Source organism: Paenibacillus sp. FSL K6-1217, assembly GCF_045040735.1.
GTDB lineage: Bacteria > Bacillota > Bacilli > Paenibacillales > Paenibacillaceae > Paenibacillus_AQ.
Window position 1 is genome coordinate 4,665,878 of the sequence record NZ_CP150271.1, and the last position, 461,373, is coordinate 5,127,250.

414 protein-coding genes, 1 tRNA gene, 5 pseudogenes and 3 riboswitches (2 of these 423 only partly in view) are annotated in these 461,373 nt (G+C 52.7%); of the genes and pseudogenes, 118 read left to right on the top strand and 302 right to left on the bottom strand.

The annotated features are described in order from the left end of the window. Positions 1 to 803: the 3' portion of an aminotransferase class V-fold PLP-dependent enzyme gene (locus tag MHH28_RS20545; RefSeq protein ID WP_405105024.1), read on the top strand. Its footprint begins 715 nt before the window's first position; only the last 803 of its 1,518 coding nucleotides appear in the window; its start codon lies off the left edge, out of view; it ends in the stop codon at positions 801 to 803. Here the strand turns inward: MHH28_RS20545 and MHH28_RS20550 are convergent. Then, a complete protein-coding gene (locus MHH28_RS20550) occupies positions 789 to 1,427 on the bottom strand; it encodes a TVP38/TMEM64 family protein (protein ID WP_405105026.1) in 639 nt (212 codons plus the stop codon). The genes MHH28_RS20545 and MHH28_RS20550 overlap by 15 nt on opposite strands. A 108-nt stretch (positions 1,428 to 1,535) precedes the next feature. Between MHH28_RS20550 and MHH28_RS20555 the strand changes: the two genes are divergently transcribed. Together MHH28_RS20555 and MHH28_RS20560 are read left to right on the top strand one after the other, a co-directional pair. Next, entirely contained in the window at positions 1,536 to 4,655 is a 3,120-nt protein-coding gene (locus tag MHH28_RS20555; RefSeq protein ID WP_405105028.1) for an ATP-binding protein, read from the top strand. A 2-nt stretch (positions 4,656 to 4,657) separates the two neighbouring features. Beyond that, positions 4,658 to 5,776 carry a response regulator gene (locus tag MHH28_RS20560; protein ID WP_405105030.1) on the top strand — a complete coding sequence of 373 codons (1,119 nt, stop codon included), beginning with the start codon at positions 4,658 to 4,660 and terminating at the stop codon, positions 5,774 to 5,776. A gap of 145 nt (positions 5,777 to 5,921) precedes the next feature. Here MHH28_RS20560 and MHH28_RS20565 read toward each other — a convergent pair whose 3' ends face one another. Next, positions 5,922 to 7,295, bottom strand: coding sequence for a WG repeat-containing protein (locus tag MHH28_RS20565; protein ID WP_405105032.1), 1,374 nt, complete (start codon positions 7,293 to 7,295; stop codon positions 5,922 to 5,924). Positions 7,296 to 7,657: 362 nt separating this feature from the next. Here MHH28_RS20565 and MHH28_RS20570 point away from each other — a divergent pair, with 362 nt between their 5' ends. Next, the gene (locus MHH28_RS20570; protein ID WP_405105034.1) at positions 7,658 to 8,332 is read left to right on the top strand and encodes a cohesin domain-containing protein; all 675 of its coding nucleotides are present in this window, start codon (positions 7,658 to 7,660) and stop codon (positions 8,330 to 8,332) included. 51 nt (positions 8,333 to 8,383) lie between these two features. Here MHH28_RS20570 and MHH28_RS20575 read toward each other — a convergent pair whose 3' ends face one another. From MHH28_RS20575 to MHH28_RS20590, 4 genes are read right to left on the bottom strand one after another with little or no spacing between them, the layout of a single operon-like run. Next, entirely contained in the window at positions 8,384 to 8,626 is a 243-nt protein-coding gene (locus tag MHH28_RS20575) for a hypothetical protein (protein WP_405105036.1), read from the bottom strand. A 1-nt stretch (position 8,627) separates the two neighbouring features. Beyond that, positions 8,628 to 10,055, bottom strand: coding sequence for a dihydropyrimidinase (hydA, locus tag MHH28_RS20580; RefSeq protein WP_405105038.1), 1,428 nt, complete (start codon positions 10,053 to 10,055; stop codon positions 8,628 to 8,630). Position 10,056: 1 nt separating this feature from the next. Then, complete coding sequence (preA, locus tag MHH28_RS20585) at positions 10,057 to 11,346, bottom strand: NAD-dependent dihydropyrimidine dehydrogenase subunit PreA (RefSeq protein WP_405105040.1); 1,290 nt, start codon at positions 11,344 to 11,346, stop codon at positions 10,057 to 10,059. A 31-nt stretch (positions 11,347 to 11,377) separates the two neighbouring features. Then, on the bottom strand, positions 11,378 to 12,769 hold the full coding sequence (locus MHH28_RS20590) for an NAD(P)-dependent oxidoreductase (protein ID WP_405105042.1): 1,392 nt from the start codon (positions 12,767 to 12,769) through the stop codon (positions 11,378 to 11,380). 303 nt (positions 12,770 to 13,072) lie between these two features. Between MHH28_RS20590 and MHH28_RS20595 the strand changes: the two genes are divergently transcribed. Continuing rightward, positions 13,073 to 14,761, top strand: coding sequence for a PucR family transcriptional regulator (locus MHH28_RS20595; RefSeq protein WP_405105043.1), 1,689 nt, complete (start codon positions 13,073 to 13,075; stop codon positions 14,759 to 14,761). On the opposite strand, the gene MHH28_RS20600 is transcribed toward MHH28_RS20595, so the two are convergent. The 6 genes from MHH28_RS20600 to MHH28_RS20625 all read right to left on the bottom strand — a co-directional run bounded on the left by MHH28_RS20600 (position 14,727) and on the right by MHH28_RS20625 (position 21,420). Then, positions 14,727 to 16,094, bottom strand: coding sequence for an aspartate aminotransferase family protein (locus MHH28_RS20600; protein WP_405105045.1), 1,368 nt, complete (start codon positions 16,092 to 16,094; stop codon positions 14,727 to 14,729). The two genes, MHH28_RS20595 and MHH28_RS20600, sit on opposite strands and share 35 nt — an antisense overlap. A gap of 31 nt (positions 16,095 to 16,125) precedes the next feature. Next, on the bottom strand, positions 16,126 to 17,589 hold the full coding sequence (locus tag MHH28_RS20605; protein WP_405105047.1) for a CoA-acylating methylmalonate-semialdehyde dehydrogenase: 1,464 nt from the start codon (positions 17,587 to 17,589) through the stop codon (positions 16,126 to 16,128). A 99-nt stretch (positions 17,590 to 17,688) separates the two neighbouring features. After that, complete coding sequence (locus MHH28_RS20610; protein ID WP_405105049.1) at positions 17,689 to 18,798, bottom strand: ABC transporter substrate-binding protein; 1,110 nt, start codon at positions 18,796 to 18,798, stop codon at positions 17,689 to 17,691. Between the two features lie 170 nt (positions 18,799 to 18,968). Continuing rightward, the gene (locus tag MHH28_RS20615) at positions 18,969 to 19,823 is read right to left on the bottom strand and encodes an ABC transporter permease (RefSeq protein ID WP_405105051.1); all 855 of its coding nucleotides are present in this window, start codon (positions 19,821 to 19,823) and stop codon (positions 18,969 to 18,971) included. Then, on the bottom strand, positions 19,823 to 20,635 hold the full coding sequence (locus MHH28_RS20620; protein WP_405105052.1) for an ABC transporter permease: 813 nt from the start codon (positions 20,633 to 20,635) through the stop codon (positions 19,823 to 19,825). Before MHH28_RS20620 ends, MHH28_RS20615 begins: the two co-directional genes overlap by 1 nt. Positions 20,636 to 20,637: 2 nt before the next feature. Beyond that, positions 20,638 to 21,420 carry an ABC transporter ATP-binding protein gene (locus MHH28_RS20625; RefSeq protein WP_405105054.1) on the bottom strand — a complete coding sequence of 261 codons (783 nt, stop codon included), beginning with the start codon at positions 21,418 to 21,420 and terminating at the stop codon, positions 20,638 to 20,640. A gap of 376 nt (positions 21,421 to 21,796) precedes the next feature. Between MHH28_RS20625 and MHH28_RS20630 the strand changes: the two genes are divergently transcribed. The 3 genes from MHH28_RS20630 (at position 21,797) to MHH28_RS20640 (ending at position 26,111) form a co-directional block, all read left to right on the top strand. Further along, entirely contained in the window at positions 21,797 to 23,389 is a 1,593-nt protein-coding gene (locus tag MHH28_RS20630; RefSeq protein ID WP_405105056.1) for a histidine kinase N-terminal 7TM domain-containing protein, read from the top strand. Positions 23,390 to 23,664: 275 nt separating this feature from the next. Next, entirely contained in the window at positions 23,665 to 24,510 is an 846-nt protein-coding gene (locus tag MHH28_RS20635; protein ID WP_405105058.1) for a DUF72 domain-containing protein, read from the top strand. Between the two features lie 116 nt (positions 24,511 to 24,626). After that, positions 24,627 to 26,111 carry an alpha-amylase gene (locus tag MHH28_RS20640; RefSeq protein ID WP_405105060.1) on the top strand — a complete coding sequence of 495 codons (1,485 nt, stop codon included), beginning with the start codon at positions 24,627 to 24,629 and terminating at the stop codon, positions 26,109 to 26,111. Between the two features lie 439 nt (positions 26,112 to 26,550). Here the strand turns inward: MHH28_RS20640 and MHH28_RS20645 are convergent, their stop codons facing one another. Continuing rightward, positions 26,551 to 27,159 carry a biotin transporter BioY gene (locus MHH28_RS20645; RefSeq protein WP_405105062.1) on the bottom strand — a complete coding sequence of 203 codons (609 nt, stop codon included), beginning with the start codon at positions 27,157 to 27,159 and terminating at the stop codon, positions 26,551 to 26,553. Positions 27,160 to 27,382: 223 nt separating this feature from the next. Between MHH28_RS20645 and MHH28_RS20650 the strand changes: the two genes are divergently transcribed. The 6 genes from MHH28_RS20650 to MHH28_RS20675 all read left to right on the top strand — a co-directional run bounded on the left by MHH28_RS20650 (position 27,383) and on the right by MHH28_RS20675 (position 33,166). Continuing rightward, the gene (locus tag MHH28_RS20650; RefSeq protein WP_405105064.1) at positions 27,383 to 28,195 is read left to right on the top strand and encodes an ATP-binding cassette domain-containing protein; all 813 of its coding nucleotides are present in this window, start codon (positions 27,383 to 27,385) and stop codon (positions 28,193 to 28,195) included. After that, complete coding sequence (locus tag MHH28_RS20655) at positions 28,192 to 30,210, top strand: ATP-binding cassette domain-containing protein (protein WP_405105066.1); 2,019 nt, start codon at positions 28,192 to 28,194, stop codon at positions 30,208 to 30,210. Before MHH28_RS20650 ends, MHH28_RS20655 begins: the two co-directional genes overlap by 4 nt. Before the next feature lie 328 nt (positions 30,211 to 30,538). Beyond that, positions 30,539 to 30,835: a transposase gene (locus MHH28_RS20660; protein ID WP_405105070.1), complete on the top strand. Its 297-nt coding sequence runs from the start codon at positions 30,539 to 30,541 to the stop codon at positions 30,833 to 30,835. Positions 30,836 to 30,846: 11 nt separating this feature from the next. Next, a complete protein-coding gene (locus MHH28_RS20665) occupies positions 30,847 to 31,704 on the top strand; it encodes an IS3 family transposase (protein WP_405117197.1) in 858 nt (285 codons plus the stop codon). A gap of 209 nt (positions 31,705 to 31,913) precedes the next feature. Further along, on the top strand, positions 31,914 to 32,228 hold the full coding sequence (locus tag MHH28_RS20670; protein WP_052415919.1) for a helix-turn-helix domain-containing protein: 315 nt from the start codon (positions 31,914 to 31,916) through the stop codon (positions 32,226 to 32,228). 5 nt (positions 32,229 to 32,233) lie between these two features. Then, positions 32,234 to 33,166 (top strand): IS3 family transposase, encoded by a 933-nt coding sequence (locus MHH28_RS20675; RefSeq protein ID WP_405104868.1) that lies wholly within the window; start codon positions 32,234 to 32,236, stop codon positions 33,164 to 33,166. An 806-nt stretch (positions 33,167 to 33,972) separates the two neighbouring features. Here MHH28_RS20675 and mprF read toward each other — a convergent pair. From mprF to MHH28_RS20710, 7 genes are all read right to left on the bottom strand, one after another. After that, positions 33,973 to 36,627, bottom strand: a complete 2,655-nt coding sequence (gene mprF / locus MHH28_RS20680) for a bifunctional lysylphosphatidylglycerol flippase/synthetase MprF (RefSeq protein ID WP_405105072.1) — start codon at positions 36,625 to 36,627, stop codon at positions 33,973 to 33,975. 500 nt (positions 36,628 to 37,127) lie between these two features. After that, a complete protein-coding gene (locus MHH28_RS20685; protein ID WP_405105074.1) occupies positions 37,128 to 37,994 on the bottom strand; it encodes a DMT family transporter in 867 nt (288 codons plus the stop codon). Beyond that, positions 37,991 to 39,217, bottom strand: a complete 1,227-nt coding sequence (locus tag MHH28_RS20690; protein WP_405117199.1) for a multidrug effflux MFS transporter — start codon at positions 39,215 to 39,217, stop codon at positions 37,991 to 37,993. The genes MHH28_RS20685 and MHH28_RS20690 overlap by 4 nt, the downstream gene beginning before the upstream one ends. 533 nt (positions 39,218 to 39,750) lie before the next feature. Continuing rightward, positions 39,751 to 40,368 carry an alpha/beta hydrolase gene (locus tag MHH28_RS20695; RefSeq protein WP_405105076.1) on the bottom strand — a complete coding sequence of 206 codons (618 nt, stop codon included), beginning with the start codon at positions 40,366 to 40,368 and terminating at the stop codon, positions 39,751 to 39,753. Then, positions 40,365 to 41,315 (bottom strand): ring-cleaving dioxygenase, encoded by a 951-nt coding sequence (locus MHH28_RS20700; RefSeq protein WP_405105078.1) that lies wholly within the window; start codon positions 41,313 to 41,315, stop codon positions 40,365 to 40,367. Before MHH28_RS20700 ends, MHH28_RS20695 begins: the two co-directional genes overlap by 4 nt. Positions 41,316 to 41,438: 123 nt before the next feature. Further along, entirely contained in the window at positions 41,439 to 41,840 is a 402-nt protein-coding gene (locus MHH28_RS20705) for a DoxX family protein (protein WP_405105080.1), read from the bottom strand. Between the two features lie 196 nt (positions 41,841 to 42,036). After that, on the bottom strand, positions 42,037 to 42,510 hold the full coding sequence (locus MHH28_RS20710) for a MarR family winged helix-turn-helix transcriptional regulator (protein ID WP_405105082.1): 474 nt from the start codon (positions 42,508 to 42,510) through the stop codon (positions 42,037 to 42,039). A gap of 374 nt (positions 42,511 to 42,884) precedes the next feature. Between MHH28_RS20710 and MHH28_RS20715 the strand changes: the two genes are divergently transcribed. The 5 genes from MHH28_RS20715 (at position 42,885) to MHH28_RS20735 (ending at position 46,139) form a co-directional block, all read left to right on the top strand. Continuing rightward, positions 42,885 to 43,592 carry a futalosine hydrolase gene (locus MHH28_RS20715; protein ID WP_405105084.1) on the top strand — a complete coding sequence of 236 codons (708 nt, stop codon included), beginning with the start codon at positions 42,885 to 42,887 and terminating at the stop codon, positions 43,590 to 43,592. Continuing rightward, positions 43,592 to 44,443, top strand: a complete 852-nt coding sequence (locus MHH28_RS20720) for a 1,4-dihydroxy-6-naphthoate synthase (RefSeq protein ID WP_405105086.1) — start codon at positions 43,592 to 43,594, stop codon at positions 44,441 to 44,443. The genes MHH28_RS20715 and MHH28_RS20720 overlap by 1 nt, the downstream gene beginning before the upstream one ends. Positions 44,444 to 44,535: 92 nt before the next feature. Further along, complete coding sequence (locus MHH28_RS20725) at positions 44,536 to 45,360, top strand: methyltransferase domain-containing protein (RefSeq protein ID WP_405105088.1); 825 nt, start codon at positions 44,536 to 44,538, stop codon at positions 45,358 to 45,360. An 85-nt stretch (positions 45,361 to 45,445) separates the two neighbouring features. Further along, positions 45,446 to 45,958 (top strand): hypothetical protein, encoded by a 513-nt coding sequence (locus tag MHH28_RS20730; RefSeq protein WP_405105090.1) that lies wholly within the window; start codon positions 45,446 to 45,448, stop codon positions 45,956 to 45,958. A 13-nt stretch (positions 45,959 to 45,971) separates the two neighbouring features. Further along, positions 45,972 to 46,139 carry a hypothetical protein gene (locus MHH28_RS20735; protein WP_405105092.1) on the top strand — a complete coding sequence of 56 codons (168 nt, stop codon included), beginning with the start codon at positions 45,972 to 45,974 and terminating at the stop codon, positions 46,137 to 46,139. Positions 46,140 to 46,383: 244 nt separating this feature from the next. Here the strand turns inward: MHH28_RS20735 and MHH28_RS20740 are convergent, their stop codons facing one another. From MHH28_RS20740 to MHH28_RS20755, 4 genes are read right to left on the bottom strand one after another with little or no spacing between them, the layout of a single operon-like run. Next, positions 46,384 to 47,457: a PotD/PotF family extracellular solute-binding protein gene (locus tag MHH28_RS20740; protein WP_405105094.1), complete on the bottom strand. Its 1,074-nt coding sequence runs from the start codon at positions 47,455 to 47,457 to the stop codon at positions 46,384 to 46,386. Next, positions 47,454 to 48,299 carry an ABC transporter permease gene (locus tag MHH28_RS20745; protein WP_405105096.1) on the bottom strand — a complete coding sequence of 282 codons (846 nt, stop codon included), beginning with the start codon at positions 48,297 to 48,299 and terminating at the stop codon, positions 47,454 to 47,456. Before MHH28_RS20745 ends, MHH28_RS20740 begins: the two co-directional genes overlap by 4 nt. Further along, a complete protein-coding gene (locus MHH28_RS20750; protein WP_405105098.1) occupies positions 48,296 to 49,102 on the bottom strand; it encodes an ABC transporter permease in 807 nt (268 codons plus the stop codon). The genes MHH28_RS20745 and MHH28_RS20750 overlap by 4 nt, the downstream gene beginning before the upstream one ends. Next, positions 49,092 to 50,216, bottom strand: a complete 1,125-nt coding sequence (locus MHH28_RS20755) for an ABC transporter ATP-binding protein (protein ID WP_405105100.1) — start codon at positions 50,214 to 50,216, stop codon at positions 49,092 to 49,094. Before MHH28_RS20755 ends, MHH28_RS20750 begins: the two co-directional genes overlap by 11 nt. A 294-nt stretch (positions 50,217 to 50,510) precedes the next feature. On the opposite strand from MHH28_RS20755, the gene MHH28_RS20760 reads away from it, so the two are divergent. Next, positions 50,511 to 51,614: an FUSC family protein gene (locus tag MHH28_RS20760; protein ID WP_405105102.1), complete on the top strand. Its 1,104-nt coding sequence runs from the start codon at positions 50,511 to 50,513 to the stop codon at positions 51,612 to 51,614. A 49-nt stretch (positions 51,615 to 51,663) separates the two neighbouring features. Here MHH28_RS20760 and atzF read toward each other — a convergent pair whose 3' ends face one another. The 8 genes from atzF to MHH28_RS20800 are packed head-to-tail and all read right to left on the bottom strand — an operon-like array spanning position 51,664 to position 60,064. Further along, positions 51,664 to 53,544 (bottom strand): allophanate hydrolase, encoded by a 1,881-nt coding sequence (gene atzF, locus MHH28_RS20765; protein ID WP_405105104.1) that lies wholly within the window; start codon positions 53,542 to 53,544, stop codon positions 51,664 to 51,666. A 6-nt stretch (positions 53,545 to 53,550) separates the two neighbouring features. Further along, on the bottom strand, positions 53,551 to 55,188 hold the full coding sequence (locus tag MHH28_RS20770) for a PucR family transcriptional regulator (RefSeq protein WP_405105106.1): 1,638 nt from the start codon (positions 55,186 to 55,188) through the stop codon (positions 53,551 to 53,553). Between the two features lie 16 nt (positions 55,189 to 55,204). Continuing rightward, the gene (locus tag MHH28_RS20775; RefSeq protein WP_405105108.1) at positions 55,205 to 55,633 is read right to left on the bottom strand and encodes a cupin domain-containing protein; all 429 of its coding nucleotides are present in this window, start codon (positions 55,631 to 55,633) and stop codon (positions 55,205 to 55,207) included. Positions 55,634 to 55,680: 47 nt separating this feature from the next. Then, complete coding sequence (locus tag MHH28_RS20780) at positions 55,681 to 56,757, bottom strand: ring-opening amidohydrolase (protein ID WP_405105110.1); 1,077 nt, start codon at positions 56,755 to 56,757, stop codon at positions 55,681 to 55,683. After that, entirely contained in the window at positions 56,754 to 57,506 is a 753-nt protein-coding gene (locus MHH28_RS20785; RefSeq protein WP_405105112.1) for an ABC transporter permease, read from the bottom strand. Before MHH28_RS20785 ends, MHH28_RS20780 begins: the two co-directional genes overlap by 4 nt. After that, the gene (locus MHH28_RS20790; protein ID WP_405105114.1) at positions 57,503 to 58,312 is read right to left on the bottom strand and encodes an ABC transporter ATP-binding protein; all 810 of its coding nucleotides are present in this window, start codon (positions 58,310 to 58,312) and stop codon (positions 57,503 to 57,505) included. The genes MHH28_RS20785 and MHH28_RS20790 overlap by 4 nt, the downstream gene beginning before the upstream one ends. A gap of 14 nt (positions 58,313 to 58,326) precedes the next feature. After that, positions 58,327 to 59,340, bottom strand: a complete 1,014-nt coding sequence (locus MHH28_RS20795; protein ID WP_405105116.1) for an ABC transporter substrate-binding protein — start codon at positions 59,338 to 59,340, stop codon at positions 58,327 to 58,329. Between the two features lie 40 nt (positions 59,341 to 59,380). Beyond that, positions 59,381 to 60,064, bottom strand: coding sequence for a cysteine hydrolase family protein (locus MHH28_RS20800; protein ID WP_405105118.1), 684 nt, complete (start codon positions 60,062 to 60,064; stop codon positions 59,381 to 59,383). 548 nt (positions 60,065 to 60,612) lie between these two features. Beyond that, positions 60,613 to 60,705, top strand: a riboswitch (cyclic di-GMP riboswitch). A gap of 75 nt (positions 60,706 to 60,780) precedes the next feature. Here MHH28_RS20800 and MHH28_RS20805 point away from each other — a divergent pair. Both MHH28_RS20805 and MHH28_RS20810 read left to right on the top strand, forming a co-directional pair. After that, positions 60,781 to 62,424 carry a flagellar assembly protein A gene (locus tag MHH28_RS20805; RefSeq protein ID WP_405105120.1) on the top strand — a complete coding sequence of 548 codons (1,644 nt, stop codon included), beginning with the start codon at positions 60,781 to 60,783 and terminating at the stop codon, positions 62,422 to 62,424. 288 nt (positions 62,425 to 62,712) lie between these two features. Further along, complete coding sequence (locus tag MHH28_RS20810; protein ID WP_405105122.1) at positions 62,713 to 63,687, top strand: aldo/keto reductase; 975 nt, start codon at positions 62,713 to 62,715, stop codon at positions 63,685 to 63,687. A 101-nt stretch (positions 63,688 to 63,788) separates the two neighbouring features. Here the strand turns inward: MHH28_RS20810 and hcp are convergent, their stop codons facing one another. Then, positions 63,789 to 65,441 (bottom strand): hydroxylamine reductase, encoded by a 1,653-nt coding sequence (gene hcp, locus MHH28_RS20815; protein WP_405105124.1) that lies wholly within the window; start codon positions 65,439 to 65,441, stop codon positions 63,789 to 63,791. 132 nt (positions 65,442 to 65,573) lie between these two features. Between hcp and MHH28_RS20820 the strand changes: the two genes are divergently transcribed. Both MHH28_RS20820 and MHH28_RS20825 read left to right on the top strand, forming a co-directional pair. Further along, on the top strand, positions 65,574 to 66,278 hold the full coding sequence (locus tag MHH28_RS20820; protein ID WP_341183472.1) for a Crp/Fnr family transcriptional regulator: 705 nt from the start codon (positions 65,574 to 65,576) through the stop codon (positions 66,276 to 66,278). A gap of 31 nt (positions 66,279 to 66,309) precedes the next feature. After that, positions 66,310 to 67,701 carry an aldehyde dehydrogenase gene (locus MHH28_RS20825; RefSeq protein ID WP_405105126.1) on the top strand — a complete coding sequence of 464 codons (1,392 nt, stop codon included), beginning with the start codon at positions 66,310 to 66,312 and terminating at the stop codon, positions 67,699 to 67,701. Between the two features lie 81 nt (positions 67,702 to 67,782). Here MHH28_RS20825 and MHH28_RS20830 read toward each other — a convergent pair whose 3' ends face one another. Continuing rightward, on the bottom strand, positions 67,783 to 70,746 hold the full coding sequence (locus tag MHH28_RS20830) for an ABC transporter substrate binding protein (protein ID WP_405105128.1): 2,964 nt from the start codon (positions 70,744 to 70,746) through the stop codon (positions 67,783 to 67,785). Between the two features lie 220 nt (positions 70,747 to 70,966). Between MHH28_RS20830 and MHH28_RS20835 the strand changes: the two genes are divergently transcribed. Further along, positions 70,967 to 71,944 carry a LacI family DNA-binding transcriptional regulator gene (locus tag MHH28_RS20835; RefSeq protein ID WP_405105130.1) on the top strand — a complete coding sequence of 326 codons (978 nt, stop codon included), beginning with the start codon at positions 70,967 to 70,969 and terminating at the stop codon, positions 71,942 to 71,944. A gap of 571 nt (positions 71,945 to 72,515) precedes the next feature. Here the strand turns inward: MHH28_RS20835 and pgmB are convergent. From pgmB to MHH28_RS20860, 5 genes are all read right to left on the bottom strand, one after another. Beyond that, complete coding sequence (gene pgmB, locus MHH28_RS20840; protein ID WP_405105132.1) at positions 72,516 to 75,527, bottom strand: beta-phosphoglucomutase; 3,012 nt, start codon at positions 75,525 to 75,527, stop codon at positions 72,516 to 72,518. 19 nt (positions 75,528 to 75,546) lie between these two features. Next, positions 75,547 to 76,638 (bottom strand): carbohydrate ABC transporter permease, encoded by a 1,092-nt coding sequence (locus MHH28_RS20845; protein ID WP_405105134.1) that lies wholly within the window; start codon positions 76,636 to 76,638, stop codon positions 75,547 to 75,549. After that, positions 76,638 to 77,753, bottom strand: coding sequence for a carbohydrate ABC transporter permease (locus MHH28_RS20850; RefSeq protein ID WP_405105136.1), 1,116 nt, complete (start codon positions 77,751 to 77,753; stop codon positions 76,638 to 76,640). Before MHH28_RS20850 ends, MHH28_RS20845 begins: the two co-directional genes overlap by 1 nt. Positions 77,754 to 77,889: 136 nt before the next feature. Further along, positions 77,890 to 79,320 (bottom strand): ABC transporter substrate-binding protein, encoded by a 1,431-nt coding sequence (locus MHH28_RS20855; protein ID WP_405105138.1) that lies wholly within the window; start codon positions 79,318 to 79,320, stop codon positions 77,890 to 77,892. Between the two features lie 387 nt (positions 79,321 to 79,707). Beyond that, positions 79,708 to 80,712, bottom strand: coding sequence for a LacI family DNA-binding transcriptional regulator (locus tag MHH28_RS20860; RefSeq protein ID WP_405105140.1), 1,005 nt, complete (start codon positions 80,710 to 80,712; stop codon positions 79,708 to 79,710). 360 nt (positions 80,713 to 81,072) lie between these two features. On the opposite strand from MHH28_RS20860, the gene MHH28_RS20865 reads away from it, so the two are divergent. The 4 genes from MHH28_RS20865 (at position 81,073) to pepT (ending at position 85,885) form a co-directional block, all read left to right on the top strand. Continuing rightward, positions 81,073 to 82,116, top strand: coding sequence for an LLM class flavin-dependent oxidoreductase (locus MHH28_RS20865; protein ID WP_405105142.1), 1,044 nt, complete (start codon positions 81,073 to 81,075; stop codon positions 82,114 to 82,116). Between the two features lie 740 nt (positions 82,117 to 82,856). Beyond that, positions 82,857 to 83,816 carry a hypothetical protein gene (locus MHH28_RS20870; protein ID WP_405105144.1) on the top strand — a complete coding sequence of 320 codons (960 nt, stop codon included), beginning with the start codon at positions 82,857 to 82,859 and terminating at the stop codon, positions 83,814 to 83,816. 30 nt (positions 83,817 to 83,846) lie between these two features. After that, on the top strand, positions 83,847 to 84,506 hold the full coding sequence (locus MHH28_RS20875) for a sortase (protein WP_405105146.1): 660 nt from the start codon (positions 83,847 to 83,849) through the stop codon (positions 84,504 to 84,506). Positions 84,507 to 84,652: 146 nt separating this feature from the next. Then, positions 84,653 to 85,885: a peptidase T gene (pepT, locus tag MHH28_RS20880; RefSeq protein WP_405105148.1), complete on the top strand. Its 1,233-nt coding sequence runs from the start codon at positions 84,653 to 84,655 to the stop codon at positions 85,883 to 85,885. A gap of 103 nt (positions 85,886 to 85,988) precedes the next feature. Here pepT and MHH28_RS20885 read toward each other — a convergent pair whose 3' ends face one another. The 4 genes from MHH28_RS20885 to hxlA form a co-directional block, all read right to left on the bottom strand. Further along, on the bottom strand, positions 85,989 to 87,125 hold the full coding sequence (locus MHH28_RS20885; RefSeq protein WP_405105150.1) for an NADH-dependent flavin oxidoreductase: 1,137 nt from the start codon (positions 87,123 to 87,125) through the stop codon (positions 85,989 to 85,991). 83 nt (positions 87,126 to 87,208) lie between these two features. Continuing rightward, positions 87,209 to 87,592: a winged helix-turn-helix transcriptional regulator gene (locus tag MHH28_RS20890; RefSeq protein ID WP_405105151.1), complete on the bottom strand. Its 384-nt coding sequence runs from the start codon at positions 87,590 to 87,592 to the stop codon at positions 87,209 to 87,211. Positions 87,593 to 87,723: 131 nt separating this feature from the next. After that, positions 87,724 to 88,281, bottom strand: a complete 558-nt coding sequence (hxlB, locus tag MHH28_RS20895) for a 6-phospho-3-hexuloisomerase (RefSeq protein WP_405105153.1) — start codon at positions 88,279 to 88,281, stop codon at positions 87,724 to 87,726. Positions 88,282 to 88,287: 6 nt separating this feature from the next. Next, the gene (gene hxlA / locus MHH28_RS20900) at positions 88,288 to 88,920 is read right to left on the bottom strand and encodes a 3-hexulose-6-phosphate synthase (protein ID WP_405105155.1); all 633 of its coding nucleotides are present in this window, start codon (positions 88,918 to 88,920) and stop codon (positions 88,288 to 88,290) included. Positions 88,921 to 89,164: 244 nt separating this feature from the next. Here hxlA and MHH28_RS20905 point away from each other — a divergent pair, with 244 nt between their 5' ends. Beyond that, entirely contained in the window at positions 89,165 to 90,553 is a 1,389-nt protein-coding gene (locus tag MHH28_RS20905; protein WP_405105157.1) for an MATE family efflux transporter, read from the top strand. 104 nt (positions 90,554 to 90,657) lie between these two features. Here the strand turns inward: MHH28_RS20905 and MHH28_RS20910 are convergent, their stop codons facing one another. The 10 genes from MHH28_RS20910 to MHH28_RS20955 all read right to left on the bottom strand — a co-directional run bounded on the left by MHH28_RS20910 (position 90,658) and on the right by MHH28_RS20955 (position 101,456). Next, positions 90,658 to 91,983 carry an extracellular solute-binding protein gene (locus MHH28_RS20910; protein ID WP_405105159.1) on the bottom strand — a complete coding sequence of 442 codons (1,326 nt, stop codon included), beginning with the start codon at positions 91,981 to 91,983 and terminating at the stop codon, positions 90,658 to 90,660. Positions 91,984 to 92,107: 124 nt separating this feature from the next. Next, a complete protein-coding gene (locus MHH28_RS20915) occupies positions 92,108 to 92,908 on the bottom strand; it encodes a response regulator (protein WP_405105161.1) in 801 nt (266 codons plus the stop codon). Next, entirely contained in the window at positions 92,871 to 94,667 is a 1,797-nt protein-coding gene (locus tag MHH28_RS20920) for a sensor histidine kinase (protein WP_405105163.1), read from the bottom strand. The genes MHH28_RS20915 and MHH28_RS20920 overlap by 38 nt, the downstream gene beginning before the upstream one ends. Before the next feature lie 189 nt (positions 94,668 to 94,856). Continuing rightward, positions 94,857 to 95,099: a hypothetical protein gene (locus MHH28_RS20925; RefSeq protein ID WP_405105165.1), complete on the bottom strand. Its 243-nt coding sequence runs from the start codon at positions 95,097 to 95,099 to the stop codon at positions 94,857 to 94,859. A 165-nt stretch (positions 95,100 to 95,264) separates the two neighbouring features. Then, on the bottom strand, positions 95,265 to 95,495 hold the full coding sequence (locus MHH28_RS20930) for a cold-shock protein (protein ID WP_405105167.1): 231 nt from the start codon (positions 95,493 to 95,495) through the stop codon (positions 95,265 to 95,267). A 131-nt stretch (positions 95,496 to 95,626) separates the two neighbouring features. After that, entirely contained in the window at positions 95,627 to 95,827 is a 201-nt protein-coding gene (locus tag MHH28_RS20935) for a cold-shock protein (RefSeq protein WP_036722718.1), read from the bottom strand. 280 nt (positions 95,828 to 96,107) lie between these two features. Next, on the bottom strand, positions 96,108 to 96,386 hold the full coding sequence (locus MHH28_RS20940; protein ID WP_340751030.1) for a hypothetical protein: 279 nt from the start codon (positions 96,384 to 96,386) through the stop codon (positions 96,108 to 96,110). A gap of 69 nt (positions 96,387 to 96,455) precedes the next feature. Then, on the bottom strand, positions 96,456 to 97,562 hold the full coding sequence (locus MHH28_RS20945; protein ID WP_405105170.1) for an MBL fold metallo-hydrolase: 1,107 nt from the start codon (positions 97,560 to 97,562) through the stop codon (positions 96,456 to 96,458). Positions 97,563 to 97,609: 47 nt separating this feature from the next. Further along, a complete protein-coding gene (locus MHH28_RS20950; RefSeq protein ID WP_405105172.1) occupies positions 97,610 to 98,920 on the bottom strand; it encodes a DUF3999 family protein in 1,311 nt (436 codons plus the stop codon). Then, positions 98,886 to 101,456, bottom strand: a complete 2,571-nt coding sequence (locus MHH28_RS20955; protein ID WP_405105174.1) for a DUF2339 domain-containing protein — start codon at positions 101,454 to 101,456, stop codon at positions 98,886 to 98,888. Before MHH28_RS20955 ends, MHH28_RS20950 begins: the two co-directional genes overlap by 35 nt. A 184-nt stretch (positions 101,457 to 101,640) precedes the next feature. On the opposite strand from MHH28_RS20955, the gene MHH28_RS20960 reads away from it, so the two are divergent. Then, positions 101,641 to 102,849, top strand: a complete 1,209-nt coding sequence (locus tag MHH28_RS20960) for a polysaccharide deacetylase family protein (protein ID WP_405105176.1) — start codon at positions 101,641 to 101,643, stop codon at positions 102,847 to 102,849. Positions 102,850 to 102,974: 125 nt separating this feature from the next. Here MHH28_RS20960 and MHH28_RS20965 read toward each other — a convergent pair whose 3' ends face one another. The 20 genes from MHH28_RS20965 to MHH28_RS21060 all read right to left on the bottom strand — a co-directional run bounded on the left by MHH28_RS20965 (position 102,975) and on the right by MHH28_RS21060 (position 125,944). Continuing rightward, positions 102,975 to 104,549, bottom strand: coding sequence for a diguanylate cyclase (locus tag MHH28_RS20965; RefSeq protein WP_405105178.1), 1,575 nt, complete (start codon positions 104,547 to 104,549; stop codon positions 102,975 to 102,977). A gap of 469 nt (positions 104,550 to 105,018) precedes the next feature. Further along, positions 105,019 to 105,165 carry a hypothetical protein gene (locus MHH28_RS20970; RefSeq protein ID WP_405105180.1) on the bottom strand — a complete coding sequence of 49 codons (147 nt, stop codon included), beginning with the start codon at positions 105,163 to 105,165 and terminating at the stop codon, positions 105,019 to 105,021. A 31-nt stretch (positions 105,166 to 105,196) separates the two neighbouring features. Further along, positions 105,197 to 105,445 (bottom strand): type B 50S ribosomal protein L31, encoded by a 249-nt coding sequence (locus MHH28_RS20975; RefSeq protein WP_036691962.1) that lies wholly within the window; start codon positions 105,443 to 105,445, stop codon positions 105,197 to 105,199. Between the two features lie 164 nt (positions 105,446 to 105,609). Next, the gene (locus tag MHH28_RS20980) at positions 105,610 to 106,398 is read right to left on the bottom strand and encodes an SDR family oxidoreductase (RefSeq protein WP_405105182.1); all 789 of its coding nucleotides are present in this window, start codon (positions 106,396 to 106,398) and stop codon (positions 105,610 to 105,612) included. 49 nt (positions 106,399 to 106,447) lie between these two features. Then, positions 106,448 to 107,302 carry a diguanylate cyclase domain-containing protein gene (locus tag MHH28_RS20985; RefSeq protein WP_405105184.1) on the bottom strand — a complete coding sequence of 285 codons (855 nt, stop codon included), beginning with the start codon at positions 107,300 to 107,302 and terminating at the stop codon, positions 106,448 to 106,450. Next, on the bottom strand, positions 107,299 to 109,386 hold the full coding sequence (locus MHH28_RS20990; RefSeq protein ID WP_405105186.1) for a cellulose biosynthesis cyclic di-GMP-binding regulatory protein BcsB: 2,088 nt from the start codon (positions 109,384 to 109,386) through the stop codon (positions 107,299 to 107,301). Before MHH28_RS20990 ends, MHH28_RS20985 begins: the two co-directional genes overlap by 4 nt. A 43-nt stretch (positions 109,387 to 109,429) precedes the next feature. Beyond that, on the bottom strand, positions 109,430 to 110,680 hold the full coding sequence (locus MHH28_RS20995) for a glycosyltransferase (protein ID WP_405105188.1): 1,251 nt from the start codon (positions 110,678 to 110,680) through the stop codon (positions 109,430 to 109,432). A 34-nt stretch (positions 110,681 to 110,714) separates the two neighbouring features. Then, positions 110,715 to 112,271 carry a hypothetical protein gene (locus MHH28_RS21000; RefSeq protein WP_405105190.1) on the bottom strand — a complete coding sequence of 519 codons (1,557 nt, stop codon included), beginning with the start codon at positions 112,269 to 112,271 and terminating at the stop codon, positions 110,715 to 110,717. Next, a complete protein-coding gene (locus MHH28_RS21005) occupies positions 112,268 to 113,824 on the bottom strand; it encodes a hypothetical protein (RefSeq protein WP_405105192.1) in 1,557 nt (518 codons plus the stop codon). The genes MHH28_RS21000 and MHH28_RS21005 overlap by 4 nt, the downstream gene beginning before the upstream one ends. 22 nt (positions 113,825 to 113,846) lie before the next feature. Then, the gene (locus MHH28_RS21010; RefSeq protein ID WP_405105194.1) at positions 113,847 to 115,007 is read right to left on the bottom strand and encodes a hypothetical protein; all 1,161 of its coding nucleotides are present in this window, start codon (positions 115,005 to 115,007) and stop codon (positions 113,847 to 113,849) included. Positions 115,008 to 115,213: 206 nt separating this feature from the next. Beyond that, positions 115,214 to 116,230 (bottom strand): potassium channel family protein, encoded by a 1,017-nt coding sequence (locus MHH28_RS21015; RefSeq protein WP_405105196.1) that lies wholly within the window; start codon positions 116,228 to 116,230, stop codon positions 115,214 to 115,216. A 101-nt stretch (positions 116,231 to 116,331) separates the two neighbouring features. Next, positions 116,332 to 116,724 carry a DUF350 domain-containing protein gene (locus tag MHH28_RS21020; protein WP_405105198.1) on the bottom strand — a complete coding sequence of 131 codons (393 nt, stop codon included), beginning with the start codon at positions 116,722 to 116,724 and terminating at the stop codon, positions 116,332 to 116,334. Beyond that, on the bottom strand, positions 116,721 to 117,374 hold the full coding sequence (locus MHH28_RS21025) for a signal peptide protein (protein WP_405105200.1): 654 nt from the start codon (positions 117,372 to 117,374) through the stop codon (positions 116,721 to 116,723). Before MHH28_RS21025 ends, MHH28_RS21020 begins: the two co-directional genes overlap by 4 nt. Then, positions 117,361 to 118,584 (bottom strand): glutathionylspermidine synthase family protein, encoded by a 1,224-nt coding sequence (locus MHH28_RS21030; RefSeq protein WP_405105202.1) that lies wholly within the window; start codon positions 118,582 to 118,584, stop codon positions 117,361 to 117,363. The genes MHH28_RS21025 and MHH28_RS21030 overlap by 14 nt, the downstream gene beginning before the upstream one ends. Then, positions 118,581 to 119,267, bottom strand: a complete 687-nt coding sequence (locus tag MHH28_RS21035; protein ID WP_405105204.1) for a hypothetical protein — start codon at positions 119,265 to 119,267, stop codon at positions 118,581 to 118,583. The genes MHH28_RS21030 and MHH28_RS21035 overlap by 4 nt, the downstream gene beginning before the upstream one ends. A 30-nt stretch (positions 119,268 to 119,297) precedes the next feature. After that, on the bottom strand, positions 119,298 to 119,516 hold the full coding sequence (locus MHH28_RS21040) for a hypothetical protein (RefSeq protein ID WP_405105206.1): 219 nt from the start codon (positions 119,514 to 119,516) through the stop codon (positions 119,298 to 119,300). Between the two features lie 147 nt (positions 119,517 to 119,663). Beyond that, positions 119,664 to 120,800: a response regulator gene (locus tag MHH28_RS21045; RefSeq protein WP_405105208.1), complete on the bottom strand. Its 1,137-nt coding sequence runs from the start codon at positions 120,798 to 120,800 to the stop codon at positions 119,664 to 119,666. A gap of 38 nt (positions 120,801 to 120,838) precedes the next feature. Further along, on the bottom strand, positions 120,839 to 123,910 hold the full coding sequence (locus tag MHH28_RS21050) for an ATP-binding protein (RefSeq protein ID WP_405105210.1): 3,072 nt from the start codon (positions 123,908 to 123,910) through the stop codon (positions 120,839 to 120,841). A gap of 136 nt (positions 123,911 to 124,046) precedes the next feature. Further along, on the bottom strand, positions 124,047 to 125,345 hold the full coding sequence (locus tag MHH28_RS21055) for a nucleobase:cation symporter-2 family protein (protein WP_405105212.1): 1,299 nt from the start codon (positions 125,343 to 125,345) through the stop codon (positions 124,047 to 124,049). Beyond that, a complete protein-coding gene (locus tag MHH28_RS21060) occupies positions 125,339 to 125,944 on the bottom strand; it encodes a xanthine phosphoribosyltransferase (RefSeq protein WP_405105214.1) in 606 nt (201 codons plus the stop codon). The genes MHH28_RS21055 and MHH28_RS21060 overlap by 7 nt, the downstream gene beginning before the upstream one ends. 183 nt (positions 125,945 to 126,127) lie before the next feature. Further along, a riboswitch (purine riboswitch) is annotated at positions 126,128 to 126,231 on the bottom strand. Between the two features lie 398 nt (positions 126,232 to 126,629). On the opposite strand from MHH28_RS21060, the gene MHH28_RS21065 reads away from it, so the two are divergent. The 4 genes from MHH28_RS21065 (at position 126,630) to MHH28_RS21080 (ending at position 132,799) form a co-directional block, all read left to right on the top strand. Further along, a complete protein-coding gene (locus MHH28_RS21065) occupies positions 126,630 to 130,148 on the top strand; it encodes a response regulator (RefSeq protein ID WP_405105216.1) in 3,519 nt (1,172 codons plus the stop codon). 8 nt (positions 130,149 to 130,156) lie between these two features. Beyond that, complete coding sequence (locus MHH28_RS21070) at positions 130,157 to 131,332, top strand: ATP-binding protein (protein WP_405105218.1); 1,176 nt, start codon at positions 130,157 to 130,159, stop codon at positions 131,330 to 131,332. Between the two features lie 139 nt (positions 131,333 to 131,471). Continuing rightward, entirely contained in the window at positions 131,472 to 132,332 is an 861-nt protein-coding gene (locus MHH28_RS21075) for a helix-turn-helix domain-containing protein (protein WP_405105220.1), read from the top strand. 80 nt (positions 132,333 to 132,412) lie between these two features. Beyond that, the gene (locus tag MHH28_RS21080; protein WP_405105222.1) at positions 132,413 to 132,799 is read left to right on the top strand and encodes a VOC family protein; all 387 of its coding nucleotides are present in this window, start codon (positions 132,413 to 132,415) and stop codon (positions 132,797 to 132,799) included. Positions 132,800 to 132,806: 7 nt separating this feature from the next. Here the strand turns inward: MHH28_RS21080 and MHH28_RS21085 are convergent, their stop codons facing one another. From MHH28_RS21085 to MHH28_RS21095, 3 genes are all read right to left on the bottom strand, one after another. Beyond that, entirely contained in the window at positions 132,807 to 133,733 is a 927-nt protein-coding gene (locus MHH28_RS21085) for an AEC family transporter (protein ID WP_405105224.1), read from the bottom strand. Between the two features lie 184 nt (positions 133,734 to 133,917). Then, positions 133,918 to 134,400: a transcription elongation factor GreA gene (gene greA / locus MHH28_RS21090; RefSeq protein ID WP_405105226.1), complete on the bottom strand. Its 483-nt coding sequence runs from the start codon at positions 134,398 to 134,400 to the stop codon at positions 133,918 to 133,920. 160 nt (positions 134,401 to 134,560) lie between these two features. After that, complete coding sequence (locus tag MHH28_RS21095; protein ID WP_405105228.1) at positions 134,561 to 136,027, bottom strand: MDR family MFS transporter; 1,467 nt, start codon at positions 136,025 to 136,027, stop codon at positions 134,561 to 134,563. Between the two features lie 220 nt (positions 136,028 to 136,247). Between MHH28_RS21095 and MHH28_RS21100 the strand changes: the two genes are divergently transcribed. The 3 genes from MHH28_RS21100 (at position 136,248) to MHH28_RS21110 (ending at position 138,711) form a co-directional block, all read left to right on the top strand. After that, positions 136,248 to 136,679 (top strand): MarR family winged helix-turn-helix transcriptional regulator, encoded by a 432-nt coding sequence (locus MHH28_RS21100; protein WP_405105230.1) that lies wholly within the window; start codon positions 136,248 to 136,250, stop codon positions 136,677 to 136,679. 96 nt (positions 136,680 to 136,775) lie between these two features. Then, complete coding sequence (locus MHH28_RS21105) at positions 136,776 to 137,945, top strand: acetyl-CoA carboxylase biotin carboxylase subunit family protein (RefSeq protein WP_405105232.1); 1,170 nt, start codon at positions 136,776 to 136,778, stop codon at positions 137,943 to 137,945. Between the two features lie 13 nt (positions 137,946 to 137,958). Then, a complete protein-coding gene (locus MHH28_RS21110) occupies positions 137,959 to 138,711 on the top strand; it encodes an esterase family protein (protein ID WP_405105234.1) in 753 nt (250 codons plus the stop codon). Positions 138,712 to 138,812: 101 nt separating this feature from the next. Here MHH28_RS21110 and MHH28_RS21115 read toward each other — a convergent pair whose 3' ends face one another. From MHH28_RS21115 to MHH28_RS21160, 10 genes are all read right to left on the bottom strand, one after another. Further along, positions 138,813 to 139,100 carry a DUF6509 family protein gene (locus MHH28_RS21115; RefSeq protein WP_405105236.1) on the bottom strand — a complete coding sequence of 96 codons (288 nt, stop codon included), beginning with the start codon at positions 139,098 to 139,100 and terminating at the stop codon, positions 138,813 to 138,815. Positions 139,101 to 139,133: 33 nt separating this feature from the next. Then, entirely contained in the window at positions 139,134 to 140,222 is a 1,089-nt protein-coding gene (rlmN, locus tag MHH28_RS21120; protein WP_405105238.1) for a 23S rRNA (adenine(2503)-C(2))-methyltransferase RlmN, read from the bottom strand. 610 nt (positions 140,223 to 140,832) lie between these two features. Beyond that, entirely contained in the window at positions 140,833 to 141,189 is a 357-nt protein-coding gene (locus MHH28_RS21125; RefSeq protein WP_405105240.1) for a nucleotide excision repair endonuclease, read from the bottom strand. Between the two features lie 82 nt (positions 141,190 to 141,271). Beyond that, positions 141,272 to 142,459 carry a nitric oxide synthase oxygenase gene (locus MHH28_RS21130; RefSeq protein ID WP_405105242.1) on the bottom strand — a complete coding sequence of 396 codons (1,188 nt, stop codon included), beginning with the start codon at positions 142,457 to 142,459 and terminating at the stop codon, positions 141,272 to 141,274. Between the two features lie 46 nt (positions 142,460 to 142,505). Next, complete coding sequence (locus MHH28_RS21135; RefSeq protein WP_405105244.1) at positions 142,506 to 143,354, bottom strand: EcsC family protein; 849 nt, start codon at positions 143,352 to 143,354, stop codon at positions 142,506 to 142,508. A 160-nt stretch (positions 143,355 to 143,514) separates the two neighbouring features. Then, positions 143,515 to 143,796: a hypothetical protein gene (locus MHH28_RS21140; protein ID WP_405105246.1), complete on the bottom strand. Its 282-nt coding sequence runs from the start codon at positions 143,794 to 143,796 to the stop codon at positions 143,515 to 143,517. A 90-nt stretch (positions 143,797 to 143,886) separates the two neighbouring features. Next, positions 143,887 to 145,308, bottom strand: a complete 1,422-nt coding sequence (locus MHH28_RS21145) for a hypothetical protein (protein ID WP_405105248.1) — start codon at positions 145,306 to 145,308, stop codon at positions 143,887 to 143,889. Between the two features lie 169 nt (positions 145,309 to 145,477). Beyond that, positions 145,478 to 146,023 (bottom strand): hypothetical protein, encoded by a 546-nt coding sequence (locus MHH28_RS21150; RefSeq protein WP_405105250.1) that lies wholly within the window; start codon positions 146,021 to 146,023, stop codon positions 145,478 to 145,480. A gap of 77 nt (positions 146,024 to 146,100) precedes the next feature. Further along, positions 146,101 to 148,092: an FAD-dependent oxidoreductase gene (locus tag MHH28_RS21155; protein WP_405105252.1), complete on the bottom strand. Its 1,992-nt coding sequence runs from the start codon at positions 148,090 to 148,092 to the stop codon at positions 146,101 to 146,103. A 124-nt stretch (positions 148,093 to 148,216) separates the two neighbouring features. Continuing rightward, the gene (locus tag MHH28_RS21160) at positions 148,217 to 149,056 is read right to left on the bottom strand and encodes a MerR family transcriptional regulator (RefSeq protein ID WP_405105254.1); all 840 of its coding nucleotides are present in this window, start codon (positions 149,054 to 149,056) and stop codon (positions 148,217 to 148,219) included. Positions 149,057 to 149,261: 205 nt separating this feature from the next. Between MHH28_RS21160 and MHH28_RS21165 the strand changes: the two genes are divergently transcribed. After that, the gene (locus tag MHH28_RS21165) at positions 149,262 to 150,365 is read left to right on the top strand and encodes a GIY-YIG nuclease family protein (RefSeq protein WP_405105256.1); all 1,104 of its coding nucleotides are present in this window, start codon (positions 149,262 to 149,264) and stop codon (positions 150,363 to 150,365) included. 2 nt (positions 150,366 to 150,367) lie between these two features. Here MHH28_RS21165 and MHH28_RS21170 read toward each other — a convergent pair whose 3' ends face one another. The 11 genes from MHH28_RS21170 to MHH28_RS21220 all read right to left on the bottom strand — a co-directional run bounded on the left by MHH28_RS21170 (position 150,368) and on the right by MHH28_RS21220 (position 167,524). Beyond that, positions 150,368 to 151,603 carry a dienelactone hydrolase family protein gene (locus tag MHH28_RS21170; RefSeq protein ID WP_405105258.1) on the bottom strand — a complete coding sequence of 412 codons (1,236 nt, stop codon included), beginning with the start codon at positions 151,601 to 151,603 and terminating at the stop codon, positions 150,368 to 150,370. A gap of 142 nt (positions 151,604 to 151,745) precedes the next feature. Further along, positions 151,746 to 152,180: a DUF3021 family protein gene (locus MHH28_RS21175; RefSeq protein WP_405105260.1), complete on the bottom strand. Its 435-nt coding sequence runs from the start codon at positions 152,178 to 152,180 to the stop codon at positions 151,746 to 151,748. 16 nt (positions 152,181 to 152,196) lie between these two features. After that, on the bottom strand, positions 152,197 to 152,652 hold the full coding sequence (locus MHH28_RS21180) for a LytTR family DNA-binding domain-containing protein (RefSeq protein WP_405117201.1): 456 nt from the start codon (positions 152,650 to 152,652) through the stop codon (positions 152,197 to 152,199). Positions 152,653 to 152,778: 126 nt separating this feature from the next. Beyond that, complete coding sequence (locus MHH28_RS21185; RefSeq protein ID WP_405105262.1) at positions 152,779 to 153,579, bottom strand: ABC transporter ATP-binding protein; 801 nt, start codon at positions 153,577 to 153,579, stop codon at positions 152,779 to 152,781. Beyond that, a complete protein-coding gene (locus MHH28_RS21190; RefSeq protein ID WP_405105265.1) occupies positions 153,579 to 154,610 on the bottom strand; it encodes a FecCD family ABC transporter permease in 1,032 nt (343 codons plus the stop codon). Before MHH28_RS21190 ends, MHH28_RS21185 begins: the two co-directional genes overlap by 1 nt. After that, positions 154,607 to 155,647, bottom strand: coding sequence for a FecCD family ABC transporter permease (locus MHH28_RS21195; RefSeq protein ID WP_405105267.1), 1,041 nt, complete (start codon positions 155,645 to 155,647; stop codon positions 154,607 to 154,609). The genes MHH28_RS21190 and MHH28_RS21195 overlap by 4 nt, the downstream gene beginning before the upstream one ends. Then, complete coding sequence (locus MHH28_RS21200) at positions 155,644 to 156,735, bottom strand: iron-siderophore ABC transporter substrate-binding protein (protein ID WP_405105269.1); 1,092 nt, start codon at positions 156,733 to 156,735, stop codon at positions 155,644 to 155,646. The genes MHH28_RS21195 and MHH28_RS21200 overlap by 4 nt, the downstream gene beginning before the upstream one ends. A 360-nt stretch (positions 156,736 to 157,095) precedes the next feature. After that, positions 157,096 to 163,353 carry a metallophosphoesterase gene (locus MHH28_RS21205; protein WP_405105271.1) on the bottom strand — a complete coding sequence of 2,086 codons (6,258 nt, stop codon included), beginning with the start codon at positions 163,351 to 163,353 and terminating at the stop codon, positions 157,096 to 157,098. A gap of 568 nt (positions 163,354 to 163,921) precedes the next feature. After that, on the bottom strand, positions 163,922 to 165,550 hold the full coding sequence (locus MHH28_RS21210) for a copper amine oxidase N-terminal domain-containing protein (RefSeq protein WP_405105273.1): 1,629 nt from the start codon (positions 165,548 to 165,550) through the stop codon (positions 163,922 to 163,924). A gap of 406 nt (positions 165,551 to 165,956) precedes the next feature. After that, on the bottom strand, positions 165,957 to 166,811 hold the full coding sequence (locus MHH28_RS21215) for an SDR family oxidoreductase (RefSeq protein ID WP_405105275.1): 855 nt from the start codon (positions 166,809 to 166,811) through the stop codon (positions 165,957 to 165,959). A gap of 128 nt (positions 166,812 to 166,939) precedes the next feature. Continuing rightward, entirely contained in the window at positions 166,940 to 167,524 is a 585-nt protein-coding gene (locus MHH28_RS21220; protein ID WP_405105277.1) for an NAD(P)H-dependent oxidoreductase, read from the bottom strand. A gap of 121 nt (positions 167,525 to 167,645) precedes the next feature. Between MHH28_RS21220 and MHH28_RS21225 the strand changes: the two genes are divergently transcribed. Next, entirely contained in the window at positions 167,646 to 168,080 is a 435-nt protein-coding gene (locus MHH28_RS21225; protein ID WP_405105279.1) for a MarR family winged helix-turn-helix transcriptional regulator, read from the top strand. Positions 168,081 to 168,111: 31 nt separating this feature from the next. On the opposite strand, the gene MHH28_RS21230 is transcribed toward MHH28_RS21225, so the two are convergent. Continuing rightward, positions 168,112 to 169,530 (bottom strand): DHA2 family efflux MFS transporter permease subunit, encoded by a 1,419-nt coding sequence (locus MHH28_RS21230; protein WP_405105281.1) that lies wholly within the window; start codon positions 169,528 to 169,530, stop codon positions 168,112 to 168,114. 70 nt (positions 169,531 to 169,600) lie between these two features. Next, positions 169,601 to 170,272 (bottom strand): TetR/AcrR family transcriptional regulator, encoded by a 672-nt coding sequence (locus MHH28_RS21235; protein ID WP_405105283.1) that lies wholly within the window; start codon positions 170,270 to 170,272, stop codon positions 169,601 to 169,603. Between the two features lie 179 nt (positions 170,273 to 170,451). On the opposite strand from MHH28_RS21235, the gene MHH28_RS21240 reads away from it, so the two are divergent. Further along, positions 170,452 to 171,492, top strand: a complete 1,041-nt coding sequence (locus MHH28_RS21240) for a stalk domain-containing protein (protein WP_405105285.1) — start codon at positions 170,452 to 170,454, stop codon at positions 171,490 to 171,492. Between the two features lie 96 nt (positions 171,493 to 171,588). On the opposite strand, the gene MHH28_RS21245 is transcribed toward MHH28_RS21240, so the two are convergent. Next, positions 171,589 to 171,930, bottom strand: a complete 342-nt coding sequence (locus tag MHH28_RS21245; protein WP_405105287.1) for a zinc ribbon domain-containing protein YjdM — start codon at positions 171,928 to 171,930, stop codon at positions 171,589 to 171,591. 152 nt (positions 171,931 to 172,082) lie between these two features. Between MHH28_RS21245 and MHH28_RS21250 the strand changes: the two genes are divergently transcribed. The 3 genes from MHH28_RS21250 (at position 172,083) to MHH28_RS21260 (ending at position 174,628) form a co-directional block, all read left to right on the top strand. Beyond that, a complete protein-coding gene (locus MHH28_RS21250) occupies positions 172,083 to 172,568 on the top strand; it encodes a GNAT family N-acetyltransferase (protein ID WP_405105289.1) in 486 nt (161 codons plus the stop codon). Between the two features lie 72 nt (positions 172,569 to 172,640). Further along, positions 172,641 to 173,609, top strand: a complete 969-nt coding sequence (locus tag MHH28_RS21255) for a catalase family peroxidase (RefSeq protein ID WP_405105291.1) — start codon at positions 172,641 to 172,643, stop codon at positions 173,607 to 173,609. A gap of 131 nt (positions 173,610 to 173,740) precedes the next feature. Then, positions 173,741 to 174,628 (top strand): diacylglycerol/lipid kinase family protein, encoded by an 888-nt coding sequence (locus MHH28_RS21260; RefSeq protein WP_405105293.1) that lies wholly within the window; start codon positions 173,741 to 173,743, stop codon positions 174,626 to 174,628. A 45-nt stretch (positions 174,629 to 174,673) separates the two neighbouring features. On the opposite strand, the gene MHH28_RS21265 is transcribed toward MHH28_RS21260, so the two are convergent. The 3 genes from MHH28_RS21265 to MHH28_RS21275 all read right to left on the bottom strand — a co-directional run bounded on the left by MHH28_RS21265 (position 174,674) and on the right by MHH28_RS21275 (position 177,272). Next, positions 174,674 to 175,549 carry a phosphotransferase family protein gene (locus tag MHH28_RS21265; protein WP_405105295.1) on the bottom strand — a complete coding sequence of 292 codons (876 nt, stop codon included), beginning with the start codon at positions 175,547 to 175,549 and terminating at the stop codon, positions 174,674 to 174,676. A gap of 314 nt (positions 175,550 to 175,863) precedes the next feature. Then, entirely contained in the window at positions 175,864 to 176,346 is a 483-nt protein-coding gene (locus tag MHH28_RS21270) for a DinB family protein (protein ID WP_405105297.1), read from the bottom strand. A 380-nt stretch (positions 176,347 to 176,726) separates the two neighbouring features. Next, positions 176,727 to 177,272, bottom strand: coding sequence for a hypothetical protein (locus MHH28_RS21275; protein ID WP_405105299.1), 546 nt, complete (start codon positions 177,270 to 177,272; stop codon positions 176,727 to 176,729). 120 nt (positions 177,273 to 177,392) lie between these two features. Here MHH28_RS21275 and MHH28_RS21280 point away from each other — a divergent pair, with 120 nt between their 5' ends. After that, positions 177,393 to 178,307 carry a phosphatidate cytidylyltransferase gene (locus MHH28_RS21280; protein WP_405105301.1) on the top strand — a complete coding sequence of 305 codons (915 nt, stop codon included), beginning with the start codon at positions 177,393 to 177,395 and terminating at the stop codon, positions 178,305 to 178,307. Positions 178,308 to 178,380: 73 nt separating this feature from the next. On the opposite strand, the gene MHH28_RS21285 is transcribed toward MHH28_RS21280, so the two are convergent. From MHH28_RS21285 to MHH28_RS21295, 3 genes are all read right to left on the bottom strand, one after another. Continuing rightward, positions 178,381 to 180,453, bottom strand: coding sequence for a carbohydrate-binding domain-containing protein (locus MHH28_RS21285; protein WP_405105303.1), 2,073 nt, complete (start codon positions 180,451 to 180,453; stop codon positions 178,381 to 178,383). Between the two features lie 135 nt (positions 180,454 to 180,588). Beyond that, positions 180,589 to 181,272, bottom strand: coding sequence for a DUF4956 domain-containing protein (locus tag MHH28_RS21290; protein WP_405105305.1), 684 nt, complete (start codon positions 181,270 to 181,272; stop codon positions 180,589 to 180,591). Next, positions 181,265 to 182,008, bottom strand: coding sequence for a polyphosphate polymerase domain-containing protein (locus MHH28_RS21295; RefSeq protein WP_405105307.1), 744 nt, complete (start codon positions 182,006 to 182,008; stop codon positions 181,265 to 181,267). Before MHH28_RS21295 ends, MHH28_RS21290 begins: the two co-directional genes overlap by 8 nt. A 169-nt stretch (positions 182,009 to 182,177) precedes the next feature. Between MHH28_RS21295 and MHH28_RS21300 the strand changes: the two genes are divergently transcribed. Further along, positions 182,178 to 182,855, top strand: a complete 678-nt coding sequence (locus tag MHH28_RS21300; RefSeq protein ID WP_341346209.1) for a response regulator transcription factor — start codon at positions 182,178 to 182,180, stop codon at positions 182,853 to 182,855. Beyond that, positions 182,855 to 184,117 carry a HAMP domain-containing sensor histidine kinase gene (locus MHH28_RS21305; protein WP_341346210.1) on the top strand — a complete coding sequence of 421 codons (1,263 nt, stop codon included), beginning with the start codon at positions 182,855 to 182,857 and terminating at the stop codon, positions 184,115 to 184,117. The genes MHH28_RS21300 and MHH28_RS21305 overlap by 1 nt, the downstream gene beginning before the upstream one ends. A 109-nt stretch (positions 184,118 to 184,226) precedes the next feature. Here MHH28_RS21305 and MHH28_RS21310 read toward each other — a convergent pair whose 3' ends face one another. Then, positions 184,227 to 185,294 (bottom strand): polysaccharide deacetylase family protein, encoded by a 1,068-nt coding sequence (locus tag MHH28_RS21310; RefSeq protein ID WP_405105310.1) that lies wholly within the window; start codon positions 185,292 to 185,294, stop codon positions 184,227 to 184,229. 318 nt (positions 185,295 to 185,612) lie between these two features. Here MHH28_RS21310 and MHH28_RS21315 point away from each other — a divergent pair, with 318 nt between their 5' ends. After that, the gene (locus MHH28_RS21315) at positions 185,613 to 187,268 is read left to right on the top strand and encodes a cellulase family glycosylhydrolase (RefSeq protein WP_405105312.1); all 1,656 of its coding nucleotides are present in this window, start codon (positions 185,613 to 185,615) and stop codon (positions 187,266 to 187,268) included. A gap of 60 nt (positions 187,269 to 187,328) precedes the next feature. Here the strand turns inward: MHH28_RS21315 and MHH28_RS21320 are convergent, their stop codons facing one another. Next, complete coding sequence (locus MHH28_RS21320) at positions 187,329 to 188,075, bottom strand: sugar phosphate nucleotidyltransferase (protein ID WP_405105313.1); 747 nt, start codon at positions 188,073 to 188,075, stop codon at positions 187,329 to 187,331. After that, positions 188,072 to 188,767, bottom strand: coding sequence for a TetR/AcrR family transcriptional regulator (locus MHH28_RS21325; RefSeq protein ID WP_405105315.1), 696 nt, complete (start codon positions 188,765 to 188,767; stop codon positions 188,072 to 188,074). The genes MHH28_RS21320 and MHH28_RS21325 overlap by 4 nt, the downstream gene beginning before the upstream one ends. Before the next feature lie 258 nt (positions 188,768 to 189,025). Between MHH28_RS21325 and MHH28_RS21330 the strand changes: the two genes are divergently transcribed. Next, positions 189,026 to 189,826 carry an SDR family NAD(P)-dependent oxidoreductase gene (locus MHH28_RS21330; RefSeq protein ID WP_405105317.1) on the top strand — a complete coding sequence of 267 codons (801 nt, stop codon included), beginning with the start codon at positions 189,026 to 189,028 and terminating at the stop codon, positions 189,824 to 189,826. Continuing rightward, positions 189,826 to 190,959: an SMP-30/gluconolactonase/LRE family protein gene (locus tag MHH28_RS21335; protein WP_405105319.1), complete on the top strand. Its 1,134-nt coding sequence runs from the start codon at positions 189,826 to 189,828 to the stop codon at positions 190,957 to 190,959. Before MHH28_RS21330 ends, MHH28_RS21335 begins: the two co-directional genes overlap by 1 nt. A gap of 453 nt (positions 190,960 to 191,412) precedes the next feature. Here MHH28_RS21335 and MHH28_RS21340 read toward each other — a convergent pair whose 3' ends face one another. Next, positions 191,413 to 192,228, bottom strand: coding sequence for a DNA-binding protein (locus tag MHH28_RS21340; protein WP_405105321.1), 816 nt, complete (start codon positions 192,226 to 192,228; stop codon positions 191,413 to 191,415). A 187-nt stretch (positions 192,229 to 192,415) separates the two neighbouring features. Between MHH28_RS21340 and MHH28_RS21345 the strand changes: the two genes are divergently transcribed. The 3 genes from MHH28_RS21345 (at position 192,416) to MHH28_RS21355 (ending at position 193,535) form a co-directional block, all read left to right on the top strand. Further along, positions 192,416 to 192,775: a helix-turn-helix domain-containing protein gene (locus MHH28_RS21345; protein WP_405105323.1), complete on the top strand. Its 360-nt coding sequence runs from the start codon at positions 192,416 to 192,418 to the stop codon at positions 192,773 to 192,775. A 12-nt stretch (positions 192,776 to 192,787) separates the two neighbouring features. Then, complete coding sequence (locus tag MHH28_RS21350; protein WP_405105325.1) at positions 192,788 to 193,135, top strand: helix-turn-helix domain-containing protein; 348 nt, start codon at positions 192,788 to 192,790, stop codon at positions 193,133 to 193,135. Between the two features lie 76 nt (positions 193,136 to 193,211). Beyond that, complete coding sequence (locus MHH28_RS21355; RefSeq protein ID WP_405105327.1) at positions 193,212 to 193,535, top strand: helix-turn-helix domain-containing protein; 324 nt, start codon at positions 193,212 to 193,214, stop codon at positions 193,533 to 193,535. Positions 193,536 to 194,551: 1,016 nt separating this feature from the next. Here the strand turns inward: MHH28_RS21355 and MHH28_RS21360 are convergent. The 4 genes from MHH28_RS21360 to MHH28_RS21375 all read right to left on the bottom strand — a co-directional run bounded on the left by MHH28_RS21360 (position 194,552) and on the right by MHH28_RS21375 (position 198,004). Further along, complete coding sequence (locus MHH28_RS21360; protein ID WP_405105329.1) at positions 194,552 to 196,282, bottom strand: Imm51 family immunity protein; 1,731 nt, start codon at positions 196,280 to 196,282, stop codon at positions 194,552 to 194,554. A gap of 266 nt (positions 196,283 to 196,548) precedes the next feature. After that, a complete protein-coding gene (locus MHH28_RS21365) occupies positions 196,549 to 197,061 on the bottom strand; it encodes an SRPBCC domain-containing protein (RefSeq protein WP_036691785.1) in 513 nt (170 codons plus the stop codon). A 23-nt stretch (positions 197,062 to 197,084) separates the two neighbouring features. Beyond that, a complete protein-coding gene (locus MHH28_RS21370; RefSeq protein ID WP_405117202.1) occupies positions 197,085 to 197,405 on the bottom strand; it encodes an ArsR/SmtB family transcription factor in 321 nt (106 codons plus the stop codon). 140 nt (positions 197,406 to 197,545) lie between these two features. After that, complete coding sequence (locus MHH28_RS21375) at positions 197,546 to 198,004, bottom strand: Lrp/AsnC family transcriptional regulator (protein WP_076156441.1); 459 nt, start codon at positions 198,002 to 198,004, stop codon at positions 197,546 to 197,548. A gap of 172 nt (positions 198,005 to 198,176) precedes the next feature. Here MHH28_RS21375 and MHH28_RS21380 point away from each other — a divergent pair, with 172 nt between their 5' ends. Together MHH28_RS21380 and MHH28_RS21385 are read left to right on the top strand one after the other, a co-directional pair. Then, on the top strand, positions 198,177 to 199,355 hold the full coding sequence (locus tag MHH28_RS21380) for a serine hydrolase domain-containing protein (protein ID WP_405105332.1): 1,179 nt from the start codon (positions 198,177 to 198,179) through the stop codon (positions 199,353 to 199,355). 23 nt (positions 199,356 to 199,378) lie between these two features. After that, positions 199,379 to 200,605: an MFS transporter gene (locus tag MHH28_RS21385; protein ID WP_405117203.1), complete on the top strand. Its 1,227-nt coding sequence runs from the start codon at positions 199,379 to 199,381 to the stop codon at positions 200,603 to 200,605. 136 nt (positions 200,606 to 200,741) lie between these two features. Here the strand turns inward: MHH28_RS21385 and MHH28_RS21390 are convergent, their stop codons facing one another. Continuing rightward, complete coding sequence (locus MHH28_RS21390; protein ID WP_405105334.1) at positions 200,742 to 201,587, bottom strand: anti-sigma factor domain-containing protein; 846 nt, start codon at positions 201,585 to 201,587, stop codon at positions 200,742 to 200,744. Beyond that, a complete protein-coding gene (locus MHH28_RS21395) occupies positions 201,580 to 202,161 on the bottom strand; it encodes an RNA polymerase sigma factor (protein WP_405105336.1) in 582 nt (193 codons plus the stop codon). The genes MHH28_RS21390 and MHH28_RS21395 overlap by 8 nt, the downstream gene beginning before the upstream one ends. A 202-nt stretch (positions 202,162 to 202,363) precedes the next feature. Between MHH28_RS21395 and infC the strand changes: the two genes are divergently transcribed. Next, a complete protein-coding gene (infC, locus tag MHH28_RS21400) occupies positions 202,364 to 202,879 on the top strand; it encodes a translation initiation factor IF-3 (protein ID WP_405105338.1) in 516 nt (171 codons plus the stop codon). Between the two features lie 532 nt (positions 202,880 to 203,411). Here infC and MHH28_RS21405 read toward each other — a convergent pair. From MHH28_RS21405 to MHH28_RS21420, 4 genes are all read right to left on the bottom strand, one after another. Continuing rightward, the gene (locus tag MHH28_RS21405; RefSeq protein WP_405105340.1) at positions 203,412 to 203,960 is read right to left on the bottom strand and encodes a GNAT family N-acetyltransferase; all 549 of its coding nucleotides are present in this window, start codon (positions 203,958 to 203,960) and stop codon (positions 203,412 to 203,414) included. Between the two features lie 101 nt (positions 203,961 to 204,061). Beyond that, positions 204,062 to 205,768, bottom strand: coding sequence for an ABC transporter ATP-binding protein (locus MHH28_RS21410; RefSeq protein WP_405105342.1), 1,707 nt, complete (start codon positions 205,766 to 205,768; stop codon positions 204,062 to 204,064). Between the two features lie 324 nt (positions 205,769 to 206,092). Next, positions 206,093 to 206,548: a tetratricopeptide repeat protein gene (locus MHH28_RS21415; RefSeq protein WP_405105344.1), complete on the bottom strand. Its 456-nt coding sequence runs from the start codon at positions 206,546 to 206,548 to the stop codon at positions 206,093 to 206,095. Between the two features lie 86 nt (positions 206,549 to 206,634). Next, the gene (locus MHH28_RS21420; protein WP_405117204.1) at positions 206,635 to 207,828 is read right to left on the bottom strand and encodes an ATP-binding protein; all 1,194 of its coding nucleotides are present in this window, start codon (positions 207,826 to 207,828) and stop codon (positions 206,635 to 206,637) included. 270 nt (positions 207,829 to 208,098) lie between these two features. On the opposite strand from MHH28_RS21420, the gene MHH28_RS21425 reads away from it, so the two are divergent. Together MHH28_RS21425 and MHH28_RS21430 are read left to right on the top strand one after the other, a co-directional pair. Beyond that, positions 208,099 to 208,896: an AIM24 family protein gene (locus tag MHH28_RS21425; RefSeq protein WP_405105346.1), complete on the top strand. Its 798-nt coding sequence runs from the start codon at positions 208,099 to 208,101 to the stop codon at positions 208,894 to 208,896. A gap of 56 nt (positions 208,897 to 208,952) precedes the next feature. After that, positions 208,953 to 210,458, top strand: coding sequence for a GNAT family N-acetyltransferase (locus MHH28_RS21430; protein ID WP_405105348.1), 1,506 nt, complete (start codon positions 208,953 to 208,955; stop codon positions 210,456 to 210,458). A 99-nt stretch (positions 210,459 to 210,557) separates the two neighbouring features. Here the strand turns inward: MHH28_RS21430 and MHH28_RS21435 are convergent, their stop codons facing one another. Further along, a complete protein-coding gene (locus MHH28_RS21435; protein WP_405105350.1) occupies positions 210,558 to 210,842 on the bottom strand; it encodes an alpha/beta-type small acid-soluble spore protein in 285 nt (94 codons plus the stop codon). A gap of 73 nt (positions 210,843 to 210,915) precedes the next feature. After that, positions 210,916 to 211,833, bottom strand: a complete 918-nt coding sequence (hprK, locus tag MHH28_RS21440; protein ID WP_405105352.1) for an HPr(Ser) kinase/phosphatase — start codon at positions 211,831 to 211,833, stop codon at positions 210,916 to 210,918. Positions 211,834 to 211,981: 148 nt separating this feature from the next. On the opposite strand from hprK, the gene MHH28_RS21445 reads away from it, so the two are divergent. Next, positions 211,982 to 213,643 (top strand): diguanylate cyclase, encoded by a 1,662-nt coding sequence (locus tag MHH28_RS21445; RefSeq protein WP_405105354.1) that lies wholly within the window; start codon positions 211,982 to 211,984, stop codon positions 213,641 to 213,643. Between the two features lie 273 nt (positions 213,644 to 213,916). Beyond that, the gene (locus tag MHH28_RS21450) at positions 213,917 to 214,945 is read left to right on the top strand and encodes an S-layer homology domain-containing protein (protein WP_405105356.1); all 1,029 of its coding nucleotides are present in this window, start codon (positions 213,917 to 213,919) and stop codon (positions 214,943 to 214,945) included. A gap of 61 nt (positions 214,946 to 215,006) precedes the next feature. Here the strand turns inward: MHH28_RS21450 and MHH28_RS21455 are convergent, their stop codons facing one another. Continuing rightward, positions 215,007 to 215,513, bottom strand: a complete 507-nt coding sequence (locus MHH28_RS21455; protein ID WP_405105358.1) for a GNAT family N-acetyltransferase — start codon at positions 215,511 to 215,513, stop codon at positions 215,007 to 215,009. Positions 215,514 to 215,655: 142 nt separating this feature from the next. Between MHH28_RS21455 and MHH28_RS21460 the strand changes: the two genes are divergently transcribed. Continuing rightward, positions 215,656 to 216,024 (top strand): DUF1304 domain-containing protein, encoded by a 369-nt coding sequence (locus tag MHH28_RS21460; RefSeq protein ID WP_405105360.1) that lies wholly within the window; start codon positions 215,656 to 215,658, stop codon positions 216,022 to 216,024. 166 nt (positions 216,025 to 216,190) lie between these two features. Beyond that, positions 216,191 to 216,898 carry a DUF4386 domain-containing protein gene (locus tag MHH28_RS21465; RefSeq protein WP_405105362.1) on the top strand — a complete coding sequence of 236 codons (708 nt, stop codon included), beginning with the start codon at positions 216,191 to 216,193 and terminating at the stop codon, positions 216,896 to 216,898. Here the strand turns inward: MHH28_RS21465 and MHH28_RS21470 are convergent. From MHH28_RS21470 to MHH28_RS21480, 3 genes are read right to left on the bottom strand one after another with little or no spacing between them, the layout of a single operon-like run. Beyond that, entirely contained in the window at positions 216,855 to 217,451 is a 597-nt protein-coding gene (locus MHH28_RS21470) for a Crp/Fnr family transcriptional regulator (RefSeq protein ID WP_405105364.1), read from the bottom strand. The two genes, MHH28_RS21465 and MHH28_RS21470, sit on opposite strands and share 44 nt — an antisense overlap. Before the next feature lie 48 nt (positions 217,452 to 217,499). Continuing rightward, positions 217,500 to 218,447: a helix-turn-helix transcriptional regulator gene (locus tag MHH28_RS21475; RefSeq protein WP_405105366.1), complete on the bottom strand. Its 948-nt coding sequence runs from the start codon at positions 218,445 to 218,447 to the stop codon at positions 217,500 to 217,502. A gap of 33 nt (positions 218,448 to 218,480) precedes the next feature. Then, positions 218,481 to 219,857: an amino acid permease gene (locus MHH28_RS21480; protein ID WP_405105368.1), complete on the bottom strand. Its 1,377-nt coding sequence runs from the start codon at positions 219,855 to 219,857 to the stop codon at positions 218,481 to 218,483. A 213-nt stretch (positions 219,858 to 220,070) separates the two neighbouring features. After that, a riboswitch (glycine riboswitch) is annotated at positions 220,071 to 220,150 on the bottom strand. A gap of 276 nt (positions 220,151 to 220,426) precedes the next feature. Here MHH28_RS21480 and MHH28_RS21485 point away from each other — a divergent pair. From MHH28_RS21485 to MHH28_RS21505, 5 genes are all read left to right on the top strand, one after another. Further along, positions 220,427 to 221,380, top strand: coding sequence for an ABC transporter permease (locus MHH28_RS21485; protein WP_405105370.1), 954 nt, complete (start codon positions 220,427 to 220,429; stop codon positions 221,378 to 221,380). Positions 221,381 to 221,395: 15 nt separating this feature from the next. After that, positions 221,396 to 222,310, top strand: a complete 915-nt coding sequence (locus MHH28_RS21490; RefSeq protein ID WP_405105372.1) for a carbohydrate ABC transporter permease — start codon at positions 221,396 to 221,398, stop codon at positions 222,308 to 222,310. Positions 222,311 to 222,379: 69 nt separating this feature from the next. After that, entirely contained in the window at positions 222,380 to 223,978 is a 1,599-nt protein-coding gene (locus MHH28_RS21495; RefSeq protein WP_405105374.1) for an ABC transporter substrate-binding protein, read from the top strand. A gap of 189 nt (positions 223,979 to 224,167) precedes the next feature. After that, positions 224,168 to 225,904 carry a histidine kinase gene (locus MHH28_RS21500; protein WP_405105376.1) on the top strand — a complete coding sequence of 579 codons (1,737 nt, stop codon included), beginning with the start codon at positions 224,168 to 224,170 and terminating at the stop codon, positions 225,902 to 225,904. Between the two features lie 6 nt (positions 225,905 to 225,910). Continuing rightward, the gene (locus tag MHH28_RS21505; RefSeq protein WP_405105378.1) at positions 225,911 to 227,536 is read left to right on the top strand and encodes a helix-turn-helix domain-containing protein; all 1,626 of its coding nucleotides are present in this window, start codon (positions 225,911 to 225,913) and stop codon (positions 227,534 to 227,536) included. Positions 227,537 to 227,671: 135 nt separating this feature from the next. Here MHH28_RS21505 and araA read toward each other — a convergent pair whose 3' ends face one another. From araA to MHH28_RS21520, 3 genes are all read right to left on the bottom strand, one after another. Next, positions 227,672 to 229,096, bottom strand: coding sequence for an L-arabinose isomerase (araA, locus tag MHH28_RS21510; protein ID WP_209868842.1), 1,425 nt, complete (start codon positions 229,094 to 229,096; stop codon positions 227,672 to 227,674). A gap of 244 nt (positions 229,097 to 229,340) precedes the next feature. Next, on the bottom strand, positions 229,341 to 230,036 hold the full coding sequence (locus tag MHH28_RS21515; RefSeq protein WP_405105380.1) for an L-ribulose-5-phosphate 4-epimerase: 696 nt from the start codon (positions 230,034 to 230,036) through the stop codon (positions 229,341 to 229,343). A 3-nt stretch (positions 230,037 to 230,039) separates the two neighbouring features. Further along, the gene (locus tag MHH28_RS21520; protein WP_405105382.1) at positions 230,040 to 231,653 is read right to left on the bottom strand and encodes a xylulokinase; all 1,614 of its coding nucleotides are present in this window, start codon (positions 231,651 to 231,653) and stop codon (positions 230,040 to 230,042) included. Between the two features lie 281 nt (positions 231,654 to 231,934). On the opposite strand from MHH28_RS21520, the gene MHH28_RS21525 reads away from it, so the two are divergent. Further along, entirely contained in the window at positions 231,935 to 233,056 is a 1,122-nt protein-coding gene (locus MHH28_RS21525) for a GntR family transcriptional regulator (protein WP_405105384.1), read from the top strand. A 96-nt stretch (positions 233,057 to 233,152) separates the two neighbouring features. On the opposite strand, the gene MHH28_RS21530 is transcribed toward MHH28_RS21525, so the two are convergent. The 3 genes from MHH28_RS21530 to MHH28_RS21540 all read right to left on the bottom strand — a co-directional run bounded on the left by MHH28_RS21530 (position 233,153) and on the right by MHH28_RS21540 (position 236,108). Next, positions 233,153 to 233,908, bottom strand: a complete 756-nt coding sequence (locus tag MHH28_RS21530) for a hypothetical protein (protein WP_405105386.1) — start codon at positions 233,906 to 233,908, stop codon at positions 233,153 to 233,155. A gap of 104 nt (positions 233,909 to 234,012) precedes the next feature. Next, complete coding sequence (locus MHH28_RS21535) at positions 234,013 to 235,386, bottom strand: sensor histidine kinase (protein WP_405105388.1); 1,374 nt, start codon at positions 235,384 to 235,386, stop codon at positions 234,013 to 234,015. A 23-nt stretch (positions 235,387 to 235,409) separates the two neighbouring features. Then, complete coding sequence (locus MHH28_RS21540) at positions 235,410 to 236,108, bottom strand: response regulator transcription factor (RefSeq protein WP_405105390.1); 699 nt, start codon at positions 236,106 to 236,108, stop codon at positions 235,410 to 235,412. 169 nt (positions 236,109 to 236,277) lie between these two features. On the opposite strand from MHH28_RS21540, the gene MHH28_RS21545 reads away from it, so the two are divergent. The 6 genes from MHH28_RS21545 to MHH28_RS21570 all read left to right on the top strand — a co-directional run bounded on the left by MHH28_RS21545 (position 236,278) and on the right by MHH28_RS21570 (position 240,929). Continuing rightward, positions 236,278 to 236,535, top strand: a complete 258-nt coding sequence (locus tag MHH28_RS21545) for a GlsB/YeaQ/YmgE family stress response membrane protein (RefSeq protein ID WP_405105392.1) — start codon at positions 236,278 to 236,280, stop codon at positions 236,533 to 236,535. Positions 236,536 to 236,668: 133 nt separating this feature from the next. After that, on the top strand, positions 236,669 to 237,385 hold the full coding sequence (locus tag MHH28_RS21550; RefSeq protein ID WP_405105394.1) for a lantibiotic protection ABC transporter ATP-binding protein: 717 nt from the start codon (positions 236,669 to 236,671) through the stop codon (positions 237,383 to 237,385). Beyond that, positions 237,378 to 238,106: a lantibiotic immunity ABC transporter MutE/EpiE family permease subunit gene (locus MHH28_RS21555; protein ID WP_405105395.1), complete on the top strand. Its 729-nt coding sequence runs from the start codon at positions 237,378 to 237,380 to the stop codon at positions 238,104 to 238,106. The genes MHH28_RS21550 and MHH28_RS21555 overlap by 8 nt, the downstream gene beginning before the upstream one ends. A 1-nt stretch (position 238,107) precedes the next feature. Next, a complete protein-coding gene (locus MHH28_RS21560) occupies positions 238,108 to 238,866 on the top strand; it encodes a lantibiotic immunity ABC transporter MutG family permease subunit (RefSeq protein WP_405105397.1) in 759 nt (252 codons plus the stop codon). A gap of 27 nt (positions 238,867 to 238,893) precedes the next feature. Further along, complete coding sequence (locus MHH28_RS21565; protein ID WP_405105399.1) at positions 238,894 to 239,556, top strand: response regulator transcription factor; 663 nt, start codon at positions 238,894 to 238,896, stop codon at positions 239,554 to 239,556. Continuing rightward, positions 239,544 to 240,929, top strand: coding sequence for an ATP-binding protein (locus MHH28_RS21570; RefSeq protein WP_405105401.1), 1,386 nt, complete (start codon positions 239,544 to 239,546; stop codon positions 240,927 to 240,929). Before MHH28_RS21565 ends, MHH28_RS21570 begins: the two co-directional genes overlap by 13 nt. Positions 240,930 to 240,952: 23 nt before the next feature. Here MHH28_RS21570 and MHH28_RS21575 read toward each other — a convergent pair whose 3' ends face one another. The 4 genes from MHH28_RS21575 to pnuC are packed head-to-tail and all read right to left on the bottom strand — an operon-like array spanning position 240,953 to position 244,024. Beyond that, the gene (locus MHH28_RS21575) at positions 240,953 to 241,393 is read right to left on the bottom strand and encodes a DUF6097 family protein (RefSeq protein WP_405105402.1); all 441 of its coding nucleotides are present in this window, start codon (positions 241,391 to 241,393) and stop codon (positions 240,953 to 240,955) included. 20 nt (positions 241,394 to 241,413) lie between these two features. After that, entirely contained in the window at positions 241,414 to 242,307 is an 894-nt protein-coding gene (locus MHH28_RS21580; protein ID WP_405117205.1) for an NUDIX domain-containing protein, read from the bottom strand. Between the two features lie 32 nt (positions 242,308 to 242,339). Continuing rightward, the gene (locus MHH28_RS21585; protein WP_405105404.1) at positions 242,340 to 243,350 is read right to left on the bottom strand and encodes an AAA family ATPase; all 1,011 of its coding nucleotides are present in this window, start codon (positions 243,348 to 243,350) and stop codon (positions 242,340 to 242,342) included. After that, a complete protein-coding gene (pnuC, locus tag MHH28_RS21590; protein ID WP_405105406.1) occupies positions 243,347 to 244,024 on the bottom strand; it encodes a nicotinamide riboside transporter PnuC in 678 nt (225 codons plus the stop codon). Before pnuC ends, MHH28_RS21585 begins: the two co-directional genes overlap by 4 nt. Positions 244,025 to 244,249: 225 nt before the next feature. Here pnuC and MHH28_RS21595 point away from each other — a divergent pair, with 225 nt between their 5' ends. The 3 genes from MHH28_RS21595 to MHH28_RS21605 all read left to right on the top strand — a co-directional run bounded on the left by MHH28_RS21595 (position 244,250) and on the right by MHH28_RS21605 (position 249,176). Further along, positions 244,250 to 244,900, top strand: a complete 651-nt coding sequence (locus MHH28_RS21595) for a VOC family protein (protein WP_405105408.1) — start codon at positions 244,250 to 244,252, stop codon at positions 244,898 to 244,900. A gap of 195 nt (positions 244,901 to 245,095) precedes the next feature. Next, positions 245,096 to 248,641 carry a DUF3289 family protein gene (locus MHH28_RS21600; RefSeq protein WP_405105410.1) on the top strand — a complete coding sequence of 1,182 codons (3,546 nt, stop codon included), beginning with the start codon at positions 245,096 to 245,098 and terminating at the stop codon, positions 248,639 to 248,641. Positions 248,642 to 248,714: 73 nt separating this feature from the next. After that, positions 248,715 to 249,176: a hypothetical protein gene (locus MHH28_RS21605; protein WP_405105412.1), complete on the top strand. Its 462-nt coding sequence runs from the start codon at positions 248,715 to 248,717 to the stop codon at positions 249,174 to 249,176. Positions 249,177 to 249,382: 206 nt separating this feature from the next. On the opposite strand, the gene MHH28_RS21610 is transcribed toward MHH28_RS21605, so the two are convergent. Beyond that, on the bottom strand, positions 249,383 to 251,494 hold the full coding sequence (locus MHH28_RS21610; protein ID WP_405105414.1) for a TerD family protein: 2,112 nt from the start codon (positions 251,492 to 251,494) through the stop codon (positions 249,383 to 249,385). A gap of 533 nt (positions 251,495 to 252,027) precedes the next feature. On the opposite strand from MHH28_RS21610, the gene MHH28_RS21615 reads away from it, so the two are divergent. Continuing rightward, entirely contained in the window at positions 252,028 to 252,429 is a 402-nt protein-coding gene (locus tag MHH28_RS21615; RefSeq protein ID WP_405105416.1) for a RidA family protein, read from the top strand. Positions 252,430 to 252,543: 114 nt separating this feature from the next. Continuing rightward, positions 252,544 to 253,335: a hypothetical protein gene (locus MHH28_RS21620; RefSeq protein ID WP_405105418.1), complete on the top strand. Its 792-nt coding sequence runs from the start codon at positions 252,544 to 252,546 to the stop codon at positions 253,333 to 253,335. A 58-nt stretch (positions 253,336 to 253,393) separates the two neighbouring features. Here the strand turns inward: MHH28_RS21620 and MHH28_RS21625 are convergent, their stop codons facing one another. The 11 genes from MHH28_RS21625 to MHH28_RS21675 all read right to left on the bottom strand — a co-directional run bounded on the left by MHH28_RS21625 (position 253,394) and on the right by MHH28_RS21675 (position 268,059). Continuing rightward, complete coding sequence (locus MHH28_RS21625; RefSeq protein WP_405105420.1) at positions 253,394 to 255,907, bottom strand: hypothetical protein; 2,514 nt, start codon at positions 255,905 to 255,907, stop codon at positions 253,394 to 253,396. A 30-nt stretch (positions 255,908 to 255,937) separates the two neighbouring features. Next, positions 255,938 to 257,026: an ATP-binding protein gene (locus MHH28_RS21630; RefSeq protein ID WP_405105422.1), complete on the bottom strand. Its 1,089-nt coding sequence runs from the start codon at positions 257,024 to 257,026 to the stop codon at positions 255,938 to 255,940. Further along, positions 257,019 to 257,717 carry a response regulator transcription factor gene (locus MHH28_RS21635; protein WP_405105424.1) on the bottom strand — a complete coding sequence of 233 codons (699 nt, stop codon included), beginning with the start codon at positions 257,715 to 257,717 and terminating at the stop codon, positions 257,019 to 257,021. Before MHH28_RS21635 ends, MHH28_RS21630 begins: the two co-directional genes overlap by 8 nt. 23 nt (positions 257,718 to 257,740) lie before the next feature. Then, positions 257,741 to 259,066 (bottom strand): ABC transporter substrate-binding protein, encoded by a 1,326-nt coding sequence (locus MHH28_RS21640; RefSeq protein ID WP_405105426.1) that lies wholly within the window; start codon positions 259,064 to 259,066, stop codon positions 257,741 to 257,743. Between the two features lie 49 nt (positions 259,067 to 259,115). Further along, positions 259,116 to 260,276: an efflux RND transporter periplasmic adaptor subunit gene (locus MHH28_RS21645; protein ID WP_405105428.1), complete on the bottom strand. Its 1,161-nt coding sequence runs from the start codon at positions 260,274 to 260,276 to the stop codon at positions 259,116 to 259,118. 45 nt (positions 260,277 to 260,321) lie between these two features. After that, positions 260,322 to 261,152, bottom strand: coding sequence for a carbohydrate ABC transporter permease (locus tag MHH28_RS21650; RefSeq protein WP_405117206.1), 831 nt, complete (start codon positions 261,150 to 261,152; stop codon positions 260,322 to 260,324). 58 nt (positions 261,153 to 261,210) lie between these two features. Then, on the bottom strand, positions 261,211 to 262,077 hold the full coding sequence (locus MHH28_RS21655; protein WP_036691623.1) for a carbohydrate ABC transporter permease: 867 nt from the start codon (positions 262,075 to 262,077) through the stop codon (positions 261,211 to 261,213). Between the two features lie 225 nt (positions 262,078 to 262,302). After that, positions 262,303 to 263,253, bottom strand: a complete 951-nt coding sequence (locus MHH28_RS21660; RefSeq protein ID WP_405105430.1) for a hypothetical protein — start codon at positions 263,251 to 263,253, stop codon at positions 262,303 to 262,305. Next, a complete protein-coding gene (locus MHH28_RS21665) occupies positions 263,250 to 263,807 on the bottom strand; it encodes an RNA polymerase sigma factor (protein WP_405105432.1) in 558 nt (185 codons plus the stop codon). The genes MHH28_RS21660 and MHH28_RS21665 overlap by 4 nt, the downstream gene beginning before the upstream one ends. A gap of 150 nt (positions 263,808 to 263,957) precedes the next feature. After that, on the bottom strand, positions 263,958 to 267,500 hold the full coding sequence (locus MHH28_RS21670; protein ID WP_405105434.1) for a family 16 glycoside hydrolase: 3,543 nt from the start codon (positions 267,498 to 267,500) through the stop codon (positions 263,958 to 263,960). Between the two features lie 184 nt (positions 267,501 to 267,684). After that, on the bottom strand, positions 267,685 to 268,059 hold the full coding sequence (locus tag MHH28_RS21675) for a hypothetical protein (RefSeq protein WP_405105436.1): 375 nt from the start codon (positions 268,057 to 268,059) through the stop codon (positions 267,685 to 267,687). Positions 268,060 to 268,395: 336 nt separating this feature from the next. On the opposite strand from MHH28_RS21675, the gene MHH28_RS21680 reads away from it, so the two are divergent. Both MHH28_RS21680 and MHH28_RS21685 read left to right on the top strand, forming a co-directional pair. Next, positions 268,396 to 269,301, top strand: a complete 906-nt coding sequence (locus MHH28_RS21680) for an alpha/beta hydrolase (RefSeq protein WP_405105438.1) — start codon at positions 268,396 to 268,398, stop codon at positions 269,299 to 269,301. 91 nt (positions 269,302 to 269,392) lie between these two features. Next, entirely contained in the window at positions 269,393 to 270,157 is a 765-nt protein-coding gene (locus MHH28_RS21685; protein ID WP_405105440.1) for a class I SAM-dependent methyltransferase, read from the top strand. A gap of 325 nt (positions 270,158 to 270,482) precedes the next feature. Here the strand turns inward: MHH28_RS21685 and MHH28_RS21690 are convergent, their stop codons facing one another. The 12 genes from MHH28_RS21690 to MHH28_RS21745 form a co-directional block, all read right to left on the bottom strand. Further along, on the bottom strand, positions 270,483 to 270,719 hold the full coding sequence (locus tag MHH28_RS21690) for a hypothetical protein (protein WP_405105442.1): 237 nt from the start codon (positions 270,717 to 270,719) through the stop codon (positions 270,483 to 270,485). A gap of 25 nt (positions 270,720 to 270,744) precedes the next feature. After that, positions 270,745 to 271,224 (bottom strand): NUDIX pyrophosphatase, encoded by a 480-nt coding sequence (locus MHH28_RS21695; RefSeq protein ID WP_405105444.1) that lies wholly within the window; start codon positions 271,222 to 271,224, stop codon positions 270,745 to 270,747. A gap of 31 nt (positions 271,225 to 271,255) precedes the next feature. Next, a complete protein-coding gene (locus tag MHH28_RS21700) occupies positions 271,256 to 271,675 on the bottom strand; it encodes a VOC family protein (protein ID WP_405105446.1) in 420 nt (139 codons plus the stop codon). Positions 271,676 to 271,750: 75 nt separating this feature from the next. Next, a complete protein-coding gene (locus tag MHH28_RS21705) occupies positions 271,751 to 272,719 on the bottom strand; it encodes a sigma-70 family RNA polymerase sigma factor (protein ID WP_405105448.1) in 969 nt (322 codons plus the stop codon). A 17-nt stretch (positions 272,720 to 272,736) separates the two neighbouring features. Next, complete coding sequence (locus MHH28_RS21710) at positions 272,737 to 273,825, bottom strand: ankyrin repeat domain-containing protein (RefSeq protein WP_405105450.1); 1,089 nt, start codon at positions 273,823 to 273,825, stop codon at positions 272,737 to 272,739. Between the two features lie 25 nt (positions 273,826 to 273,850). Next, on the bottom strand, positions 273,851 to 274,588 hold the full coding sequence (locus MHH28_RS21715) for a hypothetical protein (protein ID WP_405105451.1): 738 nt from the start codon (positions 274,586 to 274,588) through the stop codon (positions 273,851 to 273,853). Positions 274,589 to 274,632: 44 nt separating this feature from the next. Continuing rightward, positions 274,633 to 275,193, bottom strand: coding sequence for a DUF4303 domain-containing protein (locus tag MHH28_RS21720; protein WP_405105453.1), 561 nt, complete (start codon positions 275,191 to 275,193; stop codon positions 274,633 to 274,635). Between the two features lie 29 nt (positions 275,194 to 275,222). Next, entirely contained in the window at positions 275,223 to 275,693 is a 471-nt protein-coding gene (locus MHH28_RS21725; RefSeq protein WP_405105455.1) for an SMI1/KNR4 family protein, read from the bottom strand. A gap of 33 nt (positions 275,694 to 275,726) precedes the next feature. After that, positions 275,727 to 276,263, bottom strand: coding sequence for a hypothetical protein (locus MHH28_RS21730; RefSeq protein WP_405105457.1), 537 nt, complete (start codon positions 276,261 to 276,263; stop codon positions 275,727 to 275,729). 36 nt (positions 276,264 to 276,299) lie between these two features. Further along, positions 276,300 to 276,572 carry a hypothetical protein gene (locus MHH28_RS21735; protein WP_405105459.1) on the bottom strand — a complete coding sequence of 91 codons (273 nt, stop codon included), beginning with the start codon at positions 276,570 to 276,572 and terminating at the stop codon, positions 276,300 to 276,302. A 15-nt stretch (positions 276,573 to 276,587) separates the two neighbouring features. Further along, positions 276,588 to 277,196: a hypothetical protein gene (locus MHH28_RS21740; RefSeq protein ID WP_405105461.1), complete on the bottom strand. Its 609-nt coding sequence runs from the start codon at positions 277,194 to 277,196 to the stop codon at positions 276,588 to 276,590. A 6-nt stretch (positions 277,197 to 277,202) separates the two neighbouring features. Beyond that, the gene (locus tag MHH28_RS21745) at positions 277,203 to 277,775 is read right to left on the bottom strand and encodes a hypothetical protein (protein WP_405105463.1); all 573 of its coding nucleotides are present in this window, start codon (positions 277,773 to 277,775) and stop codon (positions 277,203 to 277,205) included. Positions 277,776 to 277,878: 103 nt separating this feature from the next. Between MHH28_RS21745 and MHH28_RS21750 the strand changes: the two genes are divergently transcribed. Continuing rightward, entirely contained in the window at positions 277,879 to 278,505 is a 627-nt protein-coding gene (locus MHH28_RS21750) for a pentapeptide repeat-containing protein (protein WP_405105465.1), read from the top strand. 37 nt (positions 278,506 to 278,542) lie between these two features. Here MHH28_RS21750 and MHH28_RS21755 read toward each other — a convergent pair whose 3' ends face one another. Then, positions 278,543 to 279,586 (bottom strand): SDR family oxidoreductase, encoded by a 1,044-nt coding sequence (locus MHH28_RS21755; RefSeq protein ID WP_405105467.1) that lies wholly within the window; start codon positions 279,584 to 279,586, stop codon positions 278,543 to 278,545. Positions 279,587 to 279,701: 115 nt separating this feature from the next. Between MHH28_RS21755 and MHH28_RS21760 the strand changes: the two genes are divergently transcribed. Further along, entirely contained in the window at positions 279,702 to 280,235 is a 534-nt protein-coding gene (locus MHH28_RS21760) for a TetR/AcrR family transcriptional regulator (RefSeq protein ID WP_405105469.1), read from the top strand. Between the two features lie 103 nt (positions 280,236 to 280,338). Next, positions 280,339 to 280,998, top strand: a complete 660-nt coding sequence (locus tag MHH28_RS21765; protein WP_405105471.1) for a glycosyltransferase — start codon at positions 280,339 to 280,341, stop codon at positions 280,996 to 280,998. A 521-nt stretch (positions 280,999 to 281,519) separates the two neighbouring features. On the opposite strand, the gene MHH28_RS21770 is transcribed toward MHH28_RS21765, so the two are convergent. From MHH28_RS21770 to MHH28_RS21785, 4 genes are all read right to left on the bottom strand, one after another. Continuing rightward, on the bottom strand, positions 281,520 to 281,885 hold the full coding sequence (locus MHH28_RS21770; protein ID WP_405105473.1) for a GntR family transcriptional regulator: 366 nt from the start codon (positions 281,883 to 281,885) through the stop codon (positions 281,520 to 281,522). Further along, positions 281,882 to 282,538, bottom strand: a complete 657-nt coding sequence (locus MHH28_RS21775) for an ABC-2 transporter permease (protein WP_405105475.1) — start codon at positions 282,536 to 282,538, stop codon at positions 281,882 to 281,884. Before MHH28_RS21775 ends, MHH28_RS21770 begins: the two co-directional genes overlap by 4 nt. Continuing rightward, on the bottom strand, positions 282,531 to 283,385 hold the full coding sequence (locus MHH28_RS21780) for an ABC transporter ATP-binding protein (protein ID WP_405105477.1): 855 nt from the start codon (positions 283,383 to 283,385) through the stop codon (positions 282,531 to 282,533). The genes MHH28_RS21775 and MHH28_RS21780 overlap by 8 nt, the downstream gene beginning before the upstream one ends. A gap of 136 nt (positions 283,386 to 283,521) precedes the next feature. Further along, entirely contained in the window at positions 283,522 to 283,992 is a 471-nt protein-coding gene (locus tag MHH28_RS21785) for a VOC family protein (RefSeq protein WP_405105479.1), read from the bottom strand. Between the two features lie 98 nt (positions 283,993 to 284,090). Between MHH28_RS21785 and MHH28_RS21790 the strand changes: the two genes are divergently transcribed. Next, the gene (locus tag MHH28_RS21790; protein WP_405105481.1) at positions 284,091 to 285,002 is read left to right on the top strand and encodes a helix-turn-helix transcriptional regulator; all 912 of its coding nucleotides are present in this window, start codon (positions 284,091 to 284,093) and stop codon (positions 285,000 to 285,002) included. Between the two features lie 53 nt (positions 285,003 to 285,055). Here MHH28_RS21790 and MHH28_RS21795 read toward each other — a convergent pair whose 3' ends face one another. From MHH28_RS21795 to MHH28_RS21830, 8 genes are all read right to left on the bottom strand, one after another. Beyond that, positions 285,056 to 285,985 carry a sensor histidine kinase gene (locus MHH28_RS21795; RefSeq protein ID WP_405105483.1) on the bottom strand — a complete coding sequence of 310 codons (930 nt, stop codon included), beginning with the start codon at positions 285,983 to 285,985 and terminating at the stop codon, positions 285,056 to 285,058. A 22-nt stretch (positions 285,986 to 286,007) separates the two neighbouring features. Beyond that, on the bottom strand, positions 286,008 to 286,769 hold the full coding sequence (locus MHH28_RS21800; protein ID WP_405105485.1) for an ABC transporter permease: 762 nt from the start codon (positions 286,767 to 286,769) through the stop codon (positions 286,008 to 286,010). Further along, positions 286,762 to 287,685: an ATP-binding cassette domain-containing protein gene (locus MHH28_RS21805; RefSeq protein ID WP_405105487.1), complete on the bottom strand. Its 924-nt coding sequence runs from the start codon at positions 287,683 to 287,685 to the stop codon at positions 286,762 to 286,764. Before MHH28_RS21805 ends, MHH28_RS21800 begins: the two co-directional genes overlap by 8 nt. Before the next feature lie 83 nt (positions 287,686 to 287,768). Next, the gene (locus MHH28_RS21810) at positions 287,769 to 288,461 is read right to left on the bottom strand and encodes a response regulator transcription factor (RefSeq protein ID WP_405105489.1); all 693 of its coding nucleotides are present in this window, start codon (positions 288,459 to 288,461) and stop codon (positions 287,769 to 287,771) included. Between the two features lie 138 nt (positions 288,462 to 288,599). After that, positions 288,600 to 289,616: an alpha/beta hydrolase family protein gene (locus tag MHH28_RS21815; RefSeq protein WP_405105491.1), complete on the bottom strand. Its 1,017-nt coding sequence runs from the start codon at positions 289,614 to 289,616 to the stop codon at positions 288,600 to 288,602. Positions 289,617 to 289,620: 4 nt separating this feature from the next. Continuing rightward, positions 289,621 to 290,283, bottom strand: a complete 663-nt coding sequence (locus tag MHH28_RS21820; protein ID WP_405105493.1) for a GNAT family N-acetyltransferase — start codon at positions 290,281 to 290,283, stop codon at positions 289,621 to 289,623. Beyond that, positions 290,280 to 291,065, bottom strand: a complete 786-nt coding sequence (locus MHH28_RS21825; protein WP_405105495.1) for a MerR family transcriptional regulator — start codon at positions 291,063 to 291,065, stop codon at positions 290,280 to 290,282. Before MHH28_RS21825 ends, MHH28_RS21820 begins: the two co-directional genes overlap by 4 nt. 64 nt (positions 291,066 to 291,129) lie before the next feature. Beyond that, positions 291,130 to 292,020 (bottom strand): LysR family transcriptional regulator, encoded by an 891-nt coding sequence (locus MHH28_RS21830; protein ID WP_405105497.1) that lies wholly within the window; start codon positions 292,018 to 292,020, stop codon positions 291,130 to 291,132. Positions 292,021 to 292,166: 146 nt separating this feature from the next. Here MHH28_RS21830 and MHH28_RS21835 point away from each other — a divergent pair, with 146 nt between their 5' ends. Further along, the gene (locus MHH28_RS21835; RefSeq protein ID WP_405105499.1) at positions 292,167 to 293,321 is read left to right on the top strand and encodes an MFS transporter; all 1,155 of its coding nucleotides are present in this window, start codon (positions 292,167 to 292,169) and stop codon (positions 293,319 to 293,321) included. A 126-nt stretch (positions 293,322 to 293,447) separates the two neighbouring features. On the opposite strand, the gene MHH28_RS21840 is transcribed toward MHH28_RS21835, so the two are convergent. From MHH28_RS21840 to MHH28_RS21850, 3 genes are all read right to left on the bottom strand, one after another. Beyond that, positions 293,448 to 294,971: a malate:quinone oxidoreductase gene (locus MHH28_RS21840; protein ID WP_405105501.1), complete on the bottom strand. Its 1,524-nt coding sequence runs from the start codon at positions 294,969 to 294,971 to the stop codon at positions 293,448 to 293,450. Between the two features lie 174 nt (positions 294,972 to 295,145). Next, the gene (locus MHH28_RS21845) at positions 295,146 to 296,354 is read right to left on the bottom strand and encodes a hypothetical protein (protein WP_405105503.1); all 1,209 of its coding nucleotides are present in this window, start codon (positions 296,352 to 296,354) and stop codon (positions 295,146 to 295,148) included. 378 nt (positions 296,355 to 296,732) lie between these two features. Continuing rightward, entirely contained in the window at positions 296,733 to 297,281 is a 549-nt protein-coding gene (locus tag MHH28_RS21850) for a pyridoxamine 5'-phosphate oxidase family protein (protein WP_405105505.1), read from the bottom strand. Between the two features lie 149 nt (positions 297,282 to 297,430). Between MHH28_RS21850 and MHH28_RS21855 the strand changes: the two genes are divergently transcribed. Then, the gene (locus MHH28_RS21855) at positions 297,431 to 298,861 is read left to right on the top strand and encodes a PLP-dependent aminotransferase family protein (protein WP_405105507.1); all 1,431 of its coding nucleotides are present in this window, start codon (positions 297,431 to 297,433) and stop codon (positions 298,859 to 298,861) included. Here MHH28_RS21855 and MHH28_RS21860 read toward each other — a convergent pair. From MHH28_RS21860 to MHH28_RS21905, 10 genes are all read right to left on the bottom strand, one after another. Next, the gene (locus MHH28_RS21860) at positions 298,856 to 300,253 is read right to left on the bottom strand and encodes an MFS transporter (protein ID WP_405105509.1); all 1,398 of its coding nucleotides are present in this window, start codon (positions 300,251 to 300,253) and stop codon (positions 298,856 to 298,858) included. The two genes, MHH28_RS21855 and MHH28_RS21860, sit on opposite strands and share 6 nt — an antisense overlap. 76 nt (positions 300,254 to 300,329) lie before the next feature. Further along, entirely contained in the window at positions 300,330 to 300,965 is a 636-nt protein-coding gene (locus MHH28_RS21865; protein WP_405105511.1) for a TetR/AcrR family transcriptional regulator, read from the bottom strand. A gap of 94 nt (positions 300,966 to 301,059) precedes the next feature. Further along, the gene (locus MHH28_RS21870; protein WP_036722938.1) at positions 301,060 to 301,329 is read right to left on the bottom strand and encodes a hypothetical protein; all 270 of its coding nucleotides are present in this window, start codon (positions 301,327 to 301,329) and stop codon (positions 301,060 to 301,062) included. Positions 301,330 to 301,405: 76 nt separating this feature from the next. Then, entirely contained in the window at positions 301,406 to 301,807 is a 402-nt protein-coding gene (locus MHH28_RS21875) for a collagen-like protein (RefSeq protein ID WP_405105513.1), read from the bottom strand. Between the two features lie 214 nt (positions 301,808 to 302,021). Next, positions 302,022 to 302,882 carry a phosphotransferase gene (locus MHH28_RS21880; protein ID WP_405105515.1) on the bottom strand — a complete coding sequence of 287 codons (861 nt, stop codon included), beginning with the start codon at positions 302,880 to 302,882 and terminating at the stop codon, positions 302,022 to 302,024. Between the two features lie 109 nt (positions 302,883 to 302,991). After that, positions 302,992 to 303,888 carry an NAD-dependent epimerase/dehydratase family protein gene (locus MHH28_RS21885; RefSeq protein WP_405105517.1) on the bottom strand — a complete coding sequence of 299 codons (897 nt, stop codon included), beginning with the start codon at positions 303,886 to 303,888 and terminating at the stop codon, positions 302,992 to 302,994. 12 nt (positions 303,889 to 303,900) lie between these two features. Next, positions 303,901 to 305,445, bottom strand: a complete 1,545-nt coding sequence (locus MHH28_RS21890) for a class I adenylate-forming enzyme family protein (RefSeq protein ID WP_405105519.1) — start codon at positions 305,443 to 305,445, stop codon at positions 303,901 to 303,903. 54 nt (positions 305,446 to 305,499) lie between these two features. After that, on the bottom strand, positions 305,500 to 306,822 hold the full coding sequence (locus tag MHH28_RS21895; protein WP_405105521.1) for an SMI1/KNR4 family protein: 1,323 nt from the start codon (positions 306,820 to 306,822) through the stop codon (positions 305,500 to 305,502). A gap of 159 nt (positions 306,823 to 306,981) precedes the next feature. Beyond that, positions 306,982 to 308,742 carry a dihydroxyacetone kinase subunit DhaK gene (gene dhaK, locus MHH28_RS21900; RefSeq protein ID WP_405105523.1) on the bottom strand — a complete coding sequence of 587 codons (1,761 nt, stop codon included), beginning with the start codon at positions 308,740 to 308,742 and terminating at the stop codon, positions 306,982 to 306,984. Beyond that, on the bottom strand, positions 308,739 to 309,881 hold the full coding sequence (locus MHH28_RS21905; protein ID WP_405105525.1) for a glycerol dehydrogenase: 1,143 nt from the start codon (positions 309,879 to 309,881) through the stop codon (positions 308,739 to 308,741). The genes dhaK and MHH28_RS21905 overlap by 4 nt, the downstream gene beginning before the upstream one ends. Before the next feature lie 189 nt (positions 309,882 to 310,070). Between MHH28_RS21905 and MHH28_RS21910 the strand changes: the two genes are divergently transcribed. The 3 genes from MHH28_RS21910 to MHH28_RS21920 are packed head-to-tail and all read left to right on the top strand — an operon-like array spanning position 310,071 to position 311,675. Then, positions 310,071 to 311,054 (top strand): PocR ligand-binding domain-containing protein, encoded by a 984-nt coding sequence (locus MHH28_RS21910; protein WP_405105527.1) that lies wholly within the window; start codon positions 310,071 to 310,073, stop codon positions 311,052 to 311,054. Between the two features lie 33 nt (positions 311,055 to 311,087). Next, positions 311,088 to 311,363, top strand: coding sequence for a hypothetical protein (locus MHH28_RS21915; RefSeq protein WP_340026514.1), 276 nt, complete (start codon positions 311,088 to 311,090; stop codon positions 311,361 to 311,363). Between the two features lie 36 nt (positions 311,364 to 311,399). Continuing rightward, on the top strand, positions 311,400 to 311,675 hold the full coding sequence (locus tag MHH28_RS21920) for a hypothetical protein (RefSeq protein ID WP_405105529.1): 276 nt from the start codon (positions 311,400 to 311,402) through the stop codon (positions 311,673 to 311,675). 24 nt (positions 311,676 to 311,699) lie between these two features. On the opposite strand, the gene MHH28_RS21925 is transcribed toward MHH28_RS21920, so the two are convergent. Further along, positions 311,700 to 312,866, bottom strand: a complete 1,167-nt coding sequence (locus MHH28_RS21925) for a hypothetical protein (protein WP_405105531.1) — start codon at positions 312,864 to 312,866, stop codon at positions 311,700 to 311,702. A 27-nt stretch (positions 312,867 to 312,893) separates the two neighbouring features. Further along, positions 312,894 to 313,736 carry a hypothetical protein gene (locus MHH28_RS21930; protein ID WP_405105533.1) on the bottom strand — a complete coding sequence of 281 codons (843 nt, stop codon included), beginning with the start codon at positions 313,734 to 313,736 and terminating at the stop codon, positions 312,894 to 312,896. Positions 313,737 to 313,850: 114 nt separating this feature from the next. On the opposite strand from MHH28_RS21930, the gene MHH28_RS21935 reads away from it, so the two are divergent. Continuing rightward, positions 313,851 to 314,729: a LysR family transcriptional regulator gene (locus tag MHH28_RS21935; RefSeq protein WP_405105535.1), complete on the top strand. Its 879-nt coding sequence runs from the start codon at positions 313,851 to 313,853 to the stop codon at positions 314,727 to 314,729. Then, positions 314,729 to 314,923 (top strand): annotated as a pseudogene (locus MHH28_RS21940) (helix-turn-helix domain-containing protein); the annotation flags it as partial. The gene MHH28_RS21935 and the pseudogene MHH28_RS21940, both read left to right, overlap by 1 nt. 83 nt (positions 314,924 to 315,006) lie before the next feature. On the opposite strand, the gene MHH28_RS21945 reads toward MHH28_RS21940, so the two are convergent. The 3 genes from MHH28_RS21945 to MHH28_RS21955 all read right to left on the bottom strand — a co-directional run bounded on the left by MHH28_RS21945 (position 315,007) and on the right by MHH28_RS21955 (position 317,152). Further along, on the bottom strand, positions 315,007 to 315,513 hold the full coding sequence (locus tag MHH28_RS21945) for an SMI1/KNR4 family protein (protein WP_405117207.1): 507 nt from the start codon (positions 315,511 to 315,513) through the stop codon (positions 315,007 to 315,009). 132 nt (positions 315,514 to 315,645) lie between these two features. Continuing rightward, positions 315,646 to 316,614, bottom strand: coding sequence for a helix-turn-helix transcriptional regulator (locus MHH28_RS21950; RefSeq protein ID WP_405105537.1), 969 nt, complete (start codon positions 316,612 to 316,614; stop codon positions 315,646 to 315,648). 70 nt (positions 316,615 to 316,684) lie between these two features. Continuing rightward, positions 316,685 to 317,152 (bottom strand): hypothetical protein, encoded by a 468-nt coding sequence (locus MHH28_RS21955; RefSeq protein ID WP_405105539.1) that lies wholly within the window; start codon positions 317,150 to 317,152, stop codon positions 316,685 to 316,687. Between the two features lie 181 nt (positions 317,153 to 317,333). On the opposite strand from MHH28_RS21955, the gene MHH28_RS21960 reads away from it, so the two are divergent. Then, entirely contained in the window at positions 317,334 to 317,462 is a 129-nt protein-coding gene (locus MHH28_RS21960) for a hypothetical protein (RefSeq protein WP_405105541.1), read from the top strand. Between the two features lie 6 nt (positions 317,463 to 317,468). On the opposite strand, the gene MHH28_RS21965 is transcribed toward MHH28_RS21960, so the two are convergent. The 9 genes from MHH28_RS21965 to MHH28_RS22005 all read right to left on the bottom strand — a co-directional run bounded on the left by MHH28_RS21965 (position 317,469) and on the right by MHH28_RS22005 (position 324,213). Beyond that, positions 317,469 to 317,873, bottom strand: a complete 405-nt coding sequence (locus MHH28_RS21965) for a VOC family protein (RefSeq protein ID WP_405105543.1) — start codon at positions 317,871 to 317,873, stop codon at positions 317,469 to 317,471. A gap of 165 nt (positions 317,874 to 318,038) precedes the next feature. Then, entirely contained in the window at positions 318,039 to 319,034 is a 996-nt protein-coding gene (locus MHH28_RS21970; RefSeq protein ID WP_405105545.1) for a zinc-binding dehydrogenase, read from the bottom strand. Positions 319,035 to 319,143: 109 nt separating this feature from the next. Continuing rightward, complete coding sequence (locus MHH28_RS21975; protein ID WP_405105546.1) at positions 319,144 to 319,779, bottom strand: hypothetical protein; 636 nt, start codon at positions 319,777 to 319,779, stop codon at positions 319,144 to 319,146. A gap of 83 nt (positions 319,780 to 319,862) precedes the next feature. Then, complete coding sequence (locus tag MHH28_RS21980; protein WP_405105548.1) at positions 319,863 to 320,393, bottom strand: hypothetical protein; 531 nt, start codon at positions 320,391 to 320,393, stop codon at positions 319,863 to 319,865. Between the two features lie 17 nt (positions 320,394 to 320,410). Further along, positions 320,411 to 321,112: an ABC transporter ATP-binding protein gene (locus MHH28_RS21985; RefSeq protein WP_405105550.1), complete on the bottom strand. Its 702-nt coding sequence runs from the start codon at positions 321,110 to 321,112 to the stop codon at positions 320,411 to 320,413. After that, entirely contained in the window at positions 321,112 to 322,233 is a 1,122-nt protein-coding gene (locus MHH28_RS21990; RefSeq protein ID WP_405105552.1) for an ABC transporter permease, read from the bottom strand. The genes MHH28_RS21985 and MHH28_RS21990 overlap by 1 nt, the downstream gene beginning before the upstream one ends. A 136-nt stretch (positions 322,234 to 322,369) precedes the next feature. Continuing rightward, entirely contained in the window at positions 322,370 to 322,936 is a 567-nt protein-coding gene (locus MHH28_RS21995) for a TetR/AcrR family transcriptional regulator (protein ID WP_405105554.1), read from the bottom strand. Between the two features lie 54 nt (positions 322,937 to 322,990). After that, on the bottom strand, positions 322,991 to 323,608 hold the full coding sequence (locus MHH28_RS22000) for a suppressor of fused domain protein (protein ID WP_405105556.1): 618 nt from the start codon (positions 323,606 to 323,608) through the stop codon (positions 322,991 to 322,993). Between the two features lie 17 nt (positions 323,609 to 323,625). Then, positions 323,626 to 324,213 carry a TetR/AcrR family transcriptional regulator gene (locus MHH28_RS22005; RefSeq protein ID WP_405105558.1) on the bottom strand — a complete coding sequence of 196 codons (588 nt, stop codon included), beginning with the start codon at positions 324,211 to 324,213 and terminating at the stop codon, positions 323,626 to 323,628. Between the two features lie 264 nt (positions 324,214 to 324,477). Between MHH28_RS22005 and MHH28_RS22010 the strand changes: the two genes are divergently transcribed. From MHH28_RS22010 to MHH28_RS22020, 3 genes are all read left to right on the top strand, one after another. Beyond that, positions 324,478 to 325,632, top strand: coding sequence for an MFS transporter (locus tag MHH28_RS22010; RefSeq protein ID WP_405117209.1), 1,155 nt, complete (start codon positions 324,478 to 324,480; stop codon positions 325,630 to 325,632). Between the two features lie 115 nt (positions 325,633 to 325,747). After that, positions 325,748 to 327,025, top strand: coding sequence for an MFS transporter (locus tag MHH28_RS22015; protein WP_379254351.1), 1,278 nt, complete (start codon positions 325,748 to 325,750; stop codon positions 327,023 to 327,025). A 102-nt stretch (positions 327,026 to 327,127) separates the two neighbouring features. Continuing rightward, positions 327,128 to 328,843: an ABC1 kinase family protein gene (locus MHH28_RS22020; RefSeq protein WP_405105561.1), complete on the top strand. Its 1,716-nt coding sequence runs from the start codon at positions 327,128 to 327,130 to the stop codon at positions 328,841 to 328,843. Positions 328,844 to 329,054: 211 nt separating this feature from the next. Here the strand turns inward: MHH28_RS22020 and MHH28_RS22025 are convergent, their stop codons facing one another. The 9 genes and pseudogenes from MHH28_RS22025 to MHH28_RS22065 form a co-directional block, all read right to left on the bottom strand. Then, positions 329,055 to 329,816 carry a DUF3600 domain-containing protein gene (locus tag MHH28_RS22025; RefSeq protein ID WP_405105563.1) on the bottom strand — a complete coding sequence of 254 codons (762 nt, stop codon included), beginning with the start codon at positions 329,814 to 329,816 and terminating at the stop codon, positions 329,055 to 329,057. Continuing rightward, positions 329,803 to 330,390, bottom strand: coding sequence for a sigma-70 family RNA polymerase sigma factor (locus MHH28_RS22030; protein ID WP_405105565.1), 588 nt, complete (start codon positions 330,388 to 330,390; stop codon positions 329,803 to 329,805). The genes MHH28_RS22025 and MHH28_RS22030 overlap by 14 nt, the downstream gene beginning before the upstream one ends. A 133-nt stretch (positions 330,391 to 330,523) precedes the next feature. Further along, positions 330,524 to 331,057, bottom strand: a complete 534-nt coding sequence (locus MHH28_RS22035; RefSeq protein WP_405105567.1) for a hypothetical protein — start codon at positions 331,055 to 331,057, stop codon at positions 330,524 to 330,526. A 180-nt stretch (positions 331,058 to 331,237) separates the two neighbouring features. Further along, a complete protein-coding gene (locus tag MHH28_RS22040) occupies positions 331,238 to 332,617 on the bottom strand; it encodes an FAD-binding oxidoreductase (RefSeq protein WP_405105569.1) in 1,380 nt (459 codons plus the stop codon). A gap of 223 nt (positions 332,618 to 332,840) precedes the next feature. Further along, positions 332,841 to 333,410: pseudogene (locus tag MHH28_RS22045) on the bottom strand (aldehyde dehydrogenase family protein); the annotation flags it as partial. An 80-nt stretch (positions 333,411 to 333,490) separates the two neighbouring features. After that, positions 333,491 to 334,810 (bottom strand): sensor histidine kinase, encoded by a 1,320-nt coding sequence (locus tag MHH28_RS22050; protein WP_405105572.1) that lies wholly within the window; start codon positions 334,808 to 334,810, stop codon positions 333,491 to 333,493. Further along, complete coding sequence (locus tag MHH28_RS22055) at positions 334,797 to 335,495, bottom strand: response regulator transcription factor (protein WP_339221266.1); 699 nt, start codon at positions 335,493 to 335,495, stop codon at positions 334,797 to 334,799. The genes MHH28_RS22050 and MHH28_RS22055 overlap by 14 nt, the downstream gene beginning before the upstream one ends. Positions 335,496 to 335,525: 30 nt before the next feature. Beyond that, positions 335,526 to 336,377: a phosphatidylinositol-specific phospholipase C/glycerophosphodiester phosphodiesterase family protein gene (locus MHH28_RS22060; RefSeq protein ID WP_405105574.1), complete on the bottom strand. Its 852-nt coding sequence runs from the start codon at positions 336,375 to 336,377 to the stop codon at positions 335,526 to 335,528. A 280-nt stretch (positions 336,378 to 336,657) separates the two neighbouring features. After that, a complete protein-coding gene (locus tag MHH28_RS22065; RefSeq protein ID WP_405105576.1) occupies positions 336,658 to 337,866 on the bottom strand; it encodes a TerD family protein in 1,209 nt (402 codons plus the stop codon). A 303-nt stretch (positions 337,867 to 338,169) separates the two neighbouring features. Between MHH28_RS22065 and MHH28_RS22070 the strand changes: the two genes are divergently transcribed. After that, a complete protein-coding gene (locus tag MHH28_RS22070; protein WP_209869054.1) occupies positions 338,170 to 338,409 on the top strand; it encodes a hypothetical protein in 240 nt (79 codons plus the stop codon). A gap of 55 nt (positions 338,410 to 338,464) precedes the next feature. Beyond that, a complete protein-coding gene (locus tag MHH28_RS22075; protein ID WP_405105578.1) occupies positions 338,465 to 339,892 on the top strand; it encodes an MDR family MFS transporter in 1,428 nt (475 codons plus the stop codon). Positions 339,893 to 340,052: 160 nt separating this feature from the next. On the opposite strand, the gene MHH28_RS22080 is transcribed toward MHH28_RS22075, so the two are convergent. Further along, positions 340,053 to 340,541 carry an NUDIX hydrolase gene (locus MHH28_RS22080; RefSeq protein ID WP_405105580.1) on the bottom strand — a complete coding sequence of 163 codons (489 nt, stop codon included), beginning with the start codon at positions 340,539 to 340,541 and terminating at the stop codon, positions 340,053 to 340,055. Positions 340,542 to 340,554: 13 nt separating this feature from the next. Continuing rightward, the gene (locus MHH28_RS22085; protein ID WP_405105582.1) at positions 340,555 to 340,848 is read right to left on the bottom strand and encodes a MerR family transcriptional regulator; all 294 of its coding nucleotides are present in this window, start codon (positions 340,846 to 340,848) and stop codon (positions 340,555 to 340,557) included. Positions 340,849 to 340,980: 132 nt separating this feature from the next. On the opposite strand from MHH28_RS22085, the pseudogene MHH28_RS22090 reads away from it, so the two are divergent. Beyond that, a pseudogene (locus MHH28_RS22090) lies at positions 340,981 to 341,619 on the top strand (nitroreductase family protein). 16 nt (positions 341,620 to 341,635) lie between these two features. On the opposite strand, the gene MHH28_RS22095 reads toward MHH28_RS22090, so the two are convergent. Continuing rightward, positions 341,636 to 341,971, bottom strand: coding sequence for a helix-turn-helix domain-containing protein (locus MHH28_RS22095; RefSeq protein ID WP_036722981.1), 336 nt, complete (start codon positions 341,969 to 341,971; stop codon positions 341,636 to 341,638). A 105-nt stretch (positions 341,972 to 342,076) separates the two neighbouring features. On the opposite strand from MHH28_RS22095, the gene MHH28_RS22100 reads away from it, so the two are divergent. Next, positions 342,077 to 342,457, top strand: coding sequence for a RidA family protein (locus MHH28_RS22100; protein WP_405105584.1), 381 nt, complete (start codon positions 342,077 to 342,079; stop codon positions 342,455 to 342,457). A gap of 216 nt (positions 342,458 to 342,673) precedes the next feature. On the opposite strand, the gene MHH28_RS22105 is transcribed toward MHH28_RS22100, so the two are convergent. From MHH28_RS22105 to MHH28_RS22125, 5 genes are all read right to left on the bottom strand, one after another. Next, positions 342,674 to 343,090, bottom strand: coding sequence for a hypothetical protein (locus MHH28_RS22105; RefSeq protein ID WP_405105586.1), 417 nt, complete (start codon positions 343,088 to 343,090; stop codon positions 342,674 to 342,676). A gap of 217 nt (positions 343,091 to 343,307) precedes the next feature. Next, positions 343,308 to 344,609 carry an XRE family transcriptional regulator gene (locus MHH28_RS22110; protein ID WP_405105588.1) on the bottom strand — a complete coding sequence of 434 codons (1,302 nt, stop codon included), beginning with the start codon at positions 344,607 to 344,609 and terminating at the stop codon, positions 343,308 to 343,310. A 60-nt stretch (positions 344,610 to 344,669) separates the two neighbouring features. Then, complete coding sequence (locus tag MHH28_RS22115) at positions 344,670 to 345,611, bottom strand: hypothetical protein (RefSeq protein WP_405105590.1); 942 nt, start codon at positions 345,609 to 345,611, stop codon at positions 344,670 to 344,672. Between the two features lie 113 nt (positions 345,612 to 345,724). Continuing rightward, a complete protein-coding gene (locus MHH28_RS22120) occupies positions 345,725 to 351,262 on the bottom strand; it encodes an S-layer homology domain-containing protein (RefSeq protein WP_405105592.1) in 5,538 nt (1,845 codons plus the stop codon). Positions 351,263 to 351,850: 588 nt separating this feature from the next. After that, entirely contained in the window at positions 351,851 to 352,480 is a 630-nt protein-coding gene (locus tag MHH28_RS22125) for a nitroreductase family protein (protein ID WP_405105594.1), read from the bottom strand. A gap of 111 nt (positions 352,481 to 352,591) precedes the next feature. On the opposite strand from MHH28_RS22125, the gene MHH28_RS22130 reads away from it, so the two are divergent. Continuing rightward, positions 352,592 to 352,954, top strand: coding sequence for a winged helix-turn-helix transcriptional regulator (locus MHH28_RS22130; protein WP_405105596.1), 363 nt, complete (start codon positions 352,592 to 352,594; stop codon positions 352,952 to 352,954). Positions 352,955 to 353,061: 107 nt separating this feature from the next. On the opposite strand, the gene MHH28_RS22135 is transcribed toward MHH28_RS22130, so the two are convergent. The 22 genes from MHH28_RS22135 to MHH28_RS22240 all read right to left on the bottom strand — a co-directional run bounded on the left by MHH28_RS22135 (position 353,062) and on the right by MHH28_RS22240 (position 376,043). After that, entirely contained in the window at positions 353,062 to 353,841 is a 780-nt protein-coding gene (locus MHH28_RS22135) for a hypothetical protein (RefSeq protein ID WP_405105598.1), read from the bottom strand. 194 nt (positions 353,842 to 354,035) lie between these two features. Continuing rightward, the gene (locus MHH28_RS22140) at positions 354,036 to 354,476 is read right to left on the bottom strand and encodes a hypothetical protein (protein WP_405105600.1); all 441 of its coding nucleotides are present in this window, start codon (positions 354,474 to 354,476) and stop codon (positions 354,036 to 354,038) included. A gap of 162 nt (positions 354,477 to 354,638) precedes the next feature. Continuing rightward, entirely contained in the window at positions 354,639 to 357,230 is a 2,592-nt protein-coding gene (locus MHH28_RS22145) for an ABC transporter permease (RefSeq protein ID WP_405105602.1), read from the bottom strand. Continuing rightward, positions 357,227 to 357,910, bottom strand: a complete 684-nt coding sequence (locus MHH28_RS22150) for an ABC transporter ATP-binding protein (RefSeq protein ID WP_405105604.1) — start codon at positions 357,908 to 357,910, stop codon at positions 357,227 to 357,229. Before MHH28_RS22150 ends, MHH28_RS22145 begins: the two co-directional genes overlap by 4 nt. 24 nt (positions 357,911 to 357,934) lie before the next feature. Further along, positions 357,935 to 358,873, bottom strand: coding sequence for a VanZ family protein (locus tag MHH28_RS22155; protein WP_405105606.1), 939 nt, complete (start codon positions 358,871 to 358,873; stop codon positions 357,935 to 357,937). A 101-nt stretch (positions 358,874 to 358,974) separates the two neighbouring features. Beyond that, entirely contained in the window at positions 358,975 to 359,976 is a 1,002-nt protein-coding gene (locus MHH28_RS22160; protein ID WP_405105608.1) for a sensor histidine kinase, read from the bottom strand. Beyond that, on the bottom strand, positions 359,977 to 360,660 hold the full coding sequence (locus MHH28_RS22165) for a response regulator transcription factor (protein ID WP_405105610.1): 684 nt from the start codon (positions 360,658 to 360,660) through the stop codon (positions 359,977 to 359,979). It lies immediately after the preceding gene. 34 nt (positions 360,661 to 360,694) lie between these two features. Beyond that, positions 360,695 to 360,889 carry a TetR/AcrR family transcriptional regulator gene (locus MHH28_RS22170; RefSeq protein WP_405105612.1) on the bottom strand — a complete coding sequence of 65 codons (195 nt, stop codon included), beginning with the start codon at positions 360,887 to 360,889 and terminating at the stop codon, positions 360,695 to 360,697. A 200-nt stretch (positions 360,890 to 361,089) separates the two neighbouring features. Further along, positions 361,090 to 363,333, bottom strand: coding sequence for a DUF3656 domain-containing protein (locus tag MHH28_RS22175; RefSeq protein ID WP_405105614.1), 2,244 nt, complete (start codon positions 363,331 to 363,333; stop codon positions 361,090 to 361,092). A gap of 455 nt (positions 363,334 to 363,788) precedes the next feature. Continuing rightward, complete coding sequence (locus MHH28_RS22180; protein ID WP_405105616.1) at positions 363,789 to 364,655, bottom strand: SDR family oxidoreductase; 867 nt, start codon at positions 364,653 to 364,655, stop codon at positions 363,789 to 363,791. Further along, entirely contained in the window at positions 364,652 to 365,161 is a 510-nt protein-coding gene (locus MHH28_RS22185; RefSeq protein ID WP_405105618.1) for a hypothetical protein, read from the bottom strand. Before MHH28_RS22185 ends, MHH28_RS22180 begins: the two co-directional genes overlap by 4 nt. Positions 365,162 to 365,288: 127 nt before the next feature. Further along, the gene (locus tag MHH28_RS22190) at positions 365,289 to 365,837 is read right to left on the bottom strand and encodes a MarR family winged helix-turn-helix transcriptional regulator (protein ID WP_405105620.1); all 549 of its coding nucleotides are present in this window, start codon (positions 365,835 to 365,837) and stop codon (positions 365,289 to 365,291) included. 56 nt (positions 365,838 to 365,893) lie between these two features. Continuing rightward, positions 365,894 to 367,258, bottom strand: coding sequence for an MATE family efflux transporter (locus tag MHH28_RS22195; RefSeq protein ID WP_405105622.1), 1,365 nt, complete (start codon positions 367,256 to 367,258; stop codon positions 365,894 to 365,896). 75 nt (positions 367,259 to 367,333) lie between these two features. Further along, positions 367,334 to 367,993 (bottom strand): dihydrofolate reductase family protein, encoded by a 660-nt coding sequence (locus tag MHH28_RS22200; protein ID WP_405105624.1) that lies wholly within the window; start codon positions 367,991 to 367,993, stop codon positions 367,334 to 367,336. A gap of 30 nt (positions 367,994 to 368,023) precedes the next feature. Beyond that, the gene (locus MHH28_RS22205) at positions 368,024 to 369,151 is read right to left on the bottom strand and encodes an extracellular solute-binding protein (RefSeq protein ID WP_405105626.1); all 1,128 of its coding nucleotides are present in this window, start codon (positions 369,149 to 369,151) and stop codon (positions 368,024 to 368,026) included. A gap of 20 nt (positions 369,152 to 369,171) precedes the next feature. Then, positions 369,172 to 371,100, bottom strand: a complete 1,929-nt coding sequence (locus MHH28_RS22210; RefSeq protein ID WP_405105628.1) for an alpha-amylase — start codon at positions 371,098 to 371,100, stop codon at positions 369,172 to 369,174. Positions 371,101 to 371,136: 36 nt separating this feature from the next. Next, positions 371,137 to 372,177, bottom strand: coding sequence for a zinc-binding dehydrogenase (locus tag MHH28_RS22215; protein WP_405105630.1), 1,041 nt, complete (start codon positions 372,175 to 372,177; stop codon positions 371,137 to 371,139). A 215-nt stretch (positions 372,178 to 372,392) separates the two neighbouring features. Further along, the gene (locus MHH28_RS22220) at positions 372,393 to 373,307 is read right to left on the bottom strand and encodes an NAD(P)-dependent alcohol dehydrogenase (RefSeq protein ID WP_405105632.1); all 915 of its coding nucleotides are present in this window, start codon (positions 373,305 to 373,307) and stop codon (positions 372,393 to 372,395) included. A 14-nt stretch (positions 373,308 to 373,321) separates the two neighbouring features. Next, positions 373,322 to 373,558, bottom strand: coding sequence for a helix-turn-helix transcriptional regulator (locus MHH28_RS22225; RefSeq protein ID WP_209987239.1), 237 nt, complete (start codon positions 373,556 to 373,558; stop codon positions 373,322 to 373,324). A 1-nt stretch (position 373,559) separates the two neighbouring features. Further along, positions 373,560 to 374,006: a hypothetical protein gene (locus tag MHH28_RS22230; RefSeq protein WP_405105634.1), complete on the bottom strand. Its 447-nt coding sequence runs from the start codon at positions 374,004 to 374,006 to the stop codon at positions 373,560 to 373,562. Between the two features lie 139 nt (positions 374,007 to 374,145). Beyond that, the gene (locus tag MHH28_RS22235) at positions 374,146 to 374,982 is read right to left on the bottom strand and encodes an alpha/beta fold hydrolase (RefSeq protein WP_405105636.1); all 837 of its coding nucleotides are present in this window, start codon (positions 374,980 to 374,982) and stop codon (positions 374,146 to 374,148) included. 146 nt (positions 374,983 to 375,128) lie between these two features. Next, positions 375,129 to 376,043 carry a helix-turn-helix transcriptional regulator gene (locus MHH28_RS22240; protein WP_405105638.1) on the bottom strand — a complete coding sequence of 305 codons (915 nt, stop codon included), beginning with the start codon at positions 376,041 to 376,043 and terminating at the stop codon, positions 375,129 to 375,131. 64 nt (positions 376,044 to 376,107) lie between these two features. On the opposite strand from MHH28_RS22240, the gene MHH28_RS22245 reads away from it, so the two are divergent. Continuing rightward, positions 376,108 to 376,641, top strand: a complete 534-nt coding sequence (locus MHH28_RS22245; RefSeq protein ID WP_405105640.1) for a dihydrofolate reductase family protein — start codon at positions 376,108 to 376,110, stop codon at positions 376,639 to 376,641. 150 nt (positions 376,642 to 376,791) lie between these two features. Here the strand turns inward: MHH28_RS22245 and MHH28_RS22250 are convergent, their stop codons facing one another. Continuing rightward, on the bottom strand, positions 376,792 to 377,913 hold the full coding sequence (locus MHH28_RS22250; protein ID WP_405105641.1) for a serine hydrolase domain-containing protein: 1,122 nt from the start codon (positions 377,911 to 377,913) through the stop codon (positions 376,792 to 376,794). A gap of 158 nt (positions 377,914 to 378,071) precedes the next feature. On the opposite strand from MHH28_RS22250, the gene MHH28_RS22255 reads away from it, so the two are divergent. Further along, positions 378,072 to 379,004 (top strand): GyrI-like domain-containing protein, encoded by a 933-nt coding sequence (locus MHH28_RS22255; RefSeq protein WP_405105643.1) that lies wholly within the window; start codon positions 378,072 to 378,074, stop codon positions 379,002 to 379,004. A gap of 287 nt (positions 379,005 to 379,291) precedes the next feature. Here the strand turns inward: MHH28_RS22255 and MHH28_RS22260 are convergent, their stop codons facing one another. Further along, complete coding sequence (locus MHH28_RS22260) at positions 379,292 to 379,879, bottom strand: effector binding domain-containing protein (protein WP_405105645.1); 588 nt, start codon at positions 379,877 to 379,879, stop codon at positions 379,292 to 379,294. A gap of 245 nt (positions 379,880 to 380,124) precedes the next feature. Between MHH28_RS22260 and MHH28_RS22265 the strand changes: the two genes are divergently transcribed. Beyond that, positions 380,125 to 380,967 carry a sialate O-acetylesterase gene (locus tag MHH28_RS22265; RefSeq protein WP_405105647.1) on the top strand — a complete coding sequence of 281 codons (843 nt, stop codon included), beginning with the start codon at positions 380,125 to 380,127 and terminating at the stop codon, positions 380,965 to 380,967. Between the two features lie 236 nt (positions 380,968 to 381,203). Here the strand turns inward: MHH28_RS22265 and MHH28_RS22270 are convergent, their stop codons facing one another. Beyond that, a complete protein-coding gene (locus MHH28_RS22270; RefSeq protein ID WP_405105649.1) occupies positions 381,204 to 382,541 on the bottom strand; it encodes an ABC transporter substrate-binding protein in 1,338 nt (445 codons plus the stop codon). A gap of 203 nt (positions 382,542 to 382,744) precedes the next feature. Here MHH28_RS22270 and MHH28_RS22275 point away from each other — a divergent pair, with 203 nt between their 5' ends. Both MHH28_RS22275 and MHH28_RS22280 read left to right on the top strand, forming a co-directional pair. After that, entirely contained in the window at positions 382,745 to 383,458 is a 714-nt protein-coding gene (locus tag MHH28_RS22275; protein WP_405105651.1) for a response regulator transcription factor, read from the top strand. A 40-nt stretch (positions 383,459 to 383,498) separates the two neighbouring features. Next, positions 383,499 to 385,370, top strand: coding sequence for an ATP-binding protein (locus MHH28_RS22280; RefSeq protein WP_405105653.1), 1,872 nt, complete (start codon positions 383,499 to 383,501; stop codon positions 385,368 to 385,370). 89 nt (positions 385,371 to 385,459) lie between these two features. On the opposite strand, the gene MHH28_RS22285 is transcribed toward MHH28_RS22280, so the two are convergent. After that, positions 385,460 to 385,993 (bottom strand): EVE domain-containing protein, encoded by a 534-nt coding sequence (locus MHH28_RS22285; RefSeq protein WP_405105655.1) that lies wholly within the window; start codon positions 385,991 to 385,993, stop codon positions 385,460 to 385,462. A gap of 101 nt (positions 385,994 to 386,094) precedes the next feature. On the opposite strand from MHH28_RS22285, the pseudogene MHH28_RS22290 reads away from it, so the two are divergent. The 4 genes and pseudogenes from MHH28_RS22290 to MHH28_RS22305 form a co-directional block, all read left to right on the top strand. After that, positions 386,095 to 386,217: pseudogene (locus MHH28_RS22290) on the top strand (sialate O-acetylesterase); the annotation flags it as partial. Between the two features lie 272 nt (positions 386,218 to 386,489). Beyond that, complete coding sequence (locus MHH28_RS22295; protein ID WP_405105657.1) at positions 386,490 to 387,392, top strand: helix-turn-helix domain-containing protein; 903 nt, start codon at positions 386,490 to 386,492, stop codon at positions 387,390 to 387,392. A 133-nt stretch (positions 387,393 to 387,525) separates the two neighbouring features. Beyond that, positions 387,526 to 388,254 carry an SDR family oxidoreductase gene (locus MHH28_RS22300; protein WP_405105659.1) on the top strand — a complete coding sequence of 243 codons (729 nt, stop codon included), beginning with the start codon at positions 387,526 to 387,528 and terminating at the stop codon, positions 388,252 to 388,254. A 304-nt stretch (positions 388,255 to 388,558) separates the two neighbouring features. Then, positions 388,559 to 389,108: pseudogene (locus tag MHH28_RS22305) on the top strand (sialate O-acetylesterase); the annotation flags it as partial. A 103-nt stretch (positions 389,109 to 389,211) separates the two neighbouring features. Here the strand turns inward: MHH28_RS22305 and MHH28_RS22310 are convergent. Continuing rightward, positions 389,212 to 389,547, bottom strand: a complete 336-nt coding sequence (locus MHH28_RS22310) for a helix-turn-helix domain-containing protein (protein ID WP_405105661.1) — start codon at positions 389,545 to 389,547, stop codon at positions 389,212 to 389,214. A 143-nt stretch (positions 389,548 to 389,690) separates the two neighbouring features. On the opposite strand from MHH28_RS22310, the gene MHH28_RS22315 reads away from it, so the two are divergent. Continuing rightward, positions 389,691 to 390,077, top strand: coding sequence for a hypothetical protein (locus MHH28_RS22315; protein ID WP_405105663.1), 387 nt, complete (start codon positions 389,691 to 389,693; stop codon positions 390,075 to 390,077). Positions 390,078 to 390,333: 256 nt separating this feature from the next. On the opposite strand, the gene MHH28_RS22320 is transcribed toward MHH28_RS22315, so the two are convergent. The 9 genes from MHH28_RS22320 to MHH28_RS22360 all read right to left on the bottom strand — a co-directional run bounded on the left by MHH28_RS22320 (position 390,334) and on the right by MHH28_RS22360 (position 401,095). Beyond that, positions 390,334 to 390,882 carry an HNH endonuclease gene (locus MHH28_RS22320; RefSeq protein WP_405105665.1) on the bottom strand — a complete coding sequence of 183 codons (549 nt, stop codon included), beginning with the start codon at positions 390,880 to 390,882 and terminating at the stop codon, positions 390,334 to 390,336. A gap of 173 nt (positions 390,883 to 391,055) precedes the next feature. Beyond that, entirely contained in the window at positions 391,056 to 391,787 is a 732-nt protein-coding gene (locus MHH28_RS22325) for an HNH endonuclease (protein ID WP_405105667.1), read from the bottom strand. A gap of 269 nt (positions 391,788 to 392,056) precedes the next feature. Then, positions 392,057 to 392,932, bottom strand: coding sequence for a DUF4238 domain-containing protein (locus MHH28_RS22330; RefSeq protein WP_405105669.1), 876 nt, complete (start codon positions 392,930 to 392,932; stop codon positions 392,057 to 392,059). Positions 392,933 to 392,962: 30 nt separating this feature from the next. Then, complete coding sequence (locus MHH28_RS22335) at positions 392,963 to 393,721, bottom strand: hypothetical protein (protein WP_405105671.1); 759 nt, start codon at positions 393,719 to 393,721, stop codon at positions 392,963 to 392,965. 161 nt (positions 393,722 to 393,882) lie between these two features. After that, on the bottom strand, positions 393,883 to 394,362 hold the full coding sequence (gene rlmH, locus MHH28_RS22340) for a 23S rRNA (pseudouridine(1915)-N(3))-methyltransferase RlmH (RefSeq protein ID WP_405105673.1): 480 nt from the start codon (positions 394,360 to 394,362) through the stop codon (positions 393,883 to 393,885). Between the two features lie 166 nt (positions 394,363 to 394,528). Beyond that, complete coding sequence (locus MHH28_RS22345) at positions 394,529 to 395,596, bottom strand: hypothetical protein (RefSeq protein WP_405105675.1); 1,068 nt, start codon at positions 395,594 to 395,596, stop codon at positions 394,529 to 394,531. A gap of 179 nt (positions 395,597 to 395,775) precedes the next feature. Further along, positions 395,776 to 397,854 (bottom strand): M56 family metallopeptidase, encoded by a 2,079-nt coding sequence (locus tag MHH28_RS22350; protein ID WP_405105677.1) that lies wholly within the window; start codon positions 397,852 to 397,854, stop codon positions 395,776 to 395,778. Positions 397,855 to 397,856: 2 nt separating this feature from the next. Next, on the bottom strand, positions 397,857 to 398,264 hold the full coding sequence (locus MHH28_RS22355) for a BlaI/MecI/CopY family transcriptional regulator (protein WP_209987532.1): 408 nt from the start codon (positions 398,262 to 398,264) through the stop codon (positions 397,857 to 397,859). A 245-nt stretch (positions 398,265 to 398,509) separates the two neighbouring features. Further along, positions 398,510 to 401,095, bottom strand: a complete 2,586-nt coding sequence (locus tag MHH28_RS22360; RefSeq protein ID WP_405105679.1) for an S-layer homology domain-containing protein — start codon at positions 401,093 to 401,095, stop codon at positions 398,510 to 398,512. Between the two features lie 214 nt (positions 401,096 to 401,309). Here MHH28_RS22360 and MHH28_RS22365 point away from each other — a divergent pair, with 214 nt between their 5' ends. Together MHH28_RS22365 and MHH28_RS22370 are read left to right on the top strand one after the other, a co-directional pair. Continuing rightward, on the top strand, positions 401,310 to 403,661 hold the full coding sequence (locus MHH28_RS22365) for an AraC family transcriptional regulator (protein ID WP_405105681.1): 2,352 nt from the start codon (positions 401,310 to 401,312) through the stop codon (positions 403,659 to 403,661). A gap of 12 nt (positions 403,662 to 403,673) precedes the next feature. Continuing rightward, positions 403,674 to 405,323 carry an extracellular solute-binding protein gene (locus tag MHH28_RS22370; protein WP_405105683.1) on the top strand — a complete coding sequence of 550 codons (1,650 nt, stop codon included), beginning with the start codon at positions 403,674 to 403,676 and terminating at the stop codon, positions 405,321 to 405,323. A 34-nt stretch (positions 405,324 to 405,357) separates the two neighbouring features. Here MHH28_RS22370 and nikE read toward each other — a convergent pair whose 3' ends face one another. The 6 genes from nikE to MHH28_RS22400 form a co-directional block, all read right to left on the bottom strand. Then, positions 405,358 to 406,155: a nickel import ATP-binding protein NikE gene (gene nikE / locus MHH28_RS22375; protein ID WP_405117210.1), complete on the bottom strand. Its 798-nt coding sequence runs from the start codon at positions 406,153 to 406,155 to the stop codon at positions 405,358 to 405,360. Between the two features lie 20 nt (positions 406,156 to 406,175). Next, positions 406,176 to 407,000, bottom strand: a complete 825-nt coding sequence (locus MHH28_RS22380; RefSeq protein WP_405105685.1) for an ABC transporter ATP-binding protein — start codon at positions 406,998 to 407,000, stop codon at positions 406,176 to 406,178. A gap of 19 nt (positions 407,001 to 407,019) precedes the next feature. Further along, positions 407,020 to 407,850 (bottom strand): nickel ABC transporter permease subunit NikC, encoded by an 831-nt coding sequence (gene nikC, locus MHH28_RS22385; RefSeq protein WP_405105687.1) that lies wholly within the window; start codon positions 407,848 to 407,850, stop codon positions 407,020 to 407,022. Positions 407,851 to 407,852: 2 nt separating this feature from the next. Continuing rightward, positions 407,853 to 408,794 carry a nickel ABC transporter permease gene (gene nikB / locus MHH28_RS22390; protein ID WP_405105689.1) on the bottom strand — a complete coding sequence of 314 codons (942 nt, stop codon included), beginning with the start codon at positions 408,792 to 408,794 and terminating at the stop codon, positions 407,853 to 407,855. A 22-nt stretch (positions 408,795 to 408,816) separates the two neighbouring features. After that, positions 408,817 to 410,436: a nickel ABC transporter substrate-binding protein gene (nikA, locus tag MHH28_RS22395; RefSeq protein WP_405105691.1), complete on the bottom strand. Its 1,620-nt coding sequence runs from the start codon at positions 410,434 to 410,436 to the stop codon at positions 408,817 to 408,819. Positions 410,437 to 410,670: 234 nt separating this feature from the next. Further along, positions 410,671 to 411,030, bottom strand: a complete 360-nt coding sequence (locus MHH28_RS22400) for an ArsR/SmtB family transcription factor (protein ID WP_405105693.1) — start codon at positions 411,028 to 411,030, stop codon at positions 410,671 to 410,673. Between the two features lie 141 nt (positions 411,031 to 411,171). Here MHH28_RS22400 and MHH28_RS22405 point away from each other — a divergent pair, with 141 nt between their 5' ends. After that, complete coding sequence (locus MHH28_RS22405; RefSeq protein WP_405105695.1) at positions 411,172 to 412,584, top strand: MFS transporter; 1,413 nt, start codon at positions 411,172 to 411,174, stop codon at positions 412,582 to 412,584. A gap of 120 nt (positions 412,585 to 412,704) precedes the next feature. On the opposite strand, the gene MHH28_RS22410 is transcribed toward MHH28_RS22405, so the two are convergent. Then, positions 412,705 to 412,872 (bottom strand): CxxH/CxxC protein, encoded by a 168-nt coding sequence (locus MHH28_RS22410; protein ID WP_063829067.1) that lies wholly within the window; start codon positions 412,870 to 412,872, stop codon positions 412,705 to 412,707. A 102-nt stretch (positions 412,873 to 412,974) separates the two neighbouring features. Beyond that, positions 412,975 to 414,756 (bottom strand): M3 family oligoendopeptidase, encoded by a 1,782-nt coding sequence (locus MHH28_RS22415; RefSeq protein ID WP_405105698.1) that lies wholly within the window; start codon positions 414,754 to 414,756, stop codon positions 412,975 to 412,977. Between the two features lie 151 nt (positions 414,757 to 414,907). Between MHH28_RS22415 and MHH28_RS22420 the strand changes: the two genes are divergently transcribed. After that, the gene (locus MHH28_RS22420) at positions 414,908 to 416,245 is read left to right on the top strand and encodes a DUF2252 domain-containing protein (protein WP_405105700.1); all 1,338 of its coding nucleotides are present in this window, start codon (positions 414,908 to 414,910) and stop codon (positions 416,243 to 416,245) included. 127 nt (positions 416,246 to 416,372) lie between these two features. Here MHH28_RS22420 and cydC read toward each other — a convergent pair whose 3' ends face one another. From cydC to MHH28_RS22455, 7 genes are all read right to left on the bottom strand, one after another. Beyond that, a complete protein-coding gene (gene cydC, locus MHH28_RS22425) occupies positions 416,373 to 418,172 on the bottom strand; it encodes a thiol reductant ABC exporter subunit CydC (RefSeq protein ID WP_405105701.1) in 1,800 nt (599 codons plus the stop codon). Continuing rightward, positions 418,169 to 419,938 (bottom strand): thiol reductant ABC exporter subunit CydD, encoded by a 1,770-nt coding sequence (cydD, locus tag MHH28_RS22430; RefSeq protein WP_405105703.1) that lies wholly within the window; start codon positions 419,936 to 419,938, stop codon positions 418,169 to 418,171. The genes cydC and cydD overlap by 4 nt, the downstream gene beginning before the upstream one ends. Continuing rightward, positions 419,938 to 420,951 carry a cytochrome d ubiquinol oxidase subunit II gene (gene cydB / locus MHH28_RS22435; RefSeq protein ID WP_341183198.1) on the bottom strand — a complete coding sequence of 338 codons (1,014 nt, stop codon included), beginning with the start codon at positions 420,949 to 420,951 and terminating at the stop codon, positions 419,938 to 419,940. Before cydB ends, cydD begins: the two co-directional genes overlap by 1 nt. A gap of 3 nt (positions 420,952 to 420,954) precedes the next feature. Continuing rightward, the gene (locus tag MHH28_RS22440) at positions 420,955 to 422,343 is read right to left on the bottom strand and encodes a cytochrome ubiquinol oxidase subunit I (RefSeq protein ID WP_405105705.1); all 1,389 of its coding nucleotides are present in this window, start codon (positions 422,341 to 422,343) and stop codon (positions 420,955 to 420,957) included. Positions 422,344 to 422,565: 222 nt separating this feature from the next. Next, complete coding sequence (locus MHH28_RS22445) at positions 422,566 to 422,796, bottom strand: cold-shock protein (RefSeq protein ID WP_036699797.1); 231 nt, start codon at positions 422,794 to 422,796, stop codon at positions 422,566 to 422,568. A 90-nt stretch (positions 422,797 to 422,886) separates the two neighbouring features. After that, the gene (locus MHH28_RS22450; protein WP_019914582.1) at positions 422,887 to 423,087 is read right to left on the bottom strand and encodes a cold-shock protein; all 201 of its coding nucleotides are present in this window, start codon (positions 423,085 to 423,087) and stop codon (positions 422,887 to 422,889) included. 396 nt (positions 423,088 to 423,483) lie between these two features. Further along, positions 423,484 to 424,731, bottom strand: coding sequence for a S1C family serine protease (locus MHH28_RS22455; RefSeq protein ID WP_405105713.1), 1,248 nt, complete (start codon positions 424,729 to 424,731; stop codon positions 423,484 to 423,486). Between the two features lie 357 nt (positions 424,732 to 425,088). Between MHH28_RS22455 and MHH28_RS22460 the strand changes: the two genes are divergently transcribed. Next, the gene (locus tag MHH28_RS22460) at positions 425,089 to 425,295 is read left to right on the top strand and encodes a hypothetical protein (RefSeq protein ID WP_209879260.1); all 207 of its coding nucleotides are present in this window, start codon (positions 425,089 to 425,091) and stop codon (positions 425,293 to 425,295) included. Here the strand turns inward: MHH28_RS22460 and MHH28_RS22465 are convergent. The 21 genes from MHH28_RS22465 to rpsF all read right to left on the bottom strand — a co-directional run bounded on the left by MHH28_RS22465 (position 425,264) and on the right by rpsF (position 448,459). Continuing rightward, on the bottom strand, positions 425,264 to 426,070 hold the full coding sequence (locus MHH28_RS22465) for an MBL fold metallo-hydrolase (protein ID WP_036699804.1): 807 nt from the start codon (positions 426,068 to 426,070) through the stop codon (positions 425,264 to 425,266). The genes MHH28_RS22460 and MHH28_RS22465 overlap by 32 nt on opposite strands. A gap of 16 nt (positions 426,071 to 426,086) precedes the next feature. Beyond that, the gene (yycI, locus tag MHH28_RS22470; RefSeq protein ID WP_405105716.1) at positions 426,087 to 426,827 is read right to left on the bottom strand and encodes a two-component system regulatory protein YycI; all 741 of its coding nucleotides are present in this window, start codon (positions 426,825 to 426,827) and stop codon (positions 426,087 to 426,089) included. A 47-nt stretch (positions 426,828 to 426,874) separates the two neighbouring features. Beyond that, complete coding sequence (locus tag MHH28_RS22475; protein ID WP_405105718.1) at positions 426,875 to 428,167, bottom strand: YycH family regulatory protein; 1,293 nt, start codon at positions 428,165 to 428,167, stop codon at positions 426,875 to 426,877. Next, a complete protein-coding gene (gene walK, locus MHH28_RS22480) occupies positions 428,164 to 429,996 on the bottom strand; it encodes a cell wall metabolism sensor histidine kinase WalK (protein WP_405105720.1) in 1,833 nt (610 codons plus the stop codon). The genes MHH28_RS22475 and walK overlap by 4 nt, the downstream gene beginning before the upstream one ends. Then, positions 429,996 to 430,727 (bottom strand): response regulator YycF, encoded by a 732-nt coding sequence (gene yycF, locus MHH28_RS22485; protein ID WP_405105722.1) that lies wholly within the window; start codon positions 430,725 to 430,727, stop codon positions 429,996 to 429,998. The genes walK and yycF overlap by 1 nt, the downstream gene beginning before the upstream one ends. A gap of 202 nt (positions 430,728 to 430,929) precedes the next feature. After that, the gene (locus MHH28_RS22490) at positions 430,930 to 432,483 is read right to left on the bottom strand and encodes a peptidoglycan DD-metalloendopeptidase family protein (protein WP_405105724.1); all 1,554 of its coding nucleotides are present in this window, start codon (positions 432,481 to 432,483) and stop codon (positions 430,930 to 430,932) included. Between the two features lie 254 nt (positions 432,484 to 432,737). Further along, positions 432,738 to 433,418 (bottom strand): hypothetical protein, encoded by a 681-nt coding sequence (locus MHH28_RS22495; RefSeq protein WP_405117211.1) that lies wholly within the window; start codon positions 433,416 to 433,418, stop codon positions 432,738 to 432,740. Positions 433,419 to 433,630: 212 nt separating this feature from the next. Next, a complete protein-coding gene (locus MHH28_RS22500) occupies positions 433,631 to 434,917 on the bottom strand; it encodes an adenylosuccinate synthase (protein WP_405105726.1) in 1,287 nt (428 codons plus the stop codon). 218 nt (positions 434,918 to 435,135) lie between these two features. Further along, entirely contained in the window at positions 435,136 to 436,497 is a 1,362-nt protein-coding gene (gene dnaB, locus MHH28_RS22505; RefSeq protein WP_036699821.1) for a replicative DNA helicase, read from the bottom strand. A gap of 1 nt (position 436,498) precedes the next feature. After that, entirely contained in the window at positions 436,499 to 436,945 is a 447-nt protein-coding gene (gene rplI / locus MHH28_RS22510; RefSeq protein ID WP_405105729.1) for a 50S ribosomal protein L9, read from the bottom strand. After that, a complete protein-coding gene (locus MHH28_RS22515; RefSeq protein WP_405105731.1) occupies positions 436,942 to 438,945 on the bottom strand; it encodes a DHH family phosphoesterase in 2,004 nt (667 codons plus the stop codon). The genes rplI and MHH28_RS22515 overlap by 4 nt, the downstream gene beginning before the upstream one ends. Before the next feature lie 11 nt (positions 438,946 to 438,956). After that, complete coding sequence (locus MHH28_RS22520) at positions 438,957 to 439,853, bottom strand: DUF2232 domain-containing protein (RefSeq protein ID WP_405105733.1); 897 nt, start codon at positions 439,851 to 439,853, stop codon at positions 438,957 to 438,959. Positions 439,854 to 439,880: 27 nt separating this feature from the next. Then, a complete protein-coding gene (locus MHH28_RS22525; RefSeq protein ID WP_206105356.1) occupies positions 439,881 to 440,183 on the bottom strand; it encodes a MazG-like family protein in 303 nt (100 codons plus the stop codon). Positions 440,184 to 440,377: 194 nt separating this feature from the next. Continuing rightward, the gene (locus MHH28_RS22530; RefSeq protein ID WP_036728036.1) at positions 440,378 to 440,803 is read right to left on the bottom strand and encodes a CBS domain-containing protein; all 426 of its coding nucleotides are present in this window, start codon (positions 440,801 to 440,803) and stop codon (positions 440,378 to 440,380) included. 195 nt (positions 440,804 to 440,998) lie between these two features. Further along, on the bottom strand, positions 440,999 to 442,054 hold the full coding sequence (locus MHH28_RS22535; protein WP_405105735.1) for an LCP family protein: 1,056 nt from the start codon (positions 442,052 to 442,054) through the stop codon (positions 440,999 to 441,001). 395 nt (positions 442,055 to 442,449) lie between these two features. Continuing rightward, a complete protein-coding gene (gene opp4A, locus MHH28_RS22540) occupies positions 442,450 to 444,171 on the bottom strand; it encodes an oligopeptide ABC transporter substrate-binding protein (RefSeq protein WP_405105737.1) in 1,722 nt (573 codons plus the stop codon). A 230-nt stretch (positions 444,172 to 444,401) separates the two neighbouring features. Continuing rightward, positions 444,402 to 446,363 (bottom strand): endonuclease MutS2, encoded by a 1,962-nt coding sequence (locus MHH28_RS22545; protein ID WP_405105739.1) that lies wholly within the window; start codon positions 446,361 to 446,363, stop codon positions 444,402 to 444,404. Between the two features lie 462 nt (positions 446,364 to 446,825). Beyond that, positions 446,826 to 447,200, bottom strand: a complete 375-nt coding sequence (locus MHH28_RS22550; protein ID WP_405105741.1) for a VOC family protein — start codon at positions 447,198 to 447,200, stop codon at positions 446,826 to 446,828. Positions 447,201 to 447,315: 115 nt separating this feature from the next. Continuing rightward, entirely contained in the window at positions 447,316 to 447,588 is a 273-nt protein-coding gene (gene rpsR / locus MHH28_RS22555; protein WP_036699837.1) for a 30S ribosomal protein S18, read from the bottom strand. A 21-nt stretch (positions 447,589 to 447,609) separates the two neighbouring features. Next, positions 447,610 to 448,125: a single-stranded DNA-binding protein gene (gene ssb / locus MHH28_RS22560; RefSeq protein WP_173134671.1), complete on the bottom strand. Its 516-nt coding sequence runs from the start codon at positions 448,123 to 448,125 to the stop codon at positions 447,610 to 447,612. A 49-nt stretch (positions 448,126 to 448,174) separates the two neighbouring features. Continuing rightward, complete coding sequence (gene rpsF, locus MHH28_RS22565) at positions 448,175 to 448,459, bottom strand: 30S ribosomal protein S6 (protein WP_405105744.1); 285 nt, start codon at positions 448,457 to 448,459, stop codon at positions 448,175 to 448,177. Between the two features lie 248 nt (positions 448,460 to 448,707). On the opposite strand from rpsF, the gene MHH28_RS22570 reads away from it, so the two are divergent. Continuing rightward, entirely contained in the window at positions 448,708 to 448,905 is a 198-nt protein-coding gene (locus MHH28_RS22570) for a YjzC family protein (protein WP_405105746.1), read from the top strand. Between the two features lie 454 nt (positions 448,906 to 449,359). Here the strand turns inward: MHH28_RS22570 and MHH28_RS22575 are convergent. The 4 genes from MHH28_RS22575 to MHH28_RS22590 form a co-directional block, all read right to left on the bottom strand. Beyond that, a tRNA-Ser gene (locus tag MHH28_RS22575) sits at positions 449,360 to 449,450 on the bottom strand. Positions 449,451 to 449,593: 143 nt separating this feature from the next. Beyond that, positions 449,594 to 449,803: a DUF951 domain-containing protein gene (locus MHH28_RS22580; protein WP_405117213.1), complete on the bottom strand. Its 210-nt coding sequence runs from the start codon at positions 449,801 to 449,803 to the stop codon at positions 449,594 to 449,596. Continuing rightward, positions 449,803 to 450,837: a mechanosensitive ion channel family protein gene (locus MHH28_RS22585; protein ID WP_405105748.1), complete on the bottom strand. Its 1,035-nt coding sequence runs from the start codon at positions 450,835 to 450,837 to the stop codon at positions 449,803 to 449,805. The genes MHH28_RS22580 and MHH28_RS22585 overlap by 1 nt, the downstream gene beginning before the upstream one ends. Continuing rightward, the gene (locus tag MHH28_RS22590; protein WP_405105750.1) at positions 450,834 to 451,106 is read right to left on the bottom strand and encodes a DUF3343 domain-containing protein; all 273 of its coding nucleotides are present in this window, start codon (positions 451,104 to 451,106) and stop codon (positions 450,834 to 450,836) included. Before MHH28_RS22590 ends, MHH28_RS22585 begins: the two co-directional genes overlap by 4 nt. Before the next feature lie 199 nt (positions 451,107 to 451,305). Between MHH28_RS22590 and yyaC the strand changes: the two genes are divergently transcribed. Beyond that, positions 451,306 to 451,914 (top strand): spore protease YyaC, encoded by a 609-nt coding sequence (gene yyaC / locus MHH28_RS22595; RefSeq protein WP_405105752.1) that lies wholly within the window; start codon positions 451,306 to 451,308, stop codon positions 451,912 to 451,914. Here the strand turns inward: yyaC and MHH28_RS22600 are convergent. From MHH28_RS22600 to jag, 9 genes are all read right to left on the bottom strand, one after another. After that, entirely contained in the window at positions 451,886 to 452,386 is a 501-nt protein-coding gene (locus MHH28_RS22600) for a DUF4446 family protein (RefSeq protein WP_405105754.1), read from the bottom strand. The two genes, yyaC and MHH28_RS22600, sit on opposite strands and share 29 nt — an antisense overlap. Before the next feature lie 85 nt (positions 452,387 to 452,471). Next, complete coding sequence (locus tag MHH28_RS22605; RefSeq protein WP_405105756.1) at positions 452,472 to 453,635, bottom strand: aminotransferase class V-fold PLP-dependent enzyme; 1,164 nt, start codon at positions 453,633 to 453,635, stop codon at positions 452,472 to 452,474. A 93-nt stretch (positions 453,636 to 453,728) separates the two neighbouring features. Further along, entirely contained in the window at positions 453,729 to 454,571 is an 843-nt protein-coding gene (locus MHH28_RS22610) for a ParB/RepB/Spo0J family partition protein (RefSeq protein WP_405105757.1), read from the bottom strand. Then, entirely contained in the window at positions 454,564 to 455,325 is a 762-nt protein-coding gene (locus tag MHH28_RS22615) for a ParA family protein (protein WP_209987398.1), read from the bottom strand. The genes MHH28_RS22610 and MHH28_RS22615 overlap by 8 nt, the downstream gene beginning before the upstream one ends. Before the next feature lie 234 nt (positions 455,326 to 455,559). Then, positions 455,560 to 456,375, bottom strand: coding sequence for a nucleoid occlusion protein (gene noc, locus MHH28_RS22620; protein ID WP_405117215.1), 816 nt, complete (start codon positions 456,373 to 456,375; stop codon positions 455,560 to 455,562). A 336-nt stretch (positions 456,376 to 456,711) separates the two neighbouring features. Beyond that, positions 456,712 to 457,434, bottom strand: a complete 723-nt coding sequence (rsmG, locus tag MHH28_RS22625; RefSeq protein ID WP_405105759.1) for a 16S rRNA (guanine(527)-N(7))-methyltransferase RsmG — start codon at positions 457,432 to 457,434, stop codon at positions 456,712 to 456,714. A 3-nt stretch (positions 457,435 to 457,437) separates the two neighbouring features. Beyond that, entirely contained in the window at positions 457,438 to 459,324 is a 1,887-nt protein-coding gene (mnmG, locus tag MHH28_RS22630) for a tRNA uridine-5-carboxymethylaminomethyl(34) synthesis enzyme MnmG (protein WP_405105761.1), read from the bottom strand. A 15-nt stretch (positions 459,325 to 459,339) separates the two neighbouring features. Then, entirely contained in the window at positions 459,340 to 460,716 is a 1,377-nt protein-coding gene (gene mnmE / locus MHH28_RS22635; protein WP_405105763.1) for a tRNA uridine-5-carboxymethylaminomethyl(34) synthesis GTPase MnmE, read from the bottom strand. 107 nt (positions 460,717 to 460,823) lie between these two features. After that, positions 460,824 to 461,373 carry the 3' portion of an RNA-binding cell elongation regulator Jag/EloR gene (jag, locus tag MHH28_RS22640; RefSeq protein ID WP_405105765.1) on the bottom strand. 185 nt of this gene lie beyond the right edge of the window, so the window shows 550 of its 735 coding nt (coding positions 186-735); the start codon falls outside the window, past its right edge; the stop codon is at positions 460,824 to 460,826.

Here is a 461,373-nt window from a genome sequence, read left to right on the forward strand (position 1 = left end):
CTTACGAGGCGATCAATATGCATCCGGCAGCCCCGCAGGAGAAGCTGGATGCCATCTTCTTCTCGCCGCACAAGTTCCTCGGCGGCCCCGGAACCAGCGGAGTGCTGTTGTTCGATACCGCGCTCTGCACCGGCCGCCTGCCGGATGAGCCCGGCGGCGGCACCGTGGTATGGGTCAACCGCTGGGGCGGCCGCCGTTACATCGACGATGTGGAGGTCCGCGAGGACGGGGGCACCCCCGGCTTCCTGCAGGCGATCCGCACCGCGCTCTGCGTGAAGCTGAAGGAGCAGATGAACGGTAGCGGACAATATATGGTCGTCCGCGAACAGGAGCTGTGCCGGAAGCTGCTCTCCGGGCTTGCGCAGATTCCCGGCTGCTCTGTGCTGGAAGGCGTACACCGTAAGCGCCATGGCATTGTCTCCTTCACGCTGAAGGAGATTCATTACAACCTCGCAGTACGGCTGCTGAATGACCGCTTCGGCATTCAGGCGCGCGGCGGCTGCTCCTGTGCCGGTCCGTACGGCCATCAGCTGCTTGGCGTGAACCCCGCACAGTCCCAGGCGTTCATCCAGGCGATCCACGCAGGGGACCAGTCGCTGAAGCCGGGCTGGGTCCGCCTGTCCCTGCACCCGATCATGACCGAGCGCGAGGTCGATCATATGGTCTTCGCCGTGCAGTCTATCGTCAGCCATATAGAAGGTTGGAGCAGGGATTACCGCTACAACGCAGTCACCAACAGCTGGCTGCATACCGGAGAACGAGGCGCCTCCGAGGGCGATATCCGTGAATTATTTGTGCTGTAGCGGCGGTTTGCCGCGCAGCTCCCGTTCCCGCGCCTGCCGGGCGAACCTGGCTTCAATCGCTTTAACCCCCCAGAGTGAAGCTCCGATAAACAGCAGCACATAGATGATCTCCGCCGGATGACGGATGAACTGCTGCACATCATTGCCGATGTAGGATACCGCAAATACCATAATGGCTTTGCCGGCACATAGGGCAATCAGATAAGAGCGCAGCCTCATTCCGGCCAGCCCCGCCGCCATATTAATCACCACGAACGGACCCACCGGAAACAGACTAAGCAGGAACACATAGCTGAACCCGCTCTGGCGGACCCAGGTCATGGCTTTGGCTACCTTGGGCCGCTTGGCCCACTTGGTAAGGTAGGGATGCCCGGCAATTTTGCGGATAATCAGAAAAGTGACCGTACAGCCTGCGACAAGTCCGATCCAGGAATAGAGGAACCCCAGCCATAAGCCGTATACCGCCCCGTTAAGCCCCACAATCGCTATGGTCGGCAGCGGAGGCACGAATGATTTCATGAAGGTGAGCCCCACACCGGGCAGCGGCCCGAGCGAGCGGTATTGCTCCAGCAGCTGCAGCAGACGCTCCTCGGTCAGCCATGACATAATATTTAAAAAGAACATTTCTTCAGCGCTCCTCAGGGTACGATATGAAATTCAATTATACAACACTTCCGGCGGGAAGTAGAAGGAGGGTGGACAAGCACAAGCTGCCGGGGATATGATGAAATTATGAGAACATTTGATTATAGTCTGCTGGCCAAAAGAGTACTCGCCATGCTATGCATCGGCCTGCTCACCGCAGTGGTGCTGATTCCCCTGCTCGGCTCCCCGTCTGCCTGCTACAGCCCACGGTCAGGATGGGCCGATCTGTCCTCCTGCACCTTCGATGATTCTGCCGTCTACCCGCTGGGAGGGGAATGGGAATTCTATTGGCAGGATCTGCTGGAACCGCAGAATACCCTATCCGGAACCGCAGAGGCACCTGCCTACATGCCTGTACCCGGCGCTTGGGGCCGGGGATCAGAGGCTACCAGCTTCTCCCGCTACGGGTATGCGACCTACCGCCTGCTGGTTGAGCTGCCGCCGGAGGTTACTGCCTTCGCCCTCAAGGTGGGCAATATCCGCAATGCCAGCGAGGTATATGTCAATGGCGAGCGGCTGGGCGGAAGCGGAACGCCGGGTGAATCCCCGGAGACGACGAAGCCGCGCAACCATCCATACTCCCTGACGTTCCACAGCAAGGACAACGTGGCGGAGATTCTGATACATACATCCAACTTCACCTATTCAAGCGGAGGCATTGCCGAGTCTATACGAATCGGTACCCCCGCTGCCATACATGCCATCGACCAGCGGAACCGGACCTACGATATTTTACTGGTAGCAGGCTTTGCTTTTATCGGCTTTTACTTTTTCGGCCAGGGCTTTCAGCGTAAAGAGGACAAGTCTTCGCTCCAGCTGGCCATCTATTGCTTCACTGTCGCCCTTTATATGCTGACGCACAGCGAGAAGCTGCTCTTTGAATACCTGCCCTCTATTTCCTATGAGGGATTCAGTAAGCTACAGGCGATGTCCGGCGTAGTGGCGTTCTATTGTGTTGCCAGCTACACCTATTCATTATTTCCCGCACTCTATTCCCGGCTGTTCAAACGGATATGTTCTGTGTATGCCTTAAGCTTCTGCATCGTTGTACTTCTAAGCCCGTTGCCCGTATATTCCCGGATTACAGGACTGCTGCTGGCCTTCAGCTTCATCTCTGTCTGCTATACCTTCTATGTTATGGTCAAGGCGGCCTGGCTGCGGGAGACCGGCTCCTCCTATCTGCTGATCGGTGTCATTGCTGCTGTCATGTTCACCTTATCCCTGGTCAGTAATCTGTTCTTCGGCACGGAACTCTACGCTGTTCCTCCGGTAGCCGGTCCGATCTTCATTCTTGCCGAAGGCCTGTTCCTGTCGGCGCGCCATGCCCATGCATACCGGACCATTAAGGAGTTGTCCCGGCAGCTTGAGCAAAGGGACCGGGATAAGGACGAATTCCTGCTCAAGACCTCCGCCGAGCTGCGGACGCCGCTGAATGCCATCATTAATGTAGCATTATCCATGCATGAAGGGGCCGGAGGACCGCTAAGCCCGTCCCAGCGGGAGGATATGCGGCTGATTCTCGGTACCGGCAAAAGGCTGGCCTTCCTCGTCCGGGATATTCTGGATTATGAACAGATTAAGCGCCAGCGCATCACCCTGCAATATGGTACCGTAGATATTCAGGGCGTGGCGGCCATTGTCATTGAGGTCTTCCAGTTCCTGAACAAAAAGGGCAGCATCCGCATCAAAAACCATATTCCGCCGGGCCGCTTCCTGGTCCAGGCTGATGAGCAGCGGCTGATGCAGATTCTCTATACCCTGCTGGATAATGCGCTGAAATTCACAGAGCGCGGCAGCGTAGTCATTGAAGCGGCCTGGCAGGAGGCGTTCATCTCCATAGCCGTCACCGATACCGGAAAGGGGATTCCCGAGGATCAGCTGGAGTCCATCTTCCGCGACTACGAACAGATTAGCGAGGCCGATTCACTGGAGACCGGGGGCCTCGGGCTGAGCCTTGCGATCAGCCGCAAGCTGGTAGAGCTGCATGGCGGGAGCATCTCCGTCTCTTCCCGGGTGGGCCGGGGCAGCACGTTCACCTTCACGCTACCCGGCACCCCGGCGGAAGCCGCCGCTGCCGCCCAAGCCGGAGAGCAGGCGCTCTTAAGAACCGAGTATACCCAGCCGGAAATGCTGGATGATCTCTATAAATACCGGTCGGCTGATCCGCCGCAGTCCAGCAGTCAAGCCGATCCCTATGCACCGCGTGTCCTGATCGTAGATGACGATTATGCCAACCTGAAGGCATTGACCAACCTGCTGGCGCTGGAGAATTACAGCATCGCCAGCCGCAGCAGCGGCAAGGAGGCGCTGGCACTGCTGGCCGTAGACCGTCAATTCGATCTCTGCATTATCGATGTTATGATGCCGGAGATGTCCGGCCTTGAGCTGTGCAGGATCATCCGCCAGACCTATACCCCGCTGGACCTGCCGATCCTGATGGCTACCGCCGGGCAACAGCTTCACTTCAACGAGGCGGCCTTCCGCGCCGGAGCCAATGATTTTATTCATAAGCCCTACGTCTGGAGCGATCTCAAGGGACGGGTCAATACGCTTGTCCAGCTAAGACGGTCCGTGTCCGAGCGGCTCAGCTCGGAGATCGCCATGCTGCGTGCGCAGATCAAACCGCATTTTCTCTACAACGCCATTAATACAATCATCTGGATGAGTACGCGTGACACCGAGAAGACGCAGCAGCTGCTATACGATCTCAGCCATTTCCTGCGCGGCAGCTTCGACTTCAGCAATCAGGAGACCGCCATTCCGTTCGAGAAGGAGCTGGAGCTGATCGAAGCTTATCTGTCGCTGGAGCAGGCCCGGTTCGGGAAAAGGCTGACGGCCGTGTATCAGATCGAGGTCAGTGAATTCCCGCTCCCGCCGCTGATTGTGCAGCCCATCGTGGAGAATGCCGTCCGGCACGGACTGATGGAGAAGATCGACGGAGGAACCGTGATCATCTCCACCCGGCAGGAGGGCGATGTTATCCTGATCACCGTCTCGGATAACGGGAAGGGAATGAGCGATGAACAGCTTTCCTCGTGGATGAAAGACGACTACCGGTCTGCGCATGGCGAAGGCACCGGGATCGGCCTGCGGAACATTAACCGCCGGCTGCTGACCCAGTTCGGGCGTCCGCTGATTCTTACACGGGGAGCCAGCGGGGGTATAGATGTATTGATTACAATCCCATGGAAAGATGAGGTCTCCTGAGTATGAGCATCTCTGTAATGGTAATTGATGACGAATGGCCGGCACTGGATCACATGAAGGAGCTGCTGCTCCAGTGTGAAGGCATCTCCTCTGTCCTGACTTACGATAACCCGCGCGAAGCCCTGGCAGCCGCTGCCGAGCTGAAGCCGGATGTCCTCTTCCTGGACATCCAGATGCCGGAGCTGTCCGGTCTGGCTTTTGCCGAGAAGCTATTGCCGTTCTCTCCGGACACAGACATCGTATTCGTAACCGCCTACCGCAATTATGCTGTCGAAGCCTTCGACCTGTCTGCGATGGATTATCTGCTGAAGCCCGTGGATCCCTCGCGCCTGCTGAAGACCTGGAACAAGCTGCTCACTAAGCGTCTGGCGCAGGCTCCCGCCGGAGCAACCGGAACAGCCGGGATGACAACCGCGTTCCGTCTGCTGGGGGATAATGAATTGATCAGCCCTCAGGGCGTGGTGAAGTGGCGGACACATAAAGCACAGGAATTATTTGCGTATCTGTGGATTCACAGGCAGGGCAGCGTCAGCGTAATTCTGAATGATGTGTTTCCGAAGTGGAATTACGAGAAGGGCAAGCAATATCTACATACTACGATCTACCAGATCCGCACAACCTTGAAGAAGGCTGCGCTGGAGGACAAGATTGAGCTGACCTTCGGCAGGGAGAATTACAGGCTGGAATCCAGGGGCATTGAGGGGGACCTTGAGCAATTCCAGGAGGCTGCCGCCCTTGCGCTTCAGAACACCCGGCTGGAGGATATGCAGCAGGCAGCCGCCCTGTACACCGGTGATCTGCTTCAGTCGCTGGACAGCCTCTGGGTCTATTCCGCCCGTGACAAATACCGCCGGCTGTATCTTAAGCTGCTGGAGCAGCTTACGCAAGGATTAGTGCAGGCTGCACGGCCTTACGAGGCCGAGGATTACGCCGTGCGCCTGACTGAGCTGGAGCCGCTGGAGGAGAACTACGCCCTGCGGCTGATCGCCATCTATTACGAGACCGGCAAACCCCTGCGCGCCCAGCGTAAATTCACCCAGTTCAGTGAATCCTACACCGCAGAGACCGGCGATGGTTTGCCGGACTGGTTCGTGGAGGAATACCGGCGGCTGGGGAAATAGCCGCCGAAATTCTTTTATCATATGCTTGGGAAACTAACAGTAAAGGGACGACAATCATTCGAACTTAGCGAATGATTGTCGTCCCTTTACAATACAACTCCGTTTGCGGTCAGTCTCTTTTATCATTTAACCATTCATTCCGTTGTTAAGGTTGGCTTCTTCTCCACACAATCTGACCGTTCTTATTAATGTATACTTCTCCATCAACACTATATGCGTAAGCAAGCCCCTTAGAAAAGGGTCCAGCCCATTCAAGCGTTGGTTGAATAACCCAGGCTCCTGTTTTATTAATGAATCCGGTCTTTCCTCCCGATTCTGCCACTGCAAGTCCTTCATGAAAGTCGCTCGCTGCATCCAATTGGTTAGGAATAAGCAGTTTTCCTTTGTTATCTATATAACCTGACTTTCCATTGATTTTAACAGCCGCCATTCCTTCTGAAAAAGAGTGGACCTCCTCATACTTAGCAGGAATCACTAATTTTCCTTTCTTATCAATAAAGCCATAGTTAACTCCTGCTTTAACAGCCGCCAATCCCTCTGAAAAAGACTCCCCATTTTTATAACTTGAATTGAACAAAAACTTCCCTTTCTTATCGATATAACGGGAAGTGCCATTTATTGTGACCAGAGCAACACCTTCAGAGAAATCATTAGCGCTGTTATATTGTGCTTTAATTACTATTTTCCCGGAAGAATTAATGTATCCATATCCACTCCCCACCTGGACAGCAGCCAATCCTTCGGAGAATTTATTAGCTTTTTTGAATTGCGGTTTTATAACACTAGTTCCTGTAAGGTCCATATAACCATAGTTAGATACAGCATAATCCGTTGCGGTACTAAGCGTTCTATATGCCGCAAGCCCCTCTGAAAACTCCTTAGCATCGTAGTAGTTTCCCTTTGATATTACTTTATTCCCTTGTTGATTGATAAATCCGTCAAATTTAGCATTTGAATATACAATGGCTAGTCCTTCATTAAAAGCATAGGCATCTGTAAATTTTGTTTGATAATCAATAACCATTTTGCCTTCCGCATCAATGTAGCCAAATTGCCCTCCGCGTGATACCGGAAAAAGATTTTGCTTAGAATATAATGAGACAATCCGAGAGTCCCCGTACCACTTCACTTCGAGACTGCTGGCTTCCCCGATGAAACGAAGTGGTACAAATGTTGCCCCATCCATTATCTGTGGAGCTACTTGAAGGGTAGTTGGAATATCATTAATCCAAGCCGTATTTTGATTGATAACTAATTTAATAGTAGTGCCTGTCTTATGCCCAGAGATTGTTTTACTTGCTGAATCATAGCTAATATTAAAACCTAGTTTTTCGAGTATCCCTTTAAATGGAACCAACACCGTATTGTTCTTCATAATGGGTGAGTGCTTTTCTTGAAGAAGATTTCCATACAAAATCACTCGAATTCCATTTTTCGCAAATGCAGACTCTTTACTGACCATTACAAGAAAGAATATAACAAGGAAAAATGAGACCAGCGCTTTTATTGATTTGCTCATATCTTACAATTCAGCTCCTTTGGTTTTTATTTCATCGAAGAATCTAAGTGATATAGCCACCCTCCTACCATTCTAAGGAATCGGCTATATTATCAATTAATTCCCAGTTAAAGAAATTATAACATTGTTGTTAGAATCACGTGCTACGGTAGCATCATTCTGGTCTGAACGACATACTGTCTGCCGCCAATACCATCTGGTAAATCTGTTCCAGTTTTGCGCATGGAAAAAAAACACTCGATATTTTACGCCATAGTTCGACGTTTATCAGTGTTTTATCAGTGACAATTGTTACCATTGTTCATATACAAGATCATTCATGCATAGAGATGCATCATTATGATGGCAATGGGGGATGTAACATGAATACAAGAAGTAAATTCAAGCAGGCAGTCAGAGGGATGAAGGTATTGCCGCTTATGTTATCTATGATTCGTGAGGCTGCGGTGGATAACACTGCGCCTGCGATGTCTGTTGAAATCACCACGGACCGAGCGGTCTATGCTCCAGGGGAGGAGGTGACGGTGCTGGTGCATTTAACAGGCTTCGCGCCCAATGACCGCGGCTACAGCTATCTTAACTTCATTGTCCAATACGACAGCCAGGTATTCGATAACCTTGAATATACACAGCATTCAGTCTATGCGGAAGGTAACTATACGGCTGGAAGTGAGGTGAATAACCTGCTCCAGTTCAATTTCCAGAGTCCCGTGGACGGCAGCATCTATCTTGGAAAAAACACCAGTATGCGCGGCATCGATATACAGGTTGAGGCGGGCGGCGGACAGCAGAATATTCCGGCGGTTGACCAGACTCTGGTTACGTTCAAGCTGCGGGTCAAAGCCCTTACGCTTGCCTCCTCCTCAACGATCAGCCTGGCCAATGAATTCACCAGAATCCGCACCTCTGAAGCTGCGGACAGCTTCTATCTCTACTCGCCCGATGTCACTGCTAACTCCCCGGCAAGGGTCGAAATCACCCAATCCCCGTCCGTGTCCGTCTTCTCTTCAGGGTCCAGTACGAACCAGTTACTCTAAAAGGCACCCGGTATCCGCTCATTCTGTCCGCCGTAAATCTACGCATTCCACTTAAATAAGGGTCTCTTGGGCGGCAGCAGCCTGCCTGCTTCCGCCAAGCAGCAGGGTCGTCATATGCTTGCGCGCGTCCGCTGTGAGCAGCCGCAGTTCCACCGGCCCGCCGGCCGGCGCACTGCGGATGAAGGTCACCCTGGCACCATCCAGATCTTCATAGATACCGGCGATGGTATAGCCCTGCCCAATAAGATTATCAATTTCCTGCCGTTCCCGGCCGAATTCTGCGAATGCTGACATCTCAGACCACTCCTCCGCTGATTTCTGCCTGGGCCGGGCGGGGGGCTTCGGCTTCGAAGCGCTTGCGGTGCAGATATTTGCCCTTGCCTGCGGCACCGACGAAGACCTTGTCCCGGATGACGAACTCCCCCCGGCTGAGTACAGAGACCGGCTCTCCATTGACCATAAGCCCCTCGAACGCATTATAGTCCACATTCATATGATGCGTCTCTGCCGACAGTATCCGCTCCACTGCCGGGTCGAAGATCACGATATCGGCATCGCTGCCAACGGCAATCGTCCCCTTTTGCGGGAACAGGCCGAACAGCTTAGCGCTTGAGGTGGCGACGATATCCACGAATTTGTTCAGCGTGATCCGGCCCTTCTGCACCCCCTCGGAGTAGAGGACACTGAACCGGTCTTCGATGGTGGGTCCACCGTTCGGGATCTTCGAGAAGTCGCCCCGCCCCAGCTCCTTCTGCCCTTTGAAGTTAAATGAGCACTGATCGGAGCCGATGGTCTGCAGCGTTCCGCTCCAGAGCGCATCCCAGAGTACATCCTGATTCCACTGTTCGCGCAGCGGAGGAGACCAGACATACTTGGCGCCTTCGAAGTCCGGCTTCGCCAGCGCCGACTGATCCAGCACCAGATACTGCGGGCAGGTCTCGCCGTAGACACGCAGCCCTTTCTTGCGGGCTTCGGCAATCTTCCAGGCCGCCTCGGCGCAGGTAACATGCACCACATAGAGCTGTGAATCCGCCAGTCCCGTCAGATAGGCCGCCCGGCCGGTGGCCTCGCCTTCCAGCTCAGGAGGACGGGTCAGCGCATGATAGAGCGGATCGGTATTCCCTGCGGCCAGCGCCTGGTCCACCAGATATTCGATCACATCGCCGTTCTCGGCATGTACCATGACCAGCGCCCCTTCACGCTTCGCCGCCTGAAGCGTCTTGTACAGCACCCCGTCGTCGGCCTGGAAAGTGTTCTTGTAGGCCATGAACACCTTCAGCGAGGTGATACCCTCCTGTTCGATAATCTGCGGCAGCTCGCTGAGCACCTTGTCATTCAGCTCTGACACCATCAGGTGGAAGCTGTAGTCGATGACCGCTTTATCCTGTGATTTGTGGTGCCAGGTATCTACAGCCTGCCGGAGCGGCTGCCCCTTCGTGGTCAAGCAGAAATCAATCACCGTTGTAGTTCCGCCATAAGCGGCGGCAATCGTACCGGTCTCGAAGTCATCGGCGGTAACCGTACCGCCGAAGGGCATATCCAGATGGGTGTGGGGATCGATCCCTCCCGGAAAGACATAGCAGCCGGAAGCGTCAATAATCTCCGCTCCCGGCGCTTCCAGCTCCAGGCCGATGCCGCTGATGATTCCATCCTCAATCAGGATATCTCCCGTATACGTATCTGCCGCCGTAACGATAATTCCGTGCTTGATGAGCTTCTTCATCTTAACCCGCCTCCACTTCCGAATAAGAACCGTTGACCCCGCTGATGATCCGGCTGCGCTGATTCCAGCTCATCGGAGCCGCTCCGTTGTCCAGGGCAATCATATCAATGGCTCCGTCTGCCGGGCAGACAATCGAACACAGATTGCAGCCTACACAATCCTCCTCGCGCACTTGCAGAATCGCCTTGCCCTCCGCATTCGTCAGCATATCGATGCATTGATGAGAGGCGTCTTCACAGGCAATATGGCATTTATTGCAGTTGATGCAGTTCTCCCCGTTGATCCGCGCAACGACTTGATAGTTAAGGTCGAGATCACCCCAGTTGGAATACTTAGGCACCGACTTGCCAATCAGCTCGGTTACCGAAGCCAGCCCCTTCTCATCCAGGTAATGGTTCAGACCGTCGATCATCTCCTCCACAATTCTGAAGCCATGATGCATAACCGCTGTGCAGACCTGAATCCCTGTCGAGCCCATCAGCATGAATTCGACGACATCCTGCCAGGTGGAGATGCCGCCGATGCCGGAGATCGGCACACCAACTTCACGGTCCCGGGCACATTCCGCCACCATGCTGAGGGCAATCGGCTTGACGGCCGGTCCGCAATAACCGCCGTGCGCTCCCTGGCCGCCAACATTCGGAATCGTATTCCAGCTGTGGATGTCCACCCCGGCCAGGCTGTTGATGGTATTGATCAGGCTGATCGCATCCGCTCCGCCCTTGACGGCATGCCGGGCCACCACGGTAATGTCGGTGATGTTCGGCGTCAGCTTCACAATGACCGGTGTAGTCGCCACCTCCTTGACCCAGGCGGTCTGCGCCTGCACCAGATCAGGCTGCTGGCCCGAAGCCGCGCCCATGCCGCGTTCAGCCATGCCGTGCGGACAGCCGAAGTTCAGCTCCAGACCGTCTACACCGATGGCCTCCACGCGCTTCACAATCTCATGCCACTTCTCCCGCTTCGGCTCCACCATCAGGGAAGCAATGATCGTATGGTCCGGGAATCTCCGCTTCGTCTCATAGATTTCCTTCAGGTTGACCTCCAACGGACGGTCGGTAATCAGCTCAATGTTGTTGAAGCCCGCTACACGCTGTCCGCCAAAATGAACGGCGGCGAACCGGGCCGAGGTATTGATGACCGGCTCCCCGAGCGTCTTCCACACCGCGCCTCCCCAGCCTGCCTCGAACGCACGCTGCACCTGATAGCCTGTATTGGTAGGCGGCGCAGAGGCCAGCCAGAACGGATTCGGTGACTTGATGCCTGCAAAATCAATACTGAGATCTGCCATTGCCATTCCCTCCCCTTCTAAGAAATACGCTTTATACGGCAGAGCCGACTACGCCATCCTGACGGCCTGACCACTGCTTCACAATCGCATAGGCAGCATCCTTGCCCTGCTGCGCGGCAGAGACCACCATGGCCTCCCCCGTCCCTGCGCCGAAGACAATATCGCCGGCAGCATAAATCTGCGGATCAGAGGTACGGCCGGTCGCGGGATCAATCTCCACTACGCCCCGCTTATGCTTAAGCCCCAGCGCCTCAATGAGGTCCATCCGCCGCTTCTGGCCGATAGCCACCACTACGGCATCCACCGGGAGCAGGAATTCCGAGCCCGCCACCGGGGCGGGAGAGGGGCGTCCATCCGGCCCGGCCTCACCGGTCAGCTCCATCCGCACACATTCCAGTGCCGCGACATTCCCCTGCTCATCCCCGATGATCCGCTTCGGCAGCGTCAGCCAGTTGAACTCCACACCCTCCTGCTTGGCGAATTCATATTCGAAATCATAAGCCGTCATCTCCCCGCGCGTCCGGCGGTAGATCATCTTCACGTTCGCCGCGCCGAGCCGCACCGAGCAGGTGGCCGCATCAATGGCCGTATTGCCCGCACCAATGACAGCCACACGCTGTCCCATCAGCTCCAGGGCAGGAATCCCGGTCTTGGTAGTCTCCACCAGCTCAATTGCATCATAGACACCAGACAGCTTCTCGCCTTCAATCCCCAGCGGAGGGACGTAACCCATCCCGGCCGCCAGCACAATGGCATCATATCCGGCCTTAAGCTCTTCTATGGAAATATCCACGCCCACCTTCATTCCCGTGCGGATCTCTACGCCCAGCCCCTCCACCTGCTCCACTTCCCAGAGCGAGATATCCTGCGGCAGCCGGAAGGAGACAATCCCGTGGGTATCCAGGCCTCCGGCCAGTGGCTTCGCCTCATAGATCACCACCTGGAAGCCTTCACGCGCCAGTTCTCTGGCCGCTGACAGACCTGCCGGTCCGCCGCCGATCACCGCCACTTTCTTGCCGTTAGGCTCACCTGCCCGGAAGAGCTGGAGCCCGCTGCGGATCGCCCAATCCGTAGCGTATCGCTGCAATAGGCCAATCTCAATCGGCGCGGAAGCGCCGTTCAGCACACAGGCCCCCTCGCACAGCTCCTCCGTAGGACATACCCGTGCGCAGCTTGCGCCGACCGGATTGGCGTCCATGATGGTCTGCGCCGACCCTCTGAGATTGTCGGTAGCGATTCTTTTGATGAAGGAAGGGATGTTGATGCTGGTCGGACAGGCCTTGATACACGGCGCATCATAGCAGTACAGACAGCGGTTGGATTCTTCGATAGCTCCCTTGCGGGTAAGCCCCGGCTCTGCCTCGGCAAAATTACGCATGAACAGCTCAGGTGTAAATGTGGTTAACGGTGAAGATTGCTCCATCGGGTACCCCTCCTTCTGGCCAAAGTAGCTTCCACTCTCGGCTTCGATTTATGTTATATAATATAACATTATTACGATAATCGCCTTAATATTTTGCATACTTGTAAGAATTATTGTAGTAAAATAAACTTCAAGCCGATAAAATTGCTAATCACACTCCAATTTAAGTTAAGTTTCCTGACATATTATATTCAAACTATAGTCCATTCGTTTTTTCGTTACATTAGACAGATTGTCTAATTCCAAAAGTCACTTTTTTACCTGTGAGAATGGCCTGAGAACGAAGTAATGAGGGGGAAGCTTATGGATTGGGAACTTGTATTTACGATCCGCGACGCGCTGAAGCGGCCGCTGTTCGCTGAAGCTGAGCTGATCGGGGGAAGAAACGGCCTGAACCGGGCCATCCGCTGGGTGCATGTGCTGGAAAGTGCGAGCCTGGAGAGTCTGATCAATGGGGAAGAGATGATTCTGACCACCGGAATGAGCGCAGGCACGGATCTGGACGCCGCCCTGTCTTTCATGCAGAATCTGATTGACAAGAACGCCGCCTGCCTGTGCATTGAGCTGGGAGCTTACTTCCATGCGATTCCGCAGGAGATGGCAGATCTGGCTGACCTGCATGATTTTCCGCTGATTCAATTCACCCGCACTGTACGGTTCGTCGACATTACACTCGATCTGCATTCCCTCATCATCAACCGCCACCACCGGATGCTGCAAGAGCTGGAGAGCATCTCCCGCGAATTCCACCGGCTGACCCTAACCTCCCAGGGAACCCTTAAGGTGCTCCAATTGTTATGTAAAAGCACCCGCACACAGATTCTCTATATGCAGCTGCAAGGCAAGCCCCTCTTCTTCCCGGCCCTGGCGCCCGGGGAACAGCAGCCGCTGCTCCGCTTCTTCGAAGCCTTCAGCGAAGAGATGGAGGGGAACCAGCCGGAAGCCGCCCCCTATATCCGCGAATACGGCCACAAGACCATTGCTGTGAAGCCGGTTGGAGCCTTGGACCAGACCTGGGCCTATATCCTGATGGTCTGTAATCACAAGCCGCAGGAATTCGACTGCCTGCTGCTGGATTCCGCCTCCCTGTCGATTGCCCAGGAGCTGCTGCGCACACGGTACATGGAAGAACGGAAGCTGTTCTCGGAGAATCTGTGGGTGGATGAGCTGGCCTCTGGACGCAGCCAGGATGACAACCGGCTCAAAGGGCTGGTCGGCCCGGACTTCAACCTGGTCAATGAGCTGCAATACCGGGTGTGCCTGATCGAGATTGAGAATCCGCGTGATGTCAAATGGAACAGCTCGGAGAATGACTGGGAATCGATCACCTTCCACCTCTCACTCCTTCTGCGCTCCATCTTCGAGAAGCACTCCCTCCGGCCGCTGATCACCCTGAAGAACAACCGGCTGACCGTCATTGCGCTGGATATCCAGTCCAAGCTGCCCGGCAAGCTGCGCTTGCAGCAGGCGCTCGATTCGTTGCAGCATATCCGCGCGGATGAGAAGCTGAAGGACCTGCAGCTCATCATCGGAGTCAGCAAGTCCCACAGGGGTCTGAAGCATGCTCATGCCGGATACCAGGAAGCCGTACAAGCGCTGTCCCTCTATACCTGTTATCAGAAGCCGGTGCTCATGTATGAGGAATTAGGCGTCTTCCAGCTCCTGCTGAGCCTGAACGACGGCAAGACACTGGAGAACTTCATCCGCAGCTATCTCGGCCCGCTGATTGACCACGATGAGGCGAAGGGCAGCGAGTTGCTGCTGACGCTGCGCGTCTACCTCGATCATGACGGGTCGAAGCAGATCGCTGCCCGCAGCCTGTTCATCGTCAGGCAATCGCTCTACTACCGGCTGGACAAAATCACCGAGCTGCTCGGCGAAGACTTCATGCTCCCGGAGAACCGGATCTCCATCCAGGTCGCACTGCGCGCCTACCAGTTCCTGTACCCGGAGAAATTCACTCTGCCCAGCTCCCGTTCAGCACAGCTGTAAAGGTATCGATGATGAACTGCACATCCTCATCTGTTGAGGACAACGGCGGTGCGAAGGTGAGCACGTTATTGAAGCCCGCCACCGTGTCACCGTTCTTGCCGATGAGCAGCCCCTTGGCTTTGCAGTCGGCAATAATCCCCTTGACCACGCTTAGATCAGCGGGTACTCTGGCTGACTTATCCGCCACCAGCTCGATCCCGATGACCAGCCCGAAGCTGCGGATATCCCCGACCAGCTTATGCCCAAGCAGCCCGGCGAACCCGTCCGCCAGCCTGCGGCCCAGAAGCGCCGCGCGTTCAATCAGCCGCTCCTGCTCCAGAATCTCCAGGTTGCAGAGAGCAAGCGCACAGGCGGCCGGATTGCCGCCGAACGTGTTCACATGACGGAAGTGCGCGTAGTCATCGCTGTTATCTTTGAAGGCCTCATAGATCTCCTTGCGTACAGCGGTAGCCGATAAGGGCAGATAGCCGCTCGTCAGCCCCTTCGCCATTGTGACAATATCGGGCTTGATCCCGAAGTTATGATGTCCGAACTTGCGGCCGGACCGCCCGAAGCCGCAGATCACCTCATCGATAATCAGCAATACGCCGTGGGTACGGCATATCTCCTGCACCCGGTCCATATAGACCTGATGCGGTACAATCACGCCCCCGCCGGTAATGACCGGCTCCATGATCACCGCCGCTACAGACGCTACGCCCTCCCAGACGATCATATCCTCAATCGCCTGCGCACACTGGAGGTTGAACGCCTCTTCGGTCATGCCGTCCGGGCGGCGGTAGCTGTCCGGCGGCGCTACATGCAGGAACCCGCCGCCCAGCGGCTCGTACCTGTACTTGCGCTGCGCCTGCCCGGTCGCCGCCAGGGCGCCCAGCGAGCTTCCGTGATAGCCCCGGTAGCGGGCAATGAATTTATGGCGGTCAGGCTGGCCGGTCTGCTGCTGGTACTGGCGGGCGATTTTGAAGGCTGCTTCGTTCGCTTCCGAGCCGCTGTTGGAGAAGAAGATAACATACTCATCCTCCAGCCATTCATTCAGCTTCTCAGCCAGGGCGATGGCCGGCAGATGGCTCTGCGTCAGCGGGAAATACGGCAGGCTCAGCAGTTGGTTATACGCGGCTTCCGCCAGCTCCTTGCGCCCGTACCCCACATTCACGCACCACAGGCCGGACATTCCGTCCAGGAATTTGTTTCCGTCGAGATCGGTAACCCATGAGCCGCTTGCGGAGGCCGCAATCATCGGCGGATGCTGCTCACTGTAAGGGGTCATATTATGCCACAAATACCGCTGGTCCTTCTTAACCGCCAGCTCGCTTTCTTTACCCAGACTCTGCACGGCACACTCTCCTCCTTGGCTTTCATTCTTTTTAGTAACGCGCGGTAATCATTTTCTTGCGGGTGTAGAATTCAACGCCGTCGCGGCCGTTCGCGTGCAGATCCCCATAGAAGGACTTCTTGTATCCTGAGAAAGGGAAGAATGCCATCGGCGCAGGCACGCCCAGATTGACGCCCAGCATCCCGGCATCGATCTCTTCGCGGAATTCGCGGACCGCCCTGGCACTGTCAGTATAGATGCACGCTCCGTTGGCGAAGGGCGACTCATTCGTGACCGCTATCGCCTCCGGCAGATCCTTCACCCGCACCACTGCCAGCAGCGGCGCGAAGATCTCGTCACGCCAGATCTTCATACCCGGCTGCACATGATCGAAGATCGTCGGGCCCAGGAAATAGCCGCTGCCCGCGGCCGCAGCATCCTTCCGGCCATCCCGCACCAGCACTGCCTTCTCGGCAAGTCCCGCTTCAATATAATCGATCGTCCGGTCTTTGTTCGCCTGCCGGATGACCGGGCCCAGGAACACACCCTCCTCCTTGCCGTTCCCGATCTTCAGCCCGTCCGCGGCCTCAGCGATCCGGCTCACCAGCTCTTCGGCAATGTCCTCCTGCACCACAACTACAGCGCAGGCCATGCACCGTTCGCCCGCCGAGCCGAAGGCTGCGGATATAATATTCTTCACCGCATGGTCCAGATCGGCATCCTTCAGCACGATGGAATGATTCTTCGCGCCGGCCAGCGCTTGAACCCGTTTGCCGTGCGCAGTCCCCTGCTTATAGACATATTCCGCCACCGGCTGCGAGCCGACGAAGGAGACCGCCTTCACTGCCTCATGCGCAAGCAGGCCGTCCACCACCTCATGCGACCCGTGCACCACATTCAGCACCCCCGGCGGGAAGCCCGCTTCTGCGAACAGCTCCGCCAGCCGGTTCACCAGCAGCGGCGTCCGCTCAGAGGGCTTCAGCACAAAGGTGTTGCCGCAGGCCACCGCCAGCGGAAACATCCAGCAGGGCACCATCATCGGGAAGTTGAACGGGGCGATACCGCCCACAACGCCCAGGGGATAGCGGTACATACCGGACTCTACGCCTGTCGCGATGTCCGGCAGCTGGCTGCCCATCATCAGCGTGGGAACGCCTGCGGCGAATTCCACGCATTCGATGCCGCGCTGCACCTCGCCCAGCGCTTCCTCCAGGCTTTTGCCGTTCTCCAGCGTGATCAGCTCCGCCAGCTCCCGGGCATGCTGTACCAGCAGCTGCTGGTACTGGAAGAAATAGCGGGCCCGGCGCGGGACGGGGACTCTTTTCCACGCGGAATAGGCTCTGGAAGCTGCCTGCACTGCTGCATCCAACTCCTCCCTGCCGGAGATCGGCACATAGGCAATCACCTCACCTGTCGCCGGATTGAACACCTCCTCCTGCCGCCCGGATGAGGATTCCACCCAAGCTCCGTTCACATAGTTCTTCACCTTACCGGCCTGCCCGGTGAGCAGTGTCATGTCCTGCACCTCTTTCCCGTAGATTCATATGCTCTAATTAGAAGAAGAGATGACCGCCTTACCCGGGCGGCCATCCGTTGCTGCTATGCAGGTATTCCGTTATTTCGCCGCCATCTCCACAATCTCGTTCGTGTAAGCCTCCTCTACCTTGGAAGCGGTCTTAATGACACCGAATTTCAGCGCAATATCGGCGGTCTGCTGGAAGGCGGCAGCATCCGTATAGCCCAGCTTGGAAGCATCGAAGCCCTCCGGCTGGATCAGCTTGGCTACCTCCGTCATCATCGTCAGCTGATGCTCCCGGGTCGTGCTGCCCGCTTCCGCCAGCTTCATCACACTGTCCACAGCCGCTTCGGGATCGGCAATCGCATCCGCCCAGCCCTTCAGGGACGCACGGACGAACTTGGCCGCCGTCTCCTTGTTGCCCTCCAGCCACTCCTTGTTGGCAAACAGATTGTCTTCAAGCATCGCCACCCCTTCGTCATTCATGTCGATGACACTCAGGTCCTCTGCCTTAATGCCCGACTCCAGCACCACCTGATATTCGTTGTAGGTCATAGCTGAAGCCGCATCCAGCTCGCCGCCGAGGAACTGGTCCATCGTGAAGCCCTGCTTGGTGAAGTTCAGATCCTTGCCTGAATCCAGCTTGTATTTATCAAAAAGCGCCAGCAGCTCAAACTCATTGCCGCCCATCCAGTTGCCCACCTTCTTGCCCTTCAGCCCCGCCGGTGAAGTGATGCCCGCCTCCTTCTTGGAGACCAGCACCAGTCCGCTCTTCTGGAAAATCTGGGCGATCTGCACCAGCGGCATCTCCTGCTCCTGGCTGGTCAGAAGGCTCGCCACCCAGTCTACCCCAATATCGGCCGAACCGCCCGCCACCTGCTGCTCAGGCACGATATCCGGCCCGCCCGGCAGAATCTCGACCTTCAGCCCCTCTGCCGTATAATACCCTTTGTCCTGCGCCAGGAAGTACCCTGCGAATTGGGCCTGCGGCACCCATTTGAGCTGAAGCTTCACGGTAACCGGCTCCGCTGCCGGCTCTGTGGTTGCCGCAGTTTCCGGCGAAGCTGCCGCCGCATTCCCCGCAGTCGCTTCTGCCGCCGAGGGAGCGGCGTTATTGTTGCCGCCGCAGCCTGCCAGCAGCGAGATCAGCATTAGAGCCGCCGCAAGCCATAACCCGCCACGAGTTTTGCCCTGTCTACCCTTCATCATAGCAACTCCCCCTACCACTTTTTTTGGTCATCCGGCCTAACACAGCATGGCTGTCTCTTGTTGCTATATACATACGGCTTGTGCTTGGCAGCTTCTCTATCTCCTGTCAGCACATAAGCCGGATGTAACAGATCGACGGTTGTGCAATGTCCAATACGGTACTGCGGGCACTACACACGCCGGGAAGGATGCCACTTGATACATACCTTCTCCAGCCGTTCCACAACCAGGTAAAAGATCACTCCGGCAACCGCAGCAAGCACGATGCAGGACCAGCCCAACGGCATCTTCGCCACCTTAATGGAGTTCGAGAGCAGATAACCCAGCCCCCGCGAGGAGAAGAAGAACTCCCCGACAATCGCCCCGATCATGCTCGCCGTAGCGTTGATCTTCAGGGCAGTGAATACATAAGGCAGGCTGTTCTGAATCCGCAGATGGCGGAATACCGCCCGCTTGCCTGCCGCATAGGAATGCATCAGGTCCAGCGCCAGCGGGTCTACAGCAGTCATGCCCTTATAGGCATTGATCGCCATCGCCGCCATCGTGGTCGCGGTCACAATCGCCGCCCGCGAGCCGATGCCGTCACCGAACCACAGGTTCATGATCGGGGCAAGCGCCACAATGGGAACCGCATTGAGCGCAGCTGTCATCGTGAGGCTCCCGCCGCCCCAGCGGGGCCAGGCTATAGCGGCCAGAGCAATCAGGAAGCCGAGGCCAGAGCCGATCAGCATGCCGAGAACGGCTTCGGTGAGGGTATACCCGGTATAGGAGAGCAGCAGACTGAGATTGTCCCGCATCGCTTCAGCGATGGCGGAGGGCAGCGGCAGCTGATATTTCTTCAGATCGAAGATGCGGTGAAAGATCTGGAGCTCCCACAGCAGCAGGAACAAAGCTCCGGCAAGTAGCGGCAGCACGAACCCGGGGCTCAACCATTTCAGGAATTTCCCGAGATCTCCGCTCTGGTCCGCATCTGGCGCAATAATGTTGTTAGAGGACGGGAATTCACGGACTGAATTACTTTCCATCAGCGTCCGCCTCCTTGGGGACGGAATTCCGGCTGCCAGGGGGCTGCCAGACGTTCCACCAGACTCATCAGCCAATAACTGGCCATACCCAGCAAGGCACCGACCAGTACTGTGGACCAGAACATATACGTGTGGGAGGGACCGTAATAGAGATTGCGGAGCATAATAACCCCGATTCCGCGCTGCGCACCCATCAGCTCAACCAGAATTGCGCCCGTTACAGCCAGCGGCGCCGCAATCTTCAGCCCGCTGAACAGCCCCGGCAGCGCTGCCGGGAAGCGCAGCTTCCAATATACAGCCCACGGCTTAGCGGCATAAGAGTGCATCAGCTCCAGCGCAGAGGGATCCACACTCCGCAGACCGCGCAGCATATTCAGCGCCACCGGGAAGAAGGTGATGTAGCCGGAGATGATGATCCGCGACAGCTGCTCATCCCGCACAATCCCGTATATAATCGGGGCCAGCCCCAGAATCGGAATCATCTGTGAAGCAACCGCATACGGGAAGGCGAGCTGCTCTATCGTCCGGGAGAGGCTCATCAGCACGGCCAGCAGCACCCCTGAGAGTGCTCCAATCAGGAAGCCCACCCCGGCATTGCCGAAGGTCGCTCCCCCTTCCCGGAGAAGGGTGCCGCTGTACTGCCACAGGGTGAGCGCCACCTCATGGACATAAGGCAGCTTGGACTGGGCCAGCGGCGTCTTCGCCACATGCAGCAGCCACCAGGAGACCGCCTCCCACAGCACCAGCAGGCCGCAGATCCAGACAAACAGCGGCAGTGCACGCCCCCGCATTAACGCACGGTTCAGCTTCATCACTACACCCCTTCGAAGCTGTCGCGGATACGGGCAATCAGCCCGAAGAACTCCGGACTGTTCCTCATCTCTGCCGTACGCGGACGGGGCAGCGGAATATCGACAACCGCCGAGAGCCTGCCCGGATGCGGAGACAGGACGAATACCCGGTCCGACAAGAAGATCGATTCGGGAATGCTGTGGGTAACGAATACAATCGTGCTCTGGACTTTGCTCCAGACGGAGAGCAGTTCTTCATTCAGCCGCTCGCGCGTGAATTCATCCAGCGCCGAGAAGGGCTCATCCATGAGCAGAATTTCCGGCTCCATCGAGAGCGCCCGGGCAATCGCTACGCGCTGCTGCATCCCTCCGCTGAGCTGCCAGGGATATTTGTCGGCGAACCCTTGCAGGCCCACGAGCTCAAGCAGCTCCAGCGCTTTGTCCTCACGGACGGATTTCTTGACGCCCAGCAGCTCCAGCGGCAGCGTAATATTATGCTTGACCTTCCGCCAGTCGTACAGCACCGGACTCTGGAACACGATTCCGTATTTCTGGGCCAGCCGTGCCTCCTTGGCACTCTTGCCTGCCACCCTGATATTTCCCGCCGTCGGTGTTATAAGATCTGCCATCAGCCTCAGCAGAGTCGTCTTTCCGCAGCCGGAAGGACCCAGCAGGGAGACGAACTCCCCTTTGGCAATATTGAGACTGACCTGATGCAGGGCCAGCACATCCGCCGTTTCCGTCTGATAACGCATTTCGATATGGTCCAGCTGTATTTCAGGAATTTTCGCCGCTACTAGTGACATCTCCAGTCCCCCTATCCCTGAATCTATTCAAAGTCAATTAACATAACATGACCATCTGCATTGCTGCACTTAATCCCGATCCATGTAGGATTAATTAACATGTTACACTGTGCCCGCGAATCCCACATTAGACAAAGCGTAACATTGGGGCTGTGAAAATCCGTCACTTTGTCTAGGGGGCCGCTTACAGTGTAAAGAATAGAACGGATTGCCGATAAAAATACTAACCGCAAAATAACCCCGCCGCCTGTCCAATGTCATCTATGCCGATGTGTGCTATCATCTAACTACATCTAAATCTTGCTGCATCCAATCTTGTGTTCAGGAGACTATTCACCATGTCCAATGCCCATTCCAACCCATGGAGGCGCTACCCATGGCATCCATGATTTCCAACTATATCATTATCGTTTCGATCTCCGGTGTGCTGAACGCATTGCTCGCCCTGTTTGCTTTTTACAGAAAGACCGACTTCTCGGGACTGCGTGCCTTCATCGTCAGCTCCGCCGCCTCGGCGGTGTACACGTTCGCCTTCGCGCTTGAGCTCTCCGGGAACTCTATGGAAGAGATTAAGTTCTGGATCAAGCTGGAGTATCTCGGAATGCCGTACATTGCACCCTCCAGCCTGATGATGATCATGCACTTCGTCGGTCTGGAGCGGCTGGTCTCCCGAAAATTGCTGGTCCTCCTCTATTCCATCCCCCTGATCTCCACGGTGCTGGTATGGACCAACGACGCCCATCACCTGTTCTATCAGTCCATCTATTTCCGGGAGGGCGCGCCTGCACCGCTGGTGGATATCGTTATGGGACCCTGGTACATCGTCCAGGGCAGTCTGACCTTCGGCTGTATGCTGGCCGGAATGTGCCTGATCCTCTGGCGCTGGGGCCGGATGAGACGGGCTTACCTGCGGCAAATGCTGATTATTTTTGTCGGACAATTCCTTCCTGCCCTGGGGGCCTTCCTCTATCTGATGGATCTGACCCCGTATGGCATGGACCCTGTGCCTGTGGTGATGAGCGTAACCTCGTCCCTGTATATATGGGCCATTCTGTCCCGGGGGATGCTGACCGCTGCACCGATTGCCCGCGAGAATCTGTTCGAGAGCATGCGTGACGGCGTACTGGTCATGGATCTCTCCGACAAGCTGGTGGACTATAACCGCGCCGCTGCCGAGATGCTGGAGGATCTGGATGCCGCCGCCATCGGCCGTCCGCTGGCCCAGCTCTTCCTGCCTGCCGGGAAGGAGGCTGTCGATTATGTAATGAATTCCAATCCCCAGGTCAGCGAGGAGCAGGAGCTGGTGTGGCTTTCCGGAGGAGAAGTCCGCTATTATCAGGTCCGTTCCTCCCCGGTGCAGAAGCATGACGGCCACCTTGCCGGGCGGATGATCATGCTGATCGATGTTACCGAACGCACCCTGCTCCAGGAGAAGCTGCTGCAGCTCGCTACCATCGACAGCCTGACCGGCATCTATAACCGGACCCACTTCATGGAGCTGAGCCGGCAGCGGTTGAAGGAAGCCGCCGAAGCCGATGCCCCCTTCTCGGTCATCCTGCTGGATATCGACTTCTTCAAGAGCATTAACGACCGCTACGGGCATCAGATTGGGGATATGGCCTTGCAGCACGTAGTCGGAGTATGCCGCCTTCATGTGCGGGAGGAAGATGTCTTCGGACGGTATGGAGGCGAGGAATTCGTCTTAAGCCTCCCGGGAACTGCCTTGAAGCAGGCCGCCCAGATCTCCGAGCGCATCCGCAGGAACATTGAGCAGAGCAGCTTTTCCACCTTGTCCGGAACGATTACTATCACGGCAAGCTTCGGGGTGGCCGAGGCCTCCCGCAGCAGCGTTTCATTGGAAGAGCTGCTCTCTGAAGCGGACCATGCCCTCTACTCCTCCAAGCGGAACGGCCGTAATAGCGTTCATCTGTCCGGCGGCTCCTCCATCACCCGCTTCAAGCCTATGTGATGGGGGCGGCCCCTGAATCCCTGAATTTATCGCCCAAGGGCACCTCCTCCTCCCTCTCTGCATAAGAATAAAAGGCACCCGCCGGGTATATCTGCCTGCTCTTTTGGTGATACCAGCTCCCATAGCCGCGTTTTTTCTCCAGTTCCTTCCTGGCATTGCCCTGATTCAGGTCATTCCTGCACTGCCCTTGTTTGCTTTGCCGGGTTTTCAGTTTAATAAGAGTTAGCCGATCCGTTCGGTCGAAAATCAGGCATAAGCGACACGGAGGGGGTACTATGATTAAGATTGGGCTCACCGGATTCGGAGACCATGAGGAGCTGTACGGCAAAATCAAACCTGCCGACCGCCTGCCCGCCTACAGCGCCCATTTTCCCATCGTGGAGATTGACAGCTCCTTCTATGCGGTTCAACCGGTCCGAAATTACGAGAAGTGGGTACGTCAGACACCGGATTCGTTCCAGTTCATTGTGAAGGCTTATCAGGGAATGACCGGACATCTGCGGGGGAAAAAGAATTACTACGACACGCCGGAGGAGATGTACCGGGCCTTTCATACCTCTATCGCTCCTGTCCGCTCAGCGGGGAAGCTGGCTATGGCCCTGTTTCAATTCCCGCCCTGGTTCGACTGCACCAAGGATAACGTCGATTTCCTGCGCGAGGCGAAGGAGCGGCTGCTGGATGTACCCGCCGCCATCGAATTCCGCAATGATTCCTGGTACAGCCCGGAAATGCGTGAGCGGACACTCGGGTTCCTTGCGCAGGAAGGCTGGATTCATACGATAGCCGACGAGCCGCAGGCGGGCTCAGGCTCGATCCCGATTGTCCCTGTGGCCACCCGGCCGGACATCACTTACGTGCGGCTGCACGGCCGCAATACCGCAGGCTGGAATCAGAGCAGCCACCCGGATTGGCGCAAGCTGCGCTATCTCTACCGCTACAGCACCGCGGAACTGACGCAGTGGCGGGACCGGCTGCTGGAGCTTGAGCAGACCTGTAAGGAAATCTACGTGGTTTTCAATAATAATTCTGCCGGGGATGCCACTCCTAATGCCCAGGAGCTGCAATCGCTGCTCGGGATCGACGGCGGACTGGCTCCGCGCCAGCTGGACTTATTCACCTGATGTACAGAGGTCTACATACATCTCTTCTACTCCTTGCTGAAGTGCCAGCATTACCAGAATTGCCAGATCAGATCACTGCCCGAGTCGTCTTACACATGTAAAGGAGGCCTACCCGTATGAAGAGAAACCATACTATGATGCAATTTTTTGAATGGCATGTCACGGCGGACGGAGAACATTGGAAACGCCTGGCCCAAATGGCCCCGGAACTGAAGGCGGCGGGAATAGATTCGGTGTGGGTTCCCCCTGTTACCAAAGCAGTCTCCCCGGAAGATACCGGTTATGGGGTCTATGATCTCTATGACCTGGGTGAGTTCGACCAAAAGGGGGATGTACGCACGAAATACGGAACCAAACAGGAGCTGATCGATGCCATTGCCGAGTGCCTGAAGAACGGCATTGCCGTCTATGTCGATCTGGTCATGAACCATAAAGCCGGAGCGGATGAGACCGAGGTCTTCGAAGTCATCGAAGTGGACCCCAACGACCGCAATAAGGATATCTCCCCGCCGTTCGAGATTGAAGGCTGGACCAAATTTGATTTTCCCGGACGCGGCGATGAATACTCCAGCTTCAAATGGAATCATACCCACTTCAACGGAACCGATTTCGATGCCAAGGAAGGCCGCAACGGCGTGTTCCGGATCGACGGCACGAATAGAAGCTGGAATCAGAATGTGGATGATGAATTCGGCAACTACGACTATCTGATGTTCGCCAACATTGACTACAGCAATGACGATGTGAAGAAAGAGATGCTGAGCTGGGGCAAGTGGCTGGTCGATACGCTGCAATGCAGCGGGTACCGCCTGGATGCAATCAAGCATATCAATCACGAGTTCATCAAGGAATTCGCCATGGAGATGAAAAAGAAACGCGGCGAAGACTTCTACATTGTCGGTGAATTCTGGAACTCCAACCTGGAGGCCTGCCGCGAATTCCTGAACACCGTCGATTACCAGATTGATCTGTTCGATGTCTCCCTGCACTACAAGCTCTACTCCGCTGCGCTGGCAGGCCGGGACTTCGACCTGACGCATATCTTTGACGATACGCTGGTCCAGACGCATCCGGCCAATGCCGTCACCTTCGTGGATAATCACGATTCCCAGCCGCATGAGGCACTGGAGTCCTGGGTGGGCGACTGGTTTAAGCAAAGCGCCTACGCTCTGATTCTGCTGCGGCGCGACGGATATCCCGTTGTCTTCTACGGGGATTATTACGGCATCGGCGGACCTGCTCCTATGGAAGGCAAGAAGGACGACATCGACCCTCTGCTCTGTGCCCGCTATACCAAGGCTTACGGCGAACAGGATGATTACTTCGACCATCCTAACACCATCGGCTGGGTACGGCGCGGGGTGGAGGAGATCGAAGGCTCCGGCTGCGCCGTAGTCATCTCGAACGGGGACAACGGAGAGAAGCGGATGTTCGTGGGCGAAGCGCGCAGCGGAGAAGAATGGGAGGATTTCACCCATAACCGCGAGGAGTTAATCACCATCGGCGAAGACGGCTGGGCGGTCTTCCCGGTGAACGGCGGCAGTGTCTCTGTCTGGGCGTTGCCCGAGCCGAAGCCTGCCGATTCCTGCGCGGAAGAATGAGCTTCTAAACACATATAATGCCGTCCCTGTTGTTACGGGGGCGGCATTCTTCAAATCCCATCTATTCCTCTGCGACTTCATCACTTAACCAACACAACTCCCAAATTATCCACAAATTATCCACAAAAGAAATATATTACTCCCTTAAACGAAAACAAGTTACTCATTTGCTCATCTGGTACTCATCCGGCCCGCTTTCAGCTCAACCTATGGGATATATCCCTCTCATTTACTCATTCGGCCCACTCCGAGCTCAGCAAACAGGATTTATCCCCGAAGTTATCCACACTTTATCCACAGAATGCACAACATCTGATGAACCTCACAGAATTCCTATTGTGAATAATGAAAAATAGGCAATTTCACGCCGCAGGGGCTATGAAATCGCCTATTTATACTGAGCAAGACACAGCTTGCAGGCAGTAACTCATTGTTGCGGTTAGCGGCTTGTGGTTGTATTGTCCCCGTCCGCCCAGACGCCCGTATCATTGTTCAGGATACGTTCGATCGGATATACCTTCCATACGGCTGTTACTACAGCCGAACACAAGACTGCTTTGAGCAGGTCGCCCGGAAAAAACGGCCACATGCCTGCCGTCAATGCTGTGGCGAGTGAATCAATACCTGTGGAATAGGCCAACCACCCTACCCCGCCCGCATAGACTAACAGCGCTCCGAAGATAAAGTTAGCGGCCAGCAGCTTCACGAAGGTATATTTGTCCTGCTTGATACGCTCGGCGAAGAAGCCGATCAGCCAGGCCGCGAACGGCCAGGAGAAGATATATCCAGCGGTAGGGCCAACCAGGACCGCCAATCCGCCGCTTCCGCCCATCACCTGGAATCCGGCAGCGGCCAGCCCGATTACAATCAGTACAGCAAGCGCCCCGTAACGGGCCCCAAGGATAGAACCAGCCAGCATGACCGCAAGGGTCTGCATGGTAATCGGAACCGTGGAGAAGGGCAGCGAAATTTTCAAATAACTCAGAGCTATCATTACAGCGGCGAATAAGGCACTGAATATCAGGCCGCGGGTTGTCCATTTCTTCATGCCCGGGAGGCTCCCCCTTTTTTAAAATATAAGAAGTTATATGTTTCACGCTACAAATTATCCTTCTATTTCGCGCCGAAACGGTACCGTCCTTTAAAAGGACGGCAAAGCCGTTTTCACTTGGGATCACTATAACACCCCCCTCCAGATACATCAATCCTGAAATCTTTGTTATAATGGGGAGCAATTGTTGACTAGAGCTGGACGGAAAGCAGGCATGAGGATGATCAGGGCACATAATGTAAGCTTGTCCGTGCGGGACGGGCAGCATCGCCGTACGGTACTGCAAGGGATTAACATTCATATAGAGCCTGGGGAGTGGGTAGCGCTCACAGGGGCCAACGGCTGCGGCAAAACCTCGCTGATCCGCACCTTCAACGGACTGAACCTCCCCTCCGGCGGCAGTCTGTCCGTGGCCGGACTGGATCTGCGTCTGCCGGAGAACCGGACGGCTGTGAAGCAGCGGGTGCAGCTCGTATTTCAGAATCCCGAAGCACAGACGGTTGGCTCCACCCCCTTCGAGGATATCGCCTTCGGGCTGGAGAACCGGGGACTGGAAAGGGAGCGGATGATTGCACGAATCCATGAGATTCTGCAACAGGTAGGACTAAGCCATAAGGCTGAGACAGAGGTATCCACGCTGTCCGGCGGAGAGCGCCAGCGCCTGGCGGTAGGCTGCTGCCTCGCACTGGAAGCCGATATGATCATCTTCGATGAGGCCACCTCGATGCTGGACCCTGAGGGAAGAGCGGACATTCTGGAGCTGGCCCGGGGGTTATGGCAGACGGGCACCACCATCCTCTGGGTGTCGCAGCGGATGGAGGAGCTGGCCGCAAGCCCGCGCATCGTGGTGCTGGGCGAGGGGCAGTTGCTCTATGACGGCGGCCCGCGCAGCCTGTTCTATACCTCGGAGCTGCCCGATGCACTGGGATGGATTCCTTCTCCGGCCGTCCAAGTCGGGAAGCTGCTGCTGAAGCAGGGCTGGCCGCTTCACCTGCTGCCGCTGACCGGACAGGAACTGGAGGAGCTGCTATGAGAATTCAAGCGGAGCAGCTCTCCTTCGGCTATGAAGGCGGCAGGCCCGCCGTTCAGGATATTTCTCTGGATATCCCTACAGGTACGCTGACCATCCTCTGCGGGGTGAACGGGAGCGGCAAGTCTACGCTGCTCCGTCTGCTCGCAGGTCTTGCACAGCCTTCGTCCGGGCAGATATTCTACGATGACGTGAAGCAAGCGGACCCTAAGACCGCCGAAGCGGTATCCATGGTATTCCAGCAGCCGGAGACTCAGCTGTTCGCGGGTACGGTGCACAAGGATATCGAATACGGCCTGACGCAGCGCAGGGTTCCCAAGGCTAAGCGCACAGGGATCATCGCCAGCGCCCTGGCAAAGACCGGGCTGGCTTACGATGACTTCGCCGGGCGCTCGCCCTTCCTGCTTAGCGGAGGCGAGAAGCGGCGAGTCTGTATCGCCGGTGCCCTGGCCGTACAGCCAGGGCTCCTGATCCTGGATGAGCCGACCGCCGGACTGGACCCGCAGGCGGCGCAGGCACTGCTCGAAAGGGTGCAGGAACTGCGCCGGAGCGGTCTGACCCTGATCATCGGCACCCATGATCTGGACAGCTTCCTGCCGGTAGCCGACAAAGTCATCGTGATGAAGCAGGGCACCCTCTATTATGACGGCCCCGCTCCGGCATTGACAGCCGACCCCGGACTGCTGGCAGACGCCGGACTTACGCCTCCCGCTTATGCTTCCATAGGGCGCAGAGCGGTGCAGCGCGGCCTGCTGGAAGCGGTCCCGGACAGTCTGGAGGAGCTGCTGGCCGGACTGGAGAAGCACCCGCTGCCTGTGCCGCAGACGGACAACCAGCCTTCAGGCCATGTGGCCGCTGCGGGCAGAGGCATCCTACCACCCGGCAGCCCGAACGACAGCGCCAGCGAACACAGTGCGCAGTATGGCAACGCCAGCGAACACAGTGACGCCAGTGAACACAGTGCACAGTATAGCAACGCCAGCGAACACGGCACGCAGTATGGCAACGCCAGCGAACACGGTGCGCAGTATGCCAACGCCAGCGGACACAGTGCGCAGTATGGCAACGCCAGCGGACACAGTGCGCAGTATGGCAACGCCAGCGAACACAGTGCGCAGTATGGCAACGCCAGCGAACACGGTGCGCAATACAGCACAGCAGAGATCCGGCACCGGGCACATGCCCTTCAAGCCACCGGAGCGGAGACGGCCCAGGCGATCATCAAGCCCGGCAACCCGAGACAGGAGCCGGCCCCTCCCCGCAGGCCTGGCTGGCAACGACTTGATCCCCGCGCCAAATGGCTGGGGATGATCCTCGGTTCGCTGGTCCTGTTAGGGATGAACACGCTCCTTCCGCTGCTGCTTACCGCAGGACTGCTGACCGGACTGGCGGCTTCGGCACGCATCTCCTGGCGTAGAGCTTTCCGCTTCTTCCGCCCGTTCCTGCTGATGTTCCTGTTCCTCTGGCTGTTGTCCGGGCTTAGCTGGAGCTCCCCTGACTTCGTGCTCGGACCGCTCAGCTTCAGCTATGCCGGATTGGTGCGCGGAGGAATTAGCGTACTGCGCTTCCTGCTGCTGATTGCCCTGGGCTTCCTGTTCACTGAGACCACCACCGGCGCCCCCTTGCGCGAGGGGCTGGAATGGGGCATCGCTCCGCTGCGGAAGCTGGGCATCCGCACCCGTAACTGGTCGCTTGCCGTATCCGTGACCCTGCAGTTCGTGCCGTGGATTCTCGGCAAGCTGACCCAACTGCAGCTTGCGCTGGGCTCACGCGGAAGACGGGCCCGCGGGGTGGCGCGTTGGTCCCCGAGGCAGATCGCCCTCATCATCGTGCCTCTCTTGATCCTTGTCCTGGGCATGGGCGACGAGCTGGCGACAGCCGTAGAATCACGGGGCTATGATCCCGCCAAGCCGCGGACCCCTGTCTATCAGCTGCGCTGGAGCAGGCGCGATATGCTGGCAGCGCTGGCAATCCTGGCGGCTGCCGCCTTGCTGTGGTGGGTCGCCCGGATTAACTGACCCGATGCGGAATGAAGGGGAGCAAATTAGACGCAGAAACATTCAGAGAACAAATTAACCATCTGCCCACTTCTCGGGGCCTCCGGCGATTTCAGGTGCACTAGTGCACCTCATTTGCTCCTTCTGCACACATTCGGCGATTTCAGGTGCACTAGTGCTCCTCATTGGACTCCTTCTGCTCACATTTGGCGATTTCAGGTGCACTTGTGCACCTCATTTGCTCCTTCTGCTCACATTTGGCGATTTCAGGGGCACTTGTGCTGTTAGTGTTAACCGTGGACACCCGTTAAGAGAATAGAGATAATTAGTTTAACGAGGAGGTGTCCCCATGAGTGGAACACGGAGAAGCTACAATGAAGACTACAAAAGACAGACCGTCAAGTACATCCAGGAACAGACGAAATCGGTGGCGGAACTGGCCCTGGAGCTGGACATCCCCGCCAAAACGTTGCATAAATGGCTGGGACAGTACCGGCAGTTTCAGGATGAGCCCATCGTGACTCCAGATAAGTACAGAGAGCTGGAACGTCAACTGAAGGAGCGGGAAGAGCAGCTTGCAGACCTGACCGAAGAGATGGCCATCCTAAAAAAAGCAGTGCACATCTTCAGCAACCCAAAGAACTGAGATTTCAGTTTATTGAAGATCATCGCTCCGAGTTCCCTGTGGAGAAGATGTGCCGTGTCTTTCAGGTGTCCCGGAGCGGGTATTACAAATGGAGAACAGCGAAGCCCAGCCCTCAATCCACCCGCAAAGCGTTGCTATTAAAGCGGATAGCCTATCATTTCCATGACTCTAAGGGTCGCTATGGCAGTCCCAAAATCAAGGTTCTCCTCGAACGTGAAGGGCACCGGGTCAGTGAACGCACCGTAGGAAAGTATATGAAGGAACTCGGTCTGCGCTCTTGTGTCGCGAAACGATTTCGGGTATGCACCACCGACTCCAACCATCCGTTACCCATTGCCCCCAACCTGTTAAACCAGCAATTTCACACGGAAAAGCCGAACCAGACGTGGGTGGCGGATATCACCTACATTCCCTGCCGGGAAGGACGGATGTACTTGGCGAGCGTGCTGGACCTGTGTACCCGGGAGATTGTCGGCTGGCGGCTTAGCGACCGAATGACCACTGACCTCGTACAAGACGCTCTGGACGCTGCCTATCAGGCGAAACGCCCCGGGAAGGGCTTGATTCATCATTCGGATCGGGGCTCCCAGTACGCCTCTGCCGACTACCGGGAACGCCTCAAGACGTACCAGATGACTGCAAGCATGAGCCGCAAAGGAAACTGTTATGATAACGCCTGTATCGAATCGTTTCACAGCCTTTTAAAAAAAGAGTTGGTGTACTGGCATCGATTTAAAACGAAGCAACAGGCGTATGATGCCATCTTCCAGTACATTGAATTTTTCTACAACCGCAAACGAATCCATGGGGCGCTGGGTTACGTTTCTCCGGTTCAGTTTGCAGCCACATTTAAGCGAAAAACGATGTAGTTGCTGTCTACTTTCTTGACAGGAGTCCATTGTACACCTCATTTGCTCCTTCTGCACACATTTGGCGATTTCAGGTGCACTTGTGCACCTCATTTGCTCCTTCTGCTCACATTTGGCGATTTCAGGGGCACTTGCTCCACAGCCCCCTAATGAAGTTGGAGTCCTCCCCCACAAAAAGGTAGACTAGATACAGGAGGAGGATGAACACTATGGGACACCTAACGGGAACAAGAGAGAAGGCCGCGCAAGAGGTGTTGTCTGGCATTAAGGCGGCGGTGGTTGCCCGGAAGTATGGGGTGACTCCGTCAACGGTGAATCAGTGGGTGAGGGATTACCGGGAAGCCCATGGAGAACAAGATCACCCGTATCCCCAGGATCAGGTGGAGGAACGGAAGCGCCTCCTGGACGTCGAGCAGAAATACGAGAAGGCGGTGAAGATGCTCGGTGAAAAGGAGTTAGAGATTGAGATTCTGCGTGAACTGCTAAAAAAGCCAACCCCTGCTTATCCGAAAAAATCGAGGTAGCCGAGATGTTCATTAAGCAGGGATATTCCGCAGCGTTGGTACTACGTCTCATCGGGCTCGCAGAGTCCACGTACTACGACCGTAAGAAACGCAAGTCACAGGATGCACAGGCCGTACTCCAGGGGCGCGGAAGACCCGTACCCGGCTACTCTCTGACCGAATCGGGAGAGAAGATTAGCGACGAGCAGATCCAGGAAATGCTCCTGGAACTGGTCGCTGGAGAAGAGCACGTGTACGGGTACAAGCTGCTGGCCAAGTGCTTGTGGAACCAGCACCAGCTGAGGCTCAATCACAAGAAAAGCTACCGGCTATGTCAGGCGCTGGAGATCCTGCAGCCCCAGCGTCAGAAGCGCTTTAAGCATCCCCGGAAGTTGCCGGAGAACCGAGTCATTACCGGCCCGGGCCAGCTCTGGCAGATGGACATTAAATACGGATATGTGGCAGGACGGGACCGGCATTTCTTCGTTCTGAGCATTATCGATGTGTTTACCCGGGTCATCGTCGGTTATCACCGCGGATCGTCGTGTGAGGCCAAGCACGCCTGCCAGACGCTGGGACGCGCCATGGAGCAACACTGCGCCCCTGGCAGCGCGCGCCCGGTGATCCGCACCGACAACGGCCCCCAGTTCGTCAGCCATCTGTTTGGCGACATGTGTGAAAGCTGGGAAATGACCCATGAACGCATTCCGCCTCGAACGCCGGATTTAAATGCTTTTATTGAATCGTTCCACAGTAATATCGATCGGGATTTGTTCCGCAAAGAGGCCTTCGACACGTTCGAAGAGGCCTATGAAGCGGTGGACCGGTACATGGACTTTTACAACAATCGCAGAATGCATACGAGTCTTCGCAACATGCCGCCAGCTACCTTTGCGGAGTGGGTCCTGACCCTAGAAGACCGCTCCAGCTTCTTCTGGCCGAGAGAAAAAGCGAAATAAAGAGCAAGACTACGACAAGTACTGATTTTATATGGAGGACTCCGGGATAAGGGGGTCGCACCGCTTGTACACCTCATTTGCTCCTTCTGCACACATTTGGCGATTTCAGGTGCACTTGTGCACCTCATTCACTCCTGCTGCTCACATTTGGCGATTTCAGGTGCACTTGTGCACCTCATTTGCTCCTTCTGCTCACATTTGGCGATTTCAGGTGCACTAGTGCACCTCATTTGCTCCTTCTGCACACATTTGGCGATTTCGGGTGCACTAGTGCACCTCATTCACTCCTTCTGCACACATTTGGCGATTTCAGGGGCACTAGTGCACCTCATTTGCTCCTTCTGCACACATTCGGCGATTTCAGGTGCACTAGTGCACCTCATTTACTCCTTCTGCACACATTTGTTCGATTCCTCCCGCAGCAGCAATTGTGTTCGGTTTATCGCACACATTCGTCCATGTAACTCAGTAGCGACGCATTGTGTTCGGTTTTCCGCATACATTTTTCCCATACACTTCAGTGGCACCGATTGCATTCAGTTTCCGCATACATCCAGCTCACGCACCCTCCTGTCAGCATGCTGTATTCGGTTTTCCATATACATTTCAGACTCCTCATTCGTATGATGCCGCAACATAGAGAAATCATTATTTCCTGTACAATAACAAAATGCCGCCCACTCCAGCTATCGGAGAAGAGCGGCATTTTGTTTGAACAGACACAGTTCACATATCCCTCATTCAACTCTACATTCTCTGCATAGTACATAATTGTACATAACACGACACCTGCCAGCACGCGGATCTCACTGCCCCTCCTGCGGATGGCGGGAGACCAGCCTCACCAGATCCAGGGTCAGGAGCGGAAGAGTCACAGCAGCGGGATAGGCCAGATACCGCGGCTCCCACACCGGGCTGAACTTCTCCTTATACCGGCGCAGACCGGAGAAGCCGTACCAGTGGCCTCCGCGTTCAAAGACCAGCCGGGCCAGCTTCTCCTCCCGCAGCGCTCCAAAGCGGCCCCCGACATTGGACAGCGGGGCAGACCCGAGATTGAAGCTTCTGTATCCGCGGGCGCTCGCCCATTCCATCAGGCACAGGAACAGGTAATCCATAGTGCCGTTCGGGGTATCCTTGCGATGGCGCATCAGATCCACCGAGACCGTCTTCTGCCCGTCATAGCCCGGGGCTATGGAGGCGAAGGCCGCCAGACGGCCGTCTGGTCCGCGCAGCAGCGCCAGCGGTGCGAGCTGAAGGTACGGCTCGCTGAACCAGCCCAGCGAGTAGCCTTTTTCCAGCCGCCCGGCCAGCCATTCCTCTGACAGCAGGTGAAGCTCCTGCAGCAGCTCCTTCGAATGCAGTGCCTCTGTGATCCCGAAATGGTAGCCCTCGCGCTCGAACCGCCCCTTCACACTCCGCAGGCTGGCGTTCCGGGAACCGCTAAGACTGAAGTCCGCCAGCGGGACCAGCGCCTCTTCCCCCAGCTTGAAGAACCGGTAGCCCTGCTCATGATAGAGCGGAAGGTACGCCGGGGTTGCCTGATAGAAGACCACGGAGAGTCCATACAAATCCGCAGCCTGTCTGAACTCGCTGATCCCGTTATTAAGCAGATTCATAGGCCCAAGCGGATCACCCAGCACCACAAGCTTGTCCCGGACTCTGGCAAAGGCAAACAGCACATTGCCTTCTTGGGCCCAGTAGAAGCTTTTGTCGCCAAGAAAAAGCATATGGCTTAAGGCATTGCCCCGGCCCTCCGAGAGGAAGCGCTCCAGCCGCGCCATATCCTTGTCCGCACAGAGCGCGTCTGCCTTACGCTGCGGCCGGAGCGCCACCAGCATCGTCACCAGCAGCCAGGAGAAGATCAGTCCGCCGGCAGCCGTAACGGCCACATTGCTGTGATGCCGCAGCCATTCCGGCTGGATTCCGGGCGGGAGATGCTTCAGGAAGCCGTGATGGGTGTAACTCCCCAGCCCGTAATAGCTGAGGGCTACCGCCGAAGTCAGCAGGAGCCACCATAAGGTGCTTTTAGCGCTCAAGGGCACGCTGATCCGGTAGAACCGGCTTCGTGATATCCAGAGAATCAGGGCCACGAGCAGCAGGAACAGGGCTTCCTCGTAATCGAATCCCTTCGTAAATGCAAAGACCGCCCCGCCAAAAAGAAGCAGGCTTGTCCAGACATACGCTCTGCGGACGCGCAGGGAGATTCCCCGCGACAGCAGAATCAGCATAAAACCGATCAGCACAGACAAATGATGTGAGATCTGCATGACAGGCAGTGACAGCAGCTCCTCCGTCACCTTCAGCCGGTAGAGCAGCCCGGGCGTAGCTGCAGACAGCAGCAGAAGCAGACCGCTGGCCAGGACCAGCTTGCCGAGCGCCCATACGCCGAGATCGCTAAGGAAGGTATACTGGCCGGGCCAGCCCCATATTCGCTGCCATACCGTCAGGGACGCTTCCACTCTGCCGCCGCTGCGTTCCGCGCCCTTCGTCCCCGGCAGCCCGAATTCCAGCGCGGCCAGCACCAGTCCGATCAGCCAGGGGATAATGTAATAGAATAATCTATAGATGACCAGGACTGCCATGGCATGGTCGCTCTTGATGCCGAGCTGGGTGAGCCCAAGCAGCGCAATCAGATCGAACGCACCGATGCCGCCGGGAGCCATACTTAGAATCCCCGCTATGGCGGCCACTACATAGATACTGAAGACCGTGAGAAACGGGGCGTTCCCGAGCAGCTCACCGGCGATGAACCAGAAGGTCAGCCCGGCGAACACCCATTCCAGGAAAGACGCCCCCACAGAAGCACCCACGGTAAGCCAGGCAGTTCTCCCCTCGCCCCGGTTGACCCATTTGGCGAAGAGGGCGGAACGCTGGAGAAGCACGAAGAACGGCAGATACAGCGCCATCCCCCAGACCGCAAAACCCAGCCAGCGATGGGCCTGCAGCAGCCGGTCCGCCGGCAGAAGTCCGGTAATTGTCCCCCACCCGAGCAGCGACAGCCCCGTAATCATCAGCGGCGACAGAAACACAATGGCCGGTGCCAGCAGGGACGCAGGCACATTGCTCCGCTTATAGAGCAGCGTTCTAAGGCCCGCGCCGGCCAGACCGGCGAACCCGATCATATTGTTGAACGTATTGGCAATCCAGGCATAGCGGAAGGTCCGCAACCAGCCGAGCTGAAGGCGGAAATGCCGCCGGATCAAGTAATCATAAGTGCTCATAACCGCCACCGACAGCAGCGAGATTCCCAGCATCTGCACAATGGCCGGTGCGGGAACGGATTTGAGATCATGGATGATTTTGCCTAAGTGAATCTGCTTCAGCTCATGCTGCCCCTCCAGATAGACCAGCCCGATAATCAGCAGCGGAAAAAGCGCCCGCACCGCCTTAATCCGGTAGATGGATATAAGCAGCCGTACGAATTTGAAGCGTTCCAATCTTGTTTTGATTACATTATGCATGACTTCACCTATCCTTACCTGCCGAACACTCTGATTGCCTGAACCTATTCAGCCTCTTCATACGAACCCATTATAGCAAGATCCACAGCAGAAGACCCGTATAATGGTCACACGCTTACAAGGGTTAGACGGCGGGAGCGGGGGAAGCCCTGCACCAGAATTGATATTTAGCCGGCAATCCCGCCAGGCACACAGATCTGTATTTTCCGTCAAGTGGAAACGGCTTTGCCGTCCTTTTGAAGGACGGTACCGTTTCAGCGAGAAATATAAGGATAAGTTATTGCGTGAAACATATAAATTCTTATATTTCAAAAAAGCACCCGGACTGTAATCAGTCCGCGTGCTTATGAATGCTGCGCAGGATTTCCGCCCCTGAACAGAGAGGCTTGTCACGCGAAAATGGCGGCTTTCGGCACAGCATGCTGTTTCTTCAGGAAGGCTATACGCGGATGTTGAATCTTCCTTCGCTATCCGTAAGTTAGCTGAATATTATCGTCTCTTTAACCTTTCCCGGCTCTCCGGTTCACCAGCATGACACTCAGCAGGATGATGACCAGCCCGGCGACCGTGTTGGCATAGACCTGCTCCTGCAGGAAGATCACGCCCCACAACAGGCCAAATACAGGTACGAGGAAGGTAACGCTGACCGTCTTGACCGGGCCGACACTGGCAATCAGCCGGAAATACAGCAGATACGCCACCGAGGTGCAGATCAGCGACAAGCCGAGGACAGAATATACAGCGGCGGATGAAGGCAGGTGATCCGGGGCAAATAGCACCGCCAGCGGCAGCAGTACCACGCTTGCTCCAAGCTGTTGTCCCGCAGCAAGCGCCAACGGGGTGAGGCCGGAGCCTACACGTGATGCGTATAATCCTCCGAACGCATAGCAGAGCGCTGCTCCCAGCGAATAGCCTACGGAAGCAAGAATCGTGCCGGTCAGCGGGAGCGGGCTCCAGCCGACCAGCACTCCCACACCCACCAGGCCTATGATCAGCCCTGCCGATTTGGCCGCACCCGGCTTCTCTTTCCGGGTTCCCCACGCCGCGAGTGCCGCGAACATCGGGGTGGTAGCATTCAGAATCGCCGCCAGCGAGGCGCTCAGGTGCAGCTCAGCCATACAGATCAGAGTGAACGGGAGCGCCGCATTAACCGCACCGAGCAGCAGGAAGGATCTCCAGTGCTTCAGGAGGCCCAGCCTGCGCCGGGTCAGCAGCGCATAGAGCAGCAGAGCAGCCCCGGCAATAGTAACCCGCAGCTCTGTTGTGAAGACCGGACCGAGCTCCGGCGAGGCAATCCGCATGAACAGGAAGGAAGCCCCCCAGGCAAAAGCAAGCAGCAGCAGGGTAGCAAAATCCTTGCGGCTCACGGCTGAACCGCCCGTCTGCACAGCAGCAGGTAGGACAGAATGGACAGGAGGCCCGCTCCCGCGATAACCAGCGCCATCGGCAGAGCCGAGCCGCTCCCGCCAAGTCCGACCAGCGGTGCTGCGCAGCTCCCTAGCAGCAGGGGAAGCAGACCCAGAAGCGCGGAGGCGCTGCCTGCCGTCTCCCCCTGATCCTGCATCGCCAGCGAGAAGCTGGTTGTACTCACAAGACCCACACTTGAGACGACAGCGAACAGACAGATTAGAATCGGCAGCAGACTGCCGCCGGCGAGAAGGGTAATCAGCAGCAGAATACCGCCGGAAGTACTGAGCAGCAGGCCGCAGATCAGCAGCTTGCGCTCCCCCACTCTAGCCGACATCCGCCCGGCAATCTGTCCGGTCAGAATAATGCCGAAGCCGTTCACGGCGAAGATCAGGCTGTACATTTGCGGAGATACCCCGTAAATCATCTGCAGGACAAAGGATGATCCCGAGATATAAGCGAACATGCCTGCTGTAACAAAGCCCTGGGAGAGCGCGTAGCCCATGAATCCGGCATTGCCCAGCAGGACGCAGAAGGTACGCAGGGTCCCTCTGAGCCCGCTGCGGATGCGCCGCTCCTTGGGCAGAGTCTCCGGCAGCCGCAGCAGAATGACCGCCGCGAAGAGCAGTCCGCATACGAACAAGACTACAAACACGCCCTTCCAGTCGGTCACTCTCAGCAACTGCCCCCCGATGACGGGAGCTGCGATCGGGCCCAGCCCGTTAACAATCATCAGCAGCGAGAAGAACCTGGTTAATTCCGGGCCGCTGTACATATCGCGGACTGCCGCGCGGGAGATCACCACACCTACTGATCCGGCCAGACCCTGGAGGAAGCGCAGCACGATCAGCAGTCCGACCGACGGGCTGAATGCGCAGAGCAGCGAGGACACCGCATAGATGATCATTCCGAACAAAAGCGGAATCCGGCGGCCGTGAACATCACTGAGCGGTCCGGCCACAAGCTGGCCCGAAGCCAGCCCCAGCAGGAAGAAGGTTAGGGTAAGCTGAACCATGGCGGGACTGGTATCGAAATAGAGGCCAAGAGCAGGCAGGGCAGGCAGATACATATCAATCGACAGAGGACCAATGGTAGCGATGGCTCCCAGAATCACGGCAAGCTGCAGCCGTTGTGCCCGCGACGGTCCGCTCGCAGCAAGGCTTGTCATCGAATTTTGCTTCATCATGAACAGGATACATCCTTTCTTGACCGTAACCTTTAGTAAGACGGCAGAGCCATTTATGTTCAGGTCCGTTTATATATTTGTCCATACTACCCGATTACCGCAGGATTGTTCAATGAATTTCTGGTTCAGCGGGAAAGAGTGTCTCGGCAGGGAGGGCATGCATGGAAATCCTGCAGAAAATGCAATAATATTGCTCAATAGGAGCCGGCCACTTGCTAATCCTGCATGAACTGCAACAATCGCAGCCCAACAAGCACCGAATCGCTATAATTCCTGCTAAAGATGCAACAAAGTGCTAAACCCAGTAACAAATTCAGAAAATTCCTGCATTAAGTGCAACAATGTCCGCCCAACCAACACGATACCCCGTGCTTCCCGACCTCGCCCCCTGTGCTCGTTTCTCGCATATATTTGGCCCGCACCCCTCGCTCGCTCGCTCAATCACCAGAACCACAAAAAACCGCCTGCGGGTCCAGCCAATCCTCGTAAGGATTAGCAGGCCCGCAGGCGGTTGTACAGATGATGGCCGTTTAGTTCGCTGAAGCGGTATGCTCTGCCAGCCAATCCCTGGCCGCTTCCGCTTCCGCGGCGCTCAGCCGGTGCCCCTGATTCCCCCAGTGCGAGGTCACCTCTGCTCCTGCGCCGCTTAACAGAGCTTCCAGCTCCCGGGTCTCCTCGGAGCGGATGATCGGATCATTGGTTCCTGCCCCGATAAAGACCGGAACCCCCTGCAGGGAAGGCAGCTCAAGGCCGCGCAGCGGAACCATCGGGTGCAGCAGCACGGCCGCCCGGAAAATGTCACCGTAATGGAAAAGCAGGCTGCCGGCGATATTCGCGCCGTTGGAGTAGCCGACCGCAACCAGATGGCCCGGGTCGAATCCGTACTTCGCTGCCGCTTCATCCAGGAATTCCTTCACCTCACGGGTGCGGAAGATGAGATCGGCCTCATCGAAGACCCCCTCCGCCAGCCGCCGGAAGAAGCGCGGCATGCCGTTCTCCAGCACGTTGCCGCGAATACCCAGCACCGCTGCTCCGGGAGCCAGCAGCTCGGCCAGCGGCAGCAGATCATGTTCATTGCCGCCTGTGCCGTGGAATAAGACCAGCGTAGGCTGGCTTACGTCCGTACCTTGTTTGAATACATGGATCATACCTGCTTCACCTCGATTTCACGGATTTCAAATGGACTTAAGTTCTCTTCAATAGCTGCACGCTGCGGCTCGAACCATGCCGGAAGCATCAGCTTCTGTCCCAGTGCATCCGCTGCTTCATCACGGGCGAAGCCCGGAGGATCAGTGGCAATCTCGAACAGGATGCCGCCTTCTTCACGGAAGTAGATCGCATTGAAGTACTGGCGGTCCTGCACCGGAGTCGGCTGGTAGCCGTGGCTCTGCACCCGGCGGCCCCATTCCAGCTGCTCATTGTCGTCAGCAGCGCGCCAGGCGATATGGTGAACGGTGCCTGTGCCGCCAGCCCCGTGCGGAACCGGCGCAGCCTTCAGATCGATGATGTTCCCGATATCCCCGGCAGCTCTGTACCGGATGTAGCCATCCCCTTCAGCGATACGCTCCATCCCAAGCGTGCGGGAGAGCGTATCTGCCGTCCGGTCCGGGGCCGTGCTGTAGAGGACAGCACCTCCGAAGCCTTTGACCGCGTGCTCTACAGGAACGCCGCCGAACGACCAGGTGCTAAGCGCACCCTCTTCCCGCTCCACCAGCTCAATCCGCAGTCCGTCATAATCCGCGAAGGAGAGATACGGCTCGCCGATCCGGGTAACCTTCGTCACAGGAATCTGGTAAGCGGCCAGCCGCTGCTCCCAGAATCCGAAGGAGCCGGCCGGGACAGCATAGGTGGTTACGCCCACCTGACCGCCGCCGATTCTGCCTTTGCGGCCATGGGCCCAAGGGAAGAAGGTGATTATTGTACCCGGCGCACCCTGCTCATTGCCGAAGTAGAGGTGGTAGACCTCGGGGGCATCGAAATTTATCGTCTTTTTAACCAGCCGCAGTCCAAGAATTCCGGCATAGAAATCGGCGTTGCGCTGAGCGTCTCCCACAAAAGCGGTAACATGGTGAATCCCTGCAGTTTGCATAGTCATAAGTATGACCTCCTGAATTTAAGTGTATGATACGATCCTTCGTGACAAAACATGCTATCGATAGGCCAGCCTTGGGCAAGCCGTCCGCTGTATGCGGAGCAGGCTGCCTGGGTTACCTTTGTTTTAGTTGAAAAAAAGTGCATCCAGTGAAATCGAACCCGCACCCGTCAACGCTACACCCACAGCTACCACCAGCACAGTCAATGGAAACTCAATCCCGTTAGCGGTGGACCAGAATCCGTTGGGCGCATGTACCTTCACAATGGCACCGAGCATCGTTGCGGCAATCAGCACCGCAGCCACCGGAGTCAGCAGACCGAGGGTGAACAGCAGCCCGCCGAACAGCTCCATCAGACCTGCCAGCACCGCCATCCGCACACCGGGCTTAATCCCGATCGACTCCATCCAGCCGCCTGTTCCTTTGGGGCCATATCCGCCGAACCAGCCGAACAGCTTCTGTGCGCCATGCCCGATGAACGCGACACCAATCACCAATCTCATCAACAATAAACCTACACTAACCATTTTAAACACTCTCCATTCTCTTCATTTTAATTATCTTAACGTTAAGATATTGACTAAAAAATTTTGGCTGAGCTATTTTCTCTTACTGAAATTCATGCTAACTTATGCAACGACCGGCTATAGCGCTGAGCGCGATACCACTGACCGTTAACAAGCAGACAACCTTACCACCGCTGGGCTGCTTACGGACTCACTTCTATACGCCCTTGCCCAGCTTCTTCAGCAGCAGTGTAGCTTGCGCCTTCTCCACACTGTCCAGTCCGCCCATCAGGCTGTGAATCGAATCGATATGCAGTGGAAAAATATCATCGAACAGCTCCCGCCCCGCCTGCGTAATCTCGGCATACGTCACACGGCGGTCTTCCTCGCAAGGAACGCGCTTCAGCAGTCCCCGCTTCTCCAGCTTGTCGATGTTGTACGTAATGCTGCCGCTGGTGACCAGAATCTTCTCACCAATCTGCTGAAGCGGAATCCGGTTCCTATGATACAGCACCTCCAGCACCATAAACTCCGCCGATGCCAGCCCGTGACTCTTCATATCCTTCACCGCCTGATCCATCAGGCTCTTGTACGCCTTCGACAGCACAACGAATAATTTCAGCGATGCCGCCTGCTCCTGCTCCAGCGTAGTATCCGCTTCTGTTCCTGCTGTCTTATTCTTGCTGCTCATACCTTGCACCTCCCGTCCGGCTGCTCTTATCTTTAAATTAATTATCTTTAAGTTAAGATAAATATACTTTATTCGTGTCGGACTGTCAAGGGTGTGAGAAAATAAATTTCGTTCCGCTCCCCCCGGATCCTGAAACTCCTGCAACGCCTGAAACAATACATTAAACCTCGCACTCCGGCTCCGGCAACCATACTTGATCTGGAACGTCTATTTCCCGCTCTGCCTATTTGACCTGTTCTTCAAAACGGCGTAGACTTTCAAAAGGTGAGTATACACCAAAGCAACCCGCCTTAAACAAGCAACTTATTGGTTATTCCTAATACTTCAACTGAATCCTATCCTAATTATATTAGAGCCACAAAAGGAGGCTGATTATGGAATCGAAAAATCATCATCACTCCGGGACCGCCGCGCGCAGAGCTGCGGCGGAGGACACCCCCGCGCCGCGCGTGCTGATCGTGACGGCAGTCGCGGCTGAGCGCGAGGCGGTCCTGCGCGGCCTGAACGGCAGCCGCAGGTTCGAGGTCATCGCGGCGGGCGCCGGCCCCGCAGCGGCAGCGGCGGGCACCGCCGCCGCCCTGGCAGCCGGCTCGTACGGCTGCGTCGTCAGCGCCGGAATCGGCGGCGGCTTCCCGGGCCGGGCACCCGTAGGCTCGCTGGTCGTTGCCAGCGAGATGCTGGACGCGGCCCTCGGCGCAGAGACGCCGGAGGGCTTCCGCAGCGCTGCCGAGCTGGGCTTCGGCAGCGTGTCCGTGCCTGCACCGGGCGCAGCGGTGCAGGCCCTTGCGGCCGCGCTGGCAGCGGCCGGCCTTACGGTAAGCACGGCACCCGTGCTTACCGTATCGACCGCGACCGGCACCGCCGGGACGGCCGCGGCTCTTGCCGCGCGCCACCCGGAGGCGGCGGCGGAGGCGATGGAAGGCCACGGGGTCGCCGTGGCCGCCCAGGCGCTGGGGATCGCGGCGCTGGAGCTGCGCGCGATCTCGAACCCGGTCGGCCCGCGCGACCGGGCCGCGTGGAAGATCAATGAAGCCCTGGACGCCCTCACAGCGGCTGCGGCTATTTTACGGGAGGTGCTGTAATGACAACCGAGCTTCAGATTGCTTTTTCCCCTTGCCCTAATGATACCTTTGTCTTTCATGCCTGGGCGCACGGCCTTGTGCCTGGCGCTCCCCGGCTGGATGTGACGTTTGCCGATATCGATATTACGAACGGGCTTGCCGCAGACGGCGCCGGGCCTGAAGTACTCAAAATCTCCTACGCCGCCCTTCCCTGGGTTCTGGACAAGTACAAGCTGCTCCCTTGCGGCGGTGCGCTGGGACGGGGCTGCGGCCCGCTTGTCCTGACGCGCAAAGGCGCAGGCGCCATCAAGCATCCGCGCGAGCTGTCCGGCCGCAGAATTGCTGTACCGAGCGAACGCTCTACGGCATACCTGCTGTTCCGGCTGTGGGTAGCGCAGCAGGTGCAGGACGGTCCGGCCGAGATCATCGTTATGCCGTTTGATGAGATCATGCCTGCCGTGCAAAAGGGAGAGATCGATGCCGGACTCGTCATCCATGAAGCCCGCTTCACTTACCCGTCCTACAATCTCAATCTGCTGACTGACCTCGGCAGCTGGTGGGAGAGCGATACCGGCTTGCCCATTCCGCTCGGTGCGATTATTGCCCGCCGCGATCTGGACCATGAAGCCATAACCGGCTGGATTCGCAGTTCACTCCAGTATGCTTGGGACCATCCTCTGGACTGCCAGGAATACGTGTTAAGCCACGCCCAGGAGCTGTCGCCGGAAGTAGCCAAATCGCATATTGATCTCTACGTCAACGAATTCACAATGAATCTGGGTGAGGACGGCTACGCGGCCATCTCTGCACTGTTGACCCGGGCCGCTGCCGAAGGGCTTGTACCTGCGGTTGATCCTTCGCTTTTGCGTTAGCAGGGGGAGCTTCATGACCTCCGTTCCTTTTGAACAGCAGGCATGATTAACTTATCCAACACTTAGCTATCTATAGCGGGGAGGCCGTTCTTATGATTCCTTCAGGCAACAGCAAGGCTAATATCGACCGTTTTCTGGGCTACCAAAATGACTACGACCGTTACCGCCCTGAAGCGCCGCGGATGGTAATTGAACTGCTCACCAGTTACCTGGGCCGCCGTCCTGCCTATGTTGCAGATATAGGCTGCGGCACCGGCCTGTCCACCTTTCTGTGGAAGGATGCCGCCGATGCGGTAACCGGAGTAGAGCCCAACCCGGATATGCTCAGCAAGGCTCAGGACAAGCTGCGCCTCCTGGATCAGGGAGCGGAGAACCTGTCTTTTATGCAGGGCTACTCGAACCAGCTTCCTTTTGATACAGAGAGTGTCGACATCATCACCTGCTCGCAGTCCTTCCACTGGATGGACCCGGTCAGCACTCTTCAGGACATCGCCCGTTGTCTGCGGCCCGGCGGAGTCTTCGCCGCCTACGATTGTGACTGGCCCCTGGTGCTCCAGCCTGCTATTGAAGCCCGCTACAACCGGATGATCGCAGCTTCGGATGCCTTGCTTACAGAGCTTCAGCCGGACACCGATCAGGCCAGGAAATGGGATAAAGAAGGACATCTCGGCCGGATCAAAGCCAGCGGATGCTTCACCTACGCACGCGAGATTGTTTTTCATAACACGGAGTCATGCGATGCTCAGCGCTATATTGGGCTGGCTCTCAGCCAGGGCGGCGTCCAGTCCCTCCTGAAGCTCAGCCCGGCCTCACTTGAGCAGGATATTGCCGAATTCTCGGCAGAGGTAGAGGAGTTCTTCCAGGGCCGGACCTTGCTGGTACCGATTAGCTACCGGATGCGGACCGGCGTGAAATAAGTGCTTTTCTTGATGCATCCTAGCTTTACGCCAGCATCTAACCTATACTTAAACATAGCGAGACGAAGAACGTCCCGGTTGCCCTTTGTGGGGAAGCCGGGGCGTTTTCTATTTTCTGGAAATAGGCGAAACAGTGCTATTACATATTCGCAGTGGAGAGACTTACCCTGTTTCTTTCTTAGCGTTGCAACCCTATGATATACAGCATCAGATGCATGATTGGGAGAAAGGCTTCGATTGGTCCATATATTTCAGCCAGCGCGGAATCGAAATCTATAAGATGGTGGTACGCGGAAATACAGCTATTCAAGGGGCTATATCTCTTGAGGGAAAGGAAGATCATGTTTGGGTACATCTTATTGAGAGCATTCCTTCACAGCGCAAGGAGTTTAGCAGAGTTGGATTGCATTTACTCGCCTTTGCTTGCAAGCGAAGCAGTGAACTTGGATTGGGTGGTGCTGTAGCCTTGCAATCGAAAATCAAGCCAAGGCTGATACATTATTACACGAGTATCGTTGGGGCTTCACATTTTGGCGGCGGCCTAATCATCATCGATGAGATTGTCGCCAAACGTCTCATTATGTTATACTTTCCATAAAGAGGTGATGATCGTGAAGAAATATCCTGCTGTTGATCTTGATGATGTTGTCCGCCAGTATGCTGACGGTCATTACGTGCAACAATCGATGCCTGGTCCCAATCCGGAGCGTGATAAAAGGGTCAGTGACGCTATTGCTAAGTTAAAAAAAGAACGTTCGTCTGCTCGGGTTTGCCAATAAAAAGGCGGACCTTTTTTATTGCGTAAGACTGGTTTGGTTCTCCCAAAGCACAAAATCACCCTAAGGGTGAAAGATGCCGAGCCCTGTGCCCCATACATAGCCCCTCTCGGTTGCACATTGAATTGTATTCGGTTTTTTACATACATTTCAGTTCATTCTGCGGATGATTCACAACCCAAAAAGCCCCCCGCCTGCGCAATACGCGCATGCAGGGGGCTTCGGTAATCTTCCGGCGTTCCGCCAGCTACTTCTTATTCATCTTGAACATCAGGAACAGCTCATTATAGTGGGCAAGCATCCGCTTGCCGAGGTTGTCGTAGACCTCCAGCCGGTCGGTGAGCTCGGCGGGCGGGTAGAAACGTTCGTCGCCGGAGATGTCCTCCGGCAGCAGCTTCAGCGCAGGCACGTTCGGCGTGGAATAGCCGACGTATTCCGCATTCTGTGCAGCGACTTCCGGCCGCAGCATGAAGTTGATGAACTGATGCGCGCTTTCGACATTGCCTGCGGTGCGCGGAATGACCATGTTGTCGAACCATTTGTTCGAGCCTTCCTCCGGCACGACGAAGTCCAGCTTGTCGTTGTCATCCATAATCTCCGAAGCATCGCCGGACCAAACAATACCGACCGCCGCCTCTTCGTTGGCGAGCAGCATTTTGACCTCATCGCCCACAATGGCCTTCACATTCGGAGACAGCTTGTTCAGCTTGGCGAGCGCCTCCTGCAAATGCTCCTCCTTCGTATCGTTGACAGAGTAGTGCAGGCTGTTCAGTGCCATACCCATGACCTCACGGGCTCCGTCCACGAGGAAGATATTATTCTTCAGCCGCTTGTCCCACAGGGAATCCCAGCTGCTGAAATCAATCCCCTTCGTCATGTCGGGGTTGAAGATAATGCCCACCGTCCCCCAGAAATAAGGAACCGAATACTTGTTACCGGGATCGAAGGACAAATTCATGAACTTGGAATCGATGTTAGCGAGATTCGGCAGCTTGCTGTGATCCAGCGGCAGCAGCAGATTCTCTTCCCGCATCTTGGCGATCGCATAGTCAGACGGGATTACGACATCGAAGATCGTGCCGCCCTGCTCGACCTTGGTCAGCATCGCTTCATTGGAATCGAATGTCTGGTAGATGACTGTAATTCCGGTCTCCTCCTGGAACTGCTTCAGCAGATCGGGGTCCACATAGTCGCCCCAGTTATATATGGTCAACGTGTTGCCGCCCGAATAGCCTTGGGCCGAGTTCAGCCGGGAGGCCAGGAACATTAATCCGAAGGCAACGATCAGAATCGCCAGGAACGTATTGACTAGCTGCTTCATCTAGGCACCCCCGCTTCGGCCACCGGCTCGGCAATCTGTACCGGCGGGCGGCTCTTACGCTGGTTCAGGTAGTAATAACCGATGACCAGCAGTATCGTGAAGAGGAAAATCAGGGTCGACAGCGCGTTAATCGACAACGAGACCCCTTGCCGGGCGCGGGAATAGATCTCCACCGACAGAGTGGAATAGCCGTTGCCCGTGACGAAGAAGGTAACTGCGAAATCATCCAGGGAATAGGTCAGAGCCATGAAGAATCCGCTGAAGATTCCCGGCTTGATGATCGGCAGGATGACCTTCGTCAGCACATCCCGGCGCGTAGCTCCGAGATCGCGGGCGGCATCCGTTAAGGTCGGGCTCATCTCCTGCAAATGCGGCAGGATCATAATGACCGCAATCGGAATACTGAACGCCACATGCGAGAGCAGCACGGAGGTGAAGCCCAGCTTGATCCCGACAATCGTGAACAGGATCAGGAAGGAGGCTCCGATAATGACATCCGGGCTGACAATCAGCACATTGTTCAGCGAGAGCAGCGTGTTTTTGGCACGGCGGCTGCGGACATGATGAATCGCCAGCGCGCCGATCACCGCTATTATCGTGGCAATAGCCGATGACAAGAGGGCAATGACCAGTGTGTTAATCACAATAATCATCAGCCGGGTATCGGCCACCACCTCACGGTAATAATCCAGCGTGAAGCCCTCGAACTTATGCATCGTGCCGCCGCTGTTGAACGAGTAGTACATCAGATAGAAGATCGGCGCGTACAGCACCAGGAAGACCAGCACCAGATAGATATTGGCGATCCCGTTTTGATTCTTGCCTCTGCGTGTGTTCTTCATCCGCGCACCCCCTTCCGCGAGCCGCCGGTCAGAATCATGAACAGCGCCATTATGGCGATCAGGAATACCGCAACGGTAGAGCCCATGCCCCAGTCCTGTGTGACCAGGAAGTGCTGCTCAATCGCTGTGCCGAGCGTAATTACCCGGTTCCCGGCAATCAGACGCGTAATCATAAACAGCGACAGCGCCGGAATGAACACCGCCATGCAGCCGGAGCGTACTCCCGAGATCGTCAGCGGAAAGACCACCCGGCGGAACGTTGTCCACCCCGATGCACCCAGATCGCGCGCGGCATCCACCAGCGACAGATTCATCTCATCCAGGGCGCTGAAGATCGGCAGAATCATGAATGGAATGAAAATATAGACGGATACAAATACGAAGCTGAAGCCCGTGAACAGAATCTGCTGCTCGCCCAGACCCACCAGATCAAAGAAATTATTGACCGGGCCAAAGGTGCCGAAGATCCCGATGAACGCATATGTTTTGAGCAGCAGGTTGATCCAGGTCGGCAGAATAATCAGCAGCAGCCACAGCTGCTTGTGCTTCGTGCGTGTCAGCAGATAAGCGGCCGGATACGCCACCAGGAGCGAGAACAGCGTGATCAGAAAAGCATACCAGAACGAATTCAGCATCATTCTCATATAGACCGGTGTGAAGAAATTGACGTAGTTATTCAGCGTCAGCTTCCCCTCCAGATCGAACAGGGAATAGTAGACCACCAGCAGCACCGGCGCAATAACAAACAGCGCGATCCACAGGTAGTACGGGATGAGATAATACGACTTGCCCTTAGTCTTCATGGCTCTCCACCTCGGCGTAAGCCTCCAGACGCTTGTCGAATTCTTCCTCCGTTTCACCGAAACGCATCACATGGATGGCTTCCGGGTCAAAATACAATCCGATCTCAGAGCCAACCTCCGCCTTACGGGTAGAATGGACGAGCCATTCATGGCCGGAGCCGTCATAGCAGCTGATCTCGTAGTGAACCCCGCGGAACAGCTGGGAGTCCACACGCACCTTCAGCTTGCCCGCTTCCAGGGTCGTAATCTCCAGATCCTCAGGGCGGATCACAACCTCCACCGCTTCATTCGGCTTCAGACCGGCATCGACACATTCGAACCGCTGGCCGCCCCACTCCACCACATAGTCCTCAATCATCACACCCGGCACGATGTTCGACTCACCGATGAAGTCGGCCACGAACCGGTTAATCGGCTCATCATAGATATCATTGGGCGTTCCGCTCTGCTCAATCTTGCCGCCGTTCATGACGAAGATCCAGTCGGACATCGCCAGCGCCTCTTCCTGGTCATGGGTGACGAAGATGAAGGTAATGCCCAGCCGCTGCTGCATCTCCCGCAGAATATACTGCATCTCCGTACGCAGCTTCAGATCAAGCGCAGACAGAGGCTCGTCCAGCAGCAGCACCTGCGGCTCGTTGACAATGGCGCGCGCAATAGCGACACGCTGTCTCTGCCCGCCGGACATTTCATTAATGGCCCGCTGATCATAGCCGACCAGGTTGACGAAGCGCAGCGCTTCCTGCACCTTTTGCTGAATGACATCCTTCTTCAGCTTCTTGATGCGCAGTCCAAACGCCACATTCTCGAATACGTTCAGGTGCGGAAACAGCGCATAGTCCTGAAACACCGTATTGACCTGCCGCTCGTTGGCGGGAATGTGGTTGATAATTTTGCCGTTCAGATAGATAGAACCTTCAGTCGGCTCCGCGAAGCCGGCGATCAGTCGCAGAATGGTCGTTTTTCCGCAGCCCGAAGGGCCCAGCAGCGTGTAGAATTTACCGCGTTCAATTTCGAAGCTCACGCCTTTGAGTACAGCCTCTTCGTCGTCGTACTGCTTAATCACCTGGTCAAAAGAAATAATAGTGCCTTCCGGGGTAGCTATAGCTAACAACCTCCCTTACCTTATGTAATACAACCTATTTTACCCGCTTCTTGCGGGAGACAATCCTTCAGCGGCATGCTTAGCGCGGATAAGCGACAATTCCTCCCTTAGTTCGACAGGCTTCAATATATATAGCATAAAGGAATGTTGCGATATATGCGATAGCTTACATTGTGAAATGAAGCACAAAAACTTAACAAGTTCGTAAAATCTTGCCCGCGTCCGGCCTGTTTTGAGGTGCTATAATGAAAACGACTGAAAAACCATAAAATTTTTCCTATTTTCACGAAAGAAGATGACGACATGGACGAAGGGTTACAGGACCGCCTTGAGAAATTCGGACTATCCCTATATATGATACGCATTACGCTGGCTGCTTCGCTCTCGTGGCTGGCGGTACACAGTATTTATGGAGACCAGTATTTGTACTTCGCGCCGCTGGCAGCGATTCTGATCACCCAGAGCAGTGTCAAGGCCTCGCTTGAAAAAGGGGTCTACCGCCTGCTCGGCATCGTCCTCGGCGGAATCGTCAGCCTGGTTGTAGGCCGGTTCTTCGATGTCGGCGCTCTCTCGATCCTGCTCATGCTGCTGATTGGCATAGGAGTGGCCACCGCCTGCCGGATCAATATCCAGGCTGTCTCACAGGTAGGCGTCACTTCCGTTCTTGCACTTACCTTCTATCATGACGGGTATATCGTCTGGAGAGCTGCCGAGACCCTGATCGGTGTGCTAATTGCCCTGATCATCAATATGATTATCGTTCCGCCCAAGGGGTTCGTCAAGGCCAAGAGCCTGGCCCTGAAGGGCAGCCTGACTTTGTCGGATGCCTTAACCGGTCTGGCTTCAGGCGGCCGGGATGCCGCTCAGGCCAAGGCTGCTCTTGAGAGCTCCGGCGAGCTGCTGAAGAAGAGCGACCGGCTGCAGAAGGAGATGCATTACACGCTGTCTCATTACCAGTGCCGTAAGGAGCTTGGCACCGTGTCACGGTCCACCTCCCATCTGCTCAAGGTGCATGTCTACGTGAAGGGCATCGCCGAAGAGATTGCCCTGCTGCCTGCTCATTATGCCGCAGCCGACTGGATGCTGGAGGTTGTCACCGCAACGGCTGACTGTATCGCCCTGTACGGCACCCGGACGCTATCGGATGCCGAATGCAGCGGACGTTCACTTCCCGAGAGTCTGAGAAGAGCCCGCGATGTGCAGCTGGCCTGGTTCTCGGAGCTGCAGGGCCAGTGCCCGCTCGCCGCATTCCGCGATCTCGGTGCGGTGTTCTCCCACCTGAACCGGATTCTTGAAGAGATTGAACGCGCCGATTACGCGGCTCTCTCAACCGCACCTCAGCATGTCAAGGCACAGCCTGCGCGCGCTATCCAATTCATACAAAAAGGACTCTTCCACAAGCTGTAAGCTTGGGAGGGTCCTTTTTTGTGTGTTGCTGTAACGCCGAAAGCGGTGGTTAATCAGCGGGCAGATATCTCCAGCCCCCGTAGGCTGTAACGTTCTCGGCTCCGGCCGCGGCATAGCCTTCGCAGATGAAGCCTGTCACTTCGCGGCCATCTGCAAGTGCCACCCGCCCCAGTCCCAGCGGAGCCGGGATGAGCGAGGCGAACGCGCCCAGCGATTCCACCGGCATCTGCCACAGCTCCAGCTCGACAGCGTTTCCCCCTGCCGCCTGCCGCAGCAGGCCCGGCTTAGCCGGCACGGTGGGGAGCTTGACCAGCTCATAGCAGGGTGCCGTCCGCGCCTCCTGCCAGAAGCGCGCGCCATGCTCCAGCATCTGCTTCTCCAGCGGGAAGCCGCGCATATGCAGCCCGCAGACTGCCAGGGTAACCATGCCGGACACTGACAATTCAGCAGCAGCACCTACTCCAACAGCACCGCCACTAGCACCGGCAGTACTCCCCCCACCAGCTACTCCAACACCACCTCCACCAGCATCACCATCACCTATAGCACCCCCGCCATCCTTCCTTTCCGGCGAATGCCCCTCCGCCAGAAACCGCTCCCCGGCTCCGGCAAGCAGATGCTCGCTGTCCGCGAGGGCGAACAGGGTAATGCCGAACGGCAGCCCCTCCGCCGCTTCCCCGGCGGGAATGGCCACCGCCGACAGATCGAGCAGGTTGCAGTGATTGGTGTAGCGGCCCATATCGGAGTTAGCCCCTACCGGGTTCGCGGCCACCTGCTCCCTGGTCCAGGTTCCGCCGCAGGTCGGCAGTACCAGCACCGCATCCCTCAGCAGCAGCTCTGCTTCCCGCTTATACCGCTGCCGGCGGTGCATGGCCTGGAACAGGCTTGATGCGGTGTGGCGCTCCGCGGCACCAGAGGAGAGAATCGACTCCGTTACCGGCAGCACAGCTTCACGGTGAGTCTCCACGAATCCGGCCAGATCCGCCCAGCGCTCGGCTACCCAGGGACCTTCGTACAGGATGGCTGCCGCTTCGGAGAACAGCGTGCAATCCACCCGTTCAACGGGCAGCCCCAGCTCCTGCACCGCCGCTTCGGCCCGTTCCCAGGCCCGGCGGTATTCATCCGCATGGAGCCCATAGAAGTCCAGCGGTGCTTGCGGCAGCAGCAGCTTCCCGGGCAGAGCGGCAGCCTCCCGCTTCACGCAGCGCGACCACGGATCGGCTTCATCGAAGCCGCGTGCTACGCGGTCCACTGTGAGCGCATCCTCCAGATTGTGCGCGAATACGGTGACGCAATCCAGGCTGGCACAAGCCGGCACTACGCCGCGTACCGGCCAGGCGCCCAGGCTGGGCTTATAGCCGACCAGCCCGTTCAGCGCGGCCGGCACACGGCCCGAGCCCGCCGTATCCGTGCCCAGGCTGAACACCGCCTGACCCCGGGCCACAGCAACCGCCGAACCGGCGCTGGAGCCGCCGCTGATGTATTCGGGACGCAGGGCATTATGCGTCTCTCCGTAAGGGCTGCGCACACCGACGAGTCCGGTGGCGAACTGGTCCAGATTGCTTTTGCCGACAGGGATCGCCCCCGCAGCCACCAGTCTCTCCACCACCGCTGCGTCAGCTTCCGGCTGATAAGCAAATTCAGGACAAGCCGCCGTCGTGGGCAGTCCCTTGACATCGATGTTATCCTTCACCGCGAACGGAATGCCCCACAAAGGATGCTCCTGCGGATTAAGCTCTTTGAGCGCCGCCAGGAAGGGAGTAATCTGCGCCTCGGCGGGCGGTTCTATCCAGATGTTCATATCCTTGTCCCGCACCGCGCGGCGGATGATCTCCCGGATCACCGCCTCCGGGTCTAGTAGTCCGCTCAAATACTGCCCCCGCAGCCACCCGGCAGTCAGCTTCGCAGGCCATTCTGTTATTGCCGTCATCAGGCTTCATCTCCTTCTCTGCGTATCGTTGCCTGACCTGCGGCCCTTGCCCATCTCATGTAGCTTGAGCGCGAGCTGCAGCTCCAGCATGTCGTCACCGTCATCCTGGCTTAATCCCAGCAGCTCACAGGCCCGGTCGATCCGGTAGGTGACCGTGTTATAATGAGTGAACAGCTCGCCGGAGGTCCGCTTGACGTTGCGGTTGCACTTGAAATACAACTGGAGCGTCTGGAGCAGCGAAGCGTTGTGCTTGCGGTCATACTCCAGCAGCGGGGCAACATATTGGTCCCTGTACTCGCTGATCTCCTCCAGCTCCGGCAGATGGTACAGCAGCCGGAAGACCCCCAGCTTCCGGTAATCCACATAAGATCCGCGGTATCCGCTGATCTGGCGGATGCGGGCGATTTTGCGGGAGGATTCATAGCTGAACCGCACCTGATCGGGACCGTCCGCAAGATCGCCAATACAGAAGGCGCAGGTCTCGCTGGCAAATACCCGGTTCATCTCGGCCAGCAGACGACCCAGCGTCTCCTCAAGCGGAAGCCCCGGCTGCTCCGGCACCGTCAGGACCAGCTCCCCTTCAAGGATGGTGAGCTTCACATGCTGAAGGTCTGCCCGGGCGCGCACCCGCTTCACAACCTGCTGGAGCTGCTTAAGCTCCGGCTTATCCTCCAGCCACCCGGCGGTTACAGCGCGCAGCGGACGCTCCGGAAGCGGGCAGCCGCAGGCTGCGCCGCGCAGCTTCAGATCCTCGGCAGCGGCAATCCGGCCGCTGATCCAGTCTTGCAGGAACTGGTCCACATACTTCAGCTCCACCTCCCGGCGGGCCCCGGCATTGATCATCTCCAGCCCGACCAGCACGCCGACCCGGTCAATCGTTAACTGATCCACTACCGACAGCTCGCTGTTCCACTCCAGCAGCACCAGCAGACACTGGTCTGCTCCCTTGTCATTGACGGCTGAGACATAAGCGCGGATACGCCGTTCTCCAACGGTAAGGAACGTAATGCCGAGACTGCCTTCCTGGCGAAGCTGTACCCAGGCCGGAAGCTGCTCTTCCAGCTTCAGCGCTTCCGCCTGCGGAGAACAGAAGACCTGATCGGTATCGTCCAGCAGGACGACCGGATTATGCAGCATGCCGTCCAGGGTCAGCAGGAAATCCTCAATGCCGTCGCCATGGAGCAGCTGCTTCGACAGCTTCTGGAACCGGCTCTGCAGCTGCGAGAGCTCCCGCGCCTCCTGTACCAGCACCCGCTCCATAATGTCGCGCACCACATCGGAGAAGGAGGTGGAGGCGGGCAGCTCGAAGATCGGGAAGCCGAGCTGATCCGCGAGTTCCAGCGCCCGCGGCGGAATCTCATCAATATAACGCTTGGTTTTGATCCCGAGCGCGGACACTCCCTTCTGGTTCAGCTGGGGAATAATCTCAGCGATCAGCTCCGGCCGGTTATGAAAAGGGAAGCCGCTTGTAATCAGGAACTCTCCCGGACGGACCCAGTCGATGACATCGGGAACCTCCATTACATTGACCCGGTTAATATAACGGCCAAGGCCCCCAGCTCCAGCCAGCAGGGCCGCTTCCTTGAGGTCGGGAATCAGCAGGATATCGCTGCAGGTCAAACCGGTAATTACATTGCTGCCCATGGCTCCGCCGCCTTTACTATAGCTTGGAAGAATAGATATCCTCGATTAGGGTAGTGCCGAAGAAGCTGTTCGCCGGCACCTCCGCCTCCGCCGGTACAAAAATACTGATCTGCTCCGAAGGAGAATCCCCTATATTCCGAACAGAATGGACTACGCCCGCAGGCACATGGAACGTATCTCCAGCCCGGTAGCTGTACCATTCCCCGTCACATAGCAGCTTGACCTCTCCTACGGTGATATGAATGATCTCGACTACATCATGATAGTGCGGCAAGACCTGACCGCCAACACCCAGCTTCTCCCACAGAATCGAGCTCATACGGATACCCAGGCGGTCCGCTTCCTCTGCCGAGACAATCTCCCGGTGATACAGCTCTATATGATTCGGCATTAGCTCCCATGTCATATCTGCTGCTGCCAGCACTTTCGTTTCCTGTGTATGCATATTCGATTCCCCCATGATGGATAAAATGTAGTTGTATACAAACTCTGCTACTTACGGCGGAATACAGCCGCCACCGGCCCTCCGCCCTTTGGCCCCTGATGCTCGCCTCCGCCGGAGACGTAGATCATCGGATCACCGCCGACATAGGCCAGCACACCCCCGACTACAGCCCGCGCATGGCGGGTATGATTGATATCTGAATCATCCAGCATGATATGGCGGCGTCCGCGGATGACGCCATCCGGGTCAGCCTCCGCCTTGGCAAGCACCTGCACCAGCTCTTCGCCGGGATACCGGTCCAGCAGACCCTGGAGCGCCGCACCATCCACAGCATCCTGCATCACGGCGTGGTCGATGTGGTACGGGCCGTCCGCCGACAGCGAATTCCCGAACACAATCACTTCACAGCAGGACAGCTCACTGCCCGCCGAAGTCGATGCCACCGTGCTGAATTGACCCCAGTCCGTGCAGATATCTTCTTCCTTTAAGACGGAACGGTCCACTTCACCCAGCGCGATGCCTGCACCCAGTGCTGAAGCTCCTCTGGAATAGCCCATCGATTTATAAGTATCCTCTGTGATGAGCGATACCTCACGGCTGTGCGCCTCATAGATCTGCTCAGCGGTAAGCAGCGGGCACTTAATCTGTACAAAATGCACATCCCTAGGTGAGGTGATGCCCGCATCTATAACCGCACGGGCCACGGCATCCGCCACAGCGTCCACCTGAGGGAGCCGTCCCAGCTCCTCCGGCCGGAAGCTCCGCGTTCTGGCGACTCCAATGGCCAGTGACTTCGGGCCGTCAGCAGACTTATCGGCGTCTGCGCCTCCCTGTCCGCTGCGGCTGATAACCGTAAAGTGCGGGCTGAGCACGCCTTCCGTACCGCCTGACATCACATAGGAGATGTCGGCGGCTCCTCCTTGTGCCGCTTCAGCAAAGAATCCCTTCAGCGCCATAACCGCATAGCCCCGTGTAAAATCATTCACACAGCCGTTGCCCTCCGTCTTCCCCAGCACCGCGACCACTTCCTCCGGACGGAACAGTCCCTCTTCCACCGCTGCGCCAAGGCCGGACATGTCATGCGGCGCACGGGCAGGGATTTTGATTACCGAGCAGTTCATCATAGATCATCGCTCCTTGTCCAGAAAATAACCCGTTTCTCCAGCAGCCCGATACACCAGAACAGCAGCAGGCCGCACAGCGCCGAAGCCACAATCGCCGAGAACATCACCGGCGTATCCATATGATAGGAAGAGACAAGCACCACATAACCGAGCCCCTTATTCGCTCCGACGAATTCGCCGACTATGGCTCCGACAATAGCGAGCGAGGTGGAGATTTTGAGCGCAGAGAAGATATAAGGCAGACTGGTCGGCAGGCGCAGCTTCCAGAAGATTTCGCTTTTCGTCCCTTTATAGGTCGAGAACAGCTCCCAGGCTTCGTATTCGATGGCCTTAAGACCCTTAACACTGTTCACCAGAATCGGGAAAAAGCAGATCAGCATCGAAGCGATTACCTTCGAGGTATATCCGGTCCCCAGCCAGACGACCAACAGCGGGGCCAGCGCCACCAGCGGCGTAGTCTTAAGCGCGATGGCCAGCGGGAACATCCCCTTCTCAATAGGCTTGGAATGAACAAAAATCACTGCGGTAGCCAGGCCAAGGATGTTGGCAAGAATGAACCCTGTCAGCGCTTCGCCCAGCGTAACCAGCGTATGCGACCACAGCGAGCCATTAATAGCCGAGACTACTTGTGTAGGCGCAGGCAGCAGATACATCGGAACCGCCAGAAGACGTACCGCCAGCTCCCACAAGATCAGGAAGCCAAGCGCAAAGCTGAGCGGGTACAGGGTGTCTTTGATTTTGACTGTCATAGATGCTTCACCCGCTTTCTCAGTTCCTTGACGATGCGGTGGAACTCCGGCAGCTCTTCCATTCCCGCCTCACGCGGGGAAGGCAGCGTCACCGGAATAATATCCGTCACACCGGCAGGGCGGGGTGACATCATCACGACCCGGTCCGACAGCAGTGCCGATTCATGAATCGAATGGGTAACCATCACGATGCTGCTCAGGCTCGTCTCCGGGCTCTCCCACAGCCGCAGCAGCTCGAAATTCAGCTTCTCGCGCGTCAGCTCATCCAGTGCACCGAACGGCTCATCCATCAGCAGCACCGTCGGGTCGGCAGCCAGGGCACGGGCAATGGCCGCCCGCTGCTGCATTCCGCCGCTGAGCTGATGCGGGAAGTGGCTCAGGTAATCCTGTAAGCCGACCAGCCGCAGGGCACTTTCCGCTTTTTCACGCGCTTCGCTTGAGTTGAATTTCTTCTTCGCGCCCAGCTCAAGCGGCAGCATTACATTCTGCAGCGCGCTGAGCCACGGCATCAGGACCGGCTTCTGAAAGACCATGCCCAACGACAGGTCGGGGGAGGCATACGCCACTTCTCCACCCGCTTCAGGGCTTAATAGCCGCAGCATCAGCCGGAGTGTCGTGGATTTCCCGCAGCCGCTCGGTCCGAGAATCGAAATGAACTCGTTGCGGTATACGTCAAGACTAACCTGATTCAGCACTGGCACATCGCCGAAGGATAGAGAGCAATTGCGCAGTGAGAGCATGGTTTCCCGGGTACCGGGATGCTGCGCGGGGGCAGCATCCAGCTGTTCTTTGATCGCTGTTGTCATTATCGGGTCCCTCCTTATTTCAAAAACTCGTTGGTGAACATTCCGCCCGTATCCTGTTCCTTTTTCACAAAGCCCAGCTCGACCAGATTCTTCTGCAGTGTCTCCCAGGCCGCCTCGTCCATTGAGCCCAGCGGAAGCTTCTCCGGATCAAGCAGCGGAATGCTGGCCTTCATCATATTGACCTCATGCTTCAGATCCAGCTTCTCGCCATATTTCAGACCGAATTCCGCTGCCTCCTCCGGATGCTTGACCGCATAATCCCAGCCCTGCATAGATGCCTGCACGAAGCTTGCGACCATCTCCGGGTCCTTCTTAATAACAGACTCCGTGGTGAACAAGGTATCGGCATAGAAATTGATGCCATAGTCGTTCGGATCAATAATATTCACTTCCTTGCCTTGCTCCTCTACAGCCAGCACTTCATTAATAACATATCCGGGCCAGGCCTTGACCTGACCGGTTAACAGCGGACTCAGATCATATTTGACCGGCATCTCTTCGATTTGCGAAGGCTCGATGCCCGCGCTTTTCTCCATGGCACGGAAGGTCAGCTCTTCGTTGCCGCCCAGCTTAATGCCCACCTTTTGCCCGACAAGGTCCTCCATCGTCTTGATCCCGGACTCTTTGAGCGTGAACATGACGAACGGGGTTTTGCGGTAGATCGCGGACAACGCTTTGACAGGGACCCCCTTCTCTCTGGCAATGACGACCTGGTCGGCACCGGTCACTCCGAATTCCTCACTGCCGGAAGCCACCATCTGCACAGCCGGGAAGTCCGAGCCCCCCGGGCGGATCTCAACATCAAGCCCCGCTTCTTTATAGAAACCTTTTTCCACTGCGGTATAGAACCCGGCGAACTGCGCCTGGTGAATCCACTTCAGCCGGAGTACCACCTTCTTCAGACCGCCCGAGCCTTCCGCTCCCTGGCCTTCGGCCTTACCGGCCCCCGTATTGTTACCGCAAGCGGTCAGAAGCAGCATTAGCGAGGTTAACAGTATCAATGCTTTCGTTCTGGATTTGTTCCACATGGTTATTCCCCCGTTATGATGTAATTTGAACTCGTAGGATTCAGTATTGCTCCAGCGCCTCAAGCACCGCTTGCGAGTCACTTACACTGCCGAACACCCCGCCCTGCATTTGAACCATTTTCAGCGCTGCCAGATGATTCGCTTCATCCGTAGCCCCCGTGCAATCCTCCAGGATCAGACACTCGTACCCGCGGTCATTGGCTTCCCGCATCGTGGTGTGTACGCAGACATCGGTAGTAATCCCGGTTAGGATCAGATGGGTAATTCCTTTATTCTTCAGGATTAGGTCCAGGTCTGTCGCATAAAAGCTGCCCTTGCCCGGCTTGTCTACAATGTACTCTCCCTCGGCAGGCGCCAGCTCATCAATGATCTGCCAGCCGCGCTCCCCCCGCACCAGGATACGTCCCGCCGGCCCTTCCGAGCCGATCTCGGCGCCAATCTGCTTGCTCCGCCACTGCTTGTTGGCCGGCAGATCCGACAGATCCGGCTTATGCCCCTCCCGGGTATGGATTACGGTGAACCCTTCGATGTCCCGGATACGTTCCAGCAGCCGCTGAATGGGCTGAATCGCTCTTGCTGTTAGCGAGAGGTCATAACCCATTCTTTCCACGTAACCGCCCTTGCCGCAAAAGTCTGTCTGCATGTCGATAATCATCAGCGCCGTCTTCGCCGGGTCAATGTCACCGTCATAGGGCCAAGTGTAGGGTGTTGCTGTAATTTGCATGGTTCATGCTCCTCTCCTGATGTCTCTGGCTCTATTAATGTTATATTAGTTAACATTTAATCGAATTTCCTTGTTATGAGTTAGATTATATTACAACATAATCGTGATGTCTTCGGTTTTATTACGAAAAAACACACATAATGTTTGTGTTTATCTACATAGTTAACACATATATAACATTAATGTACACAATGAAGATTACTCAAAAAGGAATACCTGCTGATTCCTTCCAAGTTTGATCCATTCATTATCTATATATTAGATGAGGCTTCTCCACTCGCCCGGTATAAAGGACAGCCCGGACCTTTTACGTCTCTCTAGCCTTCCATAAGCTGTAAGCGCTGGGAAACCAGTTTTTTTGTCGAAATAGAACTGCACATTTTAAGTTTTTTGATAAATAGGCATAATATAGTTGAAAAATAGCTCTTTAAGTACTAGAATTAAGCTTGTTTGCAGAAGTTAATGCCACGTAAGAACTATTTATGACTCTTTTTGTCGATTACAGTCGACCGCACATAACCGCCTCTACAGGATGTATATCATTGATCTATTTCTAAAGGCAAACTCCCCGAAAGGGCAGGACGCAAAGCCATGGGCCTAAGAACACCGGAATCTGCGTTTACGGTCGCCAGGCTGCCAATAGAGACCACTTAAGCCAGCCGTTCACGGGAAGCTGTCCCGGGCTTGAGGATGTTCTTTTTCTGTACGAATTGCCATTGATCATACGAAAAAGTGAGGTTACAACCATGCCGCAGCAGTATATCGAACCAAGCCGATATGAATTCGTAGAGTCCCTGATGCTCGAACGCAAGGGTCTCCTGGATTCATTCTCTGTGGAGGGCCGGACTTCTGGCGGGACATCTGGAGATAAGAATGGAATTATCCTCGTGCAGGACAATCAGATATTCATTACTCCCCCGCTCCCCGGAGGGGCCCCCGCCCGCATCTCTGCGATCCACCCTGTTGTCCTGAAGATCAACTGTAAGACTGTTACAGAGCCAACCGAGGTGTCGAAGACGGATTATATCACCTGGGAGATCTGCGAGAAGCCGCAATATGAAATTACCGTGTCGCCTGACAAGCTTAAGGTTCACTTCACTTTATACCGTACAGAGAAGTACGCCTGGAATCTGGTCAACTGTCCCGCCGCCTTCGAAGCGGTAGTCCGTGCCCAGCCCAACCCGGCGATGCTCCTGTCCACGCTTACCATAGAACAGATTATCGCCTCATTGGACAACCGTTTTGTTCTGAGCAACCTGAACATTCCCGCCCTGTACGCGGAGCTGGACAATCCTACCTATCTCCCGGTCTGCATCGCCGAGGGAAGAGCCCCGCTGCCCGGAAGGGCATCCCGGCTGGAATTCATGCTGCCGGAGCATACGCTGGCGGGCAACGGGATGCTTCAGGACCGCCGGGCTCAGGAGCCTGCGGATACCATGGAGTATCTCCGCTTCCCCGGAGCCCCGTTTACCTTTGCGGGCGAGGTCTTCGCCCGCAAGCTGCCGCCGGAAGAAGGCATTCCCGGCTTCGACACGGACGGAAGTGTCCTGCCTCCTCCTCCTCCGCAGGATATCTACTTCGCTGCCGGTGAGCATGCCCGGCTCCTTCCCTGCGGCAATATCGTCGCCCGGCAGACCGGCAGACCGCGCATCTGCGGAGGGAATGGCAGCGTCAGAATATGCGACTTCCCTCCGTTCTGCCTGCTGACCCGGGAAATGGCGGATACTGCGGGCGATGTGATTTTCGCAGGCGACATCGTTGTCCCGGGAGATCTCGAAGGACCTGCACGGATCGAAGCCCTGGGCAATGTCTACGTCTATGGCGATATACGCCAATCTACGATCATTGCCACCGGCAGCATTTATGTGAGCGGCCAGGTCACCGGCAGCGGCCTGTACGCCGGGCACGCCGGGGTACAGCAGCACCGGCTGCACAGCCTCGCAAGCCTGCTGCGGACAGAGACGGACGAACTGCGCGAGTCGGCGCGCCAGCTGGCCAGGAACGTGGAATCCCGCCAGCAGTCCGTGAATTATGGCCTGGTGGTCATGCTGCTGCTGGAGGATAAATACAGCCACCTGGAGAGCCTGATCCGCGACCTTCAGGCTGCACTGAGCCGCATGAACGGAAAGTTCGGCTCCGGTACGGACAAGCTCCGGCATATGCTTGAGGTATTCGCCCATCCGGGACAGTTCACCGGGTGCATCACGGACAGTGCCCTAAGCAGCTTCTCCAGGCTGCTGCTCAAGCTGGGCGAGGAGATCGAGCTGCTCCAGGAGGAGCATGCGGTGATTAATCTTGCCCGTTCACATGACAGCCGCCTGGAGTCCGGCGGGAAGCTGCTTCTGCGGGATTCTTGTTAAGTACTACTAGCAGCTCATTAGATTTAAATGTGTGAGAATCACTTTAACTAATGGCCTGCTGAGGGGTTTACCGCGCCCCGATTAGGGTGCAAGGGGTAGGCTCAATTGCAATTCGTACAACTAAATCGCCAGTTGTGCCGCCAAATCTCCGTTTCGCTGTTTTTAGTTGCACAAAATACATTTATCTCTGAGGGTTAGCTACGAACGCTGCTTCATCCCTTGCCGCATTTATGGAATGAAAACACTTGTTTAATTATGATGGTCTACCAGATAAGGAGAAGTGATAGCATGCGATATAACCGGCTAGGCCATAGCGGCCTGCAGGTGTCTGCGCTGGGTCTGGGCACCAATTCATTCGGCAAACGGGCTGATCAGGACACCTCCGTCCGCATTATTCACGCCGCCATGGACCTGGGAATTAACTTCATCGATACCGCCAATATCTATGCCGGGTCTGAATCCGAGCGGATTATCGGACTTGCGCTTGAAGGCAGACGCCACAGCGCCGTGCTGGCCACCAAAGCCGGATTGCCGAAGCATGAGGGACCCGGCGGCAGCGGCTCTTCGCGCCATCATCTGATGCAGGAGCTGGAGGGCAGCTTGCGCCGGTTGAAGACAGATTATGTGGATCTGTACCAGATTCACACCTTCGATCCCTACACACCGCTGGAGGAGACTCTACGCACGCTGGATGATCTGATCTCCGCAGGCAAGGTGCGGTATATCGGAGCCTCCAATTATGCCGCCTGGGAGCTGATGAAGGCGCTCGGGATCAGCGAAGCCCGCAGCTGGGCGAAATACATCTCTATCCAGTGCAGCTACTCACTGGCTGACCGCACGCCCGAAGCCGAGCTGCTCCCGCTCTGTCTGGATCAGGGTCTGGGCATCATCCCGTACTTCCCTCTGGCGGGCGGCATCCTTACCGGCAAATATGCCGGCAGCGGCAAGGCCCCTGCCGGCTCTAGAGCAGAGACCGATCCGAACTTCCGCCGCTTCCTTACCCCGGAGCGCATCTTGCTTGGGGAGCGGGTTCAGGCCATTGCGGAAGGGCTGGGCACCTCACCTGCAGCTCTATCCCTGGCCTGGCTGATGAACCGGCCCGCCGTCTCCACAGTGATTGTCGGCGCGACTACAGTAGAGCAGGTACAGCATAATTTGCAGAGTCTCTCTGCTTCGCCGGATGCGGGGGTACTTGAGCAACTTGACCAGGCTAGCGCCGCCTTCCGCACCGGCGAGCCGTTTGCGGTCTACCGGCTGCCATAAGCGCTGACGGTAACGTTCATATCTATACACACACAAAGCGAGCCCCCGTATACGTATACGGGGGCTCGCTTTTATGTTTTTTGGCTCATATTGAATTTGTATTAGACCGCAGCGATGAACCGCTCCATGTCTTCCTGTACGGTAGTAATCCCGCCGATGCCGAAGGTATCGACCAGGACCTTGGCTACATTAGGCGACAGGAACGCCGGAAGCGTAGGACCCAGGTGAATGTTCTTCACGCCCAGATGCAGCAGCGCCAGCAGTACGATGACCGCCTTTTGCTCATACCAGGCAATGTTATAGGAGATCGGAAGATCGTTGATATCCGCCAGACCGAACACTTCCTTCAGCTTAAGCGCGATGACCACAAGGGAATAGGAGTCATTGCACTGCCCGGCATCAAGCACGCGGGGAATTCCGCCGATATCGCCAAGCGCCAGCTTGTTATATTTGTATTTGGCACAGCCTGCAGTAAGGATCACCGTGTCACTAGGCAGCTCTGCTGCGAAGTCGGTGTAATAATTCCGGCTCTTCATCCGTCCATCGCATCCGGCCATGACGAAGAATTGCTTGATGGCGCCGCTCTCTACCGCTCCAACCACCTGATCCGCCACATTCATGACCGCCGCATGCGCGAAGCCGCCGACGATCTCGCCTGTCTCAATCTCCACCGGAGCGCTACAGCGCTTGGCCTGCTCGATCAGAGCCGAGAAATCCTTCCCGCCGTCCGCGTCTGCCGCGATATGCTGAACTTCCGGATAACCGGTGTTGCCTGTCGTGTACAGCCGGTCCTTGTAGCTGTCCTTCGGCGGCACGATACAGTTCGTGGTCATCAGAATCGGACCATTGAAGCTGGCAAATTCCTCATTCTGCTTCCACCATGCATTGCCGTAGTTGCCAACGAAATGGCTATACTTCTTGAAGGCCGGATAGTAGTGGGCCGGCAGCATCTCACTGTGCGTATACACATCCACTCCGGTACCTTCGGTCTGCTTCAGCAGCGCCTCCATGTCCTTGAGGTCATGACCGCTGATCAGAATACCGGGGTTCGTACCTACACCAATATTGACTTTGGTAATCTCAGGGTTGCCATAGGCTGCGGTGTTCGCACGGTCAAGCAGGGCCATTACATCCACGCCGAACTTGCCGCATTCCAGCACCAGGGCTGTCAGCTCGCCGCCGCTCAGACTGTCATCCAGGGCAGCAGCCAAGCCTTTTTCCATAAAAGCATGTGCGCCCGCTTCATAGAAGCCCAGCACTGCGGCATGCTCCATGTAGGCAGCCATTCCCTTCAGGCCATAGGTCAGCAGCTCGCGCAAGGAACGGATATCCTCATGCTCCGTTGCAAGCACACCCACCGTTGCCGCCTTCTCCATCAGCTCTTCATCGGTCACCGCATTCCAGTTCGCCGCGTCATGCTCCGACAAATGGGCCATCACTCCGGCATCGGCCACTCTGCTGCGCCACAGGTCCCGCAGGGCAAGTCCTTCCCGGACCTTCGCAGTGAAGAATTCCGGCACAAAGTTGGCATTGGTAATCGTAGCGAACAAGCTCTCTATAATGAATTTCTCCGTTACCGGATCGGTGATCCCCAGCTCGCGCCCGCTGCGCGCGAAGACGGCAATGCCTTTGAGTGTATATACCAGAAGATCCTGCAGATTCGCTACCTCACTGGTCTTGCCGCACACCCCCTGAATCGTACAACCCGTCCCCTTAGCTGCTTCCTGACACTGGAAACAAAACATTTCGCTCATTACCTGAATCACTCCTTATCATTATTGGAACCGCTCTGTGCCTCGCCTTTACAGTTACCAATAATTGTAGTAGACTTTCGTCTATCAATCGGTAACGAATGTTACCAATGACTACACTTTGGGAGGAAAAGTATGAGACCGGAGCCTGCTACACTGCAATCCTGCCTGCTATTTCGCGGAAAGTCCGCAGAAGAGATCGGACAGCTGCTGGATACACTGGCTTACGCTGTCAGCTCCTACCACAAGAATGCGATTATTCTCGCAGAGGGCGATCCGGCGGACCGGCTCGGAATTCTGCTGTCCGGCCGCATTGAGGTGCAGAAGACACATCCTACCGGCAGCAGTGTGACCATCGCCCACCTGAAGGAGGGGCAGACTATCGGCGAAGCCGTATTATTCCGCAGGAATAACACCGTACCCGCCACGGTCACGGCCACAGGTCCCTGCAAGGTGATGTTCATCAGCAAGCAGGAGCTGCTGAGATTATTCGCGGCCGACACCGATATCCTCACCCGCTTCATCGAGAATCTGTCCGAGCGGCTGGTGCTTGTGAACCGGAAGATCGAGAATCTGTCCGCCGGGCCGCTGCGCCGCCGCATCGTAGACTTCCTGCTGGAGCAGGGAGAACAGCAGGAATCCGACACGCTGAAGCTCCCCTTCAGCCGGAAGGAATGGGCCGAGCATATGAATACCGCCCGCCCTTCCTTATCGCGGGAGCTGGGATTCCTGCGCGATCAGGGCTGGATCGAATTCAAAGGCAATGAAATCACCCTGCTGAACCGGAGCCGGATGCAGGATTACATCCAGACTCTGCCTTCTTCGGCAGGCAATCTATAGAGACCGCCACCATACCAAGGAGGATACAAGTATGCCACCGTTCACTGCAGAGCAGATCGACCGGCTGCTGGCTGAGCATAGACAATGGTTCGCCAGCGGAGTCACAAGAACCGCCGCCTTCCGGCTGGAGCAGCTTCGGAAGCTGAAGGATGCCATCTCACGCAGCGAAGCCCGGATTATTGCTGCACTGAACCAGGATCTGCATAAAAGCGAGTTCGAGGCTTATGCGACAGAAATCGGATTCACGCTGGACAGCATCGGCTATATGATGAAGCATCTACGGCGCTGGATGAAGCCGGTGAAGGTGGGCTCGCCGCTGCATCTGTTCCCGGCGCGGAGCAGAATCATAGCCGAACCTTACGGGACGGCGCTAATTATCGGGCCGTTCAACTACCCGTTCCAGCTGCTGATTGAACCGCTGATCGGCGCCATCGCCGCCGGGAACTGCGCGGTACTGAAGCCCTCGGAGAGCACACCGGCCACCTCCGCTGTTATCGAAGATATGATCCGGGAGACCTTCGATCCCGCGTATATCCGGGTAATACAAGGCGAGAAAGAGACGACAAATCTGCTGATTCATGCGGCGTTCGATTATATTTTTTTCACCGGAAGCGTGCCTGTGGGCAGGATTGTCATGGAGGCGGCTGCGAAGAACCTGGTGCCTGTCACTCTGGAGCTGGGCGGCAAAAGCCCAGTCATCGTCGACCGGAGCGCCGACCTGGAGACCGCCGCGAAGCGGATTATCTGGGGGAAGCTGATCAATGTGGGGCAGACCTGCATTGCGCCCGATTATCTCCTGGTCCACAGCGAGGTGGCAGCGGAGCTGATCGAACGGATGAAGCGCTGTGTCACCGATTTCTATGGCACCGACATCCGGCATAACACAGACTATGGCCGGATCGTTAACGAACGCCAGCTGCGGCGGATCGGGGATATGCTGGAGCGGGACCGCTATAAGCTGATACTGGGCGGAACGGTTATTCCTGAGGAGCTGTATATCGAGCCGTCCCTGATCTACCCGGCGGCTTGGAGTGACGCTTCCATGGAGGACGAAATCTTCGGGCCTGTGCTGCCGATTATGGAGTATAACCAGCTTGAGGAAGCCATCCAGAGCATCAATGCCCGTCCGAAGCCGCTCGCCCTCTATCTGTTCACCCGCGATAAGCAGGTGGAGCAGCAGGTGATGACAGAGGTATCCTTCGGCGGCGGCTGCATCAACGATACCATCTCCCATGTAGCCAGCACCCGGCTGCCGTTCGGTGGTGTGGGTAACTCCGGGATCGGCGGCTATCACGGCAAATACAGCTTCGACCTTTTCTCCCATCACAAAAGCATTGTTAAGCGAAGCACGAGGTTTGACCTCGGCATCGTCTACCCGCCCTACGGCAGCAAGGTCAAGCTGGCGCGGAAGCTGCTGAAGTAGCGTCTGAGGCAGGGGCGGCAAGCACAAAGGAAACCTCCTTTATATAGAGAGAAGGTTTCCTTTTAACATACCTAACTCACCTCAACCCGCGATCCGTCCCGCGACCCAGCCTGCGACCTCTTTCTCCGGAATAGGCTTGCTGATATAGTAGCCCTGAATCTTGTCACAGCGGGTCCGCTCCAGAAAAGCAAGCTGCTCGGGGGTCTCTACCCCCTCAGCGGTAACGTTCAGCCCCATATCATGGCCGATGGTGACGATGGAGCTGGCCAGAGACATATTGTTCGGGGTATCGATACTGTCGATGAAGGACTTGTCGATCTTCAGGGTCGTAATCGGCAGCTGCTTCAGATAGCTGAGTGAGGAATAACCCGTTCCGAAGTCGTCCAGCGCAATGCCGATGCCCCTCTCCTTGAGCGCCTCCAGCTTGGAGCTGACCGCCTCGAAGGATTCCATGAAGATTGATTCCGTAATCTCCAGCTCCAGATACTCCGGCGCAAGCCCGGTATCCTCCAGCACGCTAAGCACCATCTCTGTGAAGTCGTCTTGCATCAGCTGAACGACCGAGATATTGACCGAGATATGATAGCCCTCATAGCCCTGACTGTGCAGCTCCCTGGTGAACCGGCAGGCGGCGCGCAGCACCCACTCTCCTATGGGAACGATCAGGCGGCAGTCCTCGGCAATCTTAATGAAGGATAAGGGGGAGACGAAGCCGAGCACCGGATTGTTCCAGCGGATCAGAGCCTCGAAGCCCCAGATCCCGCCGGAGCCGGTATCCACCAGCGGCTGGTAATGCAGCGACAGCTCATTGTTGGATATCGCGCTTCTTAAGTGATTCTCAATAATCATCCGTTCGTCAAAATACCGCTGCATCTCCTGCCCGTAGATCATATAGCTGCCCTTGCCTGCTTCTTTCGCCTTGTACATGGCAATGTCGGCATTCTTCAGCAGCTCCTCCGCATTCTCCCCGTTCTCCGGGTATTGGGCAATTCCGATACTGGCCGAGATATGCACCACACTTGCATGAAGCTGGAACGGCTCCTTGAAGCCTTGTACCAAGGAATCTGCATAGCGGATTACCTCACCCGCCTCCGCCACATCCTTGAACAGAATCACAAACTCATCGCCGCCGAAGCGGAAATGCTTGCTGCGCTGATCCGAGCGGCTAAGCAGCCGTTCACCGACCTGCACCAGCAGCTCATCCCCGAAGGTATGGCCCATAGAGTCATTAATGTACTTGAAGTTATCGATATCCAGGAAGAACAGCGCCGCATGGCCGCCGCAATGCTCTTCAATGAACCGTTGCAGCTCCTCGGACAGCGACAGCCGGTTCGGCAGACCGCTAAGTACGTCATTATAAGCCAGCAGCCGGTATTTCTCCTCACTGGTCTGCAGCAGCGCCTGATTCTCCACTACCTTGTTATACTGCTCCAGCAGCTCATCCTGCAGCGCCGTCAGCTCCTCATAAGTCGACTCCAGCTCCTGATAGCTCGTCTGTAGCTTACTCTCATAACCCTTACGGTCCGTCACATCCACCATCGACCCGGCAAACCGGACATATCCGCCGTCCGCATTACGCAGCACCTTGCCCCGCGCCTGAAACCACTTGTATTCGCCCGCCTTGCTTCGCAGCCGGTATTCAGCGTAGTAGTAGGAAGAACGACCCTCCAGATGCTGAATGCGCAGCCGGTTCTCCTGCTCGGCATCCTCCGGATGGAGGATGTCCCGCCAGCCGCCGCGGCTCTCATTGATCTCATCCCGGGCATACCCGAGCAGCTCATACCAGCTGTCCGAGAAATAATAGATCATCGTAGACATATCAACGTCCCAGATTACCGCATCCGAGCCATAGGTCGCCAGGCCGAAGCGTTCATTGCTTTTCTCCAGATTGCTTCTAATCCTTCTGACCAGCTGCACATAGAACAATAAGACAAGAATAAAGGTTACCAGTACGGCGAAGGCAGCCACGATGCTCAGCACCAGCACTTTATAGGTCCGATAAAAGGAGAACGGCTCGTTGATCACCTCGCTACCCTTCGGCAGCTGATCCGGTGATATCTTGAAGCGCTGCAGCTCATTGTAATCAAATACCTTACGTACATTGCTGTCGGTCACCACCGGAATATCCTCGGCACGCTCCCCCTTCAGGATACGCTGCGCCAGATCGGCCGCCGTCTGCCCCTGCCTTCGGCCGCTGATCAGGCTCCCGCCGAAGGCGCCATGGTTCAATGCAAAATCATAGATATGGTACACCGGAACACTGCTGCTCTTGCCCAGCTCACTTGCGAACCTGTCGAACTCGACAATTCTTCCGGTAGCGTCACTAAAATATGTAGTCATCAGCACAATACTGTCCGGAGACAGCCCGGCTGCCGTTGTCCGGATCTGTTCCATGGACATACGGTTCATGGGGAATAGCGCAAGCCCCGGATTCAAGGAGCTAATCTGATCCATCACCATCCGGCCGGTCGACAGGCCGCTCTCCGAATTATCGAAGACGACATACACCTTTTTCAGCGAAGGGTTGAGGTCCATCGCCATACGGATGGTGGGTGCGGCATCTATTTTCTCAATAACGCCTGTCATGTTGCTCCGGTCCTCGATACTGGACACCCCCAGCTCGTTGACCCCGCTGAAAATAACCGGAGCATCGTTCAGAAGCTCATGGCGGTACTTCATCGCGAAGCTCAGCGCCGCATCGTCCGTTGTGATGATCGTATTAATATGGATGTTCTGATATTTGAATCGGATGGTTTCGTAGAAATGTTCGAGGTTACCCTGCGTGGGGTACCTTTTCCAGTCCATGTATTCGGTGTAGATGACGGGAGGATTAGCTGTGCCCTTGAGACGTTCCTCTATTCCGGCACCTTGTTCATCCGTCCAGGCGAAGCCCTTCTGATAGGAATGCAGCACCAGCACGTTCCGGGCGGGAAGCTCCTCAGCTGCGGCGTATGCAGCTCCTGCCGGGCCTGTTATACACAGGAAGATTAGCAGAGGCAAGAGCAAGCTTCTTAATAACCTGAGATGAATATGATCTACACTCATTCGCACACTCCCGTTCATCTGTCTCATAGTCGGAATTTGGCAAGTAGAAGGATAATCCATAGCATGGGGCTTAAGTACGAGGACTGCTTGGATACAATTATAGGGGGTAACTGTGTTTTTAGGAACAACAAAAAGCGACAGCAGCCGTCCATATTGGACAGAGCAGACCGCTCACGTTAGAATGAATCTGTTGTTGACTGCTCAGACAGGAGGCCAGGCTATGCCGACCATCAAAGACGTTGCGCTGAGGGCTGGCGTATCGGCGACCACCGTATCCCGGGTACTGAACAACAGGGGTTACTTAAGCGAGGAATTGAAGCACAAGGTGCACCAGGCGATGGAGGAGCTGAATTACCGGCCGAACGAACTGGCCCGTTCCCTCAGCCGCTCGAAATCCAACATTATCGGACTGATTATTCCGCATGTGTCTTTGCCTTTTTTCGGCGAATTGACCAGTCATATTGAAGAACATGCCTACCGGGAAGGCTATAAGCTGCTGCTCTGTAATTCGTGGCAGGACAAGCAGAAGGAACAGGAATACATCCACATGCTGCGCGCAAGCCGGGTGGACGGCATTATTATGGGCAGCCATACGCTGGAGGTGGAAGCCTACCGGCAGATGAATCTGCCCCTGGTGACATTTGACCGGCAGATCTCACCAGATATCCCTTATGTCTGCTCGGATAATTATGAGGGAGGCAAGCTGGCCACTACTCTTCTGATCCAAAAAGGCTGCCGGCACCTCGCCCATATCGGCGGGCATCCCAAGCTGAACATCTTATCCCATCTGCGCTGTGTGGCTTTTGAGGATATGGCGAAGCAGCACAGCCTGGAGTATGTCATTCTCCATACCGACAACAACAGCTTCGACTTCGAGGCTTATGAGCAGCTGCTCGGGCAGCTCTTTCTGGAGCATCCTGAGGTGGACGGGATTTTTGCGGGCAGCGATATCATCGCGGCCTATGCCCTGAAGGCCTGCCGCACAAGGGGACGGCGTGTCCCGGAGGATGTGAAGATCGTCGGCTATGACGGCATCGCGCTCCGCAGCCTGCTCGACCCGCCGATCACCACCATCCGCCAGCCGATGGAAGCGATGGGCCAGCTGGCCGTGGATCTTATTCTGCAGCAGATGCAAGGCCACAGCGTGGCCGCTGCTCACGTTCTGCCTGTGGAGCTGGAGGAGGGAGCAACTACTTGAGGGGGCTATTACCTGGGAGGGCTATTACCTGGGAGGGCTATTACCTGGGAGGGCTACCGCTTAAAGTAGGTGAAGACTGAGGGTTTGCTCGCTGTACCTGATTAAGATGCAAGTGGTGGTGTACTTAACTGCATTCCGTACAACTATATCGTCTGATTTAACGCCGAAAACCCGTTTAGCTGTATTTCGTACAACTAAAATGCCGGCCATACCCTGTTCTCGCCCTTTTGGGCAAATTTAGTTGTACAGACTACACTTAGAAGAAGAAATCCTGCCTTTTTACGGTTTTTAATTGTACAGAATACATCTATCGCCGAAAGTTAGCTTCGTACACCACTCATACTTAGCTCTACATAGGAGTGTAGCCGAAAAAGCCTCTGCAGCGATGCAGAGGCTTCTTAAATCTCATAGTAAATGATGTTTAATATGAACGAAATCGACTTTTGAGTAAATAACGTTATATTCCTCGCCAGCACATTGTATGCGGTTTTTCGCATACATCCGGCCACGCGCCCGTTCCCTTCCTATACGGACAACAAACTCGCTGCCCGATGCCGCCTTCCACACGCGGCTAACGCGCAAACAGCTCAAGCAGCTTCCCCGCATCCAGCTCCGCCGTAGAAGGCAGCACCAAGTCGGCCGCGCCAAGCTGCCCGGCCGTGCCGATGCCCACAGCCTTCATGCCCGCCGCCCGGATCGCGGCCACGCCTGCGGCTGCATCCTCCACGCCGATGCAGTTGCCCGGCGGAACACCCAGCCGCTCTGCAGCCTGCAGGAAGATCTCCGGATCGGGCTTGCCCTTCCGGAGCACAGCCGGGTCGGCAACCGCCTGGAACCACCGGGCTGCGCCTAGGCGCTCCAGAATGAGCGGCGCATTCAGGCTGGCCGAGGCCAGCCCCACAGCGATTCCCCGCTCGTGCAGGGAATCAAGCAGCTCCCGGATACCCGGCAGGAGGTCCGCCGGGGTGATCCGGCCGATCATCTCCCGGTAATGATCGTTCTTCTTCTCCGCCAGCCGGAGCTTCCCGGCTTCAGGCAGTTGCGCAAGCTCGCTGCCCTCCAGTACAATCTCCAGCGACTCCATCCGGCTGACGCCCTTCAGCCGTTCATTCTTCTCCCGGCTGAAGGACAGGTCCAGCTCATCCGCGAGCGCCTGCCAGGCCAGATAGTGGAATTCAGCGGAATCGGTGATTACGCCATCCAGATCGAAGATTACGGCCTCCAGCCGGTGCGCCAGCGAAATCCTCACCGGTTCCTGCGGAAGCAGCTCCAGTAGCTCTTCCCGGTGCCTGATCCCAAGCTCCGTCCCCTCCAGCAACGTATACACCACCGCCTCACGGCCAACGAAGATATCCAGTAGCTGCCCGCGTACCGTAATCTTGAAGCGGTAGCTCTCCCACTGCTCCGGCAGAGCCGGATCGAAGCTCAACTCTCCGTTGTACAGCCGCATTCCGCCGAAGCCGTTCACAATCGACATCCATGACCCGGCCATCGCCGCCATATGGAGCCCGTCCTTGGCATTGCGGTTAATATCATCCAGATCCATCCGCACCGTGCGGTCGAAGTAGCTGTACGCCCCGGCCAGATCGCCGATCTCCGCAGACAAAATACTGTGGATGCAAGGAGACAGCGAGGAGTCATGCGTCGTCAGCGGCTCATAATAATGGTAGTTGCGAAGCTTATCCGCCAGGCTGAACTTGTCCCCGAGCAGGAACAGGGCCATTACCAGATCCGCCTGCTTCAGCACCTGATGCCGGTAGATCACCAGCGGGTGATAGTGAAGCAGCAGCGGATATTGATCCGCAGGCGTATGCTCGAAATCCCATTTCCGCTTACTCAGGAAGGTGTCATCCTGGGCATAGATGCCGAGCTGTTCGTCAAAAGGGATATACATGCAAGCGGCAGCTCTGCTCCAGCCCTCCGCCTCTTCCATGGATAGTCCCATCGCCTGCCGCAGCCGTTCGAAATCAGCCGGATATTCCCGCTGAAGCAGCAGAGCCGTATCATAGGCATACTTGAGCTGATCCTGCACCATGAGATTGGTATAGGCATTGTTATTCACAATCGCCGTATATTCATCCGGCCCTGTTACTGCATCAATGCAGAAGGCGCCCCCGCGCGCAGGGTTGTAGTGACCAAGGTCGGCCCAGAACCGCGAGGTCTCGAACAGAATCTCCGCGCCCCGGCTAACGAGGAATTCCATGTCGCCCGTTGCCAGGACATATTGCTTCAAGCCGTAGGCGATGTCGGCATTAATATGCGCCTGGGCAGTGCCTGCGGGGAAGTAGGCGGAGTTCTCTTCGCCGTCAATCGTCCGCCAGGGGTACAGCGCCCCCTTCTGTGCCATGACCGCCGCCCGCTCCCTGGCCTTGCCGAGCGTAGAATAACGGAATTCCAGCAGCGCCCGGCCAATCTCCGGCTGCGTGAAGGTGAAGAACGGCAGCATGTACATCTCCGTATCCCAGAAATAATGCCCCTCATAGCCCTCACCGGTTAAGCCCTTGGCTCCAATATTCGTTGCTCCGTCCCGGCCCACGGATTGCAGCAGCTGGTAAGCATTGAAGCGGATGCCTTGCTGGAGTGCAGGATCGCCGCTAATCTCCACATCAGCCCGTGCCCAGAATCGATCCAGATAAGCCCGCTGCTCCTCGGCCAGACCGGCGAAGCCCGTAGCCTTAGCCAGTGCCAAGGCTTCAGCACTCCGGCTGGGCAGCTCCTCCTCCCCGTAATCTCTGGAGGTGTGATACGTAATATACTTGGTAAGCGTCACCGTCTCCCCGTTGCGGACAGCAGCGGCATAACAGGCGGAGATGCGCTGTCCGATCAACTGGTGGCCCATCCCGCGCCCGGACTTCGCCTGTAGCCCATGGCTGACAGCGGTCTGCAGCACGAACCGTGTATGCCGGGTCCGCTGCTTCATCCACAGGTCACCGGATGCTTCATCATAGCCGGTATCCTCCAGCAGCAGGCGGGGCTCGCCGCCGCCCGTTCCCAGCCTCGGGTCAGCCGTAGCCTCCGGCCGCCGGATCTCGCCGTCCACCGCTGAATCGAACTTCAGCGTGCCGGAGAAGTTCAGCGCCGTCACGGCATAGTCGATCGCAGCCAGATGCTTGTGCGCCAAGGCAACCATCCGGCGGACCGTCAGCAGCACCCGGTGTCCGGCGGGAGATTCCCACTCCAGCTCCCGGTACAGCATGCCGTTGCGCATATCCAGCCGCCGTTTATACCGGTGCAGCTTCCCCTGATCCAGCCGGAATTCATGGCCTTCAATGCTGAGTCTGATGATACGGGCATCGGTCACATTCAGCATGGCCTGGTTGCGGGAAGGGTATCCGAAGGCCCCTTCAGGATAGACTACCGGCTCAGAATCAAAGAAGCCGTTCAGATAATTCCCCGCTACCGAAGTCCCCGCCTTCCCGTGGTACCCTTCCTCGAAATTGCCGCGCATGCCGATATAGCCGTTGCCAAGCGCGAATATACTTTCGCTCCGCTGATTGTGCTCCTCCTCGTAGCGTTCCTCTTCAATACTCCACTCCCTGTAAGGATATAATGCCGGTAGAGCTTCATAGGACTTCATCTTCATCTCAGTATTCTCCTCCTGATCAGCCTTTGACAGAGCCGCCCATCAGACCCCGGACGAAATACTTTTGCAGCAGGAAGAAGATCGCCAGCGGCATCAGCATCGAGATAAAGGCGGCCGAGGTCAGCAGATGCCAGTCATTGCCACGGGAGCCGACCAGATCGGCGATCTTCATGGACATGACCTGCACCGACGGCTGGTTGCCGATGAAGATCAGCGATACCAGGTAATCATTCCACACCCAGAGGAACTGGAAGATCCCGATGGACGCGAGCGCGGGCACCGAGAGCGGCAAAATCAGTCTGCTGAATATAGTAAAGTGGCTGGCACCGTCAATAAAAGCCGACTCGAACAGATCCTTCGGCAGCTGGCTGATGAAGTTGTACATGAAGTACGTAACCAGCGGCAGCCCGAAGGCCGTATGCGCCAGCCAGATGCCAAGATAACTGCCGTTCAGCCCAAGCGCCGTGTAATCCTTGAGTACCGGAATCAGCGCAACCTGAATCGGAATGACCAGCATAGCAATAATGATGACGAACAGCGTCTTACGTCCGGGAAACCGGAGCCAGGCGAAAGCATAGGCGGCAAAAGAAGCGATCAGCACAGGAATCACCGTAGCCGGAACCGCAATCGTCAGTGTATTCCAGAACGCCTGAGACAATCCGCTCCCCTTCTGCACTGTCTCGCTGCCATCCGCTTCCTTAAGCGTATACTCCTTGCCCGACAGCACATTTTTGTAGTTATCGAGCGTGAGGTCAGGCATTGCCTTCCAGCCCTGCTCCTGCATATTAACCGTGCGCGCCCTGCGGTTCTCCCACATCAGGCGGCTGTCCTCCGCCTTCACACCCTCTTTAAGCTGTTCATCCGTATAGGTCTTGCCGTTCACCTCAATCGGTCCGCGCAGATCAGCCTCCTTGGAGAGCTGCACTGTCTCGCCCGCTTTCCATTCCTGATGGGGGAATACCTTCCACCAGCCGGTCTGCAGAATATCTGCTGCGGGACGGAAGGAGGAGGCGAAGAGTCCGAACGTCGGCAGAATCCAGAGGAAGCAGATCACGCCCAGAATCAGATTCACGGCCGTTTTTCCGCCTTTTCTTTTCTTCTTGCCCATCATTAGAATCCCCCCTGCTTGCGGAACTGCCGCAGATTAATAAGGATAACAGGCAATACAGCGATCAGGAGCACGATAGCCAGCGTGGAGCCGTAACCGAAGTTGCGGTACATGAAGAACTGCCGGTAGAACTGCGTCGCTACAACCTCTGTATCGTATTGACCCCCTGTCATCACCATGACAACGTCAAATATTTTCAGCGTGAAGACGATGATAGTGGTGGTTACCGTCAGGATGGTCGTGGAGATGTACGGAATCATGATGCCAAAAAAGATCTTCACCTCGCCGGCCCCGTCCACCCGGGCAGCCTCCAGAATATCCTCGGGCACTCCTTTGATGGCAGCCGAGAAAATAACCATCGCAAACCCCGTCTGCATCCAGATCAGAATAATAATAAGGAAGAAATTGTTCCAAGGCTGCAGCATACTCGTCCAGGCCTGCGGTTCGCCGCCGAAATAGGTGACAATCGCATTCAGCAGTCCAATCTGCTCATCGCCCGGCTGATAATAATAGACGAACTTCCAGATGACCCCTGCCGCTACAAAGGAAATAGCCATCGGCATGAAAATAATAGATTTGGCGATCCGCTCATAGCTGCTCCGGTCGGCAAGAATGGCAATCAGCAGCCCGAAGCATACACAGGCCAGCGTCCCCACGAACACCCAGAGCAGGTTATTGCGCAGGGCAGTAGCCATCAGACGGTCGCTGAAGATAGCGGCGTAATTGCCGAATCCGACGAACTTCTCGGAGGAAGCGTTGAAGAAGCTTAAGTACAGCGTCCGCAGGGCAGGCAGAATCAGCAGCCAACCAAGAATAAGGACAGCCGGTCCGACAAAAACATAAGGCAGCACCTTCCTGCGGACATGGTCCGGGTACTGCTCCACCGCCCAGGTTAAGGTGTAATAGATCAGATATACGCCCAGCACGCCCCACAGTACCGCAAGCACCGCAGTCACCAGCGGATGAAGCGTTGAATCACGGAAAAACAGGAAGATCAGCCCGTTGACCACGATATTCGCAAGCAGTACACCCAGCGACACCAGCACGGCCCTGCCGCTGATTCGCTGCTTGGCCTGCGCCCCGGCAGCACCCGGCTCCGGCCTTAGTTGTGCATCCATATCGGTTCCTCCTATAGGCTCTGTTGGAGCAGAGCCTTCTTCATAAGCACCTGTTAACACCAGCCGGGGGCAGCCCCGATTCCCCAAGACTGCCCCCGGCAACCTATTGGCGCCTAAGTCCCGTGCTTCCCGGTCCTTAGTTCTTCCAGCCTGACTGAATCTGCTCCAGGGCCTTATCCAGCGTAGCCGTTCCGCTCACATAGTCGGTCATGCCTTTCCAGAAGGTCCCCGCACCCACCTTGCCCGGCATCAGGTCCGAACCATCGAAGCGCAGAGTCGAGGCATCCTGTACCAGCTTCGCCATCCGGCGGTCGGATTCGGACTGGTACCAGTCAAGCGGGGCATCATTCATGGGAGCAATGACACCGCCGGATTGCACCCAGCTTTTGATCGATTCGCCAGTGGTGAAGAACTCCATTACAGCGCGTACCTCAGGGCGGTCATTGAACATGGCGTAGATATCGCCTGCCACCAGCACCGGCTTGCCGTACTGCTCGTCAATCGGCGGAAGATAGAACCAGTCATAGTCGGTATCCACCTTGGCCGTCTCCGGGAAGAAGCTGGTAATGAAGTTCCCCATCAGATTGAACCAGGCTTTGGGCGGATTCTCGAACATAGGCTTAGGCGCATCGCCGAACGCAGTCGTGACAATAGATTTGGTGCCGCCGTAGACATAATCCTTGTTCAGCCAGATCTTGGACATCACTTCCACCGCGTTCTTCACTTCCGGCGAAGTGAACGGCAGCTCGCCGCTTACCCACTTGTCATAATTCTCAGGCGTTGTGGTCCGCAGCATAATATTCTCCACCCAGTCGGTTGCCGCCCACCCGGTTGCCGCGCCGCTCTCGATACCGATCGCCCAGGCTGGATCACCGTCCTTGGCGATTTGCTCCGTCAAGGCCATCATTTCATCCCAAGTCTGGGGAACGGTATATCCCGCTTCGTCAAATTGCTTCTTCGGATACCAGACCAGACTCTTCACATTGCTGCGGTTCCAGATCCCGGCCATAATCTTGCCGTCCTTGCCGTCCATGGTGGACATATCCAGCCAGCTCTTATTGTAATTAGCCGTCAGCTTCGCCTGATCCAGCACCCCGGTCAGATCGATAACCTTGCCCGTCTTGGCGATGGAGGCCAGGAGGCCCGGCTGCGGGAAGTCCGCGATATCCGGCGCATTGCCGCCGTCGACCCGGATATTAATTGTGGCTTCGAATTCCTTGGAGCCTTCGTACTGGATATCAATGCCGGTCTTCTCTTCAAATTCCTTAATGCTGCTCTCGAACTTCACCTGGTCAGCATCCACAAACGGGCCGAACATCGTGACCTTCGTGCCTTTATATTGACCCTTCATGGCCAAGTCCAAGGGGCTGCCGGCAGCAGCGGGATCTGGACTCTCTGTTGATGCAGCGTTGTTATCTGCTGAAGGTGCTGCTGTTGGTGCTTCTGTAGCTGCCGGTGCCTTCGTTGGTGCAGCGTTGTTATTGCCGCCGCATCCGCTGAGCATCATGGTGAAGGATAGACATAGCACCATCGCAAGTGACAGTTTACGTGCTGGAGCTTTCTTCATTTTTTTATACATCCCCTTTAAATGTTTTTAGAGACTGCATTCAGCAAGCTTCGTTACCGGAACCCCTTCCGGCAGGGCAGCCACTCACCTCCTTCTACAGACTAATGGAGCATGGGCACCTTCAACGTCTATCATTCAAAATGGATCATTACAATGTCTATCCTCCACCATATAATCTACACGCGCTATACGCGCATATTCCTATATTCCCCACCAATGTATGCGCTTCCAACAGTCAGTTAGTACCTTGTGCTTTGGACAGGATTGCTGAGACGATTCGTTCACAATCACCCTGACCCGCCATTCTGAAAAGCTTTTCAGAAACATGTAAAGAAACGGTTCCGCCCTGGCACCCGGGCAGCCGTGCTCATGCCCCCGGATCCCCCCTCATTTCTCACGCGAGGATTCCCTTACGATTAGCTTATGCTCCATCTTCTCTTTCATGACTGCCACCTTGCCTGTTGTCAACAATTCATGCAGCTTCTCCGCCGCCCGGTATCCGAGCTGATAGATGGGCTGTGCGATGGTTGTCAGCTTCGGAATGAACATCCCCGACATCCGCAGATTATCGAAGCCGATGACCGATACCTGACCCGGAACCAGAATATTGCGGTCCTTTAAGTACGAGATCGTCCCCATTGCGAACTCATCCGCGACACAGAATACAGCGGTTAGCTCAGGATACTCAGTGAACAGCTCGTGCGATGCCTGATAGGCGTGTTCAAAGCGGTGGTTCGCGTACTTAATCTTCCCGGTATTGCGCTCCAGACCCGATTCGTTCAAGGCTCTCACGAACCCTTCCATCCGCGGTGGCCCGGACACCGAATTATCATGGTTGAAGCCGATCATTCCAATCTCCTGGTGCCCCAGCTCAATCAGGAACTTCACAGCGTCATATGCCGCCTTCTCATCGTCCACCTCCACCGACGCTACCTCATACTCATCGGAATGGGAGGAGACCAGCACAAATGGAATTCTGCAGCCTACCAGCTTCTCGTAGTACTCGGGGTGCAGAATATCACTGGCGAACACGACACCATCCACCTGCTTCTCATGAAAAGTATCTATATAGGACAGTGTCCGCTCCCTGTCACGGTCTGTATTGCAGATCATCAGACTGTAACCGAGCTTAATGCAGGCATCCTGCATGCCCCGGATTACCCCTGCGAAATACAGGTTCTCAATATCGGGAATGAGCAGGCCGAGCGTAAATGACTTCCTGTAAATTAACCCCCGTGCGAATGCATTAGGCTGATACTTGAGCGCTTCTATCGCTTCAATGACCCGGCTGCGCTTGCTCTCCACTACCGTATCCGGCGCATTCATTACACGGGACACCGTGCTGATGGATACTCCGGCCATCTTGGCGACATCTCTGATTGTTGGCTTCATAGTCTGACTTCCTTTGTGATCTTCTGGCTCGAAACACATGCCCTCCTTAATCAGGATTGGCCTAGCCGTGTAAGTTAGAAAAGCTTTTCAAAGCGATTATAGCAAGGCTCCCTTAAATTGGCAAGCAAATTGTTATGCGCTTACATTCCTGTCTGTTGAGCCCTTGCTTCATGGTTGTTACAGTCCAAATACAGTTCAAACACACTCCCAATCACTTCAAATTCATTCCAACAGCAACTGTGATTTCCTGCCGCCAAATTACCCCTCCCCGCCGTGTCGCTTACTTAAAGTGTGTAAATTATATTAATTCATGTTATAATTGGCGGGTATATTGATTTATGGCTGCAAATACTGCTACTGATGCCCAAGGCATCTATTATAGGAGGGATTCATGTGAAGCAATTGCACGACATACCATTCTCCGTACTGGATTTAGCCCCTATCCGGGAGGGCGGAACAGCGGCGGATTCTTTTCATAACACCCTTGATCTGGCCCGTCATGCCGAGAAGTGGGGGTATAACCGTTACTGGCTGGCAGAGCATCATAATATGACCGGCATTGCCAGCTCGGCTACCTCCGTTGTAATCGGTCATGTGGCAGCCGGGACTACCAGCATCCGCGTAGGTTCAGGCGGCATCATGCTCTCCAACCATGCACCGCTGGTGATTGCAGAGCAATTCGGCACACTGGAATCCCTGTATCCGGGACGGATTGATCTGGGTCTGGGCAGAGCCCCCGGCTCCGACCAGGCAGCCGCCAGAGCACTGCGCCGCAGCCTTGGCAGCGACGGCAGTGAATTCCCCGAGCAGCTTAGCGAGCTCCGGGCTTATTTCGACCCTGAAGGATCAGGCTCCCGCCCGGCCGGTGTCCGTGCCGTACCCGGCGAGGGACTGAACATTCCGATCTGGCTGCTCGGCTCCAGTGGCTTCAGCGCCCAGCTTGCGGGCCAGCTGGGTCTGCCTTTTGCTTTTGCCAGCCACTTTGCACCGGATTATCTGCTGCCCGCGCTGCATCTGTACCGCACCAGCTTCAAGCCTTCGGCTGCACTCGACAAGCCTCATGTTATGGTAGGCCTGGGCATCACAGCAGCGGATACCGTTGAGGAAGCGCGCAGACTCGCCACTTCCCAGCAGCAGCAATTCCTGAATATTATCCGTGGCCGCACCGGCAAGCTCCAGCCTCCGGTAGATACTCTGGACGGAATCTGGACCTCCCAGGAGAAGGCGCTGCTCATGAGCAAACAACAATATTCCATCGCCGGCGACCAGGCATTGATTAAGGAACGGCTGCTGCAGATTCAGGAAGAGACGGATGCGGATGAGTGGATTATCGCCTCACAGATCTATGACCACTCTGCACGCTTGCATTCGTATGAGCTTGTGGCCGATCTGTTGAAGAAGTAACAAGGCCATAGTAACTCATCAGATTTAAAAGCGTGAGAATTACTTTAACTAATTGCGTACTGTGGGTTTACCGCGCCCCGATTAAGGTGCAAGGGGTAATAGGCTTAGTTGGGGCAGTATTGCGCCGCATTTATGGAATGAAATCACTTGTTTCATTTTGATGGTATACTAATCTGATTACAGACCAGTCTATATATTTAGCCCATTTAACTACCTGTGGAGAACTCCATTGAGGCAGCTAAATGGGCTATTTTAGCCTTGCAGCAAGTGAATTAAACGAAGCACTTTCATCATTTCGATCAAATACATATTAACAGTGAACATGGAGCCGAGCCCTCCCAGCCCTAATCGTTCTTTATAAAACACAAAATCCATTAATAAACAGAGAATTAATGAGTTAAACGCAGTAAACATTAAATAAAAGCAGTTTATTTATATTAAACGTCCGAATTCATTTACTTAAAGTATCTTTTGCTGTTTTTCTTTATGCTAAGTTTTGATTATACTGTAATTATCATTCGTTATAACGAACGACAGAGCATTCTCACCATTCAGGCTCGTTCCCGTCTGTTCAGATTCATCCAGACCCGTCCATGTTCGTTCTGATCAGTACTATCGCCTTAATAGTTAGTAGTCCTTCAAGAAACTACTTTATTCGACAAGCTATGATTCAGAAGCGCGAACCGGGGCGGATTGTGGCTGAAGGCTCCCGAAGGTCTGCAAAGAAAGGGGCAGGGAGAGTGAAGAAGAGACATAGATCCATCATAGGCGCGTATATTCTGGCTGTTCTGGCAGGCGTAATCTGGCATGCCGGAGGGGTCAGCGCAGAGGATACGATCAAGCTGACTGTGAACTCGCATACGACCAGCACCGCAACCATGAACAATATGCAGCCGGGAGATACCATGGCTTCGGATTATACAATTATCAATGACGGAAATGATCCGTTTGATTATTCCGTAGCCTTCCAGTTCCGCTCCGGGGACGCAGATCTGTACAATATCCTGCAAATGACCCTGCAAAAAGAGGGAGTAATCCTCTATTCAGGGACAATGAGCGAGGCCCCGGGCGTAGTGACCATCGGCTCGCTTGCCGCAGGTGCAGAGGAAGCCATCCAAATGAAGGTGTTGTTCCCGCCGGAGGCAGGCAACGAGTTCCAGGGGAAGACGGTAAGCGTGGCCTTTGAATTCACAGCTACAGCAGAGCCTGCGCCTACAGCCGGGCCGACATCCTCACCGCGGCCTACGGCGGAGCCAGTAGCCTCAGCCACTCCTTCACCTGCGGCAACACCAGACACCGGCAGTCCCGGCAGTACGCCGGCAGCAACAACCGCCCCTACGGATTCAACAGCCGGTACAGTCTCTCCTGGCAGTCCTCCTTCCCCATCCCCGGCAGTGGCAACACCGCCCGTGGATGGAGTGGCCGTAAGCGAAGACCCTGTTCCGCTGGGCGGAGGAGAGGCAGGCGGCAACCGCCCGTCCGCGACCCCGGATGACGGAGCCGCTGCACTTGGCAGCACGCCAGCCCCTTCACCGGGAGAGGACGTTAACCTTAGCGGTGATCCGCTTCCGCTGGGCGGACCGGAGGAAGACGGCAGGCTGCCGGACACGGCCAGCCCTTGGTACAATCTGATTGCGGCCAGCCTTGTTGTCGCCATGATCAGTATGATTGCGATCCGCAGGCTGGGCTCGAAGAAGTAACAGTACGCATAGGGCAGGAGGAGAGAGAGCATGAAGATGCGCAGCGGTATTACAATAGCCGTGAAGCTGATCTTCCTGCTCTCCTTGTGCGTTATGGTGTATTCCACCTTCCAGATCCTCAAAGCGCCCGCCGAAGCCCGCGAAGCCCTAAGAATCTGGGACAAAAAGAGGGAGGAAGCCCGGCTTCCCGTAAATTCTGAAGAAGAAATACCGCTGCCCGAAGGTATGGTCAGCAGCCCGGCAGCACCGGCAGGCGACAAACCTGCTTATATAACAGGCGAGGTGATAGGAGAGATCTATTTCCCTAAGCTGGATAAGCGGGTTGCGATTCTGGAGGGAACCGGCCGGGCGGAGCTGAAGCGGGGCGCCGGACATGATGAAGCAAGCGCCGCCCCGGGGGCCTCAGGGAACAGCGTACTGGCCGGACACCGTGATACCGTCTTCCGCAGCCTTGGAGAGCTGGAGACCGGAGACCGGCTGGAGCTTGCGACAGCGGACGGAACTTTTACCTATGAAGTGACCGGCAGCCGGATTGTTGACGGAGAGACGCGGGGAGCGGTGAAGCCCAGTACAGACCCTGTACTCACCTTAATTACCTGTTACCCGTTCTCCTATGTAGGCTCAGCGCCCGACCGCTACCTGCTCTCAGCCAAGCTTGTCACCAGCCAGCCGCCAGTGCAGCAGCCATAACCCTCCTTCCTCTCCGTCTCTCCGTCTGTCTGCCTCCCGCCTCTATTCAGCCTCCCCCTTCACTCCACACCATCCGCCTAAAGTATGAGACCCGGGGCAGATCGTGATAATATAGACATACGAAGCTGAAGAGGAGATGACCCGCATTGAAGGAAGAGTTAATTAGACGATTTGTATCTTATGCTGAGATGGATACCCAATCCAATGAGGACAGTGAGACCTGCCCGTCCACACCCGGCCAGATGGTACTCGCACATAAGCTGGCAGAAGAACTCCAGGAGCTGGGGCTGACGGAGATTACGGTGGACGAGCATGCATATGTCATGGCTTCCCTGCCGTCCAATACGGATAAAGAGGTTCCGGTGATCGGCTTCCTGGCCCATCTGGATACCGCTACCGATTTCACCGGCACGAATGTGAAGCCGCAGATTGTAGAGAACTATGACGGGCAGGATCTGGTGCTGAATGCAGATCAGAATATTGTCATGTCCACGACAAGCTTCCCGGAGCTGAGCGGTTACAAGGGGCATACCCTGATTACGACCGACGGCACCACCCTGCTGGGGGCGGACAACAAGGCGGGCATCGCAGAGATCGTGACGGCTATGGCCTATCTGCTGGCGCACCCGGAGATTAAGCATGGCAAGATCCGGGTCGCTTTTACCCCCGATGAAGAGATCGGACGCGGCCCGCATAAGTTCGACGTTGCCGCCTTCGGCGCTTCCTATGCCTATACTGTGGACGGAGGCCCGCTCGGGGAGCTGGAATATGAGAGCTTCAATGCCGCCGCCGCCAAAATCAGCTTCCACGGAGTCAATGTTCATCCCGGTACAGCCAAGGGCAAGATGATTCATTCGTCCAAAATCGCCATGGCCTTCCATCTCCGCCTGCCTGCCGGTGAAGCCCCTGAATTCACAGACGGCTATGAGGGGTTCTACCACCTGATCTCCATGCAAGGCAGTGCCGAGCACAGCAAGCTGCATTACATCATCCGTGACTTTGACCGCGGGCAGTTCGAGAACCGCAAATCGAATATCGCCGCAATTGTGGAGGAGTTCAAGTCTACGTACGGGGCGGACAACATCGTGCTGGAGATGAATGATCAATACTACAATATGCGCGAGAAAATCGAGCCGTTGCGGCATATCGTCGATATCGCCCGGGAAGCGATGGAGGGCCTCGGAATCACGCCGGTTATCCGGCCCATCCGCGGAGGGACCGATGGCTCACAGCTCTCTTATATGGGTCTGCCTACCCCGAACATCTTCACCGGGGGCGAGAATTTCCACGGCAAATTTGAATACGCCTCTGTGGACGTCATGCTGCAGGCTGTACAGGTTATCGTTGAGATTGCCCGTCTGGCTGAGCACAAAGCGTAAATAAGATTATATGAAAAACAGCAAAACCCCGTGCCGCCCTGGAACAAGGAGCGCACGGGGTTCTTATATTGCTTTGGTCACAGACCGTTAACCGTCTGTTGCTTTATTGCTTAACCGGCAGCCAGCCCGGCGTATGAATCAGCGCTCTCCAGAGCGGGTCCGGGATCACAAGCTCCGCCTGGGCAGCCGGATCAAGCTCTGTCTTAATCTCATCGGCCCGGCCTCCGGCCAGCTTCTGCACCCAGTCCGGTTCAATCAAAAGCGGGCGGCCCAGTGCCACCAGGCTGATCCCGCTGTCCAGACTCTTCAGGGCATCGGCGGCAGTATAGAGGGAGCCTACGCCGATTACCGGAACCTTGCCCCCTGCACGTTCCACAATCTGTTCGATCCGCGGACGGCTGTCTTCTGTCCCCCGGTGCGGCAGCGACCACAGATCCATGAGGGAGGCATGCAGATAATCAAGCCCCTCCGCTGTCAGCGCATCAATGAGCGCAAAGGTCTCGGCCATCGTAATTCCCGGGGTCTCCGGCTCTTCAGGCGAGAAGCGGTAGCCGACGAGGAATGCGCCCTGTGCATACTGCTTCACCGCAGCCTTGACACTGCGCAGAACAGCCAGCGGGAAGGCGAGACGCTTGTCCAGATCCCCGCCCCAGCGGTCTTCGCGTCTGTTGGAATGCGGCGAGAAGAACTGCTGCAAGAGATACCCGTTCGCACCGTGAATCTCGACGCCATCGAAGCCGGCTTCGATCGCCCGGCGTGTTGCTTCTCCGAAATCAGCGATAATGCCGGTAACCTCTTCCTCCGTCAGCGGGCGCGGGACCGTACCTTGTCCACCGCCAGGCAGCTCTGCCGGTACATCACTTGCACTCACTGGCTGCCCGTCAACCAGCTGCTCCGGCGGGCATTGGCGTCCGCCATGGAAAATCTGAAGCACTGCCTTGGCCCCTTCGCCCTTGATCGCATCCGCCAGCTCACGCAGGCTCGGAATCAGCCCGTCATGGTCTGCTCCGAATTCGCCCGGGAAGCCCTTCCCGCTGCGTGAGACATAGACACAGGCGGTGATAACCATGCCCGCCCCGCCCGAACGGCGGATATAATAATCCAGCTCCGGCCGGGAGACCGTTCCATCCTCATTCGAGGAGAAGTTGGTCATCGGCGCCATGACCACACGGTTCTTCAGTTCAATCCCGTTCTTGAATTCGAACGTCTCCAGCAGCGGGCTATATTCTGTCTTCAGCATACCTACCAGCCTCCATTTATTTAAATCTCAACAAATGTTAGTATACAACTTAATTTTGCACAATACAAATATAACACCTTCGTTTACAGATGCTTTCTATCATAGGGAGGTGCATCTTTCCAGATCACCTTTTCTCCGTAATTCTTGCCCCAGTCATACATCATGCGCAGCACCGGCATCAGGGTATGTCCATACTCCGTCAGGGAGTATTCTACCCGTGGAGGAACCTCCGCATATACCTGCCTGAATACCAGCTGGTCTTCCTCCAGCTCACGAAGCTGGTTAGTCAGCATCTTCTGGGTGATATGGGGGATTAGCCGCTTCAATTCACTGAACCGCTTGGTCCCTTCCAGACCCAGGTGCCACAGTATAATCAGCTTCCACTTGCCGCCGATCACAGCGAGCGTAAGCTCCTTCTCGCAGTTGATCTCCTTCAGATTGATGCGGTCTCTAATTTCAGTTGCCATACCCAGCCCCCTTCCGGCTATCATCTTACTACACAACCACACAACCATCAGCAAGCCCACACAGGCAGCAAAGGATGCTCCCGTCAAGGAAAGCATCCGTGTGATCACTCTATTCTATTCCAAAATGTGCTTTATTCCAAATTGGCATGCTTGCCGAACATCCGGCCGGAGGTCTGCCCCGTCTGCTCCATGATCCGCAGAATGACTGCGTCATAGAACACAAGCAGCGTCTGTTCAAACAAGGAGGCCATCGGCTGCAGCGTGGCATAGCTGCCGCCCGCCTGATCCTTGGGAGCGCCCGGCAGCTTGACTGTATAATCCGCGAGACGTCCGAGTGACGAGTCAGGCAGAATAGTCACGAGGACAACCGCCGCGCCGGCCGCCTTGGCTTTCTCAGCCATGGAGACCAGCCCCTTCGTCTCGCCCGAGCCGGAGCCCAGCACAAGCACATCCCCCGGGCCGATGCCCGGCGTTACCGTCTCTCCGACTACATGCGCCGCCCGTCCTGCCTGCATCAGCCGCATGGCGAAGGCCCGGCCCATCAGGCCGGAACGCCCGGCACCGGCCACGAAGATCTGGCCGGAGCGCAGCAGCAGCTCCGTAAGCGCCTCTCCTTCTCCGGCATCCAGCCCGGAGACCGAGCCCTGCAGCTCCTTCACAATCTCCTGTGCGTAATGCAGCGTGTCCATAGCCGCTTAAGCCTGGCTTACAAGGCGCTTCATCTCCGCCGCAGCTGCCTTCATGTCCGCTTCGCCGGTAATGCCGCCGCCCACGATTACCAGATCAGGCTGCGCAGCAATCACTTCAGGCAGTGTGCTCAGCTTAATGCCGCCGGCAATTGCCGTTTTGGCCCGGGTAACCACGCTCTTAATATCTCTCAGATCCGCGAAGGAATTCTTGCCTTCCGCCTGATGATCATAGCCGGAATGCACGCAGACATAATCCACACCGAGCGCATCCACTTCAGCGGCTCTGGCCTTGAGATCCTTCACGTTGATCAGATCGACCAGGATCTCAGCACCGGTCTTCTTGGCTTCCTCTACCGCGCCGCGGATCGTCGAATCATCGGACACGCCCAGCACCGTCACGATGCCCGCGCCCGCTTCCACTGCCTTCATGACCTCATAGCCGCCGGCATCCATAATTTTGAGATCGGCCAGCACTGTAAGTGCCGGAAAAGCGTCCTTGATCGCTTTTACCGCATGCAGCCCCTCATTGATAACCACCGGTGTTCCAATCTCAACGATATCTATAAATTCGGCAACCTCTGCAACAACCGCCTTGGCTCCGGCAATATCCACCAGATCGAGTGCTAACTGTAATTTCATAGGTGTAAGTTCTCCTTATCCGTAATATATTTTGGGAAGTGATGTTCTTAGTCTAGGGATATACTGCCGATAAGGGAAGTAGGCACTTTATTGTGAGGTAGTCACCTGGAGGATACTATTGGGCTAAACCGCGGCTTTTTTGGCGTCATGTCCGAAATCCTGCTGCATTTTCACAAAAGCTGTGCTACCATACATTTGATTCAAATATTCACCGCCATAAGCAATCTTAAGAAGAAGGTGTAAGATGGAAACAAGCAAGCCCAAAGCATTTAACTTAATGAAGCTGACCTGGCCGATCTTCCTGGAGCTGTTCCTGTTCATGCTTATGGGAAGTATGGATACCTTCATGATCAGCTCCGTGTCCGATGATGCGGTCTCCGGTGTCGGAGCGGCCAATCAGATTATTGCCATAGCCATTCTGGCGCTTAGTGTCATCGGGAACGGCGCGGCTATCGTCGTGTCGCAATATCTCGGCTCCAAGCAACCCAAGGAAGCCGCCAGAGTCATCGGCAATGCAGTGACCTTGAATCTTGCGGTAGGGATCGTACTCAGTACGGTGATGCTCCTGCTCGGAGGCCATCTGCTGCAGGCGCTGAACGTGAAGGGCGACATTCTCGCCTACGCCCGCTCGTATATCAACATTGTCGGAGGCGCGATCTTCCTGCAGGCACTGATCAACGCGCTGGCTGCCACCATCCGCACCCACGGCTTCACCAAGCAGACGATGGCAGTGTCGCTGCTGATGAACGTCATCCATGTCGGCGGCAACTATCTGCTGATCTTCGGGCATTTCGGACTGCCTGCACTCGGCGTAGAGGGGGCTGCCATCTCAACGGTGATTAGCCGCTCGATCGCTCTGCTTCTGTTCTTCGTACTGCTCTACCGGATTATGGAGGTACGCGTGAAATGGAGCTATTACATTCATCTCTCCAGGAAATACGTGCTGCAGATTCTCAAAATCGGCATTCCGTCCGCCTTCGAATCGGTCATGTACCAGTGCTGCCAGCTCGTCTTCACCCTGTACATCACCTATTTGGGGGCCGAGGCCATGGCTACCCGCCAGTATGCGGTCAATATCTCGAACTACATCTTCCTGTTCAGCGTAGCGGTGGCGATGGGGACCTCAATTATTGTCGGCCACCTTGTAGGTGCAAGACGGACACAGGAGGCTTACTCACGCGTCTTCACCAGTGTGAAATGGGCGCTGCTGGTCACGGTCATCATGGACCTGATCGTTATTCTCTTCCGTAAGCCGCTACTGGGCCTGTTCACAGATAACGAGCTGATTATCGCCATGGGTGCCCAGGTCATCCTGCTCAGCTTCTTCCTGGAGACCGGGCGGACCTGCAATCTTGTCATTATCAACTCGCTGCGCGCATCGGGCGATGCCAAGTTCCCGGTCTACATGGGCATGATTTCTATGGTGTGCATGAGTCTGCCGCTGGGGTACTTCCTGGTGTTCACACTGGATCTGGGTCTGGCCGGGGTCTGGCTGGCCACTGCGTTCGACGAATGGGTGCGGGCCGTCATTATGTATTTCCGCTGGAAAAGCAGAGCCTGGGAGAAGCACGGCCTGATCCGGCACGAATTGCCGGAACCGCCGGATGCCGCTCCAGTGGCCCCGGCGCACTAACTCTGCGGCGGGTCTTGATGCCTGCTCCTCACCAATAAGGGATGCTGATCAGCCCAATTTCCGGCGGCTGATTAGCATCCCTGTGTTTTACGCTTGTCCCCTGTTCAATTCCCCTTGGCTACAGCTTCCTTATGCCTGGCTGCGAACTGCTCCGGTGTGACCGCTTTGCCGAACAGCGCCTGAATCATATCCAGATGGACCTGGGCAGCATTGGGCTTCATCTGCACATCTGCGAACAGGGTAATACTGCCGGCACTGTTCAATTCATTCAGCAGATCGACGGACAGCTGCGGCAGCTCCCCATTCGTGGTATCGACCTTGGTCGCCGGGATCACCCCCGCACTCGTCACCGAAGCCTCTCCCCATTTGTTGACGAAGTATTCGACAAAAGCCTTGGCCTCCTCCTTCACTCTGGACGATTCCGCTACGAACAGTCCGACCCCCGGACCGCCCACCCAGCTGCTCAGCTTCCCCTTCCCGCCTTCCACTGTAGGGAATTTGAAGAAGCCGACCTTGTCCTTGAAGGCCTGCGGAATATCCGGGTTGGTCGTGAAGTTGGGCAGCTCCCAGGTACCGGTCAGGTACATGGCCGCTTTTTCCTCCATGAATTCCGATTTGCCCTCATCATACGACAATCCGTTGAAGCCGTTATTGAAGGCGTTCATATCCACCAGGCTCTGCACTTCCGCCGCAGCCCGGACCAGTCCGGGATCATCGAAATAGCCCGTCCCCTCCGTTGCCCGCTTCAGCGTCTCGCTTCCGGCAATCCGGTCCGCCAGATACATATACCACATCGAGCCTGTCCAGCGGTCCTTATTGCCCAGCGCCACCGGAGGCACACCGTGACTGGAGAGCGCCCGCACCACTGCCTTGAACTCCTCATAAGTCGAAGGTACTTGAAGATTATATTGAGCGAAGATCTCTTTATTATAAAAGATCGGCGAAATGTTCATCTCCAGAGGCAGCGCATAGGTCTTGTTATCGACAACGTAAGCCTCCGTCGTGCTCGCCAAGAACTTGCCCTTAAGCTGTTCGCCGTTCAGGATGTCATCCAGCGGAGCGAACAGGCCGCCTCTTACATAAGGCTCCATGAAGCCGGCCGCCCAGGTGATGCCCACATCAGGGAGGTCGTTGGAGGCGGAGAGTACCTTGAGCTTGCTTTTATACTGCTCATTCTCCAGCACATCCTGCTTGATGATCATACCCGGATGCTCCTTCTCATATTCCGCGATAATCTGGCTAACCAGCTTATACTGCTGGGCGGAGAGTCCGGCGGGCCAGATGTGCATCATATGAATGGTTACTTTGGGGGAAGAGGCATCGGTAGCTTCCAGCACACTGTTCTTGTCTCCCGCAGAGCTGCAGCCTGTCAGAACCAGTAGCCCGATACAGGCCAGGAGCAGGCCCTTGGTGATGTGATTCCTTCGCATTGCCATTGCCTCCCAAATCTCACATTGCACAAGGCCGGTCGTATCCATGTAATCGCTATCAGTAAAATTCTAGCATCGTACCCCGGGGCGGATAAGGGCACACTTATTGGCTAAAATACCACATTTATTGGATTTCCTCCGATCCGCCCTTCATCTGCTGCCGGTAACGGCTCGGGCTTATAGCCTCCAAAGACTTAAAGACCTTGATGAAATATTTATCCGTCCGATACCCCACACGCTCTCCGATCTCCCCGACCGGCAGCGCGGTCTGCAGCAATAGCTCCTTCGCCCGCTGAATCCGCAGACGGGACAGATATTCGGTGAAGGAGACCCCGGCCTGCTCCTTGAACAGCACGCTGAAATAACTGGCATTCAGGTGGATCAGCCCCGCAACCTCAGCCATCGTCAGCTGTTCGTGCAGATGCTGCTCCACATAGGCTATCGCCTCCTTGACCGGCTGCCCCATGCCCGCCTGATCCGGGTCAATCTCCAGCAGCTTGTGATCCACCAGCTTCTCCAGCTTCACATGGCGCTGCTGCTCCTCCTCCCGTTTCAGCGCATCCTCGACCACTGTCAGCAGCTCGGACTTGTCCAGCGGCTTCAGCAGATAATTAACCGCTCCCAGCCGCATCGCCTGCTGCACATAATCGAATTCTGCATAGCCGGAGATGACAATAATCACCGGCTTCCGGGGAGACTCCTGAAGCGAATAGATCAGATCCAGCCCGCTTACCTCCGGCATGCGCACATCTGTAATCAGCAGATGGACCCGCTCCTGCCGCAGCCGCTCGCGCGCTTCCACCCCGTTGTCGCAGGTCTCCACGCTATACCGGCCTGCCGCCCATAATTCCAGCGTCTGCTTAATCCCCTGACGCGTTCTTGGTTCATCATCTACGATTAGAATCGTCTTGTTGCCCAGACTCATAGGTATCTCCTCCAGTGCTTGGAATCTCAAACCTTATTACGGTCCCTTCAGATCGCTTGCTCTCCACGATCAGGCCTTCCGTCTTCATGCCCGCTTCCGCGTAGTACAGCTTCAGCCGCCGCTGCACATTCACCAGCCCCACTCCGCTGCCCTTGGCAGAGACCGGCGGCCCGCCGTCCAGCGCATCGCGCAGCGCCAGCAGGGTGACCTCGTCCATGCCCGGGCCGTTGTCCGACACCCTCACCGAGGTCCATCCCTTGCGGGAGGACGGGGTGATCACCACTTCAACCACTCCGCTGCCGACTCGGCTCTCCACCCCATGGAGAATCGCGTTCTCGACAATCGGCTGAATCAGCAGCTTGGGCACAGGTACCGCGGCCTCATGCGGGTCAATCCTGATGTCCCAGGACAGCCGTTCTCCCATCCGCATCTCCATAATCCGCAGATACCGCCTGATCTGCTCCGCCTCTTCACTCAGCGTTACCCATTCATCCTTGTTATGGGGGCTGCCAATAATATAGCGGAACAGCCTGGACATCATGACGACTAATCCGGCCAGCTCCTCCTCGCCCTTCTCCTCCAGCGACCAGTTGAAGGCCTCGAGTGTATTGAACAGGAAATGGGGATTGATCTGCGCCTGTAAGGCTTTAAGCTCGGTCCGGCTCTGCAGGAGCTCCTTCTCATAGACCACCCTGATCAAATCATTAATATTAGCCACCATACCGTTGTAGGTATTATTCAGCTCCCGCAGCTCCATGGTCGATACCTTCTGCGAATTGGGGGTCAGCACCCCCATGCGGGATTTACGCATCGCCCGGATCAGATGAATGATCGGCCGGGTAATCATCGTCGACAGCAGGAAGGAGATAATCAGGAACAGCACGGTTCCAATTCCGCCTGACACCAGCAGCACCGTCCGCAGCACGGACAGCCCCTTGGTGACATAGCTGACAGGCGTCAGCACCAGCAGCGTCCAGGATGTCTTATCCGAGCGCAGCTTGACCTGCACATACTCCTTGCCCCGGAAGGTTACCGTCTGATCCCCGCTCTCCAGCAGCGGCAGCAGCTCCTCCTGCGGCGTTCCGCTGCTGCCGAGGAGCTGGCCTTCATCATTCACGAGCAGCACCGACTCCCCGCTGTCACTGCCGGAGAACGGGTCGTCAAGCTGGAAGTAGCTGCGCTGGATGCGGGCCATCAGGTAGCCGCCCCGCGAGAACCAGCGGTCCATCAGGCTGACCTGGCGGATCGCCAGCAGGCTCTGGTCATCATGGGGATCAACGCCGATCCAGACCAGCCGGCCCTTCTGGCTGTTAGCCTCACTGATATGCAACTCGTTGATCCTGCTCTCCAGACTGCCGTCCTTAATCGGGAATAACAGTCTATAATCGGCGGTATATAGCTCCAGCGAGCCTACGCTCGGCATGTACGCCTGATAACTGGAGATAATCTGCAGCAGCGACTGGCGCTGATTGAAGGACACCTCATTGCCGTTCAGCTCCTCCAGCAGCAGCTGTTGCACGGTAGGATGGTTGGCCACCTGCTCCATCAGGCTGTCAATCTGGCCGGTCAGCGCATCCAGCCTTCCGTTGGCCTGAACCGCCGTCTGCTGGATATGCCGCTCGGCATTGTTTTTGAGCAGAATAGAGACACGGTCATACACAAATGCCCCCGACACCAGAATAATAATAAGCATCACCAGCAAAAAACCGATGAATATCTGATTGCGCAATGTGTTGAGCTCTCGGAATCTCTGAAACATCGGAATTCCCTCTTTCGTTGGCAGCGTTTCCAACTCTATTCTCCAAACCCCGGGGATTTTGTCAAGATAAATCATCACCCTCAGGCGGAAAGACCATCCCGAAGCTCCTTATTTGCAACAACACCAAAGAGTCCTTAGCACAGTTCTCCCGGGTCGGGAGCTGCCCTAAGGACTTACGCAGAAGACTACTTAGATGAACATGATCGGAGTCACCCATTCAAAATGCAGGGCAAGCCACACAAGAGCCAGCAATACAGCGCCGATGCAGTAACTCATTACTTTACGCCGGGTTGGCTCCAGATAAATATCCAGCGGAATCAATATCATAATCATACCGATCGCAATCCTGTTCAGCATAGGCTTGTGATAGAAAATCCCCGCAGCATTTAGGGCAATGACAAGAAACGTCAGAAGCAGAAGATATTTTCTCATAGCTCCATCATCCCTTGATTTACCATTACTGTCAACCCTGCCAATCCCCCGGCATCTATGAACGGCTTATTTCACAAAAAAAATAGCCCATTGCGGGCAAGAAACGGATAGCTGTATGGGACTGCTGTCTTCTAATTCTGTAGGAACCGGTCAGAGAGCGGCAGCCTAACGAATAGAAACGCTTTTCTTGATAGCCTTCGCGTCCAAATTCTTATTAACGAGCGTAGGCAGCAGCTTCATGCTCCGGGTCATTGGCGAATTGCATTGCCAGCAGGTAGGCACATGTTGGAAGGCAAAGTTGTCGCGTATCCACCCGGTGCATTCTTCCTTGGTGCAGGACCAGATGGCTGTCTCTTCCTGCGGAAGATCGACTACCGATTTTTTACGAAAATACATAAGTACCCCTCCTAATATCTTGGTTAGTGCGTCCTATGAACTGTCATAGCCGAACGGATGCTTGCACTCTAATGCCTGGTCACAAAAAAAAGCTACCCTCAACTGGTGTTAAGGGCAGCTTATTGGTGATATTACAGTTTTACAACGTTCTCAGCCTGTGGTCCACGAGCGCCTTGAGTTACGTTGAACTCAACGCGTTGGCCTTCATCCAAAGACTTGAAGCCTTCGCCAGTGATTGCGGAGAAGTGTACGAATACGTCGCTTCCGCCTTCAACCTCGATAAAACCGAAACCTTTGTCTGCGTTGAACCATTTTACTGTACCTGTTTGCATGATATTACCTCCAAAGTTTATTTAACACATGTCCTTTTATTCCTACGTATTGTACGAACAAATAAAAATTCACACATTGGAAAAGGCTTCAGACACAAATTGATAACCTTTTACAATATGTGAATTAAGGGTTAAATTTATGATTAACTTCATTATAGCACACTAATTCCCGGAATGCAAAGGATTACTTGCACTTCACACAAATAAATTTTAAATTTTAAGAATGCTTGCCGGGCACACGGCTTCTTAGACTCCACCGCGCACCCGCCCGCACCATGAATTAGTCGATATATCCGGCCAATCCCTTGTCCATCAGGTAATCCATTTCCGCGTCAAGAATGGTCTCCACGGTCAACTCGTCCAGCTTCACATCGCGCTGCGCAGTCACATAGTCGACCAGATCATCGTTATCGATATCAATCTCGCCTTTGGCGTTGGCCTTGGCCTTATTGATGAACGTCTGCTCATGCTTCAGCACCAGCCGGATGACAGCCGGGTCCACCTTCGTCTGTGCAGATAATACCTCCACCAGTTCCTGTTCGTTCACTTCGTTACTCATCTTCGTTCGTCAGCTCCTTGGTATATATGAACCCTGATTGTACCACAAGACCTCTTCTGGCGTGCAGCCTCATCTCCACCAGGGAAGAACCGGATATCCGGCAGCCCCTGCGGTTACAGTCTCCCCGATCCTCGGCGTAGCTAGCCGTACTCCTCTCAGCGCCGCAGCAGCCGAGATACGTTCTGCCGGATCGGTCCAGTCATGCATCGACAGAGTGAATGCGCCCCAATGGATGGGGATCAGCAGCCCTCCCTGCACATCGATGTGCGCCTCGACCGTCTGCTCAGGCAGCATATGGATATCTGCCCAGCGCGGATCATATTGGCCGCATTCCATCAGCGTGAGATCGAACGGTCCATACCTGCGTCCGATCTCGGCAAAATGCGGGCCATACCCGCTGTCCCCACTGAAGAAGACCTTGGTCTTCTCCCCTTGAATGACCCAGGAGCACCACAGCGTGGTGTTGCGGTCCAGCAGACTCCGCCCCGAGAAGTGCCGCGCCGGGGCGCAGGTGAAGGTGATCCCTTCATAGATAAGCGTATCGCCCCAGTCCTGCTCGCGGATCTTCTCTGCCTCCACCCCCCAGCGCCGAAGATGCGCGCCGACGCCCAGCGGAACAATGAACAGTCCCACCTTATCCTTGAGCTGGCGGATGGTTCCATAGTCCAGATGATCGTAATGATCATGGGAGAGCAGGACGGCATCCATCTGCGGCAGAAGAGATACCTCCAGCGGAAGCTGCTTGCTGTAGCGGCGGCCGCCGATGAACGGAAACGGTGACGGCGCATGACCCAGCATCGGATCGAGGAACAGGGTCACGCCGTCCATCTCCAGTAGCACCGCCGAATGTCCGAACCAGGTAACCCGGGTGTCGCGGCTCTGTCCAATAGAGGACGGTAACAGCGGCTGCGGCCGAAGAGGCTCGGCGGGTCTGGAGTGAGGGTTGCCCTTAATGAAATCCCTCAGAATGGAGAATCCGCTGCTTCCGGCCTTCTCACCGCTTAGCTCCGCAGTCTGCGGATAAGCGAATTTGCCCTTGTTGTACTGGGCGGAACCGAGGTTCCGGGCCTTCTCCTGCTTCCCCGCCCTCCGCCCGAACGCCGGATAGACGGTCATGAGAAGATACGCAGCGGCAATAATTGCAAGCAGAATGGAACCAATAATAATCAGGGTCATGCGGTAATCCTTCTTTCTGCGGGTTCGTGTCCGGAGTCAGCCTTGTCCTATCTCGTCCGGCCCAGCTTGCGGGCAACGATCAGAATAAGCAGCAGTGAGACCGCAATAATAATGGCATTGAAGCCCCAGCGGCCCTGAAGCCACCAGCTTGTACCGGTCGGCTCTGCTGCCGTTACCGGTACGGGGGCTTCTTGACCAAGCGCAGCCGTTACAAGCTGCTCCCCGCTGATCCGGTCTTTGAAATTAATAATATCATACTGCGGGGCGGATGCCAGCGCGTTGCCATAGAGCAAGGCATAAGGCGTCTTCTCTCCGCCCGCAAATACAAGCCGGTCCACCAAATACTCGATCTTAAGGTCCGTTATGGAGATTGGAGCATCGTCCAGATTGTAGATGACCACCCGCAGGGAATCAGCGGTGACTGGCATAACCGGCTGAATCTCCGTCCGGGAGATGCGCGTATCCTTGAAATCCAGCCAGTACAGCTCACCGCTTCCGGTGACCGGTATCTTAACTCCGTCACCGTCATACAGTTCATAGCGCCGCAGGAAATTTCCGGTGCTGCCGAGCATCACCTTCCCGATCCTCAGCCGGTCCGTGTTGCTTATTACCATCTCAGTCCGGTTCTTCACCTGCGTAATCTCCGTCTGCGGCGTCTTCTGCCGCATGAAGGCGGCCGTGCTCCACTCTCTGCTGCTGTCCACCAGCGTCAGGCCGGGGAACTCCAGCCCTTCCGGGTTGTTCTTCACCACAAGCCGGTAATAGCTGAACTTGTAGCTGCGCTCCAGCGTAATGCTGTCCTCACTTAACCCGCTTGTGGCATACAGATCCCCAGTGCCCAGCAGCTCCCAGGCCTGCCCGTCATAACCGCCCCATACCTCTACATGCTTCAGGAAGGATTCGGCCGGAAGCTCGAACACCAGCCGGTTCCCCTGGATATCGACATGCTCGGCAAGCGGCTTAATCTGATAGTCCAGCAGGGTATCTGTCTCTTTCACTGCCTTGTGGATCAGGGCTGTTGAATAGACCGCGCTATGCTCCTCCACCGTCTCCGCTCCGCTCTCCCTATAATACGGAACCGGAGCGCCGGTACTGTCCTGTATACGCAGATCTCGCAGGTCCTCAGCCGCCGAGCGGTACACCGCTTCATCCAGATACAATTCATAGTAAGGAGCCGTCTCCGGGACGGAGATTTCGCGCGAGAACTTCCATTGCCCGCCGCCCGTTTTCTCCGTTCCGCCGGATGCCGCTGCCGCACTGTGCGCCGGGAGAGCGCCGGGACCCAGCACGAATCCGCCCAATACGGCGAGCAGCAAGGCTGCTCTAGCTCTCCGGCCTGTCTTGCTCAGCAAGCGCATAAGCTTCCTCCATTCTGACCGATATCCGCTGGTAGAGGTAGGATATCCCCAGCAGGCAGAGTCCGAAGCTGAAGTACGCGATGATCTTGCTGCCGGTGTTCAGCAGGGTCAAGTCATAGAGCAGCAGCTTGCCGGTTGCCAGCAGAGACAGCGCCAGTCCGAAGCGGCGGATATACAGATATCTTTTCCAGAAGCCATACATAATGAACAGCACCGAGAGCAGCAGATAGAGCAGACTGAAGGCCAGCCCGCCGTCACGCACCTGCATCTGCACACCCAGGAACGCCGTAATCATCACCAGCAGATAGATGCCCATAGCTACCGGATACAGCTCTATATTCTTGTAATCGCGCAGCAGTGTTGCCCGCAGCAGCCTTGCACTGCTGAACCATACGAACACATTGAACAGGATCAAGAGACCCAGTACCACAATATCTGCGGCTGTGCTGCCGGACCAGCCCTCCGGAAGACTGGGCAGACCCAGCGTAATGCCGATGCAGACCGCATAGGCGACCCCATGCAGCACCAGCACCATGATGCCGACCACCCTGTCATACAGAACGTTCACCTTCGGCAGCGCATAAGCAAGACCAGAGGTTAAGAGACCCGCCAGCAGCAGCTTGTAAAAGGCATTGTGCGCCATATCCTCCGGCACCAGCCAGTCGTGCAGGCGCAAGGCTTCATACACCACATACGCATAGAAATTGACGATAGCGGCGTACTTGAACCAGACGGTAGCCTGCACCTCCGCAGGCGCGCTGCGGAGCAGCGTCTCCTGATTCGAATAACGGACGGCATACAATAAGGCTACAATTCCCATTCCCGCCGTGATAAAGGTATATTTCAGATCGAAATAGGAGTTCGTGTAGTAGATTACTGCGTTATAATCCGAGAGCTGCAGCAGAACGTCGAATCCGAAGAAGGTCAGCAGACAGAGGGAAAGAATGCCCCAGCCTGCGCGTTCCACCATCTTGAAACGGTACAGATGTCCGTAGACCGTAAGCGCCACCCCTTCCACCAGCCAGCCGATGGACCACCAGGCCGCTCCCAGCTGGAACGGAATCATCAGGATGGCGAAGGTCAGCGAGGTGACGTAGAAGAGCAGACGGCTCTCACGTTCCTGTGGCATCTGCTTCTCCAGCAGCACGCCCAGTCCCAGATACATCAGACAGAAGGCCAAGGCCAGCGCGCCCTTGAAGTCATCCAGCCCTGCATTCAGGAACAGAACATACAGCGTCATGCAGCTAACTAGTGTGTTACAGCCCAGCAGGCAGAAGTCCAGCCAGTTGAGCTTCGTCTTGAACTTGAACGGGTACCAGAGCGTAATGCCCAGATACATCGCGAAGGTCAGTACAGCGCAGGCGATGCCCGCAGCGTAGCTATCCGCCAGGTATATCAGCAGCAGAATAGACGGCGTGTTGAACAGGAAGCTGATATAATTGACCACCACCCAGCGCTTGCGCAGGGAGATCAGCAGAATCAGCAGGTTCAGTACGAACAGATACCCCATCGCCGCATACACCGCACTGCCCTCCAGCCCGAAGGCTCCTATGTAAGAGAAGAGCGGCAGATAGCCTCCGACAAGCCCCATGGAGCAGATCGTCCGTGACTCATAGCGCAGCGACAGCAGCACAGCGGACAGCGTGACCAGCACCGACAGGCCGATCCCGGCCCATAACCCGATAATCTCCAGCAGAAAATAACTGTAAAATATCGAGCCGTACAACACCGACACCCCGCCGCCAATCAAGCCCAGCGCGAAGGCTCCCCGCCCCTTGCGGAACAGCCATTCCCCGCCGGCCAGCATGACTGCCCCCAGCAGGAAGAAGGCGCTGCCCTTCATATAATCATTGAACCAGGTGGAGTAGGTGTATCTGAACCCGGCGCCCACCGCCAGGATCAGCAGCAGAATGCCCAGGCGGTTGATCCAGTTCAGGCCGATCTTCATTTCGATCCGGTTCTGCTTGCGGCGGCGCAGCAGGGTCTCCTCGTCAACCCCTTCGGCAGCCATATCATCCAGCCCGCTGTCCATCTTCCCCTTCAGGGACCGCTCTGCCTCCCGCTGCCATTGTCTGCGTAGCAGAATGCTCTCATTCAGCTTCGCCTGTACCTCATCCAGAATATAAGTAATCTGTGTCTTCTCCTGGCCCAGCTCGCGGGCACCTATAGTGTACATCTCCTCAATACGCCGCTTGGCCTCCTGCTCGAAGGACGTCAGCCGGTCCAGATACGCATGATCCCGTGAGGCAAAATAAGTCTGCAGCTTCTGCCGCGATACCCGCAGAATACCCAGCTTCTCATCCAGAATCTGCTCGGCCAGCGCAGTCCGCAGCTCCGAGTTGTCACGCTCAAGCCTCGCAGCCTGAGCCTTCAGCTCTGCCAGGCTCTGCCTGTTTGCCCCATTTTCCTGCCTCAGCACTTCATTCTCGCGGACGAGATCACTGCTCTCGTATTCTTCAATCAAAGACTGGTATTCCTTCAAAAGCCCGTCCTGCTGCTGCTGCACAGCCCTCATCCGATCTCTGAAATCCTCCATAAGCACCCCCCAGTATCTGCTAACCGGCAAATTGTTAATATATTGTTATTACTATATTTCTATTCACCACCACAGACCTTACAAAAACACAATCACTTAGTTAAGATCCTGTCACATTTTTGTCTTGGCAAACGTTATAGGTTTATTATTATCTTATTATTTGGTAGACGGGGAGAATCGGACATTGAAACTGAACCTGCACAAACCGCAAAAACGTTATATCCTCATCCTTCTGCTGATGGCAGTAGTCTTCCTGCCTGTGCAGTTTAGACATAAAGCGATGACCAAGCTGAGCATTACCGGCCTTGATGGAGTCACAATCTCGACAGATGCCTATGCGCTGACAGCGGATCATAAGCTTATGGTGGATAAAGACCTCGCTGAACAGATACTGAAGGCGCGTATCGGCTGGGAGAAGGAGGCTCCGCTTCCCAAGGGTATATACTACAGGGATCATGTGGCGGTACTCATGTATCACCATCTGACAGATGACCCGTTGATGCTCTATCCCGGCGTATTACCCGCAGCACAGTTTGATCAGCAGCTGCAGCTGCTGAAGCAGGAGGGCTTCCATGTCATTACGATGAAGCAATACCGGCAGTTCATGCTGGACCGCGCGCCGGTTCCCGATAATGCGGTTCTATTGACGTTCGATGACGGCTATGAGAGCTTTTATAAGCTGGCTTTTCCCATTCTGCAAAAGCACGGCTATACCGCAGTGAACTTCATCATTGTCTCTGATGTGGATCACCCCATTAAGCATCAGGTGCCCAAGCTGACCTGGGAGCAGATGCGGGAGATGAAGCGCGCCGGAATGGACTTTTATAACCATACGTATAATCTGCATAATTACGCTGTCGTCGATGCAGAGGGCGGAACCCGCCCGGCGGCGAGCGCCTTGCTGTACATTCATGATGAGAACCGGAATGAGCTGAATGAAGAATACTATAGAAGAGTAACCGGGGACCTGGCCCATGCGGAGCGCAGGCTGACAGAAGAATTAGGCAATACGGATTCGGCTATCGCTTTCCCTTACGGCTCGTATAATGACAAGCTGCTTGAGATATGCGATTCACTCGGCATTCAGCTGAAATTCAATATCGGGCTGGGCTTAGGCTCCAGAACCACGCTGAATGCTCCACGGATCAATGAAGGGAACCGGACACTCACCCCGGCACTGTCCATCCAGCAGCTGAAGCAATTCGAGCCGCCGATGGTTCTGACTGTGAATTCCCGGAAGCTCCCCCTTGCCGGACCCCCGCCGGAGCTGAAGAACGGGAAAGTCCTGGTCCCGCTGGATGCGCTATGCACCGGGCTAGGCGTGGAGATGCATTACGACAGCAGCAGCGGAGTAGTGAAGCTGACGCCCGTCAGCCGGAAAGAGGCCGGGTGAGGACGCGACCATTGCTTCGCAGCAGATTCGGGGCTGATCCGCAGCCGGTAACAGATGGATTACGTACACTCTCTCACCTAGCCAATCTCCAGCGGAATCAGCGGCAGTCCGGAACAGGTTAACCGCTACCCCTTAGCCGCCTGACGTACCATAGGCTCGCGGCCTAAGGTTACCCGGTTCTTCCCCATGGCCTTGGACAGGTAGAGCGCCTCGTCCGCCTCGCGGTACAGATCCTCGAAGGTCACATCTGTGCGATCCGTAAAAGCAATGCCGATGCTCACCGTAAGCCGGATGTGATGCCCTCCATCCAGCTCAACGATGTGCTCGCCCATTGCGGTGCGGAAGCTCTCCGCCTCCAGCAAGGCCGCAGCTTCGCTGCCGGCGAAGAAACAGACGGCGAACTCTTCGCCGCCTACCCGCCCGGCAATCCCTTGGTTATGGTATACCTGCATAATCTTGCCCGACAAATCCACCAGCGCCTGGTCACCGGCCATATGCCCATATGTATCATTGATTAATTTGAAATCATCGATGTCGAACAGCAGCAAGGCCATTCCTGCACCGGTCTCCGCGGAATAATTCTGCACCAGCCTCATGAAGTGCCTGCGGTTGTACAGCCCGGTGAGATCATCCACCGTGGCCTGATGCAGCAGCTCCCGCTCATACCTCTTCTTCTCACTAAGATCACTGAATACCAGCAGCATCCCCGCCCCCTTCGCCCGGGCCTGCTCTGTGGCGATGAGCGCAACCCCATAGCAGGAGCCGTTCCGGCCGGGAGGCTCAATCTCGAACTGGCCTTCCCGCCGCTCCGCGTAACAGGCCGAGAGCTGCCCGTGCTGCCTCAGCAGCGGCTGAATGCTTGTGCCCATCCTGCTCTCCGGCTTCTCCTCCAGCAGCTCGGAGAGCATGGCGCCCGCCGCCTCATTCACATCCATTATGTAATCGTAGCGGTCCGTCAGGACGATGCCGTCCTTCATATTCTCGAAGATCTTATTCTTAGCCAGCGGATACAAGGACAGTCTGGGATCGCGGAACAAGGTGAGGTAGGCGGCCACGATGGGCGGCAGGTAGGTGAATGCCGTGAAGCCTGTAATCGTAATCCGCAGCAGCGGAAGCAGGAACACCGCCAGGACCGGAACCAGCAGACTGATTAACAGCAGCGCATTATGGCGGAAATAATATTTGGTTCCGTTCAGGAGAGAGATCGCCAGCAGATACACTGCATACAGTGCGAATAACTGATCATATGCGATGAAGATCATGCTTAACACCGTGGGCTTCAGGGCGATTCCGGTGACACCCGCCACCGTAGCCAATCCGACTTCGCTGCGCATCAGATGATGATAGGAATCCGTGAAGATCAGGAGCACATCCGCCGCCACGGGGATACACAAGTAAATTAGCCTCTTGGACAACCCCTCAGAGGAACGGGACACATACTCTTTAATCACCGCATAGGTAAAGATCGCACTCAAAAAAAGCGGGCCTTGCTGCACATTTTTCCACCATAGCTTCGCTTCAAAGGAACCGGATAGAATCTCTCCGGCCGTAGCCGCGAAGATCATGCTGACCAGCAGCATCAATATCCATAAATAGCATCTTCCTGGTGTGTGCCGGTGCTTGTAAGAACCGATGCCCATGTAGAGACTTAGAACGCTGCCCATTACCAAGTAGAACGGATAACCCTGCATCCACGGCATGTCATATTTCTCCTATTTTTGAGATTGATTTGCCTTATTATATCCTACTCTTTCTCACAAATGAATCATTCTTCCAAAAAATACTGCCTGTACCCAAAGTACCGGACGCGACCTGTCGCCCTGGTGTGAACGCAATCATCCGCTCCGTGCTGGTAATACTCACGAAGACCCTGCGGACAGCCCGCAGGGTCTTCATGAGATAAGCACAAGCAACAAGTGGAAACGGCTTTGCCGTCCTTTTAAAGGACGGTACCGGTTCAGCGAGAAATAGAAGGAAAATTCATCATGTGAAACATATAAATTCTTATATTTGAACAAAATCATCCTAACGGATGAAGGCTGCCAGAGCCTTCTCTCACCGGCCGCTTGTATAGAGTATTGTTGCACTTTTTGCAGGATTTCTCTATAAATGTTACTGCCTGAAGTAGAATGTTGCATTATTTGCACAAATTTCGGTGTTTAGAGCAAGTTAGCGCTGAATTTGTTGCATTTCTTGCAAGATTTCAGCATATACCGCTGCTATGGGGCAGTATTGTTGCACTTCTTGCAGGATTTCTCTATAAATGTTACTGGCTGTCAACCAAAAACAAAGAGGATATTCCTTCACCATCTGCATGGATGCGGGAATATCCTCTATAGCAATACCATTATTTCTTCTGAGCGAGACGTTGTTTGAACTTGTCAACGCGGCCGCCAGTTTCGGTATCTCTTTGTTTACCTGTGTAGAACGGGTGGGATGCAGAGCTGGAGTCTACACGGATCACCGGGTAAGTGTTGCCGTCTTCCCATTCCATCGTTTCACCGGATGATTTGGTGGATGAGCTCAGGAATTTGTAGCCTACGCTAGCATCGAAGAAAATAACCTGGTTGAACTTAGGGTGTATGCCTTGTTTCATTGTAGTAACCTCCTTTCCGTACTGATACAACTGATGAAGGGTATTGAAGCCATCTCTTGGTCTATTTGAACAAACCGTTTAGACAAAGGGAGATGCGTAAATCTTCCGATTTTTACACGCCATACTATCATACGTGAAATGAGCCACTGAGTCAAGAGCCTGTCCTAGAGCGATTTCACCATTCCGCCGTCGATCAGCAGGGACTGTCCGGTAATATACGTATTGGCAAATGAACCGAGGAATACCGCCGCCTTGCCGAACTCCTCCGGCGTGCCGGTTCTTCCCAGCGGAATCGCCTTCAGGGCTTCCTCCTGAATCTGTGCAAGCGTGATGCCCTGCGCGTCCGCCCGCTTGCCGTCAAGCTGGAGGATCCGGTCTGTGCCGATCCGTCCGGGGGCCAGGCTGTTGATCAGGATGCCCTCCGGGGCAAGCTCTGTAGCCAGGCTCTTGTTCAGCGCGCTCACGCCTGCGCGGAACACATTCGAGAGAATCAGCCCCGCGATAGGCTGCTTGATCGAGACCGAGCTGATGCTGACAATCCGCCCTCCCCCTGCGCTGCGCATATGCGGCAGCGCCTCGCGGATCAGGCGGACCGCGCTCATCAGCGTAAGCTCGAAGCCGCCGCTCCAGTCAGCGTCGGCCATATCCCCGAAGCTGCCGCCCGGAGGCCCGCCGGCGTTCGTGACCAGCACCTCCAGGCCGCCGCCGAATCCGGCGGCCGTCCGCACCGCCCGGGCGATCTCCTCCGGGCGGGTCACATCCAGCTCGGCCACGGCGACCTCCTGCCCCGTAGCCTCACGGATCGCCTGCCGCGCCTTCTCCAGCTGCGGCAGGCTCCGGCTCGCAATCGTCACCCGCGCCCCTTCACGGGCATACTCCAGGGCGGTCGCCAGACCCAGCCCCTTGCTTGCCGCCGCAACGAGCACCGATTTCCCCTCAAGACCCAAATCCATTGTCCAGTCCTCCTGTCAGATTGGTTGCAGGACTTCCTGCTCCCTCTCATTATACATCGTACTCCAGTTCCTTTTTGGCCTGGACAATGAAATCCAGCGGATTCTCGATGGTGTCTGCGGCATATTCCACCGCACCGATCTTCAGCCCCAGAGTAACCTTGTATTTGCCGGAGAATTCCGAGTCATTCAGCTCCTGCAGCCGCTGTTTGATCCGCTCAATGACAATCTTGGCTCCTTCCCGGTCCGTGAAGAGCAGGAGTCCCCAGGTCGCATCCTCCTTGTCCAGGAGATACAGCGCGTCATTGGTACGAATGCTCGACTGGCTGAGCTGGGAGACATCGTAAACGGCTTCAGACAGCTGCTCTTCCGGGATCAGACGGCGGATCTCATTCCAGTACTTCACCTTCACCACAAGCAGCGTCAGCGGGATTTTATAGCGGACCGAGATTCCGGTGAACAGGCGGGCGTCCTTTTGAAAAGAAATGCTGTTACGCAGATCTGTATTCTCATCCACCGCAGCCAGATTATTCGTGCGCTTCAGCAGACGTTCATTCTCCGCCTGCAGCTCGCGGGTGCTTGAGGTGAAGACCCACAGCACCACCGTAAGCAGCGGGGTCATAATCAGCCAGAAATACGTCTCTACACCGATGGATGCGCCTTGGGATACCGTCTGATAGACCACGTAGAAGCCGTAGCCGAAGACGAACGCCAGATTCAGCGTCAGGCCCGCCGTGACCGTGGTGAAATACGTGACCAGCGCCAGGATGAACGATACATTCAGAATAATAATGTTCTGGACGTAGTGGTCGGGTGAGCCCGCGATGTATACGATGCAGGCGAAGATCAGGACCAGAAAGGCCAGGAAGCCCAGATCCGAGGTCAGACTGCTGCGGTTACGTCTCACGCTTGATCACCACGTTTCTTCTTATGTTTGCGCAGCATCAGGAGCAGCGCCACCACCACCAGCGTCACGATCATCACCGCTGCGGTTACGAAGCCCAGCACATCGCCGCGCTCCATCACCCGCGAGACCAGAGAGTCCGGCGCGGCACCGGAGAGGGTCTTGAAGCGGTAGGCATTCACTGTGCCGTCCTTGTCCGCGATCACACCGTCACCGTACACCCTCCACCTGTCCTTCTCGCTCCCGATCAGCTTGGAGACTACGAAGTAGCTCTCCGAGCTGACCGCCGTGACCGCCAGCAGGCCTCGTCCGTTCTCATAAGGGGATTCCAGGAGCTGAAGGGTGCCGATGGCGGCTCCGTACTGCTCATCCAGAGCGATTTTCTCATTGGAGAGGAGTGTGGAGCCGTCTTTGTTGTATTTGAAGAAGAGCTTGCTGTTGTTGTCACGGATCACCTTGTTGTTCTTGAAGGTCCCGATGGCAATGATATTGTTGTCCTTCAGGTTACCCGCTGCTGCGTTATCGCTGTAAAAGTGGACATCACCGGTATTCCCTCCGGCAAATTGGCCCAGCATATTAAAGACATTGCCGAGACTCCGGTAGGTGTAATCGTCCCTCTCCTGCGGCAGCACTACCGCTACACGGTTGAAGATGCCGTCACGCAGGAACGGATACGGGTAATTGCTCAGCAGGAGGTCCGTGCGGTCCTTCGTGTTCAGGCGCATCAGCGATTCCTTGCTGATATAGGCCCAAGGCATCTGCTCCTTGTTAGGTGTGCAGAGCATGCTCGCAAGCTCCAGATCGAAGGCCACCGTAACAGTGAAGTTGCCGGAGATATTCAGACTCTGCGGCACACTGAGATTCAGCACATCACCGTTCGCCAGCTCCTTCGTCAGCTTCTTGCTGCCTATAGGCGTATTGTTGATGCTCACGGTTACCAGGGAACGGTTGAAATCCAGATTCGCCGCATACCGGAAATCCAGACTGATTCTGCCGTCATCCGCAATGGAGCGGTTGGACGGAAGGGAGACGAAATACGTCTGCTCCTGATGATTCGGCCCGTTCAGCTTGTCCCCCGTCTCCGTGAACGTAATGTTCGTGCTGATGGGCGGTGCAGGGTTCACTACATCGGTAGCATTGTCAACGACCTTCAGATCCTTGCGGAGCTGGCTCACCAGCTCCCGGCTGGCCAGCAGCCGTCCGGCCTTGATCAGCAGGCTCTCGTCCTTGGAGGTCACCACCAGCGTGGGCTGGGAATCCTTGTTCACCAGCTGAATGACCGCATGGGTGCCGAGGTCATCTGCCGTGCTTACCAGCCTCTTCAGCCTGTCCGGCAAATGATCATACATCGCTACCAGTACTACGGCACTCTTGTCCTCGATGGTATCCTCGCGGTAAGGCAACAGCGGAATGCTTCGGTCGTTCAGCGTGTTGCCTTTGGCGAATCCCGAGAGGGCGTAGGTGGCACTCTCCAGCTCCGCCCCGCTGGCTTTCTGCGGCACGGCGAGCAAGGCTTGTTCATTCTTCACCGTATCCATTCCCGAGAATCTGGCGCTGAAATCCTGAATGCCTCCCGTAATGTCTTTCGGTGTATAATTCACAGCAATGTTCGAGGTGTTGAACAGATGCAGCCAGCTGTCCTGCATATCATCGATGTTGCACAGCTGATATTCGCCTGTGGTAGTTCTTAAGCTTCCCTGTATCCTCAGCGTATTGCTGCCCTTCGTCAGGAACCCTCTGGGCGCTTCCACGCTCAGGCTCTGCTGCCCGTTATTGTCCAGGGACGGCCGGAAGGAGTAGAACGGGATGCCGTTCAGCGACAGCGTGACGCTCGATCGGGTATCCTCGCTGATCTGTGAGGTCTGGAATTGCAGATTGATCATCACTTTATCCACATTCCAGTAATCCATGACTGTGAAAAACTGCTGCTGGGAGCTGGACCCCTTCAGAGAGACATCGCTGCCCGTGAACAGTGTTTCATACGTGGCCCCAGCTTCACCGGGAAGCACCGCCGCCTGCGCCGCAGGGAGGTGAACCAGGAAGAAGGAGAGGCAGAGCAGCACTGTCAGTATCTGTTTTTTCATCATGTTCCGTATCTCCTGTCTATCTTATTTCTGGACCTCCGGCGCACTAATAACGCTCGGTTTTGTACCACTTGGCTTCCCGTTTGAAAATGACGTCTTTGAAATAGTTGTACAGCCCGTAAGCGGCCACTACCATCCAGAGCTGGCAATACGAGACATACATCAGCAGAATGATCCACAGGTTCGACAGGCTCATCTCGCCCTTCTCCGTGGTCAGGGTAACGAAGATCCCCACCACGAACAGCACAATGGCGAGCAGCCACAGGAAGCTGCTGAGTCCGGCGATGGTGGTATGTACATACCCCATGGCATGCAGCACGAGCAGAATATCCGAGGTGACCAGCGAGATCAGCAGCAGGAAGTAGATCGAGACATAATACAGAATATCGAAGCGGATCTTCGCCGCCTTCCGGTCAATGAGGAGCGGAAGGTTCTTCACAATGACATAGATATTGCCCTTCGCCCAGCGTGTCCGCTGCTTGAACCATACCTTCACCGTCTGCGGCTCCTGCTCCCAGGTGACTGATTTCGGCTGGAACTTAATCCGGTAGCCCATCATATAGATACGGAAGCTGATCTCCGTATCCTCGGCAATCGCCTTCACATCCCAGCCGCCGATGCTCTCGACAATCGTTCTGCGCATAATGAAGTTCGTCCCCGGGATCGTACAGAGCTTGAACAGCTTCCAGCGCCCCGCCTGCGCCATCCACTGGAAGGACAGGGTCTCGATATTAATGAACCGGGTCATCAGATTGGCATTCCGGTTCCGGGTTCTGAACTTGCCGATTACGGCCCCGAGGGAAGCATCATTTATAATCTCCGCCACCAGGTATTTCAGCGCGGTGCGCTCCGGCGTATTGTCGGCATCATAGATCGCAATCAGCTCCCCGCTGCTGCGGGTGAAGCCGATGTTCAGCGCATTGGATTTCCCCTTGCCGCCGGTGACGGCATCCGTATTGATAATGATCAGATTGCGCTGCGGATTGCGCTCTTGGATAGCGGCCAGCAGCTCGGCGCTGTTGTCTGAGGAATTATCGTTGATGACGATAATCTCATACCGGTCATGCGGGTAATCGAGTGCCAGCAGGGATTCCACCGTTTTGCTGATAACAATCCCCTCATTATGAGCAGGAACCATAATCGTAACCATGGGATGCTCCCCGGTAATCTCCGGCACCGGTTCGTTTTCCGTTTGAATGTAATACAGATACCCCGCTATAATCAGCATCACATTCACCAGCAGCAGTGACCAGATACAGATGACCGCGATCACCATCAATACGTCTGAGATCGTCATAGTATTCTCCTAAGCTCGCTATATTTTTCCGGGATCACTTGTTCAAATATTTCCTGCGGTACAGTCTGTAGCCGATAGTAAGCAGGCCGCCGAACAAGAGCAGCGCAGCCAGGATCACAATGATGAAGAATTGATTCTGCACGCTGAACAGCCTGTTGAAGCTGGTCGCCTGCTTCTCCTGATATTCGAAATCCACGGCGACTTCCCGCGGAGTATAATCGACATCCAGCGTGTTGCCGTCCACCCGGACTACACCAGCGGCAGACTCTAGAGTGTGCATGTCCGTACGGACTGTATGGGCCCCCTGCTTATAGTCTGCGAAGGTATACCATTCCGCATTCAGCTTTTGCAACATTTCTTCCAGCGCCCGCTCATCCTCCGGCAGATCCAGCGTAACCGCCGTATTCAGCGGGAGCTGCGGCATCGCCTTGCCAGCTCTGCCGATCCCCTGCAACAGCTCCGGCGGCATAGTGTATAGAGAGGAAGAGAAAGCCGCCGAGGTGTCTGTCTGCTCCATATAATGGGCCTCAGCGTCGGGGAAGAGCACCGCAGAGTTGAAGAACCCCATGCCTGCGGAAGAATATTCCTTGTCATACGTCCAGTAGCTCTCGGCTGCAACGCCTAGCGGTGCCACGCCCCCCTCCGCCAGCACATTGATGAACTGATTCATCTTCCCGCGCAGCGAACGGTCATTCGAATTGATTGGCGGTCTGACCGCCGGGGCATTGACAATGATGCTGCCGTTGCGGGACTGAACGGCTCTGAGAGCCTCCAGGTACCGCTTCATCGCGGGGAAATCTGTATTGGCGAACACCGGACGGACACTGGCGACGAATGGAATGCCGCTTCTGTACAGGCGGTCTGCCATCTGCTCCAGCAGATTCAGATCCGAGAAGGGATAGATCTCCTTGATTACCACGTACATCTGCGGCTCTGAGGTATAATGCAGCCAATCCTTCAGCACATAGGCCGCTGCTATGGCAGTGAAATCACCCTGCTTCAGATAAGGCAGATACGCGGACCGGCCGCTGCTTACCGCAAACGGTGCCTGCGCCCCCTCATCTGCGGAGGACCACGTTCCATAAGTACGACTAGCATCCGCAGCGGTTATATAAGGCATGCCTTCTGCCTCCAGCGGAATTCCGTTGAATCCGCCGATGGAGAGGCTTGCGCCCGCTCTATGCCATACCCCGGTCTTCAGCCGCAGCGTCTGCTGCAGCAGGGCAGACGGTCTATAGCCAACATGCAGCAGGGCCCCCTTATACCGGGCCGCCTCCTGAAGGTAGGCTTGATTCGTAATCTTGAGCTCATCATTGTTAATCACGGTGATTACACCGGAGTAGCCCTTCATGCCGCCCGGCTTATAAGAAGAAATAGGCTTCAGTGTAACCTGTGCGCTGTAGGCTGCAAGCAGCCGCTTCAGCTCGGCCACATTCCCTTCCTGGCCTGTGTTCTTGGCCAGGCTGTCGAACAGCAGCAGAATCCGCTGCGCCGGAGCCGGAGAAGCGGCAGCGGATGCCGGCCCGGCAGGCGGCAGCAGATACCCTGCCAGGAAGATTAACAGCACAATGACGATCCCTCTGCGTCTCACATGCCCACCCCTTTATTCAGTGCCGGATATTCCTTGAGCGGCCGTGCAGACGGTGCAGATGGTGCAGCAGGCACCGATCTGCGTGAAGAGATTCCGCGGCCGATTACGCTGGCTGCCGTCTGGAAGATGATCAGGTCGAAGGCCAGGGTGAACAGGAATTCATGCTTGGCAATATCCGCGTCGCCCGCCCCGATAATGGAGACTACGATACCCGACAGCCCGACCAGCATCGTCGCCAGAATGACAAGCAGACGCTGCATGCCCCGGAAATCCTGGGTGCGGACTGCCCGGACGAAGGATGGCATATAGACACCTATAGTTACGGCCATCCAGAGGAGAATGAAGGCAAACGGACGGGGAGCCAGCTTCTCCTTAAGCGTGCTGTACAAGGTGAAGAAATGGCTCTGCGCCCGGAACTCCTTGCCTGCGGACTGCTCATAATTCCCCATAGCGGCCGGCTTGATCTTGTAGGCACTCTCGGCAGCCGTATCCAGAATCGAGCCCAGCTCGTTCGGGTGGGAAGCATAATAGGTCAGAATGGAGACGAAGCCGTAACGGCTGTAGAAATTTTTATCGAGCAGCTCGGATTTCACATCCACCGTACCGTATTGGTCGTAGTACGTATTCTCTTTGAGAATCGCGTACTGTTCATTAATCCCGAAGGAGCCCAGAGCAGTCTCCGGGTTCTTGGATTCCATCAGCACCCCGCGCGTCATCGCATGGTACTGGTTAATATTCACGAATTCTTTGGAGATATTAAGATACGTCGCAATTCCGGCGAACATCATCAGACCGGCCGACAAGAGCGTGATCCAGCGGAACAGCTTATCCCGGCGGATCAGAATCAGCGGAACCGAGAGCAGGGAAATAACTATCCCCACCGGAGCATTCTGCTGCTTGGAGGTGGTCAGGATCAGGGTGCTGATCAGCAGGATCGCCAGCATGGCATAATCGTTGTACCGCTTCCGGTACAGCAGCAGCCAGGAGGCGAAAACCAGAATCATGGTAACCATCACCAGGCTCTCGCCGAAGAAGGAGCTGAAGTAGTTGGTGTAGCCCGTATCCCCGAAAATGAACACCGCAAGAACCGCGACCACCATCCCCCGCTTGAGTGACATTTTCAGCGTGATCGCTTCAACCAGCAAGTAGACTGCAGCAACGTAGAGCACGGTGTAGATTGCAGCCTGGAAGCGGATATCGAAGACTTCGCGGCTGAAAAACAGCTTGTTGACGAAGATCGCCAGCTTGATGAACAGAGACTGGGAGGAGACCACCATCGTGCTGTTCTCGTTAAAATATTGGAAGATTCCGAACTGCTTCACGAAATAGCCGAAGTACTGGCTATCATAGTCCGCAGCATTGAAATACAAGCCGTTGCTATATATAATCCGGTAAAAGTCTCCGTTATCTGCCATCCCGATATAAGGGGAAGTAAACAGCGAGATAAGCGTGACCAGCAGCACGCCAAACGCAGCGGCAAACGCCGGGGTAATCCGAAGGCCAGCTAATGTGATACCGGGCCGGGTGGATGTAAGCTCTAAGTTGTTTATCATTCCGATTCCCCTTTTGGTTATATTATGAAGCCTTATAGGAGTAAGCCAGGAGTGCCATCAGGTTGTCAAAAGAGTAGGCCTGCCCGGAGGCAGGATCACCGAATCCGCCGTACAGCGGACTTGCAGGATCTGTCACCCTGAATTCATTCATCCGATCCATACTGGACTGATAGAGGTCATCATCCTCCAGCACTGCTCCAATCATGGCTGTGAGCGCATAGACCGCCGTTGAACGGATATCATTAGCCGGCTTGCCCTCACGGGTATATTGTCCGTACAAGGTCCCCGCAGCAACCTGGGCTTTGATGTAGCTGATGCTTGCCGGCCTCTGACGGCCGGTCTCTGCCAGATGAAGAATAGTGAGCAGAGATTCTACCGAGTTGATGCCTTCAGAGCTGTATTGTCCACTCTTGTATTCGAAGCGGGTCTCATAGAATGGAAAAGAATCGGACAAATATCCCTCCTCCAAAATACCGCTCATATTCTTCAACAAATTATCCTGTAATTCGCTAGATATCGACAATTTCTGCAATACACTCAGATCAATATAACACAAAGTTACGAATCCGTTGACCACTTTCAAATAATTGTCATAGATGTCATAAATGTAACCTTTTTTGGTGTTGTTTTTATAGAAACGTTCTCCATATTTATCGGCGGCTCTGGTATATTCCGGCTGGTTAAATACCTGCCCTGCTTCATATAGCGCTCCGATCATCCGCAGGTCATCGACCGCTGCATTCACGGGATAACGCTTCTGCTGCCTGGGACTGTAGCGGTAGCTGAAGCCGCCCTCCATATCGAAGATTCTGCGTGCCGTCTCCCACTGCCGGTCGAACAGCTCCTGATTGCGGGTCCGGACGGCAGTCTCCATCAGGAGAGAGGCAGACTCGCTCAGAATCTCATGGCCGGTAGCCACCTCTGCCGATTCAGAGGTCTCTTGCAGGTTTGTATACACCCCATCCGGTCCTGTAAGCTGCGTATTAATGAAAGTAAATAATTCCTGCTGTTCCACTGTAGGCTCAGGTTGCGGCGCCTCATCCGGCCGGACAGTCCCTGTAGGAGAGGCTGCCGGAGTATACCCGGGAGAGGATGGCGCTGGCCGGGCCTGATTGCCGCCGCACGAGGTTAGCAAGAGCAGCGACATCCCCAGAACAGCAGCCTTGCTGTATCTGCTTCCCAATCGATCACATCCTTAAATGACAACTGACAAATGATTCATACTACTATAACGGTAATTATTGTCACATTATTTACTGTTTCTTCGAACATTATGTGTCATCTTCACATATTTCTCTTTTTTGCCTAAACCATAAAAAAAAGAGCTGCTCCGTCTCTTAAAGAACGGAACAGCTCTTATGGGTACTTCAGTAGCTCTCAGTATTGCCTCTAGCCCTCTTTAATCCTCCGGTACGTGGCCTCATCGGCGACGATGTAGAGTCTGGCCGCTGCCGGAATCGGCTGGTCCAGCTTACGGTTAATGCCCAGATCCCCGCGGTCCGACAGCAGGGTCGCCCCCTGGCGCAGCAGATCCTGGAAGGCCTCACCATAGGTTGTCCAGCCGCTGTGCCGGGGAATCTCATAGATATCATCCCCGTGCTCGCGGCTGAGCAGCTGGGTAATGACCTCAGAATTGCCCTCCTGCAGGGCAGAGCGGACGGCCAGTCTGGAGATGGCATCATGGGAGAGCACGAACTCGTTCACCTGCACATGCTTGAAGTTCTGAATATTCTTTTCCTGCATAATCTCTACGGTTGTATGTACCTGCGGGGCAATCCGCTCAATGCTGGAAGCGATCAGCAGCGACTTGCCGTCGCTCAAGGACGCTTCGTCGATACGGGTGTCGCTGAACACAATCGCCGCTCTGGCGCTCCCGATATTCGCCTTCAGCAGAATGTCATCGCTGGAAGCATCGCCGCTGATGAAGTGGACCTGCTCCAGCGATTCCAGCGGATGGCGTCCGTTCTCATCAATAATTACCACTTTGCAATCCTTGTCGTAACACAGAATCTCATCCACTGCCGCTTGTGTCTTGCGGTTCCAGTTAATCAGCACCACATGATTGTGTCCGTGAAAGGTCAAGGTTCCGGCTCCTCTCCTGCGCTGCATCTCGCCCATGGCATCGATAATCTTGCCGATAACCAGACTGAGCAGACCGATGCCAAAAATATATAAGAAAATCGTAAACACCTTGCCGGTGACAGTAGCGGCGAAGTAATCGCCATACCCCACGGTAGCCATGGTGGTCATTACCCAGTAAAAGGCGTTAAACCAGCTATGAAATGTGTCCGGCTCCAGCAGGAAGGCGATCGTTGCGCTCAGAAGAATGAATGCCAGAATAATAAAAGCAATGGACTTCTTCTTCAAATGAAGCAGCTTGCTGGATAATTGGATCAAAAAATGCAATGCCCATCCCTGCCTCCCGGGTGAATTGAACCGGCAGGCGGGCAGCCTCCACCGAATCCCTTACGGGATGCAGCCGCTGCCCGCCTGCCAGGCGGATCTTCCTAAATAATCAGACTGCTGACCGCGAAGGCCGTTCCGACGAACACCATGCAGAGCATCACGCCTACTGCTACATTCCCCTTCTCCAGCTGCTCTGAAATCCGGAAGCCGGGCGTGAACAGCTCGAAGATCCAGTACGAAGCGATCAGGCAGACATACCCTACCGCGAACCAGAGCATCATGAACCAGATGGAGGTATTCGTGTAGGCGGCAACGCCAAGAACGACCGCCGTAGCCAGGAACTTGCCGCCGAAGGCCAGCGCTACCGCAACATTCCCTTTCTTTAGCTCCTCCATATCCTTGAAGGGAGTCATGAGCGCGAAGATTACCATACCCAGTACTTGAAGCAGAACAATGGTCAGAATACTGACCACCAGATTAATTACGATCGTCATTTAGCCCACCCCCGAAATTTCGCATAGGCCGAATCATAGTCGGCGAAATCATGTACTTCCTCCAGCACCACAGAGGCCTTCTTCTGCTTCTCCAGCGCGGTATAGCGCTTGTCGTCAATCGGCTGCTTGATCCGGTTGCCGGAAGGCAGCTCCAGCACTGCGAAATTTCTCGTCTTGTTCTGATATTCCGTTTTGTACACGCCCACCAGATCCACATCCGTTGTGATGGAGACCTTGAGATTGGCCAGATCCTCCGTGGCCGCCTTCTGGTCGGCGTAGGACTTAAGCGTCGTCCAGGCGGACAGCTTGATCTCATTCTTCTGGTCAGCATCCGTCACCAGCTCGGCGTCCATGAACTGAAGCGTCCAGACGGTGTCGCCGGTAGCATAATTCCCGTCGTTGGGAAGCAGCTCATTATCCGGCAATATAGTCATATCGCTGCCGACCAGATCGCCCACCTTGCCTTCCACCACCCGGTAATCCCACGGTACACGGGATACATTATCGGTTGTATCGGTACCGGTATGAAATACGCTGTCGCTATTCGCTGAGCATGCACTCAGCACCATAACTGCCAGCAGCAGCACTGCAGTCAGCAGGGCACTCCGGGATCTGCGTCCGGCTGCTCGCCCCTCTCTATCCTTGAACATCTTCAAGCCCCCTCACTCCTAGCGCGATAAAATGACTGGCATTGCCTGTAATCGGCCCCCCGGCCCGGCCAAGCAGCCCGCAGGGCGTTCCATTAATGACGAACATGCCGGTCAGCAGGTGCAGCTCGCCTTCCGCCGTCATGATCCGGGCCATTTCGGCCCTTTTCTGATAGACCACGGGGAAAAGCTGGCTGCTGTCGTAGCCCTCTTCGTCCTCGATCTCAAGCGCGCCGCTGTCATCAAAGATCCGTACAGACCCGCCTTCCCGGCCGAATACCGATTTGGACACAAAGCTCTCCGAGAATACCGCCTTATTGTATGTCGGCAGGATGTACCGGGATATTGCCTCGCGCTCCGGCTCCGTGAACAGCAGGCCCAGCTCATACATTCCCCAGACGGCGGCCATCAGCCCCTTGGACTGGAGGATAATGCTATGCGGCCCGTTGAACAGCTGGAGCTTCCCGCTCTCAATGGCATAGGCCAGCGCATCGCCGCCCTCATCTACCGCCATCCACTCCTTCGGATACAGCGCGAACATCCGCTCTATGATCCGGTTCTCCCCGTCCTTGACCACACCCTCGTCAATCCACAGATCCAGGCAATCGACACAGCGGATATCCAGCCCGCTATGCGCGGCCAGCGCCTCAATCGTCCCGCTGTCCTCCTCATGGCTGCCGTAATCCACACAGGCTGCCGTGTCGGGGCGTTCCACGCTCCAGGCTGCGGCAAGCTGCTGCTTCATGGCCGCATTCGGGCTCCCGATGCCTGCTTCCGCGCAGATCCACGGCGTAGCAATCGACGCTTCCACATAGCCGGTCGGAGTATCCGCGTTCAGCTCCAGCAGCTTGATCGTACCGTCCCCGGCCACGGCAAAGTCGAACCGGGCATACCGGCTGATCAGCCCCGGTTCCGGCATAGGACAGTCATCCAGCATCTGCCACAGCACCGGAGGAATTCCCAGCAGGTCATAGAGGTCATGCCTGAGATGGACGTAACGCACGGCCTTATCCAGGATCGCCCACAGCGCTGCGGCGGCTTCCTTCAATTCCTGATAGGTCTCGCCGCGCATCACAGCTACCGCGTCCAGCCAATATTCTTCTTCCTCCAGATCGGCCCAGGTGAAGCCCAGCTCATGCAGCTTCTCTACCCGGGGAGCACGCTCCAGACCGGACTGGTCTATATACTCGAATGCCTGCTCCGCCCGGATCATCCGCCGAACCCGCTCTTGCCGGAGCGTACAGAGCTTTTGCCGGAGCTTTTACTGGAGCCGGATTTGGACTTGTTCGAGCCCAGTCCGCTGGAGGTACCGCCGATGCCGCCGGATTTGGACGAGGTATTCCTTCTGGTAATAGAGCCGGTGGAGGAGGTTGATGTCTTCGGCTTCACTACCGAGCCGGCCACCGGCTTGTTCTGGAACCGTCCGCTGTTGTAGGAAGGCGGCTTATAGGTATTCCGGGTCCCCCCATAATAAGTAGGCCGGTCATTGTACCAGCCTCTGGAAGAGTAGAATGAACCGCTGTTGAAGAGCATGTGGTACAGCAGCACATCATCCCAGCCGAAGCCCGAGTTATACCCGCCGTAATTGTTGATGACCGTGGTGCCGCCGGAAGTTACTGCCCCTTGCCCTTCCTGGACCTTCTCTTCCTGGTCTTCCGGATAAGGAATGCTCCAGTCTACATTCTTGTCGAAATATTGCTTAACCTCCTCGGTAGACCAGGAGACCAGCTTAGGCTCCTCTCCGCCCGTGCCGCTTGCGCCCGCACCTCCGGGAATGAACAACGCGTTAGCCAGCAGGGCAATGCCGAGCGAGGTGGATAATACGCGGACCGGTTTGCCGTCCGGCGTGAACAGCCTGCTTACTGCGGGTTCTTTAGCACTTTCGTCTTTTGCCAACTTGGGCCCCTCCCTTCCTTGTATTCATTCTTAATCCTCCGTACGCATAGGAACCAGCAGAAGCTCCAGATTCCCTTCATCCACATTCAGCCTTCCCTCTACCGCCTCGAACTCGCGGCCGCCAACGACAATATAATTGACATGCTCCAGAGCCGTAACCATATTCATGCTCCAGACGCGCTCTTCAATCCTTTGCAGGTCGCCTTCAGGCAGCTTCTCGAATAAGATGACCTTCATCCCGTTATCCATTCCTACTCCATCTCCTCTTGAATACTCGTATGCTTGTGATACGCTGCTAAGACGCCTTGCGTTTCAACTCCCGCAGCCTTGAATATGTATACCACAGGATATAAATAATAATGACATCAAGCCGTTGTGCAGTGGCAGGCTACGGACTCACAATACCTTCTGAACCCAGCTGTCCATCACCTGGTCGGGACGGATGCCCAGTTCCTTCTCCAGGAGCTCCTTGTATTGATCGTAGTGTGTCCTGAATCCGATGAAATCTCCCAGGTCGGCATAACTCCTCAGGATCAGCCTGCAGAGCTGGTCGGAATACGGATCTGCCGCCTGCAGGTCCAGCAGCCGCTCCAGCGCCAGCCGGGGCCGCCCGGAGGACAGCTCATATTCGGCGGAGTGCAGCGCCATGCGGATATACCGGACCTGCAGCTCCTTACGCCGGATCTCTGCCCAGTCGTAATGATGTTCTTGCAGGTAGTCTCCACGGTACAGCTTCAATATATGTTCACGGCGCAGCCATTCCTCTTCCGACTCCACAGGCGTACCGGCGTAACCCAGCTCGAACTCCTCGACATCCAGCAGCACCTGCTCCTTGGTCAGCCTGTACCGCTCCTGCGAGAACTCGACAAGCACCTCCATATCCCAGGCCTTCAGCAGCTTACGGATATGGTATACCGTCGTATGCAGGTTCGTTACGGCCTTCTCCGGCCTGAAATCGGGCCAGACGAGATCCACAATGGTGTCCTTGAGTATCCACTGGCCGCGGTGATGCAGCAGCAGAGCGAAGACCTCCTGCGCCTTGCTTGTTCGCCACTGCATTTTGCGCCCCGGCTCCGTGCTGTCCTTGAATTCCAGCCGGTGGAAGCAGAGGATCGACAGCTCCTTAACAGGTGCCGCAGCCGCCGGGGAAGGCGCCATCTTCACTTCAGAGCTCTCCCTGCCCACTTCCAGACGCTCCAGGGTTTTGCTTAACCGCTGGGAAGTCACCGGCTTCAGCAGATAATCCGCGGCATTGAGTTCGAAGGCTTCAATGGCATACTCGCTGTATGCGGTAATATAGACAATCCGGGTGCTCCGGTCCATACCGGCAATGTATTCACCGGCTTCCAGCCCGTTCATCTCCGGCATCCCGATATCCAGGAATACAATATCCGCCTTCTCCCGCTCCAGATGCGCAAGTCCCAGTCGTGCCGAGGTGTATTTCCCGGTAATCGTAAGACGCCCATCCTTCTCGAGCAGACGCTCCAGGTGCTGCAGAGCCGGCTTCTCATCGTCAATCAGTATTGCCTTCATCGGAAGACTCACCTCCTCTTCGTCATTCTCAGGTGTCTTTAGGTGGGGATGGTATACGAAATGGCTGTTCCCCTTCCCGGTACACTGTCTATATTCAGGCCCGTTCCGTACATCTTGAGCAGACGGTCCTGAATATTACGCAGTCCGATGCCCCCCTCTGTCCGCTCCTCCGAGAGGACCTCCGCAATCCTCTCCGGCGACATTCCTACACCGTCATCCGTGACCGCTACCTTCAGGCAGCCGGGCAGCAGCTCGACGCTCAGCCGCACCGTCCCTCCGGCCTCCTTCTGCATCAGGCCATGATTAACGGCATTCTCCACAATCGGTTGAATGCTAAGCGGCGGGACCATCGCCATCACATCCTCCGGTACATCGAACTCGATGCTCAGCCGTTCATCGAACCGCGCCTGCTCGAGCGCAAGATAGGATTTGACCAGTCCCAGCTCCTTCTCCATCGACACTGTCTGTCCCCGGTTCTGGAAGTCGAAGCTGCTCCGCAGATATTGGCTGAGGTCCAGCAGCAGCTCTGTGGCCTTGTCCGGGTCCACCGGACAGACCGAGATAATGGCATTCAGCGCATTATATAAGAAATGCGGCTTGATCTGCGCCTGCAGGAAGGCAATCTCCGACTGGACGGAGACCCGGATCGACTTGCGCATATCCAGCAGCGTCTGCATCCGCGCCTTGAATTCGCGCACCTCCACCGGCTTGCTTAGATAATCATTCGCTCCGGCCTCGAAGGCGGCGAGGATATCATCAGGGCGGCTGCTCGCCATGAGCACCAGGATGGGAAGCTCGGACAAGGTGAACCGTTCACGGATGGCCTTGCACAGCAGAAGTCCGGGAACCTCCGGCATTACCCAGTCAGCAATTACCAGATCAAGCTCAGGATGCTCCTGGATGATCTGGATCGCTTCCGCCCCGCTGCTGGCGGTAATGACCGAATGGTTCTCCAGCTGAAGGACACCCACCAGCACGCGAAGGTTAACGGGATCATTATCCACTACCAGAATAGAGCAGCAGTCCCCAGACGGCGGCGGTACAGATTCTTCTGCAGAAGGCGGGAACGCAGGTGAGGTCTCCCATCCGTTGCGCTCCCCGAGGTCTTCCTCCAGCAGTGCATGGCTCCGCTTCAGGACAGGCTGGGTGAAGCTGAAGACCGAGCCGTGTCCCAGCTCTGAATGCACCTCAATCTCTCCGCCCGTCAGCTCCACCAGCCTCTGGGTAATGCTCAGTCCAAGCCCGTTCTCCCGGTAGACCTTGTTCGCGGCAGGACCGCTTGGATCATAGGCATCGAAGATGGAGCGCAGACGCTCAGGCGCGATCCCGTTGCCGGTATCGGATATGATCACGGTAACATACTCTTCTTTAACCTCAGCAGACAGCGTTATCACGCCTTTAGGGGTATAATTCACTGCATTTGCCAATAAATTATGCAGAATCTGGGCGAGCCGCTGCTCGTCCGTCTCCAGCAGCGGAAGCTGCTCCGGCAGACTCAGGCGGAATTCCAGCTGGCTGTTGCCGTAGACCTGACGGGTGACCTCCATGATGGAAGAGGCTGAAGCGCGGAGATCGACGGCCTGCCGGCGCAGAAAGAGCGAGCCGTGATTCAGCTTCGCAAAGTCCGACATATCATGGATCAAAGCAGTAAGCCGCTTGCCGGTGGAGACAATGGTGAGCAGCTGATCCTGCTGGGCAGCGCTTATGGAGCCGGCTGTACCCTGCGCCAGCACCTTGGCCAGATTGACAATCCCCTGCAGCGGCTTGCGCAGCTCCTGCGAGGTATCCGAGATGAATTCATCCTTCAAGCCGTCGAGTGACAACAGACGTCTTGAGAGCTGGTCCACCTCCCGGAAGGAGGCCGCATATTGGCGGGTCATCAGGATCGCCTGTACGAACCCGAACAGGAGAATCTCATAGGAGATAATGAAATAGCTGAGGGACATGCCCATGAAGCTGACCAGATAATAAATGATAACCACGCTCAGACTCTCGATGCTGACCACCATCAGGAGCATATTCTTCGGATTGCGCCGGGTCCCCTGGACCATGGAGTAGAGCACGAATCCCAAGCTTACCGAGCCCCAGGTCAGCAGCAGAACCTCCAGATAGCTGAACAGATAGGCGGGGACGAAGACCGCAATCAGCAGCAGGAACACCGTAACCAGCCTGGAAGCCTTAATGACCCCGACAGACATAGGATAATTGACTGAATTGGCAACATAGCGCAGCAGATAATAATAGACCAGTGTGGAAGAGGCGAGCTGCAGCTTGAGTATAATCTCGTAAGGAAGTCCGGGCAGCGCCGCCAGGATGAGCTTCTCGCCATGGGTAGAAATATAGACAAATGCCGCCATGCAGAACAAGCCCAGATATAACGTGACGCCCCGGCTTTCCCTTACCTTGGAGAACATCAGCAGGAAGAGGGATAGAACAAAGAATCCGATCAGGGCAGCCCCGTCTACAAACAGGGCAAATTCCCTATGCTTCAAAATAGAGGTCTGATCCCCGATCACAATCGGCTGAACGATTCCTCCTGAGGAGTAGCTGTAGTTAGCCACCTGGGCAATAATCTCCATGGTATCCCCGGTGACCGGGGCGAACCCCATGAAGGGCACGTTATTCTGTCTGCCCCCGGAGGGCGAATCCGCCGGAATCCCGCTGCTGCCAATCTCCTGCCCGTTCAGATATACCTTGCCGGCGCTGCGGATGTTGCTGGTGCGCAGGCCATAGACCACCGCTTCCCCTTCGGCAATCCTGGCCTTAAGACGGTAGGTGGCGTACCCTTTGGCTCTAGGCTCCCCCTGCTGCGAGAGTTCATGGTTCCATTTCCCCGGAACCTGAATCATCGTAGAGACGGAGGGGGCCTGCCCGTCCCCGTTCTCCGGATGGAAATCCCCGGGCGACAGCAGCACATCGCGGTACAGCTCCCATTCTCCATCCAGCTTCATCACCCCGTCGGTACTGGCATCCCAGGTGCGAAGGTCAATCACGCCTTGGACCGCCTGCGGCCTTTCTCCCTTGATCTGCAGGGTATGGAACACGGAGAGCAGCGGAACACTCAACACCAGCACCAGACTGCCGAGAATACTCAGCCAATACTTTCTCATATCCTCTGCCATTCCCTTCTCGTTGTCATTGTATAAATTATACAACAGGCTCCGTTCATCTGAGCAAAAAAAAGCCGAGTTCCATTTATTTCGGAATCGGCTGTGCATCTCATTAGATTTGGGTCAATGGAATATTTTACTTCGTTTCCGGGGCAGCGGCTACGGCAGCCGCACTCTCCTGGGTCTTGGATAAGAAGATATTGAGAATGATCGCTGTCAGCGACCCGGATACAATGCCGTTCTGCAGCAGCATTCTGGCGAATTCCGGCAGTTGGTCGAACATGGATGGAAGCACCGCAGAGCCGAGGCCCACCGCAATGCTGCAGGCGGCGATCAGCAGATTGCCGTCCTTGCGCAGATCCACATCGGACAGAATCGACATGCCGGAAGCGGCGACCGAGCCGAACATGACAATCATCGCCCCGCCCAGCACCGCATTCGGCACGACCGTAGTCAGTGCCGCGAGCTTCGGCAGCAGCCCGAGGACGATCATAATTCCCCCCGCTGCAAAAATAACATTCCGCGTCTTCACCCGCGTCAGCGACAGCAAGCCGACATTCTGGGAGAATGCGGTGTACGGGAAGGCATTGAACAGGCCGCCCAGCATAATGGCCAGTCCCTCGGAGCGCAGGCCGTTCACGATCTGCTTCTTCTCCACCTGCTGGTCGGTCGCCTTGCCAACGGCAAAGTACACTCCTGTCGATTCCACCATAGACACTATATTTACGATAATCATCGTGAATATAGCGGTAATGCTGAACTGCGGCCAGCCGAAGTAGAACGGCTGTGCGACACTGACCCAGGAAGCTGTGGTCACAGTAGAGAAATGCACGATGCCCATAGCGTAGCCGATTACAGTGCCCACTACCAGACCTACCAGTACGGATACGGAGCGCAGGAACCCTGTGGTCAGCCGGTTCACAGCCAGAATGACAAGCAGGGTGATTAGCGCCAGCAGCAGATTGCGGGGCTGGCCGAAGTCGGCGCTCCCCTGGCCGCCGGCCACATTATTCATCGCAACCGGGATCAGCGACAGGCCGATAATAGTCACTACCGAACCCGTAACCACGGTCGGGAAGAACTTGAGCAGCTTCCCGTACACCGGGGCCGCCAGTACAACGAACAACCCGGAGATAATGATCGCACCGTAGGCTGTTGCCAGATTGGAGCCTGAGGCGATGGCGATAATCGGGCTGACTGCCGTGAAGGTACAGCCGAGCACAACCGGCAGCCCGCTTCCGAAATACTTGCTGCCCATAATCTGCAGCAGGGTCGCCAGCCCGCAGGTGAACAGATCCGCTGCAATCAGATACGCCATCTGCGTACCGTTCAAGTTGAGCGCTCCCCCGACAACCAGCGGTACGATGACCGCTCCGGCGTACATCGCCAATACATGCTGAAGCCCGAGGGCCAATACCTTCTGTTTGCTTAACATCCTGCACGCTCCTTGATTAATCCTTCATTATCTATGAAATGAATCTCACCCGGCGACATGGAAGCAATCCGCGCCAGGGAATACACCGGAACTCCGCGCTGCTCCAGCAGACCGCGTCCCTCCTGGAAGCTCTTCTCAATGACACAGCCGACCCCGGCCAGCTGCGCCCCGGACTCTGCTACGATATCGCATAACCCTACAAGTGCCGCACCGGTAGCCAGGAAATCATCAACGATTAATACGGTGTCGTCCGGCCCGAGATATTTCTGCGAGATGCTGATCTGATAGTCCTCCTGACGGGTGAAGGAATGGACCGGTGCCGAATACACCGCTTCGGACAGCGTCACCGCCTTCTTCTTCTTGGCGTAGATGAACGGCACACCCAGTGCAATTCCCGCCGCCATAGCAAACTGGATTCCGCTGGCCTCCACAGTCAGCACCTTGGTGATCTTCCGGTCCGCGAAGACCGCGGCGAATTCCTTCCCGATCGCAAGCGCAAGCGCCGTGTCTACCTGATGATTCAGAAATGAGTCCACTTTCAGTACAGTCTCCGATAGAATTAAACCTTCTTGTCTAATGCGTTCTTCCAATACTTTCATTACAGCGGATCTTCCTCCTTAGAAATAAAAAAGACAGATAAAATAAAAAGGACAGATTCCCTGAGTGTTTCGCTCAAGTGAATCTGTCCTTCTGGGTTTTTGTCCCTTAGTGGTGTAACACATATAAGTGTCCGCATCGCTTGGACCAGTCCTTCCCGTGCCGCAGCACAAGAAACGGAACCCTAGATGCGCTATTTCACTCATAGTCGGATAATTACAGTGGTTATCCGGTAGAAACTTATGGGCCATATTCCCAAGATTATATGAGTTGTATGATATCTGATTTGCCGTTCACAACCTTCGTATATATTACACGCTCTATTCGCCTCATACAAGCAAAATTTTAAGTATACTTGCGGTGGTTTCATAGTTTTCATGAAAAATTAATATTATCTTCATATAGCGGGCGGTGAAGCTGCAGATTTCACCGCCGCCTGGCTGCAAATGACCCGAATCTCAGCAGATATGGGTACAAACCCGGCAACAAACCATGTAATTTCAGGGTTTTCAAGGTTTTCTCTATGTATTCTATTTCGCTAACCCTTCATAAAAAGTATAATTATATAGCTAGAGACTACTAACTGAACAAAGGCGGCGAACAATGAGGATAAAACAACAGGTTTGGTTAGCAACGTCAGCTTCTATACTGCTGTTAGGCAGTATGATTACTATATCCATTCTCTTTATGGAAGGAACTTCCCGCCTGCTCGCAGCAGGATTGGGTGCGGGCGGCATTCTGATCAGCATCGGCCTGATCTACAGCATTCAGCGTAATATAGACCGCGGTCTGGGGCGCATCGCGGAGATCTCCGGGGATATCGCCGCAGGCACGCTTAATCCTGCTGGTGCGGCGCCGGTGCGCGGGGATGAGTTCGGGCAGCTGGCCGCCTCCTTTTACGGGCTGGCGGCTGACCTTCATCACCGAACCGCCGAAGAGCGCGAGCTGCGGCTTAGAGCCGAGGAACAGGCCTGGATTAATACACAGGTGTCTGAAATGTCGCTGCTGCTTCAGGGCTCTGTACAGCTGAAGACCGCCTCACGCGTGTTCATCGGCAGGCTGGCTACCGCTGTCCGCGGAAGCTACGGGGCAGTCTATCTGAAGCGGGACGGTCTGCTGAACTTCGCGGCCGGCTATGCCTTCGATGAATCCGCAGGACAACAGGAGCCTATCCCGCTGGGCAGCGGCCTGGTCGGGCAATGCGCTCTGGATGAGCAGATGATTGTTCTGCAGGACCTTCCCGGGAATTATATCAAGGTCCGCTCCGGGCTGGGGGAGGCTGCACCCTCATCACTTATTATCGTGCCGATCATGCACGAGCAGGAAGTGGTAGCAGTGATGGAGCTGGCAGCCCTAAGCCCGTTCGGCCCCAAGGAATTGCAGCTGATTGAACGCACGGGGCAGAATATGGGCGTGCTGATCAATACCCTGGCGGATGTCACCAGAATTGAAGAGCTGCTGAGCGAGACCCAGCTCCAGAAGGAAGAGCTGGAGGCTCAGACCGAAGAGCTGACGGCCCAGACTCAGGAGCTGGAAGCCCAGACCGAAGAGCTGATGGCCCAGACGGATGAGCTGCGGCTGCAGACCGACCAATTACAGGACCAGAAGATCGAGCTGGAGGCGCAGTCCGAGAGCCTGCTGACTTCCAATGAACAGCTCCAGGCCCAAATGAGACTCACCGAGGAACAAAAGGACGAAATTGAAGCCCAGACCGAGGAACTGCGGCAGCAGACGGAAGAGCTGCTGGCCGCAAATCTGGAATTGCAGCAGCAAATGGAGATTACTGACCGGCAGACTGCGGAGATCAAGGCACAGGCCGATGAGATATCGGCGGCAAACCGCGATATGCAGAAGCAGCTTCAGATCTCGGAGATTCAGAAGTCCGAGATTGCGGAGCAGGCCGATGAGCTGCAAGCTCAGACGAACGAACTGCTGGAGCAGAAGGAGCAGCTTCTGACCCAGACGGAGGAACTCCAGTCTCAGACAGAAGAGCTGCAAGCCCAGACGGATACGCTGCAGGCCCAGGCCGGTGAGCTTCTGATCCAGAAGGAAGAGCTGGCTGCCTCCCATGACCAGTTACTGCTTCAAGTCGAGCTTACCGAGAAGCAGAAGGAAGAGATCCAGGCGCAGGCCCAGGAGATCTTCATGGCTGCGCAGTACAAGTCGGAGTTCCTGGCCAATGTCTCCCATGAGCTGCGCACTCCGCTGAACAGCCTGCTGATCCTCTCCCAGATTCTTGCCGAGAACAAGGACGGCAATCTTGGGGCGAAGCAGCTGGAATACGTGCATACGATTTTCTCGGCAGGCAAGGATCTCCTGCAGCTGATCGACGAGATTCTAGATCTGGCGAAGCTGGAGGTCGGCAAAATGACCGCGGTGATTGAGCCGGTCTCTCCGCAGGATCTCAGCAATCATGTCTACCGCCATTTTGAGCAGCAGGCCAAGAACAAGAACCTCCGGTTCGATGTCCATTCAGACAACCGGCTGCCTGATTATCTGATGACGGACGGCCACAGGCTGCAGCAGGTCTTGAATAACCTGTTGTCCAACGCCATCAAATTCACCCCGGAGCAAGGCTCCGTCTCCCTGTCCATCCGCACCGGCGGCGAAGAGGTGATCTTCGCCGTCAGCGATACCGGTATCGGCATTGCCGCCTCCAAGCTGGAGAGCATCTTCGAGGCGTTCCAGCAGGCGGACGGCACCACCAGCCGCAAATACGGCGGAACCGGACTCGGCCTCACGATCTGCCGCGAGCTGGCCACCCTGCTGGGCGGACGGATTGAGGTAGATTCTGTAGAGGGCAAAGGCAGTACCTTCTCCCTGATCATTCCTGCTGTGGAAGCGGGGGAGGATGCCCAGACCCTTGCTGCCGCAGCCTTTGCAGCAGCCTCTCCGGAGATCCCGGCTTCCGGGCCTATACGACGGGAGAACCCCGCCTTCCGCGAATCCTTCGTGCCCGATATATCCATCTCTAATCCGAAGCTGCTGCAATATGCGGAAATGGATGATGACCGCGGCAATCTGCTGAGCAGCGATATTATCCTGCTGATCATTGAAGAAGATGCCGAATTCGCCGCCCGGCTGCTGGAGCTGGCGCGCAGCCGGGGCTTCAAGGCCATCGTTGCCTTCCAGGGGGACCAGGGTCTTGCTCTGGCCCATGCCTACAAGCCGGATGCCATCCTGCTGGATCTGCATCTTCCCGTTCTGGACGGCTGGTCCATTATCAGCCGCCTGAAGAGCCGGCCGGAGCTGCGCCATATCCCCGTGCATGTCATTTCGACCGCTGAAGAGAACCAGCAGAGCCTGTCGATGGGCGCCCTGTCCTTCTGGAAGAAGCCGAATGATTATGCGGAGCTGGAGGCCGCCTTCCTCCAGATCGAGACGTATATCCGCCGTCCGGTCAAGAGCCTGCTGATTGTCGAGGACAACAAGGCTCTGCGCAGCAGCCTTGTCGAATTCATCGCCCATCCCGATGTGAACATTATTGCGGTCGGCACCGGCAGAGAAGCGATGGAGCATCTGGCCAGCCATCATTTTGACTGCATGGTGCTGGACCTGGGCCTCTCGGATATCTCCGGCTTCGACCTGCTGGAGCAGGTCAAGACCAACCGCAAGCTGCAGACGCTGCCGGTCATCATCTATACAGGCAAGGATCTCAGCAAGACAGACGAGCAGCGCCTGAAGCACTACGCCGAGAGCATTGTGATCAAGAACGTGAGGTCTATGGAACGGCTCTATGACGATACTGCCCTGTACCTCCACCGCAAGCATGCAGACCTGCCTCTGGACAAGCAGCGCCTGATCGAGAATCTGCATAATCCGGAGTCCGCTTTTGCCGGCAAAAGCATTCTGCTTGTGGACGATGATATGCGTAATATCTTTGCGTTATCGAGCGTACTGGAAGGTTATAATATGGAGATCAGCTTTGCCCAGAATGGTAGAGAAGCGCTGGAGCATCTGGAGACCCACCCTGATATTGAGCTTGTATTCATGGATATCATGATGCCGGAGATGGATGGTTACGAGACGATGGAGCATATCCGGCAGAGCCCGGCGTATGACCAGATCGTCATTATCGCGCTGACCGCCCGCGCCCTGGAGGAAGACCGGGTCAAATGTCTCGAAGCAGGGGCGAATGATTATATATCCAAACCAATTAATACTACACAGCTGGTGAGAGTGCTGAAATTATGGTTGATTCAATAGGAGGCAGCATGGAGTATCCGATCAATATTTTAGTTGTAGATGACCGGGCAGACGAGTTCCTGTCCATTCAGGCCTTGCTGGCCGATTCGCCCTACCGGCTGATTCACGCCCCCTCGGGCATGGATGCTCTAAAATGTCTGCTGGAGCAGGAATTTGCCCTGATTATTATGGATGTGCTCATGCCTGACATGAACGGGTTCGAAACGGCGAAACGGATTAAGATGCGCCAGAAGTCGCGCGATATCCCCATCATATTCTTAACCTCGCTGACATCCGAGCTGGAGAACTATATGATGGCCTATTCGGCCGGGGCGATTGACTACCTGACCAAACCGTTTCATCCGACTGTGCTAACAAGCAAGATTGACGGCTTCGTCCGTCTCTACCAGACCCGCAAGGAGCTGCAGCTTAAGACACTGGAGCTGGAGACGGCCAACAGCATTCTGACCGAGCTGAAGGAGACCGCCGAGGTGGCGCTGCGGATCAAGAGCGGCTTCCTCGCCATGATGAGCCATGAGATCCGCACCCCGCTGAACGGGATTATTGCCATGTCCGATGTCCTGCGCTCCTCCGATCTGTCCCCAGACGACCAGGAGATGGCTGAGATCATTCATACCAGCGGCCATGCGCTCGTCTCCGTCATTACGCATATCCTGGATTTCACCAAAATTGAGTCCGGCAAAATGGAGCTGGATTACGAGCTCTTCAATCTTCACTCCTGCCTCAAGGAGACCGTGGATTTGTTCCGGGCACTGGCCAGAGAACGCAACTTGACCCTGGAGACCTCCATTGCCCCCGATATTCCTGCCCTGCTGATCGGTGATCCCAACCGTCTGCGGCAGGTACTCAATAACCTGATCGGCAATGCCATCAAGTTCACGCATGCCGGCGGCGTCAAGGTGAATGTCCGCCGCCGGCAGGTGATGGACAAGCTGCTGGAGCTGGAGTTCATTATTGAGGATACCGGCATAGGCATTCCGGCGGACAAGATGAAATATCTGTTCCAGCCGTTCACCCAGATCGGGGCCACCATCAACCGCAAGTTCGGGGGAACCGGACTCGGGCTGTCCATCTGCAAAATGCTGGTCGACCTCATGGGCGGGACGATCTATGCCAAGCCGGGTGTAGTGGGTGGGGCAACCTTCATCTTCACCATCCAGGCCGCTGAGGGACAGCCGGACTGACCCCATTGCTTCAGCATGAAGCGTCTCACTGCATATAAGAAGCTCCCCCTTCAGATAATGAAGAGGGAGCTTCTGTGTTATTGCTGTGGACTATTGTAGAATGGAATGGATCAACTCTGGAAGGAGATGAACTCTATAGATGGGAACCTCTAGATTCCCTTTGTTCCAGCAGAACTTCGTGCTGCAGGCGCGAAGTACAACTCATCATTGGGAAGGCACCGGCCCCCTATCCTTAAAGACATTTCGGAATGGCCGGGCCTATTACAAAACAAAATTCGGTCATTATGCTGTGGAGCGAGAGGGCTACCTCCTGTTAAATGAAGGGGAGCAGTACGCTATAGCCATTGAGTCCGAAACGGAAGTCGACTCTTTTTGTGTATTTTTCAAGACCGGATTTGCAGAGGAGGTCCATAGAGCTGTTCATTTAGGAGTAGAGAAGTCCTTGGACGATCCATTTTCCGTAACAACGCACCCGTTGCAATTTCACACCAAGTCCTACCGGCATAGTCATTTGATAACTCCACTTCTTGAGAACTTCAAGCATTCCTTATCTGTACTCGGCAGTGAGCATCTCTGGGTCGATGAACAGTATCAAAATCTAATTCAAGCACTGCTTCACGTGCATCAGAAGATGTCTCAGGAAATTAATACACTGCCAGGTATGAGGCCGGCGACCAGGGAAGAACTCTTTCGGCGGTTGACACTGGCCTACGAATATTTACATGCGTATTACAACCAAAACGTGACCCTTGAGGAAGTCTCAAGAGTCGCTTGTCTTTCTAAAAACCATCTGATCCGCAACTTCCGGCACTTTTTCAACAGGACACCTCACCAGTTCCTCATCGAAAAAAGGATACTTGAAGCCCAGCGTCTCCTTGCTCACACAGAATGCAGTGTAACCGAGATTAGCCTAAGTGTTGGCTTCGACAACGTCTCTTCCTTCAATAAAGTGTTTAAACAAAGAACGGGATTATCGCCCCTGATGTTTAGAAAAAAGTGATTTTGGAAAAGTAACGCTTCATCCGCACATGTTACATTTACTGCGTGGAACATACAACATACACAGAGGAGCGATATTACATGAATTCAGAATTTCAAATTAAAGGCATTGGGCAAATATCGATTCGCGTACATGACATGGAGGCTGCTACCCGATTCTATCAAGACACTCTAGGCCTCAAGCTGTTATTTCAGATCCGCAACATGACCTTCTTGGAATGTAACGGGCTTCAGATCGTGTTGAGTATTGCTGAAGATGCGCAGTTCGATCATCCCAGCTCTGTGTTCTATTTCCAAGTTGACAATATTCACGCATCGTACGAAACCTTAATCCACCGGAATGTACATTTCCTGGACCAGCCGCATAAAGTCGCGGAGATGGGTCAGACCGCAACCTGGATGACGTTCTTCCAGGACCCCGACCAGAATGTTCATGCTCTAATGAGTGAAGTACCTGTGTCGCAATAATTTGAGATTATCCCCCTACCGCCGCAATCAGCACCGGCAGGACCAGGAAGGAGGCCAGGGTCGTCCAGACGATGCAGCGCGAGACGAGCGCAGGCGAGCTGCCGAAGCGTTCCGCCAGGACCACGGAATTAACCGCCACCGGCATGGAAGCCAGGATCAGCAGCACCGAGAACAGCGTGCCCGTGATATTCAGGGCAAGCAACACCAGCGCGGCCAGCAGCGGAGCCAGCAGCAGCCGGACGGTCAGCCCCGTCCAGAAGGCAAGCTGCACATTGCGCTCCGTATGTGCGGCCTGGACCTTCACCATCTGGGCACCAAGGATGGCGAGCACGACCGGCGAGTAGGCCCCGGCGGCCATCGCTACACCTGAGGCCAGCTCATGCGGCATATGCAGGCCCAGCGCCCGCAGCAGCAGCGCCAGAATGGCGGCGTAGATTGCCGGCAGTGAGAAGACCGACTTCAACGCGCTGCGCACGGAGAACTGTGACCGGGCGGCAAAATACACGCCGATCGTATTCACGATCACCATCTGGGCGATGACATAGACCGATGCCTTGTCCAGGCCCAGCTGGCCGAAGGCCAGCAGCACCAGCGGCAGACCGTAATTGACGCTGTTCGTGAAGGTGGAGATGAGCGTAAGACCGGCGGCTTCCGGCGGAGCCAGCTTGAGCATTTTGCCGATCAACGTCGCCACGCCCCATAGAAGGAACAAATTCAGCAGTGAGAACGAGAGTGTCTTATAGACATCATCGAAGGAGATATCTGCCGTAGCCAGCGTGTCGAGAATAATAGCCGGACTGAGAAAATACAGGTACAACGTCAGCAAAGGCTTCGTATCAAGCTGCTTATACCGTCCAAGCAGCGCTCCGGCGGCCACCGGAATGGACAGCGGTACGATGACCTCAACAAGTGTCGTGAGTACAGTCTGAATCACAAGCCAGGACTCCTCTATGTAGTAGTTATTTCTACTATAACCCTCCTTAGCAGGGAGCGTCTAAGACAAGGAATCAATATCCTTGATAGCAATTGCCTATGGCAGCCAGCGGCCACCTTCCATTCCACACAAAAATCCCGCACCCTTAGATCAAGGTGGGCGGGATCTTAGCCTTCAATTGAATTTACAGCATTTTGATCTCAAGCAGCTCGTATTTGATAATCCCCATCGGGGCATTGACGCTGATGATGTCGCCTACCTTTTTGCCGATCAGCTCTTTGCCGAGCGGGCTCTCGTAGGAGATCTTGTTGTCCAGCACATCGGCCTCCGCCGGTCCGACTACTCTATATTCAATCTTCTCCGAGTACTCCACATCATTCAGAATAACGATGCAGCCTACGCTGACTGTACTCAGGTCCATATTGCTGGCATCCACAATCTGCGCCTTGATCAGCATCTTCTCCAGAATCATAATGCGGGTCTCCATGAAGGATTGATCCTCCTTGGCGGAGTGATATTCGCTGTTCTCCTTCAGATCCCCGTAGCTGATCGCCAGCTTAAGCCGGGCTGCAAGCTCCTTGCGCCCTGCTCCCTTCAATTCCCGCAGCTCATCCTCCAGCTTGGCCAGACCTTCCTTGGTCAAAAACACTTCGTCATTGTTGGACATGTATACAACTCCTATTATTTGCTCGCTTTATAGTATTCTAACTCATAATCGCCCAACATGCGAAGAGAAAGCGCTATAAAACACAATAATGGAGAATTCCGCTCCTGATCCGTACCGGTCTGGAGCGGCGGCTGCCGCTTAAGCCGCTCATCTGTGCGCTTCAAGCCTCCGCCTGCGGCGCCGGAGCAGCCGCAGGCTTGCCGCTGCCGCCTCTCAGGAGGAAGGTCAGCGGAATCGCCAGCAGCCCCACTGCCGTAGCGATCAGGAAAATATCCTGCACGCCCATCGTCATCCCCTGCGCCTTCAGCAGAGGACCGCCCGCCCGGGCCGCTCCATCCGCAAGCTCCTGCTGATGGGCCAGCGATCTGGAGGCGAGCAGCGAGCTGAATACGGCGATGGACAAGGCCCCGGTAGCCTGGCGGACCCAGTTGGTCACGGAGGAGGCGTGGCCGGTAATGGCCCTTGGCACCGCCGACATCCCGGCATTGGTCACCGGCATGAAGGCCAGCGCAATGCCGACATTACGTACCGCCATAAGCACCGCCACACGGGTATGGGTCACAGCCAGCGTGATGTGGGCAAGCTCCCAGGTTGAGGCGCTCAGCAGCAGAATGCCCCCCAGGATCAGCCAGAACGGGCCAATCCGGGAATACAGCTTGCCGACCACCGGGGACAGCACAGCCATTACGATGGAACCCGGCAACAGCACCAGCGCCGTCTTCAGCGGGGTGGAATGCTGGATATCCTGCAGGAAGACCGGAATCAGGAAGGTCCCCGAGTACAAAGCCACGGTAATGATACAGTTGATGATCAGGCTGTAGGTGAACCGGCTCTGGCGGAATACCTTCAGATTCAGCAGCGGCTCCTGGAGCGACAGCTCTCTGCGGATGAAATACGTTAAGGCCGCCGTCCCAGCCAGCAGCAGGGTCAGGGTGCTCCAGGAGGTCCAGCCCCAGGCATTCCCTTTATTGAAGGCCAGAATAATGAAGGCGCTGCTCAGAATGACCGTGACGAAGCCCGGCAGATCGAAGCTTCTGCCGCTTGCAGCCTGCCGCTGAAGCGGCAGACATTTCAGCGCCACGGCAATCGCGATCAGACCAATCGGCAGATTGATCACGAACAGCGACTTCCAGCCGAAGTATCCGGTCAGCCAGCCGCCGAGTGTCGGCCCGAAGGCAGGCGCCAGCATGGAGGACAGGCTCCAGAGGCTCATAGCGAAGGCCTGCTTTTCCTTTTCGATAAACTGGTAGATCATCGTCATGGTGGTAGGGATGATCAGACCGCCGAATATCCCCTGGATAATGCGGAAGGTAATCAGCGAGTGAATATTCCAGGCCACTGTACACAGTGCCGAGAACAAGGTAAAGCCCGACAGGGCAAATACGTACAGCATCTTGTAGCTCCATTTGTCCCCGAAATACCCCACAACCGGAGCAATAACGCCGGTAGCCAGCAGATAACCGGTGATCATCCACTGTACGGTGCCGATCCCGGCGTGGAAGTCCTTCAGAAAGACCGGGAATGCTACATTAATGGTAGTCGTACTAAGAATGGCCATGAAATTGCCGAAAAAAATGGCCAGAATAATCGGCCAGAATGATGAATGTTTTGCCGCCGGACTGCTCAAGGGCGCTCTCTCCTCTATTTTGCGGTTCACCCCAATATAGGTGTATGATACAATCAATTAGATGTATGTGTATTATACAACTATCTGTTTGAAAGTCAATGTGACATGTGATTTATTTCAGCTTTCGCATATGGCGAACATTATCCCTTATACTAGGGACATATGAAATGAACATTCTCTTAAACGCTCACAAGTACCCAGTAAAGGACGGAACCCAACTATGGCTGATGAACAGAAGGACAAGCACCTCGAAGCTCTTAACCAGGAGCTGATCACGCTGATTCGGCACGGCTCGCTGGATAAGAAGCATGGCGGGCTGGACCGCTCCTCGTATACCCTCCTCCACCATCTGTCGATGCACGACAAGGTAGGCGTTAAGGCGCTTGCCGAGCATTTCGGCCTTGACACCTCTACCATCAGCAGACAGACAAGCGTCCTGGAGGCGAAGAACTATGTGGAGCGGGTGCCTGATCCGCAGGATGGGCGCTCCAGCTATTTTCAGCTTACTGCGCTTGGTGCACAGACCTTCGCTGAAGCCCGGAATCTCCGGCTGGCACGCTACGGGCAGATCTTCGAAGACTGGTCCGCAGAGGACTGCGAGACCTTCAGCGGGCTGCTTGCCCGGCTCAATGGCACCCTGCAGCAGAAATAGAAGGCAGAGGATTGACGGATGTGGACGAAGCTGGTAGATTGAATTAATCATACAAATTAACTCGGAATTATATTTGAGCCAAAGGGGCCGGTCTGCATGAACTTTATTTTCTTTTCTCCGCATTTCCCCAAGAACAGCGCTGAGTTCTGTACGCACCTGCGGGAGCAGGGGGCCACGGTGCTTGGGATTGGCGATGCGGACTACGACCAGCTGGAGGACAAGCTGACATCGGCACTGACCGAGTACTATAAGGTAAGCCAGCTGGAGAGCTATGAGGAGATTCTGCGGGCTGTCGGCTATTTCACCCATAAGTACGGCAAGATCGACCGCTTCGAATCGCTGAACGAATACTGGCTGGAGCAGGATGCCGCCATCCGCACGGACTTTAACATCTACGGCACCAAGTCGGATTTCGTCCATAACCTGAAGCAGAAGTCCAAGATGAAGGAATTCTTCCGCAAAAGCGGTGTAAGCACCGTCCAGTTCTCCACCGGTACTACGCGCGAGAGCGTCGAGAGCTTCATCCAGAGCGCCGGGTTCCCGCTGGTGGTCAAGCCCGATCTCGGCTCCGGGGCCAGCATGACTTATAAGATCAACGATGAAGCGGAGCTCCAGCACTTTTTTGACACCAAGCCGGAGGATGTAGCCTTCATTATTGAGGAATTCATAGACGGGGTTATCCTCACCTATGACGGGCTGGTGGATCGGGACGGCAACGTGCGCTTTGCGGTCAGCCACCTGTTCGAGAACAGCGTGATGGATGTCGTCAATACGGACAATCACCTCTACTACTTCTGTCTGCGGGAGATCAGCCCGGAGGTCGAGGAGGCGGGGAGGAGCATTTTGCAGGCTTTTGACATCCGGGAACGGTTCTTCCATATCGAGCTGTTCAAATCGCACAAGGATGGCCGGATCATTGCCCTGGAAGTGAATATGCGCCCGCCCGGCGCCTGGATGACCGATGCCATTAACTTCGCCTATGATGTCAATGTCTATAAGGAATGGGCCAGCATGGTTGTGCACAATGAGGTCGGCGGTCCATACGAAGGCAAATATTATACCGGCTATGCCAGCCGCAAGAATCATAAGCATTACGCTCACAGCCATGAGGACATCTACCGTGAATTCGGCGGGAAGATTGTCAATTATGACGAGATTGAAGAGGTCTTCAGCAGAGCGATGGGCAACAGCGCTTATCAGTTCCGTTCACCCGAGCTTTCGGAGGTCAGAGACATTAGAGGCTATATTCAACAAGAAGAGGGATAGGATGTGTTAACGGATGAGGATAAGCTACCATAAGGAGTACAGCCACAACCTGGGCAGAGACATGGAATATAAAATATACGGCCACGCCGGCAAACCGATGCTCGTCTTCCCCACCTCGCTTGGACGTTTTTATCAATATGAGGATTCGGGTATGATTGACACGCTCTCCTCCTTCATTGAAGCGGGCAAGCTGCAGATCTGGGCCTGCGACAGTCTGGATGAAGAGACCTTCTTCTCCACTCACTGGAACAACGAGGACCGGATACACCGCCATGAGCAGTATGACAAATATATCGCGCATGAGCTGATTCCCGGCATTCTCCGTGAGAGCAAGCACAGCAACGGCGGGACCGACCAGCGCATTCTGATCTCCGGCTGCTCGATGGGCGCTTATTACAGCGCCAGCTTCTTTTTCCGTTATCCGCACTATTTCGATACCTTGATCGCCCTGAGCGGCGTCTATTCCACCTATTATTTCTTCGGCGACTATATGAGCGGGAACATCTACCTCAATTCACCGCTGCATTACCTGCCGGGGCTGACCGATGAGCATTATCTGAACCAGTACCGCAGCAGCAACATCATCGTCTGTGTCGGTCAAGGGGCGTACGAGGACGAGATGCTCCATGAGACCCGGCTGCTTCAGGAAGTGCTTGGTCACAAGGGCATTCCGGCACGGATCGACTACTGGGGCCATGATGTCAGCCATGACTGGCCTTGGTGGAACAAGCAGATTCATTATTATGTGGAAGGCTGCCTGGGCTAGTGAAGCTGGTGCCGGCAGTCGAATCCCGCTGTACATTTGCATAAAAAAAAGGAACTGCTGAAATGAGCAGTTCCTTTCTCTGTAACCATTGACGCCTTGTCCTATGCAGGCACATGCTCCGAACAGAACTGAAGCAACGCGGCTTCCTCATCTTCTTCCATATCGAAATCGAGCAGTTGGCCTGAGGAGGTCTCCAGCAGATCGTAGCTGACAATGCTTGCCTGCTCCTCTTCCACTTTGACAATCACGCGGGCGGACACGCCGTTCTCCACGTACAGCTCATCATCCTCCGGCACATCAATATTAACGACGAACTCATATCGCTTGCCGCTTAGGATACCAAAAGGATCTCTTACGTTCTCCACGGTGTAGCTTGTAAATGTCAACAAGTTGCATTCCTCATTTCTCAATTCACTGCCAGATTATTGTAACACAGTATCAACTGCTTTGCCTTTGGTCTTCTTGATCTGCTTGCTGCGCAGCTGTCCGCAGGCCGCATCGATATCGACACCCTGCTCCAGCCTGGTGCTGACACTGACACCCTGCTTCTTAAGCGTATCGAAGAAGGCACGCACCGACTCCCTGCTGCTCCGCTGATATTGGCTGTGCTCATCCACGGGATTATACGGAATCAGGTTGACGTTCGCCAGCTGGCGGCGGTCTCCGATTAACTCGGCCAGCTCCAGCGCATGCTCCTCGCGGTCATTGATATCCTTCAGCAGGATATACTCCAGCGTGATTCTCCGGTTCGTCTTGTCCAGATAGTAATCAATCGCGGGCATTAGCTTCTCTATTGGAATGGCCCGGTTAATCTTCATGATCTGTGTCCGCAGCTCATTGTTCGGGGCATGCAGCGAGATCGCCAGATTGACCTGCATATTGGCGTCGGCGAATTCCCGGATTTTGTCCGCCAGGCCGCTGGTGGATACGGTGATTCCTTTGCCGGCAATCGCCAGACCCTTATGATCCTTGATGGTAATCAGGAAGTTCAGCAGATGCCGGAAGTTATCGAACGGCTCGCCGATGCCCATGACCACGACATGGCTGACCTTCTGTCCCAGTCCTGCCTGATCCAGATAAAGCTGGACCTTCATAATCTGCTCCACGATCTCGCCGCTGGTCAGATCCCGGCTCTTCGCCAGCAGTCCGCTCGCACAGAAGCTGCATCCGATATTACAGCCGACCTGAGTAGTGACACATACAGACAAGCCGTATTTCTGCCGCATCAGCACCGTCTCAATCAGGTTACCGTCCTGAAGACGGAAGAGGAACTTGACGGTACCGTCCGCCGATTCCTGCTTCACATGCTCTTCCATCGTCTGGAACACATAATGCTCTTCCAGCAGCGCTGTGCATTCCTGATTCATTCCGTCCATCTCGGCGAAGCTGGTAATCCGCTTGCGGTACAGCCATTCCCAGACAGCGGTGGCCCGGGATTTCTTGTGCCCATGCTCCAGCAGCCATGCCGTCAATTGCTCCAAAGTCAATCCATAAATGGATTCTTTATTCATTTCATATCCTCTTTTCAAAACATTAAAGTTCAACTTATCTATTTTACCTGGACAGGGACATTAGCAGCAACAATACCTTATTGTCTCAAATTTCGTTTATTAAAACAAGAGGAAACGCTCAGCAGATAATGCAAAACAGTTACAGATATCAGGTAATTAGCGTTATACAAAATGAGTTAAAAATTGGTATAATAATGGATAGTGGTTTATAAAATGGTTTTCTCCCTCAGTTATACATTGGAGGTATGAACAATGAATCTAATTCGTTTAATGAAGTCATTCCGATTTTGGTTAGTTGTAATTTCATTTGTTGTTATTGTTGTAAACATTTCAGGAAATGACGACTATAACATCCTGTTGGCCCTAATTAGTCCGTTGGTCTGGATATACGAATCAGCTCATTTTGTACGAAAATCAGACATTCCTATAGCAGCAGTATATCTCACAACGTTAGCTTTCTGGTATCTTGTTGGTTTCATTTTAGATCGACTGTTACCAAGAGTAAGGATAAATCAATCCTAAATAAGCTATTTCAATAGGGAATCGGGCGCTTGGAGCCCGGAAAATAAAAAGCGCAGTCCGCAGGGACCACGCCTTTTCAGCCAAAAGCTTATTTATACAGAACCTTCTCGACATTGTATTTCGCACGAAGCTTGTTCACAATGTATGTCTCATAGATCTCTCTGTCCACCGGATCTTCGACGATGCAGACTTCGATGCGGGTTACCTCATCGCGGTGGGGCTTCATCACGGATACATTGTCCTCGAAATGCTTCTTGATCCGCGGTCTCAGCTTGCGGGCCTTGCCGACAAACAGCAGCTCGTCCTGATCATTGTAGAACATGAAGATACCGCCTGCTTCGCGGGTAATCAGATGGAAATCGGTGAATCCGTAAATATGGCTCAGCTCAGGGTTCGCTTGCTTGTAAATAATAACTTCCGGTGACGGAATCGTAATGCTGATCATTAAGCTTCACTTCCTCATTGGATATAGAAATAAATAGTATCACAGAATGGATAGTGTGACTATTTCTATCTTGGGTTATTGATCAATCACTCTTCATAGACTGATGAAAAGGACATCCCTCCGCCTCCGCCTCCGCAGCCGCACGCTGCCCAAGCTCCGCTTGCTGCTTCCGGTAGACGAAGCGCGGACTTAGCTGCAAATCACGCAGCTTGTTATCATTCCAGATCGGTGTGGAGGAAGGAGACATCGGCGGGATCAGCCAGCCCCACTTGCCTGACACTTCCCGTCCCTGCTGCTTCTCCTGTTCCTGGAAGCGGATGAACTGATCAGCCGCTGTATGATGATCCACAATACTAACCCCCGCCTGCTTGAAGGAATAGAGCACTGCGCGGTTCAGCTCCAAGAGCGCCCGGTCTTTCCACAGCGAGGTATTGGTGGACCGGTCCAGGCCAAGCAGGTCAGCTACCGCAGGCAGGCGGTTGTAGCGATCCGTATCCCCGAAATTCCGCGAGCCGATCTCCGTCTCCATGTACCAGCCGTTGAATGGCGCTGCCGGGTAACGGATGCCGCCGATCTCCAGGCACATGTCCGAGACAATCGGAACAGAATACCAGCGCAGCCCCAGCTCCGTGAATTGCGGGATCTCCGGGTGGCTGAGCGGAACCTCCTGCACAAGTCCCGGAGGAATAGGGAAGCAGCGGGGTTCTTCCGCACCGATGCTGATTACGAGCGGCAAAAGATCGAAATCCCCGCCGGTGCCCTGCCAGCCCAGCTTCAGACAGACAGCGGTGAATTCGTCCGAAGCCGGATCACCCGTACGCGGATGCTCCCCGTTCCCAGGGTAACCGGCATAGCGGATCAACTGATGATTCCAGATTCGGAGGGCACGGCCTTGCTCCTCATCACTGCGGAAGACGGTAATGACCGGCCGGATCCGGCCGCCGTTATTCGCTTGCTTCATATGATGCAGCAGCGCCGCCGCCACCTCCTCTGCCGTCTCTGCTCCGCGGGCGTCAATCACATCAAGGGAATGCCAGAACAGTCTTCCGATGCAGCGGCTGTTATGTCGCCAAGCCATCCTCGCCCCGTGCGCCAGCTCTTCTCCCGAGTGCTTGTATGTACCTGTACGCTGCATCTCTTCGCGGATATCCGCCAGACGCCGGTCCCGCTCATCCTCTGTTATCTCCAGCTCCCGATAACAAGCCGTGATGAAGGACTCCGCCTGCCGGATGACTTCCCGGGTGTCAGGCTGTAGAGCTGTGTGGTTCATCTTCTCTCTCCTATCCGTGCATACCTGCTATAGTACCCTCAGCGTATCATCTCTGCTCCAGCTCTGCCAGTCTGGAGATAATCCGTCGTTTGCGGTAGAGCATCCGCGCAGCCTCCGTGACCTCCTCCAGCGTCTTCCGGTTAAGATAAGCGCCGAAGAACATCCCTGCGACCGGAACCGTCTGGAGCAGCTTTTTCCAGCCCCAATTGTCGCGGTATACGGTCACTACCTCCTTCCAGCCTTGAATCCTGGAGACGGTCTCCTTAGTTGCGGCAAGAATGTTGCCGTCCCCGCCTGCCTGCAGATTCAGCTCCTTCAGTAGCGTGCGCTTGCCCACCACATCGGAGGAGGCGAACTGCATCACCTTCACGGTAAATATCCGCTCCGCCTTATCGGTAGGATCGTAACCATAACAGAGGCCGATCTCCTGAATCGCCTTCAAGGAGAGGCCCAGGACAGCCGGAATATCGGCAGCCAGTGTGAAAATCCCGCCGAAGCCGGTGGTCGCCCCCTGAGCTGTAGCCGTATTCCGGCTACGCTCCGCGAGCTTCAGTGCCACTGCATCCATCACAGCCAGCGGGAACGGCCCGTCTTCCGGGGCGCCTGCCGCCCGGCTTGTCTCATTCATCAGCTTGCCCACCTTGCGCCCGGCCACCAGATAGTTGCCTCCATTCTGGATGTAGCCGCCCAGTTCATCAAGCAGCCGGCCTACCTTCTCGTGGATAACCTTTGGCGTGATGGCATCAAGCAGCTTGAACGGCAACCGGGTAATCCGGTCCCAGATCATCAGCCTATTCTGTTCTTTCTCCCACTTGGTAATCTCCTTAAGCGCAGCATACAGCATCTCCGGTGTCTCCGGAGGACTTCCTGAACCGGTGTTGTCCGCTTCTGGCATAGGTGTACCCCTCCCCTGAATAGTCTCGTCATTACCTTATAACCTATTTCATAACAAATGATTGCAGAGGCCCCATATCCGGGCCCGGATCCCATCAACAGCAAACAGGCATTCCCGGATCAACTCCGAAAATGCCGGTTCACCTAGCCTTGTTCAGGCTTTAATCTTGGGATTCGCCTGCCTGCTCATCCAGCGAAGACAACCTGCGCTTCTCTTCCTCCAGTCTCTCTTGGACCAGCTCGACCCCTTGTCTGCCGACTGAACCTTCCGGGGCATGGCGCACGGCTTCTTCTGCGTGCTCCAGACTGTTCTCTGCCTGATCTATCATCTGCCCGGTCGGATGACTCGAAGCCTGGGTTACAGCGTTGTGCAGCTTCGTCACCGCATCATGCGCCTGATCCACCGTACTGTTGGTGCGCAGACTGGACTCGTAATGCTTCATAAGATCCTTCCCCCTCCATCTCGGTTTCTGTTCCTCTCTAGGATGGATTGGAGAGAGCAATCTTATGCGGCGATTCCGGCTCAGCATCGTCTACACCAGGAACATGGCGACAATCGTCATGGCCGCCAGACCCAGGAGGACCGGCTTCAGATTGCGCCGGGCCAGCTCGAACGGGCTGACGCCGCAGATGGCAGCGGCGGGAATGAGCGCCCACGGGATCAGGGTGCCGCCGCCGACCCAGATGGCGGCCACCTGCCCAAGGGCGGTCAGCGTGGCTGCGCCGGAATGAATCGCGGCGGCGAACAGCCCGGCAATCGAGCCGGCCAGCGAGATGCCGGAGAACCCGGAGCCGTCGAGGCCGGTGATCGCGCCGATCACCGTCAGCGTTACGGCTCCTACTGCTCCGTTCAGCGGCACGTGATTCGCCAGGGCCACGCCCAGGTCATTCACGATGCCATGCGAGCCGTCCGGCAGCACCTTGCCGTACAGTTCGGTGAAGGCGGCGTCGCCCAGATAGAAGAAGGCGGCAATCGGGATGACCGGCCCGAAGACCTTGAAGCCGAACATGAACCCTTCAATGAGATAGGAGGTGATCTTCTCCAGTCCCTGCCCCTGGCCGCGATGGGCCAGCAGGGTAATGACGATCAGGATCAGCACGGCGGTTCCCCCAACCAGTGCGGTAGCATCGCCGCCTTGCAGATGCAGTACGAACATGCCTGCCACATCCAGGAGGAAGAGCAGCGGAATGGCAACCGCGAGCCCTTGGCGCAGACGGTCACTCATGAGGACCTGACCGTCATCCTCCGTCTCCGCACCAGCCGGCGGTTCTGCTGCTCCCGGGGAAGAGACCAGGCCATCTCTCCAGGTACCGTTCTTCAGATCCCGCTTCATCATCCAGAATGCGCTCACCGTCGTGACAATTCCCATCACAGCCACCAGCGGGATACTGGCCTGCATTACACTGGACACCGGAAGACCGGCAGCATCGGCCGTCAGCTTCGGAGCGCCTTGAATAATATAATCGCCGGAGAGGGCGATCCCGTGCCCGAACAGGTTCATGGCTACCGCTGCGCCCAGCGCAGGCAGACCGACCCGGACCGCCACCGGCAGCAGAACCGCCCCGACCAGCGCTACAGCAGGGGACGGCCAGAAGAAGAACGAGGTTACCATCATAATCAGCCCGATTCCCCAGTAGGCCATCGCCGGTGTGCGCAGGAACCGGGTGAGCGGGGAGACCATCGTCTCGTTGATGCCTGTTATAATCAGAATCCGGCTCATCGCCACGATAATAGAGATAATCATGATGGTACCGAGCAGCTCCTTGGTCGCGTACACAAAAGAATTAAAGATTCCCGATACCGACCCGCTGAGCGTCGCCGTTGCCAGCAGCCCGAGAGCCAGAATCCCGGTCACACAGATCATGGTCGTATCACGCCGCTTGATCAACAGCGCCAGAATGAACACAATAAATACCAGATACACCCAATGAATCGCGGTAAGCTGGATACCCATTAGCCGTGCCCCCTTTCCACTTACAAATAGCAAGCAGGTGCTATATGCTATGCAGGAGGATAGGCTATTGTTCGCCTCAGGGACGTGCAGATAATTTCTTATATTTACAAAAAGACCCCCGCCTCCACATCACATGGATTCAGGGATCTTATTTGCGGATTACACTCTGTTACCGTTGCCTGCCTGCTCTTCTGGCCCGGAGGAACGCGAGCTGCTTCAGCCTGTCCTGATCGTATAAGCTGCCCGCGATTTCCGGTTGCCCGGTATGTAGATGGGTAATCTCCTGTCCTGCTGCCGGTCTGGAGACGACAGGAAGAAGGGTGGAGGTGCCGTCCCTGTGAACGATCAGACTATGGCCGGGCGAGGAGTACGGCTCGCGCACATACTCGTCAAGATAGCCATATACCTTACGCTGCATCACAGGATCTTTGCTCATCTGCTGCAGAATATTCGGAGCGATCACAAGCTCCTGCCGATCCCTCCGGTCTCCTGCACCGGTGCTCTCCCTCTTGCCGCAGTCTTTGGCTACCGCCATAATGCGAACGGCCAGACCGTATTTCTTCTTGATTCTGCGTACCTGATCCTCCATTGCCGCCGCCACCGCCGCCATCATCTCCGGGAAACTGAGCGGAGAAGACCCGCCAGAAGCAGAGTCTGACTGATGCGGAGATCGGGTCAGCGAAGCTGCGTTGATACGTGATATGGGAATATACATCGTGCGTTCCTCTTCTCGCGCGTAAAGTTCAGGACAACTCTTTATCGGCAAAAAGAGGAGAATTACTTATACAGAGGCTATTCCTTAGCCAACGCGCCCGCAGCCGCATCCTCGCCGCCAAGCCGCCCGGAGGTGAAGGAGTAGCCCAGTCCAACACCGTTGCCTACATACGTATCATTGAAAAGCACCCCTTCGGACTCCACCCCCACGGCATACAGTCCTTTGACCGGCAGACGCTTATCATTCAGCACCTGGAACTTGGTATTGACCAGCAGACCACCTACCGAACAGAGGTTGTTAATCTCGGCAATAATGGCGTAATACGGCCCGCTGCTGCCCATAGGCACCAGGTATTCCTTCGCCTTGCCGAACTCCGTATCGGTGCCGGTCTTCGCCGCTTCCTCATAGAGCTTGAAATCAGCGGCAAATACCGCAGGGTCCATCCCCGCATTCTTCGCCAGCTCCTCCGGCGTATTACCCTTGAAGCCGTCGCCGTTCGCTACCATGGATTCGAGGACTTTATCGGCATCCTTCCAGGGCTGGTCCAGCGTGAACTTGTCCTTATAGGATGCGTAGAATTCCGGTGGCATGCCCGGCAGCTTAGGTGCCTGCAGCCCCTTCATTCCCTGGGTCTTAAGGGCATCGAGCTGCGCCTGCGAGACAATCACCAGATGATAAGCTCCGTTAAAAGCACTGGTATTCGCTGCCGCTACCGCAGTCAGTGTCGCAGCCTCATCCCTGAATCTCGCACCCGAAGGACCGACATTCATCACGGTTGGCAGGTAAGACAGCATCATGGGATAGCTGGCTGCAAACGGCTCATACTCTGTCTTCAGCTTGTCCGTAGCTCTGGCCAGCGTCTGGTGAAGCATCTGCCCGCCGAAGTTGTCCGGCACCTTCGCGCCGATCTCCCAGGACATCTTCAGCCCTTCGCCGATGTTCTGGCCAAGCCCGCCGTTAACGCCTTCGAAGCCAAAAGCCTCCTTAACCATCTCTTTATTCCCGGCATACCCGCCAGTAGCCATCACAACGCTTGTTCCTGCAATCTCCAGGGTTGTTCCGTCAGATTTCTTGGCAACGACGCCGGTAAACTCTCCATTGGCGCCGGTCATCAGCTTCTGCGCGGTGGCCTCCGTAATCACCTGCCCGCCGCCCTTCTCCACCGACGCTGCGAGCATCTTGCGCAGCAGCTCCTGGCGGGTCTCATAAGGAGGCAGCATATGGAGCTGTTCTCCGGCAAAGTTCAGGAAGGTGGTCGTGTAGCCTTTGCCGGTCAGCCAGTCATAGGTTTCGCCCGACTTCGTGACGTATTGGCGGATCGCTGCCGCATCCACACGCCAGTGGTTGTTCACGATCCAATCGGCGATCTCCTTCTCAACTTCCACTTTCAGCCCGCTGCTTAGCGCGGCTGAGGAGTTGTAGAATTTGCCCGCCCAGGACAGGTTGCTTGCCCCGCCGATTGTCGCTGTTTTCTCGATCAGAATCACCTTTGCACCCTTATCGGCTGCCGATACTGCCGCAGATACCCCAGAAGCACCTGCGCCCACCACGACAACATCCGCCGACAGCTGCTGCGTCTTGCCTTCTCCCGATTTCACTACAGTCTTCGTTTTAAAAGCCTCCACATTGCCGCCCGCCTGCTTAAGCGCGTCCTCCACAGCGGTCAGAATCGCCTTGCTGGACTCGGACGCACCGCTGACGGCATCAATATTCAGGGTCTGGCCGGATAGAATCTCCTCCTTGACCTTATTGATCGCCTCCACCCCGATGCCGGCGGTTTCGCTCTGGCTGACCACGTTGATTCCGGTAATGACTGAATTATCGTCAAGAGTCACCTCAACCTGAATCTTGCCGTCCTTGCCTTCGGCCTCCGCTTTATAGGTTCCCGCTTTGAAGCCTGCCGGTACAGTACTTGCATCCGCTGGCTGTGACGCCTGCGGCGAAGCGGACGGCTGCTCTGAAGCTGCCGGTGCAGCGGCATTGTTACCGCTGCAGCCGCTAAGGAGCGACAGGACCAATATCAGACAAACGGTGAATAAGAACATTTGCTTTGTTGCTTGCTTACGCATCAATTTCTCCCCCTGTGTGGTTAATGCTGTCCCGTTTCTCTCTCTGAATAGGACTGCTGACTACCGCACAAAGTGTAAACCTTGGTACTGTACCAAGGTCAATGAACAATATGTGAAATTTTTCTCAAAGTGGGCCGGACTCTCCGTCTGCCTCTACCGGGATATTAATCTCCAGATACGTTCTGCTGCCGTTACCCGTACGCTCGGTGAACAGAATTTTACCGCTGATGTCTCCGGTAATCTTATGATTGTGCGCCTCCACATACTCCAGCATGAATCCGAAGGCATCCCGCTCCAGATATTCCTCGTGGCCGCTGACAATTACAGCAGAAATGCAGGTCGCCGGCTCCAGATACTCTACGCCATCATACAGGCACACTCCGAGCTTCACCTGATCCGCCGCAAGCAGGCCAAGCCCCCAGCTGTATTCCAGCTCCCCTGGTCCGCAGACGCATTCGCCATGAATATTCTCCACCCGGAAGGAATAAAAGGTGAACGGCAGCAGCTCCATCCAGGCCTGGACGGTTTGTTTGAGATCATCCTTTTGCAGCAAATGATTCTTGTTCGTCTGCTGAATCCGGTACATGCCCGGCACCTGCTTCCTCTTGCAGGTATACAGGGATTCGCTGACCTGCGCCAGCTCCGCCTGAATCTCCTGAATCTTGCCGAGCAGCAGCGTGCTGCGCCGGATCTCCTCCTCCAGCTGCATACCGGCAGCGGCGATCGACTCCACCACTTGCTCACACGGCGCGTCCTTGATCAATCCGGCCACATCCTGAAGCGGGATCTGCATGCTCCGGTACCATCTGCTCGTCAATAGATTCCGCGCATCGAGATCGCTGAAATACCGGTAGTTATTATGATGATCCTTCACCGGCCGGACAATATCATGTTTCTCATATAAGCGCAGTGTATCTGCCGTCACTCCAAGAATGGATGCAAATTCACCGATCGAATACTTCATCAGCAGCCCCCCAGCTTACTTGATCGCATACGCTCATGCCTATTATTCATGTAATTAATGATAGAGGGTTTGGCCGGGAGACATTGTGGATTATGTCACACTGCTTCTACCAGAGGACCCGGGGGAGCTTTTCCTGTCGCAGGTGGCGGCAGCATGGTCTATACTTGAACGATAGGGAAGAAATCGACGAACGGAGGCGGCTGCCATGCCCGCAAATCTGACAGACAAAATCGCAGACCTGCCCTTGACGCCTGGCGTATACCTGATGAAGGACGGGCTGGGCCATGTGATTTATGTCGGCAAGGCGAAGCAGCTCCGGAAGCGGGTGCAGTCTTATTTTTATAATAATAAGGGGCATTCGCCCAAGGTGAAGCAGCTCGTCAAGCATATCCGCGATCTGGACTACCGGCTGACCGATACGGAGCTGGAGGCCTTCATACTGGAGTGCCAGCTGATCAAAGAGATCAAGCCGATGTATAACCGCAAAATGAAAAATCCGCTCGCCTACAGCTATATTTCTATCGTGGACAAGACGCCTTACCGGCAGATTGAGATTGGCTACGAGCCAAGTACAGAGGCGGGCAGCCTCGTATATGGCCCTTATACCAGCCGGAGTACGGTGGAGAGAGCTGTGCTGGGTATGAAGGAATCGCAGCGGATTCTATGCAGCAGTCCCCATTCGCGGAACTCCCGCTGCCTGAACCACTCGCTGGGCTTATGTATGGGGATGTGCGGCGGCAGTGCGGAAGCCATAGCGTATTACGAAGCGGTCATCGACCAGCTCATCTGTCTGCTGGAGGGCAGAGATAATGGGATTATGGCCGGGCTGGAGGCCCGGATGGAGGAGGCTGCGCTGCGGTTCGACTTCGAGGCCGCCGCCAAATTCCGCGATTACCTGGGGGCCGTCCACTCGCTGCTTCAGAAGGAGCAGGTGATCGAATTCACCGGAGAGAACAAGAATATCCTCGTACTGGAGCCGGTGGACGAGCAGTTCCATAAGCTGATCCTCATCAAGGGCAGCGTGATCCTCTACCGCACCCTGCTGGTAACGGAAGCCCTGAATGAAGGGCAGCTCACCGGGATGATGGCTGCATCCGCCCGGGAGGTCTTCCGCAGCAGCAGCCAGTCGGCTGCCACAGAAGAAATGAGCCGCCACAAGATCGACGAGGCGCAGATCATCTACAGCTACCTGAAGAGCAGCTCCGGCAACTATCTGCTCGTTCCGCCGGAATGGCTGGAGACTGAGGATACCGCCGGGCTGGAGGAAGGGATTAGGGAGCTGGTGCAGTCTTCCCTGTTGGATGTATAGCCTCAATACACCGCCTGCGGCGCAAACTGCCCGGTGCCTTTTAACGTATAGTCGTAGAATTCAAGAATCAGCTTATTCATCGTCTCAATACAGTAATACTTATCGATATCCGCCCGTCCGTGTTGAAGCACATTGGCAAGTATCGGGGAGAATAGCGGCAGGTCGGTCAGGCTTAAGTGCTTGGCCCCCTCAAAATGAACGGTATACGCATCCTTGAAGTTTGGATTATCCGTCTGGTTCGCCGCATAAGCTGAATTCTTCCCGAGCTGTCTCCACACATCATCCGTGTAAATGTTCAGTAGCGGTACGCGGTAGGGTTCATTTTTGGCCGCCAGATCATTGCGTCTCCGGTCATATATCAGCTCGGTGAAGAACGGCGCATCCAGATTCACAACAGCATCCACATCACTGCGCTCCCGGCCGAGCGCCACGCTTGCCGCACCGCCCATCGAGTGGCCGAATACGCCAATGTGCTTAGTGTCGATCAATTGGTACACAGGTTCCTGGTCCTTTCCCGCCTTCTCCAGGATATTATCAATCACCAGATTCATATCCCCGGTCCGCAGCTTCATCCATTTACGCGTAAGTCCGTACAACTCTTCTATGGTGTACACTCCATCTTTGTTAGAATCGCTAACCTCCCGCATATACGCTGCATTAACCGTAGTGACTTTCCCGTCCACACCCTGTGTATAAAAAGAATGGTATGGATGATCGATGGACACCACGACATACCCGTGACTGGCCAGCTCCGTGAAGGTGGAAGCGTTGCTCTCTCTAACCCCGAAGGCTCCATGAGAAAAGACTACCAGCGGATACGTGCCCTCCGCATTGCCGGGATACCAGAATTCCACATTCACCTGCCGGCGCTCGCCCGTATCGGTAAATTCCTCCATCCGGTTAGGGTCCGTATAGGTGTAGACAGCCGTTCTGACTTCATATTGCCCGGTCACTTCAGGTGCCCGGTACTGCGGGAAGAGAATGGGGGGTATAAGTGCGATTAGCAGCGCCACAGCGGTTATAATGATTTTCAATACCCTCGATGAACGTTTGGGCTTACGGGGCTTCGCCTTACTCCGGATAAGATCAATTGAACCCTTCAGTGCAAAAATAAACAGCAATACCGCCAGCAGAACCCAGCTGAAGCTCCAATCTATAACGGGCGACAGTATCAGAATAACGAATACGATGAACAGGGTAATTCTAATCCAACTTATGAGCTTGATGCGGTTGTGCATAGGGATAATTCTCCTTTTCGCGTGAGGTGATGATTTCATCATAAAAAACTGCGAAAAGGGTGTATACCCATTTACGGTAAGCTGTAGCTACAGGGCAATAAGATGCACATTATCCCCACAAAGCGCGATACTGACTATGGAATTACCCGCGAATGTCCTGCTTCACAGCCTTCAGTCTCTCATTAATCTGCTCCGCTTCCTTCTTATCCTTCTCATAGGACAGCAGACGGACAATGGCATAGACTACAGCGATTTGCAGAGCAAGCAGAAGTGCAGCGGACACACTGGCTACAACTCCGATCAGGCTGGCAAGGGCAATCAACAGAATCTCCAGCAGGAGAAAATGAATCACAATTCTAACACGCATGGCCTGCTCGCTTACCCCATTAGGAGCGTACAACATCATGCCTGTCAATGCTCCAAGCAGGGAGAATCCCATAATCGTATAGATGGATATCAGGTCAAAGGCGAGTTCCGGCATAAAAATCTGCCGCAGCACCGTAATGATAATGATGATGGATGCGAAGATAACCAGAAAATCGCGGATGATGTCTTTGGCAACCTCAGAACGCTTCATACTGTGATCCCCTCCTTTATAATCCAAGTCTTTGTTTCAGTACGGGCACATACTGTCTTGAAATGACTACACGTTCCCCATTATCAAGCAGTGCTGTGAACCGGCCGCTGAGGGACGGACGCACGCTTTCGATCTTGGCGATATTCAGAATCGTGGATTTGGAGGCGCGAAAACAGTTCTTGTCTCGGCACAGCGCCTCCAGCTCATACAGCTTCTGCTTCACTTCATACACCTGGTTATCGCTGTAGACGAATACTTTACCGTCCACGGCTTCGAAATAATAGACATCACTGAGCTTGATGCGGCTGACCCGCTCTTCCTGTACCCCCAGGAGGACAAGAGTCTCTGCCTTAAGCTTATGTACAATCTGACTGATTTCTTCAGTTGCTTCATAGCATCTGATGATGATTTCCTCTTGCTGCTCCTTGCTGATGTGCTCGATGGAAATTTTGATAGGATCACCTGTTTTAATTCAGATTAGAAAAGCTCTGTTGCCTAATTAATGTACATGATAAGGGAACCGCTCTCAAATATATTTTCTACAGGTACATAAAAAAGCTGCCCTCCGGTTGGACCGGTCGGACAGCCTTGTATAAGCTTAGTTGTTATGATACCGCCCCCGCGGCACGACCAGCGGGGAACCGGAGACCGGGTCAGGAATGACTGTGCTATCCAGTCCGAAGATCTCTTTAACCCGCAGGCTTGTGATAACCTCTGCGGGTGGGCCCTCCGCAACCAGCCTGCCGGAGTGCAGCGCGAAGATATGGTCGGCATACCGGGCGGACAGGTTGATATCATGCAGGACCATGACAATGGTGGTTCCGTGCTTGCGGTTCAGATCGGTGAGCAGGTCCAGGATCTCCACCTGATAGGTGATATCCAGGAAGGTGGTCGGCTCATCGAGGAACAGGATATCGGTCTGCTGGGCCAGGGCCATCGCAATCCAGACCCGCTGCTGCTGGCCGCCTGAGAGCTCGTCGATATTGCGGTTGGCGAATTCGGTGATATTCATGATCTCCATCGCTTCGGCCACAGCCTCGTAATCCTTCCTGGACCAGCCCCCCAGCAGCGACTGGTGCGGGAATCTGCCGCGTCCCACCAGATCGGCAACCGATATCCCTTCCGGTACAACCGGTGATTGCGGCAGCAGACCGATGACCCGGGCCAGCGCTTTGGCCGGAATCTGCGAGATCGGCTTGCCGTCCAGCGTCACCTGGCCTGCGGTATGCTTGATCAGTCTGGCCATGGTTTTAAGCAGGGTAGATTTCCCGCAGCCGTTCGCGCCGATAATCACGCTGATCTGATGATCCGGGATCACCAGGTCTATCCCATGAATAATCGTCTTATTCTCATAGCCCGCTATCAACTGCTCAGCTCCAAACACATGTGCCTTGTTCATTATAACTCTCCCTTTCGATTCATGCGGATTAACAGGAAGATCAGATACGGCGCTCCGAGTAATCCGGTAATGATGCCTACAGGGAATCTGTACTCAAAAGCAAATTGGCCGATCAGATCGGACGCCAGAACGAGATTCACGCCGACCAGGCCTGCCGGAATGATGCTGGAGGCGCCTGTACCCACCAGTCTTTTGGCAATCGGCCCTGACAGGAAGGAGACAAACGCAATCGGTCCGGTAGTAGCCGTAGCAATCGCCACCATGAACACTGAGCTGACAATCAGTGCAATCCGGGTCCGGTCCGTGCTAACACCAAGTGAGGTAGCTGACTGCTCCCCCAGCTCAAGAATACTCAGATGCTTGCCCAGCAGCAGGATGATAGGCGAACAGATCAGCACGATGATCACCAGCGGCGGAAGCTCGCGCATCTGTGATCCGTTGAGACTGCCGGTCAGCCAGCGGACCGCTGAAGGGATGTCCTTCTCGGAGCCGATCAGCAGCAGGTAGGAGATCACGGCATCCAGCATTGCCTGAAGACCAATCCCGATCAGAATTAACCGCCCGATGGAGAAGGTTCTTCCCCTGGAGAGCACGTAGATCAGCAGCACGGTGGCAAGGCCAGCGATTACCGAAGCAACAGAGACGACAGCTCCGCTGGCTTGAAGGATCACGATGCAGTATACCGCCGCCGCACTCGACCCGGAGGTAATGCCAATGACATTCGGATTCGCCAGCGGGTTGCGCAGCATCGTCTGGAAGGTGTACCCTGCCATACCGAAGGCGAATCCGGCAAAAAGACCCGCCAGCATCCGCGGCAGCCGGATCACATTCACGGCGAAGGAGACACCCTTAAGCTCCTCCCCGGAGAGTGCGCGGATGACCTCGGAAATGGGATAGATGGTATTCCCGAGCAGAAGCATCGCGCAGCACAGTACACAAGCAAGCACTGCAAGCAGGCCGGTAACCAGCACGCCCCGGCGGTGTCTCTTACGTCTGCCAGCCCTAATAAATTCAATCGATTGATTTCTCATAAGGATCGCACTTTCGACTTCATCGCTAATAGAATCAGGATCGGTGCCCCCACAAAGGCTGTGACCACACCGACTTCAAGCTCTCCGGGGCTTCCAAGCAGCCGGCCGCCTACATCGGAGACCGTCAGAATAATTGCCCCGGTGACCGCTGACATCGGGATCACGAACCGCAGGTCCGAACCGAGAAGTAGCCGGATCACGTGAGTGGACAAGAGGCCGATGAACCCGATAGGCCCGGCCAGTGCTGTCACTGCTCCGCATAATAATACCCCTGCCAGCGCGGCGATAAGCCGCAGTGTCCCTGTGCGGACCCCGAGGCCGGTCGCCACATCGTCGCCCAGAGCCAGTGCATTCAGGGCCGGGGCTGTAAGGAAGGCAATCAGCATGCCGATCAGCAGGAACGGAAGGAAGGTTGTAATGCCGCTCCAGGTGCCCGCACCAACGCTGCCCACCTGCCAGAACCGGAACTGGTCCATAACATATGCACGCGGAATCATGATCGCGGTAACCAGAGAGGACAGCGCCGCGCTGATGGCAGCACCTGCCAGAACGAGCTTAATGGGCGTGGCTCCGCCACGCCCCATGGAGCCGATTCCGAATACGAATACCGCTGTAATTGCAGCTCCGGCTAAGGCTAACCATATATATTGGTTCGCAGTGCTTATGTTCAGGAAAGCAATTCCGCAGACCACGAACAAAGAGGCTCCCGTGTTCACCCCAAGGATGCTGGGGTCGGCAATCGGGTTGCGGGTCACCGCCTGCATCAAGGCTCCCGATACGCCGAGCGCCCCGCCGCACATCAGGCTGAACACCGTCCGGGAGATCCGCTTGCGCACCACGTTCGCCCCGTAGCTGTCCGCCTCTGGACGGAATAGCCCGTCAATCAGCTCATTCCAGCCTACATGACGGGCTCCCAGTACCAGTGAGGCAATGACGCACAGGACCAGCAGGACCAGGCAGCTCATCAGCACCAGGATGAAATTCTTTGGCATATGCATTTTTAGCTTGCTATCTTCCGAGACCGGTGAACTTATCATTTTATTTTATCAATAGCTCCCCCGATTAAGGCAAGGTAATCATCAATCGTATACGCAATGGACAGCGGGTTCGGTGTTCCGGCAGCGACCAGCGGAGTATCACTGTCGATAAAAGCTACCGATCCCCGTTCGATAGCCGGGATTTTGCCGATTAGTGAATCTGCCTGAAGCGACTTAAGCAATTCGTCATTTCCATAACCCACGATCAGATCAGCGTCATACAGAGCTTCCACATTCTCGGAGCTTAAGCTGAGCGAGTAGCTGGTAGGGTCAGTAATCTGTTTGGTAATGCTGTCGGGATACGTCATCCCCAGCTCATACAGGAAGGCGACCCGGGAGTCCACTGGTGTATAAATATGCAGTTTCGACAAGTCTTCAGCGGAGAAATTGACCCACACTACTTTTTTGCCGGCAATCTGCGGATATTTACTCAGCTTGTCGTTAACCAGAGCTTCAGTATCCTTGATGAGCTGCTCGCCTTCAGCCTTCATGCCCATGCCTTCTGCGTTCAGCAGCACCTGCTCGCGCCATGTCGTTGCCCACGCTGCGGTCGGATAAGCTACCACGGGAGCGATTTGGCTAAGGGTCTCATAATCTTCCTTCGTTAGACCGGAGTACGCGGCAAGAATGACATCCGGGTTGGCGTCAGAGATCGCCTCGAAATCCAGACCATCGGTATCCTGGAACACATTCGGATCGGTTACATTCAGCTCCTTGAGCTTATCTGCGGTCCAAGGCAGCAGCCCGCTGCCATCCTGCACACCGAAGTTGGCAGCCGAGAAGCCTACCGGGACTACGCCCAGAGCCAGTGCCACATCATGGTTAGCCCATTGCACAGTAACTACGCGTTCCGGCTTGCTCTTAATGACAGCTTCACCTAACGCATGCTTGATGATAATCGGATAGGTCACAGCATCCTGCGCCGCAGGTGCTTCTGTGCTTGCCGCTTCGCTGGTTGCAGCAGCCGCCGGTGCCGGAGAAGGAGATGCGGCTGAATTCGGCTGATTGGAGGAACAGCCTGCCAGCACTAGAGTTAGCGCTAATGGAATGAATAATGTTTTGAAAGAGAATTTTTTGCTGCTGTTCATGTGTGGACCCGTCCTTATCTAAATAGGTTTTTTATACGATAATGAGAATCATTATCGATAAATATATAGGGGTCCGGGCAAGTTGTCAATGTTAAATCTGGATTCACTTGAAAAATCAAAATTTTTCAGATCTATTGCACTAGTAATAAATAAATATTTGAGGAAATAAAAAAACTAACAATAGCCACTCATGTTAGCGAGCGATTACTGTTAGTTTAAGTGTCTTTTATGATCCATTTTATTGTTAACATAGTCTCTCAAGGAATTAAACTAGAATAACAATATTTTCAGTATTTCAAGTTAAACTTGAGAAGAAATTGATAAAGCTATTACTTAAATGAAGGAATTTGATGAAAAAACTTAAAAAAACACTATCTCTTTACTCTGATATTCCATTTTGTATTCTTCTTCAAACATCCAATCAGGAATTTTGTAATCATGACATCTAGCTTTCGCAAATCTAGTTTTAAACGTGTAACCTGATGGATCATCAATTTTATGATGCTTGGATAGCCATCCTAAAATAAGATGCCCTTCTGGATCATCAGAAAGTGCAATATCAAGCCACCAACCAAGATATAACGAACAGTTACCTAACTTTTGTATTATTGAATCAGCTTTCAACCATTCAGAGTCCAACGTTTGTTCTCTAACAATAGCTAACACTAAATTTAAATAAGCTGTTATATCATTATTGTACAGTTCATTTTCTAATAGAGTAAATATACTTCCTACATTTTCGTGAGATTTTAATTCTTTTCTTCTAAGCATATATGCTATTGATGTACCCGCTTGTTGAAATCCAGCATCTCTAGATTTCATTAATAAATCTGTCGCTAATTCGTAGTCTTTTAAACCATATGCAATGATTCCAAATTGATAAAGATCCTGTGGGCTAGCATTTTCAAGAGCGTTATTTATATTGCGCTTCCCTTTGGCCTCATCCTTTCCAATTTTCAATCCCTTTTTCAATCTTATACCATACTCTAAAGTAGCTCCTTTAGATTGTAACTCCATAGCTTTTCTCAGTCTATGATTTCCAGAATTCACATGTTTTTTTAAAGACTTACCTTCAATATATGCTATTGCAAGTCTATAATTAGCTTCACCGTTCCCCTTCCGAATGAGATATTTTAGTAATTTTTCACCTTTTTTAACATCTTTTTTCAGATATATCCCTTCAATTAGTAACTCAGAGTACTGCAATATTGCTTTATCTTTATCGCTATCTACCAATTCTTCAAAATAACGAATTCCTTGTTCAATATCTTTATCCATATTGAATCCATAAATTTTTAATAAAGCTAAATACTCTTTTGCTTTATAGTATCCATTTGCAATAAGTTCCTCAAGTAAGGTTATTCCTTTTGGAACATTCTTATACGAATTCTCACTTTCAATATATAATTTTGCTAAATAATATTTCCCCGCAAGATCCCCACTGTTTGAGGAATCTGTGAATAAATTAACTGCTTTTTTTATATCTTGGGGGATGCGTGTCCCATCCGCTAAATAACATGCATATCTGACCTTTGCTTCAGCACTTCTTCCATCTACAGTTTTTTCAAATAACTCAATTGCCTTATTGGTATCCATTTTTGTTGAAACACCATCAAGATATATATCACCAAGAGTAGCCATTGCTAAGTAATCATTGTTTTCAACTGATTTCTCTAATAAAGAAATCCCTTCACCTTCATATCTTTGATTAAACAACCCATTAATTAAAAATTCAGCTAACAACCTTCGTGCATAGTCATTTCCTTGAAGTTCTGCTTCTCTTAACAAACCTTCTCCTTTTTTTATGTTTGTGCAAACTCCCTCATTACCTGTCGTCAAGTAAAAACCGTACATTACTTTAGCCTCTACGTTATATTCAGAAAGTTTTCTTAATTTCTCTAATCCAAAATCAATATTTTTCTTTATAGAATCCCCTTTTATTAATCTTTCCGATAATTCTAATATTCCATCTTCGTAATTCTCATTTTCTAGTTTTGTAAGAATTTCAATACCTTCACTTTGATTTTTCTCAAGAAATAATCCATCTAACAAAATTCTTGATAAAATAAGTGCTGCTAGATTATCCCCGGATTTTATAGCTAGTCGTAATAGGTTTTCTCCCTTTTCTTTATTTTGTTTAACATATGCCCCTCTAACATAAGCATCTCCTAAAATCCGAAGTGCATTAACTTCTCCCTCAGAACATGCTTCCTCCATCAGCTTTATTCCTGCAGTAAAGTTTAAAACATTTGATATTCCAATAATTATTGCTTGCCCTAAAATCGTTTTTGCTAAAGTATCTCCTAAATTAATAGAATTAAGAAGTAGTTGCTCACCCTCAAATATATTTTTCGGCAAACCATTTCCATACAACATTCTATAACCCAATTTACGCATTGCCTTGGGATCAGAGAGTTCAATTGATTTTCTTAGATGATTAAGACCTTCCTCTACCCTTCCCTTTACCAGCTCTTCGTCTATAAACAAATCTGCCAAATAATTTCTGGCCAATATACTTCCGTTTGTCTCAGCATATTCCAACAGATTGATGGCATACTCTAACTCGTCTTCTTTTATTTTATTTTCATTGATTATACACTTTGCATAATGATATCTTGCATTTAAGTCTCCAGCTTTTATAGCCTTTAAAAAAAGTTCACGACTCTTATACTGATTTTTTTCTACACCATGACCATTCCAATATTTATTTGCCAAATTACGAATTGCCGATATCTCCCCAATAGAGGCAGCTTTCTCCAATTGCTTTATTCCCTTTTCAATATTCCTCTCATAAAAAAGTCCTTCAATAAGAAGCTCCCCATAGTACACTAAGCCTTCGGGGTACTCTTTTCCAACCAATTCTCCCAATAATTCCTGCGCTAAAATTATATCCTTTTCAATATATTTCCCTTCAAATAGTAATTGTGAATAGTCTAATATAGCTTCTTCATCAGCAATATCAATCAATTCCTTTAACAGGGATAAACCTTTTTCAATATTTTGGTGAATTAAAGTACCAGAAATCAACAAATATGAATAGTACTTTTTTGCTTCTATAAAGCCAGATTCAGTTAATTCATCAAAATACTTTATCGCCATAGTTTGATTATCTCTAGAAACATTTAGAATGTATTTAGCCATCTGATACTTAGCTAACTCATCCCCTCTATCTATCGCAATGTTTAACAGGTTCATACCTTTTTCTACATTTCTTTTAATGTAATGTCCATAAAGGTTACGAATACCCATAATACGAAAAGCATCAACATTGTCTTCGTTCTCTATTAGCTCTTCTAATATAGAGTCGGATACCGTGATGTCCGACTCAACTCCTTTTCCGATCAATAATCTAACAGCTAAATCTAGTTTGGCTGTTTTATTCCCTTCAGCGGCAGATTCTTTTAAAAGTTGGAGACCCTCTATATTATCTTCATTAGGAAACATTCCATCTAGAAGTAAGCTACCCAAAATCCCTTTTGATATCGAGTCCCCATTCTTAACTCCATCTCTTAAAATAAGTTCAGCTTTTCCAACATTTGTATCTACCCTTTTGCCCTTCATATAAATATATCCTAGAAATGAATATGAATTGGGGACTCCTAACTTATAAGCCTTCTCTAAGAATTCCATGGTTAAATCAATAGCTATACCAGGATCATGAAAAAATGAATATCCTATCTTAAAAATCTTTCTTCCACCAGCATTTTGGGACATACTTTCCACAAATAAATTGATGTCTGTTTTTCTGGAGAGCCAGAGGTTCTCTTTTTCTATTCCCTTTAATGATTCGGCTATAAAGTCTGACTTCAGAGATGCATCTGCTGATAACCATTCAAGTGTGTAACGGATAGATTCCTTAATGTCCTTGGAGCTAAAATATTTTTCTTTGAGAAATAAAGCAAAATCTTTGTCAATTAATTTCACACGAGTAAAACGAGTATCATTAATCCTAACCTTAATTTTTTTTAACTCATTTCTAACTTTTGGCAACCTACAATGAATTTCCCTAAAATGCAGAAATTGTTGGATGTATTCTAACGGGATCGATTGTACTGGCTCAAATACAGCCAGCAATAGTAAAATTTCTTCAAAAGTCTCATCCTGATTGTAGGATTGTAGCTCTTGTTCAAAACGGGAAACTTCTGAATTATCTAAACTATTAATTAATTCAGTTGTAACAAGACCTTCGCCTTCTTCAACTAATGATAATAACTTTTTTAATTTTGCAACCTCTCCATTTGTTTTTTCAAAAAGTTCTGAATTGATTTTATTATTATATTCATTAGCTTCCTTTAGGCCCGAAAAGTATTTCATGTCAGATTCCTCAAAGTTATTAGTTGATAATATTTGAGTTCCTTCAGTCTGAAATAGTGAAACATCATCAGAATTATTTGTGACTAAAATCAATTTTGAATTCTCAGGTAATCCTATAAGTAAATCTGCAATTTCCTTTCTCATTTGAGAGATCATTTCAAATGAATCAATTATTAATATAAAGTTCCCACATTCTTGGTTTAATCTTCTTGTGGCTTCTTTAAAGTAGTAATTAATTTTTTGTATGTTGCTTTGATTAAAATAAAGGTTTATATTTCTCTCGCTTTGCTCTGCAACCTCTCCAACATATTCATTAAAAAAAGAAACATCTATTCTATTGACTATATGAGAGTTGATTTGTTCAACAATTGATCTAATAAAATCAACAATGCTAGTAGAATGTTTAAAAGAAAATATTAGTAGTAACTGCTTATCAGATTTTTGAGTATTATTAATGATCAATTTTGCCAATATTGTTGATTTCCCAACATTCCTCTTCCCTTGCAATAATGTTACTTTATTTTCCAATACACTAGCTTTGAGGTTGACAAGATCCTTATCCCTACCTTTAGAATTATTAGCAAGGAGTATATATTCATTATTTATTGATTCTATAAGATTCTTGACATCTGAAGAAAATTGATCATTAAATATATTTCCTATAGTTTTTGATTTAAAAAAATCCAATTCAACATAAATCGAAAACATAAGACTAAAGAGGGCTTCGGTAATAAAGCCATATTTACTTTTTAAATAAAGCCTCTCATACCTAGATTTATCAATGTTCTCGAAAGTTTCTTTAGCAGAGTTAAGTAGTAATTTTATATTTTCATCTTCTAAACTTTTACTTGTAAGGAATGTATAATATTCAAATACATCAAGAACTTCACTCTGATTTTTAAAATTAAGCTGAAGATATCTAAACCATTTTCCAACAAATAAGAAAAGATCTATGATATCTTGATTCTCAAATTTAGTCGAATCCCCGAAATACTTTTCTAATTTATTTAAATCACCAAGAAGTTCATCTCTTTTATCATTTTCAAAACTTAAAAGCACCCTGTCCATTGTTATAACTGTGATTTCTAAGAAATCAAGGAGCCTACTATTTTTATTTAATATATTATCCACAAAGTTTCTTATTAATCGTATGTGCTTATAAAAGTGATGATCTGATGAATCATTTGTTAAAAAATTTCCCTCTGACAAATAATCAAGACCATAACTTGTGTTGCTTCTTTTGTCATCGGTAGTATTATCAATCTCTATTATTTTCGCTTCACTTTTTTTTTTTGAAATGCTAGATTTTTTAATATTTTTATTAAAGGTTACCCTGCCATTATCGTCTGGACCTAACTCTATATTTGCAATATATCTATCATGATTTTGCGAGTACATTCTATGATGAACTAGAAATTTGCTATTCTCAAAAGAAAAGTCAATAATGGAATACCCATTAGTAAATCTTTGATCATGACTAAATACTCCATCGAACGTATTAGATGGGGAAATAGAAACTAATAAATCCCCATATGTAGTTGTTTCCTTATGACTACTTCCTCTATGGACGTGTCCACATAATACCAGATCATACTCCCTTTGCATAAATGCCTGAACTACTTCCATGTCAAAGGGCTTTAACAAATCAAACTGATGATGAAGTACAGCTATTCTAAAATCACTTTTTTCAAGTTCTTTCCTAGCTTCCTTAGCTTGTTTTACTCCTAGCAAGATATTGCTGTTATCATAATCACTATCATAGCATCTCCACGCCGTGTTAAAGGCAGAGATTCCAATCTGTTTATCTAAATAATCGTATTGATACGTTGAATGAAAATTGGTTATTCGGCTATTTGGTGTTTTGAGATGATATTCTCTTTCGAAATTTTTGAAAGGAATGACTCTTTTGATTTCGACTGCAGTGTCTATGTTCTCTTCTATGAATTGAGAGACAGAAACTTGGCTATCTAGTGTAGTTCTAAGTCCAATTTCAGTGTTTCTACTATCAGCATCTCTATTGATATCATGATTGCCCGGGACAAAAACAAAATTTTCTTTTGAAAGATTGAGCGCTTCCAATAAGGGACTAGCAACATACTCTTCGAATTTAGCAAAAGCGTTCTCAATACTTCCAAAGCTTCTACCCCCTCTATCGATAAGATCCCCTGAAAAGATAATAAGATCTATTCTTTTCTCATTATTATATTCGATTAGATCATTTACTAGTGCATCCACAATAAAATTAGAAGTATCTTTTATACTATTACTTGCAATATGAAAATCTGATAAATGTATTATTCTCATATAGGAAACCCCTCCATAAAATTCGGTAGATGCTTATATTTGGGAATATTATATCCGAATTACTATGGTTATACCAATGAGTTTTGTTTTTTTATAACAACTATTTAACTAGACATTGGAAAGTTCTTGTCGAAAAATACATGAATAGAAAAGTCATTCAATCAAGTGAACAACACTATATTAAGCAATTGAACATAGCATTGATCAAATATATGAACTCCCCCTTACAGCATTCCTGTCCATATTTTTTTAATATATCCATGTCCAAGCGGATTATTGGCTTGGTCGTCGGCTTAAGTTTTTTTGAGGGAGAGTTCAGAGATTCGGGATGCCCCGCTGTGATTAATATTGATATTGTGGGCTTCGGGCTTAAGACTCTTATGCTAAATGGATCAGTTATAGGGGATTTATCCCTTTAAATTTTCGACCTTCTTGCCCTTCTCCCCTCCTCTAACCTTCAACTGAACTTAAGAACAACAAAAGCCCGCAAACGGCACCTGTTACAGTGAGCCGCTTGCGGGCTTGTCTAATCTTGATCTAATAAACAATTTAACTTCTATCCCATGAATTACATACTCTTGGTCAAGGTAATGGACTGATCGGCGTTGCCCCATTGTACATTCCAGCCCAGCAATTCGGTGATGAAACGAAGGGGAACTACGGTTCTGTTGTCTTCGTTCACAAAGACCTTGGCGCCGACGGATTTTCTCATGCCATTGACTTCCATGAAGTCTTTGTTCATCCAGAAGACCAGGGTGTCGCTGCCTGTGGTAATGGTTACCTGCTGCGCCTGCTTATTCCACTTCACCTCTGCCCCGATACCTTCACTCAGGTAACGCAGCGGGATGTAAGTCATTCCGCTCCAGATGAACGGCTTGGTATCCATTTGCGTGACGGTTCCGTTAATGTTCAGGACGCCGCTGCCCACCTTCATCCAGACCTTCACCATGGAAGCTGGATCTGCTGGTGTTGCTGGTGCTGGTACTGCCGCATCCTGGAACTTGTCGTTGAACTGTGTGACAATCGCATGGCCCAGCGCTTGACCCACACCGAACATCGTTTTGTAGCCCTCGCGGTTGGTCTTGTACGAAGCGTCATAGTTGCCCGCTGCATATTGCGTAAGCACCAGCTGTACCTGATTCTCGTGGGTAGTCAGTGCGGCTTGCCCCGCTGACTTCGGCAAATTGCCTGCTGTAGCCGAATCAAGGAAGGCTGCGAATTCAGTGGTGAAGCCTGCGATACGCGCTTCTACTGCCGCTTTTGCCGCTGCATCCTTGTTCTTCACTGCCGCTGTGAAATCAGCCTGGGCGTTGACATGATTCGTTACCCAGATCTTCTCGAAGGCCGCAGCCCCTTCTGTGCCATAGATGGATGCAATGGCTGCTTTGAAATCTGCCGTATTCATGGCTTCGGCTGCAATCAGCGCACTGGAGGCGGCTCTTCCGTCATATTGCTCCTGCATTTGCAGGACGGACAGAGCAAAGTGTTCACCCGCTAACTGGTTGAGTGCGGATCTCAGATCAGCGGCCTTGGTGTCTGCCTTGGTATTCTCGAATTTAGCAGGCATTTGCGTAGCAATTGCACTGGACAGGGCCTTGCTGATGCCGAACATCTCTGCATAACCCTTGCGGTAAGCTTCGTACGCGCCCTTGTAATCACCGGCTACATAATCTTCGAACACCTCTTGGACATGATCCTCGTGACTGCGGATCACCTGCTTCGCTGCCGCTGCCGGAAGCTTGCCCTCTGTTGCCGTGCCGAGGAAATTCCCAAACTCGTCTACAAAGCCGCTAACTTTATCTTCTGCTGCTTTGACGGCTGAGGTGTCCTTGTTCTTCGTCGCCTTCACCAGATCGTCGGTGTACTTGTTATGGGCACGGAAAATCCGTTCAAATTCAGCTGCGCCAGCATCACCGTACAGTGAAGCGATGGCGGGCTGCATATCGACTGCATTTTGGTCAAGCGCCTGAAAAGCGGCGGTGGCATCTTTGGTGCCGTCATAGGCCTTCGTCATTGCGGTTACCGCAAGGGTGAAATGCTCGGAGAGCAAATAATCCAGGCCCGCTCTCAGCTCGGCAGCCGGTGTATTCACCGAAGCCTTCATCATCGCGGCTGCCGGAGCTGCCTCCGCACCTGCCAGCACAGGTACCATTAGGGTCAAGCTTAACATCGGAACGACTAGCTTCTTCATCTTCATCTCACTTCACTCCTTAGGTTGGTGTAATATGTGGTGTTCACGTTGCCTGTCTGCCTGTTTGCCTATACATATACTGAAACGCAGGGAGTTCAGGTCTGGATCATAATCCCGGTTAAAAAAATAAACACCACCCCCAACTTCGCTCCCCAATCTGCTTGTATCTCTAGCCGCAGCGCGGCTAAATCGTATTTCGCTCCCTCTGATCTACATACGGCCCGCTTACCTTCCACACCGGCACATTGTGTTCGGTTTTTCGATTACATTCGGCCCGTGCGTCTCCCGATCAGATCCTGCAAACGCAAAAAAAAGGCTGCCTGCCGGTTGCCGAACAACCGGTATAGGACAGCCTCTTCTCATAGCGGGCCCTGCCAGAGTATAACTGGCGGACTTGCTTAATTAACAGTGGTTAACCCAGCAACGCGCGTACACCTTCACTCAGCGGAGTAAGCGGACGGTTCAGCAGCTTCGCAAGGTCGCCGCTCTCGATATTCAGCGCGCCGTCGCGGATGGCTCCCTGAATGGCAACAACGATCGGCAGCGCCGCTTCCGGCACGCCTGCTTCGCCCATAATCCTAGCATAGGCGGTATCATCCACCTGCTGCACGGCGACCTCCTGGCCCAGAACCTCGCCGACCACCGCTGCCAGCTCTGCCTGGGTAAGCGGAGTGCCGGACAATTCGTAGATGACGCTCTCACGGCTCTCTCCAGCCAGAACAGCCGCCGCTGCTTCAGCATAATCGCTGCGCAATGCCCAGCCTACCTTGCCGTCTTGGGCAGAGGTCAACCAAGGAGCGCCGGCTTTCACGGCTTGAATAGAGCCGACTTCGTTCTCCAGGTACCAGTTGTTGCGAAGGAAAGCGTACGGAATACCGGATTCACGGATGAACTCTTCTGTCGCCCGGTGTACCGGCGCCAGGAACAGGGAGCTGTTATCGGCATCGCCTACACTGGTGTATACGATGAAGCCTACACCTGCACGGACAGCTGCGTCTACAGCTGCCTTATGCTGGCGGATACGGGTGTCGTTGTCGCCGTCAGCCGAGACGATCAGCAGACGCTCCACTCCGGCAAAAGCGGTATCAAGCGTCTCCGGCTGATCGAAATCGCCATGGCGGACATCGACGCCGCGTGCCTTCAATGCTTCTGCCTTCTCCGGGTTTCTCACACTGGCTACAATATTCTCAGCGGGTACGGTCTTCAGCAGAGTCTCTGCTACGATGGAACCAAATTTACCTGTTGCTCCTGTTAATGCGATTGTCATCTCGAATTCCTCCATTTGGGTTGTTGTATTTCAATCTCAGCGCTAAGCTCTCGTTGACATCGCTAATCATCACTCATGTAACTATTGTAGTTACAAGTTGGCCGGATGTCAAATAGATTGTGTACGGATCACCCAACCGTCTTGAAATAGCGGTAGATCTGCTCCAGCTTCTTGCTGTGATTCCCCTTCTTGCTCTCCATGTTACCGAATTCGAAGAACTTCACCTTACGGATGCCCACGTAGTTGAACAGGGCTTTGCGCATCAGAATCTTATGCGAGTTCCCCAGCCACAGCAGCGGGTAGTGGGTCGGCCCTTTCATGCTGGAGATGCAGACCACTCTCTTCCCCTTGAGCAGCCCCTCCGGCAAAAGTCCGCCCTTATCCCGGTAGGCGAAGCCCGATGCAAACATCCGGTCGATGTAGCCCATCAGCATCGCTGGCGGGCGTCCCCACCAGATCGGATAGACCAGCACGATCTGATCGGCCCATAGCAGTTGCTCCCTGTACTCGGCCAGCTCCGGTTCACGGTACATATCCCGTCTGCGCTTGTTCTCATTGAACACCAGGAGCGGATCGAATCCGGCCTTATAGAGATCAAGTACCTTGACTTCACTAATCTTCGCATTCTCCTTGCTGCCGCGCAGCACTTCCTCCAGGAAGGCGTAGCTCAGGCTCTTATGGTTCGGATGGGTGTAGATCACAAGTGTATTCATCAGTGGTATTCCCCTTTAGTTGTCATTTGATAACAAAAACATAGCACAGCCGCAAATTACTTGTCAAATGATAATTGTTTTTTGATAATTATTCTGGTATCGTGACCTCTGAGGTGATCTTATGGACAACAACCATCTATTCCAGAAATTCTTAGCCTTCACTGCTGCCGTCCATCAAATAACGAACGATATTTCCAAAGATGTGAACTCAGACGGCTTAACGCCGCTGCAATATAAGATTGTCGAATACATCGCCGTCAGCCAGCCTGTTACGCTCAGCGAGATAAGCGACTGCATGAACATGTCGATGCCCAATACCAGCAGGGAGCTGAAGAAGCTTAGCGAAAAAGGGCTATGTACCCGTATCACCGACCCCGCTGACCGCCGCAGACAGGGAATTACGCTCTCCGCTGCAGGCGAGGCGTTGATGAATGAGGCCTTCGGACAGATTGCGGTCCGGTTCGAGCAGCGGATTGCGGCCCTGACGGCTGAAGAACGCAAAGAGACCGAACGGGCGCTCGATCTCTTGCAGGAGAAGGTATTTTATTTGAACTGAGGATAAGGGCTGCCCTGCATTCTATGAGCGGTTATTTCACAGCAACGCCCTTCGCTGCAATCTCCGCAGGAGCCTCCTTGCGCTTGATGAACAAGGACAGGATCAGTGCAGCCACCGCGGCGCCTGTGGTGACCATAGAAGCCACATTCATTCCGTGAATTAAGCTATGGACATCGCCTGTCTGCTTCAGGCCGCCCCCGCTGTAGGTCATTATAGTGACAAGCAGGGCTGTTCCAATGGAACCGGCGACGGTACGCAGTGTAGTATTCACCGGGATACCATGGCGGATCAAGTCAGGCGGCAATGAATTCATTCCGCTGGTGATGACGGGCAGCAGGGTTAGGCTGACGCCGGCCATCCGCAGAGAGTAGCCGATCATCAGGAACGTATAGGACGTGTGCTCCGTCAGATTCGAGAACAGCAAGGCAGAGATGACCGTCAGGCTGAGTCCGGTGATGACCATCGTTCTCGCACCTATTTTATCGAATATTCTTCCCGCTATCGGGGACATGATACAGATCAGAATCGCACCCGGCAGCAGCATCAGACCCGACTTCAGCGCAGTATAGCCAAGCATGGTCTGCATATACAGCGGCAGCAGGAGCTGCGCGCTCAGCATGATAATCATCAGGATCATACTGATTACTGTCGCCATCGTAAAGGCAGAACTGGTGAACACCCGCAGCTCCAGCAGAGGATTCTCCATCTTCAGTTGCCGCCACACGAACAGGCAGAGTGCGATGAACCCGACCGCGAGGGAAATTAGCACCTCGGTGCTTCCCCATCCTTGACTGCCGGAGACACTGAATCCGTACAGCACACCGCCGAAGCCGAGCGAGGATAACGTCATGGAGAGCGCGTCGGCCTTGCTTTTTACCTGTGGCGTCACGTTCTTCACCAGAAACACGCCCAGGAGCGTAAGCAGCAGCGAGCAAGGAGCCAGAATATAGAACAACAAGCGCCAGGAATGATCCTCCACGAGCCAGCCGTTCAGCACAGGTCCGATCGCCGGAGCGAAGTTAATCGCCAGCCCGATCAGCCCCATCGTGAACCCGCGCTTGGCTACCGGGATGAGAATGAACGTCAGGGTCTGGACCAGGGGAAGCATAATGCCTACTCCGACCGCCTGCACAATTCTTCCGGTGAGCAGCAGGCCGAAGCTCGGGGAAACCGCACACAGAAGCGTCCCCGCAGTCAGCATGCCCATCGCAAAGACGAATACCTGCTTCGTCGTGAAGCGCTGAATAAGATAAGCTGTAATCGGAACAACAATACCCGTCACCAGTGCAAAAGCGGTCGTTAACCACTGCACGGTGCTCGCAGACAACTGGAACTCACCCATAATGTTAGGCAGTGCCGTATTCAGCGAGGATTGATTCAATAGCCCCGCCATTGTCCCGATAATTAGAATAGCCATGATTAGATTGGTTCCCTTTGGTGCCTTCTCCATCTCTGATTCTCCTTTATCTGTTCATTTAAAACTAACTAGTTGTTTATATTTATCTTCAAAAAAACCGCCCTTACAATAAAGACGGCTCCATGACGCCATGGATAATAAATTGTGCGATCTGACGGGTGGTTTGTTCCCGTAGTTGCCGGGAATCCAGCCTGCCGAGCAAAGGCTCGAACCGTGAAGACGACTGCAATGTCGTTGTAATCACATTCATAATCAGCAGCGGAAAGAGCGCCGGGTCGAGATCCTGACGGAGGATTCCGTTCCTCTGGGCGACCAGGGCCACCTCATGCATCTGAGTAGCATCGTCAGGACGATAGGTGATCTGATTCCAGGTCTTCCAGTCCTCCGCAGCTTCCCATAACAGAATTCTCAGGTAGCTCCGGTGCTCCAGCAGGAAGAAGACCGTCTGACGGGTCATGGACTCCATGAAGCGCTTGAATGCCTCCGGGTCCTGGAGTAACTGCTCATCCTTCAGCAATTCGCTGATGAACGAGCCGGTGATCTGTTCGCCGATCTGGTCCGCCCGCTTGACCACTTCCGTATATAGCCCCAGCTTGTCGCCATAATACTGATAAATCAGGCTTTTATTGTACCCGGATGCCTTCGCGATGGCATCAATCCGTGCCGCTGAGTAGCCGGACTCGGCAAAGATCTCCTCTGCTGCATCCAGAATAATCCCCCGGGTGCGGGCGGCATCGTATATTTTGGCGCTGCGTTTGCCCCCTGTTGTGGTCATGGTTTCCATCTCCTTATTTATAACTAACTGGTTAGATTATAGCCTGTAACTTTGCGGGCGTCAACCAAGGCCCTTGCAGGCCTTGTCTGCTAACCGTTACCAACAATTGGCACAGAACCAATTCACACCAATAACGTCTAACTGGAGAGAGTTAAATCTATCCATAAGGTGATGAATCCATGACAACAAGAACGACTATGCTGCTGTCTCTGCTTGGACTGGCCCTGACCGCTACGGCGGGCGGTTATGCCCATGCAGACGCAGCAACCTCACCCCAGCCCATCTCGATTTACCTGGACGGACAGCAGCTTCAACCTGAGACCCGGCCGCTGAACATCAGCGGGACCGTACTGGTTCCCATGCGCGGCTTGTTTGAAGCCCAGGGGGCTGAGCTCTCCTGGAACAATGCAAGCAAGACCGTAACCGCCGTCAAAGGCGGCACTGCACTCACCTATACCTTAGGCTCGTCCACAGCTCTGCTGAACGGGAAGACCACCCAGCTGGCTGTGCCGGGACAACTGTCGCAAGGCTACAGTATGATTCCCCTGCGCTTCGTCAGTGAAGCCCTGGGCAGTGAGGTGGCTTGGGATCCTTCTTCAGGCTCCGTTCTCATCTCCTCGGCAGCCGCCTATGAGACCTCGGTCACCTGGGGGGTTAACCTGCGCAGCGCCCCGGATGCCGGGAGCAGCGCCACTAGCCTGGGCCTGCTGCCTGCCGGAAGCAAGGTCCATGTCATCCGTGAGGTTAACGCCCTCTGGCTGGAGGTGCGGACCGCAGATCATGTGAGAGGATATGTATCTTCCAAGCCAAAATTCACGGACTACAGAAGCCCCTCGCTGCTGCAGAAGCAGGGAGAGGCGCTGATTGATGCGGGGCGGAAATACCTGAGTACCCCTTATGAATTCGGCGCTTCTCCCGACCAGACAAGTACGTTCGACTGCTCCTCTTTTGTGAAGCGGGTATTCGGAGATACGCTCGGGATTGAGCTTCCCCGCGTCTCTTACGATCAGGCACAGGAAGGCCGGAAGGTTGGCATGGACGAGCTGCGCACCGGAGACCTACTGTTCTTCACCGCCAGGGGCCTCGATATTGGACATGTAGCCATCTACGCCGGGAATAACCGGATACTGCATACCTACTCCAAGGAGCAGGGTGTACATATGGAGGATTTCGGCAGCAAGTGGAAGCAGCGGTTTGTTACCGCGCGGCGGATTCTATAACGGAGGAGAGAGTTCGGTAACTCCCTGTAACAGTTGGAAAAAAGGCACTGCCAGAAATCAGTGCCTTATTTCCATCTCTTCCGGTCCTGCTTCATGCTATGCCTTGCGCACAAACTCCGATTTCAGCTTCATTGCGCCGAACCCGTCGATTTTGCAATCAATATCATGGTCGCCGTCCACCAGCCGGATGTTCTTCACCTTGGTGCCTATCTTCAGAACGGACGAGCTGCCTTTGACCTTGAGATCCTTAATCACCGTTACGGTGTCCCCGTCAGCCAGTACATTTCCGTTAGCATCCTTGATTACCTTCACTTCTTCACCACTTGCACTTCCTGCATCCAAAGACCACTCATGTGCGCACTCCGGGCAAACCAGCAGCACTCCATCCTCATAGGTATACACAGAGCCGCATTGCGGGCAATTTGGTAATTCACTCATTGATTAATAATCTCCATTTCTGCTTAATGCATGTTGTATTGGGTAAGTCTGCTTTATTTTAGCATATTCCTCCGCATGGTAGTTGATAAGATCATATCATTATATTAATATCTAATTAGATTTATAACTAATTTTAAGAGGGTGATGATTATATGATTTGGTTAGAACCAGTACTGGACCCGTTAGCGCCGGAGAGTCTGGATATTCAGGCCTCCATCCTGAACTCTCAGCCTGAATTCAACCAGATGGTCCTGCATAAGGCGTATCTGGAGCCCCTGGAGCTGGAGGAGGAGAACCGCAACAACCTCACTATGGGGGAGAAAATGTTATACATCAGAAGCCATGACCGGATTGCCGGTCTGATCACCTACCTGCCTGACTATAGCGCGGATCATTATCCGTGGATCGGTCTGCTGGTGATTCACCAGCAATACAGCCGGCAGGGGATCGGAAAAACCGCCGTAAATGAGCTGGAGCGACTGTTCAGGAATCAAGGACTCAGCGCCGTCAGACTAGCCGTTCAGCTGGAGAACAAGGCCGGGGAGGCCTTCTGGACCCGAAACGGGTTCGCCCCGGTCAGAAGAGCGACCGATAACCACAATAACGAAGTGGATGTCTACGAGAAGCAGTTTGGATGAGCGGTGGAAGTGGTAATAATTAGAAGGTAGCTTGTATACGTTAGAAATGACCGTGAAGGAGTGAATGAGGGCATGAATGAATCGGAATCGGAGCACAGCAGCAGCCAGCCTGCCGCAACAGCAGGGGAGCATACAGGGCTTGCCGCCGAGGCAGTAGATGCCATAGAGGACCTGTCGGGTGTCCATCCCGGGTACCGCCGCGCCCATGCGACGGGAACCTGCTGCCGCGGCTTCTTCCGGCCGAGCGGACTGGGGAAGGAATTCACGGAGGCGGAACACCTTCAGGAGCAGCAGGTGAATGCCATTATCCGCTTCTCGGGCAGCTCGACAGACCCGGCACTGGCAGATCTGCTCTCTCCCGCCAAGGGAATGGCTGTCCAGTTCATTCTGCCGGATGGCGAGGTTACGAATCTGGTTGGCGTGACGGTGCCGGTCTTTTTTGCCCGGACCCCGGAATCCTTCATCGACATTATCCGCATGGCACACCAGCTTCGGGCCGGAACCCTCGGACCGCTGAAGCTGGTTAAGGAAATCGTCAGCCATTTCAGCGAGAGTAAGGAGAGCCTGCGCGCCGTGAAGCGGCTGAAGCCGCCTGCCAGCTACGCGGAGAGCCACTATTATTGCATCCACGCTTATGTACTTGTCAATGCCGAGGGCAAGCAGCAGCCGGTCCGGTTCGAGTGGGTTCCAGAGGCGGGAGTGCGTACCCTGTCTCTGGAGGAAGCGGCTATGCAGCCGGACCGCTATTTGGAGGAGGAACTGGAGCTGCGCCTGAAGGATGAACCGGCCATCTTCCAGCTGGTCGCTGTTCTCGGAGAGGAAGGCGATGCTACAGATGATCCGACCCGGGCCTGGCCGGAGGACCGCCGGAGAATCGATCTCGGCCGGCTGCATATTTCCGAGATCTATCCTGATCCGAAATATCTGCTCATGGACCCCACGATCCTCACAACCGGGATGCTGCTCTCGGATGATCCGATTCTTAAATTCCGCAGCGCGGCCTACGCCGAATCCTATGGACGGCGGTTCGAAGGCAGATAGCCGCCGCCTGCTGCGGCAGACATACACCGGCCAAGCGCCAAAGGGACACGCGCCCTTTGGCGCTTTTGATTCAAAGGATATACTTAGCTGGTTAATGGATACTAATCCGGTTACACAGAGAGGAGTGCAGTATGCAGCAGGCTATGATCATCATGAATCCCTCGTCCGGCAAGGCAGAGGCAAGGGATTATATCAGAGCAGTGGAAGAAGTACTGCAAGGCGCAGGTTATCAGGTTGCCGTCCACGAGACTGCGGGGGAAGGAGACGCCACAGCCTTCTGTAATCAGGCATGCAGCGAAAAGTATGATCTGGTCGTTGCTATCGGAGGAGACGGTACTCTGCATGAGACCATGAACGGGCTTGCAAATCAGCAGCACCGTCCTAAGCTTGGGATTGTGCCTATGGGAACAGTCAATGATTTCGCCCGTGCGCTGCAGATTCCGCTTCTTCCTGAAGAAGCTATCCGAACTTTGTCTTCCTCTCATACCCAAAGGGTAGATATGGGCCGGCTCAATGACCGGTTGTTCGCTAATGTGGTGGCTGCAGGCTCACTTGCCGGCTCCCTCTCCTCTGTAACTACCGAAGATAAGACCCGGCTGGGCTTCCTGGCGTATCTGAAGGAGGGCATTAAAGAGCTGGCCAGCAATACTGCGCACACCCTGACGATTACTCATGACGGAGAGATATGGGAAGGCTCTTCCCCGCTGTTCATCGCTGCGCTTACGAATTCTGTAGGTGGCTTCGAGAAACTCGCTCCTGCCGCCGCTGTAGATGACGGCCTGCTCCATTGCTTCATCGTCAAGGATCTTCACCTGCTGAATTCCGTTACGGTCAGCATCTCCCTGCTGCTCGGTAATCTGCGCAATCATAAGGATGTCATTTATTTCACGGCCAAGGAGGTCTCCGTCCGCTCCGCCGAGCCGGTGCAGACGAATGTGGACGGCGAGCAGGGTCCGCCGCTGCCGATCACCTTAAGCACCATTCCCCGCCACATTCAGGTTGTTGTGCCGGAGGCCTGACCGGGTCAGGCGGTTCAAGCTGCATGGGAGAAGAGGACCCGCCCCTTAACGGATTCCGTGCAGCTCTGCGAAATCCTCACCCAATGTCCATTCCAGACGTCTGACCCATTCACGCTGCACCTCCTTGGGGGCTATCTGCAGGCGGTGCAGGATATTCCATACCCTGTACAGACTCGCCGCCTTCATCTGGTGCGCAGTGAAGGATAACGGGTTAACAGACAGATAGCCCCGCATGAAGGCCGTGTTGAGCAGCTCGGATTGTACGGGATAATGATGCTTCGTGAACCAGCAGACCCAGGCCACATCATTCAGCGGGCTGCCCCATTCCGCCCATTCCCAGTCCAGCACATGCAGCAGATCATCCGCTTCACAGAGCAGATTATGTACGCCGTAATCGCCATGGGTAAGAACCCACGGAAGCTCCCCGGCCTCCGCCGCAGACAGAATGTGAAGCGACTGCCTGCCGAAAGCAGCAGGGACGAATTCCAGCTTCTGAATCATTTGACTCAGTGCAGACCTGTTGCTGAGCCGAATCTCTGTCTCTTGGGGCTGATAAGGGCGGCAATGAATCTGGGCAGCCAGCAGTTGCCCCATTCGGCTGTAGATCCGCTCGGCTCTTGCCCAGTCCCGGGCATCCAGAATGGATTGGGCATTCCTGCCCTGCATGCAGTCCATGATGATAATTCGCATCCCGTCCATCTCGGCCACCTCATGCACCACCGGGGTATCACAGCTTCCCTGCACCAGCCGCATCACCTGAACTTCATTGAGAGTGTCTTCATTGGACAGATTTGTTACTTTGGCTACAAGCGGCGGCTCCGCCCCCGCCATCAGATAGGTGAGATTCGTATATCCCCCTGTCAGCCGCTCCAGTCGGCAGGCATATTTTGCCTCCAGACCTCTGATGATGTTCTCAATCATGATATGAATCCCTCTCTTTTCCCTTCAGTAGACCTATGCCAAGTGGAAACGACTTTGCCATCCTTTTAGGGACGGCACCGTTTCAGCGAGAAATAGAAAGATAAGTTATCGTGTGCAACATATAAATCCTTATATTTCAAGAATATCACATGCTCCATTTCATTACAGATTAAGCTATTCTGCACAAGCAGGTCTATGCTGCGGCCCTCACTGTACGGCAAAGAGACCAGCAAGAGAATCCCGGCCAGTCTGCTTAGCCTTGCTTCTTACCGGTCCCCTGCACAGCCAATACCTGCCCTGAATGGGGCTAGTGCTTAGGCTTGTGGCCTGTCCGGGACATACAGCTTATGGATCAACACCATTTGGCCAATATGATAGGCATTATGGGTCGCCGCATTGCTGATGATCTCCCACCATGCGGCAGGTACCGGGAACCCGTTCACCTGATTCTCCAGCCCTTCTTCTGACAGCAGGCTCTGCCAGTTCAGCAGCGTCTGCAGCAGCTTTCCGCGCAATTCACCGAATGCGGTCTCAGCAGGTAGCCTGAAGCTGAGGTTATTGTCCCCAAGCGCAGGCACGGCGTCCATACGCCCCTCGCGGTACCGGCTTTGCCAGGCTTCATTCCAGTACAGCAAATGCTGGGTAAGCTCAGCAATGCTGCTTGTTCCCTCCCCGGGCTTCCAGAAGGCTTCTTCCTCGGTCACATTCTCTACGGCCTGCATATAGGGAAGATGCCAGCTGGGATCGTTGGCCCCGGCCAGCAATTGATTGGCAAGCACATCCTTGGCATGAACCATTTCTTCACTCTCCTTTTTCAATGAAAATATCACACTCCGGGCGGATTAAGCCAGGTAAGCTTCTTGTATAAACAAAGTCACCTTGCGGGTGAAGGACTGTATGCTGTTTCTCGCATACATTCGGTCTGTGTGCCTGCTTGCGAGCATAATGTATACTGTTTCTCACATTCATTCGGTCCGTTTGCCTGCTTGCGAGCATAATGTATACTGTTTTTCACATTCATTCGGTCTGTGTGCCTGCTTGAGCATAATGTATGCTGTTTCCCATATACATTCGGTCCATATGTCGCTGGACCATCCAATTGCTATTCGGTTACACCTATACAACAACAAAGTCCCCCCTCCCCTGCCGGGAACGGGGGCCTCTCTCTATATGCTGTCTAGCTTCCAGAGGGCGTATAATCGCTCAGCTTGCCGTAATAGACCAGATGCAGCCGGTCGCTCTGCCGGAAGTCATCCGGGGTCACGAGCGCAGGCAGCTTGTTCCACAACTTAATTCCCGAGCGCTCCAGAATCTCGGCAACGAACTGCGAGCAGAAATACGAGTTGCTGAACTCCACCGGCTCCTTCAGCGCGATGCCGATGACGCCGAGGATATTGTAGAGATACTTCTGGCGGCTGCGGATGAAGACCTGCAGCACCCGCTTCATCTTCTCGACCTCCCGGTCCGTAACCTGAAGCTCATAGATGACACAAGTCGTCTCCGGGTATTTGCTGTAGGTGCCTGTGCGGATATCCTCCTTCACGAATCCGCCGTTCAGCGGATTGGCCGGATGCTTCCTGCCGAAGCTATATAGCTCGGACAGCTCCCGGTTGAATGAGATCGAGGCATGGTTATACGGCGCCTTGGTATAGCCCTGAATGAGCTTCGTGAACAGCGTTCCCGTATTGGTGAGCATGATGTACACCGATGGATCTGCTGACATTTACAATATTTCCCCTTATCAAGTCGGTTGTTTTGCTTCATAATAAGCTGGACGCTCTGTCTATTTTAGCATAAAATTCCTATATTGAAATGACACCCGAAAGACAAGTTGGTGATTGTATTGAATCGTTCTTTATTCACACTAGTTCTGATCTTTGCAGCTCTATCGGTAATCCATGTGCTGTACCTTGTGGTCAGCAGATTGCAGAAGGACAAGGATTATACCGGAATCGGCTTCCGCATCAAAACCTGGTGGGGCATGCTGTTCATCTTCTGCCTTGCGACCCTGTCCAATTCGCTCGTGTCCCTGCTGTCCCTGACGGTGCTGAGCTTCTTCGCCCTGAAGGAGTACTTCTCCATGATCCGCACCAGAAAAGCAGACCGCAGGCTGTTCCTCTGGGCGTACCTGTCCATTCCGCTGCAATTCTACTGGGTCTATATTGAGTGGTATGGGATGTTCATTGTCTTCATTCCGGTCTATGTGTTCCTGCTGCTGCCGCTGCCCCGGCTGATCAACAAAGGCACGCTCGGTTTCCTGCGCAGTGTCAGCGCCACCCAGTGGGGACTGATGCTGATGGTCTTCGGGCTGAGCCATCTGGCTTACTTCCAATTCGCAACGCCAGAGTACGGGGCAGGTCTTGTTCTCTTCTTGGTGGTGCTGACCCAGCTCAATGATGCCGTTCACTATCTGGCTTCCATCTATGTTGGCAAACACAAAATCGTCCCCACTTCCAACCCCCATCTGACCTGGGAAGGATTCGCCTGCGCATTCGCGGTGACAACAGGGGTGTCTTATCTGATCTATCCGCACCTGACTCCGCTGAATCCGGCCTTTGGTTATCTCTCCGGCATGCTGGTCAGTCTCAGCGGCTTCTTCGGCAGCCTGACAGTCTCCGTACTGAAGCGGGATCTGCTGATCGGGGACGATGACAAGTTCGCAGCGCTGCAAAAAAGCTACCTGAGCCGCGTTGACAGCCTGACCTATACCGCACCGGTGTTCTTCCATGTCATCCGCTACTATTTCGACTTCATGTAACGCTGATCACACTTAATATTGTGCAAAAACAGAGACTATCCGCTAATGGATAGTCTCTTCTATACTGTCCCGCTTAATTCGTGCTAGTACCTGCACCCTCTGGAGCTGTAGTGCCCGCATCGGCTGGCTTCGTCGTACCAGCGTCCGCAGGCGGCGTGCCTCCTGCTCCGCCAGGTCCGCCTCCGGCTCTGTTGCCTCTGCCGCCGCCTCCCGGCCCGCCCATACTGCTGCCGCCAGTAGTTACACCCGATGCATTCACCCACGTCACCGTATTGGTGATGTCAAAAGCAACAAATTTGCTGCCGCCGCTGTACGTCCCGCCGGTATACAATCCGTCTGTGGCTGTTCCGGTAGAGCTGCCTCCGGTGTAGACGGTATAAGAGCCGTCCGTAAGCTCTGGAGCGCTGACCACTACAGTCTGGAAGCTCTTCGCCGGAGCGAAGGTCAGAATGGCCTTGCCGTCAGCATCCTCCAGATGAACCATCGTTCCAGCCTGCTGAGTTGCTGCGAATTCCACGCTTACCGAATACTGGCCGGAGTCCTCGCCCGGAGCCTGTGCCATTCCTGATGCACCTGCGGCTACCAGGAATCCGCCTGTGATGTTGAAGGCTCCGTCATAATCCAGGGCGCCGTTGCCGGAGTTCTCGGGGCCATTCACAATGACGGTGCCGCCGGTCATAGTCACTGAGCCGTTGGAGTCCAGGCCATCGCCTGCGGCATCTACGGTCAGGGTCCCGCCGCTGATGGTCAGCAGGTTGCTGCCGGTGCTGCTGAACGAATCCTGAGCCTGCGTTCCTGCTGCCGCATTGGTATCGTTGCCGCCAGCCACATTGACGCCATCGTCTGTGGCTGTCACATGAATCTCACCGCCGGATATGGTGATGTCCGCTCCTTCTATCCCTTCATAGCTCTCCATAATATTGACGGTGCCGCCTGATATGGAGACCAGAGCATCGGCGTGAAGCCCGTCATCCCCTGTAGCGAGCTGGAATTCTCCATCCGTTACCGAGATACTGCTGTTGCTGTGCAGCGCATCATCTGCGGCATCCACCGTGAAGCTTCCGCCGTTCACCGTCAGGTCCCCGCCTGCCTTAATCCCTTTGGCGCTGACGGATTCCGTCTCCGCCGCTGCTGCGGTGTCCGTCTGTGCCGCTGCCGCGGTGCTGCTCTCCGCTGCTTGGGGCTGGTCAGCCGCCGGCGCAGCATCCATCGCAGGCGGCGTACCCCCGGCTTCTCCCGGAGCAGGGAAGCTGCCGTCTTCCGGCCGCTGGCCGAAGCCGCCGCCACCCATTCCCGGCCCACCCTGATCGCCGGTCTTCACTTCGGCTTTCACATAGCCGCCGCCAGTCACCAGCGTATAGGTGCCGCCGTCGATGACAGCAGCGGTCTCCGCTTGAAGCCCGTCATTACCGGCTGTAATGTCGAAGGTTCCGGCGGCAATGGCGATGAAGCCCTTGGCGGCATCCTTGTCATTGGTCGATTTGATGCCGTCGCCTTCGGCATGAATTGTGATATTGCCGTCCTGAATGGCAATCATGTCCTTACCGACAATACCGTCATCCGCTGCCTTCACTTCGAGGGTGCCGGACATGATTGTCAGATCATCCTTGCCGGTGATGCCGTCGTTATAGTTGCCGGTGACCGTCAGCTTGCCGGTGCCGTTAATCGTCAGGTCCGCTTTGCTGAAGAGCGCAGCGCTTGGCTCATCCTCAGCTCCATCTGCGAATACATACGCAGCTCCATCTGTCACACTGTTATCCGTGCCTTCCTGCAAGGTGATGACTACTTTGCCGGCTTCCTTGATGTAGACGGGAGCATTATCGTTGTCCGTCAGGTGGGCACCGTTCAGCACGAGTCTTACAGTACCTTTTGCCTGCTCATCTACAATAATCTGTCCGTCACTTAGTGTGCCGTTGAGCACATAAGTGCCTGCCTCCGTAATGGTCACTGTGCCCTCTTGCGCTGTGGCACCCGCGCCATCTACCACGGCATTGGTTCCAGCCAGAGTTATAGCGGTAGAATCCGCTGCCGTCCAGGCGGTTACAGCATCCTCTTCCTCCCAGGCCACAAGATCCGCTGTCTTCACACTTGCCGGCTGCACGGCGGCAGAGGTACTGCTCTGAACGGCCTCAGCTGTTGTACTCACGTTGTTACTTGTATCGGATGGCGTAGCTGCTTTTGCACTGCATGCCGACATGACTGCGGCGCATAGCAGCATAAGTCCAATTGTACCGGCTGTTAATCTGTTCTTCATCAGTCATCATTCCCTTCCTGTAGCGGATTAATATTCGTTCATGACGGGCGCCATGGTCAGTGAGAGATCCAGGTTCCCGTTGCGGGTACGGATGGCGTCCAGCAGCTCCTTCTGGCTTGTCTGCTCATCAATCGTTACGGCATAGACCAGCTCATACAGGCTGCCCAGCTCCGTGGTTCTGATCTTCTTCAGCTCGTAGGCCACATTGAAGGTGTTGAAGACCTCCGCGAAGGCTTCCTCATAGCCCAGATTCTCAGGAATCGTTACCTTCAGTGTCTTGTGCATCGACTGCTTGCGCCCGAAGCCCGTCCGGTTAAGCAGGACCATCAACACGCAGAGAATCAGGGTGAAAAATACTGCATAACCGAATGCTCCTACGCCGCAGGCCAGCCCGGAGGCCATAGTGAACAGGACGAAAGTGATGTCCTTCGGATCACCGGGGGCGCTGCGGAACCGGATGATCGAGAAGGCGCCCGCCAGGCTGAAGGCCCGGGCCACATTGCTGCCGATAAGCAGGATGATAATCGCTACAATAACCGGCAGCAGAACCATGGTCAGCGTGAAGCTCTGTGAGTATCCGGCAGGGCTCGTCTTCATGTAGGTGAAGCTGATCAGACCGCCGAGGATAATGGCGATGACGATGGTTAAGGCAGCATTCATGAAGGTTAGTTCCGAAGTAGACTCAGCTACGGAAAATATCGAATCAAGCATAGCGGACACGCTCTCTTTCTGATTGGCTGTTTCGCAGCATTTTTTTATATTCGTTACCGTATTTGGAGAAGCTGGTGCGGTACATCTGATGCTCCGACAGCATCTTGGCCAGCCAGACCGGAATGGTCTTCTCTGCCTTCACTTCCATCAGCCATTGTCCCGGCTCCAGCAGCTCCTCGCCATACACGCCGTGCTCCATCTTCAGATCATACCGGCGGCAGCGGATGTTGGTGTCGAAGGTGATGCGGAGATCGCGGTTATTTTTGCAGAACATAGCCTTACGGTCATAGGACAAATACAGCTTCGGCTGCAGATCATAGCGGGTCAGCAGGTACTTGATCTCTTCGATCACCTGCTTGTTCATATAGCTCTCGAATGCAGGCTCCCTGCCGCTCTCGATGAAGGCATAGGCTTCCTCCAGCTTCAGCGGGGTTCTTCTTTTGTTGACCAGGCCCAGCACCTTCTTCTTGATCTCCAGATAGACTCTGGTGTCGCCTTCAGGAATGCCGTAGGCCCGGATGCGGAGCTTCTCCTTATACTTCGGCTTCGCCAGGCTGCTGCGGATCAGGGAATTCTGCGGGGTGTCATAATAGAGATTGGTGATGGAATAATATTCGTGCTGCTTGTTGTATGCATCAGACTCCATATATTCCAGCAGTTCGTGATAGAGCTTCAGGTAGGATTCATGGTCGAACAGATACTTGTTCTCGTAACGGTTGAAGACCTCAATGGCCATGGAGATCAGATCCTTTCAGGGGAGTATTAATGGGTGCTGCTTGCTTATGGATGTATCTTATCCCCCGAACCTTTAACGAATCTTAAATGGATTAAGGTTGATTAAAGGTCCCCTTGATATAATGGCAGCAGCTGCAAATCCATTACTTAAGAAGAGGATGAGCCATCCCATGAGAATATTAATCGTAGAAGACGAGATCCATCTGGCGGAGGCCTTAACCCAAATCCTCAAAAAGCACCATTATTCGGTAGACGCAGTCCACGACGGCCGTTCCGGTCTTGATTATGCGCAGAGCGGGATCTATGACCTGCTGCTGCTGGATATTATGATGCCGGAGCTGGATGGAATCAGCGTGTTGAAGGAGTTGCGCAAGGACGGCTTCTCCACACCGGTCATCATGCTTACCGCTAAAGGAGAGATCACCGACATGGTGACCGGACTCGATCATGGAGCTGACGATTATATCGCCAAGCCGTTCGCTTCAGAGGAGCTGCTGGCCCGTATCCGGGCTGCCCTGCGGCGTAAGGGCGAGGTGATTCCAGACGATGCCCTGAAATTCGGGGATCTGGAGCTGAATACGGCTAACCCGAAGCTGACGGTAAAGGGCAAGGAGATGAAGCTGAATCTGAAGGAGACGGAGCTGCTGGAGCTGCTGATCCTAAGGAAGCAGGCAGTCACCTCGAAGGAGCAGATCATTGAGAAGCTATGGGGGTTCGATTCCGAGGCGGAGCATAACAACGTGGAGGTCTATATTTCTTTTTTGCGTAAAAAACTGGCCTTCCTGAACTCGGAGGTGCGCATCAGCACGATTAGGGGCGTAGGGTATGTGCTGGAGGGGAGTGCCTGATGTTCAATAAACTCCGCACCCGGTTCCTGATTGTCAATCTGGTCACCATCTCCATTATCATGCTGGTGGCCTTCGCCGCCATCTACATCTTCACGTACCGCAATGTGCAGGCTGACATCTATATGGCGCTCCACCGGATTGCGGACATGCAAGAGCGGGGTCCGGGCGACGGACAAGGCCCGCGCGGTTCAGGCGGCGGGGCAATGCCTGCGGGCCAGGGACCAATCGACCCTTACCAGCCGGAACGTTCCGTCTCCTTCAAGGTGCAGACCGATGCCAGCGGAACGCTGACCGGCAAGGAATCGAAATTCACCATGGACGATGAGCTCTATACCGCCGCGCTGAAGGAGGCGCTCAGCCAGGGCAAGGACACCGGCCGGTTCACACTGGACGGCAGCCGCTGGATCTTCATGGTGAAGCCTGCAAGCAGCGGACAACAATTTGTCTTCATGGACATCACCGCCCAGCAGCAGATCCTGACGAACCTGATCTATACCTTCGCGGCTGTCGGCCTGCTGACGCTGGTCATCCTCTATTTCACCAGCCGCTACTTTGCGGGACGCTCGATTGCGCCGGTGCGGGAGGCTTTTGACAAGCAGAAGCAGTTCATTGCCGACGCCTCCCATGAGCTGAAGACGCCGCTGACGATCATTAACACCAACGCGGATGTGCTGCTAGCGAACAGTGAGGATACAATCGGTAATCAGGCAAAGTGGCTGCAATATATCAAGTCCGAAACGGAGCGTATGACGCGGCTGACAGGCGATCTGCTGTACCTGACGGAGATGGATGACTCGCGGACCGGGAAGCTCCACAGCAGGTTCAACATGAGCGAGGCGGCAGAGAATATTATTCTGACCATGGAGGCGGTCATCTTCGAGAAGAATCTCTCCTTCGATTATGACATCCAGCCGGGCCTTACCGTGCCGGGCAACAGCGAGCAGATCAAGCAGGTGGTGATGATTCTGCTGGATAACGCAGTGAAATATACGAATCCCAAGGGCTCTGTACACATCTCGCTCTATAAGCTGAACACCGGTGTGCTCCTCTCCGTCACGAATACGGGGGAAGGCATTGCGGCGGAGCATCTGTCGCGGATCTTTGACCGCTTTTACCGTACGGATACCTCCAGAGCGCGCAAGCAGGGCGGCTACGGGTTGGGTCTGGCTATCGCCAAGTCGATTGTGGACCAGCATAAAGGGAAGATCTATGCAAAGAGCGTGGCCGGAGAGTCCGTGACATTCTATGTACAGTTGCCTTGAGGGAGCTGTAGCAGATCTGAAGACTGACAGAGAAGGATTGGGCTATAAAAGGGGGTGCCCCGTCAGCTATGTTCTAGCCGGCTGGGGCACCCCCTTCAATATTGTAGCTTTAGTTGATTTCCAGATAATCAATATAAGCATCCCAAGTCCCGTCATCGGCGGTAACCACCAGCTCAATCACCTGATTGCCGGTTCCATGGCTGACATTGCTGATCGTATAGACCGCAGGGCTGCTTCCGCCATAGTAGAAGGTCCCCTTCGTCACCCCGCCGATTTTGAGGTCCACCCTGGCCATATTGGCGTTATTGGAAGCTCCGCGCAGGGAGAAATTATGGGTGCCGCTGGCGAAATTCTGAGTGTACTTCACAGAATCATTATTTGCGTATAAGGCAACTCCTGTAAAAGGGGCGCTGATATTGGCGGTGTATTGACCAGCCTTGGTCATGTTCTCCGCCTCTACCTTCGTTACAGCGGGCCCAGGACCATTGCCGCCATCAGGCGCAACCGCCCTGCCGGTGCTTGGCGAGATCATACCGGAGCACAGACCGCGGTTCTGGAGATTCTGCGCAATCTGCGGAACTGCCTGGAGCGTGGGCTGATACTGGTCATGCATCAGGATCACATCCCCATTCTTCATCGTGCCGACAGCGGCCACGATCTGGGCGGTTCCCGCTCCGTTCCAGTCCTGGGAATCCACGTTCCAGAGCACTTCGGTAAGGCCGTTCTGGGCCTCGATGGACTTGAGAGTCGCGTTGGTCGCCCCGTACGGCGGACGGAACAGCTTCGGAGCGGTGCCGGTAATAGACTGCAGCGTCTGCTGCGTCTGCGTAATCTGAGACGTGACCTGGGAAGCGCCCAACTGTGTCAGATTAGGATGCGACCAGGAGTGGTTGCCGATCCACATTCCTGCGTTCTTCTGGGCCAGTACAAGCGAGGGATTGTTCTGCGCATTCTGCCCGATATTGAAGAACGTGGCGCGCAGGCCATTCTGCTGCAGAGCATTAAGCAGATTCGTCGTGGTGCTTGGATTCGGCCCGTCATCATACGTTAGTGCTACATACCCGGCCGAGCAATCGGCAGCGAACACCTTCTCCCCGCCCACCGCCAGCGACCCCACAAATAAAGACACGACAAGCGACCCGATAGCTGCCCATTGTATAGCTTTCATTCTAAACATTCTCTTAATCTCCTCTCTCGGATTGAATAGTTTGCTGACTGTACCCGTTAAGGCTGTAACTGTATGTATACGCTCCGTTGATATCAATCGCTTACATTAGTAATTATAGCAATAATTACCTTTTTAAGCTAGATGTGATTCTTGTAATTTGTAATTTTAATAGCCATTAAGGAGAGATACGGCCACGCCGGTAAAGCACTCCTAATTAATTCAATAATTTTCCATAATTTAGACCTGTCCGGGATGAATAGGTTTTCATTTTACCCGTATGATATAAAGTTCGATTTTATCAAGAACCATATACGAGGAGGAAGATGAATGACCTTTGGTTTCAAGACACTGGGGACAATGCTTTTGGCTTTAACACTGCTTGCAGGTACCGCCGCTATTGCCGGACAGCCGGTGAAGGCTGAGGGGGCAGCGAAGCTTTTTTACCAAACCTCGGGCAGCCGGATTGTCGATTCGCAGGGGAACCCGGCCGTATTCAACGGACTCAACTGGTTTGGGTTCGAGACAGCCAACTATTCCCCTCACGGATTATGGTCACGTTCCATGGATGATGTGCTCGACCAGGTGCGCGCAGAAGGGTACAACTTGATTCGCCTTCCGTTCAGCAGTCAAATGTTCGATCCGGCTTCCCAGGCCAACAGCATTGATTATGCCAAAAACCCGGACCTGACCGGCCTGACTCCCATCGAAATTATGGATACCTTAATCGAAAAAGCCGGCCAGCGCGGCATTCAGATCTTCCTGGACCGCCACCGTCCCGATTCCGGCGGGCAATCGGCGCTCTGGTATACCGCCGCTTATCCCGAATCCCGCTGGATCAGTGACTGGGTGATGCTGGCTGCAAGATATGCGGATAACCCTACGGTGATCGGCGCGGACCTGCATAATGAGCCTCACGGCACGGCAAGCTGGGGGACCGGCGATCTCAGCACAGACTGGCGGCTCGCGGCCGAGCGGGCAGGGAATGCGATTCTTGCCGTGAATCCGCACTGGCTGATTATTGTCGAAGGCATTGAGAAGAATGTGCAGGGAAATACGAGCAAATATTGGTGGGGCGGGAACCTGACCGGGGTGCGGAATTATCCGGTAACGCTTACCGTACCGAACCAAGTGGTGTATTCCCCGCATGATTACGGTCCCGGTGTCTCCGATCAGCCCTGGTTCAGCGATCCTGCTTTTCCGGCGAACCTGCCTGCGATATGGGACCAGACCTGGGGCTATATCAGCAAAGAGAACATCGCCCCGCTGATCCTCGGTGAATTCGGAGGCCGCAGCGTGGACTCCCTCTCGGTTGAAGGGAAGTGGCAAAATGCACTAGTCGATTACATCGGCACGAATGATCTCTATTGGACCTACTGGACACTGAACCCCAACAGCGGGGATACCGGCGGCCTGCTGCTGGATGATTGGGTGAGCTGGAACCGGCCGAAGCAGCAGATGCTGAACCGGATCATGAAGGCGGTTACCTTCCCTCCGATTGAGGAGCCCGGCGGCCCCGGGACGGGAGCTGTAACCGCCACGCCGCTCTACCGCACCGATGAGACCGGCAACACTGCGGGTTCGATCCGGGCCAGCCTCCAGTTGAAGAGCACTTCCGCCGTCCCTGTCCCGCTAAGCCAGTTCACGATCCGTTACTGGTTCACCCAAGACGGCAGCTCCGCGCATACTATGGAGATTGACTACGCTGTCGTCGGCAAAAATAATATCCGCACCACCATCGTTCCGCTCACAGCTCCGGTCCCGAACGCCGATGCCTACGCTGAAATCTCCTTCAAGGAGGGGGCGGGCAACCTGTCAGCTTCCGGCTCGACCGGAGAGATCCAGTTCCGTATCCACAAGGATAACTATGCGAATTACAACCAGGCCAACGATTACTCCTTCCGGCCGCTCTTAACCAGCTTCACTGCCAATGACCGGATTACTGTGTACCATAATGGCACGCTGATCTACGGCATAGAGCCGTAACACAAAACGCACGGGTACAGAGAGGTTCGCCCTCTGCCCGTGCGTTTGTATTTTGGACCGTTACTCTGTCTGTTCCCCCAGCCTGATCTGCATCTCTGCATAGGCCTCCGGGGTACCGACATCCTCTATCGTGCCCTCCGTATAGTAGGCCCGTATCTCCTGGCGGGAATGCAGCCATTCGGGGAAATACGTCGGCGCATCCGGGTTGCCCCCCTCAGCCAGATAACGGGAGAACAGCGGCAGCGTAGACCGTTTATAGATATACAACGCGAACACGCCAATGTTCGAGCGGGGCACCTGCGGCTTTTCCTCCAGAGATAAGACCCGCATCTGCGCATCCAGCTCGGCCACACCGATACTGCGAAGCTCTGCCGGATCATCCACCGTCCGCACCAGAATGCAGTCCGTACCCACCTTGTGAAAATAGTCCAAATACCCCTCAAGGCCAAATCCAAGCACATTGTCCCCGGCCAGAACCAGCAGATCGTCCTGCACCTGTTCCCGCTCCAGCACAAACTGGATATCGCCAATGGCCCCTAACCGGCCTTCAGGCGAGGAGGTGCCGTCATTGAGGATGCGGACCGGCTTGCTCCCCAGGTACTGCCTGGCCCACTGTTCAAAAGCATGAAAAAAGCGCTCATTCGTCACAATCAGAATCTCCGAAATCTCCTCCAGCACCTCCAGACGGGCGGCGAGCAGATCCAGAATGGTCCGGCTCCCCTGAACCGGGAGCAGCGGCTTCGGCGTGTCTATCGTTAACGGATACAGGCGGGTGGCATATCCCGCAGCCAAGATTAATGCTATCATTCGCTGTTCGCTCCTCTGCCTGCCCCGGGTACCGCAAACAAGGATTGGGACAGTAATGCCAGAGTATGCCGGTATACGGCATGGGCTGCTTCGGTATCGCCAAGGAATCCGCCCATATACAGATGGATCACGCCGTGCAGCGATGCCCATATCGTGCTGACCAGGGTCCCGGTCTCTTCCTGATCCGATATCTGGCCTTGCTCCTGGGCAGTGCTGATTAGCACCAGCAGACGGTGTATGGCCGTCAGCGTTCCCTGCATACTCTCCGCATCCGGCTTGAACTCGGCAAAAGCACCTCCGAACATCAGCTTATAATAGCTGGTATTGTCCTGCCCGAACTGCCAGAACGCTTCGCCCAGCTCCAGCAGATGCTGCCGGAGGTCAGCGGACGGCGGCACTTCTTCAAACCGCCGGGCCAGCAGCTTACATCCTTCCAGATACAATTGCTGGGCCAGCCCCTCTTTATTGACAAATAGACTATAGATGATCTTGGTGGAACAGCCCATTCTTTGCGATACTCTGCGCACAGTGACGGCCTCCGTCCCTTCTTCCTGCAGGATGGCTGCGGCCGCATCCACCACCAGCTTACGGAGATTCTCCGTGTTTTGCAGACGGGCTTCCTGATAGGTCTTTAAGATACGGCCCGTGGATGGCGGAGATTGGTCTTCGTTATGAATAAGAATCACCTTCATTCGGTTATCGTGTTATTGACCAGCAACAGAGTTGCCGGGTTCTAACAGGAATTCTAAACATTTGAACATAGGTTGTCAATGAAACCCCTTGCGCGAAAAAAAGCATTGACACAATCGTATCATTTTAGTTACTATGATTCACAAAGGAAACACTGTTACCGAGTTGTTTGTATGACTATAAGGAGTGTTCTTATTTTTTTTAATCGCTCGGTAACGTTGTTTCCATTACAAAACATCGGTTCAAAAGGAGCAGAAAACATGAATATTAAAGGGAAATGGTCGTTAATCACCGGAGCCTCTTCGGGAATCGGCGAACAGTTCGCCAGACAATTGGCCAAGGAAGGCAGTCATCTGGTGCTGGTCGCCAGAACCAAAAGCAAACTCGAGGCGCTCGCAGCCGAATTGACGCGCAGCCATGGAGTTCAGTGCCGGGTGATTCCGCTGGATCTATCGCTCGAAGGCGCTGCCGGAGAGCTGTACCAGCAATGCCAACAGCTTGGCCTGAGTATAGATCTGCTGGTTAACAATGCGGGATTCGCCACCCATGGCCTGTTTGAGCAGGTCTCCGGCGAACGACAGCATGAAGAAGTGATGCTCAACGTCGCCGCTGTAGTCGATATGACACATCTCTTCCTTCCCGGAATGCTCCACAGAGGGGCAGGCACGGTGATCAATGTATCGTCTACAGCAGGCTTTCAGCCGCTGCCTTATATGGCCGTCTATGGGGCGACCAAAGCTTTTGTCTTATCCTTCACCGATGCCCTCTACTGGGAGAATCGTAATCGCGGCGTCCAATTCTTCGCCCTGTGTCCAGGCTCGACGGAGACCAATTTCTTCAACGTGGTGGGTACGGAGGATGCCTCTGTCGGCGGCGCGAAGGACTCGCCGGAGCGGGTAGTGGCCCTTACACTGCGCGCTATGGCCAGAGGAAAACAGTACGTTGTTCCGGGGCTCCGCAATTACCTGAGTGCCCAGATTACCCGGTTCATGACCCGCAGACAAAGCCTGCGCCTGGTCGGTGGTATGCTTCGCCCTACAAACCCTAAGGAGAATGTGTAATGTCTACAGAAACTAATCAACGCAAACGGTCCGCCGGTAAGCATATCCGCAGATGGAGCTTGATCCTGCTCGGAATAATCGTGCTGGGAATCGCCGGATTCCTTCTGATGCCAGCCCCGGTAGAGCCTGCCGTGTGGTCTGCACCTGCCGCCCCTTCTTTTGAGCAGGATGGCCCTTGGAAAGAGAACAGCAAGCTTAGCTCCGCAGAGCTTGTGACAGACCGTGCGAAGTTCCCGGAATTTATCACTTTTGATGCTACGGGCCGCCTGTATACAGGCGACTCTGACGGCAAAATCTACAGAGTGGCCTTCGATGCGGAAGGTAAAGCGCAGCCAGCCGAAGTGTTCGCCGATACCCAGGGAACACCTAACGGGCTGAAATTCGATGCTGCCGGAAATCTGATTGTGACGGATATTCAGAAGGGGCTGCTGTCGATTGACCCGGATGGAAAAATTGAAGTATTGGCCACTGAAGTGGACGGAGGGCCGATCTATCTGGCGAACGAGCTGGACATCGCGCAGGACGGAATGATCTATTTCTCCGATACCTCTAACTACGGCAAGGTCATGTTCAAAGAGATCGCCGAGAACAAACCGCATGGACGGTTGTTGAGATATGATCCGCAGACCCGGCAGACTACCGTTCTGCTGAAGGATTTATATTTTGCCAATGGGGTCGCATTGTCTGCAGAAGAAGATTTCGTGCTTGTTGCTGAATCGTACCATTATCAGTTGACCCGGTACTGGCTGAAGGGGCCTAAGCAAGGAACCTCCGATCTTTTTGCGGAGAATCTGGCGGGGTTCCCGGACAATATCACCCGTGATGAACAGGGGCATTTCTGGGTAGGGGTATTTACAACCCGGCTGGCTTTTGCCGATTACATGCACAGTCATCCCTGGATAGCCGCGACGATGTCCAAGGTTCCGCAGACCTTGTTAAATGGAGCAAGTGCGCCGGTGAAGCACGGACTTGTCGCAGAATACGGCCCCGAAGGCGAGCTTGTGAGCAGCTGGCATGATCCGGCAGGAACCTTGTACGGGATCACCACTGCCGTAAGCCAAGGAGGATATTTATATCTCGGAACTGCACCGGGCGGAAGCCAAGGGGTTCACCGGGTGCTTTTGAAACCGTAAGATTGTTGCATTGAGGCAGCCCCAACAGCAGCCCACTCCGGCAGGAGGGGCTGCTGTTGGGGTTCACCACATCCGTAAGCTTAACACCCGCCGCTGCAGACGATTATTCATATGATTAAGTGTACCCTACCTGCTTGTCTGGTTATTTTTCAGGGTTATTATGGTAAAATTACAGGGAGTCATTGAAGTAAAGGATATCTTACCTGAATGGAGGATAAGCATGAAACGATTCCTTGCCTCAAAATCTTTTCTGGTCACATCAATCTTATTCAGTCTGCTATTCATTGTGAATCTGACTGCAATACCAGACGGTACAGCCATAGACCTGGTATTCGGTATCCTGAAGTCTGTCTTGGCAGGGGTAATCAGCGGATTTTTGATTGGCGGAGTATTTTTTCTTTTACGGAAGAAGGACAAGATTTGAATACCACTCCACATATACATGACGGGACTTCAAACCATTTGACCAAGACACTTCTGTACCAATTCATGATATTCCCCGGCCTGTTCGTCCGTCACTCCTTCCCACAGTGCTTCGAACAACGCCAGACAGCGCTTGAAATTCCCGTCATGCCTGGACTGGTGGGCCAGTCTTAAAGATTGCATCATCCAGTCCAGTGCCTCCTGTATTCTGCCTGCCCGTTTATGATATAGCGCTAAATGATAACAATAGCTGAAATAGTGCAAGAGATTGCCTGCATCTTCATAGTCCCCAAACCCGGCACTCTGCTCCGCGAACGTATGCAGCAGATCATCCACATCTAGCCTGTAATCCACCGCAGCCTGCAAAATAGTCCCTAACCCCGGCAACAGCTCCTCCGGATGATCCTGCAAGAAACAGCAATATTCCTCCAGAAGTCCAGTCTTCCCTGAGAGAATCTCCACCGCATACAGGTTAGCACGTGCCAATCCTCTGAACTCCTCGGCAATCGCCTCCCCTTCTACCCCCAAATCCTCAATCCAGCCCAGCTCAGCATAGCGGTATATCATCTCTCTAGCGTCGTCATACTTCTGCTGCTTCTGATAAGCGAAGCCCCGCATCAAATGACTGAACCCGAAATAATATACAAGCGGACGCTGCATGTCCATAAGCGGTACCGGATGCCCTGTAGCCTTGTGATACTGCCGCTCCTCATAGATACACTGCGCGTAACTGTACAGAATACCTGCCGTATTCAGCACCTTATCCCAATCCTCTAAGCGATACGCCATTTCCAGCATTTCAACGATAATGTCCGGATTAAGTAATTTTAGAACGGAAGGGCGCATGGGTGGGACCTCCTTCGTTTTTAGGAAGTATTTATGTTTTCTTTAGTAAGACGTATTTTTTTGAACTAAAAGTAAATAATGGTACGCACTTTCATTATCTATAAATGTTATTTAAAAGTCAAATACAATTTATAGAGTGTTAATAAGGCGCATTTACTCAGTTAAGCTTGTCATGAGGTGAGCCAAGATGTCAGACGAGTCCAAAACAGAGCTTGTAAAAAGAATCGGGGAACGCATCCGAAGATTACGCAAAGAAATGAACCTCTCGCAAGAACAGCTTGCAGAACGGTCCGGTCTACATACTAATTATGTGGGTCAAGTTGAACGCGGAGAAAAGAACCTCACGCTTGAGACCTTGGAAAAGGTCGTTACAGGGTTAAACATATCGCTAGAGGAACTGTTCCGTTATATTGGACCCATGGAGCAAAAGGATGCTCTTAGTCAGATTATAGAGTTACTGGTTGAGCGCCCCTCAGAAGATCAGAAAATGGCACTTAGTTTGCTAAAATCGGTTTTAGAGTGGGAAGAGAAGAAACATGACCTTTGAGAATACTACGCTATGACAGACTTACGGAACACGGTCGGAGACCGAATGCGAGCTATAAGGAAGGCCCAAGGATTAACACAACAGCAATTAGCCGAGCTATCCAACTTGGATGATGCGTACATAGGAGCAGTTGAGCGTGGAGAGCGGAATTTTTCTATAGATACCTTGGAAAAGATCGTAACCGCATTACAAATTCAACCCGGCGAGTTATTTCTCCATTCTCAGGGTCTCAACGAGACTGAAGCTGCACAGCGGAAAGCCCTTGATGAATATGCGGTTATTATCAGCAGGTTGAGCTTGAAGCAAATCAGCACTTTACAGAGGATTGTTGACGAGGTAAAAGGAGCTTTTGAGGCATAAGCATTCCTGAGGTGATTCCATGAATTTACCAGAAAGTGTAGGAACTCGGATACGCGAGCTTAGATAAGCAAAAGGATTGACCCAGGAACAACTGGCGGAAGCTGCGTCACTTCACTACAGCTATATAGGTGGGGTCGAACGCGGAGACCGCAATATTTTTTTGGAGACACTGGAGAAAATAATAGCCGCCTTCCAAATTCCCACTGAAGAAATTTTCCGTTTCGAGGATCATACCGACCGCCGGGAGGCGTTAGATGAACATATGACTTTGATAAGTGGCAAAAGTACACACGAGATAGAAGCTCTTACTAAGATCAATCGGGAAGTGCTGGCTACACTATATATTCAACCTAAAAAAAGTAACGGGGTACTTTGGAGATGCGCACGGACCATTGTTTAATGCTGGAGTTTTGGTGACGGCACCCTTACTTATGCACTCTAACTTAGCTAGAATCTGATTGGAAAGGAAAATAGTATTATCCCTGAGCACTTTGCTCGAACCTTAAGAAAATAAAAACAAAACCATGCTCATTGAGAATGGTTTTGTTGAAGAACTTTATTTTCTTTTTCGTCTGTTAAAAAAAATGCTGATATTATGAAGCAAAATAGCGATGCTTATAGCTACCAAAATATAATAACTGTCATTTTTATTCGCCAAAAGAAGTGAGGCACCAAACAAGGTAAAGGTAGTTACAAGACTTAGTGAAACACTTTGAGGAGTGCGATCTTTTTTATAGGCTGAGTAAATACTATAATAAGCAAGCCAAATGATCCCAATTCCTATAAGTATATTTAATATCATAGTAGATCAAACCCAACTAATAAATTTTATAGTTTTACCATATAAGTGTAAGCTTTCTACATATCATTCTTAGCAGTGTTAAATGAATTAATAGTTATACCTGCAAGAACTGACATAGCCCCACCAGCAGCAACCCATCCCCATCCACTCCAAAGAAGTATAGCCCCCGTCCATCCTGATGCCACTGCTTCCGCGTACATTACATATTGAGCCTGTCTAAAGTCTGCGTAAGAATGGCTAAATAAATCAACAGCCTTCTTAGTAGTTAAAAATCACGTGTTGCTTGGCTTAACACCACTCTTATACACATGAGCGCCTTCTGGTTCTCTATGTGAGTTATTGTTACCAATCCAATTATAATTCATTGACTGATAGCCAGTAAATACATAAGAGGACAGATCATTCGTACTGTAGTAATGACTAAGCCATGTTATGCCCCCAGCATCCTGTAAAGGCATAATAACTTGGTTAGGGGCAGCATTTAAGTCTTCAATATTTAATTCTTCATCATTGACAAGAATTTTATAATTTAAGTTATCATAATATATTTTCGATGTAGTTCCCCTTATAAAAGAACGGGACTGCCCATATACAGGCAGCCCCGTCTGATTCCCCTAATCCAGCTCCGCGCGCGACAACAGATCGCGGATGAGCGCATCGTCCTCACAAGCTTGCTTGAAGGCAGTGGCGAACTTGACTAGCGCCTCACCGTCAGAGGAATAGGCGCAGAACATACCGGCCTCCGGGTCGAAGCGGACAATTCCGGATAGCTCAGGCATCTGCTCCTCCAGGAAGACCGCAGCCAGAGAGGCCCAATCATATCCGTTGCCCTCGAAGCCCTCGTCTTCCCGTGCGGCGAATACCTCCGTCTTATAGCTTCCTGCATTCAGAATCACGGACTTGCCGCCGTTATCCTGCTCCACGATTATGAAAGGCTTCAGATCCGCAGCTCCCGCCGATTCCGCCTCCTTCAGCTTCTTCAATAACTGTTCCTTTGCCTCATCTGTGAACCGGAGTGTCCCGTTCGCGTTCACGATCATGCCCTGCCGGATACGATCATCCAGCCAGTCCGTGATGAAGCCCGGGGCATATCCGCCCGTGCTGAATTCACCGCCGAACGCGATCATTTTGGAATATACTTCAAGATATTGGTCACGGCTCGTATTCGGGTAGACGCGCGTATAGAGCCAGAATTGCAGATCATACATCAAGGTGGACCGCTCGTCCGCATGAAGAGAGAAATGGCCCTTCTCCTCTACGATGGCAGTGCAGATCTTGCGGATGATCCCTTCTATATGGTCCACTTCCGTAACCTTATTGCACAGCTCCTGCAGCAGCGGAGAGAATGGAGCGGACGCTACCTTCTGCAGATCCTCCTGCTTATCCTCCTCCGAGGTATCGTAGACCTCCTCATTCACCAGCCCGCGAATGAAAGTCTCAAAATCCGGGGCCAGGAACGTAATCTCATAGTCACCCTCCTGGTCCACATGAATCACCTCGGGCTCACCCTCAGGACCGCAGTGCCGGTAATCCAGCATGATGACATCATGTCCGGCAGAAGGACAGTCTCCGAAGACCACGCCAATGTCGGGGTAACCCCACTCCTCAATCATGAAGCGGCTGCCCAGCTCTCCGCAGAGGGAGTAGCTTTTGTCACGGCCAATCCCGGCAATTCCTGATATCGCGACATGGTTCTCCGCCCAGGAGGTAGATTCATTCACCGGAAAACATGTATTCCGCGGAATCCCCCCGTTATGCTGCTTCATCATGACGATGTAAGAAGCTGGCAGCTTATAGCCCAGTTCTTGCTCGACTGAAGCAATCAACTCGTCACTGGGCAGCGGAGAGACATACTCCTTCAAGGCATAGTCGCTGTCCTCCCAGAAATCCGCACAGAAATCAAGGAAAGACCCAAGGTCTCTGCCGCCGCTCTCTCTGAGCAATTTTGCATTATGTATCGCTTCGGCACGCCTGGCCTGCTCTCTGGCCTCACGCTGCACGCCTTCCCGGCTGTACTCCAGCATGTTCTGAATATCTCCGTCTCCCGGCTCCAGTTCATCTGCACGCGTAAATGCCTGAACCGCCTGCTCATACTGCTTCAAATGATAGTAAGAATACCCTATGCGGAATTGCCACAGCGAATCCTCCTTGCCTTCCTCCGCAATACTGAGCAGGAGCTCCAGCGCTTTGTCGTAATCTCCCAGGTTGTTATAGGCTCTGCCCAATTGGCTGATACATTCATAATCTCTTGCCTCTGGCGGAATCTCCAGAAGACGGTCCACAATCTGCTGATATTCATTCTTGTCATGCCAACGCTTCACTTGTGCCAGCAACGCCTTATCCATGCCTGTAGCCTCCCTGTTTGGACACTGCAAAACAAGCCCATCCCCAAATTCCGCAGGCGCGCTTGCCGTCAGTTCATTCACTACTACCCATTCACCGGAAAATCGGGAAATTAAACAGGCCCCGGTTAACATAGATATCTCCCGGCTCAAAATAACCCCGCAAAACGGGGCTTTAGCTTCGGCTTCTATACCAAAAAGAGGCTGTCCCTGCCTATATCCGGCATCAGAACAGCCCCTATAATATCATTCCTATAAATTCCGGCAATTTACTGAATCGACTGCAGATGCTCCCCGAGACGGTCCCAGGTTTCGGTAATTCCCTGGATCATCCCCATATCCATGACAGTGCGGAGCGCTTCTTCGGACTCATATTTCGAGCGGCTGATCAGCTTCGTTCCGCCTCCCTCCGTCTCTTCAAAGATCATGCTGACCAAAGTAGACGGCATCCCTTCGGTTTCATTGCCTTCGGCATCCGAGAAGTAATCGGTGTAGACAAAGCTCTCGCCATCAGTAATTTCATGATAGACGCCCTTGCCCCAGGATTCCATTCCGAAGAATTCCCCCTGCTTCTCATCGACACACTTCATACAGTAATGCCAAATACCGCCCGGACGAAAATCAACGCTGCAGAAGGGAACAATCCAGCCGCGCGGGCCCCACCACTGCTTCAGATGCTCTGCCTCAGAAAATACTTTGAATACAAGCTCACGCGGGGCATCGAATACACGTTCCAGAACCAGCTCAAGACCTTCTACTCGGGAAATCATTGTGCCAGACATTCCTAATCCCTCCTGATAGTCATTCATTTGTCTTCGGACTGTAACTGCCGCAGATAGTCATCCAGATTGTCGAAGCGTTCACTCCACAGCCTGCGGTAAGCTTCCAGCCAGGCATCCATAGCCTTCAGCGGCTCCGTACGCAGCCTGTAGTTCCGGCGGTTAGCCGCCGCTTCCACCTCAACCAGTCCGGCTTCCAGCAACACACGCAAATGCTTCGAGGCCTGAGGCTGACGGAGCGCGAGCCGCTCGGCGATATCGCCTACGCTCATCGGCCCGTCTTTCAGGATCTCTACCATCCGCAGCCGCGTAGGCTCAGCAAGTGCGCTAAATGTCGTTGTGTCCATCATTTCAGCATTCCTTTAATCAAGCCTTTTAGTATTTCGGGTACATGCACAATATACCCTAATGGGAATATTCCCGTCAAGGAATATTTTAAAATTGTCGGACGGCTTCTGCTGCTCTTTTGCTTCTCATTACTTGTTGTCTATTCGAGCAGGTTAACGCCTGCCGCTTCCAGCGAAGGAATAAGATATTTATGGTCTATGGGCGATGACATCACAATTAGAATCGTATAGTTCCCGTACTTATCGCATTCATTGCCGAACTGCTCCAAGGCTTGCGTGGAATCGGTCATTACTTTTAACAGATAGTTGTGCTCTCCGCTGATCCGGTAACATTCAACGACCTCCGGAGAGGAGCGGCAGAATTCCATGAAGGCAGTACATTCTCTGGAGTGAAACAGCATATAGGCAGCCGCATGTTTTCCAATCTTCTCCGGTGAGATTATGGTGCGATACCCGCTGATTACCCCATTTTCCTCCATACGTCTAACTCTTTCTGTCACTGCTGGTTGTGATAGGCCCACACATTTCCCGAGTTCCGTCATAGATATTCTCGCTTGGCTCTGAAGATGAAACAGAATCTGCTTATCCGTATGGTCCATTCCATTCAACTCCTTTAATTTTAAGGAACTTTGTGCAAACTGCCTTGTTTTTAATCGCCGGACGGCTAGCATAGCTTGGTTGCCTTATGTAAGCCGATTAACTTATTTTATATAATATACTTACATTAGTAAAGCAATCCTTGCTTTAACTATAGTGAAAGGATGATAACTGTTGAGTACACAATATTTGAACACGATTAATCCAGACCGCCTCCCGGCGCGCATTGATAAAGTTATTGAGCAGACGCTTACCGACAAGCGCCTGGCGGGCGCAGTCATCAAGGTAGCAGTAGATGGGAAGCTCCTATATAGCCGGGCTGCCGGCTTTGCAAGCCGTGAACTGAAGCAGCCCATGCGGGAGGATACCTTATTCCGGCTGGCATCGGTTTCCAAGCCGATTACCTCAACAGCTGCTCTGGTACTAGTGGCCCAAGGCCGCTTGCTGCTTGATGACCGGGTGGACCGCTGGCTGCCGGAGTTTCAGCCACGTCTGAAGAACGGCAAGCGGGCGGAAATCACGATACGCCACCTAATGACGCACACCGCTGGTCTGACCTACCGCTTCTTTCAAGAAGAAGGCGGCTCCTATGAGCTGGCCGGGGTATCCGATGGCATGGATCAGTCAGGTATCACGCTTGAAGAGAATCTGAAGCGGCTAGCGTCTGTTCCACTCCTCTATACACCAGGCACCGAGTGGAGATATTCTATCGCAACAGATGTGCTGGGGGCGGTGATCGCAAGGGTTACCGGAACCACGCTCAATGAAGCCATAGATACGCTCGTGACCCGGCCACTCGGTATGAAGGATACCGGCTTCCTTGCAGTGGATCCGCAGCGGCTGGCCACCGCTTACGCCGATGATGTTCCGGGCCTGCGGCCTATGGAGAATCCGGACAGGTTGGCCTTTGTAGAAGGAACGGCGGGATTCCGGCTCGCCCCGAGCCGGGCGTTAGACAGCACTGCCTATGCTTCCGGGGGAGCCGGTATGATCGGCAGCGCCGGAGATTTCCTCCAATTGCTGGAGACGTTGCGGAAGGGCGGGGCGCCCCTGCTGCCGGAATCGCTGGTCCGCGAAATGACTACCAACCAGATTGGTGACCTCTCCATGCCCTTCTGGCCGGGACGAGGCTTCGGCCTGGGATTCACAGTGCTTAAAGATCCTGCTGCTGCAGATACTGCAGAGTCCCTAGGCACATGGCGCATGGGCGGTACCTATGGCCATTCGTGGTTCGTCGATGCCAAGCAGCGACTAAGCGTGGTAGCCTTCACCAATACAGCACTGGAGGGCATGTCGGGTCCGTTCACGGTTGACCTGTGCAATGCCGTCTATGGCAGATTGGACCCATCATGAACAATACCAAAGAGAACGCCGGGATGAGCAGCAGCACCATTGCTTCCCCGCAGCAGAGCTCCAGTTCTCCTGCTTCCGTACGCCTTCCCTGGGCCGGGTTACTTGCTCTGGCGATGACCGGGTTTATCTGTATTCTGACTGAGACGATTCCCGCCGGGCTCCTGCTTCAGATCAGTAAGGGGCTTGGAGTCACAGAGGCCATGGCAGGTCAGCTTGTTACCCTCTATGCCCTGGGCTCGTTAGTCGCCGCCATTCCATTGACCACGGCAACACGCGGCTGGAGGCGGAGACCCTTGCTGCTAGTATGCATCCTTGGTTTTCTCATATTCAATACCGTTACTGCCTTATCTTCGAGCTATCCCCTGACGCTAACGGCCCGTTTCTTCGCAGGTGTGTCCGCTGGTGTCCTGTGGGGAATGATCGCAGGTTATGCACGGCGCATGGTACCGGAGCAGCTTAAGGGACGGGCTATGGCTATTGCAATGGCGGGAACACCGCTTGCTTTGGCGTTTGGCGTGCCAGCCGGAACGTTTTTAGGTGACCTTGCAGGCTGGCGTAATATCTTTGGAGTCTTGTCACTGTTCGCTTTGCTGCTGACTATTTGGATACTCTGGAAGCTGCCGGATTATCCGGGAGAAGCTGTAGACCATCGTCCTCCTCTACGTAAGGTCTTCACAAGCCCTGGAGTGCGGCCGGTCCTGTTCGTAGTGCTGGCCTGGGTATTGGCCCACAATATCCTGTATACCTATATAGCACCGTTCCTTACTCAAGCCGGGCTGCCAGGGATCGTGGATTTGGTGCTTCTTATTTTCGGTATTACCGCACTTCTTGGCATCTGGTTAACCGGTATCTGGATTGATCGTCACCTGAGGCTGTTGGTTCTGATTAGCCTCACTGCATTTGCATTGGCATCTGTCCTGCTCAGCATAGGCAGCAGCAAACCTTCGGTGATCTATCTGGTAGTTGCTGTATGGGGCTTAACGTTCGGAGGAGCAGCTACGCTGCTGCAAACAGCAATGGCCACAGCTGGCGGAAAGAGCGCAGATGTAGCGCAATCCATGCTTGTAACCGCATGGAATCTGGCCATTGGCGGGGGCGGTGTAATTGGTGGAATTCTTCTCGAAACAACGGGTGTTATGACATTTCCTTGGGCGTTGTTTGTCTTGCTGGTCCTTGCCTTATGGATAGCAAGACGCAGCAGAACACATGGATTTCCTCCCGAAATCTTGGATAATCATCGCAATAAGTAACCTCACCACTCTGCGTCCTTCATTTGCAGCCCTGTATAATAGTCTGCATAGCGATAAAACAGCCGGGAATCCTCCCGGCTGTTCAGCTTTAAGTCTATTCATTTCCGCTCGACCGCCTGCGGCATTACACTGCCCGCTACCCCTGCTTAAGCGGCGCTGTGAGAATCATCTTCCCGCGCGGGGTAACGCCTGCGCCATCCGGCTCCAGTGTAACGGCTATGGTATCATAGGCCTTCGGGTCAAACGAATAATACAGCGCCCCGTTTCCGCCCTGTGAGATGAAAGTGCCCGCATTCACCGGCGAGTCCCCTTTGATCAGCCATACCTGATAGACCTCCGTGCCGGTAAGCTCCGGCAGATCTTCTGCCTGAAGCACAAGGTGGGTGCCGGTAGGGTCTGCGACAATCGTTGCTGTACCCTTGGCGGTAACCCCTTCTCCCGCCGGACTAAGCGCCACCGCCTCATTCACCTTAAGCCCCTGAAGCGGTCCGGTGCCGGAGGCCAGCTGCTGCTTCAGCTCCGAGACATTGCCTCGCAGCTGGCCGGTGTAGACGACCAGGAGCAGCACAGCCACAGCCAGTCCCAGACTCAGGTACCCCCAGAAGCGGGTTCTTCTAGGCTGCGGGATGCTTAACTGGGGCAAGCCCTGCTCAACCGGAGGGGTCTTCACCGGCTCACGATCTTCAGCCCGCTCTACAGCCTGCTGGATATGCAGCTTGGCCTCCGGCCGTGCTGCCGGTGCGCCCGCGCTCCCGGACTCCAGCACCCGTGAGAGGATGCGTTCCTTCATGCCGGAGGGCGGGTCTACCGGTTCTGATGCAAGAGGAAGATGGTCCAGTACCTGCCGGTATTCCTCCACCAGCTCCCTGCATTCCCTGCACTCTGCCGCATGCGCAGCGAATTGCTGCATCTCCTCTGCGGTCAGTGCGCCCAGCGTATATAATTCAGCCAATTCGCAGAGTTCCTCATTGTGTTCACTCATGGGCATGATCCCTCCTTCCCCAGTGCCGTAACGATTTGTGAAGCTGCTTCATCGCCAGCCGGACTCTTCCCTTGACCGTTCCCAGCGGGATAGCCGCAAGCTGCGCTACCTCCTGCTGGGTGTAGCCCTGGTAATAGATCATATCCATTACCTGCTGCTGGTCGCGGCTTAATCCCAGCAGCGCCTCCCGGATCTGTTCCCCCGCCATCTGCAGCTCAACGAGATCCTCAGTGAGCGCGCTATGGTCCTGAACCTGCTCCAGATTCCCAGCATCGGCGGATTGCCGCGGCAGCCTGGCGTCCCGCTTGCGGAGATGATCGATAGCCAGATTGCGGGTCACCGCGAACATCCAGCTGAGCAGCTTGCCCTTGCCGAAGTCAATCTGCCCCGCATTCTTCCACAGGCGCAGGAACAGCTCCTGCATAACCTCCTCGGCAGCCATCGAATCCTTCACGATCTGGTAAGCAAAGCTATAGATGACCCGTTCATACCGGTCATAGAGCAGTTCGAGGGCATTCGAGTCTTTCTGTGCAATAAGCAGAATTAACTGCTTATCGTCAGCTGTGTCATTCAATTGCCATCCCCCATTCAACAGAAAATATAGTAGTGCCAGTGGTTCCATGCTGAAAAACCTGCGTCCACTGAGTATAACCGCTTTGCACAACCGTCTCAACCTGTCCGCCCACCTGCTGTAAGTATCCGGGAGCCGTCATTGAAGCCCTGCCCGCTTCCATATATGATAGCTATATCATATCCGCAAAGGGAGGAGCATTATCGTGGCCGTACTGATTAATGAACAGATCAAGGCAGCCGAGGTCGAGCTGACCGGGCTGAAGGGCGAGAAGCTCGGCACTGTATCCAGAAGCGAGGCGCTGTCCAAGGCCAGAGCCGCAGGGGCCGATCTGGTCTGCACCTCGCTGATGAGCAGCCCGCCGCCCTGCAGCCTGGTCGCCAAGGGCAAAGGCAAAGCGGCTGCGCAAGCAGCCTCCAAGGGCGATACCAGCCGTCCACAACAAGGCGGCGGCAGCAATGAGAAGGTGAAGGAGCTGCGCTTCACCGCCCATATTGAAGAGCATGACTACGACACGAAGCTGCGTCAGGCGGACAAGCATCTGCGCTCCGGCAAGCCGGTGCAGCTTGTCGTGAAGTCCTCCGGCGCCAAGGAAGCCGCCGCTGCGAAGGCAGTGCTGGAGCGGCTTGTGGCCGATCTGAAGGAAGCCGGAACCAAGGCCTCTGGCCTGCAGACCAGCGGCAAAGGCGCACAGGTTAGAGTGAATCCGCGAACGAATTAGCGGCATCCATTAGAAACATAGTAGAGCACCAGAGTAGCATTTGTGATAGCTACTTTAACCAACCGCTTGCTAAGCGTATGCCACGCCCTGATTAGGTGCAAGCGGTAAGCTTTAATTGTATTTCGTACAGCTAAATCATCAGATGTACCGCCGAATGCACAGTTAGCTGTATTTCCTACAACTAAATTGCCTGATTTACCCGAATCTCCCCCATTCGGGCAGATTTAGTTGTACAAACTACAGTTAGAAGAGGAAAACCATCCTTTTCAGGGTTTTTAAATGTACAGAATACAATTATCTCTGAATGTTCAATTCGAACATGCCAGAATCCGCCGAATAATTATAACTGCTGCATCCATCACGCACAAACGGGTGCCATCCCCACCAGGGACGGCACCCGTTATTTGTTCAGCTATGCCAAGCTTGCCCACGTAACACTCATTTTACCGTACAATTTCCGTTCAGCCCTGACGTATTCGCCGTACAATTCCCAATCATCCGCAGTGCATTCTCCGTGCATCTTCAGCATACCTTAGAAGCTTCGATTCGCCTTCTGCCTCCCTGCTCGCTCCTTCCTCAGCACATGCAGCAGCTCACCGTTGCAGTCCTCATAATCGCCGGTCAAGCCGGACAGCTCCTGCTCCACCCGGAAGCCAAGCTTCCGGAGCACGCCGAGCGATGCCGTATTACGCGGATCGGCCTTGGCATATAACTGCTCCAGTCCGATCACCCTGAAGGCATAGTCTGTGAGCGCCGCAGCGGCTTCGTAGGCATAGCCCCGGCCCCAGTGTTCACGTCCGATCAGGTAATACAGCTCTACATCCGGCGCCCTGAACTCCAGCACGCCGGCCCCGCACCAGCCGATTAGCTGCCCGGTTGCCTTATGGCAGACCGCGAACGAATATTTGAACGGCAGCGCGAATGGCGTATGATAGCTGAACATCCCCTCATACTCATGCCTGGGCATGACCTCCATATGCATGAAGGCCAGCACCTCCGGGTTCTGCATCAGCTCGAAGGAAGCCGATAGATCACTTTCAATATATGGACGGATGATTAAGCGCTCCGTTTCGAGCCTCATTGTGGATAATACCGGATTCATAATACGCAGCCTCACCTTCGGGTTCTCTCTGTACCCCAGCATAGTTCAGGCACAAGATCGTCCACAAGGTAAAAGATGATTTAATCCGTTTGCCCCCTGCCGTTATTCCACAGCGTGCGGAAGGAAGCGCAGTCGCGGATCAAAGAGTCGAAATCACCTTCCCCCGCCAGCCTGCCTTGCTCCATGACCAGAATCTGATCCACGCCGCTGATGAAGTTCAGCCGGTGTGCGATAATAATGACCGTCTTATGCCTGAACTCTGCGAACACCGTCTCCATCAGGCTGCGCTCCGTAATATTATCCAGCGCCGATACCGGCTCATCGAGGATGATCAGATTCCGCTGCTGTAGGATCGCCCGGGCAAAAGCCAGCCGCTGCCGCTCCCCGCCCGACAGCTTCAGCCCGCGCTCACCGACCCTCGTCTCCAGCTTCTCCGGCAGCGACAGCACCTTCTCCTTCAGGTGAACCCTGTCCAGCACTGCATATAGCTCTTCATCCGGCACCTGCTGGTCAAACACCATATTGCCCCGGATGGAGGTGTCGAAGATCGGACTGTCCTGCGACAGGTAAGAGATGTGGTCATAGTAGCTGTCCAGACTCAGCTCATCGATATCCGTGCCGTCGATCAGCAGCTGGCCGCCGCTTTTTTTGAGCAGGCCCGTAATCAGCTTAATGACCGTTGACTTTCCGCTGCCGCTTAAGCCCACCAAGGCAACCGAGGTCCCGGGCGCGACGGAGAAGGACAGCCGGTCCAGCACCTGCACCTCTCCATAGCTGAACGATACCTCCTTGAATTCGATCCTGCCCTGTAGCTGTAGCACCGCCTTGCCCTGCTCCAGATTCCGGTCCTCCGGGGCATTCAGGAAGTCCTCGAACCGCTGATAAGTCACCCTGTTCAGCTTATAGCCGACGAACAATACGTTGAAGATGGCAATCGGCGTATAGATTTTGTCAATGAACATGAACAGCGCGACCATAACCCCGACAGAGGCCTGCCCGGAGACCACATTCTTCACGCCATACAGCAGCACAATCACCTTAATCACCGTAATGAACAATTCGAACAAGGCGAAGAAGGCTTCATGAATCATCTGCAGCTTCGCGCTCTGCCTGATGATCTGCTGTGCCGCCTTGTTCAATCTGCCGATCTCCTGCGCATACTTCTTGTTGGTGCGGAAGACGACCAGCTCCATGAAGCCGCGAACCCCATACCGGGACATGGCCTCCTGCTGCATAAGCACCGATTCCTTGATCCGGTAGAGAGCTTTGAGCAGAACATTCGTTAACAGGAAGATCACCACGTACCCGCCCGCAATCACCAGCATAATTCTGAGATCATAGTAGCTGATGAAGAGCAGGCTGAAGAGAATCGTGGGCAGCAGCTCATGCAGCGTCTTCAGGATAAAAGAGAACAGAATACTGTTCCCGGCTGCCGCGCCGTTCTCAATCACCTTGATCATCTGGCCTGTGCCCATATTCTGATAGGCGGTGTAATCCATTCTGGAGATTTTGGACAAGGCCATAATCTTCAGTCTTTCTGTGATGCTGTTCGATAGATAAGCGCTGGGATATTCATCCGCATAATTCAGCAGGACGTTCAGGCCGAGCAGCAGCCCGTAGAGGACAACCCCGTAGAGAATTTCACGGAAGCCTGTTCCGGCCACCGCCTGATCCAGAATTCGCTGAAAGACTACAATGCCCAGACTGCTTAAGAGCTGAATCGCAAAGCCGAGACCTATATACAGAGCGGCCCACCTTTTGAGGTGGACAAGACATTTCTTTAACATGATAATAATCTCCAATCTTAACCATAAGAATATGAAAAAAAGCCGGGAACGCTCTCGCCACCCCGCACCCAAGACCCCTGCCACAGCAGTATAGTCTTCAAGCGGAATAACTCAGTGTCCCGGCTCATAAAGAATGACCCTCCAGGCACCGCTTCGGAATCCGGTTATCTGTGACCAAGAGGACAGACCTCCCCCTTGGTGGCTGGTACGCGTTCTACCCAGCCCGATAACTAGTTCCTTGCGACGGTACGGAATGGCATCCATTTCACCTCTTTGGTAAGATTGACTATCATTGTAGGCTCCGGCCAGTGCGGCCGTCAAGTCCTAGCGCTTGGTCTCTTCTGCCGTCTCGGCATTGGAACCGGCATCTGAACCCGAATCCGCTTCGGAAGCTTCTTCTTCCGGGTCCTCGTCCGCTGCGGCCAGCGCCGCCTTCTCGCTGCGGCTCCATTCCAGGAATTCGATGGTATCCTGATCTTCAGGGTCCAGCTTGTTCGCCTTCTTGAACGCTTTGATCGCCTGGTCGTACTCATCCAGATAATAGTGGGCATAGCCGACGCGGAAATGCCACAGCGGATCTTTTTTGCCCTTCTCCGCCGCCTTGTTGAACCATTTAAGCGCTTCCCGATAGCGGCCCAGATTATTGAGCGCCCGGCCCAGATGAACCGCCAGCTCCTCATCGATCAGTGGTGTCGGCACCTCTTTGATGCGGGATACGATTTCTTCGTATTGGTCCTCCTCGTGCCAAGCATTCAATTGTGCGATTAATTCTTCTCTCATGGCCAATAGCCTCCCGGTTGATAGTTCGAAGTTCTCTTAGAATTACTTTATCATTTTCACACCAAGTTTCCCACTGTTGTCCTGCCTCAGGCCGGGATGATGATCCGGAAGACTGTACCCTTGCCCTTGTCGCTGGTGACCTCAATACGCCCCTTGAGCTTGTTGATCGCATTATAGGCCATCACCATCCCGAGACCCGTCCCGTCCTCCTTGGTGGAGTAATACGGCTTGCCCAGGCGCGAGATCTCCTCCTTCGTCATTCCGATACCGGTGTCGCGGATGGTAATGATAATATTCTGCCCGCTTGCGAAGACACTAATGGACAGGACGGCATCCTCCACCCCCTCCATCGCTTCAATCGCATTCTTGTACAGATTAATCAGACATTGCTGCAGCTCATTACTGTCATAATGGGTGCTGAGCGGATTGTTGAAGCTGAATTCAACCGCAACCTTGTGGATCGTGGCATACGGCAATATCACATTCTTGGTGTATTCACATTCCGCCTGGAGGTTGGAGTAGACCCGGCTCTCCGACTGCGGCTTGGCAAAAGACAGGTAATCGCTGATGATCTTCTCCGCCCGGTTCAGCTCCAGCAACGACAGCTCAATATACCCCTTCTCCTCCGGGGTGAGCGTCTTGGAGAGATTAAGCAGCTGGAGGAAGCCGCTGGTCACGGTTAACGGATTGCGCATCTCATGCGAGACGCTGGCCGCCAGCTCACTGACCACCTTCAGTCGCTCCGACTGCATGATCCGCTCCCGGTTCCTGAGGTTCACCAGAATCTGCTCCAGCAGGATCATCAGGACCGCCATGACCACCGCATGGGTGGTTAAGGCATAAAAGGCAAGCGTCCAGAACTGCACATCCAGCTTACCTGTGATCAGGCCCAGTATAATCAGATAACAACCCATAGTCAGGACCACGATGGAGGTAGCCCACATGATCCGGCCCTTGGGCTTCGAGCGCATAAATCTGGCGCTTACGGAAGGAACCAGTATCAGGACCGCTGTCGAAAAAAGAAAAGATTGGACGGTTCCCTCACCGCCTATGTAGAAACGGTACACATTGAGAATCAGATATAAAGGCAGGGTATGTTTGTACCCTCCATACAAGGCGGCAACAATAAACGGAACATACCGCAGGTCAAAGATGAACCCGGTCTCCAGCCGGATCGGCTTGGCGATACACAGGATCATGGTTGCGGCGATGAGCAGTACAAGAATCTTGCGGTTGTAGGCGTGGGGCCTGTTCTCGAAGAAAATCAGAAATATCAACACCGGAAACAGCATAAACAAAAAATTGAGCAGCAACGTCTCAAACAAGGCTAACTTCCTTTCGGTTCTAATGCTGGTGTCAAGAGATACATTTGTATTCTGAGCACTATACCTAGAACATTACGCTAACCTGATATTAGAAGTAAAGGAATTATTGAGAACGTTTTTTTCTCCAGGAATGCAAGGATACCCGCGGAAAGTGTCGAATACGTATGCGTTGAAGGCATGATGCACCGTATCGCATAACAATAGCTACCGAAGGAGTGGGTATCCATGGCTTTTACCATCAATAACCTGAAAGACAATTCCAATGTGATCATTAAAGAACAGCTGGGCGGCTTCAGTATCATCGAATACAAAGAGGATCTCAGCACCACCACCCGCTATGAAGCAGAGACTAACTTCTTCATGAGCAAGAGCAATATGCGCAACAAGCAGCTGATGATTGAGCTGAACAACAATGAGGTGATGCTGAGCGCCGGGGCGATGCAGTATATGATCGGCAATATCGAGATGACCTCCGGCATTAAAGGCGTAGGAGGACTGATGCGCAATATGCTGTCCGGGGCAGCAACCGGAACAAGCGCAGTCAAGCCGCTCTATAAGGGAACCGGGACCATCCTGCTGGAGACCACCTACAAATACCTCTGGCTGATTGATGTGGACAACGACCATATCGTGATCGATGACGGCATGTTCCTGGCTTGCGAGACTACGCTCGACATCTCCGTTGCGGCACGCAAGAACATCTCTTCTGCCGTCCTGGGCGGAGAAGGGCTGTTCAACCTGAGCGCACGCGGCAAAGGAATCCTTGCCCTCGAAGCGCCCATTCCTTCCGAGGAAGCTGTCGTAATCGAGCTGCAGAATGATGTGCTGAAGGTCGACGGGAACTTCGCCTTAATGTGGTCGAACTCCCTCGACTTCACTGTCGAGAAGTCAGGCAAGACCCGTCTGGGCTCAGCCGCCTCAGGCGAAGGCCTGGTCAATGTATACCGGGGTACCGGTATGGTCTGGCTGGCCCCGCTCATGAATTACAGAAACAGCCTGCTTCAGGGTACGCCCACTTCATAATGATGCCGGAGTAACATCACACCCGCATGAACCCAATCGAAAGGGGCACTGTCTTTATGACCATTCAAGCTGTATTGTTTGATTTCGATGGAACCCTGGCAGACACCCTGCCGTTATCCTTTCGTGCCTTCCAGGCTGTATTTAAGCAATACGACCAGAGAGAGGTCACCCGCGATGAGCTTGTCGCGATGTTCGGTCCCACCGAGGAAGGCATCATCAGCGGAAATTTCACAGATCCGGCTTCGGTTCCACAAGCGATAGAGGATTATTATTCAATATATAAGCAGGGACACACCGAAGATTTCCAGAATAGTGCACACATTCTTGGATTACTTCAAGCCTTGAAGGGTCAGGGAATGAAGCTTGGAGTCATTACCGGTAAAAGCAGACGGGCCTATCAGATATCGGCCGGAGCGCTGGATCTGGAGCGTTTCTTCGATATCTCGATTACCGGCGATGATGTGGCGAAGCCAAAACCTGATCCCGAAGGTATACATTTGGCATTGCGAACACTGGGCATTGAACCATCCCAGGCCATATTCGTAGGCGACAGCAATGCGGATATTCTCGCAGGCAAGGCTGCCGGAATGCAGACCTACGCTGTCCGCTGGCTACCCACCTTCCAGAGTCAGGCCTATGATCTTGCGCCGGACGGCATTCTGGAGAATGTTGCGGAGTTCCAGCGGCTTCTCCAATTGAATAACATTATACCAATGACCTACCATTCCAAGCAGCAGGCGGCAGACATTACGGTACTGGAGCAGCAGTGCACTCAGGCCGATTCTATCCAATTGAACTCAGAGCTTGAGCATCTCGTCAAAAAAGACGGTGACCATGCCCTGCTCTGCTACCGTGGCGATCAGCTCATCGGCCTGCTTAGCTGGTTCGCTTCCGGGGGCGATGAGGCGCAGATTAATGCCATGGTCCATCCGGATTACCGCCGGCAAGGTGTGTTCCGCAGCCTTGTGAAACGTGCCAGAGCAGACATTGAGCTTCTTGGCGTACACTGGCTCAGCTACAAAATTCCCGCCAGTTCGCAGACAGGACTATTGACGGCGCAGGCCCTGGGCGGAGAGTTTGACCGGTCAGAATACGCCATGTCCTACGCCGGTATGAATTCCGCCAGCCCGCTTCCTTCAGAGCCAATCCTGCTTCCCGCTGCGCCTGAGGATTTCGAATTCATGGTCTCCTGCTCCTCCCAAGCCTTCGGAGAATCGGAAGAGGAGACGCGCGAGTACTTCACCCAGACAGATGAGCCGGACCGGGTAACCTATATCGCTTGGGAAGAGAACCGGGCGATCGGTCTGATCCGGGTCAATTATATCAATGAGGATACGGCATTTATTCATAATTTCTGTATACTTCCCGCTTGTCAGGGTCAGGGGATTGGCGAGAAGGTGCTGCGGCAGACCGTGAATATCCTGCTGCAGAAGCCTTATCCGGTTATTCGCCTCAGCGTAGTCACCGAGAATGTCCGGGCACTGAATCTCTATCTCCGTGCCGGATTTAAGATTCATTCAGAGTATAAATATTACAGCGGCAGCCTGTGCCTTGAACTGTAACTGCAGCTTTAACTACAGTCAGCACATGCCAAAAAAGATCCTCTTTCTGATTAAGAAAGGGGATCTTGGTGTGCGGGCACACAAATCTTAGATCGCATGCTAGGACTTCTGCTTATCCGCAAGCTGCTCCTGGGCCAGACGCACCATCTCACGAACCATGGAGCCGCCGATTCTGCCGCCAATCTGTCCGGCTGACTCGGTGGTTAGCTGGCCGTTATTTCCGGCCTGCAGCGGGATGCCCAGCTCTTTGGCTACCTCGTATTTCACGTCGTCCGGGTGATTCGGATCTACGTGATAACCTTCCTGCCTCATAACCTCCGCTTTGAACGTCTGCATTCCCTGCGCAGACCCCGGTACAGCATATTTTCTGCTTCTTCTCGCCATTAACGAAACACGCTCCCTTGCTGTCTTTCGTCTAAGTTGCCCAGGAGAGCGCTCCTTCATTCCCTGCCGTTCCTTATGACTGCATCCCGTCCTCAATCCGCTGCATGAATTCTTCCACTGCACTGTACCCGAGCTGCTTGAGATACCAGTTGTTCGCTGCCGCTTCGATCAGACCCGCAACATCGCGGCCCGGCTGAAGCTGGACCTCAATATGCGGAATCTGGACCCCGAGATATTCGGTGAACTGGGGCACCACCTCCAGCTCATTGTTGAGCGAATTCTCCTGCCAAGGGGCCAGCTCAATATCCAGCACGATCCGTGTCTCATCCTGGAAGGCCCGCCGCCCGTATTGCCGCACAACGTTAATCAGGCCGATGCTGCGCAGCGCCAGGAATTCACGTGTGGTCTCATTATGTGTCCCGAGGAGTGTCGCCGGACCGAGCTTCTTCAGCACCACAATATCATCGGCGACGAAGCGGTGACCCCTGCGGATCAGTGTATGCGCCGTCTCGCTCTTGCCGATCCCCGACTTGCCCCGCAGCAGAATACCGATCCCCGATACGTTAACGCATACCCCGTGGATCGACAGCTCCGGCGCCAGTGTCTTCACCAGGAAGCTGTCCAGCTTGGCGATGAACTCGGTGGTCACCTCCGGCGTCCGCAGCAGCGGAATCCCTTCCTGGTCGCAGAACAGCGTCAGATAAGGAATCTCCTGCTGGCCGCTGGTCACGATGAAGCAGGGCGGATGGTATTTCACAATGTTGCCGATATGCAGCATTCGCTCCTCTACACTCAGCGTCAACAGGTAGTTGATCTCTTTACGTCCAAGGACCTGCACCCGCTCCATCGGAAAAAAATCAAAATAACCGACAAACTCCAAGCCCGGTCTGTGCGTCCTTGGACGGGTGATGGTCCGGTCCATCCGGCCGGCTCCGGCCAGTACCTCCAGATGGAATTTCTCTACAAGGCTCTGCACGCTAATAGACTTCATGTGGTTCCCTCCCGATCCATATTCTTCCGATAGATTTATCTAAAAATCTTGTAATCTGCACACGCTAATTATATATTAAAAACAATATATAAGACCTTAGACCCACAAAAATCAATAAATACTATTAAAATCAAGAAGGTGTAATATATTGGCCTTAGCCTCTTGGATTGACCTGATTATGTGCTTCCTGCTGTTCCTGCTGCTCATCTATATCGTGGCTACGGTCACCATTACCAAGCTGCACAAAGTCTATTTGGGGTTCCATTTCTCCATGCTGATCTGGCCCTACTGCCAGTTCGCCATAAGGACCGTCGATGATCCTCTCTACCAGCTTTTCTATGTGAAGCTTGCCTTCGTGGATGCTTCCCTGCTGGGTCTGGGCTGGATCTTCTTCACTATACTGCTCGCGGGACAATCCCAGTTCCTAACTAGAAGGATCGTGTCCGTGCTGGTGATCCCTGCAATACTGACCTCCCTTGGAGTAGTGCTCAATCCTTACGGATGGTTCGTCCGTCCGGTGAACGGAGGATATGTGGAGCGGATCTATGGGCCTATTTTCTGGATCAGCATGGCCTTTCTTGTGATGGATGCCCTCGTGTCCATGTATGTTATCTACGTGGCTCTGACCTCTAATCAGGCCGTGCGGATCAAGAACCAGGTTATGTATATGCTCAAAGGCATTTCGGCGCTGTGCATCTTCCTGATGATCGATGTGCTGCTCAATGTCATTCTGGATGATTACCTGCCGGTGATTCCGGGCTTCACTTCGCTGGGGATTGTGGTATCGGCTACATTCTTTGTGATTACGATCCACCAGGACAAAGTATTTGATATTGTAACGATTGCCCATCAGGATATTATCAATACCATGGAATACGGGATTCTTGTGCTGGACGATCAGGAGCGGGTCGTAGAGATCAATCATGCTCTGCAGCCTTATATCCCGCTTGCAACCGGTGCACAGTTCAACATACGCAGCTATCTGCCAGACGGCCCTGACATGGAGACGGAGCCTTTCCTCCAGACCTACCACGGGCAACCGCTGGAGACAGCCGGGCTGGAGGTTCTGTATCCCCTTATCCACATGGTTGTGAGCATCCATGCAGCACCGATTATGGTAAGCGGCAGCCGGGTCGGACGGATTGTCACCTTCCAGAATACTACCGAGATCCGGCGGCTCATCGATGAGACGAAGCAGCAGAATGCCATCTTGAAGGAACGCAACGACGCGCTGGTCAAGGTACAGGAGGAGCTGTTCCAGACGAACGGCAAGCTGAGGAAGCTGGCGATCACCGACAGCCTGACCGGCTGCTACAACCGGCATTATCTGATGCAGCAATTGGAGCAGGAGGCGCTGCGGGACCGCGATGTCCGGGCACCTTCGACTATTATACTGATCGACATCGATTTTTTCAAAAAAATCAATGACCAGCACGGCCATCTCGCCGGAGATGTGGTCCTGTGCAGCACGGTGGAGCTGCTCCAGCGCAGTCTGCGGCCTACCGATATCCTGGCCCGCTACGGCGGCGAGGAGTTCATCATCTATTTGCCGGATACGGATGGGGCCGAAGCGCGGCGCCTGGCCGAACAGCTAAAATCCGAGGTTGAACACAACACCATCCGTATCGATTATATCGATGGGCCTGTGTCCATCACCATCAGCATGGGGCTGCTCAGCATCGCCGAATTCAAGATTCCGCCTGCCATGGATGCGACCACCTACCTGAACAACCTGTTCAAGTCTGCCGATAAAGCCTTGTACGCCGCCAAGCATCAGGGCCGGAATCAGATTGTTGCGGCGGAGGTTTAATTATAATCAATCTTTCTCTATACATCTGTGTTTCTCCCCTAGGATAATGAATAGCAGTTGGAGCCATTCAATAAAGGGACGAAAGAATTCTGTGATGAGCAGTATGAATGGCTTATGAGATGGCAGGAGATTTGTATGAGAAAACGGCACTAGCCCGATGCGGCCAGTGCTTTTTTTATATTTTTGATTTTTTTATTTTTGCTGGAACCTTTTTGACTACGCCGCCGTCTATGATCACAAATAAACTACAAACTACTCACGAGGTGACTGGACATGAAGAAGACATTCAAGATGATCACACTATCCGCAGCAGCCGCTCTGGCGCTCAGCTTCACAGGGCAACAATTCGCCTCGGCCGCAGCCTTCAAGGATATCCATAACGTGCAGGATAAAGAGAAGATTATCGCGCTTCAGAACAGCGGCCTGATTCAAGGCATCAGCGCGGATCTGTTCGGCCCGAACCTCAACATCACAGCAGCCCAGGGGGTGCAGATGATCGTGAGTGCGCTTGATCTGAATCTGGATACGATCCGGTTCGTGAAGGAGCCGCATGCCACCGACTATTTCAAGAATGCCAACGACTCCGCCTGGTATGCACAGGCGCTAATTATTGCCGGTGTGCACGGCTTGAACCTGCCTGCGGATCTGAAGCCTGGCGAGAAGCTGACCCGCGAAGAGTTTACCTACCAGCTCATTGATGCGATGGAGAATACGAACCGTCTGCCGATGATTAAGCCGGTGGTGGTGGAGTACGCCGATCAGGATCAGGTGAAGGTAGAATACTCCGGTGCCCTGCAGCGTGCGCTGAATTACGGTGTCATGCAGCTGGATAACAGCGGCAAGCTTAACCCGAAACAGGAGATCACCCGTGCGGAAGCGGCAGTAGCCATCAGCAATGCACTCGCTTATCTGAACGCACATCCGGCACCCGATGCTGAGAGCGGGACCATTACCGCAACCGAGGCCGTCCAGTACATCAAGGACGCTGCCGGGGAGGCGAACCTGCAGATCAAGATTGACCCGAATATGAGCGTAACCCGCGAATCGTTCACCTCTCTGCTCATTAACACACTTCAGACCAGCGGACAGTTGCCGATGATCAAGCTGATCCCGGTGGAGATCAAGGATAATGACAAGATTGATATCCTGAACTCGGGCGCGATCCAGACCGCGCTTGCCCTCAAGATCGTGAAGCTGGATCAGGACGGAAGCTTCCGGCCCCAGGACGGTGTCACCAGCGCTGACGCAGCGGCAATGGTCAGCCAGGTGAAGGCCATCCTGAGCGGAAAGTCTGCGAAGTAAGCAACTGCCCCTTCATCTCTGCCCCTTCTGCCGAAAAGGCAGGAGGGGCTTTTGCTGTATTCTACAGCAGCAGCACCATCAGATCCTCGTCCAGATACTCGCTGCCAAGCTTCATCGCCTTCGGCTCTGTGCCGTAGCGGACGAATCCGAGGGATTCGTATAGCCTTGTGGCAGACATGTTACTGGAGGTTACGGTCAGCATAAGCTGCTCAAGCCCCGGCGCGGCCTTCGCCCGTGCAATCAGCTCCTCCATCAGCGCACGGCCTACGCCATGTTTACGGGCAGCGGGATCTACATATACTGCATAGACATTGGCTTTGTGCTGAATCTTGGGCCGGCTCTCCCGGAATAAGGTGGCCATTCCCGCCAGCCTTTGCTCCCCGTCCAAGAAGGCGCCCAGGGTGAAATGCCCGTCCGAGGAGTCCAGCCTAATCCGGGTAGTCTCGATAGACAACTTCGCTTCCGCTTCATAGGAGCTTAGAAAAGCTTCAGGGTGCTGCTGCAGCGACTGCAAACGAAGCGCACGGTAGCTTTCGGCGTCAGATGGGGTCAGCGTTCTTATGTACATTTCCTTCCTCCTTTAGGGTATGGGATGCAATAAATTGACAACATCCGAAAAATTGGGTATATTTAGGTTTGTAAAATTATATTTTGCGCAATCTAATTAAAGGATTCACTTGGTACATATCACTTGAAAAGAGGGACTCATTATGATGACTGTAAGTTTAATTCTCGTTGCCTTAGTAGCCTTGGAGCATGTGTACATCCTGGTGCTGGAGATGTTCCTGTGGACCACCCCGAGAGCACAGAAGGCGTTCGGGACGACCCCGGCCTTCGCCCGGGAGACGAAGTCGCTTGCCGCCAACCAGGGCTTGTATAACGGCTTCCTGGCCGCCGGTCTAATCTGGGGATTGCTGCATCCCAACGCTGATTTCGGTTACCAGCTGCAATTGTTCTTCCTGATCTGTGTAGCGGTTGCGGCCATTTATGGCGGAATCACTGCCAAGAGATCTATTCTGGTAGTCCAGGGACTCCCGGCCTTCCTGGCGCTGCTGGCCGTTATAGTTGCGAATCTGTAAGGAGTGCCGAAATCTCTAAAACTATGCTTCGACATTTTCTGATGACTACCCTTTATTCAAACATTATTATTTAAAATATCCCCCCTCTTAACTTAAGTCAATGAACTCCTGCCCGCTGCTGCGTACACTATAACCACAATCATTAATCATTCAGGGGGTTATGCTGATGTCAGCAACAGTGGCACGTACCGGGGGAATCTCACTTATTGTAATGGCAGTTGCCGCCGCATTCTCGTATGGATATGTTCATGGAAGTCTGGTGGTGAATGGGGATGCCGCCGTTACCTTCGCCCGTCTTCAATCCTCTCCATCGCTGTTCAGAGCCGAGATTCTCGGGTGGATATTCATCATGGCTTGTGACGTCGTAGCTGCCTGGGCGTTATATCTGGTTCTGAGGCCTGTACACCCGGGTCTATCCCTGCTTGGGGCCTGGCTGCGCCTGGCTTATACGGCGGTATTGGGGGTTGCTGTGTCCAGCCTGATCTTGGCCTCCCTGCTTACGGGGGGAAGAGATTGGGTCCTATCCGGCTTCACCAACGGACAATTACAAGGGGAGGTTATGCTGGCTCTTCAGGGATTTGAGGCGGTATGGTCGGCGGGTCTGATTCTATTCGGCGTACATCTGCTCGTGATAGGAATACTTGCGCTTCAAGCGGAGAATATTCCGAAGCCCCTCGGTGTACTGCTGCTGCTGGCAGGCTTCGGTTATATTGCATTGCATCTGTGCAGCTTACTCGTGCCTGAATATAAGGGGTTCATCCAACTGGTGAAGTGGATATTTATACTGCCGATGACCGCCGGGGAGCTGGGGCTTGGGATCTGGCTGCTGTTCAGAATTCCGGCTCCGCGCGTTCACGCTGCAGCCGCTTCTTAATCCGGCTCAGGGACTCCGGGGTCATGCCGAGATAGCTGGCCAGCTGATGCTGGGGGACGCGGCTGATTAATCCGGGTCTGGTATGCATCAGGGTCTTCAGACGGTGTTCGGGGGAAGAGGCTACAAATGCAGCGAATTCCTCCTGCATCTGACCGAAGTTCTCCTCGATCATCCGGCGGGTCATCAGCTCCAGTTGCGAATGCTTGGCATACATGGCCTGCTGCGTATTCAGTGCACCTACAACCAGAACGCAGTCCTCCAGACAAGTCAGGCTGTATTCCGAAGAGGTATCCTCCTTATGCGCATTGAAGATAGCGATGGCCTGCTCCTCTGTATACAAGTTAGAGGTGATATCGCGGCCTGTAGCGTCCACGCTGTGCTGCCGCACACATCCTTTTAACACGAAATAGCACTTACCCGGAACCTCTCCCTGTCTCAGCAGAGTGGTTCCTTTGCTGTATTCCTCAACAAGAATCTCATCCAGAATGGCCTGCTGCTCCTCTTCACTGAGAGAGGTCAGGCGGGTCATATATTGGCGTAACTGGTGCTTCATGTCCGTAACTCCTCACAATGAAATTTCCCCCCGGGTCACTATGTTATGTCAGTAGCGTTCCAGCATTCTCGCCGCTTCCTCCCGCACAAGCTTCCGCAAGGCTTCCGGCTCCAGAACAACCGCCCCCGCTCCCCAGCAAAGCACCCATTGCAGCAGGTCCTCGGGCTGGCGAACGCGGAAGGTCATATGCCTGCCGTCCTCCCGGTCCTCCGCAGACTCCAGATAAAAGTTACCCGATTCAGCCGCCTTGCCGGCTATATCGGAATCCACCCGGATGCACACGCGCACCTGGCGGTCATCCTCGGGCTGATACGCCTGGAGATCGAAATCCGCAGGCGGCTGGAACCGGTCATCCAGAACGGTGAGCTCCCTCATCCGGGATAACCGGAAATGACGGATCTCCTGCCGCAGCCCGCACCAGGCGACCAGGGTCCAGGCGCCTCTGTTCAGAACAAGTCCATAGGGCGAGGCGATACGGACACTCCGGTGACTTCCGTCGGCCTCCTGCCGGGGCTTCGTATATTCGAAGCTAATCTTACGCTGCTCCAGGATCGCGCTGCGGATCTGTTCCATATATTCCTTGTCTGCTTCCAGCAGCCGGTCTTTGCCGGTGGTGAGCAGACGGATGCTCTTGCGTATCCGGGAGGCGTTGTCCCGGACCTCGCCCGTCAGCACCGCTTCAAGCTTCCGGCCCGCTGCGGATGCCCGGGTACCATACTCCGCGTCGAACCGCTGCTCCACGAAATCCGTCCCGATCAGCAGGGTCACTGCCTCCTCGGCCGTGAAGCTGACCGGGGGCAGGAAATACCCCTTCACCAGTGAATATCCCTGACCTGTAGCCCCTACCACCGGCACTCCGGCTTCACTTAGCGCCTGGATATCGCGGTAGATGGTTCTTACGCTAGTCTCGAAGACGGACGCCAGATCCTCTGCCCGTACGACCCCTTTGCGCTGCAGCTCCAGTACGATGGCTAACATGCGGTCTGTTTTGTTCATGCGGCGCTGCACCCTCTTCTTCCTGAAATCAGTTTATGTATTGATTATACTGATTTCCTGCCCTTTTTTCTCCTTACGGCTTCTAATGGAGTACAGGACGAACAGCAGAATGAACCAGAGCGGGGTGAACAGCAGCGCCGGACGGGTCTCATCGGCAAAGAGCATGATGATCAGAATGGCGGCGAACAGCGTCAGGACGGCATAGTTAATGACCGGGGTGAACGGCGCTTTAAATTTGGAAGCGGCATGTAAGTCCGGACGGTTCCTTTTATACTTGATATGGCAGACCAGCACAACGCCCCAGACCCAGATGAAGCAAATGGCGCTGATCGTAGTCACAATCCCGAAGGCCTGACCCGGAATAAGCTTGCTGAGCAGCGCCCCGGCAGAGATCACCAGTGTGGAGAGGAATAAGGAATTCGCAGGCACATGATTCCGGTTCAGCTTGCCAAGCTGCGGCGAGGCCTGATTCCGTCTGCTCAGATTGTAGAGAATCCGGCTGGTCGAGAACATCCCGCTGTTGCAGGCGGAGGCCGCCGAGGTTAAGACAACGAAATTGATAATCCCCGCGGCCACCGGAATCCCGACCAGACTGAAGGTGCGCACGAACGGACTTTCAGACGCGCTAAGCTGGTTCCAGGGATTAATGCACAGCAGCACGAAGAGCGCGCCGACATAGAAGAAGAGAATCCGCAGCGGAATTTTGTTGATCGCGGACGGGATGTTTTTCTCAGGATTAGCCGTCTCCGCTGCCGATACCCCCACCAGCTCCACGCCGACATAGGCGAATACCACCATCTGGAAGGAGAACAGGAAGCCCTTCACCCCGTTCGGGAACACGCCCCCGTGCTCCCAGAGATTGCGCACCGACACTGAGCCTGCATCTGTCTTGAACTGGGTCACCAGCAGGACAATCCCCAGGCCGATCAGAGCCAGAATCGTAACCACCTTGATCAGAGCAAACCAGAATTCGAGTTCGCCGAAGCTTTTGACCGTGAGCAGATTGAGCCCGAGCAGAATGATCAGGCAGATCACGGCAGGCACCCACTGCGGAATATCGAACCAGTACTGCACATAGACGCCCACCGCAATCACATCGGCCATCGCCGTCATAATCCAGCAGAACCAGTAGGTCCAGCCTGTAATGAAGGCCGCGCGCGGCCCCAAGTAATCCTCAGCAATATCTGTAAAAGATTGATACCCCGCCTTCGAGAGCAACAGCTCCCCCAGCGCCCGCATCACAAAAAACACGGCAACCCCCACGATCAGATACGTGAGCATGATGGAGGGCCCAGCCTGCTGGATAGCTTTGCCCGATCCCAGGAATAATCCTGTACCAATCGTACCTCCGATAGCAATAAGCTGAACATGCCGGTTCGCCAGCTCCCGCTTCAATTCTGTCTGTGCCATTCCTGTTTCCCCCTTAATATATATGACGCTTTCCTGCCGGGTAACGCACAATAACCCCACCAAGTGGAGATTCCGCTCCGATGATTACTCAGATACTTTGCGTGGACCCCATAACAAAAAGGAGACTGGATATCATCCAATCTCCCGGTTCAAAAAGAAGTTCCAAATAAGCATCAAGCAGCAGCGGCTAAGCCGCACGGCTAAACACAAATCCGGTACTCTTCTGTCCTTCTGCCTGAGATTGTGAACCCTTCGGCGCTGCGGAACTCCGCAGTCTCTCCAGAAGCTGCTCCTGCTATAGTGTGATCCATAGCAATCATAGCTCTTGTACTGTATTAAATTGGTGATGCGTTAATGCATTCCGATATTCTAACATATTACTTGCAATGTGAACATTACTCTGTGAAAAAAGTCGCAATGCTCCTCCTGCATTTTGCGGGATGAGGTCATTTTTGAATAAACGGGGTCATTTGCAAGAGAGAATTCGGTTCAACCGCTCTACTATAATAAATTCATCCAGAACAAGTAGAGTGAGGTTAGAACCTATGGCAAATCCCGCGACAAAAGCTTTGACCCCCCCATCCTATGCACAGCCCAAGAGCCGCTTCGGCCGGCTGCTGCACAATATTGTGAGATACCGGGTGCTGCTGCTGATGCTGCTGCCGACATCCATTATCTTTTTCATCAACTGCTACATTCCGATGTTCGGCTTATTCATCGCCTTCAAGAACATTAACTACATCGACGGCATCCTGGGCAGTCCCTGGGCGGGACTCGACAACTTCCGGTTCCTGTTCGCCACCTCCGATGCCCTGCGGGTAACCATCAACACCGTAGGCTACAACGTAGTCTTCATTATCTCCGGCCTGATTCTCTCGGTCTCGCTGGCGATTGCCATCAATGAGGTGCGCAGCAAGCTGGCCTCGAAGTTCTTCCAGACCGTCATGATTATGCCGAACTTCCTGTCCATGGTCGTTGTCAGCTTCATCGTCTATGCCTTCCTGCACCCGGAATACGGCTTCCTGGTCAAGCATATTCTGCCGATGTTCGGCTATTCCTCGGTGAATGCCTATATGCATCCTAACGCATGGCCTTACATTCTGTGGATCACCAAAATGTGGCACTCCATCGGGATCGGCAGCGTCATCTACCTTGCCGCCATTACCGGGATCAGCGAAGAGCTGTACGAAGCTGCGGTGATGGACGGCGCCAGCAAATGGCAGCAGATCACCAAGATTACCCTGCCGCTGCTTACACCGATCATGGTGATTCTCACGATTCTTAACATGGGCGGCATCTTCCGCTCTGACTTCGGGCTGTTCTACCATGTGACCCTGGACTCTGGTGCGCTGCGCTCAACTACGGACGTTATTGACACCTATGTCTACCGGGGCCTGATCCAGCTCAACGACCTGGGGATGTCCTCTGCGGCGAACTTCTATCAATCGGTCGTCGGCTTCTTCCTGGTCATAGGTGCGAACGCTCTGGCCCGCAAGCTGAACCGCGATACGGCGCTTTTCTAGAAACGGAGGATTCTAATGACTACTGCATCCCGAAGCAACCCTTATACCAAAGGCTCCACTACCGCCCAGATTATTCTGAATGTGTTCTTCATCGCCTTCAGCCTGGCATGTATCCTGCCGATTGTGCTCATTGTCGCTATCTCCTTAACCAATGAGAAGACATTGACGCTGCAGGGTTACAAATTCTGGCCCGATCATATCGATGCGTCCGCTTACCAATATCTGTTCAAGCATTCGGAGACACTGGTTAAGGCGTATGGCGTCAGCCTGACGGTTACGATTATCGGAACGGTTCTGGCTGTGCTGCTGATTGCGCTGTATGCGTACCCGCTCTACCGGAAGGATTTTCCTTTTAAAAAGACATTCAACTTCTATCTCCTGATCACCATGCTGTTCTCGGGCGGACTTGTGCCCTTCTATCTGCTGTACGTGAACTATCTTGATCTGAAGGACTCGCTGGTTGCGCTAATCCTGCCCGGCCTGTCCAATGCCTTCTATATCTTCATTACCCGCACCTTCTTCCAGCAGACGATTCCCGAGGAGATGATTGAATCCGGCAAGCTGGACGGGGCTTCGGAATGGCGGATCTTCTTCCAGCTCGTGCTGCCGATCTCCCTGCCTGTGCTGGCTACAATCGGTCTGTTCACTACGCTGATGTATTGGAATGACTGGTTCAACTCCATGCTATTCATTAATGATACCAACAAGTTCTCCCTCCAGTACGTCATGATTCAGATGATCCGGCAGGCGGAATTCTTCAAGACCCAGCTTGCGGGCAGCGGTGTGGCTCTGATGGTACAGGAGTCCGTTCCGACCGAGAGTCTGCGGATGGCTATGGTCGTGCTGTCGATTGGTCCGATTCTGTTCATCTATCCGTTCTTCCAGAAGTACTTCACCAAGGGCCTTACTATAGGGGCAATCAAAGGCTAAGCGGTCTGACTCTGGCGTAATTGCCGGTTAGAATATATGATCTAATTATCATTGAGGAGGTTCATACAAATGAGAACAACCAGAAGCTCGGGCGCGGTGCTTACTGCCCTAACCGCCGTGATACTGGGCATTACCGGATGTGGTGGCGGCAACTCAGGTGCAAATCCCCCATCCAAGTCAGAATCGACAGCAGCGGCCACAACCGCAGCAGGCAAGGAAGGCGGCACTACTCCTGACACCTCTACGTTCCGGAAGTTAACCGTTTACACGGTCGGGAATTTCCCGCAAAATGATACCAAGGCGGTTGTAGATGAGATCAACAAGTATCTCAAAGAGAAAATCAACGCCGAGATTGATTTCCAGGGACTCCCTTGGTCCTCCTGGGCCGAGAAGATGGCACTGGCTTATCAATCCGGGGAACAAGTCGATCTGACCTTCGCCCCTAACTGGGCGGACTTCGCCAATAACGTCGCCAAAGGCGCGTTCCTCCCGCTTGATGATCTGTTAGCCAAATACGGACAAGGCATCAAGGAGACTCTTGATCCCCGCTTCCTGGACGGCGGCACGGTAGACGGCAAAATCTATGCGATTCCTACCAATAAGGAAATTGGCGAGAGCCATACCATCATGTTCCGCAAGGATCTGGTAGATAAATACGGATTCGATGTGAACTCGATTGAGACGCTGGAGGATCTGGAGCCATGGCTGCAGACGATCAAGGAGAAGGAACCAGCCATCGCGCCGATCTGGTTGTCCGGCAGCGGCTCCGATACGCTGGGCTACTTCGACAAGACCAGAGAGAGCATGAAGGAGAACTTCCGTTATGAGCTGGTTGCCGGCGCTCCCGCCGGGATTGTCCTGGATACCAAGACCGATAAGATGGTGATCAGCTCGATGGAATCCGACACGGCGATCTACCGGATGAAGCTCTACGGCGACTGGTTCAGCAAGGGCTACATCAATAAGGATGCGGCAACGACCAAGACCAGCACTGAAGACGCATTCAAGGCAGGGAAAACCTGGATGAAATTCGGCTCCGACAAACCGGATTCCGACAAGGAAGATTCCATTGCCACCGGCATTGAGCTGGTGAAGCTGAAGGGCAATGAGCCCGAGATCAGCACGGCCAGCGTCAGCAACTCCATGATGGCTATCGGACGCACCTCGGTTGATCCTGAGCGGACGATGATGCTGCTAAACCTGCTGCATACTGACCCGGTTCTGGTTAATCTGATTGACTTCGGTGTAGAAGGACGGCAGTATGTCAAGGTAGAGGGCAAGGATAACTTCATCAAGCTTCCTGACGGCATTGCTACCCGTGCCGATACAGGCTGGGCGCCGGGCATTGAATGGATGTTCGGTAATCAGACAATAACCTACTTGTGGGAAGGCGAAAGTGCTGATAAATGGGAGAAGTTCAAGGCCTATAACGAGAGCGCCCATAAAGTGAAGTCCTTCGGCTTCAACTTCAATACCGACGCTGTCAAAACCCAGGTCTCCGTAGTCAGCAATATTATCAAGGAATTCCGCCCGCTGCTGGAAACGGGCAGCCTGGGTGTAGATAAGGTGCTTACGGAATACAATAAGAAGCTGAAGGCTAACGGCATTGAAGAGATCCGTGCCGAGGTTCAGAAGCAATATGATGCCTGGAAAGCCAAACAATCCTAAACAAACAAGTGAAAACGACTATGCCGTCCTTTTTAGGGACGGCACCCGTTTCAGCGAGAAATATAAGGATAAGTTGTCATGTGGAACATACAAATTCTTATATTTTAGGCTAAGGGGAAGGACGGCTGCCGTCCTTCCCCTTTCCTGCCGCTCAGCGTGCGCATGTACCTAAGGATAAGGGGGAAGACTATGAAATTATCATTGCGGTTCAAAGTGAGTGCCCTTGTCCTGCTGCTGGTCACGCCGCTGTTCCTCTTTCTTTCTTATACCAATCTCTACTCCACCAACATTGTCCGGGAGAAGGTGGCGAAGTCCGCTTCGGACACCTTGACCCTTCACTTGGGTACACTCGATGAGCTGCTGGAGCAGACCAGCCATTATCTGCTGCGGACGGCCAATGAGAACATGCTGCTGGAGCTCTATTCCGACAGCGGACCGGACAGCGTCAATTATTACCTGTCCATCCGCAAGCTGATGGACCAGTGGTACAGCGATGTCAGCTACTACACCATTATCCGCAGCGTCTTCGTCTATCATCAGGACCGGGACGAGCTGTTCCTCAGCAGCCAGAGGGAGTATTACCAGGAGAAGGAGGTCATTACCTCCGGGCTGTCTTCACACCTGAAGTCCCCTAATCTCCAGGCTTCCCTGAAGTGGGAGACTGTGACCCTCGATGGTGAGCCGGTGTTATTCAAGGTGCTGCCGGACAAGAGCGGGCGGCTCCTCATGGGGGTGCTGGTCAGCATCGATTCCCTGGCCCAGCCCCTTACCCAGCTGGAGTCTACCGGGGGCAGCGGGCAAGTGGGCATGATCGACAATGACGGCAAATTGCTCTGGGGCCAGTTCGCCGATGAAGATCTTGCGCTTATCCGCAGCCAGCTTAAGCAGCCGGACCCTCCTGCGGATGCGTCGATACGCCTCAGCAACGGCAATTCTTATCTGCTGATTGACAAGCCTTCCCAATATTCCAATCTGAATGTCTTCTTCCTGCTGGATGAGAAATCGATTCTGGACGAGCTGCCGATCTTCCAGCGGATCATCAAGCTCATCCCCTTCGCCATTATCCTCGTGATGGCCATCCTGCTGGCTCTGCTCAGCCGCCTGGTGTTCAAGCCCATCCAGCAATTGACCAGCGGGATGCGCATCCTGGGGAAGGGACAGCTCGAATACCGGCTGAAGGACGGCAACAGCAGGGAGTTCCAGATCATTACGATGCAATTCAACCAGATGGCCGAGCAGATCGGCAATCTCAAGATTGATGTGTATGAGGAGCAGATGAAGGTACAGCAGGCCGAGCTGAAGCATCTCCAGGCGCAGATCAATCCCCATTTTTTCATGAATTCCCTGAATATTGTCTTTCATCTGGTAGAACTGAAGCAGTACGCGCTGATCAAAAAAATGATCGGACATCTGGTCTCCCATTTCCGGTTCATTATGAATACCAATGACGCCTGGATTCCGCTGCAAAGCGAGTTAAACCATATTCAGAATTATATTGAGATCCAGATGCTCATGTATCCGAACAAGCTGTCCTACGAGGTGCAGCTTCCGAAGGAGCTTGAGCTTACCCTGATTCCGCCGCTGCTGATCCAGCCCTTCGCCGAGAATGCGATCAAGCATGGATTCATCAACAATACGAAGCCTTTCGGGGTCGGTATAACAGTCCGTGAAGAGGCCTTGGAGAGCGGCGATTCCTGCATTGTCATTCAGATCCGCGATTCCGGGCCGGGCTTCTCCGCGGCTCAGCTCGACATGCTCAATCATGGCGTATATGAGCGCAAGCCGACAGACCGCCATCTGGGAATATGGAACGTATACAGACGCATGCTGATGTTCTATAACAACCGGGCACGGCTTACCTTCCACAATGCTTCTCACGGAGGGGCGGTTGTGGAAATCAGACTACCCGTTCAAAAGGAGCTGTGACGTTCGATGTACAGAGTTCTAATCGTTGACGATCAATACTTCGCCTTGCTCGGACTCCAGCAGGGAGTGGATTGGAGCCTGCTGGATGTAGCGGAGGTCTGCCTTGCAGAGAACGTCGATCAGGCGATTACCGCACTTACGCAGCAGCCCGTAGACCTGCTGATCTGCGATATCGAAATGCCGGGCAGGAACGGCCTGGAGCTGCTGGCCTGGGTGAAGCAATCCGCTCCCGGCACGATGACGATTATGCTGACCTGTCATGCCGATTTCGAGTATGCCCAGCGCGCGATTTCTCTTGGCGCCTACCATTACCTGCTCAAGCCGGTAGACTATGAGGAATTGATGAAGATCTCCCGTGAAGCGCTCGCCGAGATCAGCAAGCAGCGGGAGCAGCAGCAGTTCGAGGCCCTGATCCGGGAGTACCGGAGACAATGGGAGCATCAGCTTCCGTTGCTGGTGGAACGGTTCTGGCAGGATATTCTCAGCCAGCGGGCGGCGCCCGTGCTGGAATCGCTCACCATTCCGGCGAATACCTATAATCTGGATCTGCAGCCCGGGGACCGCTACTTCCTCGCTCTGCTTGGGCTGGAGCAGTGGAAGGAGAACCTAAGCGCACGGGATGAGACCATTATGGAATATGCCCTGCGCAATCTGGCCGAAGAGGTGCTGCTAAGCGGGCTGGAAGGCACGGTGCTGCAGGATCAGGTAGGCCATAATCTGGCGATCATCTACGTGAGGAGCGACATGAATGCCGTCCGGCAGACGCTGGAGCAGAACTGCCGGACCTTCCTGGATACCTGCGGGCGGCTGCTGCATTGCTCCTTGTCGATCTACATCAGCCCGGGTGTCTCGCTGCCCGGAATCATGAGCGCTTACACGGATGTCACCGAGCGGGAACAGCGCAATCTGAACCGTTCGCGCCAGGTGTTCGGGCCGGAGGATCAACAGGTTGGCAGAGCTCAACCGCTGGAGGCCCAGCCTCAGGCAGCGCCTATGCATCTTTTCGGAGAGTGGGCGACCATTCTGGAGCTTGGCGAGCTGGAGGAGCTGGAGCGCCGCTTGACGCTATGGTTCTCGGGCATCGGGCCCGGCCGCTGGACCAGTGAGCTGCACCGTCAGCTTATCCACGGCATCCTGTTCATCGTACACACGGTTCTGGCCAAAAAAGGCTTATCCGCACACGCTTCAGCGGAGCTGAAGTCGCTGCTGGACAAGGAGAATTATCCGAAGCACTCCGCTTCGCTCCAGCATTGGGCGCTGGAATGCCTGCGAGCCGTAATGCACTTATTGCAGACCAGCAATAACGTATCCTCGGCCACGGTCACCAAGATCCGGCAGTATATCCGCTCGCGTCTGAGCGAAGAAATCACCCGCGACGAACTCGCGGCCTATGTCTACCTGAACCCTGCCTACTTGTCCCGGCTGTTCAAGAAGGAGACCGGGCTGTCGATCTCCGATGTGATCATTCAGGAACGGCTGCAGAAGGCCAAGCAGCTGCTGGAGGAGACCGAGCTGAAGATCACCGACATCGCCGAGCAGGTCGGATACACCAGCCTCGGCAGCTTCTCCAACCTGTTCAAGCGGATGGTCGGCGTAACGCCGCAGCAGTACCGCGCGCGGAATAGGAAGTGAGCGGGGCAGGCAGATGTCTTTTGCATACCGCCGCCGCGCCCACCATACCTGCAGAACAAAAAAGAGCGAGGGGCTCTATTGCCTCCTCGCTCTTTTTAACATGCACTCACTATTTACTTTTACAAGTAACTCTTATTACTTAATAATCACATACTCCAGGCCAACGAGCTTGGCGTAGGTAACAATCTGGTCGGTCGTCAGGTTGAGCGATACCACGGTATGGTGGCCGCCGCCGTTCTCGATCCAGGCTCTGACTCCGTCCTGGAAGTTAGGCTTCACCTGCCACAGTACACGGGCTACCGGAAGATTCGGAGCCGGAACGGTTGGCTCGAAGGCGGTAACTTCGTTGATTAGCAGCTTGTAATGAGTGCCGAAGTCGGCCATGGATACCACGACACCTTCGCCTGCCTTGCCGTCGAAGACGAGACGGGCCGGGTCTTCACGGTCGCCGATTCCCAGCGGGGACACAATGATCTTCGGCTGGTTGCTGGCCAGGCTCGGATCAACCTCCAGCATGTGGGACTGGAGAATCGCTTCCTGTCCGGCTGCCATTTCGTAGGTGTAATCTTCCATGAACCCGGTGTTCAGGTTGTGGCTCATCACCTTCATCAGGCGGTCCAGGGCCGCAGTCTTCCAGTCCCCTTCACCGGCGAAGCCGTAGCCTTGGGCCATCAGGCGCTGAACAGCCAGACCCGGAAGCTGCTTCATGCCGTGCAGGTCCTCGAAGTTAGAGGTGAAGGCATTGTAGCCGCCTGCATCCAGGAAGCGCTTCAGGGCAATCTCATAGCTCGCCTGCACCTTCACGCTGGCTTCCCAATCTTCCTTGCTGTACGTGCCGTAATCAACGGCATACAGCTTGGTATATTCTGCGAACAGGGCATCAATCTCTTCCTGCTTCACTTCATTCACATAAGCTACCAGATCGCCGATACCGAAGTAGTCCACCGTCCAGCCGAACTGGATCTGAGCTTCCACCTTGTCGCCTTCGGTCACGCCCACGTTGCGCATGTTGTCGCCGAAGCGAGCTACCTTGATGTTGAAGCTTTCGTTATAAGCTACGGCAACGTCCATCCACTCAGCGATCTGCTTCTGGACTTCCGGGCGTTCCCAGTATCCTACAACGACCTTATTCTGCTTCTTCAGGCGGGCATTGATGAAGCCATACTCACGGTCGCCATGGGCGGCCTGGTTCAGGTTCATGAAGTCCATGTCAATCGTTGCCCAAGGAATGCTCTCATTGTACTGGGTAGCCAGGTGCAGCAGCGGCTTCTGCAGCAGCTTCGTGCCGCGGATCCACATTTTGGCCGGGGAGAAGGTGTGCATCCAGGTAATGACCCCGGCAACCTCATCACGGTAGTTCACTTCTTTCATGATGGAGGTGATTTTGTCTGCACTCACGGCCAGATCCTGCAATACCAGCGGATAAGGAAGCACCCCGCTGTTGTTGAGCGCATCGGTCATTTCCTGGGCGTGAGCCTTCACTTCACCCAGCGCTTCATCTCCGTACAGGTGCTGCGATCCTACTACGAACCAGAATTGCTTGTCGCTTACTGTTGACATATGATTCATCCTCTTCTCTATTGGAATGGTAATTTTAAAGTGTACTGGTAATCTTAAAGCGCAATCGGAACTCCGGTGAAGATTTGGACTTCCGGCCGCTGTTGTCCCCAGATTTCTTGATTAGAACCGCTCTTCGCGGTCGAAATCCGGTGACAAAGGCGGACGCTACCGCTCCTCCAGTTGCAAATTTCCCCTCCGATTCTTTTTGCTTTTCAATTTTCTTAACACTTATTATATAAGTCAGTTATTTCTGCCCGTAATACGCGTCCTTGCCATGCTTGCGCAGATAGTGTTTGTCCAGAATCCGCTGCGGCAGCTCCTCGGCGAACGTATTCAGCTGGCGGGCGAAGTGGTTCATCTTGGACACTTCCTCCAGCACCACGCTGTTCATCACAGCGGCATGGGCATCCTTGCCCCACGTGAACGGCGCATGGCCTTTCAGCAGAACGCCGGGAATCGCCATTACATCCAGCCCCCGCTGTTCAAAAGTCTCGATGATCACATGTCCGGTCTCTGCTTCATACCCGCGGTCAATCTCCTCCTGGGTCAGGAACCGGGTGCACGGTACAGACCCGTAGAAGGTATCTGCATGTGTCGTGCCCATTACCGGAACATCCAGCCCGGCCTGCGCCCAGATGGTCGCCCACGTAGAGTGCGTATGCACGATGCCGCCGATCTCGGCATAATGCTTGTAGAGTACAGCATGGGTGGCTGTATCCGAGGAAGGCCGCATCTCTCCTTCCACCACATTGCCGTCGAAATCGACAACCACCATATCACTCGGCTTCATCTTATCGTAGCTGACACCGCTCGGCTTGATGACGAACAGGCCGCTTGCCCGGTCCGCCGCGCTCACATTGCCCCAGGTGTACTTCACCAGCCCGTGTTTAGGCAGCTCCAGATTGGCTTCGTATACCTCTTCCTTCAATTGCTCCAACATCGTTTAATTCCTCCCGTTCTCTACCAGATGATCTACAGCGGCCTGCTCAATTGCCAGCCCTGCAGTGTAGCGCTCCATGAACAATTCAAAACCCTTCACATCCGCCTCAACCGGATGAATAGTCTCGCCTTCGATGTCCTTGAACACCTTCTGGTCAAGGAAGTCATCCAGCCGCTCCTGCTGCGCTCTGTTCTTCATATAAGAAGCCAGAATTGCCATGCCCCACGCGCCGCCTTCTCCGGCAGTGGCCATCACAGAGACCGGAACATTCATAGCCGCAGCCACAATTCGCTGTCCGACCACAGGGGTCTTGAACAAGCCGCCGTGTGCCAGAATGCTGTCGATGGACACCTGCTCCTTCAAGGTCAGGATATCCATACCGATCTTCAGCGCGCCAAAAGCGGAGAACAGATGCGTCCGCATAAAGTTGCCCAGCGTGAACCGGCTCTCCGGCGAACGGACGAACAACGGCCGTCCCTTCTCCAGCCCGGTGATGTTCTCGCCCGAGAAATAGCCGTAGCTCAGCAAGCCGCCGCCATCGGCGTCCGCCTCCAGTGCTTTATTGAACAGAACGCTGAACAGCTGCGCCGGATCAGCCTTGAAGCCCATCGCCTCCGAGAATTCGCGGAACAAGCCGACCCAGGCATTGATATCGCTGGAGCAGTTGTTGGCATGCACCATTCCCACCGGACTGCCATCCGGGGTGGTAACCATATCAATCTCAGGGTATACCGCAGTAAGCTCCTTCTCCAGCACGATCATGGCGAACACGGAGGTGCCTACAGAGATATTACCGGTCCGTTTGCGGACACTGTTCGTAGCGACCATGCCTGTTCCGGCATCGCCTTCCGGAGGACATAGCGGAATGCCTGCCAGCAGGTCCCCGGACTCATCCAGGAGTCTCGCTCCGGCTTCCGTTAACACACCAGCCTGCTCGCCTGCAGGATAGACCTTCGGAAGGAGATCGCTCAGCTTCCAAGGGTAATTCTTATCGGCAATCAGCTCATCGAACTGGCTGACCATGGCCGGATGGTAATCCTGTGAAGCTTCATCTATAGGGAAGACCCCGGAGGCATCGCCAATCCCGATCGCCTTGCTGCCGGTCAGCAGCCAGTGAATGTATCCGCCCAGCGTTGTTACGAACGTTGCCTGCGGAACATGCTCTTCCCCGTTCAGAATCGCCTGATACAGGTGGGCAATGGTCCAGCGCTCCGGAATATTGAACTGGAACAGCTCTGTTAATTCCTTGGCCGCAGCACCGGTTGTGGCATTACGCCAGGTCCGGAACGGAACCAGCAGCTCGCCCGCGCTGTCAAAGGCCATATATCCATGCATCATTGCTGAGAATCCGATCGAACCGACAGTAGTAACCGTAACCCCGTATTTCTGTGCAACCTCCTGCTTCATCTCGCGGTAGGCCGCTTGCAGCCCCTTGATGATATCGGTGAGGGGATACGTCCAGTACCCGCCTTCCAGCAGGTTCTCCCACTCATAGCTTCCGGATGCAACCGTCTCGAACCCCTGATTAATCAGGACGGCCTTGATACGTGTGGACCCAAATTCGATACCCAGTGATGTCTCTCCCTTAAGTATCGCTTGCTTGATGTTCTGATCCATGCCCACGTTACTCCTCTCTGAACCAAACTGTGTGACGAGCCAATCTAAAGAATGCGCTTCCTTTATGAACAGGTTTAGTATATTTTTTGTTCGTACATTTGTCAACATTATATATAAGATATACCTACAAATTTACCGGAAAATCACCCCTATTTTACTCAAATCATTATATATAGTAGACACCGGAGGATATTAAGCTTATATTCAAGCTATAATATGTACGTACAACTACAATAATTTCCCCATTCCATATAAGAACAACTATGAAAGAAGTGACCCGTGTGAGAACCAAGTACCAGATCATATTCGATGAACTCAAAAGCAATATCCTGTCCGGCACCTACAGTGTGGGCGAACAAATTCCTACGGAATCTGCGCTGCAGGAGATATACGGCGTTAGCCGCCAGACCGTGCGGAAGGCCATTCTGGAGCTGTCCAACGAGGGGTTCCTGCGGAGCGAGAAGGGCTCGGGCACTTATGTCAGCCACCAGTTCCGGTCCAAAGCCGGAAACAGCGCGGGCAAACGGACGATTGGCGTGATTACCACCTATCTCTCCGATTATATTTTCCCCTCCATTATCCGGGGGATCGAAGGCAGGCTTAACGAGGACAACTATTCGCTGCTGCTCGCCAGTACCAATAATGATGTCGCCCAGGAGAAGAAGGCGCTGGAGATGATGTTGTCCTACGGGGTAGACGGGCTGATCATTGAGCCTACGAAGAGTAATCTGTATAATCCGAACATCGCCTACTACCTGTCGTTCAAGGAGCAGGATGTCCCGTTCATCATGATCAACGCTTATTATGAGGAGCTGGAGGTGCCGTTCTTCTGTCTGGATGACGTACAGTCCAGCTATCTGGCGACCCGGGAGCTGATCTCGAAGGGCCACACCCAGATCGGGATTATTGCCAAAATGGACGATCTCCAGGGCAAATACCGCATGAAGGGCTACATCAAGGCGCTTGGCGAAGCCAAACTGCGCTTCCACCCGGAGCAGGTGCTCTCCTTCGATACCGAATCCAAGCGTGATCTGTCGGCGAACCTCAAGCAATTCCTGAAGGATAACCGCGAGGTGCTGACGGCCCTTGTCTGCTATAACGATGAGGTGGGACTCGAAGTGGTTAACGTCTGCAAGCAGCTGGAAATTTCGGTTCCGGGAGAGCTGTCGATCATCGGGCAGGACAATTCCTATATTGCCAAGAATGCGGGGATCAAGCTGACGACGCTGACCCACCCGCAGGAGAGAATGGGCCGCGACGCCGCCGAATGGGTCATTAAGAAGCTCCAGGGTAAAAAAGATCTGCGCTACAGCACCTACTATCTGCCTGAGTTGGTAGAGGGGGAGACGGTGAGGGTGCTTGCGCCATCGCCTGCGGAATTAGAGCAGTCCGCCCGGGAATAGGAGACAGAGACAAACAGCCCTGCCGCTTCACGGCCTGTAACGGTCATGAAGCGGTCAGAGCTGTTCTTATTCAATCCCGCTGAACCGACTCAATGCTTAGTCCAGCAGAGTAGAGATGCTTATGCTTTCAATCTTGGCGCCCTTGACATGGAACAGAATGTAATCCACATAGTTACTTGGGGCAAACCGGTAGTCATCCTCTTCCTCAGGGGACCCGTCTCCGGTCAGCTTTCCTTCGGGATAGGCCTTCTTGAGCGTGTCCAGGCTGTCTCCGACCTTGATATTGCGGACAGTAGTGTACTTCGGATCGGTAATCTTCATGCTGAAGATGTAGAACTGCTTGCCGTCACCCGAATCAATCGTCTTAATCTCAAGGCCCGGGAAGGTATACGTCTTCTCTGTTCTGCCAATCAGGGTATCCATATTCTTACCGTCATCCAAGGAATAAGTGTGCGATTTCTTCGCCGTTGCCTTGCCCAGCATGCTCTCCAGCTTAGCATCATCCACAATGTCGGAGAGGGCAATAGTATGGTCCTTATAGACAAAAGCCAGCTCCTTCAGTACCACATTCCCTTCCTTCTCGATGGTTCCTTCCTTGATCGCCTCCGAGCTTCCCGCTGAAGCCGCAGGGGTTGCCTCGGCTGGTGCCGCCGTAGCAGCTGCTTCAGTCGCTGCAGGCTCCTCAGTAGGGGTAGCCGAAGCCTCAGGTGCGGCCGTGGCGACCGCTTCAGCTGTAGGCGCTGCCGAAGGGGACGCCGCCGGTGCGGCCGAATTGGACTGGCATCCTGCCAGAAGTGTCATCAGTAATATTGTGGGCAGCAATACGGCTGCCGGTTTTTTGAATGTTCTCATTGAATATCCCTCCATGAATGTGTTGGTGTTGCTTATGTGGTATGAGGTAAGTATACGAAAAGCATTTGTTAGTGTAATAACAGAGTTGTATCAGTCTTGTAACGTCACAGGAGCGGCAGACGGATGGAGACGGAAGTGCCCGCGCCAAGCTGGCTCTCTATGTCCAGCTGCCCGCCGAACTTCTCGGCAATCTCCTTACAGATGGACAGCCCCAGCCCCGTTCCGCCTGCCGCGCTGGCATTCCGTGCCCGGTAGAACCGCTCCTGGACGCGGGCAATCTCGTCCGCGCTGATTCCGATGCCCTGATCGCTGATCTGTACAATCGCTTCCTGCTCCCTGATCATCACTTCAATGCTTATCCGGGTACGGGAATCAGAGTACTTAATAGCGTTCTCCAGCACATTGGCGATGGCATGGGACATCAACAACTGATTCACCAAGACGAAGGCCGGCGGTCCCTGCCGGATCGTAAGCTCTATCCCCTTACTGCCCGCCTTGGCCCGCATTCCGGCGGCTACCCCCGCAACCAACTGCGCCAGGTCCGTCTTCTCGGCATCGATTCCGTCTTGCCCTGCCTTGTCGAAGCGCGATAACATCAACAACTCATTGATCAGCCGGGTCAGGCGGTCCGATTCGTTCACCAGATGGAAGTAGATCTTCTGCAGCTCCTCATCCTCGTTCTCACCTTCATACAGGTATTGGGAGAACCCCTTGATGGCGGCGAGCGGCGTTTTCAGCTCATGGGATACGTTCGAGACAAACTGCTTCTGATACTGGATATAATCGCTGAGCTGAATCCCCATCCGGTTCAGGCCCGCAGCCAGCATCCCCAGCTCATCCTTCCGGTTCAGGTGTACCTCCCGGAACTGCTGTTTGGAGAAGCTCTCCGTAGCCCCCAGCAGATACTTGATCGGCTTCGTCGTATTCCGGGCAATGAACAGGCTGGAGAGCATAATCAGGATAATGAACCCTCCCGCACCGGCGAACAGAATAGAGCGGATCTGGTCCATCATCGTATAGAAATAAGAAATATCCTCCACGAACTCGTATACATAGCTGTTCTGATAATACTTGTCCTGGATCGGAACCGCGAAGTACAGCAGGTGATCCTCGGAGACGGTGTACGCATAATTGCCCTTAAGGGCGTTCTGGATATTCCCGGGGAAAATGACGGGGGTCTTGTTATTGATCACAATCCCGTCAACGGCGAGTCCCAGCAGCTTCTGGCTGCTGTCGTAGATGCGCACCTCCTTGACGGAGGCTTTTAACGTCTCCAGCGCTCTTCTCGCCACCTCCTCCATCTGCCCGGCATCCACCTCTTGTTCGTGCTTGGAGAGCACTTCCCGGAAGGACATCTCGCCCAGATCCGCCTTCTCCATCATCTGCTTCTCGATCGTGACGAAGCTGAAATAATCAATCGCCTTATTAATGGAGATAATAATAACGCCAAAGGACAGCACCGAGAACAGCAAATACATTAGCACCAGCCGGGTCGCATATTTCAGGCGGAGCCACCTCCCAGCTGATACCCGAATCCATATACGGTCCTGATATACTTCGGATTCTCGGCATCGTCGTCCAGCTTCTTTCTTAAGCGCATGATCGTCATATCCACGCTGCGGCTGTCTCCCATGAAGTCATATCCCCAGACAATCTCCAGCAGCTCATCCCGGGTATAGATTTTGTCCGGGCGTCTCAGCAGTGTCTCCAGAATTCTGAATTCCTTGGCCGTCAGGGCCACTGGAACACCGCTTCTCGTCACCACCCGGGTCTCCAGATCGAACGTCAGCTCCTCATGGGTGATCCGGGTATCATCCGCTTCTGTTAGCGGGCCACTATTCTGGGCTCTCCGGAGTATCACCTTGATCCGCGCCAGCAGCTCCCGGTTGTCGAACGGCTTGGTCATGTAATCCTCCGCCCCCAGCTCAAGCCCCAGCACCTTATCTATAATCTCATTTTTGGCTGACAGCATAATGATGGGAACCGCCTGCCGCTTGGTAATTTCCTTGCACAGGTCGTAGCCGGAGCAATCGGGCAGCATCAGATCAAGTACCACCAGATCCGGCTGAAAAGTCTCCAGGGCCATAAGCCCCGCCCTTCCGTTCTCCGCTGTCTGCACCTGATAATTCTCTCTGCGGAGCACAAGCTCGATCAGATCTCTAAGCGCTGCCTCATCATCGATTACGAGTATTTTGTTCATCCGATCCCTCCTCTTCTACCTAATATTAACACCGGAAGCGAACGTTAATCTCCCGGCGGTGCAGATCACTTGTTTTTACCGCTCTCCAAAAATAAACCTTCAGCAGATGGTTCACCTATCCCGTTTTTCAACATACCTTGAATAAACCAACTGGAAAGGGGACAAATCAATGTATCTGCTCTGGGTAATCATCATCGGGGGACTCATCGGCTGGCTAAGCGGCAATCTGATCGGGCGCGATGTTCCGGGAGGTGTGCTGGGCAATATAATCGCCGGCTTCATCGGCTCCTGGCTGGGCACCGAGCTGCTTGGTCCAAGAGGCCCTGTAGTAGGTGGCTTCCACATTGTTCCGGCCATTATCGGCTCCATTGTCGCGTTACTGATTTTCTTTGCCCTGGCCCGCGGCGGCGCCTTCCGGCGTCGTTAATTCCTCCTGCCGGCCGCTGCAAAGTCAACACAGAGCCCCTCCTGTTCACCCAGGCAGGGGCCCCTACCATGTCATCCTTACAGAATCCTTAGAATCTCCTCTTAGAGTATAGGGAGAGAAAGGATGATATACTATGCAGGATCATATTCTGGAAATACAGAATCTATGTAAAAGCTTCAAGCATCAGAAAGCCGTCAACAACGTATCGTTAGCAGTCGCACGCAATTCCGTCTATGGGCTGCTCGGACCGAACGGCGCAGGCAAATCGACCCTGCTCAAAATGGTTACAGGGATGCTGCGTCCCGATTCCGGGCAGATCCGCTTCCAGGGACAGGAATGGACCCGGAAGGATCTGAACCGGATCGGTGTATTGATTGAAGCGCCGCCGCTGTATGAGAACCTGACCGCCCGGGAGAATCTGAAGGTACGTACCCTTGCCCTCGGACTGCCGTCATCGCGCATCGATGAGGTGCTTGCCATTGTCGATCTGACCGCTACCGGGAAGAAGCGCGCCGGACAGTTCTCCATGGGGATGAAGCAGCGGCTCGGCATTGCCATCGCTCTGCTTAACCAGCCGGAGCTGCTGATTCTGGACGAGCCGACGAACGGCCTGGACCCGATCGGGATTCAGGAGCTGCGGGAGCTGATCCGCTCCTTCCCCGGACAAGGGATCACCGTCATTCTGTCGAGCCATATTCTCTCCGAGGTGGAGCAGACGGCAGATCATATCGGCATTATCGCAGGCGGCGTGCTGGGCTATCAGGGAGCCGTCTCCCCGGATCAGGACCTGGAAGCGCTGTTCATGCAGGTCGCAGCGGCCCACCGGAGGGAAGGTGCGGCGCATGCTTAATATCGTTAGGGCGGAACGCCTGAAATGGCGGCGGACGTTCATTCCGAAGCTGGCCTGGATTGCCCCTGTGTTCACGCTTGCCCTCTGTGCTGTTCTGATGGGCGGGAGCTTATTCCAAAATGGCGCCTACAACTGGTGGTACACGATGCTCTTGCCCGGAGCACTGAGTCTGGTCTGTGCGCTGGCCCTGCATAAGGATGCCAAGCTGAAATACCGCGGAGTGCTGGCACTGCCGCTGACCCCCGGGACGATCTGGGCCGGTAAAATTATGGCCTGTACGTTCTGGCTCCTGGCGGCTATCCTGCTGTTCCTGATCGGCGTCACCGCCGGAGGCCTGCTATTCGGCCAAACGATCACGCTAATGAGCAGCCTGGCGGGCAGCGCATTGATCTTCCTCACCTTCCTGTGGCAGATCCCGCTATGCTTGTTCCTGGCTGCCCGTCTCGGCTTATTCGCCGCAGTGCTGCTGAATGTATTCGGCAATGTGATGGGCGTTCTTGCCTACAATAGCGGGGGCCTGTGGGATTACGTCCCTTACACGGTTACTTTCAGGCTCATGTGTCCGGTGTTGTCCATTCTGCCGAACGGACTCCCGGTTCCGGCGGGCAGTCCGCTGAGAAGCACAGACACGCTCCTTCCGGGTACCCTGGTCTCCCTCGGATGGTTCGTTCTCCTGTTCGTGTTGACTACCCTGTGGTTCCGCAGACAGGAGGCGAAATAGCATGAATACACTGCCGGGCCTGCTGAGGGCAGATCTGCTCAAAACAAGGCGTACACCGTTTCTCCTGTTCCATCTGCTGACACCGCTGATCGGGGCCGGCCTGTTCCTGGCCTACTATTCCTTCTCCTCCTGGGGGGAATCGGATAAGGTGTTGGCGTTCATGCAGTCTATCGCCTGTGCTTTCCCTACCCTGATCGGGCTGCTCTGCGCTATGGCAGCGGAACAGGAGGCCAGTGCCGGGCAGTTCCAGGGGATGCTTGCCCTGCCTGCGTCCAGGATCACAACCTATCTGAGCAAGCTGCTGCTCCTGCTAGGCTTCGGACTGGGAGCCGTCCTGCTCACCTTCGCCCTGTTCGGCGCAGGCTTCGGCTGGCTCCTGCAGCAGGGTAGTCAGGGGCCGCTCTTCTACCTTACCGGAGCAGCTATTATATTCGGGAGCAGCCCGTTTCTCTATCTGCTTCACCTCACAGTCAGCCTGCGCTTCGGCCGGGGAGCGTCCATCGGGATCGGGATCTCGGGGAGCCTGATCGCCGCCCTTATGCTCACGGGTCTTGGCGATACCTTATGGCCTTATATCCCTTTTGCCTGGGGGAGCCGCTTCATCTCGCTGTGGGTCCTCGGCCGGACAGGCCTCACGGTATCCCCGGCCGTGTCGGGGCTGAATACCGGATTGTGGATCTGCATCATCGCGACCATTATGGCAGGTCTCTTGAGTGTGCTCTGGTTCCGCCGGTGGGAGGGGCGCTCTGCGGATAACTAGACGATAATTTATAAATGAGGAATGATTATGGCCAAAATACTTGTGGTAGATGACGAACCCGCCATTCTGTCGCTCATTCATAACGCACTCAGCACCGATCAGCATCTTGTGACAACCCTGTCTGATTCCACACTGGTGCGCAAGACGGAACTCGGGACGTATGACCTTATTCTGCTGGATGTGATGATGCCGGGCGTGGACGGCTTCACGCTGTGCCGGGAGATCCGGACGGCGGTGGATTGTCCGATCCTGTTCCTGACGGCGAAGACGCTGGAAAGTGACTTGATGTACGGACTGGGGCTGGGGGCGGATGACTATATCATGAAGCCCTTCGGCATCGGCGCGCTACGGGCGCGGATCAACGCTCATCTGCGGCGGGAGCGGCGGGAGAAGCGCAATATTCTATACCTGGACCCTGTGCGCCTGAACCTCTCCGGTAAAGAGCTGTATGCCCGGGAGGACAAGGTGCCGCTGACCAAAAGCGAATATGAAATCTGCGAGTTTCTGGCCCGCCACCGCGGTCAGGTCTTCTCCAAGGACCATATCTATGAACGGGTCTTCGGGATTGACGGGGAGAGTGACAGCAGTGCCATTACGGAGCATATCAAGAACATCCGCGCCAAGCTGGGCAGGTATGGGCTTGAGGCCATTGAAACCATCTGGGGGATCGGATATAAATGGAAGCTGTAAAATCAACCAAAACCGTGCGTCTGCGCACCTTTTTTCTGCAATACCTGCTGCTGTTGAGCCTCGGTACCCTCCTGCTGCTGGGAGGGCTGCTTGGCGTATTCACGCTGGCGTTTGCCTGGGGTGGGGTGCTGCCTGCCAACTATGCCGAGAAGGAAATCAGCCTGTTCAAGCAGCAGCTGGCTGCGGGCGGAGCGGATACGGCGCACCGGGTCCCGGACCGGCTGGATTATAGCGTGTTCACCTTGGACGGGAAGCTGCTCACCGGGAACCTGAACCCGGAGGAAGCTGGACAGGCCTGGAGAGTCACCCGGCAGGCTGACAGCCGGGGCTCCTACTTCTACACCACCGCCCGGCACGGGCAGGAGCTCTGGATCTTCCGGTACAGCTTGACGCCGCAGTATGCCTCTTCCCTGCTGCGCAGCTGGCTGCCGAATCCGCAGCTCCTGGGACTTCTGCTCTTCGTTCTCGGCCTGCTGCTTCAGGCGGCGCTGCTTGCCGCCCGGTTCGGCAGAAGACTCTCGGAGCGGATGGCGGGGCTCCAGGAGGCGACCGAGAACATCCGGCGCGAGAATCTGGAGTTCACCGTCCAGCCCAGCGGTATCCAGGAGATTGACGAGGTGCTGGGCTCCCTCGACCGGATGAAGGACGCTCTCCATGCTTCGCTGGAGCGGCAATGGGAGCTGGAGCGCTCCCGCAGAGAACAGATCTCTGCGCTGGCCCACGACATCAAGACACCGCTGACCATTATCCGCGGCAATGCGGAGCTGCTGCAGGAGACCATTCAGAATGAAGCCCAGCGCGAATTCAGCGGCTATATTCTCCGCAGCGCCGGGGACATCGAGGCCTTCGTGCAGGAGGTCATTGATCTGTCCAGCCTGCAGGCCGGAGCTCCCCCCAAGGCATCTATGGTGCCTGCGGAGGAGCTGATGGCCGAGCTGGAGCTGCAGATGAAGGCCCTCTCTGCGGGCAAGGAGCTGCTGCCCGTTGTCCGGCAGGAGAATCTGCCGGAGCACCTGTTCATCCATAAGGAACTGCTGCTGCGGGGAATCGTCAACCTGATGGCCAATGCCGCCGAGCATACCCCGGCCGGGGGAAGCATTACCCTGCTTGCCCGGGGCCGGGCGGCGGAAGTTCAGTTCATCGTGACGGATACCGGCAGCGGCTTCTCCCAGACCGATCTCAAGGAAGCCACCCATCAATTCTACCGGGGGGACCCGAGCCGGGGGGCGGGTCAGCATCATGGGCTGGGCCTGTACATTGCGAGGTCTGTAGCCGAGCAGCACGGGGGGAGCCTTAGCCTGGATAATGATTCTCCCTCCGGCGGCGGGAAGGTCACGATGAGCATTCCGAACGCGATTAATATCATAGACTAATCCCCGCATTTTGTTCAGTGTGCTTAGGCGGCATTCATCCCCAGCTTTCTTTTCAGCTCCGGGTAGATCCGGCCGTACAGCTTCCGCCGCAGCGCCGAATGATACAGGGCCAGCGCCAGCGTCACTACGATCAGCGCGGCGGGTACGATATACAGCACCGGATGATCCATGAAGTAACCGAAGACATCATATCCACGGTTGATATACCTGCCGTAGATCGCGGCGATAGCCACCACCAGCAGCACCGGCAGGGCGAATAGGCCAGACAGGAGATTGACCTTCTTCATCTTCTTGTACGTTGAATGAAATGCGCTCTCACCCTGGGCTTCTTCGAGCAGTATGACCTGCTTATCGAAGGAGTCGCTTTTGCGTACCGGCATCTTGGATTGTGTAATGTAGTTGTGCAGCACATCGAGTTCGTGGCTGAATTCCATTGTCTTTAATATTGCTCTTCCTGCGTTCATTGATGGTTTCCTCCTAAAATTCAGACTTCTCCCCAGTTCCGCTGATACAAGCGGCGGGAGGGGGTGTGTTCCGTAGGCTCTGTGTACAGGTTGGTCGCGGTTATAAGCGCAGCCATCTTGTCCAGGAAGACCGCCTTCGGAAGCTCTTGGCCGAGAATCAACTCGTAGACCTGCTGCAACTCGGCCAGGGTGAATTGCTCAGGCATTAAGAGCAGCGCGATTCCGGTTCTCTCCGTCTCCTGGCGCAGCTGTTCAATGGCATAGGCAACGATCTTGGCGTGATCAAAAGCGAGTCCGTCATTGGACAAGACGGCATATTGCAACGATCTGGCTGCCGGTGCCGCTGTCAACGTCTGTTCAATCACCGCAGTTAGCGCTTGGCCTGCGGCTTCCAGCCGAAGCTCATAGGTACGGGTGCGGATGCAGCCCCGCTCCAACAGCTCCTTATGCTCCTGCCGGAGCTGATAGCTTACCTTGAACCATGCCGCAGCCTCGGCATCATCCCCGGCCTCTAATTGGATGCGGCGGCTGTCAACCAGCGCCATATAGCTGCTGCTGATCACCCAGGTGCGGGGGTCGCGCCCCGGATCGGAGAAGGTGCGCAGCTGCTCCAGATGTACACCTGTAACGCCGGTCTCCTCCTGCAGCTCGCGTGCAGCCGCCTGATCCGTGGTCTCATCCGGCTGGACGAATCCGCCCGGCAGCGCCCACTTGCCCAGGCAGGGGTGCCCGCCCCTGCGGATCAGCAGAAGGCGAAGCTCCTTCGCTGCATCCCTCTGTTCACGGCCCGCCGAAGCATCCGTGACGGTGAAGATCACCATATCCGTTGCCACCGAAGGCCGCTCATAATCCCCGGCCCGGTACTGGTCCAGGAACTCACGCTCCGTAAGTCCATTACCGTCTCTCCATTCCAGTTCCAACTGTTCCGCCTCCTTCTGTCTCTGGATCATTGCTCCAGCTCTCCGAAATAGTTGCCGTACGGCCTGAACTTCGCAAGCACACGATCCACCTTACACATACGTTCCTCCAGGGTTCCCCTCAGCGGGATATAAGGAATCCGCCGCTCCTTCAGGTCCGCGATAATCTGCTTGTGGAACACCTGCCGCTTCTGGTCCCCGCTGCGGTCCCACGTATCGTCATAGGGAATATCATCCTCACAGAGGAAGAACAGGTCGTAGCGCTGCGCATTCTCCAGGGCCAGCCGGGTCAGCAGCTCAGGAGCCTTCCCGTGGTAATCCAGCGCATACATATACGTGGTAATCGCATTCGTGTCAACGAACAGATACCGGTCTGCCGTAAGCAGTGCCTGCTCTTCCCGCTCCAGATGGCCCAAAGCGATCTCGTCAAAAGCCTCCAGACCAATCCGGCGGTCCACCTGATGCTCCGTCCAGTAATCCCGCCCGTATTCGCCGGCGAAGGCCGTGCCGTACTTGCGGGCAAGCGCTTCAGTAATCGTAGACTTGCCGGTAGACATCGCCCCTACAAATACGACTTTGGTAATTAGATCACGGTATACCAGCCCGCTGACATAATCCCGGTATTTGTAAGGATCGGAGCGGACCATGGTGGCCGATACCGGCACCTGCACCCGCGCCTCATCCACCCGCCGGTCGATAGCCCCCAGCGCCAGGCTCATATGCGCTCCGTAGAACTCGCTGGAATAGAAGTGCGTCACCTGCTCGCCCTTCAGCAGCCCCTGGATATATTGTTCTTCCTGGATCTCATGCTCTCTATCATCCGAGTACCCGTCCGGCCCGTCCCAGGCCTCGATCACCCGGACCGCAGGATAGAGCCTTCGAATCCAGTTCGCGCGGACCTGTAGCGGAACCGGAGAGACAGTGGTCTCATAGATCACCACAATCAGCTCGTCGACCTCCTGAAGAGCCGTCTCGAACATGAACTGGTGCCCTTTATGCAGCGGAGCGAACTTTCCGAGGGTTAATCCGAGTGTCTTCATGCCAGTGCCTCCTTCGCCCCTTTATTCCAGTTGTAATAGCCGTAACCTGCGTTAATCAGATAGGCGCTCCACATCACAATCATCAGCAGGCCCTCCCCGCTGCCTTCAATGGTCCGGATCACCCAGAGCAGCACGGTGAACATATTCAACACAATATAGACCAGCCACTGCTCCTTGAAACGCCGCACCATCAGGATCGTTGCCACTACAGATAACACCGTAGTCAAGGCATCGATATAAGGCGAATTCTGCCCCGGGATGAAGGATAGACTGTAGCCGAGCAGCAGCGCCCCGGCAATGCAGATTCCGATGGTCAGTACGACCCCACCGGCCTTCATCTGGCGCATGGACAGCTTGCCGCCCTGCATATGCCTGCTCCACATATAGAAGCCGACAATATTCATCGGCACGAAGAACAGCAGATTCAGCATGACCTCGCCGAACAACCCGTTAATATAAGCCAGGTAGGCATAGCCTAACGTATTATACATCCCGAATCCGTAGCTTGCCAGCTTCCCCTTCGCCGTCAGCACCACGCACAGCACCCCGGTAACAAAGACCGTGAAGCCAAAGAACGAATCCTTGGATATCACCGTAAAAATCACAGCAATCAGCGTAAATATCATCAGCCAGGCGAGTTCAAACCCGCTCCAGTTGCCCATCACCTTCTTCATGCTCATCCCTCCGCTAACTTATTAACTATTTGATAAATACATTTTGTTAATATCAAGATAGCAAATTATTCGGCAAGGTGCAAGCAGTAATTTCCACAATCCATGGGACAGGGGCTTCAGCCCTACCGTTCACGCTCATCTTATCGACAGCTTCAGAAGCTGTACGTTACAATAGGATAACTCTCAGTACATTATCAGAGTGCAGAACAGAAAGGGAGGACCACCATGAAGATCAGACAATTGAAGCTCAGCACCAATCACTTGGAGGATATGAAGATATTTTACAGTGAAGTCCTCCAGATGCCGGTTATTCAGGAGAGCGGGTCAGCGTTTGCGGTGAGCGCAGGCGAGAGCATAATCTCTTTTGAAAATAATCTCCAGCACGTATTCTATCACTATGCCTTCTATGTAGATGAGCTGCATTTCAGCAGTGTCCTGGATAAGATCCAGACCCACACTCCCCTATTACAGGATGAAGAGGGGCAGACAGAATTCTTCTCCGGGCTCTGGCAGCGCAGACAGCTCTATTTCCGCGACCCGCAAGGCAATATTCTGGAGATTCTGCCCTCAGATGAGAGGTCTGCGCTTGAGAACGGCTGGCTGCGGGTGCAGGAAATCGGGCTGCCGGTTGATTCGCTGGATGAACTGCGGTCACGGATAAGTGATATCCAGGATGAGATAGGCAGAGCATCAGACACTATAGCGTTCTATGGCAATGAATACGGCGTATTTGTGCTCGTTCAGGAAGGCAGAGCCTGGTTCCCGACTGAGGAAGCGGCCATCGCCTCCCCCGTTGAAGTTGTCATTGAGCATGACCAACCGCTGGAGATAGAGTATCGGAATATTAGAATTACGGCGGTGCAGGGAAGCTTTTAACGGTTTCAATGATACAGTCTACATCTTAGCTCTACCTACATGCCAGCCCCAGGCTGGTCCTTTTTGTCGTTCTTCTACTTTTCTTCCATTTGTTGTTGCCTAAACCTCTTTATGCAAATATGATAGATTCATAGACTCCAAGATCTTACAGATTCCCCACCCAATTAATGATCCTATGAGGAGGAACGGCAAGCAATGTTCAGGACAAGAAGTACGAAACGGGGCTTCATCTTATTAGTCATTATGGTTTTGGTGTTCTCTTCGCTCCAGCTCAGGCCTGCCTTGGCGCAGGAAGACACGGGCGGCAAGCAGCATACGGCCTATACAGGAGAGGGGTACGAGGTAATCTACACGGTTTCCTCTAAGTGGAAAGGCGCCTTTAACGCCGATGTTACGATCAGGAATACAGGCACCCGGACGCTGGAGAACTGGACTCTTGGATTCAGCTCCCCCTATGAGATCACGAATATCTGGAATGGACGGGTGGATTCCTACGAGAACGGCCTATATGCCATCAAAAATGCGGGAAGCAATCAGGATATTCCCGTAGGCGGCAGTGAGAGCTTCGGCTTCACAGCTTCCTGTGAAGGAGAGTTACAACTGCCCGCAGTGTTTGAGTTGCTGGGCGGGGACCAGATCGTGCCGGCCGGGCAATACGAGCCCAGCTTTAAGGTAACCAGCGACTGGGGCAGCGCTTTTAACGGCGAGATTGCCATTAAGAATCTGTCGCCGTCCACCATTGAGGATTGGACGCTAGAGTTCGATTATGAAGGTCAGCTGGACCGCTTCTGGACGGCTGACATCACCAGTCATACCGGCAATCATTACGTTATACATAATGCGGGCTACAATGCCAACATTCAGCCAGGCGAGACCCTTGTGCTCGGCTTCTCCGGGAGTCCGGGGAATGTGGCAAGCGGGCCTTCCGGCTATCAGCTGACACAGATCTCAGCCCGGCAGGAAACCCCTGGGCCGGAGACGGTCTCCGTGCAGCTGGATACGTACGGCCTTCAGCTTCAGACCAGTCCGGAGGGAGACTATTACTTCCTGACCTCCAAGATGGACAGACTGACCGGAACACTGGGAGGGGCATCAAGCGTCACAGCCCTCACCTATCAGATTGAAGACCGAAATAAGGCAGTCCTCCAGCAAGGGACGATCCCTGTAAGTGCGGCGTGGTCTGCGGAAGGAATCGGGCTTGGGATCGGATACAATCAGCTGAAGCTGCGCGCACAAGTTCAAGACGGGACTGAAGTGACCCAAGAGTATATTATCGTGAACTTCGACGAGAGCAATCTGGATAACCTCGGGATTGACCGGGAGAAGGACAGTGATAATGACGGAATCAGCGATTACTATGAGGACCATTATGGCCTCTCCGCTACCAGCAAGGATACCGATGGCGACGGGTTAAGCGACCGGGATGAGCTGCTCGTGCTGAAGCTGAACCCGCTTGAGCCGGATAGCGATAAGAACGGGATTGCTGATGGTGATGAAGACTATGACGCAGACGGATTAACCAACCTGGAGGAACTGCGGCTTGGCACCAGCCTCATAGGCGAAGACAGTGACGGCGACGGTCTTAAGGACGGGGAAGAGGTTCATACGCACAAGACCAGTCCCCTGAAGGCCGATACCGATGGCGACGGACTCTCTGATGGCTGGGAACTCCAGATTGGCAGCGACCCGCTTGTGCCTGAGACGAAGTTCGCAAGAACATTGAAGGCAGAAGTGACCGGCGCCAAGGCCGTTCCAAGTGTGACCGTTGAAGGGATCACGGCGGAGCAGGTAGACAGCTTGTCTGTCCAGCCGGTTCAGGACGGCATTCTTAATGATACAACCATTCCCGGATATATTGACCAAGGTTATAATTTCTCCATTGACGGAAGCTTTGAGAAGGCAACCATTTCCTTTGAGTTTGATCAGAGCTTATGGAATCAGGCAGACTTTGTGCCGCGGATCTACTATTACAATGAGGAAGCGCAGCTGTTCGAGGAGCTGCCGGATCAGCAGGTAGCGGGGAATGTGGTCTCGGCAGAGACGGCTCATTTCTCCAGGTACATTCTGCTGAACAAGACGGTATATGAACAGGTCTGGCAGTATAAGTTCCTGTTTGATGAAGGGCAGGAGCATTATTCGGGGATGGATATTGCCTTCGTCATTGATTCCTCGGGCAGTATGTCAGATAATGACCGGAGCAATGTGAGAATCAGCGTCACCCGGCAGTTTGTTGATCTGCTGACGGACAGTGACCGCGGGGCTGTGGTTGATTTTGACGACTATGCTACAGTATTATCCGGCTTCACTTCAGACAAGGCGATGCTGAGTCAGGCTGCGGGACGGATTGATGCGTACGGCGGAACGACGCTGAGCAGCGGGATTTCCAGTGCGCTTAATCTGTTCGCAGCCGGCGGGAGAGCAGATGTCCTGAAGTACATTATTATGCTAACTGACGGGGAAGGCTCTTATGACACCGCACTGACCAAGCGGGCTGCCGATCAGGGCATCATCATTTATACGGTGGGCCTGGGCAGCAGTATTTCGACCAGTGTGCTGAACAGCATGGCCCAAGGCACCGGCGGCAGCTATTATCACGCCAGCAATGCCAGCCAGTTGTACGGAATTTTCGATACGATTGCCGAGACTTCCGACCTGTACAAGGATACCGACCAGGATGGCATCAGTGATTATCATGAGAAGGAAATGCAGGCCGGAAGATTGCGTGTCGGTACTGGCGGTGCGGCCATCAGGTTGAATTATCTGGATGCCGACAGCGATAACGACGGGCTTAAGGACGGGCAGGAGATCCGCATTACCAAATCCGGCGACAAGGTCTACGCCTATTTGTACTCCAATCCCAATCTGGCCGATACGGACGGTGACGGATTGAACGATGCCGTGGACAGCCGAAGACTGATTTCAGATGCAAGTGAGGCGCTCATCCTTCAATCGAATCACCGGGAAGGCATTCTAAAGACTGCCGCGCCGGGAACCTCTCCTGTCTCCGATGACCTGACGTTCAATGACTACACGTATGGTGAATTGCTTAAGCTGGGTCCGGTATTCTCGGTGGCCAGGATTACGCCCGAGTCCATGATCTGGGGCGAAATGGCCGTTCTGTTCGCTGTCGGCAAGATAGGGGCAACGGATGATATGAAGTTCGTTCTTGGCGATCTGATCTCAACATTCAAATACAGCAAGACCATTAATGAAGGAGCCACGGTAGCCCTTGGCGACACCTTCGATACCAGCAAATATATCAAGTATCACAACAGCCAGCTGGACAATGCCGTCATCACTGACGCCAGCACCCAGAATTATGTACAATTAATCCGGAATTTCGTGGTGCAGGAGCTGCGCAGCAATCACGGTGATCTGTCCAGACTGAGATTTGACCCGAACGGAAGCCGGAATGTGGTGAACAATTACGTGAATCAATTCCCGGCCAGTCCGTATCCGGTATTTACGGAGAAGACCAATCTGGCCTTGTCTCTGGCCATCCACGCCTTCCATGGTCATAATATTACCATTAAGGATTTCAAGAACAACGGAGGTCAGTTCAGCGGCAAGCTGGTGTTCCATTTCTATGACCATTTCGGCCTGGATGCTGACGATGAGATCAACAATCCGGGATTTGTGGACTGGTTCACCCTCCAGCACTACGAACGGTTCAACGGCAAATATGTACCGTTCATTACCACGATTGATTACGAGCTGCCCTTCAGCGGCTCCATGAACTAATTCTAAGTAGATCAGGCAGGTGAAGCTATTGAGTCGCAGGACACGGGTCCTTCTTGGCATAACCCTTATACTGATGCTTGCAGCGGTAGGCTTCATCATCCGGTACGATCCCTCCAGGGCGCACTATAATCTATTCCAGGAGCACCGCGGGATGTTCGATACTGTGAAGACGGAGACCCTGCTGCTGATGGACAGCCTGGATAAGGGGCGCACTATCGGGAATACCTTCATCTATTCCAATAATGGAAATGCGGCTGCCCCTATGTTCTTCGAGGGTACAAACGCAGGCTTGCAAGACAAGATCCGGCAGCTAGCTGCGTTGTCCAAGGATACGCTGAACTTCGTGCGCTATAGCAGGCAGGATGGGGAGGATCTCCTGCGGTTCGTCTTCGACTGGGAAGGGGAGCATGGCCCCACCTATCATATTGTGTATGGCGCTAGTCAGCGCATGGTTGAGCAGGCATATGCAGCAGAGCCTGTCCCATACAAGCTGTCCGCATTGACAGAGGGCTGGTACGGGATTGAGATCAAGTAGCGGTGAATTCACCAACTGAACAGACTGGCAGCTAGACAAGTAGAAACGGCTTTGCCGTCCTTTTAAAAGACGGTACCGTTTCAGCGAGAAATAGAAGGATAATGTATAGCGTGAAACATATAAATTCTTATATTTCAAAAAGGGGTCCCAGCCATGTAATGGCTGAGACTCCCTTTTCTTTTGCACAAATAAGGTAACCGCTCCGCTCACACCACATATTCGGCCATAATCTGCTCGATGTGGTATGGAGTCACGCCCTGCTCTACCGAGAATACGGTATCCGCCTGCTGTGGTGACACGGCCAGCTGACCGCGGGCCTTGGCATGCAGCGTGAATAGATCATACAGATCGGGCTTCTTCAAGGAGGTCATCGCCTTGCCGATGATTACCATCCCCTTCTGGTTCCCCTCCACGTTATTCACATGGAACGGATCTCTGGTCAGGGACAGGTCTGTCCAGATCACAGTCCGCTCCACCAGATCCAATATCACAGGAATGGCAATTTGGGTATCTGCGGTGACATCTATCTTATTGGACACCGTAGCCGGCTCATAGATTTCACCGGACCGGGGCTTCTTCCGCATCATCCACCCGGTGAAGCACTCCGGCAGATTGCAGTACGGCTGTCCTGTGAAGGAATGGAGCGTAGCCACCACATATCGTCCGCCGTACTCGACCATAGAAGGAATATGCAGGTCGATGAACTCACTGGCCCCGTAGGGCGCCGTTACAATATCTCCGCTATGGGCTGCCTGATATTGTGCGGAACGCAGATTCGTATACGAGATATGCTCCATGTACTGCCAGTTGTGGTCATACAGCACAGCGGACAGGTCAATATCTACACGGCCTGTAGGTGTACCGTCCACCTCCCCTTCCTTCCACCAGCAGAAGAAACGGATTGTATTCCCTTCGGCCATCGGAATCCGGCTGCCCCGTACAAGCGTATGCAGCGCTTTGCTGGCCGACCGCTGGGAGAACGGCACATGATAATCTTTAAGTCGCTCGTCAATATATACCTTACCCAAGGAGGGCTGCACAGAGAAGCGCGCAATCAGCGTCTGCTCACAGAGGTCCACAATCTCACGGCAGGACCCTTCATCCAGTTCCGGCTGTGTATTCGGGACCGCCCAGGCTTTGGCTATCATCCCTTTGGGAAAAAAGACCCTCAGCTCCTGCCCCTCCCGCTGGCGGGCGAAATGGTTCTTCACCTGCAGCAGCACCGGGGTCGATACCTGATTGGCTACTTCTCCGAAGGCCATCACCACAAACTCCGGCTCCCGGGTCATCCGCAGCAGCTGGGCCAATCTTCGGGCGAATTCACCCGGACGCTGCGCCAGCAGATCCAGTGCCGTCCACATCTGGTGATACTGAAGGGCAAGCTCCACACTTCCGTTAAAGGTCGTGAAGGCTTTGTTGTTGCGCAGGATATCAAAAGCCTCCTCACAGCGCTTATACCGTAGCTTATACTCCGAAGGATGCAGAATCTCGCCAAGGCGAATCCAGCGCTCCTTATATCTCAGCATATCCTCCGTGATCGTCTGACACCGCTCCAGTAGTCCCAGCAGCAGCCTGCGTTCGCGGCGCTTGAACTTGCGAAAGCGGGTAGGCGCCGCCAGACTGACATCGCCTTCCGACCAGGCCACCGCCAGCCGCAGCACATCGGTTGCCGTCTTGAAGTAAGGGCTTATTCGCGCCACGTCTGCCTTATCATGCTTAAGCAGCGACGCCGCCACATATCCGGCATTCTCCTTGAACGGAATCTCCGGCGGCAGGAGTTCATCCAGCTCTTCGTTGGCTGTATTCGCAATCACAGCGTCAATGTCCTTCTGATCCTCTGCCGAGATCGAGCCCTTGGCCTCCATCAGCTGGCGGATTAGGGTCCGGAACTCTGTGATGCTCCCCAGGTCAATGGCCTTCAGCTTCACTTGATCCTCAAGGGGCGTTCGCTGCGCAGTCTCAACATCTGGAAGCTCCCAGGTGTAGTAATGGTACATTGCATTGAAATACAGCTCCGCCTCGTCCTCCTGCATCACCTGCTCCGGGAAGCCCGGATACACCGGTGCGTAATTCACATGCGCGCCAATCATCCGTTTCACATCCGCAATCAGCGGATAATACAGCTGCTCGAAATCCTCACGGGTCAGCTTCTGGACCGCCCGGAATAAGGCAGGAGACAGAGTATATCCAAGCCCCTGCAGATTACGGAGGGCAGCAGCCAGATACCCTTTTGGGAGCCGCTTAATGCCCTCTGTGTCAGGGGTGTGTTTCAGCATGATTTTGCCTGCTCTGCGCAGGTAGATTCGGTTCATTCTCATAGTAAAAGTGTCCAGGAGAGCTGTATCCCTACTTGGTTTCAGTCCATGGGTAGAAGGAAGGAATACAATAGCCTGGACGCCTCCTCTCCGGATAAGCATCATAAGTATACTTCAGGAGAGCTGCGGCCCTAATTCATCCAATTTGAGTAGAAGGAAGGACTGCAATAGCCTGAAGATGATCTCCCGGCCAACGTGCAGCCGTTTGATGGTTCCATCATCACACACGGTCCGGCAGGCCAACAGGGCGAAAGTATTACGACACAGGGAAAATTTAACTTATTTCTCAGCCCCCGGACCCCTTCATGCCATGTATTTTTGTTTTTCCGTAGCATGTGTTATCCTTTTTACTGTAAGTTAAATTTTAAAATACTTAGGAGGGATTACCTGATGAAGAAGAGGTCTATTCAATATCTGTCTGCTGGAATCGGGTATTCCACTGCTGTTTTTTTCTAGAATCCATTCAGACGGGATAGGTCTGTCCAGAATAGTCTAGAGCGAACAAAAACAGCGAATTTAAAAGGAGACTTACTATTATGAACTTAAATAACAATGTCATTCAAAGATATAATCCCGAGAATATAGCCCAACCGGTTGGAAGCTACAGCCATGTGACGAAGATCAGCAGAGATGCTGAAATGTATGTCTTTTCCGGCCAAATCGGGATCGATCAGGACAATAATATCCCCGCAGAATTCAACCAGCAGGTAACCAATACGATGGGCAATATTGTTGATATTCTGTCCTCTCAAGGACTAACCCCGGATCATGTGATTAAAATCAACATCTGGGCCACGGAGGAAATCGATTGGGATCATTTCTATTCCATCTGGAACAACGTGTTCGGCCCAACGCCGCCATCCATGACGGTTGCTTATATCCAGGGCTTGGGACTGCCTGAATTGAAGATTGAACTGGATGTTTGGGCGGCTGGTTAGAGCGTAGCGTAATTTAATGCACCCGAAACAAGCCCTAGAAGTATTCTAGAGGCTTGTTTTGGGGTGTCATGGGGACTTCATGGCTTCAACAAATATATTTAAGGAGGGATTTGCATGAGGAAAAAGATATTCCTGGCAAGTGTTGCCTCATTTTTGTTACTTATACATTTACTCTCACCTATACAGGCCCAAGGCGTTGCAGAAGATGTGGTTTCTTTTGCAAATACAGAGGGCTTGAGTTTAATTAAAGAAGGGTTGTCTAAAGACCCCGAGGGATACGGTTATGCCAATGATACAGAGATTGGTGAAATTACTGTCGGTGAAGGAATGCAGATTCATTTTATTGATGGCGCAAAATTGATGGAAGCTTCTGACAGTCTACTTGAAACAGTTACTCCTCAGGAATCCTGGGAATTTCTTATTTTGTCGAATGGGGTACCCAAATCCAAGATGGTTATTCAAAAAGATTCAAACGGTTCTTATCAGGTTAACGAGTTCGGGGGAAATCCTGAGACCTTGGCTTATGCTATTCAAGCTCTGCAAACTGAGGGAAATGTGAGCGAGCCTACCCTTATCCGTGAGCGGGACGAATATATCGCTGCTTTCAAAAAAGATAATCAGGAGCTCATTATTGCCCCACAGCAGGCCTCATCAACAGAATCAAAAGGATTAAGCAGCAATTCAGAACCTCAACCACCGGAGCATTTAATAGATGTACTGCAATCCTTACAAAACAATTCCTCAGAGGACGCCAAAGATGGTTCGGGAACTGTTGCTTCTGCATACAATACTGATGATAGTAATCACTTACTAAGACCTATTTTGATAAGCGCTCTAATTGCACTAACAGTCGTGTTCATAATGTGGATCTATCTCAGAAGACGGAAGTCATCCAATCCAATATAAGAAAAACAGGCCGCCTTCCCTCCCCGGAAAGCGGCCTGTTTCATCATCTGCTACCCTATCACTCCCCCTCCCCTTTCTTCGGCGCAGCCCGTTCATACACCACAGGATACGTCTCGCTGCCCAGCAGCATCCGCTTGCCCTGGAACTCGTCATAGATGTTCACCCGCACCGTGGCGCTGGAGAGGGCTTTGTACGCCCGATTGTTCAGGCTAAAGGATAAGCTATCCGTTAACCCGGCACCTGTCACTTCCTCGCCCAAGGAGAGAAGCTTCTCCGAAGGCTGGCCGAACGGATCGATCAGCTCGGCTACCAGCTTATGCTCATTGAGTCCGGCTACGTACAGCCCGCTGCGGGTTAAGCGGTAGCTTAGCTTCGCCTCGATAGACTCCCGGTCCTCAAGCATCACGGCTGTAGCCTGGGTGACGGACAGCGAGAACGGGAACAGCTCCAGCTTCTGAAGAGACGGCTGCGGGGCCGGATTCGTGGCGTTAAGCGCCAGTCCCATGGTATTAATATAAGCAGTCGGCGCTGCCCCGGGTGCTGTAAGCTTGCCTTCGGCAATCCCTTCCCCAAGAAAGAAGGTCAGCTCTGAAGCATTGATCTCCGGCGGAAGCTTACTCCAGACGGTGACGAGACTTTTCTCTTGAGGATTCAGGGCTGTCTCCGGCTGGCTGATCACCGCTTCGAAATACTGCTGATCCGGGGTTCTGTAATAGCCCACCAGCTGCGCGGGCGGGGTTCTGCGCAATTCCTCGTTCGTCATCGTCAGCTCCGTATAGATTAGCTTGGAATCTGTCCCCGGATAGACCCGGGTCTGTCTCTCCAGTATCTCTGCCTTCTTACCGCTCAGCCCTATATGGAGGGGCTCCCCGGCAGCCGCCGTTCTCAGGGTATTCTCCACTTGGCTGGTGAACAGTGTCAGGAAATTCGCTTTGGCCTCCCCCGAAGGATACTGAAGAATGATCTTCAGCTTCGTGAGATTATAGGCATAGGGAAGGTTGCCTGCGATATACAGCACGGCTGTTTCCCGGGGAGCCAGATGAGTTGCAGAGCCGTCGATCACAAGCTGCGCACTGCCGCTGATGTCCTTATCCCCCGCCTTCAGCAGCGCTGTAAGCGCCGGGAGCTGCACCGTGGTTGCACCTGTATTGCGCAGGCTCACCTTAGTTACTACCTGATCCTGGTCCGACCACGGCAGACGTTCCACCGCTTCGAGCTTGACTACGAAGGTTCCCAGAGGGTTCTGCACAGGGTATTCCGTAGCCAGCAGATGATCCGGCTGCAAGGAATACGGAATCTGAAAGATCGCTGCCGGGAAGGCAATCCGGTCCGCTTCCGCCGGCTCGGTCATCTGCAGCCGGAGCATACCCTGCTTGAGCTTCAGGGGCAGCTCGGCGCTGAGTTCTACGGTCTGCTCCTCCAGCGGCTTCAAGATAAGGCCCGTCAGGGCTGTATTGCTGACCGGGTAGCTGTAGCCTTCGTCCGTAGTCAGATTGAACGGGTACGCCGGAAGCGTCACTGCCTGATTGCCCGCGTTGCGCACGCGGAATTTCAGGCTCCATTTCGCCAGATTATCCTCCGCATAGACCGCCGCGCTGGCTAATTGGGTATCAATCATGCTGTTATTGACCTTGAGCCGTTTCACGGCGTTCACAGGTACATTAAAGTTAGGCGATTCCGCCGCAGGCAGCTTATATTCGGCAACCGGCAGCTTCATTTGCAGCACATCGTCCTCCTGAACGAATTGCAGGGACATATTGTCCAGTTTTGTATAAGAAGGAAGGTCCGCCAGGTAGTAGAGGATTCTTTTCTCCTTGGGCTGGATCGGGGTGTCCGCCTTGTCCGCCTTCAGTTCGAACCTAGAGCCTCCCGGCGATACAAGGTATCCCTTCAGGCCCGTATCCTTAAGTACCTTGGCTCCCGAGTTGATGAAGCTGACTCCAACCCGGGCATATACCTTCCCGTCCATCTTATAGATATGCAGGCTCTCCGCCTTGCCGGTCACCGGCAGCTCTCCCAGGGTCAGCTTCTTGCTCTGGCCCCTGGGGGTCACTGTAGAGTAGGAGCCGGGAATCGTGAACGTTCCCAGCTTCTTCTGATAGCTCGCCTGGCTGAAATCCCAGCCGAACAGGGCGATGCGGACTCCGTTTATTTTGGCAGCCTTCCCCGCATTGACGTAGTACGTAACCGGTTGACTGCTGTTAGCCGGAATGGACTTGACCGCAGCACTGCCTGTTACCGGCTTGCCTTGAATTACAGCACCGCTTGAAGTAGTGACCTTGGAGAAATAATCGATCAGGCTTACATTGCTGCCCGTGCCGTTATAGTAATTCAAGGTGTACGTGAGTATATTCCCGCTCTCCTGAGGCTGTAGCGCAGCATTCAGCAGCTTCACACTCACGCCGCTTTTCAAGGAGACCGCCCCCAGTCCCTCCAGAGTGGGTAAGGCGGCGGCGGCCGTTGTTCCCGCTGAAGATCCGGCGGCAGCCGTATAGGCTCCGAAGGCAATGGACTGGCTGAGAACCGCCAGGCTTAGCATGGCAGCAGCATATTTTCGCTTGGAATGATACATAATTCTGATTCTCTCCTCCCTTAACTTCGCTTACACTTGCGGCAGCCGCATCTCGAATCTTGTCCATATCTCGTTACTCTCCACAGACAGAGTCCCCTCATGCTGCTCTACGATGTTACGCGCAATGAACAGACCCAGACCCGTGCCGCCATCCTGATGAGTCCGCGCCCGGTCCCCGGAATAATACATCTCGAAGATATGCGCCTGCTCCTCCGGCGGAATGGGATTCCCGTAGTTGATCACCTCAACCGCTACTACACCTGAATCAAGGCGGCTGTTAATATCCACATACACGCCTTCCTGCCCATAGCGGGCGGCATTGGTCAGCAGATTCCCTAAGACCCGTACCAGCAGATCCCCATCCCCATTGACGTTTAAGCCGGGGGTAATTTTCAGCCGGGAGGTCAGGCCGTTCCGCTCAAATACCGGATATAGCTCCTCGTTCAATTGACGGAGCAATTCCCCGATATCCAGGTGCGTCTTCACCATAGGCAGTGTGCCATAGTTCATCTTGGTGATCTCGAACAGTCCGTCGATCAGCTTCTCCAGCCGCTGGGATTTGGTGAAAGCAATGGTTGCGTAGTGTCTGATTGTCTCCATCGGCAGCTTCTCCTCCTTAAGGATCAGATCCAGATAGCCGAGCACAGAGGTGAGCGGCGTACGCAGATCATGGGCCAGATTGACGACCAGCTGATCCTTGCTGCTCTCGGCGAAATCGCCGCGTTGCACCGCTGCCAGCAGCTTAGCCCCTGCCGCATTCAGATCCTCGGCAATCGCGCTGAACTCATCCCTTGAGGCAATCTTCACCTGATTCTGAAATTCCCCGTTGGCCAGATGATGAATCCCGCTGGAGATCTCGTTAAGATAGCGGATATAAGGCTTGGTGAACTTGAAGAAGAAGATCAGCATGAGCGGAATGAACAGCATCAGAGATACGTTGAAGTCCCCGAGCCTATAGATGAACCGGCGCACTTCCGCTTCCGGGTCCTCCCACTTCACCCCGGAGTAGTAGAGCTGAAGCAGCTTGAAGATCCCATAGGTCAGACCGGCTGAGAGCAGCATGCTTGCCCCCAGCAACTGGACTAATCTGGCTCGGAAGCCCCGGGCCCGCTTATTCATTGAACGTGTACCCGACGCCCCAGATGGTCCGGATGAAGCGGTCCTTATTCTGGTCCTCACCCAGCTTCCTGCGCAGCGTACGGATATGCACCATCACGGTATTGCCGGATTCATAGTACGCTTCACCCCACACCTGCTGAAAAATATTCTCGGCGCTGAACACCTGCTTAGAGTGGCTGGCCAGCAGATAGAGAATGTCGAATTCCTTGGGCGTGAGGTCGATCGCCTTCCCGTATAGCGTAACTGTATGCCGGTCAGGGGATATCACAAGCCCGCCCGACTCCAGCACCGGGGCCTGATGGGCAGCCGGAGGCTGGCTGAACTGCAGGGAACGCCGCAGCTGGGAATTGACACGGGCCAGCAGCTCCATAGGGTTGAAGGGCTTGATCATATAATCATCCGCTCCCATCACAAGGCCGGTAATCTTATCGAAATCTGAGGTCTTCGCGCTTAAAAAGATAATCGGCAGGTTATGCTTCACCCGGACCTGGCGGGTAACCTCGTATCCGTCCAGCTCCGGCATCATAATATCCAGAATCGCCAGATCAACGGACTGTGACTGAATAGCCTGCACCGCTGCCCGGCCGTCAGGCACCTTGATGCAGTGATACCCTTCCTTCTGCAGGTGCAGGGCAATCAGGTCGGCAATCTCCTTCTCGTCCTCTGCGATTAGAATCGTGGTTCGCTTCATACCAGGACCTCCCAGGCCTTGATCTATTCGTTAAGGTACGTAGTCGCCTTGTTCTGAATCAGCTTGGCCACATCCTCTGCCGTCTTCTGTCCGCTGAAGAACGCGTTTGCTTCCCCGCCGATGATGTTCAGAATCTTCACATCCATCATGGCGAAGTTATCCGCTGTATCCATCATGTCTTGGAACACCTTGAATTGTTCCTCAGGAACACTTGCAAGCTTGCCGTCCGGGAGCTTATACGTCCCGCTCTTCACCTGCTGCTGAAGCTCACTGAACTGCTTGTCATTAAGCGATCGGAGCAGAGAGAAGCCTTCTCTGCTCTGCAGGGACTGAACTTCATCAGAGAGCAGGAACTCCATGAACGTCCAGGCTTGTGCGGCAACCGGCGATTTGGCCTGTATCGCAAACGTATAGCTCGGAATAATTCTCATGGCCCCGGAGTTTCCGCTATGCGGCTTATACAGCAGCTTCGGATTGGCGAAATTGGTATACGGAACGTTGATGAAATCCGCCGGGCCCTGTATAACGGCAGAATAGAACAATTGATTCTCGGTCTCCACCGGCTCGGTGGTCATCAATTTCTCCTGATACATCTCGTTAATCTCCCGCATCATAAAGATGAAGGCAGGGGAGTCAAACTTGGCCTTGCGTCCAGCTACGTCTACGAACTGGTTATAGCCGTCGACCACCATCTCCTGAAGCAGCATATCCGGCGGATTATTCGGAAGCGCGTAGCGGTGTGCGGACCCCGCCTGCTGTTCGGACGCAATCAGCGATTTGGAGATTTTCTTCCATTCCTGCCAAGTCCAGCTCTTATCGTTGATCTCCGCTTGCTTAAGTACATCCCCGTCTCCAAGGAACGCTCTCAGGCTGAACCCGGACGGAATGATATAGGTGCCCCCGTTCACCTTCAGGGCATTCAGCACATTCATTTGCAGGTCTTCCTGCTTCAGTGTCTTGGACTGCTTGAGGTAATCATCCATATCAAGGAATAGCTTCTTGCTCACGTAATCACTGGCGGGCAGACTGCCCGTTTCATAAATATCGGCTCCTTTGCCTGAGAGCAATGCCGTACCGGCGGTTTTCTGATACTTCTCATAATCCGGACCCTCCATCTTCTCGCTGATCCCCTTATACGCCTGAATCTGCAAATCGATATCCGGATAAGCCTGTTCAAACTTCTGCTCTACCGCTCGGTAGAACTCACTATCCTGCTGAACCGATAACGTAACAACCGTCTTTCCCCCGGTGCTTGGAGCTTCTGCACTGCTCCCCGAACTGCATGCTGTCATCACCGTTGTAAAAGCAAGGCTCATCCCCAGCCAGCCCATTCTCTTATTCATCTTCATCCTTCACTACCTCCAAGTAATTGTTCGTATAGTATGAGTAATCCGAAAACTATTGCAGACGTACGCGGTTCCCGTCCTGCAAGGGCTCACTGCTCTCCAGAATAATCTTCTCGTCCCCATACAGGTTATCCGTCTGAATCATGCTGTCCGGGCCGTTCGTGATACTGGAGCGGATCTGAACCTCACGGGCGACAAACGTATTGCCCAGTGCCCCCCGCTGCTCCTCGATGGTATAGACAAAGCTGCGCCCGCCCGTCTGATGGATGGCCTTAGTCGGTACCACCACACCCTCCTGAAGGGACGGCTTCTTCATCTGGAACTGAACCTGCTCACCCCCCTGAAGCGAACCCTCATTCATTACAATGAAGACCGTCTTCTGTGCGATGTCCTCCGCCCTGCTGGTATCCTCACTGGCCGGACTTCCGGCACGCGCCTCAGCGCTCTTGATCTCTGCAATCTTTCCCGGCAATATCCGGGCCGATGGCCCCTCAGTAGAATGAACCTCCACCTCAAGCTTCTCCCCCAAGGTAATTCCCAGGCTGGATAATATCCCCGCGTCCGCTGTGAAATCGAATTGAAATCCCTCTCGGCTGCTCGACAGCACCAGATCCGGCTCGCCCGATGACGGTATCCCCGGAAGGGCATTCAACCGGGTCACAATCCCGTCGAAGGGTGCCTTAAGCTGCTGCTCCGCAGTTAACCTCTCTCTCATCTCGGCGATTTTACGCGCCTGTCTGGCCTGCTCCTGCTTGCCTGCTTCAATCTCGCGCCGGGCCTTGCGAATCTGGAGCTCATCCCCTTCCGCATACGTCTGAATGAACTGATCTTGAAGTGTCTGCTGCCCTAGCTTTTGCTGATCCAGCAGCGCGATTTCATCCTGCAGCCCGGCTTCAGCAGACTGGCTGTCATAGACGATCAGCCTCTGCCCCTTCTTCACCCGCTCTCCCTCCTGCACAAGCACCTCCCGTGGCTTCCAGCCGCTTCCATTCTGGAGCTTCACTTCATTCACGGGCCGCAGCACCCCGCTGCCCTCCAGCGTGAATTCAAGGCTCTTGCTCTGCGGCGTGATCGTCGTTACCTTGGGCAAGGTCAACGACTGCAGCGTATTGCTGAAGAAGGTGAAGAAGAGTAACACGCCCAGCAGCAACAGGAAGGCCCTTTTAATGTTTTTTTTCCGCCTGTGGTCTGCGGGCACTCCTGTAATCTCCATTTCCCCGTTCTCCTCCTATCCTCATAAGTCCCTCATATGCGAGCCCTAGCCCTTGATCCCGGATAACTGAATGCCCTCAATGAAATACGTCTCCGCATACAGGAAGATCAGCACCATCGGGGCCATATAGATGACCGAAGCAGCAAATGCAAGCCCCTTCTCACTGCTGACATTCGATAAGTAGACGGATAGGGGCTGACGCAGCGGATCATCCAGGAAAATCAGCGGCTGCTCCACCATATTCCAGTAATCGACGAATAAGAGAATCGTAAGCGCGGCCAGACCCGGCTGAACCATGGGAACAATAAGGGTATAAAAAATCCGTAAATGTCCGGCTCCATCCATCTTGGCCGCTTCGATATAGGCATACGGAATATCCAGCATGAACTGCCTGAGCATGAACACACCGAAGGCCGCAAAAATGCCAGGCAGGATAATGGCCCCCGGGCTATTCAGCAGCCCCAGCCGGTCAGCCATGATGTAGTTGGGCACCAGGGTTACCTGAAAGGGCATCAGCATCGTCAGGACATAGACCAGAAACAGGAGCTCCCGGCCCCGAAATCTCAGCTTGGAGAATGCGTAAGCTGCCAACGCAGCTATAAGCGTCTGTCCGGCAATGATGGGCACCACCAGGAACACCGAATTCCAGAACATCGACAGGTACATCGGGCTCTCCAGCAGCACCTTGCCGTACTGCTCCAGAGAGACCTGATCGGGCAGCCATTTCAGATTGGCGAACGGATCGCTCCTGCCCTCTATGACCGTGTTCATTTGTCCGACCGGACCGTAATTGATCCCTATCTCGCGGCTACTCATGAACGAATTGATGAGCGTGACCCCAATCGGGAACAGCATCAGCAGGGCAACCACTCCCATAATGACGGTTAATATTAGCTTGGGTAAGACTTTATCCACTGGCACAATCTCTCCACCTCTATTCCATATTTCGACGATACCGGCGTTCCATGGCGAACAGCCCGAGAACAAGGATCAGAATGCCGCCGACCATCAGGGTAGATGCCGCTGTCATCTTCGGGAGGTCCAGGGACAGGAACATATTGTTCATAAAATGCTGCAGCATATAGATACTGTCATGCGGATACGGCCCGGCCAGCAGATACGTCTCCCGGAATACCTTGAAAGAGTTAATGATCGACATCATGACTACAAAAAACATCGTAGAGGTTAAGTAGACCAGCGTAATGCTCCGGAACTGCCTGAAACGGCCGGCCCCTTCAATCTGGGCGGTCTCGTAATAATCCTTCGGGATCTGCTGCAGTCCGGCCAGGAACAGGATCACGTTGTACCCGATGTTTTTCCACACATACATCATCATAATTACATTCCGCGCGGCCTCCGTCTTCATCCAGTCCACCCTTGCCAGGCCGAAGCCGCTCAGCCAAGCATTCAGCGCCCCGTTCCAGTCGAACAGGATCTGCCAGACCAGGATGATGGAAGCGACAGGAACGACGAGCGGGAGAACGTAAGCCGTCCTTAGCCATTTCTGAAAATACAGCTTCTTATGGAGCAGCAGCGCGAGTCCCAGCGACAGCACGATCAGCAGCGGAACACTCACCAGGCTGAAGTAGAAGGTATTGAAAGCCGCCTTGCGGAAGGAGTCGCCCGCGATCAGCTCCCGGTACTGATGCAGGCCCACATACTGCCCGTCCACCGCACGGTCCATGAAAGAATAGAACACGCCCATGCCAAACGGAATCAGATAAAACAAGGCAAACCCGATGAGACTGGGTGCCAGAAATAACCAAGCCACCGATGAATCCTTACGGGCCCAATTCTTCAAGTTGCTCCCTCCCTGTACTCAAGAATAGGCGCAACTATTTAAGAACAAGTCGGGTAAAGATTAAAATTTTCTTAAATTCTCTCCACCGCACAGTAAAATAACCCCACAAAGTGGGGCTTTAGCTTCGATGATGACTCAGGTACTTTGCGGGGACCCCAAAACATCAAAAAAGCCGCGGACGGATGTATTATCCATTCGCAGCTATATTCGTGTAGAGCAAACTCACTACTTCACGGGCCGTACCTCCATCATTCTATCCCTGAACCGGTACGTCACGCTAACATTCTCGATAACCGCTGTGTCGTTGTAGGCCAGAGAACCCCCAAACGCCAAGGTCTCGTTATTCTGCCACACAAGATGGTTCACATAACTGTAATTCTCATGATCACTGCGCGTCCAAGTATCCAGCTTGCGCTGCGCGCCATACCTGATCCTCGCCGACTCTGCCAGCTCCGGGCTGACCGTCCCCTTCTCCACATTCAGGATCTGCACAAATTCACTCTTGTTAGAGCTGGTCACCACCGCAAGGAGCTTACGGTCCGGGGACGGGAGGATCTCCTTAATGTACATCGAAGGGGCCGCGAAGCTGAAATACGGTTCAAGCACATCATCTTGTATGCGCCAGAGTACATTCTGGGTACCGTAATCTGAATAATTGTTGAATAAGGCAAACACGATGCTCCCGTCAGCCATTTTGTAGAGATAGGGACTCTGGTAGCTTTTGGACAGGATATCCGTGGCAAAAGCAGCCGACTCCGCGATCTTTGCGGAATCACTCGTCAAGAAGGGCTGCAGCTTCTGAAGCGCCAGCTCCCGCGCCTTGGGATCATTGAAGCTCTCCACCAGCCGGTTCACCGCAATATATACCTTACCATCATTCCCGCTGGCTAACGCCTGAAGGAATTTGTCCGCCTCATATTGAGCAGGAGGTGCCAGCTCCATATCCTCCGCTGTCAGATAACGGATGTAGGGCTCCTCCGTTTTATTTCTGGTGTATTCTGTGGCGAGCAGCACTGTAGAAGTTGAGCTGTACACGACCAGACAGGCGACTACGGCGATCCATCTTTTGGAGAACCTGTGTCTGCTGCCCCTGCCCCTTACTCCGCTGTGTTCAGCCGCCGCAATCAGCTCCTCGTCAATCTGCCCGATCTCCTTATACAAGTCCTCCCGCTTCATAGGTGAACGCCTCCCTGGTCTAAATGAACTCTAAGCTTGTTCCGGGTCCTGAATAGGCTCGACTTCACCTTACTGCTGCTCATACCGAACCTGCCAGCGATGGCTTCTATCGAATCCGCATACCAATATCGCCTGATGAATAAATTTCGTGTCCCCTCCTCCAGCCCGTACAGGAATTCATTGATCAACTGGGCGGTTTCCCCTGCGGCATGCTCCGTTTCTACCGTCTCCGCCGCAGGCAGGCAGTCCTCCAGCTCCTCCAGAATCACCTCGAACTGGCGGCTCCGCTTCTTGGCCGTATTATACCTATGCTTATCGAGCGCGATATTGCGGGTGATCCGCCCCAGAAATACCTTTAGCCTGCGGGGCTGGTTAGGCGGAATAGCATTCCACGCGGCCAGATAGGTGTCGTTCTCACACTCTTCCATATCAGAGGGGCTGGCGACAATATTCCTGGCGATCGCCCGGCAATACGCGCCGTATTTGCTCCGGGTCTCGGCGATGGCCTGCTGTGAGCGCTGCAAGTATAGCTGAATGATTCCCTGATCTTCCATCTGCTGTATCTCCTTTGGCATCCTCTTACCTATATAGTAGAGAATTCCGGCCGCCGGTTGCACTTTTACGCTAATCTTTTTTAACGCAAAAAAATCCCGGCACATAAGCATCACTGCTTACACACCAGGATAGGAATAGTAATCTATAGGTTAACCGAGGACCGGCGGGTCCTGCTCATCCGTTCCGTCATCCTCCACATCTGCCGGTTTCAGGGTTACCCTAATGTCCACAATCAGGGTATCCGTCAGCTCCGTATCAGCCCAGACTGTACCGTCCCAGACCTGCTTGCGGTAGATGACAGTGATCTTGTAATCACCTTCAGCAGACGGAACATAGGCCGCCTGATACACATCATCCGTTACGGTGAAGACGCCTGCCATACCTTCCTCTGTGGAGCTCCAGGCCTCCGGATGATAACGTTCATCTCCAGGGGTGGCAGGTGCCAGGCTCTGGTTATGGCCTTCAGCCGTCAGGGTGATGGTCTCCCCTGCAAACGGGCTGCCCGGGCTAACGCTGAGCCGGTTGCCTTCAGGCGTAACCGCTTCATACACATCGAGGGTTAACGTCTTAAGCGCACTTGCCGTCACTTTCTGTATACCGGTAACGCGGACGTTATCGAACACCGCATTCTGGGACGTTGTTCGGAAGCCGATTTTCCCTGCGGTTAATTCCGTTTGCGGGTTCGTCCACTCAAGCTTCAACTGGCCGTCCACAAAGCCTAGAATTCTGTTCCCTTTGATGACTGCCTTCAGCGTATACCACTGGCCCGCAGCCGCATCGGCGAAGAGTGTGCTGGACACGGGGGTCAGCGTTCCGCCAACCGCCTTGAACAGCTCCAGCTTCTTGTCGTTTACATTGATCCGGTACATGTAGTAGTTATTGGCGTCCTGCACCCGGAAGAGAATGCCGGCATTGGCATTGGCGATGGGAACCTTCACTTTGGCTTCCATAGCAATATCTTGCCATGAATCCCCGGCTGTAATAAGCGCCGTCGTATTCCCCTTCGTCTGGATCAGGGCTTTCGTACTGCCGTCTGTGGTTACACTCCAGGTTCCAGTAGCAGCCGTCCAGCCCGTTGTATTACCATCCTCAAAGTTATCTGTGAACCGGACCGAATTAGGATTAGCATCAATCGGGGTCTCATCCACATTTGTAACCTGAATCGTGAAGCTTTTTTCCAGAGACAGGCCATTGGCGTCAATGCTCTTCACCCGGATGCTGTAGCTGCTCTTCGCTTCATAATCCGGTGTAGTGCGGAGGATCAGCCTGTCTCCCTGCGGGGCAATGGAGAAGCTGCTGTTATCGGCGTCGCCTTGCCCGGGGACCAGCGCATAAGTAAAGGTCTGCCCCGCATCCGGGTGGGCTGTAGTGAAGGTACCCACTAGACCGCCTGGTGTGGTCAGCTCCGGCACCTGGGTAGCGCTGAGAGTGATATCCGTGGGCGGATTGTGAATGGCAGTCACCTTGGCATCGTCATACCAGACCCCGGCTGAAGTGGTGCGGAAGCCGATTCCGCCCGAGGTTAATTCATTGACCGGATTGGTCCATGTGGTCTTCAGCACTCCATCCACATACCCTTTGATGGTATTGCCCTGGACCGTCGCCTTAAGCGTATACCATTGGTTCTGGACCGGCACGAACGAGGTGTTCGAGACCTTCGTTAAAGTTCCGGCTACAGCCTTGTAGAGTTGCAGCTGGCTTGTGCTGGCATCGATCCGGTACATATAGAAGTTGTTCTGATCCTGCACCCGGAAGACAATACCTGCGTTCTCGCTTCCATTAATGAGAGGCAGTCTGGCTCTGGCTTCATACGTGAAATCTGTCCAGGATGAACCGGCCTTGGCGGTGATCAGCGCCGTCGTAGTCTGGCTGGTGGACAGCACCCGGTTCCCTGTTCGATCGGTTACCGCCCAACTGCTGGCGCCTGAAGCCACGGTCCAATCCGGGAGCAGCCCGGAGGTGAAGTGATCGCTGAACCAGGCCTGATCCGTATTCGCGAAGACGACTCCGCTTACATTCTCATTCTTGATGCTCACCTTCAGGTCACTGAGATTCTTCGCCAGCGTTCCTTTGACCACCACATTTTCAAAAGTTACCCCGTTCACCATCCCGCCTCTGGTGGGATTGCCCTGAATAGGAGAATCTCCCCCCGTCTCGCGGACATTGATGTTCCGGAGAATAACATTGCTTACATCCCCTGCTGTACTGGTGGAGACCCGCAGCCAGTAATTGCCGAACTGGTTGATCCCCACCCGTTCAATATCAATATTCTCGAAGGTCACATCCTGGGCCCAGCCTTCAACCGGGAGCGGATTCTCTGTATAAGCATGGTCCACCAGCAGCGCCCGGGCGCTCTGATAGACGTAGGAATTGCGGATGGTTACGCCAATCTGCGGCGTGCAGATGCCCATCCCCAGCTTGAAGGCAGCGCAGCGGGTCCAGGCGAAGCAGTCCTCGAACACCACATTCTCCAGATGCTCGATGGCACCCGGCCAGTCCTTGGACATACCTTTCTGCGGCCAGGTCTTGGTGGAGAAGGTATCGTCATCCGAGATGGCAAGGGCGTGCTTCACCAGCACGTTCTGGCTCTCGTTAATATCGATGGCATCATCCTCAAGCGTAAATAAATCCTGGTATCCCTTATAGTTGGTAATGGTCACGTTATCGGAGCGTACCACCAGGAACGCCCAGAAGCCCCCATCCCGCAGCGTTAACCCGTCGAACTTGAAGTTGCTGGTTGCCATCGGCACCACCAGGTTATTGATGAACCCCTCTCCCTGCTTATGGGTTGCAGGCGGGTTCGTCATCTTGCGTTTGCGCATCTCTATCCCTTTGCCGTCGATCGTTCCGCGTCCCCGCATGGTGATATTCACGGAATTGGTGGCGGTACGGATAAAATAAGTTCCATCCGAGATCGAATCCTTGCGGAAGTCATTCCGGTAGTCCTCGCCCCGGCCTGTGCCGACAATGACGGCTCCTCCGGCCAGGTAGAACGTAACATTGCTTTTCAGAGTCAGATTGCTGCTCTTGTACACGCCTGCCGGAATATACACAATGCCGCCTCCGGCCTGATTGGCCGCATCAATCGCCTGCTGGATGGCGCCAGAGGTGATCGTTGCCCCCGTCTTGTCTGCGTTGTACGGTGCAGCGGTCACATTGTAGATTCCCGGGCCGGAGGACGCGGGGATGTCAGTCTCCAGCGGATCGGCCGCGATCACGAGTCTTTTGCGGCGCTTGTCCGGGTCCTTCTCATTCGGGTCTTCGTTCGCAGGTGCATTAATATCCACGATCACATAGGTAGAGGCCGACAGGGTGAAGGTCAGCTTGTTGCCGTTAACCGTCCCCGTGATGTTCTTGGCCAGCGGACTGATCGAATACGAGGTAATTGGCTGGTCTGCCGTCACCTCAAGACTAATGGTTCCTTCAAAGGAGAACTGAGCATAGTCATAGTCGGGTAAATACTTGACGACGGGGACCGCCTCATTGTTCACCTTCAACGAGTAGACAGAAGACGGAGTATAGATAGACGGCATCGGGTAATTCTGAATAGTTGCCGGGCCAGCAGCGGCCACCTGCGACACCGGTTCCATTCCCGGTTCCGGTTCAGCCGCACCGGCGGTCTGTGGCGGGATGAACCCCGTGAATGCGACGGCAAGCACCAGCAGCAATCTCATGACTTTGCGAGTAAGCATAAATACCTCCTCCAGATCGATTTGGCTCCAGGCAACCGCTTTCAATTTCCAGCAGAGTACATAGAGTCATTCCCTACTATAATCCCGGGCCAAAAAGAAAGGAGGGTGGCAAACCCACTCTCCAGGGACACAATTATACTGTTCTGCACCATCTGTTAACCTTAGATGTAATGCATTAGATGATTTAGATGAATGCTTCGAAACGCCCCTCTGCATTCACTGTCGCTGTCCGCGGATCCGTCTGGCCGATTCCCTTCAGGAACCCCTTCCACTCGGTCCTCATAGGCGGAGCCTGAACATTCTGGAGAGCTGTGCTTACGTCCGTGGAAGTGCTGCTGCCGGCTTTGCGTGCGAGCTGAACCTCCAGCAGCCGGATCTGCCGCTGCAGCTGCTCGCGGCGGTAGGGTACGGCCTCGGTGCCCGGTGCCGCGTTCACTCGGTCCAGCTCCAGTATCAGCCGGTCCCGCTGCTTCTCCAGGGAACTGACATCGCTCTGTGTGCCGCCGTAGGCCATGATGACCTGTACCGGACTGATTCCTGATACACTCTGTCCTATCATGATCCATCCCTCCAGTCCTTGGCTCCCGCCGCAATCCGGATGATTGTAAATGTAACATTGCCGTGCCCGGGTTGCCGTAGCTCCAGTTATTGGCTTCTATATTTGTCTATTACCCCGCTTCTTCCGGTATGACTACAGCATAGCCGCTGAATGAATCTAAAATCTATCAAAAAATCCCAAAAAGATAATTTACATAATATGCTAAATATGGTATCCTTATGTTGGATGCGCTTACATTGAATGTCGGGAAAGGAGGGCTCTGCTTTATAGAGGGACCTTAGAGGACGGATGAATCAGGTTTGACCTAATCTATTTAAACTAAGGAGGATATGTGAAATGAAGAAGATTATGACCCGTATTGCCGCTTTGGCTCTGACGGCAGCGCTGATGCTGCCGGCTATGTCTTATGCATCACCTGTAGCCGAGGAGCAGGATATGAGCCTCTCTGCGGATGCCGCTGCGGCTGTAACCAGCACCATCACTCCCGCTCCGCAAGGCTATGACGGATACCGCAATAATATTCCCCACGGCAACGTACAGCAGATTTCTTATTATTCGACTACTGTAGGCAAGTCAAGAAACGCGATGGTGTACACCCCTCCGGGTTATACCCCTTCCAAGACCTACAACGTGCTCTACCTGCTGCACGGCATCGGCGGGGATCAGAACGAATGGCTGAACGGGATGAATCCGCGGAACATTCTGGACAACCTGTACTCCCAGAACAAGCTGGAGCCGATGATTGTCGTATTCCCGAATGGCCGCGCCATGGCCGATGACCGCCCGATCGGCGATATTTATGCACCGGACAAGGTTGCTGCCTTCGAACGGTTTGAATTTGACCTGATTAATGATCTCATTCCTTATGTAGATTCCCACTTCCCGGTATACAAAAACAAGCAGAACCGCGCCCTCGCCGGCTTATCCATGGGCGGCGGACAGACCCTGAACTTCGGCCTGAAGCATCTGGACAAGTTCTCGTGGATCGGCGCGTTCTCCTCTGCTCCGAATACGAAGTCGGCCTCACAGCTGATCACCAATCCGGCGCAGACGGCCAGCCAGCTGAAGCTGCTCTGGATCTCCTGCGGCGCTTCGGACGGCCTGCTCTATGTCAGCCAGAATTTCCATAACAGCCTGACCAGCATGAATGTTCCGCATCTGTGGTATCTGGATGTAGGCGGACATGAAGGCAAGGTCTGGAGCAGCGGGCTGTATCAGTTCTCGCAGCGGATCTTCAAGTAACTCCCGTCATAGCCTGCCCTCCCCCGATCCGTTAAGGTAGGGGGAGGGCAGTTTTTCTTGATAAGGCCCGGCCAACTTTAAGGAGGGCAATATGGTGAATGCGATAACGGATTACTATGATTCCTATGATGAGGAGGGAAGACTGTCCAGGGATAACGGTCATCAGATCGAATGGATCACAACGATGGCCTACTTCAAGAAGCTGTTTAAGCCGAAAGCCTACATTCTTGACGGCTGCGCAGGGACAGGGAATTACTCTTTTCCACTGGCAGAATTGGGGCATAAGGTTGTAGCTGGAGATCTCGTTCCTCATCATGTAGATATCCTAAGAGAGAAGCAGAGCAAGCATCCGGTATTGGCCGATATGTATGCAGGAAGCATCACGGATCTATCCCGTTTTGACAGTGAAACCTTTGATGTTGTTTTGAACATGGGAGCCTTTTATCATATCGGCAATGAAGACCGACAGCTGGCCATGGCCGAATGCCTGCGCGTGCTGAAGCCGGGAGGGCTGCTGGCAGTCTCATATATTAACAATGCTGCCGTTTCGTTATTAAGCATAGGCGATAGGTTAGGGAATATGGATGATGTGCTTACCTGGCATACCAACCAGACGAAGGATGGTCTATTCCTACATATGTCCCCCTTGGACATGGAACGCATAGCAGCGGCCTATCACACAGAGCTTGTGGCCCATATTGGAACAGACGGCGTCGGTTATTTGTTTGCTAAGCAAATCAATGAGGCACAGCAAGAAGATTTTGAACGCTGGCTTCAGTTTCATCTGCAGACCTGTGAGGATAAGAGTCTGCTTGGGTATAGTTTGCACGGACTGGCGATTGTGCGAAAAGTGTAAAAAACGGACCCGCCCAGCTGACGATTTACGCTACCATTCACGACCGCACATGGGCACATCCGATCAACTTCCAGTGCCGGCAGATTGTATTCGGTTTTTCGATTACATTTGGTCCGTACGCCCACGCAGCGCCGAATGTGATCGGTTTTTCGCCTACATTGGGCTCACGCGCCCACGTAACGCCCAATGTGTTCGGTTTTTCGCCTACATTGGGCTCACGTGCCCACGCAACGCCCAATGTGTTCGGTTTTTCGATTACATCTGGCTCACGCGCCCACGCAACGCCCAATGTGTTCGGTTTTTCGATTACATTTGCCCCACGCGCCTACGCAGCGCCAAATGTGATCGGTTTTTCGCCTACATTGAGCTCACGCGCCCACGCAACGCCCAATGTGTTCGGTTTTTCGCCTACATTGGGCTCACGCGCCCACGTAACGCCCAATGTGTTCGGTTTTTCGCCTACATTGAGCTCACGCGCCCACGCAACGCCCAATGTGATCGGTTTTTCGATTACATCTGCAGATGCATTCTCCCAGCAAGCAAAAGAAAGCTGCACGCTCATCACGTGCAGCCCTTCTCCGGCCCTCTTATGGCGTGTCAACACGTAGCCACTCTGCTGGAGTCTTCTTGATGAAATGCTTCTCGATCGAAGCAAGCACGGCATCATTTCCCGGTAATGCGGCCCGTTCGATGGCTTCATTCACCGGCAGCCATTCATAATCACTATGCTCATGATTAAGAATGACATCCTGGGTCTCATCCACGTATCCCACGAACACTGGGGCGACGTAGATATAGTTCTCTTGTGCCGAATAGATCTGGTCGAAGGTATTGGAGGTGTAGAGAGCGACTTGGGTAATCCCCGTCTCTTCCCGAATCTCCCTTAATGCAGCCTCCCACGCTAGTTCCCCTTCTTCAATGCCCCCGCCGATATAGCACCAGGCATCCCTGAGTACCGAACCGGCCCGCTTCAGTAACAGGACATGATAACCAGAGGAGGTATTCCTCAGCAATACTACAGCAACACCTGTACAACGTATGGGTACTTCAACGTTCGTCTTCATCATGCCCGATGCTCTCTCCTATTCGTTCTCCACTCTATCCAAGCTCCGTATAAATCTGGAATGTCACCCCGAACTTGTCCGTCAGATCGCCGAAGCCGGGGCTGAACGGCTCCTCCCGAAACGGCATATTGACTTGACCGCCCTCCTGCAGCGCATCAAAAATTCTCCGCGACTCCTCCACACTATCCGTAGTCACGCAGATCGTTACCCGCTTCCCGCTCTCCACCGGTGTACCGCCGGGAGTATCCGAGAACATCAGCTCCGTGCCGCCCACCTGGACCTTGGCATGGGCCACCAGACTCCGTACCTCATCCGGGAACGTGTCCGGGAGGTCCGGCATATCACCATACGTCAGGATGGAGAGAACTTCAGCACCCATAGTCTGTGCATAGAACTGAATAGCCTCCTGCGTGCGTCCCTCCAGGGTGATGTAGGGAGTAAGTTTGACTGTCATTGTGTGTTCCTCCTTGAGTTCGGATTGGAATTGCCTGTGTGATTCATTAGTATAGACGTTCCGGCCGCGGCAGAATCATCGGTGCTCCGGCAATCCGAAGCGAATAAATAATTCAGCATCTATAAAATGATGAACATGCGCGATCTTCCCCCCGCTCAGCTCAAGCACATGAATCGCCCACGGGACCAGCAACCCGTCTTCTCCAGAGGGAACATACTGGGCAACGGCAGGCCGGTTCCCGTTCACCCGGACCGGTATCAACCGCGAGCCCACACAGTGACTGCGTGTGATCTGGTAGAAGGCCGCGAGATCCGCGCCGCCTTGCACCCACATCGTAAATGGCGGCATCGACAGGCTGCCGTTCTCCTGGAATAAGGCGAGTAGCGCAGCAATATTGTACTGTTCAAAAGCCTCCACGTACCGGGTAATCAGTCCTTCGTCCACTTCGTCATCGTCAGCCTGCAAGGCCTCGGACCGGAGCTGTGCCTTGGCCATGGTTGCCCGTGCCCGCTGCATCGCGCTGTTCACTGCGGCCACGGTCATCTCCAGTGCCCCGGCGGTCTCGGCTGCCGACCACCGGAAGACCTCCTGCAGAATCAGCACGGCACGCTGGCGGGGCGGCAGCAGCTGAAGCAGTGCAATGAAGGACAGCCGGAGGGTCTCTCTGCTGACCAGGATATTGCCAGGGTCATCCACATGGCCCGGAGCCGGCCAGATCCAGGAATGCTGAGGCAGGCTATCCCTAGGCTCCGTAACGGCAGCGGCCGGTTCCGAGAGATCCATCGGCAGCGCCCGCCGCTTGGCGCTCCTCAGCCGGTCCAGACAGACATTGGTGGCAATCCGGTACATCCAGGCCCTGCGTGAAGCCTGCTGCCTCATCTGCTCCTGATGCTTCCAGGCGCGGATCATGGTATCCTGGACGGCATCCTCCGCCTCGAAGATAGAACCCATCATCCGGTAACAATACCCGGTTAGCTCAGAGCGCATGTCCTCCAGCCCATTCAGGATCTCAGGGGTCTCATAGGTCTCACGGTTATGATTCAATTCAGACAATCCCTCCTTCATGATCCGTCCAGCTCCCCCTCCATGAACTGTATGAGGTAATGTTCAGGCTGCGCAACAAATTCCGGGAAGCTGCACAGATCTGCATACGTCTGATGCTCCAGATCATAACAGCCGAGCTGCCCCTTCTTCTGCGGATTCCAGACCAGCACCAGACCGGAATAATTGTCGATATCGGCAGACAGGCGCAGCAGCTTGCGCCGGCCGGCCTTCATCTCTATCGTGTCAGTGAAGCTGAAGAAGTCAATGTACCCGATCTCATACTCATTGGAGACCAGCGTCAGGCGCAGCTCGTCCCCGGTAAGGAACTGAACCAGTTCATCCGGCAGTTTATATTTGGCCAGCTCGTATTTCTTATTCTCCACATCATGAAGATCCGGCGGTTCCAGCGATTTCAGGTATTCCGCCATGGCGGTATGCTTGCTGCTGACAGCAATAGTATACGGCCGCTCGCCGTCCTTCTCCGTAATCATTATGTCCGCACCGCGTTCTACCAGGAAGCGGACCATGTTCAGATTCCCCATCCGTGCAGCCACCGTCAGCGGCGTCGCCCCGTAAGGATAGACCATATCCGGCTTGTTATAATTAATGTCTGCTCCCTGATCCAGCAGATAGGTAAGCGTCTTCAGATCATGGTCCGAGGCGGCCTGCCGCAGCACGGCGCCAGCATGTTGCCGGATGTCCAGACCCAGCTCATGGATCAGCGGGATATTCTTCTTGTTGCCATAGTAGGCCTGTGAATAAGCGCCCGATCCTGTCCGGCTGAGCAGGTCCAGCTTCGCGCCGTGCGCAGCAAGGTAGCGGACGATATCCTCCTTGCCATAACGGACCGCCTGCAGGAAGGCCGGATTCTGGCGGACATTCAGCTTCGCGCCATGCTCCACCAGCAGCTTCACCACCTGGGTCTGTTGCGTAATCATTGCCAGGTCTAGCGGACTGATCGTGGTACGCTTGCTAAGCTCCAGCTCCGCTTCGATATCCCAGCCCGCAGCAATCGCAGCCTGCAAGGCCGGAACATCTCCCTGATAGATCTGCAGCGCCCGCTCCGGCAGTACCTCGAATTTCCCTATGTCCTTCAGGACAATCATCCGCACCCCTCCTTACTCTCCACTCCTATGCATACAGCTCGCATCCCTTCGACAGAAGCCACTCTTTCATCTTGGCAGATACCTGCCCGGCAGCCTGCTCATAGAAGACGGCTACCTCCTGCCCACCCGCCAGATTCAGGCGGATATAGCCCCCCAGCTCCCGATAGAACAGGTAGCAGACGTAAGGATTCTCAATGAAGAGATCCGGCGGATGGTCCGCCCGGTACAGGTCAGCCAGCTCCTTGAGCGCCAGCGGGCCCGCTCCCGGCGGCATCCGCAGGAAGAAATGCTCGCGGGTTCCCGTCCACGGCTCATAATAGACGCTCTCCTCCTGGCTCCGCCCATACATCATGCGGTAGATGCCATCCAGGATCAGGGCATAGCCAACAGCTTCTTCCTCTTCCCCGGCTGGCAGCGGGATCGCTTGAATCCGCTCCGCATGGCGGGGCAGCCACAGCAACCCGTTCACCCGGGGATGGACCGCCAGGAAATCACCGTCCACAGTGGTCCCGATAGCCGTACACTCACCGATCTGCTGCTCCGTGATTGGACTGTCTTCATCATGCTCCCATAACCCGTATTCGGCAAAAGGCCGCAGCACCTCCGGGTCAGGGGCCTGCACATTCATCCAGCCCCGATACGTCCCTTCGCCGTACTGCTGCAAGAACCGGGTATAGGCTGGCGGATACTGGCCCTCGTTCGCCGTTTCAAGCAGGTGCTTGTAATGCTCAGACAGACCTATCGGCTCAGTTACGATATACATTCGTCATTCCCCCGGTTTCCAGCGTGAGTTATTCATCTATAATCTTATTCTGCTGCTTCCGCCAGCCAGGCCTGCATCGCCGGAGACTCCGCCCGGTTCAGCCGCAGGGCAATGTCTGTATTCCCCTCATCCGGCGGCATCACTTCGGCAAGCACGCATACGTCCTCCCGCGGCTGACTGAGCGCGAACAGGCCCTCAGCATCCAGCATCCGCATCGCCAGCTCCATGGCCTCCAGTCTCATAGTGAACTCATCGTTCCATTCCTTATCCTCCAGCTCCGCAATAGACGGACGCGCCTGGAAAGACTGCTTGACCTCATCGAAATACTCATCCCCGAAGCAGCAATAAGGCGAATCGGCATAAGACCATTTGATCAGCTCAGCCATCGCAGCTTCCGGCAAATCGCTGCCCTCTGCCTGTCTAGCCGCTTCCAGCTCCAGCGCTTCCCGCGACCAGGCGGATAGGCTTGGCGCATGTCCCTCGCCCGTTGTATACAACGTACAGTAATAATAATGCTCCCCATTCGCAAAAAGCCCGCGGAACGACCTCCGGGCTGCTTCCGCGATCTCCGCCGCCAACCGTTCTATTTCCTGCGCTGTATTCATGGCTGTCCTCCCTCTAACTGGCTGTTCCACTAAGGAATTCTAGGAGAACGCTCATCGATCAGCTGCTCCAGGAATCCGGCGAACGTAGGGGCATACTCCTCAATCAGATCATTCATCAGGTCATAACGCATGACCGGGAATTCCCCCTGTTCGTCGGGGGAAGAGGCATCGAAGAAATACAGCTCATCGCTATCCGGCACGAACAGGTCTAGCCGGTGCGGAAACCGGCTGACCCACCATTCCTCCGCCAGGTTCAGCCTATGGATATACAGCAGATCCCAGTCGGTATACTCCCTATGCTCAGGAGCAACCAGCGTCAGAATTTGCCCGTCCCCCAGGCTGGCACCCCCATAATGGGTCAGCCACCAGCGGTAGGACGGCGGCAGCTTGAAGCCCAACTCCTCCTCGGCTTCGGCAATCCAGCTCTCCTCGGCCCCATGGCCCGGAAACCACCGGACCGGGGAAGGCTTGCTCAATTTCTCTGTCAGACGTTCATACATCGTTGTGCTCCTCTCTCCCACATAGAGGGATGATTATAGATTGTCTGGATGAACAACGGTAGGAGCATCGTCATTCATGCGCAGCAGGATATACTCGACCTCTTCCAGCGGCAGCTTCAAGGCCTGACTGACCTCATAGATCCCCATCTCCTGGGAGAGGAGGATGCGTGCCTGATGGATTTTCCCTTCCAGCCAGTGGTGGGCCAGCATCCAGCTCTTCACCCGTTCCAGCAGCTGAGCTTGGGCGATTGTACCGGCATGCTTGTTATACTTCGCAATGGACTCTGCCAGATAGCTGTACAGGTGAATGCCCAGAGCCTCGCGCTGCTCATTCTTGGACATACGCTGGTACTGCTCATAGCTGAGGCTGAGGTCCAAATAGAGGGTATGATCTCCGCTGTCAAAGCGTCTGAACGTTCTCCGCCCGTAGTGATCAGGCAATACCCGGAACACAACGAAGATACCATAGGGGAATTCCCATGAGTTTGCCACTGCCTCTAACGGTTGTAATTCATCCCTTAGTACACCCACACATGTGCCATGGGTATCCAGCGTAAAACCCAATTGCATATTGCCTCCCTCCCACGGCTTAAGCCATCACTTGAACTATTTCCCCCTTCTATAGGCATCTGCCAGCTGGACCAGATACCAGACGGCCGCACCGGTCAGAGCCGCGAACAGCAGATTGATACAGCCGAATACAAGCAGTAATCCGGCTTTGCCTGGCCCGATCCGCACAGCAGCAGCGAGCTGGAGAATAGCAGGGAGCAGGAACATCAGCCAGGAGACGGTGATCAGCTTCTCGGTCTTGAAGCTCCACCAGACCGCCGAACACGATAGAGCAAGCACTCCCCAGGTACAGATCAACTTCAGCGCCATCCGCTCCCCTCCCTTTCATGGATGGATCACAAGTCCATATTGCCTGACGATCCATGAGTCGCTTAAGTCTTGAGCCGCAGCACGGCTGATGCGTACAGAGGGCTTCTGTTCCTCCATCGCCTCCGTGTCTTGCGCCGAGAAGCGGAGCGGCTTGGTTATTTTTTGAATAGAGCCGGTTATTTTCTTATACAGGGCATAGCTCAGCGGCTTATGCTCCCGGACATCCTCATAGTAATAATATTCCCCTTGCTCATCCTGAGCATTGACGCGATGCCCCTTGCCGCAAGAGATCAGGATACAGGGCAGCTCATTCTCTGCCCATTGCCCGTGATAGGGAATAGAGATCCCCTCATTTCTCGCAAAAAAACCAAAGCTCTCCGTGTCCGGCAGAACCGACATCGAATAGATGAAGAAAGGGCGCACCAAGCTCTCTTTTTCCGCAGCTGTATAATATTGATAGAAGGCGCGATACGCCTCCACCACCTGATTCTGATCATGCTCTGTACGGGTATAATTGGTTAAATAGTAGCGCACTTGCGTTGGCTCCAGAAGCTCTACGACTCTCTTGAGCTCCTCGGGTGTGATGAAGAAGCGCAGCTTGTAGAATCCGCTGTTTTTTAGCATCTTCTTCTACCACTCATAGGTAACAAAGCGTGCTCTGAGCGTCTCTTCATACGGCAGCCATTCCGCATCGCTCCATAGAGACATTCCAGTAATTTCGGACAGCCGCTCTACCGCTTGCTCCGGGCTGGTCAGGCTGATGAATCCGCCGAAGTCCTCAGCGTTCATCCCCAGCACTTGCTGCACATAATCATCATTGAGGCGCTCTTCCCGCAGCTGTTCGTATTCCTCCCGGGTCCACGGCTCACAGAAGATTCGTTCAGCCTGGATCTTCCCCTGCTCAAAGAACGACAGCTCGAAGATCTCCTCATTCATGTAGGCCACCGTCATCACCGGCTCCTCCAGCAGCGCGGACAACGTTCTGCCAGCCTTTTTCACCGTACCCCATACGAAATAATCATGAAGCACGCTGATCCAGCCCTCATGACTTTGGCTTACATAGATAATGGCCTTACGCTCCGGCGTCTCAGAATCAGGATATCCCAGAACCTTGCCATGCTTGGCGATCAGCTCTTTCAAGGCTTGAAGGGTCTTGTCCAGGTCACCTGACTTTATATGCAGATTTGCAAACGATCTTCCCACGGGTGGATGTCCTCCTTTAATGGCTTGTCTATAGTTACTTGGCATACTAACATATAAACTAGATTCCATTCATTTTACCAAATTATTGTAAGGAGGGGCTACCTTGAATAAGAAATTCCTCTTAGCCAGGTGGCAGGACGACCAGCTCGCTGAAGTGAACCGGCGTCTGGCCGCTATTTCAGGTAAACATAATCTGCATCAAAAAGACCGTTCCTTCCCCCTCTCTCCCTATGGACAGACGGAGGCAGGACTCAAGGATTACCGGGGGGTTACCCTGACCGGGAGCCTACAGTACCTCACGCTGCAGGATATTGATTTCTCTTATTCCCGGTTCGAGGATTCGGCAAGCCCCAACACCTCAACGCTTATCCATTGTTGCCTGGACGGAGTCAGACTGGACAACCGATATGTAACACATACCTTCAACCACTGTTCCTTCCGGGGAGCGAAGCTGAATGGTGCCAGGATCAGCAAGGAGTTCCTTGATTGTGATTTTACAGGCTGCAACTTAAGCAAAGTAATTGCAAATGACGTATCCTTCACACGCTGCCGCTTTGAGGGGGCTAACTTCCGCAGTGCCTTATTCATACATTGCCGGTTCGAGGAATGCAGCTTTGAGGGGGCGCTATTTCAAAACGGCTCAATCGCCGGAAGCCGCTTTGCGGGAGAGGCCCGCCTGCTGCCTGAGTGGGGAAATACGATACTGGACCATGTCAGATTTCAGGAGTGACCACTTGAACTTTATTCTTAATCGCATCTATGATTTGTCATTTTGTCTCTCCCTTAATTATGCCCAGCATACTCTCACCTGTGGCTACAATAGCCTCCTCTGCCGGGCGCGGGTTCCAGCCCAGGAGACGCTTCGCTTTCTCGTTACTGGTTGACATGTCTTGGCCCAGAAGGGTGGCTATCATTCTCAGCTTGGGATTGAACAACGCCGCAGCGCGGACCAGCAGATTGGGAAGCTCCCTTGTCGGCACATGTTCCGCGTCCTGCCCCAGGTGCCTCCGCAGAATCTTGGCCACCTCCAGCGTAGAGAGATTCTCGGCACTGGAAGCGATAAACCGCTCTCCCCTGGCTTCGGGCCGGACCATGGCCAGGATATGCAGCTCGGCTACATCCCGGACATCTACATAATCGGAATATATTTTCGGGACAGATTTCAGCTTGCCTTCCAGCATTTGACGGACAATCTGATTGGAGTGAGAATAATCTTTTCCCAGAATGGGTCCCATCACTCCTACGGGATTGACGGTTGCCAGCTCCAGCCCTCCGCCTTCTTGGCGGATATATTCCCAGGCTGCTTGTTCAGCAAGCGTCTTGGACTTTTGATAGGGATGGATGTTAGCTTCTGTATTAGACCAATCCTCTTCCGTATAAGGGCCTACATGCTGCTTATGCCCCACTCCTATGGCTCCGAAGGCAGAGGTTAGAACCACGCGTTTGACCCCGGCCTCACGCGCCGCCCGTAATACCCTCAGAACCCCCTCACACGCCGGCTGAATCATCTCATTCTCATTTCTATATATTCGGTTAGGCGTTGGAGAAGCTACATGAATCACGTAATCCGCCCCCTTCACCGCCTGATTCCAGTTCTTATCCGCAGTCAGATCCGCCTCTACAAACGACAAGTCCTCTATATGGGTCGCTCCGCCCGACACGGCCATGGCCTTCACTTCCTCTTGCCTGTCCATCGTCCGCAGGGTGGCCCGCACACGGTAATTCTTCTCCAGTAATTTCACAATGACATGCACAGCGATGAATCCTGAACCTCCGGTAACCAGCACCATAGGCTTGTTAAGCTCTGCCATGAGATATCCCCTCCAGTAGACGTTACACTTGTAACATGTTTTACCCTATAATAAGACTGGACCTTATCGATATCAAGACGGTAACAGGCATGTGTGACAGAATGGAGGAAGTGTAATGGCAGCTACCGATCATGCTCAATTGATCAAAAAAGACACAAGAGAATGGATCACCCTGGCCATGCTGGAGCTGCTTCGGACGAAAAAAATGCCAGAGCTGACCATCTCAGAGCTCGTCCGAAAAGCCGGCGTCAGCCGAATGGCCTTTTACCGGAATTATGACAGCCTGGAGCAGGTGCTGGTGGAGTACTATGAACCTAAGTTTGCTGATATCTTCTATAAAATCGCCCACAAAAAGAATAACGAGCAAAAGCTAACGGACCTCACCCGCTTTTTCCTAACCTTCTCTGATGACTTCCGGTTGGCTATTGAAGGTAATTTCACCGGGCTGCTGTATCAGAGCTTCAAGAAGCATATTACGCAGTTTTATGATGAGCTGATTCCGTTTCCGGACTGGACCGGGGCGAGACGGGAGTATTGGATTCATTTCATGAGTGCCGGCGTATTTGAGATCTGGATGATGTGGATCAGAAATGGCCAGCAGGAGACCCTGGAGGAGATCTCTGCGCTCATACGGCTTTTTCATAAATAAGCCCTTCGTGATCCTGCCCGCCATGAGGGATGTCCGCATATAACCATCTATCCAAGCCATAATAATACAGATTCACTCATTCCACCCAAAGGAGCAGTTGATTTTGAAAAAGCTATGGCTAATGGTGTTCACCCTCACGCTCGTATTCAATCTGGCGCAAGCCGCAGAACCGGTGCAGGCCCGGGCGGGCGGCAAGAAAGAAGCGAATGCCTGCTGGAGTCCGCAAAGGGTACAGCTGAGAAGTGAGATGCAGCAGGTGTGGATCGATCACACCATATGGACGCACAGCTATATTGTGAGCGCCCTCAACAATAACCCGGATCAGAAGGAAGTACTGGCGCGGCTGCTGAGGAATCAGGAGGATATCGGCAATGTTTTCAAGCCCTACTATGGGGAGGCGAACGGCAACAAGCTGGCCGGGCTGCTGAAGGAGCATATTCAGATTGCCGGACAGATTGTCGCGGCTGCCCAGAAGGGTAATGCGGCGGAGGTGGGGAAGCTGCAGACCGATTGGCACAGAAACGCCGATGAGATTGCCCGCTTCCTGAGCGGACTGAATCCGAACTGGTCCTATAAAGGATTGCAGGACATGCTGTATGAGCATCTTCAGCTCGTCACAGACATCGTGCTTGATATTCTCAAGGGAGATTACGCCGCTTCCATTGCTGCCACCGATAAAAACGAGGTCCACATGATTCATTTTGCCGACCTGCTGACAGAAGGCATTGTGAAGCAGTTCCCGGAGAAGTTCCAGGGGAAATAGAGTACGTGTCTCGTACCACACCTAACAAAATCACTCGCTGGTAAGAGGGGCATTAGTGCCCCTCTTTTTATTTTTTTGGCTGCATCCGGCTCACGTACTTTTGCGTCAGCACATTGAAAGTGGGCAGGAGGCGGTAATGAAGTGCACTAGTGCACCTGAATCCGCTGAAAGTGGGCGATACGCGATAATGAAGTGCACTAGTGCTCCTGAATCCGCCGAAAGTGGACGATACGCGGTAATGAAGTGCACTAGTGCACCCGAATCTGCTGAAAATGGGCGATACGCGATAATGAAGGGCACTAGTGCACCTGAATCCGCCAAAAGTGGGCGATACGCGATAATGAAGGGCACTAGTGCACCTGAATCCGCCAAAAGTGGGCGATACGTGGTAATGAAGTGCACTAGTGCACCTTAGCCCACGCACCTTGTGCGGTTCTGGAGTCGCCACACATAACAAAAAGGCTTTCCACCCCCTCACAAGAGGGATCGTGAAAAGCCTTTTCCTATACAGTCACTATAGTTCAATAAATCTTGCCCAGCAGCGCGGTCACTTCATCAAGCGTAAGGCCGAAGGACTTATAGTACGAGATGTCGCCCTTCATCTGCGTGAGGACCATCTCATTGCGTATCCGCAGCATCTCCTCCGGTGAGAATTCGGCGACAAAGCAGCCTTTGCCGGTTACCGTGTTGATCAGCCCGCTCCGCTCCAGCTCCTCCCAGGCCTTCTTCACTGTGATGACACTGACATGAAGCTCCAGGGCAGCCTGCCGGATAGGCGGTAAGCAATAGCCGCTTGCCAGCTCGCCTTTGAGAATCTGTGCGCTGATCTGTTCGTGCAACTGCTGGTAGATCGGTTTGTCCGAGGTGCTTGAGATGGATACGTTCATAGTATCTCCACTTTGAGGAATCTCCGTACCGCAATCCGGTAGGCAATCAGGGTAAAGGCAGCGAAAATGAGGATACCCCCGATCAGAATAGAGAACTGAAGCGTCGTATTATGAGCCCCTGAGCCGTAGAATATGCCGTGTACCCAGCTATTCTGGATGCCGGCCCATTGGACCAAGCCGGCGAACAGGATCGCCGCAGCAGTCGATGCGGTTGTTGCCGCGCCATATTTATAGGCCGTCTTGTAGTACATAGAGATAAATATAATGTTGAAGACCGCCAGCATGATGAAGCACAAGCCCCAGAAGCCCATATAGGGCGGAAAGAAAATGTAAGTCAACTGCGGGTACAGACGAAACGTAAATATACTGAAGATCATGGCGATGAGCAGATGCATCAGCTCAAGAATGACAATCACAGTGATTCTGGACTTCACGATGTCCGGTTTGGTGACAGGCATCATCGTGCTGAATATCAGATCATTCTGGCTTTTGAATCCGCCGAACATGTTCGGTATGGTGATGAAGCAGAAATACAGCGGAACCAGGAAGTAGACCCAGCCGGGAATGAGCATCAGACCCCCCATAATTACAGGTAATACGAAGAACCAGGGATTAACACCTAACTTCAAATCCTTCAGCACCAGATTATACATATACACCCTCCTTTTTGGCAAAGTAGATCATGATGTCGTCAAGCGTCGGGATAGCCGCGTTAAGCGCCCAGGCGGGATCGATGTCGCTTACATGAATCAATCCGGTGAAGCCGAAGGAGTTGATTTTGTGGGAGATCAGCCGCCCCTTCACTTCATGAAGCTGGGACTCGCTGCCGCTAAGTAACCGGTAGGACTCCTTGAACTCGTGCTTCTCGCTACTTGCCACAATCCGCCCTTGCTCAATGAAGGTGATATAGTCCGCACAGCGTTCGAGGTCAGAGGTAATATGCGTGGAGAACAGAATACTGATCTCCCCGCCCATGATAAGCTCCTGGAAAATATCCAGCAGATCGTCTCTGGAGACCGGATCGAGTCCGCTGGTCGGCTCATCCAGAATCAGCAGTCTGGCGCCATGCGACAGGGCCAGGGCCAGGCTGTACTTCACCTTCATCCCGGTGGACAGCTCCGCTATTTTTTTATTCTCATCCAGTTTGAACCGCTTGAGATAGCTGTAATACGTGTCGTCATTCCAGTTCTTATAGAATTTCTTCGTAATCCCCGTCAGCGTCTTAAGCCTGCTGCGTGTATAGAAGTCGATATCACCGAAGGCACAGCCGATGTCCTGCTTCAATTCCATCTCGTGTTCAGCAATATTCTTGCCCAGAATGCGGACCTCGCCGCTGTCGGGTTGAACCATATTCAGGATCGATTTGATCGTGGTCGTCTTGCCTGCACCGTTCACTCCGATGAAGCCCATAATGTAGCCCAGCTCTAATTGAAAGGAGACGTCTTTGATCTGAAAATGAGGATATTTTTTATTTAAATTCCGGATATCTAAGGCCAGCATAACAAACCCCCTTGAAAATTGTGTATTCCGTGTATACACAATGTATCATGGGGGTAATCCAAAAGTCAATCCTATGCAGCTATGGAGGGTGAGAAATCCTTCCGCTTCCGTCCTACCAGTATTCCGCTAACATATTTCAGTGAGTGTCCCGGCTGGCTATCACCTTATCGAGGTACGTTACTGCGTCACTGTTGAACTTCCACCCAATACCGAACTTGTCCACGATCATCCCGAAGCACGAGGACCAGGGTGTGCTGGAGAGCGGCATGATCACAGTTCCCCCCTGGGACAGATGATTATAGTACTCTTCGAGCTTCTGCTTATCCTGAGTGATGAGGCTGATCATGAACTGGTTCCCCTTCACGAGTTCCCCTGTAACCTGCTGCATAGAGGGCAACAGATCGGACATCATGAGGGTACCGCCTGGGAACTCTATCATAGAATCCATAATCATCGCTAACTCATGGTCCGGCAGGGGATAGCTCGGGTCCTGCGGAATATCTCCGAATTTGATCTTTTTCACTGTAGTAGCCTGCAATGCCTCCGCATAGAACTCAATCGCTTCCCCGGCAACACCATCGAAATTAATATAGGCAATAGCTGACATAGAGCATAACCTCCCTCTTAGATAAATGTAGTATAATACACGATAGGTGACGGCTATATGTCACCGTTTCACACTTAACTCAAGAAAGAGGTAAACCGATGGATAAGATTGAGCGGCTGATCTCTATCACTATGATTCTGCTGAAAAAAGATATTGTGCCCAGCAGTGAATTCGCCCAATTATTCGGCGTGTCCAAACGCACGATTCTCCGCGATATGGAAGCACTCAGCCTAGCTCACATTCCTATATACGCCACACCCGGCGTGCAGGGCGGCTACGGCATTATGGAAGAATACAAGATGGACAAGCGGCTGCTGAGCAGCTCCGACCTGGAGAATATACTGGCTGCACTCGGCGGGCTGGGGCAAATTCTGATTAGCGAGGATGTAGCCATGACGATCCGGAAAATAGAAGCGATGGTTAGCCCGCTCGCTTCTAAGGGGTCGGTGCAGCTTTCCTTTTATGATTGGGAGGGACGCGCGGAGCTTGCCGGAGCCATGAAGATCTGTCAGGAGGCTATCGCCGGGAGCTTTCTGCTCTCTTTTGACTATACCGACAGAACGGGCACTCCCACGACACGGACCGTGGAGCCTTATCAGCTTCATTTCAGTGAATCGAGCTGGTATCTGAAGGGCTTCTGCCTGGAGCGGATGGGCATCCGCATGTTCAAACTCTCCCGGATGGAGCAGCTTGAGCGGAAGGAACAGACCTTCAGCCCCAGAGTGGAAATGCTGAATCAGGCTCGGGAGGATGAAGTTCCACCGCAGTTAACCGAAGTGAAGGCGCTAATCTCACCGGGGATTAAGGATCAATTCATAGAACGGTATGGCCGCAAGAGCATTGAAGCCTACAGCGCAGAGTACCTGCTGGCTACGCTCTACATTCCGCAGAACCGGATCGGCTATCAATTCCTGGCCGGCTTCGGCACCCATCTGGAGATTATGGAGCCGAAGACATACCGTGAGGAATTCCGTAAGTATCTGCTGGAAATGATCAGCCGGTATACTTAGAAATCTCTAGGCGGGGGCTGGCTGTACGATGGGGATACCTCTAACCTTAGGATTCAGCGGTAATGGGGATAGGCTTCACCCTGTAACCACAGCGGCCAACGGCAGACCATGGTTAACTTATTCTCTTGCAGCTCTGCTGTCAGCGTACCGTTCATTTTATTCATGAGGCTTTTGGCAATCGATAGACCCAGTCCTGAGCCTTGTGCAGAACGGGTGCGGTCTACTGTGTAGAAGCGGTCGAACAGCAGCCGTACATCCAGTTCGGACAGGTCCCTCGTCTCGTTCGTAATCCTAAGCTCTGCTGTCGTCTCCCGCTGCCCGAAGCAGATAGTCACCTGGCCGGCAGCATGCTTGATTGTATTCATTAGCAGGTTCTCTATGACCCTCCGCACAGCTGATTCGTCAGCATATATTGCCACAGGTTCCTTCGGAAGCCGGATGTCCGGCGTGAGGCCCGCCTCATTGAACGGATCATAGAAGCCGACCAGCGTATCCGACAGCAGGACCGTCATTACAATCCGCTCGGCCTTCAGCTGATAATCCGCAGATTCGATTAAGGACAGCTCGAAAAAATCGTTCAGCAGCGCTTGAAGCCGCTTGGTCCGGTTTTTGACAATGTAGAGGTATTCGTGCTTCTCCTCAGGCGTTATCGGCTCTACTTCCAGCAATTGAATATAGCCAAAGATGGAGGTCAGCGGCGTGCGGATGTCATGAGAGATGTTGGCAATCGCCTGACGCAGCTCATTCTCTGTCCGCCTCCGGTTCGCCTCTGCCTCAACGATCAGGTCGGACTGGCAGTTAATCTGGTCTGCGAGTGCTTCGAGCCGCTTGTCAAATAGCGTCACCTCCAGCTTTTTGCCGGTAGTCCGTTGATTATGGCGGCGAAGCTGTGCGGTCATCCGCCCCAGCTCCCGCCTCAGTACCAGAGAATAGGCCAGCAGGAGAGCCGCCGCTGCAACTGATATGAGCGTTAGGATTAACACGACTCTCCCTCCCCCTCTTCCCTTATTTAATCTCCTTCTTACGGAACACGAGAACTCCCAGCAGTCCGGAGACGGCAATAGTCAGCAGCGGCACAAGCAGGAGCGCCGGCAGATCGCCGCCGTCTATGCGGGTCTTGCCGATCTCACCCAGCAGCTTGAAGACCGAGTAATCGTAGACCGGATTTAAGACAGGGATATATTCCCCCAAGACGCCTAATACCGTATTGATCATCAGGAAGAAGGCCATCAGGAAGCTGATGGTTCTGCCGCTTTCGGTGAACAGCGCCGTGAATAACGCCCCAATCGCTGCATAGCTTGCAGTGTACAGCAGCGTGAAGCCGAGGACCCGGGGGATGTAGAAGGCATCCACGCCCTCCGGCAGCTGCCCGAAGCCTGAGAGGAGCGAGACTTCAGCCATACTGACTAACGGGAAGATCAGCGAAATCACCATGGCTCCCGCTGAGAATCCAATCAGCTTGGCTGCGTACAACCGCCCTCTGTCATTGCCTGACGCTGCCGCGGTCTTCATGACACCAGTTGTATATTCGCTGGCGATGAAGAAGCCCGCCAAGGCGGCGATGCTGAATTTGATGACATACCCGTTGCTTGCCACAAATTTCACCAGAAATTCGGCACCGGTGAACTGCGGCTTGCCGCCGGACTTATTGTCGATATAGTAGAGGAGCGGATAGGCCAAAGAGAGTAAAACGATGATGAGCAGCAGCACATGGAACGACCGGTCCTTGCGCAGCTTGAACAGCTCGGCTCTGATCAGGTTATACATTCCCGGCACCCCCGATCCGCTTCATGAAATAGCTCTCCAGGTCTTCACCCATCGGCATCAGCTGCTCAATGGTAAGGCCTGCGGAGAATAGCGCCGTAGATACCTTGCCGGGTTGTTCCCTATATCCGTACAGCTTAATGACTCCATCCGGCATCACCTCGAAGTCTGTAGTGCCCAGCTCGTTCTGGATCACCATGGCCGCTCTGTCCGGATGATCCGCTTTGATATGCACATACTGCTGGCATTTATCGTTCAATTCCCGGGCCGTCAGCTGCTCCAGCAGCTTGCCGTGATGGATAATCCCATAATGGCTGGCGAGTAGATGCAGCTCACTCAGTATATGACTGGAGATTAGAATCGTTAGCCCCCGTTCATGATTGAGCCGCTTCAGCAGTTCGCGCATTTCGATCACGCTCATCGGATCAAGCCCATTGGTCGGCTCGTCCAGAATCAGAAATTCCGGGTCGCTCAGCATGGCGATGGCAAGGCCCAGCCGCTGCTTCATGCCCAGCGAGAAATTCTTCACCTTCTTCCTGCCTGTTCCCTGCAGTCCAACCAGTTCCAGCATTCTGCGGATACAGTCTTTGCCGGGAATGCCCCGGAGAAGGCGGTTCACCTCCAGATTCTCGCTGGCCGTCATGTGCGGGAACAAGGAGGGCCCTTCGATAATCAGCCCCATCCGCTTCCTGGCCTCGGTCAACTCCCGTTCCGTGCCAGTGCCGAATAGCTCAATCGTCCCTTCCGATGGATAGGCAAGTCCGGTGACAATACGCATCAGCGTTGATTTGCCGGCTCCATTCTGTCCAATGAAGCCATAGATTGAGCCTTTACGGATCGATACATTCACTTTATCCAGTGCTACACTGCCTTTGAATCTCTTGCTTAATTGATTCGTCTGCAATACATATTCACTCATTGCTGTCTTGGCCCCCCTTATGTGATAGACCAAGTATAGAAATCGAAACTTAAGAAGGGCTAAAGCGAATCCTTAAGAATGTCTTAAGTCTTCAGCCGGTAGCCCATTCCCCAGACCGTCTCGATATACTCGCTTCCCGGTGCCGCCTTGGACAGCTTGCTCCGCAAATTGCTCATATGGACATTCACCGTATTATCGTCACCGTAATAAGGCTCCTCCCATACACTCTCATACAGATTGGCCTTGGTGAATACCTTCTGGGGTTCCGATAGCAGCAATTTGAGAATGTCATACTCCCGTGCCGTCAGAGCCGCCTCTGTCCCCTCTGCCGTTACCACCATGGAGTCACAGTCAAGCACAAGGCCGTTATGCTCCAGGATGCGGGTTACAGCTGGTGGCGTAATCTGTGTTAACCGGCGCAGATGGGAGTCAATCCGCGCGGATACCTCCTCAATATCAAAAGGCTTTGTAATAAAGTCATCTGCACCTCCGCGCAGCGCTGACACTTTGGTCTGCTGCTCCCCCTTCGCCGAGATGATAATCACGGGCATCCCCCCGCGCAGGCGAATCCACTTCAGCAGCTCCTCGCCTGGCATTCCCGGCAGCATCAGATCGAGCAGAACCATACTCCATTCCCGCTGCTCCAGATAGAGCAAGGCCTCTGTTCCGGAGAAGGCAGGCTGGGGCAGGTATCCGCTCTTCCTGATAATGCTGCACAGCAGCCGGCTAATGTCACTGTCATCTTCAGCAACCAGAATCGTAATTGGCTTGTCCATCGGTTCTCCTCTTGTCACCCATAATCCGCAGCTGATCTAATTTTTGAATTCTTTAGCCTATATGATAGACCATTGCTGCCGCAAGTTCCAGAGAATGCGCGCGCGCGAGGACATTATCCTATTCATCAGCCGCCTGTGTTAATTCAGCTCCTTCAGAAAGTCCTCAATCTGATCCATATAGCCCGGCACGGTGATGTGCCGCGGGGCGAACAGACTGATCATGAGCGCCCGGAAGCTGGAATCCGCCGTCTTCTTGCTCAGCATGGAATGCTCTGCCTCCGGGAAGACCGCCACGCTCAGCAGCTCCGGCCGGACGAGCTTGCGGTACACCTGCTCTGTCTCCTGCCAGTCTACATGAATATCCTGCTGGCCCAGCAGCAACAGCACCGGGGAATGGAATTGCTTAAGATCCTCCCCGGCATCCGACAGGTAATTTTTGCTGACAAAGGTCCACCGCTCCCGCGTCATCGGGCTGTCCTCTCGTGCCGCAGCTAGATAATCCTCATAGCTCGCCTTGCGCGCCAGAAGATCCCGAATCTCGTTGTTAGATGCTATTTCCGCTTGAATCTCCGCTTCCGATTTCCCTTCCTGCAGCATTTGCTGCCGGGTATGATAGGCACCCTGGCGCAGCCAGTTAATAGCCGGGGAGACCAGGATGCTGAAGGCGAGCGGCTCCTTGCCCGCCAGCTTGGGAATCACCCAGCCTGCCTGACTGGCGCCCCACACCCCGATCCGGTCGGGATCGATGTCCGGCTGCTTCCGGGCCCATGTGATAGCCTCGCGGGCTTCCTCCACCCGGTCATCTATACTCTGATCCAGCCAATTTCCCGCCGAACCGCCGATCCCTCTTTTATCAAGAGACAAGGAGGCATACCCCAGACTGGCCAACCGCTCCCATAGCGGCTTATATCCGTCATCATGCGAGGCATTAATCGGTCCGTCCCCATGGATGAAGAGGACAAGTCCCAGCTTGCCGGAAGCGGAAGACTCCTTAGGCAACACCAGCGTTCCGGTCAGCTTGCCTTCGGGCGACGCAATCTCGATGGCCTGCTCCGTCATCTCAAAGCGGTTCTGCTGCACAATGTATATCCCCGCACCGCCAAGGAGTAGCACTATAATTAGCAGAGAAATCCATAGTTTCTTCGTTGTCCTCATTTCTTTATCCGCACCTCTTCTGAACCATGTATTCCCAGCGCAATTCATTGAACAATAAGTACAGGGTATAACGTGTCTCCCGGGCTTCCGTGTGGAAAGACCACTTCCCGTATAGCTGACGGGCATGCGGGTTACCGGCTGATACATGCAGGCTGAGACGATTCAGTCCCGGGTCGGTTTCTACAAGCTTCTGCGCCCACTCTATAAGCAGCCTTCCCACCCCCTTGTTCTGATGCTCCGGGTGAACCGCGAGGTCGGTAATATAACACTCGCCTGCTGCCGGGGTATGGTCTAGTACATAGAGGCCGATCAGCATTCTGATCATGCCCCGTTTGCCTAATAGCTGTGAGGTTCCCGGTAACGGAGACGTCTGCTTGCTCCCCATAAGGTCCGCTTCAGGTCTACGCTTAACCGAGATGCTGCCAATCACCTCCCCCTGCTGCACAGCTACCATCCTGTGTGTATAGGGATCAGCAGGAGCATACTGAAGCAGCAACTCGAAGCACCCTGCCAGCTCTGCCTCCTTCAGCCTGAGCCGGTTCTGGAATTTCCCTTGAAAAGCTTGAGCCAGCAGCTGCCCCACTGCACGATTATACCTCGCCTCCATAGGTTCGATAGTTACTGGCGCTGTGCTTATTGACGTTGTACCTGTTGGCATCGTTCTCATACGGAACCTCTCCCTTCCACGGGTGCAGCCGGGCCGATGCAGGCCCTCAGCTCATAATGCAGCTTGCCCGGAACGAACAGGGAGAGATAAGAACGTTCAATGACCACCAGCGGTCCCGCGAGAGGAATCACTTGTGCAGCAGCATGCTCCAGCAGCCGGCCGGTCCATTGCTCCAGCTCCTCCTCGCGGGCCACACATTGCAGAGTCAGATACTCCCCTTCCGGTAAAATAACTCCGCCCGCCTCCGGCTGTTCCAGACACAAGGTCACAGCGCCCGGCTCCTCCAGCACATAATACATATCCGATTCGAACAGATCCGGTATCCCTGCCGCCTGCTCCGCAAGCAGCGCTGCACTCAGCTTCCTGTGTGAATCCAGCTTAATCACCTGCATAAGACTTGTAGCCTTACACTTCTTGATCTGAAAGGTCTCAGGTGAGGTGCTGTAGCTCTGCTGTTCCTCCAGCATTTTACGGATGAACTGCCGAAGCTCCCGGAGGCGGCGCAGCTCTTGCTCAATCCCCTCCAGAGAATGCTCCAGAAGCCCGCGATGCTGCTCCGGACTATAGCCCATACATTCATTAATGGACTGAACAGGCACTTCAAGCTTGCGGAGCAGCAGGATATGCGCGAGCTGATACACTTGATCCATACTGTACATTCTGTACTGATTCTCACCGGTATAAGCAGGCTGCAGAACACCCTTCTCTTCAAAATACCGGATCTGGTGAACCGATACATTCATCAGCTTGGCCAGTTCACTAATTGTTATTTCATTTCTCATCCTAATCACTCCCCGGACTGCGGCTTGGAATATCCCTACGATACACCCTGGGTCAGACCTAAGGTCAAGGGGAGGATTCGAGATCCCGGGCCAGACGGATAAAAGCCTCAATTGCCGGGGAGAGCCACTTCTCCTCATGCCAGAACATTTGGGTGGCAAAGGATACTGCGGTCAAATCCCACGGCAGGGAGATCAGCTCCCCCCGCTTCAATTCTTCGCTTACGGCCATTTCAGGCAGGATGGCGATGCCCATGCCCAGCTTCGCACATTGTTTGATGGCTTCTGCGCTATGAAACTCAAGTTCCGTAATGCCCGCCATCCCCTTCTGCGACAGGCTGCGCTCGAAGAAGCCGCGGTAGGAGCACCCTTGCTCCGTCAGTAAGAACGTTTCACCGTGGAAATCCTCGATAGCCAGCGCCGGACGCGACGCCAGCGGATGATCGGGAGCAGCCAGAAGGCAGAAGCGTTCCTCCCTTATTTTTTCTCCGCAGAATCCGCTCTCGCCCTTCACTTCATCCAGCATGAAGATCACATCGACATCCCCGTCCCGCAGACTCTGCCTGAGGCTTGGACTCACGAGCGGCAGGAAGATCAGCCGGACTCCGGGATGGAGCTTACGGAACTTGCGCAGCACGGCGGGAAGCCGGTAGGTGCATAACGTCTCATCTGCGCTGATCACGAGGGTGCCTGTCAGCTCGCCGGGCTGCTTGAGGGCGTGCTGCGCCTCCTCCACCATACACAGGATGTTATCCGCATAACGCAGGAACGTTTTTCCGGTATCGGTTAACGTCACATTTTTGCCGAGCCGGTCCACCAGCTTCACTCCTAATTCTTCCTCCAGGGCCTTCATTTGCATCGTAACCGTTGAGGGAACGTAGTTCTGCGCTTCGGCGGCGCGGGCGAAATTGAGCGTGGAAGCCAGCGTATAAAAGGTTTTAAGTTGGCGCAATTCCATTCTGTATCACCCCTTCATTCAAAAAAAATGAACGTTCCATTCAGAAACGTTTCTTTGACTTAACCTTAGCAGCATCGTAGAGTGATGACAAGAACGGCGGCCGATTCCGTTATGAATGTACAAGGATATGAAACCACAAGGAGCGAATGAACTTGAATAACCGATTGACGATATATATTCTGGCACTGGCCGTTTTTCTGATCGGGACGATTGAATATATTATTACCGGCGTCATTGAGATGATGGCGGCAGATCTTAGCGTATCCACCTCCGAAGTCGGGCTAATGGTGACTGTATTCGCGCTGTCCGCAGCGATTATTGCACCGGTTCTCATTGCACTCACCCTCAATATGGACCGCAAAAAGCTGCTGATGACCGCCCTCGGCGTGTTCATTGCCAGCAACGGACTGATGCTTCTGAATCTGCCTTATGAAGCTATACTGGGAGTACGGGTAATCCAAGGAGCAAGCGGGGGCATAGCTACCGTAGTCTCCATGGCCGTAGCTACAAGGCTCGTGGAGAAGGAGCGCAGAGGCAATGCGATTGGCATTATTCTGATGGGACTCAGCAGCTCGCTGGTTCTGGGCGTTCCGGCTGGCACCTTTTTCAGCGAATACTTTGGGTGGAGGGCTCTGTTCATCATCGTCGGGCTGCTGAGCCTGCTTCCGCTGTTCATCATCTCCGTCAAGGTACCTTCCATCAAAGAAAAAGAAGCTGTCACCCTCAGGATGCAGCTCTCTGTGCTGAAGGATTCCAGAATTGTCACAGCTCTGGCGATCACCTTATTGTATGTGGGAGGTTACGCTACACTCTTCACTTATATTACCCCTTACCTGCAGGCCGCATCCTCACTGTCTGTCACCGAAATCAGCGGCGTGCTCTTCCTCGCGGGGGTCTGCAGCTTCCTGGGGTCCAAGGCAGGCGGACAATTGGCGGATTCCAAAGGCTCGAAGTTCACTATCCTTACGGGACTGCTGTTACAGACAGCTACACTCCTCCTGTTCGCACTGGCGGGTGTTCATGTGATCGTACTCCTCCTGGTCCTGATGATCTTTATGCTGGGGACCTGGAGTATCTCCCCTGCGCAGCAGCTCCTGCTGGTCACCCTGGTTCCCCGGAACCCGGATATGGCCCTGAGCGTCAATACGTCCTTCATCCAGTTCGGCTTCGCGCTGGGATCTGGCTTAGGCGGCTATGTGATCAGCCGTACCTCTGTGCTCCATCTGAACTGGGCGGGTCTGGCTGCGGTAGCGGTGGCTTTGATTCTGGCGATCCGGCTATTCAAGGGTCACAAGGCCTGAGAGCTTTCGGAATATGCAGCCGGGCAGGCTTATTACAGCAAGACATAGAGGCCATCCCTGCGGATGGCCTCTATCCATGTATACAAGAGCTGGCAGGCTGGTGATCAGCCGCACCCCCCTCTATCTCTATAAATGATTGACTGCAAACGGCTGCTCATGTCCCCCTGATCCATTCGTCAGACCCAGCGTCTGCGCTGCGGAAGCATGGATGTCGTTCAATAGCTTCGGGTTAGCCGACAGGGACATGCCGTAGGCAGGAATCATCTGCTTGATCTTCGGCTCCCAGGCCTTGATCTGCTGCGGGAAGCACTTGCTGATTACTTCCAGCATGACCGATACGGCCGTTGATGCCCCCGGAGAAGCTCCCAGCAATGCGGCGATCGAGCCGTCGGCGCTGCTGATGACTTCCGTCCCGAATTGAAGCATGCCTTTACCGGCAGCCGTATCCTTAATAATCTGCACCCGCTGGCCCGCCACCACCAGCTCCCAATCCTCGCTGTTAGCATCGGGGACGAACTCCCGCAGCGCTTCCATGCGCTGTTCCTTGGACAGCATGACCTGCCCGATCAGATATTTGGTCAACGACAGGTTCTTCGCTCCTGCGGCAAGCATGGTCACCAGATTATCCGGCTTGACCGAAGTAATCAGATCGAACATGGAGCCGAACTTCAGGAACTTGGGCGAGAAGCCGGCGAACGGTCCGAAGAACAACGATTCCTGCTTATCGATCACCCGGGTATCCAGATGCGGAACTGACATCGGAGGCGCACCCACCGCAGCCTTACCATACACCTTGGCCTGATGCTGCGCTACAATCTCCGGCTTCTTGCACACCATGAACAGCCCGCTTACCGGAAATCCGCCAATTTTTCTGCCTTCCGGGATGCCGGATTTCTGCAACAGATGCAGGCTTCCTCCCCCGCCGCCGATGAAGACGAACTTAGCCGCATGATGCTCCGTTACGCCGCTGGTGAGGTTCCGCACCTTCAGCTCCCAGGAGCCGTCCTGCGCGCGCTTCAGGTCATCCACCTGATGGTTATATCTAATCTCGGTATTGCTGCTTTGTAAATGGCTGAACAGCATACGTGTCAGGGCACCGAAATTCACATCGGTTCCCGAATCGATTTTGGTTGCCGCTATCGGCTGGTCCAGCTTCCGGTTCTTCATCATCAGCGGTATCCATTCCATTAGCTTCCTTGGATCATCGGAGAATTCCATCCCTTGAAACAGCGGGCTATTTGAAAGCGCTTCAAATCGCTTTTGTAAAAATGCTACGTCCTTCTCACCTTCAACAAAGCTCATATGTGGCACAGGTACAATGAAATCCTGCGGATTGTGTATTCGTTTCTGGCTCACCAGATACGACCAGAATTGCTTGGAGAACTGAAACTCCTCGTTCACCTTAATCGCCTTGCTGATGTCAATCGATCCGTCCGGCTGCTCTGTGGTATAGTTCAGCTCGCAGAGTGAAGAATGCCCTGTTCCCGCATTGTTCCATTCGTTCGAGCTTTCCTCCCCGGCACCCGCACGCCGCTCAAACACGGTTATTTCCCATTCCGGTACTAATTCCTTTAACAGTGAACCAAGTGTTGCACTCATGATTCCAGCACCAATTAAAATAACGTCTGTTTTTGTTTGTTGGTTGCTCATATTCTCCCGTCCTTCTACCCTACGATTTGCAGGAAGGATGCAGGCACTCCTGCTTAGGCGCCATAGCAAACCAGCGCGGACCAAGTCACACACCGTTTGGATCAATCCTGCTCCTAGTTTATCACTAATGGAACTAAATTTTAAGATTTATATTAATTTTTATAAACATTTTAATTAATAATCACGGGCCGCATCGAACCAGCCCTGCGCCATTTCCTCTGTTATAGGCTGACCGATCTGGTGCTCTGACTGGCTGAGCTGCCATACGGCTTCGCCCAGGTCTTCTCTCTCGGTAGTCTCAATGCCCTTCAGTGAATTGAAGCGCAGGGTGAACGCGGTAATGGCGGCCTCCGCCTCTTCAAGACTGCGGGCCTCTCTTAGGGCTGCCTGTGCAGCATCGTAGGCTTCGTTCGCCAGCTTGGCCAGACGCTTCGGCCAGGCCGCGAACGGGCGGCCGTATTCGCTCTGCCACCACTCCGGCTTCCTGAGCTGGCTTATGGAGGCATAATCATCCCAAGGGCGGACCTTAGCGCGCGCCTTCATCTGCTGCCGCAGACGTTTGCCTACGGCCTCCTCGACATTGTAGGCGATGAACCGGTCCAGCAGCGGCCATGTATCCAGGGAAGGCAGGCCCTCCAGCTCCGGCATGAAGCGGAGCTCCAGGCTGGTCAGCCCCGTCAGGCGGGCAAGCGCTTCCAGATCGCAGAAGCTTCCCCACAGGCTGAGCGATTCCAGGTTCGGGAATTGTTCCAGGCCGTCCAGCGAGATGGGCTGGCCCAGCGGCGGGCTATTCAGTGTCAGGTGAGTCACACCCTGCAGCTCCCCCAGATCCGGCAGCCGGTACGGCACATCGCTCCTGCGCCGGCTCATATCCGGTACTAAGGCCAGAGTAGTGGGCAGATGGCCGGAAGCCGAGAAGCGCGTCAGATCGCCGGACAAGCTCAGGTTGTACAGCTTGTCCGGCAGGACCAGGCTCAGCTGTCCATTTGCCAGAAGACCCAGTTTGATACCCAGGGTATAGATATCAGCCCGGCTACCGTCCAGCGATGCGCCCTCCGGCAGCACCGGGGTCCAGCTTATATTCTCGATCGGCCGCTGCTCTGCCCACTCAAGGAAGCCTGTGTCACCGCCGGAATAGCTTATATAACGCGGCCATGGCGAACCGGCGGGGGTGGCGAAGGGCTCGAAGACGGACCAGTTGATGCGCTCATCCGCAGCGACCAGCACCTCTGCCGGTGGCTTCGACTCCTGGGGGCCGATCGATAAGCTGCCCATACCGGGCTTGCGTTCAAGCGTGTGGCTGCCGGGCCCCGTCAGATCAAGGACATTCCGTCCGGGTTCTGTAATCGGGGCCGGGGGAAGAGCTTGGTTATCTGTGGACATTTGCTTCATCCTTTCTGCTCGATCCTACCTGTATTCTCGATCCTACTAATATTCTCTATACTACCTTTGTTTGCTATACTAACTCAACCATACGACATCCTGGGGTTCACAGCAACTTTGCCGCCCCTCTATCCTCGCTTACATTTGGTCCACAAGCCCCCACCCTGCATTGTAATCGGTTTTCCGATTACATTTCCGTCCATGCCCCCCTCGCAGCCCATTGTGATGGGTTTTCCGATTACATCCGCCCCACTACATCCCCCGCCCTGCCCCGCCCATTGTGTTCGGTTCGCATACATTCGGCCTTACCACAACGCGAACAAGCCCGGGCCGTTACCGGCCCAAGCGCTCATTCCCTATTCAGTTGGAGTGCAGTCCCTACACGCTCTGCCCTTCATTCGTCCCTGGCTTGTACATGCTCTCTGCTTCAACCGGATTCTCTTTGGCTGTCAGATGCTGTGGAGTGATCCGGCATACCTGCACCGGCCCGCCGTACACAGCCGAACGGTATTTATCGACATGCTGCTTGGACAACGGCCGGTTATAGTAACCGGGCACATATTTGTTCATCATCTCCTGCAAGACCTGTGTAGCCTCCTCCAGATCTGTCACCGGCTCTGCCTGCCCGAAGACCATCACGCTCATATAGGCGGTATCCGTCTTGGCGGGCACGGGGTTCGTGATCGTACCATACTCCTCACACACCGTGAAGCATACCTCTGAATTCGTACTCATCACCTGATTGCGTCTTCCATCTCCGGCCCCGTGAAAATACAGTTTTCCGTCCATCCACACATAGTTCAGCGGCACAACATAGGGGAGATTCCCATCAACTAATCCCAGAAACCCAATTCTCGCCTGCATTAAAAACTGTTCAATCCTCGCCTCATCCTTGCATTCCCTAACCTTGTAACGAACCGGATTCATATCGAACCCTCTCCTTCCCGCGTCCTTCGCGTATACGTTATTCGGTAGTATATCAAGTAATGGACTGTGCTAAAATATCCAAAGAGGATGGTTTCAACCAATCCATAACTCAGACACTGTATTGAAACAACGACCGGGAGGGATTCCGAGTGATGTTCGTCAACCGCAACGATACAAGCCCGATCTGGCAGCAATTGCTGAATCAGGCCATTCATAATATTACACAAGGTATCTGGGCGCCGGGCGAGCTGCTGCTCCCTTCCCGTGAACTCGCTGAGCAGCTTGGGGTATCACGCTCCACGGTGCAGCTTGTCTACGAGGAGCTGCTCAGCAGAGGGTATACCGTGACCTCACGGCGGGGTGGAACACGGGTAAGCCATTGGAATCCGGTCATCCAGCCAACCCGGGAGACCACGCCGGAAGGCCCCGTTCCTCCTTCCCTTCCCCTGCTGAACTCGGCGGTAGATCAGCTGCAAGACTGGTTCGGAGGCCATCAGCCTCAAGAGGCGGAGATCGATTTCACCCCTCACGAGCCTTATGTGGACAGGACCTTCCAGAATCAATGGCGGCAATCGCTGCTTCACGCCTCCGCCGCAATGGACGTATCCGATTGGTCCTACGGCAATCCCTACGGTCACCTGCCGCTCAGGGAACAGATTCAGCGTTACTTGCTGCTTGAGCGGGGCATACGGATTGAGCCCGATCAGATTCTGTTGACCTCAGGCGCCCAGCACAACCTTGACCTGATTGCCCAATCCCTGCTCACGGAAGGGGATACCGTCTCTGTGGAAGATCCCGGCTTCCCGGCGGCCTGGATGGCGATGAATTACCGGCGGATGCACGTAGTCCCTGTCCCGGTAGACCGGCATGGCCTTGTGGTTGACCAGATCCACCCGGAATCTAAACTGGTCTTCGTAACCCCTTCGCACCAGTGCGCCATAGGCTCCGTGATGTCTGAGCCGCGCAGGCAGCAGTTGCTGCATCAGGCCGTGCAGGAGCAGCTATGGATTATAGAGGACGGCTATGACAGTGAATTCCGCTACCGCGGCGACCCGCTGCCCACGCTCTATAGCCAGGCGCCGAATAATACCCTGTATATGATGAGCTTCTCCAAAATGATCGCCCCAGCCATACGCATCTCGGCGATTGTCGGCCCGGCACGGGCCATCGCCCAGTTGGCGCGTGTACAGGAGTTGACCTACCGCCACCTTCCGGTGATGGATCAGCTCACCTTGACCCACTTCATCCAGAAGGGACATTTCATGCGCCATATGAGGAGAGTCCGCAATGTCTACCGACGGAGACATGAAGCCATAACCAAGGCTATAACATCCAGCGGTCTAGGGGAGCGGTTCACCCTGAGCGGAGCAGAGACAGGACTGCATGTGTTCCTTGAGGCGGAAGCGGACTGTGACGAAGAAGCTGTGTCCCGGTTAGCCCTGAAGCAGGGAATCCGTATATACCCGCTTGCGCACTACTGTCTGGAGAGCCCCAGGAAAGGGTGGGTGCTGGGTTTTGCCAAGGTGGACGAGCCCTTGATCGAGCAGGGGATTCACCGGCTGGCCGGGCTGATGTTATAAGTCCCTGCTTATGGTCCCGGATGATCTGCTCTCCTTGCGCCCAAACTGTACATAATAAACCATGCTCACCGCAATACTCAGAACAGCAAGCACCGCGAAAATATTACTAAACACAAAGGAAGCCGGATTCCCGGGTATAGGATTGAACGCCGCTGCCGGGGCACCGGAGTCGAGCACCTTGCCCAGGACCGCCGTCGATGTAGCGGCCGAGATGAAGGTGAGCATGGAGAACAGCCCCATCCCCACTCCTGTCTGCTCTGGGGTCAACGTCCGCGAAACCGTATTTGACATAGCAATCTGCATGAACGACTGGCCCAGCACACAGAACACCAGCGAGATCGAGACCAGGACCGATGATACTCCAGCTACGGAAGACAAGCACAGGAAGCCTATCCCCAGAAGCGAGGCCGCCGTATACACGAGCCGAGGATTCCCGTGCTCATCTGCCAGCTTGCCGCCCTTACGGCCCAGAACCGTGGTAACGATAGCTGCCGGCAGCATGATGATCCCGACATAGGCGGGAGACAGACCGTTTACAAGTGTCAGCAACTGCGGGATGAGATATGGAGAGCTGAAGCTGATTCCTGTAATGCAGAAGGTAATCATCAGGATGATCGAATACTGCCTGTTGCGGAAAATATCTGGATGGATAAACGGAGCCGCAGCGGAGCGGATACGCAGAATAAACAGGAGGAGCATCAGAACCGCTGCCAGCGCAAACGGGAAGCTCCCGCTCGTTAATGCCAATAAAGTTGCCGTTACCGCCCCAGCCAGCAATATGCCGCCAAGCCAGTCCATCGGACCCGCCTTTCCTGATTCATCACCCTGCAGATATTTGCGGTAGACCGGCAGTGTCAGCAGCGACAGCAACGGAATGAGGAACAGAATCCGCCAGCTCCAGGCGCTGATGACCATACCGGCAATAATCGGCCCCAGCGCGGTACCCAAGGCTATCCCAATGGCAGACGTACCCAGCGCACGGCCTCTTTTCTCGGGAGAAAAGTAACGGATCGGGATGATCATAGCCATAGCAGGGATCACGGAAGCCCCGGCTGCCTGAATTACACGACCCGCAATAATCATCCAGTATTCGGTGGCGGCAACGCCAGCCATAGACCCGAGGACAAAGAGCAATAATCCATACGTCAGTAAGTCCTTCAGCCGGTACTTCTCCGTCAATTTGCCAAAAGTAACCGCACCAACAGCATATACAATCATGTAACTGGTAATGACCCAGCTCACCTGGGATGGCGATAATTCAAATTCCTTACTAATCGTAGGCAGTACAATATTGAACATATTCGCATTCATTGATGAAATCACCAGGGTAAACACGAGGGCGCGCATTAATATATTCCCTTTGGTATTAGGCGTTACAGCATGGTTCTGCATAGGTAGTGCTCCTCTCTCCATATATCAATTCAATTATGTTAGTCAGTACTTACTGTCATTTTATCCAAAAAAACAACTAGGGCGTGAAAGCCCTAGTAAAGGTCTGGACACTTGCCGTGATGAATTCCTCCAGCGACACCGAAGTGAAATTCCCCTCATCGTCCAGATTATTCAGGAATGCGCCATAATTCAGCACCATAAATTGCACAGCCTGCACTCTGGGATTCCCGGGAATCAGCTTCCCCCGCTCGGTCATGGCCTTGAAATAATCCGTCAGATTCCGCATCAACTGCTCCGGGGCGGTTCTGCTATACTCCTTAAGACCGGGGAGTTGATCCCCTTCCTTGATAAATATCATATTCATCTTCCGGTTGCGGTTCATAATCTCATGATACGTCCGGCTGACCAGCAGCAGATCGGTATGTAGATTCCATACAATGCTCTCATTGAACAGCCTCGCCATATCCTCGGTATAATGATACCGGTCGAAGGCCCGCTCCAGCAGGTTCTGCTTGGTTCCGAACTTACGGAACAGCGTCTTCTCGCTTAAGCCTGCCGCCGCTGCAATCTCCTGGGTGGTCACACTCTTGTAACCCTTCTCTGCGAATAGATCAATGGCAGCGGCCAAGAGTTTATCACTGGTGCTTAGCGATTTGCTCTCCATCATCATATTCCTCATTTCAAAAAGTTGACTGTCAGTACTAACTGACATATTAGACTAATAATACACCCTGCTCCCGAATTTAGCAAGGTGTATCGTACTGCCCGCTACCCGCTTAAGCCGTTTCCAGCTCAATACGCTTGTCCTATTCTAACAGCGAGGTAACGCCCAATGCAGCAAATAGGAGCAAGCCCAGCCCCAGCAGAATGCCTCCCATCAGCGAATACCGTACCTCCCGCTGAAACGATGCGGTGCCTGGGCCTCCAGGTGCCGGCGGGCCGGGCTGGGCTACCGCGCCTTCCAGACGGGTACGCCTGCCCGTGCGACGCCGTTGATAGCCAATAATGAGTAATACAATCCCCAGCAGACTCAAGAAGCTGCCAGGGTAGACGAATGCCATCCACAGGTTGTCCATGGTACACCTCCCTGTCCGTGATCTTGATCTATACTTAACCAAGTCACGGTACGCCAAACAGGGAGATGCCGCCAGGCTAGAAGCAGGTGAACGAGCTAACCCGGTTCAAATCAACGCCGTAGTATCCCCAGAAGAAGCCATTCCATCTGAAGCCTGCGACCGAATTACGGCCCACGAATACCGGGTAGAACCAGAACTGCTCACCATTATTCAGCCAGATATAAGTGTTGCGGAACAGGCATCCTCTGATGCCTCCGGGGTCAACCGCATAAGCAGTAACCGCCGGTGCTTGCGGTACGAATTGCGGCGGTGGCGCCGTCGGTGCGGCTACTCCTCCCGGTGCACCCCCGGGCGTCCCCGGAAATCCTCCGGGCCCTCCGCCTGGTATCCCCGGCCCTCCCGGCAAGCCTGGTCCACCCGGAAATCCCGGTATCCCCGGAAATCCTCCGCCGCCTCCCGGCACTGGTATAAATCCCATATCTATCGCTCCTCTTTCGTTTCATTAGGCATAATCATCATATGCATTCGCGGAGAAGATGCCTGGGCGGATGCCCAGGTGCAATGGGCTTTTAACAGCATCCCGCCTAGCGGAGGGCAATCGGCGTTACAGCTCCTTTTGTACGCGGACATAATAATCCCTAACAATGCTTATAGATGGTGTACATCCCCGTCTTCCTCCTCCTCATGGATCATCAGACTATATCGTAAGAGCGGAACTCATCAATGAACTCCTCCAGCCAGTCTTCCGTGTAATCCAGCGCCCCGCTATCACTGATGAACTCGACATCAAGTCCCATCACCCACAACCGGCGGGCAATCATAAACAGATCAATTACAGATTCATCTTGTTCGGAGAAGTCTCTGACCGAGCGGTAGCCCGACATTAACGCCTGCCACAGCGGTTCCTTCTTCTCCTGAGGCAGGCGTTTTCTATGCCGGACCTGGGCCAAGTCGTAGGCGCGCCAACCTTGTGCCGCCCATTCAAAATCATAATGCGTGAACGCATCGCCCTCCTGGAAGGCATTGTTATTCCCGTGCAAATCTCCGTGGCAGATGCCCCAGTCCAGGCCCGGACTAGCAGCATTGATCCGTTCCGTTAATGCACCGGCGAACTCGCGCAGGTACGCAGCAGAGCGGTGTCCCTCACCGAGATAATCCACAATACGGTCCAGCGGCTGGGAGATCAGAGCGCGGGTATCCAGATCCGGTCTAGGCAAATCTAGTGAGACCCTGTCCATGGCAGCATGCAATTCAGCAGCGGATTTTCCGAAGGAAGCACATGATTCCTCATCATGCAGCACGTTCTCAGTGCCTGTCAGATAGCTGTAAATCACGGCAACTCGCGGGCCCTCCGGCGCATCGACGACCGTATATAAGCTGCTGTTCTTTTGAGGGAGGGGAACGGAAACCTTTGTATTTACTGCGCTTAGTTGGTGTTCCAGCTGTGTCAGGAGGGACAATTCATAGACAACATCACTTTCAGCTATCGATTGGCGGTAGATCCGAAGAATATAAGTGCCTCTGCTGGTACGGATTCTGTAAGTATCGTTCAAGCCGCGTAACCAGAACAAGCAATCTCGCCAATCTCCAATGTCGTACAGAGGACTAAGACAATATTCCAAATACTTTGGATCTAGAACGGAACGCATGGCCGTCGGTTTTTTATACATTTTGCTCTCCCCTAGCTTGCTGCTCCAGCCGGACAACGGTCTCCTCGAACGTTTTGACCGGGCTGTAGCCCAGCTCTTTTTTTATTTTGTCGCAGCTATACGCCGTTCTTATAGGGTCTCCACCCGGTATAATGAACTTCTTGTTCAGGGCAAGACCGATACGCATCGTAAAATCTTTCTCTGGATAATTTCCGTCAATTGCGTTATAGCACTGGTTCCCAGCCGCAGGCTGCGTCGCTGCCAGTACACACATCTCAGCCAGGTTGTCCGCATGCACCCAGGGCGTTAAGTCCTCTGGATGAATCCAGTCCACTTCCCCGGAATCAGCAAGCTTAGTGATCAGTCGGTCGCCCCAGTGCGAGTTGGATTCGGAGCAGATCACTCCAGGACGCAGGATCACACTTGTCAAACCGTTAGCCCTTGCAGCTTGTACGATCCGTTCCGATTCACATTTGGTTGAAATGTATACCTCCCCGTGGCCGAAGGCAAGACTGCTGGCCTCGTCCAGCTCCACCTCTCCATCAAAATGACCATAGACCGATACTGTAGAAATATGCACGAAGCGCTCCACTCCCGCAGATACAGCACCGTCAACCAGACTCTGGACCCCCTGAACATTGGACGCCTCGGCAATCGCCCGGTCCTCCCCCAGATACGCCGCTGCGTGAATGATAACGTTCACATTTTGAAGTGCGTCCTGGATGACGGCTCTATCAGTCAAGTCTCCAATGACGGGTGTAATGCCGAGCTCTTCACATAGCGCAATCTGGTCCGCATTTCGGATAAGTCCTTTGACCTCTGCTCCCTCGGTAACACATCTTCTGGCAATTTTATCTCCTGCCGTGCCCGTAACGCCTGTTACGAGAACGACTTTATCTCGAAGTCTCATGGAGAACCTCCTTTAGTAAATACTATCTTTTATCGCCTTCTTATCTATTTTACCTACGGATGTTCTGGCAAGTGACTGAGTAATCACTAAGCGGGTAGGCAACTTATATTCGGCTATCGATTGACCGCAGAATTGTTGCAAATCCTCTAGAGCGAGTGTCTGCTTATCCTTAAGTACAACTACCGCAGTGACTTCTTCACCTTTATCCGGCAGGGGCATTCCTACCACAGCAGCCTCAAGGATGGAGGGATGTGCGCTGATTGCTTGCTCCACTTCAGAGCAGTAGACATTAGAAGCTCCCACTATAATCATGTCTTTCTTCCGGTCCATAAGATATAGATAACCGTCTTCATCCAATCTGCCGAGATCACCCGTATGAAGCCACCCATTTCGGATGGTCTTGCCTGTCTCTTCCGGATTGTTCCAGTAACCAAGCATGATTTGTTCACTTCGGCATATGATTTCGCCAATCTCGCCTTGCTCTACATCTTGCCCTGAGTCATTGACTATACGCACCTCAAAAGGCTTCTGGCCCCAGCGCTCCATATGGGATGGATTCCCGACCGACTGCAGCCGATGAAGCTTCCCCTCTGCAAGGCACTCTTGTACAGATAAAAAGCTGATAAATTGACCGCTCTCTGTCTGTGAATACACCTCGGATATCTGCGCGTTAGAGAATACTTCCAGAGCTTGCTGCAAGGTCTTCTCACTGATCGGAGCACCTCCGCAGGATATGCCTGCCACGGACCCGACTTCTCTGGAACGGTTACCTGCCAAGGCAGTAATATCCCTAAATAGGAGCCCGACGGTTCCCAGAAATCTGATTTGCTCATGCTCAATAATATCTATAACCTCGTTAGCCTGCAGCGGATAGGAGTCCGGATAAATGAGACAGCCTCCTTCAAAAAGAGTTGTCCAAAGGATAAATTGTCCGGTAAGATGGGCTTGATTGGGAACAAGCGATTTTTTGGCCGGATTATGCCCTCCGCCTCTTGCCGGGCTCATAAAGGCCCACTCTCTGATCGCACGATGGGAGTGCATCACACCCTTGGAGCGTCCCGTTGTGCCCCCGGTATAAATCAGAAGAGCAATGTCATCCGGCTGTGCTGTGTACCATGCTGTTAATGGAGAGGAAGTCGCGATTAAATCTTCTAAGGACAGGCCGCCGTTGACAGGCTTGAACGTGATGGCAAAAGCTATATTGGACGCCGAAAGAGAAGAGGCAATTCTCGGATGCTCCGCATCATACACGATAGCTGTTGGGGCAGCATCATCAAGGATCTGATTCATCTCTGCAAATGCCAGACCCGGAAAGATTGTAACTGGAATGGCACCTATAGCAATTACGGCACATTCTGCAATCACAAGATATGGACAAGGATCACCTGCAAGCGCCACCCGTTCACCGGGTCCTATTCCCAAGTCCTTCAGACCTCCCGCCACACAGCTCACCTGATGCAGTAATCGTTGATAGGTCAGATACTCATTTCTGTACTTTGTAGCATAGTAATCTGGCTGTAACCGGGCCACATGAGGCAATATTTCTGAAAGAAGCATACGTATACCCTCCAAGAATGTTTATCCTGCTATTTGCTGATCCGTCCCATCCGCTCAGCCGAAATAATCCTCCGGCAAATGCAGCTCCCGCAAGCAAGCGGCGAACTTTTCCCTGAAATTAGGATTGCTTTTGTATTCCGGCCATACCGCCTTATAGTAAGGCAGCAGCTTCTCGTGCGGAATAACGTCCCAATATGAAATGGTGCTGCGCACCACCTCTGTACCACCACTGCGGAACATCTGCTCAATGATCTCCCAGTTCTCCTGTTTGTCCCTGCAATCTCTCACGGCATAGACCGCAGTCGTCTGCATATCCAGGCTGGCATGGCACAGGAAGGGTGCGAAGTCGCTGAAGCTCACAGCATCGCAGTCTTTGAGGATATAACCTGCATAACGCAGGGTTTCTGCGTCGTCAACGTGCTCAAGCCTCTGCCGGATCAGCGGAATAAATTCGGTCCGGTCCTGATTCTTGCCGTGAGTATTCAGAATGGTTAAGGCGTGCAGCGCTCCCTCCGCGTCATCCGACTGTAGCAGTTTCAGCAGATAGGGCCTGCCCGCCGCAAAGGTTGTTTTGCAGAGCAGCGAGATGGCTATCTTGGAATCCCGGGGGCTTTGCTCAGCCACATTGTTAAGGAATTCCAGGGTGGTCGGGGCGATTCGCTTGAACTTGAACATGGCCTCTAACGCCTTGACCTGCAGCTTCCCGTCAGGGGTGGTCCGATACAACTGAATGAGCGTATTCTCGTCACCCGGCAGCCGGCTGCCAAACCATGGGTTGTGATAATCCAGAATAATCTCATCCAGCCAACGCTCGTACCAGTCCAGGAAGTTATCTTCATAAACGAAGAAGAACGGGTGGTCGGGATAAAACTCCGAAGTGTAGACAATCCTTCCCCGATGCTTCCCTTCCAGCACCAGATACATCTCATAATCGCAGCCCTGGGTGCCGATACACAGCATTCCGCCAAGCGCCTTGTTTCTGGCCTTCTCGTATTCTTCATCCGGGATGTCCCGCTCGCCCGTCAGCGGCTCCGTCAGGAGATTCCATTCCTCTGCGGTCATCTCCGGATGAAGCACCGCCCGCCCATGGAGTGCCGGAAGCTCGGTATAGGAGGTTGCCTGTCCAAGCGTATAGATCCCGTAATACGGTCCCGCCCCGCCGTTCCCGATCTCTGTCAGGAACCCGGCAAAAGGCTCAGGAAGCTTCATCCCGTATCGGGCCTCCCAATCCGCCAGCTTGCCTGCTGTAAGCTTTTTTTTTAGCTTATATTGATGCGAAGAGGCACCAAATTCCGCAAATTCCGCATCCTTGCGACGGGCCTGTCCCAGCTTCACCTTGATCCGCTCAAGCTGTGCGGCCTGCTTCTCTAACTTCATAATGATCCCTCCTGCATATTCAAAGAATGTCACATAATGGCGTTGGCCGATTGTCATCCATCATATCACACCCTGCATATTCCAGGCTCCTCATTAACCAGACAAGAATAAGCCCGCCGTCACGATACAATGACAGGCGGGCCTATAACGATGGAACACTTACTGTACAGCGTTAGACAACTCTGTGAAAATAACCCCCAGGGCAAATGCGCCAGCATCCGGGTAGCCGATGCTGCGCTCGCCTACTGTTCCGGCCCGGCCCATCCGAGCAACGATGGATTTCGTGCGCTCCGCCCCCATGACAGCCGCCTCGGCCGCCTTGGCGAAGGCTTCCTTCAAGGACAGCTTCTGCTCCGCACTGCTCTTCCAGGCTTCGGCACAAGGAACCAGCGCATCGATCAGCGTCTTATCTCCCACGACCGCCCCCCGTCCGAAGGAGCGTTCACCTGTCGCCTGGATGCCCTGAACCGCTGCTTCCAGCATTCCGGCCATCTCCAGCGCATTCAGCGAGGTCCGGCCTGTGGCATATTTACCAGCTGAGCGGAAGGCTGAACCCCATATCGGACCGGAGGCTCCGCCGCAATGCTCCATAATGATCAGGGAGCAGGCCTGAAGGAAGCTGCCGATATCCGTAGAGTGATGCTGCACAAGCTCCTGCCATTCCCGCTTCAATTGCTTGAAGCCCTTGGCGACACTCATCCCGAAGTCTCCATCACCCGCATGGGCATCCAGCTCACAGAAGGGAGCCTCATTCGCGATAATAATCTCGCTCATCTTATCCACCAGATAGATGATATTGTCCAGCCGCAGCCGTTCGTCACGGAGAACAGCGAAGCCCGGATCGGTCTCGGCCGTCAGGCTCACCTCAGCCTGAGCCTCCTGCTGCGGAAGAGGGCTGACGTATTGCACCGGCGCAAGCTCGCCCGTTAACCGGAGTGCAGGCGTATCGCAAGGCTCAGCAAGCCATCTGCGCAGCTCATCATCCAGCTTCATCAGGCTGATGGAAGCGCCGGCCATATCTATGCTGGTCATATAGTTGCCTACAAGAGATTGGCGGATGATGATCCCCCGTTCTCCCAGACTACGGATTACGGAGTGATTGAGCAGGTACAGCTCCTGCAGAGGCGTTGCGCCGAAGCCGTTGACCAGCACCACTACCTCTCCGCCGCCTCGCTGATCCAGGTTCAGACTGGCCAGCAGGGCAGTGATCATACGTTCCGCCAGCTCATCGGCGGTCAGCAGCTTTTCTCTGCGGATGCCCGGCTCCCCATGGATGCCGACCCCATACTCCATCTCATCCTCCTCAAGCTGGAAGGTAGGCGTACCCTTGGCCGGCACGGTACATGAGGTGAAGGCAAAGCCAAGGCTGCGCACCTGATCAGCCGCGTGTTGCGCGGCCTGCTTCACCTCAGCCAGCGGCAAGCCGGCCTCGGCAGCCGCTCCGGCAACCTTATGCACCAGAATCGTGCCAGCAACCCCTCTTCGTCCCACCGTATATAAGCTGTCTTCTACAGCAATATCATCCTCAACCTTCACATAGTCCACAGCCAGGCCGTCCTCAGCCGCCAGATAAGCCGCATTCTGGAAGTTCATTATATCGCCGCTGTAATTCTTGATAATCAGCAAGGCGCCCTTAGGTCCGGTATTGCTGCGGATCGCCTGATAGACCTGAATCTGCGATGGAGAAGCGAAGACATCGCCGCAGACTGCAACATCCAGCATTCCCGGTCCGACCAGCCCGGCATGCGCCGGCTCATGGCCGCTGCCCCCGCCGCTGATTAGAGTTACCTTGTCAGGATTCGGCACAGACCTGGAGATAATTTTGTATTTGCTGTCGAAGGTCAGATGCGGATAAGCCATCACTAGTCCGCTGCACATCTCACGGACAAGGTCCGATGGGTCGTTGATTATCTTTTTCATACGCGCTGCTCCTTGCTCTTCTTGAAGGCTTCACCCAGTTTGTCAGCAACAGCAATGGCAGCGGCAACCGCTTCAGCGGTAACCGGGAACGGCATCGAGTGAATCGACTCCTCCGGAATACACGCCTTCCGGGCCACTTCCATCAGCTCGTCATGGGAGATGGATGCGACACCAATATCGGCCAGGCATAAAGGAAGCCCCACGGAGTGGCAGAAGGATAACACCTGATCGATCTCTGCCTGCTGCGCATTCTCCAGAACGAGCTGTGCAATCGTGCTGAAGGCCACCTTCTCGCCATGGTAATAATGATGGGTGCCTTCAAGCGCCGTCAGACCGTTATGGATAGCATGTGCGGCAGCCAGACCGCTGCTCTCGAACCCGAGCCCCGACAGCAGGATGTTCGTTTCAATGATATTCTCCATTGCCGGTGTCACCACGTTCTGATCGCAAGCCAGCTTGGCCTTGGCGCCATCCTCCAGCAGTGTATCGTAGCATAAGCGGGCAAGGGCCAGCGCGGCTTTGGTGCCTTTGGCCTCCGTAATCACGCCTGCATGCACTCCGCAAGGAAGCCCTGCATTGACATTGGAATAGGATGCCGCAGTAGCTCTGGCCTCGAAGTAGGTGGAGAGGGCATCACCCATCCCGGATACCAGGAAGCGGGTAGGAGCCTGCGCAATAACAGTCGTATCAATCAGCACAACCGATGGGCTGGCTTTGAAGTAAGCATAATCCTCGAAAGCGCCTTCAGAAGTGTAAATCACAGCGGAATGACTGGTGGGTGCATCGGTGGCCGCAATGGTAGGCACGATAATCAGCGCATCGCCTTCTGCTACACATTTGGCCGTGTCGATCGCCTTGCCGCCGCCAAGACCGATGGTGCAAGCACACTTGTGCTCACGGGCCAGCTCCTGTAGTCTGGAAATCTCCTGCCGGGAGCATTCGCCCTGGAAATCCCCCTTCACGAGAGTAATGCCGAATTGACTGCTGGTGGCATCAAGCTTGGCTTGTACACGCTTCACATCATCGGGGTGCGCAATCAGCAGGGCCGATGTGCCGAAAGTACTGACGAAGTATCCCAATTGAAGCAGCTCATCCTCACCTTGTGTGTACTTACCCGGGCTGATAAAGGTTCTTCTCATTCCTTCATTCCTCCTTTAGTCGTATGTCCCCATTATAGACAAGTGGATAGAGCGGCGCATGGGACAAAGCAAACGAATTAATATGCTGCAAAATAGTATTATTATGTTGTCAGCATCTGAATTATAATTATCTTGTTCTCATGTTGACTGTAGATGGAAAGGGTGAACCGGATGCAATCCAAATTCGACTTGAAGTATATCATTGATATGGACGAATGGGGCAAGCTTCAGGAATCGTTGTCCCTTGTGACGCGCATGGCCATCATCATGGTCGATTATAAAGGCGTGCCGGTTACGGCACATAGCCGCTGTCAGGCCTTCTGCCAGACCGTCCGCAGCGACAAGGAATTCTCGCCCTATTGTCAAAAATGTGACGCGCGCGGAGGTCTGGAGGCTGTGCGGCTGAGCCGGCCCTATATCTACCGCTGCCACTTCGATATTCTCGACATTGCTATACCTATCATTGTCGATAATCAGTACATCGGTGCCCTGATGGCCGGACAGATCCGGTTGGCCGAGGGAAGCGGCCCGAATCTGGAGCAGATTGTGTCCCGTCCGCAGCAGGACGCCATGACGGAGGACCGGGCCCGCAAGTATGAGCTGCTGCCTGTCATGACATATGATGAGGTAGTAGCCACCGCCGATATGCTCTATCATTTGTGCAACTATGTGGTCAAGGAATCGATCCTGAAGCATGAGCTGCTGGAGCGAAGCCGGCAGCACGAGGCCCTGATTCAACAGGAATCCAAGCCGAAGCCCGAGGTGTCCTCCCTGCCGATAGAGCCGTCTCCGGCTCCCAAGGCTCCCCCCTCTGCGGGAAGCGCATACAAGACAGAATGCTCGAACCCTACGCTTCAGCCCGCTTTTGACTACATGCTGAGCCACCGGGAGGAGAATTTCTCGTTGAAATCGCTGGCGCATCTGTGCCATATCAGCCCGAGCTACTTCAGCCGCCTGTTCACCAGGGAGATGGGCGAGAATTTCTCACTATATGTTGCGCGCATGAAGATCGGGTGGGCGAAGGAGCTGCTAGCAACAACAGACTGGTCCGTCAACGAGATCAGCAATCACCTGAATTTTTGCGATGCCGGTTATTTCATTAAGATCTTCAAGAGATACGAGTCGGCAACTCCCCTGTCCTACCGTGCTTCTCTCCTAACAAATCGAATATAATAGATGTACACTATTCGAGCAGGAGGTTATCTTATGAAGCTGAACGAACAAGGTGTGCTCATCATTGAAGAGGATGATATCCACGACATGTACTTTTTTCTGGCCCATGACGGGTTGACATTCAAGGATTCTTTCGAGATTGGGTTGGAAAAGCATAAGATTGAGCTGTACCCCGGCAGCGTATCTGCTATTGTTCCCCCGCAGGCCATGCCCGAGGACTATGGCTACCCGGAAGAAGACCTTCCCCGTATAGTGGAGGGGATTTATTCAGCCGTGCGGGAGTATGATCCGGGCTTCGGGGTGTGGTAGCAGCCCTGCTGCCTGTCTACAGCAGGAGGTTATCTGATGAAGCTGAACGAACAAGGTGTACTCATCATTGAAGAGCAGGATATACACAACTTGTACTTTTATCTGGTCCATGACGGGACGGCGTTCAAGGATTCTTTCCGGTTCGAGATGGGACTTCAGGGGATTGAGCTTCATCCCGGCAGCGTATCCGCTATCGATCACCCGCTGGCCATGCCCGAGGACTATGGCTACCCGGAAGAAGACCTCCCCCTTATATTAGAGGCGATCCATTCGGTCATTCGGGAGGATGATCCGGGCTTTGGGGTGTGGTAGCAGCCCAACTGCCCGTCTATATTATCAAGGGAGAACCAGGCCGTTCCTGAAGGCAAGCTTGATATCATTCTCACGGAAATAGGCGGAATAGTCCCAGGCTTCTCCCTCCTGGAGCCGCCTGTAAGTCTGTTGAATATTCCGGCGCCAAGGCGAAGGTCGGCTGTTGAAGTAATTCGTGAAGAAGCGCTGCGCCTGCTCCCCTGTGCCGAAGCACAGCAGGTAGGCCAGCGGACTGGATTCAGCATCACAGATGCCGGGGAATCCTGCGCCGCAGGCGGCAAGCTGCTCCAGTGCGCGGGGACGGTCCGCGAATAGCGCGAACAGCGGTAGGACACGTTCCCCGATCATCTGGCCGATCTCTAGCAGGGAGGAATCCAGCTGTGAGCCAGCGACCTGCCAGACGATGGCGCTTGATGATTTCTGCGGCCTGCGCAGCGAGCCGAACAGTACGGTATCGTCCCCTCTGCCGGTTTGTCCGGCAAGCCATTTTTTGAGGGACTTGCTGGCAATCCGCAGGTTCACCGTCATCCGCACATCGGTGCGGGTATTGTAAGACTGCGTTTGGAAAGAGAACTCGAATACGGTGTCCTTGTCGGCCGCTGTTTTTTTCCATACTGTGCCCGCCTTATTGGATTTGAAGCCCTCTGCCCGAAGGAACTGTTCTCCGATCTGCTGGCAGGCCTGAAGGAATTGCGCTTTGGGATCGAGCTTACGGTTGGCCGGGTCCTCAGACCAAACTTCCCACTTGGCATAACGTTCGTCCAGCACGGGCTGTAGGCGGTCATAATTCTCCCAGGTGTTCTCTACATGATAGATGCTTGGGTATTTGCGGCCTTGTTCAGCCGCCTGCTGGTTGAAGACCTCACAATAATCATTAAGGTAGCTTCCATACTGTGCAGCAAACGCCGACTGACCGTCGTAATAATCGGAGGCGAAAGCGTTACCACGCTCGTCCAGATCCTCATCCCAGAACTTCCCGTCACAATACTCCACCAGGTATTCCAGCCCTGTGAGCTCACGCTGCTTCAACCGTTTCAGCGCCTCGGCCGACTCTTCATGGTGAATTTCGCCCGCCATTCCGCAGCCAAACACCCAGGTCAGAAACATACCAATATGAATGCCACCATTCTCTTCCGGCAGATCTGCAGGATAATCCCCGCCGGAATGCCAATCGATCCGGTCATAAGCCATATGAGAGTCCCCTTTCTGCCAGTAGCTCTAACTCCCGGCTTCCCTTTTCAATAAAAACTGGTACACTTCATCGCCCGCCAAATCCCACTCCGCTTTGCTTTCAGGAATCTGAGCAAGCGGAGTAGCCAGCAGCGGGTGTTCTGCTGTAGCGGCGGTTAGTCCCTGGGCCTGTCTCATTTTTTGGATAAGGCGGACCTCATAAGGGATGTAGTTCAAGCATAGAATTTCTGCGAATTTATTGGTCAGATCCAGTGAGCTGTAGATATGGTAATCGCAGATTTCACCTATCAGGCTGCCCAGCAGCTCTTCATCGGTGGTGTAGCAATGATCGAGAAGTCTCCGGTACACATGCTGCTCCGGCAGCACCAAATACAGCTCCTGATTGATCTGCTCAGTGGCGAATAAGTCATGTAACAACGCGACAAACAAATGATGGGTCTCCTTATGGGCATATCGCTGCGCATCTTCCTCAAAAATCATCTGAAAATAATCCCTGGCCAATTGCGCCAGATCCTTCATCTCCCATAACAAGGCTAACCCTATAATACTGCCTATCGTTCTTGAAGAGACCTCTTTATACTTGAACAGCCTCCGCAGGATATGCTCCTCCCAGTAAAGGAACCGGGTAACATACTTCCAACCTTCCTGTTGCCCGTTCAGAATCAGGCTTTTCGGATAATCTCCACTATGCACACCGATTCCAAGCGTCAGGTTCCTGGAAATGGTCTCTTTGTATCCGTTTTTGATATCGTCCCGGATGCTTTCTTTAATTAACGTGTACCATTCCCTGAGTTCTTCTTCGGATACGGTCCGCTTTTGAAGGGCAGCGATTTCTTTCTTGAATGCGCTTATTAATTTACGGTGCTCCATCTTCCCCACTCCCCTGCACAAGATCCGGATTTGTCTTCAAGTATAGAATTCAGTACAATGATCAGAATCGGAAGGTAATACCATAGATTATGATATACAGAAGGTGACACCGCAATGGAAAGTGGAGATTTGAGGATTTTTCAGGCTGTGGCCCGTGAGGGTACGATTACGAAGGCTGCGCAAGCCTTGAACTATGTTCAGTCGAATGTGACCAGCCGGATTCAGTTCCTGGAGGCCAAGCTGAAGGTCCCGCTGTTTCACAGGTCTAACCGTGGGATGACATTAACGCCTGCGGGCGAGAACCTGCTGGAATACGCGAATGCCATACTTATGCTAATGGACGAGGCTGTAAAATCCACACAATACTCCGAGCACCCGTCCGGCCCGCTGCGGATTGGCTCTATGGAGACGACAGCGGTTATTCATCTGACATCCATGATCGCTGGCTACCATTCCCGTTACCCTGATGTCCATCTGTCGCTCATCACAGGCGAAACGCATGACCTGCTGCATAAGGTGCTTGATCATAAACTGGATGGGGCCTTCGTCTATGGACCTATAGACCAGCCGGATATCGAGCATGTTGCGGCTTACGAAGAGGAACTGGTGCTCATTGCCCAGCCGGGGACAAGCGAACTTCAAGAATTGCTGCAAAAGCCTATGCTGTTCTTCGACGTTGGCTGCACACACCGGGTCAAAGCGGAGCGCTTCCTGCGCGAGAGCGGGATGCACTCGGTTCAGATCCGGGAGTTCGGCACGCTGGAAATGATACTAAACGGAGTATCCGCCGGACTCGGCGTATCCCTGTTGCCTAAATCCTCCATCCGCAAGGCAGAAGAGGCCGGAAGAATCACCTCCCACCGCCTGCCCGAAGAATACCGGAAGCTGGAGGTATGGTTGATATACCGCCGCAACGCCATGCTCTCCAGTGCAATGTCCAGGTTTGTGGAGATGGTGGGACTTCAAAACAATGCGTGTCCTCCTCCTGCCTGATGCATGAGGAGGGGTTTTCGTTCTTCAAGCTTTGTTGTACCAAGCCTCATGAACAAGTCAAACAAGGCTTGAGCCAAGAGGAGCTTGCTCACAAATGCAATGTAGATCGTTCCTATATCTCTATGATCGAGTTCGGCCGCAACGAGCCGTCCATCACCAAAATATTTGAGCTTTGCAGAGGTTTAAAGATTACTCCCTCCTACTTCATTCAAACCTTATCCAACAAAAAAGATCAGAACCTATTCCCTCAGGTTCTGATCTTTTTGCAGCTTAGAGTCTATCTATTCGAATCCGACATCATCCATCCCAAAAATTCTCCAAACGAATCCGCTACCTTCTCAACCTCTTCAAATTCAGGCTCAAATCCGCGGACAATAGCTCCGCTATCCGTTGTTAGGTCAATGGCATAGAAGGAATAGCCATCCTCCACAGACATTACGATCGGCAAGTGATGATCCCACCAGGCCATGATTTCGGCTTGCCAATTAGAATCATCCGCTGCGGCCTCCAAACTAAGGATTTCAAATTCATTCCACCGGAAGGCACTCTCCGAACTATTATTGAACTCAGCCTCACCAATAAACCAGGTCTGCTCATCCGGTGCCACGCAATATTCAACTACACTTAGAAATTCTGAATATTCATGAGGGATTCTGTTGTATCTGGAAGTAATTCCGCTATTAACTTGCAGCTGAGAATCAGATTTCCTCCTTATGTCCCAGCCCTGCTCCTCTGCCCAAGTCATAAATTTCCTAATATGAGCGTTACCTTGTCCATTATTCATTTCCAAATGATACACCTGCCCATCCGCTTAAGAAATGGAAACTACTACACTAATATACCATTTCTGCAGATTGCTCTCCTATCCAAATCAGTAAAGCACCTGCCCAATGAAGCAGCAGGTGCTTTGCAGCGACTATGACTTACGCACAGGCCGGACATACTTGAAGTACCGTTCCGGGTTGAAATAAAAGTAAATGATCCGCCCGGGGGTGGAATCGAAGCAGTAACCGGTGCCCGTGTAATCAAAAGCGGCCATCGCCTGCTCCATCCGCTCCTCGACACTGCGGTTCTCCTGCTCATAATCGAATGGCCCGTGCTCGAACACGATATACTCGGCCTCAGGGACATCCGCCATCAGCATCTGTGCGGGGACTTCGCCTTCATACTCATAAGGGAGACGCACACCATAACACTCGGTACGTGGAAATCCCCAATCGCAGAGTCTGCCGTCCGGGTCATTCATATAGGCCATAATCTGGCCGTTACTGCTGTTCGTATCACTTCCGCCGTCATCATCCAGCTTACCCTTGATGCTATCCAGCAAGCCGCTGATGGTTTCGCAGTCCTGCCCCGGAATTAAGCTCTGCTTCTGCCAGAAATCCCAGTACCCGTTGCTTTCATAGTTCTTAATGTGCAGGAATTTGTGCGCGGGAATGGTTACGAAATAAATCTTAACCTCATCTGTAGATTTGATCATGCCAACCTCTCCTAGTCCGAAAAAGTAGCGGTCAAACGGGTTGATCTTGGTCCGAAGGACGACGGGGTACGGATGTCTCCGGTACTCGCTTGGGGCCACACCATAGGTCACCTTGAACGCGCGCGTAAAAGCTTCATGGGAGGAGAATCCATAGTCGAGCGCAATATCCAGAATGCTTTTTCCGCTATCCCGCACCTCCTTCAGTGCAAAAGCCAGCTTCCGGTGGCGAAGATAATCCCTAAGCTGCATCCCGGATATCTCTTTGAATTTTCTCGTCGTATGGAATTCCGAATACCCCAGCCTCCGGGCAAGCGATAGCAGCGTTATGGCCTCACTATTATGATCTTTAATGCTTGTATCCATTTCATCAACGATGGTCTGGATCTGCTTGTGCCACTCGTACATCGTCCGCTCACCTCCTCGTTCCAACCGCTCTATTGTCATTCTAGAATATAGGAAAAGGCATTTCTTGATTCTACTTGCGGCATGGGATCAGCTTCATCTCTGTAAGGTTATCCAGATTGATCTCGATCCTCAGCTCATCATGCTCATTCACCGCGATTAATGTCCGGTCTTCAATACTTAATTGCTTGATAGGATTAGTGGCATCCGAGAAAAAAGCCCACACCAAACCACCGCTCGCATCGGTGCAGGCAATGAAGCCCTCATTCCCCATCTGCCCGTCCCCGCCGTAGATTGTACCGCCCTCATAATCCAGACTCGTCCAGGCATCCACAATAGTCCAAGGATCATCATTGTACTTCATAATGCTCTCAATCGTTGTGTCACACAGGGGGTGGCAGCTCATGGTACACTCATGGATATTCGGGTCATAGCAGGTCTCGATATTCAGAATCGTAATGCTGCCATCTGCATAAGCCATACAATTGATCCCGGGCAGCTCATGCTCCTCCGTCCAATGCTTCAGGATTAAGTTATTCATGGCTCTCTCCTTCCGCTTCGTTGGTTTTTGTCTAATATACCTTTTCTGTTAACCGCCCCGTTATCCCTTCAAAAAGATCAAGACCATCCTAAACGGATGGCCTGGTACTCACGATCAAAAGAAACCTGGAGGAATAGTCTCTGTAGTAAATATAAATTAACCGGCATGGGATGTGATTGTTTTGACAGGGGTAGTCCTGGTAATCGCCGGTTTCATCCTGATTATATCAAGTTGCTTCTCAGGAAATGCAGAGCGCCGCTGGTCCGAGCAGTTCAAAGAGAAGCTGGAAGCTGACGGCTCAACCGCATAAGTGCCGTCAGGGTCTGCCCTCAAACCGTTTCACCGCATCCTCAGTCACCGGCTGAAAAAGATTCACAAGGTTACCGTCGGGATCACGGAACAGCATCGACCGGTTCCCCCACGGCATCGTAGTTGGCTCCTGTACCCAATCCCCGACAAGCGGCTGGAGACGCACATACTCAGCATCGATATCATTGACGCGGAACTCCATAATGACCGTGCGGTTACTAGCCGCCACAACAGAATCAGCACCAAATAGCTGTGCTGTACTGGAGTGGCCGATGGCCAGGGTACATGCGTGCATTACGAATTCGGCAAATACAGGAGCAGGCCGCTCCGCCGTCATTCCCGTCATTTGCTCATAGAATTCAACCAGACGATCAATGTCGTCAGTAATGATACGTATCGAAGCGAAATTCATAAGATTCATCCTCTCTTGAATGTTTACATGTCCAATGATACAAAAACGCTACTGACAACGTTATGTCAGTAGCGTTTTAATGTAGATGAACAACCAATCACATTCGGCTGGCGCAAAGGCCATAGGGCCCAGGTCAGTAGCGTTTGTATATCCTGCCTTCTACCCTTAGCCTATTCTCAGGGCAATATTTCCAAGCTGCTCCGCGCGCTCCATCCGCTGAAGGGCAAGCGGAGTCTCCGCTAAGGAATACACGCTATCCATGATAGGGTGTATCTGATGCTGCTCCATGAACTGAAGCATCGCGGTGAATTCTTCATGGCTGCCCATGGATGTTCCAAGCACCTGAAGCTGGGGGAAGAATATCGCTCTGGCCGGAATGGTGAGATCATCGCCTGAGCTTGCGCCGAACATGACGATTTTACCATTAGGCTTGATGACCTCGAAGTATTGCTCGAATGTGGCTGGACCTACGCTATCCAGAATCAGGTCCACAGGGTGGTCCCCGATTTCCTTCCGCCAACGGGTGTTGCTATCTATAACCTGTGTAACAGGTAATTGAAGAGCCTCTGCACGCTTCGCTTCACTTCTGGACGTAACCGTGACCTGTGCCCCAGCCGCTGCGGCCATTAGAGCAGCAAACGTAGCCACTCCACCGCCAATACCGGGAATCAGCACATGGTCGCCCCGCTTCAGGTTCCCTCTGGTAAATAACGCCCGGTACGCCGTGAGTGCCGCTAAGGGTAATACACCTGCTTCCTCCCAGGACAGATAAGCTGGCTTAGGCACAACATTCTGCTCAGGCACAATCACATATTCCGCAAAAGTCCCGTCTGCAGGGTACCCTAATATGTCAGGAACCACAGGCACCTCATCCGCCCGATCCCAGCCGAGACATGGATTAATGATGACTTCCATTCCCCGAACCAAGGCGGTTACCCCTTCACCCGTCTCTTCAATAACGCCAGCTCCGTCTGAACCCAGCACGCAAGGATCAATCGGGTCAGAATCACCTTCTATAGCAGAAGCAGCAGCGATAATGAACAAATCCCGGTGATTGAGTCCGGCGGTCTTTAACCTTACCTTGACCTGCCCCTGTTCAGGACGCTTGTCCGGATGATCCATATATTGCAGACCCTGCGGTCCAAGTGTAATTGCCTTCATCTTCGTAACCTCCTATTATGCTGTTGTGCCTGCATACAAATTGTAGGCTGTTCCAGCGGTTAGGTAAAATGACTAGAAGAGAAGGTGAGTATCATTAATAATGATACTGCTAAGAGAATTGCCAGAACCCTGCTACCGGATGCCCGATCCCTGCCGTCCCGATCCGGGCGTATATATACAGCGATCCATACCCGAAAAGATAACTCCCATCCCCTTGAAGTATGGTGTCGGGGTAGCCGTCTTCATCGACTTGGAAGAAGAAAGAGAAGGCCTCCTCATCCAGCTTCGCGGAATAATACTCCTCATTCTGAAGAAGTCTCGGCGTTCCACCGACTTTGATCAAGAAGGACCGGTCCACCGATTTGCCGTCAGTGCACGGTTCTCCGATTGAAATATGGTGTTTTCGCAGACCCGTGTTCGTATACGTCTCTTGATGGCTTTCCGCAGATAGAGGATGTTCTATCACCTTGATCGGGCAGTCAGGATACATGTTATGTTCCAAGTACTCCTCATACTCTTCAGGAACGAAGATTGAAATCATACGTTCTGGTTGAAACGGATGAACGAAGCTCAAATAGAACAGATAGGTTCGGTCCCCCAGGTCAAGAAGATGGGCTGGATTGTCAAAGAAACGGGGCGCATTCCCGCCGATCCAGCCTGCTCTTGGAAAATCCGTTATAGCCGGTTCCACATAATACAGCATACAGTCTTTTCTATGGACTAGCAGATCGATTTGATTGTCCATCCCTCAGCAGCTCCTATCCCTATTATAAAAAGTGTAATAATTCCATCCACCTTAATCAAGCCGATACCCCTTAGCGCCACTGATCAATGAGGCTTCGTGCCCAGGGACTGGCACCACCATAGGATGCGGACCACCTCGTCCCCGAGCTGAATGTCCTCCAGTTGCTCGCTTTCTTCCCTAAGTTCATCCAGCAGGAAAGCCTGGGTTGGACGGTTGGACGAGATGAGCCGGCGTTCATTCATCAGTCTGGGTATCCGGGAATCAGGGGCTGCCTCCATATGATGGTTGATGAGCTCACATAGATAGGTAAATACCCGGTCCACAGACTCTCCGCCCAAGTCATGGGTCAACGCCATCATCCATTCCGCACCCGCCGCTTGTCCCCTGGAACGGAGAGTATGGGATAACCCAACCGTTGCAAATCTCGCCAGCCCCTTCCCGTCAACAGCAGGGAAATAATAAATTTCAACATGGACACCGGTTTCGGGCTTCTTCAAGGCCACCCGGTATTCCGGCCTCCGCCACGCCTTGATATACACTCCTAAGATGACCGCCCTGCAGATATCGAATGAAAGATCCTGTTCTGTACCGGATTCAATTCGTATAGCAATCATCCTCCTGTTTGTGTGAACTATACGATAGACTCCAGTACCGCCAATGATAGCCTGCCGTCTTCCATCCGGTATACCTTGTCGCAATATTCAAGCATACGCTCGTCATGAGTCACCATAACGGCCGCTTTCTGGCCTGATTTCACCTCTTGCGCGATCAGGCTGACCACTTCATGGGCACGCTTGGTATCCAGACTTGCTGTCGGCTCATCCGCCAGGATGATGCCGGGATTATTAATCAGCGCACGGGCAATCGCTGTCCGCTGCTTCTCCCCGCCGGATAGCTCTTCCGGGAAGCTGTTTAATTTGGAGCCCAGCCCCAGCTCCTCCAGCAGCTTAACGGCGAATTCTTTATCCTTCCTCTTCACCTTTCCCGACATTCTTTTTATGATCAGCAATTGATCAAGCACCGTTAGATAGGGTACCAAATTCGAGGACTGCATAATGAATCCGATTTCCTGCAGTCTTATATTCGCCAGTTCCTGGGCAGTCAGTGTAGAAATAGAATGTCCGTTCAGCTTGGCCTCTCCTTCAGAAGCTTGAAGCAACGCTCCGGCAACGGACAAAAATGTGCTTTTCCCGGAACCCGAGGGCCCCACTACAGCGACAAACTCACCCGGCTTCACCGATATAGACACATGATCAAGTGCTGCAATCCGGTTGCTGCCTTCGGCATAATACTTACTGACTTCATTCAACTGTAATCCCTTAGTCTTTGTCATTATTCAACCCTCCCGAGCGCTTGGAGCGGATCAATCTTCGTAATCTTCCGGACCGACACCAGCGAACTTAACATGGCGATAACCAGCAGAACCACCGAATATGTGACCACAAGAGTAGTCTCCAGCTTGAACGGCATCCCCTTCGGCATAATGGCCGCTGTTCCATAAGTCAGTAAGACTCCAACTATAATACTGGTCAGCGATAACACAAACACCTGCGAGACAATAGCTTTGCTGAGGAACCGGTTACTGGCGCCTATAGCCTTCATAATGCCGAACTGGTTCGTCTTCTGCATCGTAATGACATAGAAGAACACCCCAAGCACAAATGCCGCGATCGCGAGCAGGAAAGCAAGCATCATGAAAATCGTACCGTTCTCTTCCTTGTACCCCGGCATTCCCTGAACCGCTGCCTCACGGGTTACCGTGTCCGTACTTGGGAGCTTGCTATTGATGACGTCCGGGTCGATATCCTTGCCCTGTAACATGATCGCATTAACCGGCCCGTCAACACCTTTATCCGAACCCGGAGCCGCAAAAGCAATCTTCCGCCATTCCCCCATTGGAGTGAATACGGAGGCAACGTGGTTATAGGTCTGATTCTCCACAAATCCGATAATCGTCAATGATTCCGTTGTGCCGTCTAATTGAAAAGTGTCCCCAATGCTATAGCCCTCTTCCTTCATGGTCAAGTTCACGACTACGCCCGTTGGGTTGTCAGAAGATAAGCTCTCCCCTTCCACAACAGCCGGTTCCAGGAAGCTTCCCGGGTTAATGCCTATAATGGCGACATCCAGCTTATCCTCATTCTTGGCGCTTTGTCCCTTGAGCGCCGTTGCCATTGAGCTTCCCATAGGTGCAGCAGCACTTACATTAGGCAGCTGCGCTGCTTCCGCCGATAATTGTTCAGACAGCAGCGACTTGCTCATGGACGACTGCGAACCTTCTTCAAAAATGACATAGTCTGCCTTCATCGTCTTAAACGTTGACGCAGCTAACGTAGATAGGCCATTTCCTAATCCGGATAAGATAAATACCAGCCAAGCCAGCAGTACAAAAATAATGATGATCATTAAAAACCTCATCTTGCTGTGCATTAATTCTTTCATTGCCAGAAACATTCCCATTCCAACTCCTTATTTATATTTTCGACACATGTGTCAATTTCAACCTGCTACTGTATCAGGCATCCAACATCCGACAATTAAATTAAACAACATATTTGACACTTGTGTCAAATTCGTCTCAGGGCAATCTTTAGCTCCGGGCCCCTCCGATCCACATTTGAAACAACAGCTTTCCCCAGGCAGGAGTAGGGATATTCAGCATATTGGGTGTATCGATCAAGTTAAAGAACGCTCCAATAAGTACAGGAAGTGGGATATCCTGCCGCAGGTCTTTATTCTGCTGGGCACGTTCAAATAAGCGGGATAACTGAATTTTTAGCGCCTGATGTCCTTCTTCAATATATTCAAGATCTCTAGCCGCTGCCGGAGAATTGGCCGTATTAATCTTATTGGCATTTCCGAGTAGCTGATGAAGCGCGTGTTCTTCTACGTATACCAGCAGCAGCTGTTCAAGGGCATCCATCGGATCAGCCTCATCAATAGCTAGAGCCTTGTCTAATACCCCTGCCATTACGCGCTTCATACAAGCCGCCACAATCTCTTCCTTATTCGCATAATACTGATAAATAGTACTTCTGGCCCCTGACAGATGCTGTGAGAGCAGCTTGAGATGGAAACCGTCATATCCATGCTCAAGCACTAATTGTTTGGTCGTATCCAGCAGCTCTGTCTCTGTAAAAGACTGTTTTCTTCCCATTTCATCTCTTCCGTCCTATCCTTGATGGTATATATAATCAGTGTAGCATTGATATTAAATATTTCCCAATGGCCGCCGGGGATCAATAATAGAATGCTCGATATTTTCGATGTATGAATCAAAGGCTTCCACGCCCTCACGCAGAATCAGAACGGCCTCATGTCCAGTAATTGGCACGGCCCATAGGATCTGGACCCCCTCGCTTCCGACCTCAACCTCCTCCAGATCTTCACTTTCTCCGCTAAGCTCGTCCAGCAGAAAAGCAGAAGTTGACCAGTTAGCCGGGGCCAGCAAACTCTCTTCCATCACTCTAGGTATCAGTGAATCACCTGCGCTCTCTATATGGTGGGCAATAAGATCACAGAGATAAGTAAATACCCGGTCCACAGACTCCCCGCCCAGGTCAGCAGTCAGAGGCATCACCCACTCCGTACCTACCGCTTGTCCATTCGGGCGGTGAGCCGCGGATAACCCGACTGTCGCAAACCTTACAATCCCATCTTCCTCCACAGCCGGAAAATAATAAACCTCAACATGGACGTCCGTTGCGGGTTTGCTTAAGATGATCCGGTATTCCGGCATCTGCCACTCCCGCATATAGGCACCTAAAATAACCGTTCTGCGGATATCGAAGGAGAGCTCTCTCTCTTTGGTGGATTCCATGATGGCCATCACCTTCCCTCTTTTGATTAGGATATGGTTACTAAGGTAAGAATCTCTTGCACAAAATGATCAATGACTGTTCGATCAGGACGGGATTTCAGGAACACCGTGAGTCCTATTAACGAAATGACCAGTGTCTGCGCTAGACTCTTGGCGTTAATCCCGGCATTAAGCTCTCCTGACCGCAAGCCCCGTTCAAGCGTTTCCTGGAATATGACCGAGAGATACATCTGATGTTCTCTGGTCAGGACCGCAAATTTCTCATCATGGGGGGCAAGCTCCACCATTGAATTGATGCAGAAGCACCCCCAGCTGGGGCTTTTCTCATATTCTTTCGCCACCACATCTTCAAAAAAGCTACGGAATGCCTCTTTCACTGAAGGATGTTTTTGCAGACTGGTGCGGACATAGGCCGCGTGGGAACCTGTATATTTACGCAGTGCAGCTTCAAATAATCCCTTTTTGTCTCCAAAGGTAGAGTATAGGCTTGGGCGCTGAATGCCCATTCTTGCGGTTAAGTCGCTTAAGGAGGCAGCCTCGAACCCTTTTTCCCAAAATACATGCAGCGCTGCATCCAGCGCCTTGTCCTCATCAAACTCGCGCGGCCGGGCCATAGAACCTCCCTCATTTCATAACGAATGGTATATTATGATTGTATTTGGCGAAGTCGCCCTTGTCAATTAGAGCAATTTATATCCGACTCTTTCCGGTTTCCCCTTGACAATTAATTTTTGTTAGCGGTATATTTATCAAGAATTATTTCATACCAATCAGTACGTTATTATATCCCTATGTCGAAGGAGGCGTTATCTCTGGTGAACTTTGTAAAAGAACCGCAAGCCATTCCCGCACCCTCCGGGCCAGCACCTGAATCTTTAATGTCCCGCAGGGTAGCACTTCTGTTCGCCATCACCTGCGGACTGGCCGTTGCCAACATCTATTACGCGCAGCCCCTGCTCGACGCGATCTCCAGCGAGTTCGGGATTACGCATTCATCGGTCGGCATTGTGATTACCATTACTCAGATTTGTTACGCCCTTGGACTCCTATTGCTGGTACCGCTAGGTGATCTGCTGGACCGGCGCTGGCTGATCACTGGACAGATGCTGGTGTCCGTGCTGGCATTGATTGTAGTGGGCACCGCCCCCACCAGCATGGTGTTATTCATAGGTATTGCTACAGTAGGATTACTTGCGGTAGTGACCCAGACGCTCGTTGCGTTCGCAGCCACCCTGGCTGCCCCATCCGAACGCGGGCGCACGGTGGGGGTGGTGACCAGCGGAATTGTCATTGGGATTCTGCTGGCGCGGACGTTCGCCGGGGTGTTAACCGATCTGGCCGGTTGGCGGTCTGTCTATCTGGTCTCAGCGGGACTCACGCTAATCATGGCAGGTGTATTGTTTAGAGTGCTGCCGCAATCGGAGCCCCGGAGAGAGTCCTTATCCTACCTGCAGCTTCTCCGTTCGCTGTTCACGCTGTTCGCAGAGGAACGGCTGCTGCGCGTCCGTGCCGTGTTATGCCTGCTGATTTTCACCGCCTTCAGTATATTGTGGACCTCCCTGGTGCTTCCTCTAAGTGCTCCTCCGCTGTCTCTGTCCCATACGGCGATTGGAGCGTTTGGCCTCGCCGGAGTTACCGGGGCGTTGGCAGCAGCACGGGCAGGCCGTCTGGCCGACCGGGGGTTGGGGCAAAAGACCACCGGCGTGGCGCTATCTCTGCTACTTCTCTCATGGCTGCCAATCAGTTATACGCCGCATTCGCTGTTTGCGTTAATCATTGGGATTATCCTGCTTGACCTGGCCGTACAAGCCGTACATGTCACCAACCAGAGCATGATCCTTACTCTGCGCCCGGAAGCCCGCAGCAGGCTTACTGCCGGTTACATGGTCTTCTATTCGATCGGCAGCGCCACCGGATCGATTGCCTCTACCAGTATGTATGCATACTGGGGCTGGAGCGGGGTATGCCTGCTCGGTGCAACGGTCAGTGCGCTGGCTCTGCTATTCTGGGCGTTAACCCGTCATATGAAATGAACCATGTAACGCCTTCATATTTCCTCTGAGGTTTGTCAAACTCTAAAATTTCCATTATTGTTATCCTTATCTTGCATTTGAGGTTATGGATGCAGAAATGGAGGCCCGGATTTCCTTGAAGCCACGCTTGTTAACACGTTCTTTCTATTATCTCTGGACGACCCAGACGGCGGCGAATGCCGCTGATGTCTTGTATATTATGGCGCTGACGGTGCTGGTGCTGGACCGCACAGATTCACTTGTCTCGGCGGCGCTGATGCCGCTGATGCGCAGCTCGGCCCAGATCGTGAGCGGCTTCATCGCCCCGCTGCTTATCAACCGGATCAAGCTGCCCTCGCTGCTGCTGATCTCACAGACTGGCCAGTTCCTGCTGTTTGTGCTGCTGGCTCTGTATCTGCAGCTTAACGGCGCGGCTGCTTCACTCACACTGGTCTTTGCCCTGGTCTTCGTCATGTCCTTCCTGGACGGCTGGACCGTTCCGGCCCGCAATGCGCTGGTGCCGCGGCTTGTCACGCAGGAGGAGGGGCTGCTCCGTGCCAACGGGCTGATCAGCGTCAGCGACCAGGTGGTGCAGTTTGCGGGCTGGGGACTGAGCGGCCTGCTGGTCGCGTTCCTGGGGCCCAGCCCGGCGCTGTTGATGACAGCGGCCATCTATGGGCTGGCGGCCGCATTTACGCTTGGCGTCAGAGAGCCGGCAGAGGCAAGTGTCCAGATGCAGGGGCAGCCGGCGGACTCTGAACAGGCAGCTTCTTCGCGATGGAAGACCTTAACTGAAGGCTGGCAAGTCATCTGGCGGATGCCCCGCCTGCGGATGCTGACCTTCATGGACATCATCGACATGCTAGGCGGCTCAGTCTGGGTCGGCGCGTTCACATTGGCCTTCGTCCAGGTGGCGCTGAAGCAAGGCGAGGAATGGTGGGGCTTCATTAACGCAGCCTATTTTGCCGGAACGGTCGGCGGCGGGCTGCTGGTCCTGTCGGCAGTGCGGCTCATCGGCAACCGTTACCTGGGAGCGATGCTCATCGGTATGGCAGGCTACAGCCTGCTCACCCTGATGTATGCTCTGAATACCCAGCCTTATGTAGCGCTGATACTTGTTCTGCTGACGGGACCATTCACGGAGCTGTCGGTGATTAACCGGCGTACCCTCATCCAGCGCAGCACCAGCAAGCAGATGCTGCCCAAGGTGCTGTCGGCGCAAGCCTCGCTGCTGCATCTGGTGTTCTGCATCTCGCTGCTGGTCATGGCGGGACTGGCCGAACGGTTCGGGATCGTCAACCTGTATCTGCTGGCGGCGGTTCTGACATCGCTGGCTTTCTGCGTCGGTTTGCTCGGCCGCCGGGCGTTCCGGGACGAACCGCAGTCATCAGATGCCAGAAGTCCAAGCCTGTAATTGTATATCTGTCTGGTATGAAATATCATACAGTTAGGCAGATGGATTTTAGAAGGAGAGATCTGGGATGCAGCATAATGACTCTGTGGTAGATGAACAACAATGAGCGAATTCCTGAAATTAATGAAGGATGTACGGTTCAGAAGAACCATGGGGATGATTTTCAAGTTCGCCTGGGATTTCTGGTGGCTGGGCAAGCTGAAGTACTTGATGTCACGGCGGCGCTTTGCAGCGAGAACCAAAGCCTTATACCGCAAACAGGCAGTCTATTTCACGACCACTGCCATGGATATGGGCGGATTAATTATCAAGCTTGGGCAGCATGTGAGTGCGCAGGTGGATATGCTGCCGAAGGAAGTTATCGAGGAATTGTCCAAGCTGCAGGATTCCGTAGAATTCGTAGATTTCTCCGAGATCCGGCAGAAGGTAGAGCGTGAGCTCGGAGCATCCATCAGCGAGAGGTTTGCTGAGTTCAGCGCGACTCCCATTGCAGCAGCTTCCTTCGGACAGGTCCACCGGGCAACCTTACGGACAGGCGAACAAGTCGCCGTGAAGGTGATGCGTCCCGGGGTCGAAGATATTATCGCGATTGACTGGAAGTCCATCCAGGTCGCCATTTCGTTATTGAAACGCCAGAAGATCATTACAGACTTCATGGATCTCGATGCGGTATATGAAGAGTTTCATGACACCATTATGGAAGAACTCGACTATCAGCAAGAAGGGCATAATGCAGAAGATTTCAAGCAGCAGTTAGCCCACCGGAAGGATGTCGTAATTCCACACATTCATTGGTCCTGTACCACTTCGCAGGTGCTGACCATGGAGTTTATGGAGGGTGTCAAAATCAATGATTCCGCCACGCTTGAGGCTTGGGGTGTGGACCGGACCCAACTGGCAACGTCGCTGATCGAAATGTTCGTGGAACAGATTCTATTGAACGGGCTGTTTCACGCCGACCCGCACCCGGGCAATGTTCTCGTGCAGCCTGACGGCACCATTGCCTTAATCGATTTTGGAATGGTCGGGCGGATTCCCGGGGATATGAAGACCCAGATGGTCGCCCTTCTGCTGGCCGTATATTTGAAAGACGCACACGGCGCCATCGATGCCCTCACCCGTTTGAGATTTCTAAGAAGGAATGTAGATCTGGAGGTATTCTCAAGGAATCTTACCTTATTATTCGAACAAATCAACGGGGATACGTTCGATCTGAGTTTTGTGACCTCCGGCGACAATGTGGAAGAATTGCGCAATTTCCTCTACTCCCAGCCATTTCAGTTACCTGCTAATACTACATTCCTGGGCAAAGCCATAGGCACCGTGTACGGCCTCTGTACCGGACTGGACCCTGAGCTTGATCTGGTCGGGACGGTTAAGCCTTATGTGGAACAGGTAGTGCGCCGCGATCTGCGGGGAAGCGTCATCTCCAAAGTTATCGAGGATGGCAAGGGTATGCTCAAAGACATCCTTCCGACGACCAAGAAGTTTATTTCGGCAATCGATAAAATGGATAGCGGAGGCTTAAGGGTCAAGCTGTCGAGCTCCCTTGAACAAAAATTAATCGAGACGCAAAATAAAAATACACAGCGGATGATTGCCACCATCATTGGCGCAGTGTTACTTCTGGCCGGGGTCAACCTGTGGAATGAAGTGAAGCCCATCATCTCATATGTACTCGGCACCCTGGGCCTGCTCGTTATGCTGAGCCAGCTCCGAACAAGACAAGGCCGCCGGGATGAAAGAGCTGCAAGGCAAATTAACGCTATGCGTGAACGTAGCCGGTTGGAGAAGCCGAAGTCTAAATCGCGCGGATAACATTAACGCTGCATACGAAACTAAACTGTACAACTGGAAACGGTACCGTCCTTTTAAAGGACGGTACCGTTTCCACTTCATCCTTCCGTCCGATCTCATCATTGTTATTCATTACTGCTGAGCGGAACGTGAAAAGTTTGCTGCTAAATAAAGCTTCTGCGAGTTTTGGATCATAATGACTGGTTTTCAAGCCATACTGAGAGAGTAAGGGTTAAGAGCTTTTTTTAACCATTATGTCAAGCTTATTAACATAAGGGGTGAGCGCCTCCAATAACTTCTGTTGATCTTGTATTTCTTCTGTCGACAGCCGATCCATATGAACACTTCCGTCTGGATCAGTTACCTTGACATCATAGCTTTTTAACTGATTTATTATGGGTTCAAGCTCCCTATACTCCTGTTCTGTAAGCCTCTGTTCAGCCTTCTCAAGCAAGCTATCCCAGAAAGCGCCACGATCTGTGCCAGATGCCTTTGTCTTGGATTTATCCGTTTCGTTCATTTCCTTGAAATACGGTTCAAGCTCCACCAGTAATTTCTGGTAAGCCTTCTGTTCTTCTGCATCAAGCTGTTCTATGTGAAAAATCCCCTTGGAATCTGCCGCCAGCAGATTGTAATCGCCTAATTCCTTCAATAAAGACATAACCTTGGCAGCTTCTTCCTCGCTAAAATTATGCTTCAACCTCTGCAGCTTAGCCTCTAACTCCTCATATTTCTGCTGGCTTAGGCCAATCGTAGCAGCTGCTTCTTTCGAACCATACATACTATCCGCCAGATAATGATATCCGGCAAACGCTCCAGTAGGAATTAATAAAGTAGCTGCCAAAACGCCTGCTACGATCCACTTCTTTTTCATTCGTCTTCCCCCTTGTCCGGTTACGGTCTGATTTAGTATTCTCTCCTTCAGTTCCGGTGGGGCATTTAAATTTCTGGCCTCTTCCTGCAGAACTGTTCGCAGCTTTTCATTGAAATTCATGCAGATCCTCTACCTTTCCCTTAAAAAGAGTCTGATTCTCTGGCTTCTGACGAAGCTTGCGCAGTGCAGCATGAATACGGGATTTCACGGTACCCAGAGGGATCTCAAGGATTGCAGCACTTTCTTCCTGCGATAATTCATTTAAATAATGCAGAATAATCACCTGCTTCAGCTTATACGGAAGACTATCTACGCTAGCAAGCAAGGAGTGGTTGGAGATCTTGTCCACAACCTTATTTGTGAATTCAGGCTCCACCACCAAATTGACCTGCTCTGCCTTTTTGAGAACTCGGAGATGCGTCCATCTCTTTCTCCGGTAGGCATGAATTTGTCGCACTGCTATTCCCATAAGCCAGGGTCTAAAGGGACGACTGATGTCAAAATGGTCAAGAGATCTGCGCATTTGAATATAAATCTCCTGAACGATATCATCCACCTCAGATGTTTCGCGAACGAGGAAATGAACGGTTTGATATACATCCCTAATCGTAGCTTCATATAGCTCACTAAATGCTTCACGACTGCCGGCTAGCGTAAGCGTAATGAGCTGAGAATATTCTTTTGGATGCTCCATTCATCACCCCTCCCTTCGGTCTTACACTATATATTGGGGAATAAAGAATATTTCGTTCGATTTTTCTTCGGAAAAATACGGAATAAACCGATCAAAGTCCACTAAGGATTTTGATCGGTTTATTGTTGTCTGCCTAACGTCCACATTCCCCGTTAGTTGAGCAACGAGCTGATAATTCTTCAACGTATTGCTCATTTTTACCTTGCATGATTAGCTCAAATGTATTCTCTATGACACGTGCCTCAATATGAATTGGCTTATCCTGTATAGAAGCAAATTCATTAAGCCTGCTCATTGTCCCTGCGACGGTTGCTGGATTAGTGAATAATAGAACCTGTGGTTCTGTAATACTGCAGACCGAACTAAAGAAAGGCTCATCAATTTTTATTATAGGAATAGATGTATGAAGCCGGTTTTCTTCAAGAAGAGCAATATAATTAGTACATGTGATAAGAATAGCCTCAACACTTGCTTGTGATATCCATTCTATTTGTTCGATGACTTTATTTTTGGCTTGTCCTTCATCGAAATTTTTATCTGATGTAATTCTACTCATCAAACCAGGATCCACAAAATGAACCAATTCCAACTCATCAGAGGTAAGAGCGTTTTGAATATACTGAATATTTGAATAGTGGGCGTGTAAACAAGCAATCTTTTTCTTCATGATTTTATCTCCTTTAACCCATACTTTGAGCAGTCCCGCTCCTTAATAATATCAGGTTTCTCCAAAAAACTGCCCGTTTGCTTAATGATTGTTAACAAAGATACGACCCGATTTAGTGTACTATGCTCCAGCCGCATCTTTGTTGATTAGTTTTCCAAATTCACCGTGGAGAACATATTGTCATTTTCTGATCTGTTTACCGACTGGAATACTCTGAGCAAAACGAAACACATTATGAGGATCGTACTTTCGCTTCACCTGCTTCAATCGGCCAAAGTTCTCACCATAGTACGCCTTGGGCCAGTTCTTAATCTGCAAATCGGGAAAATTCACATAATCCCCTTTAACAAAGGGACGCAACGCTCTGCGGAACCTTTCCACCCACTGAATATTCCGCTCCTGCTCCCTGCTGTTTCTCCACCGGGCTGACAGTTCATAGATTGTCTCAGCCTTCCGGTGAGGATAGGCCGTTTCAGCAGGCGATACTCGACTCACCGCGCTTCCTGCACCACCTAAGCTCTGGCTCCACACGCTAGAGTGCCTGTTGGGTGCTTTAGATAAAAAGTCGCGTATAATTCGTACTCCTTCAGGCGGCAATGGATGGAATCCGTAGGCCCCGGTTATTTTAAACTTTGGTTCCAAATTCAGGTCCGCTTCGGCAAAAAATTTGGTTGCTTCAATAAAAGGCACTGTCTTCACCATCACCTTCACCGGAGTGCCTGCTCGCAAGAGCGGTCTAATCAATCGGCGCAGCTCCTCTGCACCGCCAAGCAATTGCCCGGTAGATACAATGGTTCCCACCTGTTTGGCAGCCACCTCAATAGTTGAGGTTAGACGGTTCGTGACAGATGGGGCCCAGCGTTGCCAAGCCGGGAACACCTTCTCAAGATCACGCCATTTCCACGTAATACTGTATATAGAAACCGATGAAATCGGTCTAACCCGAAATGTATATTCTGTAGCAGCACCAAAGTTCCCTCCCCCTCCGCCTCGTGATGCCCACAACAGATCGGAATGCTTTTTCCTGTTTGCCACAATCGTCTTTGCCCCATATCGCCCCGAAGCTACGACCATCTTCACTTGCTTCAAGTTATCGCACGTAAGTCCAAATTTGCGGGAAAGTAGTCCAATGCCCCCTCCAAGGGTAAGCCCAGCTACGCCTACATCCGGAGCAGTCCCCGCCGGAATTGCCACCCGCTTATTCCACAGCTTTTTGTACACACGGGCAAGCGGATTACCCGTTTGGACAATGGCCACTCTGTTTTTCCGATCAACCTTAACCTTATTCATCTCGCTCACATCGATAATAATACCGCCACTTACAGCCGAGAAGGCTTCATAGCTATGCCGTCCACTACGTACCCGCAGCCGTATGCCCCGCTCACGTGCCCATTTGACTGCGTTGATCACATCCTGAGTTCGTTGGCAAAAAACAATGACCCTTGGAAATTTAGAGAAGCGCCTATTGAACTCCATTCTAGCCGTATTGTACGACGGATTGCCTGGAATAACGACCCTTCCGGTTAACCGCGTACTTTTCTTTTTCAACTTTTGTGCCATCTATATTACACCATCCCTACACATGACATAAGCATTTCTCATCAGCTTATGTCTATGTTGGGATATCTGTCCTAGTAACGGCAAACACCCAGTTTGCAGCAGCTTTCCTAAATCGTTCGTAATGCTGGTCTACCGGGTAACTCACTCTAGTTGCCAACGCAAAAAACACCTCCAAGGATCTCTCTATCTTACGACAGAGCTCATTCTCTTGAAGGTGTTTTGTTCACTCTGGGATATAAGGAAGATCCAGTGTCTTCGGAACGTTGATCACATGCAGCTCTGTATACGTGCGGATGCCCTCCGCGCCGTATTCACGGCCAATACCGGACTGCTTGAAGCCACCGAACGGGAAGCGGACATCAAGCCCCTGCACAGCAGCGGTATTGATCATGGTCGTGCCCGCTTCGAGCTGTCGTGCGACCAAGATGGCCTCCTCTTCCCGCCCCCAGACCGAGCTCGTCAATCCATAGATGCTCTCATTGTGCAGATGAATGACCTGCTCTACATCGTCGAATGGAGTCAGCTCAATGCCTACATCTGCATCCCCATGAACGACATTGATGACACCCGCCGGGAACTCGCCTGCGATCAGCTCTGCTACCTTCGCCGCCGCCAGTGGCGCAAACGGACTCGGTTTGAGCACAATCGTATTGCCCGCAAGTAAGGCAGGAGCGATTTTAATCGTAGATAACGCAATCGGACTGATCGCTGCCACCACACCCATTGGATCATAGGACAGGATGGTTTTACCGTGCTCATGCTCCTGGACCTCTTCCTGTAGAACGGATGCAGCTTAATTCCTTACAACTTTTTAGTGTACTGAGTATAGCATGAGGGCAAAGAATGCAGGTTATATGTAAAAAGCATGATCGGTCATAGCTTTTCGCGATAACTGAAGCGTTGCTTGGGTAAATGCAGAATAACGTTAAATTGATCGCCGTGAATCTCGACTTTGATCTCTCCGCCATGCAGCTCAACGATGCTTTTTACAATGGCCAGTCCTAGTCCGGAGCCCTCCGTCTGGCGGGATACATCCGCTCTTTTGAAGCGTTCGAATAGCTCTTCCGCAGCAAAATCAATCTCATACGCAGAGGTGTTTTGAATTTTGAATACTACCTGATCTTCTGTTTCGTCCAAATAAATATAGATTCTGGTTCCTGGAAGCGAATACTTCTGCGCGTTGCCAATTAAATTCTCGAATACACGCCACATTTTATTGCCGTCCAAATACGCATGAATAGGGAAGTTCGCGATTCTCTCCCGGATCACGAGCGACGCTTGTCCCATATTGGTATTGGACTCAGCAATCGACTGCGTCAACAAGGTTGCCACATCGACGTACGCTATATCCAGCTCTACGGTGCCGCTGGCCATCTTGGAAACTTCGAACAGGTCTTCAATCAACAGCTTCAGCCGCAGCGCCTTGCGGTCCAGGGTGTCAATATAGGATCGGGCGGTCTCCGTAGGATACGCTTCTTTTTTTAATAAATCGACAAAGTTGATAATAGAAGTAAGGGGGGTCTTCAAATCATGCGATACGTTGGTAATCAGCTCTGTTTTTAACCGTTCGCTCTTCATTTGATTCTCCAGCGCGCTTTGATACCCTACTTTCATATTGTTAATGTAATCAGCAAGCTGGGATAGAGCATCCTTGCCGGTATCCTGAATCGCATTCTGAATATTCCCTTCGGAAATTTCTTTGCTGCCGTTGAGAATGGCGACGAAACGTCTGAGCTTGACAAGGATATATGGAACCACGACCAGTACATAGAGCAGTTCATACAGCATGAACCAGCTCAGTTGGTAACTGCTGTAATAGGTGGCAGCTAACCAAGCACAAATGCCGGCTATCGCAGTTAATAAAAACAAGATCATAAGGCCAAGTGTTATTCTCCAGTTTTGCAGACTGTTTCTGATACCGGTTCTCCACATATGGAAGTAATCTATCAGCACACTGCCGTGCCATAAGGAGCGCTCATTCGGAGGCGCATTGAAATAAAGAAACAATCTGCCTGACAAGATGCCGAGGATAATAACGGCAAGCAGTTTCTGGACGAAGCTCAGAATTGAAAAATCCAGATTCAGCCCAAACGCGTATGAGTACTCTATCACCGCAAAGCTCCATAAGATAACGGCGACAATGAAGACAATAAGGTCAACCAGGAAACGCCGGTCTACTTTACTTTTTCTCAATTTTGTATCCAATTCCCCATACCACCTTTAAATATTTCGGGTCTTTGGGATTGATTTCGATTTTCTCCCGAATATTTCGAACATGTACGGCAACCGTATTCTCTGAAGCAAAGATGGGTTCATTCCATACGAGCTCATAAATCTCTTCGATCGAGAATACTCTGCCCTTGTTTTCCATCAGCAGCTCCAAAATTTTATATTCCTTCGCGGTCAGTCTGACATCCTCTCCATCTACCTCAACAGTCTTCGAGCTTTTGTTTAGCACGAGTCCTCTTACTTGAATGATCTCTTCCCTGTCTGACTGGAAGGAACCTAAGTTTGTAAACCGGCGCAGTTGAGATCGGACTCTAGCAACCAGCTCGAGAGGATTGAAGGGCTTCGTTATATAATCATCGGCTCCAACGTTGAGGCCCAGAATCTTATCGGCATCCTCCGACTTGGCAGAAAGCATAATGATCGGTATATTTTTATTTTCACGGATTTTAAATGTCGTCTTGATTCCATCAAGCTGCGGCATCATGATATCCATTAGAATGAGATGAATGGTTTCCCGTTCAAGGATTTCCAGGGCCGCAAGGCCGTTAGAAGCCGTAAATATATCTACATCATCGCTTTTCAAGTAAATCACGAGCGCTTCGCGAATCTCCGGTTCATCGTCCACAACAAGAATATTATGTTTAGCCATTAGTTGTCGTCACCTTCATTAAGATATTAATCATACTTCCCGATCCGTATAGAATCCATGCACCCCGAAGCTATATAATAACTGCTTAACCCGACTGCTGTTGACGGTGTGAACATAGCTTTTTACCCCGAGCTTATTTAGGGCTGGAACCAGGTTGGGGTTCATAATCACGCGATAGAGCGGCATAGCGACCGCAGTAATCTCTTTGTCCCTAGCAAACTCTACAATACTCTCAGCGGATGCGCCAGTTTTGTACAGTGAATACATTTTGTTAGGAAAAGGGTAGATGTCCATTACCATGTGGTACATTTCCGGGCTGAAGATCTCCGGTATCATCCGCTGGAGCAGCTCGGGATCAGTATTGCGCGCCTCATTAACCAGTTTCGTAAACTGCTCCCGAATTTGCGCTTGGCTGCCTGCCTTCGTATCTAAGATTAAGTCAAAATCACAATATTGCTGCATCAGCTGCAGGATATCCGGTAGGGTAAGAGGCTGGAATCTGCCCATAATAAGCGAGTTCTCAAACTGAAGCTTTGTTACAGTTCTTCCGCCATGAGCGGCCAAATCCGGCTGTAGCTTGTCCGACCAACCATGTCTGGCTACAAGCTCCCCGTCCGTCGTCTGCACAAGATCAACCTCGAACAGACGGTATCCTTTATTGTAATTGCTTATGAATGCTTCATAAGAATTTGTGTAGCTGGCGCCTTCGACTTCACCAAGTGCATGTGCAATAAGCCTATTGTCCTCCCACCCGCTGGTGCCAGGTGTAGACGAGATCCCCTGTGTCTGACCTGACCATACAAGCCCCCAACTACACCAGACCAGTCCAGCCGAAATGACGATTAATAAGCTTAACATAAGCGTTTTCTTCATTCTCTTCATTCGTTTCACTCCTTTGTTATCCCGATGGAAGTCATATTACAGGACCCAAATGAAGAAGAGCTGGTAAAAAAACGAATGAATTTATGAAGTTTGTATACATTTCAGGCTTAAAAATGAATGGTCTTAGAAACATTAAAACTCATTTTTTAACTCCACTTTCCATGCGTAATTCTGAGAAACAAAAAAAGGAAGGTCCAGTGAAGGACCTACCAGTAGTGTACCTATAAATTGGAAGCCATAAATATTTCATTCTCTGTGAGGTGCCTTTTAACAGATAGAACTATTTATAATCATTCAAAGGTCCCTGATCCATTATCACTTCTACCATATTGGAGTCCCCTACCTTAAGAATCGGCCTATACTCTGAATTCGGTCTACTGTAAAGCTCTAATGGGCTTATCATTACGCCAGCTGGCGTGTTATGAAGTATCCCGGGTACACAGGTATAGATCGTATCATTATTATTTGCATTCTTGGCGGAGATCGTAACTGAGGTTCCATTATGATTATCTATACTCATGGACACCTTATATCTGTAAAATGAACCGGTTCCATTGGATTGCGCTGAATAAACTACAGGAACAACCGCAAGAACATCATCTCTTAGTCTTAACTTGATGACCTCTGTCTTCTTTGATTTTTTACCTCTCCCCACATCGCCCATATGCTCAACTGTCCCTTTACCATAATTTTTGAGGGGAGGTGTTCCCGTTGCACCAAACATAGCTACATCAATCTGCTTTCCATCCTTTGTATAGACTAAAGCATAAATGTCATAATCCGTTCCAGTCTCCCAAGATACCGTAGCCGTAATTTCTGGTGTTTTCTCAATGATAACCGGCTTCTGCCCTTTATCGAGATTGATCTTACCCTTTACCTTCTCAAGGTTGATGGACATAGCCGAACCGGGTTGCTTTGATACAGGCTCTTGAATGATCTGAGGTTTAGAATGCTCACTTGGCTCATCCGCTTCTACTTCAACACCATAGTTTTTGCATAACCCTTCAAGCCCCGAATCAAATCCCTGCCAGATTGATTTTACCTTGGTCTGACCGTTCCTTAGATATAATTCAAGCACTACAATTCCATTCTCGTTCGTGAAACTGGATGGGGATAAGTGAATGATCGTATTTTGCGTACATATCTCTGCTTCCAGATTCTTCACATTCGCGAATCCTGTGCTGTTATCCTCTGTCAGAGTTACAGCTATTTTGGTTATACCTTCAGGGACCTTATCCATGTCGAAATTCAGCTTATAAACTTTGGTATTACCGGCTTGCTCGGCTGGTAAAAGCGTGGCTACACCTGAGGAACTTGTGGGCTGATTATAAAAGATGATTCCGCTATCTCCTTGCACCTTATCAGCATCCGTTAAGAGGAAGGCTGTTAAAGAAACGTCTACCAGAGTAGAGATTTCGTGGCTAATCGTAATGCTACCTTTTGCGGCACTTAAAGTTGTATTTGCTCCCATTTGCAGAAATTGATTCACTCCAACCACTCCCATCCATTTAATGGCTCGTGCTGTCTCAATAATATTAACACAGGGAGGAAATACTTGGGATATAAAACTATAAAGGGCCCCGTTGAGTTAACCGGCACGTTATAATACTCCCCTAACCGCGTCCCGTCAAGAAATAATTTGAGAATGAGCGGCATAGCGAGGGAGACCCCCTTATGTTATTAAAATAGGAATGGATTTCCGAGTATGCAGAGTGATATCGCTTTTTCCATTTGAGACGGTGTCACGTAAAATAGTCTTCAGATTAATGAGAAATACGGAAGGGAGATCTGTATGAATAGCGTGGACAAAATCAGATTTTTACTCTTTTTCGGCGAAGAGCCCGAGGCAGATTGTTACGGGTATATGGAACGGAATCAGGATGGCCATAGAATCGCCCTCTACAATAGTAATGGTGAGGAGATCGATATGTATGGCGGACATCAATTTGTCAGGGTACAGGCGCTTGGCAAATTTGATGATGAAGACCGCGATAATTTCTACTCCTTGTTAGAAGGTGATGGTGTAGGATAATCAGCACAATCAGACAGGTGAAGATTTGATAATGAATATTCTCTGGAGGTGGAAGATGGACGAACAGGTTCAAGAGGCAAGCAGAATGAAGAGTGGGGCGATGCTAGCCGCCCTGCTCATCGGTGCGTTTATTGCGTTCCTTAACGAAAATTTACTTACTAATACTTTTCCCGGATTAATGCGTGAGTTCAACGTTACCGCTTCAACCATACAATGGTTATCTACCGGTTATATGCTGATGATCGGCATACTGGTGCCGGTGACCGCATTGCTGCAGCAATGGTTCACGACTCGCCGGATGTTTATGTCCGCAATGACGTTATTTTTAGCAGGTACCTGCTTGTGTGCAGTCTCCCCTGGATTCGAAGTCTTGCTGATAGGCAGGGTTGTTCAGGCTTGCGGGACAGGATTATTGATTCCGCTGATGATGAATACAATTCTTGCCCTTTATCCTCCAGAACGCAGGGGGGCTGCCATGGGTCTCATGGGGCTTGTCATCATGGTCGCCCCTGTCATCGGGCCGGCTTTGTCAGGTTTGGTTATCGATACCTTGGACTGGCGGTGGCTGTTCTACATGGTGATTCCTGTCGTGTTGTTTTCAATTATATATGCATTCATAAATTTAAAGAATGTTACAGAAATAACAAAACCACGGGTCGATCTTCTATCCATTGTGATGTCAACCATCGGGTTTGGTTTTATCACCTACGGTTTTAGCCAGACCGGTGTCGGGGCTAGTCCTGGGAGTTACAGTTTGATTGCTATAGGCGGGCTCTTCTTGCTCTTACTTATTTGGCGGCAACTCAAAATTAAAGAGCCTTTGATTGATCTTTCCGTATTCCGGTATCCCGCTTTTTCTTTGGTAGCTGTATTGATAGTGGTGCTCATGATGGTTTTATTCGCCACCACGACATTGCTGCCGATCTATATGCAGGATGTGCTGCAGTTAACGGCCTTCGGGACAGGGTTACTTCTGATGCCAGGCTGTATTTTGAACGCAATACTGATGCCTGTAACGGGAAAATTGTTCGATAAATTCGGGCCGAGATTCGTCATAATGCCCGGACTGCTCATGATCGCCCTATCACTGTGGCTGTTTGCCGGTATCGATAGCGATACAACCCGAGGCTCCGTTCTGTTCAATCATGTCCTATTATTCTTAGGCATATCGTTTGTCGTCATGCCGGCTCAGACAGCAGGAATGAATCAGCTTCCGCGTCACCTGGTCCCCCACGGCACAGCCATCTACAATACGCTCCAACAGATTGCCGGGGGAATTGGCATCGCTTTGTTCGTCGGCATCATGTCATCCAGAGCCAATCGCTATCTTCACCATTCACCTGATCCCGCTGCGATTCAAGATAGAACACACAGTATTGTTACCGGTTTGCAAACGGTTTTTGGGATTGAATGTATTCTCACAATTCTTGTTTTGGTGCCAAGTTGGTTTATCAATGGCCGTCGTCTTGAAAGGACTCATTAAAACTTATTTTTTATCTCACTACGTAGCATAGAGCCTTCACTAACATAAAAGTGGCGGCTCTTTTTACTATGCTTTTATCGGGCATACTGCTAATACAAAATAAGCGGCTGATCTTCGGCTATCTTCGGCTATCTCCGGTCCAACGTCAATCTTAAGGGCTTCATACCTCTCTTTGTAGCCTGACGCTACATTCGGACATTGTTGTGGTGACGTAATCTATGAAATTCACAGAGCCGTTAAAGTTTAAATAAGCTTCATATCGTAAGCGGATGGCGGGTAGGGTAATGAAATTCAGAACGTTCTCCTTAGCCACCCATTTGCAGTCACTGGTTTCGTCAGAAGTTGCTAACTCTCCACCCACAACTTTGCACACAAAATCAAACATTACCTTCGTTGGAACATCAGTTACACCGTCATACCACTTATGAATCGCTGTATTTGAAATAATATTAATCAAATGGCTGACAGTGGCGTCTATTCCGCTTTCCTCTTTGATTTCACGTATCAGGCCATCAATAAGGTTCTCTCCAATTTCAGTTATCCCGCCAGGATATACCCAGCCATCATCATGAGCTTTTACTAAAAGGATATTTCCCTTCCCATCTTCTACAATTCCACCTGCCGACACAATATGTGTTGGGAACGCCATTTTACAACCTCCATTATGAAGTGATTGGATAACTACCTCTGTAGATCCTAACATGGGTAACGAAACCCAATGCTTCCTTCTTAATATACGAGCTCTCATTGATAAGTAAAACTAAGTCCTGGATCGTTAAACCTAAAGTAAGTAGCATTCTCACATCCTGCAAATAGGTGACCACTCCTTCATTGTATACGCGGTAATTATTTTCATCCCTCGAAATAAACTGTTCAGGAATCAACTGTTTACGTTCATAGAAGCGCAAGGTGGATATGGGTAATTCCGTCAGCCTGGAAACTTCATTCGCTCTCATATTCTGCTCCTTCTAAATTAATCATTCATTTATATTTGCTATAAACCAAGGTTCATAGTTCAAAATAAAAATATGATAACCCGGGGCAGCGCTACTGTCAAAATAATGGGTTACATCAGAAGGAGTGCATTTATGCTGGAATCTATTCAAAATAATGATTTTGTCAACATTCTAACCGGCCGCCGTTCCATACGACAGTACGATGAGGACGTCAAAATTTCGGAGGAAGAACTGCACGCTATGATTCAAGAGGCAAGCCTTGCGCCCTCTTCTGCGAATATGCAGCCATGGCGTATAATCGTGGTTCACTCCCCTGAAGGGAAAGACAAGCTTCGGCCTCTGGTCCAGTTCAATACGCGGCAAAATGATACATCTGCGGCGATGCTCATCATTTTGGGAGATACGCAGAGCGATTTATATGTAGAGAAAATCTATGATACTGCTGTGGAGCAAGGAAAAATGCCCAAAGACATACGCGACAAGCAGGTTACGCAAATTCTGAGCATGTATCCGCAAATACCTAGAGAATTAAAGATCGAAATTGCCAAAATTGATGCAAGTTTATTCGCGATGTAACTGATGCTGGTCGCCCGTGCTCATGGGTATGACACCAATCCGATGGCAGGCTTTGAACGTGATCAGATCGTTAGCGCCTTTGATCTGGACGACCACAGGTATGTTCCGGTCATGATCTTATCCATCGGCAAGGCCAAAGATGAGGGCCATGAGTCCGTGCGCCTGGGTAGCGAGGAATTTACCTTTTGGCGCTAATGTGAATGTATGAACCTCACCGGTTCTGTGCTCCCCACTCGCACAGCTGCTCCAACACAGGTAGCAGGGTCTGCCCTTTCGGTGTCAGCGAATACTCCACTTTGGGCGGAATCTGCGGATACTCCACGCGCTTCACCAGCCCGTCAGCCTCCAATTCCTTAAGCTGCGCGCTGAGAACCTTGTATGTCACCGCTCCGAGCTGTCTATGCATTTCATTGAATCGAATCGAGGGTTTGGCGGACAGCAGATACAGAATCGCCATCTTCCACTTCCCGCCGATCACCGACATCGTATAACCGAATGGTGTGTCTTGGATCACCGTCTCCTTGCCCTTCAAATCTGAAATGCCCATGTTCACGCTATCCTTTCGGATAGTAGCTCACTTCTTTGTGCGTACTATCCCTTTATTTTTGCTCAGTCTATAATAGCTTTACTTTGAAGTAAAGGGGCTAAAGCAATGACAACCATCCGAACGTATAACCATACCCTCTGGGATCACGGGATTTCGCAGGGGTACCTTGTCGACAACACGCTGTATATCTCGGGACAGTTCTCCCATGATGCGGAGGGCAGCTTCGTTGGAGCAGGCGATATTCAGGCACAGATGACACAGACGCTGAAGAATTTGGATACCGTGTTACAAGAGTTCGGAGCGACCAAGGATAATCTGGCTTATGTGGAGCTGTATCTGACGAATGCGCAGGAGCACGGGGAAACCGCGATCGGACTGTTCAAAAAGTATGTCGGAGAGCATCGGCCGGCGGGGAGCATGATCGGGGTGACTTACCTGGCATTCCCGGAACAGTGGGTAGAGGTACGGGCTGTGGCGCATTTATGAATCTGTACGCCTGGATAGTGAGGAAATTACCCATTCACCATTGATAAAATAGAGGTGAATCCAGTGGCGTTAGATTGTTACCTGAAGGACCGAAAAGATTACTATAATGACCAACATTTCATTCCTGCGGAGGATAGAGGACAGCCGTTACTTTTTAATTGCTGAACACCAACTACTTAGAATACGGTTCAGCTTAACGGCTGCTCCTCAAGGCTTCTATGGCAGCAGTCCCATATACATCAGCTCGGACGGATTAGCCGGGTTGTGGCCCAAACCGACTCGATCTCCCGCGCGCGGAATTTGGATTTTCGATACGAGCGTTTCCAGTGTCTTCTGATACGTACTCCCATCGTTCTCTGTCACATTCAACACGAGGACGAGGATCGGATCGAAATTAATGAGCTTTCCCGTATCCGTCACGGATACGACGACAGCGGTTGCGCTAAGCGGCACGGTGCCGCTCGATGCCAATTGCGCCTGTTTTGCCGTAGCCAGACTTTGGTTAATGAGATCCTTGTGTTCTTTGGAGACCATGGTTTTCATAACTAGCCCCGATATTCCTTTGTTCATTATCTTTTCTGCCTTCTCCAGACGATCCTGCGGTTCCTTCTTTTTTCCGAACAATCCCCACATACGCTTCACGCCTCTCTTCGTTTGATTTGTCGTTGTATCTTAACTGTATACGATTGCCATTAAGCGCGACAATAGTATCGGCGACATACAAACAAGTGAGCGATAACGCGGATTTTCCTTCCGATTCACGCTTTGTTTTTTTCCGAAATGGGGCTTTCTTGCAAAACTAAGGGCCTCAGACGTTATTCAATACTCCATGGGTTCTAAAATTTTGTATTTAAACCTGACGGGAAGGCCCTCCCCCGCCGTTATTCCTTAATAGATATACCAGCTTCCGGTAATACATGGACGATTCCTTATAGCGGCGGCCTTCCTCACACACCACCGCCAACGCTTCGTACAGTTGCTCAAGACGCATCTCATGTTGGTTGGATTCGAAATAAGGCAAGCATTCCAGCGCAAGGTTCTGAAATCTCTCCATGTCCCCTTGGGACAGCGCCAGCTGGCTCTCATAGAAAGCCAACGCCATCTCCTGATCCGTATTGGTACGGGAAATTCGCAGCCGCTCAATTCCATGCGAGAGCAATCCCCAATTTTTCTGGGCGAAAGCTGCTTCACACCGATATATGGTCGTAACCGGCTCAAGCTTCTTCCGGGTTTCCTCCGGCTCATTGGCGATCATTGCCTCGAAGCGGGCGATTTCGTCCAGCGCTTTATCCAGCTCTCCAGTCATTGTCAGCATAACAATCCGGTTATTCATAATCGTCGTGACCACATCGCCTGGCTGCTGCAAATAAACAAGGTTGGCTTCCGCCATCGAAAGCGAACGCAACGCTTCCTGCACAAGGCCCATCGCGAAACAATAGCCGCTGTATGCCACATACAGGCCGGATAAACGGTGAAACAGCCGATCATCGACGATTTGCTGCATGGTCTGCTCAAACACCTGTTTCGCCTGTTCGAACTGCTTCAACAGAATGCATGCTTCCATCCTGATGTTTTGCGCCATGAGCCATACTTCCGTCCCCGGTTCCACAAGCCCGATTAAGCGGTTCACATCATTCAGCACGTTGAAATAACGGCTTTTGGAGCGGAAATACTGGATTTTGTATAGCAGAAGCGCTTTTTTTAAGGGTAATGGCAAATCGACTTCGTCGGGCTTTCCGTACTTCTCCAAATAATGGTTCAAGTAGGACTGATGCAAGTAATCGTAAGCGGTCGGATCGTTGATTTGCTGATAGTAAACGGCCTTCATAAGGGCAGTCGTTAACTCTACGACGAGCACATCATCCCGATCGTCCAGAGCATCCACGTAGCTGTCGGATACCGCCCCCCCGGACATCGTCTGGAAAATGTGCTCCGCCCGCTTCAGCGCCTGCTCATCCGTAGTGGCTGCGGCGGTCAAATAGCTGACGGGAACGCCCAGACGGCCCGCGATATGCTCCGACAAATCGTCGGCCAACGGATACCTGCCTGCTAATATATTGGCAAAATGGGCTTGTGTAACAAGTCCCTCCACGAGGTCTTTCCTCGATATTTGCTTCTTCTTGCACAGAAGCTCGATACGTTCCTTGAGCATAAGACTCACCTCTGCCTTCTTATACCTATAAATGACAAGCGTCAATGACATTAAATTGTTCTAAACGATATATCGGAAATTTTCAATGGCCTTGATCATTCGGAAGGGAACTCTACCCAGGTGATTATAGAAGCTGAACGGAAACTTAAATACATGTCCAAAATTCCAATCATGATGGGAATAATCCACAGACCAATATTCATATTCAATCGGCAGCCATTCAGACCGGTCTGCCTTGATCAATGGTTGACGGTCAACAGGAGAGCTTAATTTGATCGGATATTCCGGTGTAAGATCGTGACTGGCCCGAAGGACCTTAACCAATTTAAGAAGCGGGAGAATCCCTCTTTTAAAATAGCTGACATGGCCGAGATCGAACAGAATATTCAACGCATGTGAGAAGGTCAGCATATGGCCTATTAAATCGTGATGAGCTTCCGCTCTATAAATGGTATGAAAAGAAGACAATTCACTTAATATGAATTCTGACAGTTGCTCGGTATTCACAATAGCGGGAAAATAATCGTTCTCATTAATTTCCAATTCCCTCACGTCAGACATGGAATACCCGAGCCAGGACCTCCCGGGGATTGACTTGTCAAAAGAACGAATCAGTGTGGAGATTCCCAGGATTTCCTCCTTCGTCCCCCACCCTCCCAGCTCTTGAATGGCCAACAAACTCAGCGCTGCATAGATAACATTGTGTCCGACCCAATGCAGCTCATCGATCCCGGGCTCCAATGATTCCAAGATCATCTTTTCCGCATCCCCAGGATCTATTCCAAACACGGGATGAGCTGCTCCTCGGGATGAATGTTTATCGAGCATCGTCTCGGATTGAGCCACAATTCTATTTACGGTATCAAGAGGCATCGAGTTTTCTTTTACAAAAAAATAACCTGCAATCGCCGCCGCCCCAAAATGTGCTTCCCAAATATCACCAGTCATGCTTTTACATTGAGAAATAATCAATAGTCCGTCTTCAAGTATGCTTCTGCCCATTCTTTTCCCTCCCCAATGAACTTGTCTCTCCTATGATACGGTTAAGCTTAACAGGTCTATCGGTGAAAAAAAACAACCATTGACGACTCCAGGTCATCAATGGTTGTTTTGCATTACTTATCAATCAGGTCGGTTACTTTGAGCATTCTTGCGATCAATGCAGTGACTTCAGCACGAGCCATTTGTGCTTTTGGATCAAGGGATTTAGGTCCAGTGCCTTGAAGTATTCCCGCCTGGATCAGCTGAGCAACATCGCCTTGTGCCCAAGCCGCTACGTTTGCTCCATCCGCATAAGATGCCAGTGTAGAAGCGATCTTCTCTTGACTTGGTAAATCTTCGGATTGAATCAAGCGGTACGCGCGGGCAATCATCGCGAATCCTTGCTCTCTCGTAATTTGCTGATCACCTTTGAAGTTACTGTCATCATAACCACGAACGATATCGAATTCATCGGCAATCGCTACAGAGTCTTTGTACCCCGCAGAAGCAGGTACATCGGAGAAATCAGCTTGCGTTACATTTTGACGCATTAAGCCTAGTCCGGTAACTACAATCTCTGCAAACTCAGAGCGGCTAACACTACGGTTAGGTGAGAACGTGTTATCTCCGTTGCCCTTCAGACTCAATCTTGCTGCAATGTTGTTGACGTCCTCTTTGCCCCAATGGTTTCTTACATCACCGAAATCCTGAGGATTCCAGATCACCGAGTAAGTACCACTGCTGCGTAGATCATTAATAAGCGCGAAATACCGGTTATTGATCTTCGTAACAACCGTAGGCACATGGAATACGCTGCCGTCTGGGTTAACGATAACGCCTGTTGTAATCCGGTTCGGATCAATGCCTTCCGGAAGAGCAATGTATTTCGGCGCATAACCTTTCAATGCTCCCGCTCTATCTGTTTTCCCGTCATGCATAAAGCTCAAATCGAGATCAACAGGATTCACAAGCAGTTCATAACTGCCTAGAGTTGCCTTCTCGCGGGCAAGCTTCGTCACATCATCTGCAGAGCGTTTGATCTTGATGTTCACCGCAATATTGCTAATTGGCGCGTTGCCGAACTGTCTGCTAATCGCGTTCACATCAAGTTTTCCTGCAGGAACCGGGTAAATCGCCAGCACGTCTTCAACATCCAGACTGGACCCGGTATCAGCAATCTTTTTCAGATCTTCCAGCGTCAGACCTTGAACTTCGACATCACCATTACCCGGTACGCGGATGCCGAGTTTATGTCCCTTACCGTCTGCAATAAAGCTGGCAAGTTTATTCGGATCGATGGTAACCGTCGCTTGGTCTCCATTTGGTGTTACAGTACCCGTGGCAAACGATTGATTCGAACCGTTGACGGTAGTTATAATGTTCGTATTTTCCGTCGTCGGAGGGGTAGGTGGAGTTGGTGGAATAGAAGGATTGTTAATCCCCGAGTTGCCACCACTGTTGTCGCTGCCACCATTGTTGCCGCCGCCGGTGTTGTCGTTACCAGGAGCTTTCTCACGCACGATGATATAGATGTATTCATTGATCAGCTCACCGGCTGTATTATAGACACCGACTTTGATCTCATTCTCACCTTCATTAAGCGGCAGCTTATTCCACTTGTCAGAAGGATACTCTTCATTGTTCACCGTGATTTTCAATTGAGTATCGCCTGGATATTTTGTAACTGGATTCAGACTGACACCATAAACGTTATTGGTTACTGTCCCCTTATAGTTTTTGTTCTGATTTGGATCGAATTCAGGAGTTAATGGGATAGCTTGACTGCCTTCATTCGTTAGACCAACCAGGTTTATTTCTTTGAGTTCTCCGTTCGTTACAATGAGATCATCCAATGCCTTTTGTAACTCGGCCAGCGCCGCATCTACTTGATCCTGCGTAGCATTTGCATCGTTCAGCACGATGTTAGCTTCGGCAATCTCACGCTCCAGATTCGACCAGCTTTCAGCGGTATATTCTTTCTCGTTGAGCGTGCCTGCTTCGGTTACCTTACCTTCAAGAGCCGTCTTGTCTACCTTAATCTTCTCCAGATCATCCAGCGCTTTTTGCAACTCGGCCAGCGCCTGATCTACTTGATCCTGCGTAGCACTTGGATCGTTCAGAACATTGTTGGCTTCGGTAAGCTCGCGCTCCAGATTCGCCCAACTTTCGGCGGTGTACTCTTTCTTGTCGAGTGTGCCTGCTTCGGTTACCTTACCTTCAAGAGCCGTCTTGTCTACCTTAATCTTCTCCAGATCATCCAGCGCTTTTTGCAACTCGGCCAGTGCCTGATCTACCTGATCCTGCGTTGCATTTGAATTGTTCAGCACGTTGTTGGCTTCGGTAAGCTCGCGCTCCAGCTTCGACCAGCTTTCAGCAGTGTACTCCTTCTTGTCGAGTGTGCCTGCTTCGGTTACCTTACCTTCAAGAGCCGTCTTGTCTACCTTAATCTTCTCCAGATCCTCCAGCGCTTTTTGCAACTCGGCCAGCGCCTGATCTACCTGATCCTGCGTAGCCTTTGGATCGTTCAGCACGCTGTTGGCTTCGGCAAGCTCAAGCTCCAGCTTCGACCAGCTTTCAGCAGTGTACTCCTTCTTGTCGAGTGTGCCTGCTTCGGTTACCTTACCCTCAAGAGCCGTCTTGTCGACCTTAATCTTCTCCAGATCATCCAGCGCCTTTTGTAACTCGGCCAGCGCCTGATCTACTTGATCCTGCGTAGCCTTTGGATTGTTCAGCACGTTGTTGGCTTCCGTAAGCTCACGCTCCAGATTCGACCAGCTTTCAGCCGTGTACTCTTTCTTATCGAGCTTGCCTGCTTCGTTCACTTTCCCTTGAAGAGCGGTTTTGTCGACCTTCGTTACGGTATATGTCACTGAATCTGACGGTTCCGAATCCACATAGGCATCGTTATCCGACTTCGCCGTTACCGTTACATCATAGCTGCCGGGTTTCAGTCCCAATGTCGACAAATCGAGTTCTGCTCCATACACGGCTTTGGTAATACTGGTTCCGTCACTTAACTTCACCGTTACTTCATAATTGTCTGCATGGTCTATTGGGCCCCAGGATAGCATGTCCTTATCCAATTGAGCATTAGGCTTCGCTAGCTTTGTTATATCCTTGTCAAAATCATCTACAGGAACTCCGTTACTCCCCTTCAAGTTGCCTTTTCCGTTATAGGATACTGTTACCGTTTTGCCGGCAATATCTGTTCCGGATGGTAATGTAACAATCAGTTTTGTGGTGTCAACCGGATCAACTTTAATACTAACCTGACCAATCGGTACCTCTGTACCATTCATTTCAACTAAGAAACCAGTTGTATCGGTCAACACTACATCTCTATCATAAGTGAAGACAATTTGCTTACTATTTGCTGTAGCTTGATCAAGATTAGCGCTTATCAGCTTAGGGGCTGGCGCTGCAATCGTGAAGTATGATCCATTATTCAAATCTTCACTGTTAAGCGTTGCTTTACCGTCAACTAACTCGTAGAACTTGTCTTGACCATCGAATTGATCGTCTGCACTGACAACTAAATATAAAGGCCATTGTTTAGCTGCTTCTGCTTTATCTACTTGGAATGTAATCTGAACAGGTAACTCTGTTGCCGGATCTTTGTCTGCCCAGTTGGTTTTCTCCACTTTGTGAATGCGTGCAGTATGCTTTAGACTTTCATTGTCTTTATCGATTGAACTAATGAACTCGGTCCCAGCCCCATTATCGCTAAAAACAAAAAATGATTTATCGTTAGCAATCTCTTGGGTATTCTCTTCATTAGAATTTGCTACCGTAGCTCCTAATGAAATCGTTACGTTGGCGCCGTTATCTTGAGACTTCGATTGCTTCTGATCCAATGCCCCTTGATCGTCACGCCCGATTCCGGTGATACGGTTACCATAGCCCTGATTATTAGCGGCGGTCCACATCGTAGACGTCTGCTCTGCATCATGATTACTTGTGACATAGTCGATCAATTGGCCATTTGCGTCTTTCAAGGATAGACCATACTTTAGAGCGAGATAGCTGTTCACCTTATGGCGCTCAGTCTCACTTAGTTTTTTGTTGAATACAATGACTTCGGAGATAGAGCCGTTAAACCGGCTAAAGTGACCTGCACCGATGTATACTTTTCCGCCGGCAGCAAGAGTAAAATCAACTTTATGTTTATCTCCAGTACCGTTAACTGGATCTAACTGTTTTCCATCTAAAGAAAAAGACCATTGATCTTTATTCGGATTCCCAGTGTCTACTGCACTCCATATATTCATAACTCGTGTTTTCTTCAAGTCATATCCTGTAACATCAATGTCTTTGTACGAATCTGATCCAAAATAGGTGCGAATCAGCTTCCCTGATGTATTCCCATATTCAGAAGTCGCCGACTTACCACCTAAATCCCAAGGAAATCCGCTAAAATCGCTGCTTGCCTGAACCGAGAACACTTCCCGTTGTGTGTCCTGTGGAGTACCTACAGAAGCTTTCTTGAAATAGGTAGTAGCCGAAGTCACCTGAATAGCGGGATTATAGTTTACTGCATTGGCGCTATATGGAATAATTCTGTCGGTCTCACTTCGGTCCCATATTTCATTAATAGCCAAATCTTGCAACTCGGTAACTCTGCCATTCACAGGCTTAGCGCTCTTGCCTACATCTACCCATGAAATCAAGCCATCATTGACTCCCACACCGCCAGGGGCGGCTGTGGTTGCCTCTTTCCATACCAAGGCATTGCCTTCTCCATACGCAGCAAATATAGATGGGGTGTTGTCCGCAAACAGATTCTTAATACCCTTCAGATCGCCGGCAATGGCCTCCCCGAACTTGCTGCCTTCCGTCATCCGATTTTGCGCGGTGATGCCCGCTTTCCCGGTAAAGTCTCCGTTCATATAAAGAAGATTAGAGCCTTTCAAATTAACGTTTTGACCCTTGCCCGATGCGATCAAATTCTCAGTAATCTGTCCGGTTCCAGACAGGATGAATTTACCTGCTGCGACTTCAACGCCTCCGCCAATATTCCCGGTAATTTGGCCTCCACTCATAGTGAATTCACCATTACTCAAAAGGATCGCACTCGTAGCCGTACCAGCATACTTATTACCGCTGATTTCTCCCCCGGTCATTTTGACAGTCGATGCCGGATCACTTACGTAAATTACACTTGCCGGCAAGTTATTAATATTATTATTTCGTAAAATCGCGCCATCTTCTATGGTTAGACTTGAAGCATCGTATACATTAACGATTCTTCCAGCAGACGAAGTTCCCATGCCGTCAATGATGATATTCTTCAATGTAAGGTGACCAGCAAGCAGATCTAAAAGTGTTCCGCTACCCCCACGCTTAATCACAGCAGTTTTGGAGACGTTAGGAGACGTTGTGATCGTAATTTGTTTGCCCCCTTTGAACTCTAGGAACTTTCCGGGCTCAACGGGTGACAAAGTGATATCATCCATGACATATATTGTTCCCCCGCTGACCACCTCTTGATTGGCTTTGGGGAGAGTGGCATAGGGCTTGCCTTCGGTCCCATCACCTGTGCTGTCATCGCCACTACTTGCTACATAAATATTCGAAGAAGCAGCATAGCTCTCTGGAGTTCCGAAGCTTAATCCCATGCCCGTGAAGACGAGAGTAAAGATCAGAAACATAATTCCAATTTTCCGCAAATTCATGTTGTTTCTTACCATTCAGTTCATCCCTTTCTGAAATTGTTTTGGTATGTTTTGGTATGTAGTGGCACTCTAGATGCAAGTGCGCCGAATCATATGACATACCTCACAATTGTAAAATAGGGACCTATACATTTTCTAAACAATTGTCGAAACCTGCAGATTATCTCCGCTCATTTCATAGTTTAACGGGACTATCGGAGACAGAAAAAAGCGGCCTTGAAGGCCGCCACTGTTATTCTACACTGTTCAAATTTTTGCTGAAGCTTGGTCAAATAGGGAATATCCAGTATAAACCCTTCGATATTCAACCACTTGCTTTCATATAGCACTTCAACCCAGCTATGAATGATCTCCCGGGGGGACAGTTGGTAATACCACCCTTTCATTGCACCCTTTTGCAGCTTTTTATCAATGGCGAATCATGCTCTTCCGCATCAATCGAATCTGACACCACCATCAAATGATGCTCCGCTCCTTATAAATTCATCATGTTCTAATCACGGAAAATCCAACTCATCATCGATGTCATGGAATATTTCCCTGCTCCGCACTGGATACCGCGAATCGTGATATAGCGATCATATCCGATCACGAAGGTACCCTATCTATAAACGTTATATCCTCAACATCATGTCTTATAGTAGAATGACCCTCTTGAATCCCTCTGCCCACACTTAATAACATAATGTCTTCATAGTGCTGGGGAATATTGAGCTCTTCAAAAAGGGCAGCTTTATCATAACCTGACATCGTGATGGTCTGGTAACCTTTTTCATTCAAAATAAGGACTAAGGTCATTGCAGCCAGACTGCCATCGCGGACCAGCTCTTTTACATAATCTTGATTAGACATGTTCTGATAATAACCAATGGCTGCATTTGTTAAATACGTTCTAGTCTCTTGAGTGAAATAACCTTTCTCCAAAGCCTGCTCTTGAATAGCATGGATATTCTCAGCATGAAAAGCACGGTAATCCCCCAAGATCAAAATCAAATAACTGGAGGTTTCAACCTGCTCCTGATTATATGCAATGGGTTTAACTTTAGCGCGTAACTCCTTATCTTCGATGATTAAATAGCGTGTACTCTGAATGTTATTTCCGTTTGGTGATTTGGCTGCCAGTTCAATCGAATCAAGTATTTCCTTTCTTTCAATCGCATAGTTTGGATCATAATGTCTGACTGATTTCCTTTGTAAAATAATATCCTGCAAACTCACTTTAACGCCCCCCATAGCTTAGATTTGTTATAATCATATTATCTGGAGCGTATGCAATTGAAAATACTGCACTTTATAGTCACTAGGTTACTTCAAAGTAAGGAGGATATCATGAATAAAATAAATACAGGTTTTGATGTAGTACAAAATATCATTAGTGGTAAATGGAAAAGCATTATCCTGTATCAATTAGGATATGAGCATAAGCGTACAAAAGACTTACTCAAGATTTGTGAAGGCGTCTCACATAAAGTTCTAAACGAACAATTAAAGCAAATGCAACAGGATGGATTAGTTAATCGCGCGGTATATGCAGACGAGGTTCCCATTAGAGTAGAATACACCATATCAGACTATGGCCGGACATTCCTTCCATTACTAAAAGAAATGTGTGATGCGGGCGATAACCATCTTAAAAGAGAGGGGATCACCGCAGGTAACCATACAATCTGCGAACATTCTAAATCACTGTGATCGAAACATGAAGCAGAAACCCCTGATTCCTTAAAGCAAAGGACGCCCAAGCAGGTGCCCTTTGCTACTTATTCAACAAACTTGCCGCTACTTATTTCAGCTTAACGTTATCTGGCAGTAAGCTTGTGAACCAGGTCTCGTATCTCTGTGCTTAGTCTTGGATTGGCCGGATAGACGGCTTCAATGAACTCTAGAATGCATAGTGCCGACTCGGGTACACGATCATATCCCTGCAGCATACCGCCAAGCTTGTCGGCAAAACTGGGGTACCGCTTCTCTAAACGGCGCTCATTTCCGAAGGGATCAGGGAAGTAATCCACCTCCGGCTCCAGCAGATGAAGCACCGACAAAATCCGGTCGATCGCGTGGCCCTGAATAAACCGTGCCGCAGACAGGCGCTCTCCCCTGGCATAACGGCCCAGCCCCACGTACAGATTGGTTAACGCTTCGTTCAGCGGAAAGTCTAAGGAATCACACTTTTGACTCGGCATCGGTCTGCGCGGTTTGGCTATAGCCGTGTTGCTGTACAGCGGAGCCTTCCACACCACCCGGCCCTCCGTATAAGACACGTCAGTCAGCTCTCGCTCCTCAAATATCGCGTATTCGCCGTAAATTCCATCCTCAAACAAGATTTTGCAGCCCACATCAGAGTTTTTAAAAGCATAGGCAAGCGGATACGTCTCCTCCAGCCAATCCAGACGGTCAATATACCTCTTCTTCTGCCCTGCTTCCACAATAACAAAAAAATCCAAATCCGAATACTCATCCATTCGCTCCAGCTCCACCCCCACCGACCCCACACCCAGCAGCAGAAGCGCCCCGCCCTTACGTCCGAGCGTCCCCCCAATCTCATCCAGTCTTTGTAAAAGTAACTCTGTCCGTAGCATGCTAATATTCCTCCCTTTATCGGAATGCAAAAAAGGCCCAACCCCACACTTCTCAGCGAGGTTGAACCCTAAGGTTACATTGCCTTTGATATTCTAGAGTAAAAATAGCACTGGTTGGGGGGGGGGTCAAATGAAATTACGTATAGCTACTTATTTCTTACTAAGGTTCAGACTAACCAGTCTATCGGTGAAAGTTACGGGAAATCCAGCTCCTCATCAATGACACGGAATATCTCTCTGCTCTGCACCGGATACCGGGCATCCAGCTCCTCCCACTGCCGCTTCGGTAAAATCAAAAATTCGTGCGTATCGGAAAGATACGAGGCCTCAAACAGTCGAATTTCGTATTTGTCCCGAATTAGCTCCTGAAAGCCGCGAATCGTGATATAGCGGTCATTTCCGGTAAAGGTAAGCGCAATTGGATGCAACTGTCCATTGTAGATAACATCCAGTCCTTTGTCCGTAGAAGTTACCTCGACCGTTTCATCTGGAAGCCGTTTACCGAACAACCGGACGATCTCCTCGTCCTCTTCTCCCCAATCTACAATGATGCTGTATGCAAAAGTAAATTGCTGCAGCTGTTGCTCATCTCCTTCGAATAGCAATGTCAGCTCGCTGTCACTTGGCATTCTCATCCCAGTATCCCTCCTTGTGTTCACTCAATTAATACTCCTGATTTTTCGCCGTTACTTACAAAATACATAGCATATTCCTGCAAACTTAGGCAAGCATTGCAGGGTATTTCAATGATAGCTTCTGTATAGTAATTAGTGAAGGGAAGGTGAGTAAATGGAACTTCATATATTCTCTTGCTTTAATGCATCAATAATATTCTCCTTTTTTACTTTAGCTCCGGAATAAACAACTGCAGAGCTGACAATGACAAATACACACACAATGACAGACAGAATGCTCATCCAGGGCAGGGTGAACCCATAGCTGAATTTGTTCGCAAATGCTTTATAGATCAGAACCATCACGGCGAAACTGACAGGAAGCCCATACAAGAGCGACTTGACCCCATAAAAAACACTCTCATAGTTCAGCATTTTGGCAAACCCCTTTGGCGTCACGCCTACGGATTTCAGCATCGCAAATTCCCGTTTGCGAAGAGCCAGCCCTGTTGAGATCGTATTAAAGATGTTCGCAACGGAAATCACAGAGATTAATACGATAAAACCGTAAGAAAAGACGTTCATCAGCAGAATCTGTTGTTCTTCTCTTATTCTGAATTGATATACATTGTAGACATTCAGATGGGTCTCATTCATCGCTTCAATTTCCTGCTGCGTTTTCACCGGTTCCGTGCTTTTCAAATGGAGGTACATCGAAGCTTTAGCCAGCTCCTCGCCGTCTGCCAGCCGCTTCATGACGCGTTCCGACACGATCATATTTAACCCGCCTACGCCTATCGGGCTCATCCCCATCGGTGCCTGATCCGTCAATGCGGCAACTATCACTTGATTTGCCTTCGTTTCTTCCCCGCTCGCTTTAAAAAAACTCGTTAGCTCGATAGGTTGTCCGATATTCGCATATATGGACTTCGTCTGAATATATTTCCCCGTATCTATATCTTTGTAACGAATCGTATCCATCACGATTGCGGCGGGATGATCCAGATCCGTAAGCTGTTCGTAATCTGCGTGAGCCGCTCTGGCATAGGCTTGCAGGCTCGAATCATTTAGTGCATAGAGCTTAATTTCGTAAGGGTATTTCCCGTCTTGCAGCATACTCTTATCCTGCTTAACCTTCTCCTGCAATTCGTCGGCGATGCTTGCTGCATCGACCCAAGCGTTCCTGACTAACTCATGACTCACGCTGTATTCCGTGACGCCATCCAGAGATACAAGCGATTGCATCAACCGGTCATCTAGTTTTTCGCCATTCCTGGACGACACTTCAATATCGTAATTGATGCCTTCCAGCGACAATGCCAGAGATTGTGTCAGGCCAGTCGTGAAAAACGATATCGTCAAAAACAAAACGATGCTGATGACAAGCGAAAAAAGAATAACATGATGTCTTCGTTTGTTCCTTTTTAAGTTTTTCAGCCCGATTTCTGCTTCAATTCCGAAGAGCTTACGAATGATCTTCGACGTCTTCACTGCTTTGGCCGTAAGCTTTACGTCAGTGGTTTGGCGAATCGCGTCCATGGGAGATACCCTGGATGCTTTAACCGCCGGGAGATACACCGAAACGAAAATCGTCAGCATCGAAACAAGACAAGTAATCAAGAGCATTAACGGCGTGACGATAAGCCTCAGCTTTTCACTAGTCCATAATGCCCCTTCAATCATTGTGTTCATGAAGGTAAAGGGGATTCCGATTCCGGCAAGACCGCATAAGATGCCAATGGGAATGCTGATCAAACCAATGACGATCCCTTCAAAGAATACGGAATTTCGCTTCTGCCTTTTCGTCGCCCCCACGCTCGCGAGCATCCCTAAATGGCGGGAACGTTCCGAGACGGATATCGCAAAGGCGTTATAGATGAGTCCAACCGAGCCAATGATAATGATCCCCATAATGATTGCCGATAATGAGAACATCATACTGGATGAGGTTCCGCTACTGGACAAGCCATAATAATGAAGCAAATCATTATTAAATTGGACAGTGTTAATTTGGTTTTTCTCAGCCAGCTTCTCCGCATGTGCGAACAAGAACGGATTGACCTGCTGCAAGACTACAGACGCATCGACCCGATCGTCCCCCCCGATGATTTGATCATCGACATAGCTAATGATCGTATAAGCCGGGGCCCAAGCCGTTTCTGACAACGGACGTTTAATGAAACCTACCACCGTATAATCCCTAATTACGCTATGCTGTAATGTCTCGGTCAATGTGCCGTCTTTCCTGCGCAGCGTTTCCGTCTGATCCAGGGGATGATCGCCCCCTTGTTCGAATCGGTCGCCGACGCGAAGCGTCAGACGGTCGCCGATTTCGTACTTCACTTTGCCATTTGTTGCAACAGACTCGGAGATCACAACCTCTTTATCCGTGTGCGGAAGACGTCCCTTGCTTATTTCAATCTGAAATTGTGTGAACCCTTGCTTATCATATTCCTTGATGAACAAGTACGGCTTATTGGAATTTTGTCCCCCTTCTAATGGGGCATACCCAAGGTCTCTTGTGATGGCAACCGTTTTGGTTGCATCATCGCCCTGTATCGCTGCAAGCTGTTTCTTGGTTATATCCTGATACTGAATATGCCACTCCCCTGTATCTGAGATCGTTTGTCTGATCATTAAATCCGCAAAGGAAAAAATAAGCGTAATAACAGCAGTCATCATGGATACCGAAATAATTACGCCAAAAATAGTCATAAGTGTTCGTCTCTTGTTCTGCTTCAGATGCCGGATGGTTAATGTATTGACAATATTCATCGCCTGATCACCTCGTTTTTGGCAATCCTCCCATCTTCAATCGAAATGATTCTGTCGGCTTGCAGGGCGATCCGTTCGTCATGCGTAATTACGATCAGTGTCTGATGATAGGTCTTATTCAGCATTTTCAATAAATCAACGATCTCGCTGCTATTCCTGCTGTCCAGATTCCCGGTGGGTTCGTCGGCCAGCATGATCGCAGGATTGCCGATGATCGCTCTGCCAATCGAGACACGCTGCTGCTGTCCACCGGATAGCTGATTCGGCAGATGGTTTAATCGATGCTGCAAATTCAGCTTATTCACAAGATCAGCCAATTGCTTTTGATCTACCTTTTGTTGATCCAGCAAGAGCGGCAGCGTAATATTCTCTTCCACCGTCAGGACGGGAATCAGATTGAAGAACTGGTAGATCAGCCCGATTTGTCTGCGTCTGAAGATGGCCAGCTGCGTTTCGTCCAAGGTATACATATCCGTATCCTGAACATACACTTTCCCGCCAGTCGGCCGATCCACACCGCCCAGCATATGAAGGAGTGTCGATTTCCCCGATCCGGAAGGTCCGATAATGGCGACGAATTCACCTTTTTGGACCGAAAAGGAAACATCATCCAGCGCCTTCACCGCCGATTCGCCTGTGCCGTATATTTTGGACAAATTTTCAATGGTTAAAATATCCATTGCCACCCCTCCCTCCCTAGATGCTCAATTCCAGGAATATACCATCTCTTTATATCCAACATCCCAAAGGGTTTCATTCCCATCAATGGTTATCTTAAGCTCATTAGCCCCGGTGAGATGAAGGATCCTATTATCCGGCTCATGAAGCTGATCTTCTGCAGATACAGACAGGAGCTCATGCCCGTCAACGGTAACCTTAAGGCTGCCCTGAAAATCCTTATGATCAGGAATTCCATAATTCAAGCTAAGATACAGTTCTCCCTTATTGCCTAGCGAATACGTATAGGTTTCCTTCTTTTTACCTTCGGTGCCATACACATTATACTTGGGTGCCACGTCTTGACCGCCAATCTTAAAACTGTCCTGTTTGGTTCCCGTTAATCGATTTCCGGTACTATCTTTCCATTCGTTGATCGCTACAAAAGGGGCCAATTCTTTAGTGAACACTTGATCCACTACTCCGAAGACCCCCCACACGCCGAGCATTAAGACAGCACTGGCAATTCCTGTAGCAGTGATATTTCTCCAGTATTTTTTTGTACGGAAGCCAATCTTGTAGCCCCCGAATCCAATAGCAGCGCCCACTGAGTTCGTTATGACGTCGTTCATGTCAAAGCTGCCGAGGAATGTTAGGGCCTGGATGGTCTCCAGCACAAGAATGGACAGGATAAACCCTGCCATGAAGCGAACAAAGCTGGTGCGGTATAACAGTGGAAACAGGATGCCAAAAGGTATGAAGGCTGCAAAGTTTCCAATACCTACCAAGTCCATCAGTGTCGGATGTAGAAGATCGGAAAGACCCGGCACCCTAAAAAAACCGTCCGGCAAAAAAATAAAGGTGTACTGACTGTTTTGATCTACAGTATCCGCTCTGCCGAAAGCAAAAAGCATAAAATAAAGAATAATCAGGGTGTAGCCTATCGTGATAATAAATGTAATCTTGCGCTGCTGCTTCATTTGCATGGTTGTACCTCCATCGTTCATCTGATAAATATCATTTTATCTGTCTAAAATGACTTTACAGTGACTTTGGAGGTGACAGTTCAGTCACTTACGGAGTGCTGTTAAATGACATGCTTATAAAATTTGATTCGAAACTCTGTACCCCTCCCGCTGTCGCTCGTTACATCAATCACGCCGTTCTGGCTTGCAATGATGCTGTGAGCCATCGCAAGCCCTATACCGATGCTTCCTTCATTAGCATTCTTTCCTTTATAAAAACGTTTGAATATATAAGGCAAATCCTCTTTCGGAATGCCCTCTCCGTTGTCAGCAATAACGATTTCCGTAAATAGCACGTTGTCGGAAAAAGTGATGGTAATCGCACCGCCCTCAGGTGTATGCTCCACTCCATTCTTCAAAATATTGATAACCGCTTCAGCAGTCCAATGGAGATCGCCGTCAAAAGAGACGTTGTCATCCCCTGTGATGGAAACGGTCTGTCCCTTAATATCCATCGGAATCATAACTGGCTCCAGTGCCTTTTGGATTAGGGTTTTCATGTGTATTCGGTCTTTTTTGAACGGGATCGTTCCCGCATCCATTTTCGCCAGCTTTAATAAGGATGAAACAAGCCAATCGATCCGTTCAAGCTGAATGCGGATATGATGGGTGAACTCCGTTCTTTTGAGTGGAGGGAGATCAGGGGCGCTTAACAGATCTGCCATGACAGTCATAGAGGTGATCGGTGTTTTGAGTTGATGTGAAATATCGGAGATGGCATCGGTCAGTTGAAGCTTATCCTGCTGCAATAGCGAACGATGCTCGGAGAGCATGCGCGTCACCTTGTAAATATCATTCTTTAAGATGCTAAGCTCACCTTCTTGATTATCGCGGGGGTCAAGGGAGGCCTGGCCGCTGCTAATCGCCCGCAAATAGACGGACAGCTTCTCTAGCTCGTAATACCTCCGTTTTGTGAATAATACAGCTGTGCCGGTAAGCAGCACGGATACAATAATAACCAGGGCTGCGGCGACAGACGAAATGAAAGCAGCAATGACGATCGCCGATAAGCTGATCGAGCCCATAACGAGTAATAATATTAGATTTTCCCGATTGCGCAGCATCTAATCACCAACCTTATAGCCTAAACCGCGTACCGTTTTGATCAGAGCAGGCTGCTCCGGATTATCCTCCAGCTTCTCCCTTAGCCTTTTGATATAGACCGTTAACGTGTTGTCATTCACGAAGTCGCCGGCCACGTCCCAGATTTGCTCCAAGAGCTGATTCCTCGTGAGGACCTGTCCAACATGGTTGCCAAAGATCAGCAATAAGCGGTATTCCAAGGCGGTTAGCGAAATTTCGTCACCGTTTTTATATACTTTGCCTTCCAGCGTATGGATGCGCACATTGTCAATGTCGATGACTGCTCCGGCGTGGGACAGCTTCTGGTATCTCCGCAAGACGGATTTGATCCTGGAGAGAAGCTCGCGAACCCGAAAAGGCTTGGTAATGTAATCATCGGCTCCCATATCGAGCCCCATCACGACATTGACCTCATCATCAATCACTGTTAAGAAAATGACCGGGATATCCCGCCGTTCCTTCACCATCTTGCATAATTCATAGCCAGTTCCGTCTGGAAGCTGTAAATCGAACAGGCACAAAGTGAACTGATCGATGTCTTCGGCGAGCACCTTTCGGGCTGAAGCGGCATCATGGCAGAGAACGGTCCAATAACCCTCTTGCTGAAGCGAATATTCCAGTCCTGACGCGATCGTCTTATCATCTTCAACTAATAATATTTTCATCTGAAGGTCATCCTTATGATTGATTTTAGAACATTTAATGAATGAAAACATCCTCTTTGACCTCTTCCATGCTCCTGTACAATCGGTACACTGGTTGAGTAGAGCATTTCAGTTTTAGAGCGATATTTCTGGTTGTCAGTATCTCAAATCCCTCTTGTCTAGTCAACTCAAACGCTGCATTGGATACCTGTTCTTTAGTGACCTCTGCTTTTGGAGGCATTTTTTTCATCCGGCTAATACAGCAGCAGAGCAGCTTCTTCACAGCCTTTTACATGGACCGTGATCCAATCTCAGTCCATGGTTGGCATGATGCAAATACCGGCTCCTGATGATAAGGTTCACCGCGCTGTCTGTAACGGCAAGTTTAAGGGCCATCCCTCGGAGGATGGCCCTTGACGTTAGCTTATTTCTTTATACATTTGATGCTGCCTACACAATCTCTTTATTAAAATGTCCTCTTGTGTCGGTTTCCGGATTAAAGACAGCATGATTCATTGAGCCATCTAATTTGCCTGAGGCCATATGAATGACGTTTACAACCTGCTCTTTAGATTCAACTGTGAAGTTTAACCGGAGCGCCTCGATTCCTTTGAGGTTCGGCAGCTCATCTAGCAGATTAAGCGTCTTCCCATTAAGAATAGTCGCTGTACAATCCTCATGGGAAAGGATAGGGAACGTTCCTTGCTCATCTTTTAACTCATAGCTCTTCGTTCTGCACACTCTGCATTGATTCATTTTTCTCATCGGACAATATTTGGTGAACATCAATGGAGCCTTGCCATACACAATCATTTCCAGCGCAGGAGAGCCGTCATTTTCTTCAACATAAGCATTCAATACATCTTCAATTTGGCTCTTATTCATTTCATAAGATAAAGTGACTCGCTTGGCCCCTAATTTATATAGTTCATAGCAGCTAGTAGCATTAATAACATTTAGAGAATAGTCCGTAACGAACGGATTGGTTCCTCTGTAGTGATGAATTCCGCCATATCCTCCGATCAGCAGCTGCCCTTCTTTTTCCTGATAATCGTTCTGGTTTCTTCTAACCACATTGTCAAAATAGATTTCCTTAATTCCACAGCTCACGCAAGCATCATACTGTTCCTTAGTCGTTACAGAAGCCGTGAGGTATGGTTGTACAGGGGCAAAGCTTATTTTTTCTTTTGCTTCCATGACCTTGGTTCTTTTCTGCTGGCTGTTAAGCTTTAGGTCATATAAGCCCCGGACAATATCTCTTCTTGCTGCATTTAACAGTTTGGCTGGAATAAACGCATTGCCTTCCTCATAATCGACCTGATGAAGTTCGAATATCGTATCATTTAATCTGGAGAATTGCTTGATGACCTGGTCTTTGGTGGTTGGATTATTAATAGCTTCGCCTAATATTTCCTCACTTTCATAGGAATAATTAAAGCCTAAGCCCTCCGCCTCTATGACAAGCTTTGAATCTGGATATGCATATACGCTAATATCTAGGTCAAACCGCTTAAATTCTTTTTCCAGCGATGCTTCTAATTCCTTGTGGTAGAAATAATCCTTCGTTTTATAGACCACATCTCCCGCAGACATCTTTTCTTTGACTTTGATATAGCAGACATCAGCTGCTGTGTTGATTAAGTCGCCGTCTTTGTTGTATAGCTTGGCAACCGTCAAATTAACATCTTCATTGTCATGATTTATCCGGATGGTATCGTTTTGATTCAAGGTACGTGTAAGTGTGATTTCATACCTGTCCTTCTCAATCCTGCTAATGGTTCCAATCTCATAACCAAAGTGATTAGGTCTTGCGATGTTTGTAATATTCCTACGGTCCTCGTGGAACAAATATCCTTTGGTAAAGGTGCGATTAAATGTTTTTTTCAGATTTTCTTTATCTGCTTCGGTAATTTTATGATCTAAGGCCATGCGATATTTGGATACCACATTAGCCACATACGTAGGCACTTTCATCCGGCCTTCTATTTTTAAAGAATCAATTTCTTTTAAATCATCGATATAATCGATGGTGTTCAAGTCCTTAGTGGATAAAATATAGCTTTTGCCTAAAGATGTACCTGTTGTCTTATCAAGCAGATCGTACTCCTTACGGCATGAACCCACACATCTTCCGCGATTTGCGCACCGAAAGCCGCTTAGTCCTGACATTAGGCAGTTTCCTGAATAAGATACACATAAAGCACCGTGAATGAAAATTTCTAATGGTATGTCAGCTACTCTTTTGATCTCTTTGACTGTTTCAATCTTAACCTCACGGGACAGAACAACCCTTTTCGCACCAAGTTCTTTGAATAATAAAGTTCCGTCTACATCGTCTATTCCCATCTGAGTGGAACAATGTGCTTCCATATCATGAAAGTTTTTAACGATATAATCGAAAGCCGTCAGGTCCTGGACGATAATGCCATCCACACCGATTTCATTTAATTCGCGGATCTGCGCTTTCATCTCTTCCACTTCGTTTTCGAACACGATGGTATTCATGGCAACATAGATTTTAACGTCCCTCAGATGCGCATACGTAACAGCCTCTTTTAAGGAATCTACATCGAAATTAGATGAGTAGGCGCGCGCACCAAATTTTTGCATGCCTAAGTATACTGCATCACAACCATTAGATATTGCAGCTTTCAAAGCTTCCATATTTCCTGCTGGCGCTAATAATTCAGTCATAAATGATCCTTACCCCCTACTTCATTAACCGCTCAAACTCAGCACCATTCATCATAGAATATGAACTACACTTAAGCTGCGGCAAAAAGCACAAACCAATGGCTTGCGCTTTTGTTTCTTGAATCTTATGTAAATTTTTATATTCCATACTGGCATGTCTATTATAAACAGAGGTGAAAATGCTGGGACTAACTGGCTGTACCTGTTTGGTTATTCCTGAACATCGGCTAGTCGCGGTTAGAATGTACAATCAAGCAGGTCCAAATCCACCAGGGTACGACTACTTGGAGGATATTAAAGCATTTGGAGACAAAGTCTTATCGTGTTCTTTGAATAGCAGGGTTGCAAAAGGGAGATTAACAGTTGTTCGTAACTGCTAATCTCCCTTTTTGTAACCATCGTTGATACGTTATCCAAAAGGGTGTGATTTCACAACCCCGTGTCATTGACATCCACTACCGGAAATTCTCCACATACTCCTGCAGAAAAGCTTCCAGCTTGCGCGGCTCTCTGCCGAGCAGGCGCCTCACCGTGTCATTTGGACTTTCTGGAACCACCCTGGACATGGTTTGAATCTCCACAACGTGGTTCGCCAGCCAAGGAGGCATATGCCCGTGCTCGATAAGATTACGGAGTAGTTCTTGGGGTTCCATATTGATATAACTTATTGGCCGATGGAGCAGGGCGGACAGCCGGGCCGCGATCTGAGGATAGCTGAAAATCTCTGAACCCGTAAGCGTATATATTTGGCCTGTGACCTCAGGGTTAGTTAGAGCTTCTGCGGCAACATCTGCGATATCGCGGCAGTCAATGAAGTTACAGGGTGAATGGCCCATGGAGCCGAAGAAAACATTTTGGGTTGTAATCGTTGGTGCAAAGCGCATTAGGTTTTGCATGAATGCATAAGGGCGCAACAAGGTATGGGTGAGACCTGATTCCCTCAGCACTTGCTCGATTTCTTGATGCCAGCCCGCCACTGCTACTGGAGAGCTCTGCTCAAAGGCAGGGCTGGATATTTTCACGATGTGCTCGATTCCAGATTCGCCTGCAATCTGAATGATTGAAGTTTCCAATTCAATTTGTCTTGGACTGTTGGACATGGCGAGGAAGAGCTGGCTGGCACCTGTACATGCGCGGCGCAGCGATTCGGGGTCAGCAGCATCTGCCCATACGACCTCAATAGCTGATCGGCCCTTTTCTCCGATCTGCTTACGCAACTTCTCCGGCTCTCTGCTCAGAGCCCTGACGGGCACGCCAAGATCAGCCAAACGTTCCACCAGCGCACTGCCTATCGTACCTGTTGCTCCCACAATAACTATCATTTTTTTCTTCTCCTTTTGGATGTCAAATGGGTGGTAACGGCGAGACGCCACCGCCATGTCACTATCGTGCTTGCTATGAATCCGGACAACGGGAAATCGGTCCAGACGCGATCGACCCAGGCCAAGTGATGGCCCGGCATCATAAGTTCCAGTACACCAGATGTCACCCATGCCGCGCATAGGCCATACAAGGACCCGGCTATTGCGAACCCTCCTACCACAACCAAGTGAGGTGCACCTGTGACCCATCGCATATGACCCACCCGGCTGCGCAATATAAGGCCAATCATCAAGGCCATCAAAGCTGATGCACCGCCGATTGTGGTCAATGCTCCGATTTGAAGCCCCCTATCAGCAGTAACCAATCCCCCAATACCTGCCATGATGGCAGGAGCAGCATAGGCCATTACAACTTCACGCCATAGTGCAAAGGGCTTTTTTCTGGAACCCACCGTCTTGATACCGTAAGCATCATCTGGCGGATTCGGGTATTTCATCTGGTTCATTTCGTTGCCCCTTCCTTCTCTGAGATCATTCCGTCGAGTGCTTTCAGCGAGATATAATTAGGAACCTAACTATATAGGAGTAAAAAGAGGCTAGCATTACTAGCCCATTCTACTCATTACTGATGTTTCATTTTGGTTTCGAGCCTGGTTCGTCCATAAGGGCAGAGATGCCTAGTGTAACCCGGCCCAGCAAGTCGAGGAATACGCTGCGCTCGTCTATACTGAGTAAGCCCACCGTGGCCTCCAGCCAAGCGAAATGCTCAGGAGCCATTTCACGTAGCTTCTTCGCTCCTTCTTCCGTCAAAATAACGGATTTCTGGCGGCCATCTTTTGAGCTTAACCGTCTAGATACTAGGCCATCCCGTTCAAGAATGTCGATCAGACCAGTCACTGTAGCACGTGTAACGCCTAGATGCTCTGCTAATTGCGAAGGCAACTCTTCTCCTTCGTAATCTTCGAGATCTGCCAATACACGATATCGGCCTGTTGATAAGCCGAATCTGGAGAAATGAATCTCCGAGGCCTGACCAAGTTGGGCTCCCGCTGCCATTAGCCTAGATGCGACGAGTATAGCCTGTGCGTCTATGTCCAGGTTATAGCGATCAATCTGACGCTTGGATTGTACAAGGGAGGGTATTGCCTCCATGTCATTTATTTTTCTATTATTGTTGTTCATACATTTAGTATGGCACCTAATTACTTTTGTGTCAACCCGCATTGCAGTGTCGTCTGTTACATAGCCTTTTCAGCCACATCATGAACTAGATTTCTTATCCACCTGCGGGAGTAAATCCGGGCGTAGCCGAAGCCAAAGCGGACAACCTCCTCCAGTGAGATGACGAGATACACAAGGTAGACAGGCTGGTTCCAGATATAGGACAGCAGCAGCCCGGATGGGACACCTATCAGCCACGTTGTAGTCGATTCCAAGCTGAACACGAACTTACTGTCTCCCCCGCTGTTTAGAATTCCGCCAGCTATAATCATATTGGACACCTTGACCCAAAGAAATCCAGCAAACACGATAACGATATACATGCTCATGTGCTTAGCATCCTCGGAGATATTGAATGCAGAGACATACAGCTTCGAACCTGCCGCAATAATAACCCCGACAATCAGAGAGATAATGATGCCAAGGCGTATGAACCTTTTTGCGTGATCAAGCGCGAGTTCAGTTTCATTTGCACCCAAACGGTTACCAACCATTACTCCTGCTGCACTGGCCAGTCCCGATAATAAGCCGATGCAAAGACCCTGCAGCGGGAAGGTAATAGTCATCGCAGTCATTTCCGTTGACCCCATACGGCTATAAATGATCGCATATACCGTTTCGCCCAATACCCAGATCAATTCAGTCAGTAGCAGCGGATAGGTCGTTCCAAAAAACTTGCGAATGAGCGGTTTAGGAATGATGAACAAGTTCTTTAACCCGACAGCTCCCGGTAAACGATATCGGTACACGGCACCAATGATCAACAAGCATTCTAAGACCCTGGAAATAAGGGTAGCAATGGCCGCGCCCTTCAAACCAAGCGCAGGAGCGCCAAAATGGCCGTATATAAGTACGTAATTCAGTATAATATTCAAACCCACTGAGATTAAACTTACATACATCGGCCATTTGGCATGGCCCGTACTGCGCAAAATCGCGGAATACATCATCGTGAGCATAACAGGCACAAAGCCGATCGACATGACCTGAAGGAAAATGTACCCCTCATCTATTACATTCACGTCTGTAGTGAACAGGCTCAAAAAGAGCGGCGAATCCATAAAGACAGCCGCAGAGAACAGGAAAGAGGACGTGAATCCGGCGATCAGTCCGAGACCCAGCACTTGAGAGACGCTTTTGGAATCCTTGTTCCCCCAAAACTGGGCAGCATAAATGGATACACCCGTCGATAAACCGGCTAAGACAACCGCGATGATCCCGTATATTTTGGTAGATATGCCCACCGAGGCAATGGCCACATCTCCCAGCTGCCCGACCATCAATTGATCCGTCAAATTGAGCAGCGCCATCAGCAAGCTTTGAAGCGTAACGGGCACAGCGATTTTATACACACTTTTATAGAACTCTTTGTTCACTGACATGATTCGTACATAACCCCCATATTCTAGATTTTTCCATTAATCCATAGCCATTGCAGTCTATGACTTAGTGTGAGGTCATATCACCTTTTTGTAGCGCATGAGTGTGTAATTATCGTTTGGCTGAATTTCTACAACCTTGAACTTCTTCGCAAAGCTCAATTGCTGATACCCGTCTCCATCCACTAATGTAATGTTCGTGGAGCCGCCGATGATGATCGGGAGCTGCATCAGAATAATTTCATCAACGATATCCTGATTGAAAATATGCCAGTTCAAAAATCCGCCACCTTCGACCATCAGGCTGGTGATCCCGTAGTGTTCCTCTAACTGACGTTCAAGCTCCACAAAATCAACAGTATCCTTGCCGCAGATGAGGCACTCCTTCCCTCTTTCCCGGATCTGCTTGATCTTACCTTCATCCCGTCCTTTCTCGGTCGTGACAATAATCGTCTTTCCCTGATCCGAAAGCACATTGCAGTCCATCGGAATGTCCAGGGTGGTCGTCGGTATGATACGGATTGGATTTTTGTTCTCCTCATACCGATTCGTAAGAAATGGATTGTCGGTCAGGATTGTATTTTTACCAACCATAATGCCCTGCACATTCCCCCGGAATAGATGGATGAATTCCATATCCTCACTGGAAAATAAAGAAAAAAGCTCTTTACTCGAATTCCCGGCTCCCATCGTAAGCTTTCCGTCGATTGAAATTTGGCTGAATATCGTTGTTTTCATTTCTCTTCTCCCCATATCTGATTAGTTTTTTTATGCGCCCCAAGATGCTTGGAGGGTCTGTTCCATTTTTTTTAAGGCTTGTTCGGGATTGCTTAAGGGCAACTCAATCAGACCCGCATTTAGCGCCTCCCAGACGTGGATCATGAAGGGGTAAGTCGGCATCGGCCGTGTGTCGTCTAAAAGCGACAAAATCATTCTTTTATTAGGTGCAGCAGAAGCACTTAGGCGGTGTAGCACCTGCTCCTGAGCCGGAATTCTCTGCACGCCCTGAGTCCACAGGGTTTGGCATTCGTCACTCAGCATAAAACGCGTGAATGACAAAATATCTTCCCGCTCCTCCGTGGTTAATGAAAAATTCGGGTAGATCAGGCCGATGGAAGAAGACATAGATAGCGATTGCTGGCCTTCTATGACTGGAAGCTGGCAAACCTCAAGCCTATGGTTCATATGCTTGTCCAGATGGTTGTAAATCCACTCTCCACAAATAATAGCGCCGATCTTACCGTCAATGAACTGCTCTAGCAGTCCTGTAGAACCGTCGAGACTGACGAGTACGCCTTGATCCATCTTGTCGCGGATGAACTCAAGCGCTTGCTTCATTTCAGGGCTGACGATATTCGGCTTTCCATTCTGTACAGGCCAGCCACCGAAAGCTGTAAGGAACGGAATAAACCAATAGCCCTGTTGTAAATCCGCCCCAATGGGTACGATTCCTTGGGCGGTTAACCTCTCTGCTGCCTCTTCAAACACGCCCCATGTCGCCGGTGCACTGGGGTATATCTCCGGATTGTAATATACAACCAGATGATTGCCCCGCAAGACCGGGATACCATACTGGACACCCTCCATTTGCATCGTGGAAAGGGCCTCCTCAGTCAGCACATCTTCAAACAACCCGCCCGGAACCTCGGAGTAAAGACCATTGTCGACATAGGAGGACATATCGGCAGGAACCATCGCCAGATGCGGACCTTGGCGGGTATGTTTGATTCGGTTCAAGCGCGCAGTCAGTTCCGTAATGTTCATCACTTGTGGCGTAATTTGTACGCTGAAGCGCTCTGTATACAGCTTGCAAATCCCCTCCAGCACTTCAATCGAGGTATCTCCCGGACCGTCAAACTCATGCCATAGCACGATTTCCTTATTGTTCTTTTCCATTCGCAGCCTCTCTCCCTTTTCTAAAAATTGTTTATGAGCACTAGAGCCTGATTAGGCGCAAGCTGCAAGTAGTCGAACGCCTGACCTACGCTGCTACCCGTTAAAGAGCTATCCAGTGCTACGGTCAATGGGCATCGGCCGGGTACGGCCACGTTTAAATCGACTTGGCAGAAAGCATCGGCACTCAAGTTAAAGCAGCACAGCATCGTCTCATCCCCTTGCATATACCCGTATATAGCAGTACCTTCCGGGGATTGCGCCACGAAAAAGTTCTCCGGCTTCACGAGGTGATGCCAAGCTTTCTTAAATTCACTTAGCTCCGCCAGCAGCGGCAGCATGGGTGCAGGATTAGTCCAATTAATTTGCATGACATTAAAAAAAGCGCGGGAAATCTCCTCACCGTTCGTGTTGTCACCAAGACCACAGTTGAGGGGCTGCTCCTCATTCATTTCATAGCCCGTTGTCACGTAAGGAATTGCGTTCGGAAGAAATTGATTAAATACTGCGATCATCCGGGCAACCCCGACACCGCCACGGCTCGTGATCCGGGGAGTATCTGCCGTTTCTGCACAAGCAAACACATGAATATTCAATTCGGGCAGTTCCTCTAAGAATGAAACCAGGTTCTCCTTAGTAATCTCCGTCATAACGTTCCATCCGCTTCCAAGCATAATGTTGTAGCCCGTGTTCGCTGCCTTCCTGTGATTGCGGTTGAACAAGTCTTCACTGATCAGGAGTGCATTCGGATTCATCTCTTTAACCGTGTCAAAAATACGAGTCAACAACGGAATAGGAAGCACATGGCCGATGTCGATGCGAAAGCCGTCAATCCCATACTTTTCGAGATTAAAGCGTACTGCCTGCTCCAGAACGTCCCATAACTCCAAATTCGGCTCCTCTCCCGGGTAGTCATTGCATTTAATCGTATCAAAAAGGACATATGGCGCCTGACCCATGCTGATAAGATGTCTCACTTGCGGAGAGAAATCTTTATAGAGGCGCAAGAACGTAATGTCTGTCCAAATCGGCTGCACATCATTAATCCAATCCGAATGCGCCGGAGAGGTTGTTATTCCCATCTCTTGCTCCACCAAAGTTAATAGCTCGTCTCCATGATTAGCAGCTCTTTCTTTCAACTGCTGCCAAAGGCTGGGATGAAGTTCATTGGGCGGCGGTGAGAACTTCCGCAGAAATGCTGCGGTCTCCTGGCTGTGGTAGACCGTCTCCAAGTTGTCAGGCGTACACTCCTCAAAGAATCCAAGCTCAGGAATCGACGGCGGTGCAAAGCCTTCTAATTCCTCAAGCTTGATCCAGTACACCCATTCGGGATGCTCAGTAATGAATGCACTGTTTCTCGCCGTTACACGAGGAATGAAATCGACAACAGTCTTGATATCGAGCAAATGACAAGCTTCTACCAAAGCGCTAAGCTCATCGTGGATGGTGAACTCTTCCATACCGTCCAACAAGCTGTCATGCAGGTTCTGGTCCAAGTGGAATAACGATTGCACAGCGTAAGGTGACCCGATATCCCCCTTCAGATTTAACTTGCTGTACTGGTTTACTGGAAGCATATACAGAATATTGACGCCTATTTTCTTTAACAGCGGCAGAAGAATAAGGAATCTTAGAAAAGTGCCCGATTCGACTGTTCCGTCATGGTTGTAATCCCAGGCCGTCGAATAACGAATTAACGCAGAATAGATCGTGCTTTCGTCTAAATTCGTGCGTTCCTTGAGCAAATACCTCCAGGAAAGCTTGTCTACATACCTCAAATGCTCTGTCAAAAAATCATACGGATGCACACATATTTCACCGTCTTTTTCGAAGAGAATAGGCTTATAGCTGCACTCATTCCACACTGCAGGTATCCAAATCGGCTCTACCTCTCTGGCCTTGTGCATAGACAAGTAATCCTGAACAAGTCTAAATTTGTCTTCTTTGCCCATGAATAGATCCACCTCTCGCTAATTACAGCTCCACATTTAGGGAACAAAAACCGTCTTCACGGTATCACTCTCAACCACCTTCAAAGAATTCAATTCATAGCCGATCAACTCGTTTATTGCTGCTTCGTGCTGATTGAGCTTAACTTTTCTAGTCACCAGTTTCTCCAGTTCAGGTGTCTCAGCAGCAAACCGTATAGCTTCCTCGAACATGTAGCGGTATTCGCCCGCTGCGATAATTTTGATGGCCTGCTGTACGAATTTGGTAGGAGAAAAGGTGTACCGGTAATTCGCATTAATACCAAAAGGAACGATGCGGCCTCCACGCTCAATCCATTGCTCCGCCATTTCGAGCTGAGTGCCTACCGTGTCGATAATCACATCAAACTTATGCCCCGAGCAGATCTCGTCTACGGTAGCTTCATGTAATTGGGAAGGTGTCAGAGCATAATCTGAGATTTCTCTGGCAAAAGCCAGCCGGTAAGGATTAATCTCCGTCGCAACGGTAAGCGCCGCCTTGGATTTACTCACAATTTGACTTAGCAATCCCATCGGACCCGATCCAAGAATGAGCACCTTATCGTCTGCAGTGACATTAGCCTCTTTGAAATTGTGTAGCACACAGGCAAGAGGCTCGATCAAAACCCCTGTTTCCCAGCTCATATGATCAGGAAGTATGTGTGCAAACGTTTGTACAGTAGAGTAAAAAAAAGTGAATGTCCCATTTCGATTCAAACCTGCAATAGGCATCCCATTTCCATCGGTGCCCGTACAGAGGTGCGGCTGTTTCTTCAAGCAAAAATAACATTTCTCGCAGCTTTGATTCGGATCAATAACCACGCGGTCGCCTACCTTAACGCGGTCAACGTTGCTGCCGGTTTCAATTACGGTCCCTACAGCCTCATGACCGCGAATAACGCCTGGAACCCCCTCCTCTTTCCCCGTGATGACTGCTAAATCTGTTCCACATACACCCGTCATCTCAATCCGGATCTTGACTTCATCCGGTGCTGCAATTGTCGGCTCTTCCCATTCGCAGAGCTCCAGCTTATGATTCGATGTCCACACAAGCGCCTCCATACGCATTCTCCCTCCCCTTTCACTTCTTTACTATCCATATTCAACCAGAATATATCATAGCTACCACGCAAAAGTAAGGTGAATTTTGTCGAATAATGTTAATAAATACATTTTATATAAATCTACAATAGTAAGCGCTTTAATCTTTACATTCGGATAACATACCATAACAGCTCAAAGGGAGTGTTCGCACACTCCCTTTTTTTTGCCGTTCCTTAGGATAGGGAACTTACAGTAATGATGACGTTCCCCTTCTTATGTTTTTGTTCAACATAACGATGGGCATCGGGAATTTGTTCCAGCGAATAGCTTCTATCGATAACTGGCTTAATGTTACCAGCCTCAAGTTGCTCTTGTAGGAAGATAAGATCTTCAACGCGAGGCTTGTGTGACATATCCACACTCACATATTTCCCGTTCGTACGCAGTGCCTTTTTGAATGTCGATTTTTTGATTTTCGATATCGTTTTTCCAACGGCATCAAAGATCAAATCATAGCTTTCTTCATGCGCCATAAACTTCTGTTTCGTATAATCTATGACCCGATCGGCTCCTATAGATCTTACCAGCTCAAGATTAGCAGTACTGCATACCCCTGTTACATCTGCCCCATAAAATTTGGCAAGCTGGACCGCATAAGTTCCCACACTTCCAGAGGCTCCATAAATAAGCACCTTCATTCCGCTCGCGAGTTTCCCCTTCCTTAGAAAGTTCAACGCGGTGAGCCCCCCGACGGGAACAGCAGCAGCCTCCTCATAGCTCACATTGACCGGCTTCATGACCACCAGTCCATCTTCAGGCAGACATTTGTACTCGGCATATGCACCGAAGCTGAAACCACAAGACGCAAATATTTGATCGCCAATCTTAAAGCGTGTTACATTTTTGCCTGCGGCTTCAACTTCCCCGGCTAACTCAAACCCCAATATCGTTACCTTTTTGGGCTTTAAGAGACCATTGTACAATCTTGCAAGGAACGGATCTGCCTTTCGCATACGCCAGTCCCCCGCTGTTACCGTTGCCGCATAGATTCTGACAAGGACTTCGTTATCCTTCGGTGCGGGTTTCTCTAGCTCCTTCAGGTGAAGCACATCAGGCGAACCGTATTTGGCATATACCATTGCTCTCATCCTTTACCCCCTATCTATTTCCCACTTGGCTCCTCTGAATTTTCCCCGTAAAAGAATACCTCTTCGAGCGGCAAGTTAAAGGTGCGGGCAATACGAAAGGCCAACTCCAGTGAGGGGGAGTAATTTCCTTTTTCAAGAGCTACGATCGTTTGTCTGGTTACACCTGCCTTATCGGCCAGCTGCTGCTGAGTCATTTCATTAAGATCGAATCGTAATTTTCTGATGTAATTGCCAACAAGAACTTTGCCCATCTTAGACTCCTCTCCTGTAGTAATACAGTCTCGATATTGAACCGGTTACGTCTGACAGAAATCCAGCGACGATTAGGACGATGAACATTACCTTCAAAGGCTGGTCTATAACCAATGAGCCCATAGCCAGAAGGAAGCCGCTGACAAACATAGTAAATGAATTTCGGAAGGCCAACAAGTCGATGCGCTTATCCAGTTCGTCCGCGAATGCAGGTTCCTTTTCACCTGTCGTCATCCGGAAGATGATGTTAAAAACAATGCTGATCACGATATGTGCCGCGATGGAAACCAAGGTCAATACAAGAATGAAGGAACCCCAGTAATGGAAGGTTACTTTTGAATCCAACACTTCATTTGGATACTGCGGGTACCTGTACAGCAAATACACTGTAAAAATCAGTAGGGTGCTGATTAGCGATACGATGCTCTTCTTTTCCTGATAAGTCATGTATGACACCGCCTTTAGTATAGTTTACTAAACATAATGTATACCAAACCATACATCGTGTCAACTTTACCATACAAAAAAACCGTCTTATGTATGTTATGATCCTTTTCATCATACACAAGACGGTTTTTATGTAGTATCAGCCCTTCAAGAATTGCAACAAGGCATGGTTAAATTCCTTAGCGTGGGTAACATTGAATCCGTGGGGGCCGCCCTCAATTACAACTAACTGGCTACCTGCGATCCGCTCATGCGCTTTTTGACCACTGATCTCGACAGGAACGATCGCATCAGCATCCCCATGAAGAATTAGCGTCGGCAATTTGAATTTCTCAAGGTCCGCACGGAAATCGGTATAGCTGAATGCCGAGATGCAATCGAGCGTGCCTTTCGGCGACGCAAAAGCGGCAATATCGCGATTGTATAAGCGGAACGCTTCATTTACCAAGTCAGTTCTGTCCCCAGAGGCGAAGAAATTGGTTACAAACCCATCTAGGAACCCTAGACGATCCGCCTTTACCCCCTCTTGGAATCCTTTAATAGTCGCATCGTCAAATCCGCCGTCCGGGTTATCCGAGGATTTGTACAGATACGGAGGGACAGCACCGGCCAACACCGCTTTTGATATCCGATCCACTCCATAAGTACCAATGTAACGCGCTACTTCTCCTCCGCCCATGGAGAACCCGACCAAAGTCACATCGTGAAGATCCAGGTTCAACATCAACGCATGCAAATCCGCCGCGAATGTATCATAGTCGTATCCGTTCCACGGATGGGAAGACTGACCGAATCCACGGCGGTCATACGTGATCACCCGATAACCGGCTTCCACTAGTGCAGGCACTTGCTTCTCCCAGGACCTTCCACTGAGCGGCCAACCATGAATCAGCACAATTGGCTTCCCTGTTCCGACATCCTCATAATGAAGCTCAATTGAAGTTCCATTCTCCTGCCCAACCGTAACCTTTGCCATTTGTACATCCCTCCATTTTTTGTTTTACCGCTTCAGGGCTTCTACTACCCCTTTAATTGTTAAATATAGTTAAAATTTTTAACGTTGAGAATATAACAATTAATAGTCTAGCTGTCAACACCCCGGGAAAATGGATATTACGTATTTTATGAATACTGACTTATAGTCTTCTCCAGCAACTCTCTGACACATTCCTGCAACTCCCTTGGAGAGACCACCTTCACCTCCGGTCCGTATGCAAGCAGCTTCTGCGCCGTGAACGGGAACTCTTCCACAGGAATACAGCCGCGCCATTCCCTGTCCAGAACTGAAGCGAATATCCGGTCCGACTCCGCCAGCCTTACGCCCATATCCGTAAAATGTAATATGACTTCGGTGCTATCCCTGGTCTCCCCGGCCTTCATCCATGCTGCGAGCGTTGGAAGTGACTCCTCTATTCGGTGAGGCCCTTCCTCCATCTGCTCCATCCGATCGACCCGATACAGGCGAATCTCACCCTGCTTGCTGGCGGGCATATACCAATACCCTTGTTCATAATAGATCCCGAGCGGATAGACCTGCACATTCTTCTTGCCGCTGCGGGAATGATAAGCAAATGTAATCTCTCTCTTCTCCACGGCTGCACCTAACACCTGGGTCGTTAACGGCGCTGGGCGTATCGAAGAGTGCTGAAGAACGGCAAGATGCTGCTTCGAACGACTAATCAGATCCCGCACATCATCCGGCAATCCGGAATAATACTGATCTGCCAGTTGAGCCCGGATGATTCCATAGGGAAAGTCAGGAATATGCTCCAAATATTCAATCATCAGGAACAATCCCAACGCCTCGTGCTGTGTTAATTGAAGGGGTGGCAAAATCCGGTTCGGCAGCACCCGGTACCCCCCGTGGATGCCTACCTCCGAATACAGAGGGACCCCCATCTGCTGCAGATAATCCAGATCGCGCTGGATCGTCCTTAGCGATACTCCGAATCGTTCTGCCAGCTGGCGGGCCGTAAATTTGGTCCTTGAATCCAATGTCCGCATAATTTCCAGTCTTCGATTAATCAATGGCTTCACCTAACTACGTCATATTTTGTCATAGTTCAAGTGTATCATTGAATCTAGAAGGGAGCGATTAACAATGTCAAAACATAAAGTTGTGCTGTACATCGCTATGAGTCTGGATGGTTACATTGCAAGGCCCGATGGCTCTGTCGATTGGTTGTATGAAATCGAAGGAAATGGAGGGGATAACGGGTATAGTGAATTCTATGGAACAGTGGGAAGCGTAGTGATGGGGCGAAATACTTATGAAGAGGTGCTGAAGCTAGCCGATGAATTCCCCTATGCAGATAAACCGGCTTTTGTCCTTACGCGTTCCGGGCAACCGCCTGCGCCACATGTTGTTTTTACAGGCGAATCCATTGACCGGCTTATCCCCCGGTTACAACAAACCTCAGAAGGCAAGGTCTGGATTGTAGGCGGAGGATTACTTGTACAGAGTGTCCTGAAGCTTCAATTGCTGGACGAGCTCCAAATTGCGCTTATTCCCACCATTCTGGGAGAAGGCATTCCCTTATTCCCTGCCGGAACAGCGCCAGAGAATCTAACCTTAACTCATACCGAGAGAATGGGTCAGATCGTGATGCTTCATTATCAAACACTTGGGTCATAATCTCCATGATTGAGGGGTAGTTATGGTACGGCTCACCGTATCATCTCTAACAGCGAAATTAAAGAGCATTCGTGTGGGTGCCCTTTAATTGTCGTATAAATTCGAATTTCAACGTTGGTTGGAGTTCAATAAAACAGCGGCAGGCTAGGACTATGTCCTCAATTTGTTCTTCACCGCTTTAACCAAGCTCTCGATAAATTGGATAGGAAGGAGGGTATCCTGGGGATTCCCGGTAGCAGCCGAGTTCACGACGATCACTAGATTCAGGTCGGGTACGATGGTCAGATATTGGCCGGCATAACCCATACCGAAAACTGCCTTGTGCCCGCCGTACTGATTCATCCACCAATGGTGGCCATATTCGCCGAAAGACACATTTCCCTCCGAATGCCGAGAGGTCGATTCCCGGATCCATGCTTCCGAGACGATGCGCTTGCCATCCCATACGCCACGGTTAAGCACCAATTGGCCAATCTCGGCCAGATCCCTTGGCTTCATCTTCAGGCCGAAGCCCCCTGAATTGGAATCGTCCGGTGAACGGGGCCACTTCATGCTATCAATTCCGAGAGGACCCAACAGATGCTCCTTGGCAAAATCAAGTTCGGATTGCCCAGTCGTTTTCCTGAGAATCGCCGCCATTAATTGGGAACCGCCTGTATTGTAGTTCCATATTTCACCTGGCCTAGAATCCATCGGTTGGCTGAGTACAAATTGGTTCCAGTCCTTGGTCTCCGTCATAGGCTGGATCATATAATTCCAATCAGTCCATTCCGGGAAATGCAAGCCACTTGTCATGCTGAGCAAGTGCTCTAATGTAATGGATCTCTTATCGGGTGAATCGAACAACTCCTTATATTCAGGGAAAAATGGCTCTATCGGCTCATTTATTCCTTTCAGATAACCTTTGTCGATAGCTATCCCGATCAAGAGCGATGTCACGCTCTTGGTGATCGAGTTTATAGCCAGCTTGGTATCCGACATGCCATCCTTGTAATACTCGGAGACAATTGTGCCGTCCTTAACAACTAGCATGGAGAGAACCGGCGATTCCTTGGCATATTGCATCACTGCTTCGACTTCCTTGGGATCCATCTCAACCTGCTCTGGAGTGCTGATCGGCCACTCCCCGTTTGGCAAGTTGATCACCTTGGAGTTGCCGGGGGACAACGCAGGGGCTAAGGACTTTTCCGGAGAGCAAGCGGACGTGGTAAGGATCAGGCAAGCTGCCCCTGCCAACACGGCTAGCTTGGCATAACGAAATATTTCGGTCATACATGAACACACCCTTTAAGGTTATTCTTCTATCTTCCCTTATGGTAGTGTAATGGGCGTGGATCGTCTTCCAATTTCTTGCTACCCGATTAACAATTCTTGCTATAATAGAGATCGGATTTAATCAATAATGGGAATAAGGGAGGGCGGTGAAACGGATGGTGACAGCCAAAGCCTTGGAATTGGAATACCGCTACCGGGTCAACCATGTCGTCAACTACATGGAGGACCATCTTACGGATCCATTAACCCTTAAAGAAGTGTCGGACGTGGGCGCCTTTTCCCCCTTTCACTTCCATCGGGTGTTCAAAGCGGTGATGGGTGAGAACGTGCACGGGTTTACCCGGCGGATCCGCATCGAGAAGGCAATCAAGCTACTGTTGTTCCACCCAAACCGGAGCATAACTGATATCGCCTTGGATTGTGGTATGCAAACCCCGGCCCACTTTTGCAGAGTGTTCCGCGAGCATACCGGCCTGAGTGCTTCCGAATGCCGGGACAGGTTTCCTCTCCAGACGATTGCGGAACGGTTCAGGGCCCGGTTCACCTTTGAAAAGTCCACCGAACTGTCCCGCAAGCTGGCGGAACTCCCGATTGAGATTCGGAACCTTGCTCCAATGACTGCTATCTACGCCCGGTATAGGGGAACCATCAATGAAGGAAAAATCAATTCGGACATTACGGGGCTATTTGAGCGGGTAGCCTCCTGGTTGGACGCGAGAGAAGCACTAAAAAAAGGAAGTATGACGGTCGGACTCATCCTCGACGACCCTTTCATCACGCCGGACGGCAGACACAGGTATGACGCTTGCATTACAACGGAGCAACGGATGACGCCGACTGGCGATCTGGGCATCCGGACGATTCCTGGAGGCAAATACGCCATTGTGCGGATGACCGACAGACCGGATACGGTGAAAGATCTGCTGCACCTGGTCTCCATCGAGTGGCTTCCCCTAAGCCCGTATATATGGGACGTTTCACGTCCGGCCCTAGAGATTTACTTCCCCAACTCCCTTCACCATCCGGATGGACAGTGCGAAATGGAATTCGGCATCCCGATCAAACTAAATGAAGCAAGCTTCTGGTAGCTGAACACCCTCTCGTTCCACTGCCAGCAAGGACTTCACGTCAAACTGTTCCCCCTACTTATGATACGGTTCGTAACGGTTGGAATGGCAAGTTCCCGTTTCTCTTCAAAAGTTTTAAGGCCATCCTTTACGGGATGGCCTTGTATCATTTACCGGTTCAACTTTGACTTTATCGGAAGTAGTAAATCCAATTGTACCACCTTATCGATTTCCTCATTGCTTAAATGATACTGGTTGATGTAATTCAAATGCTCTTCCTTTGAACCATACATACAATCGGGGTCTCCCTAGTTTGGTTCATACTCCTCATGGTGCTCGACCCACTCGGTGAGCCATCCCCATTCCTCGAAGCTGCCCATGGGAATCATGTGAGCTGCGTGTAAGCCACCGGTAAAATGCTTCTTCACGAACGGTTCACGTACCTCTAGATCATAAGGTATCGTTACCCATCTCTCGTACCCATGGTCCGATCCATCCGGTTGGACTCCATTCGGATGATTGAATCCATAATGCCGCAGATCAGGCTTGAGTTGGGTCAGCTTCGTGTCCATCATAAACTTTTGCAACTCCATCCCCGTTTCATACTCCGGTGATTTTCCAATTACGTGGATCGAAGCCACTGGTGAAGACGGAAGGTAAACAATCCGCACATCCTTAAGCGTGGATAAATGTTGATCTGCCTTGATCAAATCGTTCATGGATAGGTCCTCCTTGAGATTACTTTTGGATAAAGGAAGGGCTTCAACGATCTGTAGCAGAGTTTTATCCATCCAGACTCCCGGGTTCAGCTTCACTTCGGCATGGAGCTTGAGTTGATCTACCAAGTTTTGCAGTACATTGTGAATGACAGACAATGCCGTCGCTGGATAGTTCATACATCTTTTCTTGGAACACAGCAAGTGCGATCCTGGACTCATCACTCTGCAGAATCCTTTGAATTTCCTTCAACGGAATTCTCAGCTTTATTGGATGACCGCATGCATCACTTCCGCGATAGTAAAGAAATCTTCTTGGTTTATCTCTAATTCCAGGCATAATGATCATTAATTGATTTTAGTCTAATCAGACTATATAATGACTCAATTAGTCTATATTAGTTATGTAAAGGAATGAAGATCAAATGATAAAATCATTTTTAATGTTGGGTCAATCTAATATGGCAGGCCGTGGATTTTTGCATGAAGTCGACCCTATATATAATGAAAAAATAAAAATGCTGCGTAATGGACAGTGGCAGATGATGACAGAGCCGATTAATTATGACCGTCCGGTTTCCGGTGTAAGCCTGGCGGCGTCTTTCGCCGATGCCTGGTCAAAAGCCAATTCGGATGAAGAAATTGGTTTGATTCCTTGTGCAGAAGGTGGCAGCTCTTTGAATGATTGGCATCCGGAAGGCATTCTTTTTCAGCATGCTTTGTCCGAAGCCCGATTCGCCTTGCGGTCCAGCCAAATCTGCGGGATTCTGTGGCACCAGGGTGAGAGCGACAGTTATCAATCGCTGCATGAAACGTATTACGAGAAATTAACCCTTATCATCAAGACTCTAAGAAACGAATTGAATGTTCATGAGGTGCCGCTCATCATTGGCGGACTTGGTGATTTCCTTGGGAAGACGGGTTTTGGACAGCAAGCGACAGAGTATAGACAGATCAATGAACAATTGTTGCGCTTCGCTAACGAACAGCCACATTGTTATTTTGTAACGGCAGCAGAACTAACCGCGAATCCTGATGGCATTCATATCAACGCGGTTTCGCAACGCAAATTTGGCTACCGCTATTTCGAAGCTTATTCGAACAAGTGTCATGTCCTGGAGCCCCTACCGGGGGAGGAGCAGTCACTGAAAGTGAAGCGCGACTATTCGAAAACAGAACAAATATACCTTCATAGCATGGATTTGGCTTTGGGTAAAATTACTTACGCCGAATTCGAGGCGCAGATGGTGAAGGTTATGCAGCCCTGATCCCTTTACTCATTCTTGGCATACTTGTCCAAAACTTGGCCCGATCTTCCATTAATTCATACTTCTCTGCCGAATATTGCTCCCTGCTTAACACACTGGCTGGCCACCGAAATTCTTATCATTTCCTTAAATAAGGTTGAGAAGCGCAGACCAAAAAGGACCCATTCTTAGATAGAAGCTATCTAAGAATGGGTCCTTGCCTGTAAAGGCGTTATCAGCGAGCTAAGGCTCCTGAGTTATTTCTTCGCTTTTTGCTTTTTCACAGCATCATCAAGGCTCTTTTGAACTTGTGTTTGAATTGAAACTAGCGCTTTGTCTAGTGTCTTTTTGTTGCTTAATGCCTGTTTCACTTCACTCTGCAGAATAACTGAATACTGTGAATTGTTAAATAGATTCCCTATTGGATTAACATATGGCGGTGTTTCCAGGTTTGGTTTTAATTTATAGAAGGTCTCTAAGCTATAACCATTGTACTCCTTACTATAATCCATACGGGTTAGGGAATAGCCTATAAACTGTTCTGATATGGATTTGGATTTAGCATAATCCGCTCCGTTATAAAACTTGATGAAATTCCAAGCAATATCTTTATTAGCAGAACTAGCTTTTATCGTCATGATCGAAGGAAGATGGATATTCCGTGTTGTTTTCGGATTCTTAGGATCTGCAGGACCCGCGGCAATTTTAACAGTAAAAGGTTTATAATTTGCTATAGCAGCTTTATCCGCAGCTATGTCTCTTAAGGTTTCCATACTTTGAGTACTTACCGTCATAGCCGCTCGTCCCATAATGAAAGGATCATTGGAATAGCCAACTGTATTCGATCCTTCTATGGTATTGGATTTTATTGCAGTAATAGCCATACTGAATACCCTTTTCCAAGCCGCTGTATTCATATTTGCTTTAAGTGTATCAGGATTATACCGGGTTAATCCTTCGGAAGTTGCTATGTCATTGATTAAATAGGTGTAATTATCAAGAGGATAGTGAAGTCCCCAGATACGGTTGTCTTTATTTCCTGAAGTCGGGAATTTAGCGGCTAATTTCAATATTTCCTGCCAAGTCATTCCGTCCTTCGGCAATGGAACATTATATTTTTTAAATAAGTCGGCATTGTAGAAAATAGATTCTGTATTGAAGGTTGGACTTAACCCGTAGAGCTTTCCATTGACTTTGAGTGCGTCCAGCATTCCAGGATACATTGTTGTAGTATCATAATTGTCACGCTTAATTAACTGACCGAGTTCTGCTAACTGATTCTCCTTGGACAGCTGCTGATATTCAAGAGTGTTCAGCATGATAACGTCAGGTGATTGGTTGGCGATAAAAGCTTTTAAATCTGATTTTCCATCCCATTTAACTTCCTGAATCTGAGTATTGGGAAACTGCTGTTGGAACAATTTCTCATCGAAAAAATATTTCTCTTTGTAGAGCACCTTTAGCGTTTGTTTCGTGTCTGCTTGGGTATTTGAATCCGCAGAAGCTTTTGGGTCCAGGCTAAAACCTGCTGAAATGACCAATAGTATAGCACTCAAACTAACGATTAATGCCTTCTTTAATAAATTAATCTTCAAAATTATAACCTCCGCTTATTTATTGTTTAAACGATTAACCACTCGGCTGGACTAAGTATAGAAGAGAAAGCTTAACAGCCGGCTACCGAAATTCTTATCATTTCCTTAAATATTGCTGACGTTATTCATTGCATTAGATATATCGTTTATAATTATTGTTCTACTCATTAATTAAGAAAGATACGAGAATTATGGGAGGATCTATGGCGGAAAGTACGATTTTGATGGTGGATGACGAAGCGGAAATTATCCAATTGATGAATATTTATTTCAATAACGAAGGCTATAAGCTCCTAAAAGCGTCGAATGGACTGGAGGCACTAGAAATTCTACAGTCCGTGCCGGTCGATTTAATTGTGCTTGATCTAATGATGCCCCATATGGACGGATTGCAGGCTTGTATGAAAATACGGGAAACAAATCCTATTCCCATCATTATGCTCTCGGCCAAAGACCAGGATATCGATAAAATATCAGGCCTCAGTATCGGCGCCGACGACTACGTAACCAAACCATTCAACCCGCTTGAGCTGATCGCACGCATCAAGTCGCAGCTTCGAAGGATGAACCAGTTCAACGCCGCTGCGGTTAACGCGAACGAAATACATATCGAAAACGTCGTTATTAATATTGCGTCCCACACGGTAACGGTCGACCAGCAGGAGATCAAGTTGACTCCCCGCGAGTTCGCGCTTCTTCACATGCTGGCAGTCAATAGAGGGATGGTGCTGAGCATGGATCGCATCTACGAAGAGGTCTGGAACGAGCCCTTTATGGAGTCGAAAAATAGCGTCATGGTTCATATCCGAAAGCTCCGTGAGAAGATAGAATCTAATCCGCGCGAACCGAGGATAATCAAAACTGTGTGGGGGATTGGATACAAAATCGAAGGCGATCTAAAAGTAAGGGGTGAGTAGGATCCAACCACAGTGGCTATATACAATTCGTTGGAGATTAATGCTGATCATGGTTGCAAGCCTAACCTTAACAGGCGCAGCTATTTTTTTTGGGTATTTTATGGCGGGAGAGCTGCAAAAAATCAAATACGTGGCTGCCCCGATCAACTGGAGCATTGAGCATGCGGGATCCGTTCGCGTAATGATCATAACCGGTATCATTCTCTTTCCCATCACTTTCTTCCTTACTAGCCTCCGTCTGGTTGAGGATTTGCGCGAAATCAACGCAGGGTTGCAGGAGATATTGGCAGGCCGGTTCGGGCGTGTAATAACGGTCAATGGCAAGGATGAGTTAAGCGTTGTTGCAGAGAGTATGAATCAGCTCAGCAGCGAATGGGATCATTATCTGGCAGAAATCACGCGCGGTTTGGAGGAGATTGCGGGCGGGCAGCTCGACCATCAAATTCCAGAAATTGCCGGTAACAAATTGGGCGAGGTCGCGCTCAGTATCAACCAGATGAGTATGCAGTTGAAGCATTCGATAACGGAGGAACGCAAGGCGGAAAAGACCAAAAACGATTTAATTACCGGTGTATCGCATGACCTGCGCACTCCACTGACCTCGATTCTTGGCTTTCTCGAAGTGATCGAGGAGGATCGGTATCAGGATGAAGTAGAGATGCGTTATTACGTCAACATCGCGTATGAGAAATCCTTGGCGCTTCGGCGCTTGATCGACGAACTGTTCGAATATACGCGAATCAACAACGGCATGCCTTTGGAACTGAGCGAGCTCGACATCGCCGGGTTGATCTGTCAGCTTGAAGAGGAATTCGTGCCGGTTACGGAGAACGCAGGCATGGAAATCAGGCTGAACATGCAAGAAGGAGAATTCAAGATCCAAGCGGACGGAGGGTTGTTGGTACGGGCGTACGAGAATATAATCGCCAATGCCATACAGTACGGGCAGACGGGCAAATATATCGATATCGACATTGCACAGGATGGAGATATGTTGGTCGTGCGAATCCAAAATTATGGAGACCCCATTCCGGAACGGGATTTGCCCTTTATTTTCGAACGCTTTTACCGGGTGGAGCGCTCCAGGTCGAAGCAGACCGGAGGTACAGGTCTTGGTCTGGCCATCGCCAAAAGCATTATCGAGGTACACGGAGGGAGCATCACTGCATACAGCAGCAAAAGGGCAACCTCATTTGAGACACGGTTCCCGGTTTCCGGCCTCAACCAGGTGCATGCGGCTGTTCCGGAAGAAGTTCATAATGAAATCGAGCGGGTAATGACCACGCTCCCCGAGCAGGGCCTGGCACCGAAACAAAGAATATCTCCACAGAGACGGCGCTTATTCCAATCTAGGGTAGCCGCGGTATCAATGATCGTGTTGCTCGTCTGTGCTGTGGTATTATTCAGCATTAAGAATTCATTCACCTCCTCGCTCATGGTAAAGCTGGATGAAAATAGCGATCCAGCGTTGATGCCAACAAGCGGAAATAACGAGATGGTTTTAATAACCGGTAAAACGGACAAAGGCTATACACTTCTCATTCATCAATACTTATTCGACGGCCAGAGCCTAATTATCCAATACTCCATGAAACATTCTAACATGATATCGGAGTCGCAATGGGTGAAACATTCGGTGAAGCCCACTTTTCAATTGGACTCTTCAACGATACTGGCAGTTCCCGGCATCGCCACGGATTCAGGTGTAACGTTGGCCAAAAACGGCACCATCAATTATTCTTTCAACGGGACCCCGCCTCCAGACAAGTTCATGTTAAAAGTCAACGTACAAGAGTTAATCGTGTTCGATGACCCGGCTCAGCAGCATATGCTTACTGGAGACTGGAGCTTCCAAATTCCCGTAGAAAAAAATTATATACGAAAAGCCAATGGCCAAAGCGAGCCGTTGTAGCAGCTTAAATTGCAGTGGTCACCGTTTTCGCCCTACTTATGGTATGGTTTCCCGCGCTGTCTGTAACGGCAAGTAAAAAGGCCATCTCTTTATTGGATGGCCGCATGCATCGCTTCCGCGATAGTAAAGAAATCTTCTTGGTTTATCTCAAAATGGCCGGTACGGAACGGGTAGCCCCAATTCCGTTTACCTCGGGTGAAGGACAGCCGGTCAAGCAAGCCTTCGATTCTTGCTTCTTGGCAGGGAACATATTCGATATTCCGCCGGTAAGGTACGAACGTCGCGGACATGGCATATTCGTACACATGGTCGTCCAAAACCCGGCCAATGGCGGTGAATGCTTGCAACGGCTCGCCTTCTCTTATCTCTGTTCGAGGAGAATAGTACACAAGCCAATCCCCAGGTTGCATTCTGCGTAATGGTGCAGATTTACCGTGACACATTTGGGCGAAGCCGCCACTAACCCCGCGTTGTACATGCGATGCCGAGACGACGCCTATCCAATAGGAAGGCGGACGGAGAACCGTATTCCGAACAAGTTGTTCAAGACTTGAGCCAGCCAATTCTTGAATATTACCACTGACCGTTTCCTCAAAATTACACAACGTTTCTTTCGTATTCATTGCTGAACCCAGCTCCTTTTTCTTACGCTGTATCCAGCATACAACAACGCTACTGACAGCGGTTTGTCAGTAGCGTTTGAGCTTTTTTTTGATATCCTGTATCGCTGAAAGTGGAGCGCGACTATTCGAAAACAGAACAGATCTACCTTCATAGCATGGATTTGGCATTGGGTAAAATCACTTACGCCGAATTCGAGGCACAGATGATGAAGGTTATCACTTAACAGGCACGATTCAGTTTTTCGCAGTAAATCCCGGTCATCTTCTTAGTCGAAAACAGTATCCAGGAAAACTTGCTCGTTTGGAGCTAAATGAACAAGCCATTTGAGCTTTTCAGCAAAGTATTCTCGCCGGGTTCCAGTTATACTAAAAGGATAAGTGTTGAAACGTTTGTCAAGAAAATTATTCTACAGGTAAGCGCAGACTGGCATAACCGAAAGGATGATTAAGAAATGGAAACTAGAGCAATCGCAGGTACAAGTAGGGCGGGACGTCCATGACTATGAGATCAAGCAAAATGGTCAAGGTGCCTAATGAACTGGTAAAGTTTCCTAATAAGAAAGGGAGCTTGAAGCTGGGTGGGATGTCCGTTATCGAAATCTGCTTTTACACGCAAGGCATAAAAGGAAAATTTTTTTTGCAGGATCATCTTCTGCTAATCGTCAAGTCGGGTGTCTATACAGTTCGCTTCGGTGATCAAGAATATACGATGCGGAGCAACGAAATGATGTTTATTCATAAATCAATGGGAGTCGAGTACGAGAAAGCGGGTGAACCCGATTCCGATTACATCCTCGACTATATGATGTTTTTCCTGAACGAGAAAATAGTAGATGAATTCCTCAAATTCGCCGGTTTAAAACCGATTTGTCTCGTGAATGATGTTGTTCCGATAACAGTCTTTCCGATCAATGACCGCCTTGGAAGCTATATCGAGTCGTTAAAACCCTATTTCGAGCACCCTGATGAAGTCAAAGAAGGACTGGTTCGTGTGAAACTGATGGAATTGCTGTTTCACATAGCAGATTCGAACGATCGTTTGTTGCATCAAATGATGCAACCCATAAGCAAGGACAGAGGCAGCATCACAAAGATCATGGAGGAGAACTTCATGAATCCCGTTTCCCTTAACGACCTGGCCTATTTGTCTGGCAGAAGCCTGGCGGCGTTCAAAAGGGATTTTCAAGCAATATACAACACCTCCCCGCTCAAATGGGTTCGCAATCGAAGGCTGGATAAAGCCAAGGAACTGTTAGCGGAAACAGCGTTATCTGTTACGGATATCTGTTTTTCGACCGGATTCGAAAATATCGCTCACTTTTCCAAAGTATTCAAGGAAAGATTCGGACTTCCACCGTCAGAGTTTAGACGGCAGCAGAGGTTGAAGAAGGATGCCTAAAGGGGCTGAAAAATGAGCTAAATAAACAAATAGAATGAGCTTGTAGGCAAAGAAATTTATTCGTCTCCTTGATATTCTTATCTCATGCGGTAAACGCAGCCGTATTAAAACAAGAATGTAGGGAGGCAATTTTATGAATAAATCTAAGATCGTATTAATTACAGGTGGAAACAAAGGTATCGGTTTTGAGACAGCAAGACAATTGGGAAATATGGGGTATGAGATTTTAATAGGAGCAAGAAGCAAAAATAAAGGACATGAGGCCGTAACGTTATTGGAAAAGGAGAAAATTAAAGCTAAAACAGTAGTTCTTGATGTCACGAACCCCAGCTCCGTTCTCTCCGCAGCAGAATGGATTGAGCAAGAGTATGGATTGCTTGATATCTTGATTAATAATGCAGGCGTGTTTTTCGAAGAAAACACCACTCCAAGTGAACTGGAATTGTCTGTTCTCAAGAGTACCTATGAGACAAACGTTTTCGGTGTATTTTCTGTCACTAAAGCAATGCTTCCACTGCTCAGAAATTCTTCTGCGGGAAGAATCGTTAATCTTTCCAGCGCATTAGGTTCCTTAACCTTGAATTCAGACTCAACGTCAGAATTTTATAATGCGAATTCGCTCGCCTACAATAGTTCTAAAACGGCTGTAAATGCTTTAACCGTTTCCTTTGCTAAAGAATTAAGCGATTCTCCTATTAAAATCAACTCCGTTTGCCCTGGATTTACAGCTACTGATTTAAATGGTCATAGTGGCTATCGTTCAGTCGAACAAGCAGCTTCCATTGTAGTGGAGCTTGCCACAATACTTAGTGATGGTCCAACTGGTGGCTTTTATGATGAGCATGGAGTTGTGGCTTGGTAAAATAGAAAATTTGTGTAAGTAGGAATTTCCATTGGGATGAGGGAGAAAAGGGTCTGCTGTTGCCTTCGCGAAGGGCGTAGCCCAAGCGAAGGCGCGGGAGGCTTTTAAATCTCTTTCCCTTTGCTATTTGGATAACGTTCCTTAAACAGCTCCGTCAACCGCTGCTTTGCAAGCGGATCGCCGGAGCCTTTTATGATGCGATTCTCGAAGTTCTAACTTATGATACGGTTCCCCCTCTGTCTGTAAAGGCAAGTTAAAAGTCCATCTCTTTATTGAATGTCCGCATGCATCGCTCCCGCGATAGCATGCTTTGTCCGAAGCCCGCTTTGCCTTGCGGTCCAGTCAGATCTGCGGTATTCTGTGGCACCAGGGTAAGAGTGACAGTTATCAAACGCTGCATGAAACGTATTACGAGAAATTAAGCCTTATCATCGAGACCCTAAGAAACGAATTGAATCTTGATGAGGTGCCGTTAAACATCGGCGGACTTGGTGATTTCCTCGGGAAGACTGGTTTTGGACAGCAAGCGACAGAGTACAGACAAGTCAATGAACAATTACAGCGCTAACGAACAGAAAAATTGTTATTTTGTAACAGCGGCAGAGTTGACCGCGAATCCTGATGGCATTCATATAGACGCGGTTTCGCAACGCAAATTCGGCTACCGCTATTTCGAAGCTTTTTCGAACAAGTGTCATGTCCTGGAGCCCCTCCCGGGGGAGGAGCAGTCGCTGAAAGTGGAGCGCGACTATTCGAAAACAGAACAGATCTACCTTTATAGCATGGACTTGGCTTTGGGTAAAATCACTTACGCGGAATTCGAGGCGCAGAGGGTGAAGGTTATGCAGCCTTGATCCCTTTCGTTTAAAGGGTCTATCGGCGAAAATAAAGGGCGGCCTGGAAGGCCGCCACTGTTGTTTATACTATGAATAGATAGGCTTGATTCATAATGTTTCTTTATAATAATTCCTTCAGTACATTTTTAGCCACACGTACCTTCTCCTCATTGGCCTCTCTGAGCATGCCTACCATATCCTGAATATCACGCTCTGCTGCGGTGACCATGAACTCTTCACCCTGGTACGCAAACAACTGAATGATATTCACCTCAAGTGATTCAGCAATCTTATGTAAATTCAATAAAGAAACGTTCTTCTCCCCACGTTCAATCTGACCTATGTATGAAAAATGAAAGCCGCCTTTCTCCCCAAGCGCCTCCTGCGACAGCCCCCGCTCTTTCCGAAGAGCACGAATCCGGGCTCCCACCAGCTTCAATATTTCCTTATCCATCACAGTATTCACCTCTCCATGTCCAAAGTGTAGACAAGTTTCCTAAAGGTAAACACCAATTAATAGATATTATTATTTATTATAATACTTATAGGTATTATAATAGGTGTAATACTTTTCCAAATATGCTATGGGAGGCTTTCACTATGGGAAGAAGCTTGCAAGAGAAAATCACTGACTATACAAGTCTAGCCCGTTATCACATGAAATTAGCTCATATTATGAGAAAGCACAAGCAATACAAGGCTGCGTTCTTTCTTTGTCATTCAGCCCTCATCTCCACGATTCGTGCATTATACATTTATGAGAATAAGACAGAGTTTGGCTCAGAGATATCATTAAATGATCTATTACTGCTGATACACACCGACTATCACCCTGGGCTTGAGATTGTGGTGTTTGTGGGTGAGTTGAATTTTCTCGTTAATGGGGAGGGGAAGGAGTTAGAGAGGATAACGGACAAGGATATGAAGAGAGTGATGAGACGGGCGGGTGAGGTTTTGGAGGAGTTATGTTGGAGAATGGGGATGTAGGTAGAAGCCATCTCGGCAATAAATTTACCTTTTGGCGCTAATGTGCTCTCCTCTGTTACATATCCCCTTTTAAAGGGTTACCCTCTATCCGACAGAATGTTGTTCAACGTAAGACTAAATGTCTGCTCAAAAAAGCACAAGTCAGCGGCTTGTGCTTTTTGCCTTCTATATGACGTGAATATCAATAAGTAGGAAATTCCCTTCTTTGATTTTCTTATACTCATCGGTAGAACAATGATGTGCCTAATAGCAGGATTCAATTATTATTGCTTCTTTTTAGTTCATGAGCAATTTGAGAAAATATACTTGAAAGAGTAATCTCCAACCCGCCTCTAGCCTGATTCATATGAAAACCAGAATTACTAAAAAACCGTTTTATTAGCTCCTTATCTGCCAGCATCTCATTTACATCTTCTACGCGATCTACGAGTTCAAAAGTTCTTAATTCTCTCATGATTTCTTCTTGAACCAAAGATGTGTAATCTTGCTTTTCTACCCAATCCAAAAATGCCTCGCGAGACTTCGTGTTCGGAGCACGGTCATGACAGCTCTTACACATCAGAAATAGATTCTCTGGGATATCCTCTCCATCGAACTGACAGGCAATTATGTGGCAACGTTGAAGAGGTACCCTATCCCAGTTTTTTATTATATCTTCACGTGTAGCACTGGGCTTGTTCAAATCATATTTAGCATCAAAATGTCGTTTACATGCCCAACAACAAGGCTCCCCCCAGTCAAATCCCCTCTTGTCCAACCATTCCATCCAATATTCAAAAATCTGGGCTTTTGTTGGCATAGCCATTGTAAACCCCCCGTGTCATTTGTTTTAAATTTACTTTTTTTGTATAAAAGGTGATAATTAACAATTTCTTAAATCAATTAGTTAGAAGGTATATTAGCTAGGGAGAACATCAAACCCAGTGAATAGCCCAAGTGATTTCGGAAATATAGTTTTACTAAAATGGGTTATGCTTTCTAATTCATCATCAGTAGATTATCTTTGTGTCTCAAATAAACAATCGCTATAGGAAAGCTTGATGGAGCTCCCTTTCCCCCCTCTAACACTCTGACTTCACGTGCACCGAAAACGTAATATTCATGATCTAATAATTCCTTTATCATTTTAGTTATTTCAAAACCGTATCTAACTCTTTCACCCGATTCAAAGTCGCTTAATAAATCTCCAAAATCATGTAGGTATTGTAGAAACCCTGAAATCAATTCAACTTCATTTTCATTTTTTGGTTCATCATGATCAAATTCATACCCCATTGCTCTATCCAAAATATTAATGATTTCTTTTCCGCTTGTAATCCTAGGTAATTTTTCAGGAATATTTTCCTTTATCCTTTTAATTCTCGGAGGTTTATCTTCTTGCTGGTCAAGGCTTTTAGATACCCAAAACTCATGGTTGACTTTAATTTGTTTAATAATGTCTTCGGTAAATGTCTCAGGTTGGTCGTCAATCATCTTGTGATGAATGCGACATAACAGAATTAAGTTATCATAAGTATCTATTGCATCTTTAGGACGGTTTTGATCATGTCTAGGCCCATTCTTTTGACCAGAAATAATATGGCATTCCTCACCGACAATTGACGAATTATCTTTTTCAGTCTCATCAATAATTAGTTCTAGCTTGCATATGGAACATCTATTTCCTGATCTACCCCATAGTATCTTTCTAGTCTTATCTGAGATCGACATGGGATCCTCCTTATAATCATTCTCTCATCGTCTCTATTATTCCTTTATACCATTCTGTCCAACATCTTTCTTAGCACTATTCCACAAAAGTTATCGCTGTCTTTTATGATACGGTTTACCGTTACATTTGTAGGGCGAAGTCTCTTGATCTCAGCATACAAAAATCCACCTACTGAATGTTACGATAGCTAAACACTTTCGCAAGATGTTATTATTCATCTTACTGTTACTTTACCATTTGCAGATATTTTCTTGAAAACCGATAAATATCATTCCCAATTAGACTTACTTTCGTAAATATCTATCTCATTGTAAAAGAATGAGGAATCTATAGGTGGGGGTAATATTGGTCTTGATGAAAAAACATAACGCGTTGCATAAAAAGATGTGCGAAAGTTGATCGCCCTCATAAATTTTAGATCTGCTTTAACATATATTTTACTTCTTTTCGTCCATGTAGCACGTAAGCACATATTAGAACTGAGCGGGAATGTTAAATGTATTCCGGGGTTTTCCCAACCGCTAAAGGAAAGGTTGATTTGTTTTTCATCTGGATTATTTAATATAACCGGATTGTCAGAAGTTACAAAGTACTGATTTTTAGATGCTCTAAAAAATTGCCAGTTCATTTTATAAATCATAGGTACAAAAAACCTAGACATCTCAATCATTAATTCTAACGTACTAATTCCTTCATCTCCTATTCCAGCTGCTTCTATTTTAGCTTTTGTTAATTCGACTTTTGTTTTATCAAAATTCAATTTGGAACCATTTTTATGAAACCAAGACATGTAATTAAGAAAATTAGGCACCCTAACAAGTGAATAATATATAAACTCACTAAATTGAAATCTCTCATCTTCATTAATTGGCATATAACCCAGTATCTTTTTTAAAATTAATGAAGAGGGTCCCTCAATCTGTTTAGAAAAAAACGATTCCACCACAGTTGTTATTTCTCCAGTCATTAATTTCATATCATAGTATCCATTTATTTTAGCAACATTTTTGGTGCCTTTCCTGCATAGAGTATCTTCTTTCTTATCGAGAACCCAAAGGCTGGGCTTTTGAGGAGGCTCTACCCTGTAATCCAAGAACCCCTTTAAGTAAAATTGGGGAATATAATGGTTTCTACGATCTTGCACTGATATACCTCCTAAAAAATTTTTTACCATTTATCCCCTTTTAATTCTTTCGAAGTTTAAATTTGAATAATTTATAGAATTTTGTAAATGTAAAACAGAAGTAAATTCCCTGATACTTTCCTTTAATAAAAACATTATTCCTTCTTCTTTAAGAAATTGATTACTGTTAATATCATTTTTTTCTCCAGTAGGTAAAAGAAACATCCAGCCGTACCCACCAAAAACTATAACAATCAAACGAGTCAATGAATAGTTTTCTCTTAAATAGGTATTACCATTACTTATGATTTCATCACACTTATTATCATTGCTAATAGGATCAAATAGTTTGACTCCTAAAACAGGAAAGATTTCAACTGTCGGCGCTGAACCGTTTAATATGTATTCTTTTAAAGAATTTTCTTCGTTAGCATCTAATTCTACTCCAGTAAAAAAATTCTCCGCAAAATGTGCCCTTAACAAAACAGACAGCATAAAAATTTTAAATTTATTGTAATCAATGTTAAGCCAGATTTCCTTTTCAACATCAATATATTTTTTCACATGTTTATTATCTCTAATAACTTCAATGCCGTACTTGTCATACGGCCCTAACAAGTCTCTATCACATTTATTACATAACATATATTCACGTTGACCTTTTTGCATAAATGTAAATTCATTTCTAGAAGGTGATGAATGATATATCCTTTGTTTTTCGTCATATAACGGGAGATAAAAACCCTCAGGTATAATATGGGATCTAACTAATTTTCTAGTATCTCCACAAAGTTTACAGCTACCAATCATTAAACTCCCCCTTACTGAACTTTATATAAGTGTATTATAACTTTGGAAAACATTTTCACTTAGGGCCCATTTCACTAGAAGGTTTCACATATCTTCTACAGCATCATCCCCCATCACTGCTTCAGGCGGCTATATTCTTTTATTCACTTAATTTTTTGCCGTCACTTATGATACGGCTCCCCCCTATTTATCTTCAACGCCCGATAAACCTGCTCCACCAGCACCAGCCGCATGAGCTGGTGGGGCAGCGTCATGCGGCCGAAGCTCATGCGCTGCTGGGCGCGGCGCATCACCTCATCGGAGAGCCCGTGGCTGCCTCCGATGACGAAGACGACATGGCTCGTCCCGTAGGTGCCGAGCCGGTCGATCTCGGCGGCAAGCTCCTCGGAGCTCCAGAGCTTGCCGTCAATCGCGAGCGCAATGACATGCGCCTCGCTCTTAATCTGCGCGAGGATGCGCTCGCCCTCGCGCTGCTTCACCTGAACAACCTCTGCATCGCTGAGGTTATCAGGGGCCTTCTCATCCGCCACCTCTATCATCTGGAACTTGAGGTAGGGCGTGAGCCGTTTGGCATATTCCGCGATGCCGAGTGTCAGATACTTTTCCTTCAATTTGCCTACGCTTATCAGTTGAATTAACATAATTCCTCCATCGGTCTCATCTGGTTATGTCCCTGTATTTTATCACATCCCTGTCCATAACATGCCCTGCCTAGGCGACATTCCCCGCACACCCTGTAACGCCAAAAGAAGAGCCACCCTTCATGGGTGGCCCTAAGACACTACGAATAACCTGCAGTACCTGCAATTATTGCTTAGACAAATCAATAATCAACTGCTGTGTAATCTTACGGTCTTTCATATTGGTGAAATCCAGGCGAAGCGATTGCGGCTTATTTAAGGAGAAGTAGCTTTGTGTGACGATTTTCATCTCATGGTCTGTATAGGTATAGATAGAAGTACCCTCTTCCGTTTTGTAATCACCGGTTCCGCTCTTGACCAAGAGTGAAGGAGAGTAGTCCTTATTGAAAATCTCTAAAAATTCTTTGTTTTTAAACAAAGCCTCATCGGAGGATAGCGTGATTACAGTCGTGAACGGTGTCAATTCCAGCTTCACCTTGATCTTATGCCCTGCCACATCAATAGTTTCCTCCGGCGCCAGTGTCCGGGTCTCCTGCTTCCAGGCCTTGGGGTTAATATCAAAGGCCACCTTCAGCACAGGGCTATATTTCACGTTGGATTTGAGTGTATTATACTTCTTAAGCAGTTCAGGACTCCAACTGAACGATGATTTCTGGTCCGGGTCGTTCGCATGGGCTTTTTCGGCGACAGCGAGCATTTCAGCATCCAGTGCCTGTAACTGGTTCAGCTCAATGGCGGTTAATGTGCCTAGCTGAAACTCAGCAGCTACTTTTTTAGGAGGCGTGGTCAATGGACTGCTTAACGGAATTTTAGCAATGCCATACATAATATGATTTTTCTTTGCCGGACTTGTACTCTGAATGTTAGCCTCATTCATTTTCTTCCCGCTGATGACCTTGCCGGTAACGGCATCAGTCAATTGGAGACTATGACCTTTGGGCGGCATGAACACGAATGCTCTCTTGGTGTCAGCTTGGGCTGTAAAAAGAACGATCAGCTCATATTTGTCGGCGATAAAACCGTTCATCGTCAACTGGTAACCGTCTTTTTTGACCACGGTGTTCAGAGGCTGTACCAGATTGTGTTTAACTGCATATTCAACCTGCCGATAACCCTGAATCCCCGAATTCACAAAGGGGGCAAGCGCTGCCGACGGTTTCGCGGCGGTGACCGGGGCGGCCAAAGCTTGACCTGTCACGGCAAAAGGACTCAGCACCAGCGCTGCTGTTGTCATGACTGCGACGATGGCGGTAGATAGCCGGGTCCTGGAGGACCGCCGTTTATCTGGCGCTGACCCTTGCTTTGGCTCCTGTACAGGCAGCGTCTGCGCCGCATGTGAGATCTCCATTTCGTTCCGATTGATTCTACTCATTGTTACACTCTCCTTCATTATATGTGGATGTTCCCGCTGAATCAGCTCTGATTCTGCCCGGTAATATCAAAAGTCATTTGATAGGTAGACTCAGGCTCCCTCGTGATTATCGCTGAATCTATGAAATCCAGCCGCAGAGATTGCGGTTTATCCATCAAGAAATAGGTTTCTGTAAGCATCTTCATCTCATAATCTGTAACCGTAACAGATGCACTGCCTGTTTGCTGCGTATAGTCTCCCGTTCCTGTCTTGCTCCACCAGAGCAATGGAGAACCATACTTCTCATGGAAAGCTTTTATGAATTCAGTGTTTTTAAAAACCGGTTCATCGGAATAAAAAGTGGCTATTGTTGTGAGCGGTGTCAATTGTAGCTTCACTCTGATCTTGTGTCCGCCTACATCAAGCGTTTCCTGCGATTGGATCGTATATTTCTCTTGCTTCCAATAGCTTGCGCTCACATCGAAGGTGGTCTGGAGTGCCGGGGACTCCTGTATCTTAGTTCCGCTTGCTGCCTGTGAGCGCAACCGGAATTCAACCTTGATCTTTGAGGGCGGATTCGTCAAAGGCGTATCGAACCGAAGTCTGGCAGCCGTATATTTAATATGCTTCTCCGGGCTGCTAGTGCTGGTTATGGGGTGAGTCCGTCCATTAATCACCTTACCCGTCACCCCATCCGTAATGATGCATTCTACAAAACGAGGATCATCGGAGAATAGTGATCTTCCGCCGTCAACACTCGCCGTATAAAAAATAACCAATTGATGCCTGTCTGCCATGAAGCCCGTGACGTTGACCTTATAGCCGTCTTGGGCAACCTCCACATTCATCGGCTTCAGCAGATGATGCCGGTTCACATATTCCGTCTGTTGTACATTCATGTTCCGAAACGGCACCAGGGCCTCCCCTTGCTCCGTTGCCGGTTCTGCACGTTCCTCTCCCAGGACGCTTTCAGTAAGCGTGGCAGTGGAATTGGCCTTAGTACCCGTGGCGGCAGAGTCACTAGGCTCCCTTGAGGCTCCCGTGAGTGTCACAATGCTGAGCAGGGCGACCAGAATTACGGCCGTTGCGGAGATGCGGTAGGAGCCTTTGCGGAAAGATTGAATCATACTGATCCTTGTCCTGATCTGTTGCCGCTGCTGCGGATTGGAGAAATAGAGATGCCCCCTCCTCTCCCGGACTCGTGAGAAGCGCTTCAGGAACTCCACCAGAGTAAGCCCATAGTTGATAGCCTCCTCTTCTCCTAATACCTCCAGCACATAGGCGTCACAGGCGACCTCCCTATCAATCTTCATGTGCCGGATAGCCAGCCACATCAGGGGATTGAACCAATGTATCGTTGCGGCTAGACTCCCTAGCAGGTTCCACAGCATATCCCTCCGCTTGTAGTGGGCAAGCTCATGCGCGAGGATGTGCCGCAGCCGGGAAGCATCCAGTTCCCGCAGAGCTTGCTCCGGGACAAAAATCCATGGATGCAGGAATCCTGACAGATATGGGTTGTTAGCAGAACCTCCGGTATAGATAGGTATCGCTCTCCGTATTCCAAACTGGCGTCTGGTGGCAAGAACCACTTGAAGAATCTCCGGGGCATTCACCCTTCTAAGCCGTCTGCGCTCACGCTGCATCCGCCGTATGTACAGGAGTCCATTCAGCAGCATAAACGCAGCGCCCAGTAACCAGATCACGGTGCCTATCTTCATCCAGAGCGGATAGCCTGCGGCCCCCGCAGAGCTGCGGTTATCTGCTACAGCACCATCCTTCTGCCGGGCTGTGTCTGTCTGCCCCTGTACATCCAGAGCGGTGTTATTGACCGGATATGTAACCTGATCTCCCTCTCCCGGCGGAAGCTCCTGATACTCACCCTTAGAGGCCCCAGTGTCCACCCCCTTGTCCAGGACAGCTGTCAAGAAATGCTTACTATTGCCGAGAATATGCAACATGCTGACAGGGCTGTCCGGTACAGCAGGCAATAACAGCCTGGCAATGACAAGCAGCCACAGGAGGTAACGCACCCGGGCGTTGATGAACCTCCGCAGAACATATTGCAGGAACAACACAGCCAGAATCACCATGCTTGCCGCCAGTGTCTGTTCTGCGATACCGGCAAACCATCCGTAGATCATATTCATTCCTGCTTACCTGAGTTTCCGCTGGTGCCCTGCGACTTCTTCTCCCTCAGCAGCTGTTCGAGTTGTTCAATCTCCTGCTTGGACAGCTCCACATCCTCCAGGAAGCTGGTCACCATTAACTGGGTAGCTCCGCCGAATACGCGCTTCAGGAAGGAGCGGCTCTCGGCCCGGACACACTCATTCTCTGACACCAGCGGATAATACAGATAGCTCCGGCCGGATTTCTCATACGCTATCGCCTTCTTCTTAAGCAGCCGGGTGACGAAGGTGCGCACCGTCTGCTCGCTCCATTCCACAGATGCAGGCAGGAGCCGGGTGATTTGTTCCGAGGTGAGCGGATGATGTTCCCAGATAATCTTCATAATCTCCCATTCAGCTTCCGAAATCTTGGGGGTTGTACTCATCATAACAGCTCCATTCCATCGCGGCGTCATTAAATCTACAAGTGTAAATACAAGCTCTGTTCTATACATTACACTTGTAGATTGAATTTGTCAAATAACCCCACTTCGTGATGAAAGAACGCGAACCGGCACCCAACGCGGCCGTAACATAGCAAAAAGCACAAGCCAACGGCCTGTGCTTCCTGCTCTATGCGAACTTACTTACAGCCTACCTGTCCCTCAATTGCTGCCAACAATCCCGCCGCTTACAACCCCGCAATCAAAGCCTTAACGGAGCTGTCGCTCTCCAGCGCGCGGATAATCACGGCTACCGCTTCAGCGCGGGTCGCCTGGTTCCGTGGAGCGAACGCCGAGGGCGATACGCCCTTCACCAGATTCGCCGCAGCCGCCTTACGGATGGCATCAGCCGCCCAGTAGGTGCTGCTGACATCGGTGAAGCTTGCCGGGGTGCCGGTCTGAAGCACGCCGAGATCAAGCACACGGCCGATGATCGTGACCATCTCGGCACGGGTGATGGTCGCACCCGGCTTAAAGCTGCCGTCTGCATAGCCGGTTACGATGCCTTTGTCGGCCAGAGCACCGATATACCCAGCCGCCCAGTTGGAGGCCGTATCACGGAATGTTGAGGCTGCCGATGTGGTGCCCAGTCCGAAGGAACGGGCGATCATCGCCGCGAATTCGGCTCTGGTCACCGGTGCATCCGGGCGGAAGCTTCCGTCCGCATAGCCGCTGATGATCTGCAGCTTCACGGCTGTAGCGATGGTGCCGCTGCCCCAGTGGCCTGCGGTGTCCTTGAAGCTGCTGCTCTGATTCTTCGTGGCCGCAATGGCCTCAGTTACGGTCTTGTATACTGCTTCCCTGCTGACCACCCCGGATTGGAACGGATTGACACCGCTCTGTGGCTGTTGCTCCGGTTCAGGAGTTGTGCTGCCTCCGTTCGTTGGCACAGTGCCGGTGTTCCCTGGCACCGTTCCGGTATTTCCAGCCGGAGTCCCCGGCGTTCCGCCCGGATGGCCGCCGTCCGTACCCGGGTTCCCGCTGCTTGTCGTATCTGTAATACTAAGCGCAATCTGATTGCTCAGATACACAACCTGAGCATTATACATGCTTGGCATGCCCTCAATCTGGACCGCGGCGAATTGCCCGCTGCGCTGGCCCTCGCCATGTGTGATGAGCGGAATCAGGCCGCTGCCTGGAACGTAGCTGTTCGCGAAGTTCACCTTCAGCTTCCCGTCCGCCTTCACCGCTCCCTTAACCTCAAGCACATCGTCTGCTCCGGTAAGGTTCAGTACAAGCGTACCTTCGGAAGCTTGGGTGAGGCTGCCGCCGATTACCATTTTACCGTAGACATTCTCTACGACAGAACCACGGGTATTCGTCACGTTGCCGCTGCCGAAGGCGGTTGCCGAGTCTCCTTCCAGGACACCTGCGTTCACCTCGGTGCCGCCGGAATACGTGTTACTGCCCGCCAGCTTCAGCGTGCCTGTCCCTTCCTTGGTCAGTCCGCCGGTCCCGGAGATATCATTACGCCAGCGGTCTGCGGCATGGAAGCCGCCCTTCGCAGCATCCATGGCTACCGTTACATGCTCAGCGAATGCGCCGTACCCATCGGCAGCGGCGAACAGATTCAGCCGTCCCCAGCCTTCAGGATCATCCAACAGCGGATAGCCGGAGGGGAGTGCCGTTGTTACGAGAACGGCTCTGCGCTCATCCGCACTCAGATAAGGCAGGCGGGTCTCCAGTAAGACCTCCGCTCCCTTGGGCGCAACAGCAGGCTCAGTCGTGGAGTGAATCTGCGGGAAACCGTAGGTCAGCCGCTGCATATACCGGGCCTTATTCTTCGCATAGTCCGTGAACCGGTCTTCTGCGGTACCCGTCTGTGTAAGCAGCACTTCATGGGCCTGAGTGTAGGCCGCCTGCTTCAGTGCAGCATTATCCGGGTCATTCAGCGCTCCCGCTGCGAAGGCCATGGCCGTCACCCGTCCGCCCATAACATCGAGGGGCGAGTGCATCCCGGCTACGACCCGGTTGTTGCCCATTTCCGAGGCCCGGGCCATCAGCTCCTGGTAGCGCTCCGGTACGGCATACGCCAGTGCCAGCGCTGCCAGATAGGAAGCGTTGGTGTGGCCGCTCGGGAAGCCGCCGTCTGTCTCAGGCGTACTGCTTCTTGCCGGCATCAGCGTCGGCACGATGACGGAGGTATCCTTCCAGCGGAATGGACGCATGTAGCTGTAGAATTTCTTGGCCTGACTCGTTGAAGCATAATTGCCGCGGACGATTCCGATCAGGTCCACCATTTTACCGAGCTCAGAACTGGAATCACCGGCCTTGTTACTGTCATTGCCGTCATTGTATTTCACAGAAGTGGCATCCTCAGGGATGCTGTTAATGGTCGTGAAGGTTCCCGACATCGTACGGTAGACCTCCGACAACGGGCCCAGGCCGTCAGCCGCTCCATAGGTCTGGTTCCGCCGGTCATCGTAATACGCCGCCTGCTCCTCTGCCGGAGTGCGGGTGGCGGCCAGATCCGCTACATATTGAATGTTGTAATCCAGCACGCTGCTGTTCAGCTTCGTTCCGGTATCCCAGGTAGCGCCCGGTGTCCAGAGATCCAGGAAGCCGGAGAGAACGCCAATCGAGGGATTGGAATACACCGCCATATTCACAGGTGTGTTATTCTTATAAGTATCTACGAAATGCCCCCATGCTGGAGCAGCCGGCAGCGCGGCCCAGGAATCGCCCGTGGCCGCCTCTGCAGGATGTACCGCAATAGAATTCGAGAGGAGTACCAGACCTGCCGTAACAGACAACAGCTTTTTTTTCGACTTCAAGTTCAATGTGTCAGCCCCTATCTTGTTATTTTGATTGCCTGAATCGGACTCAATATAGCACCTGCCTCCTCCGCCGCTCAATAACACAATTTCGCAATTCTATGATTTTGGGAACAATTCAGCTTTTTTCCGGCCATTTAACATTGATTTAACATGAATCCCGAACAGATCTGTGAGGGGCTAGTGTATAATCCGCCTGGGAGGAGAATACATCTTGCGTAAATGGAACTCTGCCTTTGCCGCCCTAGCCGCTTCATACATCTCTGTTGTGTTAGTCATTGTCCTCTTACTCTGCTCTGCCTTCTATCTGTATTTCTCGAACCATTATAAGGAAGAGCTTCAGGGCCGCAACCGGCTCATCCTTGACAATACCGCCCGTACCCTTGAAGCTTCCGTGCTTCAGCGGGTCCAGCAGATCTATCTGGAAGTCTCACTGAACCAGCGGACTGCGCTCCGTATGCTGCCGGATGCTTCACTTCCAGCGAATCTCAGCAAGTTAAGCAGTCTCCAGGAGTCACTGAACATGCAGGTATCCAATCATTCGGACCTGATTCAGGCTGTACATCTGTATGCTCCCAGGCAGCATCTCCTGCTGTCCTCGCTATATGGGCTGAAATTCCGTGCGGACCAGCAGGCGGGGGCCGCCTACTGGATGGATTGGGTGAACGGCATGAACCTTAATTCCCGTAACAGCCTCTGGACAGAGGCCCGGTTCGTGCCGGACGATATCGTCTCCAGCATCCCCGGCGGCAGCGGCAGCCAGCTGATCACCTATGTGCATAGCTATCCGTTCCAATCTCCCGGAGCAGCCAGTGAGCTGCTGATTGCCATTGATCTGAAGGAGAGCGCGCTGCGCGCCATTCTGCAGAATATGATGCCTGCCCGCTATCAGAGCAGCTTCATTGCTACGCCCTCCGGGGGGATCTTGGCCGGCTCGAATCCAGATGCTGCGGCCCAGGCCGATACTTATGCTGCCAGTATCATGAATGCGCTAACTTCTCCTGAGACCTCCGGGAACATGAGCCAGGAGATCGGGGGCAGCACCTACGTCATCTCCTATCAGGACCTGCCCTCCACCGGGTGGAAGCTTTTCAGTGCAGCTCCGGCGAATCTGTTCTATGAGAAATGGCTCGTTGTCCAGAGGGTCATCCTCTCCCTGTGTCTGCTTGCTCTATTGGTAGGAATCTGTCTGTCCGGCATTCTGGCCAAATTGAACTACAGTCCGCTCAAAAGACTGCTTCGCACCATTAAGGACCTCTACGGGCCGGTGCCGGAGGTGCCCGGTCCAGCCCTTAACGAATTCGGAATCATTGACTCTGCCTTCCTCCGCCTGAATGACAAAGTCACCACACTGGAGGAGACGCTTGCGGCCAGCAGTCCGCATGTCCGGCAGAATATGATCCTGAATCTTCTTCAGGCCAGCCCTGCCCCGGGCAGCGTATCCGGAGATCCGGCATTCCTGGGACTCTCCCCGGAGCACCGCCATTACTGCTGCCTGCTCCTCAATACCCGGGGAGCGTGCGCCCGCATGAGTCTGAGCGGATTGCAGGCGGCCATGAGCGGGATGACCGGAGAGCTTGAGGCGATCCGGCTTCATGGAAGCCGCATTCTGGCCGAGGAGCTGCCGGACAAGCAGACGGTTGTCATTATCAGCGCGCGCGAAGCCTCCGGGACGCTGCTCGAACAGCTCTCGGAACGGATTACAGCAGCGGCGGAGCAGCAGTTTCAGCTGAATATTCAGCTCTCGCAGGGCTGCTGGGTGGATGCCGTCAGCCTTCTCCACACCAGCTACGCTGAAGCGCAGACTTTAATGAAGTATGCTTATTTTCTGCCTGAGAGCAGGGTCTTGAAAGACCGGGAACTGCTGAAGAAGGAGCAGAGTCTTGATGAAATTCCGCAGCCTGTGCTGATGAGGTTCAAGGATAAGCTGCAGACCCGTCAGCAGGATGAGACCCTGGCCGCGCTGGAGCAGCTGATATCCGTGATGCGGGAAGGCAGCTACCCGGCGGATTATTGTCACTTCGTTCTGGCGAATACCGTCTTTATGTACTCCGATTATCTCAAAAGCATCCGCTACACCCCTTCCGCTACCGGGCATCTGGATCTGTATAACGAATATATTGCCCTGCCGGATATCCGGCAGCTTGAGGAGTGGTTCGCCGCCTCCATCGCCACCTTCATTGCAGAGACGCAGAAGCGGAACAGTGAACGCGCAATCTCTACCATTGAAGCGGCCAAGGCCTACATCGGGGAGCATCTGTCAGAGGATTTATCGCTGGATGCCGTATCCGCCAAGGTCTTCATCAGTCCCAAGTATCTAAGCAAGCTGTTCAAGGAAGAGCTGGGGATCACCTACACCGACTATATTACCGGCATACGGATGGAAGAGGCCCGGCGGCTGATAGAGAACAACAACATGTCGATCGAACAAATTGCCGGCACGGTCGGTTATGCAACGACTCCGTATTTTATCAAGCGCTTCAAGGAGATCTACGGCTGTACGCCGGGGAATTATCTGCGAACCATGAATACACTGCCGCCGCAGGCGGAGATTAGTATGGGATAAGGAGCGTGCCCTATGTATAAAAGATTAGTACTCTTGCTGCTCCTGGGGCTGATCAGCGGCTGCAGCGGACAGCCTGCTTCACTCTCGCCGCCGATACAAGAGTCACAGGACACTCCGGCTTCTGCCGCTCCCGCCCCCTCTGCCCCGAAGCTCACAATCTCCTGGACCATGCATCAGAATCTGCCGGTTGCGGAGGATGCCGTCATGGTGCGGGAGCTGGAGCAGAAGTTCAAGGTTGATCTGGACTTCTGGAATCTGCCGAACAACAACTATGAATCCCTGCTCGATCTGAAGCTGGTGCAAGGCCGCATTCCCGACCTGTTCCGGGTCCGGCAGACCCAGGATCTGTTGAAGTACCAGCAGCAGGGCGTGCTCGCCCCAATTCCTGAGGAATTGCTGAACACCTACGCTCCCCATATTCTTAAGGCCATCCGCGAGCATGCACCGGCCTATCAGCAATATGGCCGCATTAACGGGTCCTATTATGGCATTCCGGTCATTAATCCTACCAATATCTATCGGGTCCCTGTGGTCTACCGGCAGGATTGGCTGGACAAGCTCGGCCTTAAGGTGCCGGACACACTGGCCGATTTCGAGAAGGTCATCTATGCCATTGCGAACCAGGACCCGGACGGCAACGGTATCCGCGATACCTACGGCTTGTCGCAGGAGGGGATGAATGTCGTCTTCGGCGCCTTCGGGCAGATGGTCTTCACGGACCAGCTCTACTTCAGCCGGAAGGATCAGGGGCTGGTCATTGGTGCTCTGGAGCCGGACATGCAGGAAGCACTGCGTCATCTCCGCACATGGTACCGGGACGGGGTTATCGATCCCGAGTTCATCACCGGGGAGAATAGCGGAGGCTACAAGCATCTGTCGCACGCCTTCATTAACGGGCGGATCGGCATGACCTCCATGGGCAATTATTATCACTGGACACAGGCAGGAGCTTATACGGACTGGAAACTGGATGACCAGAAGGCAGCCAGGCTGGTTCCGGTAGAAGCAATGTTTAACGTCAAGGAGTTAACCGTCAAGCAGCCGCAGGCCAAGATCGCTTTCGGGCGGCCGGTTAGCGGGCCGGACGGCAGACGCGGCTCCAAAGCCTACGATATGCTGATGAGCTTCACTACCATTGGCGCAGATGCCGCCCAGGAGCCGGGCAAGCTGGAGAAGATCCTCCAGCTGCTGGACTACGTCAGCGCCAATCCTGACCCCGATGAGGCAGCATCTCTGCAGTATGGTATTCAGGGGACACACTGGGACTGGGCCGGAACGGACAAGAAGGACATCATCCTGCTGCCGCCGTATAACCATATGTTCAGCTACCAGAATACAATTGGCGCGGGGATCGGCATGACTCTGCCTATCCTTCCTGCCGGCCGTAGCGAGCAGTGGGCGGCAACCTTGGGACTGGATCAAGACGGCATCTATAATGCCTTGGAGGTGGCTACTCCCTCTTTGATCAGGAACGGCCCTGGGCTTATTAAGCTAAGAGACCAGGCGTACATTGCCTTCATCACCGGGGAGCGCCCGCTGGAGGAATTCGGGGAGTTCGTGGAGGAGTTCCTGGCGGCAGGTGGAGCAGAGGTGCTGGAGGAAGCGAATGCGTCCTATAAGGAGCATGTGCCACACCACAACGGGGAGCCAAAACTAAAATAACCCCACACAGTGGGGCCGTAGCTTCGATGTATACTCAAGTCCTGTGCCGGTTGCGCGGATGATCGGCCAGCATGGAATCCAGTAAGCCCCGGACCGCAGGATGCGAGGACCGCAGCAACTGCTCCTTACTGTCGTTATATTCCACAATCTCGCCCTTATCCATGACCGCCAGCGCATCTGAGATCATACAGGCTGCCTTGATATCATGGGTGATGAACAGATAGGATAGGCCGAACGCAGCCCGAAGCTCACCCAGCAGCCGCAAAATATTCGCCTGGTTAATCATATCCAGGCTGCTGACCGCCTCATCCAGTACGATGAGCTTGGGCTTCAGCGCTATCGCCCTGGCGATATTAATGCGCTGCAGCTGCCCTCCACTGAACTGGAAGGGCTGCTTGTTCATATCTGCCGCGCTTAGTCCGACACACTCCAGCAGCTCAGAAACCTTCCGCTTCTGCTCCTGAACCGTTAAGGATTCATAATTGTGCAGCGGCTCCCCAATGATCTGCTCTGCGGTCATCCGGGGATTCACCGCAGAGTAACAGTCCTGGAATACCACCTGCAGATCCCGGCGGATGTTCCGGCGCGCCTGCGGGTTCAGATCATACAGATTCTGGCCCTGAAACAGCACTTGGCCCTCCCGGGGCTTCTCCAGCCCGAGGATAATCCGGCCCAGTGTGCTTTTACCCGCTCCGCTCGATCCCAGCAGCCCCAGGCAGGTCCCCTCTTCAATATGCAGCGACATGCGGGACAGAACATTGTCTTTCGCATAGGAACGTCCCCACAGCCGGGATGACGTATAGGCATGGGTAACGTCCCTGACCTCAAGCATGTATTCCGCCTCTGTTCCGGTCATAGACTGCCCCCTTGCTGCGGACTGAGCTGGAGCATGGGCCTAGCCGCGAGCAGCTCCCGGGTGTATTCATGCCGGGGATGGTCGAATAATTCGTATACATCGGCCGTCTCCACAATCCGCCCGTGCTGCATAACCGCTACCTCATCGGCCAGCTCTGCAATTACGCCAAGGTCATGGGAGATCAGCAGAATGGCAGTTCCATGCTCCTGCCGCACCCGGTCCAGTTGCCGCAGCACCTGGAGCTGATTCGTCACATCCAGAGCTGTGGTAGGCTCATCGGCAATGATCACGGATGGCTTCAGGCACATGGTTAGCGCCAGCATCACCCGCTGCAGCATCCCGCCGCTTAGCTCATACGGATACTTCCCCAGCAGCGATGCGGGATCGGGCAGATTCACATCGGCCATGGAGCGCAGCGCGCAGGCTTTTGCTTCTTTTTTACCCAGCTTAGTGTGTGTACGGATCGACTCCATAAACTGCACTCCTATGGTATACACCGGAGAGAAGGCCGTCATCGGATTCTGCATAATCAAGGCCATCTGGCTGCCGCGAATCCCGCGCATGTCCTTCTCCGGGAGTCCGTTCAGCTCACGTGTATGGAGCCGGATACTGCCTTCGATCACGCTCGTCTGCCGGTCCAGCATCTGCAGGAGCGCTAGCGACGTCACGGTTTTTCCGCTGCCGCTTCCCCCCACAAGACCCAGCACACGCCCCGGCTTCAGCTCCAGGTGAACATCCTCTACAAGGGGCAGATACCCTGTCTCTGTCTCCACGGATACCTTCAGGCCCTTCACCTGCAGCACCACTTCCGATTGTTCCATGATTCGCTCATTCCTTCTTTCAGGAGCCTCGTTTGATCCCATACCGTTCAGACAGGGCTTCGCCTAACAGATTAAACGAAGCTACAACCATGATAATCATCAGTCCCGGATAGAGCATCAGCTCCGGATGATTGCGGATGAAGGATTTCCCTTCGTTCAGCATCGCTCCCCATTCCGGTGTAGGAGCCTGGACGCCCAGACCTAGAAAGGACATTGCGGAGATATCCATAATCGCCCAGCCCATCTCAAGCGTACCAATCACCACAATGGAAGGCAGAATATTTGGAATGAGGTGCCTTCTCATGATCTGCCATGAGGAGGAGCCGCTGATCCGCGCTGCCGTAATGAAATTCCGCTCCTTCAAGCTGACAATCATATTGCGGAACATCCGGGCGAAGTACACCCATTGTACCAGCATCAGCGCAATGACCAGTTGAGACAGACCCGGCCCCAGAATCCCGACCAGACCGAAGACCAGGATCATACTGGGAAAAGACATGATTCCATCGCACAACCGCATCAGCACAGCATCCAGCCACCCGCCGATGTACCCCGAGACCACTCCGAGGAATAGCCCTACCCCCAAGGAAGCGGCAAAAATCAGGGAGGCAACGCCCAGGGATATCCGGGTTCCATACAATAGTCTGGATAGATTGTCCCGGCCAAGCTGGTCTGTCCCCAGAAGATATTCCCATGAGGGCGGACTGAGCTTCACCGCCAGGTTCACCCGTATCGGGTCATGCGGTGAAATCCACGGAGCCAATAGCCCGGCAAGACCAAAAAGGATCAAGAGGCTGCCGCATATAACGATTACCCTCCTGCCTTTGAACCCGCTCTTGAAGTAGCTCATCCTTAGGTGGTCCTCCCTTTGCGCGCGATTCGCGGGTCAAGGAACAGCTGGAGCAGATCGGCGGCCAGGTTGCTCATGACGATCACACAGACAGAGAGCAGGACATAGCATTGAATCACCGGAAGATCACGGTTAATGATCGCTTCAATGAAGTAACGTCCGAATCCCGGCCAGGAAAATACCTGCTCCACGATAATCGCTCCTGTCAGCAGCTTCCCCAGATTGATCCCCAGTCCCGTAATAAGCGGCGCGATGGCGATTCTCAGCACGTATTTATACAGAATGACACGTTCCTTGATCCCTCTCGCCCGGGCATAACGGACATAGGCCTCCTTCAGCTCTTCCAGGACGGTTGTCCGCAGCAGGCGGGCGTAGATGGCAATGAGCCAGAGCGCCAGAGTAATCGAAGGAAGAATCAGGTGCTGCACGGACCCTCTGCCTTCCACAGGCAGCCATTCCAGCTTGACTGAGAGAAAGAACATCAGCAGATAGCCGATCCAGAAGACCGGAACACAGGCACCAATATATGCAAACACCCGGATCATGTGATCCACCAGCCGGTTTTTGTAGATCGCCGATAACACCCCGAGCGGGATGCTCACCACCAGTGCCAGCACGATGCTGGCGGAGGCAAGCTGGAGGGTTGCGGGCAGCTTCTGTGCAACTTCCTCCCATACGGGCAGATTGGACATGTAGGAATGACCGAAATCCAGTCGCACAAGCCGGACGACAGACTGGGCATATTGCGCCAGCAGCGGCTGATCCAGCCCGAATTCATGCCGCTTGGCGGCCAGCACTTCATCATCCGGCTGGATATGGGCTGCAGCCAGATAGGCCTCAGCCGGGTCCACCGGCCCCACCCGGACCATCATGAACATCAGCAGCGAGGAGAACAGAATGATGGGAATGATAGATAGAACTCTTTTCCCGATATAAATTCCCACTTAGAACCCTCCCGAAAGACTGCTACTTCTTCTCAATTCCACGAAGTGGATATTCATCCCGGTTGGACGGGAACGTGAAGCCCGCTACTTCATTCCGGTACACTGCAATCTGCTTGATATAAGAGATCGGAAGGATCGACGACTGTTCCTGCAGCGTAGTAAGAACAGAGCCGAACAGCTCAGTACGTGCTGTATCATCTGTTGTGGCCATGCCTGCCTTGATCTTCTTGTCAATCTCAGCCTTCATCGGCAAGGCAGCCAGAGTATCCGAGACCCCGTAGCCCGGTTGTGCAACGGCCGTCATGAAGGAATGCGGGTCATACGGCGCACCGAAGGTGGAGTAGAAATTCATATCGAACTCGTTGGCTTTTCTCCGCTGGATGTAGACAGTCAGCTCCACACCGGTAATCTTCAGATTCACGCCAATCGCCGACCATTCGGCCTGCAGGGTCTCCGCCATTGCTTTCATGGTCAGATCGGCCTTGTCATACATCAGCTCCAGCTCAAGCGGCTGCCCGTCCTTCTCCCGCACGCCTGCACCTGCAGGCAGCTTCCAGCCCGCCTCGTCCAGAAGCGCATTCGCTTGCTCCACATCATACTTCACAGGGCTCACCTGAATATTGGCGTAAGGCAAATTAGGTGGCAGGATATAGTCCGCCTTCTCCTCCAGTCCCAGCGTTACCCCTTCTACCATCGCTTCCTTGTTGTAGCCCATGCTAAGTGCCTGGCGAACCTTAAGATCAGCCAGCTTCGCATTCATGGTATTCAGCACCAGATTGCGGGTTGCGACCGGCTCAGACAGCTGAGTGACGTACTTCCCGGTGTTCTCAAGCTCTTTGTAGGCGTCATAGCTGATCAGGCCTTCGCCGTACATCAGGTCCACATCCCCTTTTTCAAAAGACAGCACACGGGTCTGCGCATCGGGAATCACCTTCACTACCACCTTATCCACCCTTGGCTTCTCGCCCCAATAATAAGGATTGGGTGTGAATGCTGCCCACTCATCCTTCTTATACTCAGCCAGGACCCAGGGGCCGGTTCCAATAGGGCTGCTCACGCCTTTGGACGTATCGCCATCCTCCGGGAAGCCCGCCTCGCCAAGGAAGCGTACAGGCCGCACAACCGCTAGATCATACAGTGCCGGATAATAAGACTCCTTCAGCGTGAGCCGGAACGTAGTATCATCCAGCACCTCTGTCTTCTCAATCAGCGGGATCACTCCCAGCCACGTATGCATCTTCTTATTATGTAAGACGGCATCCATATTCTTCTTCACCAGCTGGGCGGTAAAAGCCGTTCCGTCCGAGAATTTGACATTGCTGCGTATCTTGAACGTGTATACCTTGCCCTCGGGCGATAGCGTCCAGGACTCGGCCAGCGCAGGAACAATCTTCCCATCCTGATAACTGACAAGCGGCTCATAGATCATTGATTGAGCTAACAACTGCGAGGGATTATACACATGCGGATTCATCGAACCGATATCCCGGGGCCACGCCATCGTGATCGTCTTGGCGTTCTGCTCTCCCCCGGCGCTTGATGAATTTACTGTATTGTTCGTTGAACAGCCTGTAACTACCATAGAAATAGCTAATAATATGAGCAAGCCATGGATCAGCCTTTTACTCTTAGTTGCAAACATAGCGTTGACTTCCTCTTTTCTAATCGAGAATGATTATCATTATAAATTAAAATATTACTGTACCCGACACAATTTTGTCAATGGTAACGCTTGTCATACCTATATCTGTATAATCAAACAAAAACCACTCCAGAACGCTGGAGCGGCAGTTATATATACATTATATGAAGGTGAAAGGTATTCTAGTGGCAAGGGTCTTATTGTAGCCCTGCCTGACACTCCTGCCATTCTAAGCTAACCCTGCTCCTGCGTCTCTTCTTCCGGTTCCCCGAACCCCTCACCCGGCCCGGGCCCTTCGTAAGCCTGTAATACCGAATTCAGCAGCCCGGGGAACCGCTCTTCCAAATCTTCCGCCCGCAGGGACAGAATCCGCTGTGTACCCTGCACACGCGTATGAATTACACCCGCTTCACGCAGCGTCCGGGCATGGTGGGTCAGCGTGGACTTGGCAATCGGCACCTTGAAGCTGTTGCAGGCCTGCGGGCCGTGGTTACAGATCTCCGACACTACATATAGACGGATGGGGTCGCTAAGCGCATATAAGACCGAGGCGAGCTGAATGTCCTTGCGGTCCGGATGATGGAGCTGCTTCATGAATAAGACTCCTTCAGAGTATAGAATAGTACTGCATTTCTCGATCATTTCCTAATTGCATTTTACATTAGCGCATGCTATATTTCAATAGTTCGCAAGTAATCGAACTATACAATAACATAATGAAGGAGTGGCATTCTCATGACCTCATCACCTGCTTCTGAGGGCGATCAAGAGCATTCTAAGGCTGCTCCGCAAGCAGCCCTTCCACGGGAAGGACTATTAACTCTGTTATTCAGCGTTGCTGTCGTTCTCGTTATAATGAATACTGCGATGTTCAATCTGGCCCTGCCTGATGTAACCGAGACCTTCGGCATCACAGCAGCGTCTGCCTCCTGGATTGTAACCGGGTATTCCATCATGTTCTCTATTGCCTCAATCACATACAGCCGGCTCTCGGATTTCCTGCCGATCCGCCGGCTGCTGGTTATCGGGCTGCTCACCTTAGGGCTTGCGGCTGTGGCCGGATTCTTCAGCACCAGCTTCATTTTCCTGCTGATTGTGCGTATTCTGCAAGCGTCAGGTGCGGGCGCTGTGATGTCGCTGTCCCTAGTTCTGTTCACTCGATACATTCCGCAGGCCCGACGCGGCAAAGCCATGGCGACGATCATGTCGGCCGTCTCCCTGGGACTGGGCCTGGGTCCGGTAGCCGGCGGCTCCATCGTTGAATACCTCGGCTGGACCTGGCTGTTCGCAGTCACTGCGGCCATTCTGCTGCTGGTGCCGCTGTTCCTGATCCTGCTTCCGAAGGAAGTCCCGGCCAGCGGCTCATTCGACGTCCTTGGCGGGATCTTCCTCGGCGTGGGCACCACCGGTCTGCTGCTGTTCCTGACCAGCGGACTGTGGATCGCGCTGATCGCCGGCATCGCCGCGATTGCCTTATTTGTAGGGCGTATCCGCACGACTCCTGATCCATTCGTCCTGCCTGTGCTGTTCAGCAACCGGCCCTATCTGGTACTGGCGCTGATCGGGGTTACGTCTTATCTGTGCAGCTTCGCCACCCTGTTCCTGTTGCCGCAGATTCTGACTCACCGCTTCGGCTTCAGCGCCAGCCATGCCGGGCTTGTCATCTTCCCGGGCTCGCTGCTGGCTATCTTCGTCTCCCGCATGGTCGGGCGGATGATTGACCGCTACGGCAATGCCGGAATCCTGCGCTTCGCACCGCTGCTCGTTCTGGCCGCCACCGTATTGTTCGCCTTATTCGCCGGACAATCCTGGATCGCCGTCATGCTCGTCTACATGATTATGAGCCTGTCGTTCACCGTGCTGTCGAGCAGCGTATCGAATGAAATCTCGCGTATCCTGCCTGCTTCGCAGATCGGCTCCGGCATGGGACTCTTCCAGCTGCTGCAATTCTTCAGCGGAGCCTTCAGTGTAGCGATGGCCGCCAGCGCCCTGGAATGGCAGCGCAGCTTGCCGCTTCAGGCCGCTTACTCCAACATCTACTGGGGATTATCGGCTGCGGCCATCGTGGCGATTGGCTCCGCCTTCATCTACCTGCGGGGCAGTCAGCGCAGAAGGCTGTCCGATATAGCGAAGGCGGCAGACTGCTGAAAGCTACCTTTTCCGTAACATCAATTCTTCAGTTCTATCTATTGAGCCGCAGCCCTTACCCGCATGCCAAAACACCCTGCAGCCTTCCCGGCCGCAGGGTGTTTCTAATTCCGGCAGTCCTCAGACGACCAGATATTCCGCATTTCGTTCGCATTCCGCACATTTCGCCGGCGGGTCCCAGTCCGAGAACTCCGTCTCCTTCAGATCGACTACATCTGGTGCATCCTCGTACTCGTCCACAAATTTGTCGATGGCCAGCTCTACGTGTTCCTTACAGACTACATACATTCAATCAAGCATCCCTTTCTGTGCCGCTGCGGCGTAGACTTATACTACTGTTCTACCATACTTCCCCGCAAAAAGGAACCTCCCGCCGCGCAAAACGCGCCCTTATCCCCGCCCCGTAAATTTCCGGACATCCCCGGCAATGAATCCGAGCGCCTCCTGCCAGAAATCCAGGGAATGCACATCAATATCCATCAGCTTCGCAGCGTCTGCAATGCTCCGGGTACTGGTCGCTGAGAGGAACTGTTCATAGCGGCTCACGAACGCCTGCCCCTGCTTCTGGTACTGGGCATACAGCCCCTTGGAGAACAACAGTCCGAAGGAATACGGGAAGTTCAGGAACTCATTGCCGGCCATATAGTATCCCGCCTTGCTGATCCACTGGTACGGATGAATCGAGCCCGGCAGTACGCTCTCCCCGTAAGCAGCAACCATTGACTCCAGCATCAGATCGTTTAACTCTTCCACGGACAGGGGACCGGATGATCTGCGGGCATATAACCCGCTCTCGAAGCAGTATCTGGCATAGAAATCGACAATATAATATCCCGCATCCGAGAGGCTCCGTTCCAGGATTGCGTCCGCTTCCTCCACTGGCAGTGAGTTTAAGAGTTCTACATGAATCAGACTCTCGCAAAAAATCGACGCTGTCTCCGCAATCGGCACCGGATACTCCGTGTTAACCATCGTATGTCCCGCGAGGCGACTGCTGTGATACGCATGCCCAATCTCGTGGGCCAGCACACTTACATCTATATATTGGCCGTGGAAGCTCGTAATGATCCGGCTCTCGCCAATCGGGACAATATCGACACACATCCCGAAATTCCCCTTCCCGCTGCGCGGCTCGGCATCGATCCAGCGCTGCTCGAACACCTTGCGGGCGAACCCGCCCAGCCCAGAGCTGAACCTGCTGAACCCCGCGATAATCATCGCCTGGGCCTCAGCATAGGTGATGCGGGCCGAAGATTCCAGGCCGATGGGCGCAAAAACATCCCAGAATGGCAGCTGTCCCCCTGTATACCCCAGGCGTCTCGCCTTCTCGGCATAATACTGCCGGAAGACCGGCAGGCTCTCCCGGATGGCCTGAAGCATCACCTCCAGCGTCTCCTCATCCATCCGCGCTGCTTCCAGCACCTTATGCAGCGGGGATGCATAGCCTCTCAGCACATAGACGGCCGCCGCCTCCCCGCACACGGCATTGATACAGGCGGCACTCTGCTCCGCCACGCTACGGCAGGCTTCATGCTCTGCTTCAGCCGCCGCCTGTCTTACCGCAGGATCGGGGTCATAGACGAGATTGCGCAGCTCCGCCAGTGTCACACTGCGCTTCACCCCGGCCAGCTCCATATCGCTCCGCAGTGTAGACAGCGTCCGCATGTACAGCCGCTCCCATGCCTTCGAGCCGGTGCTCTGCATCCGGGCAATCACCGCCTCCCCTTCCGCACTGAGCATATGCTGCGATTTGCCCTGTAGTCCGCGCAGATAGAAGCTATGCTGCTCCAGATAAGTGTTGGAACGGAGACTCTGTCCCAGCTCCTCGGCGCTTACCCCTGCCAGCCACTTGCTGAAGCGGACCAGAGCTTCATTCGCCCCGCTGGTCACCTCTTCCAGCTCGTCCATCAGATTGACGGCTTCCACATTATTGCTGTCCGCACTAAACCGCAGCTCCGCATAGCTGAACAGACGCAAATACAGCCGTTGATAATTATTATATTGTCTGAGGAACGCTTCCATCCGGTCAGCAGCAACCTGTCCACTAACGATCTGCGGGGCTGGCCATGTATTCAGCTCCCCGGCAAGCGTCTCCACCCGCCTGCGGTCCTGCTGAAATCCCTCCGACTCGAAGGAGGGATAGATCCGGTCCAGATTCCATGTTAATTCCATTCATTAACCTCTCCTTAACTATAGTCACAGGGAGCACCCCTTACAAGAAAATCCATTTCAGTATATCATACACGCCAAGTTAGAAGTCCACGGAAATAACAGCTATAATCAACTGTACCAGCCATTACCGATACCTGGAAAGGAGCGCCACATGGTCAATCAATCGATCACCGAAGGAGTTATACGTACACGTTCCAAGCTGCGCAGAGATCTGCTGATTTCTGTTTTTGACGAATTTGATGGCAGCATTATGAGCCTGTCCCCTGATAACCGAAGGGAAAAATACAGCAAAATGGCGCAAAGCGCCTTTTCCTTCTACCGGGGGAGCGCTTATCTGTTCTATTTTGACACGACAAGACAATACTTTCCCTACCATAGCTCGCCAAGCCGGCCTACCTGGATTCAAGGAGATCTGCATTTCGAGAACTTCGGCGCCTTCCGAAGTGAGGACGGGGCGATTGTGTATGATGTGAATGATTTTGACGAGGGGTATGTCGGGTCCTATCTGTATGATCTGCTGCGGATGGCGGTCAGTCTAGCGCTTGTCGCCAGGCAGCTTGGTCATGGTCAGGATGAACAGCACAAGCTCATCCTCAGCTATGCGGAGGCTTATTACCGGCAAATTCACCGTTTCTGTGACCACAAAGACCATCCCGGAAGCTATGTAGTGGATGAGTATACCGCCAGAGGACCCGTCCGCAAGCTGCTACGTAAGCTGGAGAAGCGCCGGCAGAGTCATTTCCTCGAGAAGGTTACCGCCCAGATGCAGACCAGCAGAGTGTTCCTGGAGACCTCGGAGCTGCTGATCCCCGGAGCTGCGGAGCAGGCACAGCTAGAGCAAGCCTGGGGCTTCTATACCCAGACAGTGGTGTCGCGCAGCCTGAACGAGGAGCATTTCCGGATCAAGGACATCGCGGTCAAACGCGGCTCGGGGACGGCTTCCATCGGACTGAACCGCTATTATATTCTTATCGAGGGCGGTATGGAGCAGGCAGGGACCGACGATACCGTCCTGGAGGCCAAAGAAGTCCGCGTTCCCGTTCCTGCCTATTTCCTGCCATATTCGGACTCCTTCTGGCAAGCCTTCGCCCATCAGGGCAAACGCGTATCCGCGACCCAGCAGGCTATGCATCACAAGGCTGATCCCTACCTTGGCTTCCTGACGGTGGATGGCCGGGAGTTCTATGTCAGAGAGCGTTCCCCGTACAAAAAAAGACTGAAGGCAGCAAGCCTCACAGATATGGATGAGTTAACCGCAGTGACCCGGCAGATGGGCAGCCTGACCGCCAAAATCCATGCCCGCGCTGATTCCGATGTCGACAAAGGTATTCTCGACTATCACAGTGAGTATGAGATCGCGAAGGCCATGGGCGATGATCCTGAGGACTTTGCCCGTTATCTTGCTGAATGGGCCTACGGCTATGCCGGACAGGTGGAGAAAGACTATGCCATGTTCGCGGACTGGGTGTCCGGGCAGTATGGTATATAAAGGTTACGGCCGTTCAAGATAGCCTGCTGCTACCCCTCAAGCAAAGAAGCCCTCTCTACCCGAAACCGGGCGGAGAGGGCTTCTTTGCTCACTATTCCTACTAGACTCAATCTATGTGAACCTATCCTTAATCACCAGGCGTTTCCTTCAAATACTGGCCCGGCCGGTCCAGCTCATATAGCCTGCGGTAGCGCGGCTGCTGCTCCATTAGCTCAGCGTGGGTGCCGCGCATCTCTACCTGGCCGTTCTCCATGAAGATCACTTCGTCCATCTGCTCGGCACCTACCAGATGATGCGTGACCCAGATCAGCGTCTTGCCGGCCATCGCCTCGAACATCGTGGCCAGCAGCTCGCGCTCCGTGCGCGGGTCAAGACCAACGGTCGGCTCATCCAGCACAACGACCGGTGTATTCTGCAGCAGAATCCGGGCCAGGGCGATCCGCTGGCGCTCCCCGCCGGAGAAGCGCTGCCCCGCCTCGCGTACCGGAGTATGATAGCCCTCCGGCAGCGAAGAGACCAGCATATCCAGCTTCGCCAGGGCTGCCGCCTGCTGGACCGCTGCCTCCGAAGCCTCCGGGTCACCGAGCCGGATATTGTTCGCCACCGTGGTGTCGAACAGATGTGGGCTCTGGTTCAGCACGGCGATGAGCTGCGGAATCCGCTCACCATAAGCCGCAGCGTCAATACCGTTAATCGTCACGGAGCCGAGGGTGGGCGCAATCACGCCCTGCACCAGCTTGAGCAGTGTCGACTTCCCGGCCCCGCTGCGGCCGATGACGGCAATCTTCCGCCCCTGCGGCAGCGTAAGGTCGAGCTCCTGAACGGAGAAGTCGTCCCCTGCCGCATAGCGGTAGCCCGCCGACTTCAGTTCAATCTGCACCTGTCCGCTGGCCTTGGCGGCCTCGGCAGCAGCAGCGGCCTGAGCTGCAGCTTCGGCATTTCTGCCTTTTGCAGCCTCAGCGAGTACACCCTCCGCCGGAGACTCCACGCCCTCCAGCCGCTCCAGTGAATTCCGGTATTGCGGAATTTTCTCCACCGCCTCGGATACGGGCAGGAAGGCATCCGCCACCGGGAAGACCACCAGCACGAACGCCGCAATCAGCGTTCCGGCAATCGCGCCTTCAGCATACTGTCCGGCCGCCCAGTATAACAGAGACAACACGGCCAGGCCCACAACTGCCTGCCCGATGAACATACGCAGCCGTGCCCAGCGCCGCAGCGAACCGTCTATACGGGCAACCGCCTGCTCGTCCGCCTCGTACGTATCGACGAATTGGCTCTGCCGCCCGCTGATCACCCAGTCGCCCAGGCCGAGCACGGCATCGGTCAGCTTTTGATACAGCCGGTTCCGCTCCTGCTTCACCTGGCGCTGACGCTTCTGGGTCAGCAGAAGAGAGATCAGCGGCAAGACGACAACCAGCACCAGCATGTAGAGTCCCATAAGCAGGGCAAAGGCCACATCGAACGTCCCCAGCGCAATCATCGCCGCTGCATAGATCAGGAGCGCAATAATGCCCGGAAAGACGGTACGAAGATACACATTCTGCAAATATTCGATATCATCGGCAAGCATCCCGAGAATATCGCCGGTGCGGAAGCGCGAGGACAGGAACAGCGCCTGCGGCTCCAGGATATTGTACAGCCGAACGCGCATCTTCGACAGGATGCGCAGAATTGTGTCATGTCCCACCAGCCGCTCGACATAGTGGATCACAGCCCGGCTGGTCCCGAAGGTGCGTACGCCGACTATCGGGACATAAATCATCAGAATATTTTCCGGCGGAATCGAAGCCTTCGAGATCAGAAAGCCTGAGGTGTACATCAGGGAGGACGCCGAGAAGACCGTCAGTGCGCCCAGCACAATGATTAACACGAACCGCCAGAAGTACGAAGAATAATAGGGAGCAAACCATCCTTCACGTTTCAATGGATTCCCTCCAATTGACTTTGAATAAGCTCATAATACACACCCCTCCGAGCGGTCAGCTCGGGGTGTGTGCCTATTTCAGCTACCCGGCCTTGCTGCATAACGACAATCAGATCCATGTCGATCATCCAGTGCAGGCGGTGAGTAGCCAGGAACACCAGCTTGCCCTCGAACAGCGGCAGCATCGTTTCCTTCAGCTCATATTCGGTCTCAATGTCCAGATGGGCCGTCGGCTCATCCAGCAGCATAACGGGGCGGCTGCTCAGCAGGGCGCGGGCCAGAGCCACACGCTGCTCCTGCCCGCCGCTGAGCGAACGGCCGCCGCCGCCGATCATTTCGTCCAAGCCTTCCGGCAGCGAGGCTACCAGCTTCGATAAGCCTGCCGATTCCAGCGCGGCAGCTACCGCTTCCTGCGTGGCTTCGGGATAATAGAACCGGACATTATCGGCCAGGGTGCCGCTGAAGATGTACGGACGCTGCGGAATATAAGCCGTCTGCTTCCGCCAATGCTCATCGGTCAGCGCACTGACACGGCTTCCATTGATCGTAAGGGTTCCCGAGGTTGGATGAAGGAAGCCGCCCAGAATATCAACGAGCGTAGATTTGCCTGCCCCGCTCTCCCCGATAATACCGATCTTGGCATATCCGCTGAACTCAAGGTCTACATCCTCAAGCGAGGCGGCTCCATCCGCTTCATATTTCACACCAACGGCATTCAGCCGCAGGCTGCTATAATTGTTCCACGTGAAAACCGTTCCCGGCAACCGTCCGCCATCCTCCGGCAACGCCCCCAGCTCTCCCGGCTCCAGCAGCTTCGCCTGGACCGTCTCACGGTCGATGATGCTCTTCATCGCTTCGCCAGCCTCCTTGCCGTCCAGTGTGGCATGGAAATCTGCACCCACCAGCCGCACCGGCAGGAAATATTCCGGTGCGAGAATCAGGATCGTCAGTCCGGTAACCAGCGTCATCTGCTCATTGACCAGACGCAGACCAAGGCTTACCGCTACCGAAGCTACAGAGAGCATAGTGAAGAAGTCCAGTGCGAAGGAAGACAGGAAGGCGACCCGCAGCGTCCGCATGGTTGCCGAGCGGTAGCGGTCACTGACCGTGGCAATACTCTCACTGTGGCTGCGGCTGCGTCCAAGAAATTTCAGCGTCTCCAGACCGCGCAGCGAATCCACGAAATGATTCGACAAGGTACGGTAAGACTTCAGCTGACGGTCCATTTGCTTGCGGGCCGTCATCCCGATCAGGATCATGAAGACGATAATAATCGGCATCGTTAAGGTAAGAATGACACCGCTGGACGTATCCAGGGTGAATACATAGACTAGCAGCAAGGCAGGCGTTACCGCCATACCGACCATCCGCGGAATAATCAGCTCCAGGTAAGTGCGGAACTTGGTTACTCCTTCAAGCACTAATGTGACCATATTTCCGGTCCCCCGGTCGCCAGCCAGCCTTGGCCCCAGCTGGAACAGCTTGTCCATCATCTGTCTCCGCATGCTGCTGCCGGTCGCTTCCGCGAAGCGGTAAGCCGCCCGGCTCATCAGCAGGGCGCAGGCATGACGCACAAGAAACGCAAGAAGGAACAAGAGCGCTCTAGCCCCTTGTTCCTTCAGCGGTTCTCCCGCAAACAGCGCAGAGACAGCTTCTGCCAGCGACTTCGCCAGCAGAAGAATGGAGAAGCTTTGCACCAGGGTAAGGAAGCCAACCAGCAGAAAGACAGGCTTAACTCCTTTGTACCCAAGCAAATTTTTATCCATTAGTATTCAAGATGCTCCTTCTCATGAACCCGTTTGTGGAAGATGAAATAACTCCAGATCTGATAACCGAGCACGAACGGCAGCAGGGTCAGCGCTACAATGGTCATTACCTTCAGCGAATATTGGCCGGAGGCCGCATTCGTAATCGTCAGGTTGAACGCCTGATCCAGCGAGCTGATCATGACCCGCGGGAACAGTCCGATGAAGATCGAAGCGACAGACAGCGCCATCACAGCCCCGGTCATTCCGAAGGCATAACCGTCCTTCTTCTTGGTCATGAAATAGCCGGCCAGCAGATATGCGGCTACACCCAGAACGACTACAATCCACAGCAGCGTTCCGCGTTTATCGAAGATATCCGTCATAGTATACGTCATTACAACGAAGGCCACCAGCAGCGCAGCCAGTGGGATCAGCAGCTTCTGGGCCAGCTTACGCGCCCGTTCCTGCAGATCTCCAAGCGTACGGAGCGTAGTGAACATCAGCCCGTGTACCAGACACAGCAGGACAACCGTTATCCCGGCAACCACCGTATAAGCATTAACGATATCGAAGAATCCGGCATACATCTGCATATCCTTGTCGATCGGCAAGCCTTTGATGAAGCTGGCGAATACCACAGCGAGCAGGAACGGCGGCAGGAAGCTGCCGAAGAAGATGCAGACATCCCATGTTTTTTGCCAAGCCTTGGAATCACGTTTGCCTCTGAATTCGAAGGCTACACCCCGGGCGATCAACGCCAGCAGAGCAAAGACAAACGGAATATAGAAGCCACTGAACAGCGTGGCATACCAATGTGGGAAGGCCGCGAACATCGCACCTGCACCCGTAATCAGCCATACCTCATTCGCATCCCAGAACGGCCCAATCGAGTTAATCAGTATCCGGCGCTCCGTATCATTCTTGGCCAGAATCTGCGTCTCCATCCCTACGCCGAAGTCGAAGCCTTCAAGGAAGAAGAACCCGACGAACAGCACTGCAATCAGCAGAAACCATAATTCATTAAGTGACATGGGTTAGCCCTCCTTGTTATACGGATCGTGGGATTCACCGTGTTCGTTGTCCATAGCATAAGGACCTTTTTTGATCACCTTGATGAACAGGCCGACCAGTACCGCACCCAATATGGCATAAATCGCGGTAAAAGAAATCACCGAGAACAGCACCTGTCCGCTCGTAATATTAGGGGACACACTGTCTTCTGTAGTCATCAGTCCGAATACCGTCCATGGCTGACGCCCGATCTCTGTCATAATCCAGCCGGCCGTGTTGGCAATCGGCGGAAGCAGCAGTCCCCAGAACATGAACCGCATGAACCATTTATTCGGTCTGTCCATCTTTTTGCGCCACATGAGGTAGATCGCATATACCCCAAACAGCATCATCAGCGTTCCGGCAGCGACCATAATCCGGAAGCTCCAGAAGGTTGTTTTGACCGGCGGGATATAATCTCCTGGCCCATAAGCCACTTCATACTCCTGCTGCAGCTCCAGCATCCCCTTGACTTCACCGGAGAATTTACTGTAGGACAGGAAGCTCAGCAGATACGGAACCTGAACTTCATTGCTGTTGGTCTGGTTGTTAACATCGATATTGGCAAACACCGTCCAAGGTGCCGGATCGCCGCTCTTGCCCCACAGCGCTTCGGAGGCGGCCATCTTCATCGGCTGTGTCTCTACAAGATATTGGGCCTGTGCATGTCCCGCAACCGCTACGCCGAAGGAAGAGATAACCCCTACAATTGCTGCAATCTCGAACGATTTCCGGAAAAAGGCAACGTCCTGCTTCTTAAGCAACTTGTAAGCACTGATCCCTGTTACGAGGAATGCGCCTGTAGCATATGCGGCAAGTACTGTATGCGGAAATTCCACCAGCAGCTGGCCGTTCGTAATCAGCGCGAAGATATCATTCATTTCAGCACGCCCGTTATTCAAGGCGAAGCCTACCGGATGCTGCATGAACGAGTTAGCCAGCAGAATCCAGAATGCGGACAGCATCGTCCCGAGGGCTACCAGCCAGATGGATACTAGATGAATCCGCTTGGATACCTTATCCCAGCCGAAGATCCAGATTCCGATGAACGTGGACTCCAGGAAGAACGCAAGCAAAGCTTCAATAGCAAGCGGAGCCCCGAACACATCACCGACAAAGCGTGAATAGTCCGACCAGTTCATTCCGAACTGGAATTCCTGCAGGATCCCTGTCACCACGCCTACTGCGAAGTTAATGAGGAACAGCTTCCCCCAGAATTGCGCCATTCTTTTGTACTCTTCATTGCCCTTTCTTACGTACATGGTCTCCATAATGGCAATTATGAGCGCAAGTCCGATCGATACTGGCACAAAGAAATAATGAAAAATTGTCGTCGACGCAAATTGTATGCGCGACAGCAGTACTGTATCCATATTTCTCCCCTTCCTTCTCCCCATTCGTTATGTCTATTTTGTCAAATTTCCCTCACCCAAAGTGTGATAATAATCACACTCCACGCCCCATTTAGGCATAAAAAACAATAAATTTGTGACAAATATCACAAATTTACGTTCAAAAGCAAAAAAAATAAGACGGTTTCACCGTCTTGAATGTATCCTGCATCTATAGTTGTCTTGGCTCATAAAGGCATTGGTCTAGGTAATGGAAATACCTTTCTTAAGCGATTTGAGATCGCCATTTGAATTAAGCAATTGCGGCAGCATCTTCATGCTACGAACCATTGGGGAATGACAGAGACGGCAGGAAGGCGCATGTTCAAATGCGAAATTATCCCTCATCCATCCATTGCAGTCCTCATTGGTACAAGCCCATATTGCGGTATTTTCTTCTGGTACTTCCTCCAAAGGCTTTTTCCGGTAGTTCATTGCCGTTCCTCCTTCCTTTATGTTGCAAGCAAGTAACGATAAAAAAAGACCGTCCCAACTTTCACAAGCGGGGACGGTATCTTCTATTAATTACAGTTTTACAACGTTTTCGGCTTGTGGTCCGCGGTTGCCTTGAACAACGTTGAATTCAACGCGTTGGCCTTCGTCCAAAGTTTTGAAGCCGTCGCCAGTGATTGCGCTGAAGTGAACGAATACGTCGCTTCCGCCTTCAACTTCGATGAAACCGAATCCTTTTTCTGCGTTGAACCATTTAACTGTACCTGTTTGCATGTGTGTTACCTCCACAAATTTAAATTAATATGTTCTTTTTATCTTCAGACAAAGAAAAAATTCACACATTGAGAAAGGTTGTAGCTTTGGTTGACAGCCCTTTTCAATGCGAGAATAAGGTATCAATTGTATGAGAGTAATTTCATGTTACCACACCTGATTAACAAAGGCAAGCTGTTCTACCCTAATTTCTCCGTTTCTTCCCTTATAAGGACTTCTTCCCAATGTAAGGGCTACCAGCAGGGTTAAATAGTAATATTTATACCCAATACTGCCATTTACCCCATTTATTTAACCTTGAAACAGCCCTGCCCTCTTCTTTTTTAGGGAAGAGGACGCCTTGAACTGTTCCCGTAATCGTGACTGCCTCTTTATTATATACGGCCATTTCCAATTTTATTCCTCAGGCTTCTCCAGAAGCTGGACCGTGGTCTGGTTCACTTCACCATTGCGGTAGAAGGTGATCTTCAGCTTATCGCCGATCTTGGTATGATCGTACAGATATTTGCGCAGCGACAGCGTGGAGATAATCGGCTTGTCGTTGAACTTCGTTATCACATCGTTAAGCTGCAGGCCTGCATCCTTCGCCGGTCCCACCGCATCGAGAACCACTACCCCGTCGGTTACTGCGGACGGAAGATTAAGCTCCTTGCGCTGGTCATCGGCCAGCGGCACATAAGGGTTGTTCAGATCCACTGAATATACGCCCAGATATGAACGGGCGATCCGGCCTTTGGAGGTAAGCTCATTGGCAGTGTCCACTACATGATTGGCTGGAATTGCAAAGCCTAATCCCTCCACGCCCGTATCGGAGATCTTCATCGTATTAATACCGATCACCTTGCCATCCAGATCCACCAGCGCGCCGCCGCTGTTGCCTTCGTTAATGGCAGCGTCCGTCTGGATCACTTCCTGTTCCCAATCGTACACGCCATCCTGGTTCAGTGACACCGGTATCGTCCGCTCTGTATAGCTGACAATGCCGGAAGTCAGCGTATCGCCCAGCCCCAGCGGATTGCCGATGGCAATGACGGTCTCGCCCAGCCGCAGCTTGGAGGAATCCCCGATCTCGGCAATCCGGTCAATTCCCTTGCCGTCAATGGAGAGCACGGCAATATCGCTTACCTTATCCGCGCCTACCAGCTCTGCCTTGTGTGTCTGGCCGTCTACTGTAACAACCTCAAGCTTGCCGGCGCCCTCAATGACATGATTATTGGTGATGATGAACGCCTTCTTATCATCCTTCTTATAGATAACTCCCGAGCCTAACGCGGATTCATCGAGAATATTAAGTTCCTTGTTGTCTTCCTTATGATTAATGATGCTCACTACCGCAGGGCGGACATGTGCAGCAGCCTGAATAATCCGGTCGAACGGATCTGCGCTGCTCGCAGCCACCTTATCCATAGCCACCGGAGCCTGGGCCCTCTCCGTGGTGAACTGTCCTGTTACCAGACTGAACAGCAGTACAGCCACTACAGCACTGCATACCGAACTGATCAGCGCGATCTGCCAGGTTGCCAGAGACCGCTTCGATTTGCGGACAGCCCACTTGCCGTCAGCATATCCGCCGGATGATTTGGAATTGCCGCTTCTGCGCCGTGACACCTTGGTTGAATAGAAATCATCATCGAATAATCCCACGTTACACTCTCTCCCCTCTATTGCCACCGCATTCAAGACCTGAACGCCAAGCAACCACGCCCGAGCTTAACCGCTATATCTCTTAGACTTCATGAAGTACTAAAAGGTTTCACTTGATTTATTCACCACATTCCAGTGGGTTCTAAGCGCAAGGGATGTCTATTATTCTAATAAGCTACTAAAAAGTTTATCAGCTTGTATCCGGAATATTTTGCAACTTAAAAGACTACAATAGGATTAGTACCGCTCTATATGATTGTATCACAGGCAGCCGCGCTGCCCACATGTTTTCTGCGTTAAATAAATGTAAATTATTCACAGCCTCACTGCAATCCAATTCACAAGGAGGACCGGACTATGGAATCTTTCTCAACAAGTAAGGATCTGGTGCAGTTTATTGGCAAGCTGGGGGACCTTAAGGATGAACATTATCAGCTGATTCTAGTTCAGCATGCCATGATTGAGCTGCTGATTGATAAAGGGCTGTTCTCCCGCCAGGAGCTGGAGCACAAGATTACCGAAGTCGACCGCCTTATGACTGGCTCACCTTATCCCATGGCGTAGGCCGGTCATAGTAGGTGTCGCAGAGCCTGAATTCACTGTCTTTGTAAAAGCAGCCCCGGTCCTCCATCGCCCCGCGCACGGACATCTTCGCCAGATCCATCATATTATGGTCTCTGCTAAGATGGGCCAGATAGGCGCGCTTGGTCCGCCCGCTCAGAATTTCGCTGAGCGCTGCGCCTGCCGCCTCATTGGACAGATGCCCCAGATCGCCGAGAATCCGCCGCTTCGTATTCCAGGGATAACGCCCCATCCTCAGCATTTCGATATCATGGTTCGACTCCAGCACAAGCACATCGGCATCCGATATGGCCGTTCTTACCTTGTCGCTGACATACCCGAGGTCTGTCGCTACACACAGCTTCTCCTTGCCGTCATAGAAATTGTAAGCTACCGGCTCCGCAGCATCGTGGGAGATGGCGAAGGATTCCACCCGCATACTGCCGAAATCCCGGTGCTGCCCGGTCTCCATAATGACCCGGTTATGCTCCTCAATCTTGCCGATCCCCTTCTCTATGGCTCCCCAGGTGTTCGAATTCGCATAGATCGGAAGATTATACTTGCGGGCCATCGCACCCAGCCCCTTAATATGATCCGAATGCTCGTGGGTCACAAGAATCCCGTCCAGCTCCGCTCCGGTCAGCTCGCGCATCGCCAGCAGCTCGTCAATCCGCTTCGCGCTCAAGCCCGCGTCGATCATAAGTGTGGTCTCGCCGTTACGCACCACTGTCACATTCCCGGTAGAACCGCTGGACAGTACTGTAAATGAAATCCCCATATCTCTCCTGCTCCTTCTACTCTGTTGTCTTCGGACTGATAATATCCGCACTGATCGCATCCATATAATAGGCGCTGCCGTCCTCCAGCATGAACCGCCACATCGGCGAAGCTACCTGGCTCTCGGAGTTGAACAACTCGCCGTAATAGCCCAGCTCAATCTCCTTCACTGCAGCACCCGCAGGAAAATACTTCTCGATCAGACTGCTAAGCGCCTGCGATGCCGGGAGAACCTTCTGCAGATCCTCGCTCCGGCTTGCCCCGATCTCAATCTTCGGCCAGCGGTAGGCCACAATCTTCTGGTCACTGTTAATCAGCTCCAGCCGCACTCTGAACAGAGACCACTTGTTATCCACCAGCGGATGCAGGACGAACTTGCCGACCTCACTCTCCTGTGAATCGAACCGGTAATTGGCAATGTCGGGAATCTGGCTCTTCAGCAGATTGCTAAGCTCCGAGAACGAGGAGTACATCAGCTTGCTGTCGACCGGCTCCTTAAGCTTCACAGGCTGTTCATTCTGCTCTTCAGCCGAATAACGGTAGGTAATATCGGGCAGCTGTGGAGTGCCGGCCGGAATCGGGCACAGCAGCCGGATATTCTTCTCCTCCATCACCGCCTGAGTCTCTGCGGACAGGGAAGTGAAGTCAAGTCCCGCACTGACCTGATCGCGCACATCGATCCATAGCTGATAGCACAGCAGCAGATTCAGCACCAGAAAGGCATATATCAATACACTCTTGGCCCTTCCCCAGTCCATAACGTCCCTCCTCGAATCGGTATCCTGTCCGCTTGCTCATTTCTGCCCTAATCCAATGTAAGCTCACTGCCGTCACTGAGTGTAACCCGCCAGACCGGATGAAGCTGCAGCTTCTCCCCGGCCAGCGCAGGCATATAGGCAGGCGTAAGCTCAATGATCCGCAAGGAGCTGCCGATCTGCGCCAGCCGCTGCTTCAGCAGTTCGCCGCCGGGCAGCTCAACAATGGTCTTTTCAGATTTCTCCTCATTCGTGTACATCAGGGAGCGCTCATAGGAAGAGACCGTTCCCTGCTGGAGCTCCAGATGGATTACGCCATACTGAAGCTGAGGATTGCTCATAATCGGATAGGAGCCGGACGGATAAGCGCCATAATATTGTTGAAAAGAAACCTTGCGGTCCTGCCGGCTCTCCTCCGTAGCAGCCAGCCTGTAGGTTCCGTTCCAGCCGCCATGGTTATTGACAAACTCCACCGCCACCAGCGCATCCTTCGCCGGTGTGCTGTCCCCGTCTGGAAGTGCTGCAGGATCACTATAACTCATCCAGTTCTGCTCCTGGTCCACCTGCAGGCTGCGTTTGCTGTCAGTATAGATTTTGGAGCCGTCCTTCTCAGGAATATATCTTGTATTGCCTGCATCGAAGAACAGATTGCTCTGCATCTGCTCAATGGTATACATACCCGCAGGCATCACAACTTTAACCAGCGGAACATCTGCCTCAGGGACATAATACTCACCGTTCACGGCTGTATACAGAGTCAGATTCTTACCGAAGTCCACATGCTGCTGCACATCCTGGACCGTAAGATCAGCCTTAGCCGCCTCGTACACAATATCCCCGCGTGTGCTGAAGAAGATGACATGGGCTTTGGAGTCATTTTTGATATTGTAGATCCAGATCCGGTCAATGCTCTCCCCCTCGAACAGCGAATCCGACGAGATCTGCATAACCCGCTGCAGCAGCGTTACCGGAATGCCTGCCCCGAACGACAGCTCAATGCCCGGATTCTCACTGCGGATCTTGTCCCAGTCGAAATCCTGTACGGACCTCCGCTGGAAGCTCTCGAAGCTGCGGCCCTTCAGGCGGTTCATAATCAGGTTATAGAAAGTGGAGCTGGGGTAGAACAGCGTATGCTTGTCTCCGCCCATATGAATAATCATTTTATCGGGGTAGAGCAGGTTCTCCACCTTTTCCTTCGGCCCCATATTATCCGTCTTCACATATAAGGTCTTCGACAACACTGCCGAGTCGCTGCCGGGCAGCCTGTAGATCAGATAATAGCTCTCCACGAGACTTCCGAGTATAAGCAGGACCAGCATCCATGACTTGATTCTCTCCTTCACGCCTCACTCCCCCTTTGCTTCATCAAAGGCAGCGTGAACGTTACCAGCGAGCCCTCATTCAGCTCCGATTGCAGGGAAATAGAGCCGCCGTGGGCTTTGACAATTTCCCGGGCAATGGACAGGCCCAGACCTGTTCCGCCCATATTCCGCGAGCGCGCCTTATCGACCCGGTAGAAGCGTTCGAAGATGCGTTCAATATCCTTCTTCGGAATCCCAATCCCGGAGTCGCGGACAGACACGGCCAGCATGCCGTCCTCGTTCTTATGCGCCTCCAGCTGAATACTCCCGCCTTCCGGCGTATACTTGAGGGCATTGGAGACCAGATTACCCAGCACCTGGTCAATCTGGTCGCGGTCCAGCCACGCAGTGGCGACATCCTTGCGCACCCTCGTGCTGATATGAATCCGCTTCTGGCGGATCTGGAAGGAGAAGCGGTCCGCCACATCCTCCAGCATCTCGGAGATATCCGTCTGCTGAATCCGCAGGCTGGATTCCTTGGAATCCAGCCGCGACAGATGCAGCAGATCCGTAACCAGCCGGATCATGCGCTCCGTCTCATTGCGGATGACCCCGACGAACCGCACGGCAAGCTGCGGATCCTCCAGTGCACCGTCATCCAGCGCCTCCGCATAGCTCTTGATGGTCGTAAGCGGCGTCCGCAGCTCATGCGACACATTCGCCACGAACTCCCGGCGGGACTCCTCCAGATTCTCCTGCTCCGTAACATCCTGCAGCACCGCTATCGTCCCGGCGATCCGTCCGCCTTCACGGCGCTGGATCGGGGTGAAGGTCACCCGCACAATATTGGGGTCCTCTCCGCCCATGGGAGACAGATGAAGCATAGCCGACTGGGCAATGCCCTGGGTCACCGAGACGGACTGCTCGGGCTCCAGCCCCAGCAGTCCGCCGAGCGAGGCCCCGGCAGGAAGGGGCCCTTCCGCACCCAGCATCAAGGCGGCGCGTGTATTCATCAGAATCACCGCGCCGCTCTCGTCTGTTGCTACGACACCGTCACTCATATTGGCAAGAATGGAGGACAGCTTCTCCTTCTCCTCTTCGTTCTGCAGCAGCGCCTCGCGCAGCCGGTCTGTCATATAGTTGAAGGCCTGGCTCAGCTGGCCAATCTCATCATTGCCGAACACGGGAACCTTCCGGTTGAAGCGTCCTTCCGCCACAGCCGTAGCATGCTTGGTCATCTCCTTGATCGGATGCGTGATCGTATGCGCCAGAATGACCCCCAGCACGGCCGTGAGCGCCAGCGCCAGCAGCAGTCCTGAGAGGAATACACTATTAATCCGGCTCATAGTGGCATATAAGTCTTTCATATCGGCGGCGATATAGATGGCACCTACCACCTTATCGCCGGAGATGACCGGCTTCGCCACTACCTTCTTGCGCACATTATCATCAGCGATGATATATTCCTCATTATCGCTGATGCCCTGCAAGGCGCGGCTGACCACGGTCTGCGTGTTCCGCTGGCCGACATAGTCATTCTGGGAAGGGATCGAGGTGGTGATAATCTTGCCGCTCGCATCCAGCACCTGAATCTCTGCACCATTGATATACAGATTGTTCACCATGCCGCGCAGGCTCTCCACAGCCGATTCCTCATCGGCTGTGCCCGTCTCACTGCCGAACTTGTCGGCGGTGAGAATCGAGAGCATCTCGGCCCGGGCCTTCAGGTCCTTGGTGAAGTTATCGGTCAGCGAATTCTTCATCGAGCTGACGAAGTATACGCCGATCAGCTGCATCGCAATCAGAATCAGCAGCACGTAGATCACGATAAGCCTGGCCTGAATCGTCCGGAAAAAGGACAGTGCTTTCATTACAATCCTCCGTTTTTGGGGCTATGCATCAAATAACCGAGCCCGCGCCGGGTATGGATATACTCCGGCTTGCTGGGATTCTCCTCAATTTTTTCTCTGAGCCGGCGGATCGTCACATCCACCGTCCGCACATCGCCGAAATATTCGAAGCCCCACACCGCCTGCAGCAGATGCTCGCGGGTCATTACCTTGCCCGCATGGCGGATCATATAATAGAGCAGCTCATATTCACGATGCGTCAGATCCAGCGGCTCACTATCCTTGTAGACCATGTACATGTCGGTATCAATGAACAATCCGAAATGATAGACTCCCTGCTTGCTCTCCGCCGCCCCATTCGGCGCTTCCGAAGCGGATGGCTTATGCTGGCGCCGCATCTGGGCCTTAACCCTCGCCAGCAGCTCCCGTGTACTGAACGGCTTGGTTACATAATCATCCGCGCCAAGCTCAAGGCCCAGCACCTTATCAATCTCCCCGTCCTTGGCAGTAAGCATGATGATGGGAATATCCAGATGGGCAGCGCGCACCTCACGGCAGACATCCATGCCGTCCTTGCCGGGCAGCATGAGATCCAGCAGCATCAGATCGGGGCGTTTGGACAGAGCCAGCTCCACCGCACTGTTACCGTCGAAGGCGCAAATGACATCATAGCCCTCTTTTTCCAGATTGAATTTCAATATATCAGCAATAGGTTGTTCATCATCCACTACCAGAATCGTTCCCATTTGCATATGCTCAGCTTCACCTTTCTAACGATACTCGAAACCCTGATTCCTTCATTTTAACATACCTGGCTTGGCGTCACATCAAAACAGCCCCACAAAGTGAGGCTTTAGCTCCGAGATTGTTCAGATACTTTCCGTGGGATACAAAAACCGCCCGAAATCATCCGGACGGCAGAGAATAATAGAATGGAAGCCTATCTGTTATTCATTATTTCAGAAACTTCATCGGATTGATGGCAGTTCCGTTCTTGCGGATCTCGAAATGCAGGTGCGTCCCCGTTGAGCGCCCGGTGCTGCCCATAATTCCGATAGGGCTGCCCTGTCCCAGCTTCTGTCCCATGGAGACCGAGATGCTGCTTAAATGCCCGTAATACGTAACGTATCCGTTGTTATGGTCCACGATAACCACATTGCCGTATCCGTTCTGCACACCGGCGAAGCTTACCGTCCCCGCATCCGCAGCCTTGATCGTGCGGTTGCCCGATACCAGATCGACACCCTTGTGCGCGCGTCCCCAACGTTCGCCGTAGCTGCTGGATATCATCGCTCCGCTAACCGGCCACGCGAACATTCCGGTTCCTTCTCCGATAACCTTGGTACCGGAGTAGACAACTTCAGGCAGGGAAGCCTTCACTACGCTCTGACCCAGCCACTCTTCCTGGACCACCCGTCCGTTCTCTTTGGTCAACCTGTACTGCATCGTTTTGAGCCCGGTTTGTCCGGGGCGGACAACCTTACGCTTGCCTGCCGGCAGCTGGTCGCTCTTACGGATAATAACCTCAGGCTCTGTGACCACCTCTTCGGTTACCTCTTCTACGGTCACCACCGTAAGATCAGGCTGCGGCACCGTCAGCTGCAATTGATCCCCAATCTGCAGGCTAAGCTCCTTCACCTCAGGATTGTTACGGAAAATCTCCGCCTGTGTGATGTTGAACCGGGACGCAATAGCGGAGACAGTGTCGCCTTCCTGAACCGCATATAACAGCGGCGCCTCCCTGCCTTCGGTCAGTACCTTCACCGCTTCCTCCACACTGAGCACCTTATTGGGGTCTGCCTTCACCGGAACAATGTTAACTTCCTCCCGAATCTTGACCGACTCTATCTGATCACTGGCTGCTGGAGCTGCGGCTCCAGCCCTGGCCGCCGTCTTCTTCAGCTTCGCTCCCGGAGCTGCGGCCTTCTGCGGAGCGTAATGCGCCTTCACGGCCTGAAGCACCGCCGCCGCCGTCTCCTGATCCTTCACGATCCCGAGCGGTTCCCCGTCCACAGCCAGTTGTACGCCTACAGCATAAGCTTTGAGCATACCATCCAGCTTGTCCAGTGTTGCTTCGCTGTTGATCTCCGGCTTGTAGGCCTGCTGGGCCTCGGTAGTGATGCCGCCGGTCTGAAGTACCATCACAGAGTCAGGGTACTTGAGCTGATATTCCCGTCTCTTCTCCTCGAACAGCTTGTTCAGCTCTGCCTGCTGGTTCAGCGCTCCGACCTCTTCGCCGTTTACCAGCACTTTGTAGTAGGTGACTGTGTTCGCGGTGACCTGTCTCTTCTGTGCCCCCACCAGGAATGTGGCCAGAAGAACCAGGCCGGCTGAAGCGAGCAGCCATGAACGCCTGCGGCGGCGGGATTTCATCTCCCCCTGAAAGACGCGGGGTTCACCCGCCGCTGCTGCTTCCTTGCCCTGCCTGTCTGCTGCACCAGATCCTGCGGATGATTCTGCACGGTTCCACAGGTTCCCCATCCGGCGCATGAACTTCAATCCTTTCATGTAACTCTCCCTTTCAGCTGTGAAAATAAGAATTTATATGCTTTGTGCATTGATGTGCATGAGTATGAATATGGCTTAGGTGACAACGACGGAAAAGGTTACAAAATATTAACCCTTATTAGTCCTTTTTTACTGTACCATAGCCTGCAGAAAAATTTCAACTTTGCTCCCATAGCAAAACCCGCGAAAATCGCGGGTTTTTTCCCAAAATATGCGTTTTAAACAGCGATGCCGTGTCCAAAAAGTGACAATTTTTAGTTCTGATTTGTTCCGCCGCTATCTGGTGTAAGCATTTTCATCAGCGCCTTATATTCATCCTCATCCACGTACTTCTCAATGATTCCCTGTAGTTCCGTTACTTCGCTCTCTGTCAAGCCGCCCTCCAGGGCAGCAGAGATCTTGATCATTTCCTCCTGGGGAAGCTTGCTCATCAAAATATTGAAGATATTGGATTTCTCGCTCGCAGGGAGCTTCTCCTTCAATTCGTTCATAGCCTCCGGTGTCATCACCAGATTCTGGTCCAGTCCCTGTTCACTCTGTTCTTCTCCCGCGGAAGCTTGTCCCATCACCGGCAGCGCATTGTCCGGCACCGTCTCCTCCACCGGTTTCTCCTGATTATTGCCGCTCTTTCCGCCGCTGCTGTCCTTCTTCGCCCCGTCCACCTTACTCGCATCAGCTTCCTTGGTGGAGTTCTTCGTCTCGCTTGAGGCCGCTTTGGAATTCTCCTTGGAGGCAGTCCCGCTGCCCCCCATACCGGTCAGACTCTTCACGAAGCCGCCAATTCCCGGTCCCGGCCCATCCAGCTTGATGTCAAAGCTGGCCAGCACCGACTGGATATAGGTATTCACCACATATGCCGTCGTCAGCATGGACAGTCCGCTGGCCAGCACCACAATCAGGCAGATGCTAAGCGCACGCTTCATCATTTTCACCATCACCACTCCCCTACACCCTGCTCTATTCAACCTCTGAAGAATCAGTGCGCTATTGATCCCATTCTCACAGTATTGACTAGAACAACGCCCGGGAAACGTCCCCGAAGCATAGAAAAGCTGATTCCCTGCTGAAAATGCATCCGTACATACAAAAGCAGGAGCCTCACCGAGGCCCCTGCTCCTATACGTATCTATTCAGTTCTGCCGGGAGTCTAGATATAGATGGGCAGCACTTGGTTGGTCTGTTCGCGGTTGCGGCCCACGGAGAAGATTGAGATCGGAATCCCCGTCAGCTCCGATACACGTTCCACGTATTTGCGTGTGTTGGCCGGCAGATCCTCCAGCGTCTTCGCCGCAGTGATGTCCTCACTCCAGCCTGGAAGCTCCTCGTAGACCGCTTCACATTCAGCCAGCATTTTCAGGCTCGCCGGGTAATGGGTGATAATATCTCCACGGTACTTGTAGCCGGTGCAGATCTTCACCGTCTCAAGACCGCTCAGTACGTCCAGCGAGTTCAGCGACAGGCCGGTAATTCCGCTGACGCGGCGGGCATGACGCACCACCACACTGTCGAACCAGCCCACACGGCGGGCGCGTCCGGTTACTGTACCGTACTCATGTCCGGTCTCACGGATATAATCGCCGGTAGCATCGTTCAGCTCTGTAGGGAACGGGCCGTCACCCACACGGGTGGTATAAGACTTCGCCACACCGATAACCTGCTTGATCTTCGACGGTCCTACGCCCGAGCCGATGCAGACGCCGCCAGCCGAAGGATTCGATGAAGTAACGAACGGATAAGTTCCTTGGTCGATATCCAGCATAACGCCCTGAGCGCCTTCGAACAATACTCTGGACTCCGCATCAATCGCATCATTCAGCACCACCGAAGTATCGGTTACATAGCCGCGCAGCACTTCTGCATACTCCAGATATTTCGCTAGAATCTCTTCCACATCCAGCGCCTCTGCCCCGTATACCTGAGTAATGACCTGGTTCTTCTCTTCCATCAGCGGACGAAGTCTCAGCTCGAATTCCTCAGCGTCCATCAGATCGGCAATCCGGATGCCGTTACGGGCAGCCTTATCCATATAGCACGGGCCGATTCCCTTGCGTGTTGTACCGATTTTGTTCGGTCCTTTGCGGTCTTCCTCAAGCGCATCCAGCAGCATATGATAAGGCATAATGACATGGGCGCGATCGCTGATGACCAGATTCTTCGTATCAAAGCCATTCTCATGAATATAATTAATTTCTTGGATCAGCGCTTCCGGGTTAATGACCATTCCGTTGCCGATAACACAAGTCTTCTCTTTATAAAATACACCCGATGGAATCAAGCTCAGCTTGAACTTCTTTCCGTCAATCAGAATCGTGTGACCGGCATTGTTACCCCCTTGATACCGGGCGACCACATCTGCACTTTCCGCCAGAAAATCCGTGATCTTCCCTTTGCCTTCGTCTCCCCATTGTGTTCCCACGACGACTACCGTTGACATGTTCATTCCTCCGTAGGTGCTAGCAAGCACCATTATTTTTCCAATTATAATAATAGGAGCCCTGTACGCGCTTCATCTTGTACGCAGCCCTCCGGACACCAGGCGGCAGGCCGCCAAAGCACAATAATCAGTGTAACAGCGGCACTTTTTAAAGTCAAATAAAAACGAACGATCACAGATTAATATATGCGATCGTTCGTGTATTGTGTGAATTCCGCTTAGCCTGCGAACGGTTCTGCGTGGGCGCGCTCGTAGTTAACGAACTTGTTAAAGTTCTTGAGGAACACAAGCTCCACTGTCCCTACCGGACCGTTACGCTGCTTGGCGATAATAATTTCGATAATATTCTTCTTCTCGGTATCCTGATTGTAATAATCATCACGATACAGGAACGCGACGATATCAGCATCCTGCTCAATCGAGCCTGATTCACGAAGGTCACTCATCATCGGCCGTTTGTCCTGGCGCTGCTCCACACCGCGGCTGAGCTGGGACAGGGCAATGACGGGAACATCAAGCTCACGGGCGATCTGCTTCAGGGTACGGGAGATTTCCGATACCTCCTGCTGGCGGTTCTCTCCGGCCTTGCCCCGGCCCTGGATCAGCTGCAGGTAGTCGATGACTATCATTCCGAGTCCCTTTTCCTTCTTCAGCCGGCGGCATTTCGCCCGGATATCGGTCACCGTAATGCCCGGAGTGTCGTCAATATAGATTTCGGACTCGGATAGCGACTGGATGCCCATCGTGAGCTTAGACCAGTCATCATCGCTCTTGAAATCACCGGTACGCATAATATTGGCATCCAGGTTGGCCTCTGCACAGATCATACGCTGAACCAGCTGGGGTGCCGACATTTCCAGACTGAAGATGGCTACCGTCTCCTTCGCCCGGACCGCCACATTCTGCGCGATATTCAGGGCGAAGGCCGTCTTCCCGACGGAAGGACGGGCCGCCACAATAATTAAGTCATTGCGCTGGAAACCGTTCGTCATATGGTCCAGATCAACGAAGCCGGTCGGAATTCCCGAGGTTCCGCCCTTATTCTGATGGAGCAGCTCCACCCGGTCGAACACCTGCATCAGCACATCGCGGATGGCAATGAACCCGCTGCCGCTGCGGCGGTTCGAGATCTCCAGGATCCGCCGCTCGGCGTCACTCAGCATAATGCCCACATCTTCGCCGCCGGTATAACCTTCGCTGACAATCTGCGTGGCTGTTCGGATCAGCCGCCGCAGCATCGCCTTCTCTTCAATAATCTGGGCATAGTAATCGACGTTGGCCGCAGTCGGCACCGCATGTGCCAGCTTCGCCAGATAGCTGACCCCGCCGATATCCTCAAGCTCCCCTTTATCCTGGAGCCGGGAAGTCAATGTAATCAGATCAATCGGCTGGCTCTCTTCTCCGAGCTGCACCATCGCCTCAAATATCATCTGATGCGGTTTGTCGTAGAAGTCTTCGGTATTCACCCGCTCCATCGCGGTAATCAGCGCCTCATCCGACAGTAGAACTGCACCCAGTACGGCCTGTTCTGCCTCCAGATTCTGCGGGGGAACCCGATCGAAAAAGAGATCTCCACCCATCCTACTCCTCCGTTACCTGAACCGTGAGGTTAGCCTTTACATCAGTATGCAGCTTTACCGTTACCTGGAACGTGCCAACATGGCGGATCGAATCGCTCAGCTCTATTTTGCGCTTGTCGATTACGATTCCTTGGGTAGCTGCCAGGGTCTCTCCGATCTGCTTGCTGGTGATGGCGCCGAACAGACGGCCGCCTTCACCCGCTTTGGCCTTCAGGGTCAGGGTCAGCTCATCCAGCTTCTTGCCCAGCTGTACCGCTTCCTCCTTCTCCTGGTCCTTGCGGCGCTGTTCGGCTGCCGCCTGGTTCTCCAGCGTCTTCACATTGCCGTCTGTAGCCGGACGAACCAGCCCGCGCGGAAGCAGGAAATTGGCTGCATAGCCTTCCGATACCTCTTTAACCTGCCCCTTCTTACCTTGCCCCTTAACATCCTTCAAGAATATGACCTTCATTCAAATAACCCCTCTTTCGCTTCAATTTCGGCCAGCACTGCAAGCAGTCTGGCTTCCGCTTCCTTCGTTGTTCCGTCAAGCTGTACAGCCGCGTTGGACAGATGTCCGCCGCCGCCCAGCTTCTCCATGACCACCTGCACATTCATCCGGCCCAGAGAACGGGCGCTGATGCCGATCAGGCCGTCCGGACGCTCGCTGATGACGAAGGACGCCACCACATTCGTCATCCCCAGCAGTGTATCCGCCGTCTGGGCGATCAGCAGCTGGGGGATCTTCATCCCGGGCTGTGTGACCACCAGCGCGATCTGGTCATACACCATACGCGCATGCTTGATGATCTCCGCCTTCGAGATGTACTCCTGCAGATCCTCCTTCAGCATACGCTGGATGAGAATCGTATCCGCCCCGACCCGGCGCAGGAACCCGGCGGCCTCGAAGGTCCGCGACCCTGTGTGCAGCGCGAAATGCTTCGTATCGACCGTGATCCCGGCCAGCAGCATCGTGGCCTCCAGCGGACTGAGCTTAATCTTGTCATGAATATATTGCAGCAGCTCCGTCACCAGCTCACAGGTCGAGGATGCATACGGCTCCAGATACACGAGTACTGCGTCATTGATGAATTCCTCACCCCGTCGGTGATGGTCAACCACTACAATCCGGCTGGCAGACTGCACCAGTCTCGGTTCCATCGTCATGGAGGCCTTATGCGTATCCACTACAATCAGCAGCGTATGCTCCGTCATCATCTGGAGCGCCTGCTCTGTGGTGACGAAGCTCTTGTAGAGCGCCTCATCCTTGCGGATCTCCTCCATCATCCGGGTGATCGAAGGATTCGGCGTCTCCATCACAATGCTGGCTTCCACATTGTACATCTGTGCCGCCTTGAGCAGCCCGATCGCCGCCCCTACCGCATCGATATCCGGTATCCGGTGCCCCATAATCAGCACCCGGTCGCTCTCCTGCATCAGATCCCGCAGAGCATGGGCAATTACGCGCGCCCGGACGCGGGTGCGTTTCTCTGCGGCATTGCTCTTGCCGCCGTAGAAGGAGAGACGCTGGCCCGCCTTCACAGCGGCCTGGTCCCCGCCTCTGCCAAGCGCCATGTCCAGACTCGACTGGGCAAGCGCTCCCAGCTCACTGGCCGATTCAGAGCCGTAGGCCAGGCCTATGCTCAACGTCATCGGCACCTTGAGATCGGCCGTCATCTCGCGGACCTCATCCAGCACCACGAACCTGCTCTCCTCCAGGGCTTGAAGGCTGCGGTGATTCAGCAGCATGAGGTACCGCTCGGAAGACAACCTGCGCAGATAGACCTCGAACTGCTTGCTCCACTCGGTAATCTCACTGGCTACCTTGGCAATCAGCGAAGTGCGCTGCTGATCATCCATACCCTGGGCGGCTTCATCCAGATTATCCATCATGACAATTCCGATGGCCAGCTTCTCTTCCTCATACCGCTCACGCAGCACAACAAGCTCGGTAATATCGAATAGATACAGCAGGCGTTCGCTTGGAATCACCACGACCTCATAATAACGGTCATCGACCGTAAGCTCATGGCGGTGCTCCTTCAATACCCCTTCCTTAACCGGTTCCCGCTTGGACGGCTGATTCTGCAGCGATGCTATCACCTCCGGCATCAGCTCCTGCATATCCTCACCCACAAGAGACTTGCGGGAGAAGATCTGGCCGGCGTTGCGGTTATGCCATTCCACCGCACGGTCTTCACTGTAGAGGATGATTCCGAGCGGAAGCATGCTTACAGCCTCCCCTTCCACCCGCTTGATGCGGAAGGACAGGCCGTTGATATAATCTACAAGGTTGCGGCGGAACGACAGCTCGGCCTGCAGCATGGTGAAACACAATGTGCCGGCCAGGAAGAGACTGGCAACACCGAGGACCCAGTTATAGATACTGACTACTATAATCAGGACCAGCAGCAGTAAGAACGCCCACACGGTATGATAGCCGTGCCAGCGTCTTTGCAGAAATTTTGGCATGAGCCCTCACCCTATCGTTTCGATTTCTTCACAAGCTCCCGCAGCGGAAACGCCAGATCCACCACACCAATAATCCAGAATCCCGGCAGAGCAATCACAGGGATCGCCAGCAGAAGGGCGATGATCTTGCTCCACTTCCGTTCATACACCAGGAAGAAGAGGAAGCCGATGGTCTGGATCTTGAACGCAATCTGCAGCAGCGGCAGCAGATTGGCCGAGACCATCAGCATGAAGCCGCTGTCTCCACCGCCGAACAGCAGGCTGAGCACCACGCCAAGCAGATAATACCAGATGAACGATCTGGCCAGTCTCCATTCCCGCGCCGGCCTCATCTTGGGTACCGCATATCCCATACTGTTCAGAATAGGACGGACAATGGAATGGGTAATGACAGCAATCACGAAGGCACTGAGGATCAGCGTCATCGGAATCGCCTGGATCGTCAGCCAGCTCATCTGGCCAATCTGATCGGAGGAGATGGCGATCTCGGACAGCAACGGATTACTGGCCCCCATACTTGCCAGCCAGTCCGTATAGGTCTGCAAGACATCATAGACATAGTCGTATAAGTTGAACTTAAGGAACGCCGTACTGATCAGCAGGATCAGCAGGAATTCAGCCAGTATTGCGATCAAGCCGGCAACCAGTGTAGAGACCGCTGAAGCACGCTTCTTGTACCATCGTCCCATCACAAGCGCAGGAATCAGGAAATAAGCCGCAATCAGAATATACATCGGGGTAATCAGGCCCACAATCAGCAGGACCGGTAACAGATGCAGAATGAACTGCTTGGTGTTAAGGGTGGTGAATAGCACAATGGCCGGAATAATCATAAAGAATGTTGTAATTAGTAGCAACGGGGTTGACAGGGATAACAGCAGCAACAGATAAGCTATGCTCCAAGCCACAGATGTCCAGCGAAATTTCAACAGTATTCACCTCTTACGCATATGTTCTTCTAATGCAGATATATCCTGGTACCATTCTTCGAGCTGATGGCCCTCCTGCCTGTGCTTTCTCAGCTTCTCCAGCAGTAAATCATCCAGCTCGCGATAAGGGATGCCGAGTCTGCGCCCCAGTATGTAAGAGCTCATAATCAGGCTGGCCAGGCTGTCGCCGACACGCGCGGTACTGCCTTCCCACAGCGCTTTGAATAACCTTGACACTTGATCAATTACTTCCGTCTTTAACCACTCGATTACCTTGGCGCGTTTGGCCACATCCAGATCCTTCGGCACATTGGGCACTGTCCTCTACCTCCGGCAAAAAGCATTATTCTCCATTATAGCATAAAAATTTCCGAGCCACACGGACGCCTGCCGCCCCCGAATATAGCCCCATGCAGTGAGGCTTTAGCCCGGTTTATTACTCCATTCCCGTCTTTCAAAAAAGGCCCGCATTCCGTTTCGCCGGAAATACAGGCCTTGGTTCCTTATAACGATTCGAGCGATTGCCGTGAGACAAATTTCTCGCAATATTCAATAATCTGGCTCCGGCGTACAATCCCGATGAACCGCTTCATGTCGTCGACCACCGGTACAAAGTTCTGCACCTTGGCCAAATTAATCAGATCCTCCATATCCGCATCAATCGAGACCGCCAGATTGTTCATCCGCAGCGGGACATCCTTCAGCAGAAATTTGGAAGCATTCTCAAAAGTAACCGCGCCGCCCGACTCCTTCATATACCAGAGCAAATCACCTTCTGTAACCGTTCCGGCATACTCCCCGTTCCGGTTCAGAATCGGCACTGCCGTATAGCGGTGAAACTCCATCCGTTCCAGGGTCTGGCGCAGCGTCGAATCCATCGTAACGCAGGCAACCTCCTGCTTCGGAAGTAAAAAAAACGCAATGTTCATCTCTTGATCCTCCTCAAAGAATTCCGAAGGAATGCTACTCTACCTTCCTTGCATTAAAGCCCACCGTAGTTTATACGCCTGCCCGCAGCAATTAGTTCCATTCCATTATAGCATGAAGACAGTAAACAGCAGCCATTAACCTCACAGGAATGGCTGCTGTTTTTTTATGGCGGACAAGAACCGCCGGGTTCATCTTTACTGAACTGCGGGTGTAGCCGAAGGCTCCAGCGCATTCACGGCTTTGCCTGGTTCAATGAGCTGATCAACCGGTGTACTGGCATTCATCCAGTTGTCAATCAGGGCTCTGGCCTTATCCAGATCTTCCTCGTTCACAATGTCGTAGTAGACCCCGCCGATGCGTTTGCCTTCCCCCATCACCGTGAAGCTGGAGATGTCCATATCCTTGCCGCCCATGAACTTCTTGGCCAGACTGATGATCATCGAGGGCTGAATATCCGTTTTGAAGTTCTCGCCCATAATGTCCAGCAGTTCAGGGATATTGCCGATTTGGCTGATCGATAACATTTTATTCGCCACGACATCAATAAAGACCTGTTGGCGTTTGGTCCGGTTGAAGTCGCTGTCCTCACGGTAACGCGTATAGTTGAGCGCCTCTTGCCCGTTGTAGTTCGACTTGTTGGCCTTGATCGTGAATTTCTCATGATCTGCGCCCTTGTTAACGATATCCTTCTTGATCGGAAGCGGAACCCCACCGATGGCATCCACGGCATCCTTCAGCCCCTGGAAGTTAATCGTGGCGTAATACTGAATATCATGGCCGAGCAGCGCTTCCAGCGTATCCTTGGACATTTGCTGGCCGCCGAATGCATAAGCATGCGTAATCTTATCCTTCTTGTTACCGTTATGTCCGATGATTTCCGTGTAGGTATCCCGGGGAATGGAGATCAGCAGAATCTTGTAATCCTCCGGCCGGATCACCGCAAACATCATGGTATCTGAGCGTGCGACTTCATTGCGCCGCTGGTCTGTACCCAGAAGCATCAGAGAGAACGGGTCGCTTTTGTATACCACAGGCTCGGCTTTTACTGTAGTGGTAGTAGTCTGGTTCTTATCCTGGTCCAGGGGCTGATAGGATTCATTTGCCAGCTTGGTCTCAACCTGATCGGACAAAAAGAGGTCAAAGGCCAGCACAGCCAGCGGCTTCTGAAACAGAAACGCTCCGGCGGCAATCACCAGTACCAGAATGAGTGCAATGTATCTTTTCTTTATTTTTTTAATCTTTTTCATCATTTTTGATTCCTTCTTTATGTTGGAATGTATATATTAGGGCTTTAATCTATTTACAATGGCCGCCTGGGCTTCCAGGACAGTCATGGGTGGGCTGTTCTTGCTGCTGTACGCCGCCCTGCTTCAGATGGTATTATTCCCCCTTTCCGGGATTCGGGTCGTTCTAATTGTAGAATAAACCTGGAAAACGGCTTTGACACATAAACAATATTTCTATTGTAATCACTTCACAACTAAAAAGAAACAACAAATAACGACAACATCGGCATCCAGGCCGCTTATCTTCCATAATGTATATGACGCAGCAAACGCCGTTTTGATTTTTTTTGAGGCAAAAAAGTAAAAAAAGACAGTCTGTTCAGCCGCCTAGCGCAGCAGATCAGACCATCCTCCCAAGCCTATTCCGTATCCTTAATCCACCAGCTCTGCGGATCGAGGATATTGCTTAAGGCATTCGTTGTTACCCCCTGCAGGCGCTTATTCACGGCAGTAATATTCGAGCGTTCTGCAAAAAAGATCATCGGAACCTCATCATTAATCAGCTTCTGCCATTCATAATAGATCTCTTTGCGGAAATCCTTATCGTAGGCCTTCAGGCTGACCCCGTCCCGGATCAGGTCCTCACTGCGCTTCGAGGTCCACCGGGGATAATTCCACGAATCGGTAGCCCGCCATAAGCCCGTAGGATCAGGGTCGCTGGCCAGTCCCCATACTCCGTTGAACAGCTCCACCGACGGATCATCGGATTCCACCGCTTCATAGAAGGTATTCAGCTCCTTCAGGCTTCCGCCGCTGAGCCGTACATCCAGCCCGACATCACGCCAATTCTGGAGAATGGCCTCTGTCCGCGCCTCAGCCGTTTTGCTGCCGCTCATCGCATCATAATGAATCACAAACTTCTTGCCGCTGGGATCTTCGCGGAGTTCATCCCCGTCAACATCCAGATATCCGGCCTCATCCAGGAGCTGTTCCGCCTTTTCCGGAAGATAGGGATAAGTGTCAATCTCCTCGTCCGCTATCTTGGCCCAGCTGGAGCTGGGAACCGGCGTCTCGATAAGCGTCCCCAGGCCATAGGAATACTTATCAATGATTCCTTGCCGGTCAAGTGCATAATACATGGCCTTACGCAGCCTTTTATCCCGGAACTTAGGATTATCCATCACCACTTGGCCGGCCGCCTCATCCCAGTGCCCGAACTTAAAGCCGATATATTCGAACGACAGTCCCGGTGTTACCATAATCTCCACATTATCCAATTGGCCTGCGGCCTCATAGGCATCACGCGGCAAAGTCATCATATCGACCGTCCCTGCTTCAAGCAGAGCAGTGATGTCCTGGCTGTCGATTGCCTTGTACGTGATCCCGTCCAGAAGTGCCCCGCCCTTGTAATAATGATCGAAGCGTTTCATTTCCACTGTCTGGCCCGGCACAATGCCGGTTACCATGAACGGACCGGTGCCGATCGGCCGCTTGCGCACCTGATCGCTGTCCATCATGTCCTTGACGGCTACGCCCTCGAAGTACCGCTTGTTCATCGGGTAGGCCCACAGATTGTCAATCACATTCACCCGCGCCGAATTCATTGTAATGCGCAGCGTATACGGGTCCATCACCTTAAGCCCCGTAATTTCCTTCGCCTGGCCCTGGTGATACGCTTCTGCTCCCTTGATCATCTCCACGCTATAGTATCTGGAGCCCGTGTACTCCGGGCTGGCGATCGTCTCCAGAGCAAATTTCCAATCCTCGACCGTCAGCTCATCCCCGTTATGCCAGCGGACTCCGGGCTTAATGGTGAACGTGAACACCGTATGATCCTCAGACTCCTGCCAGCTCGCGATGTTCGGAGCGGTGGACAAATCATCTTTCACAGTGAACATGGCCTCGGTGGTGAACTCCAGCACATTGGCATCATCTTCCCCTTCGAAGAAGGCCGGTTCAAAAATACCTTGAAAAGCGGACGGGTACCCGAAGGTCACAGTCCCGCCTGTAATGGGTTCATCGGCTGTTTGGCTAAAGTGCGCCACCACATTCTTGACGGCCGGGCTTGGCCCGTTGCATGCCGACAATGCCACCAAGAGAGCAAGTGGTAGCATCAGTCTGCCGATGAGTCGATTTGACATATATTTCTTCCCTCCCGGGTGGGTTCACACAGTAATGTAAGCGGTTTCTACACTAGATTTTACTGTAATGCCTATTATGCAGATTATGGACAAATAATTATTCCACATTATAGAGGATATACAATATTCACTGTAAAGTGAAGTCTTTAATTTATTTCAGTTCAGCCAAAACCCGGTCAGATGTTGAAAAAAGCCTGCCCTGACGGGCAGACTCCGGGTACAGCCTCACCTTAATTTTCCTCTCCGGGATGGATGATGCTCAGGCCCTCCACATGCTTTTTCCGCATCAGCTTACGCTTCTTCCGGGTCTCCTTGCTCTCAAAAATAATATCAAAATCATAATCCTCCGGATACAGCTCCTCCTTGGACAGATAAGGCTTCAGCCGCTTATGGTTAATGCTCAGCTTCTGCTTCTGGATCATCACTCCAACCATCCCCCGGCTGTCCTTCTTCTCATAGACAATTCCCCTGCGCCCCAGTGAGCTGACATAGACGGCATCCCCCACCGCAAATTCAGGCTTCAGAGCATTCGCCTCCTGCGCGCTACCGTTCCCCTGCTCACCGTTAACCGTTCTGTCCGCTCCTGGGGGTATTTGAGCTTCGGCAGCTTTGGCCCTCTGAGCATCCCTTATAGCGTCCTTCCACGGGCTGTGGCCGCCTCTGTGCCCCTGCTGCTCTGTAACGAGCTGTTTTGCCCGCTCAATGACGGAACGGACAATGCCCAGCTTCTCGGCGATCTGCAGCGCATAGCTCTCGCCAGCCTCGCCAATGGTTAGCTTATATAGCGGCTGCAATGTGTTCCGATCGAACTCCATCCGCGCATTCTCGAAGCCTGCCGTTGCCGCCGCGAAGGCCTTCAGCTCATTGAAGTGGGTCGTTACAACGATATTGGCCCCCTTCCGGTTCAGCTCCTCCAGAATCGCGATAGACAGCGCGAACCCTTCGCCGGGGTCTGTGCCGGCTGCCAGCTCATCGATCAGCAGCAGCACGCCTCTGCCGGCATCATAGAGCATGCCTTCGATACTCTTCATCTGCGCCGAGAAGGTACTCAGAGACTGTGTCAGGCTCTGTCCGTCTCCGATTACGCTCATTACATTGGTGAAGACAGGGAAATCACTGCCGGGAGCAGCCGGTACCAGCAGGCCGGACTGTGCCATTAATACGAGCAGACCCAAGGTTTTGAGCACAACCGTCTTGCCGCCTGTGTTCGGCCCGGTTATGATCAGCGATTGATACCCCTGGCCCAGTTCCAGACTGACCGGCACCATCTCCTTCAGCAGCGGATGACGGCCTCCATTCATCCTCAGATAACCGCGTTCGTTCAGAGCGACCGGCCCCGCGTCCATAACCCGGGCAATCTTCCCTTTGGCGAAAATAAAATCATACCGGCCTGTCACCTCGATATTGAGCCGGAGGGCAGCCTGCTCCTGCTCTAGCAGCCCTGTCAGCATACTCAGGATGATTCCTTCCTCACGGGCTTCATCGGCAGTAAGCAGCTCGATCTCTCCCTGGAGCGAGGCCACCTCATCCGGCTCCACGAATACCGTCTGGCCGCTGGTGGACTGGTCCAGCACCGAGCCCCTAATTTGCTTATGGTACTCCCGTTTCACCGGAATCACATACCGGCCGCCGCGCATACTGACCAGACTTTCCTGCAAAATGGATTTGTGGCGGCTCATGATGCCCTCCAGCTTCCGGTGCAGGCGCTCCTTGGCCACCGCCAGCCGTTTGCGTACCCGCTCCAGCCCTTTGCTGGCCTGGTCATCAATGACCCCCAGCCGGATACACCGTTCAATCTCGTCCCGTACCCCCTTCAGCTCCTGCAGCGATGCCCCGTAAGCCGCGATACGCGGTGCAATCTGCTCCTTGGCGGCCATGTACTTCCTGAGCTGTCCGCAGCTGTGCAGAAACAGCGAGACTGCGGTGAAATCCTGCTCATTATACATATAGCCGGTCCCGAGCAGCGACAGCACCCATTCAATGCCCTCCAGAGAGGGAATCGGCACACTGGCTCCGCGCTCCAGCAGCTCCTTCGCTTCCTGCGCCTCCCCGAGTGCCCGGTGTATCGCCGGGAGATAGATCATCGGCTCCAGCTCACTGACATACCTTCTTCCTTCATAAGATACCGCATGACGCATCAATTCCTGCTTAATTGTCTCATATTCCAATGTGTGCAGACTCTGCAGATTCAATTTGAGTTCCTCCTTGTATACAAGTAAATTTAGATACCTATTCCCATACAAAAAGAGGGCGAAGAACCGCCACCACGGCAGTCTTCGCCCTCTTTTTGCTGCTGCTTCTCCTCTTTGGCTTCAGGGAACCCACCCGTTCTACGGGAATGCTCCTGAAAACAGAAAAAACCGTGCTGCAAAGAGCACGGTTAATCACAAAGAGAACAATAGCCGATCAAGAGGCCATCATGACGCTTCGCGTGTGTTCTTAACTAAATCATTCATTCCTGCAGCCCGCAGTCCATTCAGCCAGAGACGTCACCGGGACAGACTCTAACAAGACATGCCCCCACCTATCTCAGAGCATACGGCGGCTAACAGCCGGAACGATATGAAATTGCTTAGTTAAGAACGCTCACCAACATCAAAATTTCCCCTTTAGTTATAGGATACCTGTAATTTACTACAACTGGAAGCTGTTTGTCAATTGCGGGTAAAGCAATTCATCACCCAGGTAATTCCATTCTTGCTATCAGCAACCTGTCCATGAAGAGCGCCGAAGAAGGTTTTCTGCAGCTCTACCTTAACTTGCCCGCCGTCGGAGACAAGCTTGTCATAGATCGCCTTCATCTCATCTTCATTGTCCAGCCCGAGAATAACACTGACATTCTCAGTCTTTGCACCCTTTCCGTAGTCATCGGAGAAATGAATCATTGTCTGTCCGAGGTGCAGCTCAGCATGCAGCAGCTTTCCCTTATGCTCATTCAGCACCTTTATTTCTCCTCCAAAAACGCTTTTGTAGTACTCCACAGACTCCTGCACGTTCTCAATAATAATGTACGGGCTTGCACTGATCATTTGTCATTCCTCCACTTGGATATGGCTGGCAGCTTAATTTCTGCAGCTATTATATATTACATACACTGAGCAACAAAAAAAGCAGCCGGCTTAGCCGGCTGCTTCATAAAACGTCCTATTCTGTTGTGTAAGGCAGCAGCGCGATTTGACGCGAGCGCTTTACAGCAATAGTCAGAGCGCGTTGGTATTTTGCACTTGTACCTGTTACACGACGCGGCAAAATCTTTCCGCGTTCGCTGATGAACTTCTTAAGAAGCTCAGTGTCTTTATAATCAATGTGAGTAATCTTGTTCACAGTGAAATAGCACACCTTTTTACGCTTGTTGCGTCCACCACGACGTGCCGGTCTTTTGTCGTTGTCCGCACCTTCTCTTGGTTTGAAAGCCATGTTCAGTTCAGTCCTTCCTTATTAAAATGGCAAATCATCGTCCGATATATCGATCGGTTTTCCATCGCCCGAAAAAGGATCTTGGGTATTGTTGTTACGCGAGAAATTATTGTTATTTCCATTTCCGCGAGCACTGTTCCCACCGTTACCGCCGCCACCTAAGGCAGGCTCTTCAGGCATACTTCCACCACTTGAGGCATTTCCGCCTTCACGGCTCTGCGCGGATTCCAGGAAACGGACATTATCGGCAATAACTTCAGTAACGTATACACGTTTGCCTTCGTTATTCTCGTAATTCCGTACTTGGATGCGTCCTTCTACGGCTGCCAGTCTTCCTTTGCGCAAATAATTGGCACAGGTCTCAGCCAGCTGTCTCCAGGTTACTACCGGGATAAAGTCCGCTTCACGTTCACCATTCTGGCCCGTAAAGTTACGGTCTACGGCAAGCGTAAACTGTGTTACGGCAACACCAGCAGGAGTATAACGAAGTTCCGGGTCACGGGTCAACCGACCGATCAGAATGATACGGTTCAACAATTAGGTCCCCTCCTTAATAGCGCGATTCGTTACAAAGCTTGTCAATATCTTAGGCAACGTCGTTCGTAATGAGATAACGAATTACTTCGTCGGAAATCTTCATGATACGCTCAAGTTCAGTAACAACTGCAGGTTCTGCAGTAAAGTTAACCAAAACAAAAACGCCATCACGATGTTTCTTGATCTCATACGCAAGACGGCGTTTACCTTGCACATCGTGCTTTGTAATTTCTCCGCCGTTGGAGATGATGCCTTGGAATTTTTCGACTGCTGCTTGAACGGCTTCTTGTTCAATGTCAGGACGAATAATGTACATGACTTCATATTTGCGCATAATTTTCACCTCCTTATGGTCTGCGGCCCCTGATCAGGTCAGGAGCAAGGAACGAGCACAAACATAGACTCGCACCAAATCAATATACCAAATCCGGCAGATGATTGCAAGTCTTATTCATACGTACCAGATGCTGGACCCCAAGAAAGATACTGTTGCCGGGTTCCGTAAGAACGCCGGAGTAATCCGCCATCGTCAGGGCCACAATATAACAGCTTCATCATTCTATAACAGGAGGTAATTAACCAATGGGCGAACAGACGGAATACGAAAAGGGCGACAAAGCCCCTAACCCGGGCGTTTACACCGAAGTAGGCGAAGCACGGAGCTTCCATACGGAGATTCAGCATCCGAAGCGGATCACCATGGAGAAAGGCGACACCTTCCCTGAGACCACCAACCAGAACCGCAAGTGGAAAAAGGTCGAGAAAGCCCGCGTCCATTAAATTAATGCAGTCCGGTATAAAACCCTGAAGACTGCACATACTAGACCCAGGCAGTACAAAAGAGAGGTGTGGTTCCGTTGAACGTCGCAGACGAACACGATCACAGGGATTCTGAATTCAGCAGCTATCGTAACCCGGGGAGAGTTAAGCTGGCTCTGTAAAAAGGAGTAACAGCTTTGGCATTACCCAATCACAGTAGTGGCTATAGACAGAGATTTCCGAACATCAATGATGTACTGCCTCTGGAAGAGAGACCTGCGAAGGTCTCTCTTTTTGCATTTAGCCCTTAACCCGACGCTGACGGAAATTAGCTATTCCTTTATTTGCTTCCGGCGGCTGTTTAGTTGCCTATACATATTCTCTCTGGCATTGTTCAAATCTCCTGCATGCAGACACAAAAAAGCCTCCGTTATATAACGGAGGGCTAATGGTTGTAAGTATATAATTGCTGAAGTGGCGGAGAGGGTGGGATTCGAACCCACGCACGCTGTGACACGCCTAACTGATTTCGAGTCAGCCCCCTTGGGCCTCTTGGGTACCTCTCCGCAGCAAGAATTATCATATCATGCCAAGCACACAATTGCAAGCGTAATTAATTACACTTTGCCTCCTGCGCAAGCATTATTAATTCGCATTTTCTTCCTGCGCAAGCTTATTTAATGAACGTCCACCCTCTGCTTCAAGCCTGTTAATCCTCTTCCCCACTTTGCGCTGACTGCAGCACCTTCTTCAGATTCTTCTCGAATTTAGCGCGGGGAATGAGGACACTATGCTGACAGCCAGTGCACTTGATCCGGATATCCATCCCCATACGGATAATCTCCATTTCGTTCGTTCCGCAGGGATGCTGCTTCTTCATCTGTACAATATCACCCAGCCCGAATACCTTGCGTTCCATCATTCTTCCCCCTTCTCTCCTTCTTGTGCAGCAGCCACCTGTCTTCTTGGACTGGCCTCCTGCTCTTCACGGGCTCTGCGGGCTTCCTCGGCCCGTTCCTGCTCACGTGCTGCTTCAGCCTCTCTTGCCTCCCTCTCCGCCTGCTCACGCGCCTCCTGCTCGGCCTTAGCCGCCTCCAGGGCGCTCTGCTTCTCCAGCGCATGCTTGATATCATTCTGAATCTGCCGTTCGGCAGCATCTCTGGCATTGGGCAGACAATTGGCTGCTATGCGGATGACATACTCCGAGGTGCTCATCGACTGGATGCCCAGAATATTGGGGTAGGCAACGACACTGGAGCTCCGCTCCTCGATTCCATGCAGCGCCTCACCGATCAGTGCAAGGGTGGCTTCGAGCCCGCGCTCGATTTTGACCGGAACATCGACTACCGCCAGTGCGTTCGCCAGCGAATAATTCGTCACATTGACAATGGTTCCATTAGGAATAATGTGAACCTCTCCCGTAGCGCTTAATAGCCTGGTCGTTCTCAGGCCAATCATCTCTACCGTTCCCTTATAGGTTCCGCTCTGAATGACATCCCCTACTGCAAACTGATCCTCAAATATAATAAAGAAGCCCGTAATCACATCTTTGACCAAACTTTGTGCGCCGAACCCTATAGCCAGCCCGACCACCCCGGCTCCGGCCAGCAGCGGCTTCAGATCGAAATTGAACTCATTCAGAATCATCATAATCATGATGAAATTGCAAATGAAGGTAACAACATTTTTCATCAGTCCGCCTACCGTAGAGAAGCGTCTGTTATTGACTAAAGCCCGCCCCCTTGTCTCCCGTTCCAGCGAGCGGTCAATCACATTCGAGACTACTTTGATAATCACCCGGGTCAGGATGAATATCAGGAGAATCCGTATTCCGGCAAACAGCACGGTAGCCCACATATCCGCATTGGTTAACCAGTTCCATATCTTGTCCTTGAAGCGCACTGCATCCTGGAGGGCCTTAGTGCCTGTTGTTTCCAGTATCCAGTTATTCATCGAACCCCTCCTTCTCCCCCTACCTCTATATACTCCTCTCCCTGAGCGGCTTTGGCGTAGATCCCGCGGATCTCTATACTTTGCTCTGACACAATGACCCGCACCTCTTCCAGCGCACTCCGGTTGAATTGGATCGACATCGCACAGCCGGCAGTGATCTCCTTGGGCGTAGGGAAGATATCAATTTCAATCTCCGCATATTCAAGCAGCATTTCGGCGCGCAGCGCCTGCTGGGTCGAATCAAAGGCTATCAACAGTTCTTCCTCCACACTTCACGCCTCCCCCTGGGCTATTGGTCCTATCTATTGCCGCCATAGTATAAAAAACCACTTCCATCCATATACTAGGATCATCAGAACACGCTACCGCGGATAAAAGCCTTGCGTAATCAGCAGCCTTGCAGCCAGAACGCGTATTCAGCCGATGTTTCCCGTGATTCGCAGTCGCCGCCTCAGAAAGGACGATTATATGAATTTCTCTTCCAAAGCTTCACCGCTGCAAGAACCATCCTGTTTAAAAATATCACATGCGGACCCCAATATCTATTCTGCCATTACCCACCGTCTGCTGTTCCATTTTTCGCGTACCCGTCCCGATACGCCGATTGTCATTATCTGCGTGGGCACGGACCGCTCTACCGGCGATTCCCTTGGCCCGCTGGTTGGCACGACACTGGCCCGCTTTCATAGCCCGCTGTTCCATCTCTACGGAACACTGGAGGAGCCGGTACATGCCATTAACCTTGAAGAGACACTCACCCTTGTGAATCACAAACACGCTAACCCGTTCATCATTGCCATTGATGCCTGCCTCGGCCAGTCCACCAGCGTTGGCTGCATCCAGGTAGTTGAAGGTCCTCTGCGTCCCGGCGCAGGGGTCAACAAGCAGCTTCCTCCGGTTGGCGACATCCATTTGACCGGCATCGTTAACGTTGGAGGATTCATGGAATATTTCGTATTACAGAACACCAGACTAAGCCTGGTCATGCGCTTGTCAGATATCATTTCATCCAGCCTCTACTCTGCCCTGAAGCAATGGAGCCTGCACTCTAGATCTGCTGCAACGCGAGAGCAATAACCTCTTTTTCCTCTGGTGACAGAGCATACGCAGACTCTCCCTGTTCAATCGGCTTAGCATAGATATATGAGTTCTCGCGGTTGTGCAGACTGCTCAGCACAATTCCGCTGTGGTTGTCATCCAGAATGGCAAGCGAGAAACTCAGGTCATTACCGCGTTCGCCAAAGGCATTATAACGCTTCATCGCCACCTTCGATTTCATGCCGCGCATTTTGGTATGTGCAGCTTCAAGCAGTACCTTCTGCTCCTGCTGGGCTTCCTCCAGCATGTCCCCCTGATTCTTCAGATTGACCAGCAGATTCTCCAGATCCTCTATTCCATTCCCGCTCATCATTGCCTCATACCGGCTCCGCATCTTGCGAAGCTTACTGCCCTGAACGGTCATTATAATGGCCATGAGCAGGATGACCCCGGCAAAGCCCATAATGAACACCGATAACTGCCCGCTTATAATTTCATTTAACTCCGCCATGTTAAATCATCCTTTATATGAATATAAGAATTCCCCGCTGTAACGACACCGACCTGTACAATCTACCTGAATCCTTATCCATTTGCTATCTTGAACCGGATACGCCGAACATTTCTTTCATGGCAGACAGCAGCCTCTGAACATCCTCTTCCGTGGAACTCACTCCCACACTAGCCCTCACCGCTCCGCTATCCAAGGTCTCAGCAGCCTGGTGGGCCAGCGGTGTACAGTGCATCCCTGCACGTACGGCAATCTGGTATTCGCGGTCCAAGCGGTGGGCAAGCTGCGCCGACTCCTGTCCCTTTACAACAAAAGACACAATTCCGCTGCGCGGAACCCCCGGCGCCGGACCAAGCATCCGTATGCCCGGAATTGCAGCCAAGCCTTCCATCAACAGCTGCGTCAGCTTCCATTCCTGTAGGTGAATCTGTTCCACACCCAGCGCCTTAACCACCTTCACACCAGCCAGCAGACCGGCTATTCCGACGGCATTCTGTGTTCCAGCCTCATAACGATCCGGACGAACACTTGGCTGTTCACTACTCTCCGACTGGCTGCCTGTCCCCCCATGCATCAGGGGCTCCAGATCCAGTTCAGGGGAGATATACAGCCCCCCCGTCCCTTGCGGACCCAGCAGCCCTTTATGTCCCGGAAAGGCCAGCAGATCAATATTCATGGCAGCTACATCAATATCAAGCGCCCCTGCACTCTGAGCCGCATCCACCAGGAACACAGCCCCATGCGATTTCACTATATCTCCGATATCCCCCACCGGCAGAATACTTCCCAGCAGATTGGAGCTATGATTGCAGATCACCATCCGGGTATTGTGGCGCAGAGAACGCTGAAGCTGCTGAAGATTGATTTGTCCCTCACGGTCTGCCTGGATATAATCCACTTCTATCCCCAGGGTGCGGCGTAGATACTCCAAGGGTCTGCGCACAGAGTTATGCTCGGTCATCGTGGACACGACATGATCTCCTGGTTGAAGTGTACCCTTAATAGCCATATTTAGCCCCATCGTTGTGTTATGGGTAAAAGCGATGTCCTGGGCATTCGCTATCCCAAACATCTCTGCCAGCAGCATCCGCGCACGGACCAGCACCCGCCCTGTCCCGATAGCCAGTGAGTGGTTGCCCCGCCCGGCATTGGCACCTGACTGCTCCAGCGCCTCCACCATGGCTGCTGCCACCTCCGGCGGCTTGGGCCACGAAGTAGCTGCATGATCAAGATATACTAACCTCTCCATCTTCCACCCTCCCTTTATCCGATTTAAAAAACATACCCCTCCATATCCGTATTAAGGATATCTCAGGATATGTTTTCGGTACAAATATCCAAATCAGTTCCCCAGCAGTTCCAAGAGTCTTTCCAGGTCTTGGGCACTGTAATAGTTTAATTCGATTTTCCCTTTTTCTTTACCTTGTTTGATTTTGACCGTTGTCTTGAACCGTTCCCGCAATACTTCCTCAACGTTATCAATATAGGGGTCGCGCTTAACAACTTTGGCCTTGATTCCGTTAGCCGGTTTGCGGTCGAGATTTTTCACTACCTCTTCCAGTTCCCTAACGCTCCACTGAAGCTCCACACACTGTGCGGCCAGTTGCTTAATCATCTCCGGATCTTTCAGAGCAACAATTGCCCGGGCATGTCCCATCGAAATTGTTCCACGTGAAACATAATCCTTCACTTCATCCGGTAAACTAAGCAGCCGCAGAAAGTTAGCGATATGCGATCTGGACTTTCCGACTTTCAGTGAAAGCTCCTCCTGGGTCAACGAGAATTGATCCATCAGTCCTTGATAGGCAACTGCTATTTCCATCGCGTTAAGGTTCTCACGCTGCAGGTTCTCGATGAGGGCAATCTCCATTACCTGCTGATCACTGAGGCTGCGTACTACTGCAGGAATGGTAGCTTTGCCACAATACTGTGACGCCCGGAATCTGCGTTCCCCGGCAATAATCTCATATCCTTTTAACACACTGCGGACAATGATCGGTTGGATAACTCCATGCTGTCTTATGGATTCTGCAAGCTCCTGGATAGCCTCTTCATTGAAATCCTTGCGCGGCTGATAAGGATTGGCTCTCAACTGCGTCAACGGAATCTCTACTACCTTATCGTCCTCATTGATTGACAGAGAAGGTATTAATGCATCCAAGCCTTTTCCTAATCGCTTACTCATAAGAGATCACTTCCTTTGCCAACTCTAAATATACTTCCGCTCCCTTGGAACGGGAATCATAAGTAATGATGGACTGTCCATGTGAAGGTGCTTCACTCAGGCGTACATTACGCGGAATAATAGTTCTGTATACCTTTTCCTGGAAATATTTCTTCACTTCTTCGATAACCTGAATCCCCAGATTCGTCCGGGCATCAAGCATAGTGAGCAATACTCCCTCTATTTTGAGATGAGGATTAAGATTCTTCTGAACCAGTCTTACGGTATTGAGCAGCTGGCTTAGTCCTTCAAGCGCGTAATATTCGCATTGAATGGGAATGATCACTGAATCCGCTGCCGTAAGAGAGTTAATGGTAAGAATTCCTAATGATGGCGGGCAATCTATAATGATGTAGTCATAATTCGCCTTCACTGCATTCAGTGCCTTCTTCAGCTTCAGTTCCCGCGATATCGTGGAGACCAGCTCGATCTCTGCCCCCGCTAATTGAATCGTCGCCGGAATAATATGAAGCCCCTCAATCCGGGTCTCCTGTATCGTTTCCTGCGGATTCACTTCATTAATAAGAATATCATAAATGCAATTTTCTACATCCGCTTTGTTGACGCCAACGCCGCTCGTAGTGTTGCCTTGCGGATCAATATCAACAAGCAGCACTCTCTTCCCCAGAGTAGCCATGCTGGCACCCAGGTTCACTGAGGTTGTTGTTTTACCGACCCCGCCTTTTTGATTTGCTATGGCAATAATCTTGGACACTTATTTCACCTCGAATTGTTTAGAAAGAATCATCTGTGGTTCTTAGCTGTTAACGGCATAATGATCTGGGTCTACGGCATCACGTTTGCGGAGATGTAGACAGATAAGTTATCGTGTGAAACCTATCATTTCTTAGTTTTGTCTTATCCTTAGAGTGTTTGTGTGATAACGTTCGGAGCTAGTCATAGAAAAGGCGGCCAACACCCCACGGCCGCCTTCAGCTTTTGTTGCCATTTATCGTTTTGGAATTTGGATAACAATCTCATAATGGTCCCCGCGGTCATTCTCGGAGGTCTTAATCTCCATGCCTGAACCCGTCACCATGTCTATGGATTGGCGAATTGTATTAAGAGCGAGACGGACATCTTTGGTGTAGGAGGTCCGTTTTGATTTTTTGGTATGGGTAACAGCTTTGTAGAAGGCAATCCGTGCTTCTGTTTGTTTTACATTTAATTCCTTGGAAATAATCTCAGCCAGAACCTTAAGCTGCATCTCCTCACTGTCCAGAGACAGAAGTGAGCGTGCATGTCGCTCAGTGATTTTTCTTTCCATTAATGCAGTCTTGACCTGTTCGGGCAAATTCAGCAAGCGGATTTTGTTGGCAATGGTGGATTGGCTTTTGCCAAGCCGCTGGGCCAGACTTTCCTGGGTCAATTGATGCAAGTCAATTAGCTTCTGATAGGCAATCGCCTCTTCAATAGAAGTTAAGCCCTCACGCTGCAGATTCTCGATCAATGCGATGGATGCAGCCTGTGAATCATTGAACTCACGGACAAGTGCCGGTATAGTCTCCATGCCCAGCTTTTTAACCGCCCGCCAGCGTCTTTCACCTGCAATAATCTCATACTGGGAATCACGCATACGCACAACGATTGGCTGGATCACGCCATGAGTTTTGATAGTCTGACACAACTCGTCGATCTTATCATCATCGAAAATAGTCCGTGGCTGATACGGACTGCTAATGACCTCATGAACCGGGATTTGTTTGATCTCTTCTCCGCTGCTCCGCTCGGTAAATCCAAAAAGCTTGGTGAATTGTTCTTTCATTCCGTTCATAACCACCTAATTTCGTTATAGTACGATCTTCTTAACCTTTCCTGCGAAAAGCTTATCGTACAGCGTAAGAAAAGTATCCATAATTCAATCTTAGCCACTTTTCTTAAAAGACGGCCTGGCTATTCATGCTGTTTATCTATTAAAAGTCTTACTATATTATTCTATCACTTTTCCGCTAATAATCCTATTCTCCATAATGACCTATTTTTCCTGCAATTGAGTCTGAACTGAGGTGTCATTCCAGAAAAATAAAAAGATCAAGCCCATTTCGCATGAGCTTGATCCTGTACAACAGAAGACTGTCAAATGTTGTTTCACGTGAAACAATTAGATCAGTGGCGACTTCGCGGGTACGCCGGGTTTGCGCGGATACTTGGATGGTGTGGCTCCTGTCTTCCGTACAAGAATAATGTGGCGGGAAGATTCTTCCACCGGCAGACTGAAGGATTCTACCTTGTGCAGCTCCGCACGCAGCTCCTTGAAGCTACGCTTGGCTTCTTCCAGTTCCTCCGCCGGGTCACTCCCCTTCATCGCGGCGAAGATGCCATCCTTGCGGGTGAAGGGTAGACAGAATTCATTCAGAAGCGATAAGCGGGCCACTGCACGGGCAGTAACGACATCATAAGCATCCCGGTGAACAAACTGTCTGGCGACATCCTCTGCCCGGCCGTGGATAAGCTGAACCTCGGTCAAGCCCAGGGTATCACACACATGCTGCAAGAAGGTGATCCGTTTGCTGAGGGAATCTACAATCGTCAGCTTGAGCTGAGGAAAGCATATCTTCAGCGGAATCCCGGGGAATCCCGCTCCCGAGCCAATATCAGCGAGACTCTTCGTCTCCTGCATATTTACATAGAAGGCTAAGGATAAGGAATCATAGAAGTGCTTGGTGTATACCTGGCTCCGCTCGGTGATCCCGGTTAGATTCATCTTCTCATTCCAGGAGACCAGCTCCTGATAATAGAGTTCAAATTGTTCAAGCTGCTTCATGGAGAGTTCCAGCCCGCGCTCCTTGAGCAGGGCCGTGAACTCGGCTACCGTTGTATCCATAGATTATCCTTTCGCCGCTGTTACACGGTTGTAGTGCTCCAGATAGACCAGCAGAATCGAGATATCTGCCGGTGTAACTCCCCCGATACGTGAAGCCTGGCCTATTGAGATGGGAGCGATTTTGGTCAGCTTTTGCCGGGCCTCCATAGCCAGTCCATGAATCTCATTATAGTTGATATCGTCAGGAATCTTCTTCTGCTCCATCTTCTGCAGCTTCTCCACATGCTGGAGCTGTTTCTCAATATAGCCGGCATACTTAATCTGAATCTCCACCTGCTCCTTCATCTCTTCATCCATCTCTTCCGGAGCCGGTGAGATCAGATCCACAAAGCTGTAGGCAAGCTCGGGGCGGCGCATTAAGGTCAGCAGGTTGCTTCCGTCAACAATCGGTGCTGATCCATAAGCGGCCAGAGCTTCATTCACTTGAACCGGTTTGACCTTCGTCTCCTGCAGACGGATAACCTCACGGTCGACCCGGTTCTTCTTATCAAGGAAGGCTTCATAGCGCTGCTCTGTAATAAGCCCAATGTCATAGCCGATAGGCGTCAGGCGGAGATCCGCATTATCATGACGGAGCAGCAGCCGGTATTCCGCACGGGAAGTCAGCAGGCGATAAGGCTCATTGGTTCCTTTGGTGACAAGATCATCGATCAGAACGCCAATGTAGCCCTGTGAACGGTCCAGCACTACCGGTTCCTTCTCCTGTACTTTACGCGCTGCGTTGATACCTGCCATAACACCCTGCCCTGCCGCTTCCTCATAGCCGGAGGTACCATTGATCTGTCCCGCAGTGAATAGGCCGGGCAGACGTTTGGTTTCAAGAGAAGGCCAGAGCTGAGTAGGAACCATGGCATCATATTCAATGGCATAGCCGTTGCGCATCATTTCTACTTTTTCCATACCGGGGATAGACCGCAGGACTGCCAGCTGTACATCCTCAGGAAGACTTGTCGACAGACCTTGTACATAGTATTCCGATGTGTTTTTACCTTCGGGCTCCAGGAAGATCTGATGCTGTGATTTATCACTGAACCGGACAACCTTATCTTCAATGGAAGGGCAATAACGCGGACCCGTTCCTTCAATAATACCGGTGAACATCGGCGCCCGGTGCAGGTTGTCATTAATGATCTGATGCGTAACCGGAGAGGTATAGGTCAGCCAGCAAGGGAGCTGCTCATTATCCGAGGATTTGGTCTCAAAAGAGAAGAATTTCAGCTTCTCGTCGCCCGGCTGGATCTCCGTCTTGGAGAAATCAATCGTATCCTTGTGGACACGCGGCGGTGTTCCTGTCTTGAAGCGGACCAGATCGAATCCAAGCTCGCGCAGATTCTCGGACAGCCGTATGGACGGCTGCTGATTATTTGGCCCGCTCTCATATGTCAGCTCACCCATAATCACTTTGCCGCGCAGATAAGTTCCCGTAGTCAGAATCACGGTTTTACTGTGATACACTGTCCCGGTCTTCGTTACTACTCCGGCACAGCGTCCGTCTTGGGCGATCAGCTCCTCCACCATTCCCTGGCGCAGTGTCAGGTTAGGCGTCTTCTCCATGGTTTCTTTCATCGCGTGCTGGTAGAGGAACTTGTCTGCCTGTGCACGCAAAGCGTGAACAGCAGGTCCCTTCCCTGTATTAAGCATTCTCAGCTGAATGAATGTCTTATCTATATTGCGGCCCATTTCTCCGCCCAGTGCATCAATTTCACGCACCACATGGCCCTTGGCGGGTCCGCCGATCGACGGATTACATGGCATGAAGGCCACCATATCCAGGTTAATTGTGATCATCAGTGTACGGCAGCCCATCCGTGCAGCAGCCAGGGCCGCTTCGCAGCCGGCATGACCGGCGCCGATGACAATAACATCATAGCTGCCTCCATCATAATTCATAACGGTTCCTCCTTCTTATTTACCGAGGCAGAATTGCGAGAAGATCTGGTCCAGCAGCGAGTCAGCCGCCGTATCTCCAATAATCTCCCCGAGCTGCTCCCAGGCCAGGCGTACATCAATCTGTATCATATCAATAGGAATCAGCATCTCCGCTGCTTCATAGGCATCCTGGAGTGATCTATGCGCCTTCTTAAGCAAGGCTATGTGCCTAACATTGCTGACATAAGTCAGATCACCCGACTCCAGCTTGCCTCCGAAGAAGAGTGCGGAGATCGCCTCTTCCAGTGTGTCGAGTCCTTCCTCTTCCAGCACAGACATCGGTACAATACTCGCTTCTTCGAAAAAGGAGCGCAGCTTGCCCGTATCCAGTCGGGACGGTAAGTCCATTTTATTCATGATGACCAGCGCTTGTCTACCGTGGATTTGTTCCATTAGTGCCAGCTCATCCTCATGAAGCTCCTCATTGGCATTCAGTACCAGCAGAATCAGATCCGCATCGCTGAATGCCGCCTTCGAGCGCTCCACGCCGATTCTCTCCACCACATCCATCGTTTCACGGATACCTGCAGTATCCAGCAGCTTCAGCGGGATATTATTGATGGTTACGAACTCTTCTATTACATCACGCGTTGTTCCGGGAATGTCGGTAACAATCGCCTTGTTGTCGCGGGCAAGCGCGTTCAGCAGTGAGGACTTCCCTACATTGGGCCGGCCCACAATGGCTGTGGTAATCCCTTCGCGCAGAATCTTTCCTTCATTGGCGGTTCGAAGCAGCTTATCTATTCCTTGCATAACCTCTTGACTCTTATCCTTGATGAATTCGGCAGTTAAGGATTCCACATCATGCTCCGGGTAATCAATATTTACTTCAATATGGGCCAGTGTCTCAATCAGGGTGTGCCGGAGCTCGTGAATACGTGCGGATAGCGAGCCGCTAACCTGCTTAAGGGCAACTGAGAAGGCCCGGTCCGACTTGGAACGAATCAGATCAATCACGGCCTCGGCCTGTGACAGGTCAATCCGCCCGCCCAGGAAGGCACGTTTGGTGAACTCTCCCGGCTCGGCCAGCCGTATATCCTGCTGCAGCAGCAGATCCATTACTCTTCTTACTGAGATTACGCCGCCATGGGCGCTGATCTCCACCACATCCTCCGTGGTAAAAGAACGCGGTCCCTTCATGACGGTGACCAGAACCTCCTCCAATTGTTCCCCATCCAGCGGACTTACGATATGTCCATAATGCACGGTATGAGAATCAGCTTCCGTAAGAGGGATCCGGCTTTTGAACAAAGGGGCTACTTGGGGGATTGCCTGCGGTCCGCTCACCCGGATGATGGCAATTCCGCCCTCACCCAGGGCTGTCGATACAGCGGCAATAGTGTCACTAAGCATGTTGTTATTCACCTCTGAGTGTTGGTATCGAGTGGAAACGGCTTTGCCGTCCTTTTAAAAAAACAATGACTCCTCGCATAGGTCAAGGAGTCATTGCGGCATATGTTCTACTTCAAAGTTATCACGACGCGGCGGTTCGGCTCTTCACCCTTGCTAAGGGTGTTCACCTGCTTGTGATCCTGCAGTCTGGAGTGGATGATCTTGCGTTCCTGCGGGGACATGGGCTCCAGAACCACCTCTTTGCGGGTCCTTACCACACGCCCGGCCAGACGGTCGGCCAGCTCCTCCAGCGTCTTCTTGCGGCGTTCCCGGAAGTTCTCCGCATCCAGCACCAGCCGGATGAAGCTGTCGGAATACCGGTTGGCCACAATATTAGCCAAATACTGCAAAGCATCAAGAGTTTGTCCTCTTCTGCCAATCAGCAGCCCAAGCTCCGGACCGGAAATTTGCAGAACAGTTGATTCCTTGGCATGAACGATTTCAACTTCCACCTCGAGCCCCATGCTCTTGGCGACATCTACAATGAAATGAACGGCCTGAACGTATGCTTCTTCCACCGGGTGTCCGGAATCCTGGCGCGGTACACCGCTGATCGCCTCTGTATTGCTCTCTCTTGTTGTCTGCTGAGACAGTAGCGGAGCACTCGCCGCTGATGCC

What these genes read in the sequence shown, in the direction of transcription:
- MHH28_RS20550 (WP_405105026.1), bottom strand. Translation starts at nt 1,427, where the DNA reads ATGTTCTTTTTAAATATTATGTCATGGCTGACCGAGGAGCGTCTGCTG.
- MHH28_RS20555 (WP_405105028.1), top strand. Translation starts at nt 1,536, where the DNA reads ATGAGAACATTTGATTATAGTCTGCTGGCCAAAAGAGTACTCGCCATG.
- MHH28_RS20560 (WP_405105030.1), top strand. Translation starts at nt 4,658, where the DNA reads ATGAGCATCTCTGTAATGGTAATTGATGACGAATGGCCGGCACTGGAT.
- MHH28_RS20565 (WP_405105032.1), bottom strand. Translation starts at nt 7,295, where the DNA reads ATGAGCAAATCAATAAAAGCGCTGGTCTCATTTTTCCTTGTTATATTC.
- MHH28_RS20570 (WP_405105034.1), top strand. Translation starts at nt 7,658, where the DNA reads ATGAATACAAGAAGTAAATTCAAGCAGGCAGTCAGAGGGATGAAGGTA.
- MHH28_RS20575 (WP_405105036.1), bottom strand. Translation starts at nt 8,626, where the DNA reads ATGTCAGCATTCGCAGAATTCGGCCGGGAACGGCAGGAAATTGATAAT.
- hydA (WP_405105038.1), bottom strand. Translation starts at nt 10,055, where the DNA reads ATGAAGAAGCTCATCAAGCACGGAATTATCGTTACGGCGGCAGATACG.
- preA (WP_405105040.1), bottom strand. Translation starts at nt 11,346, where the DNA reads ATGGCAGATCTCAGTATTGATTTTGCAGGCATCAAGTCACCGAATCCG.
- MHH28_RS20590 (WP_405105042.1), bottom strand. Translation starts at nt 12,769, where the DNA reads ATGGAGCAATCTTCACCGTTAACCACATTTACACCTGAGCTGTTCATG.
- MHH28_RS20595 (WP_405105043.1), top strand. Translation starts at nt 13,073, where the DNA reads ATGGATTGGGAACTTGTATTTACGATCCGCGACGCGCTGAAGCGGCCG.
- MHH28_RS20605 (WP_405105047.1), bottom strand. Translation starts at nt 17,589, where the DNA reads ATGACACTGCTCACCGGGCAGGCCGGTAAGGTGAAGAACTATGTGAAC.
- MHH28_RS20610 (WP_405105049.1), bottom strand. Translation starts at nt 18,798, where the DNA reads ATGATGAAGGGTAGACAGGGCAAAACTCGTGGCGGGTTATGGCTTGCG.
- MHH28_RS20615 (WP_405105051.1), bottom strand. Translation starts at nt 19,823, where the DNA reads ATGGAAAGTAATTCAGTCCGTGAATTCCCGTCCTCTAACAACATTATT.
- MHH28_RS20620 (WP_405105052.1), bottom strand. Translation starts at nt 20,635, where the DNA reads ATGAAGCTGAACCGTGCGTTAATGCGGGGGCGTGCACTGCCGCTGTTT.
- MHH28_RS20625 (WP_405105054.1), bottom strand. Translation starts at nt 21,420, where the DNA reads ATGTCACTAGTAGCGGCGAAAATTCCTGAAATACAGCTGGACCATATC.
- MHH28_RS20630 (WP_405105056.1), top strand. Translation starts at nt 21,797, where the DNA reads ATGGCATCCATGATTTCCAACTATATCATTATCGTTTCGATCTCCGGT.
- MHH28_RS20635 (WP_405105058.1), top strand. Translation starts at nt 23,665, where the DNA reads ATGATTAAGATTGGGCTCACCGGATTCGGAGACCATGAGGAGCTGTAC.
- MHH28_RS20640 (WP_405105060.1), top strand. Translation starts at nt 24,627, where the DNA reads ATGAAGAGAAACCATACTATGATGCAATTTTTTGAATGGCATGTCACG.
- MHH28_RS20645 (WP_405105062.1), bottom strand. Translation starts at nt 27,159, where the DNA reads ATGAAGAAATGGACAACCCGCGGCCTGATATTCAGTGCCTTATTCGCC.
- MHH28_RS20650 (WP_405105064.1), top strand. Translation starts at nt 27,383, where the DNA reads ATGATCAGGGCACATAATGTAAGCTTGTCCGTGCGGGACGGGCAGCAT.
- MHH28_RS20655 (WP_405105066.1), top strand. Translation starts at nt 28,192, where the DNA reads ATGAGAATTCAAGCGGAGCAGCTCTCCTTCGGCTATGAAGGCGGCAGG.
- MHH28_RS20660 (WP_405105070.1), top strand. Translation starts at nt 30,539, where the DNA reads ATGAGTGGAACACGGAGAAGCTACAATGAAGACTACAAAAGACAGACC.
- MHH28_RS20670 (WP_052415919.1), top strand. Translation starts at nt 31,914, where the DNA reads ATGGGACACCTAACGGGAACAAGAGAGAAGGCCGCGCAAGAGGTGTTG.
- MHH28_RS20675 (WP_405104868.1), top strand. Translation starts at nt 32,234, where the DNA reads ATGTTCATTAAGCAGGGATATTCCGCAGCGTTGGTACTACGTCTCATC.
- mprF (WP_405105072.1), bottom strand. Translation starts at nt 36,627, where the DNA reads ATGCATAATGTAATCAAAACAAGATTGGAACGCTTCAAATTCGTACGG.
- MHH28_RS20690 (WP_405117199.1), bottom strand. Translation starts at nt 39,217, where the DNA reads ATGAAGCAAAATTCGATGACAAGCCTTGCTGCGAGCGGACCGTCGCGG.
- MHH28_RS20695 (WP_405105076.1), bottom strand. Translation starts at nt 40,368, where the DNA reads ATGATCCATGTATTCAAACAAGGTACGGACGTAAGCCAGCCTACGCTG.
- MHH28_RS20700 (WP_405105078.1), bottom strand. Translation starts at nt 41,315, where the DNA reads ATGACTATGCAAACTGCAGGGATTCACCATGTTACCGCTTTTGTGGGA.
- MHH28_RS20705 (WP_405105080.1), bottom strand. Translation starts at nt 41,840, where the DNA reads ATGGTTAGTGTAGGTTTATTGTTGATGAGATTGGTGATTGGTGTCGCG.
- MHH28_RS20710 (WP_405105082.1), bottom strand. Translation starts at nt 42,510, where the DNA reads ATGAGCAGCAAGAATAAGACAGCAGGAACAGAAGCGGATACTACGCTG.
- MHH28_RS20715 (WP_405105084.1), top strand. Translation starts at nt 42,885, where the DNA reads ATGGAATCGAAAAATCATCATCACTCCGGGACCGCCGCGCGCAGAGCT.
- MHH28_RS20720 (WP_405105086.1), top strand. Translation starts at nt 43,592, where the DNA reads ATGACAACCGAGCTTCAGATTGCTTTTTCCCCTTGCCCTAATGATACC.
- MHH28_RS20725 (WP_405105088.1), top strand. Translation starts at nt 44,536, where the DNA reads ATGATTCCTTCAGGCAACAGCAAGGCTAATATCGACCGTTTTCTGGGC.
- MHH28_RS20740 (WP_405105094.1), bottom strand. Translation starts at nt 47,457, where the DNA reads ATGAAGCAGCTAGTCAATACGTTCCTGGCGATTCTGATCGTTGCCTTC.
- MHH28_RS20745 (WP_405105096.1), bottom strand. Translation starts at nt 48,299, where the DNA reads ATGAAGAACACACGCAGAGGCAAGAATCAAAACGGGATCGCCAATATC.
- MHH28_RS20750 (WP_405105098.1), bottom strand. Translation starts at nt 49,102, where the DNA reads ATGAAGACTAAGGGCAAGTCGTATTATCTCATCCCGTACTACCTGTGG.
- MHH28_RS20760 (WP_405105102.1), top strand. Translation starts at nt 50,511, where the DNA reads ATGGACGAAGGGTTACAGGACCGCCTTGAGAAATTCGGACTATCCCTA.
- atzF (WP_405105104.1), bottom strand. Translation starts at nt 53,544, where the DNA reads ATGACGGCAATAACAGAATGGCCTGCGAAGCTGACTGCCGGGTGGCTG.
- MHH28_RS20770 (WP_405105106.1), bottom strand. Translation starts at nt 55,188, where the DNA reads ATGGGCAGCAATGTAATTACCGGTTTGACCTGCAGCGATATCCTGCTG.
- MHH28_RS20775 (WP_405105108.1), bottom strand. Translation starts at nt 55,633, where the DNA reads ATGCATACACAGGAAACGAAAGTGCTGGCAGCAGCAGATATGACATGG.
- MHH28_RS20780 (WP_405105110.1), bottom strand. Translation starts at nt 56,757, where the DNA reads ATGATGAACTGCTCGGTAATCAAAATCCCTGCCCGTGCGCCGCATGAC.
- MHH28_RS20785 (WP_405105112.1), bottom strand. Translation starts at nt 57,506, where the DNA reads ATGACAGTCAAAATCAAAGACACCCTGTACCCGCTCAGCTTTGCGCTT.
- MHH28_RS20790 (WP_405105114.1), bottom strand. Translation starts at nt 58,312, where the DNA reads ATGACAACAGCGATCAAAGAACAGCTGGATGCTGCCCCCGCGCAGCAT.
- MHH28_RS20795 (WP_405105116.1), bottom strand. Translation starts at nt 59,340, where the DNA reads ATGTGGAACAAATCCAGAACGAAAGCATTGATACTGTTAACCTCGCTA.
- MHH28_RS20800 (WP_405105118.1), bottom strand. Translation starts at nt 60,064, where the DNA reads ATGCAAATTACAGCAACACCCTACACTTGGCCCTATGACGGTGACATT.
- MHH28_RS20810 (WP_405105122.1), top strand. Translation starts at nt 62,713, where the DNA reads ATGCGATATAACCGGCTAGGCCATAGCGGCCTGCAGGTGTCTGCGCTG.
- hcp (WP_405105124.1), bottom strand. Translation starts at nt 65,441, where the DNA reads ATGAGCGAAATGTTTTGTTTCCAGTGTCAGGAAGCAGCTAAGGGGACG.
- MHH28_RS20820 (WP_341183472.1), top strand. Translation starts at nt 65,574, where the DNA reads ATGAGACCGGAGCCTGCTACACTGCAATCCTGCCTGCTATTTCGCGGA.
- MHH28_RS20825 (WP_405105126.1), top strand. Translation starts at nt 66,310, where the DNA reads ATGCCACCGTTCACTGCAGAGCAGATCGACCGGCTGCTGGCTGAGCAT.
- MHH28_RS20830 (WP_405105128.1), bottom strand. Translation starts at nt 70,746, where the DNA reads ATGAGTGTAGATCATATTCATCTCAGGTTATTAAGAAGCTTGCTCTTG.
- MHH28_RS20835 (WP_405105130.1), top strand. Translation starts at nt 70,967, where the DNA reads ATGCCGACCATCAAAGACGTTGCGCTGAGGGCTGGCGTATCGGCGACC.
- pgmB (WP_405105132.1), bottom strand. Translation starts at nt 75,527, where the DNA reads ATGAAGATGAAGTCCTATGAAGCTCTACCGGCATTATATCCTTACAGG.
- MHH28_RS20845 (WP_405105134.1), bottom strand. Translation starts at nt 76,638, where the DNA reads ATGATGGGCAAGAAGAAAAGAAAAGGCGGAAAAACGGCCGTGAATCTG.
- MHH28_RS20850 (WP_405105136.1), bottom strand. Translation starts at nt 77,753, where the DNA reads ATGGATGCACAACTAAGGCCGGAGCCGGGTGCTGCCGGGGCGCAGGCC.
- MHH28_RS20855 (WP_405105138.1), bottom strand. Translation starts at nt 79,320, where the DNA reads ATGAAGAAAGCTCCAGCACGTAAACTGTCACTTGCGATGGTGCTATGT.
- MHH28_RS20860 (WP_405105140.1), bottom strand. Translation starts at nt 80,712, where the DNA reads ATGAAGCCAACAATCAGAGATGTCGCCAAGATGGCCGGAGTATCCATC.
- MHH28_RS20865 (WP_405105142.1), top strand. Translation starts at nt 81,073, where the DNA reads ATGCCCAAGGCATCTATTATAGGAGGGATTCATGTGAAGCAATTGCAC.
- MHH28_RS20875 (WP_405105146.1), top strand. Translation starts at nt 83,847, where the DNA reads ATGAAGATGCGCAGCGGTATTACAATAGCCGTGAAGCTGATCTTCCTG.
- MHH28_RS20885 (WP_405105150.1), bottom strand. Translation starts at nt 87,125, where the DNA reads ATGCTGAAGACAGAATATAGCCCGCTGCTGGAGACGTTCGAATTCAAG.
- MHH28_RS20890 (WP_405105151.1), bottom strand. Translation starts at nt 87,592, where the DNA reads ATGGCAACTGAAATTAGAGACCGCATCAATCTGAAGGAGATCAACTGC.
- hxlB (WP_405105153.1), bottom strand. Translation starts at nt 88,281, where the DNA reads ATGGACACGCTGCATTACGCACAGGAGATTGTGAAGGAGCTGCAGGGC.
- hxlA (WP_405105155.1), bottom strand. Translation starts at nt 88,920, where the DNA reads ATGAAATTACAGTTAGCACTCGATCTGGTGGATATTGCCGGAGCCAAG.
- MHH28_RS20905 (WP_405105157.1), top strand. Translation starts at nt 89,165, where the DNA reads ATGGAAACAAGCAAGCCCAAAGCATTTAACTTAATGAAGCTGACCTGG.
- MHH28_RS20910 (WP_405105159.1), bottom strand. Translation starts at nt 91,983, where the DNA reads ATGCGAAGGAATCACATCACCAAGGGCCTGCTCCTGGCCTGTATCGGG.
- MHH28_RS20915 (WP_405105161.1), bottom strand. Translation starts at nt 92,908, where the DNA reads ATGAGTCTGGGCAACAAGACGATTCTAATCGTAGATGATGAACCAAGA.
- MHH28_RS20920 (WP_405105163.1), bottom strand. Translation starts at nt 94,667, where the DNA reads ATGTTTCAGAGATTCCGAGAGCTCAACACATTGCGCAATCAGATATTC.
- MHH28_RS20925 (WP_405105165.1), bottom strand. Translation starts at nt 95,099, where the DNA reads ATGAGAAAATATCTTCTGCTTCTGACGTTTCTTGTCATTGCCCTAAAT.
- MHH28_RS20930 (WP_405105167.1), bottom strand. Translation starts at nt 95,495, where the DNA reads ATGTATTTTCGTAAAAAATCGGTAGTCGATCTTCCGCAGGAAGAGACA.
- MHH28_RS20935 (WP_036722718.1), bottom strand. Translation starts at nt 95,827, where the DNA reads ATGCAAACAGGTACAGTAAAATGGTTCAACGCAGACAAAGGTTTCGGT.
- MHH28_RS20940 (WP_340751030.1), bottom strand. Translation starts at nt 96,386, where the DNA reads ATGAGTAACGAAGTGAACGAACAGGAACTGGTGGAGGTATTATCTGCA.
- MHH28_RS20945 (WP_405105170.1), bottom strand. Translation starts at nt 97,562, where the DNA reads ATGACCCTGATTATTATTGGTTCCATTCTGCTTGCAATTATTGCCGCT.
- MHH28_RS20950 (WP_405105172.1), bottom strand. Translation starts at nt 98,920, where the DNA reads ATGCGCTTGCTGAGCAAGACAGGCCGGAGAGCTAGAGCAGCCTTGCTG.
- MHH28_RS20955 (WP_405105174.1), bottom strand. Translation starts at nt 101,456, where the DNA reads ATGGAGGATTTCAGAGATCGGATGAGGGCTGTGCAGCAGCAGCAGGAC.
- MHH28_RS20965 (WP_405105178.1), bottom strand. Translation starts at nt 104,549, where the DNA reads ATGCCGTGGATGCAGGGTTATCCGTTCTACTTGGTAATGGGCAGCGTT.
- MHH28_RS20970 (WP_405105180.1), bottom strand. Translation starts at nt 105,165, where the DNA reads ATGCAGATGGTGAAGGAATATCCTCTTTGTTTTTGGTTGACAGCCAGT.
- MHH28_RS20975 (WP_036691962.1), bottom strand. Translation starts at nt 105,445, where the DNA reads ATGAAACAAGGCATACACCCTAAGTTCAACCAGGTTATTTTCTTCGAT.
- MHH28_RS20980 (WP_405105182.1), bottom strand. Translation starts at nt 106,398, where the DNA reads ATGGATTTGGGTCTTGAGGGGAAATCGGTGCTCGTTGCGGCGGCAAGC.
- MHH28_RS20990 (WP_405105186.1), bottom strand. Translation starts at nt 109,386, where the DNA reads ATGATGAAAAAACAGATACTGACAGTGCTGCTCTGCCTCTCCTTCTTC.
- MHH28_RS20995 (WP_405105188.1), bottom strand. Translation starts at nt 110,680, where the DNA reads ATGACGATCTCAGACGTATTGATGGTGATCGCGGTCATCTGTATCTGG.
- MHH28_RS21005 (WP_405105192.1), bottom strand. Translation starts at nt 113,824, where the DNA reads ATGATAAACAACTTAGAGCTTACATCCACCCGGCCCGGTATCACATTA.
- MHH28_RS21020 (WP_405105198.1), bottom strand. Translation starts at nt 116,724, where the DNA reads ATGACGATCGTAATTAATCTGGTGGTCAGTATTCTGACCATTGTTCTG.
- MHH28_RS21025 (WP_405105200.1), bottom strand. Translation starts at nt 117,374, where the DNA reads ATGTTCAAGGATAGAGAGGGGCGAGCAGCCGGACGCAGATCCCGGAGT.
- MHH28_RS21030 (WP_405105202.1), bottom strand. Translation starts at nt 118,584, where the DNA reads ATGATCCGGGCGGAGCAGGCATTCGAGTATATAGACCAGTCCGGTCTG.
- MHH28_RS21040 (WP_405105206.1), bottom strand. Translation starts at nt 119,516, where the DNA reads ATGGATAACGGGATGAAGGTCATCTTATTCGAGAAGCTGCCTGAAGGC.
- MHH28_RS21045 (WP_405105208.1), bottom strand. Translation starts at nt 120,800, where the DNA reads ATGAAGGCAATACTGATTGACGATGAGAAGCCGGCTCTGCAGCACCTG.
- MHH28_RS21050 (WP_405105210.1), bottom strand. Translation starts at nt 123,910, where the DNA reads ATGAGAAAGTATTGGCTGAGTATTCTCGGCAGTCTGGTGCTGGTGTTG.
- MHH28_RS21055 (WP_405105212.1), bottom strand. Translation starts at nt 125,345, where the DNA reads ATGTTAAGCAAACAGAAGGTATTGGCCCTCGGGCTTCAGCATGTATTG.
- MHH28_RS21060 (WP_405105214.1), bottom strand. Translation starts at nt 125,944, where the DNA reads ATGAAAGTATTGGAAGAACGCATTAGACAAGAAGGTTTAATTCTATCG.
- MHH28_RS21065 (WP_405105216.1), top strand. Translation starts at nt 126,630, where the DNA reads ATGGAAGGAACTTCCCGCCTGCTCGCAGCAGGATTGGGTGCGGGCGGC.
- MHH28_RS21070 (WP_405105218.1), top strand. Translation starts at nt 130,157, where the DNA reads ATGGAGTATCCGATCAATATTTTAGTTGTAGATGACCGGGCAGACGAG.
- MHH28_RS21075 (WP_405105220.1), top strand. Translation starts at nt 131,472, where the DNA reads ATGGGAACCTCTAGATTCCCTTTGTTCCAGCAGAACTTCGTGCTGCAG.
- MHH28_RS21080 (WP_405105222.1), top strand. Translation starts at nt 132,413, where the DNA reads ATGAATTCAGAATTTCAAATTAAAGGCATTGGGCAAATATCGATTCGC.
- greA (WP_405105226.1), bottom strand. Translation starts at nt 134,400, where the DNA reads ATGTCCAACAATGACGAAGTGTTTTTGACCAAGGAAGGTCTGGCCAAG.
- MHH28_RS21100 (WP_405105230.1), top strand. Translation starts at nt 136,248, where the DNA reads ATGGCTGATGAACAGAAGGACAAGCACCTCGAAGCTCTTAACCAGGAG.
- MHH28_RS21105 (WP_405105232.1), top strand. Translation starts at nt 136,776, where the DNA reads ATGAACTTTATTTTCTTTTCTCCGCATTTCCCCAAGAACAGCGCTGAG.
- MHH28_RS21110 (WP_405105234.1), top strand. Translation starts at nt 137,959, where the DNA reads ATGAGGATAAGCTACCATAAGGAGTACAGCCACAACCTGGGCAGAGAC.
- rlmN (WP_405105238.1), bottom strand. Translation starts at nt 140,222, where the DNA reads ATGAATAAAGAATCCATTTATGGATTGACTTTGGAGCAATTGACGGCA.
- MHH28_RS21125 (WP_405105240.1), bottom strand. Translation starts at nt 141,189, where the DNA reads ATGATCAGCATTACGATTCCGTCACCGGAAGTTATTATTTACAAGCAA.
- MHH28_RS21130 (WP_405105242.1), bottom strand. Translation starts at nt 142,459, where the DNA reads ATGAACCACACAGCTCTACAGCCTGACACCCGGGAAGTCATCCGGCAG.
- MHH28_RS21135 (WP_405105244.1), bottom strand. Translation starts at nt 143,354, where the DNA reads ATGCCAGAAGCGGACAACACCGGTTCAGGAAGTCCTCCGGAGACACCG.
- MHH28_RS21140 (WP_405105246.1), bottom strand. Translation starts at nt 143,796, where the DNA reads ATGAAGCATTACGAGTCCAGTCTGCGCACCAACAGTACGGTGGATCAG.
- MHH28_RS21145 (WP_405105248.1), bottom strand. Translation starts at nt 145,308, where the DNA reads ATGGGTATCCAGCTTACCGCGATTCATTGGGTGTATCTGGTATTTATT.
- MHH28_RS21150 (WP_405105250.1), bottom strand. Translation starts at nt 146,023, where the DNA reads ATGTATATTCCCATATCACGTATCAACGCAGCTTCGCTGACCCGATCT.
- MHH28_RS21155 (WP_405105252.1), bottom strand. Translation starts at nt 148,092, where the DNA reads ATGCGTAAGCAAGCAACAAAGCAAATGTTCTTATTCACCGTTTGTCTG.
- MHH28_RS21160 (WP_405105254.1), bottom strand. Translation starts at nt 149,056, where the DNA reads ATGAAGTATTCGATCGGTGAATTTGCATCCATTCTTGGAGTGACGGCA.
- MHH28_RS21165 (WP_405105256.1), top strand. Translation starts at nt 149,262, where the DNA reads ATGCCCGCAAATCTGACAGACAAAATCGCAGACCTGCCCTTGACGCCT.
- MHH28_RS21170 (WP_405105258.1), bottom strand. Translation starts at nt 151,603, where the DNA reads ATGCACAACCGCATCAAGCTCATAAGTTGGATTAGAATTACCCTGTTC.
- MHH28_RS21175 (WP_405105260.1), bottom strand. Translation starts at nt 152,180, where the DNA reads ATGAAGCGTTCTGAGGTTGCCAAAGACATCATCCGCGATTTTCTGGTT.
- MHH28_RS21185 (WP_405105262.1), bottom strand. Translation starts at nt 153,579, where the DNA reads ATGAACAAGGCACATGTGTTTGGAGCTGAGCAGTTGATAGCGGGCTAT.
- MHH28_RS21190 (WP_405105265.1), bottom strand. Translation starts at nt 154,610, where the DNA reads ATGAGAAATCAATCGATTGAATTTATTAGGGCTGGCAGACGTAAGAGA.
- MHH28_RS21195 (WP_405105267.1), bottom strand. Translation starts at nt 155,647, where the DNA reads ATGATAAGTTCACCGGTCTCGGAAGATAGCAAGCTAAAAATGCATATG.
- MHH28_RS21200 (WP_405105269.1), bottom strand. Translation starts at nt 156,735, where the DNA reads ATGAACAGCAGCAAAAAATTCTCTTTCAAAACATTATTCATTCCATTA.
- MHH28_RS21205 (WP_405105271.1), bottom strand. Translation starts at nt 163,353, where the DNA reads ATGAGAATAATACATTTATCAGATTTTCATATTGCAAGTAATAGTATA.
- MHH28_RS21210 (WP_405105273.1), bottom strand. Translation starts at nt 165,550, where the DNA reads ATGAAGATGAAGAAGCTAGTCGTTCCGATGTTAAGCTTGACCCTAATG.
- MHH28_RS21215 (WP_405105275.1), bottom strand. Translation starts at nt 166,811, where the DNA reads ATGACAATCGCATTAACAGGAGCAACAGGTAAATTTGGTTCCATCGTA.
- MHH28_RS21220 (WP_405105277.1), bottom strand. Translation starts at nt 167,524, where the DNA reads ATGAATACACTTGTGATCTACACCCATCCGAACCATAAGAGCCTGAGC.
- MHH28_RS21225 (WP_405105279.1), top strand. Translation starts at nt 167,646, where the DNA reads ATGGACAACAACCATCTATTCCAGAAATTCTTAGCCTTCACTGCTGCC.
- MHH28_RS21230 (WP_405105281.1), bottom strand. Translation starts at nt 169,530, where the DNA reads ATGGAGAAGGCACCAAAGGGAACCAATCTAATCATGGCTATTCTAATT.
- MHH28_RS21235 (WP_405105283.1), bottom strand. Translation starts at nt 170,272, where the DNA reads ATGACCACAACAGGGGGCAAACGCAGCGCCAAAATATACGATGCCGCC.
- MHH28_RS21240 (WP_405105285.1), top strand. Translation starts at nt 170,452, where the DNA reads ATGACAACAAGAACGACTATGCTGCTGTCTCTGCTTGGACTGGCCCTG.
- MHH28_RS21245 (WP_405105287.1), bottom strand. Translation starts at nt 171,930, where the DNA reads ATGAGTGAATTACCAAATTGCCCGCAATGCGGCTCTGTGTATACCTAT.
- MHH28_RS21250 (WP_405105289.1), top strand. Translation starts at nt 172,083, where the DNA reads ATGATTTGGTTAGAACCAGTACTGGACCCGTTAGCGCCGGAGAGTCTG.
- MHH28_RS21255 (WP_405105291.1), top strand. Translation starts at nt 172,641, where the DNA reads ATGAATGAATCGGAATCGGAGCACAGCAGCAGCCAGCCTGCCGCAACA.
- MHH28_RS21260 (WP_405105293.1), top strand. Translation starts at nt 173,741, where the DNA reads ATGCAGCAGGCTATGATCATCATGAATCCCTCGTCCGGCAAGGCAGAG.
- MHH28_RS21265 (WP_405105295.1), bottom strand. Translation starts at nt 175,549, where the DNA reads ATGATTGAGAACATCATCAGAGGTCTGGAGGCAAAATATGCCTGCCGA.
- MHH28_RS21270 (WP_405105297.1), bottom strand. Translation starts at nt 176,346, where the DNA reads ATGGTTCATGCCAAGGATGTGCTTGCCAATCAATTGCTGGCCGGGGCC.
- MHH28_RS21275 (WP_405105299.1), bottom strand. Translation starts at nt 177,272, where the DNA reads ATGTCAGCAGATCCATCGGTGTACATCATGCTCACCAATACGGGAACG.
- MHH28_RS21290 (WP_405105305.1), bottom strand. Translation starts at nt 181,272, where the DNA reads ATGCTTGATTCGATATTTTCCGTAGCTGAGTCTACTTCGGAACTAACC.
- MHH28_RS21295 (WP_405105307.1), bottom strand. Translation starts at nt 182,008, where the DNA reads ATGGCCATTGAGGTCTTCAACCGTTACGAGAACAAGTATCTGTTCGAC.
- MHH28_RS21300 (WP_341346209.1), top strand. Translation starts at nt 182,178, where the DNA reads ATGAGAATATTAATCGTAGAAGACGAGATCCATCTGGCGGAGGCCTTA.
- MHH28_RS21305 (WP_341346210.1), top strand. Translation starts at nt 182,855, where the DNA reads ATGTTCAATAAACTCCGCACCCGGTTCCTGATTGTCAATCTGGTCACC.
- MHH28_RS21310 (WP_405105310.1), bottom strand. Translation starts at nt 185,294, where the DNA reads ATGTTTAGAATGAAAGCTATACAATGGGCAGCTATCGGGTCGCTTGTC.
- MHH28_RS21315 (WP_405105312.1), top strand. Translation starts at nt 185,613, where the DNA reads ATGACCTTTGGTTTCAAGACACTGGGGACAATGCTTTTGGCTTTAACA.
- MHH28_RS21320 (WP_405105313.1), bottom strand. Translation starts at nt 188,075, where the DNA reads ATGATAGCATTAATCTTGGCTGCGGGATATGCCACCCGCCTGTATCCG.
- MHH28_RS21325 (WP_405105315.1), bottom strand. Translation starts at nt 188,767, where the DNA reads ATGAAGGTGATTCTTATTCATAACGAAGACCAATCTCCGCCATCCACG.
- MHH28_RS21330 (WP_405105317.1), top strand. Translation starts at nt 189,026, where the DNA reads ATGAATATTAAAGGGAAATGGTCGTTAATCACCGGAGCCTCTTCGGGA.
- MHH28_RS21335 (WP_405105319.1), top strand. Translation starts at nt 189,826, where the DNA reads ATGTCTACAGAAACTAATCAACGCAAACGGTCCGCCGGTAAGCATATC.
- MHH28_RS21340 (WP_405105321.1), bottom strand. Translation starts at nt 192,228, where the DNA reads ATGCGCCCTTCCGTTCTAAAATTACTTAATCCGGACATTATCGTTGAA.
- MHH28_RS21345 (WP_405105323.1), top strand. Translation starts at nt 192,416, where the DNA reads ATGTCAGACGAGTCCAAAACAGAGCTTGTAAAAAGAATCGGGGAACGC.
- MHH28_RS21350 (WP_405105325.1), top strand. Translation starts at nt 192,788, where the DNA reads ATGACAGACTTACGGAACACGGTCGGAGACCGAATGCGAGCTATAAGG.
- MHH28_RS21360 (WP_405105329.1), bottom strand. Translation starts at nt 196,282, where the DNA reads ATGGATAAGGCGTTGCTGGCACAAGTGAAGCGTTGGCATGACAAGAAT.
- MHH28_RS21365 (WP_036691785.1), bottom strand. Translation starts at nt 197,061, where the DNA reads ATGTCTGGCACAATGATTTCCCGAGTAGAAGGTCTTGAGCTGGTTCTG.
- MHH28_RS21370 (WP_405117202.1), bottom strand. Translation starts at nt 197,405, where the DNA reads ATGGACACAACGACATTTAGCGCACTTGCTGAGCCTACGCGGCTGCGG.
- MHH28_RS21375 (WP_076156441.1), bottom strand. Translation starts at nt 198,004, where the DNA reads ATGGACCATACGGATAAGCAGATTCTGTTTCATCTTCAGAGCCAAGCG.
- MHH28_RS21385 (WP_405117203.1), top strand. Translation starts at nt 199,379, where the DNA reads ATGAGCAGCAGCACCATTGCTTCCCCGCAGCAGAGCTCCAGTTCTCCT.
- MHH28_RS21390 (WP_405105334.1), bottom strand. Translation starts at nt 201,587, where the DNA reads ATGAGTGAACACAATGAGGAACTCTGCGAATTGGCTGAATTATATACG.
- MHH28_RS21405 (WP_405105340.1), bottom strand. Translation starts at nt 203,960, where the DNA reads ATGAGGCTCGAAACGGAGCGCTTAATCATCCGTCCATATATTGAAAGT.
- MHH28_RS21410 (WP_405105342.1), bottom strand. Translation starts at nt 205,768, where the DNA reads ATGTTAAAGAAATGTCTTGTCCACCTCAAAAGGTGGGCCGCTCTGTAT.
- MHH28_RS21415 (WP_405105344.1), bottom strand. Translation starts at nt 206,548, where the DNA reads ATGAGAGAAGAATTAATCGCACAATTGAATGCTTGGCACGAGGAGGAC.
- MHH28_RS21425 (WP_405105346.1), top strand. Translation starts at nt 208,099, where the DNA reads ATGGCTTTTACCATCAATAACCTGAAAGACAATTCCAATGTGATCATT.
- MHH28_RS21430 (WP_405105348.1), top strand. Translation starts at nt 208,953, where the DNA reads ATGACCATTCAAGCTGTATTGTTTGATTTCGATGGAACCCTGGCAGAC.
- MHH28_RS21435 (WP_405105350.1), bottom strand. Translation starts at nt 210,842, where the DNA reads ATGGCGAGAAGAAGCAGAAAATATGCTGTACCGGGGTCTGCGCAGGGA.
- hprK (WP_405105352.1), bottom strand. Translation starts at nt 211,833, where the DNA reads ATGAAGTCTATTAGCGTGCAGAGCCTTGTAGAGAAATTCCATCTGGAG.
- MHH28_RS21450 (WP_405105356.1), top strand. Translation starts at nt 213,917, where the DNA reads ATGAAGAAGACATTCAAGATGATCACACTATCCGCAGCAGCCGCTCTG.
- MHH28_RS21455 (WP_405105358.1), bottom strand. Translation starts at nt 215,513, where the DNA reads ATGTACATAAGAACGCTGACCCCATCTGACGCCGAAAGCTACCGTGCG.
- MHH28_RS21460 (WP_405105360.1), top strand. Translation starts at nt 215,656, where the DNA reads ATGATGACTGTAAGTTTAATTCTCGTTGCCTTAGTAGCCTTGGAGCAT.
- MHH28_RS21465 (WP_405105362.1), top strand. Translation starts at nt 216,191, where the DNA reads ATGTCAGCAACAGTGGCACGTACCGGGGGAATCTCACTTATTGTAATG.
- MHH28_RS21470 (WP_405105364.1), bottom strand. Translation starts at nt 217,451, where the DNA reads ATGAAGCACCAGTTACGCCAATATATGACCCGCCTGACCTCTCTCAGT.
- MHH28_RS21475 (WP_405105366.1), bottom strand. Translation starts at nt 218,447, where the DNA reads ATGAACAAAACAGACCGCATGTTAGCCATCGTACTGGAGCTGCAGCGC.
- MHH28_RS21480 (WP_405105368.1), bottom strand. Translation starts at nt 219,857, where the DNA reads ATGGCACAGACAGAATTGAAGCGGGAGCTGGCGAACCGGCATGTTCAG.
- MHH28_RS21490 (WP_405105372.1), top strand. Translation starts at nt 221,396, where the DNA reads ATGACTACTGCATCCCGAAGCAACCCTTATACCAAAGGCTCCACTACC.
- MHH28_RS21495 (WP_405105374.1), top strand. Translation starts at nt 222,380, where the DNA reads ATGAGAACAACCAGAAGCTCGGGCGCGGTGCTTACTGCCCTAACCGCC.
- MHH28_RS21500 (WP_405105376.1), top strand. Translation starts at nt 224,168, where the DNA reads ATGAAATTATCATTGCGGTTCAAAGTGAGTGCCCTTGTCCTGCTGCTG.
- MHH28_RS21505 (WP_405105378.1), top strand. Translation starts at nt 225,911, where the DNA reads ATGTACAGAGTTCTAATCGTTGACGATCAATACTTCGCCTTGCTCGGA.
- araA (WP_209868842.1), bottom strand. Translation starts at nt 229,096, where the DNA reads ATGTCAACAGTAAGCGACAAGCAATTCTGGTTCGTAGTAGGATCGCAG.
- MHH28_RS21515 (WP_405105380.1), bottom strand. Translation starts at nt 230,036, where the DNA reads ATGTTGGAGCAATTGAAGGAAGAGGTATACGAAGCCAATCTGGAGCTG.
- MHH28_RS21520 (WP_405105382.1), bottom strand. Translation starts at nt 231,653, where the DNA reads ATGGATCAGAACATCAAGCAAGCGATACTTAAGGGAGAGACATCACTG.
- MHH28_RS21530 (WP_405105386.1), bottom strand. Translation starts at nt 233,908, where the DNA reads ATGAGAACATTCAAAAAACCGGCAGCCGTATTGCTGCCCACAATATTA.
- MHH28_RS21535 (WP_405105388.1), bottom strand. Translation starts at nt 235,386, where the DNA reads ATGTATTTGCTGTTCTCGGTGCTGTCCTTTGGCGTTATTATTATCTCC.
- MHH28_RS21540 (WP_405105390.1), bottom strand. Translation starts at nt 236,108, where the DNA reads ATGAACAAAATACTCGTAATCGATGATGAGGCAGCGCTTAGAGATCTG.
- MHH28_RS21545 (WP_405105392.1), top strand. Translation starts at nt 236,278, where the DNA reads ATGTATCTGCTCTGGGTAATCATCATCGGGGGACTCATCGGCTGGCTA.
- MHH28_RS21550 (WP_405105394.1), top strand. Translation starts at nt 236,669, where the DNA reads ATGCAGGATCATATTCTGGAAATACAGAATCTATGTAAAAGCTTCAAG.
- MHH28_RS21555 (WP_405105395.1), top strand. Translation starts at nt 237,378, where the DNA reads ATGCTTAATATCGTTAGGGCGGAACGCCTGAAATGGCGGCGGACGTTC.
- MHH28_RS21560 (WP_405105397.1), top strand. Translation starts at nt 238,108, where the DNA reads ATGAATACACTGCCGGGCCTGCTGAGGGCAGATCTGCTCAAAACAAGG.
- MHH28_RS21565 (WP_405105399.1), top strand. Translation starts at nt 238,894, where the DNA reads ATGGCCAAAATACTTGTGGTAGATGACGAACCCGCCATTCTGTCGCTC.
- MHH28_RS21570 (WP_405105401.1), top strand. Translation starts at nt 239,544, where the DNA reads ATGGAAGCTGTAAAATCAACCAAAACCGTGCGTCTGCGCACCTTTTTT.
- MHH28_RS21575 (WP_405105402.1), bottom strand. Translation starts at nt 241,393, where the DNA reads ATGAACGCAGGAAGAGCAATATTAAAGACAATGGAATTCAGCCACGAA.
- MHH28_RS21585 (WP_405105404.1), bottom strand. Translation starts at nt 243,350, where the DNA reads ATGAAGACACTCGGATTAACCCTCGGAAAGTTCGCTCCGCTGCATAAA.
- pnuC (WP_405105406.1), bottom strand. Translation starts at nt 244,024, where the DNA reads ATGAAGAAGGTGATGGGCAACTGGAGCGGGTTTGAACTCGCCTGGCTG.
- MHH28_RS21595 (WP_405105408.1), top strand. Translation starts at nt 244,250, where the DNA reads ATGAAGATCAGACAATTGAAGCTCAGCACCAATCACTTGGAGGATATG.
- MHH28_RS21600 (WP_405105410.1), top strand. Translation starts at nt 245,096, where the DNA reads ATGTTCAGGACAAGAAGTACGAAACGGGGCTTCATCTTATTAGTCATT.
- MHH28_RS21605 (WP_405105412.1), top strand. Translation starts at nt 248,715, where the DNA reads ATGCTTGCAGCGGTAGGCTTCATCATCCGGTACGATCCCTCCAGGGCG.
- MHH28_RS21610 (WP_405105414.1), bottom strand. Translation starts at nt 251,494, where the DNA reads ATGAGAATGAACCGAATCTACCTGCGCAGAGCAGGCAAAATCATGCTG.
- MHH28_RS21615 (WP_405105416.1), top strand. Translation starts at nt 252,028, where the DNA reads ATGAACTTAAATAACAATGTCATTCAAAGATATAATCCCGAGAATATA.
- MHH28_RS21620 (WP_405105418.1), top strand. Translation starts at nt 252,544, where the DNA reads ATGAGGAAAAAGATATTCCTGGCAAGTGTTGCCTCATTTTTGTTACTT.
- MHH28_RS21625 (WP_405105420.1), bottom strand. Translation starts at nt 255,907, where the DNA reads ATGTATCATTCCAAGCGAAAATATGCTGCTGCCATGCTAAGCCTGGCG.
- MHH28_RS21630 (WP_405105422.1), bottom strand. Translation starts at nt 257,026, where the DNA reads ATGAATAAGCGGGCCCGGGGCTTCCGAGCCAGATTAGTCCAGTTGCTG.
- MHH28_RS21635 (WP_405105424.1), bottom strand. Translation starts at nt 257,717, where the DNA reads ATGAAGCGAACCACGATTCTAATCGCAGAGGACGAGAAGGAGATTGCC.
- MHH28_RS21640 (WP_405105426.1), bottom strand. Translation starts at nt 259,066, where the DNA reads ATGAAGATGAATAAGAGAATGGGCTGGCTGGGGATGAGCCTTGCTTTT.
- MHH28_RS21645 (WP_405105428.1), bottom strand. Translation starts at nt 260,276, where the DNA reads ATGGAGATTACAGGAGTGCCCGCAGACCACAGGCGGAAAAAAAACATT.
- MHH28_RS21650 (WP_405117206.1), bottom strand. Translation starts at nt 261,152, where the DNA reads ATGGGAGTGGTTGCCCTGCTGATGCTGTTCCCGATTGGGGTCACGCTC.
- MHH28_RS21660 (WP_405105430.1), bottom strand. Translation starts at nt 263,253, where the DNA reads ATGAAGCGGGAGGACTTGTATAAGGAGATCGGGCAGATTGACGAGGAG.
- MHH28_RS21665 (WP_405105432.1), bottom strand. Translation starts at nt 263,807, where the DNA reads ATGGAAGATCAGGGAATCATTCAGCTATACTTGCAGCGCTCACAGCAG.
- MHH28_RS21670 (WP_405105434.1), bottom strand. Translation starts at nt 267,500, where the DNA reads ATGCTTACTCGCAAAGTCATGAGATTGCTGCTGGTGCTTGCCGTCGCA.
- MHH28_RS21675 (WP_405105436.1), bottom strand. Translation starts at nt 268,059, where the DNA reads ATGATAGGACAGAGTGTATCAGGAATCAGTCCGGTACAGGTCATCATG.
- MHH28_RS21680 (WP_405105438.1), top strand. Translation starts at nt 268,396, where the DNA reads ATGAAGAAGATTATGACCCGTATTGCCGCTTTGGCTCTGACGGCAGCG.
- MHH28_RS21685 (WP_405105440.1), top strand. Translation starts at nt 269,393, where the DNA reads ATGGTGAATGCGATAACGGATTACTATGATTCCTATGATGAGGAGGGA.
- MHH28_RS21690 (WP_405105442.1), bottom strand. Translation starts at nt 270,719, where the DNA reads ATGAGCGTGCAGCTTTCTTTTGCTTGCTGGGAGAATGCATCTGCAGAT.
- MHH28_RS21695 (WP_405105444.1), bottom strand. Translation starts at nt 271,224, where the DNA reads ATGATGAAGACGAACGTTGAAGTACCCATACGTTGTACAGGTGTTGCT.
- MHH28_RS21700 (WP_405105446.1), bottom strand. Translation starts at nt 271,675, where the DNA reads ATGACAGTCAAACTTACTCCCTACATCACCCTGGAGGGACGCACGCAG.
- MHH28_RS21710 (WP_405105450.1), bottom strand. Translation starts at nt 273,825, where the DNA reads ATGATTGTCCTGAAGGACATAGGGAAATTCGAGGTACTGCCGGAGCGG.
- MHH28_RS21715 (WP_405105451.1), bottom strand. Translation starts at nt 274,588, where the DNA reads ATGTATATCGTAACTGAGCCGATAGGTCTGTCTGAGCATTACAAGCAC.
- MHH28_RS21720 (WP_405105453.1), bottom strand. Translation starts at nt 275,193, where the DNA reads ATGAATACAGCGCAGGAAATAGAACGGTTGGCGGCGGAGATCGCGGAA.
- MHH28_RS21725 (WP_405105455.1), bottom strand. Translation starts at nt 275,693, where the DNA reads ATGTATGAACGTCTGACAGAGAAATTGAGCAAGCCTTCCCCGGTCCGG.
- MHH28_RS21730 (WP_405105457.1), bottom strand. Translation starts at nt 276,263, where the DNA reads ATGCAATTGGGTTTTACGCTGGATACCCATGGCACATGTGTGGGTGTA.
- MHH28_RS21735 (WP_405105459.1), bottom strand. Translation starts at nt 276,572, where the DNA reads ATGGCGCTGAAGTTGATCTGTACCTGGGGAGTGCTTGCTCTATCGTGT.
- MHH28_RS21740 (WP_405105461.1), bottom strand. Translation starts at nt 277,196, where the DNA reads ATGCTAAAAAACAGCGGATTCTACAAGCTGCGCTTCTTCATCACACCC.
- MHH28_RS21755 (WP_405105467.1), bottom strand. Translation starts at nt 279,586, where the DNA reads ATGGCAGAGCTTAACAAGCCTATGGTGCTGGTTACCGGAGGTTCAGGA.
- MHH28_RS21760 (WP_405105469.1), top strand. Translation starts at nt 279,702, where the DNA reads ATGGCAGCTACCGATCATGCTCAATTGATCAAAAAAGACACAAGAGAA.
- MHH28_RS21770 (WP_405105473.1), bottom strand. Translation starts at nt 281,885, where the DNA reads ATGAACGTATCCATCTCAAGCACCTCGGACAAACCGATCTACCAGCAG.
- MHH28_RS21775 (WP_405105475.1), bottom strand. Translation starts at nt 282,538, where the DNA reads ATGTATAATCTGGTGCTGAAGGATTTGAAGTTAGGTGTTAATCCCTGG.
- MHH28_RS21780 (WP_405105477.1), bottom strand. Translation starts at nt 283,385, where the DNA reads ATGCTGGCCTTAGATATCCGGAATTTAAATAAAAAATATCCTCATTTT.
- MHH28_RS21785 (WP_405105479.1), bottom strand. Translation starts at nt 283,992, where the DNA reads ATGTCAGCTATTGCCTATATTAATTTCGATGGTGTTGCCGGGGAAGCG.
- MHH28_RS21790 (WP_405105481.1), top strand. Translation starts at nt 284,091, where the DNA reads ATGGATAAGATTGAGCGGCTGATCTCTATCACTATGATTCTGCTGAAA.
- MHH28_RS21800 (WP_405105485.1), bottom strand. Translation starts at nt 286,769, where the DNA reads ATGTATAACCTGATCAGAGCCGAGCTGTTCAAGCTGCGCAAGGACCGG.
- MHH28_RS21805 (WP_405105487.1), bottom strand. Translation starts at nt 287,685, where the DNA reads ATGAGTGAATATGTATTGCAGACGAATCAATTAAGCAAGAGATTCAAA.
- MHH28_RS21810 (WP_405105489.1), bottom strand. Translation starts at nt 288,461, where the DNA reads ATGGACAAGCCAATTACGATTCTGGTTGCTGAAGATGACAGTGACATT.
- MHH28_RS21815 (WP_405105491.1), bottom strand. Translation starts at nt 289,616, where the DNA reads ATGAGGACAACGAAGAAACTATGGATTTCTCTGCTAATTATAGTGCTA.
- MHH28_RS21820 (WP_405105493.1), bottom strand. Translation starts at nt 290,283, where the DNA reads ATGAGAACGATGCCAACAGGTACAACGTCAATAAGCACAGCGCCAGTA.
- MHH28_RS21825 (WP_405105495.1), bottom strand. Translation starts at nt 291,065, where the DNA reads ATGAGAAATGAAATAACAATTAGTGAACTGGCCAAGCTGATGAATGTA.
- MHH28_RS21830 (WP_405105497.1), bottom strand. Translation starts at nt 292,020, where the DNA reads ATGGAATTGCGCCAACTTAAAACCTTTTATACGCTGGCTTCCACGCTC.
- MHH28_RS21835 (WP_405105499.1), top strand. Translation starts at nt 292,167, where the DNA reads ATGAACTTGAATAACCGATTGACGATATATATTCTGGCACTGGCCGTT.
- MHH28_RS21840 (WP_405105501.1), bottom strand. Translation starts at nt 294,971, where the DNA reads ATGAGCAACCAACAAACAAAAACAGACGTTATTTTAATTGGTGCTGGA.
- MHH28_RS21845 (WP_405105503.1), bottom strand. Translation starts at nt 296,354, where the DNA reads ATGTCCACAGATAACCAAGCTCTTCCCCCGGCCCCGATTACAGAACCC.
- MHH28_RS21850 (WP_405105505.1), bottom strand. Translation starts at nt 297,281, where the DNA reads ATGAATCCGGTTCGTTACAAGGTTAGGGAATGCAAGGATGAGGCGAGG.
- MHH28_RS21860 (WP_405105509.1), bottom strand. Translation starts at nt 300,253, where the DNA reads ATGCAGAACCATGCTGTAACGCCTAATACCAAAGGGAATATATTAATG.
- MHH28_RS21865 (WP_405105511.1), bottom strand. Translation starts at nt 300,965, where the DNA reads ATGTCAGTTAGTACTGACAGTCAACTTTTTGAAATGAGGAATATGATG.
- MHH28_RS21870 (WP_036722938.1), bottom strand. Translation starts at nt 301,329, where the DNA reads ATGGACAACCTGTGGATGGCATTCGTCTACCCTGGCAGCTTCTTGAGT.
- MHH28_RS21875 (WP_405105513.1), bottom strand. Translation starts at nt 301,807, where the DNA reads ATGGGATTTATACCAGTGCCGGGAGGCGGCGGAGGATTTCCGGGGATA.
- MHH28_RS21885 (WP_405105517.1), bottom strand. Translation starts at nt 303,888, where the DNA reads ATGAGACTTCGAGATAAAGTCGTTCTCGTAACAGGCGTTACGGGCACG.
- MHH28_RS21890 (WP_405105519.1), bottom strand. Translation starts at nt 305,445, where the DNA reads ATGCTTCTTTCAGAAATATTGCCTCATGTGGCCCGGTTACAGCCAGAT.
- MHH28_RS21895 (WP_405105521.1), bottom strand. Translation starts at nt 306,822, where the DNA reads ATGAAGTTAGAGAAGCAGGCCGCACAGCTTGAGCGGATCAAGGTGAAG.
- dhaK (WP_405105523.1), bottom strand. Translation starts at nt 308,742, where the DNA reads ATGAAAAAGATAATCAACGACCCATCGGACCTTGTCCGTGAGATGTGC.
- MHH28_RS21905 (WP_405105525.1), bottom strand. Translation starts at nt 309,881, where the DNA reads ATGAGAAGAACCTTTATCAGCCCGGGTAAGTACACACAAGGTGAGGAT.
- MHH28_RS21915 (WP_340026514.1), top strand. Translation starts at nt 311,088, where the DNA reads ATGAAGCTGAACGAACAAGGTGTGCTCATCATTGAAGAGGATGATATC.
- MHH28_RS21920 (WP_405105529.1), top strand. Translation starts at nt 311,400, where the DNA reads ATGAAGCTGAACGAACAAGGTGTACTCATCATTGAAGAGCAGGATATA.
- MHH28_RS21925 (WP_405105531.1), bottom strand. Translation starts at nt 312,866, where the DNA reads ATGGCTTATGACCGGATCGATTGGCATTCCGGCGGGGATTATCCTGCA.
- MHH28_RS21930 (WP_405105533.1), bottom strand. Translation starts at nt 313,736, where the DNA reads ATGGAGCACCGTAAATTAATAAGCGCATTCAAGAAAGAAATCGCTGCC.
- MHH28_RS21935 (WP_405105535.1), top strand. Translation starts at nt 313,851, where the DNA reads ATGGAAAGTGGAGATTTGAGGATTTTTCAGGCTGTGGCCCGTGAGGGT.
- MHH28_RS21945 (WP_405117207.1), bottom strand. Translation starts at nt 315,513, where the DNA reads ATGAATAATGGACAAGGTAACGCTCATATTAGGAAATTTATGACTTGG.
- MHH28_RS21950 (WP_405105537.1), bottom strand. Translation starts at nt 316,614, where the DNA reads ATGTACGAGTGGCACAAGCAGATCCAGACCATCGTTGATGAAATGGAT.
- MHH28_RS21955 (WP_405105539.1), bottom strand. Translation starts at nt 317,152, where the DNA reads ATGAATAACTTAATCCTGAAGCATTGGACGGAGGAGCATGAGCTGCCC.
- MHH28_RS21965 (WP_405105543.1), bottom strand. Translation starts at nt 317,873, where the DNA reads ATGAATTTCGCTTCGATACGTATCATTACTGACGACATTGATCGTCTG.
- MHH28_RS21970 (WP_405105545.1), bottom strand. Translation starts at nt 319,034, where the DNA reads ATGAAGGCAATTACACTTGGACCGCAGGGTCTGCAATATATGGATCAT.
- MHH28_RS21975 (WP_405105546.1), bottom strand. Translation starts at nt 319,779, where the DNA reads ATGGACAATCAAATCGATCTGCTAGTCCATAGAAAAGACTGTATGCTG.
- MHH28_RS21980 (WP_405105548.1), bottom strand. Translation starts at nt 320,393, where the DNA reads ATGATTGCTATACGAATTGAATCCGGTACAGAACAGGATCTTTCATTC.
- MHH28_RS21985 (WP_405105550.1), bottom strand. Translation starts at nt 321,112, where the DNA reads ATGACAAAGACTAAGGGATTACAGTTGAATGAAGTCAGTAAGTATTAT.
- MHH28_RS21990 (WP_405105552.1), bottom strand. Translation starts at nt 322,233, where the DNA reads ATGTTTCTGGCAATGAAAGAATTAATGCACAGCAAGATGAGGTTTTTA.
- MHH28_RS21995 (WP_405105554.1), bottom strand. Translation starts at nt 322,936, where the DNA reads ATGGGAAGAAAACAGTCTTTTACAGAGACAGAGCTGCTGGATACGACC.
- MHH28_RS22000 (WP_405105556.1), bottom strand. Translation starts at nt 323,608, where the DNA reads ATGGCCATCATGGAATCCACCAAAGAGAGAGAGCTCTCCTTCGATATC.
- MHH28_RS22005 (WP_405105558.1), bottom strand. Translation starts at nt 324,213, where the DNA reads ATGGCCCGGCCGCGCGAGTTTGATGAGGACAAGGCGCTGGATGCAGCG.
- MHH28_RS22010 (WP_405117209.1), top strand. Translation starts at nt 324,478, where the DNA reads ATGTCCCGCAGGGTAGCACTTCTGTTCGCCATCACCTGCGGACTGGCC.
- MHH28_RS22020 (WP_405105561.1), top strand. Translation starts at nt 327,128, where the DNA reads ATGAGCGAATTCCTGAAATTAATGAAGGATGTACGGTTCAGAAGAACC.
- MHH28_RS22025 (WP_405105563.1), bottom strand. Translation starts at nt 329,816, where the DNA reads ATGAATTTCAATGAAAAGCTGCGAACAGTTCTGCAGGAAGAGGCCAGA.
- MHH28_RS22030 (WP_405105565.1), bottom strand. Translation starts at nt 330,390, where the DNA reads ATGGAGCATCCAAAAGAATATTCTCAGCTCATTACGCTTACGCTAGCC.
- MHH28_RS22035 (WP_405105567.1), bottom strand. Translation starts at nt 331,057, where the DNA reads ATGAAGAAAAAGATTGCTTGTTTACACGCCCACTATTCAAATATTCAG.
- MHH28_RS22040 (WP_405105569.1), bottom strand. Translation starts at nt 332,617, where the DNA reads ATGGCACAAAAGTTGAAAAAGAAAAGTACGCGGTTAACCGGAAGGGTC.
- MHH28_RS22055 (WP_339221266.1), bottom strand. Translation starts at nt 335,495, where the DNA reads ATGGCTAAACATAATATTCTTGTTGTGGACGATGAACCGGAGATTCGC.
- MHH28_RS22060 (WP_405105574.1), bottom strand. Translation starts at nt 336,377, where the DNA reads ATGAAGAGAATGAAGAAAACGCTTATGTTAAGCTTATTAATCGTCATT.
- MHH28_RS22070 (WP_209869054.1), top strand. Translation starts at nt 338,170, where the DNA reads ATGAATAGCGTGGACAAAATCAGATTTTTACTCTTTTTCGGCGAAGAG.
- MHH28_RS22075 (WP_405105578.1), top strand. Translation starts at nt 338,465, where the DNA reads ATGGACGAACAGGTTCAAGAGGCAAGCAGAATGAAGAGTGGGGCGATG.
- MHH28_RS22080 (WP_405105580.1), bottom strand. Translation starts at nt 340,541, where the DNA reads ATGGCGTTCCCAACACATATTGTGTCGGCAGGTGGAATTGTAGAAGAT.
- MHH28_RS22085 (WP_405105582.1), bottom strand. Translation starts at nt 340,848, where the DNA reads ATGAGAGCGAATGAAGTTTCCAGGCTGACGGAATTACCCATATCCACC.
- MHH28_RS22095 (WP_036722981.1), bottom strand. Translation starts at nt 341,971, where the DNA reads ATGGGCATTTCAGATTTGAAGGGCAAGGAGACGGTGATCCAAGACACA.
- MHH28_RS22100 (WP_405105584.1), top strand. Translation starts at nt 342,077, where the DNA reads ATGACAACCATCCGAACGTATAACCATACCCTCTGGGATCACGGGATT.
- MHH28_RS22105 (WP_405105586.1), bottom strand. Translation starts at nt 343,090, where the DNA reads ATGTGGGGATTGTTCGGAAAAAAGAAGGAACCGCAGGATCGTCTGGAG.
- MHH28_RS22110 (WP_405105588.1), bottom strand. Translation starts at nt 344,609, where the DNA reads ATGCTCAAGGAACGTATCGAGCTTCTGTGCAAGAAGAAGCAAATATCG.
- MHH28_RS22115 (WP_405105590.1), bottom strand. Translation starts at nt 345,611, where the DNA reads ATGGGCAGAAGCATACTTGAAGACGGACTATTGATTATTTCTCAATGT.
- MHH28_RS22120 (WP_405105592.1), bottom strand. Translation starts at nt 351,262, where the DNA reads ATGAATTTGCGGAAAATTGGAATTATGTTTCTGATCTTTACTCTCGTC.
- MHH28_RS22130 (WP_405105596.1), top strand. Translation starts at nt 352,592, where the DNA reads ATGAATAAAATAAATACAGGTTTTGATGTAGTACAAAATATCATTAGT.
- MHH28_RS22135 (WP_405105598.1), bottom strand. Translation starts at nt 353,841, where the DNA reads ATGCTACGGACAGAGTTACTTTTACAAAGACTGGATGAGATTGGGGGG.
- MHH28_RS22140 (WP_405105600.1), bottom strand. Translation starts at nt 354,476, where the DNA reads ATGAGAATGCCAAGTGACAGCGAGCTGACATTGCTATTCGAAGGAGAT.
- MHH28_RS22145 (WP_405105602.1), bottom strand. Translation starts at nt 357,230, where the DNA reads ATGAATATTGTCAATACATTAACCATCCGGCATCTGAAGCAGAACAAG.
- MHH28_RS22150 (WP_405105604.1), bottom strand. Translation starts at nt 357,910, where the DNA reads ATGGATATTTTAACCATTGAAAATTTGTCCAAAATATACGGCACAGGC.
- MHH28_RS22155 (WP_405105606.1), bottom strand. Translation starts at nt 358,873, where the DNA reads ATGCAAATGAAGCAGCAGCGCAAGATTACATTTATTATCACGATAGGC.
- MHH28_RS22160 (WP_405105608.1), bottom strand. Translation starts at nt 359,976, where the DNA reads ATGCTGCGCAATCGGGAAAATCTAATATTATTACTCGTTATGGGCTCG.
- MHH28_RS22165 (WP_405105610.1), bottom strand. Translation starts at nt 360,660, where the DNA reads ATGAAAATATTATTAGTTGAAGATGATAAGACGATCGCGTCAGGACTG.
- MHH28_RS22170 (WP_405105612.1), bottom strand. Translation starts at nt 360,889, where the DNA reads ATGAAAAAAATGCCTCCAAAAGCAGAGGTCACTAAAGAACAGGTATCC.
- MHH28_RS22175 (WP_405105614.1), bottom strand. Translation starts at nt 363,333, where the DNA reads ATGACTGAATTATTAGCGCCAGCAGGAAATATGGAAGCTTTGAAAGCT.
- MHH28_RS22180 (WP_405105616.1), bottom strand. Translation starts at nt 364,655, where the DNA reads ATGATAGTTATTGTGGGAGCAACAGGTACGATAGGCAGTGCGCTGGTG.
- MHH28_RS22185 (WP_405105618.1), bottom strand. Translation starts at nt 365,161, where the DNA reads ATGAACCAGATGAAATACCCGAATCCGCCAGATGATGCTTACGGTATC.
- MHH28_RS22190 (WP_405105620.1), bottom strand. Translation starts at nt 365,837, where the DNA reads ATGAACAACAATAATAGAAAAATAAATGACATGGAGGCAATACCCTCC.
- MHH28_RS22195 (WP_405105622.1), bottom strand. Translation starts at nt 367,258, where the DNA reads ATGTCAGTGAACAAAGAGTTCTATAAAAGTGTGTATAAAATCGCTGTG.
- MHH28_RS22200 (WP_405105624.1), bottom strand. Translation starts at nt 367,993, where the DNA reads ATGAAAACAACGATATTCAGCCAAATTTCAATCGACGGAAAGCTTACG.
- MHH28_RS22205 (WP_405105626.1), bottom strand. Translation starts at nt 369,151, where the DNA reads ATGGAAAAGAACAATAAGGAAATCGTGCTATGGCATGAGTTTGACGGT.
- MHH28_RS22210 (WP_405105628.1), bottom strand. Translation starts at nt 371,100, where the DNA reads ATGGGCAAAGAAGACAAATTTAGACTTGTTCAGGATTACTTGTCTATG.
- MHH28_RS22215 (WP_405105630.1), bottom strand. Translation starts at nt 372,177, where the DNA reads ATGGAGGCGCTTGTGTGGACATCGAATCATAAGCTGGAGCTCTGCGAA.
- MHH28_RS22220 (WP_405105632.1), bottom strand. Translation starts at nt 373,307, where the DNA reads ATGAGAGCAATGGTATATGCCAAATACGGTTCGCCTGATGTGCTTCAC.
- MHH28_RS22225 (WP_209987239.1), bottom strand. Translation starts at nt 373,558, where the DNA reads ATGGGCAAAGTTCTTGTTGGCAATTACATCAGAAAATTACGATTCGAT.
- MHH28_RS22230 (WP_405105634.1), bottom strand. Translation starts at nt 374,006, where the DNA reads ATGACTTATCAGGAAAAGAAGAGCATCGTATCGCTAATCAGCACCCTA.
- MHH28_RS22235 (WP_405105636.1), bottom strand. Translation starts at nt 374,982, where the DNA reads ATGGCAAAGGTTACGGTTGGGCAGGAGAATGGAACTTCAATTGAGCTT.
- MHH28_RS22245 (WP_405105640.1), top strand. Translation starts at nt 376,108, where the DNA reads ATGTCAAAACATAAAGTTGTGCTGTACATCGCTATGAGTCTGGATGGT.
- MHH28_RS22250 (WP_405105641.1), bottom strand. Translation starts at nt 377,913, where the DNA reads ATGACCGAAATATTTCGTTATGCCAAGCTAGCCGTGTTGGCAGGGGCA.
- MHH28_RS22255 (WP_405105643.1), top strand. Translation starts at nt 378,072, where the DNA reads ATGGTGACAGCCAAAGCCTTGGAATTGGAATACCGCTACCGGGTCAAC.
- MHH28_RS22260 (WP_405105645.1), bottom strand. Translation starts at nt 379,879, where the DNA reads ATGAACTATCCAGCGACGGCATTGTCTGTCATTCACAATGTACTGCAA.
- MHH28_RS22265 (WP_405105647.1), top strand. Translation starts at nt 380,125, where the DNA reads ATGATAAAATCATTTTTAATGTTGGGTCAATCTAATATGGCAGGCCGT.
- MHH28_RS22275 (WP_405105651.1), top strand. Translation starts at nt 382,745, where the DNA reads ATGGCGGAAAGTACGATTTTGATGGTGGATGACGAAGCGGAAATTATC.
- MHH28_RS22280 (WP_405105653.1), top strand. Translation starts at nt 383,499, where the DNA reads ATGCTGATCATGGTTGCAAGCCTAACCTTAACAGGCGCAGCTATTTTT.
- MHH28_RS22285 (WP_405105655.1), bottom strand. Translation starts at nt 385,993, where the DNA reads ATGAATACGAAAGAAACGTTGTGTAATTTTGAGGAAACGGTCAGTGGT.
- MHH28_RS22295 (WP_405105657.1), top strand. Translation starts at nt 386,490, where the DNA reads ATGACTATGAGATCAAGCAAAATGGTCAAGGTGCCTAATGAACTGGTA.
- MHH28_RS22300 (WP_405105659.1), top strand. Translation starts at nt 387,526, where the DNA reads ATGAATAAATCTAAGATCGTATTAATTACAGGTGGAAACAAAGGTATC.
- MHH28_RS22315 (WP_405105663.1), top strand. Translation starts at nt 389,691, where the DNA reads ATGGGAAGAAGCTTGCAAGAGAAAATCACTGACTATACAAGTCTAGCC.
- MHH28_RS22320 (WP_405105665.1), bottom strand. Translation starts at nt 390,882, where the DNA reads ATGGCTATGCCAACAAAAGCCCAGATTTTTGAATATTGGATGGAATGG.
- MHH28_RS22325 (WP_405105667.1), bottom strand. Translation starts at nt 391,787, where the DNA reads ATGTCGATCTCAGATAAGACTAGAAAGATACTATGGGGTAGATCAGGA.
- MHH28_RS22335 (WP_405105671.1), bottom strand. Translation starts at nt 393,721, where the DNA reads ATGATTGGTAGCTGTAAACTTTGTGGAGATACTAGAAAATTAGTTAGA.
- rlmH (WP_405105673.1), bottom strand. Translation starts at nt 394,362, where the DNA reads ATGTTAATTCAACTGATAAGCGTAGGCAAATTGAAGGAAAAGTATCTG.
- MHH28_RS22345 (WP_405105675.1), bottom strand. Translation starts at nt 395,596, where the DNA reads ATGACAACAGCAGCGCTGGTGCTGAGTCCTTTTGCCGTGACAGGTCAA.
- MHH28_RS22350 (WP_405105677.1), bottom strand. Translation starts at nt 397,854, where the DNA reads ATGATCTACGGATGGTTTGCCGGTATCGCAGAACAGACACTGGCGGCA.
- MHH28_RS22355 (WP_209987532.1), bottom strand. Translation starts at nt 398,264, where the DNA reads ATGAGTACAACCCCCAAGATTTCGGAAGCTGAATGGGAGATTATGAAG.
- MHH28_RS22370 (WP_405105683.1), top strand. Translation starts at nt 403,674, where the DNA reads ATGTATAAAAGATTAGTACTCTTGCTGCTCCTGGGGCTGATCAGCGGC.
- nikE (WP_405117210.1), bottom strand. Translation starts at nt 406,155, where the DNA reads ATGCTTGAGGTCAGGGACGTTACCCATGCCTATACGTCATCCCGGCTG.
- MHH28_RS22380 (WP_405105685.1), bottom strand. Translation starts at nt 407,000, where the DNA reads ATGGAACAATCGGAAGTGGTGCTGCAGGTGAAGGGCCTGAAGGTATCC.
- nikC (WP_405105687.1), bottom strand. Translation starts at nt 407,850, where the DNA reads ATGAGCTACTTCAAGAGCGGGTTCAAAGGCAGGAGGGTAATCGTTATA.
- nikA (WP_405105691.1), bottom strand. Translation starts at nt 410,436, where the DNA reads ATGTTTGCAACTAAGAGTAAAAGGCTGATCCATGGCTTGCTCATATTA.
- MHH28_RS22400 (WP_405105693.1), bottom strand. Translation starts at nt 411,030, where the DNA reads ATGAAGCAGCTCCATCATCCGGACCGCAAGGACATTCAGCTCGCCTCG.
- MHH28_RS22405 (WP_405105695.1), top strand. Translation starts at nt 411,172, where the DNA reads ATGACCTCATCACCTGCTTCTGAGGGCGATCAAGAGCATTCTAAGGCT.
- MHH28_RS22410 (WP_063829067.1), bottom strand. Translation starts at nt 412,872, where the DNA reads ATGTATGTAGTCTGTAAGGAACACGTAGAGCTGGCCATCGACAAATTT.
- MHH28_RS22415 (WP_405105698.1), bottom strand. Translation starts at nt 414,756, where the DNA reads ATGGAATTAACATGGAATCTGGACCGGATCTATCCCTCCTTCGAGTCG.
- MHH28_RS22420 (WP_405105700.1), top strand. Translation starts at nt 414,908, where the DNA reads ATGGTCAATCAATCGATCACCGAAGGAGTTATACGTACACGTTCCAAG.
- cydD (WP_405105703.1), bottom strand. Translation starts at nt 419,938, where the DNA reads ATGGATAAAAATTTGCTTGGGTACAAAGGAGTTAAGCCTGTCTTTCTG.
- cydB (WP_341183198.1), bottom strand. Translation starts at nt 420,951, where the DNA reads ATGTCACTTAATGAATTATGGTTTCTGCTGATTGCAGTGCTGTTCGTC.
- MHH28_RS22440 (WP_405105705.1), bottom strand. Translation starts at nt 422,343, where the DNA reads ATGGATACAGTACTGCTGTCGCGCATACAATTTGCGTCGACGACAATT.
- MHH28_RS22445 (WP_036699797.1), bottom strand. Translation starts at nt 422,796, where the DNA reads ATGAACTACCGGAAAAAGCCTTTGGAGGAAGTACCAGAAGAAAATACC.
- MHH28_RS22450 (WP_019914582.1), bottom strand. Translation starts at nt 423,087, where the DNA reads ATGCAAACAGGTACAGTTAAATGGTTCAACGCAGAAAAAGGATTCGGT.
- MHH28_RS22460 (WP_209879260.1), top strand. Translation starts at nt 425,089, where the DNA reads ATGGAATCTTTCTCAACAAGTAAGGATCTGGTGCAGTTTATTGGCAAG.
- MHH28_RS22465 (WP_036699804.1), bottom strand. Translation starts at nt 426,070, where the DNA reads ATGGGGATTTCATTTACAGTACTGTCCAGCGGTTCTACCGGGAATGTG.
- yycI (WP_405105716.1), bottom strand. Translation starts at nt 426,827, where the DNA reads ATGGACTGGGGAAGGGCCAAGAGTGTATTGATATATGCCTTTCTGGTG.
- walK (WP_405105720.1), bottom strand. Translation starts at nt 429,996, where the DNA reads ATGAAAGCACTGTCCTTTTTCCGGACGATTCAGGCCAGGCTTATCGTG.
- yycF (WP_405105722.1), bottom strand. Translation starts at nt 430,727, where the DNA reads ATGCAAATGGGAACGATTCTGGTAGTGGATGATGAACAACCTATTGCT.
- MHH28_RS22490 (WP_405105724.1), bottom strand. Translation starts at nt 432,483, where the DNA reads ATGAAAGGATTGAAGTTCATGCGCCGGATGGGGAACCTGTGGAACCGT.
- MHH28_RS22495 (WP_405117211.1), bottom strand. Translation starts at nt 433,418, where the DNA reads ATGGTGAAAATGATGAAGCGTGCGCTTAGCATCTGCCTGATTGTGGTG.
- MHH28_RS22500 (WP_405105726.1), bottom strand. Translation starts at nt 434,917, where the DNA reads ATGTCAACGGTAGTCGTCGTGGGAACACAATGGGGAGACGAAGGCAAA.
- dnaB (WP_036699821.1), bottom strand. Translation starts at nt 436,497, where the DNA reads ATGGGTGGAGATCTCTTTTTCGATCGGGTTCCCCCGCAGAATCTGGAG.
- rplI (WP_405105729.1), bottom strand. Translation starts at nt 436,945, where the DNA reads ATGAAGGTCATATTCTTGAAGGATGTTAAGGGGCAAGGTAAGAAGGGG.
- MHH28_RS22515 (WP_405105731.1), bottom strand. Translation starts at nt 438,945, where the DNA reads ATGCCAAAATTTCTGCAAAGACGCTGGCACGGCTATCATACCGTGTGG.
- MHH28_RS22530 (WP_036728036.1), bottom strand. Translation starts at nt 440,803, where the DNA reads ATGAACATTGCGTTTTTTTTACTTCCGAAGCAGGAGGTTGCCTGCGTT.
- MHH28_RS22535 (WP_405105735.1), bottom strand. Translation starts at nt 442,054, where the DNA reads ATGATGAAAAAGATTAAAAAAATAAAGAAAAGATACATTGCACTCATT.
- opp4A (WP_405105737.1), bottom strand. Translation starts at nt 444,171, where the DNA reads ATGTCAAATCGACTCATCGGCAGACTGATGCTACCACTTGCTCTCTTG.
- MHH28_RS22550 (WP_405105741.1), bottom strand. Translation starts at nt 447,200, where the DNA reads ATGATCAGTGCAAGCCCGTACATTATTATTGAGAACGTGCAGGAGTCT.
- rpsR (WP_036699837.1), bottom strand. Translation starts at nt 447,588, where the DNA reads ATGGCTTTCAAACCAAGAGAAGGTGCGGACAACGACAAAAGACCGGCA.
- rpsF (WP_405105744.1), bottom strand. Translation starts at nt 448,459, where the DNA reads ATGCGCAAATATGAAGTCATGTACATTATTCGTCCTGACATTGAACAA.
- MHH28_RS22570 (WP_405105746.1), top strand. Translation starts at nt 448,708, where the DNA reads ATGGGCGAACAGACGGAATACGAAAAGGGCGACAAAGCCCCTAACCCG.
- MHH28_RS22580 (WP_405117213.1), bottom strand. Translation starts at nt 449,803, where the DNA reads ATGGAACGCAAGGTATTCGGGCTGGGTGATATTGTACAGATGAAGAAG.
- MHH28_RS22585 (WP_405105748.1), bottom strand. Translation starts at nt 450,837, where the DNA reads ATGAATAACTGGATACTGGAAACAACAGGCACTAAGGCCCTCCAGGAT.
- yyaC (WP_405105752.1), top strand. Translation starts at nt 451,306, where the DNA reads ATGAATTTCTCTTCCAAAGCTTCACCGCTGCAAGAACCATCCTGTTTA.
- MHH28_RS22600 (WP_405105754.1), bottom strand. Translation starts at nt 452,386, where the DNA reads ATGGCGGAGTTAAATGAAATTATAAGCGGGCAGTTATCGGTGTTCATT.
- MHH28_RS22605 (WP_405105756.1), bottom strand. Translation starts at nt 453,635, where the DNA reads ATGGAGAGGTTAGTATATCTTGATCATGCAGCTACTTCGTGGCCCAAG.
- MHH28_RS22610 (WP_405105757.1), bottom strand. Translation starts at nt 454,571, where the DNA reads ATGAGTAAGCGATTAGGAAAAGGCTTGGATGCATTAATACCTTCTCTG.
- noc (WP_405117215.1), bottom strand. Translation starts at nt 456,375, where the DNA reads ATGAAAGAACAATTCACCAAGCTTTTTGGATTTACCGAGCGGAGCAGC.
- rsmG (WP_405105759.1), bottom strand. Translation starts at nt 457,434, where the DNA reads ATGGATACAACGGTAGCCGAGTTCACGGCCCTGCTCAAGGAGCGCGGG.
- mnmG (WP_405105761.1), bottom strand. Translation starts at nt 459,324, where the DNA reads ATGAATTATGATGGAGGCAGCTATGATGTTATTGTCATCGGCGCCGGT.
- mnmE (WP_405105763.1), bottom strand. Translation starts at nt 460,716, where the DNA reads ATGCTTAGTGACACTATTGCCGCTGTATCGACAGCCCTGGGTGAGGGC.